General features: G+C 64.6%; 396 protein-coding genes, 4 tRNA genes and 1 other RNA gene (2 of these 401 cut by a window edge). 209 read left to right on the top strand and 192 right to left on the bottom strand.

Features of this window, described 5'->3' with window-relative positions:
- Positions 1 to 811, top strand: partial view of an exonuclease subunit SbcC gene (gene sbcC, locus KZ491_RS04190; RefSeq protein ID WP_222564561.1) — the 3' portion only. It extends 2,606 nt beyond the left edge of the window; 811 of the gene's 3,417 nt are visible here — the last part of the coding sequence; its start codon lies beyond the left edge, outside the window; it ends in the stop codon at positions 809 to 811.
- Positions 812 to 869: 58 nt separating this feature from the next.
- Here sbcC and KZ491_RS04185 read toward each other — a convergent pair whose 3' ends face one another.
- From KZ491_RS04185 to asnS, 15 genes are all read right to left on the bottom strand, one after another.
- A complete protein-coding gene (locus tag KZ491_RS04185) occupies positions 870 to 1,550 on the bottom strand; it encodes a hypothetical protein (RefSeq protein ID WP_222564743.1) in 681 nt (226 codons plus the stop codon).
- 51 nt (positions 1,551 to 1,601) lie between these two features.
- The gene (locus KZ491_RS04180; protein WP_222564560.1) at positions 1,602 to 1,871 is read right to left on the bottom strand and encodes a hypothetical protein; all 270 of its coding nucleotides are present in this window, start codon (positions 1,869 to 1,871) and stop codon (positions 1,602 to 1,604) included.
- 190 nt (positions 1,872 to 2,061) lie between these two features.
- A complete protein-coding gene (locus KZ491_RS04175) occupies positions 2,062 to 2,748 on the bottom strand; it encodes a DUF2461 domain-containing protein (RefSeq protein ID WP_222564559.1) in 687 nt (228 codons plus the stop codon).
- The gene (sbcB, locus tag KZ491_RS04170; RefSeq protein ID WP_222564558.1) at positions 2,745 to 4,187 is read right to left on the bottom strand and encodes an exodeoxyribonuclease I; all 1,443 of its coding nucleotides are present in this window, start codon (positions 4,185 to 4,187) and stop codon (positions 2,745 to 2,747) included. Before sbcB ends, KZ491_RS04175 begins: the two co-directional genes overlap by 4 nt.
- A gap of 4 nt (positions 4,188 to 4,191) precedes the next feature.
- Positions 4,192 to 5,568: an FAD-dependent oxidoreductase gene (locus tag KZ491_RS04165; protein ID WP_343225546.1), complete on the bottom strand. Its 1,377-nt coding sequence runs from the start codon at positions 5,566 to 5,568 to the stop codon at positions 4,192 to 4,194.
- 78 nt (positions 5,569 to 5,646) lie between these two features.
- The gene (gene kynU, locus KZ491_RS04160; RefSeq protein WP_222564556.1) at positions 5,647 to 6,921 is read right to left on the bottom strand and encodes a kynureninase; all 1,275 of its coding nucleotides are present in this window, start codon (positions 6,919 to 6,921) and stop codon (positions 5,647 to 5,649) included.
- Positions 6,922 to 7,021: 100 nt separating this feature from the next.
- Entirely contained in the window at positions 7,022 to 8,032 is a 1,011-nt protein-coding gene (locus tag KZ491_RS04155; protein ID WP_222564555.1) for an amidohydrolase family protein, read from the bottom strand.
- Between the two features lie 22 nt (positions 8,033 to 8,054).
- Entirely contained in the window at positions 8,055 to 8,600 is a 546-nt protein-coding gene (locus KZ491_RS04150) for a 3-hydroxyanthranilate 3,4-dioxygenase (RefSeq protein WP_222564554.1), read from the bottom strand.
- Between the two features lie 2 nt (positions 8,601 to 8,602).
- A complete protein-coding gene (locus KZ491_RS04145) occupies positions 8,603 to 9,028 on the bottom strand; it encodes a RidA family protein (protein ID WP_222564553.1) in 426 nt (141 codons plus the stop codon).
- A gap of 1 nt (position 9,029) precedes the next feature.
- Positions 9,030 to 9,692 (bottom strand): carbonate dehydratase, encoded by a 663-nt coding sequence (gene can / locus KZ491_RS04140; RefSeq protein ID WP_222564552.1) that lies wholly within the window; start codon positions 9,690 to 9,692, stop codon positions 9,030 to 9,032.
- Between the two features lie 7 nt (positions 9,693 to 9,699).
- Positions 9,700 to 11,118, bottom strand: coding sequence for an aldehyde dehydrogenase (locus KZ491_RS04135; RefSeq protein ID WP_222564551.1), 1,419 nt, complete (start codon positions 11,116 to 11,118; stop codon positions 9,700 to 9,702).
- Positions 11,119 to 11,144: 26 nt separating this feature from the next.
- A complete protein-coding gene (locus tag KZ491_RS04130; protein WP_222564550.1) occupies positions 11,145 to 11,933 on the bottom strand; it encodes an SDR family oxidoreductase in 789 nt (262 codons plus the stop codon).
- 25 nt (positions 11,934 to 11,958) lie between these two features.
- Positions 11,959 to 12,258, bottom strand: a complete 300-nt coding sequence (locus KZ491_RS04125; RefSeq protein ID WP_222564549.1) for a hypothetical protein — start codon at positions 12,256 to 12,258, stop codon at positions 11,959 to 11,961.
- A complete protein-coding gene (locus KZ491_RS04120) occupies positions 12,255 to 12,560 on the bottom strand; it encodes a hypothetical protein (protein WP_222564548.1) in 306 nt (101 codons plus the stop codon). The genes KZ491_RS04125 and KZ491_RS04120 overlap by 4 nt, the downstream gene beginning before the upstream one ends.
- A gap of 28 nt (positions 12,561 to 12,588) precedes the next feature.
- Positions 12,589 to 13,989, bottom strand: a complete 1,401-nt coding sequence (asnS, locus tag KZ491_RS04115; protein ID WP_222564547.1) for an asparagine--tRNA ligase — start codon at positions 13,987 to 13,989, stop codon at positions 12,589 to 12,591.
- 158 nt (positions 13,990 to 14,147) lie between these two features.
- Between asnS and KZ491_RS04110 the strand changes: the two genes are divergently transcribed.
- From KZ491_RS04110 to gdhA, 7 genes are all read left to right on the top strand, one after another.
- Positions 14,148 to 14,486: a HesB/IscA family protein gene (locus KZ491_RS04110; protein WP_222564545.1), complete on the top strand. Its 339-nt coding sequence runs from the start codon at positions 14,148 to 14,150 to the stop codon at positions 14,484 to 14,486.
- Between the two features lie 145 nt (positions 14,487 to 14,631).
- A complete protein-coding gene (gene rpsF, locus KZ491_RS04105; protein ID WP_222564544.1) occupies positions 14,632 to 15,096 on the top strand; it encodes a 30S ribosomal protein S6 in 465 nt (154 codons plus the stop codon).
- A 27-nt stretch (positions 15,097 to 15,123) separates the two neighbouring features.
- Positions 15,124 to 15,354, top strand: coding sequence for a 30S ribosomal protein S18 (gene rpsR / locus KZ491_RS04100; RefSeq protein WP_222564543.1), 231 nt, complete (start codon positions 15,124 to 15,126; stop codon positions 15,352 to 15,354).
- A 97-nt stretch (positions 15,355 to 15,451) separates the two neighbouring features.
- Positions 15,452 to 15,904 (top strand): 50S ribosomal protein L9, encoded by a 453-nt coding sequence (rplI, locus tag KZ491_RS04095; RefSeq protein WP_222564542.1) that lies wholly within the window; start codon positions 15,452 to 15,454, stop codon positions 15,902 to 15,904.
- 276 nt (positions 15,905 to 16,180) lie between these two features.
- Positions 16,181 to 17,605 (top strand): replicative DNA helicase, encoded by a 1,425-nt coding sequence (locus KZ491_RS04090; RefSeq protein ID WP_222564541.1) that lies wholly within the window; start codon positions 16,181 to 16,183, stop codon positions 17,603 to 17,605.
- Between the two features lie 126 nt (positions 17,606 to 17,731).
- Entirely contained in the window at positions 17,732 to 18,436 is a 705-nt protein-coding gene (locus tag KZ491_RS04085) for a YiaD family glycine zipper/OmpA-like lipoprotein (RefSeq protein ID WP_222564540.1), read from the top strand.
- Positions 18,437 to 18,562: 126 nt separating this feature from the next.
- Complete coding sequence (gene gdhA / locus KZ491_RS04080) at positions 18,563 to 19,912, top strand: NADP-specific glutamate dehydrogenase (protein ID WP_222564539.1); 1,350 nt, start codon at positions 18,563 to 18,565, stop codon at positions 19,910 to 19,912.
- Between the two features lie 31 nt (positions 19,913 to 19,943).
- Here the strand turns inward: gdhA and KZ491_RS04075 are convergent, their stop codons facing one another.
- Positions 19,944 to 20,429, bottom strand: a complete 486-nt coding sequence (locus KZ491_RS04075; protein WP_222564538.1) for an MgtC/SapB family protein — start codon at positions 20,427 to 20,429, stop codon at positions 19,944 to 19,946.
- 308 nt (positions 20,430 to 20,737) lie between these two features.
- Here KZ491_RS04075 and KZ491_RS04070 point away from each other — a divergent pair, with 308 nt between their 5' ends.
- A complete protein-coding gene (locus tag KZ491_RS04070; protein WP_222564537.1) occupies positions 20,738 to 21,553 on the top strand; it encodes an alpha/beta fold hydrolase in 816 nt (271 codons plus the stop codon).
- A 122-nt stretch (positions 21,554 to 21,675) separates the two neighbouring features.
- Here the strand turns inward: KZ491_RS04070 and ssrA are convergent.
- Positions 21,676 to 22,029, bottom strand: a transfer-messenger RNA (tmRNA) gene (gene ssrA / locus KZ491_RS04065).
- A 134-nt stretch (positions 22,030 to 22,163) separates the two neighbouring features.
- On the opposite strand from ssrA, the gene KZ491_RS04060 reads away from it, so the two are divergent.
- A complete protein-coding gene (locus KZ491_RS04060) occupies positions 22,164 to 24,359 on the top strand; it encodes a CHASE domain-containing protein (RefSeq protein ID WP_222564536.1) in 2,196 nt (731 codons plus the stop codon).
- 72 nt (positions 24,360 to 24,431) lie between these two features.
- On the opposite strand, the gene smpB is transcribed toward KZ491_RS04060, so the two are convergent.
- Positions 24,432 to 24,941 carry an SsrA-binding protein SmpB gene (gene smpB, locus KZ491_RS04055; RefSeq protein ID WP_222564535.1) on the bottom strand — a complete coding sequence of 170 codons (510 nt, stop codon included), beginning with the start codon at positions 24,939 to 24,941 and terminating at the stop codon, positions 24,432 to 24,434.
- 59 nt (positions 24,942 to 25,000) lie between these two features.
- Between smpB and KZ491_RS04050 the strand changes: the two genes are divergently transcribed.
- On the top strand, positions 25,001 to 25,432 hold the full coding sequence (locus tag KZ491_RS04050) for a type II toxin-antitoxin system RatA family toxin (protein ID WP_222564534.1): 432 nt from the start codon (positions 25,001 to 25,003) through the stop codon (positions 25,430 to 25,432).
- Complete coding sequence (locus tag KZ491_RS04045) at positions 25,429 to 25,707, top strand: RnfH family protein (protein ID WP_222564533.1); 279 nt, start codon at positions 25,429 to 25,431, stop codon at positions 25,705 to 25,707. The genes KZ491_RS04050 and KZ491_RS04045 overlap by 4 nt, the downstream gene beginning before the upstream one ends.
- Before the next feature lie 9 nt (positions 25,708 to 25,716).
- Here the strand turns inward: KZ491_RS04045 and KZ491_RS04040 are convergent, their stop codons facing one another.
- Entirely contained in the window at positions 25,717 to 26,106 is a 390-nt protein-coding gene (locus KZ491_RS04040) for an outer membrane protein assembly factor BamE (protein WP_222564742.1), read from the bottom strand.
- Between the two features lie 147 nt (positions 26,107 to 26,253).
- Between KZ491_RS04040 and fur the strand changes: the two genes are divergently transcribed.
- Positions 26,254 to 26,661 carry a ferric iron uptake transcriptional regulator gene (gene fur / locus KZ491_RS04035; RefSeq protein ID WP_043959654.1) on the top strand — a complete coding sequence of 136 codons (408 nt, stop codon included), beginning with the start codon at positions 26,254 to 26,256 and terminating at the stop codon, positions 26,659 to 26,661.
- A 72-nt stretch (positions 26,662 to 26,733) separates the two neighbouring features.
- On the opposite strand, the gene recN is transcribed toward fur, so the two are convergent.
- Positions 26,734 to 28,416: a DNA repair protein RecN gene (gene recN, locus KZ491_RS04030; RefSeq protein ID WP_222564532.1), complete on the bottom strand. Its 1,683-nt coding sequence runs from the start codon at positions 28,414 to 28,416 to the stop codon at positions 26,734 to 26,736.
- Positions 28,417 to 28,536: 120 nt separating this feature from the next.
- Here recN and grpE point away from each other — a divergent pair, with 120 nt between their 5' ends.
- The 10 genes from grpE to recJ all read left to right on the top strand — a co-directional run bounded on the left by grpE (position 28,537) and on the right by recJ (position 41,670).
- Complete coding sequence (grpE, locus tag KZ491_RS04025) at positions 28,537 to 29,067, top strand: nucleotide exchange factor GrpE (protein ID WP_222564531.1); 531 nt, start codon at positions 28,537 to 28,539, stop codon at positions 29,065 to 29,067.
- A gap of 99 nt (positions 29,068 to 29,166) precedes the next feature.
- Positions 29,167 to 31,092, top strand: coding sequence for a molecular chaperone DnaK (dnaK, locus tag KZ491_RS04020; protein ID WP_222564530.1), 1,926 nt, complete (start codon positions 29,167 to 29,169; stop codon positions 31,090 to 31,092).
- Between the two features lie 154 nt (positions 31,093 to 31,246).
- Positions 31,247 to 32,374, top strand: a complete 1,128-nt coding sequence (gene dnaJ, locus KZ491_RS04015) for a molecular chaperone DnaJ (protein WP_222564529.1) — start codon at positions 31,247 to 31,249, stop codon at positions 32,372 to 32,374.
- Between the two features lie 251 nt (positions 32,375 to 32,625).
- On the top strand, positions 32,626 to 32,979 hold the full coding sequence (locus KZ491_RS04010; RefSeq protein ID WP_222564528.1) for a hypothetical protein: 354 nt from the start codon (positions 32,626 to 32,628) through the stop codon (positions 32,977 to 32,979).
- 136 nt (positions 32,980 to 33,115) lie between these two features.
- Positions 33,116 to 33,838: a 4-hydroxy-tetrahydrodipicolinate reductase gene (dapB, locus tag KZ491_RS04005; RefSeq protein WP_222564527.1), complete on the top strand. Its 723-nt coding sequence runs from the start codon at positions 33,116 to 33,118 to the stop codon at positions 33,836 to 33,838.
- 213 nt (positions 33,839 to 34,051) lie between these two features.
- Positions 34,052 to 35,179: a glutamine-hydrolyzing carbamoyl-phosphate synthase small subunit gene (gene carA, locus KZ491_RS04000; RefSeq protein WP_222564526.1), complete on the top strand. Its 1,128-nt coding sequence runs from the start codon at positions 34,052 to 34,054 to the stop codon at positions 35,177 to 35,179.
- Between the two features lies 1 nt (position 35,180).
- Positions 35,181 to 38,432: a carbamoyl-phosphate synthase large subunit gene (gene carB / locus KZ491_RS03995; RefSeq protein ID WP_222564525.1), complete on the top strand. Its 3,252-nt coding sequence runs from the start codon at positions 35,181 to 35,183 to the stop codon at positions 38,430 to 38,432.
- An 81-nt stretch (positions 38,433 to 38,513) separates the two neighbouring features.
- Positions 38,514 to 38,990 (top strand): transcription elongation factor GreA, encoded by a 477-nt coding sequence (gene greA / locus KZ491_RS03990; protein ID WP_222564524.1) that lies wholly within the window; start codon positions 38,514 to 38,516, stop codon positions 38,988 to 38,990.
- 29 nt (positions 38,991 to 39,019) lie between these two features.
- Positions 39,020 to 39,946 (top strand): phosphoglycerate mutase, encoded by a 927-nt coding sequence (locus KZ491_RS03985; RefSeq protein WP_246606490.1) that lies wholly within the window; start codon positions 39,020 to 39,022, stop codon positions 39,944 to 39,946.
- Positions 39,943 to 41,670: a single-stranded-DNA-specific exonuclease RecJ gene (gene recJ / locus KZ491_RS03980; protein WP_222564522.1), complete on the top strand. Its 1,728-nt coding sequence runs from the start codon at positions 39,943 to 39,945 to the stop codon at positions 41,668 to 41,670. The genes KZ491_RS03985 and recJ overlap by 4 nt, the downstream gene beginning before the upstream one ends.
- 10 nt (positions 41,671 to 41,680) lie before the next feature.
- On the opposite strand, the gene KZ491_RS03975 is transcribed toward recJ, so the two are convergent.
- On the bottom strand, positions 41,681 to 42,898 hold the full coding sequence (locus KZ491_RS03975) for an acyltransferase family protein (protein WP_222564521.1): 1,218 nt from the start codon (positions 42,896 to 42,898) through the stop codon (positions 41,681 to 41,683).
- Between the two features lie 150 nt (positions 42,899 to 43,048).
- Here KZ491_RS03975 and KZ491_RS03970 point away from each other — a divergent pair, with 150 nt between their 5' ends.
- The 3 genes from KZ491_RS03970 (at position 43,049) to lysS (ending at position 46,787) form a co-directional block, all read left to right on the top strand.
- A complete protein-coding gene (locus tag KZ491_RS03970; RefSeq protein WP_222564520.1) occupies positions 43,049 to 43,945 on the top strand; it encodes a LytTR family DNA-binding domain-containing protein in 897 nt (298 codons plus the stop codon).
- A gap of 120 nt (positions 43,946 to 44,065) precedes the next feature.
- A protein-coding gene (gene prfB / locus KZ491_RS03965; protein ID WP_222564741.1) for a peptide chain release factor 2 occupies positions 44,066 to 45,194 on the top strand; the annotation gives its coding sequence in 2 pieces (ribosomal slippage) (positions 44,066 to 44,140 and positions 44,142 to 45,194; 1,128 coding nt in all).
- Between the two features lie 51 nt (positions 45,195 to 45,245).
- Entirely contained in the window at positions 45,246 to 46,787 is a 1,542-nt protein-coding gene (lysS, locus tag KZ491_RS03960; protein ID WP_222564519.1) for a lysine--tRNA ligase, read from the top strand.
- Between the two features lie 83 nt (positions 46,788 to 46,870).
- Here the strand turns inward: lysS and KZ491_RS03955 are convergent, their stop codons facing one another.
- A complete protein-coding gene (locus KZ491_RS03955) occupies positions 46,871 to 47,602 on the bottom strand; it encodes an rRNA pseudouridine synthase (protein ID WP_222564518.1) in 732 nt (243 codons plus the stop codon).
- Between the two features lie 98 nt (positions 47,603 to 47,700).
- Positions 47,701 to 48,096, bottom strand: coding sequence for an HPF/RaiA family ribosome-associated protein (locus KZ491_RS03950; RefSeq protein WP_222564517.1), 396 nt, complete (start codon positions 48,094 to 48,096; stop codon positions 47,701 to 47,703).
- Positions 48,097 to 48,272: 176 nt separating this feature from the next.
- Between KZ491_RS03950 and KZ491_RS03945 the strand changes: the two genes are divergently transcribed.
- Complete coding sequence (locus KZ491_RS03945; protein ID WP_222564516.1) at positions 48,273 to 49,031, top strand: sulfurtransferase; 759 nt, start codon at positions 48,273 to 48,275, stop codon at positions 49,029 to 49,031.
- Positions 49,032 to 49,064: 33 nt separating this feature from the next.
- Positions 49,065 to 51,530 (top strand): heavy metal translocating P-type ATPase, encoded by a 2,466-nt coding sequence (locus KZ491_RS03940; RefSeq protein WP_343225529.1) that lies wholly within the window; start codon positions 49,065 to 49,067, stop codon positions 51,528 to 51,530.
- A gap of 16 nt (positions 51,531 to 51,546) precedes the next feature.
- Here KZ491_RS03940 and KZ491_RS03935 read toward each other — a convergent pair whose 3' ends face one another.
- Positions 51,547 to 52,839: a TIGR03862 family flavoprotein gene (locus KZ491_RS03935; protein ID WP_425493075.1), complete on the bottom strand. Its 1,293-nt coding sequence runs from the start codon at positions 52,837 to 52,839 to the stop codon at positions 51,547 to 51,549.
- A 54-nt stretch (positions 52,840 to 52,893) separates the two neighbouring features.
- Between KZ491_RS03935 and KZ491_RS03930 the strand changes: the two genes are divergently transcribed.
- Positions 52,894 to 54,594: a serine hydrolase gene (locus KZ491_RS03930; RefSeq protein ID WP_246606489.1), complete on the top strand. Its 1,701-nt coding sequence runs from the start codon at positions 52,894 to 52,896 to the stop codon at positions 54,592 to 54,594.
- A 12-nt stretch (positions 54,595 to 54,606) separates the two neighbouring features.
- Here KZ491_RS03930 and KZ491_RS03925 read toward each other — a convergent pair whose 3' ends face one another.
- Genes KZ491_RS03925 through KZ491_RS03915 form a run of 3 tightly spaced genes read right to left on the bottom strand, consistent with a single transcriptional unit; the run spans position 54,607 to position 58,334 of the window.
- The gene (locus KZ491_RS03925) at positions 54,607 to 55,665 is read right to left on the bottom strand and encodes an ABC transporter ATP-binding protein (protein WP_222564513.1); all 1,059 of its coding nucleotides are present in this window, start codon (positions 55,663 to 55,665) and stop codon (positions 54,607 to 54,609) included.
- Entirely contained in the window at positions 55,655 to 57,301 is a 1,647-nt protein-coding gene (locus KZ491_RS03920) for an ABC transporter permease (RefSeq protein WP_222564512.1), read from the bottom strand. Before KZ491_RS03920 ends, KZ491_RS03925 begins: the two co-directional genes overlap by 11 nt.
- Positions 57,285 to 58,334 carry an extracellular solute-binding protein gene (locus KZ491_RS03915; RefSeq protein ID WP_222564511.1) on the bottom strand — a complete coding sequence of 350 codons (1,050 nt, stop codon included), beginning with the start codon at positions 58,332 to 58,334 and terminating at the stop codon, positions 57,285 to 57,287. Before KZ491_RS03915 ends, KZ491_RS03920 begins: the two co-directional genes overlap by 17 nt.
- Positions 58,335 to 58,472: 138 nt before the next feature.
- Between KZ491_RS03915 and KZ491_RS03910 the strand changes: the two genes are divergently transcribed.
- Positions 58,473 to 59,459, top strand: a complete 987-nt coding sequence (locus tag KZ491_RS03910) for an LLM class flavin-dependent oxidoreductase (protein WP_222564510.1) — start codon at positions 58,473 to 58,475, stop codon at positions 59,457 to 59,459.
- Between the two features lie 29 nt (positions 59,460 to 59,488).
- Here the strand turns inward: KZ491_RS03910 and KZ491_RS03905 are convergent, their stop codons facing one another.
- On the bottom strand, positions 59,489 to 59,971 hold the full coding sequence (locus KZ491_RS03905; protein ID WP_246606488.1) for an FKBP-type peptidyl-prolyl cis-trans isomerase: 483 nt from the start codon (positions 59,969 to 59,971) through the stop codon (positions 59,489 to 59,491).
- Between the two features lie 128 nt (positions 59,972 to 60,099).
- Here KZ491_RS03905 and KZ491_RS03900 point away from each other — a divergent pair, with 128 nt between their 5' ends.
- A complete protein-coding gene (locus tag KZ491_RS03900) occupies positions 60,100 to 60,957 on the top strand; it encodes a PA4780 family RIO1-like protein kinase (RefSeq protein WP_222564508.1) in 858 nt (285 codons plus the stop codon).
- 107 nt (positions 60,958 to 61,064) lie between these two features.
- Here KZ491_RS03900 and KZ491_RS03895 read toward each other — a convergent pair whose 3' ends face one another.
- The 4 genes from KZ491_RS03895 to KZ491_RS03880 form a co-directional block, all read right to left on the bottom strand.
- Positions 61,065 to 62,318, bottom strand: coding sequence for a BaiN/RdsA family NAD(P)/FAD-dependent oxidoreductase (locus KZ491_RS03895; protein ID WP_222564507.1), 1,254 nt, complete (start codon positions 62,316 to 62,318; stop codon positions 61,065 to 61,067).
- A gap of 4 nt (positions 62,319 to 62,322) precedes the next feature.
- Positions 62,323 to 62,874 (bottom strand): YaeQ family protein, encoded by a 552-nt coding sequence (locus KZ491_RS03890; protein WP_043959036.1) that lies wholly within the window; start codon positions 62,872 to 62,874, stop codon positions 62,323 to 62,325.
- Positions 62,875 to 62,931: 57 nt separating this feature from the next.
- On the bottom strand, positions 62,932 to 63,975 hold the full coding sequence (locus KZ491_RS03885) for a YeiH family protein (RefSeq protein WP_222564506.1): 1,044 nt from the start codon (positions 63,973 to 63,975) through the stop codon (positions 62,932 to 62,934).
- Positions 63,976 to 64,097: 122 nt separating this feature from the next.
- On the bottom strand, positions 64,098 to 64,583 hold the full coding sequence (locus tag KZ491_RS03880) for a DUF4142 domain-containing protein (RefSeq protein ID WP_222564505.1): 486 nt from the start codon (positions 64,581 to 64,583) through the stop codon (positions 64,098 to 64,100).
- A gap of 244 nt (positions 64,584 to 64,827) precedes the next feature.
- Between KZ491_RS03880 and KZ491_RS03875 the strand changes: the two genes are divergently transcribed.
- Positions 64,828 to 65,739 (top strand): pseudouridine synthase, encoded by a 912-nt coding sequence (locus KZ491_RS03875; protein WP_222564504.1) that lies wholly within the window; start codon positions 64,828 to 64,830, stop codon positions 65,737 to 65,739.
- Here KZ491_RS03875 and KZ491_RS03870 read toward each other — a convergent pair.
- Both KZ491_RS03870 and KZ491_RS03865 read right to left on the bottom strand, forming a co-directional pair.
- Positions 65,726 to 67,813, bottom strand: coding sequence for a DEAD/DEAH box helicase (locus KZ491_RS03870; RefSeq protein ID WP_222564503.1), 2,088 nt, complete (start codon positions 67,811 to 67,813; stop codon positions 65,726 to 65,728). The genes KZ491_RS03875 and KZ491_RS03870 overlap by 14 nt on opposite strands.
- 160 nt (positions 67,814 to 67,973) lie before the next feature.
- The gene (locus KZ491_RS03865) at positions 67,974 to 68,138 is read right to left on the bottom strand and encodes a hypothetical protein (protein WP_222564502.1); all 165 of its coding nucleotides are present in this window, start codon (positions 68,136 to 68,138) and stop codon (positions 67,974 to 67,976) included.
- A gap of 138 nt (positions 68,139 to 68,276) precedes the next feature.
- Between KZ491_RS03865 and KZ491_RS03860 the strand changes: the two genes are divergently transcribed.
- A complete protein-coding gene (locus KZ491_RS03860) occupies positions 68,277 to 69,845 on the top strand; it encodes a protein adenylyltransferase SelO (RefSeq protein ID WP_222564501.1) in 1,569 nt (522 codons plus the stop codon).
- A gap of 36 nt (positions 69,846 to 69,881) precedes the next feature.
- Here the strand turns inward: KZ491_RS03860 and KZ491_RS03855 are convergent, their stop codons facing one another.
- Positions 69,882 to 70,109, bottom strand: coding sequence for a hypothetical protein (locus KZ491_RS03855; RefSeq protein WP_222564757.1), 228 nt, complete (start codon positions 70,107 to 70,109; stop codon positions 69,882 to 69,884).
- On the opposite strand from KZ491_RS03855, the gene KZ491_RS03850 reads away from it, so the two are divergent.
- Complete coding sequence (locus tag KZ491_RS03850) at positions 70,108 to 71,997, top strand: ATP-binding cassette domain-containing protein (protein ID WP_222564500.1); 1,890 nt, start codon at positions 70,108 to 70,110, stop codon at positions 71,995 to 71,997. The genes KZ491_RS03855 and KZ491_RS03850 overlap by 2 nt on opposite strands.
- Positions 71,998 to 72,073: 76 nt before the next feature.
- Here the strand turns inward: KZ491_RS03850 and KZ491_RS03845 are convergent, their stop codons facing one another.
- From KZ491_RS03845 to KZ491_RS03825, 5 genes are read right to left on the bottom strand one after another with little or no spacing between them, the layout of a single operon-like run.
- The gene (locus KZ491_RS03845; protein ID WP_222564499.1) at positions 72,074 to 73,027 is read right to left on the bottom strand and encodes an aldo/keto reductase; all 954 of its coding nucleotides are present in this window, start codon (positions 73,025 to 73,027) and stop codon (positions 72,074 to 72,076) included.
- Positions 73,028 to 73,073: 46 nt separating this feature from the next.
- Complete coding sequence (locus tag KZ491_RS03840) at positions 73,074 to 73,691, bottom strand: TetR/AcrR family transcriptional regulator (protein ID WP_222564498.1); 618 nt, start codon at positions 73,689 to 73,691, stop codon at positions 73,074 to 73,076.
- Positions 73,688 to 75,127, bottom strand: a complete 1,440-nt coding sequence (locus KZ491_RS03835) for an efflux transporter outer membrane subunit (RefSeq protein ID WP_222564497.1) — start codon at positions 75,125 to 75,127, stop codon at positions 73,688 to 73,690. The genes KZ491_RS03840 and KZ491_RS03835 overlap by 4 nt, the downstream gene beginning before the upstream one ends.
- Positions 75,120 to 78,275: an efflux RND transporter permease subunit gene (locus KZ491_RS03830; protein ID WP_222564496.1), complete on the bottom strand. Its 3,156-nt coding sequence runs from the start codon at positions 78,273 to 78,275 to the stop codon at positions 75,120 to 75,122. Before KZ491_RS03830 ends, KZ491_RS03835 begins: the two co-directional genes overlap by 8 nt.
- A 14-nt stretch (positions 78,276 to 78,289) precedes the next feature.
- On the bottom strand, positions 78,290 to 79,573 hold the full coding sequence (locus KZ491_RS03825; RefSeq protein ID WP_222564495.1) for an efflux RND transporter periplasmic adaptor subunit: 1,284 nt from the start codon (positions 79,571 to 79,573) through the stop codon (positions 78,290 to 78,292).
- Positions 79,574 to 80,040: 467 nt separating this feature from the next.
- Here KZ491_RS03825 and KZ491_RS03820 point away from each other — a divergent pair, with 467 nt between their 5' ends.
- From KZ491_RS03820 to KZ491_RS03810, 3 genes are all read left to right on the top strand, one after another.
- Complete coding sequence (locus KZ491_RS03820) at positions 80,041 to 82,089, top strand: TonB-dependent receptor family protein (protein WP_222564494.1); 2,049 nt, start codon at positions 80,041 to 80,043, stop codon at positions 82,087 to 82,089.
- 85 nt (positions 82,090 to 82,174) lie between these two features.
- Positions 82,175 to 83,743: a POT-type proton-dependent oligopeptide transporter gene (locus KZ491_RS03815; RefSeq protein ID WP_222564493.1), complete on the top strand. Its 1,569-nt coding sequence runs from the start codon at positions 82,175 to 82,177 to the stop codon at positions 83,741 to 83,743.
- A 3-nt stretch (positions 83,744 to 83,746) separates the two neighbouring features.
- Positions 83,747 to 84,352, top strand: a complete 606-nt coding sequence (locus KZ491_RS03810) for a rhomboid family intramembrane serine protease (protein ID WP_222564492.1) — start codon at positions 83,747 to 83,749, stop codon at positions 84,350 to 84,352.
- Positions 84,353 to 84,358: 6 nt separating this feature from the next.
- Here KZ491_RS03810 and KZ491_RS03805 read toward each other — a convergent pair whose 3' ends face one another.
- Complete coding sequence (locus KZ491_RS03805; protein WP_222564491.1) at positions 84,359 to 84,559, bottom strand: hypothetical protein; 201 nt, start codon at positions 84,557 to 84,559, stop codon at positions 84,359 to 84,361.
- 225 nt (positions 84,560 to 84,784) lie between these two features.
- Between KZ491_RS03805 and KZ491_RS03800 the strand changes: the two genes are divergently transcribed.
- From KZ491_RS03800 to KZ491_RS03790, 3 genes are all read left to right on the top strand, one after another.
- Positions 84,785 to 85,090: a GNAT family N-acetyltransferase gene (locus KZ491_RS03800; protein ID WP_222564490.1), complete on the top strand. Its 306-nt coding sequence runs from the start codon at positions 84,785 to 84,787 to the stop codon at positions 85,088 to 85,090.
- A 102-nt stretch (positions 85,091 to 85,192) separates the two neighbouring features.
- Positions 85,193 to 85,906, top strand: coding sequence for a pseudouridine synthase (locus tag KZ491_RS03795; RefSeq protein ID WP_222564489.1), 714 nt, complete (start codon positions 85,193 to 85,195; stop codon positions 85,904 to 85,906).
- A gap of 136 nt (positions 85,907 to 86,042) precedes the next feature.
- Positions 86,043 to 86,894 carry a DUF3298 and DUF4163 domain-containing protein gene (locus tag KZ491_RS03790; RefSeq protein WP_222564488.1) on the top strand — a complete coding sequence of 284 codons (852 nt, stop codon included), beginning with the start codon at positions 86,043 to 86,045 and terminating at the stop codon, positions 86,892 to 86,894.
- A gap of 87 nt (positions 86,895 to 86,981) precedes the next feature.
- Here KZ491_RS03790 and KZ491_RS03785 read toward each other — a convergent pair whose 3' ends face one another.
- Positions 86,982 to 89,207 carry a M3 family metallopeptidase gene (locus KZ491_RS03785; RefSeq protein WP_222564487.1) on the bottom strand — a complete coding sequence of 742 codons (2,226 nt, stop codon included), beginning with the start codon at positions 89,205 to 89,207 and terminating at the stop codon, positions 86,982 to 86,984.
- 162 nt (positions 89,208 to 89,369) lie between these two features.
- Between KZ491_RS03785 and KZ491_RS03780 the strand changes: the two genes are divergently transcribed.
- The 3 genes from KZ491_RS03780 to KZ491_RS03770 all read left to right on the top strand — a co-directional run bounded on the left by KZ491_RS03780 (position 89,370) and on the right by KZ491_RS03770 (position 90,747).
- Positions 89,370 to 90,038: a mechanosensitive ion channel family protein gene (locus tag KZ491_RS03780; protein ID WP_222564486.1), complete on the top strand. Its 669-nt coding sequence runs from the start codon at positions 89,370 to 89,372 to the stop codon at positions 90,036 to 90,038.
- A 72-nt stretch (positions 90,039 to 90,110) separates the two neighbouring features.
- Positions 90,111 to 90,374 (top strand): hypothetical protein, encoded by a 264-nt coding sequence (locus tag KZ491_RS03775; RefSeq protein ID WP_246606487.1) that lies wholly within the window; start codon positions 90,111 to 90,113, stop codon positions 90,372 to 90,374.
- A 61-nt stretch (positions 90,375 to 90,435) separates the two neighbouring features.
- Positions 90,436 to 90,747, top strand: a complete 312-nt coding sequence (locus tag KZ491_RS03770) for an Mpo1-like protein (protein WP_222564485.1) — start codon at positions 90,436 to 90,438, stop codon at positions 90,745 to 90,747.
- A gap of 24 nt (positions 90,748 to 90,771) precedes the next feature.
- Here the strand turns inward: KZ491_RS03770 and KZ491_RS03765 are convergent, their stop codons facing one another.
- On the bottom strand, positions 90,772 to 91,308 hold the full coding sequence (locus KZ491_RS03765; protein WP_222564484.1) for a M48 metallopeptidase family protein: 537 nt from the start codon (positions 91,306 to 91,308) through the stop codon (positions 90,772 to 90,774).
- 152 nt (positions 91,309 to 91,460) lie between these two features.
- Here KZ491_RS03765 and KZ491_RS03760 point away from each other — a divergent pair, with 152 nt between their 5' ends.
- From KZ491_RS03760 to KZ491_RS03750, 3 genes are all read left to right on the top strand, one after another.
- The gene (locus KZ491_RS03760; RefSeq protein WP_222564483.1) at positions 91,461 to 92,609 is read left to right on the top strand and encodes a baeRF3 domain-containing protein; all 1,149 of its coding nucleotides are present in this window, start codon (positions 91,461 to 91,463) and stop codon (positions 92,607 to 92,609) included.
- Positions 92,610 to 92,882: 273 nt separating this feature from the next.
- Positions 92,883 to 94,088, top strand: coding sequence for a trans-sulfuration enzyme family protein (locus tag KZ491_RS03755; protein ID WP_222564482.1), 1,206 nt, complete (start codon positions 92,883 to 92,885; stop codon positions 94,086 to 94,088).
- A 124-nt stretch (positions 94,089 to 94,212) separates the two neighbouring features.
- On the top strand, positions 94,213 to 94,977 hold the full coding sequence (locus KZ491_RS03750; protein ID WP_343225528.1) for a 3-oxoacyl-ACP reductase: 765 nt from the start codon (positions 94,213 to 94,215) through the stop codon (positions 94,975 to 94,977).
- 48 nt (positions 94,978 to 95,025) lie between these two features.
- Here the strand turns inward: KZ491_RS03750 and KZ491_RS03745 are convergent, their stop codons facing one another.
- Together KZ491_RS03745 and KZ491_RS03740 are read right to left on the bottom strand one after the other, a co-directional pair.
- Entirely contained in the window at positions 95,026 to 95,334 is a 309-nt protein-coding gene (locus KZ491_RS03745; protein WP_425493074.1) for a YkgJ family cysteine cluster protein, read from the bottom strand.
- Positions 95,335 to 95,360: 26 nt separating this feature from the next.
- Entirely contained in the window at positions 95,361 to 96,032 is a 672-nt protein-coding gene (locus KZ491_RS03740; protein WP_222564481.1) for a class I SAM-dependent methyltransferase, read from the bottom strand.
- 259 nt (positions 96,033 to 96,291) lie between these two features.
- Here KZ491_RS03740 and KZ491_RS03735 point away from each other — a divergent pair, with 259 nt between their 5' ends.
- The 3 genes from KZ491_RS03735 to KZ491_RS03725 all read left to right on the top strand — a co-directional run bounded on the left by KZ491_RS03735 (position 96,292) and on the right by KZ491_RS03725 (position 99,098).
- Positions 96,292 to 96,633, top strand: a complete 342-nt coding sequence (locus KZ491_RS03735; RefSeq protein WP_222564480.1) for a zinc ribbon domain-containing protein YjdM — start codon at positions 96,292 to 96,294, stop codon at positions 96,631 to 96,633.
- Positions 96,634 to 96,697: 64 nt separating this feature from the next.
- A complete protein-coding gene (gene trhA, locus KZ491_RS03730) occupies positions 96,698 to 97,378 on the top strand; it encodes a PAQR family membrane homeostasis protein TrhA (RefSeq protein WP_222564479.1) in 681 nt (226 codons plus the stop codon).
- Between the two features lie 40 nt (positions 97,379 to 97,418).
- Entirely contained in the window at positions 97,419 to 99,098 is a 1,680-nt protein-coding gene (locus KZ491_RS03725; RefSeq protein WP_281421644.1) for an ABC1 kinase family protein, read from the top strand.
- Positions 99,099 to 99,119: 21 nt separating this feature from the next.
- Here KZ491_RS03725 and KZ491_RS03720 read toward each other — a convergent pair whose 3' ends face one another.
- The 3 genes from KZ491_RS03720 to lplB form a co-directional block, all read right to left on the bottom strand.
- Positions 99,120 to 99,707 (bottom strand): DUF4136 domain-containing protein, encoded by a 588-nt coding sequence (locus KZ491_RS03720; protein ID WP_222564477.1) that lies wholly within the window; start codon positions 99,705 to 99,707, stop codon positions 99,120 to 99,122.
- 72 nt (positions 99,708 to 99,779) lie between these two features.
- A complete protein-coding gene (locus tag KZ491_RS03715) occupies positions 99,780 to 100,556 on the bottom strand; it encodes a lipoate--protein ligase family protein (RefSeq protein ID WP_222564476.1) in 777 nt (258 codons plus the stop codon).
- Positions 100,553 to 100,933 (bottom strand): lipoate-protein ligase small subunit, encoded by a 381-nt coding sequence (gene lplB, locus KZ491_RS03710; RefSeq protein ID WP_246606486.1) that lies wholly within the window; start codon positions 100,931 to 100,933, stop codon positions 100,553 to 100,555. The genes KZ491_RS03715 and lplB overlap by 4 nt, the downstream gene beginning before the upstream one ends.
- 158 nt (positions 100,934 to 101,091) lie before the next feature.
- On the opposite strand from lplB, the gene sstT reads away from it, so the two are divergent.
- Positions 101,092 to 102,366 carry a serine/threonine transporter SstT gene (gene sstT / locus KZ491_RS03705; protein ID WP_222564475.1) on the top strand — a complete coding sequence of 425 codons (1,275 nt, stop codon included), beginning with the start codon at positions 101,092 to 101,094 and terminating at the stop codon, positions 102,364 to 102,366.
- A 6-nt stretch (positions 102,367 to 102,372) separates the two neighbouring features.
- Here the strand turns inward: sstT and scpC are convergent, their stop codons facing one another.
- Positions 102,373 to 103,884 (bottom strand): succinyl-CoA:acetate CoA-transferase ScpC, encoded by a 1,512-nt coding sequence (scpC, locus tag KZ491_RS03700; protein WP_343225526.1) that lies wholly within the window; start codon positions 103,882 to 103,884, stop codon positions 102,373 to 102,375.
- A gap of 191 nt (positions 103,885 to 104,075) precedes the next feature.
- Between scpC and KZ491_RS03695 the strand changes: the two genes are divergently transcribed.
- The 5 genes from KZ491_RS03695 (at position 104,076) to KZ491_RS03675 (ending at position 110,067) form a co-directional block, all read left to right on the top strand.
- Positions 104,076 to 104,621 (top strand): hypothetical protein, encoded by a 546-nt coding sequence (locus tag KZ491_RS03695; protein ID WP_222564474.1) that lies wholly within the window; start codon positions 104,076 to 104,078, stop codon positions 104,619 to 104,621.
- A 285-nt stretch (positions 104,622 to 104,906) separates the two neighbouring features.
- The gene (gene nirK, locus KZ491_RS03690) at positions 104,907 to 106,280 is read left to right on the top strand and encodes a copper-containing nitrite reductase (protein ID WP_222564473.1); all 1,374 of its coding nucleotides are present in this window, start codon (positions 104,907 to 104,909) and stop codon (positions 106,278 to 106,280) included.
- A 161-nt stretch (positions 106,281 to 106,441) separates the two neighbouring features.
- Positions 106,442 to 108,226: a DUF885 domain-containing protein gene (locus KZ491_RS03685; RefSeq protein ID WP_222564472.1), complete on the top strand. Its 1,785-nt coding sequence runs from the start codon at positions 106,442 to 106,444 to the stop codon at positions 108,224 to 108,226.
- Positions 108,227 to 108,274: 48 nt separating this feature from the next.
- Positions 108,275 to 109,840 (top strand): phospholipase D family protein, encoded by a 1,566-nt coding sequence (locus tag KZ491_RS03680; RefSeq protein WP_222564471.1) that lies wholly within the window; start codon positions 108,275 to 108,277, stop codon positions 109,838 to 109,840.
- Positions 109,828 to 110,067: an oxidoreductase-like domain-containing protein gene (locus KZ491_RS03675; protein WP_222564470.1), complete on the top strand. Its 240-nt coding sequence runs from the start codon at positions 109,828 to 109,830 to the stop codon at positions 110,065 to 110,067. The genes KZ491_RS03680 and KZ491_RS03675 overlap by 13 nt, the downstream gene beginning before the upstream one ends.
- 2 nt (positions 110,068 to 110,069) lie before the next feature.
- Here KZ491_RS03675 and KZ491_RS03670 read toward each other — a convergent pair whose 3' ends face one another.
- Complete coding sequence (locus KZ491_RS03670) at positions 110,070 to 110,537, bottom strand: FKBP-type peptidyl-prolyl cis-trans isomerase (RefSeq protein WP_222564469.1); 468 nt, start codon at positions 110,535 to 110,537, stop codon at positions 110,070 to 110,072.
- Between the two features lie 102 nt (positions 110,538 to 110,639).
- Between KZ491_RS03670 and KZ491_RS03665 the strand changes: the two genes are divergently transcribed.
- The 3 genes from KZ491_RS03665 to KZ491_RS03655 all read left to right on the top strand — a co-directional run bounded on the left by KZ491_RS03665 (position 110,640) and on the right by KZ491_RS03655 (position 112,373).
- A complete protein-coding gene (locus KZ491_RS03665) occupies positions 110,640 to 111,308 on the top strand; it encodes a trimeric intracellular cation channel family protein (protein WP_222564468.1) in 669 nt (222 codons plus the stop codon).
- A gap of 62 nt (positions 111,309 to 111,370) precedes the next feature.
- The gene (locus tag KZ491_RS03660) at positions 111,371 to 111,973 is read left to right on the top strand and encodes a tetratricopeptide repeat protein (RefSeq protein WP_222564467.1); all 603 of its coding nucleotides are present in this window, start codon (positions 111,371 to 111,373) and stop codon (positions 111,971 to 111,973) included.
- A 34-nt stretch (positions 111,974 to 112,007) separates the two neighbouring features.
- Positions 112,008 to 112,373 carry a DUF6164 family protein gene (locus tag KZ491_RS03655; protein ID WP_222564466.1) on the top strand — a complete coding sequence of 122 codons (366 nt, stop codon included), beginning with the start codon at positions 112,008 to 112,010 and terminating at the stop codon, positions 112,371 to 112,373.
- Here the strand turns inward: KZ491_RS03655 and yczE are convergent.
- Positions 112,321 to 112,968 (bottom strand): membrane protein YczE, encoded by a 648-nt coding sequence (gene yczE, locus KZ491_RS03650; protein ID WP_222564465.1) that lies wholly within the window; start codon positions 112,966 to 112,968, stop codon positions 112,321 to 112,323. The genes KZ491_RS03655 and yczE overlap by 53 nt on opposite strands.
- 121 nt (positions 112,969 to 113,089) lie before the next feature.
- On the opposite strand from yczE, the gene KZ491_RS03645 reads away from it, so the two are divergent.
- The 6 genes from KZ491_RS03645 to tadA all read left to right on the top strand — a co-directional run bounded on the left by KZ491_RS03645 (position 113,090) and on the right by tadA (position 119,281).
- Positions 113,090 to 113,599, top strand: a complete 510-nt coding sequence (locus tag KZ491_RS03645; RefSeq protein WP_222564464.1) for a DUF1993 domain-containing protein — start codon at positions 113,090 to 113,092, stop codon at positions 113,597 to 113,599.
- A 37-nt stretch (positions 113,600 to 113,636) separates the two neighbouring features.
- Positions 113,637 to 114,773 (top strand): molybdopterin-synthase adenylyltransferase MoeB, encoded by a 1,137-nt coding sequence (moeB, locus tag KZ491_RS03640; protein WP_222564463.1) that lies wholly within the window; start codon positions 113,637 to 113,639, stop codon positions 114,771 to 114,773.
- Positions 114,774 to 114,842: 69 nt separating this feature from the next.
- The gene (gene folD, locus KZ491_RS03635; RefSeq protein ID WP_222564462.1) at positions 114,843 to 115,724 is read left to right on the top strand and encodes a bifunctional methylenetetrahydrofolate dehydrogenase/methenyltetrahydrofolate cyclohydrolase FolD; all 882 of its coding nucleotides are present in this window, start codon (positions 114,843 to 114,845) and stop codon (positions 115,722 to 115,724) included.
- 61 nt (positions 115,725 to 115,785) lie between these two features.
- The gene (gene guaB / locus KZ491_RS03630) at positions 115,786 to 117,243 is read left to right on the top strand and encodes an IMP dehydrogenase (RefSeq protein ID WP_222564461.1); all 1,458 of its coding nucleotides are present in this window, start codon (positions 115,786 to 115,788) and stop codon (positions 117,241 to 117,243) included.
- 5 nt (positions 117,244 to 117,248) lie between these two features.
- A complete protein-coding gene (guaA, locus tag KZ491_RS03625) occupies positions 117,249 to 118,817 on the top strand; it encodes a glutamine-hydrolyzing GMP synthase (RefSeq protein WP_222564460.1) in 1,569 nt (522 codons plus the stop codon).
- Positions 118,814 to 119,281: a tRNA adenosine(34) deaminase TadA gene (tadA, locus tag KZ491_RS03620; RefSeq protein ID WP_222564459.1), complete on the top strand. Its 468-nt coding sequence runs from the start codon at positions 118,814 to 118,816 to the stop codon at positions 119,279 to 119,281. The genes guaA and tadA overlap by 4 nt, the downstream gene beginning before the upstream one ends.
- An 18-nt stretch (positions 119,282 to 119,299) precedes the next feature.
- Here tadA and KZ491_RS03615 read toward each other — a convergent pair whose 3' ends face one another.
- Complete coding sequence (locus KZ491_RS03615) at positions 119,300 to 119,785, bottom strand: DUF2721 domain-containing protein (protein ID WP_222564458.1); 486 nt, start codon at positions 119,783 to 119,785, stop codon at positions 119,300 to 119,302.
- Between the two features lie 62 nt (positions 119,786 to 119,847).
- On the opposite strand from KZ491_RS03615, the gene orn reads away from it, so the two are divergent.
- On the top strand, positions 119,848 to 120,441 hold the full coding sequence (gene orn, locus KZ491_RS03610) for an oligoribonuclease (protein WP_222564457.1): 594 nt from the start codon (positions 119,848 to 119,850) through the stop codon (positions 120,439 to 120,441).
- Positions 120,442 to 120,581: 140 nt separating this feature from the next.
- Here the strand turns inward: orn and ppsA are convergent, their stop codons facing one another.
- Positions 120,582 to 122,960 (bottom strand): phosphoenolpyruvate synthase, encoded by a 2,379-nt coding sequence (gene ppsA, locus KZ491_RS03605; protein WP_222564456.1) that lies wholly within the window; start codon positions 122,958 to 122,960, stop codon positions 120,582 to 120,584.
- A gap of 130 nt (positions 122,961 to 123,090) precedes the next feature.
- On the opposite strand from ppsA, the gene ppsR reads away from it, so the two are divergent.
- From ppsR to KZ491_RS03585, 4 genes are all read left to right on the top strand, one after another.
- A complete protein-coding gene (gene ppsR, locus KZ491_RS03600; RefSeq protein WP_222564455.1) occupies positions 123,091 to 123,912 on the top strand; it encodes a posphoenolpyruvate synthetase regulatory kinase/phosphorylase PpsR in 822 nt (273 codons plus the stop codon).
- 65 nt (positions 123,913 to 123,977) lie between these two features.
- Positions 123,978 to 124,469, top strand: a complete 492-nt coding sequence (locus KZ491_RS03595; RefSeq protein ID WP_222564454.1) for a DUF1249 domain-containing protein — start codon at positions 123,978 to 123,980, stop codon at positions 124,467 to 124,469.
- Between the two features lie 45 nt (positions 124,470 to 124,514).
- Positions 124,515 to 124,590, top strand: a tRNA-Ala gene (locus tag KZ491_RS03590).
- 66 nt (positions 124,591 to 124,656) lie between these two features.
- Positions 124,657 to 124,732 (top strand) — tRNA-Glu (locus KZ491_RS03585).
- A 177-nt stretch (positions 124,733 to 124,909) separates the two neighbouring features.
- Here the strand turns inward: KZ491_RS03585 and KZ491_RS03580 are convergent.
- From KZ491_RS03580 to KZ491_RS03555, 6 genes are all read right to left on the bottom strand, one after another.
- The gene (locus KZ491_RS03580) at positions 124,910 to 125,047 is read right to left on the bottom strand and encodes a hypothetical protein (protein WP_222564453.1); all 138 of its coding nucleotides are present in this window, start codon (positions 125,045 to 125,047) and stop codon (positions 124,910 to 124,912) included.
- A 223-nt stretch (positions 125,048 to 125,270) separates the two neighbouring features.
- Positions 125,271 to 126,185 (bottom strand): NAD(P)/FAD-dependent oxidoreductase, encoded by a 915-nt coding sequence (locus KZ491_RS03575; RefSeq protein WP_222564452.1) that lies wholly within the window; start codon positions 126,183 to 126,185, stop codon positions 125,271 to 125,273.
- A gap of 28 nt (positions 126,186 to 126,213) precedes the next feature.
- Entirely contained in the window at positions 126,214 to 127,176 is a 963-nt protein-coding gene (locus KZ491_RS03570) for an FAD:protein FMN transferase (RefSeq protein ID WP_222564451.1), read from the bottom strand.
- On the bottom strand, positions 127,160 to 129,388 hold the full coding sequence (locus KZ491_RS03565) for a PepSY domain-containing protein (protein ID WP_222564450.1): 2,229 nt from the start codon (positions 129,386 to 129,388) through the stop codon (positions 127,160 to 127,162). The genes KZ491_RS03570 and KZ491_RS03565 overlap by 17 nt, the downstream gene beginning before the upstream one ends.
- A gap of 27 nt (positions 129,389 to 129,415) precedes the next feature.
- A complete protein-coding gene (locus KZ491_RS03560; RefSeq protein WP_222564449.1) occupies positions 129,416 to 129,886 on the bottom strand; it encodes a DUF2271 domain-containing protein in 471 nt (156 codons plus the stop codon).
- Between the two features lie 33 nt (positions 129,887 to 129,919).
- Positions 129,920 to 130,249 (bottom strand): PepSY domain-containing protein, encoded by a 330-nt coding sequence (locus KZ491_RS03555; RefSeq protein ID WP_222564448.1) that lies wholly within the window; start codon positions 130,247 to 130,249, stop codon positions 129,920 to 129,922.
- Between the two features lie 80 nt (positions 130,250 to 130,329).
- On the opposite strand from KZ491_RS03555, the gene KZ491_RS03550 reads away from it, so the two are divergent.
- Together KZ491_RS03550 and KZ491_RS03545 are read left to right on the top strand one after the other, a co-directional pair.
- Complete coding sequence (locus tag KZ491_RS03550) at positions 130,330 to 130,998, top strand: response regulator transcription factor (RefSeq protein ID WP_222564447.1); 669 nt, start codon at positions 130,330 to 130,332, stop codon at positions 130,996 to 130,998.
- Entirely contained in the window at positions 130,995 to 132,329 is a 1,335-nt protein-coding gene (locus KZ491_RS03545) for a sensor histidine kinase (protein ID WP_222564446.1), read from the top strand. The genes KZ491_RS03550 and KZ491_RS03545 overlap by 4 nt, the downstream gene beginning before the upstream one ends.
- Positions 132,330 to 132,340: 11 nt before the next feature.
- Here the strand turns inward: KZ491_RS03545 and KZ491_RS03540 are convergent, their stop codons facing one another.
- From KZ491_RS03540 to KZ491_RS03530, 3 genes are all read right to left on the bottom strand, one after another.
- Positions 132,341 to 132,739 carry a hypothetical protein gene (locus tag KZ491_RS03540; RefSeq protein ID WP_222564445.1) on the bottom strand — a complete coding sequence of 133 codons (399 nt, stop codon included), beginning with the start codon at positions 132,737 to 132,739 and terminating at the stop codon, positions 132,341 to 132,343.
- A 75-nt stretch (positions 132,740 to 132,814) separates the two neighbouring features.
- On the bottom strand, positions 132,815 to 134,047 hold the full coding sequence (locus tag KZ491_RS03535; RefSeq protein WP_222564444.1) for a sensor histidine kinase: 1,233 nt from the start codon (positions 134,045 to 134,047) through the stop codon (positions 132,815 to 132,817).
- Positions 134,044 to 134,715 (bottom strand): response regulator transcription factor, encoded by a 672-nt coding sequence (locus KZ491_RS03530; protein WP_043959147.1) that lies wholly within the window; start codon positions 134,713 to 134,715, stop codon positions 134,044 to 134,046. Before KZ491_RS03530 ends, KZ491_RS03535 begins: the two co-directional genes overlap by 4 nt.
- Positions 134,716 to 134,998: 283 nt before the next feature.
- On the opposite strand from KZ491_RS03530, the gene KZ491_RS03525 reads away from it, so the two are divergent.
- From KZ491_RS03525 to tkt, 7 genes are all read left to right on the top strand, one after another.
- Positions 134,999 to 135,628: a phosphatase PAP2 family protein gene (locus tag KZ491_RS03525; RefSeq protein ID WP_343225523.1), complete on the top strand. Its 630-nt coding sequence runs from the start codon at positions 134,999 to 135,001 to the stop codon at positions 135,626 to 135,628.
- Positions 135,625 to 137,286 carry a phosphoethanolamine transferase gene (locus tag KZ491_RS03520; RefSeq protein WP_222564442.1) on the top strand — a complete coding sequence of 554 codons (1,662 nt, stop codon included), beginning with the start codon at positions 135,625 to 135,627 and terminating at the stop codon, positions 137,284 to 137,286. Before KZ491_RS03525 ends, KZ491_RS03520 begins: the two co-directional genes overlap by 4 nt.
- A gap of 79 nt (positions 137,287 to 137,365) precedes the next feature.
- Positions 137,366 to 138,772: a glucose-6-phosphate dehydrogenase gene (zwf, locus tag KZ491_RS03515; protein WP_222564441.1), complete on the top strand. Its 1,407-nt coding sequence runs from the start codon at positions 137,366 to 137,368 to the stop codon at positions 138,770 to 138,772.
- Between the two features lie 104 nt (positions 138,773 to 138,876).
- A complete protein-coding gene (gene tal, locus KZ491_RS03510; protein ID WP_222564440.1) occupies positions 138,877 to 139,971 on the top strand; it encodes a transaldolase in 1,095 nt (364 codons plus the stop codon).
- Positions 139,968 to 141,638 carry a glucose-6-phosphate isomerase gene (gene pgi / locus KZ491_RS03505; protein WP_222564439.1) on the top strand — a complete coding sequence of 557 codons (1,671 nt, stop codon included), beginning with the start codon at positions 139,968 to 139,970 and terminating at the stop codon, positions 141,636 to 141,638. The genes tal and pgi overlap by 4 nt, the downstream gene beginning before the upstream one ends.
- Positions 141,635 to 143,302, top strand: a complete 1,668-nt coding sequence (gene pgm, locus KZ491_RS03500; RefSeq protein ID WP_343225522.1) for a phosphoglucomutase (alpha-D-glucose-1,6-bisphosphate-dependent) — start codon at positions 141,635 to 141,637, stop codon at positions 143,300 to 143,302. Before pgi ends, pgm begins: the two co-directional genes overlap by 4 nt.
- Before the next feature lie 9 nt (positions 143,303 to 143,311).
- Positions 143,312 to 145,360: a transketolase gene (gene tkt / locus KZ491_RS03495; RefSeq protein WP_222564438.1), complete on the top strand. Its 2,049-nt coding sequence runs from the start codon at positions 143,312 to 143,314 to the stop codon at positions 145,358 to 145,360.
- Positions 145,361 to 145,375: 15 nt separating this feature from the next.
- Here the strand turns inward: tkt and KZ491_RS03490 are convergent, their stop codons facing one another.
- The 4 genes from KZ491_RS03490 to KZ491_RS03475 all read right to left on the bottom strand — a co-directional run bounded on the left by KZ491_RS03490 (position 145,376) and on the right by KZ491_RS03475 (position 149,763).
- Entirely contained in the window at positions 145,376 to 145,924 is a 549-nt protein-coding gene (locus KZ491_RS03490; protein ID WP_222564437.1) for a DUF2058 domain-containing protein, read from the bottom strand.
- Between the two features lie 111 nt (positions 145,925 to 146,035).
- Positions 146,036 to 146,959 (bottom strand): phosphogluconate dehydrogenase (NAD(+)-dependent, decarboxylating), encoded by a 924-nt coding sequence (gene gnd, locus KZ491_RS03485; RefSeq protein WP_343225545.1) that lies wholly within the window; start codon positions 146,957 to 146,959, stop codon positions 146,036 to 146,038.
- Positions 146,960 to 146,971: 12 nt separating this feature from the next.
- A complete protein-coding gene (locus KZ491_RS03480) occupies positions 146,972 to 148,489 on the bottom strand; it encodes a mercuric reductase (protein WP_222564435.1) in 1,518 nt (505 codons plus the stop codon).
- Complete coding sequence (locus tag KZ491_RS03475) at positions 148,486 to 149,763, bottom strand: glucoamylase family protein (protein WP_222564434.1); 1,278 nt, start codon at positions 149,761 to 149,763, stop codon at positions 148,486 to 148,488. The genes KZ491_RS03480 and KZ491_RS03475 overlap by 4 nt, the downstream gene beginning before the upstream one ends.
- A 107-nt stretch (positions 149,764 to 149,870) precedes the next feature.
- On the opposite strand from KZ491_RS03475, the gene KZ491_RS03470 reads away from it, so the two are divergent.
- Both KZ491_RS03470 and KZ491_RS03465 read left to right on the top strand, forming a co-directional pair.
- Complete coding sequence (locus KZ491_RS03470; RefSeq protein WP_222564433.1) at positions 149,871 to 153,803, top strand: GH36-type glycosyl hydrolase domain-containing protein; 3,933 nt, start codon at positions 149,871 to 149,873, stop codon at positions 153,801 to 153,803.
- A 78-nt stretch (positions 153,804 to 153,881) separates the two neighbouring features.
- Positions 153,882 to 155,459 carry an FAD-dependent oxidoreductase gene (locus tag KZ491_RS03465; RefSeq protein ID WP_222564432.1) on the top strand — a complete coding sequence of 526 codons (1,578 nt, stop codon included), beginning with the start codon at positions 153,882 to 153,884 and terminating at the stop codon, positions 155,457 to 155,459.
- Here the strand turns inward: KZ491_RS03465 and KZ491_RS03460 are convergent.
- Genes KZ491_RS03460 through KZ491_RS03445 form a run of 4 tightly spaced genes read right to left on the bottom strand, consistent with a single transcriptional unit; the run spans position 155,435 to position 161,205 of the window.
- Positions 155,435 to 156,670 (bottom strand): TolC family protein, encoded by a 1,236-nt coding sequence (locus KZ491_RS03460; protein WP_222564431.1) that lies wholly within the window; start codon positions 156,668 to 156,670, stop codon positions 155,435 to 155,437. The two genes, KZ491_RS03465 and KZ491_RS03460, sit on opposite strands and share 25 nt — an antisense overlap.
- Positions 156,670 to 156,972 (bottom strand): DUF3240 family protein, encoded by a 303-nt coding sequence (locus KZ491_RS03455; protein ID WP_222564430.1) that lies wholly within the window; start codon positions 156,970 to 156,972, stop codon positions 156,670 to 156,672. Before KZ491_RS03455 ends, KZ491_RS03460 begins: the two co-directional genes overlap by 1 nt.
- Positions 156,969 to 160,061 carry an efflux RND transporter permease subunit gene (locus tag KZ491_RS03450; protein ID WP_222564429.1) on the bottom strand — a complete coding sequence of 1,031 codons (3,093 nt, stop codon included), beginning with the start codon at positions 160,059 to 160,061 and terminating at the stop codon, positions 156,969 to 156,971. The genes KZ491_RS03455 and KZ491_RS03450 overlap by 4 nt, the downstream gene beginning before the upstream one ends.
- 4 nt (positions 160,062 to 160,065) lie before the next feature.
- Positions 160,066 to 161,205, bottom strand: a complete 1,140-nt coding sequence (locus KZ491_RS03445) for an efflux RND transporter periplasmic adaptor subunit (protein ID WP_222564428.1) — start codon at positions 161,203 to 161,205, stop codon at positions 160,066 to 160,068.
- A gap of 128 nt (positions 161,206 to 161,333) precedes the next feature.
- On the opposite strand from KZ491_RS03445, the gene KZ491_RS03440 reads away from it, so the two are divergent.
- The 14 genes from KZ491_RS03440 (at position 161,334) to KZ491_RS03375 (ending at position 180,806) form a co-directional block, all read left to right on the top strand.
- Complete coding sequence (locus tag KZ491_RS03440) at positions 161,334 to 161,948, top strand: TetR/AcrR family transcriptional regulator (protein ID WP_222564427.1); 615 nt, start codon at positions 161,334 to 161,336, stop codon at positions 161,946 to 161,948.
- Positions 161,938 to 162,975 (top strand): secretion protein HlyD, encoded by a 1,038-nt coding sequence (gene hlyD / locus KZ491_RS03435; RefSeq protein ID WP_222564426.1) that lies wholly within the window; start codon positions 161,938 to 161,940, stop codon positions 162,973 to 162,975. Before KZ491_RS03440 ends, hlyD begins: the two co-directional genes overlap by 11 nt.
- Before the next feature lies 1 nt (position 162,976).
- The gene (locus KZ491_RS03430; protein WP_222564425.1) at positions 162,977 to 164,764 is read left to right on the top strand and encodes an ATP-binding cassette domain-containing protein; all 1,788 of its coding nucleotides are present in this window, start codon (positions 162,977 to 162,979) and stop codon (positions 164,762 to 164,764) included.
- An 11-nt stretch (positions 164,765 to 164,775) separates the two neighbouring features.
- The gene (locus tag KZ491_RS03425; protein WP_222564733.1) at positions 164,776 to 165,951 is read left to right on the top strand and encodes an ABC transporter permease; all 1,176 of its coding nucleotides are present in this window, start codon (positions 164,776 to 164,778) and stop codon (positions 165,949 to 165,951) included.
- A 3-nt stretch (positions 165,952 to 165,954) separates the two neighbouring features.
- Complete coding sequence (locus tag KZ491_RS03420; RefSeq protein WP_246606485.1) at positions 165,955 to 167,094, top strand: ABC transporter permease; 1,140 nt, start codon at positions 165,955 to 165,957, stop codon at positions 167,092 to 167,094.
- A 64-nt stretch (positions 167,095 to 167,158) separates the two neighbouring features.
- Entirely contained in the window at positions 167,159 to 168,637 is a 1,479-nt protein-coding gene (locus KZ491_RS03415; protein WP_246606484.1) for an efflux transporter outer membrane subunit, read from the top strand.
- A complete protein-coding gene (locus KZ491_RS03410; protein WP_222564423.1) occupies positions 168,634 to 169,155 on the top strand; it encodes a methyltransferase family protein in 522 nt (173 codons plus the stop codon). The genes KZ491_RS03415 and KZ491_RS03410 overlap by 4 nt, the downstream gene beginning before the upstream one ends.
- A gap of 121 nt (positions 169,156 to 169,276) precedes the next feature.
- The gene (locus KZ491_RS03405; protein ID WP_246606483.1) at positions 169,277 to 169,906 is read left to right on the top strand and encodes an FmdE family protein; all 630 of its coding nucleotides are present in this window, start codon (positions 169,277 to 169,279) and stop codon (positions 169,904 to 169,906) included.
- A gap of 130 nt (positions 169,907 to 170,036) precedes the next feature.
- Positions 170,037 to 172,517 carry a DNA ligase D gene (ligD, locus tag KZ491_RS03400; RefSeq protein WP_222564422.1) on the top strand — a complete coding sequence of 827 codons (2,481 nt, stop codon included), beginning with the start codon at positions 170,037 to 170,039 and terminating at the stop codon, positions 172,515 to 172,517.
- Between the two features lie 110 nt (positions 172,518 to 172,627).
- Positions 172,628 to 175,042 (top strand): catalase, encoded by a 2,415-nt coding sequence (locus tag KZ491_RS03395; protein ID WP_222564421.1) that lies wholly within the window; start codon positions 172,628 to 172,630, stop codon positions 175,040 to 175,042.
- Positions 175,043 to 175,249: 207 nt separating this feature from the next.
- Entirely contained in the window at positions 175,250 to 176,467 is a 1,218-nt protein-coding gene (locus KZ491_RS03390; protein WP_246606482.1) for a site-specific integrase, read from the top strand.
- Between the two features lie 22 nt (positions 176,468 to 176,489).
- Entirely contained in the window at positions 176,490 to 178,004 is a 1,515-nt protein-coding gene (locus KZ491_RS03385) for a site-specific integrase (protein ID WP_222564420.1), read from the top strand.
- Positions 178,001 to 180,328 (top strand): hypothetical protein, encoded by a 2,328-nt coding sequence (locus KZ491_RS03380; protein WP_246606481.1) that lies wholly within the window; start codon positions 178,001 to 178,003, stop codon positions 180,326 to 180,328. Before KZ491_RS03385 ends, KZ491_RS03380 begins: the two co-directional genes overlap by 4 nt.
- Positions 180,321 to 180,806, top strand: coding sequence for a hypothetical protein (locus KZ491_RS03375; RefSeq protein WP_222564419.1), 486 nt, complete (start codon positions 180,321 to 180,323; stop codon positions 180,804 to 180,806). Before KZ491_RS03380 ends, KZ491_RS03375 begins: the two co-directional genes overlap by 8 nt.
- A gap of 5 nt (positions 180,807 to 180,811) precedes the next feature.
- On the opposite strand, the gene KZ491_RS03370 is transcribed toward KZ491_RS03375, so the two are convergent.
- Positions 180,812 to 181,270, bottom strand: a complete 459-nt coding sequence (locus tag KZ491_RS03370; protein ID WP_222564418.1) for a hypothetical protein — start codon at positions 181,268 to 181,270, stop codon at positions 180,812 to 180,814.
- On the opposite strand from KZ491_RS03370, the gene KZ491_RS03365 reads away from it, so the two are divergent.
- From KZ491_RS03365 to KZ491_RS03350, 4 genes are all read left to right on the top strand, one after another.
- Entirely contained in the window at positions 181,269 to 181,493 is a 225-nt protein-coding gene (locus tag KZ491_RS03365; RefSeq protein ID WP_222564417.1) for a helix-turn-helix domain-containing protein, read from the top strand. The two genes, KZ491_RS03370 and KZ491_RS03365, sit on opposite strands and share 2 nt — an antisense overlap.
- A gap of 126 nt (positions 181,494 to 181,619) precedes the next feature.
- Entirely contained in the window at positions 181,620 to 183,179 is a 1,560-nt protein-coding gene (locus tag KZ491_RS03360) for a type I restriction-modification system subunit M (RefSeq protein WP_222564416.1), read from the top strand.
- On the top strand, positions 183,176 to 184,348 hold the full coding sequence (locus KZ491_RS03355) for a restriction endonuclease subunit S (RefSeq protein WP_222564415.1): 1,173 nt from the start codon (positions 183,176 to 183,178) through the stop codon (positions 184,346 to 184,348). Before KZ491_RS03360 ends, KZ491_RS03355 begins: the two co-directional genes overlap by 4 nt.
- Complete coding sequence (locus KZ491_RS03350) at positions 184,345 to 187,560, top strand: type I restriction endonuclease subunit R (RefSeq protein WP_222564414.1); 3,216 nt, start codon at positions 184,345 to 184,347, stop codon at positions 187,558 to 187,560. The genes KZ491_RS03355 and KZ491_RS03350 overlap by 4 nt, the downstream gene beginning before the upstream one ends.
- Positions 187,561 to 188,038: 478 nt before the next feature.
- Here KZ491_RS03350 and KZ491_RS03340 read toward each other — a convergent pair whose 3' ends face one another.
- The 3 genes from KZ491_RS03340 to KZ491_RS03330 form a co-directional block, all read right to left on the bottom strand.
- Positions 188,039 to 188,257, bottom strand: coding sequence for a plasmid mobilization protein (locus KZ491_RS03340; protein WP_222564413.1), 219 nt, complete (start codon positions 188,255 to 188,257; stop codon positions 188,039 to 188,041).
- Positions 188,258 to 188,393: 136 nt separating this feature from the next.
- Positions 188,394 to 190,277 carry a UvrD-helicase domain-containing protein gene (locus tag KZ491_RS03335; protein WP_222564412.1) on the bottom strand — a complete coding sequence of 628 codons (1,884 nt, stop codon included), beginning with the start codon at positions 190,275 to 190,277 and terminating at the stop codon, positions 188,394 to 188,396.
- Complete coding sequence (locus tag KZ491_RS03330; protein ID WP_222564411.1) at positions 190,274 to 192,571, bottom strand: AAA family ATPase; 2,298 nt, start codon at positions 192,569 to 192,571, stop codon at positions 190,274 to 190,276. Before KZ491_RS03330 ends, KZ491_RS03335 begins: the two co-directional genes overlap by 4 nt.
- A 419-nt stretch (positions 192,572 to 192,990) precedes the next feature.
- Between KZ491_RS03330 and KZ491_RS03325 the strand changes: the two genes are divergently transcribed.
- Positions 192,991 to 193,923, top strand: coding sequence for a phage exclusion protein Lit family protein (locus tag KZ491_RS03325; protein WP_222564410.1), 933 nt, complete (start codon positions 192,991 to 192,993; stop codon positions 193,921 to 193,923).
- A 108-nt stretch (positions 193,924 to 194,031) separates the two neighbouring features.
- Here KZ491_RS03325 and KZ491_RS03320 read toward each other — a convergent pair whose 3' ends face one another.
- Positions 194,032 to 194,514: a hypothetical protein gene (locus tag KZ491_RS03320; RefSeq protein WP_222564409.1), complete on the bottom strand. Its 483-nt coding sequence runs from the start codon at positions 194,512 to 194,514 to the stop codon at positions 194,032 to 194,034.
- A gap of 222 nt (positions 194,515 to 194,736) precedes the next feature.
- Here KZ491_RS03320 and KZ491_RS03315 point away from each other — a divergent pair, with 222 nt between their 5' ends.
- The 5 genes from KZ491_RS03315 to KZ491_RS03295 all read left to right on the top strand — a co-directional run bounded on the left by KZ491_RS03315 (position 194,737) and on the right by KZ491_RS03295 (position 198,716).
- A complete protein-coding gene (locus tag KZ491_RS03315) occupies positions 194,737 to 195,249 on the top strand; it encodes a GNAT family N-acetyltransferase (protein ID WP_222564408.1) in 513 nt (170 codons plus the stop codon).
- Between the two features lie 655 nt (positions 195,250 to 195,904).
- Complete coding sequence (locus tag KZ491_RS03310; protein WP_222564407.1) at positions 195,905 to 196,363, top strand: iron-sulfur cluster assembly scaffold protein; 459 nt, start codon at positions 195,905 to 195,907, stop codon at positions 196,361 to 196,363.
- On the top strand, positions 196,360 to 197,550 hold the full coding sequence (locus KZ491_RS03305; protein WP_222564406.1) for an NAD(P)/FAD-dependent oxidoreductase: 1,191 nt from the start codon (positions 196,360 to 196,362) through the stop codon (positions 197,548 to 197,550). The genes KZ491_RS03310 and KZ491_RS03305 overlap by 4 nt, the downstream gene beginning before the upstream one ends.
- Positions 197,551 to 197,562: 12 nt before the next feature.
- The gene (locus tag KZ491_RS03300; protein ID WP_222564405.1) at positions 197,563 to 198,015 is read left to right on the top strand and encodes a helical membrane plugin domain-containing protein; all 453 of its coding nucleotides are present in this window, start codon (positions 197,563 to 197,565) and stop codon (positions 198,013 to 198,015) included.
- A gap of 116 nt (positions 198,016 to 198,131) precedes the next feature.
- On the top strand, positions 198,132 to 198,716 hold the full coding sequence (locus KZ491_RS03295; RefSeq protein WP_222564728.1) for a DNA-3-methyladenine glycosylase: 585 nt from the start codon (positions 198,132 to 198,134) through the stop codon (positions 198,714 to 198,716).
- A 32-nt stretch (positions 198,717 to 198,748) separates the two neighbouring features.
- Here the strand turns inward: KZ491_RS03295 and KZ491_RS03290 are convergent, their stop codons facing one another.
- From KZ491_RS03290 to KZ491_RS03280, 3 genes are all read right to left on the bottom strand, one after another.
- Complete coding sequence (locus tag KZ491_RS03290) at positions 198,749 to 200,116, bottom strand: replication-associated recombination protein A (RefSeq protein ID WP_222564404.1); 1,368 nt, start codon at positions 200,114 to 200,116, stop codon at positions 198,749 to 198,751.
- Between the two features lie 13 nt (positions 200,117 to 200,129).
- Positions 200,130 to 200,759, bottom strand: a complete 630-nt coding sequence (gene lolA / locus KZ491_RS03285; protein WP_222564403.1) for an outer membrane lipoprotein periplasmic chaperone LolA — start codon at positions 200,757 to 200,759, stop codon at positions 200,130 to 200,132.
- A 94-nt stretch (positions 200,760 to 200,853) separates the two neighbouring features.
- On the bottom strand, positions 200,854 to 203,178 hold the full coding sequence (locus tag KZ491_RS03280) for a DNA translocase FtsK (protein ID WP_246606479.1): 2,325 nt from the start codon (positions 203,176 to 203,178) through the stop codon (positions 200,854 to 200,856).
- A 250-nt stretch (positions 203,179 to 203,428) separates the two neighbouring features.
- Here KZ491_RS03280 and trxB point away from each other — a divergent pair, with 250 nt between their 5' ends.
- From trxB to infA, 4 genes are all read left to right on the top strand, one after another.
- A complete protein-coding gene (gene trxB, locus KZ491_RS03275) occupies positions 203,429 to 204,385 on the top strand; it encodes a thioredoxin-disulfide reductase (protein WP_043959116.1) in 957 nt (318 codons plus the stop codon).
- Positions 204,386 to 204,401: 16 nt separating this feature from the next.
- Entirely contained in the window at positions 204,402 to 205,586 is a 1,185-nt protein-coding gene (locus tag KZ491_RS03270; RefSeq protein ID WP_222564402.1) for a GNAT family N-acetyltransferase, read from the top strand.
- Positions 205,567 to 206,349, top strand: a complete 783-nt coding sequence (aat, locus tag KZ491_RS03265; protein ID WP_222564401.1) for a leucyl/phenylalanyl-tRNA--protein transferase — start codon at positions 205,567 to 205,569, stop codon at positions 206,347 to 206,349. The genes KZ491_RS03270 and aat overlap by 20 nt, the downstream gene beginning before the upstream one ends.
- Before the next feature lie 103 nt (positions 206,350 to 206,452).
- Complete coding sequence (gene infA / locus KZ491_RS03260) at positions 206,453 to 206,671, top strand: translation initiation factor IF-1 (RefSeq protein ID WP_036193457.1); 219 nt, start codon at positions 206,453 to 206,455, stop codon at positions 206,669 to 206,671.
- Positions 206,672 to 206,801: 130 nt separating this feature from the next.
- On the opposite strand, the gene clpA is transcribed toward infA, so the two are convergent.
- Both clpA and clpS read right to left on the bottom strand, forming a co-directional pair.
- Positions 206,802 to 209,084, bottom strand: a complete 2,283-nt coding sequence (gene clpA / locus KZ491_RS03255; RefSeq protein WP_222564400.1) for an ATP-dependent Clp protease ATP-binding subunit ClpA — start codon at positions 209,082 to 209,084, stop codon at positions 206,802 to 206,804.
- Positions 209,085 to 209,157: 73 nt separating this feature from the next.
- Positions 209,158 to 209,478, bottom strand: coding sequence for an ATP-dependent Clp protease adapter ClpS (clpS, locus tag KZ491_RS03250; protein WP_222564399.1), 321 nt, complete (start codon positions 209,476 to 209,478; stop codon positions 209,158 to 209,160).
- Positions 209,479 to 209,618: 140 nt separating this feature from the next.
- On the opposite strand from clpS, the gene KZ491_RS03245 reads away from it, so the two are divergent.
- Genes KZ491_RS03245 through KZ491_RS03230 form a run of 4 tightly spaced genes read left to right on the top strand, consistent with a single transcriptional unit; the run spans position 209,619 to position 212,370 of the window.
- Positions 209,619 to 210,104, top strand: a complete 486-nt coding sequence (locus KZ491_RS03245; RefSeq protein WP_246606478.1) for a hypothetical protein — start codon at positions 209,619 to 209,621, stop codon at positions 210,102 to 210,104.
- Entirely contained in the window at positions 210,105 to 210,581 is a 477-nt protein-coding gene (locus KZ491_RS03240; protein ID WP_222564398.1) for an NUDIX hydrolase, read from the top strand.
- A gap of 14 nt (positions 210,582 to 210,595) precedes the next feature.
- Positions 210,596 to 211,717, top strand: coding sequence for a tRNA 2-thiouridine(34) synthase MnmA (gene mnmA, locus KZ491_RS03235; RefSeq protein WP_343225544.1), 1,122 nt, complete (start codon positions 210,596 to 210,598; stop codon positions 211,715 to 211,717).
- Between the two features lie 50 nt (positions 211,718 to 211,767).
- Positions 211,768 to 212,370: a lysogenization protein HflD gene (locus KZ491_RS03230; protein ID WP_222564725.1), complete on the top strand. Its 603-nt coding sequence runs from the start codon at positions 211,768 to 211,770 to the stop codon at positions 212,368 to 212,370.
- A 92-nt stretch (positions 212,371 to 212,462) separates the two neighbouring features.
- Here the strand turns inward: KZ491_RS03230 and acnB are convergent, their stop codons facing one another.
- The 3 genes from acnB to KZ491_RS03215 are packed head-to-tail and all read right to left on the bottom strand — an operon-like array spanning position 212,463 to position 215,730.
- Positions 212,463 to 215,051, bottom strand: coding sequence for a bifunctional aconitate hydratase 2/2-methylisocitrate dehydratase (acnB, locus tag KZ491_RS03225; RefSeq protein WP_222564396.1), 2,589 nt, complete (start codon positions 215,049 to 215,051; stop codon positions 212,463 to 212,465).
- A 50-nt stretch (positions 215,052 to 215,101) separates the two neighbouring features.
- A complete protein-coding gene (locus KZ491_RS03220) occupies positions 215,102 to 215,500 on the bottom strand; it encodes a type II toxin-antitoxin system VapC family toxin (RefSeq protein ID WP_222564395.1) in 399 nt (132 codons plus the stop codon).
- A 5-nt stretch (positions 215,501 to 215,505) separates the two neighbouring features.
- Entirely contained in the window at positions 215,506 to 215,730 is a 225-nt protein-coding gene (locus tag KZ491_RS03215; RefSeq protein ID WP_222564394.1) for an AbrB/MazE/SpoVT family DNA-binding domain-containing protein, read from the bottom strand.
- A gap of 289 nt (positions 215,731 to 216,019) precedes the next feature.
- On the opposite strand from KZ491_RS03215, the gene acnA reads away from it, so the two are divergent.
- Complete coding sequence (gene acnA, locus KZ491_RS03210; RefSeq protein WP_222564393.1) at positions 216,020 to 218,776, top strand: aconitate hydratase AcnA; 2,757 nt, start codon at positions 216,020 to 216,022, stop codon at positions 218,774 to 218,776.
- A gap of 119 nt (positions 218,777 to 218,895) precedes the next feature.
- Here the strand turns inward: acnA and KZ491_RS03205 are convergent, their stop codons facing one another.
- The 4 genes from KZ491_RS03205 to KZ491_RS03190 form a co-directional block, all read right to left on the bottom strand.
- The gene (locus KZ491_RS03205; protein WP_222564724.1) at positions 218,896 to 219,933 is read right to left on the bottom strand and encodes a serine hydrolase domain-containing protein; all 1,038 of its coding nucleotides are present in this window, start codon (positions 219,931 to 219,933) and stop codon (positions 218,896 to 218,898) included.
- A gap of 145 nt (positions 219,934 to 220,078) precedes the next feature.
- Positions 220,079 to 221,659: a serine hydrolase domain-containing protein gene (locus tag KZ491_RS03200; protein ID WP_343225520.1), complete on the bottom strand. Its 1,581-nt coding sequence runs from the start codon at positions 221,657 to 221,659 to the stop codon at positions 220,079 to 220,081.
- Between the two features lie 122 nt (positions 221,660 to 221,781).
- On the bottom strand, positions 221,782 to 224,763 hold the full coding sequence (locus KZ491_RS03195; RefSeq protein ID WP_222564392.1) for a TonB-dependent receptor: 2,982 nt from the start codon (positions 224,761 to 224,763) through the stop codon (positions 221,782 to 221,784).
- Positions 224,764 to 224,812: 49 nt separating this feature from the next.
- Positions 224,813 to 226,348, bottom strand: coding sequence for a transglutaminase-like domain-containing protein (locus KZ491_RS03190; protein WP_343225519.1), 1,536 nt, complete (start codon positions 226,346 to 226,348; stop codon positions 224,813 to 224,815).
- Positions 226,349 to 226,601: 253 nt separating this feature from the next.
- Here KZ491_RS03190 and KZ491_RS03185 point away from each other — a divergent pair, with 253 nt between their 5' ends.
- The 5 genes from KZ491_RS03185 to KZ491_RS03165 all read left to right on the top strand — a co-directional run bounded on the left by KZ491_RS03185 (position 226,602) and on the right by KZ491_RS03165 (position 233,271).
- A complete protein-coding gene (locus KZ491_RS03185; protein WP_222564391.1) occupies positions 226,602 to 228,107 on the top strand; it encodes a C40 family peptidase in 1,506 nt (501 codons plus the stop codon).
- On the top strand, positions 228,088 to 229,200 hold the full coding sequence (locus KZ491_RS03180; RefSeq protein WP_043959489.1) for a dipeptide epimerase: 1,113 nt from the start codon (positions 228,088 to 228,090) through the stop codon (positions 229,198 to 229,200). The genes KZ491_RS03185 and KZ491_RS03180 overlap by 20 nt, the downstream gene beginning before the upstream one ends.
- Before the next feature lies 1 nt (position 229,201).
- Entirely contained in the window at positions 229,202 to 230,050 is an 849-nt protein-coding gene (locus KZ491_RS03175) for a MurR/RpiR family transcriptional regulator (RefSeq protein WP_222564390.1), read from the top strand.
- Positions 230,051 to 230,214: 164 nt separating this feature from the next.
- Entirely contained in the window at positions 230,215 to 231,474 is a 1,260-nt protein-coding gene (locus KZ491_RS03170) for a dicarboxylate/amino acid:cation symporter (RefSeq protein ID WP_222564389.1), read from the top strand.
- Between the two features lie 123 nt (positions 231,475 to 231,597).
- Complete coding sequence (locus KZ491_RS03165) at positions 231,598 to 233,271, top strand: long-chain fatty acid--CoA ligase (RefSeq protein WP_222564388.1); 1,674 nt, start codon at positions 231,598 to 231,600, stop codon at positions 233,269 to 233,271.
- Between the two features lie 63 nt (positions 233,272 to 233,334).
- Here KZ491_RS03165 and der read toward each other — a convergent pair whose 3' ends face one another.
- The 7 genes from der to ndk all read right to left on the bottom strand — a co-directional run bounded on the left by der (position 233,335) and on the right by ndk (position 240,121).
- Positions 233,335 to 234,732, bottom strand: coding sequence for a ribosome biogenesis GTPase Der (gene der, locus KZ491_RS03160; RefSeq protein WP_222564387.1), 1,398 nt, complete (start codon positions 234,730 to 234,732; stop codon positions 233,335 to 233,337).
- Positions 234,733 to 234,766: 34 nt separating this feature from the next.
- On the bottom strand, positions 234,767 to 235,978 hold the full coding sequence (gene bamB, locus KZ491_RS03155) for an outer membrane protein assembly factor BamB (protein ID WP_222564386.1): 1,212 nt from the start codon (positions 235,976 to 235,978) through the stop codon (positions 234,767 to 234,769).
- Entirely contained in the window at positions 235,978 to 236,607 is a 630-nt protein-coding gene (locus KZ491_RS03150) for a YfgM family protein (protein WP_222564385.1), read from the bottom strand. Before KZ491_RS03150 ends, bamB begins: the two co-directional genes overlap by 1 nt.
- 117 nt (positions 236,608 to 236,724) lie before the next feature.
- Complete coding sequence (locus tag KZ491_RS03145; protein ID WP_222564384.1) at positions 236,725 to 237,540, bottom strand: helix-turn-helix domain-containing protein; 816 nt, start codon at positions 237,538 to 237,540, stop codon at positions 236,725 to 236,727.
- The gene (pilW, locus tag KZ491_RS03140; protein ID WP_222564383.1) at positions 237,540 to 238,370 is read right to left on the bottom strand and encodes a type IV pilus biogenesis/stability protein PilW; all 831 of its coding nucleotides are present in this window, start codon (positions 238,368 to 238,370) and stop codon (positions 237,540 to 237,542) included. The genes KZ491_RS03145 and pilW overlap by 1 nt, the downstream gene beginning before the upstream one ends.
- Positions 238,371 to 238,377: 7 nt before the next feature.
- Positions 238,378 to 239,574 carry a dual-specificity RNA methyltransferase RlmN gene (rlmN, locus tag KZ491_RS03135; RefSeq protein ID WP_425493089.1) on the bottom strand — a complete coding sequence of 399 codons (1,197 nt, stop codon included), beginning with the start codon at positions 239,572 to 239,574 and terminating at the stop codon, positions 238,378 to 238,380.
- A 121-nt stretch (positions 239,575 to 239,695) separates the two neighbouring features.
- Positions 239,696 to 240,121: a nucleoside-diphosphate kinase gene (gene ndk, locus KZ491_RS03130; RefSeq protein ID WP_222564381.1), complete on the bottom strand. Its 426-nt coding sequence runs from the start codon at positions 240,119 to 240,121 to the stop codon at positions 239,696 to 239,698.
- 250 nt (positions 240,122 to 240,371) lie between these two features.
- Here ndk and KZ491_RS03125 point away from each other — a divergent pair, with 250 nt between their 5' ends.
- The 3 genes from KZ491_RS03125 to KZ491_RS03115 are packed head-to-tail and all read left to right on the top strand — an operon-like array spanning position 240,372 to position 244,629.
- A complete protein-coding gene (locus tag KZ491_RS03125) occupies positions 240,372 to 240,992 on the top strand; it encodes a TetR/AcrR family transcriptional regulator (RefSeq protein ID WP_222564380.1) in 621 nt (206 codons plus the stop codon).
- 38 nt (positions 240,993 to 241,030) lie between these two features.
- Positions 241,031 to 243,406, top strand: coding sequence for a 3-hydroxyacyl-CoA dehydrogenase/enoyl-CoA hydratase family protein (locus KZ491_RS03120; protein ID WP_222564379.1), 2,376 nt, complete (start codon positions 241,031 to 241,033; stop codon positions 243,404 to 243,406).
- Between the two features lie 20 nt (positions 243,407 to 243,426).
- On the top strand, positions 243,427 to 244,629 hold the full coding sequence (locus tag KZ491_RS03115; RefSeq protein WP_222564378.1) for an acetyl-CoA C-acyltransferase: 1,203 nt from the start codon (positions 243,427 to 243,429) through the stop codon (positions 244,627 to 244,629).
- A 104-nt stretch (positions 244,630 to 244,733) separates the two neighbouring features.
- Here the strand turns inward: KZ491_RS03115 and galU are convergent, their stop codons facing one another.
- The 8 genes from galU to cmk all read right to left on the bottom strand — a co-directional run bounded on the left by galU (position 244,734) and on the right by cmk (position 253,104).
- Positions 244,734 to 245,633 (bottom strand): UTP--glucose-1-phosphate uridylyltransferase GalU, encoded by a 900-nt coding sequence (galU, locus tag KZ491_RS03110; protein WP_222564377.1) that lies wholly within the window; start codon positions 245,631 to 245,633, stop codon positions 244,734 to 244,736.
- Entirely contained in the window at positions 245,633 to 247,546 is a 1,914-nt protein-coding gene (locus tag KZ491_RS03105; RefSeq protein ID WP_222564376.1) for a polysaccharide biosynthesis protein, read from the bottom strand. Before KZ491_RS03105 ends, galU begins: the two co-directional genes overlap by 1 nt.
- The gene (locus KZ491_RS03100; RefSeq protein WP_246606475.1) at positions 247,543 to 248,511 is read right to left on the bottom strand and encodes an MraY family glycosyltransferase; all 969 of its coding nucleotides are present in this window, start codon (positions 248,509 to 248,511) and stop codon (positions 247,543 to 247,545) included. Before KZ491_RS03100 ends, KZ491_RS03105 begins: the two co-directional genes overlap by 4 nt.
- A gap of 16 nt (positions 248,512 to 248,527) precedes the next feature.
- Positions 248,528 to 249,706: a lipopolysaccharide assembly protein LapB gene (gene lapB, locus KZ491_RS03095; protein ID WP_222564375.1), complete on the bottom strand. Its 1,179-nt coding sequence runs from the start codon at positions 249,704 to 249,706 to the stop codon at positions 248,528 to 248,530.
- Complete coding sequence (locus KZ491_RS03090; protein ID WP_222564374.1) at positions 249,707 to 249,976, bottom strand: lipopolysaccharide assembly protein LapA domain-containing protein; 270 nt, start codon at positions 249,974 to 249,976, stop codon at positions 249,707 to 249,709.
- A gap of 94 nt (positions 249,977 to 250,070) precedes the next feature.
- Positions 250,071 to 250,373 (bottom strand): integration host factor subunit beta, encoded by a 303-nt coding sequence (locus KZ491_RS03085; RefSeq protein WP_222564373.1) that lies wholly within the window; start codon positions 250,371 to 250,373, stop codon positions 250,071 to 250,073.
- A gap of 157 nt (positions 250,374 to 250,530) precedes the next feature.
- Positions 250,531 to 252,222, bottom strand: coding sequence for a 30S ribosomal protein S1 (gene rpsA / locus KZ491_RS03080; protein ID WP_222564372.1), 1,692 nt, complete (start codon positions 252,220 to 252,222; stop codon positions 250,531 to 250,533).
- A 183-nt stretch (positions 252,223 to 252,405) separates the two neighbouring features.
- Complete coding sequence (gene cmk / locus KZ491_RS03075; protein WP_222564371.1) at positions 252,406 to 253,104, bottom strand: (d)CMP kinase; 699 nt, start codon at positions 253,102 to 253,104, stop codon at positions 252,406 to 252,408.
- A gap of 179 nt (positions 253,105 to 253,283) precedes the next feature.
- Here cmk and ykgO point away from each other — a divergent pair, with 179 nt between their 5' ends.
- The 5 genes from ykgO (at position 253,284) to KZ491_RS03050 (ending at position 257,220) form a co-directional block, all read left to right on the top strand.
- Entirely contained in the window at positions 253,284 to 253,409 is a 126-nt protein-coding gene (gene ykgO / locus KZ491_RS03070; RefSeq protein WP_010342887.1) for a type B 50S ribosomal protein L36, read from the top strand.
- 175 nt (positions 253,410 to 253,584) lie between these two features.
- A complete protein-coding gene (locus tag KZ491_RS03065) occupies positions 253,585 to 253,920 on the top strand; it encodes a hypothetical protein (protein ID WP_222564370.1) in 336 nt (111 codons plus the stop codon).
- Positions 253,921 to 253,942: 22 nt separating this feature from the next.
- Entirely contained in the window at positions 253,943 to 254,971 is a 1,029-nt protein-coding gene (locus KZ491_RS03060) for an agmatine deiminase family protein (RefSeq protein ID WP_222564369.1), read from the top strand.
- Between the two features lie 71 nt (positions 254,972 to 255,042).
- A complete protein-coding gene (locus KZ491_RS03055) occupies positions 255,043 to 255,942 on the top strand; it encodes a carbon-nitrogen hydrolase (protein WP_222564368.1) in 900 nt (299 codons plus the stop codon).
- 45 nt (positions 255,943 to 255,987) lie between these two features.
- Positions 255,988 to 257,220, top strand: coding sequence for a TraB/GumN family protein (locus KZ491_RS03050; protein ID WP_222564367.1), 1,233 nt, complete (start codon positions 255,988 to 255,990; stop codon positions 257,218 to 257,220).
- A gap of 60 nt (positions 257,221 to 257,280) precedes the next feature.
- Here the strand turns inward: KZ491_RS03050 and KZ491_RS03045 are convergent, their stop codons facing one another.
- From KZ491_RS03045 to KZ491_RS03035, 3 genes are read right to left on the bottom strand one after another with little or no spacing between them, the layout of a single operon-like run.
- Positions 257,281 to 260,364, bottom strand: a complete 3,084-nt coding sequence (locus tag KZ491_RS03045) for an efflux RND transporter permease subunit (protein ID WP_222564366.1) — start codon at positions 260,362 to 260,364, stop codon at positions 257,281 to 257,283.
- On the bottom strand, positions 260,361 to 263,831 hold the full coding sequence (locus tag KZ491_RS03040) for an efflux RND transporter permease subunit (protein ID WP_246606474.1): 3,471 nt from the start codon (positions 263,829 to 263,831) through the stop codon (positions 260,361 to 260,363). The genes KZ491_RS03045 and KZ491_RS03040 overlap by 4 nt, the downstream gene beginning before the upstream one ends.
- Before the next feature lie 26 nt (positions 263,832 to 263,857).
- Positions 263,858 to 264,970: an efflux RND transporter periplasmic adaptor subunit gene (locus KZ491_RS03035; protein WP_222564364.1), complete on the bottom strand. Its 1,113-nt coding sequence runs from the start codon at positions 264,968 to 264,970 to the stop codon at positions 263,858 to 263,860.
- A 277-nt stretch (positions 264,971 to 265,247) separates the two neighbouring features.
- Here KZ491_RS03035 and KZ491_RS03030 point away from each other — a divergent pair, with 277 nt between their 5' ends.
- Both KZ491_RS03030 and KZ491_RS03025 read left to right on the top strand, forming a co-directional pair.
- Positions 265,248 to 265,583 carry a c-type cytochrome gene (locus KZ491_RS03030; protein ID WP_425493071.1) on the top strand — a complete coding sequence of 112 codons (336 nt, stop codon included), beginning with the start codon at positions 265,248 to 265,250 and terminating at the stop codon, positions 265,581 to 265,583.
- Positions 265,584 to 265,595: 12 nt separating this feature from the next.
- Positions 265,596 to 266,024, top strand: a complete 429-nt coding sequence (locus KZ491_RS03025; RefSeq protein WP_222564363.1) for a c-type cytochrome — start codon at positions 265,596 to 265,598, stop codon at positions 266,022 to 266,024.
- A gap of 99 nt (positions 266,025 to 266,123) precedes the next feature.
- On the opposite strand, the gene KZ491_RS03020 is transcribed toward KZ491_RS03025, so the two are convergent.
- Positions 266,124 to 267,755: a hypothetical protein gene (locus KZ491_RS03020; RefSeq protein ID WP_222564362.1), complete on the bottom strand. Its 1,632-nt coding sequence runs from the start codon at positions 267,753 to 267,755 to the stop codon at positions 266,124 to 266,126.
- A gap of 59 nt (positions 267,756 to 267,814) precedes the next feature.
- Positions 267,815 to 268,411 carry an NfuA family Fe-S biogenesis protein gene (locus KZ491_RS03015; protein WP_222564361.1) on the bottom strand — a complete coding sequence of 199 codons (597 nt, stop codon included), beginning with the start codon at positions 268,409 to 268,411 and terminating at the stop codon, positions 267,815 to 267,817.
- Positions 268,412 to 268,513: 102 nt separating this feature from the next.
- On the opposite strand from KZ491_RS03015, the gene KZ491_RS03010 reads away from it, so the two are divergent.
- Entirely contained in the window at positions 268,514 to 268,855 is a 342-nt protein-coding gene (locus tag KZ491_RS03010) for a 4a-hydroxytetrahydrobiopterin dehydratase (RefSeq protein WP_222564360.1), read from the top strand.
- 5 nt (positions 268,856 to 268,860) lie between these two features.
- Positions 268,861 to 269,310: an energy transducer TonB gene (locus KZ491_RS03005; RefSeq protein WP_222564359.1), complete on the top strand. Its 450-nt coding sequence runs from the start codon at positions 268,861 to 268,863 to the stop codon at positions 269,308 to 269,310.
- 51 nt (positions 269,311 to 269,361) lie between these two features.
- Here the strand turns inward: KZ491_RS03005 and KZ491_RS03000 are convergent, their stop codons facing one another.
- Positions 269,362 to 270,333 (bottom strand): RluA family pseudouridine synthase, encoded by a 972-nt coding sequence (locus tag KZ491_RS03000; protein ID WP_222564358.1) that lies wholly within the window; start codon positions 270,331 to 270,333, stop codon positions 269,362 to 269,364.
- Between the two features lie 479 nt (positions 270,334 to 270,812).
- Between KZ491_RS03000 and KZ491_RS02995 the strand changes: the two genes are divergently transcribed.
- The gene (locus tag KZ491_RS02995) at positions 270,813 to 274,106 is read left to right on the top strand and encodes an Rne/Rng family ribonuclease (protein WP_222564357.1); all 3,294 of its coding nucleotides are present in this window, start codon (positions 270,813 to 270,815) and stop codon (positions 274,104 to 274,106) included.
- A gap of 109 nt (positions 274,107 to 274,215) precedes the next feature.
- Here KZ491_RS02995 and KZ491_RS02990 read toward each other — a convergent pair whose 3' ends face one another.
- The 4 genes from KZ491_RS02990 to serS form a co-directional block, all read right to left on the bottom strand.
- A complete protein-coding gene (locus KZ491_RS02990) occupies positions 274,216 to 274,863 on the bottom strand; it encodes a response regulator (RefSeq protein WP_222564356.1) in 648 nt (215 codons plus the stop codon).
- A 135-nt stretch (positions 274,864 to 274,998) separates the two neighbouring features.
- A tRNA-Ser gene (locus KZ491_RS02985) sits at positions 274,999 to 275,088 on the bottom strand.
- A gap of 104 nt (positions 275,089 to 275,192) precedes the next feature.
- Positions 275,193 to 276,182, bottom strand: a complete 990-nt coding sequence (locus KZ491_RS02980) for a LysR family transcriptional regulator (RefSeq protein WP_484549420.1) — start codon at positions 276,180 to 276,182, stop codon at positions 275,193 to 275,195.
- A 109-nt stretch (positions 276,183 to 276,291) separates the two neighbouring features.
- Positions 276,292 to 277,572: a serine--tRNA ligase gene (serS, locus tag KZ491_RS02975; RefSeq protein ID WP_222564354.1), complete on the bottom strand. Its 1,281-nt coding sequence runs from the start codon at positions 277,570 to 277,572 to the stop codon at positions 276,292 to 276,294.
- Positions 277,573 to 277,696: 124 nt separating this feature from the next.
- Here serS and KZ491_RS02970 point away from each other — a divergent pair, with 124 nt between their 5' ends.
- Positions 277,697 to 278,347, top strand: a complete 651-nt coding sequence (locus KZ491_RS02970) for an energy transducer TonB (protein ID WP_222564353.1) — start codon at positions 277,697 to 277,699, stop codon at positions 278,345 to 278,347.
- Positions 278,348 to 278,432: 85 nt separating this feature from the next.
- Here the strand turns inward: KZ491_RS02970 and KZ491_RS02965 are convergent, their stop codons facing one another.
- Positions 278,433 to 280,697 carry a TonB-dependent receptor gene (locus tag KZ491_RS02965; RefSeq protein WP_222564352.1) on the bottom strand — a complete coding sequence of 755 codons (2,265 nt, stop codon included), beginning with the start codon at positions 280,695 to 280,697 and terminating at the stop codon, positions 278,433 to 278,435.
- Between the two features lie 211 nt (positions 280,698 to 280,908).
- Between KZ491_RS02965 and KZ491_RS02960 the strand changes: the two genes are divergently transcribed.
- Entirely contained in the window at positions 280,909 to 282,312 is a 1,404-nt protein-coding gene (locus KZ491_RS02960; RefSeq protein ID WP_222564351.1) for a GntP family permease, read from the top strand.
- Positions 282,313 to 282,381: 69 nt separating this feature from the next.
- On the opposite strand, the gene dsbG is transcribed toward KZ491_RS02960, so the two are convergent.
- Positions 282,382 to 283,227: a thiol:disulfide interchange protein DsbG gene (dsbG, locus tag KZ491_RS02955; protein WP_222564350.1), complete on the bottom strand. Its 846-nt coding sequence runs from the start codon at positions 283,225 to 283,227 to the stop codon at positions 282,382 to 282,384.
- Positions 283,227 to 284,084, bottom strand: a complete 858-nt coding sequence (locus KZ491_RS02950) for a TlpA disulfide reductase family protein (protein WP_246606548.1) — start codon at positions 284,082 to 284,084, stop codon at positions 283,227 to 283,229. Before KZ491_RS02950 ends, dsbG begins: the two co-directional genes overlap by 1 nt.
- A gap of 151 nt (positions 284,085 to 284,235) precedes the next feature.
- Between KZ491_RS02950 and KZ491_RS02945 the strand changes: the two genes are divergently transcribed.
- Together KZ491_RS02945 and KZ491_RS02940 are read left to right on the top strand one after the other, a co-directional pair.
- Entirely contained in the window at positions 284,236 to 284,901 is a 666-nt protein-coding gene (locus KZ491_RS02945) for a response regulator (protein WP_222564348.1), read from the top strand.
- Entirely contained in the window at positions 284,898 to 286,226 is a 1,329-nt protein-coding gene (locus KZ491_RS02940) for an ATP-binding protein (RefSeq protein WP_222564347.1), read from the top strand. The genes KZ491_RS02945 and KZ491_RS02940 overlap by 4 nt, the downstream gene beginning before the upstream one ends.
- A 6-nt stretch (positions 286,227 to 286,232) precedes the next feature.
- Here the strand turns inward: KZ491_RS02940 and KZ491_RS02935 are convergent, their stop codons facing one another.
- From KZ491_RS02935 to KZ491_RS02910, 6 genes are all read right to left on the bottom strand, one after another.
- Positions 286,233 to 286,838, bottom strand: coding sequence for a COG4315 family predicted lipoprotein (locus KZ491_RS02935; protein WP_222564346.1), 606 nt, complete (start codon positions 286,836 to 286,838; stop codon positions 286,233 to 286,235).
- A 129-nt stretch (positions 286,839 to 286,967) separates the two neighbouring features.
- A complete protein-coding gene (locus KZ491_RS02930) occupies positions 286,968 to 287,291 on the bottom strand; it encodes a thioredoxin family protein (RefSeq protein ID WP_222564345.1) in 324 nt (107 codons plus the stop codon).
- A gap of 119 nt (positions 287,292 to 287,410) precedes the next feature.
- Complete coding sequence (locus tag KZ491_RS02925) at positions 287,411 to 288,544, bottom strand: saccharopine dehydrogenase family protein (RefSeq protein ID WP_222564344.1); 1,134 nt, start codon at positions 288,542 to 288,544, stop codon at positions 287,411 to 287,413.
- Positions 288,541 to 288,765: a cation-transporting P-type ATPase gene (locus KZ491_RS12915; protein WP_222564343.1), complete on the bottom strand. Its 225-nt coding sequence runs from the start codon at positions 288,763 to 288,765 to the stop codon at positions 288,541 to 288,543. The genes KZ491_RS02925 and KZ491_RS12915 overlap by 4 nt, the downstream gene beginning before the upstream one ends.
- A gap of 71 nt (positions 288,766 to 288,836) precedes the next feature.
- Positions 288,837 to 289,634, bottom strand: a complete 798-nt coding sequence (locus tag KZ491_RS02915) for an amidohydrolase (RefSeq protein ID WP_222564342.1) — start codon at positions 289,632 to 289,634, stop codon at positions 288,837 to 288,839.
- On the bottom strand, positions 289,634 to 290,812 hold the full coding sequence (locus KZ491_RS02910) for a pyridoxal phosphate-dependent aminotransferase (RefSeq protein ID WP_222564341.1): 1,179 nt from the start codon (positions 290,810 to 290,812) through the stop codon (positions 289,634 to 289,636). The genes KZ491_RS02915 and KZ491_RS02910 overlap by 1 nt, the downstream gene beginning before the upstream one ends.
- A gap of 146 nt (positions 290,813 to 290,958) precedes the next feature.
- Between KZ491_RS02910 and KZ491_RS02905 the strand changes: the two genes are divergently transcribed.
- The 13 genes from KZ491_RS02905 (at position 290,959) to KZ491_RS02845 (ending at position 301,603) form a co-directional block, all read left to right on the top strand.
- Positions 290,959 to 291,495 (top strand): DUF3293 domain-containing protein, encoded by a 537-nt coding sequence (locus KZ491_RS02905; protein WP_222564340.1) that lies wholly within the window; start codon positions 290,959 to 290,961, stop codon positions 291,493 to 291,495.
- A gap of 39 nt (positions 291,496 to 291,534) precedes the next feature.
- On the top strand, positions 291,535 to 292,194 hold the full coding sequence (gene ccmA / locus KZ491_RS02900; protein ID WP_222564339.1) for a heme ABC exporter ATP-binding protein CcmA: 660 nt from the start codon (positions 291,535 to 291,537) through the stop codon (positions 292,192 to 292,194).
- On the top strand, positions 292,191 to 292,880 hold the full coding sequence (ccmB, locus tag KZ491_RS02895) for a heme exporter protein CcmB (RefSeq protein WP_222564338.1): 690 nt from the start codon (positions 292,191 to 292,193) through the stop codon (positions 292,878 to 292,880). Before ccmA ends, ccmB begins: the two co-directional genes overlap by 4 nt.
- 5 nt (positions 292,881 to 292,885) lie before the next feature.
- Positions 292,886 to 293,671 carry a heme ABC transporter permease gene (locus KZ491_RS02890; protein WP_222564337.1) on the top strand — a complete coding sequence of 262 codons (786 nt, stop codon included), beginning with the start codon at positions 292,886 to 292,888 and terminating at the stop codon, positions 293,669 to 293,671.
- Complete coding sequence (ccmD, locus tag KZ491_RS02885; protein WP_043958939.1) at positions 293,668 to 293,853, top strand: heme exporter protein CcmD; 186 nt, start codon at positions 293,668 to 293,670, stop codon at positions 293,851 to 293,853. The genes KZ491_RS02890 and ccmD overlap by 4 nt, the downstream gene beginning before the upstream one ends.
- Entirely contained in the window at positions 293,850 to 294,320 is a 471-nt protein-coding gene (gene ccmE, locus KZ491_RS02880) for a cytochrome c maturation protein CcmE (protein ID WP_222564336.1), read from the top strand. The genes ccmD and ccmE overlap by 4 nt, the downstream gene beginning before the upstream one ends.
- A gap of 2 nt (positions 294,321 to 294,322) precedes the next feature.
- Positions 294,323 to 296,263 carry a heme lyase CcmF/NrfE family subunit gene (locus tag KZ491_RS02875; protein WP_043958941.1) on the top strand — a complete coding sequence of 647 codons (1,941 nt, stop codon included), beginning with the start codon at positions 294,323 to 294,325 and terminating at the stop codon, positions 296,261 to 296,263.
- Positions 296,260 to 296,823, top strand: a complete 564-nt coding sequence (locus tag KZ491_RS02870) for a DsbE family thiol:disulfide interchange protein (RefSeq protein WP_222564335.1) — start codon at positions 296,260 to 296,262, stop codon at positions 296,821 to 296,823. The genes KZ491_RS02875 and KZ491_RS02870 overlap by 4 nt, the downstream gene beginning before the upstream one ends.
- Positions 296,820 to 297,293, top strand: a complete 474-nt coding sequence (locus KZ491_RS02865) for a cytochrome c-type biogenesis protein (RefSeq protein WP_246606473.1) — start codon at positions 296,820 to 296,822, stop codon at positions 297,291 to 297,293. The genes KZ491_RS02870 and KZ491_RS02865 overlap by 4 nt, the downstream gene beginning before the upstream one ends.
- Complete coding sequence (locus tag KZ491_RS02860) at positions 297,293 to 298,297, top strand: tetratricopeptide repeat protein (protein ID WP_222564334.1); 1,005 nt, start codon at positions 297,293 to 297,295, stop codon at positions 298,295 to 298,297. Before KZ491_RS02865 ends, KZ491_RS02860 begins: the two co-directional genes overlap by 1 nt.
- 11 nt (positions 298,298 to 298,308) lie before the next feature.
- Positions 298,309 to 299,454, top strand: a complete 1,146-nt coding sequence (metX, locus tag KZ491_RS02855) for a homoserine O-acetyltransferase MetX (protein ID WP_222564333.1) — start codon at positions 298,309 to 298,311, stop codon at positions 299,452 to 299,454.
- Between the two features lie 203 nt (positions 299,455 to 299,657).
- The gene (locus tag KZ491_RS02850; protein WP_222564332.1) at positions 299,658 to 300,098 is read left to right on the top strand and encodes a Rossmann-fold NAD(P)-binding domain-containing protein; all 441 of its coding nucleotides are present in this window, start codon (positions 299,658 to 299,660) and stop codon (positions 300,096 to 300,098) included.
- A 41-nt stretch (positions 300,099 to 300,139) separates the two neighbouring features.
- The gene (locus KZ491_RS02845) at positions 300,140 to 301,603 is read left to right on the top strand and encodes an MFS transporter (RefSeq protein WP_222564331.1); all 1,464 of its coding nucleotides are present in this window, start codon (positions 300,140 to 300,142) and stop codon (positions 301,601 to 301,603) included.
- A gap of 24 nt (positions 301,604 to 301,627) precedes the next feature.
- On the opposite strand, the gene KZ491_RS02840 is transcribed toward KZ491_RS02845, so the two are convergent.
- Positions 301,628 to 302,965, bottom strand: a complete 1,338-nt coding sequence (locus KZ491_RS02840; RefSeq protein ID WP_222564330.1) for an MFS transporter — start codon at positions 302,963 to 302,965, stop codon at positions 301,628 to 301,630.
- 68 nt (positions 302,966 to 303,033) lie between these two features.
- Between KZ491_RS02840 and KZ491_RS02835 the strand changes: the two genes are divergently transcribed.
- The 4 genes from KZ491_RS02835 to codA all read left to right on the top strand — a co-directional run bounded on the left by KZ491_RS02835 (position 303,034) and on the right by codA (position 307,203).
- Positions 303,034 to 303,606: an NADPH-dependent FMN reductase gene (locus KZ491_RS02835; protein WP_222564329.1), complete on the top strand. Its 573-nt coding sequence runs from the start codon at positions 303,034 to 303,036 to the stop codon at positions 303,604 to 303,606.
- A 21-nt stretch (positions 303,607 to 303,627) separates the two neighbouring features.
- On the top strand, positions 303,628 to 304,527 hold the full coding sequence (locus KZ491_RS12875) for a pirin family protein (protein ID WP_222564328.1): 900 nt from the start codon (positions 303,628 to 303,630) through the stop codon (positions 304,525 to 304,527).
- A 273-nt stretch (positions 304,528 to 304,800) separates the two neighbouring features.
- Positions 304,801 to 305,946: an MFS transporter gene (locus KZ491_RS02825; protein WP_281421640.1), complete on the top strand. Its 1,146-nt coding sequence runs from the start codon at positions 304,801 to 304,803 to the stop codon at positions 305,944 to 305,946.
- 12 nt (positions 305,947 to 305,958) lie between these two features.
- Positions 305,959 to 307,203 (top strand): cytosine deaminase, encoded by a 1,245-nt coding sequence (codA, locus tag KZ491_RS02820; protein WP_222564326.1) that lies wholly within the window; start codon positions 305,959 to 305,961, stop codon positions 307,201 to 307,203.
- Between the two features lie 84 nt (positions 307,204 to 307,287).
- Here codA and KZ491_RS02815 read toward each other — a convergent pair.
- The 6 genes from KZ491_RS02815 to pssA form a co-directional block, all read right to left on the bottom strand.
- Positions 307,288 to 307,374 (bottom strand) — tRNA-Leu (locus tag KZ491_RS02815).
- 52 nt (positions 307,375 to 307,426) lie between these two features.
- Complete coding sequence (locus KZ491_RS02810) at positions 307,427 to 307,825, bottom strand: hypothetical protein (RefSeq protein WP_222564325.1); 399 nt, start codon at positions 307,823 to 307,825, stop codon at positions 307,427 to 307,429.
- Between the two features lie 47 nt (positions 307,826 to 307,872).
- Positions 307,873 to 308,076, bottom strand: coding sequence for a PspC domain-containing protein (locus KZ491_RS02805; protein ID WP_222564324.1), 204 nt, complete (start codon positions 308,074 to 308,076; stop codon positions 307,873 to 307,875).
- A gap of 16 nt (positions 308,077 to 308,092) precedes the next feature.
- Entirely contained in the window at positions 308,093 to 309,199 is a 1,107-nt protein-coding gene (locus KZ491_RS02800; protein WP_222564323.1) for a class III poly(R)-hydroxyalkanoic acid synthase subunit PhaC, read from the bottom strand.
- Position 309,200: 1 nt separating this feature from the next.
- Positions 309,201 to 310,553, bottom strand: a complete 1,353-nt coding sequence (gene phaE / locus KZ491_RS02795) for a class III poly(R)-hydroxyalkanoic acid synthase subunit PhaE (RefSeq protein WP_222564322.1) — start codon at positions 310,551 to 310,553, stop codon at positions 309,201 to 309,203.
- A 69-nt stretch (positions 310,554 to 310,622) separates the two neighbouring features.
- Entirely contained in the window at positions 310,623 to 311,243 is a 621-nt protein-coding gene (gene pssA, locus KZ491_RS02790) for a CDP-diacylglycerol--serine O-phosphatidyltransferase (RefSeq protein WP_222564321.1), read from the bottom strand.
- A 160-nt stretch (positions 311,244 to 311,403) separates the two neighbouring features.
- Here pssA and dinB point away from each other — a divergent pair, with 160 nt between their 5' ends.
- Genes dinB through KZ491_RS02765 form a run of 5 tightly spaced genes read left to right on the top strand, consistent with a single transcriptional unit; the run spans position 311,404 to position 318,527 of the window.
- Positions 311,404 to 312,498 carry a DNA polymerase IV gene (gene dinB / locus KZ491_RS02785; protein ID WP_222564320.1) on the top strand — a complete coding sequence of 365 codons (1,095 nt, stop codon included), beginning with the start codon at positions 311,404 to 311,406 and terminating at the stop codon, positions 312,496 to 312,498.
- Between the two features lie 49 nt (positions 312,499 to 312,547).
- Positions 312,548 to 313,183 carry a transcriptional repressor LexA gene (lexA, locus tag KZ491_RS02780; protein ID WP_222564319.1) on the top strand — a complete coding sequence of 212 codons (636 nt, stop codon included), beginning with the start codon at positions 312,548 to 312,550 and terminating at the stop codon, positions 313,181 to 313,183.
- Positions 313,183 to 313,890, top strand: coding sequence for a translesion DNA synthesis-associated protein ImuA (gene imuA / locus KZ491_RS02775; RefSeq protein ID WP_222564318.1), 708 nt, complete (start codon positions 313,183 to 313,185; stop codon positions 313,888 to 313,890). Before lexA ends, imuA begins: the two co-directional genes overlap by 1 nt.
- A gap of 9 nt (positions 313,891 to 313,899) precedes the next feature.
- The gene (locus tag KZ491_RS02770) at positions 313,900 to 315,345 is read left to right on the top strand and encodes a Y-family DNA polymerase (protein ID WP_222564317.1); all 1,446 of its coding nucleotides are present in this window, start codon (positions 313,900 to 313,902) and stop codon (positions 315,343 to 315,345) included.
- A gap of 29 nt (positions 315,346 to 315,374) precedes the next feature.
- Positions 315,375 to 318,527 carry an error-prone DNA polymerase gene (locus KZ491_RS02765; RefSeq protein WP_222564316.1) on the top strand — a complete coding sequence of 1,051 codons (3,153 nt, stop codon included), beginning with the start codon at positions 315,375 to 315,377 and terminating at the stop codon, positions 318,525 to 318,527.
- Between the two features lie 72 nt (positions 318,528 to 318,599).
- Here the strand turns inward: KZ491_RS02765 and KZ491_RS02760 are convergent, their stop codons facing one another.
- On the bottom strand, positions 318,600 to 319,412 hold the full coding sequence (locus KZ491_RS02760; RefSeq protein WP_222564315.1) for a tRNA threonylcarbamoyladenosine dehydratase: 813 nt from the start codon (positions 319,410 to 319,412) through the stop codon (positions 318,600 to 318,602).
- An 80-nt stretch (positions 319,413 to 319,492) separates the two neighbouring features.
- On the opposite strand from KZ491_RS02760, the gene KZ491_RS02755 reads away from it, so the two are divergent.
- Together KZ491_RS02755 and KZ491_RS02750 are read left to right on the top strand one after the other, a co-directional pair.
- Positions 319,493 to 319,957 carry a cytochrome c gene (locus KZ491_RS02755; RefSeq protein ID WP_222564314.1) on the top strand — a complete coding sequence of 155 codons (465 nt, stop codon included), beginning with the start codon at positions 319,493 to 319,495 and terminating at the stop codon, positions 319,955 to 319,957.
- 105 nt (positions 319,958 to 320,062) lie between these two features.
- Positions 320,063 to 320,548 carry a glycine zipper 2TM domain-containing protein gene (locus tag KZ491_RS02750; protein WP_246606471.1) on the top strand — a complete coding sequence of 162 codons (486 nt, stop codon included), beginning with the start codon at positions 320,063 to 320,065 and terminating at the stop codon, positions 320,546 to 320,548.
- A 92-nt stretch (positions 320,549 to 320,640) separates the two neighbouring features.
- On the opposite strand, the gene KZ491_RS02745 is transcribed toward KZ491_RS02750, so the two are convergent.
- Positions 320,641 to 320,850: a cold-shock protein gene (locus tag KZ491_RS02745; RefSeq protein WP_043957790.1), complete on the bottom strand. Its 210-nt coding sequence runs from the start codon at positions 320,848 to 320,850 to the stop codon at positions 320,641 to 320,643.
- Between the two features lie 200 nt (positions 320,851 to 321,050).
- On the opposite strand from KZ491_RS02745, the gene KZ491_RS02740 reads away from it, so the two are divergent.
- From KZ491_RS02740 to KZ491_RS02720, 5 genes are all read left to right on the top strand, one after another.
- The gene (locus KZ491_RS02740; RefSeq protein ID WP_222564313.1) at positions 321,051 to 321,536 is read left to right on the top strand and encodes a DUF456 domain-containing protein; all 486 of its coding nucleotides are present in this window, start codon (positions 321,051 to 321,053) and stop codon (positions 321,534 to 321,536) included.
- A 106-nt stretch (positions 321,537 to 321,642) separates the two neighbouring features.
- Entirely contained in the window at positions 321,643 to 322,908 is a 1,266-nt protein-coding gene (locus KZ491_RS02735) for a phospholipase D-like domain-containing protein (protein WP_222564312.1), read from the top strand.
- A gap of 20 nt (positions 322,909 to 322,928) precedes the next feature.
- On the top strand, positions 322,929 to 324,296 hold the full coding sequence (locus tag KZ491_RS02730; RefSeq protein WP_222564311.1) for a mechanosensitive ion channel family protein: 1,368 nt from the start codon (positions 322,929 to 322,931) through the stop codon (positions 324,294 to 324,296).
- 5 nt (positions 324,297 to 324,301) lie between these two features.
- On the top strand, positions 324,302 to 325,504 hold the full coding sequence (locus tag KZ491_RS02725) for a phospholipase A (RefSeq protein ID WP_222564310.1): 1,203 nt from the start codon (positions 324,302 to 324,304) through the stop codon (positions 325,502 to 325,504).
- A gap of 91 nt (positions 325,505 to 325,595) precedes the next feature.
- Positions 325,596 to 326,552 (top strand): patatin-like phospholipase family protein, encoded by a 957-nt coding sequence (locus KZ491_RS02720; protein WP_222564309.1) that lies wholly within the window; start codon positions 325,596 to 325,598, stop codon positions 326,550 to 326,552.
- Between the two features lie 4 nt (positions 326,553 to 326,556).
- Here KZ491_RS02720 and KZ491_RS02715 read toward each other — a convergent pair whose 3' ends face one another.
- On the bottom strand, positions 326,557 to 328,116 hold the full coding sequence (locus KZ491_RS02715; protein WP_343225518.1) for a fumarate hydratase: 1,560 nt from the start codon (positions 328,114 to 328,116) through the stop codon (positions 326,557 to 326,559).
- Between the two features lie 114 nt (positions 328,117 to 328,230).
- Entirely contained in the window at positions 328,231 to 328,710 is a 480-nt protein-coding gene (locus KZ491_RS02710) for a heavy-metal-associated domain-containing protein (protein ID WP_222564307.1), read from the bottom strand.
- Between the two features lie 80 nt (positions 328,711 to 328,790).
- Here KZ491_RS02710 and KZ491_RS02705 point away from each other — a divergent pair, with 80 nt between their 5' ends.
- A complete protein-coding gene (locus tag KZ491_RS02705) occupies positions 328,791 to 330,674 on the top strand; it encodes an ABC transporter ATP-binding protein (RefSeq protein ID WP_222564306.1) in 1,884 nt (627 codons plus the stop codon).
- Positions 330,675 to 330,684: 10 nt separating this feature from the next.
- On the opposite strand, the gene KZ491_RS02700 is transcribed toward KZ491_RS02705, so the two are convergent.
- Positions 330,685 to 331,239 (bottom strand): DUF488 domain-containing protein, encoded by a 555-nt coding sequence (locus tag KZ491_RS02700; RefSeq protein WP_222564305.1) that lies wholly within the window; start codon positions 331,237 to 331,239, stop codon positions 330,685 to 330,687.
- Positions 331,240 to 331,318: 79 nt separating this feature from the next.
- Here KZ491_RS02700 and KZ491_RS02695 point away from each other — a divergent pair, with 79 nt between their 5' ends.
- From KZ491_RS02695 to KZ491_RS02680, 4 genes are all read left to right on the top strand, one after another.
- Positions 331,319 to 333,106 carry an ABC1 kinase family protein gene (locus KZ491_RS02695; protein ID WP_246606469.1) on the top strand — a complete coding sequence of 596 codons (1,788 nt, stop codon included), beginning with the start codon at positions 331,319 to 331,321 and terminating at the stop codon, positions 333,104 to 333,106.
- 82 nt (positions 333,107 to 333,188) lie between these two features.
- Positions 333,189 to 333,611, top strand: coding sequence for a universal stress protein (locus tag KZ491_RS02690; RefSeq protein ID WP_222564303.1), 423 nt, complete (start codon positions 333,189 to 333,191; stop codon positions 333,609 to 333,611).
- A gap of 88 nt (positions 333,612 to 333,699) precedes the next feature.
- Positions 333,700 to 334,509 (top strand): ferredoxin--NADP reductase, encoded by an 810-nt coding sequence (locus KZ491_RS02685; RefSeq protein WP_222564302.1) that lies wholly within the window; start codon positions 333,700 to 333,702, stop codon positions 334,507 to 334,509.
- Between the two features lie 122 nt (positions 334,510 to 334,631).
- Complete coding sequence (locus tag KZ491_RS02680) at positions 334,632 to 337,040, top strand: Tex family protein (protein WP_222564301.1); 2,409 nt, start codon at positions 334,632 to 334,634, stop codon at positions 337,038 to 337,040.
- 22 nt (positions 337,041 to 337,062) lie between these two features.
- Here the strand turns inward: KZ491_RS02680 and KZ491_RS02675 are convergent, their stop codons facing one another.
- Together KZ491_RS02675 and KZ491_RS02670 are read right to left on the bottom strand one after the other, a co-directional pair.
- Positions 337,063 to 337,476 (bottom strand): hypothetical protein, encoded by a 414-nt coding sequence (locus KZ491_RS02675; RefSeq protein WP_222564300.1) that lies wholly within the window; start codon positions 337,474 to 337,476, stop codon positions 337,063 to 337,065.
- Positions 337,477 to 337,622: 146 nt separating this feature from the next.
- Positions 337,623 to 337,886, bottom strand: coding sequence for a DksA/TraR family C4-type zinc finger protein (locus KZ491_RS02670; protein WP_222564299.1), 264 nt, complete (start codon positions 337,884 to 337,886; stop codon positions 337,623 to 337,625).
- Between the two features lie 200 nt (positions 337,887 to 338,086).
- On the opposite strand from KZ491_RS02670, the gene KZ491_RS02665 reads away from it, so the two are divergent.
- A complete protein-coding gene (locus KZ491_RS02665) occupies positions 338,087 to 339,130 on the top strand; it encodes a sensor domain-containing diguanylate cyclase (RefSeq protein WP_222564298.1) in 1,044 nt (347 codons plus the stop codon).
- Here KZ491_RS02665 and KZ491_RS02660 read toward each other — a convergent pair.
- Genes KZ491_RS02660 through KZ491_RS02650 form a run of 3 tightly spaced genes read right to left on the bottom strand, consistent with a single transcriptional unit; the run spans position 339,120 to position 342,311 of the window.
- Positions 339,120 to 339,884 (bottom strand): ABC transporter ATP-binding protein, encoded by a 765-nt coding sequence (locus tag KZ491_RS02660; RefSeq protein ID WP_246606468.1) that lies wholly within the window; start codon positions 339,882 to 339,884, stop codon positions 339,120 to 339,122. The genes KZ491_RS02665 and KZ491_RS02660 overlap by 11 nt on opposite strands.
- 22 nt (positions 339,885 to 339,906) lie before the next feature.
- Entirely contained in the window at positions 339,907 to 341,109 is a 1,203-nt protein-coding gene (locus KZ491_RS02655) for an ABC transporter permease (protein ID WP_222564296.1), read from the bottom strand.
- Positions 341,110 to 341,114: 5 nt separating this feature from the next.
- Positions 341,115 to 342,311 (bottom strand): efflux RND transporter periplasmic adaptor subunit, encoded by a 1,197-nt coding sequence (locus tag KZ491_RS02650; RefSeq protein ID WP_222564295.1) that lies wholly within the window; start codon positions 342,309 to 342,311, stop codon positions 341,115 to 341,117.
- Positions 342,312 to 342,477: 166 nt separating this feature from the next.
- Here KZ491_RS02650 and KZ491_RS02645 point away from each other — a divergent pair, with 166 nt between their 5' ends.
- Complete coding sequence (locus KZ491_RS02645) at positions 342,478 to 342,741, top strand: PAAR domain-containing protein (RefSeq protein WP_246606467.1); 264 nt, start codon at positions 342,478 to 342,480, stop codon at positions 342,739 to 342,741.
- A gap of 63 nt (positions 342,742 to 342,804) precedes the next feature.
- Here the strand turns inward: KZ491_RS02645 and KZ491_RS02640 are convergent, their stop codons facing one another.
- The 7 genes from KZ491_RS02640 to acnD form a co-directional block, all read right to left on the bottom strand.
- Positions 342,805 to 343,227, bottom strand: a complete 423-nt coding sequence (locus tag KZ491_RS02640; RefSeq protein WP_222564294.1) for an OsmC family protein — start codon at positions 343,225 to 343,227, stop codon at positions 342,805 to 342,807.
- A gap of 154 nt (positions 343,228 to 343,381) precedes the next feature.
- Entirely contained in the window at positions 343,382 to 345,232 is a 1,851-nt protein-coding gene (gene recD / locus KZ491_RS02635; protein WP_222564756.1) for an exodeoxyribonuclease V subunit alpha, read from the bottom strand.
- Between the two features lie 65 nt (positions 345,233 to 345,297).
- The gene (locus tag KZ491_RS02630; RefSeq protein WP_222564293.1) at positions 345,298 to 348,903 is read right to left on the bottom strand and encodes a UvrD-helicase domain-containing protein; all 3,606 of its coding nucleotides are present in this window, start codon (positions 348,901 to 348,903) and stop codon (positions 345,298 to 345,300) included.
- Positions 348,900 to 352,607, bottom strand: coding sequence for an exodeoxyribonuclease V subunit gamma (gene recC / locus KZ491_RS02625; protein WP_222564292.1), 3,708 nt, complete (start codon positions 352,605 to 352,607; stop codon positions 348,900 to 348,902). The genes KZ491_RS02630 and recC overlap by 4 nt, the downstream gene beginning before the upstream one ends.
- A 355-nt stretch (positions 352,608 to 352,962) precedes the next feature.
- Positions 352,963 to 355,089: a M13 family metallopeptidase gene (locus tag KZ491_RS02620; RefSeq protein ID WP_246606466.1), complete on the bottom strand. Its 2,127-nt coding sequence runs from the start codon at positions 355,087 to 355,089 to the stop codon at positions 352,963 to 352,965.
- 155 nt (positions 355,090 to 355,244) lie between these two features.
- Entirely contained in the window at positions 355,245 to 356,432 is a 1,188-nt protein-coding gene (gene prpF, locus KZ491_RS02615; RefSeq protein ID WP_222564291.1) for a 2-methylaconitate cis-trans isomerase PrpF, read from the bottom strand.
- A gap of 46 nt (positions 356,433 to 356,478) precedes the next feature.
- Positions 356,479 to 359,130, bottom strand: a complete 2,652-nt coding sequence (gene acnD / locus KZ491_RS02610) for a Fe/S-dependent 2-methylisocitrate dehydratase AcnD (RefSeq protein ID WP_222564290.1) — start codon at positions 359,128 to 359,130, stop codon at positions 356,479 to 356,481.
- A 221-nt stretch (positions 359,131 to 359,351) separates the two neighbouring features.
- Between acnD and KZ491_RS02605 the strand changes: the two genes are divergently transcribed.
- Positions 359,352 to 359,921 carry a lipocalin family protein gene (locus tag KZ491_RS02605; protein ID WP_222564289.1) on the top strand — a complete coding sequence of 190 codons (570 nt, stop codon included), beginning with the start codon at positions 359,352 to 359,354 and terminating at the stop codon, positions 359,919 to 359,921.
- A 90-nt stretch (positions 359,922 to 360,011) separates the two neighbouring features.
- Here KZ491_RS02605 and KZ491_RS02600 read toward each other — a convergent pair whose 3' ends face one another.
- Positions 360,012 to 360,974 carry a DUF3575 domain-containing protein gene (locus KZ491_RS02600; RefSeq protein ID WP_222564288.1) on the bottom strand — a complete coding sequence of 321 codons (963 nt, stop codon included), beginning with the start codon at positions 360,972 to 360,974 and terminating at the stop codon, positions 360,012 to 360,014.
- 109 nt (positions 360,975 to 361,083) lie between these two features.
- Between KZ491_RS02600 and KZ491_RS02595 the strand changes: the two genes are divergently transcribed.
- Positions 361,084 to 361,911 carry an NAD-dependent protein deacetylase gene (locus tag KZ491_RS02595; RefSeq protein ID WP_222564287.1) on the top strand — a complete coding sequence of 276 codons (828 nt, stop codon included), beginning with the start codon at positions 361,084 to 361,086 and terminating at the stop codon, positions 361,909 to 361,911.
- 17 nt (positions 361,912 to 361,928) lie between these two features.
- On the opposite strand, the gene KZ491_RS02590 is transcribed toward KZ491_RS02595, so the two are convergent.
- On the bottom strand, positions 361,929 to 362,348 hold the full coding sequence (locus KZ491_RS02590; RefSeq protein WP_222564286.1) for an Lrp/AsnC family transcriptional regulator: 420 nt from the start codon (positions 362,346 to 362,348) through the stop codon (positions 361,929 to 361,931).
- Between the two features lie 142 nt (positions 362,349 to 362,490).
- On the opposite strand from KZ491_RS02590, the gene KZ491_RS02585 reads away from it, so the two are divergent.
- The 3 genes from KZ491_RS02585 (at position 362,491) to KZ491_RS02575 (ending at position 366,581) form a co-directional block, all read left to right on the top strand.
- Positions 362,491 to 363,540, top strand: a complete 1,050-nt coding sequence (locus KZ491_RS02585) for an ornithine cyclodeaminase (protein WP_222564285.1) — start codon at positions 362,491 to 362,493, stop codon at positions 363,538 to 363,540.
- Positions 363,541 to 363,683: 143 nt separating this feature from the next.
- The gene (locus KZ491_RS02580) at positions 363,684 to 365,975 is read left to right on the top strand and encodes a YadA-like family protein (protein WP_222564284.1); all 2,292 of its coding nucleotides are present in this window, start codon (positions 363,684 to 363,686) and stop codon (positions 365,973 to 365,975) included.
- Positions 365,976 to 366,305: 330 nt separating this feature from the next.
- A complete protein-coding gene (locus KZ491_RS02575; RefSeq protein ID WP_222564755.1) occupies positions 366,306 to 366,581 on the top strand; it encodes a hypothetical protein in 276 nt (91 codons plus the stop codon).
- A gap of 80 nt (positions 366,582 to 366,661) precedes the next feature.
- Here KZ491_RS02575 and pdeM read toward each other — a convergent pair whose 3' ends face one another.
- The 13 genes from pdeM to KZ491_RS12870 form a co-directional block, all read right to left on the bottom strand.
- Entirely contained in the window at positions 366,662 to 367,303 is a 642-nt protein-coding gene (gene pdeM / locus KZ491_RS02570; protein ID WP_222564283.1) for a ligase-associated DNA damage response endonuclease PdeM, read from the bottom strand.
- A complete protein-coding gene (locus KZ491_RS02565) occupies positions 367,287 to 369,734 on the bottom strand; it encodes a ligase-associated DNA damage response DEXH box helicase (protein WP_222564715.1) in 2,448 nt (815 codons plus the stop codon). The genes pdeM and KZ491_RS02565 overlap by 17 nt, the downstream gene beginning before the upstream one ends.
- Before the next feature lie 44 nt (positions 369,735 to 369,778).
- Complete coding sequence (locus KZ491_RS02560; protein WP_222564282.1) at positions 369,779 to 371,383, bottom strand: ATP-dependent DNA ligase; 1,605 nt, start codon at positions 371,381 to 371,383, stop codon at positions 369,779 to 369,781.
- Positions 371,383 to 372,360 (bottom strand): ligase-associated DNA damage response exonuclease, encoded by a 978-nt coding sequence (locus KZ491_RS02555; RefSeq protein WP_222564281.1) that lies wholly within the window; start codon positions 372,358 to 372,360, stop codon positions 371,383 to 371,385. The genes KZ491_RS02560 and KZ491_RS02555 overlap by 1 nt, the downstream gene beginning before the upstream one ends.
- 141 nt (positions 372,361 to 372,501) lie before the next feature.
- A complete protein-coding gene (locus tag KZ491_RS02550; RefSeq protein WP_222564280.1) occupies positions 372,502 to 373,425 on the bottom strand; it encodes a M14 family metallopeptidase in 924 nt (307 codons plus the stop codon).
- Between the two features lie 131 nt (positions 373,426 to 373,556).
- A complete protein-coding gene (locus tag KZ491_RS02545; RefSeq protein WP_222564279.1) occupies positions 373,557 to 375,164 on the bottom strand; it encodes a hypothetical protein in 1,608 nt (535 codons plus the stop codon).
- Positions 375,165 to 375,267: 103 nt separating this feature from the next.
- Entirely contained in the window at positions 375,268 to 376,299 is a 1,032-nt protein-coding gene (locus KZ491_RS02540; protein WP_222564278.1) for an FAD:protein FMN transferase, read from the bottom strand.
- Positions 376,300 to 376,309: 10 nt separating this feature from the next.
- Complete coding sequence (locus tag KZ491_RS02535) at positions 376,310 to 376,897, bottom strand: nitrous oxide reductase accessory protein NosL (protein ID WP_222564277.1); 588 nt, start codon at positions 376,895 to 376,897, stop codon at positions 376,310 to 376,312.
- A 38-nt stretch (positions 376,898 to 376,935) separates the two neighbouring features.
- Positions 376,936 to 377,760: an ABC transporter permease subunit gene (locus KZ491_RS02530; RefSeq protein WP_222564276.1), complete on the bottom strand. Its 825-nt coding sequence runs from the start codon at positions 377,758 to 377,760 to the stop codon at positions 376,936 to 376,938.
- On the bottom strand, positions 377,757 to 378,680 hold the full coding sequence (locus KZ491_RS02525) for an ABC transporter ATP-binding protein (RefSeq protein ID WP_222564275.1): 924 nt from the start codon (positions 378,678 to 378,680) through the stop codon (positions 377,757 to 377,759). The genes KZ491_RS02530 and KZ491_RS02525 overlap by 4 nt, the downstream gene beginning before the upstream one ends.
- Positions 378,677 to 379,993: a nitrous oxide reductase family maturation protein NosD gene (locus KZ491_RS02520; protein WP_222564274.1), complete on the bottom strand. Its 1,317-nt coding sequence runs from the start codon at positions 379,991 to 379,993 to the stop codon at positions 378,677 to 378,679. The genes KZ491_RS02525 and KZ491_RS02520 overlap by 4 nt, the downstream gene beginning before the upstream one ends.
- 25 nt (positions 379,994 to 380,018) lie before the next feature.
- Positions 380,019 to 382,013: a TAT-dependent nitrous-oxide reductase gene (gene nosZ, locus KZ491_RS02515; RefSeq protein WP_343225515.1), complete on the bottom strand. Its 1,995-nt coding sequence runs from the start codon at positions 382,011 to 382,013 to the stop codon at positions 380,019 to 380,021.
- A 54-nt stretch (positions 382,014 to 382,067) separates the two neighbouring features.
- Complete coding sequence (locus KZ491_RS12870; RefSeq protein ID WP_222564273.1) at positions 382,068 to 384,284, bottom strand: 4Fe-4S binding protein; 2,217 nt, start codon at positions 384,282 to 384,284, stop codon at positions 382,068 to 382,070.
- Between the two features lie 210 nt (positions 384,285 to 384,494).
- Here KZ491_RS12870 and KZ491_RS02505 point away from each other — a divergent pair, with 210 nt between their 5' ends.
- The 8 genes from KZ491_RS02505 to KZ491_RS02470 all read left to right on the top strand — a co-directional run bounded on the left by KZ491_RS02505 (position 384,495) and on the right by KZ491_RS02470 (position 393,907).
- Complete coding sequence (locus tag KZ491_RS02505; protein WP_222564272.1) at positions 384,495 to 385,511, top strand: ferritin family protein; 1,017 nt, start codon at positions 384,495 to 384,497, stop codon at positions 385,509 to 385,511.
- A gap of 126 nt (positions 385,512 to 385,637) precedes the next feature.
- The gene (azu, locus tag KZ491_RS02500) at positions 385,638 to 386,240 is read left to right on the top strand and encodes an azurin (RefSeq protein ID WP_222564271.1); all 603 of its coding nucleotides are present in this window, start codon (positions 385,638 to 385,640) and stop codon (positions 386,238 to 386,240) included.
- Positions 386,241 to 386,385: 145 nt separating this feature from the next.
- On the top strand, positions 386,386 to 388,917 hold the full coding sequence (locus KZ491_RS02495) for a membrane-bound PQQ-dependent dehydrogenase, glucose/quinate/shikimate family (protein WP_222564270.1): 2,532 nt from the start codon (positions 386,386 to 386,388) through the stop codon (positions 388,915 to 388,917).
- A gap of 103 nt (positions 388,918 to 389,020) precedes the next feature.
- Positions 389,021 to 389,500: a pyridoxamine 5'-phosphate oxidase family protein gene (locus KZ491_RS02490; RefSeq protein ID WP_222564269.1), complete on the top strand. Its 480-nt coding sequence runs from the start codon at positions 389,021 to 389,023 to the stop codon at positions 389,498 to 389,500.
- Positions 389,501 to 389,674: 174 nt separating this feature from the next.
- A complete protein-coding gene (locus tag KZ491_RS02485) occupies positions 389,675 to 390,193 on the top strand; it encodes a hypothetical protein (RefSeq protein WP_222564268.1) in 519 nt (172 codons plus the stop codon).
- Positions 390,194 to 390,288: 95 nt separating this feature from the next.
- Positions 390,289 to 391,092, top strand: coding sequence for a sterol desaturase family protein (locus KZ491_RS02480; protein ID WP_222564267.1), 804 nt, complete (start codon positions 390,289 to 390,291; stop codon positions 391,090 to 391,092).
- Positions 391,089 to 393,002, top strand: coding sequence for a 3-oxoacyl-[acyl-carrier-protein] synthase III C-terminal domain-containing protein (locus KZ491_RS02475; protein ID WP_222564266.1), 1,914 nt, complete (start codon positions 391,089 to 391,091; stop codon positions 393,000 to 393,002). The genes KZ491_RS02480 and KZ491_RS02475 overlap by 4 nt, the downstream gene beginning before the upstream one ends.
- Entirely contained in the window at positions 392,999 to 393,907 is a 909-nt protein-coding gene (locus KZ491_RS02470; RefSeq protein WP_222564265.1) for a DUF6999 family protein, read from the top strand. The genes KZ491_RS02475 and KZ491_RS02470 overlap by 4 nt, the downstream gene beginning before the upstream one ends.
- Before the next feature lie 35 nt (positions 393,908 to 393,942).
- Here KZ491_RS02470 and KZ491_RS02465 read toward each other — a convergent pair whose 3' ends face one another.
- The 9 genes from KZ491_RS02465 to KZ491_RS02425 all read right to left on the bottom strand — a co-directional run bounded on the left by KZ491_RS02465 (position 393,943) and on the right by KZ491_RS02425 (position 404,533).
- Positions 393,943 to 395,427, bottom strand: coding sequence for an amidohydrolase (locus KZ491_RS02465; RefSeq protein WP_222564264.1), 1,485 nt, complete (start codon positions 395,425 to 395,427; stop codon positions 393,943 to 393,945).
- Positions 395,428 to 395,482: 55 nt separating this feature from the next.
- Positions 395,483 to 397,234: an amidohydrolase family protein gene (locus KZ491_RS02460; RefSeq protein ID WP_222564263.1), complete on the bottom strand. Its 1,752-nt coding sequence runs from the start codon at positions 397,232 to 397,234 to the stop codon at positions 395,483 to 395,485.
- 162 nt (positions 397,235 to 397,396) lie between these two features.
- The gene (locus tag KZ491_RS02455) at positions 397,397 to 397,846 is read right to left on the bottom strand and encodes an OsmC family protein (protein ID WP_222564262.1); all 450 of its coding nucleotides are present in this window, start codon (positions 397,844 to 397,846) and stop codon (positions 397,397 to 397,399) included.
- Between the two features lie 245 nt (positions 397,847 to 398,091).
- Positions 398,092 to 399,135: a S66 peptidase family protein gene (locus KZ491_RS02450; RefSeq protein WP_222564261.1), complete on the bottom strand. Its 1,044-nt coding sequence runs from the start codon at positions 399,133 to 399,135 to the stop codon at positions 398,092 to 398,094.
- Positions 399,136 to 399,194: 59 nt separating this feature from the next.
- Complete coding sequence (locus KZ491_RS02445; RefSeq protein WP_222564260.1) at positions 399,195 to 400,109, bottom strand: dienelactone hydrolase family protein; 915 nt, start codon at positions 400,107 to 400,109, stop codon at positions 399,195 to 399,197.
- A 60-nt stretch (positions 400,110 to 400,169) separates the two neighbouring features.
- On the bottom strand, positions 400,170 to 401,363 hold the full coding sequence (locus KZ491_RS02440; protein ID WP_222564259.1) for a hypothetical protein: 1,194 nt from the start codon (positions 401,361 to 401,363) through the stop codon (positions 400,170 to 400,172).
- Between the two features lie 154 nt (positions 401,364 to 401,517).
- A complete protein-coding gene (locus KZ491_RS02435) occupies positions 401,518 to 402,312 on the bottom strand; it encodes a DUF5666 domain-containing protein (RefSeq protein ID WP_222564258.1) in 795 nt (264 codons plus the stop codon).
- Between the two features lie 22 nt (positions 402,313 to 402,334).
- A complete protein-coding gene (locus KZ491_RS02430) occupies positions 402,335 to 403,567 on the bottom strand; it encodes an extracellular catalytic domain type 1 short-chain-length polyhydroxyalkanoate depolymerase (RefSeq protein ID WP_222564257.1) in 1,233 nt (410 codons plus the stop codon).
- Between the two features lie 72 nt (positions 403,568 to 403,639).
- A complete protein-coding gene (locus KZ491_RS02425; protein WP_222564256.1) occupies positions 403,640 to 404,533 on the bottom strand; it encodes an acyltransferase in 894 nt (297 codons plus the stop codon).
- Between the two features lie 135 nt (positions 404,534 to 404,668).
- Between KZ491_RS02425 and KZ491_RS02420 the strand changes: the two genes are divergently transcribed.
- The 5 genes from KZ491_RS02420 (at position 404,669) to KZ491_RS02400 (ending at position 409,285) form a co-directional block, all read left to right on the top strand.
- Positions 404,669 to 405,829 carry an SPFH domain-containing protein gene (locus KZ491_RS02420; RefSeq protein ID WP_222564255.1) on the top strand — a complete coding sequence of 387 codons (1,161 nt, stop codon included), beginning with the start codon at positions 404,669 to 404,671 and terminating at the stop codon, positions 405,827 to 405,829.
- Between the two features lie 21 nt (positions 405,830 to 405,850).
- The gene (locus KZ491_RS02415) at positions 405,851 to 407,164 is read left to right on the top strand and encodes a TFIIB-type zinc ribbon-containing protein (protein WP_222564254.1); all 1,314 of its coding nucleotides are present in this window, start codon (positions 405,851 to 405,853) and stop codon (positions 407,162 to 407,164) included.
- On the top strand, positions 407,161 to 407,424 hold the full coding sequence (locus KZ491_RS02410; RefSeq protein ID WP_222564253.1) for a hypothetical protein: 264 nt from the start codon (positions 407,161 to 407,163) through the stop codon (positions 407,422 to 407,424). Before KZ491_RS02415 ends, KZ491_RS02410 begins: the two co-directional genes overlap by 4 nt.
- Positions 407,425 to 407,487: 63 nt before the next feature.
- Entirely contained in the window at positions 407,488 to 408,504 is a 1,017-nt protein-coding gene (locus KZ491_RS02405) for a glutathione S-transferase family protein (RefSeq protein WP_222564252.1), read from the top strand.
- A gap of 58 nt (positions 408,505 to 408,562) precedes the next feature.
- Positions 408,563 to 409,285, top strand: a complete 723-nt coding sequence (locus tag KZ491_RS02400; protein WP_222564251.1) for a pirin family protein — start codon at positions 408,563 to 408,565, stop codon at positions 409,283 to 409,285.
- A gap of 71 nt (positions 409,286 to 409,356) precedes the next feature.
- Here KZ491_RS02400 and KZ491_RS12710 read toward each other — a convergent pair whose 3' ends face one another.
- From KZ491_RS12710 to KZ491_RS02370, 7 genes are all read right to left on the bottom strand, one after another.
- Entirely contained in the window at positions 409,357 to 409,488 is a 132-nt protein-coding gene (locus tag KZ491_RS12710) for a DJ-1/PfpI family protein (protein WP_343225513.1), read from the bottom strand.
- Between the two features lie 14 nt (positions 409,489 to 409,502).
- Positions 409,503 to 409,850, bottom strand: coding sequence for a hypothetical protein (locus KZ491_RS12705; RefSeq protein ID WP_246606465.1), 348 nt, complete (start codon positions 409,848 to 409,850; stop codon positions 409,503 to 409,505).
- A 91-nt stretch (positions 409,851 to 409,941) separates the two neighbouring features.
- Positions 409,942 to 410,775, bottom strand: a complete 834-nt coding sequence (locus KZ491_RS02390) for a hypothetical protein (protein ID WP_246606464.1) — start codon at positions 410,773 to 410,775, stop codon at positions 409,942 to 409,944.
- An 88-nt stretch (positions 410,776 to 410,863) separates the two neighbouring features.
- Positions 410,864 to 412,192, bottom strand: a complete 1,329-nt coding sequence (locus tag KZ491_RS02385; protein WP_246606463.1) for an MFS transporter — start codon at positions 412,190 to 412,192, stop codon at positions 410,864 to 410,866.
- 122 nt (positions 412,193 to 412,314) lie between these two features.
- Positions 412,315 to 413,808, bottom strand: a complete 1,494-nt coding sequence (gene putP / locus KZ491_RS02380; RefSeq protein ID WP_222564249.1) for a sodium/proline symporter PutP — start codon at positions 413,806 to 413,808, stop codon at positions 412,315 to 412,317.
- 201 nt (positions 413,809 to 414,009) lie between these two features.
- Positions 414,010 to 414,294, bottom strand: coding sequence for a hypothetical protein (locus KZ491_RS02375; protein WP_222564248.1), 285 nt, complete (start codon positions 414,292 to 414,294; stop codon positions 414,010 to 414,012).
- A gap of 156 nt (positions 414,295 to 414,450) precedes the next feature.
- The gene (locus KZ491_RS02370) at positions 414,451 to 415,650 is read right to left on the bottom strand and encodes a cation:proton antiporter (protein WP_246606462.1); all 1,200 of its coding nucleotides are present in this window, start codon (positions 415,648 to 415,650) and stop codon (positions 414,451 to 414,453) included.
- A 153-nt stretch (positions 415,651 to 415,803) separates the two neighbouring features.
- Between KZ491_RS02370 and KZ491_RS02365 the strand changes: the two genes are divergently transcribed.
- On the top strand, positions 415,804 to 416,592 hold the full coding sequence (locus KZ491_RS02365) for an alpha/beta hydrolase (RefSeq protein WP_222564246.1): 789 nt from the start codon (positions 415,804 to 415,806) through the stop codon (positions 416,590 to 416,592).
- Here KZ491_RS02365 and KZ491_RS02360 read toward each other — a convergent pair.
- The 5 genes from KZ491_RS02360 to KZ491_RS02340 all read right to left on the bottom strand — a co-directional run bounded on the left by KZ491_RS02360 (position 416,576) and on the right by KZ491_RS02340 (position 420,954).
- Positions 416,576 to 417,151, bottom strand: coding sequence for a hypothetical protein (locus tag KZ491_RS02360; RefSeq protein ID WP_222564245.1), 576 nt, complete (start codon positions 417,149 to 417,151; stop codon positions 416,576 to 416,578). The two genes, KZ491_RS02365 and KZ491_RS02360, sit on opposite strands and share 17 nt — an antisense overlap.
- Before the next feature lie 131 nt (positions 417,152 to 417,282).
- Positions 417,283 to 418,725, bottom strand: a complete 1,443-nt coding sequence (locus KZ491_RS02355) for a UdgX family uracil-DNA binding protein (RefSeq protein ID WP_222564244.1) — start codon at positions 418,723 to 418,725, stop codon at positions 417,283 to 417,285.
- An 11-nt stretch (positions 418,726 to 418,736) separates the two neighbouring features.
- Positions 418,737 to 419,996, bottom strand: a complete 1,260-nt coding sequence (locus KZ491_RS02350; RefSeq protein WP_222564243.1) for a putative DNA modification/repair radical SAM protein — start codon at positions 419,994 to 419,996, stop codon at positions 418,737 to 418,739.
- 117 nt (positions 419,997 to 420,113) lie between these two features.
- Entirely contained in the window at positions 420,114 to 420,524 is a 411-nt protein-coding gene (locus KZ491_RS02345; RefSeq protein WP_281421639.1) for a DUF480 domain-containing protein, read from the bottom strand.
- Between the two features lie 79 nt (positions 420,525 to 420,603).
- Positions 420,604 to 420,954 (bottom strand): carboxymuconolactone decarboxylase family protein, encoded by a 351-nt coding sequence (locus KZ491_RS02340; RefSeq protein WP_222564241.1) that lies wholly within the window; start codon positions 420,952 to 420,954, stop codon positions 420,604 to 420,606.
- A gap of 149 nt (positions 420,955 to 421,103) precedes the next feature.
- On the opposite strand from KZ491_RS02340, the gene KZ491_RS02335 reads away from it, so the two are divergent.
- The 9 genes from KZ491_RS02335 to KZ491_RS02295 all read left to right on the top strand — a co-directional run bounded on the left by KZ491_RS02335 (position 421,104) and on the right by KZ491_RS02295 (position 433,532).
- Positions 421,104 to 421,388: a DUF427 domain-containing protein gene (locus KZ491_RS02335; RefSeq protein WP_222564240.1), complete on the top strand. Its 285-nt coding sequence runs from the start codon at positions 421,104 to 421,106 to the stop codon at positions 421,386 to 421,388.
- A 75-nt stretch (positions 421,389 to 421,463) separates the two neighbouring features.
- Positions 421,464 to 422,270, top strand: coding sequence for an N-formylglutamate amidohydrolase (locus KZ491_RS02330; protein ID WP_222564239.1), 807 nt, complete (start codon positions 421,464 to 421,466; stop codon positions 422,268 to 422,270).
- The gene (locus KZ491_RS02325) at positions 422,267 to 424,168 is read left to right on the top strand and encodes a peptidase MATCAP family protein (RefSeq protein WP_222564238.1); all 1,902 of its coding nucleotides are present in this window, start codon (positions 422,267 to 422,269) and stop codon (positions 424,166 to 424,168) included. The genes KZ491_RS02330 and KZ491_RS02325 overlap by 4 nt, the downstream gene beginning before the upstream one ends.
- A complete protein-coding gene (locus KZ491_RS02320; RefSeq protein ID WP_222564237.1) occupies positions 424,162 to 425,214 on the top strand; it encodes a glutathione synthetase in 1,053 nt (350 codons plus the stop codon). The genes KZ491_RS02325 and KZ491_RS02320 overlap by 7 nt, the downstream gene beginning before the upstream one ends.
- Positions 425,215 to 425,375: 161 nt before the next feature.
- Positions 425,376 to 427,919 carry a type VI secretion system Vgr family protein gene (locus KZ491_RS02315; protein WP_246606460.1) on the top strand — a complete coding sequence of 848 codons (2,544 nt, stop codon included), beginning with the start codon at positions 425,376 to 425,378 and terminating at the stop codon, positions 427,917 to 427,919.
- A 36-nt stretch (positions 427,920 to 427,955) separates the two neighbouring features.
- Positions 427,956 to 430,916, top strand: a complete 2,961-nt coding sequence (locus tag KZ491_RS02310) for a calcium-binding protein (RefSeq protein WP_222564236.1) — start codon at positions 427,956 to 427,958, stop codon at positions 430,914 to 430,916.
- Positions 430,913 to 431,665, top strand: coding sequence for a hypothetical protein (locus KZ491_RS02305; protein WP_222564235.1), 753 nt, complete (start codon positions 430,913 to 430,915; stop codon positions 431,663 to 431,665). The genes KZ491_RS02310 and KZ491_RS02305 overlap by 4 nt, the downstream gene beginning before the upstream one ends.
- A gap of 261 nt (positions 431,666 to 431,926) precedes the next feature.
- Positions 431,927 to 432,766, top strand: a complete 840-nt coding sequence (locus tag KZ491_RS02300) for a restriction endonuclease (RefSeq protein WP_222564710.1) — start codon at positions 431,927 to 431,929, stop codon at positions 432,764 to 432,766.
- Positions 432,767 to 432,803: 37 nt separating this feature from the next.
- Entirely contained in the window at positions 432,804 to 433,532 is a 729-nt protein-coding gene (locus KZ491_RS02295) for an SIMPL domain-containing protein (RefSeq protein ID WP_222564234.1), read from the top strand.
- Positions 433,533 to 433,659: 127 nt separating this feature from the next.
- Here the strand turns inward: KZ491_RS02295 and yghX are convergent, their stop codons facing one another.
- Together yghX and KZ491_RS02285 are read right to left on the bottom strand one after the other, a co-directional pair.
- Positions 433,660 to 434,547 (bottom strand): YghX family hydrolase, encoded by an 888-nt coding sequence (yghX, locus tag KZ491_RS02290; protein ID WP_222564233.1) that lies wholly within the window; start codon positions 434,545 to 434,547, stop codon positions 433,660 to 433,662.
- A 94-nt stretch (positions 434,548 to 434,641) separates the two neighbouring features.
- A complete protein-coding gene (locus KZ491_RS02285) occupies positions 434,642 to 435,172 on the bottom strand; it encodes a DsrE family protein (RefSeq protein ID WP_222564232.1) in 531 nt (176 codons plus the stop codon).
- A gap of 123 nt (positions 435,173 to 435,295) precedes the next feature.
- On the opposite strand from KZ491_RS02285, the gene KZ491_RS02280 reads away from it, so the two are divergent.
- The gene (locus KZ491_RS02280; protein ID WP_222564231.1) at positions 435,296 to 435,478 is read left to right on the top strand and encodes a hypothetical protein; all 183 of its coding nucleotides are present in this window, start codon (positions 435,296 to 435,298) and stop codon (positions 435,476 to 435,478) included.
- Here the strand turns inward: KZ491_RS02280 and KZ491_RS02275 are convergent.
- Positions 435,459 to 437,276, bottom strand: a complete 1,818-nt coding sequence (locus KZ491_RS02275; RefSeq protein ID WP_222564230.1) for a serine hydrolase domain-containing protein — start codon at positions 437,274 to 437,276, stop codon at positions 435,459 to 435,461. The genes KZ491_RS02280 and KZ491_RS02275 overlap by 20 nt on opposite strands.
- A gap of 32 nt (positions 437,277 to 437,308) precedes the next feature.
- Here KZ491_RS02275 and KZ491_RS02270 point away from each other — a divergent pair, with 32 nt between their 5' ends.
- The gene (locus KZ491_RS02270; protein WP_222564229.1) at positions 437,309 to 437,476 is read left to right on the top strand and encodes a hypothetical protein; all 168 of its coding nucleotides are present in this window, start codon (positions 437,309 to 437,311) and stop codon (positions 437,474 to 437,476) included.
- A 13-nt stretch (positions 437,477 to 437,489) separates the two neighbouring features.
- On the opposite strand, the gene KZ491_RS02265 is transcribed toward KZ491_RS02270, so the two are convergent.
- From KZ491_RS02265 to KZ491_RS02240, 6 genes are all read right to left on the bottom strand, one after another.
- On the bottom strand, positions 437,490 to 437,873 hold the full coding sequence (locus KZ491_RS02265) for a hypothetical protein (RefSeq protein WP_222564228.1): 384 nt from the start codon (positions 437,871 to 437,873) through the stop codon (positions 437,490 to 437,492).
- 156 nt (positions 437,874 to 438,029) lie between these two features.
- The gene (locus tag KZ491_RS02260) at positions 438,030 to 438,917 is read right to left on the bottom strand and encodes a nuclease-related domain-containing protein (protein WP_222564227.1); all 888 of its coding nucleotides are present in this window, start codon (positions 438,915 to 438,917) and stop codon (positions 438,030 to 438,032) included.
- 8 nt (positions 438,918 to 438,925) lie between these two features.
- Positions 438,926 to 440,935 carry a DUF2075 domain-containing protein gene (locus KZ491_RS02255; RefSeq protein WP_222564226.1) on the bottom strand — a complete coding sequence of 670 codons (2,010 nt, stop codon included), beginning with the start codon at positions 440,933 to 440,935 and terminating at the stop codon, positions 438,926 to 438,928.
- A gap of 429 nt (positions 440,936 to 441,364) precedes the next feature.
- Positions 441,365 to 442,531 carry a hypothetical protein gene (locus KZ491_RS02250; RefSeq protein ID WP_222564225.1) on the bottom strand — a complete coding sequence of 389 codons (1,167 nt, stop codon included), beginning with the start codon at positions 442,529 to 442,531 and terminating at the stop codon, positions 441,365 to 441,367.
- Between the two features lie 6 nt (positions 442,532 to 442,537).
- A complete protein-coding gene (locus KZ491_RS02245) occupies positions 442,538 to 443,806 on the bottom strand; it encodes a hypothetical protein (protein ID WP_222564224.1) in 1,269 nt (422 codons plus the stop codon).
- Positions 443,807 to 443,836: 30 nt separating this feature from the next.
- A complete protein-coding gene (locus KZ491_RS02240) occupies positions 443,837 to 447,415 on the bottom strand; it encodes a methylmalonyl-CoA mutase family protein (protein ID WP_222564223.1) in 3,579 nt (1,192 codons plus the stop codon).
- Between the two features lie 277 nt (positions 447,416 to 447,692).
- On the opposite strand from KZ491_RS02240, the gene KZ491_RS02235 reads away from it, so the two are divergent.
- Together KZ491_RS02235 and KZ491_RS02230 are read left to right on the top strand one after the other, a co-directional pair.
- On the top strand, positions 447,693 to 448,790 hold the full coding sequence (locus KZ491_RS02235) for a Glu/Leu/Phe/Val dehydrogenase dimerization domain-containing protein (protein WP_222564222.1): 1,098 nt from the start codon (positions 447,693 to 447,695) through the stop codon (positions 448,788 to 448,790).
- Positions 448,791 to 448,867: 77 nt separating this feature from the next.
- Positions 448,868 to 450,040: an isovaleryl-CoA dehydrogenase gene (locus KZ491_RS02230; RefSeq protein ID WP_222564221.1), complete on the top strand. Its 1,173-nt coding sequence runs from the start codon at positions 448,868 to 448,870 to the stop codon at positions 450,038 to 450,040.
- A gap of 92 nt (positions 450,041 to 450,132) precedes the next feature.
- On the opposite strand, the gene KZ491_RS02225 is transcribed toward KZ491_RS02230, so the two are convergent.
- Positions 450,133 to 452,976, bottom strand: coding sequence for an autotransporter serine protease (locus KZ491_RS02225; RefSeq protein WP_222564220.1), 2,844 nt, complete (start codon positions 452,974 to 452,976; stop codon positions 450,133 to 450,135).
- 240 nt (positions 452,977 to 453,216) lie between these two features.
- Here KZ491_RS02225 and KZ491_RS02220 point away from each other — a divergent pair, with 240 nt between their 5' ends.
- From KZ491_RS02220 to KZ491_RS02205, 4 genes are all read left to right on the top strand, one after another.
- Positions 453,217 to 454,392, top strand: a complete 1,176-nt coding sequence (locus tag KZ491_RS02220) for a thiolase family protein (RefSeq protein WP_222564219.1) — start codon at positions 453,217 to 453,219, stop codon at positions 454,390 to 454,392.
- A gap of 159 nt (positions 454,393 to 454,551) precedes the next feature.
- Positions 454,552 to 454,929: a hypothetical protein gene (locus KZ491_RS02215; RefSeq protein ID WP_222564218.1), complete on the top strand. Its 378-nt coding sequence runs from the start codon at positions 454,552 to 454,554 to the stop codon at positions 454,927 to 454,929.
- A 196-nt stretch (positions 454,930 to 455,125) separates the two neighbouring features.
- Entirely contained in the window at positions 455,126 to 455,605 is a 480-nt protein-coding gene (locus tag KZ491_RS02210) for a hypothetical protein (RefSeq protein WP_222564217.1), read from the top strand.
- 132 nt (positions 455,606 to 455,737) lie between these two features.
- Complete coding sequence (locus KZ491_RS02205) at positions 455,738 to 457,348, top strand: carboxyl transferase domain-containing protein (protein WP_222564216.1); 1,611 nt, start codon at positions 455,738 to 455,740, stop codon at positions 457,346 to 457,348.
- Between the two features lie 41 nt (positions 457,349 to 457,389).
- Here KZ491_RS02205 and KZ491_RS02200 read toward each other — a convergent pair whose 3' ends face one another.
- Complete coding sequence (locus tag KZ491_RS02200) at positions 457,390 to 459,312, bottom strand: FTR1 family protein (protein WP_222564215.1); 1,923 nt, start codon at positions 459,310 to 459,312, stop codon at positions 457,390 to 457,392.
- Between the two features lie 124 nt (positions 459,313 to 459,436).
- On the opposite strand from KZ491_RS02200, the gene KZ491_RS02195 reads away from it, so the two are divergent.
- Both KZ491_RS02195 and KZ491_RS02190 read left to right on the top strand, forming a co-directional pair.
- Complete coding sequence (locus tag KZ491_RS02195) at positions 459,437 to 460,219, top strand: enoyl-CoA hydratase/isomerase family protein (protein WP_222564214.1); 783 nt, start codon at positions 459,437 to 459,439, stop codon at positions 460,217 to 460,219.
- A 41-nt stretch (positions 460,220 to 460,260) separates the two neighbouring features.
- Positions 460,261 to 461,373 carry the 5' portion of an acetyl-CoA carboxylase biotin carboxylase subunit gene (locus KZ491_RS02190; protein WP_222564213.1) on the top strand. Its footprint extends 891 nt past the window's final position, so 1,113 of the gene's 2,004 nt are visible here — the first part of the coding sequence; it begins with the start codon at positions 460,261 to 460,263; its stop codon lies beyond the right edge, outside the window.

Genomic DNA, 461,373 nt, shown 5'->3' with positions numbered 1-461,373 from the left:
GGCTGCGCGGCTGCCGCCGGAAGAACGAGAACAGCTGCAAATCCAACAGGACGCACTGACCCAGGCACTCGCCGACATCCGCAGCCGCGCCGCGCAACTACGCGAGCGCTGCGACGAACTGCAGGCCACGCCGCGCAGCGACGCGGATCTGGACCACCTGCTGGCAGAGGCGCAAGCCAGCGAAGCCGCCGTGGAGCAGGCGCGCGATCAGGCCACGCAGATCCGTACCCAGCTGGAGTTGGATCAGGCCCAGCGCAGCGGCCTGCAGGCCCTGCACACGCAGATCGCCGAGGCCGGCGATCGGCTGGAGGAATGGCAGCATCTCAATGGCCTGATCGGCTCGGCGCAGGGCGACAAGTTCCGCACCTTCGCCCAAGGGCTGACCCTCGACCAACTGGTGCGACTGGCCAACCAGCATCTGCAGCGCCTCGACGGCGGCCGTTACCTCCTGGCCCGCGACGGCAAGGGGCTGGCGCTGAGCGTGCTCGACACCTGGCAGGCCGACGCCCAGCGCGACACCCGCACCCTGTCTGGCGGCGAGAGTTTCCTGGTCAGCCTCGCGCTGGCGCTGGGGCTGTCGGATCTGGTCAGCCACAAGACCCGCATCGACTCGTTCTTCCTCGACGAAGGCTTCGGCAGCCTCGACCCGGATTCACTCGACGTCGCGCTGGACGCGCTCGACAGCCTCAACGCGCAAGGCAAGCTGATCGGCGTGATCAGCCATGTCGATGCGGTCAAGGAGCGTATCCCGGTGCAGATTCAGGTGCGCAAGACGCGGGGAATGGGGCATAGCGCGGTGGTGTGCCCTTGAAGCCTGAGTTGTCCAAAGCCAATTGGGCTCGCAGTTGACGCACCTCCTGGACCGTTCTTCACCGGGAGTCGCGCCGCGCGCTTCGTCCATCGTTGCGTTGCCCAGTCGCGCGACTTTGCACGAACTCCGGGAAAGTCTCCGCTAGCGGCTGCGTGTCCGGCAAGATGTAGAACACTCCGCCGCGCTCGAACGTCGGACGGATGATTCCCTCGTAAAAATCGGGTGCTACGTTGATGCAGCCATGGGTGACGCGGTTGTCGTCCGGCGAAGGCGATGCAAGGCGTTCGGCACGTCTCTCGGCCGGGACGCCAGTGGCGGTAGGGTGCATGGAGACCGCAGAATCGTAGTCCACCCACAAGACGCGCCCAGCGTCTATTGATGGGCCAAAGCCCCCAACAAAACGGCCAGCAGGCGTTGTCCGATCCCGGCCTGGAATTTCGCGAAGCGCGAGGCCGGCGATGCCTGGGGCGGAGTGATCGCCGATTGCCGAGCCGAAAAGCCCAGGCGCCGCGCCGCGAAGCCGGCCGTCCCCGCCGAAGACCAAAATCTGTGCGGCGGCCTTGTCCATGATCGCGAACGGATAGCCCTGGCTGTCCCTGGTTGCGACAACCCAGCCCGCTAGCTCAATTACAGTACCGGCCACTTTCTGGCCACGCGGGAGCTGATCAACGGCTCGTACCGGTTCTGCGGTGGCATCCTTGGCGCTGGCCACGCCGAAGCTTGCCAACGCCAACGCCAACGCCAGAACGCGCATCGTGTGTTGTGTGCACGTACGTATGGGACGACTCCTCTAACCCCGCGGTGCGCGGCCCCGCGCCGCTTCGATCTGCTGGACGCGGCCTTCCACTTGATCCAATCGTTGGTTGGCCTGCTGCGCGGACTGATTGGCGGATTCGGCGCTCCGGGCTGCGTTCTGCACGTTCGCGTCGAGTCGATCGAGGCGGGTGTTGATCGTTGCAAACTCGTCGCTATAGGTGGCACAGCCAGCAAGGCCCAAGCCGGCGATTATCGCCACGGCGAGCGTGCGCACGATCACCAGATGTTGCTTGGTCATAGACATTTCAGTGCTCCTTCGTCTGGGGTATTGGAAAGGGGCCAGGAAATACAGCCACGTGAGTGTCGAAGCCATGACCCTCTGTCAGTTGACGTTGGCATAGGTAGATGGAGTGTGAATAAATGGCAACCACAAGCGGAATGCACCTGCCGTCGAGATCAACTGTCGCGACAGCACTACGGCAGAAGCCCCTCAGTCAGAACTCCAGATCCAACGCCGCACACAGATAATCCACAAACGGCCCCAGCGAGACCAAGTCGGCAGCAATCGTCTCGCGCAACTGCGGCCCCGTCATCGTTTCGTCATCCATCGGCCGCAAGAACACCCAGTTGCGGTGCTTCAGGTCGTCAATGAATTCAAAGTCTGCGGGGAAACCACGCGGTGGCCGCACCAGCTTGTTCTCCTGGCCGAAGTCGAACTGCTTGCGCAGCTTTGGCGAATGCGCTGCGGCTTTCCAGCTGGCGGGGTTGTCGAGGATGAAGTGGCGGATGCGGAGCTGGGTTTTGGGTTCGGGGTGCCAAAGGCCGGCGCCGACGAAGCTCGCGCCGGGCTGCAGGTGGATGTAGAACGACGGTGCCGCGACTTCGCGGCGGCGTTCGTGGAACAGGCGCGCGCCCTGCCAGCTCTTGTAGGGCGACTTGTCGTGCGAGAAGCGGGCGTCGCGGTAGATCCGGAACAGGGAGCCGCCAACGGTGCGCGGGTCGGCGCGGAAATGCGGGCTGACGGTGGCCAGATCCGGTTGCAGGTCGGTGATCAGACGCAGGAACGGCTGGCGGACGTGCTCCTCGTACCGCGGCTTGTGCTGGTTGAACCACGGTTTGTTGTTGTGCAGCGCCAGTTCGCGCAGGAATTTCAAACTGGCGCCAGAGAAATAGGCGCTCATAGCGATTGCTGCAGCTGTTGGCCCCATTGCTGCAGGTGGTCCAGCAGCGCGAGGCGGTCGGGTTGGTCGTGGTGTTCGGCGCGCAGGACCTCGATCTGCTCGAAATACTGCGGCAGGGTTTGTTCGCCCAGCCGCGCGGCGTCATCGAACAGGCGCCGGCGCCGGTAGTCGTCCCACTTCAGCTGCTCCGCGTACGACAGGTGCTCCGGAAAGTTGCGCGCCCGGTAGCGGAACAGAAGCTCCGGCAGCCGCTGGTCGCGGAAACCAAAGTCGCGCTCAGCCAACACCTTCGGATCACTGCTGCGGATCTCGGCAAACAGGCGCTTGTCGGCACCGTCCAGGAAGCCATCGTAGAGGCTGGCATCCACGTCCGAAGGCTCGTGCTCCCGTTGTGTGCTGAACACTGCACGGACTTTTTCCGCCAGAGCCGGCCCGGCATCGCGCAGGCGTGCGGCCCGCTGCTCGGCGAGCTCTCGGTCAATCCCGAGTCGTTCGAAGTCCGCCGGACGCAGGTGATCCCACGCCGACAGGGCAGGGCTGCGGTTGAGGTGAATCTCCTTCAGTGCGACCCGTTCGACGCCCTCGGGCAGGTCGGCGGCGCGCACGTACAGGCGCGCGGCGATCTGTTCGGCATCCAGCGTGAGCAGGTTCTCAGGGTCCTGCGCCAGGTCGAATACGATGACCCGGCTGTCGATGTGTGGGTGGCGGGCGAGCGGGATGACCGGGGCGGCGCACATCCGGCTGGCCGGGAAGCGCTGGGACACGTTCAGCACCGGGGTCATCGCCACCACGTCCAGCAGGCTGGCCGCGTAGCGCTTGTCGCGCAGGCGCAGGGCGTAATCCCACAGGCGCGGTTGTGCGGTTTTGAGTTTGCGGGCCAGTCCGATGAGCGCCCGCACGTCCGACAGCGCCTCATGGGCATCGCCTTCGCGCACGCCGTTAGCCTCGGCCAGGTGCTCGAGCTTGAAGGAGGTCGCCCCGTCCTCGCGCCGGGGCCAGACGATGCCGTCCGGGCGAAGGGCGTGGGCGAAGCGCATCACGTCCAGCAGGTCCCAGCGCGAGTTGCCGCCGCGCCATTCGCGCTCGTACGGGTCGAAGAAGTTGCGGAACAGGCCGTGGCGGACGAACTCGTCGTCGAAACGCAGCGAGTTGTAGCCGAGGGTGCAGGTTTCCGGCCGCGCCATTTCATCAAAGATCAGCGCCAGCGCGTCGCGTTCCGCCATGCCTTCGCGCAGGGCGTGCTGGGGCGTGATGCCGGTGATCAGGGTGGCGATGGGCGAGGGCAGCAGGTCGTCGGCGGGTTTGACGTAGATGCTGATCGGCTCGTCGATCGGGTTGAGGTCGGCATCCGTGCGGATCGCGGCGAACTGGGCGATCCGCGTTCGGCGCGGGTCGGCGCCGAATGTCTCCAGATCGTAGAAAAGGAAGCTGGCCGCCATTGCGTCAGATGTTCTCTGGCAACGGCGGCAGGCGGGCTTCCACCAAAGCGTCCGCCGCGTCCCAGTCGAAGCCGTCGAGCGTTGTGCGGTCGTGGGTCAGCTCGACCAGCAACTGGCGCTGGATATCTCCGCGCTCCAACGCGATCGCGTAGGGCATGTGGGTGAACGTCACCATCGAGTAGCGCGGCAGAAAGCGGGTCGGATGCCGCTCGGCAAGCCGGTTGCCCAGTTCGCGCTGCAGCAGGTAGTCCTCGTCATCGACGTGGTCCCGCATCTCCAGGTAGTTCTCCAGCGCCATCTGCTGGATCGCCCGTGCGTTGGGCAGACGCTCGGCCTGAAAGCCTGCGAACGCCTCGTTGCGGTCGGTCGTCTGCAGCAGGTGGTGGGCCAGCGCGACGCAATCCTCGAACGCGCAGTTCATGCCCTGACCGTGGAAGGGCACCATCGCGTGGGCGGCATCGCCGATCAGCACCGCGCGGTGGTCCAGATGCCATCGGTCGAGATACAGCGTGCCGAGCACGCCGGTCGGGTTGTGGTCGAAGTCGTGCTCCAGCGCCGGGATGAGCTTGGACGCATCCGGGAAGTCGCGGTCGAAGAATGCCCGTGCCTGCGCGCCGTTGGTGATGGTGTCGAACCCCGGGGCGGGATGGGGGCGCTGGTTGCCGGACCCGTCGTCGGGCACAGCATGGTTGGGCAGGAACAGCGTGACGGTAAACGTGCCCTCGTCGTTGGGCAGGGCGATGCACATATAGCGTCCGCGCGGCCAGATATGCAGCGCGTGCGGCTCGATCTGGAAGCCGCCGTCCGGACCGGGCGGGATCTCCAACTCCTTGTAGGAGTGGCCGAGAAACTCGCTGCGCTCGTCCAGTTCGCACACGCCGGCCATCGCCTGACGCAGGGACGAGCCGGCACCGTCGGCACCGACCAACGTCTCAAAGTGGATCTCGCGAACGGTGTCGTTCCGGTCATCGCCGAAGCGGGCAATCCGGGCATCAAAATCGACGCTGTCCAGCCGGTGGTGGAAGTGAATGCGCGCACCAGCTTGCTCGGCGATATTGAGCAGCACCTCGTTGAGCTCGCCGCGATGGACCGACCAGATCACTTCGCTGTCGTCGCGGCCGTAGCGCTGCAGATCCAGGTGACCGTCTGCGAAATGCACCATGCGCCCGCGCATCATCACGGTCTTGGCCATCACCGCGTCGTCGGCATCGGCCTGGCGCAAGGCATGCCGTCCGCGCTCGGCCAAAGCGAGGTTGATCGAACGGCCGCGCTCGTAGCCGAGCTCGCGCAGATCGCCGCGCTTCTCGTAAACGTCAACGCTCCAGCCGCGCTGGGCGAGCAGGGTGGCAAGCAACGCGCCGGCCAGACCCGCACCGACGATGGTCAGGTGTTGGCCCGCGTCATCGACGCGGGGCGGGAGGGGGAGCTCAGGAGCCACAGAGGAAGGATTGGGCATGCGTCACCGGGTCTGGCGCCACGCGTCCACGCCGTCGGCGAAACGCAGGACATCGTGATGGGTGTTGTACAGCGGAGCCGGGGAGATCCGGATCACGTCCGGCTCGCGCCAGTCGCCGAGTACGCCGGCGGCTGCGAGGTGGTCGAACAGCAAGCGACCGTCGTCCCGGCCGCCGCGGACGCGGATCGACAATTGGCAGCCGCGGTCGGCCGGATCGGCAGGGGTCAGGATCTCCAACGTATCGGAAAGCCGTTGCTGGATCAGGGTTTCCAGATAGCCGGTCAGGCGGAGCGACTTTGCGCGCAGAGCCGCCATGCCGACTTGGTCGAACAAGTCCAGCGATGCACGCAGCGGCGCCAGTCCCAGAATCGGCGGATTGCTCAGCTGCCACCCTTCCGCACCCGGCGTGGGCTGGAAGTCCGGCCCCATCTGGAAGCGGGTGGCGGCGTCGTGACCCCACCAGCCGGCAAAGCGCGGCACCGCTGAGCGTGCGTGACGCTCGTGCACAAAGCAGCCGGCCACCGCGCCGGGTCCGCTGTTGAGGTACTTGTAGTGACACCACACCGCGAAATCGACGCCGCTGTCGTGCAGCGTCAGCGGAATGTTGCCGACGGCGTGAGCAAGGTCGACCCCGCAGGCCGCGCCGTGCTGGTGGGCGAGGCGGGTGATCTCGGCGACGTCAAACGCCTGCCCGGTGCGGTATTGCACACCCGGCCACAGCACCAGCGCCAGTCGATGCCCGTGCTCGGTGATCGCCTGTTCGATCGCCTCCATCGAGAACAGGCCGCCGGGCTGGTCCGGGTTGACTTCGATGAGGTCGGTGGCCGGGTCGAACCCGTGGAAGGCGATCTGCGACTCGACCGCGTAGCGGTCGCTCGGGAACGAGCCGGCCTCGATCAGGATCGCCGGACGCTCGGCCGAGGGGCGGTAGAAGCTGACCATCATCAGGTGCAGGTTGGCGGTCAACGAGTTCATCGCAACCACTTCCTCCGGCTGCGCACCCACGATCCGCGCCAGTGGCTCGCGCATCAGCTGGTGGTAGCTCATCCACTGCGAGTTGCCGCGGAAGTGCCCTTCGACCGCTTCCATCGACCACTTGTCGAGCACGTCCTCGACCTGGGCGCGCACGCCGCGTGGCTGCAGGCCCAGCGAGTTGCCGACGAAGTAGGCCTGATCGCCGTCCTTGTGCCGCGGGATATGGAACTGGTCGCGCAGGGTCGGCAGCGGATCGGCGGCGTCCAGCGCCGAGGCGTGGTCGAGGGAGCGAATGTCGGTCATCAGATCGTCAGTTCCGGCAGATGTGGGCACGCGTACGGCGCGGCGACGGGGAGCGGATGCAGGTGCGGGTGCGATGCCCAGCGGGTGGTTGGACTTCGGGTCATGCAAAGCGCGACTTCGGCAGCCCCAGCCATTCCAGCGCGGTGCCGTGATACAGGCGCTGTTGCTGGTCTTCATTCAGACCGAGCGCGTCGATCCCGGCGCCTGGCGTCTGCTCGCCCAACGGGAAGGGGTAATCGGTGCCGAGCATGACCCGATCGACCCCGCAGGTATCCAGCAGGTAGCGCAGGGCGGCATCGTCGGCGACCCAGGAATCGAAGTACAGCCGACGCAGGTATTCGCGTGGATTGCGCGGGTTGTCGGTGGCGACCAGATCGGGACGCATGTTGAAGCCGTGCTCGATCCGACCGATGGTGTACGGGAAGCTGCCGCCGCCGTGGGCAAGGCACACCTTCAGGTTGGGCAGCCGCTCCAGCACACCGCCGAAAACCAGGCAGCAGGCCGCGCGCGACTGTTCGGCCGGCATGCCCACCAGCCACGGCAACCAGTACTTGGGCATGCTGGCGGTGCCCATCATGTCCCACGGGTGCACCAGGATCGCCGCACCCAGTTCGCTGGCGGCCTGGAAGAACTCGAACAGCTCCGGCGCGTCCAGGTTCCAGTCACCGACGTGACTGCCGATCTGAACCCCCTGCAGGCCGAGCTGGTCCATGCAGCGCTCCAGCTCCTGCACCGCCAGTCGCGGGGACTGCAACGGCACGGTGCCGATGCCGGCGTAATGGCGCGGGAAATCGCGGCAGGTCTGCGCCATGTGGTCGTTAAGCGCCTGGTGCAACTCCAGCGCGTGATGCGGCCGCGCCCAGTAGGAGAACATCACCGGCACGGTGCTCAGCACCTGAACCTGCACCCCGAACGCGGCGTAGTCGTCGATGCGCTCCTGCGGGTCCCAGGTCTTGGACCAGATCTCGCGGAAGAACTTCCCGTCCTTGTAGATCCGGTGGCGCCCGTCCTCGGTGTGGTGGATCACCGGGAAGCGCAGGTCGCCGTACTTGCGCGCAAGGTCGGGCCAGTTCTGCGGCAGGTAGTGCGCGTGGGTGTCGATCTTGAGCATGCGGTCAGTCTATCCCCGCCGCTCAGGTGTCCGGCATCACGTACTTGTCGGGGGCCGGATTGAGGTGCCCGCACTGCGTGCAGCTGCGGTGCTCGGTGGAGGCGTAGAAGCGGTCGAACACCGGTGGCAGATCAATCTCGATGTCCTGCAGGTGGAAGAACTCCTCGTACAACTTGTGGTTGCAGCGCTCGCAGAACCACATCAGGCCGTCGTCCTCGTGCTGCAGGCGTCGGCGCTCGATGACCAGCCCGATCGAGCCGGCCATCCGCTGCGGGGAATGCGGTGTGCGTGGTGGCAGCAGGAACATCTCGCCGGCGCGGATCGGAATGTCGCGCGGTGCCAAAACACCGTTGGCGTCGGCCTCCTGGATGCGGAGCACCATCTCCCCCTCGATCTGGTAGAACCACTCGGGCCCTTCCTCGAAGTGGTAATCAGTGCGCACGTTAGGCCCGCCGACGACCATCACGATGAAGTCGCCGTCGTACACCACCTTGTTGCCGACCGGCGGCTTCAGCAGGTGGCGGTGTTCCTCGATCCACGCTTGCAGGTTCAACGGATTGGGCAACATGGTCAGTTCTCCACGACGGCAATGCACTTCAGCTCGATGGCGATGGGCGTGGGCAGCGCATCGACGCCCACTGTGGTCCGGCACGGCGCGCTGGCGGCGTCCGGGAAGTGTTCGGCCCACAGCGCATTGAAGGTGGCGAAGTCCGAGTCCATCCGGGTCAGATATACGGTGACATCCACCAGATCTTCCCAGCGTGCGCCGCTGGCGGCGAGGACCGCGCGGACATTGGCAAACGTCGCCAGCACCTGGGCACGGATGTCGTGGGAGACCAGCCCGCCTTCGGCGTCCACCACGTTGCCCGGCACGGTGTTGTCGACGGGGTTGCGTGGGCCGATGCCGGACAGGAACAGCAGTCCGCCCACGCGGCGTGCATGCGGGTAACGGCCCACCGCGCGCGGCGCTGTGTCAGCCTGGACGCCGGCCGGCATCTCAGCGGTCCTCGCGATCGGCGTAGATACGGCTCAGTGCCGCAGCGTGGCGTTCGGGCATGCTCTCCAGCGAGTCCATATCAATCCCCAGATCGTGAACGCGCCCGTCGCGCAAGGTGTAAACCCAGCCGTGAACCGCCAGCGGCTGGCCGCGCTCCCAGCAGTCGCGAACGACGGTTGAGTGGCAGACGTTGATGACCTGCTCCAGCACGTTCAGCTCGCACAGGCGGTCGTGCTGAAGTTCTTCAGTGCACAGTTTGCTGAGGAACGGGGCGTGGACTTCGGCCACGTTGGTGACGTGGCGGATCCAGTTGTCGGACAGGCCCAGACGACGGTCGGTCAGTGCCGCATGCACGCCGCCGCAGCCGTAGTGCCCGACCACCAGGATGTGCTTGACCTTCAGCACGTCCACGGCGAACTGGATCACCGACAGGCAGTTGAGATCACTCTGCACCACCACGTTGGCAATGTTGCGGTGGACGAACACCTCACCCGGGGGGACGTCGATGATCTGGTTTGCCGGTACCCGCGAATCGGAGCAGCCGATCCACAGGTATTCCGGGGCTTGCTGACCGGACAGGCGCTTGAAGAAGGTCGGGTCTTCCGCGTTGACGCGGTCAGCCCATTCGCGGTTCTTGCGCAGCAGTTCGGGGATCGAATTCATTGAGTCTCTATTCCAGGTGGATGCCGACATTGCGCACGTCGGTGAAAAATCGCATGGCCTCCATGCCGCCTTCGCGGCCGAGGCCGGATGCACCGCTGCCGCCGAACGGCGTGCGCAGGTCGCGCTGCATCCATGTATTGATCCAGACCATGCCGGCGCGCAGTTGCGCGGCCAGACGATGGGCCCGGTTGAGGTCGCGCGTCCACACGCATGCGGACAGTCCGTAGTCGCCGGCATTGGCCAGCGCGAGTGCGTGCGTATCGTCGTCGAAGGCTTGCAGCGTGACCACCGGACCGAAGATTTCCTCGCGGTTGGTGGTGCAGTCCGGTCCGAGTCCTTCGATCACGGTCGGGGCAATGAACCAGCCGGGGCGGTCCAGCGCTGCGCCACCGCACAGCACGTTGGCGCCTTCGTCGCGCGCGCGGCCGATGGCGGCGAGGACTTTGTCGAAATGCGCCTGCGACACCAATGGGCCCAGGTCAGTGTCCTCGAGTCGCGGGTCGCCGACGCGCAGCGCGCTCGCGCGCTCCACCAGCGCATCGCGGAATTCTGGATAGATGCGGCGCTCCACCAGCATGCGCGATCCGCACAGGCAGATCTGGCCGGAGTTCTGGAACGCGGAGCGCACCAACACGTCCAGATGCTCGCGCCAGTCGCTGTCGGCGAACACCAGCGTCGGATTCTTGCCGCCCAGCTCCAGCGATGTCCGGCGCAGCACCGGACCGGTCAGCCCGGCGATGCGACGGCCAACCGCAGTGCTGCCGGTGAAGGTCACTGCCTTGACCTGCGGATGGACCACGAGCGGCTCGCCAGCCTCCGAACCGGAGCCATGGACGATGTTCAGCACCCCTGCGGGAAAACCAATCTCCGCCGCCAGCTCGCCCAGCATCGTGGCCGACAACGGGGTGACTTCCGAGGGTTTGGCGACCACGGTGTTGCCCGCCGCGAGGGCCGGCGCGATCTTCCAGGTCAGCAGGTACAGCGGCAGATTCCACGGCGAGATCGCCGCCACAACGCCGAGCGGCGCGCGCAGCGTGTAGTTCAGTCCTGCTTGGCCGTGATGCGACTCACTGGCGAACTGCGTCGCAGCATGGGCAAAGAAGCGCAGATTGCTGACCGCCCGCGGCACCTCGATCTCGCGTGCCAGGCGGATCGGCTTGCCCCCGTCGCGGCACTCGGCGGCCGCAAACTCCTCCAGGCGTTCCTCCAGCGCGGTCGCCAGCTTCTCCAGCCAGCGCGCGCGCTCGGTGTTGGGCAACGCCGACCATTGCGGAAACGCGTCGGAAGCGGCCGCTACCGCACGATCAACCGTTGCACCGTCGCCGGACGCGACACCCGCAAACACCTCGCCCGTGGCAGGGTTTGAGACGTCGATACGGCGTTCGGCGTGTTCCGCTTGGCCATTGATCCAGTGAGGCAGCTGCATCCGGGAAGCCTACTGCTCCGGGGTGATCACAACGAGCGCGTCCGGCCGCCGTCCACCGGCAGATTGACCCCGGTGATATAGGCCGCGGCTGGGGAACACAGGAAGGCGATTGCCGCGGCCGTTTCCTCGGGCCGGGCGAATCGCCCCATCGGGATCTCGGCAACCATCTCGCTGTACACATCGGTGCGTGTGCGGCCGCTGCGCTCCATGGTGGTCTCGATGATCTGGTCGATGCGCGGGGTCTGGGTCGAGCCGGGCAGCACGTTGTTGACGGTGATGCCGTGCGGCGCGAGCTCGTTGGCCAGGGTTTTGGCCCAGCTGGCCACGGCCCAGCGCGCGGTGTTGGACACGCCGAGCCCCTTGATCGGCTCCTTCACCGATGTCGAGATCACATTGACGATCCTTCCGTAACCGTCGCGTTCCATGCCCGGTATTACCGCCTCGCTGACCACATGGTTGGCCAGCAGGTGCTGGCGCAACGCCGCCTCGAACTCGGCGACATCGGTTCCGCGGATGCTGCCCGGGGGAGGGCCGCCGCTGTTGTTGACAAGGATGTGGACCGGCTTGCCGGCAGCGAGCGCCTGCACCTGGGCCTGGAGGGCGTCGATGTCGCTCGAGTCGCACGCCAGCCAGCCGTGGGCCTGGGCGGCGTGTGGCCGCGGCAGCTCCGCGGACAGCTCGCCCAGCAGTTGCTCGCGGCGTGCGACTATCGTCACGTCGGCGCCGAGGGTGGCCAATGCACGTGCCGTCGCCAGGCCGATGCCCTGCGAAGCGCCGCGCACGAGGGCGTGGCGTCCGATGAGGTTGATGTCCAAGTTGCTCTCCTGTGAGTGGCGCGTGTCAGTTGGGCCGCGGCAACGTTTGCACCATCAGCTGGCGCAAGCGCTCCTCGTCCTCGGCGTAGGGAACGACCAGCTCTTCCAGCGCGAAACCGCGCTCAGCGGCGTCCTCGGCGTCCATGCCGTCGAGGGCGGCGAACTCGGCATCCATCAGTGCCGCCTTGGCCGTGTCGGGACTGTCATAGGACAGGGTGTTGCCATCGCTGTCGAGCACTTCGGCGGTGCCAGCTTCCAGCTCGCGCAGCCGCGCCCAGACGATGGTCCGCCCCAGCGTCGCCAGCCACCATTGCTCGTGGTTCATTGCATCACCGTCGCGATCGTATACAGCACGCCGGAGCTCACCAGCCCGGCGAGAATGGTCAGCAGGGAAATCCGAGCCGGCGCCGCCAGCCCGTTCAGGTTCCGGTCTTCCGCCGCGCGGTAGCCGCCGCGCACCAGCCATGCCCATGCCGACGGGTTGATGAAAGCGCTGGGCCCGAAGTCCTCCAGCAACTGCGGCTGGCGATCGCGCATGTGCACCAGGGTCAGCGGCCAGAAGATCACGAACGCGGTGGCGCCGGCGATGGCAGCCGCCAGGCAGAGCAGGGCGAAGAACAGGATCACCGGCGATCACCTCGTGCGGATTTCGGCATCAGTACTCGGCCTGGCCCGGTGCGCGTGGGAAGGCGATGGCATCGCGGATATTGCTCAGGCCGCAGACGTAGACCACCAGCCGTTCAAAGCCCAGACCGAAGCCGGCGTGCGGCACCGAGCCGTAGCGGCGGAAGTCGCGGTACCACTGATAGATCTCCGGATCCAGACCGAACTGTGCCATGCGCGCGTCGAGCACGTCGAGTCGCTCCTCGCGCTGGCTGCCGCCGATGATCTCGCCGATGCCCGGTGCCAATACGTCCATGGCCGCAACCGTCTTGCCGTCGTCGTTCAGGCGCATATAGAACGCCTTGATGTGCTCGGGGTAGTTGGTCACCACCACCGGCCGGCCCACGTGCTGCTCAGTGAGCCAGCGCTCGTGCTCGGTCTGCAGGTCCAGGCCCCATTCGACGGGGAACTCGAACTTCTGCCCCGATTTCTGCAGCAGGGCCACCGCATCGGTGTAGTCGATCTGCTCGAAGGGCGCGTTGATGAAGCCCTCCAGACGGGTGATCGCATCCTTCTGCACGCGCTCGGCGATGAAGGCCATGTCGTCGCCACGCTCGTCCAGTACCGCGCGGAAGAGGTATTTCAGAAACTCCTCGGCGACACGCGCGTCTTCAGCCAGGTCTGCGAAGGCGATCTCCGGCTCGACCATCCAGAACTCGGCCAGGTGGCGGGTGGTGTGGGAATTCTCCGCGCGGAACGTCGGTCCGAAGGTGTAGACCTTGCTCAGTGCCAGCGCATACGCCTCGGCGTTGAGCTGGCCCGACACGGTCAGGAAGGTTTCCTGGCCGAAAAAGTCGCGGCTGTAGTCGACGCCGCCCGCCTTGTTGCGCGGCGCGTTGGCCATGTCCAGCGTGGACACGCGGAACATCTGTCCGGCGCCTTCCGCGTCCGAGGTGGTGATGATCGGGGTGCTGATCCAGAAGTAGCCGTCTTCGTGGAAGTAGCGGTGCACGGCCTGCGCCAGGCAATGTCGGATCCGCGTGACCGCGCCGAACAGGTTGGTGCGCGGCCGCAGGTGGGCCACTTCGCGCAGGAACTCCAGCGAGTGTGCCTTGGGCTGGATCGGGTAGGTTTCCGGGTCATCCACCCAGCCCACCACTTCAACGCGCGCGGCGCGGATCTCGAAGCCCTGGCCCTTGCCCTGCGAGGCGACCAGCTCGCCGGTGACGATCACCGAGCAACCCGCGGTGAGGTGCTTCACCTCGCTGTCGTAGTTGGCCAACGTATTGGGCGCCACGACCTGGATCGGCGCGAAGCAGGAGCCATCGCTGACATTGACGAAGCTCAGGCCGGCTTTCGAGTCGCGCCGGGTGCGCACCCAGCCGCGGACCGTGATTTCGCCGCCCACCGGCAACTTGCCCGCCAGTGCGTGTTCGATGCTGATAATGGTCATGCTCGCACCGCCGTCATGCCTTGAATCCTTGCCTGTAGGGGCCAATATTGAAAGCGTTGGAGTTTACCGGAGTGAATGCGCCAACGTTGATCCAGGACGGCTGGCGCAGGCCGACTGACTTGCCCCGGTATGATGGACCCATCGCAGCAGGAGATTTCATGAGCATCACCCTGACACCCGCCGCGCTGGCACGCGTCCAGCGCTTCCTCGCCGACACTCCCGACGCCATCGGCCTGCGCTTCGGCGCAGTCAAGACCGGCTGCTCGGGCTGGCAGCACTTCGCGGAGCTGGCAACCGACGAGCGCGCCGGCGACAGCGTGTATGAGGACGGCGGCGTCAAGATCTACGTCGACATGCTGAGCCTGCCTCAGGTCCAGGGCACCCAGATCGACGTCGTCAAGCACCGCCTCGGCGACCAGTTCATGTTCCGCAACCCCAATGCCAGCGCCGAATGCGGTTGCGGCGAGAGCTTCACCACGGCCGCCGACCTGGCCTGATCGCCACCCCGCTGGTTGCGATGCCATAAAGCTGCGATAATTCGCGGCTTCCCTCGGCGTTGCCGTTGGAACCTTGCCCCACCGTGCCATATCGGTTCCGGGGGGCTGACCGGTCGCAAGACCGACATCCACAAGGACACCACACATGCGTCATTACGAAATCGTGTTCCTGGTCCATCCCGACCAGAGCGAGCAGGTGCCTGCCATGATCGAGCGCTACAAGGGCGTGATCGAAGCAGGCGAAGGCAAGGTTCACCGCCTCGAAGACTGGGGTCGCCGTCAGCTTGCGTACCCGATCGTCAATCTGGTCAAGGCCCACTACGTGCTCATGAACATCGAGTGCAGCCAGACCGTCCTGAACGAGCTGGTCGACAGCTTCCGCTTCAACGATGCGATCCTGCGCCATCTGGTGATCAAGCGCGACGAGGCCGACACCGAGCAGTCCCTGATCATGAAGTTCAAGGACGAGAAGAGCGACAAGCCGGAGCGTTCCGACCGGGGCGAGCGTCGTCGTCGTGACGATGACGACACCGACGGCGACGACAAGTCCGACGCCAACACAGACGACGCCGACTCGGACAAGTCCGACGACGCTGCCGAATCCGCCTGATCACGCCTCACTAGGAGCAGCGTTCCCATGTCCAAATTTTTCCGTCGCCGCAAATTCTGCAAGTTCACCGCTGAAGGCGTGAAGGAGATCGATTACAAGGATCTCAACACCCTGCGCCAGAACATCAGCGAGACCGGCAAGATCGTTCCCAGCCGCGTCACCGGCACCAAGGCGCGCTACCAGCGTCAGCTGGCCACGGCGATCAAGCGCGCTCGTTACCTCGCGCTGATCCCGTACACCGACAACCACAACGCCTGATCCCGGCGCCTCCTTCCCCGGAGGCCAGGGCACGCGCCCGTTCGGACAGCCAAAGTTGCGGGGCCTTTCGCCCCGCTAACGAATACGGAGCAACACAATGCAACTGATCCTCCTTCAAAACGTGCAGAATCTGGGCCAGCTCGGCGACAAGGTCGACGTCAAGCCCGGGTACGGCCGCAACTACCTGGTGCCGCAGGGCAAGGCCACGCCGGCCACCGCCGCCAACCTGGCCGACTTCGAAGCGCGCCGCGCCGAGTACGAAGCCAAGGCCAAGGAGCAGCGCGCCGAGGCCGAGAGCCGCCAGGCCAAGCTGGAGGGCGCCGAGATCACGATCCGCGCCAACGCTTCCACCGAAGGCAAGCTGTACGGTTCGGTCAGCACCCGCGATATCGCCGAGGCGCTGACCAAGGCCGGCTATGCGGTCGAGAAGTCCGAGGTGATCATGGGCGAGGGTGCCATCCGCCACACCGGTACCTACGAGGTGGTCGTGCACCTGCACGCCGATGTCGAGAGCACCGTTTCGGTGATCGTCGAAGGCGAGCTGGCCTGATCAAGGCCTTGGCCGGGCATCGAGCCCGGTCCTGCAGCTGATCCAAGCGAAGGGCGCCGCAAGGTGCCTTTCGTGTTTCCGCGATATTGATTCGGACTTCCGGGCTGTGGTCGCAGTCGCTGCGACACGGCGAGGACAGTCTCGTGGGTGGTTGTCCCGCCCTGTCCACCGGTTATCCACAGACTTGTCTGCAACCCCCGTGCCCATCCGGCCCTAGGATGGGCGCTCGGCCCGCGACGATTCCGACGCGCGGCCCCTGTCAGGAATTTTCCCTCGATGAGTGCACGCCCCGGCTTCCGCGGTGAACCCCGCGGTGATTTCCGCTTCGAGAGCCGCGCCGACCAGCGGCTCGACCAGCTGCGCGTGCCGCCCCAGTCGATCGAGGCGGAGCAGGCGGTGCTGGGCGGGCTGATGCTTGCCCCGGAGGCCTACGACATCGTCGGCGACAGCATTGGCGAGCATGACTTCTACCGCCGCGACCATCAGCTTATCTTCCGCGCGATCCGCGAGCTGGCCGAGAAGAGCAAGCCGTTTGACGCAGTGACCCTGGGCGAGTGGTTCGAGTCCATGGGCGAGGGCGAGCAGGTCGCCGGCGGCGCGTACCTGATCGAACTGGCGAGCACGACGCCATCGGCGGCCAACATCAAGGCCTACGCCGAGATCGTTCGCGACAAGGCCGTGCTGCGCAAGCTGATCGAGGTCGGCACCACCATCGTCAATGACGGCTTCCAGCCCGAAGGGCGTGAGAGCAGCGAGATCCTGTCGGCCGCCGAGCAGCAGGTTTTCGCGATCGCCGAGGCCGGTGCGCGCGGGCGTACCGACTTCACCGCGATCAACACGGCGCTGTCGGAAGCCTTCGACGTCCTGCAGACGCGCTACGCCGCGGGCGGTTCCGTCACCGGCCTGTCCACCGGCTACACCGAGCTGGACGAGATGACCGCCGGTTTGCAGCCGACGGACCTGTTGATCCTGGCGGCCCGTCCGGCAATGGGTAAAACCACGCTGGCGCTCAACATCGCGGAATATGCCGCGATCAAGAGCAAGAAGGCGGTCGCAGTATTCTCGATGGAGATGTCGGCCAGCCAGCTGGCGCTGCGCCTGATTTCCTCCAACGGCCGGGTCAATGCACAGCGCCTGCGCAGCGGCCAACTGGAGGATGAGGACTGGAGCCGGGTGACCAGCGCGATCCGGATGCTCAAGGAATCCAAGATCTTCATCGATGACACCCCGGGACTGTCGCCGGACTCGCTGCGCGCCAAGGCGCGCCGTTTGAAGCGCGAGCATGACCTGGGACTGGTGGTGGTCGACTACCTGCAACTGATGGCGGTGCCGGGCAACACCGAGAACCGCGCCACCGAGATTTCCGAGATCTCCCGCTCGTTGAAGCATCTGGCCAAGGAACTCAACGTCCCGGTTATCGCGCTGTCACAGCTCAACCGCTCGTTGGAGACGCGGACCGACAAGCGTCCGGTCATGGCCGACCTGCGCGAGTCGGGCGCCATCGAGCAGGACGCGGACGTGATCATGTTTATTTATCGCGACGACTACTACAACAAGGAAAACTCACCCGACAAGGGCTTGGCCGAGATCATCATCGGCAAGCAGCGAAACGGTCCGACAGGCTCAATCAAGCTGAAGTTCTTCGGTGAGTACACGCGCTTCGACAATCTCTCGCACGACACGGCCGGCAGCTTCGAGTAATGCCGGCCAGTGGGACAAGTCCTGCCGTAACCTGAACGGGACAGCGGTCATCACCCCGTTCATACTGGCGACTGGGTAGCGTTACCCCGTTATCCACGTTATTCCGACAACGAAAGGACATTGCTCATGAAGAATCCGACGAAATACATTCTTGCCGCTGCCGTCATGGGCGCGATGCTCGCCGGCTGCGCCACCACCGGCGGTGGTTACTACGGCGGCCAGGGTCCTTACGGCCAGCAGCAGCCTCAGGATCCGAACGCGAAGACCAAGCAGGGCGCAGCCATCGGAGCCGTCGCAGGCGTCGTTGCCGGTCTGCTGAGCGGCAGCGATGCCACCGAGCGTCGCCAGCGCGCGCTGGTGGGTGCCGGCGTGGGCGGCCTGGCCGGTGGCGCGATCGGCAACTACCAGGACCGTCAGGAGCGCGCCCTGCGTGACCAGATGGCCGGTACCGGCGTGGATATCGTCCGTCAGGGCGACAACATCACCCTGAACATGCCCGACAACATCACGTTTGGTTTCGACAAGTCGGACCTGCAGCCGCAGTTCTATCCGGTGCTGGACAATCTCGCGCGCACGCTGAGCGAGTATAACCAGACCATCATCGAGGTAGCGGGCCACACCGACAGCGTCGGTTCGGATTCCTACAACCAGGGCCTGTCGATGCGTCGTGCTGAGTCGGTGGGCAATTACCTGATGTCGCGTGGCGTGGTGCGCGACCGCTTCATCATCACCGGTGCGGGCAAGACCCGTCCTATCGCGAGCAACGACACAGAGGCCGGCCGCGCGATGAACCGCCGGGTTGAATTGACCCTGGTGCCGCTGCGCTCGTAACCGCGCGTAGCACCGGAGTACGACAACGGGCCCCTCGGGGCCCGTTTTTTGTTGTTTGTACGGACAAAGATTGACAGCCGGGCTTGGTGCGGTGCAGCATGAATCGACCCCTTTCACGGAATGCCGATGGCCAACACGTTCGAGTCCGCAGGCGATTTTCTTGCATATGTCACCGACCGCAACCCGGCTGAGACGGAGTTCCTGCAAGCCGTAACCGAAGTGGTCGAAAGCATCTGGCCGTTCATCGAGAACAACCCCAAATACGCGCGCTACGGCCTGCTGGAACGGATGGTGGAGCCGGAGCGGACGATCATCTTCCGTGTCCCCTGGGTGGACGACCACGGCAGGGTGCAGATCAACCGCGGCTATCGTGTCCAGCACAGCATGGCGTTGGGACCCTACAAGGGTGGTTTGCGCTTCCACCCCTCGGTCAACCTCTCGGTACTGAAATTCCTCGCCTTCGAGCAGACCTTCAAGAATGCCTTGACCACGTTGCCGATGGGCGGCGCCAAGGGTGGATCGGACTTCAACCCAAAGGGCAAGAGTCCGTTCGAGATCATGCGGTTCTGTCAGGCATTCATCACCGAGCTGTACCGGCACATCGGCGCCAATACCGACATCCCGGCCGGCGACATCGGCGTGGGCAGCCGCGAAATCGGCTACATGGTCGGCATGATGAAGAAGCTCGGCAACCGCGCCGACTGTGTGTTCACGGGCAAGGGGCTGTCCCATGGCGGCTCGCTGATCCGCCCGCAGGCGACCGGCTACGGCACCGTGTATTTCGTCGAGGAGATGCTGGCGCGCAAGGGCGCCTCTCTGGACGGCATGCGTGTATCAGTGTCGGGTTCGGGTAACGTCGCCCAGTACGCCATCGAAAAGGCGATGGAGCTGGGCGCCAGAGTGGTCACCGTGTCCGACTCCGGCGGGACCGTGATCGACGATGAGGGCTTCACCCCCGACAAGCTTGCCGAGCTGATGGACATAAAGAACGAGCAGTATGGCCGCGTCAGCGAGTACGCCGAACGCGTAGGTGCGCGCTTCGTGCCCGACATCCGCCCGTGGGGCGTGCCGGTGGATGTCGCCCTGCCATGTGCGACCCAGAACGAGATTGACATCGACGACGCCGAGCTGCTGATCCGCAACGGCGTTATCTGTGTAGCGGAAGGCGCGAACATGCCGTCCTCGCTGGATGCTGCAAGGGCGTTTGAAGAAGCCGGAGTACTGTATGCGCCCGGCAAGGCGAGCAATGCCGGCGGTGTCGCCACCTCGGGGCTGGAAATGAGCCAGAACGCCGCTCGCCTGTGCTGGACCGCCGAGGAGGTGGACCTGCGCCTGCACCAGATCATGAAGGGCATTCACGCCGCCTGTGTTGAACACGGCATGCACAAGGGAAACACCCTGAGCTACCTGGATGGCGCCAACGTCGCCGGTTTTGTACGCGTCGCCGATTCGATGCTGGCGCAGGGCGTGATCTGAGGCGGGTGCCGAGGCTGGGTGAGCGAGGGTCTTACTGCGCCTCGGCCTCGGGCCTGTTCGTGCGGAAGCGGCGCTCCATCCATTTCAGGACCGTCAGCACGACCAAGGTCAGCATCGTGGCCGAAATCGCCAATACGTAGTACTGCAGACCTGTGGCGATGCCGATCACCGCCACCATGAGCAGGGACGCCGCGGTGGTGATGCCAACGATCGCCTTCGATGAACGACTGGCGAAGATCGTACCCGCGCCAATGAACGCGACACCCGCAATCACCGATTCCACCAGTCGCAACGGATCCATGCGCAGCTGCTCGGGTTGCAGCACGGACACGACCGCCGGGTTGTGCAGCGTCATCAGGCCAATCCCCACCAGCAGGGCCGCCGCGCCTGCCACCAGCATGTGGGTGCGGAATCCGGCCGGCCGGTTCTTCAACTCGCGCTCGAACCCCACCATGCCTCCCAGCACCATGGCGATAGCGGTTCCCATGATCACGTGCAACTGATCCAACCAATCCATGCATCTCTCCTGTTGTCTGCCGTACTTTCTATCAAGGGTCGCAGACCACGCCGCGTGAAACCCGCGGGCACACACTCGTGGCGCAGCCAAAAAAAAAGCCCCGAGGGCTTGGTGCAGTTCCTTCCGTTCCGCACACGCGTAACCATGGGTACATTGAAGGGTCACGCGTGCCAAAGAGTCCCTTCCGTATGACAGATCACCGCACCCTTCCTGAGCTCGCCGGACGTGCCACCGCAGTTGCGGTCGCTACCCAGCGGCCTGCCGCCGCTAAAGACGCTTGTTCCGTCAGTTGCGTTTACGACGGGATCATGGGACGCGGCTACGCCCGATATCGGCAGGGTCTGGTGCACTTCCAGGATTCTGGTGGACTCGTGCGGCCGCGCCCCGGCGAGCGGCCACTGGTGCTGCTGCATCAGTCTCCCCAGTCCACCCGACAGTTCGAGTCCGCGTTCAAGCCACTGGTTGCCAGAGGCATCCGCTTCATCGCGATCGACACTCCCGGCTTTGGCTTCTCCGACCCGACACCGACAATACCGAAGGTCGAAGACTGGGCTCCCGCCGTCGTCGCCGTGCTCGATCATCTCGGCATCCAGCAGGCCGACGTTCTCGGCCACCACACCGGCGCCCTCATCGCCACCGAAGTCTCGTTGCAGCACCCTGAGCGCGTGGGTCGCCTGATCCTGAACGGCCCATTCCCCGTCAACAAAGCTGAACGCGCCGAATATATTGCCGCCGGCGATCAAAGGCACGCCGCTGGCGTGGCGGTTGTCGACGGCTCACACATGCTCAAGAGCTTCGAGACCCGCGTGCGCATGTGGGGCCCCGACCCGGACCCTGCGATCATCACCCGCAGTATCGCTGAGAAGTACCAGACGCTCGGCCCGTACTGGTGGGGTCACCACGCCGCGTTTCGCTACGACCATACGGCTGCACTCAAGCGCGTGACCCACCGCACTCTGATCCTCACCAACACGGGCGACGACATCTACGAGCTCGCACTGCGCGCCCGCACCCTGCGTCCCGACTTTGCCTACGTCGAGATCCAGGGCGGCAGCCACGACATCGTCGATCAGCAACCCGAGGCGTGGAGCGATGCGGTGGTCGCGTTCCTGAGGAGCGAATAGCGACGTCCGACTTGGCGAGGACCTCCACGAGAGTTCGTTTTTTCGATATCCACATCAGGATTCGCACAACGAAAAAGGCCACCCGTTGAGGTGGCCCAAGTCGTTGAATCTACTGCGTTAATTGGTGGAGGTGGGGGGATTCGAACCCCCGTCCGAAGGCACTCCATCCCCGGCACTACATGCTTAGCTCACCGTTGGATCTCATTCCCGAACAGCACGGTGCGCGAAGCGCATCCGGGAACCAGCCTGCTTTAGGTTAACCGGGTGCTGGCAGGCGGCCACTCCCGGCGATTCCGTGATATTGACCCTACGTCGCGAGCACGGACACAAGCGATTTCGGGGCTTAGGCCTTAAGCGGCCAGTGCGTAGTTGTCGTCGTTGGCAACTAGAGTTTTGCAGCTGGATTAACGAGGAAAGCTACCCCCTCGGCATGCGCCAAGCGATTTCGCGACCCCCGTCGAAGCCAATGCACCCCCGGGGACTACAAGATTGCTGACTCACCCAGTATAGGGGCGCCGGGCCGCTACACAAGCGTTTGCAAGGCGTGCGGTGCGTGGCGTTCAGTATCCCAGAGGTCCCGGTGACTGCGTTGCGCTTGTATGCTTTGCGGATGCCGAAATCCACCCGTGAGAATCCAGCCGAAGCAATCCGCCGTCGTTTGCGCCCGCTGCGCGGGCAATTGTGGGCATTGGGGGTGCTGGTCGCTTCGCTCGCGTTGGTGGTCATCCTGTGGAAGATGGCCTACGACCGGGAGTTGCGCTCCAGCGAAGAAGCCTTCATCTCACAGACCCAGGATGCGGCCGATCTGTTGCAGCAGAGAATGGTGAATTTCGAGCTGGTTGCCGGAGGCGGTATCTCCCTGTTTGCTTCGGTCGCCCGGCCGACTCCCGACCAGTGGTTCGGCTACGTGGAAGGCATGGAACTGGGCCGCAGGTTTCCAAGCGTGGCCGGTCTGGGGTTCACCGGTTACCTGCGTCAGTCGCGTCTGGATGAGTTGCAGGACGAGTGGCAACAGGCCGGGTGGGGAGACCTCCAGGTGCGGCCCAACCTTGGCCACGATCGTCTGGCCGTCGTGCTTTATCTGGAGCCCAAAACACCGGAAAACCGGGCTGTCATCGGCTATGACATGTTCTCCGAAGCGGTGCGTCGCCGGGCGATGGAGCGCGCCATGAACACCGGCGACCCGTCGCTGTCGGGCCCTGTGCCATTGGTACAGGGAGAGGGACGACACACGACGGACACTGGTTTGCTCCTGTTCCGACCGGTGTATCGCGGCCCCGAGGCACCGGCCACCGCGGACACGCGCCGCGAAGCGATTCTGGGCTGGGTGTATGTGCCGTTCTGGGTGGACGACTTCGTGAGCGAGGTCATTCCCGGACGTGACTTGAGCTTCACCATCGACGATGTCACCGACCCGACGCCGCAGCGCATCTTCACCCGCGAGCCGGAGTCCGCCAAGCCGGCGGCGTTCTCGCATGCGGTCGAGTTCGACAACTACGGTCGTCGCTGGCGTATGAACTTCCAGTCGGCGCCTTTGGCGCAAGCTGCGCCGCGACTGGGCAGCCTGCAGAGCATCCTGTCGCTCGGGCTGCTGGCGTCGCTGTTGATGTACGCCATCGCCTGGATGCTGGCACGCACCGAGTCGCGCGCGCAGCGCATAGCACTGCGCCTGACGGAGGAGTATCGCTTCAGCGAGGAGCGCTTCCGTACCGCCATGGAGTACTCAGCCATCGGCAAGGCACTGATGGATCCGAAAGGGGTGATCGTCCAGGCCAACCCGGCATTTGGCGCCATCGTTGGGGTTGAGCCTGACGAATTGGAAGGGCGCCGGTTCGACGAGTTGTTCGAGGACGACCTGAGTCGCCGCCAGGCCACCGAACCTGCACATCTGGGCGACGGTGACGGCGTCCGTCGGGAGACGCGCCGCCTCCACCGGCTGGGCGGTGAGCCTCGCCACGTGCAACTGACGTACGCGCCTATTCCGGGCGGGGAGGGCATGGCGGTCAGCGGCCTGGTCCAGGTCGAGGACGTGACCGATCGGCTGCGGGCCGAGGCGCGAGTTCGCGCACTCAACCGCACCCTGGAGGCGCGGGTCGCGCTGCGCACGCGTGAGCTCAGCCAGAGCAACGAGGAACTCGAAGCGTTCGCCTACAGTGTCTCGCACGACCTGCGGGCACCACTACGGGCAATCGATGGCTTCAGCCGTATTCTGGTTGAGCGCTATGGCGACTCGCTCGACGAAACCGGGCGCGATTATCTGGGGCGTGTGCGCAAGGCGGCCGGACGCATGGGCGACCTCATCGACGCGCTCCTGAAGATGTCCCGGATCAGCCGCGGTGAGCTCAAGACCGAGAAAGTGGACCTGACGCGAATGGCGACCGAGATCATCGACGACCTGCGCGCGGGGGATCCGGACCGTGCGGACCAGGTTGAGGTGGCGATCCAGCCTGGTCTGGAGGCGCACGGTGATACGGCGCTGCTGCGCAACCTGCTGGTCAACCTGTTGGGCAATGCGTGGAAGTTCACCCGCAACCGTGATGCGGCGCGTATCGAGTTCGGCCAGGAGAATGGCGAGTTCTTCGTTCGCGACAACGGCGCCGGCTTCCCGCAGGACTACGTCGGCAAACTGTTCCGGCCGTTCCAGCGCCTGCACGCGCAGTCCCAGTTCGACGGTCACGGCATCGGCCTGGCGTCGGCCAAGCGCGTCGTGCAGCGCCACGGTGGCGAGATACGTGCCGAAGGGAGCGAGGACGCAGGTGCCACCTTCCGCTTCACCCTGGCAGATGCGCCGGATGAATTGGGTTGACCACGCGTTGAAGGGTGAAGACCGGCGCCGGCGATCGTCGGTGACGCAGCGCGCTTGCGCGTTCCGCTGGAGTCAGGCGTTCTTGTTGTGCTGGCGCAGCGTACGCTGCTTTTCCCGCGCCCAGTCGCGGTCCTTACTGGTCTGGCGCTTGTCGTGGCTCTGCTTGCCCTTCGCCAGCGCAAGCTCCAGCTTGACCTTGCCGGCCTTCCAGTACATCGAGGTCGGGATGACGGTGTAACCGTCTCGCTCGATCTGGCCGATCAGCTTGTCGATCTCGCGCCGGTGCAGCAGCAGCTTGCGCGTGCGCATCGGGTCGGCGACGACATGGCTGGAGGTGGAAAGCACCGGCGTCATCTGCGCACCGAACAGGAACATCTCCCCGTCGCGGACCACGGCGTAGCTCTCGCCAATGTTGGCGCGGCCGGCACGGATCGATTTCACTTCCCAGCCCTGCAGGGCTAGGCCGGCTTCGAAACGCTCTTCAAGGTGGTAGTCGAAGCGGGCGCGCTTGTTCAGCGCAATGGTGCCTCCGCCCGACTTTCCCTTATCCTTGTCGCTCTTGTTGGTTTTGTTCTTCGTCATTGCGCCTATTGTGTCCGATCCGGAGCGCGCCGTGATACCGGATGATGGCTGTTGCTCCCATGACCACGATTCACCGCACCGCCCTTGTTGCCCATTCGGCTGCACGCATGTTCGAGCTGGTCAACGACGTGGCGGCGTACCCGCGACGCTTTGACTGGTGCCACCAGGCCCAGGTACTGGAGTCCGGCGACAACCACGTGGTTGCGCGCCTGGATCTTGGCCTCGGCGCCCTGAAGACGTGGTTCACCACCCGCAACACGTTTACCGCGCCGGAGCATATCGACCTGGCGCTGGTGGATGGCCCGTTCCGCAAGCTGTCGGGGCGGTGGGAGTTCACCGCGCTGGAAGAGTCCGCCAGCCGGATCAGCCTGACCCTGAACTTCGAGCCGGCAATCCGCCTGCTGGGACCGGCGATGGCGATCGGCTTCCAGAAGTTGGCCGACCGGATGGTTGATGACTTCATCCGCGCTGCCGATCGCGACCCGTCGTGAGGGTGGAAGTGGTTCGGGCGTGGCCGGATCGCTTCGAGCTCGTCGAGGTGCAGCTTCCGGACGGTGCGCTGGTCGGTGATGCCGTCCGCGCGTCGGGAATGGTGCCTGCCGATGACATTGCCGATCGCGCTGTCGCGGTGGCGATATTCGGTGTGGTGGGTGGCCTGCACGATGTGCTGCGCGACGGCGACAGGGTCGAGCTGCTCAGGCCGTTGCTGATCGATCCAAAGCAGGCGCGACGCCGCCGCGCGAAGGCGGCCAGAAAGCCGGACTGAGCGGGCGGCTCAGCGCTTTTTCTTTTCCTTGGCCAGATTGCGGCCGAACTGCTTGGCCGACTTCTTCGCCAGCTCGGCGTCCTGCTTGGGGAAGTAGTCGCCGTCCCACTTCACCAGCTCGTCGTTCGCATCGAACCACAGGGTTAGGTTCTTGATGTGGGTGTGCGCGAGGCGGTCGGTACGCTGGCTCGCGGTGTAGTCCCAGCGTTCGGGGTGGTAGGGGTCCTGGATTGACGGCGTGCCCAACAGGCCTGTCACCTGTTGCTTGGGCATGCCCACCTGCAACTGTTCAACCGCGTTCTCGTTCAACAGGTTGCCCTGGTAGATGGGCTGGCGGTAGACGATGCCGCATCCGGCGGTGGTCGCCGCAACGGCAAGGGCGAGCAGGATCGTGCGCAATGGGTGCTTGGTCATCGGTGTCTGCAGCAGGTGGATATCGGGGGCGATGATACACTGCCGCCGCCGCGCCGCGGCTGCACCCTGTCCACGTTCATCCAGTGTTGCAGGGCGCTTGTCGCCCGCCACGGATCCCGCAAGGAGCCCTTGATGGAATCCCAGAATCTTCGTAATGCGGGTCTCAAGGTGACCCATCCGCGGATGCGGATCCTGCAGTTCCTCGAGCAGAGCAAACCGCGTCACGTCACCGCCGAAGACATCTACCGGCAGTTGCTCGACCAGGGCGAGGACATCGGCCTGGCGACCGTGTACCGCGTCCTGACCCAGTTTGAGGCGGTCGGGCTGGTGCTCAAGCACAACTTCGAGGCCGGCCAGTCGGTGTATGAGCTCGACCGCGGCGGCCACCATGACCATATGGTCGATGTGGACACGGGCAAGGTGATCGAGTTTGAGAACGAGGAGATCGAGCGTCTCCAGCACGTCATCGCCGCGCAGTACGGCTACGAGATCGAGGACCACACGCTGGTCCTGTACGTGCGCAAGAAGGCGCCCCGGTAGCCCTCAACCGCAGCGTGCTTGAGCGCGTCTCAGTGCGCCCTACGTATCAGGTTGCCCGCTTTGGCTTTTGCCTCACTCCACGTCGCTGAGCAGTCGGCGGGCCGCCGCACGCGCCTCGTGCGTCAGCTCCACGCCACCCAGCATCCGGGCCAGTTCCTCCTGCCGCTGGTCGGCATCCAGCTGTTGCACCTGGCTCTGGGTGACGCCGTCGGCGGCCGCCTTGCTGACCCGATAGTGGCTGTGACCCTGGGCCGCGACCTGTGGCAAGTGGGTCACGCACAGGACCTGGCGATTGGCACCCAAGGCACGCAATTTGCGGCCGACGATATCGGCAACCGCGCCGCCAATTCCCGAATCGACCTCGTCGAACACCATCGTTGGAACCGCATCCAGTCCGAGCGCGGCGACCTCGATCGCCAGTGAGATGCGCGACAGCTCGCCACCCGATGCCACCTTGCGCAAGGGGCGAGGCGGCTGGCCCGGATTGGCGGCGACCATGAACTCGATGCGCTCGCCGCCATTCGGATCGGGTTTATCCGCAGGGAGCGGTTCGATGTCGATGTCGAAGTGCCCACCGCCCATGCCCAGCTCGCCGATCAGCGCGGTGGTGGCCTGGGCGAGTTTGGTGGCCGCCTTGCGGCGTTTGGCGCCCAGCTTGTCTGCCGCCTTGCGCCAAGCCTGTCGGGCATTGTCGATTTCGATGTCGAGCTTTTCCAGCCGCCGGTCGGCACCGCGCAGCGCATCCAGTTCCTGCTCAAGTGCGTCGCGGTGGGCGGCGAGTTCTTCCGGAGCCACGCGATGCTTGCGGGCCAGGTCATGCAGGCGTGCCAGGCGCTGCTCGATGGACTCCAACAGCGAGGGGTCGATGTCCAGATCGTCGCGAATCCGGTCCAGCAGGCTGCCTGCCTCGTCGATCTGGATCGCGGCGGCGGCGAGCATGTCGTCAACTTCGGTCAGGCGGGGTTCGTGGGTGGCCACGCGCTGCAGTTCATGACGTATCTGCTGCAGTGCGCGCGAGACCGATGTGTCATCGCTGCCGCCGAGCTGCTCGAAAGCGCTGTCGCTGGCGGCGATCAAATCGCTGGCGTGAGCCTGGCGGCGGTGGTCCAGCAGCAACTGGGCGATGGAATCAGCGTCCAGGGTTTCCCGCTCAAGCTCCAGGTACTGGTGCTCCAGCCATTCGATGCGGTCGCTGACGTCGCCCTGGGCGACCAGTTCGTCGCGCTCACGCAGCAGGGCGCCCCACTGGGCAGCGGCCTCGGAGACCAGCCGGCGCTCGGGCGCTGTGGCGGCGTAGGCGTCGAGCAGGGCGAGCTGGCTGCCGCGTGCCATCAAGGCCTGATGCTCGTGCTGGCCGTGGATCTCGACCAGATGACGGGTCAGTTCGGCCAGCTGGGCCATGGTGACCGGGCGGCCGTTGATCCACGCGCGCGAGCCGCCGTCGGCGCGGATCACCCGCCGTACCAGACAACACGGCCGCGACTGCACGTCGTCTTCGTCGAGCTCGTGCTCTTTCAGCCACGCGGTGGCGGCAGGTACATCGTCCAGCCTGAATTCACCGGCGAGCTCGGCGCGCTCGGCTCCGTGACGCACGACGCCGCTGTCTGCACGCATGCCCGAGAGCAGGCCGAGCGCATCGACCAGCAACGACTTGCCGGCACCGGTTTCACCGGAGATGACCGTGAGGCCGGGCCCGAAGACCAGTTCGGCCTGGCTGACGACGGCGAAATGCTTGAGTGAGAGATGGGTAAGCATGTGGCGCGAGTCTAATCGGGACGGCCGCCGTGCGGAATTGTCTTGAATTGGTCGGCGGCGACCCCATTGCTGTGGCAGTCAAGGACAACGCGTCCCCGCAACGTCAGGACCAGAGCAGATATGACCACCGAACCCAATCAGGATCCGGCAGCACAGTCGGCCCCAGTCGAAAATGACACACCCCATCCGGACGGCCAGTTGGCCGCCCAGCTCGCCGCGGCGAATGAAGAGTTGAGCAACCTGCGCGAGAGCATGCTGCGCGAGCGGGCCGACCTTGAAAACCAGCGCAAGCGTTTGACTCGCGATGTGGAGATGGCGCGCAAGTTTGCCAACGAGCGCCTGTTGTCCGCGCTGCTGCCGGTAATCGACAGCCTGGAAGCGGGATTGCAGGCGTCCGGCGACGACGCCGTTGCTCTGCGCCAGGGCGTCGAGCTGACCCTGCGGCAGTTGCTCAAGGTCACCGGCGACAACGGCTTGGTCGAGGTCAACCCCGCCGGCCAGCCGTTCAACCCTGAGCACCACGAGGCGATGAGCACCGTGGCCAGCGCCGAGCACCCGCCGGGCCACGTGGTGCAGGTCTATCAGAAAGGCTGGCTCTTGAATGAACGTTTGTTGCGGCCGGCCCTGGTTGTTGTCAGCGGCGACGCTTGAACGGGCGACCCCCGACCCCCAGATAAGTGACATGAGCGGTAGGAACTGTGACCGCCCCCGTCTATCGGCATCAAATCTAATTTCAAAGGAATAAACAGCATGGGCAAGATAATCGGTATTGACCTGGGCACCACCAACTCCTGCGTGGCGGTCATGGAAGGCGGAAAGTCGAAAGTCATCGAGAACGCGGAGGGTGATCGCACGACGCCGTCCATCGTCGCCTACACCAAGGACGGCGAGATCCTCGTTGGCGCCTCGGCCAAGCGTCAGGCCGTCACCAATCCCAAGAACACCTTCTTCGCGGTGAAGCGCCTGATCGGCCGCAAGTTCACCGACGCCGAAGTGCAAAAGGACCTGGACCACGTCTCCTACAGCGTCGTCGCCCATGAGAACGGCGATGCGTGGGTCGAGACCGGCGACAACAAGAAGATGGCGCCGCAGCAGATCTCCGCCGAGATCCTGTCGAAGATGAAGAAGACCGCCGAGGATTATCTGGGCGAGAAAGTCACCGAGGCGGTCATCACCGTGCCGGCGTACTTCAACGACAGCCAGCGTCAGGCGACCAAGGACGCCGGCAAGATCGCCGGCCTGGACGTCAAGCGCATCATCAACGAGCCCACCGCGGCCGCGTTGGCCTATGGCATGGACAAGAAGGGCGGCGATCGCAAGGTGGCCGTGTATGACCTGGGCGGCGGTACCTTCGACGTCTCGATCATCGAGATCGCGTCGGTTGACGGCGAGATGCAGGTCGAGGTGCTGGCCACCAACGGCGACACCTTCCTGGGTGGTGAGGACTTCGACAACCGCGTCATCGCCTACCTGGTCGAGGAGTTCAACAAGGACCAGGGCATCGACCTGCGCAAGGACCCGCTGGCCCTTCAGCGCCTGAAGGATTCGGCCGAGCGGGCCAAGATCGAGCTGTCCACCGCACAGCAGACCGAGGTCAACCTGCCGTACGTGACCGCCGACGCATCGGGTCCCAAGCACCTCAATATCAAGCTGACCCGCGCCAAGCTGGAGTCGCTGGTGGAGGACCTGGTCAAGAAGTCGATCGAGCCGTGCCGTACCGCGCTCAATGACGCCGGCGTGCGCGCCAGCGAGATCGACGAGGTGATCCTGGTCGGTGGCCAGACCCGCATGCCCAAGGTACAGCAGGCGGTTACCGAGTTCTTCGGCAAGGAGCCGCGCAAGGACGTCAACCCCGATGAGGCCGTGGCCGTGGGTGCCGCGATCCAGGGCGGCGTGCTGGCCGGCGACGTGAAGGACGTGCTGTTGCTGGACGTCACCCCGCTGAGCCTGGGTATCGAGACGCTGGGCGGCGTGTTCACCAAGATCATCGAGAAGAACACCACCGTGCCGACCAAGGCCTCGCAGACCTTCTCGACCGCCGAGGACAACCAGTCCGCCGTGACCGTGCACGTGCTGCAGGGTGAGCGCGAGCAGGCCCGCTATAACAAGTCGCTGGCCCGCTTTGACCTGTCGGGCATCGAGCCCGCGCCGCGCGGCCTGCCGCAGGTGGAGGTGTCGTTTGACATCGACGCCAACGGTATCGTCCACGTGACCGCAAAGGACAAGAAGACCGGCAAGGAGCAGAAGGTCGAGATCAAGGCCGGTTCGGGTCTGTCCGAGGAAGAGATCCAGAAGATGGTCGAGGACGCCGAGGCCAACCGCGAGGAAGACCAGAAGTTCCACGAGCTGGTGCAGGCGCGCAACCAGGCCGACGGTCTGGTCCACTCCGCGCGTACCGCGATCAAGGAAAACGGCGACAAGCTGCCGGGCGAGTTGATCGGCGCCACTGAAGCGGCGATTGCGGAAGTCGAGACCGCGATGAAGGGTGACGACAAGGCCCAGATCGAGGCGAAGAGCAAGGCACTGGAGGAGGCTGCCCAGGCCCTGTTTGCCGCGGTCCAGTCGCAGCAGGCTGGCGCCGACGCCGCCGGTGGCGATGCCAGTGCCGACACGGCGGCCGACGATGTGGTCGACGCCGAGTTCACCGAAGTGAAGGACGACGACAAGAAGCAGTAACCGATCCGCGCCCGCGGATGATCGCGGGGTAAGGCGCGAGGGTTCGGGATCGATCAGTGGTCCCGGACCCTCGTTGTTTCAGCGGCTCGTTCCGACAAACTTTTGAACCAGACTGCCCGGACCCTGTTCCGGCGGACAGGGGAAGTGGTAACACATGAGCAAACGCGACTATTACGAAGTCCTGGGTGTGGCCCGAAGCGCGACTGGCGATGAGCTGAAGAAGGCCTATCGTCGCTGCGCGATGAAATACCACCCGGACCGCAACCCGGACGACGCGACCGCCGAGGCCAGCTTCAAGGAGTGCAAGGAAGCCTACGAAGTGCTTTCCGATGACTCGCGACGGCGCATGTACGACCAGCATGGCCATGCGGCGTTCGAGCACGGCATGGGCGGCGCTGGCGGCGGATACTCCGACGACATGGGCGACATCTTCGGTGACATCTTCGGCAACATCTTCGGGGGTGGTGGTGGAGGTCGCGGGCCGCGTCGCGGCGCCGACGTCGGCTATGTGATGGAGCTGTCGTTGGAAGACGCGGTCGCCGGTATCGAGAAGCGCATCGAAATCCCGACCCTGGACTCCTGCGACCGTTGCAAGGGCAGCGGTTCGGCCGACGGGAAGCTGCATACCTGCAACACCTGTCAGGGGCGGGGCCAGGTGCGCATCCAGCGGGGCATCTTCTCGATGCAGCAGGCTTGCCCGCATTGCGGCGGCCGCGGTCAGTCCATCGAGAACCCGTGTGGCGACTGCCATGGCCAGGGACGCATCGAGGGCAGCAAGAGCCTGCAGGTGAAGATTCCGGCAGGCGTGGACAACGGTGACCGCATTCGGCTCTCCGGTGAAGGCGAAGCGGGCCCGCCCGGGTCGCCTCCGGGTGACCTGTATGTCGAGGTCCGGGTGCGCGAGCACGAGTTTTTCCAGCGCGATGGCGATGACCTGCACTGCGACGTGCCGATCCGGTTGGGCCAGGCGGCGCTGGGTGCTTCCATCCGCGTCCCCACGCTGGGTGGCGAGGTGGAACTGAAGGTTCCCGCCGAGACCCAGACCGGCAAGGTATTCCGCTTGCGCGACAAGGGTGTGCAGTCGGTCCGCAGCCGTCGTCCCGGTGACCTGTATTGCCGGGTGGTCGTTGAAACCCCGGTCAATCTCACCAGCGAGCAACGCGAATTGCTGCAGAAGCTGGAAACCAGTTTCACCGGCGAGCATGCAAGCCGGCATTCGCCGCGCTCCTCGACGTTCATGGATGGCGTCAAGGGCTTCTGGGACCGGATGACCTCATCGTGATTCGCGTCTGAGCTGCGGCAGTAGGGCGCAGTGTTACCTGTACTCGGCCATGGAAGAATATCCGGCAGATAGCTCAAGGGCCCTTCAAGATGACGGTTGGCAGCTTTTCCGCACCATCGCGCAGATTGCGGTCAACGGTCGTCCAGCTGTTGGTTTTGTCTGCGTGCGCCGGGCTTGGCGCGTGTTCCGTCGAGTTGCCGTCCAGCGGGCGCGACTCGGGGGAAAGCTTCTTGCAGGTGGAGCCGTGGCCTATGCCCGTTATGGACGAGGCTGCGCATCCTGACTTGATCGCGACGCCGCAGGGCGACTTGATGCTGAGCTGGGTGGAGCCGTCGCCAGAGGGTGAGCGTCAACTGCGCATCGCGCGGTTTGACGTGTTGCTCTCGTGGCTGCAGCAGGACGAGCGCGGCACCGGCCAGCGTCTGATGCTCTCGCGCACCGATCGGCAGCTGCAGGTAGTGCGCAGCATTCCCGTTGTCGAGTTGGCCGCCCGGGGCCGCGCCAGCGGCATTCCCCGCCTTGCAGTGCGCAATGGGGCGGCGTGGCTTGTCTGGGTGGAGGTGAGGGAAGGAACTCCGTCATTGAAAGGCGCAGTGGTCCGCTGAGGCCGCAACGGGGCGAGCGACTGGCGCGGGAACTCTGTCATGTGGGGTCTGCAGGTGTCCTCGGAAGAGCGGGGCAGGGAAGGCGAAATGTGAACGTGGGTTGCCCGCACCGCCGCGTAGCCTATAGCCTTCGGGCATGAGCCAGTCGCCTGCTGTCCCCCGACTTCTGATCCACGGCGTATCCGGCCGTATGGGCCAGTCCTTGCTGCGCCTTGCCGCTGAACGTGACGATCTGCAGGTCGTTGCGGCCGTATCGCGCAGCAAACCCTCGCAACGGGTGCTGGACGGTCTGCCCTACTTCGCCTCCTCTGAACTGTCCGGTGTGCCGGCGTTCGATGTGGCAGTGGACTTCAGCCTCGCGGCCGGCTTCGATCCGATCCTCACGGTATGCGTGCAGCGCGGCGCGGCCCTGGTATCAGGCACCACCGGGCTGGAGTCGGCCCAGCGGGAAGCCCTGGGCCGCGCTGCCGAGCGTATCGCGGTGCTGTCAGCGGCCAATTTCAGCCTCGGTGTCGCGGTGCTTGAGGAGCTGATCGAGCGCGCGGCCAGCGCGCTGCAGGGCTGGGATTGCGACATCGTCGAGTCCCACCACAAGCACAAGCTGGACGCACCGTCGGGCACCGCTCTTGCGCTGGGTGCCCGCGCGGAGCAGGGCGGCGCCCAGCCGCGTTACGCATCCCTGCGTGCCGGGGATATCGTCGGTGAACACACGGTCCAGTTCACCGGGCCGGGTGAGCGGATCGAGCTTGTCCACCGCGCGACCAGTCGCGACGTGTTTGCACGCGGTGCGCTGCACGCCGCGGCCTGGCTGGCCGGGCGGGAGCCGGGCCGGTATCAACTGCGCGACATGCTGCTCTAGCGAGGCCTGTTTACTCCGTCCGCGACGCTGTCCGAAAACCTGGGCACGCGCGACACTGGCGCTCGCAGCGCTTCATCGCTAGAATTCTCGTTCGCCTGAACCCCATTTGTCGGACCGGAACCCCCACCGCGTCCGCGCTTTGCTGCAGCCGGTATTTGGCCAGTGTTGCGCTCGATGGACTCAGCATCCCCTGGCAGACAAGGCGATTTTTCCGTGACCCAACCCGCAATCCTCGCGCTCGAAGACGGCACCATCTTCGAAGGCGTTTCCGTAGGCGCACCCGGCCTGTCGGTCGGTGAGGTGGTTTTCAACACCGCCATGACCGGCTATCAGGAGGTCCTCACCGACCCCTCGTACGCACGCCAGCTGGTGACCTTGACCTACCCACACATCGGCAACACCGGCATCAATGACCAGGACAACGAGTCCGCGCAGGTCTGGGCGTCCGGCCTGATCGTGCGCAACGTTCCGCGCCGCCCCAGCAGCTGGCGCAGCCAGATCGCGCTGCCGCAGTGGCTGGTGAGCCAGGGCGTGGTCGCGATCGCCGATGTGGATACCCGCAAGCTCACCCGCATTCTCAGCAGCCACGGCTCGCAGAGTGGCGCACTGATGGCCGGCGATGACATCGACGCGGACCAGGCCGTCGAGGCGGCGCGCAAGTTTCCCGGCCTGCAGGGCATGGACCTCGCCAAGGAAGTAAGCACGCGCGAACGCTACGAATGGAACGAGGGCCAGCTCGACCTGGACACCAATGAATTCGCCCAGGGCGAAGGGCGTTTCCACGTGGTCGCCTACGACTTCGGGATCAAGCGCAATATCCTGCGCATGCTGGCCCAGCGGGGCTGCCGGGTCACGGTTGTGCCGGCGCAGACGCCTGCCGCCGATGTGCTCGCCATGCGGCCCGACGGCGTGTTCCTGTCCAATGGCCCGGGCGACCCGGAACCGTGTGATTACGCGATCGCCGCGATCCGCGAGTTGATCGCCCAGCGCATCCCCATGTTCGGCATCTGTCTGGGTCATCAGTTGCTCGGCTTGGCCAGTGGCGCCAGAACGATGAAGATGAAGTCCGGCCACCACGGCGCCAACCATCCGGTGCAGGCGCTCGACGATGGCGGCCGGGTGATGATCACCAGCCAGAACCACGGCTTCGCCATCGATGAGGCAACGTTGCCTGCGAGCCTGCGCGCCACCCACCGTTCGCTGTTTGACGGCTCCAACCAGGGCATCGAGATTCCCGGCGCCCCGGTGTTCGGCTTCCAGGGCCACCCCGAGGCAAGCCCGGGTCCGCAGGACGTTTCTCCCTTGTTTGACCGATTTGTTGCGCTGATGGAGGCCAACTGACATGCCAAAGCGCACCGACATCAAGACCGTCCTGATCATCGGCGCCGGCCCGATCGTGATCGGCCAGGCCTGCGAGTTCGACTATTCCGGCGCGCAGGCCTGCAAGGCCCTGCGTGAAGAGGGCTACCGGGTGGTGCTGGTCAACAGCAACCCGGCCACGATCATGACCGACCCGGACATGGCCGACGCGGTCTACATCGAGCCGATCAACTGGCGCACGGTGGAGAAGATCATCGCCAAGGAGCGCCCCGACGCGCTGCTGCCGACCATGGGTGGCCAGACCGCGCTCAACTGCGCACTCGACCTTGACGACCACGGCGTGCTGGAGAAGTACAACGTCGAGCTGATCGGCGCCCGGCGCGAGGCCATCATGATGGCCGAGGACCGCGAGCTGTTCCGCGTCGCGATGGCCGAGATCGGCCTGGAATGCCCGAAGGCGGCGATCGCCAAGACCTTCGAGCAGGCCGTCGAGATCCAGGCCACCGTTGGATATCCGACCATCATTCGGCCGTCCTTCACCCTGGGCGGCAGCGGCGGCGGCATCGCCTACAACCGCGAGGAGTTCGAGGAGATCGTCAAGGGCGGCCTGGAGCTGTCGCCGACCAATGAGGTGCTGATCGAGGAATCGGTGCTGGGCTGGAAGGAATTCGAGATGGAGGTCGTCCGTGATACCGCGGACAACTGCATCATCGTCTGCTCGATCGAGAACTTCGACGCGATGGGCGTCCACACCGGCGATTCGATCACTGTCGCCCCGGCGCAGACCCTGACCGACAAGGAATACCAGCGCCTGCGCGACGCCTCCCTGGCTGTGCTGCGCAAGATCGGCGTGGATACCGGCGGTTCCAACGTGCAGTTCGGCATCAACGCCGAGACTGGCCGCGTGGTCGTGATCGAGATGAATCCGCGCGTGTCGCGCTCCTCGGCGCTGGCCTCCAAGGCGACCGGTTTTCCGATCGCCAAGATCGCCGCCAAGCTGGCCGTGGGCTACACGCTGGACGAGCTGCGCAACGACATCACCGGCGGAGCGACCCCGGCGTCGTTCGAGCCGACGATCGACTACGTGGTGACCAAGATTCCGCGTTTCGCGTTCGAGAAGTTCCCCCAGGCCGACTCACGCCTGACCACCCAGATGAAGTCGGTGGGCGAGGTGATGGCGATGGGCCGCACCTTCCAGGAGTCGCTGCAGAAAGCCCTGCGCGGACTGGAGACCGACAAGGTGGGCCTCGATCCGACCGGGATCGACCTGACTACCGATGAAGGCATGGCCACTATCCGGCGGGAGCTCAAGGAGCCCGGTCCGGAGCGCATCTTCCACATTGGCGATGCCTTCCGCGCCGGCATGAGCGTGGAGGACGTCCAACGGCTGTCGTTTGTCGACCCGTGGTTCCTCGACCAGATGGAGGAGATCATCGCCGCGGAAAAGGACGTCGCCGAACACGGTCTGTCCGCGCTCAATGCAGGCCGCATGCGCGAGCTCAAGCGCATGGGCTTCTCCGACGCGCGCCTGGCCCAGCTGACGGGTACCGACGAGACGGCCGTGCGCTCGCTGCGCCGCGCCTTCGGGGTGCGCCCGGTGTACAAGCGTGTGGATTCCTGCGCCGCCGAGTTCGCCACCACCACCGCTTACATGTACTCGACCTACGAGGACGAGTGCGAGTCCAACCCGACCGACCGGGACAAGATCATGGTCCTGGGTGGCGGACCCAACCGGATCGGCCAGGGCATCGAGTTCGACTACTGCTGCGTGCACGCCTCCCTGGCGCTGCGCGAGGACGGGTTCGAGACCATCATGGTCAACTGCAACCCGGAAACCGTATCCACCGACTACGACACTTCCGACCGTCTGTACTTCGAGTCGCTGACACTGGAAGACGTGCTGGAGATCTGCGACCTGGAGAAACCCAAGGGCGTGATCGTGCAGTACGGTGGCCAGACCCCGCTGAAGTTGGCCCAGGCCTTGGAGGCCGCGGGCGTGCCGATCATCGGCACCAGTCCCGACAGCATCGACCTGGCCGAGGATCGCGAGCGCTTCCAGCAGCTTGTCGACAAGCTGGGCCTGAAGCAGCCGCCAAACCGCATCGCCCGCAACGCCGAGGAGTCCGTCGTGCTCGCGCGCGAGGTGGGCTATCCGTTGGTGGTGCGGCCAAGTTACGTGCTGGGTGGCCGGGCGATGGAAGTGGTGCATTCGGACGCCGACCTGGAGCGCTACATCCGCGATGCGGTACGCGTCTCGGAGAAGTCGCCGGTCCTGCTGGACCGCTTCCTCGACAACGCGATCGAGGTGGACGTGGACATCATTGCCGACAAGGACGGCAACGTGCTGATCGGTGGAGTGATGGAGCACATCGAGGAAGCCGGCGTGCATTCCGGGGATTCCTCCTGCTCGTTGCCGCCGTACTCGCTGTCGGCGCATACCCAGGCGCGACTGCGTGAGCAGGTCACCGCGCTGGCCAAGGCGCTTAACGTGGTCGGCCTGATGAACACCCAGTTCGCGATCCAGACCGACGGCAACGGCGAGGACACGATCTATCTGTTGGAAGTGAACCCGCGCGCCTCGCGCACGGTGCCGTTCGTGTCCAAGGCCACCGGCATGGCGCTGGCGAAGATCGCCGCGCGGTGCATGGCTGGCAAGACCCTGGCCGAGCAGGGCGCGACGGGCGAGATCATCCCCGACTACTACTCGGTCAAGGAAGCGATTTTCCCATTCGCCAAGTTCCAGGGCGTCGACCCGATCCTCGGGCCGGAAATGCGCTCCACCGGCGAGGTGATGGGCGTGGGTCGCAGCTTTGGCGCGGCCATGGCGCGTGCGCAGGAAGCTGCCAGCATCAAGGCGTTGCCGGCCGACGGCAAGGTCTTCGTGTCGGTGCGCGACCCGGACAAGCAGCGTGTGTTGCCGGTGGCCCAGGATCTGGTCGCCCGCGGCTACTCGCTCGTCGCCACTGGCGGAACGGCGAAGTTCCTGCGCGAGCAGGGCCTGGAATGCCAGAGCATCAACAAGGTCAACGAGGGCCGGCCGCATATCGTCGATCTGATCAAGAACGGCGAGATCGTCTACATCGTCAATACCACCGAAGGCAGCCAGGCGATTTCCGACTCGTTCTCGATCCGTCGCGAGGCCCTTCAGCAGCGGGTTACCTATTCGACCACCATCGCCGGCGCACGTGCATTGCTGCAGTCGCTGGAGTTCCGTGACGCCGGGCCGGTGCTGTCGCTGCAGGAACTGCACGCGACGGTGAAAACCACCGCCTAGCTTTGCCGCGACGGTCCCGGGCACAATCGGGACGTCGCAGAAAAACCAGTGCCGGCCGTGCGCCGGCCCGAGGACCATTCCATGCAAGCACCCCTTACCGCCAAGGGTGCGCAGCGTCTGCGCACCGAACTTGAGCAGTTGAAGTCAGTCAAGAGGCCGGCGGTCATCGCCGCCATTGCCGATGCCCGCGAACACGGCGATCTCAAGGAGAACGCCGAATACCACGCCGCGCGCGAGCAGCAGAGTTTCATCGAAGGCCGCATCAAGCAGCTCGAGAGCGAATTGTCGAACTCGCAGATCATCGATATCGCCACGCTCAACGTGGGCGACAAGATCGTGTTCGGCGCGACCGTCGATCTGGTGGATACCGAGAGCGACGAGGAGCGGACCTACCAGATCGTTGGTGATCTCGAGGCCGACATCAAGCTCGGCCTGATCGCGATTTCCTCGCCGGTGGCGCGCGCACTGATCGGCCGCCACGAGGGCGACAGCATCGTCATCGACGCACCGGGTGGCACCCGCGAATACGACATCGTCGCCGTTCGCTACGTCGTCTGAGGATGGCGGCCCGCGCGGTTACCCTGCTGATGCCGGCCCGCAGCCGCTTCGGCGGCCAGCGGCTGTCGGAAAGCGCGGGCCGCTGGTTCGCCCGCGCAGACTGCTCCGATCCCGACGGCGAGGTGGTGCAGCGCCAGTTTGACGTCCTGCCGCGCGGCTGGCCGGTCGCGGCCGTCACCCGGCAGCGCGATGCGGGCGATGCAGCGTCAGCCGCCTGGATGCGCGCTGACCCGGTCTATATCCAACCCGAGATCAACGGCGCGCGCCTGATGGCGCACGGGGAAGCGCTGTCGCTGAGTGATGCCGACACCGCCGCGTTCCTGCCGGCGCTCAAGCCGTATTTTGGTGATGGCGGAACGTTGCTGGATGCGCCCGTGCCGTCGCGCTGGTACCTGTGCATGCCTTCGGGCGCCAAGCTGCCGACGATGGCGTCGCTCGACAACGCGCTGGGCGCCGACCTGTTCGAGCAGTTGCCCGATGGCCCGGACGGGCGTCGCTGGCGTGCACTTCTGAGTGAGGCGCAGGTGATCCTGCACAACCATCCGCGCAATGCCGAGCGGGCGGCGCTGGGTTTGGCGCCGGTCAACTCCCTGTGGTTCTGGGGGGCAGGCACATTGCCGGACCATGTCCGCACGCATCATGCGCGGATCTCCAGCGACGATGACACCCTCTGCGCGTTCGGAACCGCCGCCGGCGTTCCAGCTGTCCCCTTGCCGGCGCGTTGGGAGGAGGAGGGCGACGGGCTCTTTGATCTACGGCACCTGCGCGATCTGGCCGTGTTTGATCGCGACTGGTGGCAGCCATTGTCGGTGCAGCTGCGATCCGGCGGCGTTGCGTCGCTGGTAGTTGAATTCGCCGACGGCCACCGTCTGGTCATGGCGCCGCGCCACCGCTGGCGGTTCTGGCGGCGTCCGTTGCGCTCGTTCGTCAATCCGGCGCAGGAATCCGTGCAGTGAGCCGCGGTGGGATCGTGCGCCGCCCGAGCGGTGGCGCGTCCGGACCGTGGCCGGACACTATTCCGCCGCTGCTCCGCCGCATTTACGGCGCTCGCGGCGCGCTCACCGAGGCCCAGGCGCGCCCGCGCCTGGCCCACCTGCTGCCACCCGACGGGCTGCTCGGGCTGGATGCAGCCACGAGCCTGCTCGCCGAGGCCATCGCCGGCGATCGCCACATCCTGGTGGTCGGTGACTTCGACTGCGACGGTGCAACCGCGTGTGCGGTGGCGGTTCGAGGCTTGTGGATGCTCGGTGCGCGGCGCGTCTCCCATGCCGTGCCCAATCGGGCCATTCACGGCTACGGACTGTCGCCTGCACTTGTCGCCGAACTTGCGCCGTTGCAGCCCGACCTGCTGGTGACCGTGGACCATGGCATCGCCTGCCACCCCGGCGTCGCCGCGGCCAAGGCGCTGGGATGGAAAGTGCTGGTGACGGATCATCACCTGCCCGGTGACACGCTGCCGCCCGCCGACGCGATCGTCGACCCCAGCCAGCCCGGTGACACCTTTCCCAGCAAGGTGCTGGCCGGCGTAGGGGTCATGTTCTACGTGCTGTTGGCACTGCGTCGGCGCCTGCTGGCAGACGGCACCCTGGACGGCGGCAGCAACGGGCGTGGCCCCGACCTGAGCCAGTTGCTCGACCTTGTGGCGGTGGGGACAGTGGCCGATCTGGTGCCATTGGACGCCAACAACCGCGCCCTGGTCGCCGCCGGCCTGCGCCAGTTGCGTGCAGGCAAGGGTTGCGCAGGACTGCAGGCCCTGATCGAAGCCGCCCAGCGTGATCCGGCGAGGTTGAGCGCCAGCGATATCGGTTTCGCGGTGGCGCCGCGATTGAACGCTGCCGGCCGTTTGGAGGACATGGCCGTGGGCATCGAGTGCCTGCTCACCGACGACCTGACCCAGGCGCGCGAGATCGCCGCCACGCTCAACCGAATCAACACCGAGCGCCGTGCAGTCCAGCAGCAGATGACCGACGAGGCCGAGGAGGCGTTCGCCAGGGTGGTTCTCGACGCCACGGACGCACCGCTGGCAGCCTGCCTGTTCGACCCTGGCTGGCATCCCGGCGTGGTGGGCCTGGTGGCCTCCAAGCTGAAGGAGCGCCTGCACCGGCCCGCGATCGCGTTCGCGCCGGCCGAGCCGGGTGGCGACATGCTGCGTGGCTCGGCGCGCTCGATTCCCGGCTTCCACATCCGCGATGCCCTGGCGATGGTCGATGCGCGCCACCCGGGCCTGATCGAGCGCTTTGGCGGCCACGCCATGGCGGCCGGCCTGTCGTTGCCACTGGCATCGCTGGCTGCCTTCGAGCAAGCGTTCCGCCAATGCGTGGAGCTGACCCTCGCGCCCGAATTACTGCAGTTGCAGGTTGCCAGCGATGGCGAGTTGGCCGTGGACGAGTTCACCCGTCGTAGCGCCGATGCGCTGCGCGAAGGTGGGCCGTGGGGACAGAGCTTCCCGGAACCCCAGTTCGACGGCGAGTTTGATGTGGTTGGCTGGCGCATCGTCGGCCAGAAGCATTTGAAGCTTGAGCTGGCGCTTGATGGCCGACGCCTCAATGCCATCCATTTCGGGGGCTGGGACGAGCAGGAACCGCCGCCCCGGGTGCGGATCGCGTACCGGCTGGAAGCGGACGACTACCGTGGCGGCGACGCGATCCAGCTGGTCGTGGTCCACCGCGAAGCGGCCTGACGGCGACGCCTCAGTCGATCTGCAGCGGTGCCGCCTTTGGCCGTCCCAGGTCCGCGCCCCGCGGCACAAGTCCCAATCCAAACAGTGGACGCAGTAGTTTGACGCGACGAATCACCAGTTCGTGCAGAAACGCGCAGCCCGCGACCGTCAGCAATGTCACCAGTGCCGGTTCCAGCACGGGTCCGATCCGCAGCGGGATCAACCAGTACGCGGCCAGAACGATCAGGCTCTGGTGCAGGATGTACCACGGGTACACGGCTTCGGTGGCGTAGGGGAGCCAGCGCATCGGGCGGTTCAGCAGCGCGTGGCCCCAGGCAAAGATCGCCAGCAGGGCCGACCACATGTACAGCGCACGCGCCGCTCGTTCGATCGTGCCCCAGGGCACGTGTTGTGCCCAAAGCGGGATGTCGCCGGCGGGCAGGTACTGGCCCGCTGCCTTGAGGCTCAACTCCACCAAGATGCAGGCCACCGCGAGGGCCAGCAAGGGCCGTCGCAGGCGGGTCAGGCCGGTCCAGAAAGCCGCTTTGTCGGCGACAGCAAAACCGAGTACGAAGACCGAAAAGTACTCCGCGTGCAGGTACCAGTCGCCGACCAGGGCGTGGGTTTCTGGAAAGAGCGGTTTCAGCAGCACCAGAAATGCAAAGAACATCACGGCGGGCATCAGCAGCCAGACAATTCCACGGGGGCGGACCAGCCATTCGATGGCACGCTGGGTCGGGCCGGAGCGGAGCAGGGGCATCAGTGCCAGCAGCACCAACGTGTACACCCATAGATAGGCCAGGTACCACAGGTGGTTCCAGGTGATTCCGTACGTAGCCCCGGAGAACGTGCCCGCGGGCCACGGGCGCAGTTGCAGATACCGCCACATGAAGGCGCCATAGCCGGTTTCGATCGTTCCCTTGCTGACCCCTTCGCAGTACGCCTGCACGGACACAACGAACAGCATGCCGAAAACGAGCGGAACCAGCAGCCGCCACGTGCGGGCAAGCATGAAGCTGCGCGGGTTTCGTCCTCGCAACGCCAGCCCGAGGGCAATGCCGGAGATGGCGAAGATCAGCGGCATCCGCCAGCGGTTGAACACGATGCGGACGTACTCCAGCCAGCCGTTCTGGTAGCTGCTGACGATGTGGAAGTCCGAGTCGACCTGATACACGCCACTGACGTGGTAGAGGATCAGGATCGCGAAGGCGAGGACGCGCAATGCATCGATGTCATGGCGGCGGGGCATGGGGCGGTCCGTGATGGTTTCCGCAAGCGTACCCGCCGGGCCAGAAAGGGGTACGTCCAAGTGCTTGATCGTGCTCGGCTTGTGACCAATGGCGGTGATGCAGGGACGAACCGCTGCTCTCCGCTGAGAGGCCGTCCGTATGATGCGCCGATGCAGGATCTTCCGCGTACAGCCATCAAGACACGCGCCGAGCGTTACCTCGCGCATCGTCGACCTTTTGAAGTTTCCTACTGGGTTATAAGTTGCTGCCTGAGCGCCCTGGGTGGCAGCTTCGCGAAGTGGGCCGACTATCAGCGGCTGGGATTGGCACTGGACTGGTGGAAACCGCTGACCTGGTCATGGAGCAGCGCACTGTTGCAGTTGGCGCTGGTGCCTGCATTGCTGTGGTTCACACGGCGCTGGCCGCTGCACCTGGATACCTGGCGACACAACCTCGGGTGGTATCTGCCAGCGAGCGTCGTCTGGTCGGTGCTCCATGTCGTCGGCATGGTGGCCACTCGCAAGCTGGTCTACGCCACCCAAGGCGTCAGCTACGACTTTGGCCATTGGCCGGCCGAACTGCTCTACGAGTATTCCAAGGATGTCCGCACCTTCATCGGCATGGTGCTGTTGATCCACGGCTACCGGCTGCTGGTGTTGCGGCTGCAAGGCGAAGCCAGCGTTCTGGACGTCCTGGACAATGGGCAGGCGATCAAGAAGGTTGATCGGCCAGAGCGCTTTTTGGTGCGCATGCTCGGTCGGGAGTTCCTGATTGCCGCAGCCGACGTGGAGTGGCTGCAAGCGTCAGGCAACTACGTAAACCTGCATCTGGACGGACGCGTCTACCCGCTGCGCAGCACCATTGCCGGCATCGAGGCCAAGCTGGACCCTGTAAGGTTTGCGCGCATCCACCGCAGCTACATCGTCAATCTCGATCGGATTGCCTCGATTGAGCCGCTGGACAGCGGGGATGCACGTGTTCACCTCAAAGATGGGCAATCGCTGCCCTGCAGTCGGCGCTGGCGACAGCTTCTGCGGGAGCGGGTGGACCACGTTGCCGCGACCTGAGGGCAGCGGCTCCCGGGCATCGTTCGCCGGCCCGCGATCCATTCTCAGGTCGCGATCACCGCCGCCTCAGCCCAGGCGCCTGCTAGACTTGGCGGTCATTTTTCGCATGAAACCATGGACATGATTGAACTGAATCCCGTCCACGAGCGCATCGACGATCTCAAGGATCGTCTGCAGGCGCTCAGGGGGTATCTTTGACTTCGACACCAAGGTCGAACGCCTGGAAGAAGTAAGCCGTGAGCTGGAAAGCCCGGATGTCTGGGACGATGCCGAGCGCGCCCAGGCGTTGGGCCGCGAACGCGCGTCACTGGACAAGGTGGTCAACGGCATCCGCAGCCTGACCGAGAGCGTGACCGGCGCCGAGGAACTGCTTGAGCTGGCCGAGATGGAAGGCGACGACGACACCGCGCAGGCGGTGATCGAGGACGTCGAAACCTATGCCAAGGCCGTCGATGAGCTCGAGTTCCGGCGGATGTTCTCCGGCGAGATGGACAACGCTGCGGCGTTCGTCGACATCCAGGCGGGAGCCGGAGGTACCGAGGCCCAGGACTGGGCCGAGATCCTGCTGCGCATGTATCTGCGCTGGGCCGAGTCGCGCGGCTGGAAGGCCGAGCTGATGGAAGTCAGCGGCGGTGACGTGGCCGGGGTGAAATCGGCGACCTTCCGCGTGGAGGGCGAGTTTGCGTACGGCTGGCTGAAGACCGAGACCGGCGTGCACCGGCTGGTGCGCAAGTCGCCGTTCGACTCGGACAACCGCCGCCACACCAGTTTCACGTCGGTGTTCGTTTCACCCGAGGTGGACGACAACATCGAGATCGACATCAACCCGGCCGACCTGAAGACCGACGTGTACCGCTCATCTGGCGCCGGCGGCCAGCACGTCAACAAGACCGAGTCGGCCGTCCGCATCACCCACGTGCCCACCGGCACGGTGGTGGCCTGCCAGACCGAGCGCAGCCAGCACGCCAACCGAGACCGCGCCATGAAGATGCTGGCCGGTAAGCTGTACGAGCTGGAGATCCAGAAGCGCAATGCCGAGCGCGACGCGGTGGAGGCGACCAAGTCCGACATCGGCTGGGGCAGCCAGATCCGCAACTACGTTCTGGACCAGAGCCGGATCAAGGACCTGCGCACCGGCATCGAGCGCAGCGACACCCAGAACGTCCTTGACGGCGACCTTGACGAGTTCGTCTCGGCCAGCCTCAAGGCCGGTCTTGCGGTGGGGGCGAAACGCTCCGACGCCACCTGATCCCAGTTTCGCGACCCACATCGCCCCACGCATCACCTTTCAGACATGACCATGACCGATTCAGCTCCAGCTTCTGCCGACGCCACGACCGCCGAAAACCGGCCCGACGAGAACAAGCTGGTGGCCGAGCGTCGAGCCAAGCTTGCCGAGCTGCGCGAGCAGGGCATCGCGTTTCCCAACGACTTTCGCCGTCAGCACTATGCCGGTGACCTGCAGGCCCAATATGCCGATGCGGAGCAGTGGAGCGCCGAGGCGCTGGACGCGAAGCAACACCGGGTCGCTGTCGCCGGTCGGATCCTGCTGAAGCGGGTGATGGGAAAAGCCAGCTTCGTCCAGATCCAGGACGAGTCGGGCCGCCTGCAGCTGTTCCTGCAGGCGAACGCGCTCGGCGATACCTACGCTGCGTTCAAGGGCTGGGACGTCGGCGACATCGTCGGTGCCCGGGGTGTGCTTACCCGCACCCGCACCGGCGAGCTGTCGGTCAGGGTCGACGAGTTGCGCCTGCTGACCAAGTCGTTGCGGCCGCTGCCGGACAAGTTCCATGGCCTCTCGGACGTGGAGCAGCGCTACCGCCAGCGCTATGTTGACCTGATCGTGTCGCCGGAGGCGCGCGACGTGTTCATCAAGCGCTCGCAGATCATCCGGGCGATGCGCGAGTGGCTCGACAGCCGGCGCTTCCTGGAAGTCGAGACGCCGATGATGCACCACATCCCCGGCGGAGCGACGGCCAAGCCGTTCAAGACCCACCACAACGCGCTCGACCTGGACCTGTACCTGCGGGTCGCGCCCGAGCTGTACCTCAAGCGACTGGTCGTAGGTGGCCTGGAGCGCATCTACGAGATCAACCGCAACTTCCGCAACGAGGGCGTGTCCACCCGGCACAACCCCGAGTTCACGATGCTGGAGTTGTACGAGGCCTACGCGACCTACGAAGAGGTCATGGACCTCACCGAAGCGATGATCCGCGACATCGCGACCTCGGTGCTGGGCACCACCCGGCTGGAGTGGGATGGGGAAACCATCGATGTCGGCCCGGCCTTCCGGCGCTGGACGATGAGCGATGCGGTACTGGAGCACAACCCGGAGATCAGCGCCGACGACCTGCGCGATGTGGATGCGATGCGCGCCCACTGCGAGCGCTTGAAGATCCCGGTAAAGCCCGACTACGGCTGGGGCAAGATGCTGCTGGAGATCTTCGAGGAGACTGTCGAGCACACCCTGATCCAGCCGACCTTCATTACCCGCCATCCGGTGGAAGTGAGCCCGCTGGCCCGCGAGAGCGACGACGATCCCGGCATGACCGACCGCTTCGAGTTGTTCGTCGGCGGCAAGGAGCTGGCGAACGGCTTCTCCGAGCTCAACGACGCCGAGGACCAGGTCGCCCGTTTCAAGGCGCAGGTTGCCGCGAAGGACAGCGGCGATGACGAGGCCATGCATTTCGACGCCGATTACATCCGCGCGCTGGAGATCGGCCTTCCACCGACCGGCGGGCTGGGGGTCGGGATCGACCGTCTTGTCATGTTGCTGACCGGCTCATCGTCGATCCGCGACGTGCTGCTGTTCCCGTATATGCGCCCCGAATCGGGAAGCTGATCAGCCGAGCCGGGTGCCAACCGCGTTGTACCGGATTGATTCCACGGGTTTGACGCCTGTGTTGGGGCGCGTTTGCTACGTCGTCAGAACCGCTCGCTGGCCGGCATGTAGCGCCACTGCCCCACAGGCGTCTTGTTCAGCCCGATCCGTCCGATGCGAAGGCGGCGTATAGCAACGACCCGCAGCCCCACTTGCGCGCACATGTCGCGCAACTGGCCCGGCCGCACATCCTTGATGGCGAAGCGCAGCCGGATTTCGTTCTGCCAGCTGACCTTGCAAGGCGGCAGCGTCCGGCCTTCGTAGCTGAGTCCGCGAGCCAGTCGGCTCAAGGTGTAGGGGCCGGCCTGGCCGTCGATTTCGACCAGGAACTCCTGTTCGAGTTTCGCCCCGTCCTCTTTCAGGCGCCGCGCGGTGCGGGCGTCCTGACTGACCACGACGAGCCCGCTGGCATCGTCATCCAGCGGCATCAACGGCTGCAGATGGGCGAAGTGGCGCTGCAGCGTGCGAATGCCACGACGCTCGTCGCCGTCAATGCGGGTCGCCTCGGTCACCAAAGAGACCGACTCTGCAAAGGGCAGGTTGGCGGGCTTGTGCAGCAACATCGTGGCCGGCTCGCTGGCTTCCAGCCGCGCGCCCGGGTCCAGCTCAACGCACTGCGCAGCTTCGACCATGAATTGCGGGGATTCGACCACTTCGCCGTCAACCGTGACCCAGCCCCCCTCGATGTACTGTTCGGCCTGCGCGCGCGAGCACGCAGCGAGGTCGGATACCTTGCGGGAGAGTCGTTCAGGGGTGGGGTTGGGGTGATCGGACATCGGCGGCACCTGGGTACGGCCGACCAGTGTAGATCGACCCGGCCTCGCTGGCCGGGTCGGAGTTGTGCTGCCACCATTTACTGGCGGCGTCGCCGGGCTCAGGAAGCGTCGGCGATGTCCTTGATGGCCTGATCAAGCACCGGCTCGTCGGCAGCCGGCGAGATGTGGTGCGGCTTGCGCTCATCGGCCGCCAGCTTGCCCAGCGAGCTCTCCAGCTTGCTCTTCAGCTTCTGCGCGGCGCCGTTGATCGACTCCTGCACCGTGGCGGCCTCGGCGGTGACGGCGACCGGGTCGCGTGACGCAAGGCGCGCCTCCATCAGGCAGCGCTTGTCATTCTGGCCGGATTTGTCGGCGTTCAGGTCGCTCAGGTGCACCTCGATCCGGGTGATCTGGTTGGCGAAGCGCGACAGCACGTTGTTGACGACCTTGTCTACGTGGGCCGCGACCGATTCGTCGCCCTGGATGTTCTTGTCGGTGTTGAGCTGGATCTTCATTCAGACGTATCTCCGTCGGTGAGGTTGGCGATTTCGCCGGGTCAAACGCAACAATAGTCCATTGCATGTTGACCCGGCGACAACGGCGGGCTGGACGCCCGTGCAACGGGCGAATTTCCCTCCGCGCGTGCCTGCAGCGGCAGGCGCGCAGCCCGTGGCGCCGGTAAAATCGGCGGATGGATGTCATCAATATCGCCGCCTACCACTTCACCCACATCGCCGACCCTGCGGCCCTCGCCGAGCGGATGCGGATACTGGCGCAGGAGGGTCGACTGCGCGGTACCGTGCTGGTGGCCCCGGAAGGGGTCAACCTGTTCCTGGCAGGCACTGATGAGGGTGTGGACGCCTTCCTGTCGCCTTTGCGGGAGGACGAGCGGTTTGCTGGCATGCCGGTCAAGACCAGCCGCAGCCGCAGCCAGCCATTTGCCCGACTGAAGGTGAAGGTCAAGCCGGAAATCATCGCCTGGCGCCGCGCCGATGGTGCACCACTGGCGCATCCGCGAGCGCCGGGGGTGGCCCCGGTCGATCTGGCGCGCTGGATCGAGCGCGGCGTCGATGACGACGGCCGCCGGGTCGTGCTGCTGGACACGCGCAATCGCGAGGAGGTCGCCTACGGCAGCTTCCGTAACGCGCTGACCCTGCCGATCGACAATTTCACCGAACTGGTGGGAGCACTGGCACCGCACCGCGAGGCCCTGGCCGATGCGACGCTGGTCAGCTTCTGTACCGGCGGGATCCGATGTGAGAAAGCGGCGCTGACACTACGCGCTGAAGGGATGGACAACGTTCTCCAGCTCGACGGCGGCATCCTGGGCTACTTCGAGCAGGTTGGCGGGGCCGGTTACGAGGGCCGCTGTTTCGTGTTCGACGAGCGCGTGGCACTCGACCCGTTGCTGCAACCGCTGGTCGATGGGGAACCGCAGCCTGCCGCGTGAGCGCAACGTGGAAACCGGGCGCATCGCCCCCATATGGTGGGTGAGACGTTGATGGGCCTTGTTCGTTCAAGCGGAGAAATCACTACCGTGTTACGGCTGGGTGTGGAAGGAATGTCTTGCGCGTCCTGCGTGGGCCGGGTCGAGAAGGCGTTGTCGAAGGTTCCGGGGGTGCGCGAGGTCAGCGTCAACCTGGCTACCGAGATGGCCGAAGTGGACGCCGACGCGGATGTCGCTCTGTCGAGCCTGGTCGAGGCGGTGGCAGCGGGCGGCTACGCGGTCCGCGACGAGTTGATCGACCTGGCGATCGAAGGCATGACTTGCGCCTCGTGCTCCGGACGGGTGGAGAAGGCCCTCGCCGCCGTTCCAGGCGTGCTTGAGGCCAACGTCAACCTGGCGACCGAGCAGGCCCGGGTGCGCGTGCTGGCAGGATCGGACCCGGCGGCGCTGGTAGATGCGGTGAAGGCTGCGGGATACGCCGCCAGCCTTCCCGCCACGGGTGCTGACGCGGAGGGCGGGCCGGATGCTACCGTGCCCCCGCCGCGCGACACCCGCCACTCGCGTGAATTACGCCATCTGCTCATCGCGATCGCCCTGTCGGCGCCGCTGATGCTCCCGATGCTGGCGATGCCGTTCGGGCGCGACTGGATGCTTCCGGGCTGGGTGCAGTTTGCTCTGGCCACGCCGGTGCAATTCTGGCTTGGTGCGCGTTTCTACCGCGCCGGCTGGGGCGCGCTTAAAGCGGGCGCGGGCAACATGGACCTGCTTGTAGCAGTGGGCACCAGCGCAGGCTATGGACTGAGCGTGTACCACCTGCTCGCTGATGCCGCACAGGGCGGCGCGCACCTGTACTTCGAGGCCTCGGCGGTTGTGATCACCCTGGTGCTGCTCGGTAAATGGCTCGAGGCGCGGGCCAAGCGCCAGACCACCGAGGCGATCCGGGCACTGCAGGCGTTGCGCCCCGACACCGCGCGGGTGGTGCGCGACGGCGTGGAGCGCGAGCTGCCCCTGGGTGAGGTGCGGGTCGATGATGAGGTGGTGGTGCTGCCCGGTGAGCGCATTCCTGTGGACGCGCGGATCATCGAGGGCCGCAGCCATGCCGATGAGTCGCTGATCACCGGCGAATCCCTGCCGGTGGCCAAGGAACCCGGCGATCGGGTTACTGGCGGTGCGGTCAACGGCGAAGGTCGCCTGCGCTTGCGGACGGTCGCGATCGGCACGGAGACCGCGCTCGCCCGGATCATCCGCCTGGTCGAGGACGCGCAGGCCAAGAAGGCCCCGATCCAGCGCATGGTCGACAAGGTCAGCGCCGTGTTCGTGCCCGTGGTGGTGGCGATCGGCGTGCTGACCCTGCTCGGCTGGGGATTGATCGGTGGCGACTGGAACGTGGCGATCCTGAATGCAGTGGCGGTGCTGGTGATCGCCTGCCCCTGCGCGCTGGGCCTGGCGACGCCGACGGCAATCATGGCCGGCACCGGCGTCGCGGCCCGCGCGGGCATCCTGATCAAGGACGCCGAGGTGCTGGAGACGGCCCGCTCCCTGAAGATCATCGCCTTTGACAAGACCGGCACGCTGACCGTGGGCCGGCCGACGCTGGCGCAACACATCGGGGTCGACGGCGATGACGCGTCGGTGCTGCGCCTGGCGGCCGCACTGCAGGCCGGCAGCGAGCATCCGCTGGCCAGCGCGGTGCTCGACGCCGCGGGCGATCTCGAAGCTCCGCGCGCTTCCAACGTACGGGCCCTGGCCGGCCGCGGGCTGGAAGGCGAGGTGGAAGGTCGCGATCTGCTGCTGGGAAGCTCCCGGCTGATGCGGGAAAGCGGAGTCGACCTCACCGCGATGGAGTCGCAGGGCAGGGAGCTGGCCGCGCACGGCCACAGCGTGTCGTGGCTGGCCGAGCGCCACCCCGATGGGGTTCGTTTGCTCGGCCTGCTGGCATTCCGCGATGAACCCCGTCCAGAAGCCCGCGACGCGATCCGGACCCTGCACGCGCAGGGACTTCGCACCGCGATGATTTCCGGAGACAACGTCGGCGCGGCGCGCGCCGTGGCCGATGCGCTCGGGATCGACGACGTCCGCGCCGAGGTGCTGCCCGGTGACAAGGCAGACGCGGTGAACGAACTGAAGTCCGCCGGCCCGGTGGCGATGGTCGGCGATGGCATCAACGATGCGCCTGCTTTGACCGCCGCGGATGTGGGCATCGCGATGGGCGGAGGAAGCGACGTGGCGATGCACGCTGCGGGTATCACCCTGATGCGTCCCGACCCGCGTCTCGTGTCGGACGCGATCGCCATCTCCCGCCGTACCAGCGCCAAGATCCGGCAGAACCTGTTCTGGGCGTTCATCTACAACGTGATCGGTATTCCGCTGGCCGCTGCAGGATTGCTTGATCCCGTGGTGGCAGGTGCGGCGATGGCCTTCTCCAGCGTCAGCGTGGTCTCCAACACCCTGCTGCTGCGACGCTGGAAGCCGCAGTCGGCAAGTCGGCCCGCAACGGAGTAATGCGCGCTGCTATCGCTCATCCTGCGGTGTGGCCTGGGCGCATCAGCCAATCCAGCGCGCCCAGGCCGGCGCGCCGACCGCTGGCAAAGCTCGCGTTGAGCAGATAGCCACCGGTCGGCGCTTCCCAGTCCAGCATCTCGCCGGCGCAGAACACCCCGGGCAGGGCGTTCAGCATGAGCGCCTCGTTCATCGCCTCGAGACGCACGCCGCCGGCGCTGCTGATCACCTCGTCGATCGGGCGCGGGCGCAGGAGTGTCAGGGGCAGGCGCTTGATGGTGCGGCCGACCCGATCGGTGTCGCCGAGTCCGTCCTTGCCGAGCACCTCGTACAGCAGCGCTGTTTTGACGGCGTTGAGTCCGGCCTGCCGCCGCAGGTGGTCGCTCATGCTGCGTCCGTTGCGCGGCTTGGCGAGGTCGGCACGCAGGCGAGCGGGTTCGCGTCCGGGTGCGAGATCCAGTATCAGCACGGCATGGCCGTCGCGGTCGATCGCGTCGCGCAGCGGTGCCGAGATGGCGTAAACCAGGCTGCCCTCGATGCCGTTGGCGGTGACCACGCACTCGCCCTGCAGCGCATGGTCGGTGCCGTCCTCGTGCCAGTGGGCGACGACCGGCTTGAGCGGCGCGCCAGCATGGCGCTGGACGAAGTGGGAGCTCCAGTCGATATCGAAACCGCAATTGGCGGGGACCAGAGGCGCCGTGTCCACGCCGCGCGCAGCCAGCCACGGTTGCCACGCGCCATCCGAACCGAGCTGGGGCCAACTGGCACCGCCCAGGGCAAGCACGGTGGCGTCATAGTGCGCAGTGACTTCGCCTGACGGCGTCGAGAACCGAAACGCCCCATCGCTGTCCCAGCCTTCCCAGCGGTGGTGCACATGAAAGCGCACACCCTGATCGCGCAGACGCCGCACCCAGCCGCGCAGCAGCGGCGCTGCCTTGCGATCCAGCGGGAACACCCGCCCAGAACTGCCGACGTACGTCTCCACGCCCAGCCCGAGAGCCCAATCGCGCAATGCGGCCGCATCGAAGTCGTCCAGCCATGCCCCAACTGCTTCGCTGCGCTCGCGGTAGCGCTTGTCGAACGCCGGGCGGTGCTCGCCGTGGGTGAGGTTCAAGCCGCCCTTGCCGGCAATCAGGAACTTGCGCCCGACCGAGCCCTTGGCCTCGTACAGATCCACCTCGATGCCGGCCGCACGCGCGGTTTCGGCGGCCATCAGTCCAGCCGGGCCGCCACCAATGACAGCCAGGCGGGGCAGGGCGGTGGGGCGTGTCATCAAACGGCTCCGGGGTGGCACGGCATTGCGGCGCTGCATTATGCCGCGCTGGGGTATCTTCAGCCCTTCGCATTCCAGGGGATACGGATACAGATGCCTATCAACAACGTTCGCCGGCAAGGCGCCGGCAAATGGCTCGCCCTTGCCATCGCACTGAGCGCCGCGATGGCGCTGGTCCCCGGCGCGCAGGCGCACGCGCAGGCACGGGAGGCCGCAACCGATACGACCCCAGCGGCCGACGTCGGTGTCTTCGCCGATGCGCCGGCGGGGTTGCCGGCGCAGCTTGCCGACTTCGACGCCTACATCGAGGACATCCGCGCGCGCTTCGAGGTGCCGGGGATGGCGGTGGCGATCGTCAAGGAGGGTCGCGTCGTGTTGGAGCGCGGCTACGGCACGCGCGATCTGGAGAGCAAGGTGCCGGTGGACGAGCGCACCCTGTTCGCCATCGCCTCCAACACCAAGGCATTCACCGCCGCCGCACTGTCGATGCTGGCCGATGAGGGCAAGCTGAAAATGGACGACCGGGTGGTCGACCACCTGCCCTGGTTCCGCATGTCGGATGCCTACGTCACCGGCGAGATGCGCATCCGCGACCTGCTCGCGCATCGCAGCGGCCTCGGCCTGGGCGCGGGTGACCTGCTGTACTGGCCCGGCTCGAAATACACAACGGAAGAAGTCGCGCGCCGCTTGAAGGATGTCCCGCTCAAGGGCGGCTTCCGCGACCGCTACGCCTACGACAACATCCTGTTTGGCGTCGCGCAGCTGGTCGTCGAGTCTGCCAGTGGCCAGCCGTTCCGGGAGTTCCTGCAGACCCGGATCTTCCGTCCGCTGGGCATGGACGACACCCGCTTCAACAGCGATTACCTGCAGGCCGGCGACAACGTCGCAACCGGCTACGCACAGGCAGATTTCACGAATCTGGTGGCGGCCCCGCGCGTGAGCTGGGGCAATGTGTCTGGCGCCGGCGGCATCTACTCCAGCGTCCACGATCTGACCAACTGGGTACGGGTGCAGCTCGATGGCGGCGTGATTTCCGGCGAAGGTGACAGCGCCAGGCGTCTGTTCAGCCAGAAACGCCAGCGTGAGATGTGGTCGATGATCACCCCGATTCCGGTCGCCAAGCCGTCGGTGCCCGCGCTGGCTGCCGCCACGCCCAACTACGCCGGCTATGGCGAGGGTTGGTCGCTGTCGGACTATCGCGGCCGCAAACTGGTCTGGCACACGGGCGGCTGGCCGGGTTTCGTCTCCCGCATCACCCTGGTGCCTGAGCAGAACCTGGGGATCATCGTGCTCACGAGCGCCGAGCAGGGCGGCGCATTCCAGGCGGCGACGATGCGCGTGCTGGATGCCTACCTGGACGGTCCGCGGACCGACTGGACGAGCGCGTATCTTTCGGCGCGGGGCGATGCGCAGGAAAAGGCCGACAAGTCCTGGCAGGAACACATTGCCAAGCGCGACCTGCGCTCAAAGCCGTCGCTGCCGTTGAGTGCGTACGTCGCGACCTACCGTGACCCGTGGTACGGCGACATCGTCGTCGAGCGGACTGGCGACAAGCTGCGGATCCGCTTCGCAAAGACGCCCGACCTGGTCGGCACCCTCAGCCACTGGCAGCACGACACCTTCGTGGTGCGCTGGGACGAGCGCTGGCTGAACGCCGACGCGTTCCTGACCTTCTCGCTTGAGCCGGACGGGGCGATCCGCGAGGGCCGCATGCAGGCGATCTCGCCGCTGACCGACTTCAGCTTCGACTTCCACGACCTGCGCCTGGTGCCGCTCAAGCCGGATGCGGGGTAGCCGGCTGACGCGTTAGGCGCCGCCGGCCGGGACGTCCGGCTCGAACACGACCACGTGCTCCAGGTCGAGCCGGATACCAATGTCCTGGCCGACCGCGTGGTCGTGGTGCGACGGAACCAGGGCCTGCACCTGTTCACCGTCGTCCAGTTGCAGGGTGTACAGGAAATCGGCGCCCCGGAAATGACGCCGCACGATCCGCGCCTGCATCGGGGCATGGTCGTCATGGAGCACGTCGTCCGGGCGCAGCAGCATCTGGACCTGTGATCCGGGCGCGCTGACCAGCCGATGATCCGACATGAGGACACCAAAACCCGTTCCCACATGCATGTCGTCCACCACGCGCGCCGGCAGCAGCACGCCTTCGCCGACAAAGCCGGCCACGAATGGGTTGGCCGGACGGTGGTAGAGGTCGTAGGCGGTCGTCCACTGCTGCAGGCGGCCTTCCCCGATTACGCCAACCAGATCGGCCATGGCAAAGGCTTCCGCCTGGGAGTGGGTGACCATCAGCGCGCCGATGCCGGTCGCCTTCAGCGCGGCGCGGACCTGGATGGCAAGGCGTTCGCGCAGGTCCGGATCAAGGCTGGAAAAGGGTTCATCCAGCAGCACCATGCGTGGCTCTGGTGCAAGCGCCCGGGCCAGGGCGACCCGTTGTTGCTGGCCCCCGGAGAGCTGGTGCGGAGGTCGCTTGGCGTAATCGGCCAGCCCGACCAGGTCGAGCATCTCCGCCGCGCGCGACCTGGATTTTGCGCGGGGCCAGCGGAACAGGCCGAAGCGGACGTTGTCGATCACGCTGAGATGGGGCAACAAGGCGTGATCCTGGAACACCATGCCCATCTGCCGCTTTTCCGGCGGAAGGTGGACGCCGTTGCCAACCAGCAGCTCGCCGTCTGCGCGGATGCGACCGGCTAAAAGGGGCTCGAATCCAGCGACGGCCCGCAATAACGTGGTCTTGCCCGCGCCGGAAGGGCCGATCAGGCAGCCGATTTGCCCGTCTGCCAGCTCCAGGCTGGCACCGGAGAGGACCACGCGGCCGTCATAGCCGACCGCGCCATTTTCGATCTCAAGCCGCATCGCGTCCTCGACGGGTCAGGGCGATCACCGGTATCAAACCCGCCAGGGCGATCGCCAGCGAAGGCAGGGCGGCACGGGCGTATTCGCCTTCGTTGGTCAGCTCGAACACCCGCGTGGCCAACGTGTCCCAGCCGAATGGACGCATCATCAGGGTAATTGGCATTTCCTTCATCGTGTCCACCAGCACGAGCAGTGCTGCGGTGGCGAAGCTGCCGCGCAGCAGCGGCCAGTGCACCACCCGTAGCTGCCGGGCACCGGTCACGCCCATGCTGCGGCTGGCCTCCAGCAACTGCGGACGGACGCGCAACAGCCCGCCGGCGACCGGGGCATGCGCCACGGCAAGGAAGCGGATGCCGTAGGCCACCAGCAACAGCATCAATCCGCCTTCCAACGGCACATCCCAGTCGCGGGTCTCGGCCAGCCAGGTCGAGAACCGGGCGACCGGCACATACAGGCCGATAGCCAACAGTGCGCCTGGAAGCCCGTACCCCAGGGTGGAGATACGGGTGGCGGTGGTGGTGAGGAAGCCGGGTTGCTCACGCGCGCCCAGCGCGATGACGAAGGCCGCTGCGGTCGTCAGTGCCGCAGCCATGGCTGACAGTGACAGGGCGTTGCGCAGGCTCGCGAAATAGCGCGTGTCCAGATCGTCCAGATGCGCCAGCGCCTGCCAGACCAGCTGCGACAGCGGCAGGCCAAGGGCGACCAGCAACACCAGCGCGCACAAGCCCGTCGCCCACCATCCCGGACGTCCCGTCTGCAACCGTGGCGCCTTGGCGTGACCGACGGAGACGAATGACTGGCGACGCCGCGATGCGGTCTCCAGGCCGACCAGCACCAACACGGCTACCAGCAGGACCGCGGCGATCTGCAAGGCCGTATCTGTGGAGAACAGGGCAAACCAGGCCTTGTAGATCGCAGTGGTGAAGGTGTCGTAATTGAAGGCGGACACCGCACCGAAGTCGGCCAGGGTCTCCATCATTACCAGCAGCGTGCCGCCGGCGATCCACGGCCGCGCCATCGGCAGGCTGGCGCGGAAAAACGACCGCCAAGGTCCCATCCCCAAGGCGCGAGCCGCTTCCAGTGCGCGCGCGCCCTGGCTGGCAAATGCCTCGCGGGCAACGAGGTACACGTAGGGGTACAACGCCAGCGTCATCACCGCGATCAGACCTGCGCGGGAGCGTATGTCGGGCAGTTGCAACGCTGAGTGCTCACGCAGCCAGACGGTGAACGGTGCGCCGTAGTCGAACAGCGCGATGAAGGCCACCGCGAGCACGTAGCCGGGCATGGCCAAGGGCAGCACCAGCAGCCACGCAAACCAGCGCCGCCCGGGGAATTCGCAGAGCGCCACCAGCGCGGCCAGTGTGGTGCCCAGGACGGCGCTGCCCGCGCCGACTCCCAGCAGCAGCCACGCGGTGTTGCCGGCGACCTGTGGCAGCACGTACTGCCACAGATGCTGCAGGGTGTCGGTATCGGGACGCGCCAGTGCCGCCAGGGTGGCCCCAAGCGGAATCAGGCTGGGAAGCGTCAGCGCGACCGCCAGCCAGGTCCATCCACGCGGGCCCGGCTGCGCGCGGGCATGGCGCCCGTGCGCAGTCGGCGGCGGTGGAAGGGTGAACGGATCAGCGATAGCCGGCACGATCCATCAGCTTGACGGCATCGGCCTGCATCGCGCCGGCCTGGGAGACGTTGATCAGATCCTGGCGGTAATCGCCCCATGCCTTGATCAACGGGTCGGTGGCGATATTCGGGTTGGCCGGATACTCCAGGTTCTCGCCGGCGAACAGCGCCTGCGCCTCACCGTCGGAAAGCCACTCGATGAACTCGCGCGCGGCCTGCGGATGTGGCGCGTGGCGGGTCACGCCGGCACCTGAAACGTTGACGTGGACACCACGTTCGCCCTCGGCCTGATTGGGCCAGAAAACGGTGACCGGCAGCGACGCGTCCTTGCGCAGCGCACGACCCAGGTAATAGGTGTTGCTGATGCCCACGGCGCAACGGCCTGCAGCAATGGCCTCGATCACCTCGTTGTCGCTGGCCATCGGCGGCGCCGCCAGGTTGGCGACCCAGCCGCGCACGACTTCCTCGGTCTTTTCCGCGCCCAGGCTGGCCATCATCGTGGCGACCAGACTCTGGTTGTAGACCGAGTTGCTGGTGCGCAGGCACAGCTTGCCCTTCCACTTGGGATCAGCGAGGTCTTCGTACGTCGACAGGGTGGCGGCCGGTGCCTTGGCAGGGTCGTGGATGATCGTGCGCGCGCGCACGGAGAGGCCGAACCAGCGGTTCTCGGGGTCGCGCAGGTTTTCCGGGATGTTGTTGCGCAGGCGCTCGGAGTCCACCGGCTGCAGCAGGTCCATGTTGGTCGCCTGCCAGAGGTTGCCCGCGTCCACAGTGATGAACACGTCCGCCTTGCTGCGGCTGCCTTCGGCCTTGAGCCGCTCCATCAGCGGTGGCGCCTTGTCGGTCAGGTAGGTGATCTTGACCCCGGTCTCCTCGGTGTAGCGGTCGAACAGGGGCTTGAGCAACTGCTCGTTGCGGGAGGTGTAGACCACCAGTTCGTTGGCAGCGTCGCCCGATGGGACGGCGGTTCCGGAATCACTTGAAGGCTGCTTGTCGGCGGAGCAGGCCGCAAGCGCGGCCAGGATGACGGCAGTCAGGGGGAGCGGTCGCACGGAGGCACCTCGGCTGGGTACAAATGAGAATCGCTATTATCTACGAACCTTCGGCGGAAGTATCGCCATGCAGGTTGGCAAAACGGCCACGACGGCCCCATGTAAAGGGCACTGGACCATCCCCCGCGAGTGTTCCCCATGATTCCCTATTCCCTGCTAGATCTTGCCCCCGTCACTGAAGGCAGCGACATCCGCCAGGCCTTCGCCAACACGCTTGACCTTGCCCGCAATGCCGAACGCCTTGGCTACCAGCGTTACTGGCTGGCTGAACACCACAACATGCCCGGCATCGCCAGCGCGGCGACCGCGGTACTGATCGGCTACGTCGCCGGCGGCACCTCGACGATCCGTGTGGGCGCCGGCGGCATCATGCTGCCCAACCATTCACCCCTGCAGGTGGCCGAGCAGTTCGGCACCCTGGCGTCGCTGTACCCGGACCGGATCGATCTCGGCCTGGGCCGGGCGCCCGGGACCGACCAGGCGACCGTGCGCGCGCTGCGCCGCTACCACCAGGGTGCCGACGCGTTTCCGCACGATGTCGCCGAACTTCTTGGTTTCTTCCGTCCTGCCAAGCCGGGCCAGCCGGTCCGTGCCGTTCCCGGTGCCGGCATCCAGGTACCGGTGTGGCTGCTCGGTTCCAGCCTGTTCAGTGCCCGGCTGTCGGCGGCGATGGGCCTGCCGTTCGCGTTCGCGTCCCATTTCGCGCCCGATGCCATGGACGACGCGCTGGCGCTGTATCACGGCGAGTTCACGCCGTCTGCGCGTCTGGCCAAGCCGCACGCGATGCTGGCGCTGAACGTGGTCGCCGCGGAAACCGACGCCGAGGCGCGCCGCCTCTTCACCACCCAGCAGCAGGCGTTTGTGAAGCTGCGCCGGGGTGACATCGGCCTGGTGCCGCCGCCGATCGACGACATCGAATCGTGGTGGACACCGCAGGAGAAGGAAGGCGTGAGCCGGGCACTGGCCTGCGCGGTGGTGGGTGACGTTGACACCGTGCGCAAGGGCATCGCCGCGTTCATCGAACGCCACCGGCCCGATGAACTGCTGCTCACCGCGAACATCTTCGACCACGCGGCGCGGGTGCGCTCATTCGAGATCGCCGCCGAGGCGATGGCGACGCACTGACGCACGCAGCCCTGGCCGGGACCTCCGACTCAGCGCTTCTTTCTGACGTCCATCAGCTCGACCTCGAACACCAGCGAGGCGTCCGGCGGAATCACCCCGCCGGCGCCCCGTTGCCCGTAGCCCTGCGACGCAGGTATCAACAGCACCCGCTTGCCGCCGACGCGCATGCCCGCCACGCCGTCATCCCAGCCGCGGATCACGCGGCCGGCGCCCAGCACAAATTCGATGGGCGTACCGCGCTCGCGGGAGCTGTCGAACTGGGCGCCGCGCTGCTCCGGAGCGTCCTTGTCGTACACCCAGCCGGTGTAGTGGACGCTGATCTCATCGCCTGCTGCCGCCACCGCACCAGCGCCATCGACCAGGTCGATCCGTTGCAGTTCGGCCACGCTGCCATTGGGCGGGGCGGGCGGCGTGGAGGGCGAACATGCCGCCAGCAGCGCGCCGGCGAGGGCAAGTGCGAGCACGAACGGGGATGCGGCGCGCGCGGCGTTGTGGTGCGGGAGTCGCTTCAAGGTGATGGCTTCGCAGGCGGCTTGGGGAGGCCAACGATACCGCTGATCGGCAATGCGCTCATCGCGATCCGGGCCAGATTGCGGCCAATCGACCATACTGGCCGGCCATCCAAGGCCGAACGTCAAACATGAAGACCCCCGCCGGCTTGCAGCCGTTGATCGATGAAGGTGTGATCGACGAAGTGCTGCGTCCGCTCAAGAGCGGCAAGGAAGCAGACGTCTACGTGGTCCGTTCCGGCGATGAGATCCTGTGCGCCAAGGTCTACAAGGACATGGCCCAGCGCAGCTTCCAGCAGCGCGTGCAATACCAGGAAGGACGCAAGGTCCGCGGCAGTCGCGAGCAGCGCGCGATCACCAAGGCGAGCAAGTTCGGCCGCAAGGAGCAGGAGGCCGCCTGGAAGAACACCGAGGTTGACGCGCTCTACCGCCTCGTCGACGCCGGAGTGCGGGTTCCGGCGCCGCGCGGGTATTACAACGGCGTGCTGGTGATGGAACTGGTCACCGATTCCGAAGGCCATTCCGCCGCGCGCCTGGGCGAGGTCGAGTTGTCCGCGGCGCAGGCGCGCGAGTACCACGCCTTCCTTGTGCGCCAGGTCGTGCTGATGTTGTGCATCGACCTGATCCACGGCGATCTGTCCGAGTACAACGTGCTGGTCGGTCCCGACGGCCCGGTGCTGATCGACTTCCCGCAGGTAGTCAGTGCGTCGGGCAACAACGCCGCGCGCAAGATGCTCCAGCGTGACGTCAACAACCTCACCCTCAGCCTCGGCGCGGCCGCCCCGGAGTTGCTGTCGACGCACTACGCCGAGGAGATGTGGGCGCTGTATGAGAAGGGCGAGCTGCGCCCCGACAGCCCGCTCACCGGCGAATACGCATTCGACGAGTCCAGCGCGGATCTGGACAGCGTCCAGCTAGCCATCCGCGACGCCCGCGAGGAAGCGCTCATCCGGCAGCAGGGGCGCGAGGCGGCAGCCGAGGAGGGCTGACTCCGCGTCCGTGGCACGGCGCTCTATATTGCGTTGACCGCGGTGACCAACGATCCTGCCAGCCTGTCGGAGAACGAGCGCTTCGAGCTCCAGGACCGGGCGCGCTTCTAGACCGAGCTTCCAGCCGCGTGTCCCGACGCCCAGGCCCACTGGAAGTTGTAGCCGCCCAGCCAGCCGGTGACGTCCAGCACCTCGCCGATGAAATACAGCCCGGGAACGTGGCGCGACTCCATCGTCGTTGACGACACGCCATTGGTATCCACGCCGCCCAGGGTGACCTCGGCAGTGCGGTAGCCTTCCGTACCGCTGGCGACCAGCGGTAAACGGTGCAGCACCGCGGCGACTTGCTGGAGCTCCGGCAGGTTCAACTGGCGAATCGGCCGGGCAGGCTGGAGGTGACTTAGCCATGCATCGCACAGGCGCTGGGCGAAACGCTTGGGAAAGAGTTCGGCCAGCAGTGTTTTCAGTTCGGCCGCGGGCCGCGCGCGCTGCATCTGCTGCAGCGTTGCCAGCGCATCGGCGTCCGGCAGCAGGTCCAGTTGCAGGTCCTCGCCGGGCTGCCAGTAGGACGAGATCTGGAGGATGGCCGGACCACTGATGCCGCGGTGCGTCACCAGCATGAAGTTGCTGAAGGACTGCCCCTTGGCGGTCGCGGTGACAGGCAGTGATACGCCGCTCAGGTCGGCCAGCCGTTCCTGGTGCACGCCACTCAGCGTCAGTGGGACCAAGCCGGCGCGCAGTGGCAGCACGGTGTGGTCGAACTGCTTGGCCACCTCATAGCCGAAGCCACTGGCACCCATGCTGGGGATCGACAGCCCGCCGCTGGCGACGACCAGGGCCGGGGTGCGGAACTGGCCGAGGCTGGTGTCCACCACGAACCCGTCCTGCCCGGACGCCACGCCACGGTCGGCTACGGGGAGCCGCTGGATGCGCCGGATGCTGCACCCGGTTTCCACCTGCACGCCCGCGGCGCTGCACTCGTCCAGCAGCATCTTCACGATCAGCTTGGAGGACTCGTCGCAGAACAACTGGCCGAGTTCCTTCTCGTGCCAGGCGATGCGATGGCTGTCCACCATGTCGAGGAAGTGCCACGGCGTGTAGCGCGCCAGGGCCGACTTGCAGAAGTGTGGGTTGGCTGACAGGAAGTTGGCCGGGGTGGTGCCGGTATTGGTGAAATTGCAGCGACCGCCGCCCGACATCAGGATCTTCTTGCCGACCCGGTTCGCATGCTCGACCACCACGATGCGCTTTCCCCGTCGACCGGCGGTAATCGCGCACATCAGGCCGGCCGCGCCGCCGCCGACCACGACCACGTCTACTTCGCGGACGCGCGCAGGCCCACTGGTGTCCGCCGCCGCCATCGGCTCAGTCGGTGCTGGGCGCCATGCGCACGGTGGGGCGCAGCGCGGTGCTGCCGCGATCGCCCATCAGCTGGAGTTCGCCGTCCTGGATCAGCACATTCAGGCGCATGCCGCGCTCGCCGATCGCCGGCAAGGCATCGACCACGTGACTGGGGATGTCGAGGACGGTCAGATTTTTGAGGCGTGACACCGAACTGGCGATCTTGTCCCACCAGATATCCGACGCGTTGCCGCCGTAGTTCACCACTACCACCTGGTCCGCCTTGGCGCACGATTTCTTGATTCGCGATTCGTCAGGATGACCCAGGTCGATCCACAGGTTGATATCGCCCACATAGTCGCGCTGCCACAGGTCCGGCTCATCCTCGTTGCTGATTCCGCGACCGAACTCGAGCCGCTCGTCGGCATACAGCGCGAAGGCCAGCAGGCGCACCATAAGGCGGGCATCGGTTTCGGAGGGGTGCTGGGCCAGGGTCAGCGTATGGGTGGCGTAGTAATGCCGGTCCATGTCGCTGATCTGCAGCTCGGCTTTGACGACGGTCGAATTGGCTGCCATGACAGACTCGCGGAAGGTAGCCCGCCATTCTAGGCTTTGCCGGCGCTGAGCGCTGGTTTAGACCTGCCCGGTGGCGAACTGGACCGCCAGGCTGGATACCGCCACCGCGATCCACACGCCCATTCCCAGCGCGATCGGCTTGAAACCGGTGCTTGCCATGCGGCGCAGGTCGGCCGACAGGCCGATGGCGGTCAGCGCCATGATGATGAGGAAATTGGCGGCGACATGGATTACCGGTTGCGCCGCTTCGGGGATCAGCCCCAGGGTGCGCGCGGCAGACGCAACCACGAACCACAGGATGAACCACGGAACGATGGTCGAGAGGCGGAAATCGCCGGCGCCACTCTTCTTGTGCTTCCAGGCCTCGATCGCGGCCAAAATGAGGCACATCGGGATGATCAAGGTGGCGCGGGTTAGCTTGACGATGGTCGCGTGGTCGCCTGCTTCCTTGCCATAGCTGTAGCCGGCGGCCACCACCGATGAGGTGTCGTTGATCGCAGTGCCGGCCCACAGCCCGAAGCCCTGCTGGCTGAGATCCATCAGGTGGCCCAGCGCCGGGAACACGAGCACCGCCACCAGGTTGAAAAGGAAGATCGTGGAAATCGCGAAGGCGGTGTCGTGCCCGTCGGCCTTGATGATCGGTGTCACCGCCGCGATGGCAGAGCCGCCGCAGATCGCCGTTCCCGCGCCGATCAGCAACTTCAGTTTCGACGGAATGTTGAGCAGTTTGCCCAGCACCAGGGCGGAGGTGAACGCTACGATGATCGTTACGGCGGTGATGCTGAGCGACTCCATCCCGGTCTTGGCGACCTGGGTCAGGCTGAGTCCGAACCCCAGCGCGATGATCGACCATTGCAGGATCTTCTCGCCGGCGAAACGGATCCCCGGCTCGCATGCCTTTGGGGGCGAAACCGTATTGCGGATCAGCACCCCGAGCAGGATGCCGAATACCGGGCCGCCCACCAGTGGCAGCCAGCGGCCCAGCAGCAGCGCGACAACGGCAACCACCGTCGCCAGCATCAGGCCGGGCCAAAGCGGGGAGGGCGCGGCGGGAGGGGGCGTGGGTGAGGTGGCCGGGGCGTGCGTGGAAGTTGCCGACATCAAGTGCGCCGTCCAGAAACCGGATTCACAGGATAGACGCCGCCCGGGCGCGCGGCGAGCCGGAGTGCGACTTCATTGGCTGCGGTCAAAAACGCCCGGTGCGAGCCGCCGACCTGGTCGGCTCAGTCATCGCGCAAGGCGAGCGCCGTCTTCATGTGGTTCTCGTAGTTGCCACGGGTGCGCTCCAGATGCCTGCGGATGACCTCATTGTCGGACGCCTGCAAGCGCTCATCGATCAGCGCCAACGCCTGCTCGTGGGTCTCTACCACGGCATCCAGGTAGCCGCGCTGGTAGGCGTCAGCCTCAAGGCCGGCCAAGGCCTTCAGGCGTTTTTCCTCCTCACTGCGCTGATTCCTGATGGCGGGGGTGTCGACCACATCCAGTGCTTCGGCGTCACCCAGTGCGCGGGTCTGGGTCAGGTTCCGCCGGTGATGGATGGAAATCTGCTCGGCGAGGTCGGCTACCGGTGGATCCAGCTGCCCGTGCTGTCGGGCCTGCTCAGCCAGGGCCACCGCCTGCTGATCAAGGGCGATCAACTGGGCAACGGTCTCTCCTGGCGCGACGGCGGTCTTGCTTGCGGTGGCAGCGGTAGTGCGATCGGGCGGCATCGGTGCACGGGTGCAGGCGGACAATGCGAAAGCTGTCAAAGCGACAATGACTAGGGATGCGTTCCTGGACATGTCATTCCTCCCGGTTTCGTGGCGCGCCGCGTGATTCGCAAGGCCCGCGGCCCGTCCATGGATGAATGGCCCCGCAATGACCAAGCTAGGCCAACCGCGGCGCGACGGCGTGAAGGCGAGGTGATGGCGGTGGCTTCGCCGCGGGTGCTCGTCGTCCCGTACGCTTGCGGAAATGAAAACGACGCCTCTTCCTCTCGACGGCGTGCCTGCCAGCCGCGTGCAACTCCGGGACGGCCCTTGGGCGTGCGCGTTGGACGCCGTGCGCGCGCAGTTTCCGCAGATCGATGAAGCCACATGGCGCAGCCGATTTGCACGCGGCCGGGTACTGGATGCGGCTGGAGTCCCGCTCTGCGCGGATGCCATCGCCACCGCGGGGATGACGCTGTACTACTACCGCGAGGTGGCGGACGAGCCGATCATCCCGTTCACCGAACAGATCCTGCACGCCGATGCCGACCTGCTGGTGGTGGACAAGCCGCACTTCCTGCCGGTGATGCCGGCCGGCGTGTACGTGCGCCAGAGCTTGCTGTTCCGCCTGCAGCAAACCCTGGGGAACCGGGACATTGTTCCCTTGCACCGCATCGATCGTGGCACCGCGGGGCTGGTGATGTTCTCGATCAATCCGGCGACCCGGAACGCCTATCAGGCGCTGTTTCGCGACCGTTCGATCCGGAAGCATTACGAGGCGCTCGCGCCCGCGCTTCGCCACCTGGCGTTTCCCTTGATTCGCCGCAGCCGGCTGGAGCCCGGCAAGCCGTTCTTTCGCATGCGCGAGGTGGCGGGGATCGCCAACAGCGAGAGCCGCATCGACGTGCTCGACGCGCGAGCCAGCGTGTGGCGCTATGCGCTTGAGCCCGTTACCGGAAAGAAGCACCAGCTGCGGGTGCACATGGCGGCGCTGGGAGCGCCGATCATCAACGACGCTTTCTATCCGGAACTGCAGGAGCAGTCAGCCGACAAGCATGCGTCGCCGCTGAAGTTGCTCGCGCGGTCGCTGGCTTTCGTCGACCCGCTGACGGGCGACGCGCGGGAGTTCCGGAGCGCACTGGCCCTGGAATTCCCGGGGCCGATCAGCGCGGCTTGAACGGCTTGCGCGGCGCGAAATTGCCGGGCTTGCCACCCGCCGGCTTGCCTGCATGGGGTCCGCGCGGACCCGAGGGTCGGGCCTGCGGCGGGCGGGGCGAGTTCGGACGGGCGGTGCGTCCGCCGGTGTTGTCGCGCTCGTCCGCATGGCGGATGCGCAACGCCTGGCCGGCCACGTAGACCCGCTTGAGGTGTTCCATCAACTCGTGCGGCATGCCTTCCGGGAGGTCCACCAGACTGTAGTCGTCGCGGATGTCTATCCGGCCGATGTACCGGCTTTCCAGATCCGCCTCATTGGCAATCGCGCCGACGATGTTGCCCGGCTGCACGCCGTGGTCGTGGCCGACTTCGATACGGAACGTCTCCATGCCGATCTCATCGGTGCGCGGTGCGTTGCGCTGAGGCGGCGCCGATGGAGCGCTGCGCGGCGGCTGGGATGGCGTTGCCGGGGCCGCGTCATCGAACATGGCTTCAGCGGCGTTGACGCCGCGCGGGGGCGCGGGTGGGCGCGGGTCGGCGCGAGGAGGTGTGGGGCGGCCCTCGTCGAACCGGCGCGGCTCCGGCGACGTCGGCGCCGAATGGCGCTCATCGAAGCTTCGTGGAGTGACGTCACGCTCGGGACGCTGCTGGCGGGGCGGCCGCGGTGGCTGGCCACGATGACCGACGTCACGCGGGCTGGCCCCACGCGGGTCCGGTCGCGGTTCGTACTTGGCGCGAGGCGGTGGCGGCGTCAACAGCAGCGGGTGATCGCCCTGGAACAGCTTGGCCAGCGCGGCGGCGATTTCCACCGCGGGCACGTTCTGCTCGCGCTCGTAGCGCTCGATCAGCTCACGGAACATGCCCAGGTCGTTGTCGGCCAGGGTATCGGTGATGCGATCGAGGAACTTGGAGACGCGTTGCTCGTTGACCGTCTCGATCGATGGCAGCTCCATCTGCTGGATCGGCTGGCGGGTCGCGCGCTCGATGGCGCGCAGCATGCCGCGCTCGCGCGGGGCCACGAACAGGATCGCCTCACCCTTGCGTCCGGCGCGTCCGGTCCGGCCGATGCGGTGGACGTAGCTCTCGGTGTCGTAGGGGATGTCGTAGTTGAGCACGTGGCTGATGCGGTCCACGTCCAGACCGCGGGCGGCGACGTCGGTCGCAACCAGCACGTCGATCTTGCCGTCCTTGAGGTTCTGGATGGTCTTCTCGCGCTGGGCCTGTTGCACGTCGCCATTGATGGCGGCGGCGGCGATGCCGCGGGCGGCGAGCTTGGAGGCGAGTTCATCGGTGCCCAGCTTGGTGCGGGCGAACACGATCATCGCGTCGAACGGTTCGGCCTCAAGGATCCGGGTCAGCGCGTCAAGCTTCTGCACGCCGCTGACCGCCCAGTAACGCTGACGGATGTTGTCGGCGGTGCTGGTCTTGTTCTTGATCGCGATCTCGACCGGGTCTTTCAGGTAGGTCTGGGCGATACGCCGGATCTGTACCGGCATGGTGGCCGAGAACAGCGCGACCTGGCGGGTTTCCGGCGTTTTCTTCAGGACCTTCTCGACATCGTCGATGAAGCCCATGCGCAGCATCTCGTCGGCCTCGTCCAGCACCAGGAAGCGCAGCGCGGAGATGTCCAGCGAGCCGCGGTCCAAGTGGTCGATGACGCGGCCCGGCGTACCGACAATGACCTGCACGCCGCGCTTCAGCGCCTGCAACTGCGGGTAGTAGCTCTGGCCGCCGTAGATCGGCAGAACGTGGAAACCCTTCATGTGCGAGGCGTAGCTCTGGAACGCCTCGGCGACCTGGATGGCCAGTTCGCGGGTCGGGGCCAACACCAGTGCCTGCGGGGACTTCTGCGCGGGATCGATGCGCGCAAGGATCGGCAGCGCGAACGCCGCCGTCTTGCCGGTACCGGTCTGAGCCTGGCCGATCACGTCGCGGCCCTGCATCAGCGGCGGGATCGTGGCCGCCTGGATGGGCGAGGGCGACTCGTAGCCCAGCGCACTGATCGCCTGCCGCAGTGTCTCGGGCAGGGCCAGGCCGTCAAAGTTCAAAGGAGTGTCGGGGATGGAATCGGGGGTAGCGGGCGTTTCGGCGCTCATCGCAGTTCTCGGCAGCGCCGGCTGGGCCGGTCGGGTAGACCGCACAGTTTAACGTCCGCAGACGATCGGCGCGATGCAAATCGCGATCTGATGCGGTCCGGGTCAGCTGCCGGTAAGCAGAGTGCGCTGATCCGCATCGCAGGAACCGCAGTCCCGGCCTTCAGCCTTGTTCGGTGGATTCCGCTCCGGAGGCTGCATCCGCGCCGGACTCGCCGCCTTCGTCTTCGGGCTTGCTGGTCTGCTTGCGCGACTGCTTCTCTTCTTTCTTTTTCTTCTTGGCGATTTCTCGCTGACGCTTTTCAAACGAATAATTCGGCTTCGCCATCGGCGTTTTCCTCAGGTGTGTTTGCACCAGTCTAGGTCATGCGCTCAGGGCGCAACGGTCTGACGACGGGAACGCCGCTGGCAAACGCTTAGGATGGGACAGCCCGCGCATCCAGCGGGTCCAATGCGGTGACAGGTGATGCTGGATCTGAATTTCGACAACGCGTTTGTGCGCGACCTCCCCGGTGATCCGGATACCTCGGTCGGCGTGCGTCAGGTCGATGGCGCGGCATGGTCTGAGGTGCGCCCCACACCCGTGCGCGCGCCGCGCGTGTTGGCGTACTCCGCCGAGATGATGGCCCGCCTCGTCCTGGACGAGGAGGACGCCCGCACGCGGCAATTTGCGGACGTGTTCGGCGGCAATTCACTTCTTGCCGGCATGCAGCCGTACGCGGCCAATTATGGTGGGCACCAGTTCGGTCATTGGGCGGGGCAACTTGGCGACGGCCGCGCGATCAGTCTTGGCGAAGTCGTGACCGGCGCTGGCGAGCGCTGGGAGCTGCAACTCAAGGGCGCGGGGCCGACGCCTTACTCGCGCAGCGCGGACGGGCGAGCGGTGCTGCGTTCCTCGATCCGCGAGTTCCTGTGCAGCGAGGCGATGTATCACCTGGGGGTGCCGACCACGCGCGCGCTGTGTCTGGTCGCCACCGGGGAGCAGGTCGTTCGCGACATGTTCTACGACGGTCACCCCGCGCCGGAGCCTGGTGCGATCGTCTGCCGCGTCGCGCCATCGTTCCTGCGATTTGGCAGCTTCGAATTGCCGGCATCGCGCGGCGACACTGGCCTGCTGCGGCAGCTGGTCGACTTCTGCATCGGCCGTGACTTCCCGGAGCTGGAAGGGAGCGGAGAGGGTCTGTACGCGGCGTGGTTCACTGAAATTTGCCGACGTACCGCGGTCATGGTGGCGCACTGGATGCGGGTGGGTTTCGTGCACGGCGTGCTGAACACCGACAACATGTCGATCCTTGGACTGACCATCGATTACGGCCCCTACGGATGGATCGACAACTTCGATCCAGGCTGGACTCCCAACACCACCGACGCGCGGCGCAAACGCTACCGTTTCGGCCAGCAACCGGCCGTGGCGTACTGGAACCTGGGACGGTTGGCTGGGGCGCTGGCGCCGTTGTTCAAGGAGCCGTCCGCCTTGCAGGCCGGTCTACAGGCCTACGTGGATGCCTACAACCAGGCCGATCGCGACAACACGGTGCACAAGCTCGGCCTGGCCGGTTACCGCGAAGGCGACAGCGCTTTGATGCAGTCGTTGCAGGAACTGCTGGCCGACGCGGAAGTCGATATGACCCTGTTCTTCCGCGCGCTGTCCGATTGCGACGCCGACGCACTCAACGAGGCGATGGACAACGCCGCGTTCATCGACGCGTTCTACGACGCTGACAAGCGCGTGGCCTCCGCCGCCGCGTTCCGGGAGTGGCTGAAGCGCTATAGCGTGCGCCTGAGAGGCGGATTGAACCGGGAGGAGCGCAGGCGAACCATGCATGCCGCCAATCCGCGCTACGTGCTGCGCAACTACCTCGCCCAGCAGGCGATCGATCGGGCCACACGCGGCGACATCGAGGGGGTCAACGAGCTGCTGGAGGTGATGCGCCGGCCGTACGAGGATCAACCCGGCCGGGAGCAATTCGCTGCCCGGAGGCCGGATTGGGCCCGCGACAAAGCGGGCTGCTCAATGCTCTCGTGCAGCTCCTGAAACAAGGATCAATCAGCGCCGATCACGCAGCGTCGATCAGGCGGGAGCGAAGGATTTCCCGGCTTTCTTGTCGCGTTTCTCCGCCTTCTTTTCCTTCATCGTCTTGGACGGCTTCTTCTTCTCGTCCTTCTTCTGGTCCATGCCCTTTGCCATGTCGATCTCCGGTAGCGCCGCTGAGTGGGCAGACGGACCCATCCGGCCCGCACCCGCCAGTATGCGCGAATCCCGGCTACGCGCGTCGCGGGCCGCGTAGAATAGGGGCATGTCATTGATCACCCTGAACAGCGTCGACTACAGCGTCGGCGGCCCGCTCCTGCTCGAGAACGTCGAGCTGTCCATTGAACCCGGCGAGCGCATCGCCCTTATCGGCCGCAACGGCGCCGGCAAGTCCACCCTCATGCGCCTCATGGCAGGCGATATCCAGCCAGACGACGGCGAGATCCGCCGTGCCAGCGGTCGCCGTATTGCCCGGCTGGAACAGGAAGTCCCGTCCGACGCCGGCGGCACCGTGTTCAACGTGGTCGCCAGCGGCATGGGCGAGCTGGGTGCATGGCTGGCCGAATACCATCGGATCAGCCATGCCGACGTGTTCGATGGCGATGCGCTGTCCGATGTGCAGGCCAAGATTGAAGCGGCCGACGGCTGGGGCGCGGATCAGAAGGTCGTGGAAACCCTGGACCGCCTCGGCCTGGACGGCGACGCCGAGTTTTCCGGTCTCTCCGGCGGCATGAAACGGCGAGTGCTGCTTGCCCGCTCACTGGTGTCGGCGCCCGACCTGCTGTTACTGGACGAACCGACCAACCATCTGGACATCGAGGCCATCGACTGGCTTGAGGACTTCCTCAAGAACTCGTGGAAGGGCGCGCTACTGTTTGTCACCCATGACCGGCGGTTCCTGCGCGCACTGGCGACCCGGATCGTGGAGATCGACCGCGGCCAGGTCACCAGCTGGCCGGGCGACTGGGCCAACTACGAGCGCCGCCGCGAGGAACGACTCAACGCCGAAGCGCAGGAGAACGCCCGCTTCGACAAGATGCTGGTGCAGGAAGAGATCTGGATCCGGCAGGGCATCAAGGCACGACGGACCCGCGACGAAGGCCGCGTGCGCCGGCTGGAGGCAATGCGCTCCGAACGCGCCAAGCGCCGCGACGCGGTCGGCAACGTGCGCATGGACCTGGCCCAGGCCGAGTCTTCGGGCAAGAAGGTGATCGAAGCCAAGTCGGTGTTCTTCGACTTTGGCGGCAAACCGCTGCTGAAAGACGTCTCCACGACGATCTTCCGCGGCGACCGCATCGGCCTGATCGGCCCCAACGGAAGTGGCAAGACCACCTTGCTGAAAGTGCTGCTGGGCGAACTGCAGCCGCTTTCAGGCGAGGTCCGCTCCGGCAGCAATCTCCAGATCGCCTACTTCGACCAGTACCGGGCGACGTTGCGCGAGGACTGGAACGCGCTGGAGAACGTCTCGGAGGGTCGCGAGTTCGTTGAGGTTGGCGGCAAGCAGAAGCACGTGATCGGCTACCTGCAGGACTTCCTGTTCACCCCGGAGCGCGCGCGCGCGCCCATCACCCGTCTGTCGGGAGGTGAACGCAACCGCCTGCTGCTGGCCAAGCTGTTCGCCCAGCCCTCCAACCTGCTGGTCATGGATGAGCCCACCAACGATCTGGACGTGGAGACGCTGGAGCTGCTGGAGGAGATCCTCGGAGACTATCCCGGCACTCTGCTGCTGGTCAGCCATGACCGTGACTTCATCGACAATGTCGTGACCTCGACGCTGGTGATGGAGGGCGACGGCAAGGTCGGCGAGTACGTGGGTGGCTACAGCGACTGGGTGCGCCAGCGCCCGGCGGCGCGTGTGGAGGCGCCGACCAAGTCGACCTCAATGCCGGTCTCCCCGATTGCCGCCGCCGCGACTACGCCGTCCAAACCCAAGCGCAAGCTCGCCTACAAGGAAGCGCGCGAGCTGGAGGCCCTGCCGGGCGTGATCGAGGGCCTGGACGCGCGCATTGCGGAGATGACGACGGAGATGAACGACCCCGCGTTCTACCAGCGCGATGCTGACGCAATCGCGGCCCACAACGTGGCGATGGCACAACTGCACGTTCAGCTGGAACAGGCGTTCGCTCGCTGGGCGGAGCTCGAAGGCGAGGACTGACGCGCCGCACCGGCTGGCTCCGGGACTGGGGCCAGGTGGCAATCGGAGGCTGACGACGGGACGTGGAGGGCGTCGGTCAGCCGGGTGCGCTCGCGGTATCCAGGATCTCGCGGTCGGCCTCGTCCAGGACCAGTCGAGTAGCACGCACCAGGCTGTCGAGTTGCTCTGCCGAGGTTGCACTGGCGATCGGTGCCGTAACTCCTTCGCGGGCCATCAGCCACGCGAGGGCCACCTCCGCCGGCGCCGCGTTGTGGGTCTGGGAAACCCGGTCCAGCGCAGCCAGTATCCTCATTCCACGCGCATCCAGATATTTCGCCACGCCTTCCCCGCGCACACTCTTGCCCAGGTCATCACTGGAGCGGTATTTGCCCGTCAGGAAGCCGGAGGCGAGGCTGTAATAGGTGATGACGCCCTGGCCTTCGGCGATGCACAGCTCGCGTAGTCCGGACTCGAAGCCGGCGCGGTCGTAGAGGTTGTACTCGGGCTGTTGCACCGCGTAGCGGGGCAGGCCCAGCTGGTCGGCCACTGCCAGTGCCTCGCGCAGCTGCGCGGCATCAAGGTTGGACGCACCGATCGCCCCCACCTTGCCCTCTGCGATGAGCTGCTCGTAAGCGCGCAGGGTTTCCTCGTAAGGCGTGGCAGGGTCGGGCCAGTGGCTGAGATAGAGGTCGATGTGGTCGGTCTGCAGACGCCGGAGCGAGTCCTCGGCGCGGGCGATTACGTCAAGGCCGCGCAAACCGCGTTCGAAGTCACCCAGCTTGGACCCGACCTTGGTGATGAGGGTCACCCGGTCGCGGGCGCCACGTGCCTTCAGCCACTGGCCGATGATGGTTTCCGACTCCCCGCCGTGATTGCCCGGCACCCAGGTGGAGTAGGAATCTGCTGTGTCGATCGCATCCAGACCCGCATCGATGAAACGGTCCAGCAGGGCGAAGGACTGCTCCTGGTCCACAGTCCAGCCGAACACGTTGCCGCCGAGTACCAGCGGGGCAATCTCAAGGCCGGTTTTGCCAAGGGAACGCTTCTGCATGGGAGACCTCCGTGGTGGGACGGTCAATCTACCGCAGCGTCACCCGCTACGCCTTCAGCAGCTGGGGCACGAATTCGCGTAGCGCCGCCTCAAGCAAGGTGCGATCGAGATCGGGCTCGCGGGTCTGGCGCACCTTCAGGCCTTCAAACAGCACCTGCATCATCAGCGCGCGCTGCTGGGCCAGCGGTTGCGGCAGACCGGGACGGCCGTCTTCGTCGTCCTCGCCCAGCCAGTCCGCCAGTGCACCCCGCAAGGCACGGTCGAAGCCGTCCAGCGAGGCCGCAATGCTGGGGTCGCGCGTTGCCTCGGCCGACATTTCCAGCAGCAGCGCCGGGTTCATGCCCCGACTCTGGTCATCGCCACCGCGATCGAAGCTGGCGATCAGTTCCGCGGTGATGTCCACCTTGCGCTTCAGGTTGATGTCGTTGAGCAGCATCGACAGTTGGTGCTCAACGATGGCGAGGATGATCTGGCTCTTGCCGGCGAAGTAGCGGTAGATCAGGCCCGCACTCATCCCGGCCGTCTCGGCGATATTGGCCATGCTGGCGCCGTGGAAGCCGCGCTCGACGAAGCATTTCTGCGCAGCAGCGAGAATCCGCTCGCGTTGCGCTTCCACGCGTGCCTCGGCCTTGTTGGCTCCAGGAATGTCCGGCGCGGCGTTCATTGGCCTTCGACCCAGCCTCCGCCCAGCACCTTGTACAGGGTGACCCGGTTGGCCTGCTCGGCAAGCAGTGTTGCCACCAACGACTGCTGGGCGTCATAGAGCGTTCGCTGGGTGATCAGCAGGGTGAGATAGCTGTCCAGGCCGGCGTCGTAACGGGCCTGCGACAACTCGTTGGTACGGGTCGCGGCCTCCAGCAACGCTTCCTGGGCCAGACGCTGATCGGCCAAGGTCCGGCTCAGGGCCAGGGCATCGGCGACTTCGCGGAAGCCGCTCTGGATCGACTTCTCGTACTCGGCCAGAGCGATGTCGCGATCCGCCGTGGCCATGCCCAGGTTGGCGCGCAGTCGGCCGCCCTGGAAAATTGGCAGGTTGATGCGCGGCATGAATGACCACACGCCGTTGCCGGCTTCGAACAGACCGGACAACTCGTCGCTCGCGGAGCCAATCGACCCGGTTAGGCTGATCGAGGGGAAGAACGCTGCACGGGCGGCGCCGATGTTGGCGTTGGCCGCGAGCAGGCGATGCTCTGCCGACATCACGTCCGGTCGGCGCAGCAGTACGCTCGAGGGCAGTCCGGCAGGCAGTCCGGCCAAGCCGCTCACGCTCGGCTCGAATCGGGTCGGCAGCAGCGCCGGATCGATCGTGTCCCCGACCAGCAACGTCAATGCGTTGATGTCCTGCGCCACCTGACCGGCAAAACGGGCGACGTCAGAGCGCGCGGCTTCGACGGTCGTGCGGGCCTGGTTAAGATCCAGTGCCGACAGTGCGCCGAGTTCGAAACGCTTGCTGGTCAGATCGTAGGCGGCCTGCTGGTTCGCCAGCCGCGCTTCGGTGACGCGAAGCAGTTCCTGGTCGGCCGCCAACGTCAGGTAGGTGTTGGCCACTTCCGCCACCAGCGCCAGTTGCGCGGCGCGACGCGATTCCTCGCTGGCGAAGTAACTTTGCAACGCGGCGTGGCTGAGGCTGCGCACGCGGCCGAACAGGTCCAGTTCGAACTGCGCTATCCCGAGCCCGGCCGTGTAGACGTCGGTGACCGGTGCGTCGCCGCCGGTGCGCTGCAGCTCCGCGCTGACGCCCAGCGAGGGCACCCGGTCGGCGCGTTGGATACGGTATTGGGAGCGGGCGCGCTCGACGTTGAGCATCGCAACGCGCAGATCGCGGTTGTTCTCCAGCGCCTGCGCGATCAGCTGTTCCAAATGCGGATCGACGAAGAAATCCCGCCAGCCCACGTCGGCGACCGGCATCGTGCCCAGATCCAGCTGGGGCGCCACGGCCGTGGTGGGCTGCGCCGTCGAGTCGGCCGACGTGGTGGGCGGCAGTGGCCACTCGGCGGGGATCGCCGGGGCCACTTCCGGCACGCGCGGCTCGAGCATCGCGCAGCCCGACACGAACAGGGTGGTAGCCAGCGCAAGCGCGGTAACGAGTGGCTTATGCATTGCGGTCGTCTCCTGCTGCCAGAGCTTCGGCAGCGGGTTTGCGCAGGTCACGGTCAAACAGCAACTCGATCACCACGAAGAAGAGCGGAACGAAGAACAGACCCAGCAGAGACCCGACAATCATGCCGCCGAGTACGCCGGTGCCGATCGCACGCTGCGCGCCCGAGCCGGCCCCGCTGGCAATGGCCAGCGGCAGCACGCCCATGCCGAAGGCCAGCGAGGTCATCAGGATGGGACGCAGACGCTCGTGCACGGCCTGCATCGTGGCGCGGATGAGATCCATCCCGTCCTCGACCATGTGGTCACGGGCAAAGGTGATGATCATGATCGCGTTCTTGCTGGTCAGGCCCACTGTCGTCAACATCGCGACCTGGAAGTAGACGTCACGCTCCATCCCGCGCAACGATGCTGCCAATGCGGTACCCAGGATGCCCAGTGGGGCCACCATCAGCACTGCGGTCGGAATGGTCCAGCTTTCGTACAGCGCCGCCAGCGCCAGGAACACGATCAGCAACGAAAGGGTGTACAGCAGCGGGGTCTGCGCACCGGCCGCGCGCTCCTGGTAGGACAGTCCGGTCCACTCGATGTCGAAACCCGGCGGCAGTTGCGCCGCAAGCTCTTCGACACGGTCCATCGCCGCACCGGAACTCTCGCCCGGTGCCGCCTCGCCGTTGATTTCCACCGCCGGCACGCCGTTGTAACGCTCGAGGCGTGGGGAACCGTACTCCCAGCGCGAGGTGCCAAAGGCCGAGAAGGGCACCATCTCGCCTTGGTTGTTGCGCACCGACCAGCGATTGAAGTCCTCCGGCACCATGCGGAAGGGCGCATCGGCCTGCAACATCACCCGCTTGACCCGGCCGCGATCGATGAAGTCATCGATGTACTGGCCACCCCATGCGGCCGCAAGCGTCGCATTGATCTGCGCAGCGGACAGCCCCAATGCGGCAGCCTTTTGCTGATCGATGTCCAGTCGCAGCTGGGGCGCGTCTTCCTTGCCGTTGGGGCGAACGTTGACCAGCATCGGATCCTGGGCGGCAGCCCCGAGCAACTGGTTGCGTGCGTTGATGAGGGCGTCGTGGCCCATGCCCGCGTTGTCTTTCAGGTACATCGTAAAGCCGGCCGACGTGCCCAATTCCGGAATCGCCGGCGGGGAGAAGGCAAACGCGAATGCGTCCTTGATGCCGGACAGGCCCATCATGGCGCGACCGGCAACCGCAGTGGCGGCAAGGTCCTTGTCGGTTCGCTCGCTCCAGTCCTTGAGCTTGATGAAGGCCATGCCGCTGTTCTGGCCGGTGCCGCTGAAGCTGAAGCCCTGGATGGAGAACACCGACTCCACGGCGTCCTTCTCATTCTCGAGGAAGTAGTTCTCGACCTTCTTGACGGACTCCATGGTGCGCTCCTGCGTGGCACCGACCGGGGCCACGATCTCGGAGAACAGCACGCCCTGGTCCTCGGGCGGCAGGAACGAACTGGGCAGGCGCAGGAACAGCAGGCCCATCAGCAGCACCATCAGGGCGAAGATGCCCATGTAGCGCTTGCGGCGGCCGATGATCGAACGTACGCCACGCTGGTACTTGGCGCTGCCGCTGTCGAAGTGGCGGTTGAACCAGCCAAAGAAGCCGGTCGTCTTGCCGTGTTCACCCTCCTTGATGGGCTTGAGCATGGTCGCGCACAGTGCCGGTGTCAGCACGATTGCAACCATCACCGACAGAGCCATGGCGGAGACGATGGTGGCGGAGAACTGGCGATAGATGACGCCGGTGGACCCGCCCAGGAATGCCATCGGAATGAATACGGCCGAAAGCACGACGCCAATACCGACCAGTGCGCCGGTGATCTGCGTCATCGACTTGCGAGAGGCCTCCAGTGGCGACAGGCCTTCCTCGGACATCAGTCGCTCGACGTTTTCGACCACCACGATGGCGTCGTCCACCAACAGCCCAATGGCGAGCACCATCGCGAACATGGTCAACATGTTCACCGAGAAGCCCAGTGCCGCCAGAATGCCGAAGGTTCCCAGCAGCACCACCGGAACGGCGATGGTCGGGATGAGCGTGGCGCGGAAGTTCTGCAGGAACAGGTACATCACGAGGAACACGAGCACGATCGCCTCGATCAGCGTCATGATCACGCCCTTGATCGCGACGCGGACAAACGGGGTGGTGTCGAACGGGGTAACCGCCACCAGGCCCGGCGGGAAGAACGGCTTCAGCTCCTCAAGCGTGGCCTTGACGCCATCGGCGGTGTCCAGGGCATTAGCACCAGTGGCCAGCGAGATGGCCACACCGGTCGCGGTCTGGCCGTTGTAGCGGGTGATGAACTCGTAGTTTTCCGCGCCCAGCTCGACCCGGGCGACGTCGCCCAGGCGCAGCACCGAGCCGTCCTTGTTGTTGCGCAGCATGATGTCGCGGAATTGTTCCGGTGTCTGCAGACGATCCTGCGCGGTGATGGTCGCGTTGATCTGCTGGCCGTCGATCGCCGGCGCGCCGCCCAGCGTGCCCACCGCCACCTGGGCGTTCTGGGCCTGCAGGGCGGTGGTGATGTCGGCCGGCGTCAGGGCATAGGTATCCAGCTTGTCGGGGTCCAGCCAGATGCGCATCGCGTATTTGGCACCGAACACCTGGATGTTGCCGACCCCGGGAACGCGGCTGAGCGGATCGGCGATGTTGGCCCCGACGTAGTCGGCGATATCGTCCTTCTCCATGCTGCCGTCCTCGGACACGAAGCCGATGACCTGCAGGAATCCGCTCGCGGACTTGCTGACATTGACGCCCTGGCGCTGCACTTCCTGCGGCATCAGCGGCATGGCGGACTGAAGCTTGTTTTGCACCTGCACCTGGGCCGTATCCGGGTCGGTGCCTTCCTCGAAGGTCAGCGTGATCGACGCGGTGCCGTTGGCCTCACTGGTGGAGGAGAAGTACAGCAACCCGTCCAGGCCTTTCAGGTTCTGCTCGATGATCTGGGTCACCGAGTCCTCGACGACCTTGGCCGAAGCGCCGGGATAGTTGGCGCTGATCGACACGGTCGGCGGCGCGATCGTCGGGTACTGGGAGATGGGCAGGGTGAAGATCGCCAGCGAGCCGGCGAGCATCACGATGATCGCGATCACCCAGGCAAAAATCGGGCGGTCAATGAAGAAGTGAGCCATGGGGGATTCTCTGCTTACTGCTGCGCGGCCGGCGCGTCGTCAGCGGGCGTGGCTGCATCGGCGGGTGTCGCCGGGTCAGCGGCATCGGGGTTGGGTGCATCGGGTGAGGCGGCGGCCGGCTGTGCGGCCGCTGGCGCGCCGGCGCCGCTTTGGGCAGCCGGTGCTTGTGGCGCGTCGCCTGCTTCTGTTGGTTGCACCGGCGCGTCGGGCTGCACCTTCTGCAGGCCCTCGACGATCACGCGATCGCCTGCCACCAGGCCTTCATCCACAAGCCACTTGTCGCCGACGGTGCGGTTGACCTTGACCTGGCGAACCTCAACCTTGTTCTCGGCGTTGACGACCATTGCCGTCGCGTTGCCCTTGGGATCCCGGGTGATGCCCTGCTGGGGCACCAGGATCGCGTTCTGGCGGACACCGCCGCCGATCACCGCGCGCACGTACATGCCCGGCAAGAGCAGGTCGTCCGGATTATCCACCTTGACCCGCAGCGCGTAGCTGCCGGTAGTCGGGTCGACGCTGACCTCGGAGAACTCCAACTCGCCCTTGTGCGCGAACTCGGTTCCGTCCTCCAGCAGTATCGTGACGGGCAGGCTGCGGCCGTCCTCCAGGGTTCCGGATGCCAGCCCCTTGCGCAGCTGAAGCAGCTCGCTGGCGGACTGGGTCAGGTCCACGTAGATCGGGTCCAGCTGCTGCACGGTCGCCAGCGCCTCGGGCTGGTTGGCGGTCACCAGCGCGCCCTGCGTAACCGAGGATTTGCCGATGCGGCCGCTGATGGGCGAGGTGATGTGGGCGAAACCCAGGGTCACCTGCGCGCTCTGCACGGCGGCCTGGCCGGCGGCGACTTCCGCTTCGGCCTGCCGCAGAGCGGCGGTCGCATTCTCGTTGTCCTGCTTACTTACCGCGTCGATCTTGGCCAGTTCAGCGGAGCGGGCCGCAGTGAGGCGCGCTGCGACCAGCGTCGCCTTCGCCCGAGCCAGCTGGGCCTGGGCGGTGGCGGCGGACGCCTTATAGGCCGCGTTGTCCAACTGATACAACGGCTGGCCTGCCTTGACCATGCCGCCCTCCTGGAACAGCCGCTTGGCAACGATGCCGGTCACCTGCGGGCGCACCTCGGCTATCTGGAAGGCGTTGGTCCTGCCGGGCAACTCCCGTGTCAGCGTCGTGGTTTCGGGGGCAAGCGTCACCACGGTGACCGGGGTTGCGGGCCGCTGCTGGGCGTCTGGCTCGCCACCGCAGGCGGCCAAGGCGACGGCAAGCGCCAACGGCAGAAAAACCAAGTGACGTGGGGACCTGGGCATGGGACTGGACTCAAAAAATGGGATAAAAAAAGGAGCGGGGCGGCCGCTCTGACCGGGGGAGAATGAACGATCATTCTTTTATTGTCAACGGGCTGCGTGCGAATCCTGAACAGGCAACTTAAGCCGTACGAGTATTTGACGAATCTGGATCACGAGGCGCACGCCGCTGAACTCGCCAATACTCGCGGAAGGGACTTGAAGTAAGAGTGATTTCGTGCGTTCGGGTGTTTTTTCACGCCTGAAGACAAGGACCTCCCCCGAACCGGGTTAGGCTGCGCGTCCTTACTCAGATGCGTTATGCGCTCAAATTCGAGGTTTGCCACGTGGGACATACTCCTGGACGCGCCTGGCCGTCGCTGATTCTCCTGCACTGTTGCGTCGTGATAGCGCTCTCGTCTCACTCGGCAGCGCACGCGCAGTCGGCCGGTCTCTCCGCAAGCGAACACCGCGTTCCTACAGGGTCGGCGGTGGAACTGGCGCCAGTGGTGGTGTCAGCGACGCGCATCCCTGCCGATGCCCTGGTCGTGCCGGCCGCGATCGACGTGCTCGAGAGCGACGCCATCCACCGGGCGCGCCCGGCCATTGACCTCTCCGAGAGCCTGGGCCGGATACCCGGCGTGGTCGCCCGCAATCGACAGAACGACGCCCAGGACCTGCAGATCTCGATTCGCGGCTTCGGCGCCCGCGCCACCTTTGGCGTGCGTGGGGTGAGGCTGTACACCGATGGCATCCCGGCCACGATGCCCGACGGACAGGGGCAGGTATCCCACTTTCCGATCGCCTCGGCGGAGCGCATCGAAGTATTGCGCGGACCGTTTTCCGCCCTGTACGGCAATGCGTCTGGCGGGGTGATCTCGCTATTCACCGCAGCGGCGCCGGCCGAACCGACGGCTTCGGCGGGCCTGGTCGTGGGCGGTTACGGCTTGCAGCAGGGCTCGCTGTCGTTCCAGTCACCCTGGGGTCGCCACGGCGATGGGAGTCTCGTGAGTGATTTCACCGACGTGCGCAGCGACGGCTATCGACGCCACAGTCGTTCGCACCGGCGCAGTGGTCAGGCGGTGATCAAGGGCGTTGCCGGGACAGGGACCCGCTACACCGTGCTGGTCAACGGTCTGGACCTGGAGGCCGACGATCCACAGGGACTGACGGCGAGCCAGGTGCGCGGCGACCGTCGCGCGGCCAGTGAGGGCGCGCTTGCCTTCGATACCCGCAAGACGGTCCGCCAGGGACAGGCCGGCGCCCAGATCGAGCAGGCGCTGGGTGAATCCCAGACGGTGCGCCTGACCGCGCATGCGGGCAGCCGCAAGACCACCCAGATGCTGTCCGTGCCGGTCATCGTTCAACGCAAGAACCCGATGCATGGCGGCGGGGCGATCGATCTGGACCGCGACTACAGCGGCGCCGATTTGCGTTGGCAATGGGCCTCAACGCTGCTGGAGCGGCCGTTTTCGCTGACCACCGGGCTGGAGTACCAGGTGTCCGAGGAGCGCCGGCGCGGGTTCGAGAATTTCATCGGCGACCGGATTGGTGTGGTTGGCAAGCTCCGGCGTGACCAGGTTGACCGGGTCACCGCCCGCGATGCCTATGCCCAGGCCGAGTGGGCGCCCGCCGAGCGCTGGCGGATCAACCTGGGGGCCCGGCGCAGCCAGGTGCGATTCGGCTCGCGCGACCATTACGTGACCGCCGACAACCCCGATGACAGTGGTTCGCTGGACTACGCGCGCACCTCGCCGGTGGCCGGGGTGTTGTTCCGGGCCACGCCGTGGTTGAGCGTTTATGCCAACGCGGGAGCCGGGTTCGAGACGCCAACCTTGTCCGAGTTGGCCTATCGCGATGACGGCCGCAGCGGCCTGAACGACGGCCTCGCCCCGGCGCGCAGCCGCAACATTGAAGCCGGCGTCCGTGCACGGCGTGACACCTGGGAGTGGTCCGGTGCGGTGTTCCAGAGCCGGACCCGCGACGAACTGGTGGTGATCGCCAATCAGGGCGGACGCAGCGTCTACGGCAACGCCGGGGTGTCGCGCCGCCGGGGCGTCGAACTGGCCGGCACGATCGAGTTTGCCCCGCAGTGGCATCTGTCCGGCGCCTACACCTTCCTGGACGCCGAGTATCTGACTGATTTTGCCGCGTGCGGCACGCCGCCCTGCGGCGACGACAGCCTCCTCATCGAGGCCGGGCGTCGCATCCCGGGCCTGGCGCGCAATACCGCCTGGTCGGAGCTGCGCTGGAGCCCTCTTGCCTCGACCGACGTGATGCTGGAAGCGCAGTTCACCGACCGCATCGCCGTGGATGATGCCAACTCCGAGTACGCACCTGCCGCCGCGCGCTTCGATCTGGCCGCCGAGCACCGTCTTCAGGCCGGCGGGCTGGAGTGGCGCGGATTCGCACGCCTCAACAACGTCTTTGACCGCGACATCATCGGCTCGGTGATCGTCAATGACGGCAACGGGCGCTTTTACGAGCCGGCGCCGGGTCGCCACTGGCAGGTCGGTGTTTCCGCGAGCCGCAGCTTCTGAGTGAGCCAAACACCGCCAACGGCATGGGCTTTGGCCATCCGCATCGCGTAGGCTCCGGGTTCCGATTTTTCCGGACGAGCGAAAGATGACGATCAACGCCGCCGCGGCGACCGGCAAGGCCCGGTTTCCGCGCCAGATCCGCTACATCATCGGCAACGAGGGATGCGAGCGCTTCAGCTTCTATGGCATGCGCAACATCCTGGTGCAGTTCCTGATCACCTCGACGTTGCTGCAGCACATCCTGGAAGGCACCGAGCGCGAGCTCGCGGCGAAGGACCTGATGCACACCTTCATGATCGGTGTGTACTTCTTCCCGTTGCTGGGCGGCTACCTGTCGGACCGGTTTTTCGGCAAGTACAACACCATCCTGTGGTTCAGCCTCATCTACTGCGCCGGGCATGCGTGCCTGGCGATGTTCGAGGACAGTCGCACGGGCTTCTTTACCGGCCTGGGCCTGATCGCCCTGGGCGCGGGCGGCATCAAACCGCTGGTGGCGTCCTTCGTGGGCGACCAGTTCGACCACACCAACAAGCATCTGGCGAAGGTCGTTTTCGACGGCTTCTACTGGATCATCAACTTCGGCTCCCTGTTCGCCTCGCTGATGATGCCGTTGTTCCTCAAGCACTTCGGTGCCAGCGTGGCCTTCGGCATCCCCGGCGCGCTGATGTTCATCGCCACGTTTGTGTTCTGGCTCGGCCGCAAGCACTACGTGATCGTGCCGCCGGCCACGGTGGCCGATCCGGACTCCTTCTCGCGGGTCATCCGCACCGCGCTGCTGGCCGAGAGGCCGGGGCAGGGGAGGATGGGTTTGTGGATGGCGATGGCAGGCGTGGTGGTCGCGGCCGCCTCATTCGCCCTGATCCCGACCCTGGGCTTCGTGATCGCGTTCTGCATCGCACTGGTGGTGCTGCTGGTTGGCGTGGGCGGCGGCGCCTACCTGCAGCTGGACCGCGCCCGCGGTGTGCATCCGGACATGGCGGTCGATGGCGTTCGCAGCGTCCTGCGTGTGCTGGTGATCTTCGCGCTGACCACGCCGTTCTTCTCGCTGTTCGACCAGAAGGCATCGACCTGGGTCATCCAGGGCAACGCGATGACCAAGCCCGAGTGGTTCGTGTCATCGCAGATGCAGGCGTTGAACCCGGCGCTGGTGATGATCCTGATTCCGTTCAACAACCTGGTCCTGTACCCGGCGCTGCGTCGCTTCGGCTGGGAGCCGACCGCGCTGCGACGGATGACCGCAGGCATCGCCTTCAGTGGGCTGGCGTGGATCGTCATCGGTGGCATCCAGGTGGCCATGGACAACGGTGATCCGATGTCGATCGTCTGGCAGGTCCTGCCATATGCGCTGCTGACCTTCGGCGAGGTGCTGGTCTCGGCGACCGGGCTTGAGTTTGCCTACAGCCAGGCGCCACTCGCGATGAAGGGCGTGGTGATGAGCTTCTGGAACCTGACCACCACCATCGGCAACCTCTGGGTGCTGCTGGCCAATGCCGCGGTACGCAATGATGCGGTGACCGGCAACATCGCCGCGACCGGCCTGAGTACCGCGTCGTTCCAGATGTTCTTCTTCGCTGCCTTCGCACTGGTGGCCGCACTGGTGTTCGGACTCTATGCCCGCCGTTACCGCGTCGTCGACCACTACCGGAAAGTCTGACCCATGATCACATTGGCCATTATTGCCATCACCGTGCTGGTGTCCTGGCAGGCGTTCGGCAACCCTCGCCTGCTGGAGCGCCTCATCCTTTGGCCGCCGGCAATCAGCGGCGCGAAGCAGTACGACCGCCTCATCACACACGGCTTCATCCACGCCGATTGGCAGCACCTGTTGTTCAACATGATCACGCTGTTCTTTTTCGGCCGGTTCGCCGAGCAGCTGATAACGCAGATGATCGGGCCCGTCGGCTTCGCGCTCTTTTACCTGTCGGCGATCGTGGTGGCGATCATGCCCACCTACCTGCGCCACAAGGGTGACCGCAACTACCGCAGTCTGGGGGCGTCCGGGGCGGTGTCGGCGGTGTTGTTCGCCTTCATCCTGGTCAAGCCGTGGTCGCTGATCTTCGTTTTCTTCCTGCCGGTGCCAGCAATCCTGTACGGCGTGTTCTTTGTCGGCTACTCGTTCTGGATGGACCGCAGCGGCGCCGGCCGAACCAACCACAGTGCCCACCTGTCGGGCGCGATCTACGGCGTTCTGTTCGTGCTGATGCTCAATCCGGCCATCGGTAGCCACTTCCTGCGTGAGCTGCTGAGCCCATCGTTCGGGTGAGGCCGGTCAGGATTCGAGCGGTTCGGTAGCCTCGTCGCCGTAGGTTTGCAGCAGGCGCTGGTAGACGATGGCATCGAGGCTCTCCAGTTCCGCGCCGTCGGCCGCCGAATCCTGGCTCAGCTCGTAGAGCCGCGTGACCAATTCCTCTGCATCGTTGTCCGCCCCCGCAGTGCAGGGTGGGGGAAACGAATTGTCCTGATCCCACATTGCTGATCTCCCCAACCCCGCGGCAAGCGGGGATAACCAGGTAAGCGCAGGTTCCGTGCCAGTCGCCAACGCCCGGGATGGGGAGCCCGGGGCAGGGGCGCGTTGCCCCGGTGCGTCAGGTCCAGCCGAGGGATGGCACGCTCTGCCCATGTGCGCGGTGCTCATGCCTGGTGAATGCCTCCGGTAGTAGATTGCTGGCAACCCAACAACACCAGGAGCTTCCCCATGGCAGGTCAATCTTCTCCACAAACGCCACCGCCGCGTCACGACGTTGACGCCGGCCGCTTCATTCTCACCGTCGATGGCACCGATGCGGTACTCGACTATCAAGAGGAAGGCGGTGTCATGGTTATCACCCACACCGTTGTGCCCTCCGAGATTGGCGGCCGCGGAATAGCCGGGCAACTCGTGGAAGCGGCCTTCGAGCACGCCAGCAGGCAGGAATGGAAGGTGCGCCCGGAATGCAGCTATGCCGCTGGATGGGCCAAGCGCCATCCCGCCTATCTTTCCCTCGTGGAACAAGGCGGGTAACTGCCCAGGGGCTTTGCCGTTGTCGGCCGATCATGGTCGGGTGTTCGCCATTGACGGACACTTGTGCCAGCCTACGCGACCCGTACCGGTCACCAAGCAGCCATGCGCCTCAACAAACACATCAGCGAAAGCGGTTTCTGTTCCCGCCGCGAAGCCGATCGCCTGATCTCCGAAGGTCGGGTGACCGTGAACGGTGTTCGCGCGAGGGTCGGCTCGGAAGTCGGTGAGGATGACGAGGTCAAGATCGATGGCCAGGCGTTGCGCGTGCGTACCGTGGCCAAGGGCAAGCGCAAGCACGTATACATCATGCTCAACAAGCCGGTGGGGATCACCTGCACGACCGAGTCGGCGGTGGACGGGAACATCATCGATTTCATTGGCCACGAGCAGCGGATCTTTCCTGTCGGCCGGCTCGACAAGGACTCGGAAGGGCTGATCCTGCTGACCAGCAACGGTGACATCGTCAACGAGATCCTGCGTGCCGAGAACAAGCTGGAGAAGGAGTATCTGGTCGCGGTCAATCACGACGTGACGCCGGAGTTCCTGCGCGCGATGGCCAAGGGGGTGCCCATCCACGGCCAGACCACGTTGCCCTGCAAGACCTCCAAGTTGGGGCGTTTTGGGTTCCGCATCGTGCTGGTGCAAGGGCTCAACCGCCAGGTCCGCCTGATGGCTGCGTACTTCAAATTCCGGGTCAAAACGCTGGTGCGTGTCCGTATTGGCAACGTCAAACTGGGCCGCTTGAAGATCGGCCAATGGCGAAATCTGACCGACGAGGAACTGCAGGGTCTGATTCCGCACCGCACCGAGTGGTGAGGGGATACCCCGCCGGACCTGATCCGCAGCAATAAACAGCCGTTCGAGCCCAGGCGTTGTCGCGCAGGGCTTTCGTGCATACGGACGTCACGTCCGCGCGATTAGGCTGCGCACAAATCGTTCAGGGAATCGCTTCATGCGTCACACGCCACTTATCGCCGCGCTCATGGCCGGCTTGCTGGTCACCGCCATCGGTTGTGACCGCTCTTCGCCCGATGCTGCCCGTCCCGCGGACACCGCCACCACTCAGCCTTCGGGGTTGCCCGAGCCGGTGACCGACGACCAGCCGGTAGTGCTTGAGGACGTTGTCGAGGGAACGAGCGACTATCTCGTCGGCATCAGCTATCAGGGCGACGCGTCAACGTATCCCGGTCTGGCGCGGCAGTTGAAAGCGTACGCCGACAGTGCCCGCGAGGAAATGATCCAGGCCGCGCAGTCGCGCCCCCGTGGAGAAGACGCCGGCAGCAATGTTCCCTACGACCTGTCACTGAGCTTTGTCGAGGTGCTGCGTACGCCGCAGCTCGTCTCCTGGGCTGCCGATGGCAGCAGCTACACGGGCGGCGCCCATGGGATGCCGTTGCTTGCGCGTTTCAACTGGCTTCCCGCGCAGGAGAAGATGCTCACCGCTGAGGATCTAGTAACCGACGCGGCCGGCTGGAAGGCGATTTCCGACTTCACCCGCGAACAACTGCACACGGACCTCTCCCAGCGCGTCGATGCCGATCATCCGGATCCCGCAGAGCGCACCCGGATGATGCGCAACGCGAGCCGCATGATCGATGAGGGAACCGTGCCCGAGGCCGCGCAGTTCGCCCAGTTCGAACCCTTGCAGGGCACAGCGGGGAAGCTGCGCGGACTGCGTTTTGTTTTCTCGCCCTATCAGGTCGGGCCCTACTCGGATGGCGTCCAGACCGTCGATGTGCCGGCAGGTGTGTTGATGCCGCATCTGGCCGCGCAATACCGTGAGCTCTTCGACGGCGGTAGTTAGCGTTGCAGCATCCGCAATGTGCCCACCCACAAAAAACGCCGCCGGGATCAACCCGGCGGCGTTTTTCATCCAGGCTTTGCGACTGGACTACTCCTTGATAACCGGCACCTTGCTGTCATCGGTGACCGTTCCATCAAGTCCGCGGCGCACCAGCAACGGCGTGATTTCCGCTTCATGGCCGGCGAAGTCGCGGAACAGCTGCAAGGCGTCCTTGCTGCCGCCGCGCGAGAGCAGGGTGTCGCGGAAGCGATCGCCGTTCTCGCGGGTCAGGCCGCCATTCTTCTTGATGTACTCAACCGTATTGGCGTCGAGCACTTCCGACCAGATGTAGGCGTAGTAGCCCGCTGCGTAGCCGCCCATAATGTGGCTGAAGTAGGGCGTGCGGTAGCGCGGCGGCACGGCGGCGTAGTCGGTCCCGTTGGCTTTCAGCGCAGCGCCTTCAAAGTCCATCACGCCGGCAGCGTCAGGGATCTTGTCGGCCTTGGCCTGGTGCCAGCTCTGGTCAAGCATCGCCGAACCCAGGTACTCGGTGGTGGCAAAGCCCTGGTTGAACTTGGAGGCGGCCGCCACCTTGTCCAGCAACGCCTGCGGCATCGCCTCGCCGGTCTTGTAGTGCTTGGCGTAGTTCGCCAGCACGCTGGGCCAATCGGCCCACATCTCGTTGACTTGGGACGGGAACTCGACAAAGTCGCGCGGCACGCTGGTGCCGCTGAAGTACGGGTACTTCACGTTCGAGAACATGCCGTGCAGCGCATGGCCGAACTCGTGAAACATCGTGGTGGTCTCGTCCCACGTCATCAGGGCCGGGCCATTGGTCGGCTTGGTGATGTTGAGGTGGTTGGCAACGATCGGCAGGTTGCCCGTCAGTTCGGACTGGGAGACGTAGGAGTTCATCCACGCCCCGCCGCGCTTGGACGGACGGGCAAACGGGTCGAACACGAAGATCGCCAGCTGGCTGCCGTCCTTGTCGAACACGTCATACGTGGTCACGTCGGGGTGGTAGACCGGCAGGTCGGTGCGCTGCTTGAAGGTCAGGCCGTACAGCTGGCCGGCGGCGTAGAACACGCCGTTCTCGAGCACGTTCTTCATTTCCAGATACGGCTTGAGCTGGGACTCGTCGAAGTCGTATTTGTCGGCGCGGACCTTCTCGGTGTAATACGCCCAATCCCACGGCTCCAGCTTGAAGGTGGGCTCGCCCTTGGCGGCCTGCTCCTTGTCGATCATCGCCTGCAGCGCAGCGCCTTCGCGGCGGGCGTTGGCGACGGCCGGGGGAGCCAGCTTGCCGAGCATTTCGTTTACCGCCTCGGGGGTCTTGGCGGTTTCATCGGCCAGCACGTAGGCCGCGTAGGTCGGATAGCCCAGCATCTCGGCCTTTTCGGCGCGCAGCTTGAGGATCGTCGAGACCAGCTTGGTGTTGTCGAACTCGTTGCCACGGCTGCCGCGGCTCACCGATGCCTTGTACAGGCGCTCGCGCAGGGCGCGGTTCTCGAGCTGCGACTGCAACGGCTGGCCGGTGGTGTTGAGCAGGGCGATGACGTACTTGCCGTCCTTGCCGGCGGCCTTGGCCGCATCGGCGGCGGCGGCGATCTGGTCGTCCGTCATGCCGGCCAGCTCGTCCTTGCTGTCAACCGTAATGGCGGAGGCGTTGACCTCGGCCAGCACGTTCTGGTTGAACTGGGTGCTGAGGTTGGCCAACTCGCCGTTGATCTCCTTCAGGCGGACCTTGTCGGCTTCGGGAAGCTTGGCGCCCGAACGGACCAGGTCGGTGTGGTACCGCTCGACCAGGCGCACGCCCTCGGCGTCCAGGCCCAGCGAGTCGCGGGTGTCGTACAGCTTCTGGATGCGCTCGAAGAGCTTCGGGTTCAGCGCAATGGCGTCGCGGTGCGCGGCCAGCTTGGGCGCGTACTCGGCCTGGATCGCCTTGCGGGTGTCGTTGGTGTCCGCACCGACCAGCGAGAAGAACACGGTCGAGGTACGGTCGAGGATCTCGCCGGACTTCTCCAGCGCGATGATGGTGTTCTCGAAGGTCGGCGCCTCGGCGTTGTCGGCGATCGCTTCGACTTCCTTGAGGTGCTCGGCCATGCCGCGATCAAAGCCGGGGCCGAAATCGGCGTCGGTGATCTTGTCGAAGGCGGGGTAGTGCAGCGGTAGGCTGCTCTCGGCAAAGAAGGGGTTGTCGCTGGATTCGTTCACGGTGTTGCCGTCCTGGGTTGCGGACTGGCTGGGCTCAGCCGTATTGGCGTCGGACTGGCTGCAGGCGGCCAGGCTGGTGGTCAGCGCCACTGCCAGGGCCAGCGCGAGAGGGTGCTTCATAGGACAGGAACCTCGTCGATGGGATGCTGCAGCCTAACCGATACGCCATTTTCGCACCCATGACAAAAGCCACCCCCACGCCGGCGGATGGGGGCCGGTATCCTTGCAAACCTCAAGGGTCCGCGAGCGGGCCCGGCCACCCGCAAGAGCGTCCGATCGCCGATGAAAGACCAATTATCACCCTGGGTCCAGCAATGGCTGGACGTGTTGCTCCCAGCCGGGCAGATCGTGCTGATCGTGATTGCGGCGTGGGCGGTGCGCGCACTGGGGCGGCGCCTGATCACGCGGGTCAGCCAGCGCTACAACCTGTTGCCGCAGGTGGCGATCGGCGGCCGTCGTCTGCTGGGATTCCTGGTGTCCTTCGGCGCCCTGCTGTTGATTCTGGAGCGCTTTGGCGTCTCAGGGACCATCCTGTGGACCGCGTTCACCGGCTTTGCCGCCGTAGGCGCGGTAGCGTTCTTCGCCGCATGGAGCGTGCTGTCCAATATTTTCTGCACCGCGTTGATCCTCACCACCCGTCCATTCCGGCTGAATGACCACATCGAATTGCTGGAAAATGGGGAAAAGCCGGGCCTGAAAGGCCAGGTGGTGGACATCAACCTGATCTACACCACGCTGCAGGAATGCATCGACGGCAAGTCCTCGTCGGTCCTGCAAGTGCCCAACAACCTGTTCTTCCAGCGCACGGTGCGCCGTCACCTGCCTGCGCGTGGCGGCGCTAATCCGACTGCTATCACCACCCAGCCCCAAGGCGTCACGACGTATCCGAACGTGCTTGCGAATCCGACTGAACAGAGCACCAACCGGCGCTACGGTCTGCCCGACGCTTGATCCCGGTCAGGGCCTGCCGGCGGTGGTCCGCCCACCATGGGTGGCAAGGTGAATACAGGCAGGAGTACCGGCATGAGCGAGTTTCACGTCGACATGGGCGACAGGGTGGGCGCCGCAACGATCGACCCACAGGCGCTGGCGCGGATCGAAGACGCCATTTACGACGTTGACCCCGCCGCGGTAGTCGATTTCACCCCAGCCAGCCGACGACTGCGTGTCGCCGCTGCGTTGGATTCGGATCATCTGGCCGTCGTGCTGGGCTTTGCGGGCTATCCGGTGGAGCCGGATGCGATCGAGCAGTTGCCGTCCATCTGCTGCGGTGGTTGCAGCGGCTGAGTGGTGCGGGCATCGTCCTTTGATGGAGGCGGCATCGTGCCGTGCACCTGGGAGGCGGGCCATGGTCACACAAAGCGCGTATCGCTCGTTCGCCGAGTTCTATCCGCACTATCTGGCTGAGCACTCGAACAGGACGTCGCGCCGGCTGCATTTCATCGGTACCACGCTGGTCCCGGTTCTTCTGCTTGGCGCTGTTTTGACCGGGAACGGCTGGCTGGCGATGTTTGCACCGATCCAGGCCTACGGATTGGCGTGGACCGGACACTTCGTTTTCGAGCACAACCGACCGGCGACCTTCCGCCATCCGTGGTGGAGTCTGCGAGGCGATTGGCGGATGTGGCGGGAGATGCTGAGCGGGAAGATCCGATTCTGACGCAACGCACGCTGCGGGACTCCGTCAGCTCCGGTCGGGTGGTGGAGCGGCATCCGCCATACGTTTCTGCCGGTCGATCTCCAGCTGCGTCAGATACAGCCGCATATCGAACTCCAACTGGTGGTAGTCCGGTTCCATGTGCGCGCAGAGTTGGTAGAACGGCTTGTTGTGCGCCGCCTCACGCAGGTGGGCTAGCTCGTGCACGACGATCATGCGGAGAAATGGCTCTGGCGCATCGCGGAAAACCCCGGCAATCCGGATCTCGCGACTGGCCTTGAGGCGGGAACCCTGCACGCGCGAGACCGATGTGTGGGTGCCGAGTGCGTGACGCACCGCCTGCAGGCGGTTGTCGAACACCACCTTGTCCAGAGGTGGCGACTTGCGCATGTGGCGATCCTTGAGCGCGACCACGTAACCATAAAGCGCGCTGTCGTTGCGGACATCGTGGGCCTGGTTGTAGCGCTGACGCAGCCACGGGCCAAGGCGATCCGCACCAATCATCGCCCTGATCTGATCGAGCAGGTGGGCGTCATAACCGGCGAGGTACTTCAGCTCGGACATGTGGCTACGATACGGCAATGCGGCAGTCGTTCGGTCTCGCAGGCACTGCATTTGATCGAGTCACGACGTCGCCTTCAGGTACGCCGGGTACACTGCCTGCAGGTAGCAATACCGGCGGTTTTTCCGCCCAATTCCACGTTCACCGAGGTGCCATGATGCATTCCCTTATCGACGACTTCAGCGCAAATCTTTTCCAGGATCCGGTCGGCCCGTGCATATCGCTGTACCAGCCGACCCATCGCAGCCATCCGGACAACGGTCAGGACCGTATCCGCTTCGGCAATCTGGTCAAGAAGGCGGAGGCGTCGTGGAAGGAGCGCTATCCGGACAAGGACCCGGCGCCCCTGCTGGCCAACCTGCGCAAGCTGGGCGAGGAGCATAAGTTCTGGAACCACACGTTGGACGGGTTGGCAGTCCTGGTCTCACCTGAAATTTTCCGTGTCTATCGTCTGCAGCGTGCGGTGCCCGAGCTGGTCAACGTCGGCGAGAGCTTCCACATCAAGCCTCTGCTGCGGATGGTGCAGTCCGCGGATCGTTACCAAGTGCTGGCGATCAACCGTCACAGCGCCAAGATGTTCGTCGGCAACCGCGATGCACTGGACCCGTTCGACGCCGGCGACGACTTTCCGGACACCCTGGAATCGGTGCTGGGTGACGATCCGCTTCGCCAGCGCCCGGCGTCGTGGTCGCGCGGCGCTGCGGCCACTATTGCCGGCGTCAACGATGGCCAGATCGAGCGGAGCAAACTCGTTGATGCCGATACCGAGCAGTTCTTCCGTGCGGTGGATCGTGCAGTCGCCGAGCAGTTCTCCCGGCCCTCGCGGCTGCCTTTGATGCTGGCGGCGCTGCCCGAGCACCAGGCGATGTTCCGCAAGTTGAGCCACAACGCCTATCTTCTGCCGCAGGGCATCGACACCCATCCCGACGCTCTTGGCATGGATGAGTTGCGCGAGCGGGCGTGGCGCGTCATGGAGCCCAAGTACCTAGAACGCCTGGCGGGACTGATCGATATGTACCACGCCGCGCGCGCGCGCTGGCTCGCCAACGACGATGTCGCCCAGGTCAGTCGCAGCGCGTTTTCCGGTCGCGTGTCCACGCTGCTGGTGGAGGCGGACCGCCAGGTCAACGGCACCATGGACCCCGAAAGCGGCGCGGTGGACTTCGCTGCCGAGGGTGGCATCGGCGAGGACCTGCTGGACGACATCGCCGAGAAGGTGATTGCCAACGGCGGCCAGGTCGTCGTGGTGCCCAAGGGACGGATGCCCAGCGAGACCGGGCTGGCGGCGATCTATCGCTTCTAAGTCGAGTATCCAGGCCAATCCGGGCGCTTCCAACGGCCCGGTTGGCAGTTCAACGTTGCGCCGGAATTCTAAGATGAGCCTGGTCTCGATGTGGGCCACTTCATGGCCCATGGAAACTGTCCAGCGGCTCGCGTGAATGTCTGGTCAGGCGCAGCGAGGCCATCGCCTGCAACCCGATGCCGATGGCGATAGGAGCTATTTCCGTTCGGCGTTGAGTTCAGCAGTCGTGTCAGGTTCTAGTATGGGGCTCCATATCGAACGGAGTTCCTTCGCATGCCGCACCTTGACACCCTCTCCGTACACGCCGGCCGCGAGGACTTAGGCCAGTTGGGTGTGCACGCACTGCCCATTGACCTCTCCACCACCTATCCCGTCCCCGACCTGGCCGCCGGTACAGCCAGTTTCGACGCGCTGGTGGCGGGAGACGCCACCGCAGCCAATCCCATCTATGCGCGTCTGCACAATCCCACCGTGGCGCGGGTGGAAGGCGCACTGGCACGGTTGGAGGGAAGTGAGGCCTGTGTCGCCTTCGGTTCCGGCATGGCGGCGTTGACGGCTCTGTTGATGGCGGTGCGCCAGCAGGGCGGACACGTTCTTGTGGTGCGTCCGTTGTACGGGACTTCCGATCATCTGCTCGCCAGCGGTATGGCCGGGCTGGAGGCCGAGTTTGTGGACGCGATCGACATCGGCTCGCGCCTGCGCCCCGATACGGCCTTGGTGATGATCGAGACTCCCGCAAATCCGACCCTGGATCTGGTCGATATACGCGCGGTGGTCGCGGCCGCCGGCAACGTGCCGGTGGCGGTCGATTCAACCTTTGCCACTCCGGTGCTGCAGAACCCGATGACCATGGGCGCGGCGTACGTATTGCACAGCGCGACCAAATTCCTTGGCGGACATGGTGATGTCATTGCCGGCATGGTGTGCTGCAGCGAGGAGAACGCCAAGCCGCTGCGTCAGGTCCGGGCAGTCACCGGTGCGCTTTTGCACCCGCTGGGTGCGTACCTGCTGCACCGCGGCCTGCCGACGTTGGCCTTGCGCGTGGAACGGGCCCAGCACAACGCCGGATTGCTGGCGCAGCGTCTCGCGGAACATCCGGCCGTGGCGAAGGTGTTCTATCCCGGCATGGGAACAGTCGCCAACGATCACCTGGCCGCCACCCAGATGCGCGGACCCGGCGCCTTGCTTGCCTTCGATCTGCACGGAGGCCATGCAGCGGCGGCCACAGTCATGAAGGCGGTGCGGCTGCTCACACCGGCAGTCAGTCTGGGCTCTGTGGACAGCCTGATCCAGCATCCTGCCGGGCTCACCCACCGCCTCCTCGACGAGGCCACCCGTCGGGCGACGGGCATCACTGCGGGCCTGTTGCGGGTATCGGCGGGCATTGAGCACGTGGATGACCTGTGGGCGGACCTGTCGCAGGCGCTGGACCAGGTTGGCGTCGCCGCGGATTCCCTGACGAGCGCTGCTATTGCGTAGCTGAGAGCGCCTGTCCACCACACTCGACCATCACGCGGCCGGCGCATCGTTTACGTTCCGGCCGACCCGGGCGATGATGCCCGCCCGGGCACGTTCGGCCTTTGAATTCATGGAGTGCGGTGAAGTGAAACTTGAGGAGCAGATCGTCCTGATTACCGGTGCAGGGCGCGGTCTGGGCATGGCCATCGCGCGTGCCTTTGCAAGGGAGGGCGCGAAGGTCGTGGTCAATTACCGTTCCAGCCGCGAGGCAGCCGAGGCACTGGTGGCCGAGTTGGGAGCGGGCCAGGCGCTCGCCGTGCAGGCCGACGTTACCGATCGGCCCCAGGTGGATCGGATGTTCCAGGCTGCGACAGACCACTTCGGGCAGCACGTCAGCACCCTGGTGAACAATGCGCTGGCCGATTTTTCGTTCAACGGCGATGCGCGCGCGAAAGCCGGCGACATTGCGTGGTCGCAGTTCTCCAGCCAGTTCGAGGGCAGCGTGCACGGTGCGCTCAACACGGTCCAGGCTGCGATCCCCGGCATGCGCGAGCTTGGCTTTGGCCGGATCATCAACATCGGCACCAACCTGTTCCAGAATCCGGTGGTGCCGTACCACGACTACACGGCGGCTAAGGCGGCGTTGCTGTCGCTGACACGGACCATGTCGGCCGACCTGGGTCCGTTCGGGATTACCGTGAACATGCTTTCCGGTGGGCTGTTGCGCACCACCGATGCCAGCGCCGCGACTCCCGAAGAGGTGTTTGACTACATCGCCGCGGGTACGCCGCTGCAGAGTGTGACCACACCGGCGGAGTTTGCCGATGCCGCGCTCTTCTTCGCCTCGCCGTGGTCGCGCGCCGTTACCGGCCAGAACCTGGTCGTGGATGGTGGGCTGGTCAAGGACTGAAGCGACAGGGTAGGGCGGCGACCCGGCTCGACCGGAGCAGCCGGCTGGTCACTCCGGCGGCAGCTCGGCCCCGTCGTAGAGGTGGGAATACGCTTCGCGAACATCCCGGCAATCTCGGCTGCCCATCTGGAATGCCCTGCACACGCCCGGGCGCTGGGGGTAGATCGAGCAGTTCATCCGGGTCGGATCCACTGCCACGCACCAGCCATCCTCATCCTGCGCCATCACCGAAAGACCCTGTGGAGTGCGGGTGATCATGTGGCGGGGAACGTTGCTGTCCTCTGGCATCACCAGGACGGTCTGTCGGCAGCACACCGCATCACAGAGCTGGCAGGAGATGGAACGATCGATACCCACCCCTGCGATTCCGCAATTGCCTGCCTTCACAGCACACCCGCCCTGGCGCGGCGGCGGAAGTGCAGTAGTCGCCCGCTCATGGTTTCCGGATCGTCCTCATCCAGCGCGCCGCGCGATTCGGTGACCTCGAATCCCTGCAGCGCCAGTGCGCGGGTGAAAGCGCCGCTGTGGCCGCGGCCCGGATCGCAGAACAGCAACTCGGCCGCGGGCAGGGCATGCCGGTCGACCAGTGCGGCGATCAGCTCGGCGTGCGGGCGCTCGTAAAGGACATCCGCGCCGATCAGCAGATCGAAGCGCCCCAGCGTCGGTAGCGGCACCCCCCACTGCAGCTTGCGATACGGCACGCTGGGAAGGTCGTTGAGTGCGCTGTTGTAGGCGAGGAAAGGCTCGGCGAGCGGGTGCATGTCGCTGGCGATCACATCCGCGCCTCGACGCTGCAGCACGAGGCTTGCCAGCGCCAGGCCGCAACCGATTTCCAGGATGCGTTTTCCCTCGATATCGAATGTCGCCATCGCGTTGGCAAGCAGTTCCCCGGCGGGCCAAACCTGCCCGAACAACGACCACTGGGCGGATGAGATACCCAAGCGTTCGGCGCGACCATCGGGATCGGAAAACTGCTGTTTGTCGCTGAGCGAGCGGATCGTGTAGTCGAACTCGCCCAGACGGATGCGCTGGTGGCGCGTGAGATAACCGGGCATGGAAACCCCCTTTGAAAACGTCGCCCGGTGAGGGCTGGACGCATGGCGGGAGCGGGCTTGCTGCCAGAAAGTGGTCCGCAAGGATGGACCCATACATCGGGCCCGAGCTAATGCTACCCGGTATTCCCCGTCAACGGACGCTCTTGGGCTGCGTACACGAGATAGGCAACTTCCACAGCCAATTCAACGGCTTGCAGTGGGTCGCTGCAGGCCTGGCCTATACTGTCCTGCCCCCCACTCTTCGATGGATGGTCCGTTGATGCCCGATATTCCAGCCTGTTCCAAGTGCGGTAAGGAAAACACCTACCCCGACGGTGACCATTACGTGTGCGCCGACTGCGGCCATGAATGGCCAATCAGTCCCGATGCGAGCGCCGGCGATGCGATGGTGGTCCGGGACGTGAACGGCAACGTCCTCAACGAGGGCGATACGGTCACCGTAATAAAGGACCTGAAGGTCAAGGGTTCCTCCATCCCGCTCAAGCAGGGCACGGTGATCCGCAACATCCGCCTGGTTGAGGACGACCCCGAAAACATCGAAGGCAACTCCGACAAGATCAAAGGCCTGGTGTTGAAGACCTGCTTCCTGAAAAAGGCCTGATGGTGGGAGGCTGGCGAAGGCTGGCCTGCCCCGACTCCGCGTAAAGGGCGCTAGCATTGCCGGCATGAGTTCCAACACATCCACCGGATCTTGCAGCACCTCGCGGCCAGCGCCGGGCTCCCAAGCCCCGGCCTCCGAGGAGTTCGCCAACGCGCTTACCCATGGCCTGGGCGCCACCGCCGCGCTCGCCGGCGGTGCTGTCCTCATCACCCTGGCGGCGATGTGGGGGGATGCGTGGCAGCTCGCGAGCGCCGTTGTGTTCGGGGTCTGCCTGCTACTGCTCTATATCGCCTCCACCCTGTATCACGCCGCTCGCCACCCGGTCGCCAAGGCGAGGCTGAAGGTCCTCGATCATTGCGCGATCTATCTGCTGATCGCCGGTACCTACACGCCGTTCACCCTTATCGGGCTGCGCGGTCCGTGGGGATGGTGGTTGTTCGGCGTGATCTGGACCCTGGCGGCAGCCGGAGTGGTGTTCAAGCTGTTCCTCACCGGCCGGTACAGGCGTCTCTCCACGATGATCTACATTGCCATGGGCTGGCTGGTGCTGGTGGCCATCAAGCCGATGTGGCGCGCACTGGATGGATGGACGCTGGGCTGGCTGCTCGCGGGTGGGATTTTCTACACCGCGGGCACCGTGTTCTATCACCGGCCGGCACTGAAATACTCGCATGCGATATGGCACATGTTTGTCCTCGCGGGCAGCCTGTGCCACTACATCGCGGTGATGGCGCACATTATCTGAGCGCCGCGACGATCCGCGGAAAACCGGAGCTGCACGCATGTTGTGGGAAGGACTGAGCGCTACCAGGGACCTGGGGCGGGTGTACGAGATCGCCTCGATACTGATCCGCTACGGTTTCGGCGACATGGTCGGGCGTCTCGGGCTGGCTCCCGTGCTGGCCAGGGCAGGGCGGGTGCTTCCGCTCAGCCACATGGAGGAGCTGGTTGCGCTGCCCACCCCGGTGCGCGTGCGCCACGCGCTGGAGGAGATGGGGCCGAGCTTCGTCAAGCTGGGCCAGGTGCTGGCGACCCGCGTGGACCTGTTCCCGCCGGAGTGGATCACCGAGTTCGGCAAGCTGCAGAACCAGGCGCCCGAGGTGCCGTACGAGCTGATTCGCCAGCAGATGCTCGAGGACCTGGGGACGTCGCCGGAAGCGGTGTTCGCGTGGCTGGACCCCACGCCGCTGGCGGCCGCATCGATCGCGCAGGTACACCGGGCGCGCCTACACGACGGCACCGAAGTAGTAATCAAGGTGCGCCGCCCGGGTATCAAGCCGATCGTGGAAGCGGACATGCGCCTGTTGCAGCGCGCCGCGCAGGCGATGGAGGCGCGCTTTGAGGAGTTGCGCCAGTTCCAGCCCAGCGCGATGGTTCGCCAGTTCAAGGTGTCGCTGGGCCGCGAGCTCGATCTGGCTGCCGAATGCCGTCACGCCGAGCGCATCGCAGCCAGCTTCGCCGGTTCCGGGGAGATCGTCGTTCCGGCGGTGCATTGGCAGTACACCGGTCCGCGCATGAACGTGCAGGACTTCATCGACGGCGTCTCGTTGTCTGACCTGGCCGCGGTCGATGCTGCCGGGTTGGATCGCAAGCTCATCGCCCGGCGCGGCGCCAATGCCGTGCTGAAGATGATGTTTGAGGACGGGTTTTTCCACGCCGATCCCCACCCGGGCAATGTGTTTGTGCTTCCGGGCAATCGCATCGCATTGATTGATTACGGCATGGTCGGGCGATTGTCGGACGCCCGCCGCAACCAGGTGATTGGCCTTTTGGATGCGCTGGTGATGCGCGATGCTGCGCGGGTCACCGATGTGATGCTGGAGTGGGCAACCCAGCCCAACGCCGATGAGACGCAGATGGCCCTGGACGTGGACGCACTGGTCGATCAGTACCACGGCGTTGCGCTGGGCCAGCTCAACCTGGCGACGATGCTGATCGACGTGACCGTCCTGCTGCGTGCGAACCGGCTGGCGCTGCCGGCCGACCTGGCGTTGATGATCAAGGTGTTCGTGACCCTGGAAGGCCTGGGTCGCAGCCTGGATCCGGATTTCGACATGGCCAGCGAGGCAGCGCCCTTCCTGCGCCGGGCGATGCTGAAGCGATACCGACCCGCAACGCTCATGCGGAACGGCATGCGTACGCTGGCCGACACCACGGAGATCCTCTCGTTATTGCCGCGCGACATCCGCCGGCTGCTGCGTTCCGCCCGGCGCGGCAACATCAAGCTGCACGTGGATATCGACCATCTGGACGACTTTGGGACCCAGCTGAACCACTCGGCCAACCGTTTGACGGTCGGCGTCGTCCTCGCCGCGCTCATTATCGGATCATCGATAACACTGACGGTAGGCGGAGGACCCACGTTGTTGGGATTGCCTGCCTTCGGACTGCTGGGGTTTGTCGGCGCGGCCATCGCCGGCGCCTGGCTGGTGGTCTCGATCTGGCGCAGCGGTGGCGGCAGGTAGCTGCGTGTTGCGGCCTGAACCTCAGGGCGCGCCGCGGTACGGGTACTTGGCGAAGATGGCGGTGATGGCCTGATCGGCAGAGGCCGCGCGCTGCTGAGGCGTCTTTTGGGTCACCCGGCCAATCGCGTCGCCGCTCCACACCAGCCGGTTGCGGGCCGCGTCGACCAGATCCACGGTCAGCGTGCCTTCGGTGTATTGGTTCACCCTGGTCTCGTCGTACCAGACCGGATAGGCATAGTAGGCACGTGCGCGGTAGCTGTAGAAGTACTGGATATCCGAGCGCGGCACGTCATAGACGTCCGTTTTCTCCCGGATAACGCCTTGGAAGTTGACCAGCAGATCGGCTTTGTCTGGGCTGAAGCGATAGCCCCGGGCGTCCATTTCCCGGCGCACCGCATTCTTGATGTGATCCGAAAGGTAGGACGTGTACCCCGATTGCTCCATGGCCAGCGGCTGATAGAAGCCGTAGGTGCGGTATTGCGAGAAGTCCGCAGTGGGATCTGCATCGGTGCGAATCCGCGGTCCCGTCGCGCAGGCCGCAAGCATGGATACCAGCGCCAGCCCGACCAGGGCGCGCCAGCACAACGAAGACAACGATGCGGTTTTCATGTCGGTCCCACCCGGTTGGCCTGTACCGAAAGTAGCAGTGGGAATCCATACAACGCGTGAAAATTCGGCTCCTCAGGGCACCACGGCGGTCCACTCGGACGTCTCGAATTTGTCGACTGCCAGCTGCATCGCCTGACCCAGCTCGTCAGCGGTGAGATGGTCGTCACGCAGGCCGTGGTTGCGCCGGAAGGTGGCGATCATGCGCTCGATGACAGCCGCGCGCGGCAGACCGGTCTGGCTGCGCAAGGGATCGACCCGTTTGGCTGCGCTGGTGGTGCCCTTGTCGGAAAGTTTCTCTCGCCCAATCCGCAATACGTCGAGCATTTTGCTGGTGTCGATGTCGTAGGCCATGGTCACGTGGTGCAGTACCGCGTTGCCCTTGCGTGCCTGCGCTGCGCCGGCGATCTTGCCGGCTGGGGAGGTGATGTCGTTGAGCGGCTGGTAGCTCGCCGCTACGCCCAGTTCGGCGAGCGCCTCGATCACCCAGCGGTCCATCAGTTCGTACGACTGCTGGAACGACAGCCCCTCCACCAGTGACAGCGGTCCGCAGATCGAGTAGGTGATCGTGTTGCCTGGCTCGATGAACATCGCGCCGCCGCCGCTGATACGCCGCACCACCTGGATGCCGTGTCCCGCTGCCGCCTGGCTGTCAACTTCGTTGCGCAGGGACTGGAATCGGCCGATGACGACTGCCGGATCGGCCCACTCCCACACCCGCAAGGTGGGCCGTCGCCGGCCGGCGGAGACCTCATTGGTCAGCACTTCGTCCAGCGCCATGTGCATCGCCGGCGATTGCGCTTCCGTGTGGATCAGTTGCCAGTCGTGCTCGTGCCAGTGGCTGCGGCTCATGGGGTGCCCTCGTTGTGGAGCGCACGGTCCACTGCGATCGCGACGCCCCGTGCGCTGATGCCGTACAGCGACGCGCTATCGCCCAACGCGGTGCGGACCGTCGTCTCCCAAGCCTCCACGCCGGCGTCGGCACGGGTGCCACGCAGGGCGTTGTTGATCACATCCAGTGCGGTATCGGGTTCCAGGAAGAAGTCACCGCTCACGCGAACCTCCCTCAGCAGTCCCTCGGACACCGCCAGATCGACCACCACCAGCTTTCCGCCGGGCTCTTTGTACTCGCCGTGCATGGGCATGGACTCCTCGCTGTAGCCGCCGCAAGCGCGGCTGAGGCAGCCATCCTCGTCTGTGAGGGCGTCCGCATCAATGACATGGGTCACTCGATCGACGACCGGCGATGCAGATGCGCCTGTGCGTATCCGTGATCGCCATTTTCCCGCGGGCGGACAAATCATCGGCCCGGTCGGCGACAATCGACGCTTCGTGCGCGGTGTGGACGACTGCCGGCACGAACGACTTCCGCCCCGGACCTGCCGCCATGACCGAACCCAGCCCTTCCGACAACCACCCGACGCCGTCGCTGCCCGGCAAGTCATCGCAAGGCCTCCTGGCCCGCTGGACGGGAACCAGCTTGGTGCTGCGGATCGTGATCGGACTGATCGCCGGGACGCTGCTGGCACTTGTCGCGCCCTCCGCGGCGTTGGCGGTCGGACTGCTGGGCACGGTGTTCGTCTCGGCACTTAAAGCAGTCGCGCCTGTCCTGGTATTGGTGCTTGTGGCCGCGTCCATTGCCAACCACCGGCAGGGGCAGAAGACCCATATTCGCCCCATTCTGGTGCTGTACCTCATCGGCACGCTCGCTGCGGCGATGGTTGCGGTGGCCGCCAGCTTCATGTTTCCCGTGACGCTGCATCTGGGCCTCGCCAGTGCGGCCGAGCTGAGCCCGCCGGGCGGGATCGGCGAGGTGCTGCGCAACCTCCTGCTGCAGGTCGTGGACAATCCGATCCACGCGTTGCAGGCGGGCAATTACATCGGCATCCTCGCCTGGGCCGTCGGCCTTGGCGTAGCCCTGCGCTACTCAGCCGACACCACCCGCACGGCGGTTGCCGACCTGTCCGACGCCGTGACCTGGCTGGTTCGCGCCGTTATCCAACTGGCGCCGATCGGGATCTTCGGACTGGTCGCCGAGACGATCGCAGCCACGGGGCTCTCGACCTTGCTCGATTATGCGCAGCTGCTGGCCGTCCTGCTCGGGTGCATGCTGTTTGTCGCGCTGGTGGCCAATCCACTGATCGTGGGAATTGTCATCCGCGGCAATCCGTATCCGCTGGTCCTGCGCTGCCTGCGCGAGAGCGGCATCACCGCGTTCTTCACCCGTAGCTCGGCTGCGAACATTCCGATCAACATGGAACTGTGCCGGAAGATGGGGCTGCATCGCGAGACCTACGCGGTGTCGATCCCGATCGGCGCGACCATCAACATGGCGGGGGCGGCGATCACCATCACGGTGCTGACGCTTGCGGCGGTGCACACGCTGGGTATTCCGGTGGATCTGCCGACGGCACTGCTGCTCAGCGTGGTTGCCGCGGTTGCGGCGTGCGGAGCCTCCGGTGTGCCGGGCGGGTCGCTGCTGCTGATCCCGCTCGCGGCCGGATTGTTTGGCATATCCGACGACCTTGCCATGCGCGTGGTTGCGATTGGCTTCATCGTCGGCGTGGTGCAGGACTCGGCCGAGACCGCGTTGAATTCCTCCACCGATGTCCTGTTCACCGCAGCGGCCTGCCGGCGGGCGGAGTCCGCAGCAGGCCGCTGACGCTCGTCAGGGAAGCATGCTGCCCGTGTCGATGAAGCGCTGGTGCCACGACAACGCCTCACGCAGCAGGTGAGGGGTGTGTTTGGCATAGCTGTCGCGGCAGGCGCGATCGAAGTAGTCCTGCAGCATCGGCTTGAAGTCGGGGTGCGCGCAGTTCTCGATGATGACCCGGGCGCGCTGCTTGGGTGCCAATCCGCGCAGGTCGGCCAGTCCCTGCTCGGTAACCACGACCATGGTGTCGTGCTCGGTGTGGTCCACGTGGCTGACCATTGGGACGATGCCGGAGATCTTGCCGCCCTTGGCCGTGCTGGGCGCCATGAAAACAGACAGGTAGCTGTTTCGCGCGAAGTCGCCCGAGCCACCGATGCCGTTCATGATCCGGCTGCCCGCGATGTGGGTCGAGTTGACGTTGCCGTAGATGTCCGCCTCGATCATGCCGTTCATGGCGATGCAGCCGAGGCGGCGGATCACTTCCGGGTGGTTTGAGATCTCCTGCGGACGAAGCAGGATGCGCTTGGAATAGAAGTCGACGTTGGCGTTGAACTCCTCGATCCCGGCCGGGCTGAGCGAAAAGGAGGTGGCCGACGCCATTCGCAGCACGCCCTCCTTGATTAGCTGCAGCATGCCGTCCTGGATGACCTCGGTGTAGGCGGCCAGACCGGTGTAACCCCCGGTTGCCAGCCCGGCGAGCACGGCGTTGGCGATGTTGCCCACGCCCGATTGCAGTGGCAGCAGCTTGTCTGTCAGACGGCCGCGCTTGATCTCGCGGCCGAGGAAATCCAACAGGTGGCCGGCGATCCGCTGCGACGCCTCGTCGGGCGGATTGAATGCCGAGTTGCGGTCCGGATCATTGGTTTCCACGACCGCGATCACCTTGTCCGGATCCACGCGCAGCCACGGTTGGCCGATGCGGTCATCGGGATGAACCAGCGGGATCGGTTTGCGGTTCGGGGGCAGGGCGGTGCCGTAATAGATATCGTGCATGCCCGCGAGCGCTTCGGGCTGCCAGCGGTTTACCTCCAGAATGATCTTGTCGGCTTGTTCCAGCCAGGTCATGTTGTTGCCGACCGAGGACGATGGAATCAGGCTGCCGTCCTCGCGGATACCGGTAATTTCCACCACCGCCACATCGATCTTGCCGAAGAAACCGAACCAGGTGTGCTGGGCGACGTGGCTCAGGTGGATGTCGATGTATTCCAGGTTGCCAGCGTTGATGCGCTCGCGGACCGCCGGGTCGGACTGGTAGGGGAGGCGCAACTCCATGCCTTCAACCCGGGCCAGAGCGCCGTCGAGCTCCGGAGCCGTGGACGCGCCGGTCAGCACCTTGATCTTGAACGGCTGGCCGGCCGCGGAGGCAGTTTCCATGCGTGCAGCCAGTGCCTGCGGAACCGCCTTCGGGTAGCCGGCGCCGGTAAATCCGCTCATGGCGACGGTCATGCCGGGCTGGATGAGTTCGGCGGCCTGCGCCGCGCTCATGATTTTCTCGCGTAGCCCGGAGTGGAGGATGCGTTCGGTCACGGTTGCCTCGGAGGTAACGTTGGGTATCCCCTCAATTTTACTCGAAGGGGTCGATGGCAACAGCAATGCCGCGGACCGCAGCACGAACAGGTCGCTTTGTGGAACGGCGTATCCGCGCCCGGCATGACAAGGGTCAAGGACCGCCGCGCGGGAGTGGCTAGGGTAGGGAGTTCATTTACAGGAGGCCATCAATGAAACTTCGCTCTCTTTCCATTGGGATCGCCGCAGCCGTTCTCGCCATCAGCGTTGCAGCCTGTGGAAGTGATCCAGCTCCCGCCGGCCAACAGACCGAGTCCCCGGCAACCGAGATCCAGGGGCCGGTCGCCGCCGAGGCCCACGATGCCCATGACGCGCATGATGACCACGGCCCACTGCCGGTGCTTGCCGATGGCCAGCGGTGGGCGACCGACGAGCCGCTGCGCAAGGCGATGAGCGGCATTCGCGACGACGTTGCGAAGAACCTGCCCGCCTACCACGACTCGCGCCTGCAGGCGGCGGATGCCGAAGCCCTGGCGGTCTCCGTCGAGGACAACGTCAACTACATGATCGCCAACTGCCAACTGGAACCCGAACCCGATGCGGTACTGCACGCGATGATCGCGCAGATGATGGGTGCGGCCACGGCGCTGCGTAAAGATCCCGCATCTGCCGAAGGCGTGCCCCGGCTGGTATCGGTGGTGAACGATTACGAGGCCACCTTTGACCACGAAGACCTGAAGCCGCTGACGCACGACTGAGGCCGGAAAACACACCCCGTGCTTCCAGGGTCGATGGATCCCATTCGGTAGCGCCGAGACCCGCGTGCTTACTGATTCAGCCCACGAAAAAACGTGCATTTCGCCTTGCTGCCGCCCCGGATTCGGGGCGGTTTTGCATTGGGTGCATCCATTTCCCTGCAACCCTCCACAGCAACATACGGGTGCGTTTGGTTTGACTTGACCCACGTCATGGAGGGGGTGTCCCGCACTGTCTATCTTGCCGGCCAACGCAAGACTTTTTGGTAACTGGAAGGAAAAACTGGAATGAAAGAGTTGGTTTTGCTGTTCGCCCTCGCCGGAGCTGCCGGTTTTGTGCCGCAGGCTATTGCAGCGCGTTCGGCGGACGTCGCCCCTGTGGCGGATGTCAACTTCACCCTGCGCACCGCGATCGACAATGGGCAGCTGGTGTTCGTCGGTAACGCCGGGACGATCAAGGGTCAGGTGAATCCGGAACTGAAAGTGCCGGAAGGGGCGGTGGTTGCGATCACCCTGGTCAACGGCGACGGCGCGATGCACGACATTTCCGTGCCCGCGTTCGATGCCCACTCCGACCAGCTGGTCGGTGAAGGCTCGTCGACAACCATCGTGTTCCGTGCCGGCAAGGCGGGCACCTTTGAATACGTGTGCACGATCCCCGGCCACAAGGCGGCGGGTATGTTCGGCAAGCTGATCGTCGGCGATGTCACCGATGTGGTCAGCACCGCGGTGGACGTGGCCAAGGACCCGTACCAGGTTGGCGAGCCAGTGGGCGACCGTGCGGCCAAACACATCACCTATGACCTGCTCACCACCGAGGTCGAAGGTCAGTTGTCGGATGGCAGCACCTATCGCTACTGGACCTTCGACAACACGGTTCCCGGTCCGTTGCTTCGGATCCGGCAGAACGACACCGTCACCATCAACCTGAAGAACGCCGAGGACAGCATCAACATCCACTCGGTCGATTTCCATGCCGTCACCGGGCCGGGCGGCGGCGCGGCGGTGACCCAGGTCGCACCGGGCCAGACCAAGAGCTTCACCTTCAAGGCGTTGCATCCGGGCTTGTTCGTCTACCACTGCGCAACACCGATGATTGCCCAGCACATCTCCAACGGCATGTACGGGATGATCCTGGTCGAGCCGGAGGGCGGGCTGGCGAAGGTTGATCGCGAGTTCTACGTGATGCAGGGCGAGCTCTACACCGCGCAGAAGCACGGTTCCAAGGGCCTGCAGGAGTTCTCGGTCGACAAGCTGCTGGACGAGCGTCCGGAGCACCTGATGTTCAACGGCAGCATGAACGCGTTGACCAAGACCTTCGACATGCAGGCCAATGTCGGCGAGACGGTGCGGATGTTCTTCGGCGTCGGCGGTCCCAACCTGACCTCCAGCTTCCACCTGATCGGCGAAGTGTTCGACCGCGTCTACGACCTGGCGTCGTTCACCAGCCCGCCGTTGACCGATGTCCAGACCACGATCGTGCCGCCGGGCGGGGCGACGATGGTCGAGTTCCAGGTCGACTATCCGGGCCGTTACATCCTCGTCGACCACGCCCTGTCGCGGGCCGAGAAGGGACTGATCGGCTTCTTGAATGTAAAGGGCGAGGCGGACAGCTCGATCTTTGACAGTAGCGAGAAGAGCGACCCCGCGTCGGGTCACTGAGGCAAGCAAGGAGCTGAGGCGGGCCATCACGGCCCGCCTTTTTTTTGCGCTACTTTTCGGGCGCGCCTGACCAACGGCACGTTCCCTGCGTGCTGTGCCCGCTACGATGTTGGACCGGCCGTCGCCCATCCGGTAACGGCAAATCGATGCGGAGCACCTGTATGCGCAAGACCAGCCTTTCCCTCTTCATCGCTGCCAGCCTGGCGCTGGGCGCGGGCGCCCTGACGGGGTGCCAAAGCGCGCCGGCAAGTACAGAACGCCCTGCAGGCGTGGCGGACGCGGAATTTGCGAAGGTTGCCGAATCGCTGCTGATGCGCGGTCTGGAGCGCAGCCCCGAATCCTCCATCTATGCCGGTCGCTACGACAACGCGTCGACGCTCACGATTCCCGACGCGGAGCGGCGCGCCGCCGACCTGGCATTCGCCAAGGCAGGGCTGCAGGAGCTGGCCGCCTTCGATCCGGCGCAACTGTCGCCCGCCGAGAGCATCGACCACATGCTGCTGAAGAACCGTTACGAGGCCAGCATCTGGTATCAGGAAACGTTCCGCGACTGGGAGTGGAATCCCTCGCGCTACAACATCGCCGGTCCCATCGGCCTGCTCCTCAATACCCCTTACGCGGAGGAGGACGAGCGCCTGCGTACTGTGATGGCGCGGCTGGAGCACGTGCCGGAGTACTACGCCGCCGCGCGGGCCAATATCGTCGACCCGACCGCGGAGCACGTCGAGCTCGCGATCGTTCAGGGCCGCGGCTCGCTCAGCGTGCTCGGTGACGCGCTACGCAAGCAGATCGCCGAGTCCGGCCTGGACTCCGCGGACAAGGCGACTTTCAACGCGCGCATCGATGCCGCCCGCGCTGCCATAGGCGAGTGGACGAGCTGGCTGGAAGGGGTGCAGGCCGAGCAGGTCGCCTCCGGCAACGCCCGCAGCTTCCGCATCGGCGCCGAGCAATATGAGGCGAAGTTCGCCTACGACATCCAGTCGCACTTCACCGCATCCCAGCTGCATCAGCGTGCGGTGGACGAGAAAAACCGCCTGCACGAGCAGATGGACAAGATCACCGTGGAGCTCTGGCCGAAGTATTTCGCCGGTACCGCGATGCCCGACGACCGGCTGGAGCGGATCGGCATGATGATCGACAAACTTTCCACCCAGCACGTCGCGCGCGACCAGTTTTTCGACGAGATCAAGCGGCAGATTCCGCTGCTGGCGGACTTCGTCCGCGAGCACGACCTGCTCGACCAGGACGCCAGCCGGCCGCTGGTGGTCCGCGAGACGCCCGAATACATGCGCGGCGGTGGCGCAGGTGCCTCGGTCAGCGCGCCGGGTCCGTTCAACCCGACCGCCAACACCTATTACAACGTCAGCCCGCTGGATGACTACAGCGCCGAGCAGGCCGAGAGCTTCCTGCGCGAGTACAACCATTGGGTGTTGCAGATACTCAATATCCATGAGGCGATCCCGGGGCATTACACCCAGCTGTTGCACGCCAACAAGAGCCCGAGCCTGGTCAAAAGCCTGGTCGGCAACGGCGCGATGATTGAGGGTTGGGCGGTCTACGCCGAGCGGATGATGCTGGAGGCCGGGTGGGGCGAGCAGGCGCCGGAGATGTGGCTGATGTACGGCAAGTGGAACCTGCGCGTGGTCACCAACGCGATCCTGGACTACGAGGTGCATGTGCAGGGACTGTCCGAGGAGAAGGCGCTGGACCTGTTGCGCCGCGAGGCCTTCCAGGAGGAGACCGAGGCGGTCAACAAGTGGCGTCGGGTGCGCCTGTCACAGGTGCAGCTGACCTCGTATTTCACCGGCTACGCGGAGATCTACGACTTCCGGGAGCAGCAGAAGCAACGGCTGGGTGCCGACTTCGATCTGAATACGTTCCACAACCGCTTCCTGAGCTATGGCAACGCGCCGGTTCCGGCCATCATGCAATTGATGGCGGAGTGAGCCGGAAGGGTCCTTGGCAGCGCACAGGACGTTCTAGAATACGAGGTCATGACCGCAAAAAAACACGTCCTCAGGTGGCCGACGATCTTGGCCATCCTGGTGCTGCTCGCCGTGGCCCTGGCGATTAGCTCGCGCCTCCCGTCGCAGGAGGGCCGATCCGAATCCACCCGGCTGACACATACCGCCGACACGCTCCTGGCTCGGGCCGTCCAGCCGTTTGCCCGGGCCCACCCCGGGCTGTCAGGCGTATTGCCACTGGCGAGAGGGGACGATGCGTTCGCCGCGCGGGTCGCCCTGGCGGAAAGCGCGCAGCGGACCCTGGACGTTCAGTACTACATCTGGCGTGGCGACATGTCCGGGACGCTGCTGTTCGAGGCGTTGCACCGCGCGGCGGATCGCGGCGTTCGGGTGCGGTTGCTGCTGGACGACAACAATACCGCCGGGCTCGATCCGCTGCTGGCGACGCTGGATACCCATCCTCTGATCGAGGTGCGGCTGTTCAACCCCTTCCCGCACCGAAACTGGCGCTGGCTGGATTACATCACCGATTTCCCGCGCGTGAACAGGCGCATGCACAACAAGTCCTTCACCGCCGACAACCAGGCCACGATCATGGGCGGGCGAAACGTCGGTGACGAGTATTTCGATGCCGGCGATGGCGTGCTCTTCGTCGATCTGGATGTGCTGGCGGTGGGGCCGATCGTCGATGAGGTGTCCCGCGATTTCGATCTTTACTGGGCAAGCGAGTCCTCCTACCGGCTTCAGGGCCTGGTGCCCGCCGCGCCCGAGGGTGCGCTGGCGGCGCTGGAGGCGGCCGCCTCGGTGGTGGAGCGGAATCCCGCCGCGCGTGCCTACCTTCGTGCGCTGGATGAATCGCCGTATCTGCAGGCTTTGGCGTCCGGTGACCTGGGCCTGGAGTGGGTCGAGGTAGAGCTGCTCAGCGATGATCCGGCCAAGGGCCTTGGAAAGGCGCCGCGCGAGAGCCTGCTGTCGGAGCGTCTGCAGCAGGTCATCGGTACTCCGGATGCCGAGTTGCAGATTGTCTCGCCGTACTTTGTGCCCACCGCGTTCGGTGTCGACTATCTGGCTGGCCTGGCAAAACAGGGCGTGCAGGTGACGGTGTTGACCAACTCGCTTGCCGCGACCGACGTAACGGCGGTCCACGCCGGCTACGCCAAACGGCGCAAGCCTCTGTTGGATGCGGGTATCACCCTTTACGAGATGAAGCCGGAAACGGCCGATGTGCCGACGGTGCGGCGCAAGCTCACCGGAAGCTCGGCGTCGAGCCTGCACGCGAAGGTGTTCGCTGCCGATCGTCGCCGCGCATTCATTGGCTCGTTCAATTTCGACCCGCGCTCCGCCAACCTCAATACCGAAATGGGGTTGGTGGTCGAGAGCACCGCGATCGCGTCGGGCATTGCCAATACGTTCAAGGACCTGGTGCCCGATAGTGCGTACCTGGTGCGGCGGGGAACGGACGGCAAGCTGGAGTGGGTGGAGGAGGGCGCGGTGGAAGGTGGCGAGCGTGTTCTGAAGGAAGAGCCGGGTAACGGGTTCTTGCTGAACGCGGCGGTCAGGGTCATGGAAGCGCTGCCGATAGAATGGCTGCTGTGAGCAAACCGCCTACCCAATCCGACCGACCGCTCGAACTGTTGCCGCTTCCCCAACCCGCTACCGTGGACGATCCACGGCCTGTGGAGCCTGAGCGCCCGCTTCCCATGGAGTGTTGCGACAGCGGATGCGACAGTTGCGTCCACGATGTCTATGCAGATGAGGTCCGGCACTACCGGGAGCTGCTTGCTGCCTGGCAGGATCGCAATCCGGGCCGCTCAGCAGGCTGAGCTCAGTCGTTGCTGACCTCACCCGTGGTCAGCTCTCCCAGTGTCGCTTCGCGGACGCTGACCACGCGCAGGTCGAAGTGCAGGGTCTTGCCGGACAGTTCGTGGTTCCCATCAACGGTGATCCGGTCCCCTTCGACTCTCATCATCGTTGCAAGTACGGGGCCCTGCGCCGTCTCAGTGAGGAACTTTGCGCCCGGCTTGACCATGGACACATCCTCGAATGCGGACAGGGGAACGGCCTGGACCAGCTGCTCGTGGCGTCGACCATAACCTTCCTCGGGCGGTACCACGGCCTTCAGTCGATCTCCCGGCTTCTTGCCCGCCAGCGCTTTCTCCAGCCCGGGCATGAGCTTTCCGGCGCCATGCAGATAGACCAACGGCTCCGCCGCGTAGGACGAATGGACCAGCGTGCCGTCGTCGACGGTCAGCGTGTAGTGCACCGTCGCAACGCGGCGGTCGGCAATTTCCATCGGAACTCTCAAACTGGGGGCGCCGGAAGGCGGGACACGCAGGCTAGGGGAAGCGCCGTGCCGGCCGCAAGTCCGCGCCGGAGGCCAGACGCTCCCGCGCCAATGTGCGTGGCGCGTGGCATCCTGTTTGCCCGTTTTCCCAGTGACCGTGAATTGGCGCTCAATACGATCATCACCACGATCGACCTGATCGGTACGTTCGCCTTTGCCATCAGCGGGGCAACCGTGGGTGTCCGCAACCGTTTGGATATTTTTGGCGTGCTGGTGCTTTCGTTCGCGGCCGCGACCGCCGGCGGCATCACCCGCGACCTGATGATCGGCGCCACCCCACCGGTGGCGCTGGCCAACTGGCACTACCTGGCCGTCAGCTGCCTGGCCGGCATCATTACTTTTTACCGCTACGGCGATATCGAGCGGCTGCGCAACCCGGTGCGGCTATTCGATGCCGCCGGCCTCGCGCTGTTTGCCGTAATCGGCACCTTGAAAGCGCTCGACCACGGGCTTGGACCGGTTGGCGCAGTCCTGCTGGGAATGCTCAGCGGGATTGGCGGCGGTATCGTCCGCGACGTCCTGGTTGCGCGCACGCCCGTTGTGTTCCAGTCGGATCTGTATGCGATTGCGGCGATGCTCGGTGCGATCGTGGTCGTGATTGGCGTCGCCCTGGAGTTGCCCGCCGTTCCGGTCATGGCGGCCTCCGCGGCGGTGTGCTTCGGTTTGCGCTACATGGCGATCCGTTATGACTGGCATTTACCGGTCGCTCCGCCATCGTGATTTGCCGGGGAAACTGATATCTTCGCGTGGGGGCTGCTTTAGCCAGGTTCGAGGATAGGTCGATGAAGGAATCCACGGACATGCGTGGCTTGGGCTGGGCGTTGGGCGGGGTTTTGCTCGCGGTTGCGGCTTCGGGTTGCGCCACACTTCCAAGTGCCATGGTGCCGGGGTACGCCGACAGCATGACCGCTGCAGAACTGGCGATGCGCGGCGACGATGCAGCAGCAGCAATCCAGGCCTACCAGCGCGCCGCAGACGCCGAGCCCGCACAGGCATTGCCGTGGCTGCATATCGCCGAGATCCACGCCGGGCTGGGGGATTGGCCCCGTGCCGTGGCGGCATCGCGCGAAGTCCTTGAGCGTGATCCCAACGACGCGGCGGCCCGGGATTTTTACCTGCGCGGCAGCATCCGGCTGGCTGATGACGCATTGCAATACCTGCCAGAAGACGACGCCAAGTCGCATGAAATGGCCGGTGAACTGCTGGCCAGCCTGATTCGCGAGCTGGGCGACGAGGCCATACCAGCCGACGTGCGGACCCGTCTGGAGGCCGGCATGCGGGCGCGCCCACGCCGCTCGAGCTTGCGTCCGGGATCGTCGCGGCCATTGCCGAGGACGCCCGAGAAAACGGTCGCGGATCCACTCGATGTGTTGGGCGGCGGTTGAGCCACGACCGCGTCCCGGGCGGTATCATCCGCGGATGTCGAAACTGCTGCTCAACCTGCGCCTGGTCCTTGAAGATGAAATCGAGGACGTACGCGCAATGCTCGATGAGAACCGCATCGAGTACTACGAAACCAAACCCAGCCGCTGGGGCATCTCCCACGGCGCGATCTGGCTGACCAACGATGGCGATTTGCCGGAAGCCAAGCGGCTGATGGCGATCTACCAGAGCGGGCGGCAGGCCAGGGCGCGCGCTGAATATGAGGCCGGTCGGCGTGACGGCACCGGCGAGACGTTCGCCGATGTGTGGCGTCGCGAGCCGATGAAGGTCGTGCTTGCCGCTGCGGCGGTCATTGTATTGCTGGGTCTGGTTGCTCTGCCGGCGGTTCTGCTGCGGGGATGACTCGGGGCGCCACCGGTAGGCGCTGGAACCACGGCAGCATGAGCTGGATCAGCGGGCCGATCAGCAGCATGTAAAGCACCGTGCCGATGCCGAGCGTGCCGCCGAGCAGGTAGCCGGTCGCCAGTACGCTGCCCTCGATGAGCGTCCGTACCAGGCGCACCGAGCGACCGGTGCGCCGGACCAGACCGGTCATCAAGCCATCGCGCGGTCCGGCGCCGAAATCCGCACCGAGGTAGGCCGCCGTGGCAGCGCCATTGATCAGGATCCCGCTACCCAGCAAACCCATCCGCAGTGCAGGTCCGGCGCCAGCGACCATTTGGCCCAGCGGTTCCAGCACCGCATCGAACGTAAGGCCGATCACGATGGCGTTGCAGATCGTGCCGAAGCCGGGTTTCTGGCGGATCGGGATCCATGCGAGGAGGACGGCGAAACTGACCGCCACGGTGACCCGTCCCATCGGCCAGCCGCCCTGCACCGAGAGGCCCTGGTGCAGCACGTCCCACGGCATCAGCCCGTATTGCGACTGCAGCATCATCGCCATCGACAGCCCATAGGCGGCAAGTGCCACAAACAATTTCAGCAAGCGATAGGGCATCGGAGCGGCAGTGGAGCTGGGCAGCCAATTCTAGGGCCTCGCCCGAGCCAATGCCGGGCGCGCCGCGCGAGCGCTCAGGGAACGGCTAACATCACCGGTTCCCCCCGCAAGAGGTTCTGCCATGTCGATTTCCATGTACGCCGCTTCCGTCCCCGTTTTCAGGCAGATGCTGGGAAGCCTTGTAGCCATCCTCGACAAGGCCGAGACCTACGCGGCGGAGCGCAAGATCGAGCCTGCGGTGTTGCTGCAGTCGCGGCTTTTCCCCGACATGCTCCCGCTGGTCCGCCAGGTCCAGATCTCGTGCGACTTCGCCACCGGCGTGACCGCGCGCCTGGCCGGAGAGGACGTGCCCGCCTACGACGACCAGGAGCAGGGGTTCGACCAGTTACGCGAGCGCCTGCAGCGCTCCCTCGGATTTCTCGACAGCGTGGATGCGGCACGGTTTGAGGGCAGTGAGGATCGCGAGATCCTGACCCGGCCGGGCACCCCGAAGGAGCGCCGTTTCAGTGGCCAGGACTATCTTCTGACCTACGGGCTGCCGCAGTTCTTTTTCCACGTGACGACGGCCTACGCGCTTTTGCGCCACAACGGCGTGGAGATCGGCAAGCGCGACTACATGGGCGCTTACTGACCCTCCAGCAACCACGAAAGCGCGGATAATGGCGGAAATGGAGACACTGATCCTTACGCCGACGCAGGCGCATGCGCGTCAGAAGGCAGGCGCCATACTGGTGGACACCCGGGAGGCCCACGAGCGTGCGCGCGGGATGGCGGCGTCAGCGGTTGGCGTCGCTGGCCCCGACCTGGAGGCAGCCCCGGAAGGCGTGATTCCGCGGACCGACTCTGAAGTGCTGCTCATCTGCGAGGTAGGTGCGCGCTCGCTGGCATCGGCGCGGGCCCTGACTGCCGCGGGCTACTCCAACGTCGCTTCCGTCGAAGGCGGCACCCGGCGCTGGCGGGCCGAGGGCCTGCCGATAACGGAACCGCAAATCGATCCGGACGAGCGCGACTTCAACGAGCGCTACTCGCGCCACCTGCTGCTTCCCGAGGTCGGCCCGAAAGGGCAGCAGCGCCTGGCCGTCGCGCGTGTCGCGCTGGTGGGCGCAGGCGGTCTGGGCTCGCCATCCGCCTATTACCTCGCGGCTGCGGGAATCGGCCATCTGGACCTGGCCGATGACGACGTCGTCGATCGCAGCAACCTGCAGCGCCAGATCCTGCACACCGAAGCGCGCATCGGCATGGCGAAGGTCGAGTCGGCTGCCATTGCCTTGACCGCATTGAACCCGCGGTTGCGGATCAATCCGGTGACGGCGCGGGTGACCAGCGACAACGTCGAGGCGCTCATCGGCGAGGCCGACGTCGTTCTGGATGGGGGCGACAATTTTGCCGTGCGCTACCTGCTCAACGATGCGTGCGTGAAACTCGGCAAGCCGCTTGTGTATGGCGCGGTGCATCGATTCACCGGCCAGGTCAGCGTGTTCGACGCGGGTCGCCACCGCGGCCGTTATCCCTGTTACCGCTGCCTGTTCCCCGAACCGCCATCACCTGAGGATGCGCCCAACTGCAGCGAGGCCGGCGTGCTGGGCGTGCTGCCGGGAGTGATCGGCATGCTCCAGGCCACCGAGGTGATCAAGCTGATCCTCGGCATCGGCGAGTCGCTGCGCGGCCGTCTGCTCAATTTCGATGCCATGGGCATGCGCTTCCGCGAGACTCGCCTGTCGCCTGATCCGGCGTGCCCGGTGTGTTCGCCCGGCACACCGTTTCCCGGCTACATCGACTACGCGGCCTTCTGTTCGGGAAACTGAAGTGCGCTACGAGATCGTCGGGTGCAAGATCGGCGATAATGGCTGGCCACGTCACTCCAGGTCCTGCTTTTGAATACTGACGCCAGCCCGCCACTCGCCCGCATCCTGGACGGCAAGCGCATTGCCGAGGATCTACTGGACAGCCTCAAGGCACGAGTTGATGTTCGCTTGGCCGCCGGGAAGTCGGCTCCCGGATTGGCTGTGGTCCTGGTGGGCGGGGATCCGGCGTCGGCGGTGTACGTGCGCAACAAGCGCCGGGCGGCACGCAAGGTGGGAATCCGCGCGGTCGACTTCGATCTTCCGGCCGGGACCAGCGACGACGAGCTGATTGAGCTGATCGACCGTCTCAACGCGGATCCCAACATCCACGGCATCCTGGTTCAGCTGCCGCTGCCCGATCGGCGCGACGCCAGCGCTTTGATCCACCGTATCTCGCCGAGCAAGGATGTTGACGGATTCCATCCGGAAAACGTCGGCCATCTGGCCTTGCGCCAGTTCGGCCTGCGGCCGTGCACGCCGCGCGGCATCACCACCCTGTTGGCCTACACGGACCGGCCGGTGCGCGGCGCCAGCGCAACCATCGTCGGCGTCTCCAACCACGTCGGGCGACCGATGGCACTGGAACTGCTGATTGCCGGCTGCACCACCACCTGCTGCCACAAGTTCACCCCGCCGGACGTTCTGGAAGCATCCGTTCGCAGCGCCGATATCCTGGTGGTCGCCGTCGGCCGCCCGCAGTTGATTCCTGGTGAATGGGTGAAACCCGGCGCGGTGGTGATAGACGTCGGCATCAACCGCCTGGACGACGGGCGGCTGGTGGGCGATGTCGGCTTCGAGGCCGCTGCGCAACGCGCCAGCTGGATCACGCCGGTTCCGGGCGGGGTCGGGCCGATGACGGTGGCGACCCTGATGCAGAACACGCTGGAAGCCGCCGAGGCTGCAGACAGTTGAGCCCCATCGACGCGGCGCTAAAGCGGTACAATGGCGCGCTTCACCTATTCCGGTTCCGACCATGCTGCGCATCCAGGCTGAAGCTCTCACCTTCGACGACGTTTCGCTGATTCCGGCCCACTCGACGGTCCTGCCCAAGGACGTCAACGTGTCAGCCCGATTGACCCGCGACCTTGGTCTGCGCCTGCCGATCCTGTCGGCGGCGATGGATACCGTCAGCGAAGCCCGCCTTGCGATCGCCCTGGCCCAGCTGGGCGGGATGAGCATCATCCACAAGAGCATGACCGTGGCCCAGCAGGCCGCGCACGTCGCCCAGGTCAAGGGTTTCGAGGCCGGCGTGATCAGGGCACCGTTCACGGTCAGCCCGGATACGTCGATCGCCGACGTGCTCAAACTGACCCGCGAGCGCAACATCTCCGGCGTGCCGGTGGTCGACGACGGCCAGCTGGTTGGCATCGTCACCAGCCGTGATATGCGGTTCGAGACCAAGCTTGACGATCCGGTGCGCCACATCATGACGCGCAAGGATCGCCTGATCACGGTCAAGGAGGGCGCCAGCGACGAGGAAGTCGTGGGGCTGCTGCACAAGCACCGGATCGAGAAGGTTCTGGTAGTCAATGACGACTTCGAGCTCAAGGGGCTGATCACCGTCAAGGACATCCAGAAGAAGACCGACAACCCCAACGCCGCCTATGACAGCAGCGAACGCCTGCTGGTCGGGGCGGCGGTAGGCGTGGGCGGTGATACCGAAGCGCGAGTGGAAGCGCTGGTCGCCGCCGGGGTCGACGTGGTGGTGGTGGATACCGCGCACGGCCATTCGCAGGGCGTGCTTGACCGGGTGAAGTGGGTCAAGAAGCACTTCCCGCAGTTGCAGGTGATCGGCGGCAACATCGTCACCGGCGACGCCGCGCTGGCGCTGATGGACCATGGCGCCGACGCGGTCAAAGTCGGCGTCGGTCCGGGTTCGATCTGCACCACGCGTATCGTCGCCGGCGTCGGGGTGCCACAGATATCGGCCATCGACATGGTCGCCGAGGCCCTGCAGGACCGCATTCCGCTGATTGCCGACGGCGGCATCCGCTACTCCGGCGATATCGGCAAGGCACTGGCCGCCGGCGCATCGACGGTGATGATCGGCAGCCTGTTTGCCGGCACCGATGAGTCCCCGGGCGACAGCGAGTTGTTCCAGGGCCGCCATTACAAGAGCTACCGCGGCATGGGCAGCCTGGCGGCGATGGAAACCGGCTCCAAGGACCGCTATTTCCAGGACTCCTCCGACGCCGACAAACTGGTGCCTGAAGGCATCGAAGGCCGCGTGCCGTACCGCGGTCCGCTGCGCAACATTGTCCACCAGCTGGTGGGTGGCCTGCGCGCGACCATGGGTTACGTCGGCTGCGCGACCATCGAGGAAATGCGCACCAAGCCGGAGTTTGTCAGCGTCAGTTCCGCCGGCTCTCGCGAGAGCCACGTCCACGACGTGCAGATCACCAAAGAGCCGCCGAATTACCGGGTGGGCTGAAGACGATGACCGATATCCATAGAGACAAGATCCTGATCCTCGACTTCGGGGCGCAGTACACCCAGCTGATCGCGCGGCGCATCCGCGAGCTGGGGGTGTATTGCGAAATCTGGGCCTGGGACCACGACCCGGCCGAGATCGAGGGGTTCGGCGCCAAAGGCATCATCCTGTCCGGCGGTCCGGAATCGACGACGCGGGAAGGCTGCCCGCAGGCGCCGCAGGAAGTGTTCGACTCCGGTCTGCCGCTGCTCGGCATCTGCTACGGCATGCAGACCATGGCCAAGCAGCTGGGAGGCAAGACCGAGGCCGCCGACCAGCGCGAATACGGCCATGCCGAGGTCGCGCTGGTGGCACAGGATCGTTTGCTGGACGGCCTCAAGGACCATCCGGGCTCACCGCCGCGCCTGGACGTGTGGATGAGCCACGGCGACCACGTCTCCAAGGCGCCGGACAGTTTTGTCGTTACCGCCCGCACCGACCGTGTGCCGGTGGCTGCGATGGCCGATGACGAGCGCCGCTGGTACGGCGTCCAGTTCCACCCGGAAGTCACCCACACCAAGCAGGGTGGGGCGCTGCTTGAGCGCTTCGTGACCGACATCTGCGAATGCCAGACGCTGTGGACGCCGCAGCAGATCATCGAGGACCAGGTCGCCCGGGTCCGCGAGCAGGTCGGCGCGGATGAAGTCATCCTCGGCCTGTCCGGTGGCGTGGATTCGTCCGTTGTCGCGGCGCTGTTGCACAAGGCGATCGGTGATCAGCTCACCTGCGTGTTTGTCGATACCGGATTGCTGCGCTGGCAGGAGGGGGACCAGGTGATGGCGACCTTCGCCGAGCACCTGGGCGTCAAGGTCATTCGCGTGGATGCCGCCGACCGCTACTTCGAGGCGCTCGAAGGCGTCACCGATCCGGAGGCCAAGCGCAAGATCATCGGCAACCTGTTCGTCGAGATTTTCGACGAGCAGTCCGGGAAGCTGGCCAACGCGAAATGGCTCGCGCAGGGCACGATCTATCCCGACGTGATCGAATCCGCGGGCGGCAAGAACGGCAAGGCCCACGTGATCAAGAGCCACCACAACGTCGGTGGCCTGCCCGAGCACATGAAGCTGAGTCTGGTCGAGCCGCTGCGCGAGCTGTTCAAGGATGAAGTCCGTCGCATGGGTGTCGAGCTCGGTCTTCCGGCCTCCATGGTCTACCGCCATCCGTTCCCCGGTCCCGGCCTTGGAGTGCGTATCCTGGGCGAGGTCAAGCGCGAGTACGCGGAACTGCTGGCGCGCGCCGACCACATCTTCATCGACGAACTGCGCAAGGCCGACCTCTACGACAGGACCAGCCAGGCGTTCGCGGTGTTCCTGCCGGTCAAGTCGGTGGGCGTGGTCGGAGACGCGCGGGCCTATGAATGGGTCATCGCACTCCGGGCCGTAGAGACGATCGACTTCATGACAGCGCATTGGGCGCACCTTCCGTATGATTTCCTTGGTCGGGTTTCCAACAGGATAATCAACGAGTTGCGCGGTGTTTCTCGTGTTGTTTATGACATTAGTGGAAAGCCGCCCGCGACCATCGAGTGGGAATGAGCGACGACCAGCGCTGGATGCGGCACGCACTGGCGCTGGCGGACCGCGCCGAACGCGAGGATGACGAGATCCCCGTGGGCGCGGTGGTCGTTGCCGCCGACGGCTCGCTTCTCGGCGAAGGCTGGAACCGCAACATCACCGAGCATGATCCGACCGCACACGCGGAGATCGTAGCGATGCGTCAGGCGGGATTCCGCCTGGCCAACCACCGCCTGCTGGGATGCACTGTCTATGTGACCCTGGAGCCGTGCGCGATGTGCGCGATGGCCATGGTGCATGCGCGCGTGGCGCGTGTCGTTTACGGCGCCGCCGATCCCAAGACCGGTGCCGCCGGTGGTGTCTTCAATCTGCTGGGCGACCCGCGCCACAATCATCGGGTGGAGGTTGAAGGGGGATTGCTGGGTGAAGAGGCGGGTGAAAGACTCACCGCCTACTTCCGTCGCAAGCGCGCCAAGCCGGCCTGAGGCGAATGACTCGACGGGTCAGGACATCCTCGGGAGGCCGGGGTCCTTGTCCAGTTCCGCGCGCAACTCCCGCTCCAGCACCCGCAGGCTGATCCGCGCCTCCTGGCCCAGGCACAGCGAGGCAGCCAGCATCAGCAGCACGCCGAGCACCGCCAACAGCGTCGGCAGGTAGCCCAGCTGATACTGGAAGAACGCGTCGGCGGCGATCCCGATACTGGTGCCGACGAAGGCACTGAGCGACGCGTAGAGAATTCGCAATGCGCCCAGGACCAGGTACGACCGCCGCCGGTGGTAGCCGATCCGGATTTCCAGCTCGGTGCGCATCGGGCCCGGCACGGTTTCGCGCAGGTGCTCGATCTCCTTGCGCATGCGGTCGACGACACGCGCCAGGCGGTTGTTGGACGATATCAACAGCGAGCCGGTTGCGGTCAGGAAAAAAGCGGGGGTGATCATCGCCGAAATCACTGCATAGTGGTTGGGATCGGCGAGGGGCGTAGCGGTCATGCAGGCTTCCGTGGCGGGCTGACGGTATGATGCCTGCCCCTTCCAAGCGACGCGAGCCCATGATGGCCAACGGCCCTGTGAACGCCGACAACCTCGTCTGGATCGACCTGGAAATGACCGGTCTGGACACCGACAACGACTCGATCCTCGAGATCGCCACCGTTGTCACCGACAAGGAACTGAACGTCCTCGCCGAAGGCCCGGAACTGGCCATCGCCCACCCGGTGGCGACCCTTGAGGCAATGGACGACTGGAACCGCAACCAGCACGGCGGCTCTGGGTTGTGGACCCGGGTGCTGGAGCAGGGCGTCTCACTGCAGGAAGCCGAGCAGCAGACTCTCGCATTTCTTGCCCATTGGGTGCCGGCGAACGCGTCGCCGATGTGCGGCAACTCGATATGTCAGGACCGCCGTTTCCTGCATCGCCAGATGCCGAAGCTGCAACGCTATTTCCACTACCGCAACCTGGATGTCAGCACGGTCAAGGAGCTGGCGAAGCGCTGGGCACCCTCGATCAGCGCCGGCCTGCACAAGCAGGGGAGCCACACCGCCTTGAGCGACGTGCACGACTCGATCAATGAGCTGCGTTATTACCGTCGGTTCATGGGCTTGTTGGGCGGCGTGAACTCGGCTGATCGTCTTAGCGCTGAAAGCTGAACGGGACGCGCTGACCTGCCGTCCGCGATGGTCGTTGTCGATTGCATCCAGATCTCCTCATGTGCGACGCCCCGCGGTCAGGCGGGGCGTCGAATGTGGACCGGATTCCAGGACCGCCGCCGTTAGCGGTCCGTCATGGCTCAGCCAGCGGCCTTGGCCTTGGCCAGCCGCAGCCAGGTGTCGACCACGGTGTCGGGGTTCAGCGATACCGAATCGATTCCTTCCTCCATCAACCACTGCGCCAGGTCGGGATGATCGCTTGGGCCCTGGCCGCAGATGCCGACGTACTTGCCCTTGGCCTTGGCGGTCTTGATCGCCATCGACAGCAGCTTCTTCACCGCAGGGTCGCGTTCGTCGAAGAGATGCGCGATCAGTCCGGAATCCCGGTCCAGGCCCAGGGTGAGCTGGGTCATGTCGTTGGAGCCGATAGAGAAGCCGTCGAAGATCTCAAGGAACTCCTCGGCCATCAACGCGTTGGAGGGCAGCTCGCACATCATTATGATCTTCAGGCCGTCCTTGCCCTGTTCCAGACCGTTGGCCCTCAGCACTTCGACCACTTTGCGGCCCTCGTCCAGAGTGCGCACGAACGGGATCATGACCCAGAGGTTGGTCAGGCCCATCTGCTCGCGGACCTTTAGCACCGCACGGCACTCCAGGGCAAACGCGTCGCTGAAGCTCGGATCGACGTAGCGTGATGCGCCGCGGAAACCGAGCATCGGGTTTTCCTCGTCCGGCTCATATGCCGCGCCGCCGATCAGGTTGGCGTACTCGTTGGTCTTGAAGTCCGACAGGCGCACGATCACTGCCTTGGGCGCGACCGACGCGGTGATGGTGGCGATGCCCTCGGCGAGACGATCGACGTAGAACTGGACCGGATCGTCACCGTAGCCGGCGATCTTTGCATCGATCTGCTTCTTGGTTGCTGCATCCTGGCGGTCGTATTCGAGCAGCGCCTTGGGGTGGATGCCGATGTGGCTGGCGATGATCATTTCCAGCCGTGCCAGGCCGATGCCGGCGTTGGGCAGCATCGCGAAGTCGAAAGCGCGGTCGGGATTGCCGACGTTCATCATCACCTTCAGGGGCGCCTCGGGCATCTTGTCCAGATCGGCGACGTGGCGCTCGAAGGGCAGGTCGCCGTCATAAATGAAGCCGGTGTCGCCCTCGGCGCAGCTCACGGTCACCGTCTGGCCTTCCTTGATGGTGTCCAGCGCATTGCCGGTCCCGACCACTGCCGGCACGCCAAGCTCGCGGGCGATGATCGCCGCGTGGCAGGTTCGCCCGCCGCGGTTGGTGACGATCGCGGCGGCACGCTTCATGACCGGCTCCCAATCCGGGTCGGTCATGTCGGCGACCAGGACGTCGCCGGCCTGTACCCGGGCCATGTCGTCCAGCGAGCGGATCACGCGGGCGACGCCACTGCCGATCTTGTTGCCGATCGATCGGCCCTCGCAGATCACCGGACCTCGCTCGCCCAGCTGGTAGCGCTCGATCTGAGTGGCGTGGCCGCGCGACTTCACCGTCTCCGGACGCGCCTGGACGATGAACAGCTTGCCGCTGACGCCATCCTTCGCCCACTCGATGTCCATCGGGCGGCCGTAGTGCTTCTCGATGATGAGCGCCTGGCGGGCGAGTTCGTGCACATCGTCATCGTTGATCGAGAAGGTGCCGCGCATGTCCGCGGGCGTGTCCTCGGTGCGCACCCGCTCGCCGGGCTGGTCGGAGTAGACCATCCGCAGCTGCTTGGCACCGATCGAGCGGCGCAGGATCGCCTGCTTGCCCTGGGCGAGCGTGGGCTTGTAGACGTAGAACTCATCAGGATTGACCGCACCCTGGACCACCATCTCGCCCAGACCGAAGCTGGAGGTGATGAAGACCACTTCGCGGAAGCCCGACTCGGTGTCCAGGGTGAACAGCACGCCGGATGCGCCGACGTCGGAACGCACCATCAACTGCACGCCGGCGGACAGGAACACGTCCTCATGCTTGAAGCCATGGTGCACGCGGTAGGCGATGGCGCGGTCGTTGTAGAGGCTGGCAAAGACTTCCTTCACCTTGACCACCACGTCGTCCTCGCCGGTGACATTGAGGAACGTTTCCTGCTGTCCGGCGAAGCTCGCGTCGGGCAGGTCCTCGGCGGTAGCCGACGAGCGCACTGCAACGGCCACGTCGCCGCCGCCGTTCTCGTCACACAGTTGGCGATAGGCGGTGCGGATGTCGCGATCCAGCTCGGGCTGCAGCGGGGCGCCAATCACCCAGTCGCGAATGTCCTTGCCGGCCTCGGTGAGGGCTGCGACATCGTCAACGTCCAGCGGCGCCAGGCGGTCAAAAATGCGCTGGTGCAGATTGTTGTAGGCGATGAAGTCCTTGAACGCCTCTGACGTGGTCGCATAGCCGCCGGGAACGGTGACCCCGAGGTTGGAAAGATTGCCGATCATCTCGCCGAGCGACGAATTCTTACCGCCGACGCGGGACAGGTCGTCAAGGCGCAGCGCGTGCAGCCAGAGGATATTGTCGTTCAAAACAGTGTATCTCCGTGGGGGGGGCACGCCGCTGATCGCGGCGAAGCCGTTATGATCGCCGCTGCGCCGGGTGCTTACAAGGTTGATCTGGCGGGCTTTTCTCCCAGCTGACCACGAGGCGCCTGACTACATGAATGAAACACGGCCTGTTTTCTACATTTCCGACGGTACGGGCATCACCGCGGAGACCATCGGCCACAGCCTGCTGACGCAGTTCAGCGGGACCGACTTCGTCGCCGAGCGCATTTCGTTCGTGGACAGCGTGGAGCGCGCGGAAGATGCGGTCGAGCGCATCAAGGCGTCGGCGGAGAAACACGGCGTACGCCCGGTCGTGATCAACTCGTGCATGGACAGCAGCGTCAGCGAAGCGCTGGCAAAGAGCGGGGCGCTGATGCTCGATGTTTTTGCGCCCTTCATTGAACCGCTGGAGCGCGAGCTGGGCCAGTCACGCATGCGCCAGGTGGGACGCGCCCACGCAATCGTCGATTTCGACACCTACCACCGCCGCATCAATGCGATGAACTACGCGCTCACCCACGATGACGGCATCGCGATCGACTACAACGACGCCGACGTGATCCTGGTGGCGGTGTCACGCGCCGGCAAGACGCCCAGCTGCGTCTATCTGGCGCTGCAGTACGGCGTGCGGGCGGCCAACTACCCGCTCACCGAGGAGGACCTGGAGCACGACCGCTTGCCTGAGCGCCTGCGCAAGTTCCGCGACAAATTGTTCGGCCTGACGATTGACCCGTACCGCCTGCACCAGATCCGCCAGGAGCGCCGCCCCGATTCCCATTACGCGAAGCTGGAGACCTGCAAGCGCGAGGTTGCTGCGGCGGAAGCGCTGTTCCGCGCGGAAAGGATTCCCACCCTGAGCACCACGAACACCTCCATCGAGGAGATCGCGAGCAAGGTCATGACGACTCTGCGGATCAATCGCGAGATGTTCTGAACCGCGTTGTTCCCCGGTCCTGGTGGCTGCCGGCCGCAGCCGGGGCGGGCGTGTAGGATCAGCGCATGACCAGTCCTGTTGCCACCCGCCGACTCCCTTCGCTCGACCGCTTCGGCTGGCTGATGGCCCTGTACGCGGAAAACCATGTCCGCCTGCGCCGCCTGTTCGCCACCTCCGACCTCGCGCCCGGGACGCACATCTCCAGCGTGGGCGATGGCCTGGACCTGCGCGTGGAGGTCCTGTTGCAGCACCGCTACACGACCGAGTTGCGCGTCAGCTACACCATGGTGGACCCGGTGACGGGGATGCCCGATCCATCGGCCTACCTGCGCCACTACCACGACGCCAACCAACTGGAAGCGACGCACTGCTACATTGGCCGTCGCTGGCAGGATGTGCTGGGCATGCATCCATTGCCGGCGGCCCTGATCAGCCACCGATTGCGGATGAACACCTTCCTGGGCAAATGGCTGGAGTACCTCGCGGAGCGCGGGCACGGACAGCGCACCCTGAGGTTGGAAAGTGAAAGTTCGGCGGAAATCCTGACTGGGGCTTGACGGTTCTCAAATAGCGATCTAATCTTACGGACTTTCCAGCCCCGTGGGGCCATAGCTCAGCTGGGAGAGCGCCTGCATGGCATGCAGGAGGTCGGCGGTTCGATCCCGCCTGGCTCCACCATTTCAAAATAGTTTTTGTGCCTGGTTGTGTGAAAGACAACCAAAAAAAAGGTACAGGGACTACCGCGTCCCCATCGTCTAGAGGCCTAGGACACTGCCCTTTCACGGCGGCGACAGGGGTTCGAATCCCCTTGGGGACGCCACTTCTAAACCATTGATTACCTTACGGTTTTCAAGCAATCAAGGCTCCGGAAACGGAGCCTTTTTTGTGCCTGCAATTTCGTTGCCGGCGATCGATGTTTCGCACCTTCGGACGCGCGGGAGGGCGCACGCGAAAACGCCCGCATTGCGCGGGCGTTCCGGTTACCAGCCGCGGGTACTCAACGGCTCTTGGTTTCGCTCTTTTTTGAGCTTTTGGACGTATCACCTGACGCCGACTTGCCACTCTTCTGATCCGAGCCGCTTGCGTGCTTCTTTTCAGATTTGCTGTCGGTTGAGTGCTTCTTGTCAGTTGGCATTGCCGTCTCCTGGCGTGTGCCCTCGAGCGGGCATGTCAAAAACTATTCCTGGATTTGTGATGGCTTTGTGGTTAAAAGCGCCTTTCGCGGCCGCCGTGCCGAACGTAGGGTGAATCGTTCACTTTGAGACTGACCAAGTGCGCCCGTGCCGTTGTTGGGGGGAGGACCATCTGAAAGCCGGGTTCTCACCCGTTCCAGCGGTTCGATCACCGACTCAGCCCGTTCAACGGGGGTTGCGCGGAAGGCGTCCATGGACCGCGGTCGCCGCGATAGCGGCCTGTCCGACCGCCACACTGATCTGGTTGAGCGCGCTGACCACATCACCTATCGCGTACACGCCGGGGACACTAGTCTGCATGTGGTCATCGACGATCAGCGCACCCGCATCGTCCGTCGCGGCGCCCAGCGGCGCCAACAGGGATGACTGGACGTCGGAGCCCAAGACCGGATAGAGGGTGTCGAAACGCCGACGCGATCCGTCCGGCAGTTGCGCCTCGCAACCGCCGTCGACCAACCGCCACTGGTCTGGCGCCGCAAGCAGGACCACGCCGCTGGCGGCAGCCCGGTCTCGCAGTGACGGGTCGTCGGCGAGGCCGTCGGTGGCTATCGCGGTGACGTCGCGCGAGAACGTCCGCAGGAATTCGGCGTGGCCGATGGCTTCCTCGCAGCGACCGAGTACGGCGATCGCATCATCCTTGGCCTCGTAACCATCGCAGACCGCGCACAACCGGATCGCGCCGCTGGCGATGGCCTCTTCCGCTCCTTCGATGTCGGGCAGCAGGTCGACGACGCCGGTGGCCAGGATGATGCTGTGGGCGCGCCACTTTCGTGAGCTGGTGCTGGCGATGAAAATGTCTCCTTCACGTTCCAGCACCTCGATCCGGTCCTCCACCACGGGCACGTGATATTGCGCGACGTGCTCGCGAAACCGCCCCAGCAGCTCATTGCCTGCCACGCCAAACGGAAAGCCCGGGCAGTTATGGCTCGCCGGGATCCAGCGGGCACGGCTATGGCCGGCGTCGACAATGACCAGTTCGCGACCGAAGCGCGCCAGGTAGGTCGCCGCCGTCAAGCCACCGGGACCCCCGCCAATGACCAGGCAATCGAGAACCGTAGCGGCGGTATCAAGTGCACTCATGGCGCGCTCCAGTTGGAAGCGGTGGATGTTAGCCAACGTGGATCTCCTGAAATCCGTCGCCATCGTGAAGGGTGAACAACGCCTCCATTCCGCGATCCCGCGCCAGCTTGACCCCTTCGGTCTCCCCCAGGGCCAGCAAGGCCGTCGCCCACGCGTCGGCGAGCATGCACGTGGAAGCGACCACGCTGACCGCGGCCAACCGGTTACTCGCGGGTCGTCGTCCGCTGGCGTCCATCGTGTGCGGGTAGCTCCGGCCGTCATGCTCAACCCAGTGGCGGTAGTCGCCGGACGTGGCGATCGCCGCGTCAACCAGCTCCATCACGCCGGCAACCTCGCGCACGCCGCGGACCGGCTTCTCGATCGCCACGGCCCAGGGACTCCCATCGGGCTTGCTGCCGCGGGCGCGCATCTCACCGTCGATCCCGACCAGATAGCGGGTGATGCCGAAACTGTCGAGACAGGCGGCCAGTTGGTCCACCCCGAAGCCTTTGGCGATCCCGGACAGGTCCAGGTTGATCTCCGCCCGCTTCCGGACCCGGAGTTGCACCGGGTCCAGTTCGAGGATGTCGGACGCGGCCCGCTGGACACCATCGTTTCGGGCCGTGATCGCCTGGACGTCGATCGCGCCCCGGGCGGGCCCAAAACCCCAGGAGTGGACCAGGTCACCGACGCCGATGTCGAACGCACCCCGCGACTGTCGACCGACCCGCAGGGCGGTCTCCAGCACCGCCAACAGCTCCGCGGGAACCGTAATCCACTCGTTGATCGGCTCGGCATTCAGGCGGTTCAGATCGGAATCGGCCTTCCAGCTCGACATCTGTCGATCAACGTTATCGACGGCGGCGAAGAGCCGCTGGCCGATGGCGGCCTCATCGACGCCCGGCGCGGCAAAAAACAGCGCGCTGTACCGGGTGCCCATCGTCTCGCCGTGCAGGCTGTGGCGCTGCATGACGGCGACGGATGGGTTGGCGGCTTCAGAAGACGTCTTCACGGTAGCGCCCCTGCAGTTTGAGAGTCGCAACGTCCAGGCCGACCGGGGCCAGAATCGCATCGATGGTCTGCCTGATGCTGTCGGCCATGGCGCGGCTGCCGCAGACCAGGATCTGCGCCCCGTCTTCAACCAGTCGACGCATCTGCGACGAGTGTTCCAGCAGACGGTCCTGCACGTAGCCGCCCTTGGCGGTGCGGGAGAAAATCGCGTTCAACCCGGTCAGCCGGTGATCGGCCAGGTAGCCATCCAGTTCCGGCTCGTACAGGAAATCCGAAGCCGGATCGCGGCCGCCCCAGTAAAGGTACATCGGGTGTTTGCCTTCGTTGTTGCGGATGAATCCGGCCAATGGGCCGATGCCGGTACCGGCGCCGATGAGAACAACGGGAGACTTGCCGGAGGCGGGCCGGAAGTCCGGATTGGGCTGGATGAAGGCGTCGATTCGGGCGCCCGGTGGCAGGCCGTGGAGCATTTCCGAACACAGCCCACCCGGATGCTTGCGCACACAGATTTCCAGGAAACCGTCTTTGGATCCGCTGGCCAGCGAATAGAACCGCGGGACCGGACTGCCCGCTACGACGATCCCGACCAGGTCTCCCGCCTCAAAGTGGGGCAGTTCACTGAGCCCAAGCATGCGCCGCAACCGGCCACCAGCACTCTGCGAGGCGACCGGACCAAAGCGCAGGATGCTCGTTGGCGCGTTGACCTGCGCGCCGTAGTCCACGCGGCTGATCAGCTCAAGCGGGCGCGTTTGCGGGTGTGACGGCACGTGCGTCAGCGCCAGGTCGAGGGACAATGCGCGACTGACCGCCTCTCCCCAGCGCGCGAACTCCTGCGAGGACTGTCTGTCCACCGTCTCGAGCGGCACGAATTCTGTCCAGCCGCCGGCCAGCAGCGCGTTGCGGGCGTCCTTGGCAAACTGACAGAACCGCGGGAACTGGCGATCGCCAAATCCCAGGACCGCGAACGCCGGCTTGTTGTCCCCGCTAAAACTTTCCAGCCGCGCAAGGAACTGCTTGGCCGAGGTGGGCGCGTCACCATCGCCGTAGGTGGCGGTGAGCACGAACAGGTGGCTCGCCTGGCGATATTCCTTCGCCAGCTGGTTCATCGGGGCGGTGTGCACGCGCTTGCCGGCTTTGTGCAGCGCAGCGTGCAACGCGTTCGCGAAGCCCCAGGTGCTGTTGCCTTCGCTGCCGACCAGGATGATGGTGTCCGCCGCCTGCGCGCCGCTGTTGTTTGCGATGCGCGGCATCAGGCGACGTCGGTGCCACCACATCACCACGCCGGTGGCGCTCATTACCGGAACACTGAGTGCGCAGATTCCCAGCAGCAGGCCCAGCCACCACAGGCCTTCGCCGGTGTGCAGCATGTAAATCAGTTCGTAGGTTTGCTGGGCGCGGTCATGTGGCTGGAACACCAACAGGGCGCCGGTGGTCTGGTCGATGTAGCCGTCGCCTTGCGCGGTGGCGAGCGAGTAGAAATCCGAGGGTGTGTCGGGCATCGGATAGACCAGCTCGCGCAGGTCGTTCAGATCGGTATCCAGCAGGGCGGGCAGGGTGCCGACGGGCGCCGGCGCACCTGGCGTCTCCACCGCAGTGGGGAACGCAGGCTCTACATCCGCACCCTGCGGTACCAGGCCGAAGGTGGTCGCCGACATGAAGACGCCGGTCAGTGCGGACAGCACTAGTGCCAACACGGCGATTCGTCCCAGTTCCGCGTGCCAACGCTGGCTGAAGTTGCCACGCAGGGGGCGCAACAGTTGTCGCCAGCCGCCCACGCGTTTCAGCAGCAGCGCCACGCCCGAGACGCACAGGACCAGCATCGTCAGGGCGGACACGCCTGCCGCGGCCCGGCCTGGCGTATCCGCGAGAAACGAGCGGTGCAGCTTCTTGATCCAACGCGTGGTGGGAGAGGGCGCATACGGGCCGATCGCCTTTCCGCTGAGCGGGTCGATCCGGACCGCCTCCGCCTGGTCGCCCTGACTGTAGTAGACGATGATCGTGCCCGAGGGTGAGCGCTGGACCTGCTCGACCCCGGGAAAGTTGTCGGCTATCCGCTCCGCGAGCAGGGCGACGCTGACCTGCCCACGCTCCGGCACCGTCGTTCCAAGCCGGTCAATGGCTGGATTGACCGACAGGATCGCGCCGCTGATCGCCAACACGGCGATCAGCAGCCCAAGGACAAGAGCGGGCAGTGAGTGAATCCGACGCAACATGATGCGGACCTCCTTCAGGCCGATCGATTACATGTCGTAAGTGAATGACTGCACGTAACCGCGCCCCGCAGTCGCTTTGCCGCTGCCGGCCTTGGTCAGGGGCGCCCGCACGTCGGCCGGGTTGTCGCGACCGTCTTCCACCGCGGTGTCGATCCGTATTTCATAGCCGGCATCGATCAACGCGTCCTCAAGTTCGGCGGTGACCTTGAGGGTGCGCCCGCTGCCGACGCTCGCGCCGCTCACGCCGTCAAACTCGCTCGCCCGCATGCCGCTGCCCCGGGCCCAGTCGCGCAGGTTCTTGTAGTACTTCGACTTCTTGCCCGAGACCCAGAGTGTCTTGTGGTACTTGCCCGCGGCATCGGTGACATAGATGGCCAGATAGGCTCCATCGCCGGTGTAGGCTTTCATCTGGGTGGTGAGGGTGACGGGCCTGGCGTCAGCCAGTACAGGCAGCGCCATGGCTCCGGCCAGGCAGAGGGATAGGACGATCTTGTTCATGTCATTGCTCCTGCAATCGGGTCGTAAATGGCTTCATTTCGCCTTCTGGTCCGGGTTGCGGTCCAGGTAGTCGCCTGCGTCGCCCTTGCCATCGAACGTGATCTTCAGCTCGCGGATCTGCAGCGATGCCGGGGAGTACTCAGCCTTGAACCGGTTTCCCAGCTTGTCGGTCCCGCGGACTTCGTAGCACCCGTCATCGACCTTGATCCGCTGGACTTCCCAGCCTTTCTGTTCGAGCTGTTGGCGCAGGACTTCGCGCGGCTGCCAGTCGGCGACGGGGTCGGTACAGTCGTCACCGGCCATCACGCTGCCGCTGAAGGCGAGGCCGGCCAGAACGACACCGGTCAGAGTGAGGTGTTTCATGGGTGTGATCTCCTTGGGTTGGGTGCAACGTGGACTCTAGGCGCGCATCCTTATGCGAGCCTTAAGGCGAGGGTTTTTCGATGCGGGTACTGCTGGTAGAGGACAACGTCGACCTGGGCCAGGCCGTGCGCGAGCAGATCGGCGAGGACGGACACGCGGTGGATTGGGTGCAGACCCTGGACCACGCGCAACTGGCGATCGGCTCGACCCCCTACGACCTCATCCTGCTCGACCTGATGCTGCCCGATGGTCGCGGCATCGATTTCCTGCGCCGGTTGCGCTCGGTCGGCGATGGCACTCCGGTGATCATCCTGACCGCCATGGACCAGCTCTCCGACAGGATTGCCGGCCTCAACGCGGGTGCCGATGACTATCTGGTCAAGCCGTTCGACCTGTCGGAACTGTCCGCCCGCGTGGCCGCTGTGGCGCGCCGCTACAGCGGCAATTCCAACCCGCAGCTGCAACTGGGGGCGCTGACAATCGACCTGACGGCTCGGACCATCCAGCGCGCTGACGAAACCATTGCGTTGACGGCGCGGGAATGGGCGCTGCTGGATGCCTTCCTCCAGCGTCCCGGTGCGTTGTTGTCAAAGTCGCAGCTCGAGGAACGGCTGTACGAGTTCGGAGCGGAAATAGAGAGCAATGCGGTGGAGGTCCACATCAGCCATCTGCGTAAAAAGCTGGGCTTCAGCGTGGTCGATACGGTCCGCGGGATGGGCTACCGACTGGGCCTGCAGGGGCAGCCATGAGGGTTGCGGGCAGCCTGCAAAAGCAACTCGTTTACGGACTCACCCTGGGGATCGTGGTGTTGTGGCTGGTGGCGACCGCGCTGTCCGGGCTGATCGTGCAGAGACGGCTGGACGACGCGTTCGACGATGCGATGCAAGGTGCGGCGCAGCGCATCCTACCGCTGGCGGTCCTTGACATCATCAATCGGGAAGACCCTCCCACCCAGCAACGGGTGGCACCGCTCAATGCGCTTCCGGGGCAGGTCGCGTATCTGGTGCGCGACCGTGAGGGCACCATCCTGCTGCAATCTCACGACGCGGACCCGGGCGTGTTTGGCCCGCCGGACATGCTGGGATTCAGCACGACGGCGACCCACCGCCTGTACGGTGCCAGTGCCCTGCGCGATACGGTATTCCTGCAGCTTGCCGAGCCTTTGGCATACCGCCGCAAGGCCGCCCGGGATGCCACCGTTGCCTTGCTGCTGCCGCTGTTGCTGCTGGTCCCGGCAAGCCTGTTGGGCGTTTGGCTGTATGTGCGCTTCAGGCTGCGCAGCGTGCGTTCCTATCGGCGGGCGGTTGAAGCACGCGGGGTCGGTGATCTCTCGCCGATCCACACCGAGTTGCTGCCGCTGGAAATCCGTCCGAGCGCGGATGCCGTCAACAGCCTGATTGATCGCCTGCGGCGTGCGCTTGAGACCGAGCGCAGGTTCACCGCGAACAGCGCGCATGAGCTGCGGACCCCGCTGGCGGCCGCGCTTGCCCAGGTTCAGCGCCTGCGTCGTGAGGCCGCCGATGGGCCCTTGCAGGCGCGCGCCGGGCAGATCGAGGCATCGCTCAGGGAGCTGTCGCGCCTTGCAGAAAAGTTGATGCAACTGGCAAAGGCGGAGGGCGGGAGCGTGCTTGCCGAGGAGCCCCAGGATCTGGTGCTGCTGCTGACCCACGTGGTGGACGACCTGCAACGCGCGGCAGCCGTCCCGATCCGGTTGGTGCTGCCGTCGACCGGGCCCGTTCTCTCGCCCATCGATGCGGACGCGTTCGCGATCCTGGCGCGCAATTTGATCGAGAACGCGCTCAAACATGGTGCGCCGGGGCACCCGATCGACGTGGATCTGAGCAAATCGGCGCGGCTGACCGTCATCAACGCCGGTGAGGTACTGGATCCTGCCGAATTGGCACAGCTGACCGGCCGCTTCATCCGCGGTCGGGGTCGGGCGCAGGGCTATGGGCTGGGATTGGCGATCGTGACGACCATTGCCGACGCCGCAGGTGCCAGGCTGACATTGGCCTCGCCCGCCACTGGCCGACCTGACGGGTTCGAGGTGTCGGTGCAGTTCCCTGTTGCCGGATCGTGACGCCGGGGCGCTCAGTGCAGGCCGGTGCGGTCAGTCGGGCCGCGGACGGATGAGGGCGGGTCGCTCTTCATCTTCTCGTCCAGCTGGGCTTCGAATTGCTGGAACTCCAGACCCAGCTCACGCGCCTCCGCGTTGGCGGCATCACGCAGCGCATCGGAGAACTTGAGTGTTGCGATGGCTCCGGTGCGCTCGTGCATCGAGGCGGCTCGGCGGATGAGCGCCAGCATCGTGGCGGCGCTGTCGGAGCTGCCGACCATCTTGCCGTCCATTCCGAGCACCCATTCGCCATCTCGGCGGACGATCCCGCCCAGCAGTTTGCCGGCTCCGTCACGCAGGTCGGCGTGTGCCTCTATACCAGTGTCCGGGGTGGTGTCGCCGTCGTTGCGGCTGCCATTGAACTTGCTCGACATCGGGTTTCTCTACCGTTGTTGCGCGCGCATGAAGCGGTCGGGCGTGGACGCCACAGGATACGGCAGGGCGATGTTCTACCGCTTAACGAAGTGCACGTCGACGCTGCCCGACGCGGCATCGGAGTCGTCAATCTCCCAGCCGATACGGTCGGCGAGGCGTCCGACCAGGGTCAGGCCGAGGCGTCGATCGCTGCTGGCCGGACGCGGCCTGGACGAGGTCGATGGCCGGGTGTCATCGGCAGCGAAGGCGAACGACATCATGCGGTTCGAGATCAAGATGCGCAGTGTGCCGGGCACGCCGGGAGGCAACAGGCGCCGCAGCACTCCGTGCACGATCAGGGTCGCATCGCGCGTAGGCAGCGTGGTATCGACCTCCGCGCCGTCGAGCGCAACGCTCACGGTGCCGTCCACGATTGACGCAACCCCGGCCAGGCACGACACCAGCCAGCCACGCAGCTCGACTGGCTCTGCCGAGTCCACGCGGCGGCGGGCAAGTCGCATCAGGGCGTCGATCAATTCCGACAGTTCACGGATTCCGCGGTCAAGGCGCTGCAGCCGCGGCTGCAGCGCGGGAATGTCCGCGCTGTCCTCAAGCAGCAACTCGGTGGCGCCGCGCACCACGGAAATCGGCGTGCGCAGCTCATGGCTGGCATCGCCGAGGAAGGTCTGCTCCGCTTCCGCCGCAGACGCGAGCCGGGCTTGATAGTCATCGATCGCGCTGGCCAACTGGCCCAGCTCGTCGGCCGGCAACTTGTCCGCCAGCGCTGTCCGCTCGGGCTGGATCGGCAACGAAGTGACCGCCTGGGCCAACTGCTGGACCGGGCGCACGACCCGACCCGACAGCAACCATCCCAGCCACGCGCTTAGTGCCGTTCCCGCAAGCACGACCACGGCTAGGACAAGGGCGAGGTAGCGCTCCAGCGCCTCGATGTCGTGCACGTCCATCACAAAGAACAGGCGGCCGGCTGAGGTATCGAATACGCCCAGGAACACTTCGTCGCCTTCCGCGTTGCGCACTTCACCGATTCCCGGCGGCTGGCTCAGGTACACGTCAGGGACTTCTCCGCGGTTGTCGGGCAGGAGCTGATAACCGCTGACCCGGGCGCTGCGCGGCAGGTCGATGCCGGGCTCGCGTTGCAGCCGCTCGGCGTAGTCATGCGCCTGGCTGGTGAGGATCGATTCCACCAGGACGCGCTCGTACTCCTCGGCGATGAACACAACGCCAAGCGCAAACGCGATGCTCAGCACCGCGCCCATGACCGTGTAAAGCAAGGTCACGCGCGTGCGCAGTGGCAAGGGAAACCTCATTCGGGCGGCACCAATCGGTATCCGATGCCGTGGACAGTGCGGATAAGGGGAATGTCGAACGGCTTGTCCACCAGGTTGCGCAGGTCATACATGTGGGTGTGCAGGGAGGCCGCATCGCCACCGCGGGAGCCAGGAACGGACTGGATCAGCAGATCGTGGCCGACCACGCCGGGTGATCGTCTCATCAGCAGTTCCAGGATGCTGCTCTGGCTGCGCGTGAGGGCGATGCGGGTACCTGCGCGAGTTGCCACCATCGACTCGGCGTCAAGTTCCAGCGGACCGACGACCAGGGGCAGCAGCGGCGAGGGCGCGCCGCGGCGGTGCAGTGCGCGTATCCGCGCGTCCAGTTCCTTGAGCTCGAACGGCTTGACCATGTAGTCATCGGCGCCTTCATGGAAGCCGCGTATTTTGTCGTCGAGGGTATCGCGCGCAGTCAGCATCAGGACCGGAGTGCCGCGTCCTGCTTCCCGCAGCTGCCGACAAAGATCCAGTCCGTCCAGGCGCGGCAGGCCGAGGTCCAGCACGATCACGTCAAAGGGGATCCGGAGCGCGTGCATCAGCCCGGTTTCGCCATCGGCGGCGTGGTCCACCTCGTGGCCACGGCGTTCCAGGAAGTCCCAGATATTGGCCGCGATGTCGTGCTGGTCTTCCACGATCAGGATTTTCAGGGAGTCGGACATTTGGCTCGGCTGCGGCACGGATCCACGCAAGTCTAGTCCGGGCAGTTGGGGCTCGATAACGAACGCCTGAGAAATGGCTGAGAGATCGCTACAACGGGGTGCTCATGCTTGGCGCTGGTCCCACTCCCGTAGTCCCGACGTGCCCGCCTCTACCGCAACGCGATCCGACGAGTTCTGTCCAGCTGGGCTCCTGCCCGCAACGGGGAGGTCGAAGCGGGCTTTTCTGCGCAATCACCTTGTGTATCCGCTTGTGGCGACGGCGGCGGTCAGCGTGGTCCTTATCAGCGCACACGGCGATTTTCTGCTCGCCGACCTCTTGTATGCGGCGCAGGGCAATGCGTGGGCCCTGCGCGACAGCTGGATTACCACCACGTTGGTGCATGAGGCGGGCAAGGCCGTGTCCGCCGCCGCCTGGCTGGGTGTGTTGATCGCATGGCTGTGGAGTCTTGTCGATTCGAGGCTGACCCATTGGCGTCGCCCCCTGGGCTATCTGGTCTTTGCAACCCTGGCGGGCTCGGTCGCCGTCTCGCTGCTCAAGGCAGGCAGTGGAATGGATTGCCCATGGGACCTCCAGCGCTACGGTGGCTTGCAGCCGTTTGTCGGGTTGTTCGAGTCACGGCCCCAAAGCATGGGTCACGCGGCGTGTTTTCCCGCCGGGCACGCCAGCGCCGGCTACGCGTGGGTGACGTTGTACTTCTTCTTCCATGCGGTGCAGCCGCGCTTGCGATGGGCCGGATTGGCCCTTGCCCTGGCGGCCGGCGCCCTGTTCGGCATCAGCCAGCAGTTGCGCGGAGCGCACTTCCTGTCCCACGACGTGTGGACGTTGATGATCTGTTGGCTTGTAGCCTTGGCAGGGTCGCTGTGGATCCTTCGTCCGTACGGGCCAGGAGCGCCGGCATGAGCGCCGTCGCCCATGCCCGGGAGGGGCTGCGCGGCAGGTCGATGTGGCGGCCCTCGGTCAGCCAGGAGGGGATGGCGCTGGCGGTGAGCCTATTCTTCACCCTTGCCTGCAACACCGCATTCTGGCGCGCCTATGCGGCGACCGGCGCTCTGGAAAGCGCGCGCGGCTGGGTGACGGCTGCCTCGCTGGCAACGGCGATGACCGGGCTGCACTTCCTGCTCCTGTGTCTGGTGTTGAACCGCTGGACCACCAAGCCGCTGCTTTCCTTGCTGCTGGTGGTAACCGCGTTGGCCGGGTATTACTCGAGCCATTACGGGGTCTACCTGGATCCCGACATGATTCGCAACATCCTTCATACCGACACGCGTGAAGCCCGCGAACTGTTGACTCCGGGGCTGGCGCTGCCCGTGTTGGCCACACTCATTCCGGTAGCCCTGGTCTGGTGGGTGCGGATTCGCGCACAAAAGCCCGCGGCCGCGCTGTTGCGACGAGTGGTCGTCATGGTGGCCGTCGCGACGGTGACCGCCGGGGCCTTGCTGGTCTCATTCCAGGACATCTCCGCGATGATGCGCAACCGGACCGAACTGCGGCACCTGATCGCCCCGGGCAACTACCTCGTCTCCCTTGCACGGGTCGCGTCAGAGGACCCCGCAGCGGCCGTCCGTGCACGCCAACCCTTGGGCAACGATGCTCTTGTGGTGGGGCGCGGCAATGGCAAACCGCGGGTACTGGTGATCGTGGTCGGCGAAACCGTGCGGGCGCAGAACTGGGGTCTCAACGGGTATGCGCGTCAAACCACGCCTGAATTGGCCGATCTGGATGTCCTGAACTACACCGACGTGACGGCGTGCGGATCGAGCACGGACGTCTCCCTGCCGTGCATGTTCTCCGCGCAGGGGCGACGCGGCTACGACAAACGGGCGATCAAGGAGTCGGAGTCGTTGCTCAACGTGCTGGATCACGCCGGTATCGCAACGCTGTGGCGCGACAACCAGGGCGGGTGCAAGGGTGTGTGTGCGGGGCTTCCCTTCGAATCCCTGGTGGACGCCCGGGTTCCCGAGCTGTGCAACGCCGAGCACTGTCTGGACGAAGTGCTGCTGCACGACCTGCAGGCGAAGATCGATGGCGAGGGTCGTGACCAGGTGATTGTCCTGCACCAGCTCGGCAACCACGGGCCGAGCTATTTCCAGCGCTACCCCGATCAATTCCGCCAGTTCGTTCCCGTGTGCGAATCGGCGGACCTGGGCAAATGCCGGCAGGCGGAGATCGTCAACGCCTACGACAATGCGATTCTCTATACCGATCACTTTCTCGCCCGTCTGATCGAAACCCTGGAAGCGGACCCCACGCGCGACAGCGCGATGATCTACGTCTCCGACCACGGCGAATCGCTTGGTGAGGGCAACCTCTATCTGCACGGTATGCCTTACGCGATCGCACCGGACACCCAGCTGAAGGTGCCCATGGTGATGTGGCTGTCCCCTTCGCTGGCGGCGGACCGGAATGTCGATGTCGGCTGCATGCGCCAGCGCCTTTCGACACCTGTCACGCACGACAATCTCTTCAGCTCGGTGCTGGGGCTGATGCAGGTGGAGACGGGCGTCTATGACGCGTCCCAGGACCTGTTCGCTCCCTGCATGGGCCGCGCGCCCAGCTGAGTCCACGCTCGCGCCGCCATTTGGCTGCCGTCACGTCCGGGCGGGCACAATCATCCGGTGGACTCACGGGAGCAGCGGCATGGCCAAGCCACCCTCAGACGCATTCGTTTTCTTCGGCGCCACCGGGGACCTTGCGTACAAGAAGATCTTCCCGGCGCTGCAGGCGATGATCCGGAGCGGCGAGCTCGACATGCCCCTGATTGGCGTTTCCCGCGGCGGCTGGTCGTTGGAGCGCTTGCGTGAGCGGGCGCGCGCGAGCCTGGAGGCCAACGGCGGGGTGGATGAGGACGCGTTTTCGCGCCTGTCGGAGCAGTTGCGCTATATCGACGGCGATTACAGTGACCCGCAGACGTTCCGCGGCCTGAAACAGGCCTTGGGTTCCGCCACCCGTCCCATCCATTACCTGGCCATCCCCCCAAGCATGTTCGGCACGGTGGTGCAGGGGCTGGCCGCATCGGGATGCAACGCCGACGCCCGGGTGATCGTGGAGAAGCCGTTCGGTCGCGACCTGGCCTCGGCCCGGGAGCTCAACCGCGAGCTGCACCAGGTGTTTCCGGAATCCTCGGTGTTCCGTATCGACCACTATCTGGGCAAGGAGGCCGTGCGCAACCTGCTGTATTTCCGTTTCGCCAATACGTTCCTCGAGCCGGTCTGGAACCGCACCTATGTGGACAGCGTGCAGATAACGATGGCCGAGAACTTTGGCGTGCAGGGGCGTGGTGCGTTCTACGAGGAGGTCGGCACCATCCGCGACGTGGTCCAGAACCACCTGCTCCAGGTCCTCTCGCTGCTGGCCATGGATGCCCCGGCCGGCCGCGACCCCGAATCGCTGCGCGCCGAGAAACTGCGTCTGTTCCGTGCCACGCGCTCGTTGCGGCCGGAGGACGTGGTCCGCGGACAGTTCCGCGGCTATCGCAACGAGGCTGGGGTTGCCGCGGACTCGCAGGTGGAGACCTTTGTGGCACTGCGCCTGTACATCGACACGTGGCGCTGGGCCGGCGTCCCGTTCTATATCCGCGCCGGCAAGAAGCTGCCCATCACCAGCACCCAGGTGATGGTTGACCTGAAGCCGCCGCCGCTGGAACTGTTCGACCGGATTTCACTGGCCGAGACCAACTATTTCCGCTTCCGCCTGAGCCCCGAAGTGGTGATCTCCACTGGCGCGCGGGTGAAGAAGGCGGGCGAGGGGATGGAAGGGCGCCAGGTCGAGCTGGTTGCCCGCAGCTCGCGCGATGAAGGCAAATCGCCCTACGAGCAACTGCTTGGCGACGCCATTGAGGGCGACACCAGCCTGTTCACCCGCGACGATTCGGTGGAAGAAGCGTGGCGCATCGTCGAGCCCGTGCTGCCCGATTCGCATGGCAATCACAACACGCCGCTCACGATCTACGAACCCGGCAGCTGGGGTCCGGAATCCACCAGCGAGCTTGTCACCGGCGGCCGCCACTGGCAGGACCCGCAGCCCGAGCAGAGCCACCCCTGCTGAAAACGCGCGGACCTTGATCGCGCCGCGCCTGCCAATCAATGGCACTGCTCCCTCGCCGCCCCGGGGCACTACCATGTTGGGCGATGCCGCACACCGGAGGACGCATGAGCACGACTCGATCACTTCACGACATGGGCCAGAGCCTGTGGCTGGACAACATTTCCCGAACGATCCTGGACGACGGCACGTTGGCGCGGTACATCGCCGACTTCTCGGTCACTGGTTTGACGTCCAACCCGAGCATCTTCAACGAGGCCGTCGGTGGCAGTGACGCCTACGACGAGGGAATGCGAAAAAAGGCGGGAGAGGGCAAGTCGGGCGAGGCGCTGTTCATCGAGCTTGCGCTGGAGGATCTGCGCCGCGCGGCGGACCTGTTCAAGCCCGTGTTCGAAGCGACCGATGGAGTCGATGGCTGGGTATCGATGGAAGTCTCACCGCTGCTGGCCTCCGATACCGCCGGCAGCATTGCCGCAGCCCAGGCGATCCACGATCAAGGCGATCGCCCGAATCTATTCGTCAAGATTCCGGGCACGCCTGAAGGGGTGCCGGCGATCGAGGAGTCGATATTCGCCGGTGTGCCGGTCAACGTGACGCTGCTGTTCTCGACGGCGCAATACCTGGCCGTGGCCGAGGCGTACATGCGCGGCCTGGAGCGGCGGCTTGAGGCCGGGTTGGACGCGCGCGTGGCGTCGGTAGCGTCGTTGTTCGTGAGCCGCTGGGACCGCGCGGTCGCCGACAAGGTGCCCGCGGACCTGCACAACACGCTGGGCATCGCGGTCGCGCAGCAGACCTACAAGGCCTACCGCGAACTGCTTGAGTCCCCGCGCTGGCAGAAGCTCGCCGCACGCGGCGCGCAGCCGCAACGGATGCTCTGGGCGAGCACCGGCACCAAGGATCCCAACGCGTCGGACACGCTGTATATCGAAGCGCTCGCCGCGCCGGACACCATCAACACGATCCCCGAGAAGACCCTGCACGCGTTTGCCGACCACGGCCGGCTCTCGGGCGTCATGGCAGTGGACGGTGGCGATTCGGAGGCGACGCTCGCGCGGTTCTCCGCGGCGGGAGTGGATATCGCCGCGTTGGCGGATCGTTTGCAGGTGGAAGGTGCCGAGGCATTCGTGAAGTCCTGGAAAGAGCTCCTGCAGACCATCGAGTCGCGCAGCCGCAGCCTCGCCGGAGAGGAACGCGGCGGATGAAGGACGGGTCACTCACCGCGAAGCCGCAATGGAGGGCGCTGGAAGAGCACCTTGCGTGGATGGCGCCGCGCCATCTGCGTGAGCTGTTTGCCGACGAGCCCGACCGGGGCGCGCGGATGGCGGCGGATGGCGGCGGGCTTTACCTGGATTACTCCAAGAACCGGATCAACCGGGAGACGCTGGACCTCCTGTTTGCCCTGGCGCGCGCCTGCGGCCTGGAGGAGCGTCGCGAGGCGATGTTTTCCGGCGGCAAGATCAACGTCACCGAAGACCGTCCTGCCCTGCATGTGGCCCTGCGAATGCCGGCCGACAGCGAGCTGATCGTTGACGGCGAGGACGTGGTTGGCGAGGTGCACGCCGTACTGGATCGGATGGCGGCCTTTTGCAATCGCGTGCGCACTGGCCAGTGGACGGGCCATTCCGGCAAGCCGATCCGAAACGTCATCAACATCGGCATCGGGGGCTCGGATCTGGGGCCGGTGATGGCCTACGAGGCTTTGCGCTTCTACAGCCAGCGCGAGCTCTCGTTCCATTTCGTGTCCAATGTGGACGGCACGGATTTCAGCGAGGCCACCCGCGGCCTGGATCCGGCGGAGACCTTGTTCATCGTATGCTCCAAGACGTTCACCACGCTGGAGACGCTGACCAACGCCCACGCCGCGCGCGCCTGGTGCTTGCAGGGGTTGGGCGATGAGGCGGCGATTGCGAAACACTTCGTCGCGGTTTCCACCAATGCCGACGGCGTGGAGGCGTTCGGTATCGACACCGCCAACATGTTCGGGTTCTGGGACTGGGTGGGCGGCCGCTATTCGATGGATTCCGCCATCGGCCTGTCGACGATGCTGGCCATCGGCCCGGAGCGCTTCCGCGAAATGCTGGCGGGGTTCCATGCGATGGACGTGCATTTCCGTACTGCCCCGATGGAGCGCAACCTGCCGGTCCTGTTGGGCTTGATCGGGATCTGGAACAGCAACTTCCTCGGCGCCAATACAGTCGCGGTGCTGCCTTACTCGCAGTACCTGAGCCGGTTTCCCGCCTATCTGCAACAGCTCACGATGGAGAGCAACGGCAAGCACGTGACCGCCGAGGGCAGCCGGGTGGACTACCAGACCGGACCGGTCTACTGGGGCGAGCCCGGCACCAACGGGCAGCACTCGTTCTATCAGTTGATCCATCAGGGCACGCGGCTGGTGCCGTGTGACTTCATCGGTTTCTGCCATCCATTGAACCCGCTGCCGCTGCAACGCAAAGCCGGCACGGGTGACGCTGCCGGCGACCAGCATGACCTCCTGATTGCCAGCCTGCTGGCCCAGGGCGAGTCGCTCGCGTTCGGCAAGACGCTGTCACAGGTCGCGGCGGAGGGCACCCCGGAAGCGCTGCAACCGCACCGGGTGTTTGACGGCAACCGTCCCAGCAACACCATCCTTGCCGACCGGTTGACGCCGCACACGTTGGGCAGCCTGGTAGCGCTCTACGAGCACAGCGTGTTCGTGCAGGGGACGCTGTGGAACATCGATTCCTTCGACCAGTGGGGTGTCGAACTGGGCAAGCAACTGACCACATCCCTTGCAGAGGAACTCAAGGCGGCGGACACGCCGGCGCTGGGCCACGACAGCTCGACCAACACCCTGATCCAGCGCTACCGCGCAGCGCGGGGGCGCCAATGATGGGCACACGCATCGACAAGCGCGCCGGCTTGCCGGCAGAGGCTCGTGACCTCATCGACGTCGGCCGTCTGGTCAACGCGTACTTCCAGACCCGGCCGGACCCATCCAACCCGGCGCAGACGGTGTCGTTCGGGACCTCCGGCCATCGTGGTTCGTCGCTGGAAGGGAGTTTCAACGAGGACCACATCCTCGCCATCACCCAGGAGATCTGTGCCTACCGGAAGGGGCAGGGGATCGACGGCCCGATCTTCATTGGTGCCGACACGCACGCGCTTTCCGCCCCGGCCCTGGAGACCGCGCTGGAAGTGCTGGCAGCCAACGGCGTCCAGGTGCACGTGTCGGCGGATGACGAACCCGTGCCCACGCCGGCCATCTCCCACGCGATCCTGGTCCACAACTCAGGACGGGAAAGAGGTCTCGCCGATGGCATCGTGATCACCCCGTCGCACAATCCGCCGGCGGACGGCGGCTTCAAGTACAACCCGCCCAACGGCGGCCCCGCCGATACGGACGTGACCGCGTGGATCCAGAAACACGCCAATGCAAGCCTTTCGAAGGGACTGGACGGCGTGCGGCGTTGGACCGGCGGGCGCGCCCGCGCCGCCGGCACCACCCGCGAGCACGACTTCCTTTCGGCCTATGTCGCCGATCTGGGCAACGTGATCGACTTCGACCTGATCCGCAGCGCAGACCTTCGGCTGGGCGTGGATCCGCTGGGCGGGGCAGGGGTGCATTACTGGGCGCGCATTGCCGAGCACTACCGGATCGCGCTGGACGTCGTCAGCGAGCAGGTGGATCCGCAGTTCGGCTTCATGAGCCTGGACTGGGACGGGCGCATCCGCATGGATCCCTCCTCCCCGTATGCGATGAGCCGGCTGATCGGCCTGAAGGATCGCTACGACGTCGCCTTCGCCTGCGATACCGACCACGACCGCCACGGCATCGTGACCGCCAGCGCTGGACTGATGCCGTCCAACCACTACCTCAGCGTCGCCATCGATTACCTGTTCCGCAACCGTCCGCAGTGGAGCACGGGGGCCGGCATCGGCAAGACCGTGGTCAGCAGCGCCATGATCGACCGTATCGCCGCGGGGCTGGGCCGGCACCTGTATGAGGTTCCCGTGGGTTTCAAGTGGTTCGTGGACGGGCTGTTTTCCGGCACGCTGGGCTTCGGCGGCGAGGAAAGCGCGGGTGCCTCCTTCCTGCGTCGCGACGGTTCGGTCTGGACGACCGACAAGGACGGCATCGCACCGGCCCTGCTTGCCGCGGAAATCACTGCCCGTGAGGGTAACGATCCCGGCGTGATCTACCGCCGGTTGTGTGACCGTTATGGCGAGCCGTTCACCGATCGGGTGGAAGCGCCCGCGACCAAGGCGCAAAAGCGCGCGCTCGCCGCGCTGACCCCCAACGCCATCGCATCCACCGAACTGGCCGGCGAGCCGATCCAGCAGGTGCTGGACAAGGCACCCGGCAACGACGCCGCCATTGGTGGCATCAAGCTTGTCGCTGCCAGTGGCTGGTTTGCCGCCCGTCCCTCCGGGACAGAGGACATCTACAAGATCTACGCCGAGAGTTTTCGCGACGCCGACCATCTGCAGCAATTGCTCAAGGATGCACAGGAGACTGTTGACGCCGCCCTGGAGGACCCGACCACCGAACAGTGAGGTAACAGCATGTCCGCGCGAATCGACCAGCTCTGTATCGACACCCTCCGTTTCCTGTCCGTGGACATGGTGCAGAAGGCGGACAGCGGACATCCGGGACTCCCGCTTGACGCCGCGCCGATGGCGTATGTCCTGTGGTCGCGCTGGCTCAAGGCCAACCCGCGCAACCCGGACTGGGCGGACCGGGATCGCTTCGTCCTTTCTGCCGGTCACGGCTCTGCATTGCTTTACAGCCTGCTGTACCTGAGCGGCTACGACATCTCGTTGAATGACATCAAGCAGTTCCGCCAATGGGGCAGCAAGGCCCCCGGCCACCCCGAGCGCGGTCACACGCCCGGGGTCGAGGTGACCACCGGTCCGCTCGGGCAGGGGTTCGCCAACGCGGTCGGCATGGCGATGGCCGAGGCGCAACTGGCGGCGCAGTACAACCGGCCCGGGCACGAGGTGATCAACCACCGTACCTGGATGCTCGCCAGCGACGGCGACCTGATGGAAGGCGTCGCCTCCGAGGCCGCCTCGCTCGCCGGGCATCTGCGACTGGGCAAGTTGACCTGTCTGTACGACGCCAACTTCGTGACCCTGTCAGCGGCCACCGATATCGCGTTCACCGAGGATTGCGAAGCGCGCTTCCGGGCCTACGGCTGGCACACGCAATGGGTCGAGGACGGCAATGACGTGGCGGCCATCGATGCGGCGATCCGCGCTGCCGCTGACGAAGTCCGGCGACCGTCACTGATTCTGGTCCGTACCCACATCGGCTATGGCTCGCCCAACAAGCAGGACAGCTTCGAGGCTCACGGGTCACCGCTCGGTGAGGAAGAGGTGCGCCTGACCAAACAGAACCTGGGCTGGCCGGTGGAGCCGGCTTTCCGGGTCCCCGATGAGGCGCTCACCCATATGCAAACAGCGGTTGGGCGGGGCGCCGCCCAGGAAGAAGTGTGGCATCGCCAGATGCAGGCCTATGCCACGGCGCAGCCGGATCTGACAAGAGAACTGCGGCGGCGCCTGGAGGGCGTCCTGCCGACCGGCTGGGATGCGGAACTCCCGGTATTTCCCGCCAATGCGAAGGGAATGGCGACCCGCGTCGCCGGCGGCAGGGTAATGAACGCCATCGCGCCGCACCTGCCGGAGCTGTCGGGCGGTTCGGCTGATCTGGATCCGTCGACCAAGACCGCCCTGAAGGGCATGGGTGACTTCAATCCTCCGCTGGCCGCGGGCGAGGACAAGCAAGGCTCCGACGGCGGCGGCTGGAGCCTGGCCGGGCGCAACCTGCATTTCGGGGTGCGCGAGCATGCGATGGGAGCGATCGTGAATGGGATGGCGGCGCACGGCGGGTTCATCCCCTACGGCGCGACGTTCCTGGTCTTTTCCGACTACATGCGGCCGCCCATTCGCCTCGCGGCGCTGATGGGGCTGCATCTGGTTCACGTGTTCACCCACGACAGCATTCTGCTGGGTGAGGACGGCCCGACCCACCAGCCGGTGGAGCAGCTCGCCAGCCTGCGCGCCATTCCGCGCCTGAGCGTGATTCGCCCGGCCGACGCCAACGAAACCGCCGTCGCCTGGCGCGTCGCGGTGGAAATGCGCGACCGGCCGGTCGTGCTCATCCTGACCCGGCAGGATCTGCCAACGCTGGACCGGCAGGTATACGCCGCCGCCGATGGAGTGACGCAGGGCGCCTATGTGCTGGATGCCGACCTGGGCGACTCGCCGCAGATCATCCTGATCGCCAGCGGCTCGGAGGTCAGTCTTATCGTGGAGGCGGCCGGACGGCTGCGGCGCGATGGGGTCGGTGTCCGGTGCGTGTCGATGCCGAGCTGGGATCTGTTTGAGGCCCAGCCGCGGGAATACCGCGACTCGGTCCTGCCGCCCGCGGTCACTGCCCGACTGGCGGTCGAGGCCGGCAGCGCGCAGGGGTGGCATCGCTGGGTCGGTGACGGTGGCGCCGTGCTGTCGGTGGATGATTTTGGCGCGTCGGCGCCAATGCAGGCAGTTGCCCTTGCCTACGGATTCACCGTCGACAACGTCGTGAAACGGGCGCGGGCGCTGCTGGCCTGAACGGCGCCGCAGCGATTACCAGACCAGATCGTCGGGAACCTTGAACTGGCTGTAGAAATCGTCGTCATCGCCAGCTTTGCTCGAGGTGTCGTCGGCGCGTCCGTGGTCGAGCACTATGGCCTCCGGGTCACGCTCGCGGATCTTTTCCGCGGCAGCACGGGGCACCAGCTCATGGCTGTCGCCATGGCGCACAATCACCAGCGTTCCCTTTGCGAGCTGGGCGCGCAACGCCTCGTTGACCAGCACGCTGCGGATCGCATTGCCGTCGGTGAACCGGTAGTCGATCTCACCCTCGCGCTTGACCCGATGCATCTCCACGATCTGCCGCACCTGCGCCTTCAGCTCGTTGGCGCGCGCCTGGGCGTTGCGTTCGGCTGACAGCGCACGATCGCGTTCCACGCGCTCGGCAAGCAGCCGCTGGGCATCCACGGCATCGGCTTCAGGCGCTGCGTTGGGCTCGGCCTTGCCGTGCCGCTTCTTGTTCTGCTCGCGGACAACCTGGGTGACCTTGTTCTTCTTGACCAAGCCCGCTTTGAGCAGCTGGTCCTGCAGGGGATTACGCATGGTGTTGGGGGGTATCGAGCGACGGCAATGTGGAGTGCCAGTGTACCGCCGGCGCCCATTGGTTCTTTCCAGCGACGCGGTCCGTCGGCCGACCGCCGCACGTTCACGGCCTCATTCCTTCTTGATGGCGTGCCCACCGAACTGGTTGCGCATCGCGGCCAGCAGCTTGTCGGAATAGGAGTCCTTGTCGCGCGAGCGCAACCGCTCCAGCAACGCCAGGGTGATCACCGGCGCGGACACGTCCAGGTCGATTGCCTCTGCCACCGTCCATCGGCCCTCGCCAGAGTCGTCCACCCAGGGCGCGATCCCGTCCATGGTCGGGTTCTGGTCCAGGGCCCGGGCGGTGAGGTCGAGCAGCCACGAACGGACCACGCTGCCGTTGCGCCAGATCTCGGCGACCTGGTGCAGGTCCAGGGAGAACTCCTGCTTGTGCTGGAGAATCGCGAAGCCTTCCGCGTAGGCCTGCATCATTCCGTACTCGATGCCGTTGTGGACCATCTTGGTGAAGTGTCCGGCGCCGGGCGGGCCCACGTGGCCCCAGCCCTGGTCGGTCGCCGGGGCAAGGGTCTCGAACACCGGGCGCAGCGCCTCCACCGGAGCCGGTTCGCCACCGATCATCAGGCTGTAGCCCTCGGCCAGCCCCCAGACACCGCCGCTGGTGCCGCAGTCGACGTAATGCATGTCGTGCTCCGCCAGCGAGTTGGCCCGACGCACTGTGTCCTTGTAGTTGGAGTTGCCGCCGTCGATCAGGGTGTCGCCGGCGTCAAGTAACGCCATCAGGTCGCCGACCGTGCTTTCGGTGATGTCGCCGGCGGGGACCATCATCCAGACGTTGCGAGGCCCGGGCAGCGATTCGACCAGCGCCTTGAGACTGTCGGCGGTCTGCGCGCCGTCTTTTTCCAGCGCTTTGCGGGCGTCGGGGTCGGGATCGAACCCGACGATGGAGTGGCCGCCCTGGATCAGGCGGCGGGCCATGTTGGCCCCCATGCGCCCAAGGCCGATCATGCCGAGTTTCATCTCGTGCCTCCTTTTCAGTAATGCGTCCGATCAGTCTCGCAGTTCGCTCGTGACGGCCGGGCCACGCTGGCTGCGGGAAAAAGCGTCGGCTGCCATGCGGATCGCTTCGGACTGGGTGGGGTAGGGGTGAATCACCTGCGAGAGCTTGTCGAGACCCAGCTTGGCGACCATGGCCAGGGTGATCTCGCTGATCATTTCGCCTGCGTGGCGGGCTACGATCGTGGCACCCAGGATTTCGGCGGTGCCGTCGCGCACGTGGATCTTGACGAAGCCGGCGTCATTACCGTCGGTGATTGCCCGGTCCACCGTATGCATCGGCACGGTAAATGTCCTCACCCCGATACCCTTCTCCCGCGCGTGACGGACGTACATGCCCACGTGCGCGATTTCCGGATCGGTGTAGGTGCACCAGGGGATCACGAGCTCGCTCAGACGTTCATTTGCGCCGTCGAGTGCGTTGGCGACCGCAAGCCGTGCTGAGGCGCGCGCCGTGTCGTTGAAGCGGTGCACCAGGCACACGTCACCGGCGGCATACACCCGCGGATTGCTGGTGCGCAGGCAATCATCGACGTGGACTCCGCGATGGCCGTCGTACTCGATCCCGGCCAATTCCAGGTCCAGCCCCTCCACCCGGGGGGAGCGGCCTGTTCCCGTCAGGATGGCATCGAATTCGAGGGTGCTCCGGTCGTCGTCGCTCAGCAGTTCGGCGATCCTGCGATCCCCCTCGACCCGAATATCCACAACCCGGGTATTCAGTCGCACCTCCAGTCCGTCACGGGCAAAGGCCCCGGAAAGCACCTGCGCTGCGTCGCGCTCTTCCTTCGGCAGGAACAGGGGCCAGTTCTGCACGATTGTTGTCCGTGCGCCGAAGCGACATAGGGCCTGGGCCATCTCGCAGCCGAGCGGACCGCCGCCGATCACCAGGATCCGGTCGGGCAGGGTGGTCTGGTCAAACACGGTGTCACTGGTCAAAAAGCCGCATTCGGCCAACCCCGGGATGGCAGGGATCAGGGGTTGTGCGCCGGTGGCGATCAGCGCCTTGTCGAACCTCAGGACGGTCCCTGCGACAATGAGCGAATCGGCTGCAGTGAATCGCGCCGGGCCGAAAAACACATCCGTACCCATGCCTGACAGGCGTGACGCCGCGTCGCCCCGGCTGATTCGCGCCCGGATCGCCCGCATCCGCTCCATGACGGCGGCAAAATCGACCTGCACCGCGTCGACGTCAGCCGTTCCGTATCTGCTGGCGTCCCGCAAGTGCGCGCAGATGCGGGCGCTGTGGATCAGGGCCTTGGAAGGCACGCACCCCGTGTTGAGACAGGTGCCGCCGAGCAGGCGGGGCTCGATCAGGGCGACGCTGGCACCGCGCTCGCGCGCCTCGGCGGCCGCGGTCAGCCCTGCGGTACCGCCACCGAGGATGACCAGGTCATACCGCGCCGCCGGTTCCGGGTTCCGCCAGCCGGGTGGGCGCACATTGGCGAGGCGCTCATCCTCGTAGCCGTCTTCGGGCGCATGGGAAACCAGACTCTCGCGGGCAAAGGAACTCATTCCAACCAGCCTTCGCCGAAGCCGGCGTTTCTCAAGCCGTTACGCAGGTATCCGCAGTCGCGCATCAGGTTCCAGATCAGCCCGCTGCGGTGGTTCTCCACCATCATCACCACCAGTCCCTGATCCAGTCCGAAGGCGCCAGCGGATACCCACGGAGCGCCGTCATCATCTGCGAGCGAGGGGTTGAAGCCGCTCGCGAAGCGCTCCTTCTGCAGCGTTTGTGGATACCGCTGCAACAGCGCGTGGGTGGCTGACAGCGCGACCGCCGGATCGAAGGGCAGGCAGCACAGGCCGAGCCAGGCACTCAAGGTGCCGTCATCCGGGCCGTAAGGAACCCCGCGTGCGGCGTAGCCGTACAGCCGCCCCAGGTGGTTGGCCAGTTGAGGGTTGCTCTCGTCCGGACCATCGCATGCGGTCAGGCCCCAGCAGTCGCGGTCATAGCCGGCGAAACCGTGCGGATTGCGCCATGCATATTCACGCTGGACGGCGATGGCACGGCGGGTGTTCTCGAAATAGTCGCTGCGCTTCTCGCGCATGAAGGGGTCGCGTATGCCGCGAAAGTCGATCCACGCGTGTGAAAACAGGTGCACGAACAGCGGTCCCGCATACAGGAACTCCTCGCCGTAGAGGTTTTCCCATTGGTAGGTGGCCGTCCAAGCGGCGTACCTGGCGCTGTCGATCGGGTGGGTGGGCGAGCCCGCGGCCAGCACATACAGCAGGATGCCCTCGTCGTAGCCGTCCCAGCCGTAGTGAAGGAACCCGCACTCCGGCTTCCACCCCTGGCGGATCGTGGGCCGGTCTGCACAGGCCCACTGCCAGTCCACGCGCAGGTACAGGGCGTCGGCCAGGAAGCGCAGCTCGTGCTCATCATGGGTGTCGTCGGTGAAATAGCGGGCGACAAGCAGCGCCCCGGCAATGAACAGGGCAGTGTCGATTGTGGACAACTCCGAGCGCCACATCCGCGTACCCGAATCCATGTCCAGGAAGTGGTAGTAAAACCCCTTGTGGCCGGTGGCGTCGGCCGCTCCGCTCTGATCGCTCTCGTGGAAAAAGCGCAGGGTTGCCAGCGCCCGTTGCACCGCATCGCGCCGACCGATCCATCCACGCTCGACGGCCACCGGATAGGTGGCCAAGGCAAAGCCGACCACCGCAATACTGCATGGCGAGCCTGCCCGGCTTGTGTCCGCCACAAGTCCATTGGCCGGATTGAACGCGCCGGAGAAGTAGCCAAATGCGGCTCGCTGCAAGCGGTCGATCAGTCGCTCATCGGTCACTGTGGTATCCGTCCGCTGCGATACGGCGACGGTAGTCGATGGGCCTTCAAGGCAGCGTAACGATGCCGGAGTAGCATCAAGATTCCATGCTGCCCGATGGAGGGAGCATGTCCGCTCCGAACGCCCCGACGATTGCCGTGCAGCGTGTCCACCTGCTGTCGAACGGCCGCTTCACCACCCTGCTGACCGATGCCGGCTCAGGGTGGAGTCGATGGTGCGGTCGGGCGTTGACCCGATGGCACGAAGACCCGACCTGCGATGCGTGGGGCAGCTATCTGGTGCTGCGCGATGCCGACAGCGGCGCGGTGTGGTCACCGACCCGGCAGCCGATGTCTACGTCTGCGGGAGAGGTGACCACCGATGCGGCGTATGGCGTGTTTTCCAGCAGGCGGGTCGCGCACGCCCTTGAAACCTGCCTGACCGTGGTCGTCGCTGCCGATCGGGACGCCGAGCTGCGGCACCTGAGCATCACGAACCGCAGTCCGCGGGCGCGGGTAATCGAGGTGACTTCCTACAGCGAGCCTGTGCTGGGGTCCCTCGCGGCCGATGCGTCGCATCCGGCGTTTTCCAAGCTTTTCGTGCGTACCGAGTGGGTGGCCGATGGCGGCGTGCTGCTCGCCACTCGTCGTCGCCGTTCCGCCGACGAGAAGGCATGCTGGGTCGCCCAGGTAGCGCTGGTGGAAGGCCAGCCGACGGATACCTGCGAATACGAAAGCGATCGTCGCCGCTTCCTCGGGCGCGGACGGCGCCTGGGGAACGCGCATGCGGTGTGGAACGGCGATGTCCTGGGCGAGACTGCCGGCGACGTGCTGGATGCCGTGATCAGTCTGCGACGACGGGTGCGGATAGCGGCGGGCGCAACGGTCAGGATCGCATTTTGGAGCTGCGCCGCAGACACGCGGGAGCGAGCCCTGGCGCTGGCAAGAGGCGCGCCGCCCGCCGAGCACTGTGGACATGTCATCGACGAGGCGCGTGCATGCGAGATCGCAAGGCGGGCGAAGTTCCGGGTCGATCACGCCTGCGCGGAACGCTGCTGCGAATTGCTCGCTGGGCTGCTGGTGTCGAACCCGGCGTGGCGCGCCTCAGAGGACGCGCTGGCTCGGGCGACAGGCGGAGCGCCCGTTCTCTGGTCGGCCGGTATCTCCGGCGATCGTCCGATCGCGCTGCTTGCCATTGAGGAGCCGGAAGTTCCCGAACGCGTCCACGAATTGCTGCGCGCCCAGCGCTACTGGCAATCGATGGGAATCGGGGCGGACGTGGTCGTACTGGCAAGCGGAAGCGTCCTGAAAGGATCCGCGGCCGATCAGTCGCTCGACGGCCTCGTCGCAGAGCAGACGCGGAAGCTGGCAACGCGGGCCGCGCTCGCGAAAGCGGAAGCGTTCTACCTGCGCGCCGATGAGCTTGACCCGGGCTTGCGAGACGGCTTGATCGGCGCGGCCCGGGTCATTGTCCCCGCAGGCGGCGACGCGGGCAGGCCGGACGCTACCGGCGTTGTCGCGGAGGAGGATGCGCCGCTGGTCCATGGACCGGAACCTCTAACGCCGCCGCCCGATCCGGAGCCACGACCGTCCGATCACGCGGGTTTTCGCACTGCGGCGCTTTCCCTGCAGTTCGACAACGGTTACGGCGGGTTCTCCCTGGGCGGCGAGGAATACATCATCCGCACCGATGGAACTCGCTGCACCCCGTCGCCGTGGAGCAACATCGTCGCCAATCCGGCGTTCGGCTTCATCGCGACGGCGGAAGGTGGTGGGCACACGTTCTCCGGCAACAGCCAGCAGAACCCGCTTACCCCCTGGGCCAACGACCCCGTCACCGACGAGCCCTCCGAGGTGCTGTACCTGCGCGACAACGACAGTGGCGCTCTGTGGAGTGCCACACCTCTGCCGATTCCGGGAGCGGCGACCAACCGGATCACCCGCCATGGCAGGGGCTGGACGAAGTGGTCGCACGATTTTGACGGTCTTGGAATCGAACTGCTTCAGCTCGTGCCGCTTGAAGATGCGGTCAAGATATCCGGGCTGCGCGTCCGCAATCATTCGGAGCGCAGACGGACCATTTCGGTCACCGCCTACCTGCAATGGGCATTGGGACCCAACGGAACCGTTCCCGGGCCGCACGTGGCCACGTCGCAGGATCCGCGTACCGGCGCCGTGTTTGCGGTCAATCGCTGGCGCGAGGACTTCGGCGAGCGCGTTGCCTTTGCGGATATCGGCGCGGAAATGGCCGCCTTTACCTGCGATCGCGGCGAGTTCCTCGGCAGGTATGGCTCGATCGATCGGCCGGCCGCGCTGCAGGGCAGTTCATCGCTGTCCGGCTGGCGGGGCTCGGGCAGGGACCCGTGTGCGGCGTTGCAGTCAGTACTGGAGATTGAACCCGGCGCGACCGCTGAGTTGCGTTTCCTGATCGGCGATGCGGAATCCACAGACGCCGCCAGCGATCTGGTGCGGCACGCTCGCGGTATGGATCTCGACACTGTCATGGGCGCGATCCACGACCGTTGGCACTCTGTGACCGCCACGCTCCAGGTCGAGACGCCGGACCCGGCAACGAACCTGCTGCTCAACCACTGGCTCCTCTACCAGGTCCTCTCCTGCCGGATGTGGGCGCGCACGGCGTACTACCAGGCCAGCGGCGCGTACGGGTTCCGCGACCAGTTGCAGGACGTGATGGCGCTCTGCATCTCCGACCCCGACGTCGCCCGCGAGCACTTGCTGCGCGCCGCCTCGCGCCAGTTCATTGAGGGCGATGTGCAGCACTGGTGGTTGCCGCCAGGCGGCAAGGGCCTTCGCAGCCGGATGACCGACGACAGGCTTTGGCTGCCGTATTCAGTGCTGCATTACCTGACGGTGACCGCGGACGTCGAGATCCTTGACGCGAGCGTGCCCTTTCTCGAGGGCCCTGCATTGGAGGAGGGCCACAAGGATGCGTTCTTTACCCCAACCGTGTCCGCGACCCATGGAAGTCTCTACGAGCATTGCGCGCGCACGGTGGACGCGTCCCTGACGCTCGGTCCCCACAGGCTGCCGCTGATGGGCACGGGAGACTGGAATGACGGCATGAACGCCGTAGGAGAGCAGGGCACCGGCGAGAGCGTCTGGATGGGCTGGCTGCTTCTGGACGTGATTACCCGGTTTGTGCCCATCGCCCGCTCACGCGCCGATACCGTCCGGTCGGATGCCTGGGATGAAGTTGCAGTCACCGTGAAAGCGGCGATGGAAGACGCAGGTTGGGACGGGCAGTGGTACCGACGCGGCTACTATGATGACGGGACGCCGTTGGGCAGTGCCAGCCAGGAGGCGTGCCGGATCGATTCGATCGCGCAGTCCTGGGCCGTCATGTCGGGCGCCGGCGATCCGGATCGAGCGCGTTCGGCCATGCATGCCACCGATCGTGAACTGGTTGACCGGGGCCACCGCCTGGCGCGGCTGTTTACGCCGCCGTTTGCCGAGAACGGCCCCCACGATCCGGGTTATATCAAGGCCTATCCGCCCGGCGTCCGGGAAAACGGCGGGCAATACACCCACGGCTGCATCTGGTCGATCTTTGCCTGGGCCGCCTTGGGCGAGGCCGCCAAGGCGTGGGAGCTGTTTGACTTCTTCAATCCGATTGGCCATTCGATATCGTCCACGGCCGCCGAGCATTTCGGTGTCGAACCGTATGTGTCCTGCGCCGATGTCTATTCGGTCGGCGCACTGGCAGGACGCGGCGGATGGACCTGGTACACCGGCTCCGCTGCCTGGCTTTACCGCGCCGGGATCGAGGCGCTGCTCGGCTTCGGGCTGCGTGGTGATCAGCTGCTGGTAGACCCGTGTATTCCAAGGGCGTGGCCCGGCTTCCGCATGATCTACCGCCATCGCAGTTCGGAATATCGAATTCAGGTCGACAACCCCGCGGGCGTCAGCCGCGGAATCCGCGATGGCACGCTGGACGGTGAGCCACTTAGGGTGCGTGGCGAAGCCGCGAGGATTCCGCTGCGTGATGATGGCCAACAGCACCGCGTGCATTTGACGATGGGGCGCGATGCGGCAGTGGGCTGAAGGTTCACCGCCATCTAATGCGGGCAGGCTTAGGCTCGCTTATAGGACGGAACAGGGGGCAACACCGAGGACACCGGAATGGCGGACGAGAGCGACACGCTGAAAGGCCCCGACCTGGCGGTCGGTGTGCGGATCGAGCGGATGGCCGATGGCGACCTGCTGCTGGGTCATGTGGCTGGCAAGTCCGTGATCCTGGTGAGGCAGGGCGAGGATTTTTTCGCCTTGGGCGCGGTGTGTACCCATCAAGGTGGCCCGCTTGCGGAAGGGCTGGTGGTGGATGGCGGCGTCCGCTGTCCGTGGCACCACGCCTGTTTCGACCTGCGAACCGGGCTGCCATCGCGCCCGCCGGCACTGGATCCGGTCGAGTGCTACGACGTCGAGGTGGTGGACGGCACGGCCACCGTAACCGGAAAGCGATCTCCTGCAACGCACGCATCATTGGAGCGCCCTCCCGCACGCGCCGCGGCTGCGCGGCCCGCATCCATCGTCATCATCGGCGGGGGAGCGGCTGGATTGTGCGCAGCCCAGACGCTGCGACGCGAGGGTTACACCGGATCGGTCACCCTGCTGAGCGCCGATGAAGCCGCTCCCTATGACCGCACCAACCTTTCCAAGGGGGTGCTGAGCGGCGACATGGACGAGGACGCGAATGAGCTGCATCCATCGCAGTTCTACCGCGACAACGAGATCGAGTTGCGGTTGGGAGTGCATGTTGAAGCCATCCGTACCGCCGAGCGCGAGGTACACCTCGCGAATGGTGAGCGGATCGCGTACGAAGCGCTGCTCATCGCCACAGGTGCAGAGCCGGTCAAGCTGGACGTGCCCGGCGCCTCGCTTCCCCACGTGCACTACCTGCGCAGCGCTGCCGATTGCCACCGCCTGCTGGCGCAAGCCAGAAGCGCAAAAACCGCGGTGATCATCGGCGCCAGCTTCATCGGACTGGAGGTCGCCTCGGGCCTGTGTGCACGCGGGATGGAAGTGCACGTCGTAGGGCGCGAAACCAGTCTCATGGCGAATGTGTTGGGCAAGGAGCTGGGCGCTTTCCTGCAGGAACTGCACGAGAAGAAAGGGGTGGTTTTCCACCTCGACACAACGGCCAGCACCATCCACGAAGACGAGGTCATCCTGACCAACGAGGAGACCCTGCAGGCCGATCTGGTGGTGGTAGGCATCGGGGTACGACCGCGGCTGGAGTTGGCCGAAGCGGCGGGGCTTGCGGTCGATCGCGGCGTCATTGTCGACCGCTTTCTGGAGACGAGTTCGCCGGGCATCTATGCCGCTGGCGATATTGCCCTGTGGCCGGAACCGCTCACCAGCGAACGAGTTCGCATCGAGCACTGGGTGGTTGCCGAACACCAGGGCCAGACCGCTGCGCTGAACATGTTGGGTCGCAAAAAGCCGTATGAAGCCGTGCCCTTCTTCTGGACCGAGCAACACGGGTTCGGCCTGTCCTACGTCGGCCACGCGAAGGGCTTCGACGATGTCCGGATAGAAGGTGATCTGGCGCGGCGTGACTGCACTGTCAGCTACCTGAAGCGCGGGCGCGAGCTGGCGGCGGCATTCGTGCATCGCGACCATGCGGGCTTGCTGAAGGAGCTCGAATTCGAGCGCATCATCGGTGCAAATGGCGACTATTCGGCGTGCCAGAGCTCGTGACTGTCGACCAGGACGCCCAAACGTGCCTCCTCTGCGTCGGCACGGGCCGAGGCTTCTGCAAAGGCGATCTGCCGATGCGTCCGCTCGGCGAGCAGCCACTCCGCCAACGATAATTCGCCCAACTCCCAGCCGCGGCGCGTGCGCTTGCGGGCGCCGTCGCTGGCCCTCAGGGCGCGCTGCTGGGCGAGCCACTGCCTGCGTGCCTGCTCGACCTTGCGCACAGCCTGTTCGGCCTCCCGCTGGATCTCGCGACGCTTCGCCTGCGCTTCGCTGTGCATAGCCGCCGCGCTGGCGCCGTCGCCGGTGGCCAAAGCGGAGCGATGGCGACCCCCGACGGGCATGGTGAATACCAAGCCGACCACCCGCTCGGCGCCCCCACGATCATTCATCAATCGCAGAGCCAGGGTGGGGTCGGGCAGCCGGTCGGCGCGGCTGCGAGCGGCCAGCGCGTCAGCCTGCATGGCATCCGCTTCCAGCGCGCCAATTTCGTGGCTGCGCTGGACAATACGGGTGACCCAGACCTCCGGTGTCTCGGGCAACTCTTCCGGATCGCCCACCGTAGGAGCGCGTTCGGGTAAGGGCAGGGTGGGGAAGTCATGCGCGATGGCAGCCTCGGCGTCCACGAGTGCACCTTGGGCCGCAAGGCGCGTGGCGTCGGTCTGGGCGAGCTCAACATCCAGCAGGTCGAGATCTTTTGCCGCGGCATCGCCCAACTGCACCCGCCGGGCGAGCGCAGTGCGCTCCCGGACCAGCGATTCGAACTGTTCCTCTGCCTCAGCGGACTGCTCGCTGGCGCGCAGCCAGTCCAACCAGTACTTCAAAAATATCCGCGCCGCTTCGTGCCGCGCGTCGTCCAGCCGCAGTTCGCTGGCGCTTATCCCGTATTCGCCGATCCGCCGGTCCAGTGCAACTTTGCCCGGCCATCGGAACGCGCGTCCCAGTTGCGCTTCGTACTCGTCGTAACGTTCCGTTCCGTTATCGACATCGATCCGGCGGACCTGTGAAATTGCGCTCACCTCGAACTCGTGCGGGCCAACCGCGCGGGCGCGCGCCTGTGCACCCGCGGCGTCGGTGCGGCGCATCGCGGCACGTACGGATGGCTGTTCGGCGATAGCGGCCTCCACCAAGGCGGGATCAGGCAGCCAGTCCTGCGCTTGCACACTCGGCGCGGCCAACGCCAACAAGAGCGTCATCGATGCAATTTGCTTCATCACAGTCGTCCTGTTTCCAGCACCGGTTCGCTCCACCAGTGCAGGTCGCCGGAGTCGACGTGCTCGCGCATCAAACGCAGCACGTCGTCCTTCATGTCCGCCCGGATTACCAGCCACAACACCCGCCTGTCCACGCGGCCGCGCACCCGCTCGGCATCCGAGGCATCGGCGAAGTCGCCGGTATGGGCCTCGGCCTCCAAAAGGGTGTACCCCGGAATGGAAGGGTCCGCACTCAATGCTTCGGTAAGAGGTGTCTCCAGCCGAGGAGGAAACACCATGTTCAGTCGGATCAACCCGCTCATGGCGCTGCACTCCTTTCAGGATGGGACACCGGTGGCAAGCCGTAGCGGCGGTAGAGCAATGGCATCAACAGCAGGGTCAGGGCGGTGGCGCTGACCAGACCGCCAATCACCACGATGGCGAGCGGGCGCTGGATCTCCGAGCCCGGCCCGGTCGCGAGGAGCAATGGGACCAGGCCGAAGGCGGCGATGCTTGCGGTCATGAGCACGGGCCGGACCCGTCGCCATGCGCCTTCGCGCACCACTGCGGTGATATCCAGGCCCTGGTCGTGAAGCTGGTTGAATCGGGTGACGAGCACCAAGCCATTCAGGACCGCGATTCCAAGCAATGCAATGAAACCCACCGAGGCCGGTACCGACAAATATTCTCCTGAAAGCCAGAGGGCCACCATGCCGCCCACCAGTGCGAAGGGGATGTTGAACAGAACGAGCAGCGCCTGGCGCGCGGAGCCGAACGTCATGAACAGGACGAGGAAAATCAGACCCAGCGCCGCCGGGACCACCAGTGCCAAGCGGGCTGCGGCGCGTTGCTGATTCTCGAATTGACCGCCCCATTCCAGCCGATACCCTGCCGGCAGCGGGATATCCTGAGCCACCGCAGCCTTTGCTTCCTCGACAAATCCGACCAGGTCTCGTCCGTCCACGTTGGCCTGCACCAACGCGTAGCGCGAACCGTGCTCGCGATCGATCATCACCGGTCCATTGCCGCCCACGATGCGGGCGATGCTCGAGAGCGGCACGTTGCCGCCTTGCGGCAGGGTGACCTGCATACGCGAGAAAAGCTCGGCGGAAAACCGGATGTCATGGTTGCCGCGCACGATGATCGGCGTCCTGCGATCGGGCTCGATCACCATCCCGGCATCGACTCCTTCAAGCTGGGCGCGCAGCTCGTCCTGCACATCGGCCACGGCAAGGCCTTGTCGCCCGGCGGCCAACGCGTCGATCTCCACCTTCAGGTAATCCACCCCTTCGGTAGTCTGGGTCAGGACGTCTTCCGCGCCTTCGATTTCCTCCACCGCGCCCGCGACGCGTTGAGCAAGCTCGCCCAGCACAGCCAGGTCGGGTCCGAAAATCTTTACCGCCAGATCACCACGGCTTCCAGTAAGCATTTCAGCGACGCGCATCTCGATAGGCTGGGTGAAGCCGTACTCGATACCGGGGAAGCGCGCGAGCACCTTGCGCAGCTCGCCCGTCAGCCAGTCCTTGTCGCGCACGCGCCACTCCTTCTTCGGCTTGAGCTCCAGAAACATGTCGCTTTCGTTGAGTCCCATCGGGTCCAGACCCAGCTCGTCGGAACCCACCCGGGAAACGATGTGGGCGATCTCCGGGACTTCGTCCATGAGCGCTTTCTCCACCGCGAGCTCAAGCTCCAATGAGCGCTCCAGCGAGATCGAGGGCGATTTCATCAACTGGATCAGAACGTCGCCCTCGTCCATGGTCGGCATGAAGCTCTTGCCGGTGCCCGCATAGGCAACCACGCCCAGCAGCAGGGCAAGTGCACTGGCTGCGAACACATAGGTCGGCTTGGCGAGAGCCTTGTCGAGCAGTGGCCGATAGATGCCGTCCACCTTGCGCACCAGCCACGGATCACCATGGGCACCCTCCTTCATCAGGAAGGACGCCAGCACGGGTATCACGGTGAGCGAAGCCAGCAGTGAGGCGCCAAGGGCAAACACGATGGTCAACGCCACTGGTGCGAACAGCTTTCCTTCCAAGCCTTGCAGGGTGAGCAGCGGGACAAAGGTGAGGGAAATGATGAGCATGCCTGCGGCCACCGGCGCGGCGACCTCGCGGGTAGCCGCGAATACGCGATGCAGATGCGGCAGGTGGGCGCCAGGAGCGTCGGGGTCGAGACGGGTAACGGTGTTCTCGATAACCACCACTGCGGCGTCCACCAGCAGTCCGACGGCGATGGCCAGGCCGCCCAGGCTCATCAGGTTGGCGCTCTGTCCCGTGAGATGCATCAGCAGGAACGTGGAAAGTGCCGCGATGGGGAGTATCAGGGCGACCACGATCGCCGCCCTCAAGTTGCCGAGGAACAGCAGCAGCAACACGACCACCAGTGCAGTAGCCTCAAGCAGTGCGCGCTCGACAGTGCCTACGGCCCGCGTGATCAGCGCACTGCGGTTGTAGAACGTGTCGATCTGCACGCCGGCCGGCAGACTCGGCCGGATTTCCTCGAGGCGCGCGTCGACATTCTCGATCAGTTGAGACGCGTCAGCGCCGCGCAATGCCACCACGATGCCCTGGACCGCTTCGCCTTCGCCATCGCGGACGACCGCGCCATACCGGGTCAAGCCCTCGACGCGAACCTCGGCAAGATCCTTGATTCGCAACGCTTGGACACCGGACTTGACCACCACGTTGCCGATGTCGCCGACCGTCTGCAGTGAGCCTTCGGCACGAACGATCAGGGCCGATTCACCGGACTGCAGCCGACCTGCACCATCGTTGCGGTTGTTGCGCTGCAAGGCGTCCACCAGATCGTGCAACGCCAGCCCGTTGGCGGTCAGCCGGGCCCGATCAGGAACCACGACGAAGCTCTTGGCTTCACCGCCCAGTACGTTGACGTCGGCGACACCCGGTATCGTCCGAAGCGCCGGCCGTATGGTCCAGTCAAGCAGGCTGCGGCGCTCCTGGAGATCCAGGCCGCCGCCCTCGATGGTGAACATGAACACGTCGGAGAGCGGAGTGGAAATCGGCGCGAGTCCACCGCTGACGTCCTCGGGAAGGTCGGGAGCCACATTCGAAAAACGCTCCGCCACCTGTTGCCGAGCCCAGTAAAGGTCGGTGCCCTCGGCGAAATCGAGCGTGATGTCGGCAATGGCGTACTTAGCGACGGATCGCAACATCACCGCGCTGGGCACGCCAAGCAGCTCCATCTCCAGTGGGGTGATGACGCGGGCCTCGACTTCCTCGGGGGTCAGGCCAGGTGCCTTGAGGACCAGCTTCACCTGAGTGGGCGAAATGTCGGGAAATGCGTCGATGGGCAAGCGCATGAACGCCATCGCGCCCGCAATGCAGACTGCCAATGCCGCCAAAAGCACCAGCAAGCGCTGGCGCAGGGAAAACTCGATGAGACGGTAGAGCACGCCGCTACTCCGCAATTGGCGCGAGCGACTTCAGCACGCTGCCACCTTTCTGCACCACCAGGTCACCCGGGCGCAGCGTCCCGGCCGAGCGCACAACTGCGGTGTCGGCATCACCGCCCATCCGCTCCACCGTGATCCTCCGGAACGTTGATCCATCCTGCACGTACACCGAGACCCCTTGGCCATGCGTCTGCAACGCGCGCTGCGGCACCGACACCGCATCGGCCGCCGCCGGCAGCAGGAGCGTCACCGCCAGTTGTTGCCCGGCGACCAGCGCACCGGGCTGATCGACATGAGCGCGTACACGTAGCGTCTGGCTACCTGCGTCGGTGTCGGCGCCAACCGCGACCACTTCGCCCTCGATGCCGTTGGCCAAGCGGATGGGGAGTCCCGGTTGCAGCTGCCCGCGCAGGGCAATGGGTGCATTGAACTGGACATCCAGTGCGTCGGAATCGACCAGCACGAAAGCCGGCGCCATCGCTTCAATGGCCTGTCCGGGCGTGACACTGCGTCGCAGCACAAGGCCGGACTGGGGCGCGAGGAGGTCGTATTCGCCGGCCTGGCCGCCGGGCACGCGGCGCAGCCGGGACATCATCGCGTTTGCCTCATCCAGGGTGACGCGTGCGGCCGAGGCTCGTGCACTGCTCTCCGAAAGGCGGGCTTCAGGAATGATTCCTTCGCCAGCGAGTGCCGCATCGCGGCGTGCCTGCTGGCTGGAAACCCCGGCTTCCGCGCGGGCACGGGCCAAGTCGCCTTGCATGGCTATCAACTCGCGGCTCTGTATGCGCAGCAGGGGTTGGCCTGCTCGAACGCGCTCGCCTTCATCGACCAGAATGCGCGTGACCACGCCCGTGAACGGCACGGTTACCTGGGTCACTGCATCAAAGGGCGGCACGGCCTCGCCCGGCAGGCCGGTTACCGGGATGTTCTCGGCAGGTTGCGCGGCCACGCTTTCAATACCGAGGGCTTCGATCTGCTCCTCTCTCATCCGGATCCGGCCTTCAGCGTCAACAACAGGAGCCGCGTCTCCGGCACCGGTATCTGCTGGTGCGGGATCACGCATCCACATGACCACCAAAAACAAGAGCGCGAGAGCCGCGGCTGCGTAGATCCAGTGGGCGGGTTTCATGTCGGAGAGACGCATCAAGTTGGCACCGGTTCGATTGGGTCCGGGAGGGCAGACCCCCGGTTGATCATCATATTTTGAGTTGTTGCGATGCCATAGATGGCCTATAAGATAGTAACCGATTACTTTCTTTCAGGCCAGAAACCATGTCCCATCGGCCCAGGAATCTCCCCGCAGAAGAGCGTCGCGCGGTGACGGTGGAAGCGGTCGTGGCACTGGCAGCGTCCACCAATCCCAGCGAGATCACAACGGCGGCCATCGCCAAGCACATGCATCTCACCCAGGGCGCGTTGTTCCGGCATTTTCCCAGCAAGGATGCGATCTGGCAGGCCGTCATGGAGTGGGTCGCCGAGCGACTGCTCACGCTTATCGACAGGGCCGCCACAGGCACCGACTCGCCCCTTCTGGCGATGCGCGCGATGTTTCTGGCCCACGTGGACTTCGTGGCGGAACATCCCGGGGTACCGCGCATGATGTTCGGTGAGCTCCAGCGTTCCGGCGCGACGGGTGCCAAGCAGTTGGTGCAGACCCTGATTTCCGGTTATCGGGCGCGCCTGCGGGCCAAAGTGGAGGAGGGCAAGGCGCAGGGCGAACTGGCGCCGTCGCTGGACACGGAGGCGGCGGTGACACTGTTCATCGGCTCGATCCAAGGATTGATCATGCAATCCCTCCTGGCCGGTGATGTTCAGCAGATGCGCCGCGATGCGCCCGGGGTATTCACGATCTACAGCCGCGGTATCGAGGCACGCCATGACGACTGAGCCCCGCTCACTTCCGTCCGGTAAAGCACGCTGGGCGATCGTCGTGATTGGGTTGACCCTCGTCGCCGGTCTGGCGTGGTGGGTGGTGCGCGATCGGGACGGTGGCGACGTTCTGCGTCTCTACGGCAACGTTGATATCCGTGAAGTAGAACTGGCCTTCCGCCAACCGGGGCGCATCTCAAGCATGCATTTCGATGAGGGCGACGCGGTCGCGGCGGGCGATGTCATGGCGACGCTTGATGCGGGTCCATACGAGCATTCCGTGGCCGCAGTGCAGGCCGAGCTTGATGCCGCGCAGGCTGGACTGGCCAAGCTGCGCAGTGGCAGCCGCCCGCAGGAAGTTGCCCAGGCGAAGCAGTCCGTCAGTCAGGCGCAGTCCGGCTTCGACGAGGCGCAGCTCAATTTCCGACGCCAAGAGCGGCTCCTACCCTCGGGCGCCAGTAGTCAACGCACCGTCGATGCGGCAAGGAACGCGCGCGACCAGGCCGCCGCAGCACTCGCCTCGGCCAAGTCCGCCTTGTCCCTGACCAGTGAGGGATTCCGCAGCGAGGACGTTATTGCAGGGCAGGCGCGGGTGGCCGCCGCCGAAGCCGCCTTGGCGCATGCCCTTACGGCTCTCGATGACACTCAGCTGGTTGCGCCAAGCGACGCGACCGTACTTTCGCGCGTGCGTGAGCCGGGCAGCATGGTGGCAAGCAGCAGCACGGTCTACAGCCTCAGCCTGCGCGATCCGGTGTATGTCCGCGCCTACGTCAGCGAGCCACAGTTGGGGCTGGTTGCGCCGGGGACCCAGGTCCGCGTCCACACCGACTCGTCCGACAAGACCTACCGCGGTCAGATCGGTTTCATCTCGCCCCGTGCCGAGTTCACCCCGAAATCGGTGGAAACTGCCGACCTTCGGACCGATCTCGTCTACCGCTTGCGGGTGGTGGTCGCCGATGCCGACGAGACTCTCAGGCAAGGCATGCCGGTGACGGTGGAGGTCGAGAGCATTCCACGCGGCACGCAACAACACCGGGCGCGATGAGGTGACATCACCGGCTGCCAGCCATATCCCCACACAGCGCCCAGACGGCGCTGCCGCCGTGGTGATCGACAACGTCGCCAAGCACTTCGGCAGTGTCAAGGCACTGCGGGGATTCAGCGCGCAGATCCGGTACGGGCGCCTCACCGGGCTGGTCGGGCCAGATGGCGCCGGCAAGACAACGCTGATGCGGATCATGGCCGGGCTGCTGGTGCCAGATGGCGGGGCCGTGACGCTGGCCGGCTTTGACGTGGTCGACGACAACGATGCGATCCACGTCGCCAGCGGCTATATGCCGCAGCGTTTTGGGCTCTACGAAGACCTGTCGGTGATCGAGAACATGCGCCTGTATGCGCGCCTGCGCGGCATGGACGCCGACCTGCACGACCGGATCTTCGAAAGCCTGCTTGACTTCACCCGGCTCGGACCGTTTACCCGACGTCTCGCCGGCAAGCTGTCGGGCGGCATGAAGCAGAAGCTGGGACTGGCCTGCGCGCTCATGGCCAGTCCCCGGGTGCTGCTGCTGGACGAGCCCAGCGTGGGCGTCGATCCGGTCAGCCGCCAGGATCTTTGGCGGATGGTGCAGTCACTCACCGATGACGGCATGGCGGTGGTCTGGTCGACGGCGTACCTGGATGAGGCCGAGCGTTGCCAGAGTGTCCTGCTGCTCAACGAGGGCAAACTGGAGTTCGACGGTCCGCCGCAGGAACTCAGTGACCGGCTGCAAGGGCGAAGTTTCCGTCTGGAGAACGTGGGCGCTGAACGTCGCGCCGTCCTGTCACGCGCTTTGGATCTGGCCAGCGTGAGCGATGGCGTGCTCCAGGGCGATGCAGTTCGGGTGGTGCTGCGGCAGGGTGCCGGCAGCACCGAACTCAAGGCGCTTGCGGGTGAGGTGGGAGCACGCATTGAGCCGGTCAAGGCACGTTTCGAGGATGCGTTCATCGACCTGCTCGGCGGCGGGCCGGGCGGGACGTCGGCGCTCGCCGATCGCTTTGCTGCGGTGGAACTCGACTCCGACATCGCCGTGTCCTGCAAGGACCTGACCAAGCGCTTTGGCGACTTCACCGCGACCGACAACGTCAGCTTCGACGTAAGCAAGGGCGAAATCTTCGGCCTTCTCGGACCCAATGGCGCGGGCAAGTCCACCACGTTCAAGATGCTTTGCGGCTTGCTGAAACCCACGCAAGGGCAGGCGCACGTGGTGGGGATCGATCTTCGCCATGCAACCGGTGCGGCCAAGAGTCGGCTCGGCTACATGGCGCAGAAATTCTCGCTTTACGGACTGCTGTCGGTGCGGCAGAACCTGGAGTTCTCCGCCGGCGTCTATGGGCTGGAGCGCGTGCTCAGGCGCGAGCGCATCGATGAGATGATCGAGACCTTCGATCTCGGCCAGTACCTGTCGACGTCGCCCGAATCCCTGCCGTTGGGGTTCAAGCAACGGCTCGCGCTGGCCTGTGCGCTGATGCACCGCCCGCCCGTGCTTTTCCTCGATGAACCCACTTCCGGTGTTGATCCGATCACCCGGCGCGAGTTCTGGACGCACATCAACGGGCTCGCCCGCAAGGGCGTGACAGTGATGGTGACCACCCATTTCATGGACGAGGCCGAGTACTGCGACCGGGTGGCGATGATGTATCGCGCGCGGCTGATCGCGCTCGACACACCCGACTCGCTGAAGCGCGGAGCGCGGAGCGACGAGCGCCCCGACCCCACTATGGAGGACGCATTCATCCACCTGATTGAATCGGCCGATCTGCAGGACCGGACGCGCACGCAAGCGGTGTCGACGTGAAAAGCGACCCCATCGATGCGCACACATACGGCGGATCGCTTAGTCGCACTGGTGAGGAGCGAGGTGCGCGTGGATTTGACTGGCGTCGCCTGGCGGCGCTGGTCCGTAAAGAAAGCCTGCAGGCGATTCGCGACCCGTCCACGATCCTGATCGCCTTTGTGATGCCGGTGGTGCTGCTGTTCCTGTTCGCGTACGCGGTATCGCTGGATGTGCGCGAGGTACGCATCGGTGTCGTGCTCGAGTCGGATACGGCGGCCGCACAATCACTCGCAGCGGCCTTTGCCGGCACCCGTTACCTGAAGGTGACCCCGGCACGCGACCGTCGTGAAGTCGCGGATCAGCTCGTTTCCGGCAAATTGCGCGGTTTCGTGGTGATCCCGCAGGATTTCGAGCGCCGCCTGGCCTCGCCGGGGTCGCAGCCGCTGGTGCAGGTGATCACCGACGGCTCGCAGCCGAATACGGCCAATTTCGTCGCCAACTACGCGCAGGGCGTGGTGCAGACCTGGGGCGCCGGTCGGACCGAATCGGCACCCGTACCCGCGATCTCCTTGGGGCCGCGGTTTTGGTTCAACGCGGAGTTGGAAAGCCGCCGAGCGCTGGTCCCGGGCGCCATCGCCATCGTGATGACGATCATCGGCACCATGCTGACCGCGCTCGTCGTTGCACGCGAGTGGGAGCGGGGGACGATGGAGGCCATCCTCTCCACGCCCGCCTCGGTGACGGAAATCCTGATCGGCAAGCTGGCGCCGTACTTTACGCTGGGGATGATCGCCACGCTGGCGTCAGCCGCATTGGCGACATTCGCGTTCGACGTACCTTTGCGCGGGTCGGTGCTCGCATTGATGACCCTCTCGGCAGTGTTCCTGATTCCCGCGCTGGGGCAGGGACTGCTGATCTCGGTGTTGACCCGGAACCAGTTCCTGGCCTCGCAGATCGCGCTTTTTTCCGGCTTCCTGCCGTCATTTCTGCTCTCTGGATTCCTGTTCGAGATCGACGCGATGCCGCTGCCGATCCAGCTGATCACCTACCTGATCCCCGCGCGCTACTTCGTATCCTCGCTGCAGACGGTGTTCCTGGCGGGTGACGTCTGGTCGGTGTTCCTGCCGAACCTGGCGGCGATGGCTGCCATCGGCGTCGTCTTCTTCGCCATCGCGAAGCACAAGACCCGCAAGAATCTGGAGGCCTGATCGATGCGCTCCGCGCGGATGCCTGGCTTCTTCCACACCTTCATGGGTCCGCGTCTGCGGGCGCAGATCGTCAAAGAGTTGCTCAGCATCCTGCGCGACCCGCGCAGCCGCATGATCGTGTTCGCCCCGCCACTGCTGCAACTGCTGGTCTTCACGTTCGCCACCACGCTGGAAGTGCGCAACGCCAACATTGCCGTGTACAACCTCGATGCGGGCCGCTGGTCGCACGAGCTGCAGGCTCGCATCGGCGCGGCGGACTTCGTCGACCGGCTCTATACCGTGCACGACCCGGGCGAACTGCAGGAACTCGTTGATCGCAGGAAGGTGATGGCCGGGGTCCTGATCGGGCCGGAATTCTCACGTGACATCGCCGCCGGCCGCACCGGCGACGTGCAGGTGATCGTGGACGGCCGTCGCAGCAATGCCGGCCAGATCGCAGTGGGCTACCTCAACTCCATCGCTGCAGATGTGGGCAGCACGGCGAGAGGGCAGGCGGCGCCAGTTTCCCCGGTGGTGGTCCGGCACTGGTTCAACCCCAACCTGGTCTATCGCTGGTTTGTGGTCCCGGCACTGTCGGGAATTCTGGTCTTCTTCAGCGCACTGATGATCACGTCCCTGTCGATCGCCCGCGAACGCGAGCTGGGAACCTTCGATCAACTGCTGGTATCGCCTACCACCACAGCGGAAATCATCATCGCCAAAGCCGTACCCGCAGTGGCCATCGGCACCGTGCTGGGTCTGATGATGATCGGGGTGGCGGCCTTCCTGTTCCAGGTGCCGTTTACCGGTTCGTTCTTGCTGCTCCTGCCCAGCCTGCTGCTGTTCATCCTGTCGGTGGTGGGTATTGGTCTGATGGTCTCGTCGGTTTCGGCCACCCAGCAGCAGGCCATTCTCGGAGCGTTTGCGATTGGAGTACCCGCGGTGCTTATGTCGGGTTTCGCCACTCCGGTTGAAAACATGCCCATCGCACTGCAATGGATTGCCCAGGCCATTCCGCTTACCCACTTTCTGCTCATCGTGGAAGGCTCGTTCCTCAAGGCCATGCCTGCCTCCGACATCCTCGCCAATACCTTGCCACTTGCGCTCATCGCGCTGGTGAGCTTGACCACCGCCGCTGTCCTCGTGCGGAGTCGTCTGCAGTGACGCACGTGCCCCACGCAATAAGGGAGCTGACATGAAGCGCTCTAACGCCGGTTCGCGCTGCGAGATGCTCGCGGCACTGGTTCTGCTCACCTTTACCTTGGGTGGCTGCGCCGTCGGGCCGGACTACCGGGGTCCACCGCCCGTCGAGACCGACTCGGGGTGGACCCAGCCTTCTCCGTCCAACGTTGCAGATCTGGACCTGTCGGCGTGGTGGGCGACGTTAGGCGATCCCGATCTGACGCGACTGGTGCAGGAAGCCCTGGCGAACAATCTGGATCTGCAACAGGCACACGCGCGCATCGACGAAGCACGCGCAATACGCGATCGGGCCGCCGGGGGACATGCGCCTGTCGTGGAGCTTCACGGCAGCGCGATGCGGCGCCGACAAAGCGAGAACGGGGCGCTGCCGATCACTTCCATTCCCGGCATCGAGCGGGACCAGACCATCTACGACGCTGGCTTCGACGCCGGCTGGGAAGTCGATCTGTTTGGTCGGACCCGGCGCGCGCTGCAAAGCGCGGATGCCGCTGTGCAGGCTACGCAGGCGGAGGCGACCGGGGTGCGCATCAGCATCGCTGCTGAAGTTGCGCGCAGCTACCTATCCTTGCGAGGCGCGCAGCGGGAGCTTGGGGCACGGACCCGTTCAGCGGCTGCGTTGACGCTCACTCGTGAATTGATGGAGAAGCGGTTTGAGCTGGGCGATGCGGCACAGGCGGATGTCGATGCGGCCGACGCCCGTGTTGCGGCTGCGGAGGCTGGAATTCCCGGAATCCAGGCCCAATTGCGTAGCGCAGCCCTGGGCCTGGGCGTCCTGCTCGGGGGTCCACCGGAACGCGAGCTCGCGCTGCTTGAAACAACCACGGACGCGATCGCGCTGAATCCAATTCCGGTGGGCCTGCGTGCGGATATCCTGCGGCGGCGCCCCGACGTTCTGGCCGCCGAAAGGCGACTCGCTGCCCGCACCGCCGACATCGGGGTTGCCACGGCAGAGTTGTTTCCAAAGCTTTCAATTGGCGCCAGCGGCGGTTTCCAGGCATTGGACGCCAGCACCCTGTTCGAGTCCGCCAGTCAGACCTTTTCGGTCGTGCCGCTGATCTCCTGGCGTGTGCTGGATGGTGGTCGGGTGCGGGCGGAGATCCGTGCCGCCGACGCGCGGCAGGCACAGGCCGTATTGGCCTACAAGCAGACGGTGCTGGCCGCACTCGGCGACGCGGAGCGCGCGCTTGGCGACTACCGGCTCGGCCAGAAAGCGGTTGAGCGTCGGAGCAGGGCAGTGGATGCTGCGGTCCGCAGCTATGAATACGCAAAAATCCGTTACCGCTCCGGTGATATTTCCCTAACCGAACAACTGGCGGAAGAGCGCATGCTGCGCGATGCGGAAGACGCGTACGCCCGGTCGCACACATCCGCCGCAGTGGCATTGGTAGCTTTGTTCAAGGCGCTGGGAGGAGGGTGGGAAGCTCAACCCGGACTTCACGCCGCTGCCAAAGCCCCATTACGGGTCGACGTCACACCTGCCGCTGCGCCGGAGGACTCACGATGAAAGACGACATCGTGCAACGCCCCAACCGGGTTCCCTGGCCGCCCATACTGGTGCTGGGCGCGCTGCTGGCAGCCTGGGGATTGGAAGCGTTATGGCCAGGCGGAGAGGTGCTGGCCCGGACAGGGGCATGGTTCAAGGTGGTGGGCGTCGTCCTTGCGTGTGCAGGGGTGGGATTCGATCTGGCGGCCATGCTCACGATGCACCGCGCGCGGACGAATATCCTGCCCCACCGCGCTGCCGGGCGGCTGGTGAGCGGCGGGGTTTTTGCCGTGTCACGTAACCCGATCTATCTTGGCAACACGTTGCTGTTGCTAGGGGCCGCGCTCGCGTTGGGCTGGCCGTGGCTGCTGGTCACTGCGCTGGTCGCAGCGGTATTGGTGAACCAACTCGCCATCAAGCGCGAAGAGCGGCACCTTGCGGCGCGCTTCGGGTCCGCGTTCGCGGAGTACCGCCAGCACGTGCCGCGGTGGATTGGATTGCCGCGGCGACGCCAGCCTCCCCAAAAAGGCCCTCATTGAAGTGGCCGACTGCCCCGGGTTCGTCTCGCCGTCACCTCCCCGCCGGGACGCCACACGCGCGTGCTTGACCTGCATCACGGGGCAAAAAGGCATGGATGGGTAGCGTAGTGACAACCATTCCTTGGAGCGCGACGTGATCTTTCCAGCCTTTTTTGAGCAGGCTCCCGTTGTGAAAGCCTTCGATCCGCTCGCCCAGCTGCTGGGCGCCCCGAGCGACGGATGTTTTGACTATGTCTACGCTGACGCAGTGCGGTTCTCCGGGCACTCCTGTCCGACGGTGGCCGGCTCCTTTCTCATGGGGCGTGCCGCGATGCAGGCGTTATATCCGGACGGTCGGGCCGAGCGCGGGCAGATCGAGGTGGCGATGCCAGCGCCAGCCAGCCACGGCACCACCGGGGTCACGGCCCAAGTGTTGACGCTGCTCACCGGCGCGGCGGCCGAGAACGGCTTCAAGGGCATCGGCGGACGCTATGCGCGCAACGGCCTGCTGAGCTTCGCTGAGCAACCCACGTCAGGGGCAGTGACGTTCCGGCGCCGCGATACCGGTGACGCGGTATCAGCCGAACTGGACACCTCTCCGGTGCCCGGCGACCCGAACCAGCGAGGCTTGCTGATCGCGATCATGCAGGGTGTCGCCAGCGAAGCACAAAAGCGCGCGTTTGCCGAAGGCTGGCAGGAGCGCGTGCGCTCGATGTTGCTGGATTTCGCCGATGATCCCCGTCTGATCAAGCTGGTCCGCATTACGGACTGAAGCGAGGTTCACGCACGTCGGACCGGTCTCGCGCATCACGTTGCATATGCGCCCCCCGAGCCATGGTTGGAGCAACCTCCAATATCCCGGCAAAACTGGCGGACCAAGCGCATCCCGGAACCGAGCGCCCATGAGTCTTACCGAGTACCGCAGGAAGCGGCAGTTCACCAAGACCAGCGAACCCGAGCCCGGCAAGCCTTTGATCTCCGGTGAGCGGGCGATCTTCGTTGTCCAGCTGCACCACGCCTCGCGCCGCCACTACGATTTTCGCCTGCAGGTCGGTGACGCGCTGAAATCCTGGGCGGTTCCCAAAGGTCCCAGCTTCGATCCCACGGTCAAGCGCATGGCAGTGGAAGTCGAGGACCACCCGGTCGATTACGCCAGCTTCGAAGGCGACATTCCCAAGGGGCAGTACGGCGGCGGGCACGTAGCGCAGTTCGACCATGGGGTCTGGAGCACCGCCCACAACGCCGAAGCACAGCTGGCCAAGGGCCATCTCCGGTTTCAGCTGTTCGGTGAAAAGCTCAAGGGCGGCTGGCATCTGGTGCGCTCCGGAAAATCGGCCAAACAGCCGCAGTGGCTCCTGTTCAAGGACGACGACGAGTTCGCCTCCGAATTGGAAGCCGATGACCTGCTCGGCGGCGTGACCCCCGCGCCGGCCGCAGACATCAAGCGCGCCGGCGCCGGCAAGTCCGGGAAGAAGGGGCTGAAGGCGCCGCCGGTGCCGCGCGCCGCAAAAAGGAACTGGGCCGCGACCGCAGCCAAGCTGACGGGCGCGAAGAAGGCAGAACTGTCGGGTCGCACGTTCGAGCCGCAGCTGGCCAAGCTTGACCAGACGCCGCCCAATGGCGAGCACTGGCTGCATGAGGTGAAGTGGGACGGCTACCGGCTGGTGACGACGATCGTCGGCGGAGACGTGCGGCTGTGGTCGCGCAATGGCTTGGAATGGACACAAAGGGTCCCGGAGATCGCCGCAGCACTCGCAGCGCTAGGCTTGAAAAATGCTGCTCTGGATGGCGAGCTGATTGCCGGAAGCGGCACGCAAAAAGACTTCAATCTGCTGCAGGCGACCCTGTCCGGCGAGCAGCAGGGGGTGCTCAGCTACGTGCTATTTGATCTGCTCCATCTTGATGGTGTCGCCATCGACCGGTCGCCGCTGGTCGAGCGCAAGCAGCTGTTGGAGAAACTGTTGGCGAATGCGCCGGCGCATCTTGCCTATAGCTCGCACGTTCCGGTCGATGGCGGTGCCGCGTTCGAGTTGGCGGGGGAGCAGGATTTCGAGGGAATCATTTCCAAGCGAGCCGATAAGGCATATCGCGCCGGTCGCGGCGAGGACTGGCGCAAGACGAAACACGTGGCGAGCGAGGAATTCGCCGTGGTGGGGACGCTGCCGGCGAAAGGCGCGCGCAAGGGGTTCGGAGCCTTGTTGCTTGCGCGGCCCGACGGGGCAGGGGGCTGGTCGTACGCTGGCCGGGTAGACAGCGGCTTCAGCGATCGTCAGCTGGAAGAAATCAGTGCGCATATCGGCCAGGCGGGAGGCGCGACGCCCACCGTGCCGATCCCTTCAAGCCAGCAGGTGCCGTTACGCGCAGCGACCTGGTTCTCGCCCTTGTTTGTCGCCGAGGTGTTTATCCGCGGCATCAGCAGTCAGGGACTGTTGCGTCAGCCCTCCCTCAAGACCATTCGACTGGACAAGGATCCCGGTGACCTGGTGAACAACGAAAAGACTGCGGACAAGAATGCTGAGCCCGTCACGATCAGCAGCCCCGACAAGGTGATGTACCCCGAGACCGGCATCACCAAAGGGGACGTCGCCGAATACTACGAGAAGGTCATGGAGTACCTGTTGCCAGAGGTCGTCGACCGCCCGCTGTCCGTGATCCGCTGTCCGTCGGGTACCGGCAAGGGCTGCTTTTTCCAGAAGCACCACACCCCGGGCCTGGAACGCGTGGACCTGGTGCGCCTGACCGAGGAGTCGGGCAACAACGCCAGCTATCTGGTGGTGAGGGACGCCCAAGGGCTGATGGAGCTGGTCCAGTTCAACGCGCTGGAATTCCATCCTTGGGGCTCCTTTGCCGAAAAGCCCGACCGGGCCAACCGGGTCATCTTCGACCTCGATCCGGGGCCGGGCGTTCCCTTCGACGACGTCAAGAAGGCGGCCCGCGACGTCCGCAAGCTCTTGCAGAAGGCCGGCCTGACCAGCTTCCTGCGGACCACCGGCGGCAAGGGGTTGCACGTGGTCGTGCCGCTGAATCCGGGTTGCGAGTGGGATTTGGTGAAGACGTTCGCGCACGGCTTTGCCGACGCACTGGCCGAGTCCGAGCCTGAGCGTTTCATCGCGGTGTCGACGCTGAAATTGCGCCCGGGAAAGATCTTTATCGACTATCTGCGAAACAGCCGCGGCGCCACGGCAGTGGCGAGCTACTCACTGCGCGCCCGGGAAGGCGCACCAGTCGCGATGCCACTCACGTGGGCACAGCTGAGCCGGGTTACCGCAGGCAACCAGTTCGATTTGCGCACGGTGCCCAAGCACCTTGCCCGCCGGCGCAAGGATCCCTGGGAAGGGATCGACACCATCAAGCAGGACCTTTCGCGGTGGTCGGCAGGCTGAAAGCCGCGCGGGAGCGGCACGTAACCTTGTTTCGCCGTCGCTGCAATTGATGCCCGTTTCACTTCCCGCGCCGTAAGTTGCCCATTCCAGTCCACGCCTGAGAGAGCCTCATGCCCACCTCAAAACGCCCCCCGTCCAACGGCAGCAAGAAGAGCGGGGCAGGCGCGAAGGCGGCCGCGCGAACCTCAGACAGCGGGCCGGCATCGGCGCCACGATCGGACGTCGATGACGCCCCGGCAAAACAGGCGGCCGATGTCAACGCCACGGTTGCGGCGATGCCGTACAACCCGACCAAAGCAGCTGAATACGGCCAGGACAACGCCCGGAAGGCGACTGAGGGGGCGCACCACGATCCCGCATCCGGTCTGGTCGGAGCCAGCACGCTGGCGGAGGGGAATAGCTCGGATAAAACCGGGCGACCGGCGACGGCCGGCCGAAATCCCACCGTTGATCCGCTGGATCGGGTCCGCGTGGACGCAACCGGGCAGCCCATGACCACCAATCAGGGAGTAGGGGTGGCCAACAACCAAGACTCGCTGAAGTCGGGAGTGCGCGGCCCGGCGCTGCTGAAGGACTTCATCCTGCGCGAAAAGCTCACCCACTTCGACCACGAACGAATTCCGGAGCGCGTCGTGCATGCGCGCGGATCGGGTGCCCACGGAATCTTCGAATGCTACGAGCCGCTGACCGACATCACCCGCGCGGCGCCGTTCCAGGAGGCCGGCAAAGTCACGCCGGTGTTCGTCCGCTTCTCGACGGTCGCCGGTGAGCGTGGTTCCAAGGACACACCACGCGACGTGCGCGGGTTTGCAGTGAAGTTCTACACCGACGAGGGCAACTGGGATCTGGTGGGCAACAACATGCCGGTTTTCTTCATCCAGGACGCGATGAAATTCCCGGACCTGGTGCACGCGGTCAAGCCGGAACCACACCATGCATTGCCGCAGGCGGCGTCCGCCCACAACACGTTCTGGGACTTCATCGGCCTGATGCCCGAGTCGATCCACACCATCATGTGGCTGATGTCGGACCGGGCGATTCCCCGCAGCTTCCGCATGATGCAGGGCTTTGGCGTGCACACCTTCCGGTTCGTCAACGCGGCGGGGGAGTCGGTGTTCGTCAAGTTCCACTGGAATCCGATCCTTGGAACCCATTCGCTGGTCTGGGACGAGGCCGTCAAGATTGGCGGCGCGGACCCGGACTTCAACCGCCGGGACCTGTGGGACGCCATTGAGGCGGGGGAGTACCCGTCGTGGGAGCTGGGCGTGCAGATATTCAGCGAGGAGGACGCGGAGAAATTCAGCTTTGACGTGCTCGACTCGACCAAGATCGTGCCCGAGGAACTGGTGCCGGTGAAGCCGATCGGCCGCATGACGCTGAACCGGAATCCGGACAATTTTTTCGCGGAGACCGAGCAGGTCGCGTTCTGCAGCGCACACGTGGTTCCAGGCATCGACTTCACCAATGATCCGTTGCTGGCCGGGCGCATCCACTCCTACATCGACACCCAGCTCAGTCGGCTGGGTGGACCGAACTTCCACGAGATTCCAATCAACGCTCCAATCGCACCGGTGCAGAACAACCAGCGCGACGGCATGCATCGTCAGGCGATCCACCGCGGGTCGGTGTCCTACGAGCCCAACAGTCTGGCTGGTGGCTGCCCGTTCCAGACCGGCGCCACCGGGTTCGTGCCATTCCCCGAACCGGGGCACGCCGACGAGGTGCGCGGCAAGCCGGAAAAGTTCGCCGAGCACTTCAACCAGGCGACGCTGTTCTATGAAAGCCAGTCCGCGCCGGAGCAGGCGCACATCGTGGCCGCATTTCGCTTCGAACTCAGCAAGTGCACGGTGCCGGCGATCCGCGAGCGGATGTTGTCGATGCTGCGAAACGTATCGGAATCGCTCGCGAAGCAGGTCGCGCAGGGTCTTGGCATGGAACTGCCTGCGCCAATGCCGCGTGCCATCGCCAATCCACCGACGCCCGAGGTGAAACGTTCGCCGGCATTGTCATTGTTGGCGAGGCCTGGCGATGGTGGCATCAGGACGCGCAAGATCGCGTTGCTGGTGGCGGCCGGCGTCGACGGCGATTCCGTCGCCAAGGTGCAGGCGGCATTGCTGGCCGCAGGTGCGGTGCCGCGCCTCGTTGGCAGCCGCATCGGCCCGGTCAAGACGGCAACTGGCGATCGACTGGACGCCGACGCGTCGATGGAGAACGAGCCCTCGGTGCTGTTTGATGCCGTGGTGTTGCCACCGGGCGACGAAGCCATTGCCGCGCTGGGCCGCGACGGACACACCGCGGAGTTCATCAAGGATCAGTACCGGCACGGTAAGGCGATCCTCGCACTGGGAGGGTCGCATTCGTTGCTCAAGGACGCAGGCATTCCGACCAAACTTGACGACGGAAAGGCTGACCCAGGAGTGCTGGCGAGCGACGAACAGAACCTGGATGCGACCCTCAAGGCGTTTATCGACGCCGTGGCGCGGCACCGTCATCCGGAGCGCGAAAGCGATCCACCGAAGGTGTAAACCACAACGCGCCCATCGATCGAGGGGTAACGACTGCCATTCGGACAGGACGCGACGGATGGCCGCCGTTCTATTTACATAATATGCATTATGCGAACTTCTGGTACATTAGGACCTGTTGCGTGGAGGAAGCCTAGCAGCCATCCCCAACCGCAACGGCAGCATGATAAATGGTACTAATCATGTTGCCCTCAAAGAGCGTTCCCCATGCTCACGTTGCTCCAGGACCCTCAACTCCCCAGTTCGCTTCGCGGTGCATTGATCGTCGATGACGAACACAAGCTGCCTCGCTACTGGGCTAGCGTTTGGGATTTGATGTCGAGCTCTGAACTCGCTGAGTCAAGCCGGATCAAGAGACTCCGTCATGTCGAGAACCTCTACAGCCATGCAGATCGGATGTTCGGAGCCCACGCACTGGATGATGCGCTGGGTGGTCTGGATGACGTCCGACTCGCGGAAATCCTTGAGTCGTGGTTTGTCTCGATTCGCAATCAGGCGATTGTCAGTTCGGCCGACGAGTTGCGCTGGAGGACCGGATTTTCCTTTGTGAGCTCCGTGGTTACCTGGCTGTCCAAATCAACTCTCCCAACAGATCGGCTAAAGCAGATTGAGAGCCGGCTACATAGGCTGTCGCATCTGTATGGACAACTCCATGTACGAAAGCCGAGACAGATGAGCCAACTCCGCTCGCTGCCGGCCAGCGTGGTGGAAGCGTTATACGAAATGCTGGACCCCTCCTCGGCTAGCAACCCCTTCTCACGAACGCATACCCGATGGCTGGCGTTCATGGCATTTCTGCTGATGCTGCACCAAGGCCTGCGACGAGGCGAAGTTCTTCTTCTAACAGCCGACGTGGTTAAGAGTGGCTTCGATGAAAGGCAACAACGCCCCCGCTACTGGTTGAACGTACAGGAAAGCAAGTACTCAGGTGAAGAAGACCCAAGGTACTCGCGACCGAGCATCAAGACTGCGAACTCTGTACGTCAGCTGCCGGTGAGCAGCACGATATCTGGCCTTATCCAAGCTTATGTGGAGAACCACAGAGGAAGCCCGAACCATGCGTTCCTTCTCAACACTCAGCAAAATAGTCCCTTGTCAACAGAGTCTTTGACAAGGATGTTTTTGAAAATATCAGGTCAACTGCAACCTCATGTCATTCAAGAGTTGAAGGATCGAACGGGTAAGAGTTCAGTGACGCCGCACGACCTCCGCCATACATGCGCAGTCGTTCGCTTACATCAACTCCTGGATCAAAGCGACCCCATGGACGAAGCGTTACAGAAGCTGCGCGCATTCTTCGGCTGGTCGAAAGATTCTCAGATGCCGGTCAGGTATGCCCGAGCGGTCTTTGAAGATCGACTTGCATCAGTTTGGGCCAAAGACTTGGACGACCGAGCTTCAATTCTTAGCGCCATCCCGCCATGAGCATGCTGCCAGGAGCCATTTGATGACCAACTTGCGCACGCACCATCAATTGCCTGGTGGGCGGGCTTTACGTGACATCGTCTCTCAACTCCCTCCCCTCCCCTCTGTAGTTAGGTACTACGACAACTACGCGGACCAACAACGTTCTATACGGGATCCATCCAGCACCAAGCGGTTTTCAGTGCGCGCCAATGGCCTGGTTTCTACTCTCTCGTTCGACTCAGCCTCGGAGCATTTGGCATTCTTGCTCAAGCACGCATTCATATACCTGCTGGCGGAAGACCTTGCGGCACGAACTGCTTCCTCATACATACAGGCAGGAATTCGCCTGGATGCAAGCGATGTCGGAAACTTTCTCGGAGGAGGGCCGACAAAAGTTCAGTCGCACTGGGTAACCCTAAGTTCGCGCGCACTTCAGAGAGATGTGTATCTGTGCCTGAAGACCTTCCTTCGAGTGTTGTGCAAGTATAGAATTGGAGGTTGGAACGAGTCATATCTTGGCATGATCTCCGCCCTTCCTCTCCCGTTTCTGGATAAATATTCGTCCGTCCGCTCTGGAAATGCTTTCATATCTGCAAATGACGAAGCGGCGGTCGTCAGATTTCTTAACGAGACCGCATTGAGGTCCGCCAAAGCGTCGATCGATGATGATGACCTGCGAGATGCGGCGATGCTTCTATGTTGTTACCAGTTTGGGATGCGTCCTATCCAGATTGCGATGCTGACATTGCGAGACATACGAGTTCGCAACGATCCATTAGAGGACTTTCGGACGGTCCACCTTACCTTTCACATGGTGAAGCAACGAACGGCGACGGCCACTAGACCACTGCAACGGCGCGTAAAGCGCGAGTGGACACCCATACTCGCGCAGGTAAACCTACGAGCGCGGGCGAGCAACCAAGATATGGGCGCCAAAGCGTTCGGAATGAAGTCCACCACCGAGGCGAGCCTGCGTATTGCATCGCTTCTTAGTAGTCTCGTTGAAGGGCGAGCTTCTGCCGTGCACCTACGACATACAGCCGCCCAGCGCCTCGTCGACGCAGGCGCAAGCCATGAGGAACTGGCCGAGTTCCTCGGGCACTCCGACACAACTACCGCACTCGTGTACTACGAAACATCGGCCAACCAGGCTGAGCGAGTGAACAAGGCACTGGGGATCTCAGAGATCTACCAGCGCGTGGCTCGTATTGCCCACGACCGCTTTATTGGTCACGAAGAGCTCGCGCAATTGAAGGAATCACAGCAGATCGGCGGAGCGCCGCATGGTGTGCCGATCGCCGGGATCGGAGGGTGCACATCCGGGCAGGCTGCGTGCCCCTACAACCCAATCTTGTCCTGCTATGGCTGCAGGAAGTTCATGCCGATTCACGACGTTCAGATGCACTCGAAAGTTCTATCCGACTTTCGAGGTGTGGCGCGGTTCTTCCATGACTCATCTCGTGGCGATGCGGCTTCGCCCGCCTATCTACAGCTTGAGCGGACGATCGCCGAAGTGCAGGCGGTGGTGGCTGAGCTCGAAGGTTCGCAGTCTTGAATCCGCACTTCTCAGCTTTCATCCAGCTCGGAAAGGAGTTGGCCGAAACGCATGGAGTTGCCTGGGAAATTCCACTTGACCAGAGCGGAACAGCGATCAAAGGGCATGAATGGGATATCACAGCGCTAGCGGGAGGCGTTGCTCCCAAGCATCGGTTGCGCCACTTCAGCTCGGAACGTTCGGCACTTGATGCGCTTAACCCAGTGCGCTCCGCCAGCGGACTACAGGTTCTGCCTCACCGCACTTTGTCGCCTGCTTGGCAGGACCTCATTAAAGCTGCCGTCATGGAGCAGCTGTTTGTTCGCCGGAACTCGTTTGGTCACATTGCCAACAATGTGGCGCGTCCCTTACGGGTGATCGCTACCTGTGCAGTAGACACCGAGCCGTGGAGTGTCACCGTTGATGAGATGGGTCTCGCGGTTCGTACCGGCAACAGCATCCAGGCATCGGGCAAGCTAGGCGATTTGATCGCGGGGCTGACCAAGGTGTTGTTTGATACCAACCACTTGGCCGATGTGGGACCGCTCTACCCTACCTTGGCCACGACCCGCCTGCAGCCCAGGCTGGCGCGACGAGCCAAATTCCTGAAATCTCATTCTGAGATTCGGCACAACCTGGAGGACCGCAAGCGTGCCGAGCGACTCCCGGATCGTCGCGCGTTCTGGGAGCTAGTCAGGATCGTCATGACCGAGCAGCCCCTCACCTTCATGGACGAACTCCGCTTTGCGGCCATTCGCATCATGATCTTGACGGGTTTTCGGATTGGAGAGGCCACACTCCTCCCCGCTGAATGGCGCACAGATCGCCATTACTACGACTCGAAGCAGCAGCCCGCAGGGGAACTAGGTGGGTATTCCCAATCTCTCATGATCCGGCACTTTGCCGAGAAGCAGCAAGCAAAGAACGCGGACAGTAGAGTGCTCGTCGATAGGACTCACTACGTCCCTCAGATGTTTGAAGAGATTGTGACCGAGACCCTGACCCGTGCTGCTGAAATAACCAGCCCGTTACGGAACACGCTGAGGAAGCAGACGGAAACAGGGCGTGTCCTACCGGATTTTGCACTCAGCGAGCTGGCCCCGATCACGCAAATTTACACTCGGCTCACCGGAAATGCTTTCTGGCTAGATGTCAGCGAGGAGCAAAAGCGGTCTTGGATACAGAAGTGCCGGAATAACTATTCAATCGAGTGCTTCGACGAGCTCCAGAAGATGCAGGAGCAAAGGTGCATTCACTCTCAAGGTGAAATGAGTGCGGCCGCTCGCATATACTTCCGCCGAATGACCAAATATGACGGTAGTCACGCGCTGGTGCTAAGAAATTCTGGAGGAACCGCTATCTCGGTTGGGGGTAGGCGTGACATGAGCAAGGTCTTTGTGAAGATCGGGGATCTTGAAAATTACCTCCGTGTGGCGTCCGCTTCAAAGTTGTCGGACACCGAGCCTTTCAGGCTAACTGACCGCAGTTTTGCTTCTTGGGAGTTCCTTTTCCTGCATCCAAAACGATCCCTCGCTGAGGAGCGAAACAAGGGCATCTGCGATATCACCCGCTACGCAGCCGTTGGTCGACCTGATACGACCCTGGTCAACCTTTCCCTTGGCGAGCAGAAGTCCTGCGATACGCTATTCAAACGCTACGGACAGTCTGACGACGACAAGGATTTGGTGCTCACTTCCCACACCCTTCGCCACCTGCAGAACACTGAGCTCTTACGTCTGGGAGTAGCCGACACCATCATCTCCAAGCGCTTCAATCGCCGCAGCGTGGCTCAAAGCTACGAGTACGACCATCGCAGTCTGGCTGAAGAGCTGGATCAACTCGAACTGCCTGTCGAAGTGGAAATGGCGCTCGGCGACAAAGCCAGCACTGTCGCCAAGATGATCCAATCCGGGAGGGCCAGCGGTCCGATCGTGGACGCATTCAAACGTATCCAGGGCAGCGAGGGCGACACCGCCGCGTTTGAGTTCTTGAAGGTCGAAGCCGACGGCTTTCACGCGACGCCCTACGGACATTGCGTGAACAGCTTTACGGTCGATCCGTGCCCGAAGCATCTTGAGTGCTTTTCCGGTTGCCGCCATCTCTCGGCGACCAACTTGCCTGAGAATCGTAGCCATCTGCAGACCCTCGAACTCAAGCTGATCGCAGCTGTCGAGACTGCGGAGGCCAGACCATCAAAGAGCATCGGCCGCACCAACCAGATTCAGCACGCGAAGGTCCGACTCGACGGCGTGCGTACGCTCCTGGCGACCAAACAAGGCGAAAAGCCATTTCCCGATGGCCCCGATCTCTCTCTTCCTCGCCGCACGGGAGTCATGGATGGATAACGACACCTTGGAACAACGCACATCCGATCTCGATCCTGATCCCGAGATGCGCCAAGTGCTGGACGACCTCCTCGCCCGCGACGAGGACATCACCGCACGGGCAGTTGCACGACTGCATCCACGGATAAATGCCGCCTCATCGATTACCCGCAGCAAAGATCGCAGCCGGCTCTTGGACGAGTACCAGAAGCGTCAAGCCGAGTTCCGTCGCTGGCGTGGCAGGCCAGGCAAGCTATCCGGTGTCGCCGCTGCCAGCGCACTGGCAGATCGTGACGTGCGCATCGCCGCGCTCGAATCCCAGGTCGCTATTCTAACGGCATCCCACGTCGCGATGATCCGTGCCGTTGGCGAGCTGGGTGGCTTTAGCAAATGGGCACAGTTCTATGAGTCGTACCGCAGTTCAAGGGACCAGCTGGCGCAATTGGGTGCACTGCCGGAAGCTGAGGTGGAGTCGCTCCTTCCACGCAGGCAGAAGTAACCGCCCTACTCTGTCCCGATTTTCCTCGGGCGAGTTTTGGAGGAGCTGGTAGCAAGAGCTTTGAACACAGGCGCATGTTCTCTCAAAAAGTGAGTCATTACGTTGCGAAATCTGAACACTTCCGCCGAGGCCGGCACGCCGAGCCTCTTGGCGATAGCGATCGCATAAGACGTTTGCGCTGCAGTGGGGGGCTTTAGATCGCTATCCAGACAATCGATCAGTGACGATTCGAGAAGTTCGCCAAGTTTCTGTCCGAACGCCTCCTTCGCCTCGTCATCGCCCAACCGCTCCCATTGTGTCCTGACCGTCTCCGGGGGGAGCGCGGTGGCTGGAATTTCGACCACGATGTCGGATTCTGTGTCAATGAGAAGCCAAGTCATTTTCGCCAGCCATTTCGATACATAAATGTAGACTACATATACAGGCGTAGCTGTAGAAGTATCACATCCATAGCGTGCGCTCATGGATGAGATATCGCTACAGCGAAAGTTAGGGGGTGCGGTGCGGAAGCGTCGGCTGGCATCTGGTCACAGTCAGGACACTTTTGCGGACGCCATTGGGATGCACAGGGCGTACTTCAGTTCCATCGAACGAGGAGAGCGGAACGTCACATTGCAGACGATGCGCCGGGTGGCGGAAGGCTTGGACATCACAATTGCCAGCCTGATGAGCGACGCCGGGCTGTAAGACTGTCCCGCCGCCGCTTTCGGCCAGCCAGCAGTCCCTGAAGGCTGACGTGCCTGCCTACTTGGCCGATACTCAGGCATTGCCGCATCGCGCTTTCGACGATCGGACCGAATTTCCTGGGGAATCATGGCAGCAGACCTTGTCGCAGTAGAGAACCGCCTGTGGGCGGCCGCAGACCAGCTTTGGGCCAACACTAGCCTGAAGCCGGCGGAGTTCTCCACGCCGGTTCTGGGGTTGATTTTCCTGCGCTTCGCAGACATGCGATTCATCGAGACCACCGCCAAGTTGAGGACCGCAGGGCTTGATGCCGACGAACTGGAGCCAATGGACTACCAGGCCGAAGGCGTGATGTTCCTGCCCGAGCAAGCGCGGTTCTCGTATCTGCTCACGCTCACCGAAGGCGACAACCTGGGCCGCGCCATCAACACGGCCATGACGCTGGTGGAGGCCAGCAATGAGGAATTGAAAGGCGTCCTGCCCCGTGCCTACAACAAACTCCCCAACGCCACCCTGACCGAGCTGTTGCGCCTGCTGGCGCCTTTGGACCTTGAAGGCGACGCCTTCGGCAAGGTCTACGAGTACTTCCTTGGCAATTTCGCGATGAAGGAAGGGCAAAAGGGTGGCGTGTTCTACACCCCGACCAGCATCGTTCGCCTGATCGTCGAGATCCTGCAGCCGTTCCATGGCCGCATCTTCGACCCGGCCTGCGGCTCAGGCGGCATGTTTGTGCAGTCGGCGGCGTTTGTGCAGCGCCACCACAAATCGGCCACGCGCGAGCTGACCGTTTACGGCACCGAAAAGGCCAGCGACACCGTCAAACTGGCCAAGATGAACCTCGCCGTGCATGGCCTATCTGGTGACATCCGCGAGTCCAACACCTACTACGAAGACCCCCACAATGCAGTTGCCGAAAATGGCCTGGGCCGCTTCGACTTCGTCATGGCTAATCCGCCGTTCAACGTCTCAGGGGTGGACAAGGACCGGCTCATTGACGACCCGCGCTTTCCGCTCGGCTTGCCCAGCACTAACAACGCCAACTACCTGTGGATCCAACTGTTCCACAGCGCGCTCAATGCAAAGGGTCGCGCTGGGTTCGTGATGGCCAACTCCGCCGGCGATGCGCGTGGCAGTGAGTTGGAAATCCGCAAAAAACTGATCGAGTCTGGCGCAGTAGACGTCATCGTAAGCGTCGGCTCAAACTTCTTCTATACCGTCACCCTGCCCTGCACCCTATGGTTCTTGGACAAGGGCAAGCCGAAGGCGCGCAAGGATCGAGTGCTGTTCCTTGATGCACGACCGTTTTTCAAGCAAGTCACCCGCTCCGTGCGCGAATTCACGCCGCAACATTTGGAGTTCATATCCAACGTCGTCCGGCTTTATCGCGCCGAGGCACCGGAATTCGAGTTAGACAGCAGCGAGTTGCTAAAAAAGCGGTTCCCCGAGAGATCCTACGAAGATGTGGCGGGCCTGTGCAAGGCAGCCACCCTCGCCGAAATCGAAGCGAAGAACTGGAGCCTTAACCCCGGACGCTATGTCGGGATCGGTGAGCGGATGCCGGATGAGTTTATTTTCGTCGAACGTCTGGCAGAGTTGAACGAAGAGCTAGCGCAACTCAACGTTGAGTCAATTGAGCTTCAAGAAAGAATCGGTCAAAACGTCAGCGACCTTCTGGAGGCGCAGGCGTGACTTCAGTCCATAACCTCGGTGGGCTCGTATCCTTTCGCACGGGGAAGCTGAATTCAAACGCCGCAAATCCTAGCGGGGCGTATCCGTTTTTTACTTGCTCTCAAGAAACGTATCGAACTGATACTTATTCGTTCGACACCGAGTGCGTGTTGCTGGCCGGCAACAATGCCAACGGCATCTACCCTATTAAGTATTTTTCGGGTCGATTTGATGCTTATCAAAGGACTTATGTCATTGAGTCGTTAGATAAGAAAGTGCTGTTAAACAGGTATCTCTATTATGCGCTACAGGTCCAGCTCGAACACCTTCGGTCAATTTCGACGGGCGCGGCTACAAAGTTCCTAACTTTAACGATCCTCAATGGCATTGAGATCAAGCTGCCAACACTGCCTCGTCAAGAAAAAATTGTTTACATCCTATCCGCCTATGACGACCTGATTGAAAACAATACGCAGCGAATTGCGATCATGGAGGAGATGGTTAGACGCATCTACAGCGAGTGGTTTGTCAGCTTCCGCTTTCCAGGCCACGAGAACGTGCGGACTGCGGAGTCTGCGTTAGGTCCTCTCCCAGAGGGATGGCGCCGCGGCTCATTTGGCGATGTTGCCAAGAAGAAAACCGAGCGTTACACAGATTCACTTCACTCGTCGCTTCCCTTGATTGACCTGTCGCGCATTCCACGGCGGTCTAACTCACTGTTAGGGGTGGGACTATCCGATGAAATAAAGACCTCTCGGCTGATCTTCCGCCAGGGTGAGGTTCTTTTCGGCGCAATCCGTCCAAACTTTCACAAGGTACTACTCGCACCTTTTGACGGAGTTTCTAACGTGTCAGTTCACATATTTGAGAATAAGGGGGAGTTTGGACCGGCATTTCTGTTCAGCACCGCCTTCGCTGACGAGACCGTGTCTTGGGCCATTCAACATTCCGGGGGAATGAAGATGCCGACGATCAACTGGGATGTGTTATCGGAAATGCCAGTACTGTTGCCCTCCAACGATGTTTTAGCTCGCTTTGAGAAATGCGTAACCCCGCTGCTGCAACAGATCACCACGTTGGTCCGGAAGAACCTCAACCTGCGCGCAACACGTGACCTGCTTCTTCCCAAACTCATTTCCGGCGAACTGGACGTGTCCGAACTCCCCGAACCGGAGGCCACCACCCCATGACCCCGCGCAATCCACTCGGCGATATTCCCGCGGGTTATGGCGAGCTGATGCTGGTCGAACAGCCCGCGATTGAGTTGCTGACCGAGCTGGGTTGGGAGCACCGCAACCTGTTCGCCGAGTCCTTTGGAGAGCACGGCACTGAGGGGCGCGAGAGTGAGCATAAGGTAATCCTCACGCGCCGCCTGCGGGCGGCGCTGCGACGTTTGAATCCCGGCTTTCCCGACGACGCCTATGCCCAGGCCATCCAGCAGATCACCCAGGATCGCAGCAAGAAAATCCCGGTCAACGCCAACCGTGAGCTCTACAGTCTGATCAAGGACGGCGTGAAGGTGACAATCCCCGATGAGCACGGCGGTCACAGCACCGAAGTGCTGCGAGTAATCGACTGGACGCTGCCGGCCAACAACGACTACCTGCTGACTTCGCAGATGTGGGTCGCCGGCGACATGTACCGCCGTCGCTGCGACTTGCTGGCGTTCGTCAACGGCCTGCCGCTGGTGTTCATCGAGCTCAAGAAGCCGTCGGTACCACTGCGCAGCGCCTTCGATGACAACTTGCGCGACTACCGCGGCCAGTCCGTTCCGCAGTTGTTCCATCCCAATGCCTTCATCATGTTGTCCAACGGGTCCGACACGCGCATTGGCACGTTGACCAGCGCGTGGGAACACTTCTCCGATTGGAAGCGTGTCGACGACGAAGGCGAGACCGGAAAAGTGTCGTTGGAGCGAGCGCTTCGCGGCTTGATGGAGCCGCCCCGGTTGTTGGACTACATCGAAAACTTCACCGTATTCGAGGAAGGCAAAGGCGGCCTGATCAAAAAGACGGCGAGGAACCACCAGTTCCTCGGCGTCAACAAGGCCATCGCCCGGCTGGTGGAGCTGCGCGCGTCCAACAAGGTCGAACGCAAGCGCCTCGGTGTGTTCTGGCACACGCAGGGCTCAGGCAAGTCGCTGTCGATGGTATTCTTCACCCAGAAGATCCTGCGCACCCTGTCCGGCACCTGGAGCTTTGTTGTCGTCACCGACCGCGAGGAGCTGGACGACCAGATCAGCAAGACCTTCAAGGCGACCGGTGCGACCACTCGCGAGGACGTGCGCGCCACCAGCGGCGAACACCTAAAGGAGATGCTGCGTGGTAACGAACGCTACATCTTCACCCTGATTCAGAAGTTCCGGACCGAGGCTGGGCAGCCCTACCCCGTCCTTTCCGAGCGCTCGGATGTCATCGTCATCACCGACGAGGCGCACCGCAGCCAATACGACATCTTCGCGCTCAACATGCGCAACGCACTCCCTAACGCCGGATTCATTGGCTTCACCGGCACGCCGCTGATCGCCGGCGAGGAGGAGCGCACCCGCGAAGTGTTCGGCGACTACGTCAGCGTTTACGATTTCGCCCGCTCGATCGAGGACGGCGCGACGGTGCCCTTGTACTACGAGAACCGCATTCCCGAGGTACAGCTCACCAATCAGGACCTCAACCGCGACTTGGAGAACCTGCTGGAAGACGCCGAGCTGGACGAGGCGCAGGAAAAGAAGCTGGAGCGGGAGTTCGCCCGTGAGTACCACGTCATCACCCGCGAGGAGCGCCTGGACGCCATCGCCAAGGATGTTGTCGCCCATTTCACCGGCCGCGGCTACCGCGGCAAGGCGATGATGATCTGCATCGACAAGGCGACGGCCGTGCGGATGTACGACAAGGTACAGGCGCACTGGCAGGCCGAAACTACGCGTCTGAAGTCGGCACTGGCCGCGGCGACCCAAGGCGACGACCGCGAGCGGCTGATCGCGCGCATTCGGCTGATGGAGAGCACCGATATGGCGGTGGTGGTCTCGCAGGGACAAAACGAGGTCGAGGACCTCCAGGCCAAAGGTCTAGACATCACGCCGCATAGGCAACGCATGCTCAAGGAGGATCTGGCCGAGTCGTTCAAGAAGCCCGACGGCGAACTGCGCCTGGTGTTTGTATGCGCGATGTGGATCACCGGCTTCGATGTGCCGACCTGTTCGACGATCTACCTCGACAAGCCGATGCGGGCGCACACGCTGATGCAAACCATCGCCCGGGCCAACCGAGTCGCGCCGGGCAAGGAATCCGGCCTGATCGTCGATTACGTCGGCATCTTCCGTGCGTTGCAGAAGGCGTTGGCGATCTACGCCAAGACCAAGCCTGGCAACAATGGCGAGACCAGCGACCCGATCGAGACGAAGACGTTGCTGGTAGCCGCCCTGCGCGAGGCGCTGGAGGAAGCGCAGCGCTTCTGCGAAGCGCGTGGTGTGGAGTTGCCGGCGGTGGCGCGATCACAAGGGTTTGAGCGGATCGGCCGCATTGACGACGCCATCGAAGCGATCCTGCGCACCGATGAGGACAAGAAGCGCTACGTGCAGTTGGCGGGTCGGGTGGCGCGCTTGTTCAAGGCGATACTGCCGGACCCGATGGCCAATGAACTGGCGCCGATAGCAATTCTGGTGGTCTATCTGGCGGCCAAGATCAGGGCGGAGACGGAGCAGCCAGAAATCTCTGCGGTAATGGGCGACATCGAGTCGCTCCTGAACGACTCGATCGCGACCGAGGGCTATCACATAGGCCCGATCAGTCGTGCCGAAGCACTGATCAATCTGTCCGAGATCGATTTCGACGCACTGCAAGAGAAATTTGCTACCGGCCGCAAGCACACCGAAGCCGAGAAGCTGCGGCGCCTGATCGAAGGCAAGCTCGCGGAAATGCTGCGGTTGAACCCGTCGCGCAGCGACTTTGCCGAGAAGTTCCAGAAGATCATTGACGACTACAACGCCGGGAGCAAGAACATCGAGGAGCTGTTTGCAGACCTCAAAGGCATGGCTGTTGCTTTGACCCAGGAGGAGAAGCGGCACATCGTCGAACGCCTCAGTGAAGAGGAGCTCGCGATCTTCGATATTTTGACCAAGCCCGCGCCGATGCTGACCAAGAAAGAGGAAGCCGAGGTCAAAAAAGTCTGCCGCGAACTGCTGGAGACATTGAAACGCGAGATGCTGGTGCTGGACTGGCGCGAAAAGCAGCAAGCCCGCGCCGCGGTGATGCAAACACTGAAGCTCAAGATGCGCCGGCTACCCGAGCCTTACACCAGAGACATCCGTACCGAGAAGCTCGCACGGGCGTACTCTCACGTGTACGACCACTACTTTGGCGCAGGCACCAGCGCCTACCCCACCACCTCCCCGACTGACATCTGAGGCGACCATAACCGATCCTGATGACAGATTCGGAATGCCTGAAAGCGCGTATCGTGCGGCACGTGAATCCTATGGGGTCGACAACTCAACGATCCGGTCGGGAATGTATGTACCAACCCGGGAAGAGGTTGCGGAATAGCCTGCGGAAAGCCTCTCCGAGGTTCTCATCGACTGGATGTGGGAATCGCCAGCCGAGCTGATCCCGAGCAATGAGCAAATCGCTGAAGTGAAAAAGATCTTGGTGGCAAGACCGGATGCTGAAGGCAGCGTGGTGTTGAAGCTGGTTGCAGAGTCCGATGACTATCTGGCTGTCTAGGCTTGGGATCAGTAGTTGCAGGTGCGCTGATGGAAGCACCGATTGAGGCGGAGCCCGGAAGACCTCAACTCACCAGGCCCAACTGAGCGAACTCCGCCCTCGCCCTGGCGCGAGCTTGCTCGTTGCGTTCTGGCTGGGACGCTTGCGCTTCGGCCAGCCTATTCAATGCGTGATCGAGTGCCGCCACGGTGCTCGTGGATTCGCGCGAATTTCGCTCACCACAATCGAGAGCACCTCTTCGTCCCCCAGCGCTTGGCGGCACATGAAGGCACTCAACGATAATCGCGCCGATTTCGCGCGGCGGCTGACCTCGACTTTTTGCTTCGGGGTCATTAAAACGACGACCCGCTTAGTGGCCTTTTCGGGGTCGGTATTGCTCATAGTGGTGACTCCTGTGGAAAGGCATAGACGTTATCGTACTCGCGGCGACGGTCGTCGAGTGGTACCGCTCACTGCCCACAGAGACCTCGACTTCTATCGTAGCTATGGTTGAGGAGCTTGGGGAAACCCGGGTGGTTCACTCGTCGAGGAGCACCACCTCTTTCGATTCAAACCAGCCCTCCCGCACCACCCAATCTCTCACGCCTACAGGATTGGATGAATAGACCACCAGAGCCAAGCTCTCCTCAGCACGGCTGCAGGTCACGTATAGGAGGCGACGCGTGCGCGATAGGCTCGAATCCTTACCCTCGTTCTCATTCTCGATATCCCTTGGGGTTGGCTCTGTGATGCCGAGGAGCTTCTCGTAGCTGAACATGAAGCCGCCGGCTTCCCCATCACTGATGACCACCATCACGCGAGGGAACTCCAGCCCCTTGACGCCTTGGTGCGTGTCAAACGGCGAGAGCCCCGCTGCGTAGTTCGCGAATCGCCTCATCTGCGAGAACTTCACGCCGAGAACCCTCCGGTAGGCATGTACCTCAAGCAGGTTGCGGTCGGTTGTTTCAGGCGGGTCGTCAGTAGTCACGCCGGCGGTACAGGCGGCGCCAATAGATTCCGGGACGTCCAACAGGGCCGAGCGAAGTAGCTCTCCGACCACGTCAAAGAGAAGCGGGTCCCGGTCCTTAAACAAGTCGGTCAGTGAAGTCGCCGCCGCACCTGCGTTCTCCAAGAGATCGAGCTGCGTTTCACTCGACGCGAGCAGCTTGAGGTCGAGCAGCGGCGAGCGGGTACGCACGGCGTCAACCAGTGCAAATCCGTCGTCCTTAAGACCCGCATCCACAATAGGCATCACCGATTCGAAGAAAAACTTGACCCCAGGCAGCGTTCCGTCGAGCAGTCCCGTGCGCAGATGTTCGGCGGCATACAAGGGACTGAAGACGCCCTCGAATTCCATGCGCCGCGCGGCCATCTTGTGTTCGAGAATCAGCGTTTTACGCTTGGCTTCACCCTCGCACCACGCTTGGTCACCTGACGCTTGGGCCATCAGCCCGGCAATGCTCTCCTCAAGCTCGAATGTGGGTTCCGCACGATGCCCAGTCACGAACAGTCGGACAGTACCTTCAATCTTCGCCGCAAGAGGCTGCTGGACCTGGTCATCGACATCAGCCCGAATCTGGTTGATGAGCCGCACGACGCGCTTGGGGCACCGATAGTTCATGCGCTTTGCGGGACGCGCCCAGTCGGCCGAGATAGCGTCTTCGAGCCGTTCTTTCCCGTCGTTATAGATGCGCTGCATGGTGTCGCCAAAGAGCCCAAGGCAGAACCGCTCCGGTGCTGACTTTTGGACCGCCAGCAGAGCATCCATAAGGTGACGGTTAGTGTCCTGGCTCTCGTCGATGAGCAAGACGGGGTGGAGGTCGACCAGCACGTCGCGCAGGGGCGGGTCTTGCAGAAAGGCGGCCGCCATCTGGATGACTTCGCTGTGGTTGAGCGAGTCACGCCCCCGGTTTTCACCCGTAGGGCTGTAGATGAACTGCCGGATATCGTCGAGACGATCAAGGCGGCGTTGCTTTCGCCCACGCTCTTCTCTCCGGGCAATGGTCGTCTTGTTCTCACCCCGTGACTTGGACAATTGTTCGTCAAGCTTCTGGATATCTCCGGATACCGATCTACGCACCCACTCCCGGATGTCAGTGTTAAATCCTTTGATAAGGCGCCAGGCAAAGGCGTGGATGGTGGAGACATCTACCAGTGGGTCAAATTCCAATCGGCGGGAAATCTCGTCGCAGGCCGCATTGGTGTACGTGATAATGGCGATGCGCTGGGCCTTGAACACAAGACGCTGTCGCTCCCGTACCCTCAGGTACCGCACGGCCTCCACGAGTGAACGCGTCTTACCCGAGCCGGCGCCCGCGTAAAGAAAGAAGCTGCGGGGTGTTGAGAGGTTGAGGCATTCACGGATGGTGGCATCCGCCCCCTCGTCAACCTTGTCGTCGAGCGCTACGACCGCCTCCGTCATGTCGGAATCTCCCCCGCCAGGGGCACCACGACCAGAATCTCATTTTGCTTCTTGAGCAGTCGTTCCTGGAGCCAAGTGAGTCCTTCCTCGATGTAGGCAGGCATCTGAAGACTGCCAAAATCCGGGTCGCTGAGCACCGTCAGCGCAAATTCCGCCTTATCGCCACTTCGAAGGGCATCGAACAGAGCAGCGCCGAGCTCATCGGCATCAACGCTGTTTTTGAGTGCGCCAGCGAATTGCCGTACCAGACCCTTACCGTTCTTTCCCTCAAAATGGGCCGCATTGGTAAGAACGAGTGCGTCCTCAAACGTGTTAGGAAGCCCCTCTTCTGTGTTGCCGGTCTTCGACAGCGGAACGGCGATAGGCGTCTGGTAGGCAATCCGAATCGCAAAGAGGTCATCGATCTCGTCTTCCTTGTCGGGGTCGGCAAGGTTGAGCAACACGTCAACAGTGGGCGGTTGCTTGAGTCCACGCATCCAGTGCTTCAAGGTCGGATTGTTGCTCCGCTGTCCCACGTTCCGCCGGACCGGGGTCGCGCTCTTGCCCTTCCCGGCATCGAGGTCTGTAATCACCAGAGTGACGAGTCCAAGTGCGTCGACCAGTGGCCTGAGCCGGTGCGCGTGGCTTCCGCCGATGTCGAGCACCGTGATGTAGCACTGGTCAAGAACGCCAAAGTGGTCGCGGATAAAGTGGGGTAGCACCATCCGCTCGGCTGCGCCTTCGACCAGGATGATGGCGTCGGCAAAAAACACATCGGCGTGCTGGGCGCGAAGGTAGCGGGTAACAAACTCCTTCGTCTGAGTACCTTGGCCGAACACATGGGAAAGGTTTGACACGGTCGACACGGGAACGCTCACCCCGTTCATACCAGCCGGCAATCGGCGGAAATAGCGCAGGCAGTCGTAGTTCACCTCGTGGGCCACATGGCTTGAGTGGGAACTGACCACCAATTGCGTGGAAAGGTGAGGGAATTCTTCAAGCAGCTTGTCCCGTCTCAGCACTTGGTAAGCGTGTTTGACGAAAACCTGCTGGACTTGCACGTGCAGGTGCGCCTCGGGCTCTTCGATGAGTACAAGGTGGATGGGTTCAATGCCGACGTCGGTCATAGGGTTAGCTGCTTTGTTCTTCCGAAGCCAGGCATCCCGGAAACTCATCAGGCGAAAAATCATGGAAATAAGGTTTTGGTAGCCAAGACCGTTGGAACTCTCAGGCAGCCGCAGCGGTGGGGCGCCCGGCACTCCCCCGACCGAATCGAGCTCAAAGAGCACTGCAGCCTCGTGATTCATTCCGTCAACGGCACCCAGCCGAGTAGCTACGCAGATCTTCGGGTCATTTGCGCCGGGATAACCAAGGCCTTCGACCTCCTTCAGCGCCGGCTGAAAGCTGGTGGTCAAGCGCATATCGAACGAGTCCTGCGCTGCCTCGATGGCACGAAGCGCGTCGAGGTCCGACACATCAGGCGAATCGCCGGGGTCGAGGTGTCGGCGATAATAGGTCCGCAACTGTTCGGAGAGTTTGCGTCCGGTCCGGGCGGGCGATTCGTCGTTGTCTGCATCCTCTGAACCCACTTCGCCAAAGCCGCGCTGTGCATTGATTTCATGCACACGGATAAGCCCGTTAAGCGGGTTGTGCTCGAGCGGCGCAGCCAGCGGCCCCAGTGGTTGGGGGCGGGCCATTCGAGTCTCGGAGTCAGGGTTGACTAGAAGGGCTGGGTTGAGCCGGTACCAGCGAACCGTGAAGTGCGCACCAAGACGCCGATTGAGATAGTCGGTGAGACTAACTGGCCATAGCGTCAGTTGCTTTCCGCCGACCTTACTTGTCTTGGCTGCCTCTGCCGCCAAGGCTCCGACGCGCTCGCGCTCGACCCGGTAGTCCTTGTAAAGGGCTTCAATATCCTTGGGTTGAAGGCGAAATCGCATGCCAACCAAGCCGCCCTTCCAAGCAAAGTTTGGGATGAGGTCTCGGAGGTGATGCAACTCGCCCTGTTTGGCGGATATCCAGATATCGAGCATCGGCAACAAGCCGTCCCAGTCCTCCGACGCCGGCACCGGGTCGGCGCTGGACGCTTGCTCCCAGGCTTGCCCGATTTGGTCGATGTTCGCGAAGTGGGACAGGGTGAAATCGAGACTCCGAAAGGCCCCCGGCTTGGAGACCAGGAACCTGCGAAGGGCAAGCATTGCCGATGATTTTCCGCTGTTGTTGGCACCAACTAGTAAGGTTGTTTTTTCGGTAAGGTCTACGCGAACGGATAGAAGCTTGCGGAAATTGGCAATTTCCAAATGGTGGATCTGCATGGTCATCCTTGATGGAAGTGGGAGAACGAACCGCCCCTCGAAGCGCACAGCCTAGCGCTACAGGAGAGTGTAGTTTTGCCGAGGATAACTGTGATCCAACGTGCGATCGGGCTTCTGAGTGAGGTATCCATCAGAGCTTCGCCTTGGCCGCTTTGGGGGCGATGACCGGACATCGTTGGGGTCTACGCCTGGTGGGAAAACGAAACACTCTGCGATGTCTATCACTGGAACAGCCGTTTGAGTGTTGCACGTGCCCAACGCTTTCGGGGGAGCTTACGGTCTCACTGGGGACGCCGTGGAACCGAATTTAGCGCGATCAGATCGAACGCGATCAGGTGATAGTCAAATCCGATGATCGTCTGTCAAGCTTGCGCGCCCAGATGCGGCATCTCCACGCCGATTGCCCAAGGTGCACGTTCATGCCCCCGTATCAACCGGTTGCCCCGCACGTCGTCGAGAACGTTCTGTTGGGCGCCTGTCCGGAACGCGAGGCTGAGATGCGGCAGAGCTGGGAATCGTTCAAGCCGGAGTTCTATCTCAGGGAAGACGACGTTGAGGCCGCCATCAGCGCCAACGGCAACCGTGTCAGCTGGATGCACAAAACCTTCGCGCTCGATTGGGTGATCGCGACGATGGGGATGCAGGCGCTCACGGCATACAGCCCCCACATCCTTCTCGCCCAAGCCAGGAACGTTCCCCTTTCCGTGCACGATCTCACCGAGGATGCCGACGTCGCTTCGGTCGAGTCCCAGATGGACGAAGCGACCTACTTCGCGCGGCTGATTTGGCAAGCGAAGCAATTGGACGAGCTGGAATGGCCAGCCACGATCCCGCTGCCGGGCACCTGCCCGGACCCTTCGTTGGATCCGATAGGCAAAGCCACGTTCGATCTCGCCTGCCTCGCCGCGGCGACGACCTTCTTCCACGAGCTGCGCCACGTGCAGTTCGCGGCGCAATGCGATGCTCCCCCGCTCACCGTCGAAGAGGAACGTGCCTGTGATGTGCATGCGCGCTCCATGTTGCTCGACCACGTGGCCGACTACTGTGCGACGACCGGGGAGCCCTACTCCCAGGTGCTGAACAAGCGGATCATGGGGCTCGCGACCGCGGCGTTCTGCATAGCCCACGTGGAGCCGGCCGGCCTGCAAGCGGCGATCGTGGATACCCATCCACCCGTTGCCGAGAGATTCAAGGCGCTCGTCCTGGACGCGGACGCGGACGATGATGCGACCGGCTGGATCTATACGGCTTGTCTGCTGATCCACGTGCTCCGCCGGGCGAATCGGTTGCCGACCACCGTGACCTTTTTCTCGGCAAAGGACCTTTGCAGGCAACTCGTTGACTCGCTCTAGGCACATCGCACGTCGGGCGCTGTGGTCCTTCCGAAACACAAGCACTGCGACTTTCGCTGCTCTGCTGCAGCCGAGCGCAGCACCCTGAAGCAAGGGATCCCATTCTCATTAATCGGGGTATACGAACTCCGCCCGACTGACGTCGGGCATGGCCCGTCCCACGACAAAGCGAATGAAGACGCCGTGGTCGTAGCCCAGGTGGCGACCGTAGGCGCGCAACTTTTCGAGGTCCCGATCATCCGGTTCGCGATTGGTGGACTTTTTGAGTTCGAAAACGAGGTGGTTTCCACCCGGCCCACGATGGTGGACGATGATATCGGGCAACACCGCGCTGCCCTCGTCATGGTCGTCCCCGGAACCGTCAGGAATCATCTTTCGCGCTTCACCATCGCGGTCGTACTCGCAGTCGACGTCCCACCCCGGGAATTGTGCCTCCATGTAGATTGCTAACCGATGGGAGATCGCGCGCTCGCCGACGCGATGGACGAACAGGTATGAATCGCGCGCCAGCAGCAGCTCGACGGCCGCGATGACTTTGACGACCAGTTCGGGGTCTCGGGCCGTACGCCTCAAATCGTTCTGCCAGGTCATGCCGCCGCTTCTTGAGCCTCTGGCTCTAAAGCGTAGCGGCAAACGGACCAGATATAGTCGTCCGCGCTGCGACGTGTCGCATAAGGATCTCTGTGGGGCTACTTAGTGACTGGCTGTGTATGCCTCATGCAACCGTATGCGGCATCTCATGCCTGGTTTTGCTTGTGATATAACAAGTCCAGCTTCCAGCCATTAAATTCCAATTCTCCAAGGGTGATCGCCTTGAACGTACGCTTCAGACCCGCATTGGGGGCGCAGGACTGTCACTTCATTCATCAGCTGATCATGAGCGAAGTTTCGACTGGGCACTTTGACGCTGGCCTTCTGGATCCGCGCGCGAGCGCAGGCCTGATGCAAAACATCCAAAAGATGGCCGCGACTAATACGCGGCTTGATTCAAAGGGCAACGAAGTTCCCGCCAGCATAGTTATGGTGGATGCTGACGGTGATAAAGCGGGGTTCGGAATTACAACGGTTCTCGATCTCCATGATGTGAAGATCAATGAGTTTTGGCTGGCCGGGATTGCCCCAAATCAGCGTAGGAAGGGCGTCATGACGGCACTAACGAAATTCCTATGCGATCAGCTCGATGAACGCGGTATCCGCATTGGAGCTCGTCTGTTACCTGCTTCTGACGGGATGAGGGCGGTGCTCATAAACAGCGGCTTTCTACACGTCGAGACATTACCTAGTGGACATGCCTTCCTGATCAGGAAGGCCAGACCGCCATCCTGATGGAGCTGCGCCCTCGCCGAATGCTCGGTAGTGGGACAATAGCTGGACAACTGCAACTGGAGGAGAGGTCGATTATGGTAGATCCTGATGATTAGGTTCGGAATGCCAGCCAAGGACCTTCACCGGCTGCTCATCGACTGGCTTTGGGATGCCCCCCAATAGCTAATCCTCAACGACGCGTGAGAGCGATTCTGGTAGCTCGACCTGATTCCAAGGATCCGGGTGTTGAGAATCTCGTCGCCGGATGCGACGATTTCCGTGACTCTTAGCGCATCTAGGCTACGGCTCCAGTTGTAACACAACACCAGCAGGACAAAGAATGCCCGGAGAAGCGAAAGACCGTTGCGCTGCCCTTGTCTGATGGCGCAACACTTCGGGCTTTCGACGCGAGGCAACGGGTTGTCAGCAAAAATATTGAAAGAGCCCCTCATATCTTAGGATTCTTGCATCGCAACAGTCCCAATAAGTACCAAGATTGCGAAGTACGCGATGGCGCGGTAGGTAACCGGCGGTTGCCAAACAGCACAGCCATGCCGCCCCGTCCAAGGGCGTTGCAGTCCCAGATCGGATACCTGATCCTTTCCCGGCACCGTGCTACGGTGGTTGGAGTGAATCTAGGAGACGAGATATCGCCACGCAAGTTGACGGTCCCTCCATGGAGTCGCTCTACGATGCACTCAAGAAGTACGTGCCGCAGGTACGAAAAGACAAACGCCTGCCGGTGCCGCCTGCCCGTTCGGTCGATGTCTACAGCGAGGTCTGCGGCAGCAAATTGACCCTGGATGCCGAGATCGTCAACGGCCGTGTTACCGATGTTGGTTATCGTGTCCGCGCATGCTCGCTCGGACAGGCCTCAACCGCAATTGCCGCGAAACGCGCGATCGGTATGAATGCGGAAGGTCTGGCGCGTGTCCAGACCCAGCTTGAGCAATTGCTTTCCGGTTCATTCGAACCCGATGCCCCACTCGACTGGCCTGAAGTCGAGATTTTCGCAGCCGCCAAGCCACATACCGCCCGGCATGGGGCGATTTTGCTTCCATTCGTGGCGTTCCAGAAACTTTTCACCAATGAAGACGGCCTTGGCGGCGGCGCAACTGAAGGAGAGTCCGTGTGAAAAAAGATATTTTCGTGATCGGCGGAGGGATCGGCGGCACCATGACCGCCAACAGCCTTGTCGCCAAACTCTATCCGGAGATCCAGCGCGGCGAAGTCCGCGTCTCACTGATATCCAACAGCCCGTGGCATTACTACAAGCCGGCCTTCATGTACGTCGCGTTTGGCATGTTCTACAAGAACGAATTGCGTCGCCGGCAGGCGTCGCTGCTGCGTCCGGAGGTCAATTTCATCCTCGACGAAGTCACCGCGTTCGATTTCAAGGACAGCAGGCTGCGCACCAAGTCAGGCACCGACCACAGCTACGATTATCTGGTCGTATCGACCGGCTGCATCCCCTCCCCCGAGCGAATCGAGGGCCTGGTCGAGGGCGGAGACCACTTCTACCAGCACGACCCCGCGCTCAAGCTTTACAACAAGCTGCGGACGATCGAGAAGGGCCGCATCTTCATTGGCGTGACCTTCCCCCAGACGCCAAACGTGCCTCATCAGTGCGGTATCGCGCCGATGGAGACCACCCTCATGCTGGACGACCTGCTGCGGAAACGCGGCGTTCGCGATCAGGTCGAGATCGTGTACACGTACCCCACGATTTCACAGCTGCTGCGCAACTGCCTGTTCCTGCAAAAGGACGTCGGCGAGGTGCTGCCGGGCGTCTTCGACTCCAAGGGGATCAAGTACAAACGCGGCTTTACCCTCAACCGGGTCGATCCGGATGCCAAGATCGCCTACTCCGAGGAAGGTGGCGAGGAACCCTTCGACATCCTGATGCAGACCCCACCGATCCGCGCGGTTGATGCGGTGCTCAACTCCGACGTATCTGAGGCGCCGAACAATGAAGGCTGGTTGCCAACCGATCGCCTGACGATGCAGATGGACGGGTTCCCCAATGTGTTCCCCATGGGCGACACGGTGGACCTGCCCATCAGCAAGGCGGGAGGCAGCTGCCACAACCAGGCGCCGGTGATCTGCGACAACATCGCAGGCCTGATCCGGCTCGGCCACACTGTCGCGGAATACGACGGCAAGGTGCAGGCGGTCGCGCAGATGGGCCTGGAGGCGGGAATGCCGCTCTGGTACGACTACGACAAGGACGTGCAACCCACCCCCGCGACCAAGATCGGCGGGATGATGCGCAAGGCATTCAACCGTGGCGTGTACTGGTCCGTCGCCCGCGGCCTGGTCTGAGGAGGAGCGAACATGAGTAACGAAATGGAACTACAGGCCCAGCCGATGGGCTCGCTCGCGGATCTGGCACGCCAGTCCCCCGAGTTGAACGACCAGGCCACTCTGGAAGGCATCGCCGACATCGTCGCCAAACTGGCGCCGCTGTTGCAGGGCAAACGGCTGCACAACGTTGTCGACCTGTTGTCGGCTGTGTCCGATGTCGTTGACATGGCCGACGACGCGATGGTGCAGAAGCTGATGAAGGGCTACGAGGAAGTGGTGGCCGGGGCATGGAACCTGAGCAACATCACCCGCCATTCCACCGCACAGGCGGGACGCGTGGAGACCCCGCCGACGCTGTGGCAGGGCATCCGCCAGTTCAACCGTGACGAGGATGCGCGGCGCGGGCTGCTGGTGGCGATGAACATACTGAGCAGCGTCGGTCGCCAGGCGCGGATTGCCGGTGAGCCGATCACCGAGGACTGAGTCGATACGGGACTGCTGCGCAGCGGCCTCCATTTCGGATGCCGCTGCGATCCGCACTCGCGCTGGTACCTCCCTCGGCGGCGCACAGCTGCGTAGCAAACGCTGACGATTGAACCATTCGCACGTTGACAGAAACCCCTCCAGTTACCTTCTACCAGCGGGCCGCGACCGAGCTCGGTCCGGCTCTGTTGAATAAATTGCTGGTGGCCGCCGACGGACGCGCCGGCCGGATTGTCGAGGTCGAGGCCTACACCGGTTCCGGCGATCCCGCGTCGCATTCGCACAGGGGCCAGACCACCCGGAACGCGACTATGTTCGGCCCCGCCGGTCGGCTTTACGTTTACCTCAGCTACGGCATCCACTGGTGCGCGAACGTCGTGTGCGGGAATGAAGGCGAAGGCACCGCCGTGCTGATCAGGGCGCTTGAGCCTGTTGCCGGGCTGGAACGGATGCGGGAAGCACGCACCAAGGCGCGACGCGATCTGGATCTGTGCCGCGGGCCAGCAAGGCTTGCGCAGGCGCTTGGCATCACCGGCGAGGATGACGCGACGGATCTGCTGAGCGGGCCTTTCCGGTTGCTCGACGACGGCGTCCCTCCCCCGCCTACTCCCGTGGTGACCACACGCATCGGCATTTCGCGGGCGACCGAGCTGCCGTGGCGCTGGTACGTGCCGGACAATCCGCATGTTTCGCGTCTGTGACGGGATGAGCGAACGCTCGTGGCTTCAGCTCTCTACTTTGGCTTCGCCGCGGCTTTGCGCGCGGCGCGTATCCGGTCGATCTTTTCCTTCAGCTTGATTTCCATGCCCCGCTCTACCGGGCGGTAGTAGACCTGCTCGCCCATCGCATCGGGAAAACCCGTCTGGTCCAGCGCGATGCCGTCGGCCGCGTCATGGTCGTACTGGTAGCCCTTGGCGTAGCCCAGTTCCTTCATCAGCTTGGTCGGCGCGTTGCGCAGATGCATCGGCACCTCCTGCGTGCCGTGCTCACGCACGTCCCGGCGGGCGGCGTTCCACGCCGTGTAGGTGGCATTGGACTTGGCCGTGCTGGCCAGATAGATGACCAGTTGAGCCAGGGCGAGATCGCCCTCCGGGCTGCCGAGGCGGTCGTAGGTATCCCACGCGTCGATCGCCATCTGCTGGGCGCGCGGGTCGGCCAGCCCGATATCCTCGGTCGCCATGCGGGTCAGCCGGCGGGCCAGATATGCCGGATCGCAGCCGCCGTCCAGCATCCGCGCGAACCAATACAGCGCGGCGTCGGGGTTGGAGCTGCGCACCGATTTGTGCAGCGCGGAAATCTGGTCGTAGAACTGCTCGCCACCCTTGTCGAAGCGGCGGGTCCGATCGGCCAGGACCTGGAGGAGAGTCGCCGGTGTGATCTCACCCCGCTCGCCCAGGGCGAGTTCTGCGGCGATTTCCAGCAGCGTCAAGCCGCGCCGTACGTCGCCATCCGCAGCGCCCGCAATCTCTAGCAATGCGTCGTCAGTGACCGTCAGGTCCTGCCGACCCAGCCCACGTTCGGTGTCATCGAGCGCGCGGCGCAATGCGATCGCGATATCGTCGGCGGACACCGGGTCCATGACATGCACGCGGCAGCGGGAAAGCAGCGCGGAATTAAGCTCGAACGACGGATTCTCGGTCGTCGCCCCAACAAACAGGATCGTGCCGCGCTCGATGTGCGGCAGGAACGCGTCCTGCTGGGTCTTGTTGAACCGGTGCACCTCGTCCACGAACAGCACCGTCCGCCGTCCTTCGGCGAAACGCTGCGCTGCCTCGGCCAACACCTTGCGCACTTCCGGGAGGCCCGACAGGACCGCCGAAATCGCCCGAAACTCCGCATCGGTGTACTGCGCCAGCAGCAGCGCGAAAGTGGTTTTTCCGCAGCCCGGCGGTCCCCACAGGATCATCGAATGGGCGTGGCCGGACTCCACCGCGCGACGCAGTGCCGACTCGGGAGCGAGCAGGCGCCGCTGGCCGACCATCTCGTCGAGCGAGCTCGGCCGCATCCGCTCCGCAAGGGGTTGCAGCGCGCTCTTGCCCACGCTCAGCAAGTCAGGCGTTACGACCGAAGCGTCGGTACCGGAGGCACGTGATCTGGCCAAGCTGCGAGAGTGATCAGCCTTCGCCGATCACGTCCACGCCTTTTGGCGGGGTGTACTTGAAGGTTGATGCGGCGAAATCGGGATTGCGCTTCCACGGGCCGAACTCGATGCGGGTGCGCTGGCCGACAGCGTCCTCAACCTCCATGCGCATCAACCTGGCGTCCGCAAACCCCAGGCGGGCGCTACGGAAGCTGGCCTCTTCGTCGCTTTTGGGCGCCAGGCTCAGCCAGTCCAGACCGTCGGCCTTGCCGGTCTCCTTGACCACGAAACGCTGGTCCAGCTTGGCCGGCTCGAACAAGGCAGCAAGCGGGCTGCTCTGTTCCTCGGCGCCCTGCGCACGCACGGTCACCTGCTCCAGATCCGGGTCGAATATCCACACCTTGCTGCCGTCGGCGACGATCAGCTGCGGATACGGTTTGACGTACTCCCAGCGGAACAGATGTGGCACCGACAGCTGGACGTGTCCGGTCGAGGTTTCCTTCAGCTTGCCACCGGCGTCATACACCTGCTGGGTAAAGGCACCATCCAGCCCGGTCAGGCCCTTGGTGAATTGCGAGAGATCATCGCGTGCGCCCGCAAGCGCGCTGCCGGCGACGAACGCGCCCAGCAGCAATCCGGTACCCCAGCGAATCATCGGGTTCATAGGTCGATCTCCGGTTGCATCATCATTTCTGTCCATCAGGCGTCGAGTGTGTGCGGGACAAGCTGAACAGGTACTCGACATCGTGCGAGACGGTTCAGTCCCGTGGTGGCGGTGGCGCCAATACGCTGCGGTCGCCGTTGTGTTCCTGGGGACTGACGATGCCGGCTGCCTCCATTGCCTCGACCAGTCGCGCGGCGCGGTTGTAGCCGATCTTGAGTCGCCGCTGCACTCCGGAGATCGACGCCCGCCGCGTTTCGGTGACCACCCGCACCGCCTCGTCGTAGAGTGGATCGGACTCATCGCCGCTGCTGACCGTTTCCGGCAGACCGCTGGCCCCCACCACGACACCGTCGCCCATGGTCTGGACATCCTCGAGCACGCCGGTGATGTAATCCGGTCCGCCGCCGGTCTGCTTGAGGAACTCGACCACGCGATGCACTTCGTCGTCGGACACGAACGCACCGTGAACACGCTCCGGCATCGCGGTGCCCGGTGGCAGGTAGAGCATGTCGCCGTTGCCCAGCAGCGTTTCCGCCCCCGACTGGTCGAGGATGGTCCGCGAGTCGATCTTGCTGGACACCTGGAAGGCGATCCGGGTCGGGATATTGGCCTTGATCAGCCCGGTGATGACGTCCACCGACGGGCGCTGCGTGGCAAGGATCAGGTGGATGCCCGCAGCGCGGGACTTCTGCGCCAGGCGCGCGATGAGTTCCTCGACCTTCTTGCCGACGATCATCATCATGTCGGCGAATTCGTCGATGAAGATCACGATGAACGGCAGTGGTTCCAGCAGCGGCGCCGCCTCGTCGACCTCCGGATTCGGCTTGAACAGAGGGTCGCTCATCGGCTGACCCGCGTCGATCGCGTCGCGCACCTTCTTGTTGAAGCCGGCCAGGTTGCGCACACCGACCGCGCTCATCAGCTTGTAGCGCCGCTCCATCTCGGCCACGCACCAGCGCAGTGCGTTGGCGGCCTCCTTCATGTCGGTGACCACCGGCGCCAGCAGATGCGGGATGCCCTCGTATACGGAGAGTTCCAGCATCTTCGGATCGATCATCAACATGCGCACGTCTTTGGCGGACGCCTTGTACAGCAGGCTCAACACCATGGCGTTGACCCCAACCGACTTGCCCGAGCCAGTGGTGCCGGCCACCAGCAGGTGCGGCATGCGCGCCAGGTCCGCGACCGTCGGACGACCGCCGATGTCCTTGCCCAGCGCGATGGTCAGCGGACTGGACGACTTGTCGTATTCCTTGGAGCGCAACAGCTCCGACAGGTAGATCATCTCGCGCTTGTCGTTCGGCGTTTCCAGCCCGATCACCGCCTTGCCGGGGATGACGTCGACCACGCGCACCGATTTCACCGACAAGCCGCGGGCGATGTCCTTGTCCAGCGAGCTGATCTGGCTGACCTTGATGCCCGGAGCCGGCTCGATCTCGAAGCGGGTAATGACCGGACCCGGGTAGGCACCGACCACGGTCGCATCGATACGGAAGTCCTTGAGCTTGAACTCGATCTGCCGCGACAGCGTCTCCAGCGTTTCGGAGTTGTAGCCCTTGGGCTGCGGCTTGGGATCATCCAGCAGCGACAGCGGCGGAATACCGCTGCCATCGCTGACGTTGAGCAGCGGGATCTGCTGCTCCCGGTGGGCGCGGTCGCTGCGCTCCACCGCCGCCGGTGCGGGCGGCTCGATCCTGACCGGCGCACGTTTTGCCCGCAGTTCGGTATCGACCTTGCGGACCTCCTCGCGCTCCTCGCGCAGGGCCCGGGTGTGTTGCCATTCGCTGGCCTGCTTGGTGCCACGACGGAACAGACCACCCAGCAACGGTCCCAGACGCATCACGCCCTGGCCGATGCGGTCCATGACCGCCAACCAGGAGATGCCCGTGGCGAGCGTCACCGACACCAGCAGCAATGCCAGCAGGAACAGGTTACCGCCGACGGGCCCGAAGCCCTTGTACAGCGAATCGCCCACGAGCTTGCCGAGAATCCCGCCCGCTCCGGCCGAAAAGTCGGCCACCGGGCCGATGCGCAGCTGCAGCAATCCGGTCGCCGACACCAGAAATCCGACGATGCCGACCAGGCGAAGCGCAGGACCCAGGTCGGCCTCGCCGTCGCCGTCGGTGTCCATTCCGAACAGCGCGATCCAAGCCACGAGCCCCAGCATCACCGGCAACAGGAACGCCACGTAGCCACACAGGGCGAGCAGCACGCTGGCCGTCCACGCGCCGAAATAGCCGCCAACGTTGCTGGTCGGTGCCGTCACGCTGACCGACTGCGACCAGCCCGGGTCGGTGGGTGAATAGGTGAACAGGCTCGCGATCAGATAGAGCAGGATCGGCGCGATCAGGATCATCGCGATGTCGCGCATCAGCCGCTGGCGCGCCGGCGAAGGCGATTTCGCAGCGCTGGAGCTCAATGGGGCTTTCTTTTTCCGGGATGCAGCCGACGCTTGCGCCACCGTGATGTTCCGCCTTAGCTAAGTTGCGTTAGCCATTGAATATACGTGAAAAAGCGGCTCGAACCGAATCAAGCGCCTGCGATGCAACGATCCGTTCCTGCCCCTTTGCCTTGTGTTGCCGGGACCCGGACTCCAAGCTATGGAGCATCTTGGCAGTGGCGCTCACGCTGCCGCCGCATCTCCGACAACCACCGTTGCGATTATAGACATGACCCCAAACAAACACGCCCGCCTCATCATCCTGGGCTCCGGCCCGGCCGGCTGGACTTCGGCTGTCTACGCCGCCCGTGCCAACCTCAAACCGCTGCTGATCACCGGCATGCAGATGGGCGGGCAGTTGATGACCACGACGGATGTGGACAACTGGCCCGGCGATGCCCACGGCCTGCAGGGTCCCGATCTGATGTCGCGCATGCAGGCCCACGCCGAGCGCTTCGACACCGAGGTGGTGTTTGACCATATCCACTCCGCCGACCTGTCCCGGCGCCCGTTCCGCCTGATCGGCGACAGCGGCGAATACACCTGCGACGCGTTGATCATCGCAACCGGCGCCAGCGCCAAGTATCTGGGTCTGGAATCCGAGACCAAGTACATGGGCAAGGGCGTGTCGGCTTGCGCGACCTGCGACGGCTTCTTCTACAAGGAGCAGGAAGTGGCGGTCATCGGCGGTGGCAACACGGCCGTCGAGGAGGCTTTGTACCTGTCCAACATCGCCCGCAAGGTGTATCTGGTGCATCGACGGGACACCCTCCGCGCGGAGAAGATCCTGCAGGACAAGCTGTTCGCCAAGGCCCAGGCGGGCAAGATCGAGCTCATCTGGGATCACGCGGTCGAGGAGGTCCTGGGCGATGAGTCGGGTGTTACCGGCATGCGCCTTCGTTCGACGAAGGACGACCAGAGCGTCCGCGAGATCGACATCAACGGCTTCTTCGTCGCCATCGGCCACACCCCCAACACATCGCTGTTCGAAGGCCAGCTGGAAATGAACGGCGGGTACCTGCAGATCGAGTCCGGCCTGGCCGGCAACGCCACCCAGACCTCCGTGCCGGGTGTGTTTGCGGCCGGGGATGTCGCCGACCAGGTCTACCGTCAGGCGATCACCTCGGCCGGCTTCGGCTGCATGGCCGCGCTGGACGCCGAGCGTTTCCTCGACCTGGAAAGCTGAGCATCGGCAAGCGCCCATGAGCGCCCTGCTCGCTCGCACCGTCTCCCGCCTGGACGAGATTGAGCCCGCAGCGTGGGATCGGCTGCACGACGGCAGCAATCCGTTTGTGCACCACGCGTTTCTTGCGGGGCTGGAGCGGCACGGCTGCATCCAGGCGGAATGGGGCTGGACTCCCAGGCACCTGACGCTGTGGCGGGATGGCGCCTTGGTGGCCGGTGCGCCGGGCTATCTGAAAGAGAACTCGCATGGCGAGTTCGTGTTCGACCACGCCTGGGCACGTGCGTACGCCTCGCAAGGCCTGGAGTACTTCCCCAAGCATCTTTACGCGGTGCCCTACTCCCCGGTCACCGGGCCGCGCCTGCTGGCCAGCGACGATGCGGGGATTGAGCGTGCCCTCGTCGATGCGATGGCAGACGATGCGGCACGCATGGGCCGCTCCTCGGCGCACGTGAACTTCCATCCGGAAAGCCAACGAGTGGCATTCAAGGACGCCTCGACGAGCGTGCAATGGCTCGCCCGTATCGACGTCCAGTATCACTGGAGCAATCACGGCGAATGGGCCGACTTCGCCGACTTTCTGGCTGCTCTCAGCCATAAGCGCCGGAAGAACATCAGGCAGGAGCGGGCCCGGGTCGCCGCCGCCGGGGTGAGCTTCCGCATCGTCGACGGCGCGACGGCGACTGCCGAAGATCTGCAACAGATCCATGGTTTCTACCTGCAGACATTCGCCGAATACGGCAACCACCCGGCGCTGACGCTACCGTTCCTGCACCACCTTGCAGCAACGATGCCCCGGTCACTGGTGCTGTTCTTCGCCGAGCGCGACGGCCGGCCGATCGCTGGTGCGCTGTGTCTGCGTGGTGGCGATACGCTTTATGGCCGCTACTGGGGCTCGATCGAAGCGGTGCCCGGGCTGCACTTTGAAACCTGTTACTACCAGGGCATCGAATACTGCCTGCGCGAAGGACTCTCGCACTTTGAACCCGGCGCCCAGGGTGAACACAAGCTCGCACGCGGTTTCCTGCCCGTCTTCGTGCACAGTCACCACTGGATCGCCGAACCGGTGTTTCGCGATGCGCTGCGGCAATGGTGCGGCCACGAAGCCGAATCGGTGCGTGCCTACGCCCGGACGCTGTCTGCGCACTCACCATTCAAGCAGGGAGATGCGGGGCAGGCAGCCGATGCCGATCTATCTTCCTGAACTGTCGGGCGATCCGGCCGCGCCGTTTCCCGATCCGCGCAACGCCCTGCGCGACCCGGACGGGTTGTTGGCAATGGGCGGAGACCTGTCGCCCAACCGGCTCCTCACCGCCTATGCGAGCGGGATCTTCCCCTGGTATGCGGAGGGCCAGCCATTGCTGTGGTGGTCGCCGGATCCACGCACGGTTTTCCGCACCAATGCTGTCCATCTCTCCCGACACTTCCGCCGTGATCTGCGACGCTCCACTTGGACAGTCACCGCCGATACCGCGTTCCGGCAGGTCATCGACGCGTGCGCGCAATCACCCCGAGCCGGCCAGCCGGGCACTTGGATCACCCCCGCCATGTCCGAGGCATACGGCGCGCTGCACGAGCTGGGGTACGCCCATTCCATCGAGGTCTGGGACGGCGCAAATCTCGCCGGCGGACTGTACGGCGTGGCCATCGGCAGGATGTTCTTCGGGGAGAGCATGTTCAGCGCGGCGTCCGGTGGATCCAAAACCGCGTTGGCCGCCCTCGCCCATCATCTGGACCTGCGTGGCTGGCCACTGATCGACGCGCAGGTTGAGAATGCACACCTGATGTCATTGGGTGCCGTGTCGTGGCCGCGCGATCGTTTTCTGGACGTCGCCGGCACGCTGGCTGGCGAACCGGGTGAGCCCGGCAACTGGAGTGAACGCTTCGGTGTCGTCCCGGCCTGGTGCCTCGCGGTCGAGACCAGTAGTGCGAGCTTGTCCGAGGGTGACAACGGTTGCAGCAAGTGAACAGAAAATCAGCGCTGGTTTTGCGTGATCGGCCTGATCGTGGCAGAATGCCGGGCTTCGCGGCCGCATTGTTGCGCCGCCATTTGAGTGATACAGGAAACACATGGCAAAAGACGACGTGATCGAATTCGAGGGCACGGTGGCGGAAACCCTTCCGAACACCCTGTTCCGCGTGCGCCTCGAAAACGGGCACGAGATCATCGCCCACATTTCAGGCCGGATGCGCAAGAACTACATCCGCATCCTGACCGGCGACAAGGTAAAAGTGGAGATGACTCCGTACGACCTGACCAAGGGGCGCATCACCTACCGCAACAAGTAATCGCGGCGGGTACGACACAAGAAAAAGGCGGCCAAATGGCCGCCTTTTTGCGTCTGCACGAGTGTCATCCGTGACAGTGCGAACTCAATGCCGGGTCGGCCACGAAGGCCCGACCCGGACATCCACTCTGCTACTCCACCGAGGCGGGCAGCAACTTTTCCGGCTCGTCGGAACGTGAGTCGATCACCAGCTCGTCGTCCTTGACCTCCACGCTGACCCGTCCGCCGTTCATCAGCTTGCCAAACAGCAGTTCGTCGGCCAGCGGGCGCTTGATCTTGTCCTGGATCACCCGCGCCATCGGCCGTGCACCCATCTGCGGATCGAAGCCGTGCTGGGCGAGCCACTCGCGTGCCTCCGGCGTGGTCGACAGGGTCACGCCCTTCTCCTGCAGCTGTGCTTCCAGCTCGATCAGGAACTTGTCCACCACGCGCAGGATGTGCTCGAAGCCCAGTGCATCGAACTGCACCACCGCATCCAGACGGTTGCGGAATTCCGGGCTGAAGGCCTTGCGGATGGCTTCCATCGCATCGGTGCTGTGGTCCTGCCGGGTAAAGCCAATCGTCCGTCGCGACGCAAGAGCGGCGCCGGCGTTGGTCGTCATCACCAGGATCACGTTGCGGAAGTTCGCCTCGCGACCGTTGGTGTCGGTCAAGGCGCCGCGGTCCATGACCTGCAGCAGGATGTTGAAGATATCCGGATGCGCTTTCTCCACCTCATCGAGCAGCAACACGCAATGCGGCGTCTTGACGATCTTCTCGGTCAGCAATCCGCCCTGGTCGAAGCCCACGTAACCGGGAGGCGCACCGATCAGGCGCGAAACCGAGTGCGGCTCCATGTACTCGGACATGTCGAAGCGGACCAGTTCGATGCCCAACTGCAGGGCCAGCTGACGGGTCACCTCGGTCTTGCCCACGCCGGTCGGGCCGGCGAACAGGAAGTTGCCGATCGGCTTGTCGGGGTTGCCCAGCCCGGAGCGGGACAGCTTGATCGCGGACGTGAGTGAGTCGATCGCCGGATCCTGGCCGAAGATCACCATTTTCAGGTTGCGCTCCAGGTTCCGCAGCACATCCTTGTCGGTCGCCGATACCTGACGCGCCGGGATCCGCGCCATCTTGGCCACGATCGTCTCGATCTCGTCGACATCGATCTGCGACTTGCGCTGGCCTTCTGGCAGCAGGCGCTGGCGTGCACCGGCCTCGTCGATAACGTCGATCGCCTTGTCTGGCAGCAACCGGTCACCAATGTGCTTGACCGAGAGATCCACCGCCGCCTGCAGCGCGTCGTCGTTGTAGGTGACGCCGTGGTGCGCTTCATATCGCGGCTTCAGGCCGTGCAGGATCTGGACGGTCTCGCCGGTGGTGGGTTCGACAATGTCGATCTTCTGGAACCGGCGGGCGAGCGCACGGTCCTTCTCGAAGATGCCGCGGTACTCCTGGAACGTGGTCGAGCCAATGCAGCGCAGGTCGCCCGATGACAGCGCGGGCTTGATCAGGTTGCTCGCATCCATCGTGCCGCCCGACGCCGAACCGGCCCCGATGATCGTGTGGATCTCATCGATGAACAGGATCGCTTCGGGAATCTTCTTCATCTGCGCCAGGACGGCCTTCAGGCGCTTCTCAAAATCGCCGCGGTATTTCGTGCCGGCTACCAGCGCGCCCAGGTCCAGCGCATAGATGACGGCGTCGGCCAGCACTTCGGGCACCTCCCCGTCCACGATGCGCTTGGCCAGTCCTTCGGCGATGGCGGTCTTGCCCACGCCGGCTTCACCCACGTACAGCGGGTTGTTCTTGCGGCGGCGGCAGAGCACCTGGATCGTGCGCTCGACCTCCTCACCGCGGCCCACGAGCGGGTCGATCTTTCCGTCCCGGGCCAGCTGGTTGAGGTCGACGGCAAATTCCGACAGCGCGTCGGCTTTGCCCTCGCCTTCCGCGTCCGCCGGGCGCGCTTCGCCATCGGTCGGCTGGCTGTCTTCCGCGTCGCCGTGACGCGCGATGCCGTGGGACAGGTAATTCACGACGTCCAGGCGGGCAATGTCCTGCTGGTTGAGGAAGTACACGGCGTGCGAATCCTTCTCGCCGAAGATTGCCACCAGCACATTCGCGCCAGTGACCTCCTTCTTGCCGGAGGACTGGACGTGATAGACAGCGCGTTGCAGCACGCGCTGGAAGCCAAGGGTTGGCTGGGTGTCGCGGTCGAGATCATCGGGGAGTACCGAGACCGACGTGGCAATGGCTTCTTCCAGATCGCTGCGCAGGCGGTGGTTATCCGCGTCGCAGGCCTTCAGGACCGATTCGGCCGAGGGGTTGTCGAGCAGGGCCAACAACAGGTGCTCGACGGTCATGTACTCGTGGCGTGCCTCACGGGCGCGCTTATAGCACTGGCCGATGCTGAACTCGAGATCTTTACTGAACATGGGGCGTTTGCCTCCGGTAACTACTGCATCCCAAGATGGGGGTGCCGGCACCGATTTCCACGCCGCCGACTCTTCAGGCCCTCTCCATCGTACATAGCAACGGGTGTTGGTTCAGTCTGGAGAACTCGTTGACCTGCGCTACCTTCGATTCGGCCACGTCGCGCGTGAAAACACCGCATACCCCGCGGCCACGGGTGTGCACGTGCAGCATGATCTGGGTCGCATTCTCCGCCGTCATCGGGAAAAAGCGCGTCAGCACCTCCACCACGAAGTCCATCGGGGTGTAGTCATCATTGAGCAGCAGGACGGAGTACATCGGCGGGGGGGCCAGCTCGGGCCTGCCCACCTCGGCGACAGTGCCGTGGTGGTGTTCGGTTTCGGTGTGTCTTGGCATACGCGCATTATAGATCGCCGGATGCCCGCTTTCCCGCCCCGTATGGACGCGCTTCAGGCACTGCCGCAGAATTGACGGTTTAATCAGGGGCAACATCCATGAAACTGAATCGCAGCGCCGTCGGCGCCGTAGGAGTCGCCATGATGATGGCCAGCGCCGGTGCCGCTGCGCAGTACGCGACTGTCGGATCCTCCAAGTCTGGGGCCGTTGAAGCGGCTGCGGTGGAGGTGTCGATTGGCAAGCAGCTTGACGAGCTCGGCTACGCCCACGACGTGGATGACGACGGCGATTACAAGCTGGTTATGCAAATGGACGATGATCGCACCCAGCTCGCCTACGTGCGCAGCCCCGTGCACGAGTTCGGATCGCACCGGATCCGTGAAATATGGTCGCCCGCCTATCGTGTCGATGGTGGTCGCTTTCCCGCCCCCGTCTCCGTCCGCCTTCTGGAAGATTCCCACGACTCCGTACTCGGCAGCTGGGTTAAACAGGGGGACATCGCGATGTTTGTGGTCAAGATCGCCGCAGACGCCAGCACCAAGGAGTTGGAGGACGCGATTGCCGCCGCTGTCACCACCGCGGACGCGATGGAAACCGAGTTGAGCCCCGGCTCCGATGAGTTCTGAATGACCTACCGTGAAGGCCGATTCTGGCAGCCGGACGTGACCGTGGCGACCGTCGTCGAGCGCGACGGTCGTCTGCTGATCGTCGAGGAGACCTCGAAAGGTCGTCTGGTGCTGAACCAACCGGCCGGTCACCTCGAACCCGACGAAAGTCTGCAGGAAGCTGCCGTGCGCGAAGCCCGCGAAGAAACCCGCTGGGACATTCGCCTGACCGCGTTCATCGGCGCCTACCAGTGGAGCGCTCCGCCGCTGGATGCTGGCGACAAGGCGCGCTACTACCTGCGTTTCGCCTTTGTCGGCGAGGCAGTCGCTGAAGATCCATCGCGCACCCTCGACGACGGCATTGCCCGGGCACTCTGGATGACCCCGGACGAGCTGGAACTGGCCTCCGATCGCCATCGCAGTCCCCTGGTATGGCGGACGGTCGCCGACTACCTCGCCGGTCAGCGGCACCCTCTCGCGCTGTTGCAGCAGGCGTGAATCACAGCGCGACATTGAAGGGCGGGCCGCGCACGATTGTCGGCATGTCGGGGGGGGTCGACTCCTCGGTCGCCGCGTTGTTGCTGCGCGACGCTGGCGAGTCCATCGCCGGTCTGTTTATGCAGAACTGGGCGGACGACGGCAGTGGCGACTGTCGCGCCGATGACGACCGACGCGATGCGGTGGCGGTGTGTGGCCGACTGGGCATCCCGATCCATTTTCGCGACTTTTCCGGTGAGTACTGGGATGGTGTGTTTGCGCACTTCCTCGCCGAATACGCGGCTGGCCGCACGCCAAATCCCGACGTGCTGTGCAACCGCGAGATCAAATTCAAGTATTTTCTGGACGCCGCCCGGGAGCTTGGCGCCGACTTCATCGCGACCGGCCACTACGCCCGCATTGATCACCAGCACGGCAGGCACCGCCTGCTGCGCGGCGTGGATCGCGACAAGGACCAGAGCTATTTCCTGCACCAGCTGGGGCAGGAACAACTCGCGGCCACGCGGTTCCCGCTGGGGGACCTGCACAAACCAGCCATCCGCCAGATGGCGCGGGATGCGGGCCTGCCAACCGCGGCCAAGAAGGACTCCACCGGGATCTGTTTCATCGGTGAGCGTGATTTCCGCACCTTCCTGGGCCAGTACCTGCCCGCCCGCAGCGGCGGGATGCGCACGCCGGACGGGCACGTGATCGGCAGCCATCCGGGCGTGTTCTATTTCACCTTGGGGCAGCGCGAAGGACTCAATATCGGTGGCGTGCGCGGCTTTCGCGCGGAGCCCTGGTACGTTGTCGGCAAGGATGTGTCGAGCAATGTGCTGTACGTGGACCAGGGCAGCGACACACCGTGGCTGAAATCCACCCTGTTATGGTCCGAGCAGGCGCACTGGATCGATGGCGATCCACCGGCGGGTCGCTTCCATTGCACCGCGCAGACGCGCTACCGGCAGGCGGATGAGCCCTGCGAGGTGCTGGTGGGCGATGATGGCTGCCTTGAAGTGCGCTTCGCGCACCCCCAGCGTGCAGTGACGCCCGGGCAATCCCTGGTCCTCTACGACGGGCCCGTGTGCCTTGGTGGTGCGGTGATCGCGCGCACCGACGCTCCCCTCGAACAACGTCTGAGAACCGCTTCCGAATGACCGACATTGGATCCACCGCAATCCCATCGCCCAGCACCCGCTTCAACCCCATGTCCGACCGGGTGCTGGCCCTTGCCGGCCTCGCTCAGGCGCTCGCGCAGGTGCGTCGGATCGCCGACACCGGGCAGGCGGAGGCCTCGGTGCTGGAAACCCTGCTCACCTCGGTGTTCCAGATCGATGCCGCATCGGTTGCGGACGTCTATGGCGGTGCAGCCGCCTTGAGGCCGGGATTGCTGCTGCTGCGGGATTACTTCGGCGGCACCACCAAGGACCCGCAGTTGCCGCGACTGGCGTTGTCGGTGACCCAGCTGGAGCGCCGTTTCGTCGCCGATATGGACATGGTGAGCGAAGTGCAGGCAGGCATCCTCGCGCAGAAGGACAAGGCCGATGAGCTGGGCGTCGCCCATCCCGAGGTGATGGCCGCGCTCGGCGGGCTGTACTCCAAAACCTTGAGCAACCTGCGGCCGCGCGTGCTGGTGCAGGGAAACCCGCACTATCTTGGCCAGCCGGCGGTCGTGGCCGAAGTGCGCGCCGTACTGCTGTCGGCGGTCCGCTCGGCCGTATTGTGGCGTCAGTCCGGCGGCGGTCTGCTGGATTTCCTCCTGCGCAAGCGTGACCTCACCGCGGCGGTCAACGCACATCTGGGCCGCTGACCCGCGATCTGTCGGTACTGTTGCGGTATAAAAAACCCCGGCCGAAGCCGGGGTTTTTCATACTTGCCGCATCAACGCGGGGTCGTCCCGCGTCAGGCAATTGCGGCCTTGTCGCCGACTTCCGCGTAGTCCTCGATCTGGTCGAAGTTCATGTAGCGATAGATGTCCGCACTCGCCGCATCCAAGACGCCGACGTCGGCCATGTACTCGGCCTTGGTGGGGATCCGTCCCAGGCGCGAGCAGATGGCGGCCAGTTCGGCCGAGCCTAGGTACACGTTGGAGTTGCGGCCCAGGCGGTTGGGGAAGTTGCGCGTGCTGGTGGAGAACACGGTGGCGCCCTCCTTCACCTGCGCCTGGTTGCCCATGCACAGCGAGCAGCCCGGCATCTCCATGCGCGCGCCGGCGCTGCCGAAAGTGCCGTAATGGCCTTCCTTGGTCAGCTCGGCGGCGTCCATCTTGGTCGGCGGTGCGACCCAGAGCTTGGTTGGAATATCGCGCTTGCCCTCCAGCAGCTTCGAGGCGGCGCGGAAGTGACCGATGTTGGTCATGCACGAGCCGATGAACACCTCGTCGATCTTGGCGCCGGCAACATCCGAGAGCGTCTTCACGTCATCCGGGTCGTTCGGGCAGGCAACGATCGGCTCGTGGATGTCGGCCAGGTCGATCTCGATGACCGCGGCGTACTCGGCATCCGCATCCGGTTCAAGCAACTGCGGATCGGCCAGCCAGCTTTCCATCTTCTCGATGCGACGCGCCAACGAACGCGCGTCCTGGTAACCCTGGGCGATCATCCACTTCAGCAGGGCGACGTTGCTGGTCAGGTATTCGATGACCGGAGCCTTGTCGAGGCGCACGGTGCAGCCGGCGGCGGACCGCTCGGCGGATGCGTCGGACAATTCAAATGCCTGCTCGACCTTGAGGTTGGGAAGGCCCTCGATCTCGAGGATGCGGCCGGAGAACACGTTCTTCTTGCCCTGCTTCGCCACGGTCAGCAGGCCCTGCTGGATCGCCGCCAGCGGAATCGCGTTGACCAGGTCACGCAAGGTGACGCCGGGCTGCATTTCTCCCTTGAAGCGCACCAATACGGACTCGGGCATGTCGAGCGGCATCACGCCCGTGGCGGCGGCGAACGCCACCAGTCCGGACCCGGCCGGGAACGAGATGCCGACGGGGAAACGGGTGTGCGAGTCGCCGCCGGTGCCGACCGTGTCGGGCAGAAGCATGCGGTTGAGCCAGCTGTGGATCACTCCGTCACCGACCCGCAACGACACGCCGCCTCGGGTGGAGATGAATTCGGGCAAGGTGTGGTGGGTCTTGACGTCGACCGGCTTAGGGTACGCGGCGGTGTGGCAGAACGACTGCATCACCAGATCGGCCGAGAAGCCCAGGCAAGCCAGGTCCTTGAGCTCGTCGCGGGTCATCGGCCCCGTGGTGTCCTGTGAGCCGACCGAGGTCATCTTGGGCTCGCAATAGGTGCCCGGGCGCATGCCCTGCCCTTCCGGAAGCCCACAGGCGCGGCCGACCATCTTCTGCGCCAGGGAGAAGCCCTTGCCGGTGTCGGGCGGCACCATTGGCAGGCGGAACAGGTCGGTCGGCTCCAGACCGAGCGATTCGCGGGCCTTCGCCGTCAGGCCTCGGCCAATGATCAGTGGAATGCGGCCGCCGGCGCGCACCTCATCGAACAGCACATCGGACTTGAGTGCGAACTCGGCAATGACCTTGCCATCCTTGAGCGCCTTGCCTTCGTACGGACGCAGTTCGACCACATCCCCCATGTGCATCTGCGAGACGTCGAGCTCGATTGGCAGCGCACCCGCGTCTTCCATGGTGTTGTAGAAGATCGGCGCGATCTTTGAGCCCAGGCAGACACCACCGAAGCGCTTGTTGGGCACGTAGGGGATGTCCTGGCCGGTGAACCACAGAACTGAGTTGGTGGCCGACTTGCGGCTGGAGCCGGTGCCGACCACGTCACCGACATAGGCGACCAGATGCCCCTTCTCCTTCAGCGACTGGATGAAACCGATCGGTCCGCGCTTGCCGTCTTCTTCAGGCTCGATACCTTCACGCGCGTTCTTCAGCATCGCCAGAGCATGCAGGGGAATGTCAGGGCGGGTGGTCGCGTCGGGGGCTGGCGACAGGTCGTCGGTGTTGGTCTCGCCGGTCACCTTGAACACGGTGATGGTCAGGCTCTCGGGGACCTCCGGGCGGCTGGTGAACCACTCCGCATCGGCCCAGCTCTGCAGCACGGCCTGCGCGCTCGCATTGCCGACCCGCGCCTTCTGCTCCACGTCGTGGAACGCATCAAAGACCAGCAAGGTGTTCTTGAGGGCGTCGGCCGCGATGGGCGCAAGAGCGGCGTCGTCCAGCAGCTCGATCAGAGGTGCCACGTTGTACCCGCCGAGCATCGTGCCCAGCAGCTCGGTGGCACGCTCGCGGCTGATCAGCTCGTTGGACTGGCTGCCCAGCGCGAGCGCTGCCAGCCAGGATGCCTTTACCTTGGCGGCATCATCCACGCCCGCCGGGACGCGATGGATCAGCAGGTCGAGCAGGAAGTCCGCTTCGCCCTGGGGCGGGTTCTCGAGCAACTCGATGACCTCGGCGGTCTGCTGCGCGCTCAGCGGCAGTGGCGGGATACCAAGTGCTGCGCGCTCGGCGACGTGGTGGCGATAGGCTTCCAACATGACAACTCCGGATTGGTCTCGGGAAAATGGGGTGCGGAACGGATTCGGGATCAAGCGTGGGGCACGATCAGCTTCAGGCCCTTGAAGTAATCGCGGTAAAGCGCGTCGTCCCAGGTGATCAGGGCGTCGCACTGCAACAAGGCGTGGGCACCGACCATGAAGTCGTCCATTCGCCGGGACTCACCCGTGCGCTGGCGATGGCGCCGCTGCATCTCGCCGGCTCGCAGGGCCGACTTGGCCTCCATGGGATTGAAGTGGATGCCCATCTCCTCCAGTGCTTCCTGGGCCTGCGAGCCGCCACGCAGCGACGCGCAAAGCTCCGCCAGGGTGACGCTGCAGATCACGACCCGACCGCCCACAAGCGCCTGGCGCAGGCAGGACTCGACCGCGTCGGCCTGGGGGCCGTTGCTGAGCAGCTCGATCAGGACCGGGGCATCGACTGCGATCATCGCGCCTACTCACCGCTACGGGATGCGGCGTGGAGCTTCGTGGCGGGTTCGACGTCGTCAAGCTCGAACTTGCCGCGAACCCGGGAGATCGCGTCATCGACGCTTTTTCTCAGGATGATGCGGCTGCCATCCAGCTCCACCTTGAGCAAGGTGCCCTTGGTGAGCCCGAGCGCATCGCGGACGGCCTTGGGCAAGGTGATCTGACCGCGTTCTGCAACAGTGGCTTCCATGGCGTTCCCTACTTCGGGTATGTAGGGATTATACATACTTTGCCATGCATACCGATTTTCACCTACACGGTTCCCGCTCAGCGCCGGAAAGGATTCCACCACTGGACTCGCCGGTGCGATGACGCAAAAACCACACATCCCCTTGTATGCTGGCGGTCTTCACGGATCGACGCGCCAGGCCCTTGGCTGCGACTGACCGTGATCGCGTGGTACCTGCCGCGCGCATCGCAAGCCGGCACGGCTGGTCAAGCCCTGTCACGCACGCCATCCGCAACAAGGAGCTCCCCACATGACGACCGACTCGTTCTCAACGCTTGACCGCCTCGAGGCCAACGGCAAGCAGTACAACTACTTCAGCCTTCGCAAGCTGGGCGAAAGGTTTGACATCGCCCGCCTTCCCTATTCGATGAAGGTCCTGCTGGAGAATCTGCTGCGCCATGAAGATGGCGGCATGACGGTCGGCACGGAACATATCGAAGCGGTTGCGAATTGGGACCCGAAGGCAGAATCCGCGCGTGAGATCGCCTTCATGCCGGCCCGTGTGGTGCTGCAGGACTTCACCGGAGTGCCCTGCGTGGTCGACTTCGCGGCGATGCGCGACGCGGTCACCCGACTGGGCGGCCGGCCGAACCAGATCAATCCGCAGATCCCCTCCGAGCTGGTGATCGACCATTCGGTCCAGGTGGATGTCTACGGTCGCTCGGATGCCCTGGACATCAACGGGAGGATCGAGTTCGAGCGCAACAAGGAGCGCTACGGCTTCCTGCGCTGGGGCCAGAAAGCGCTGGAGAACTTCAAGGTCGTGCCGCCCAACACCGGCATCGTCCACCAGGTCAATCTGGAAAAGCTTGCCCGTGTGGTGATGGAGCGCGAGATCGACGGCAAGCTGTTCGCCTATCCGGACACCGTGTTCGGCACCGACAGCCACACCACGATGATCAATGGCATCGGCGTGCTGGGCTGGGGCGTAGGCGGTATCGAGGCGGAGGCCGCGATGCTGGGCCAGCCCTCATCGATGCTCATTCCGCAGGTGGTCGGCATGAAGCTGACCGGTCAGTTGCCCGAGGGTGCGACCGCCACCGATCTGGTGCTCACGGTCACCGAGATGCTGCGCAAGTACGGCGTGGTCGGCAAGTTCGTCGAGTTCTTCGGCGAGGGACTGCAGCACCTTCCGCTGGCCGATCGCGCCACCATCGGCAACATGTCGCCCGAGTACGGCGCCACCTGCGGCATCTTCCCTGTGGACGCTGAAGCGGTTAAGTACCTGCGTCTGTCGGGTCGCAGCGAAGAGCAGATCGCGCTGGTCGAGGCGTACGCAAAGGCGCAGGGCATGTGGCATGAGCCTGGCCAGCCCGACGCGACCTATTCGGCGACGCTGACACTGGACATGAGTCAGGTTCAGCCCTCGCTCGCGGGCCCGAAGCGGCCGCAGGACCGGGTGTTGCTGAGCGACATGCAGGAAAACTTCCGCACCCACGTCAAGGGCTTCACCAGTAACCGCGGCGTGGGTTGCGCGGTCATCGAAATGAAAGAAGAAGGAGGCGCGCAGCCGCAGGCCGAACGACTGGCCGCCAAGCCGATCTCTACCATCAGCCTGCACGACGAACAGCATGAGCTGACCGATGGCTCGCTGGTGATTGCGGCGATCACCTCGTGCACCAACACCTCCAACCCGGCGGTGATGATCGGTGCCGGCCTGGTGGCCCGCAAGGCCGCCGCAAAGGGCCTGAAGTCCGCACCATGGGTGAAGACCTCCATCGGCCCGGGCTCGCGCGTGGTGACCGACTACCTCGAAAAGGCCGGGCTGCTGGCGGACCTCGAGAAGCTCAACTTCTACATCGTCGGCTACGGTTGCACGACCTGCATCGGCAACTCCGGACCATTGGCTGACGAAGTCTCGCGCGGCATCGCGGAGAACGATCTGGCCGTCGCCGCTGTGCTGTCGGGGAACCGCAACTTCGAAGGCCGCATCCACGCCGAAGTGAAGATGAACTACCTTGCCTCGCCGCCGCTCGTGGTCGCGTACGCCATCGCGGGCACGATCGATATCGATCTGGCCAACGATTCTCTCGGCAAGGACCAGGACGGCAACGATGTCTATCTGCGTGACATCTGGCCAACCAACAAGGAAATCAGCGACACGATCGCCGCCACCGTCGGCCCGGAACTGTTCGCGCAGAACTACGCCGACGTGTTCAAGGGCGACGCGCGCTGGAACGGGATTGCCTCGCCGGATGGCGAATCCTTCGCCTGGGACGAGGCTTCGACCTACATCAAGAACCCGCCCTACTTCGACGGCATGACGATGGATGTCGGCGCCATCAACGACCTACAGGGCGCACGCGTGCTGGGGCTGTTCGGCGACTCGATCACCACCGACCACATCTCGCCGGCCGGTGCGATCAAGGCCGATTCGCCCGCGGGCCGGTTCCTGGAGTCCCGTGGCGTGCAGCCGGCGGACTTCAACAGCTACGGCTCACGCCGCGGCAATGACGATGTGATGGTCCGGGGCACCTTCGCCAACATCCGTATCCGCAACCAGATGCTGGACAACGTGGAAGGCGGCTTCACCAAGCACTTCGACAGCAATGGCCACGGCGAGCAGATGGACATCTACGACGCCGCGATGAAGTACAAGGCCGAAGGCGTGCCGCTGGTGGTGTTTGCCGGCAAGGAGTACGGCACTGGCTCCTCGCGTGACTGGGCGGCCAAGGGCACCATCCTGCTGGGCGTCAAGGCGGTGATCGCCGAGAGCTTCGAGCGCATCCACCGTTCCAACCTGGTCGGCATGGGCGTGCTTCCGCTGCAGTTCAAGGCGGGTGAAAGTGCCGCGGCACATGGTCTGGACGGCTCGGAGATGATCAGCGTGACCGGCCTTAAGGACGGTGCTTCCAGGACCGCTACCGTCGTCGCTACCAAGGCGGACGGCACGGAGACCCGCTTTGAGGTCGATGTATTGCTGCTCACGCCCAAGGAAGTCGAGTACTACCGCAACGGCGGTATCCTGCACTACGTGCTGCGCGACCTGGCCAAGAAGGCGGCCTGACGGTCCCGGCCCAGGCCCGGCTTTCATAAGCCGGGCCGGGCGATGAAAAAAGCGGCTCAAGCCGCTTTTTTCATGTCTGCATGGCTGCAAATTCACAGCGACCAGCCATTGCTTGCGCGTTACCGCAGAAACAGGGCGGCAATCGCCAGCGCGGTTTCCATGGGTTCGGGATCATTGCGGTTGCTCAGGATCACGATCGCCAAGCCATGCTGCGGATAACGCAAGATCACGTTGCGGAAGCCGATCGTCTCACCCGAGTGCCAGACCCGGTCGCCGCCCACATACCAGCCAAGTCCGTAATCCACCGACGGATCGTGCGTCGAAGTGGCCGGGGTAAATGCCAGTTCCCGGGACTGATCCGACAGGAGCCGGTCGTCATCGAGCGCGGCGTTCCACTTCGCCAGATCGTCGATTGAGGAATAGATGCCGCCATCACCCAGGACGGCGCTGGTGGAGCTCTGGTCGGTTCTCACCCATGCGCCCGCCTCCAGGCTGTAGCCATACGCGCGATCTTTGATCTGCGGACCGCCCTGGACGAAGGCCAGCGACCCGGTCATTTCCAGCGGCTCGAAGATGCGATGTTGCAGGAACGCCGGGTACTGCTGCCCGGATACCCGCTCCACAATCAGTGCCAGCAGCGCATAGCCGCTGTTGCTGTACTGGAAATCTCCGCCAGGCGGGAAGTACGTGCTGTCCTGCTTGGCCAGGATCTCCAGCACGTCGGCATCGTGCACCTGGCGATCCAGGTCTGCGGGCAGTTCGTCCTCGTAGTCGATCAAACCCGAGCCGTGGGTCAGCAGGTGGCGAATAGTGGTGCCCGAATTTCCAGCGGGCAACTCCGGCAACCATTTGCGCACCGGGTCCTCCAGCGCCAGACGCCCGTCCTCGACCAGGAGAAGGATTGCCGCCGCGGTGAACTGCTTACTCACTGACGCGAGCCGGAAATTTGTGGCCGGGGTGACCGGCACCGCTTTCTCGACGTCAGCCATGCCATAGGACCGACGGATCGCCGGCTCGCCCGCGCGCGCGATCAACAGCGACGCTCCCGGGCCGCTGCCGGCATAGCGCGCCATCAGCTGGTCGATCTTCGTTACCACTTCCGCGTACTCTGCGGGGGCTGAACCCGCGGGTAGAGGTTCGCTGGCAAGCGACGTCATCGCGCAGCCTCCAAGCACCGAGATGATAAGGAGCCGCCCGAATAACGGGGCCGGCAGAAACTTCCTGACGAAATGAATTCGCAGCATTTGAGTCTCCGGGTTGATCCCGTCGGGTCTACCCAAGTGGGAAATGAGCGTAGGGGCATCATCGGCGTGCGCACTCGCCAATTCGTTGAAAGCTGAGGTCTTCGTAGTCGTAGCTGAAGTCCGCGTGCGGGTCGACCTTTGCCATCGTGAGTTGCGTTCTGCCGTCAGCGGATTCATTGGCAAAATCCAGCCAGGCATCAGCATCCGACTCAAGGGTGTCGAAATCGACCAGCCAACGACCTCCTCCATCAAGTACCGGCCCTGACAGGCGCGGTGAATTGGCCGACTCGAAACGCACGCCGGCATCGGACGTGCAGATGGACACGTCGCCAAACCAGGGGTCGCGATACTTGCCAAGCCACGAAACAAGTTGATCCGGCGACGCCGCCGAGCGCCGCGCCGACGCCCGCGCATCCGCCGTCGTTACATCCGCCGCGTCCTCTGCAACGGTGGATGCCCGCTCCGCGTTCTCGCGCGCAAGATCCTCGGCATAGTGAGCGACCGTGCGCTTCTCGCCGGGTCCAGTGAATTGCTTGGTCAGGACCTGCTCCAGTACCGTGCGCGCTTCGCCAGCTTCACCATTGATCAGGATTACAAATCCCGTATCCAGCTCCGGCAGCAGGGTCACTGCGGAATACATGCCCGAAAGCGTGCCGGTGTGGGCTACTTTGGCGGTGCCGTCCACATCGCTCAGGCGCCACCCGTAGCCATACGCATAGAAGTGGCTGCCATTCCACTTGCGCATACGGGATGGCAGTGGCATCGGCGTGTGCGGCGTCCACATTGCCGCGCGCTGCTGCGCTGAAAGCCACGCATACGTTGGGGAATTGACCTCTTCCGCCAGCCACGCTTTGGTCCACCGCAACATGCTGTCCAGACTGCAGCGCACCCCGCCGGCAGCCGCCATCGGCATGTCGGTCACGACTTCACCGTCCTGCCTGGCGACCCAGTTCCCCTGACGCTTGACGTGAGGTGAGGCCACGCTGCCCGCATCCGCTACCCGCCATTCGCCGATCCGGCAGGCGTCCATACCCAATGGCTCGAACACTTCGCGCTGCAGCAAGACGTCATAAGGAGCACCCCCCACAGCCGCGGCCACTTCGCCGGCGACGATGTATAGCGTGTTGTCGTAGGCGTAACGGGAGCGGAAGCTCCAGCGCGGTTTGAGGTACGCCAGACCGGCAATCACGTCGTCGCGCGTGAACCGGTTCGGTTCCGGCCACAGCATCAGATCGCCAGCGCCCGGCCCCATGCCGCTGTTGTGGATCAGCAGGTCCCGCACCTGCATCTCGCGGGTCACCCAATCCTCGTACATGCGGAATCCGGGCAGGTGCTTCACCACCGGGTCGTCCCATGCCAGAAGGCCCGCATCGACTTGGCGCGCGAGCAACGCCGCGGTCATGGCCTTGGTATTGGACGCCACCTTGAAAAGCGTATCGCGGCCCACCCGCTCGCCACTTCCAGCAACGGTCTCCCCGCGTACTTCCCACTGTCGAACCTCGCCGTCCACGACCACGCCCACGGCGATCCCCGGCAGGTCGTAGCGCGCGACCGCATCGTCAACCGCGGCGGTGATTGCTGCGGAGGGAAACGTGGTCTGTGGCGATGCCTGCGCATTCACCGGCGCCAGAAAAAGCACGGCCGCTAATGCGGCCGCCGGAAAAACATAATTACGTGCCACCACGCATCTCCTGATCCAGTGTTTGGCGCCCCGCCAGGAGCCGGGGCGCCATCACCTTTATCTATGCAGCTGTCCTCGCCTCAGAACGCGTAGGTGACGACCAGCTGTGCATAACGCGGCGACTGCCAATTGGTCCCTTCCCCGAAGTAAGGCATCTTGTTGCCGGGGGTGCTTTCGTAACGGGAATGCACGTTGACCTCGGTCTGGCTGTTGAACAGGTTGTAGATGGACAAGCGAGCCTTGAGGTCGATGTCTTCGACTGGCAGGGTCCAAGTCACGCTGACGCCTACGTCCTTTACCCAAGGCATGCGACCGAAAGCGCCACGCGGTGAGTACGTCAGGTCACGCGTTGTGTAATCGCCGCAGCCGGAGTTGCACAACCACCCCGATCCGCCACCGCTGTACTCGCCGGGACCGCCTGCGCTGCGGTTGTCATTGGGCCAACGCACGCCAAATGCCGTGATCGGGCCGCCGGATCGAGCGGAGAGGGTGGCACCGAATCCCCATATCTCGTTGAGCTTGTAGCTCCCGCGCAGCTTGATCTGGTGACGGGAGTCGTTGAACAACACGCCGTACCGCTCGTTGACGGCCGGATGATCGTAGTGCTGCACGAGGTTGGTGTCGTTATAGCCGGTGTCCGAGTTGACCGGGCCCTCCATGTTGCCCTCGGATTTGGACCACAGGTAGCTGGCATTGAATGCCCACTTGTCGTCCCATGCGCGGTCCAACTGGAATTCGACGGCCTTGTAAGTACGCTTGGGTTTCTTGTAGCCCATGACGGCGCCGCTTCCCAGTGCTTCGTACCCATCCTGGGAGTTGTCAAAAGTCACCCAGTCAGAGGTTGTCGGGCACCAAAGCGTCGTGCTTTCTCCCGGGTTGATGATGGGCCAATCGCCGGAGTACCAGGGGCACCCGTCCACGTGGTTGATGCGGACGTCCTCAACCGTGCGGGTCATTTCGCGGTAGGTCGCGTTGACGCCATACGACCAGGCGTTGCTCAGTGCCTGCTGGAAGCCCAGGATGAATTCGTCCTGGTAGACCTGCTTGAGATCACGCGCAACCGCGGTGTCGACGTTGCTTGGTGCCGGCGCATTGCCTTCGGTATTCACTGGACCCAGTTGTGCACCGATGTTGGGGAACAGGTACGGCTTGCCGTTGACGGGATCAATCTGCTCGACGAAGCCGTCCATCACGTAGTAGGTGTGCTCGTCTGTAGTTCCACCGCCGAAATAGTCGGTCAGCTTGTTGGTGAGCGGGGTGTAGTAGCGCCCGGCATTGCCGAACACCTTGGTGGCTCCATCACCCCTGACGTCCCAGCTGAAGCCGAAGCGCGGAGAGATCATGTCGGAGAAATCGGCTTTGGCGAAACTCGTGCCTGATGCCAGCTTGTTGTGGAACTTGTCAGCTCGGATGCCAAGGTTCAACAACAGGTCGGGCGTCACATTCCAATTATCTTCCACATAGATCGCCTGCGCCTCGGTCGAAACCGGAGCACCGGTGATGTAACGGCGCGCGTCGACAATGCTGGTAACGCCAGCGGGAATGACGGCGCCGTTGGGAAGCACTCCACCCGGAGTTGCTGCTTGGGCCTGGTAGCTTACGCCGTCGCCGGGATAGACCCGCGCACTATTGGAATCCATGATTTCCTGATCGGCGCCGAAGCGGACCAGGTGATCACCAAGCACCCATTCGAAGTCGAGGCGTGCGGCCTCTCGCTTGTCGAAACGGCTGCTGATGCTGCTGTTGCTCGGATGGCAGCCTTCCCGCACCGTCGCTGGTCCGAACACCTCGGTGTAACCGCCAGTCCGGGTCACAATACTGCAACCCGCGTCCCACGGACTGCCGGCCGTGGCGCTGCGCTCGTTTACGCCATACATCGCCTTGGCCACGAAATTATCGGTGAAGTGGCCCGTATAGGTCAGCGACCAGTTGTCGCCGCCGGATCCGCCGTAGCTCTCACCCACTTTGTCACCGCGCTGCGCGGTATCCCAGGTGTAGTCGTAGTTGCTAGTCGTCGAATCCGATTTGTCGGAGAACGCCAGCGCCTCCAGCAAGTGGTTCTCGTTGATATGCCAGTCGACCTTGGCACCCCAGAAGTCGTTGTCGCTCTTCGTGTACCACGCCTCGGTCGTGTCGATATCGCGCGGATTGCTGTCCCGCTTTTCATACATGCCGAAGAAGAACAATTTATCCTGCACGATCGCGCCGGACGCCCACACGTTCGCCTTGGTAAACGACCCGTCGTCACGGCTCATGCGATCCTGCTCAACGATCGTGCCGTCCCTGTGGAAGCGGTCCTTTCTTGAGGATGTCCACGCTGCGGGTTCCATGGTGACCTCGGCACCGGCGTGGAACTCGTTTCCGCCCGAGCGCGTAACGGCGTTGATGACGCCGCCGGTGCTGCGACCGAACTCCGCCGAGTAGCCGCCGGTCTTGATCTGGAACTCCTCATAGAACGCAAACGGGACGGACGAGAAGCCCTGGCGTCGATAGGGGTCGGTAACGTTCAGTCCATTGATGTAAGCGACGTTCTCCGCAACCGACGATCCACCGAAAGAAAGCCCGCCGAAACTGGCGCCTGAATTCACCACTCCCGGAGCCAACAGGGCGACCGAACCCAGACTCTGGTCGACCGGCAACTTCGCGAGCTCTGTGCGTGTGATGTTGGTAGAGGACTCGGTGGAGTGCACGTCGACCCGGTTGACTACGCGGGAGCCCACCACCTGGATGGTCGCCAGGTTCACTGCGCCATCATTGGTCAGGTTGACGGTCGTCGTGCCGCCCAGCGAGACGGTGAAAGACACCGGGGCTCCCGAGCCGGAAGTCAGGATGTAATCGCCCGGCGCCAACTGGGCTATGCGGTAGCTTCCGTCCCTGCTTGCCGTGGCGGTTCTCGATACACCGGTGGAAGTGTTGGTGATCGTGACCTGCGTGCCTGCCTCGGCCCGCCCCGCCACCGCTCCGGTGACGCTCTGCGCGAAGCCAACGCCAGGAACCATGGTTGCCAGACAGGCGCCCATGGCCAGGCTCAGTACGCTCTTGCGCAATCGTGTGTGTCGCATGTCCCCTCTCCCGAAAGGTTTGTGAAATCTCAGGTCCTGCAGTCACCCCCTAAGGCAGCAGGACCTCCGTATTGAAGTCATAGGTCCATTGATCGAAGTACAGATTCCCACCGCTCCATTCGACCTCGCCCCGCTGCGAGTCCACCGTCTCGGACCGGAAATACCGCTTCGCCGGCTCGAATGGAGTACCGAAGTCGTCATTGAAAGCAATCCGGTAGGCATCCAGCCCCCCCAGATAGAACCACTCAAGGCTCCTGCCCTGCCCGTCCACAGCACCCGGCAACCTGCCGGTTGTGACGTCCATCGGCACCCAGCCATACGGTGCCAGATACACCTGACCCCAATCGTGGAGGTTCCAGTAATCGGCGCGATCGGCGCCGGCCACCTGTGAGTCCGAGTAGACCATTCCCGATTGCCAACGCGCCGGAATGCCATTGAGCCGTAGCAACGTGATCAGCAGCAGGGTCTGCTGTCCGCAATCGGCGAAGCCCGTACGCAGGGCGTGTTCGCTGATATTGGAGATCGTCGAATACTCGCGGGCGCCTGCCCAGGGAATGCGGTCGACGGCGGCAAAGAGCTTCTGGGTGATCCGATACGCATTGGTTTCATCACCAACCACGTCCCGGGAAAATGCGCGCAAGGCCGGGGTGAATACGATGTGCGGCGGACGCTCGCTCAGACTTTCGGCGAGTGCGGGGTCGCTCGGGGTGGGTTGAACACGATCACCGTCAATGTCGTGATAGCGGCCGTAGACGGTCATTTCGTACTGGATACTGAAACTGGTCGGCTCACCGGCCTTCGCAGGTTTTTGCATATGGATCGTCCGCTGGGCGACCGACACCGGGGCCATCTCGGCTTTTACGGGCTCGCTCTGCAAAAGGCGGATGTCCTCCTGTTGGCCGGGGATTTCCCTCGGGAACGGAATCCACGCCTGCACTGCTTCGCCTGCCGGAACCGCGTCGGCATTGACCGTGAGCGACTGGGTGACCCGAATGCGCTGCGGCAGCACGCTGCTTTCCCCACTTGCCATCGCGGTCTCGGCGATCGCGATGTGGTGCGCGTTGAACGCTTCCATCGGGCCGTCACGGAAGGGCGTCGGAGCCGCACGCCGCCCAGCGGCTTGCGGGCTGAGCCGGAACAGGTTGGGTACAGCGCGCTGGAAATAGAGCGTGCGTCCGTCGATGACCCGATGCTCAATCAAGCCGGCATCGAGCCACTGCTTGAATTCCGCCTCGCGCAGGTCAGGGATCTGACGTCGCAACTGCTCCCGGACGGCTGCTTCATCAAGACTGAAGTCCATCAGGATGCGGCGCATCCGCTCTTGTTCAAACAGGACCGCCTCGCGCGCAGAGTCGTCATGTGCCTGTGCGTTCAATGCTGCAGCGATTGCAGATTCCGCCTGTAGGAATTCGCCGGCATCGACCTTTGCCACGATCGCGCCCACGTCGACACTTGAACCATGGTTTACCTGCGCAACGGAAGACCGGTCCCGTTCCCCGACAACCGCCGAATCCTGGTGGGCGGTGGCGCCCGTGCCCATGACCAGGGCGATCGCAAACACGATGAGCCGGCAGCGGGCGTTCACCGCAACTCCGGTGCGCGAGCCATGAAAGCTGTGCCCCGGTGGGCGGAAACCGCATGCACCGTCACTCGCTACTGTTATTGCGACCCCATCCACCACTGCCTGCCCCAAGCCGGTGATCCAACGCGATGTGTAGCACGGAGCGGAAGTGGAAGCAATAATATATTCTGCGATTGCGTGATATAAGAATCACGTATTCCGCGAGCAACGCCGTCGCAAGGGGACCTGCGCCGGCACTGAAAACCCGAGGGCAACAATGCGCATCACCTTACTTGCCGCGAGCCTCCTGCTGGCCGGCGGACTGTGCCAGCCGCTGCACGCCAGGCCGCCCTCGTCCGCGGTTGGACCGGCGCCGGCTACCGCCGCCGCTCACGTGCCTGCGCACGGGGTGGTCGGCATCACCGACGAGGCGATGCTCACGCCGGGCTATTGGACTTCAGCGATGTCCGCGCCCGACCGGGTTCTGCTCGATACCTCGGCTATCGGAGCGCAGAACCGGCGCTTGTTTGAGCTGGACCGGTCGATGCATGACCTAGGCAAGATGCCAAGCCGACTCGACGCCAAGCGGGTCGGTGAGTGGCTCGACGGTGCCGCGTCCCGCCCCACCACGCCGCGCTGGGACGTGGACGGCAATGAAGTCGCTCCAGACGCAATCGATGCGATGTTCGCCAACACTGCTGCCGAAAGCATCCCCGCCATGCAGGCCACACGCTACGGGCTGGTCGTCCACCGAACGGACATGCGCAGCCTGCCCACCACGATGCGCATCTTCAGCACGCGCGGTGATACCGACATCGACCGGCTCCAGGAGAGTGCCCTTTTCCCGGGCACGCCGGTAGTGATCGCGCATGAGAGTGCCGACGGCGAGTGGCTGTTCGTGGTCAGTCCGCGCTATGCGGCGTGGGTCGACAAGCGTCATGTCGCCGAGGGCAGCCGCGCACAGGTGCTCGGTTACCGCACCGCTTCGCCCTACCGGATCATTACCGGCGGCACTGAACACACCGTGTTTACCCGCGAGGAGCCGCGCGTGTCCCAGCTGCAGCTCGACATGGGTATCCGCCTGCCGCTGGCCGACGTTCCCGCCAACAAGCCGGTGAACGGCCATCACCCCTACGCTTCATACGTGCTGGACATGCCGGTGCGCAACGAAGATGGCAGCCTCGCCATGTCACCGGCGTTGCTGCCGCGCCGCGCCGACAGCGCCGCGGATTATCTGCCGTTGACACCGGCGAACCTGGTGGACCAGGGCTTCAAGTTCCTGGGCGAGCGCTATGGCTGGGGACATGCCTACGGCACACGCGATTGCAGCGGGTTTGTCTCGGAGATCTACCGCAGCATGGGCGTCGAGCTTCCCCGCAACACCAGCGCGCAGGCGGTCAGCCCGGCGCTGCAGCACATCAGCTTCGAGCGCAATGACGATTCCGCCAAGCGCCACGCGGCCGTTGCCCAATTGCAGGTCGGTGACCTTGTCTACATCCCCGGTCACGTGATGATGGTGATCGGCCATCACGGCGGCATGACCTACCTGATCCACGACACCCATGGCGGCCGCTACAGGGGCGCCGACGGCGAGCTGGTCTCGATGGCACTGAACGGTGTGGTGGTGACACCACTGGAACCGATGATGTTCAGCGAGGATGAGAGCTACATCGATCGCATGACCAGCATCGTGCGCCCGCACGGCGCGCTGCGCCTGCCGCCCACTGACCCAACGACGCACACAGCAACCGGACCTGCGACAAATGAAGATCACCCGCATTGAATTCGGCATGCTCCGCGTGCCGCTGAAAACCCCGTTCAAGACCGCGCTGCGGACGGTCCAACAGGTCGAGGACATCGTTGTGATGGTCCACACCGACAGCGGCAACATCGGTTACGGCGAGGCGCCCGCCACCGCGGTCATTACCGGCGACACGCACGGCTCGATCGTCGACGCGATCCGTCACTACATCTCGCCACGGCTGATCGGCGAGGAGATCGCCGACCTCAACCGCATCACCCGTTTGATCCAGACCGCGATGGAGAAGAATTCCAGCGCGAAGGCTGCTGTTGAGATCGCCATCTACGACCTCTTCGGCCAGCTCTACGGTGCGCCGCTGTACAAGATGCTTGGCGGCGGAGATCCGCTGGTCACTACCGACATCACCATCAGCGTGGACACGATCGACAAGATGGTCGCCGACTCGATCAGCGCGGTCGATCGGGGTTTCGATTCGCTGAAGATCAAGGTCGGCAAGGACATCGGAGTCGACATCGAACGGGTCAAGGCCATCTACGCGGCGGTGGAGAACCGCGCCTTGCTGCGGCTGGACGCCAACCAGGGCTGGAGTGCCAAGGAGGCGGTGTACGCCATCCGCGGACTGGAGGATGCGGGCGTCCGGCTGGAGCTGGTGGAGCAACCGGTCCGCGCGCGCGACCTGGAAGGCATGCGCTACGTGACCGAGCGCGTGCATACGCCGATCATGGCCGACGAAAGCGTGTTCGGCCCGATGGAAGTGATCAAACTCATCCACATGCGTGCGGCCGACATCATCAACATCAAGCTGATGAAAACCGGCGGAATTTCCAACGCCGTGCGTATTGCCGACATCGCCGCGATGCACCAGGTGGAGTGCATGATCGGCTGCATGCTGGAGAGCAGCATCAGCGTTGCTGCGGCGGTGCATCTGGCGGTGGCCAAGTCCGATGTCATCACCAAGGTCGACCTCGACGGTCCGTCGCTGTGCGCCTACAACCCGGTGGAAGGCGGCGTGATCTTCAACGAGTCGGAGATCTCGATCACCGATGCGCCGGGGCTCGGTATCCGCGAGATCCGCGGACTGGAGCCGATCAGCAACTGCAACGCCGCCGCCTGAGATGTCGGCGCTGCTGACCATCCGCTCGCGGCGTGACCAGATGTCGGCGATCGAGCGCCGCATCGCCGACTTCGTGCTCGACAACGCCAACCTGCTGCGCGACTACTCGTCGCAGCAGCTCGCCAACGCGCTTGGCGTCAGCCAGTCCAGCGTGGTGAAGTTCTGCCAGAAGCTCGGCTTCAAGGGCTATCCGGACCTCAAGTACTCCGTTGGCGAGGATATTGCCCGCGCCGACAACGGCGACGAGCCGCCCGCAACCAGTGCGCCGGAGCACCCTGCCGACGCCATGGCTGCGGAGTTGTGGCGACGAAAATCCGCGGCCGAGGAGGAAACGCGGTCGATCAATCCGCCGGGCACCGTCGCTGCGGTCGCGGCCGCAATCACGATCGCCAGCGCGGGCGGCAAGGTATTCCTGATCGGTCTGGGCGATGACGACATTCGCGCCCGCGCGCTCGCCCTGCGGCTGTCGTTGCTTGGCATCCTGACGGTTCACAACTTCGATCCGGCGCACATGGCGGCCAGCGTCAGTGCGGCCTGCGCGGGCGACGTGCTGATGGTGTTCTCCGAACACGGCAAACCGCCACCGCTGTGCTACATCGCTCGCTGCTTCCGCGAACGTGGTGGTACCGTCGTGTCCATCACCCGTCACACGTCCAACCCGTTGCGCGCGTACGCCGACATCGCCCTGCTGGTATCCGCCCACGATGAGCAGGTGCATATCCAGCCCTTGCTTTACCAGGCTGCCGCACAGCACCTGATGGACCGCGTATTCGTCCGTCTTTGCGAGGGCGGACGCGACCAGCAGTTGCGTGAGAACCTCGAGCGCCTGCAACCGATGCTTGAACCTTGAGTGCAACGGCGACACCCGCTCGTTTCCCCGATCCACTCCGGCCGCGCTGCGCGGCCGCCAATGCCTGTCACGAGACCGTACATGCAACGACCTGCCGTTTTTGACCCGCATCCCGGCGCGCCCGCAACTGCCGCAGCGATCCCGTTCGAGCAGGGTGCGCATCCATGACGGGCACCTCGCGCGTGCTGCTGGCGCTCGGCTTCGGGGCGGTGACCGGCCTGGGTCTGGCCTGGTTCGACCCGGAAGTCGCGACCCGCGTTGCCGATGTTGTCCACCCGTTCGGTCGGTTGTGGTTGAACGCGCTGCAGATGACCGTTGTGCCGCTGGTACTGGCATTGGTCGTGGTCGGCGTCAGTACCGCGGCCGATGCGGCTGCCTCGGGGCGGATCGCGCGCAACGCCATCCTGGTATTCATCGCCCTGCTGGCCTTGGCGGCGGTATTCACCGCGATCGCCGCACCTGCCTTGCTGTCGATGCTGCCGCATGACCCGAGCCTTGCCGTTGCGCTGGGTGGTGGCGCGAGCGAGACCGCTGCCCTGCCCGCTCCGGCTGGTTGGTCGCAATGGGTCACCGGCATCGTTCCCAGTAACGCAGTGGAGGCGGCTGCCAACGGCGCCATGCTGCCACTGGTCGTGTTTGCGCTGTTCTTCGGATTCGCCCTGACCCGGATCGAAGGGCCTCGACGCGCGCTGATGGTCGAGTTTTTCCAGGCCCTGGCCGACGCGATGATCATGATCGTTCGTTGGGTGCTCTGGGCAGCACCGCTCGGAGTGTTCGCGCTCATCCTGGCCGTTACCGCCAGGGCCGGACTGAGCATGCTCAGCGCGCTGGGCATCTACATCGCTCTTCAATGCTTCCTCTATCTGACCGTAGCCGGGGCCATGGTTCTGGTCGCTGTCGTGTGGGGCGGCGAGTCGATCAGGCGCTTTTCCGCAGCCATTGCACCGGCCCAGGTGGTGGCAGCGAGCACCCAGTCGTCACTGGCTTCCCTGCCGGCAATGCTGGAGGTCGCCAATGACCGCTTGCGCTACCCCCGGCAGATCTCCGGACTGGTCCTGCCAATGGCGGTGACGCTGTTCCGGATCACCAGCCCGGTGCAGTACCTCAGTGCGGCCGCCTTCATCGCCTGGGCCTACGGGATCGATCTGGGCGTTGCCCAGCTCGCCGCAGGTTGCGCGCTGGCGGTGGTGATCAGCCTGGGTTCCGTCGGGCTGCCCGGCCAGGTCAGCTACATGGCCACCAATCTGCCGGTAGCGCAGGCGATGGGACTTCCCGTGGCGCCCCTGGGGCTGTTGCTGGCAGTGGATACCATCCCGGACGTGTTCGCGACGCTCGGCAACGTCACCGCTGACCTCGCGGCTACCAGCATCGTCGCGAAGGCCGCGCGCGGCGATGCCGTTCCTCCCGACGTCGTCGAGCCCTGAGCGGAAACGGCCGGCCGTCTCCTTGCCACTCTTCGGGGCCTATGCTCAAATCTTTGGAATAATGCGCCGTCGCGGATCGGAACCAACGGTCGCGCACGCACCACAGTTATCAAGGGGATCGCGATGAGTGTTGAACGTCCATGGCTCGACCAGTACCCGGCCGGCGTGCCGGCCCAGATCGACCCGGACGAGTACACATCGATCGTCGCGGTCATGGACGCTGCGATCGGCAGCTTCCGTGACCGACCCGCGTTTGCGAACTTCGGCAAGGCACTGACCTACGCTGAGATCGACACACTCAGCGCCCAGTTCGCGGCCTACCTGCTGGGAGTGCTGAAGCTGCGCAAGGGCGATCGCGTAGCGATCATGATGCCCAACTGCCTCCAGTATCCAGTCGCCACGTTTGGGGTACTACGCGGAGGCCTCACGGTGGTGAACACCAACCCGATGTACACGGCCCGCGAGCTGCGGCACCAGCTGGTCGATTCCGGGGCCAAGGTGCTGCTGGTGCTGGACAACTTTGGCGACACCGCCGCCGAAGTGCTCCCGGATACCAGGGTGCAGCACGTCATCACGACCGGTCTGGGCGACATGCTCGGGGTCAAGGGCACGGTGATGAACTTTGTGCTCAAGTACATCAAGAAAATGGTGCCGGAGTACCGTATTCACGGTGCGGTCCGTTTCAATGAGGCCCTGAAAGCCGGAGCCAAACACTCACTGCCGGAAATCGACGTCGGGCCGGAGGACATTGCCTTCCTGCAGTACACCGGCGGCACCACCGGCGTGGCAAAGGGCGCGATGCTGACCCACCGCAACATGGTCGCCAACATGCAGCAGGCCTCCGCCTGGGTCGGCACCAACGTCGCGCTTGGTCAGGAAATAATCATCACAGCGTTGCCGCTTTACCACATCTTCGCGTTGACGGCGAACGGCCTGGTGTTCATGAAGTTCGGGGGCCTGAACCACATGATCACCAATCCGCGCGACATGCCGGGCTTCGTCAAGGAACTCAAGAAGGTCCCCTTCACCGCAATTACCGGTGTCAACACCCTGTTCAATGGATTGTTGAATACACCCGGTTTCGACGAGGTCGATTTTTCCAAGCTGCACCTGACCCTTGGCGGTGGCATGGCGGTGCAACGTTCCGTTGCCGAGCGCTGGAAGAAGATCACCGGCTGCACCCTGATCGAGGCGTACGGCCTGACCGAAACCGCGCCTGCCGCCTGTATCAACCCGATGGACCTGGCCGAATACAATGGCGCGATCGGACTTCCCATCCCGTCCACGGATGCCTGCATCAAGGACGATGACGGCAACTTGCTCCCCGTCGGTGAGGTGGGTGAACTGTGCTTGAAGGGCCCGCAGGTAATGAAGGGATACTGGCAGCGCCCGAAGGAAACTGCCGACGTGATGGATGCCGACGGGTGGCTGCACACGGGCGACATCGCCAGGATGGACGAGAAGGGATTCTTCTACGTCGTGGACCGCAAGAAGGACATGATCCTGGTCTCGGGCTTCAACGTTTATCCCAACGAGATCGAGGACGTCATCGCCATGATGCCCGGCGTGCTGGAAGTCGCAGCAATCGGCATGGACGATGAGCGCTCCGGCGAAGTGGTCAAGGTGGTCGTGGTGAAAAAGGACCCGTCATTGACCGCCGAACAGGTGATCGCGTTCGCGCGAGAAAACCTCACCGGCTACAAGCGGCCCAAGGTTGTCGAATTCCGCAGCGAGCTGCCCAAGTCCAACGTGGGCAAGATCCTGCGCCGTGAACTTCGGGACCAGCAGACCAACTGAACCGCGGATCAGATCTTCGAGTCGAATCCGATCCCCTCCGTGCGAGGGGATTTTTCTGCCCGCTCAGCCGCGCTTTACGTGACGGATCAGGCGGCGACGCTTGGCCACCTGTTTCTCGCTGAGCACGTTCTTCTTGCCTTCATAGGGATTGAGACCGTCCTTGAAGACAAAGCGCACCGGCGTTCCGACCAGCTTGAAACGCTTGCGGAAGAAGTTCTCCAGATAGCGCTTGTAGCTGTCGGCCAGCGTCTTCAGGCGCGTCCCGTGGATCACGAACGTCGGCGGATTGCTGGCCGCCGGATGGGCGTAGCGCAGCTTGGCAACATGGCCACGGATCACCGGCGGTGGGTTGGCCTCATATGCCGCTTCCATGGCCTGGGTCACCTCGCTGGTGCTGAACTCGCGGGTCGCCGAGGCGTGCGCGCGATGCACCGCTGCGAACAATTCACGCAAACCGGAGCCGTGGGTCGCGCTGATGCGAACCCGCTCGGCCCAGTCGACGAAGGTCAGCTTGCGCGCCAACAGCGCTTCGTTCTGCTGGCGCTGGTAATCGCTCAGGCCGTCCCACTTGTTGACCGCAATCACCAACGCACGCCCGGCATCCAGGGCGTAGCCGAGCACGCTGGCGTCCTGATCGGTCACGCCTTCGTTGGCGTCCAGCATCACCACCGCCACCTGGCACTGCTCGATCGCATGCAGGGTCTTGATGATGGAGAACTTCTCGACCACCTCGTCCACGCGTGACTTGCGACGCAGTCCGGCCGTATCGACCAGCCGGTATAGGCGCCCGTCGCGCTCCATGTCCACCGCGACGGCGTCGCGGGTGGTTCCTGCAACCTCGGAGGCGATCATCCGCTCCTCACCCAGCAGGCGATTGACGAGGGTCGACTTGCCGACGTTTGGCCGGCCGATAAAGGCAACCTTGATCCGCGAGGGGTCATCGTCCAGCTGAGCGGAGTCCCCCACCTCGGGCAACCGCTCCAGGATCACATCGATCAGGTCATCGATGCCCTGACGATGGGCGGAAGAGATCCCGATGACATCGGTGAAACCGTAATGGGCGAACTCGCTCAGCGCCGCGTGCGTTTCCAGACCATCGGTCTTGTTGACCACCAGATAGGTCGGGCGCGCGGTTTTCCGCAGCCAGGCGAGGATGTCATCGTCCAGACGAGACGGACCGTGACGCCCATCCACGATGAAAAGCACCAGGTCGGCTTCTGCAGCTGCGGCACGAGCCTGGCGCGTCGTCGCTCCGGCGATACCCTCGTCCTCGCCGCCGATGCCGCCGGTATCGACGACCGCGAACTCACGCTGACCTTCCGGCCGGCACAGGCCGTAATTCCGGTCCCGGGTAACTCCCGGTTGGTCATGGACCAGCGCGTCGCGGGTGCGCGTGAGCGCATTGAACAGGGTCGACTTGCCGACGTTGGGACGGCCCACAAGGGCGACTAGCGGCAGCATTGGCGGATCCGGTCGGAATGAAAGAACGTGATGATCACTGTCCCAGCCGGTACGCGCTCAACTTGCCGCCAACGTCCTGCACGACCAGGATGCCGTCCGCGACGCGCGGGGCCGACAGCAACCGGTCACGGCCGACACGGGAGCGGGCCGCGAATTCACCCGTATCCAGCGCGAGCCAGTGCAGGTAGCCGTCCAGATCGCCGACAACCGCGTAGTCGCCGTGGATGGCCGGAGCGGTCAGGCTGCGTCGGGTCATCGCGGGCTGCGTCCACATCGCGCTGCCGCCGGTCTTGTAAAGGCCCACCACCTTGTCGGCGGCGTCGGAGATGACAAGCACGTTGGGAGCAACGCCGATCCGGCCAGGTCCGCCGTGATCGGAAATCCACATCGGCTGGCCGCTTGGGGCGTCGATGGCGATGGTTTTGCCCTTGTAGCTGGTGGCGTACAGGGTGGTGCCGTCAAGCACCGGTGCGCCGTCCACGTCCGCCATGCGCGAGAGCTCGGTGCGCCCTTCCTGCTGGGCCACGCTCTCTTCCCACAACGGGCGGCCGTCATTGGCCGACAGCGCCACCACGGTGCCATCGTCGTTGCCGACAAACAGGTAGCCCGGGCCCAGCACCGGCGTATCGTTGCCACGCACCGACAGCATCGGCACGTCGTGGTTCCAGAACCAGCGACGCTCACCACTGGCGGCGTCGAACGCGGTGATCCGACCGTCGTTGGAGCGCACGAACACCATGCCCATCCCAACCGCCGGCGCGGCGATGATCTCGTTGCCGAGCTTGGCCGTCCACTTCTCACTGCCGGTGTCCGCGTCCAGTGCGATCACATCACCGTCCAGGCTGCCAACGGCCACCACGCCCTCGCCCACGCCGGGTCCGCCGGTCAGACGCAGCTTGCTTGGATAGCTCCAGACCTTGGCGCCGGATTGCAGGTCGTAGGCGTGGACGCCACCCTTCACGGCGGCTGCGAACACTTTGCCATCGGCTATGACCGGACCCTGGCGGGCGCCAATCTTGCCTTCACCCTTGCCTACGTTGGCCGACCAGATGCGCGAGGGCTGGGCGGACGGCTGGAATTCAACCAGTGCCGCCGGCGCTGCGGCCTTCTTCTTGTCGCTGCTGAACCAGCCTTTCATCGTGCTGCAGCCCACGAGCGCAGTCGCGCACAACAGCACTATGGAAACGCGCACGACCAGCTGGCTCGCCGGTCGGCGACTATTGGAAAGCGTCTTTGCAGGATTCATCAGGACCGTACCTCGGAGTCGTCGGGCTTGCCGCCGACTTCCATCAATTTGAGTTCGAGCAGCTTGCGGCGCGGAGACGCGACATCCATCTTGGTCAGCGCCTGCATATAGGCACTGCGTGCGTCGTCCGTCTTTCCCAAGGCATATTGCGCGTCGCCGCGCACTTCCAACGCCATGGCGGTATCGGCGCCTTGCAGCAGTCCGATCGCCTCCTCGCCCTTGCCCGCGTCCACCAGCAAACGGGCGAGGCGCTGGTCGACCACCGCGGCCATGCGTGAGTCGGCCGGCTTGATCGACCGCAAGGTGGCGACCGCCGCTTCATTGTTGCCATCACGAACCTGCTTGGCGGCAAGCTCGAGACCGGCAAGCTCGGCGTAAACAGGGCTTTGCAGGCCGCCGATACGGGACACGGCATCAGCGTCGCCGGCTTCGATGGCGCTGATGACCTTCTGGTAGCGATCCGCGTCCGCCAGCGCTTCAGCATGCTGGTGGTGACCCCACCATTTCCAGCCACCGATCGCGGCAAGTCCGAGCACGATGCCGCCCACCAGGGCGACGCCGTTTTGTCGCAACCACGCCAATACGCGTTCGCTTTGCTCGTGTTCGTCTAGTGGATCGTCAATTGCCATCTGGGGTCGCCATGCTGTCCGGATCCGCCAGAATCGCCGGATCATTGATTACGAACGGCCCGCGCAGCGGGCCGGTGAGGAGGTGCCGGATTGGCGCGACGATGCGGTTGACGCGTATCAGTCGCTGGTCGGCACAAGTGAACCGTCAGAGGATAGCTTAAAGCGGGCGACGTTCGCGCGGCTGAATGCCTGTAGATCCACAGGTTTGCCGTTCTGCATCGCTTCGATTGCGGCGATGTTCCCGATCACGAAACGCAGACCTTGCTTGGCGTCCCACTGCCTCTTGTCGCCGCGGCCAAGCACCGCCTGCTCCAGCACCTCGCCATCGGGCGTGGTGACCTGCAACCAGCTGTCGTCGGTGAACGTCAAGGAAAGACCCTGCGGCTCCGCGATACCGACGGTGGGCCGGATGGCTGCCATGGAGGCGATGACCGGCGTGCGCTCCTGAACCGGGGCGTCGGCCTGCGAGGCGGAATCGACCATTCCCGTGGCAAGGGTGGGGATATCCAGTGACTGGACTTCCGGCATGCTGGACAGGTGTGGCTTGGTGGCCAGCCACACCGGGACGACGATAAAGGCCGTGATAGCGATGTAGATGCCGCGGCGCGCCGCCTGCTCGAACATGCGTTGGTATTTCGGCGTGTGGGTGTGGCTGACAAGCTCTGCAGGCCGAACCTCGTTGACGCCCGTCCTGACAAGGTCCTGCTCTATGTCGACGCCGAGCATCTTCGCGTAACTGCGCAGATGGCCCCGGACAAAGACACTTGGCTCGGACTGCCACTCGTCGTTTTCCAACGAGCGCACCACCCGGACCGGCATTTTCAAACGTGCGGAAGCCTGCTCAAGCGTAATCCCGGCGCTTTCACGGGCACGCGCAAGGCGCGCACCACAACGTTCGGCATCATCCGATGGCCTTTCGTTCGACTGTCCCATCACTTTCCGATTTCCCCGTTTCCGGAACCCGGTACGGCCGGGAACTCCTCCCCCAACCGTTGAACATATCTATCGACGGCTTCCTTGTCGCCAAGCTTCTCTTCAATCTGTGATGCAAGCACGAGCGAGCGCCTGTCCGCAGGCGCGGCCGCCAGACGTCGCTGTGAGAACGCGCGCGCACGGAACGCGTCGCCCTCGCGGAACGCACGCTCCGCCATGGCCGCCAATGCGACCGGGTTTTCCGGATCCAGCTCGAGGGCGCCCGTCAGGTAGCGCTTGGAGTGGGCATCCTGGCCTGCGTCTGCAGCGCACGCGCCGGAGTTCGCCATTGCAATGGACGGTGTGCGATAGCCGGGATCGGCCAGGGCGCGATCGAACCACTCCAGCGACTCCTGCGCGCGGCCGTTGGCGCACAGCCAGGTCCCGTAATTGTTCGCGATGGCGCCCTGGCGCGGCTCAAGGTCGACAGCGCGCCGGTAGTGTTTTCCTGCCGTCGCGGAATCGCCCTTTCGCTCGGCAACCAAGGCAGACAGGGTTTGTGCGGACGCACTGTCGGGAGCAATACGGACCGCCTGATCGGCCGCTTTTGCCGCGGCGGCAAGATCGCCCCGGGACAATGCCACCTGCCCCTGCTGGACCAATACGCGTGATTTTGCTGCGGGAGAATCGTAGCTGTCCGGAGTCATCCGCACCTCGGGCGCCTTGCGATCCATGCCGCTGCGGGCCAGTTTCGGCTTGACGAAGCTCAAACGGCTGCAGGCAGTGGAAGCAAGCACTGCGGCAACCAAAAACACCAGCAGCGCCCTCCCCCCGGAACGACGATTGGACATACGCCACTCAGGCACTGGCATCTCCCGCGCCCTGCTGAGCCAGGATTTTTCGAAAGGTCGCCTGTCGGCGCGTGCGGTCCATGACCTGCCCCTTGAGCTGGCCGCATGCGGCATCGATGTCGTCGCCGCGGGTGCGACGTACGGTGGTCAGGACGCGAGCCTGCTGCAACAGTTGCTGGAACGCACGGATGTCGTCCTCGCTGGAGCGCTCATAGCGCGTGCCCGGAAACGGATTGAACGGGATCAGGTTGACCTTTGCCGCGTCCTTCATCTGGGTGGCATTGTCGAATTGCTTCATCAGTCGGGCGAGCTGACGCGCATGCTCAGGCTGGTCGTTGACGCCGCGCATCAGGGTGTATTCAAACGTGATGGAGGACCGTGGCTTGCGCATGACGTAGCGCTCGCACGCCGCCATCAGCTGGGCAATCGGATACTTCTTGTTCAGCGGGACGAGCTCAGTGCGCAGCTCATCGTTGGCCGCGTGCAGCGATACGGCCAGCGAGACATCGCTGAGCTCGCCCAGCTTGTCGATCATTGGCACCATGCCCGCGGTGGACAGGGTGACGCGTTTGTTGGCCAGGCCATAGCCAAGGTCGTCGCGCATGATGCTCATCGCGCGGACCACGTTGTCGAAATTCATCAGCGGCTCGCCCATGCCCATCATCACCACGTTGGTGAGACGGCGGCGCTGGTGCGGCATGTTGCCCAGGTGACGGGCGACCACCCACACCTGACCGATGATCTCGGCGGTCGTGAGGTTGCGGTTGAATCCCTGAGTGCCGGTGGAACAGAACGAGCAGTTCAGCGCGCAACCCACCTGGCTGGACACGCATAGTGTGCCGCGCCCCTTTTCGGGAATGAACACCGCTTCGATGGCGTTCTTCGGGTCCATACCGATCAGCCACTTGTGGGTGCCATCCACCGAGGGCTTCTCCGTCAGGACTATCGGCGCCCGGACTTCCGCGTGCTCGTGCAGCTTGGCGCGCAGCGCCTTGCCGAGGTCCGTCATCTCGTCGAAATCAGTGACGTAGCGATGATGGATCCACTTCATCACCTGGTGGGCGCGGTAGCGCTTCTCGCCCAGCACCTGTTCGAAGAAGTCCTCGAGCTCCGTGCGGTCCAGATCGAAGATATTCTTCCGTGGAGCAGCGGTCGCCGCTCCCGGAAGCGCCTGTGACTGCGCACTCGCGGCAACACCGCTCACCGCCCTGCCTTTCGCATCAGGCGAAGCAGTCAGCTGGATGTCGATGGTGTTGTCGCGGTTGGTGGTCATGGCATTTGTACTGCGATTGCGTATTGCGATCCCGGCGTTCGGGGTCGGATGATCAGCGCGAGTAGACGTCAGTGGCCGGGAAGAAGTACGCGATTTCAATCGCGGCGTTCTCCAGACTGTCGGATCCGTGGACCGCGTTGGCGTCGATGCTGTCGGCAAAATCGGCGCGGATGGTGCCTGGTGCGGCATCTTTCGGGTTGGTGGCGCCCATCAGGTCACGGTGCTTAAGCACGGCACCCTCACCTTCAAGCGCCTGGATCATCACTGGTCCTGAGCTCATGAACTCGACGAGGGCGGCAAAAAACGGGCGTTCGCGATGGACCGCGTAGAAGCCTTCGGCCTCGGCCTTGGAAAGGTGCTTCATCTTCGCGGCGACGACCTTGAGGCCCGCCTTCTCGAAACGGCTGTAAATCTCGCCGATCACATTCTTGGCGACTGCGTCGGGCTTGATGATGGAAAGGGTACGCTCCAGCGCCATGGAAAATCTCCGGTTGGGCGGGCGGTACCCCGTTTATCAGGGATACGCGCCAAAGGATAACAGGAAAACCCGCGTACTGACGCGGGTTTGGCCGAAATGGCTGCCACGGATTCTACCGGAAAACCGCGTGCGCGATGCACCCGGGCTGCGGTGATTTGACCATCGGTCGCGTGGGGCCTAGCATCCAAACAAGCGTTTGATTCACCCTTTCCGCATTTGCTCCGGCAATCGCGCCAGATTGGATGTCCCCATGTCTTCCAATACCCAGTTCTCCACCAAGGACCGCATCCTGACGGCGGCGGAGGAGCTGTTCGCCCAACACGGGTTCTCGGGCACCTCCCTGCGTCAGGTCACTGGACGCGCCGACGTCAACATCGCAGCGGTCAACTACCACTTCGGCAGCAAGGAGAACCTCGTCAACGAGGTGTTCCGGCGACGCATGGACGAGATGAGCGCCCACCGCCTGCGGGCGCTGAAAACCGCGCTGGATGAGCATCCCGGCGATCTGGAGCCAATCCTCGCGGCCTTTATCGAACCCGCGCTTGCCGTTGCCCTGCACCGCCAGGGCGGCGCCGCGTTTGTACGGGTTATCGCCCGCGCCTACGCGGAAAAGAACGACGGTTTACGCACGTTCCTGTCCGAGCGCTATGGCCACGTACTGCGCGATTTCGCGCGTGCCATTGGGGCCTGCCTGCCGGACCTGAGCAAAGAGGAGCTGTACTGGCGACTGGACTTCCTCGCTGGAGCCTTGACCTACGCCATGGCCGACTTCGGCCTTATCAAGCGCCCCGGCGGGGTGCAGGAGAAGAGCCACGCGGAACGGGCGGCACGTGAACTCATCCGCTTTGCCGCGGCCGGATTCAAAGACTGATGCTTGACATAGACAATCCAATCAAGGAGTTACAAGTTATGTCTAATAAACTACTTGTCCGTCGCGCGGCCGTTTTGGGCGCTGGCGTCATGGGCGCACAGATTGCTGCGCACCTGACCAATGCCGGGGTCGATACGGTGCTGTTCGATTTGCCGGCCAAGGAAGGCAATCCGGATGGCATCGTCGACAAGGCAATCGCCAACCTCGCCAAGCTCAGTCCCGCTCCACTCGCCGACAAGCGTCTTGCCGGCCGCATCACGGCCGCCAACTACGAGACGGGACTGGAGCGGCTCGCCGACTGCGACCTGATCATCGAAGCCATCGCCGAGCGGATGGACTGGAAACAGGACCTGTACCGCAAGATTGCCCCGCACGTCGCGGACCACGCGGTGCTGGCAAGCAACACGTCCGGCCTTGGCATCAACAAGCTCGCAGAAGTGCTGCCGGAGCAGTTGCGTCACCGCTTCTGCGGCGTGCACTTCTTCAATCCGCCGCGTTACATGCACCTGGCGGAACTGATTCCGGCGCGCACGACGGACGCCAGCGTACTTGAGTCGCTGGAGACCTTCCTGACCACCACGTTGGGCAAGGGCGTCGTCATCGCCAAGGACACACCGAACTTCATTGGTAACCGCGTCGGCGTGTTCTCGATGCTGACCGCGATGCATCACACCGAGCAGCTCGGGCTGGGCTTCGATACCGTGGATGCGCTGACCGGGCCCGCTATCGGGAGGCCGAAATCGGCGACCTACCGGACGGCCGACGTGGTCGGGCTGGACACGATGATGCATGTCATCAAGACCATGGCCGACACCCTGCCCGATGATCCGTGGCACAAGTACTTCAAGGCACCTAAGTGGCTCGCGGCGCTGGTCGAGAAAGGCGCTTTGGGTGCCAAGACCGGCGCGGGTTTCTACACCCGCAAGGGCAAGGAAATCCTGGTGCTGGACCTGGAGGCGCAGGACTACCGTCCGTCCGTCCAGGAGGCGGATGCTGAAGTCGCCGCACTGCTGAAGGAACGCGATCCGGCGAAGAAGTTCGCCGCCCTGCGCGCCAGCGAACACCCGCAGGCGAAGTTCCTGTGGGCGTGCTTCCGCGACACCTTCCACTACAGCGCGTTCCATCTGAAGGATATTGCCGAGACCGCGCGCGACGTCGACCTGGCAATGCGCTGGGGCTATGGCTGGTCGGTCGGTCCGTTCGAGAGCTGGCAGGCAGCGGGCTGGAAGCAGGTGGCTGACTGGATCGCCGAGGACATCGTCGCGGGCCATGCGATGAGCAACGCCACCCTGCCCGACTGGGTCTTTGACGGCCGCGAGGGTGTCCACGTCGCCGATGGCAGCTACAGCCCGGGCCGCGACACCATCGTGCCGCGTTCGTCCAACCCGGTGTATGCGCGACAGCGGTTCCCCGACGCGCTGCTCGGTGAGAAGCCGTCGCAGGGGCGCACCGTTTTCGAGAACGACGGCGTTCGCATGTGGGCCGACGAAGGCGACGACATCGCCGTGGTCAGCTTCAAGACCAAGATGAACACCGTGTCCGACCAGGTGCTCGATGGCCTGCAAGAGGCCATTTCCCGCGCCGAGAAGGATTTCTCCGGGCTGGTGATCTGGCAGGCCAAGGAGCCTTTCTCCGCCGGTGCCGACCTGTCGGGCGCGCTGGGATTGCTGCAGGCGAAAGACATCAAGGGCTTCGAGTCCATGGTCGCCAACTTCCAGCGCACCAGCCAAAGGATCAAGTACTCGTTGGTACCGGTCGTAGCCGCGGTGCGGGGTCTGGCATTGGGTGGCGGCTGCGAATTCCAGATGCATGCGGCGCGCACCGTGTTCGGACTGGAGAGCTACGTCGGGCTGGTGGAAGCCGGGGTCGGGCTGCTGCCCGCCGGCGGTGGCCTGAAGGAGCTCGCGGTGCGCGCTTCCGATGCCGCCGGGCCGAACGGTGATGTCTTCGCCGAACTCAAAAACGTGTTCGAGACCATCGCCATGGCCAAGGTGGCCACTTCGGCGATCGAGGCCAAATCGCTCGAACTGGCGCGCGAAGACGACGTGGTCGTTTTCAATGCCTTCGAACTGCTTCACGTCGCCAAGGCGCAGGCTCGCGCATTGGCCGAATCCGGCTACCGGCCGCCCCTGCCCGCTCGCCGGATCCAGGTGGCAGGCGATGTCGGCATAGCCACCTTCAAGATGCTGCTGGTGAACATGCTCGAGGGCCGTTTCATCTCCGAGCACGATTATGAGATCGCCAGCCGCATTGCCACCGTCATGTGCGGCGGCGAAGTGGACCGTGGCTCGCTTGTGGACGAGGAGTGGCTGCTGAAACTGGAACGCGAGAATTTTATTGAGCTGGCGCAGCTGCCCAAGACCCAGGCACGCGTGGCCCACATGCTCAAGACCGGCAAACCCCTGCGCAACTGAGTGACGACGAGGACAACACCATGACCAAGCAAGTACAAGACGCCTACATCGTCGCCGCCACCCGGACTCCGGTTGCCAAGGCTCGCGGCGCGTTCCGCAATACACGGCCCGACGACATGCTCGCCCACGTGCTCAAGGCCGTCATCGCCCAGGCGCCGGGGATCGACGTGAACCGGATCGATGACGCGATCATCGGCTGCGCGATGCCTGAGGGCGAGCAAGGGATGAACGTGGCGCGCATCGGCGTGCTGCTGGCGGGCCTGCCCAACACGATCGCCGCCCAGACCATCAACCGCTTCTGCTCCTCCGGTCTGCAGGCGGTGGCGCTGGCGGCCGACCAGATCCGACTCGGCAACGCGGACCTGATGCTGGCCGGTGGCACCGAGTCGATGACGATGGTGCCGATGATGGGCAACAAGGTTGCGCTCTCGCCCAACGTGTTCAAGGACGACCACGTCAATATCGCCTACGGCATGGGAATCACCGCCGAGAAGGTCGCCGAAGAGTGGAAGGTCAGCCGCGAGGACCAGGATGCGTTCGCACTGGAATCGCATCTCAAGGCGCTGGCGGCGATCGAAGCCGGTGAATTCCGCGATGAGATCAGCCCGCTGGAGGTCGTCTCCCACCTGCCCGACCTTGAGCGCGACAGCATCCGCGAGAAGCGCACGCTGGTGGACACCGACGAGGGCCCGCGCGCCGGCTCCACGATCGAAGGGCTGGCCAAGTTGCGCCCGGTGTTCCGCAACGGGCAGTTCGGGGGCACCGTGACTGCGGGCAACAGCTCGCAGATGTCTGACGGCGCGGGGGCGATCCTGCTGGCCTCGGCCCAGGCCATCAAGGATTATGGCCTCATGCCGCTGGCACGTTTCGTCAGCTTCTCCGTTGCCGGGGTGCGACCGGAAGTCATGGGGATCGGCCCGATAGCGGCGATTCCCAAGGCGCTCAAGCAAGCCGGCTTGACCAAGGACCAGATCGACTGGATCGAGCTGAACGAGGCGTTTGCGGCGCAGGCGCTGGCCGTAATCCGTGACAGCGAGCTGGATCCCTCCAAGGTGAACCCGCTGGGTGGAGCAATTGCCCTTGGCCATCCGCTGGGCGCGACCGGAGCGGTCCGCACCGCGACGATCCTGCACGGGATGCGCCGACGTCAGCAGAAGTACGGCCTGGTGACCATGTGTATCGGCACCGGCATGGGCGCTGCGGGCATCTTCGAAGCCCTGTAGGCCAAAAGGCGAAGGGAGCCGAGCGCCAATGCGCGGCTCCCTTCGCTATTTATCGCCATCAACCATGGTTTGCGCGGGAGTACCGCATGCAGCAGCGGCGACTCCTACTCCAGTTCGCGCAGACCCATTTCATTCAATGCCTCGCGCATCATTCCCTGCGCCGCCTCGCTGATCTTCTCGTGGTCCAGCGCATAGCGGATGGTGGCGCCAATCAATCCCAGATGGGTGCCGCAATCGAAACGCGTTCCCTGGAACCGGTAGGCGTCTACCGCCTCCTCGACCAGCAGCGTGGCGATGGCATCAGTCAGCTGTATCTCGCCACCTGACCCCGGGGTCGTGCCTTCCAGTAGCTCGAAAATCCGTGGACTGAGCACGTAACGACCGACCACGGCCAAGGTGCTGGGAGCATCAGCCGGACTGGGCTTCTCGACGATCGCGCGGATGCGCGCCTGCCTGCCGGTGAATTCGTCCGTGGCGACGATGCCGTAGCTACCGGTCTTTTCCCGCTCCACATCCTGCACCGCGATGACGCTGGAGCCGCTGGCTTCGGCGGCGTCGGCCATCTGCTTCAATGCGCCTGCGCCGCGGTTCCAGATCAGGTCGTCCGGAAGAATGACCGCAAACGGTTCATTGCCGATCACCGGTTTGGCGCACAGTACCGCGTGCCCGAGACCCAGCGCTTCGGTCTGGGTGACGAACACCGCCCTCACTCCCGGGGGAAGCGGGTTGCGCACCAGCTCCAGTTGCTCAAGCTTCCCTGCCGCCTCCAGCTTGTCTTCCAGCTCGTAGGCCTTGTCGAAGTAATCGGCCACGGCGTGCTTGTAGCGGTTGGTCACGAACACGAGCGTGTCGCAACCGGCCTCGATCGCTTCATCGACTGCGTACTGGATGAGTGGCCGATCGATGATCGGCAGCATCTCCTTGGGCACCGTTTTGGTAGCGGGAAGGAAACGGGTTCCAAGACCTGCGACCGGGAATACCGCTTTGCGAATGCGTTGGGACATCAATTCTTCCTTGAAGCGTGGGAGGGGAACGCCACCACAGTGGTGGGAGCCGCGACCGGCGCTGCATGCGAGCCGATCGGCTGGAATTCGGGAACCGTGCGCCGCAGGACGATGTCCAGCGCGGACAGGTCATAGCGGCCGACGGCATCGCGCAGCCGCTCAAGGGCTTGGTGGATCTCACTGGCTACCACGGCGCGCGGCTCCGCCTGGAGGATCTTGGGATGCGCGGTAGCACGGTAGCGCTCATCGGCGTGGAACAGGGTTTCGTGCAGCTTCTCGCCCGCCCGCAGGCCGGTGTAGACAATCGCGACATCCCGCCCTGGCTGCTTTCCGGCCAGGCGGATCATCTGTTCGGCAAGGACCCGGATCGGCACCGGCTCGCCCATGTCGAGGGTGTAGATTGCCTCCTGGCTGCCAATGGCCGACGCCTGCAGGATCAGCTGGCAGGCTTCCGGGATCGTCATGAAGTAACGCGTTACTTCCGGGTCGGTAACGGTGACCGGCCCACCTTGGCGGATCTGCTCACGAAACAGGGGCACGACACTACCCGCCGAATCGAGTACGTTGCCGAACCGCACGGTGACGAACCGGGTGCTGCGCGGATCCACCAACGACTGACAGACCATTTCACCCAGACGCTTGGTGGCGCCCAGAATGTTGCCTGGATCCACCGCCTTGTCGGTCGAGATCAACACGAAGGTGCCCACCTCCGCCTCGCGGCAGGCGCGAGCCACAGTCTCCGTCGCCAGCACATTGTTGCGAACGGCTTCGCGCAACTGCGTCTCCAGCAGTGGCACCTGTTTGTAGGCAGCGGCGTGGAAAACAGCTTCGGGCTGGGAGGCGTCGAGTGCGTGCCGGATAACCGCCGGATCCCCGCAATCGCCAAGTACCGGGATGTAGTCGAGATCCGGAAAGTCCCGGCGCAGACTGGCCAGTACCGTTATCAGCGCGAATTCGTCCTGTTCCACCATCGCAATGCGTCGTGCACCGTGGCGCGCGCATTGCCGGCACAGCTCCGAGCCGACCGAGCCACCTGCGCCGGTGACCAGCACCGAGCGCGCACCCAGCCAGCTTCGAATCGCCTTCCAGTCGGGCAGCACCTGCTGGCGTCCAAGCAGGTCCTCAATGGCGACTTCCTTCAACTGCCCCGGCAGGGATCGACCCTCAAGCGTGTCGCGCAGTCGGGGCACCATCCGGAACGGCAAGCCGGAGCGTTCACACGCGGCGACGACGCGTTGCATTTCGTTGGCGCTTGCCGAGGGCATCGCGATGACCAGAAGTCGCGCCGCGGTCTCGCGGGCAATTTCAGCCACCTCCTCCACGCCGCCAAGAACCGGAATGCCCTGGACCTTGCTGCCGCGAAGCCGGCGTGCATCATCCAGGAAGCCAACAGGCTGATACGAGCCGAGACGGCGCAGGTCACGCACCAGCGCATCGCCCGCATGGCCGGCACCAAGGATCAGGATACGTACGGATGCCGCATCCGTATGGTCGCTGTTGCTGTCCTTCCAGGCGCGATAAAGCAGACGCGGTGCGCCGAGCATGCCCATCAGCACGAACGGGTACATCATCAGCACGGTGCGGGAGACGAGCTCGAGACGGTTGTAGAGAAACAAACCGAGGACGATCGCAAACAGGCCGAGTGCACACGCCTTGAAGATATTCCATAGGTCGGGAACGCTGGCGAAGCGCCACAGCCCGCGATAGAGGCCCACCTGCCAGAACACCAGCCCCTGAGCGGCCAGCACCATCGCGATCTCTGTTGACCACAGCGGCAATTCGGGTGGCGACACCATCACACCGTAGCGAACCCGATGCAGGACCACCCACACGATCCAAACCATTGCAAGGTCGTGCACTACCACTGCCGAACGTGGCACCGCGCCGGACCACCGCTCACGCCATCTAGTCATTTGTCACCTATTGTTTTTACATGCGATTCCATTCGCTCAAGCCGCCACCAGGCTACCGATGCGACCAGATACGTGACAACACACGCCACCAGCGCCAAAGAAACCGGCGTTGCGCGCAGCACGATCATCACGGCGACAGTCGTCGCCGTCCATGATGCGTAGGCCAATGTGACCCTTGTGTGTCCGGTCGCTCGAGCCCATGCCTGATAAGCGTGGCGAGTATGCGCCTCCCACCATCGTTCCCGCTGAACCATTCGCAGCAGCAGGGTCAGGCTGGCATCCACCAGGAACGCGGACAGGGGCAGCAGCAGCCAGAGAGCGGCCGCGTCATCGGCCATTGCCGCAACCGTTCCCAGCCCGGCGAGGCAGAAGCCGATTCCGCCGCTGCCACCATCGCCGAGAAATATCCGTGCCCTTGGGAAGTTGAACGGCAGGAAGCCGGCACAGGCCGCGGCCAGCGCGCCCGCCAGAAGGCCCCACGTGCCGCCCAGCACGCAGGCCAGCGCCAGCGCTACCAGCAGTGCCTGGCTGGCGGCAAGACCATTGATACCGTCCATGAAGTTCCAGACGTTGGTCAGCGCGATCGCGGATACCAACGCAAGGACGGCCAGCCACGGGTTGCCGGACGCCATCTGCACGCTGACCGCCAGAACCAGTCCGGCGACCGCGTGGACGGCCAGGCGCAGGCTGGCCGGCAACGGCCGATGGTCATCCAACATGCCAACGGTCGCGACCATCAGCAGGCCGGCGCCGAACCCACCCAACAACCAGCGTTGCGAAGGATCCCGCATCGCCAGCGCCACGACCGCGACCAACACGGCGACAACGATGGCGATACCGCCGCCGCGTGGGGTTGCCACATCGTGGCTGCGCCGGTCTCCCGGGTGGTCAAGAAGATCGCGCTCCAGCGCGTAGCGACGCGCCAGCAGGGTCCCCGCGGCCGCGACCAGAAAGTGCAGGAGCAACCAGAAGACCAACAGGTCACACCACCGCGTAGTTCAGGAGCGGCTTGACGGTGCCCCACTCCTTGCAGCTCGGGCATTGCCAGTGATGGCTGCGTGCGCCGAAACCGCAATGATTGCAGCGGTAGCTGGGGTTGCGGACCAGCAGCTGCTCGGTGATGTGTTTCAGGTCGTGCAGCGTCGCCAGTGGATCGGCGCCTTCAGCGATGCTCAGCTCCATCAGTGCCGCCTCGCCACGTACCGACGGTCGGTCCTTGAGCTCATTGGCCAGGTAGGCGCGGGCCGCAGGAACACCGTCCTGGCTCTCCACCATTTTCGTCAGCGCCAGGACCGGGGCAATACCGCGATAGTGCTCGCACATTTCGGAAAGAAACGCCCGCGCACCTGAGCCGTCACCGGTGCGTTCATAGCACGACAGCAGCGCCGGCATTACCTCGGGCAGGTAGTCGGGGTCGGTTCGTGCAACCCGCTCAAAGGCGCGAATCGCTCCGGCATCATTGCCCGATTCCACCTCGAGCCGCCCTTCCAGCATCCCGGCACGCACCGAATTGGCATCCGCCTGATACGCACGTGCGACTGCAGCGCGCGCCGCAGCAACGTCGCCTGCCGCGCGGTGGCGATCGGCCAACTCGCATTCAAACTGGCCGATCAACTTGCCCATCGACTCGCCGGTCGCGGCCTCGTAGCGCTGGGCATTTTCAATCGCCTTGTCCCATTCGCGCTCGGACTGGTAGATGTTGATCAGGTGGCGCAGCGCGAGTGGCGCGCGCATGTCCAGATCGACCAAATCGCTGAACACGGTTTCCGCGCGATCCAGAAGTCCGGACTTCATGTAATCCTCGCCCAGCGCCAGCAGGGCCTGCACCTTCTGTTGGTCGCTCAGGCCGGGACGTTGCACGAGCGCCTGGTGCAGGCGGATGGCACGGTCGACCTCGCCACGCCGCCGGAACAGGTGGCCCAGTGCCACCTGGGTCTCGAAGGTGTCCTTGTCGAGTTCGGCGATATGAAGGAAAAGCTCGATGGCCTTGTCCGGCTGTTCATTGAGCAAGTAGTTGAGGCCGCGGAAGTAGGTGGTGGAGAGCCGGCTGACCTGGGTCGTGCTGTGCCTTTCGCCACCGCGGCGACCCACCACCCAGCCCGCAAGCGCGGCCACGGGCACCAGCACAAAGAACCAGAACCACTCGCTGATGAACTCCATCTACAGGACTTCCTTTGCCACCGATGGATCGGCGCGTGTCTGCTTCTGCACGTTCGCCAACCGTCGACGCAATGGCCAGACCACGCTGGCACTGATAGCCATCCCACCCACAATCACGCCGACGAGCAGGCAGCCGAGCATCACGATGCCGAGGTTGGATGCGAGGTGGCCAAAGCCGATGTCGATCGACACGGCCTGCCGGTTGAGTGCGCCCAGAATGGCGCCAAACGCCAGACACACAATGGCTACCAGAAATCGGATCACTCGCATGACAGTCTCCTGGTTGCTGCGTGCATGAAAATCAGATCAGCGGATCGCAGATGCGACGTCGCGCGTCTCCATCCGCCGATAGACGGCGGCGGGTTCAATCCGCCTCATCCACAGGCATCGCGTCGCTGACGCGTTCGCGCAGCTCCTTGCCCGGCTTGAAGTGGGGTACGTACTTTCCAGCCAGTGCGACCGACTCACCCGTTCGCGGGTTGCGGCCCATGCGGGGCGGTCGGTAGTGAAGCGAGAAACTGCCAAAGCCTCGAACCTCGATGCGCTCACCATCGGCGAGCGAACTCCCCATCATCTCCAGCAGGGCCTTCACCGCCAGATCCACGTCTTCGCCTTTGAGGTGCGGCTGGCGCTGGGACAGGATCTCGATCAGTTCGGACTTGGTCATGGGTGTTTGGGGTGGCTGCTTGTGGCCATTTCGAAATAGGGGGAAAAGTCTGGTTCAAACGAAGTACGGCCCGGCCAAAGCCGGGCCGTACTCATGTTGCGAACGCAAGGTAAAAGCAACAATGCGCCATCCGGAGCGGACAGCGCACCGATGCGGATTACTCGGACTTGTTGCTGTTCAACTGCTCACGCAGCAACGCGCCAAGCTTGGTCGTGCCGCTGGCCGCGTCCGCGCTCGCGCGGGTGTAGTCGGAGACGGCTTCCTGCATTTCCGCCTCGTCCTTGGCCTTGATCGACAGCTGCATGGTGCGACCCTTGCGGTCCATACCGATGAAGCGTGCTTCGATCTCGTCGCCGACCTTGAGCACCTTGCTGGCGTCGTCCACGCGCTCCTTGGAAATGTCGCGCGCAGCCACGTAGCCTTCGATGCCGTCCGCCAACTCGATGGTGGCGCCCTTCTCGTCAACTTCTGTGACCTTGCCGGTCACGATCGAGCCACGGGTGTTCGACGCCATGAACTGGCCAAACGGGTCCTGCTCCATCTGCTTCACGCCCAGGCTGATGCGCTCGCGCTCCGGGTCCACGGCCAGCACGACCGCTTCCAGGGTGTCGCCCTTCTTGTAGTTGCGGACCACGTCTTCGCCGGTGGTGTTCCAGCTGATGTCGGACAGGTGGACCAGGCCATCGATACCGCCGTCCAGGCCGATGAAGATGCCGAAGTCGGTGATCGACTTGATCTGGCCTTCCACCTTGTCGCCCTTCTTGTGCAGGACCGCGAAGGTCTCCCACGGGTTGGACGAGACCTGCTTCATGCCCAGCGAGATGCGGCGACGCTCCTCGTCCACGTCCAGCACCATGACCTGGACCTCGTCACCGACCTGCACAATCTTGGACGGGTTGACGTTCTTGTTGGTCCAATCCATTTCGGACACGTGCACCAGGCCTTCGACGCCCGGCTCGATCTCGACGAACGCACCGTAATCGGTGACGTTGGAGACCTTGCCGAACACGCGGGTGTCGGCCGGGTAACGGCGGGCGATGTTGTCCCACGGATCCTCGCCCAGCTGCTTCAGACCAAGGCTGACGCGGTTGCGCTCACGGTCGTACTTGAGCACGCGGACGTCCAGCTCCTGGCCGACTTCCACGACTTCGGACGGATGGCGCACGCGCTTCCACGCCATGTCGGTGATGTGAAGCAGGCCGTCGATACCGCCCAGGTCCACGAACGCGCCGTAGTCGGTGAGGTTCTTGACCACACCCTTCAGGATCGCGCCCTCGACCAGCTTCTCCATCAGTTGCTCGCGCTCTTCCGAGTGCTCGCTCTCAACCACCGCACGGCGGGAGACGACGATGTTGTTGCGCTTGCGGTCCAGCTTGATCAGCTTGAACTCGAGTTCCTTGCCTTCCAGGTAGGTCGAGTCGCGCACCGGGCGGACGTCGACCAGCGAACCGGGCAGGAAGCCGCGGACATCCTTGATGTCAACAGTGAAACCGCCCTTGACCTTGCCGCTGATGCGGCCGGTGATGGTCTCGTTGTTCTCGAGCGCTTCTTCCAGCTCGTCCCACACCATCGCGCGCTTGGCTTTCTCACGCGACAGGACGGTCTCGCCAAAGCCATTCTCGATGGCATCCAGCGCGACCTTGATCTTGTCACCGACAGCGATGTCGATCTCGCCGTCGTCGTTACGGAACTGCTCGATTGGCACGATGCCTTCGGACTTCAGGCCGGCGTTGATCACCACGACGTCGCTACGGACTTCGACGACGGTACCAACAACGATGGAGCCAGGCTTCAGGTTCGCGAGGTACTGCTCGCTCTGTTCGAACAGTTCTGCAAATGATTCGGTCATTAGGAAAATATCCGTGTGAACACACGGGCCGCACCGGCTGGCATCGTTTCCCACCGGGGAGAACGCAAGCAGCACGTGGTCGACCCACCCGTTGATGTGGTGCGGTGGAACTGCACCATGTGTTAGTTGGTTTATCCGCCGCGGAATTGCGACGGGATTGTTACAGCGGTTTTGCGGTGAAGCTCACTGCGCCGGAGTCATTACAGCCAGGACCCGGTCCACCACGTCGTCGATCGCCATGCCAGTGGTATCAATGGTTACGGCGTCTTCAGCCGGTCGCAAAGGTGCCACCGCACGGTTCGCGTCGCGGGCGTCACGGGCGAGAATCTCCCGCAGCAGCCCCGCAAATGTAACGGAAACCCCCTTGTCCTTCAACTGCTTATAGCGTCTTTGCGCGCGCTCGTCCGCGCTGGCAGTCAGAAACACCTTGTAGGCGGCGTCGGGGAAGATCACCGTCCCCATGTCACGGCCGTCTGCAACCAGTCCGGGCGGGCGTCGGAACGCGCGCTGCCGATCCTTCAGCACCTCGCGCACCTCGGCGATCGCTGCGATCGCCGATGCTGCCGCCCCCGCCGTCTCCATCCTCAGCTCGTGGGTGGCATCGGTGCCGTTGACGAGCACTCGCAGGCCATCTTCATCGTCTTCAAAGTCAACGCGCGTATCGAACGCGCAACGCACCAGCGCTGCCGGATCGCCCAGATCGATATCCTTCCACCCTGCGGCAACACCGACAGCGCGATAGAGCGCGCCGGAGTCCAGGTAGTGCCAGCCGAGCCGGCCGGTCACCAGGCGACTGATGGTGCCTTTGCCGGAGCCGGAGGGGCCATCGATGGTCAAAACGGGTGCGGGGTCGGGTGCGGTAACGCTTGGGCTGCTGTTCATCGCGCTATTATGCCGTCCCCCGGACGCGGCGCGGATCCCGCGCGAAGAGCTTGCAAGGTGCGCCGAACGTTCGCAGGCCTCCATAACACCCCTTTCAATCCCTGCATGCGCTTGATTGCGATGCAAATACCCGCTAGCATTGCGGGCTTGCTAATTTCCCACTGCTGCCGAGGTCTCTCATGAAGGTCCTGTCCTCCCTGAAGTCGGCGAAGGCCCGTCACCGCGACTGCAAAGTCGTTCGCCGTCGCGGCAAGGTCTTCGTGATTTGCAAGTCGAACCCGCGTTTCAAGGCGCGCCAGCGCTGATCCACGGGCGCTTCCTGCGCTTCGCCAGAAGGCCGCCTCCGGGCGGTTTTCTGCGTTCTGGAGCTTGCGTCCGGGACGGGACGTGAAGCCGATCCCGCTCCGGGTAGCCCCCACGCGGCATTCCGGCGCTTGTGCTTACAATCCCGCTTCAGAATCCGTCCAGGGAATTTAGGAAATGACCATCAAGCCCGGTATTGCCAGCCTTTCACTGCTCGCACTGATTGCGTTCGCCGCGCCCGCCTCCGCCGACACGCTTTTGATCGAGCGCGCCGAGCAGCTCAACCAGGCAGCGGTGCCTGCCCGAGGCGCCAGCATGGCCCAGGTGGAGGCACGTTACGGCGCTCCGGCGCAGCGGTTGGATCCGCGCGGCGGTCAAAAAAGCCAGTGGCCGACAATCAATCGCTGGTCCTATCCCCAGTTCACCGTCTATTTCGAGAAGGACCGCGTCATCGACGTCGTCGCGAATCAGGCCGTGAGCAGCGAAATCGGCCCGAAGCCGGCAGTGCGTTGATCCCACCTTGCAAGCGAGCCTCATGACCGAATCGATGCGCTTTCCCGCCGAGTGGGAACCCCAGTCGGCGATCCTGATCGCCTGGCCGACGGCCGAGACCGACTGGGCAGACCGGCTTGGCGAGGTCGAGGAGACCTACATTGCGCTGGTCTCCGCGATCACCCGCTTCCAGTCGGTGCTGATCTGCGTGGCCGACGAGGATGTGGAGGCATATGCCCGCGCACGATTGGCGTCGGCCCGCGTCGACATGCACCGGGTCCGCTTCATCGAAGTGGCATACGACGACACGTGGTTGCGCGATTCCGGTCCGATCAGCCTGCAGGCGAACGGTAACTTCCGCTTGCTGGATTTCCGGTTTACCGGCTGGGGCGGCAAGTTCGAGGCCAGCCGTGACGACCGACTCGTGGAAGCGCTGTTCGAGCGCGACGTGTTCCGTCACAGCAGCCGTCAGGACATCGACTTCGCCTTGGAAGGCGGCGCCATCGAAACCGATGGCGAGGGAACGCTCCTCACCACGTGGACGTGCCTGCACGAGCGTCACCCGCAGGCGTCTCGGGAGGAGCTCGAGCAGAAGCTGTCGCAGTACCTTGGGCAGCGGCGCGTGCTGTGGCTGGACCACGGCTATCTGGAGGGAGACGACACCGACGCCCATATCGATACCCTCGCCCGCTTCGCCGCGCGCGATGCGATCGTGTATCAGGCCTGCGACGACGAAGCCGATTCCCATTTCGCCCCGTTGCAGGCGATGGCGGCGGAACTGGCCGCCCTGCGCACGGTCGAAGGTGCGCCCTATCGCCTGTTTCCGCTGCCCTGGCCGGCGCCCGTCATCGACGGCGAACGGCGGCTCGCGGCAAGCTACGCGAACTTCCTGATCATCAACGGCGCCGTTTTGATGCCCGCTTACGGCGACACCAAGGATGATGAGGCCGCGGCAGTGATCGCCAGTGCATTTCCCTGCCGTGAGGTCATTCAAGTGCCTTGCCGGCCACTGATCTGGCAGAACGGCAGCCTGCATTGCATCACGATGCAACTGCCCGAAGGCGTCGTCTGACCCATGCCAGGCGTGGCGCGGATGCCGCACCCGGGCGCTCGTGCGCCCTCCATCGAACCATCGGAACCGTCATGAAAACCAGGACATTAACCGTTGCGCTGATCCAGGATCGCGCCGTTATCGACCGCGGCGCAGGAAACGCCGACGCCAACCTGGCGCAGATCGAACAGCGCGTCGCCCAGGCCGCCGGCAATGGCGCGCGCCTGGTGCTGCTGCAGGAAATCCACAACGGTCCGTACTTTTGCCAGCACGAGTCGGTGGACGAGTTCGACCTCGCCGAGCCGATCCCCGGCCCCAGCACCGACCGCCTCGGCCGCCTCGCTGCCAAGCACAAGGTGGTGATCGTCAGCTCGTTGTTCGAGCGCCGCGCCGCCGGGCTTTACCACAACACCGCCGTGGTCCTTGAGGCGGACGGCAGCATCGCCGGCAAGTACCGCAAGATGCACATTCCGGATGATCCCGGCTTCTATGAGAAGTTCTACTTCACCCCGGGCGATACCGGTTTCGAGCCGATCGACACCTCCGTCGGCCGTCTGGGCGTGCTCGTGTGCTGGGACCAGTGGTACCCGGAGGCCGCCCGCCTGATGGCGCTGGCCGGCGCCGAACTGCTGCTCTACCCCACCGCGATCGGCTACGACCCTGACGACGACCAGGCCGAGAAAGACCGTCAACGCGAATCGTGGATCATCAGCCATCGCGGACATGCGGTCGCCAACGGCCTGCCGGTGCTCAGTTGCAATCGCGTCGGGCATGAGCCCTCCCCGCTGGGCACTGCCGGGGTTGATTTCTGGGGCCACAGTCATGTGCTGGGACCACAAGGCGAGTTTCTGGCGATGGCCGGGGACACTCCGGAAATCCTGATGGCCGAGGTCGACCTGCAGCGCAGCGAGGATGTCCGGCGGATATGGCCGTTCCTGCGCGACCGGCGGATTGACGCCTACGACGACCTGCTCAAGCGCTATCGCGATTGACCCTGTTGCGCCCCGCGCGCACCCATCCACCACGGTTGTCTTTTGATGAGTGATACCCCACTGGCCACGGCGGCCGACTTTCTGCATGGACAGCCGCACGAGGTCGTCGAGCGCGACGGTGTTCGCTACACCTTGCTGGGGACGGCCCATGTGTCGCAGGCGAGCGTGGAGGCGGTGCGCGATGCCATAGGCAGCGGCCGTTTCGACGCGGTGGCCGTGGAGCTCGACGAAGCGCGTCTGCAGGCCCTATCGGACGCCGATTCCATGGCCAAGCTGGACCTGGTGAAGGTGATCCGCACCGGCAAGACGGCGATGTTCGCGGCCAACCTGGCGCTTGCGGCCTACCAGCGTCGGCTCGCCGAGCAACTGGGCGTGGAGCCCGGTGCCGAACTGAAGCGGGCCGTACTGGAGGCGCGGGCGCGGAACATGCCGGTGCACCTGATAGACCGCGATGTCGGCCTGACCTTCAAGCGTGCATCAGCCCGGCTGGGATTCTGGGGCAGGGCCAAACTCGGTGGCGGACTGCTGACGGGACTGCTGGCTGACGATGAGGTTGGCGCGGAGGAAATCGAAAAGCTGAAACAGGGCGACATGCTGGAGGCGAGCTTCAACGAATTCGCCAGCGAAAGCCCTGCGGTGTACGAGACCGTCATCGCCGAGCGGGACCGCTACATGGCTGCGCGGCTGCGCCAAATCCGCGAAGACACCAACAACGACGGATCGCGCGAGGTACTGGCCGTGGTCGGCGCCGGCCACCTGCAAGGGCTGGCCAAACACCTGCGCGAGGAAACCGCCCCTGCAGGCGCGATCCGCGAGGAACTCGAGTCCGTCGCGCCCAAGAGCAGCATCCCGTGGTTCACGATCATCCTGTCGACGGTGGTGATCGGTGGTTTTGCCTGGGGCTTCTGGCAGGGCGGTATCGACGTGGGTTCCGACCTGCTGTTGCAGTGGATCCTCGCCACCGGTCTTCTGGGCGCCCTGGGTTGCGCGGTTGCAGGCGGCCACCCGCTGAGCATCCTGGTGGCGTTCGTTGCCTCGCCGATCACCCCACTGCACCCGGCCCTGGCGTCCGGGACCCTGAGCGCGTTGACCGAGGCGTGGATACGCAAGCCCACCTACGCCGACTTCATGGCGCTTCGTGCCGACGTGCAGACCGTGCGCGGCTGGTGGCGCAACCGCGTTTCACGGACGCTGTTGAACTTCTTCCTGACCAGTCTGGGCACGGCCATCGGGGTCTGGACCGGCGGCTTGAAAATGCTGGGAACACTGTTCGGCTGATTGTCCGGTCCGGCCCCGCACAGCCAGCCGCGCGTCAACGCACCGCTTGCGGCATTTCCTTCAAACTGCTGCCTGTTCCACCGTTCCACCATCCACCCGCACTCCCCTCGCCCGGCGTGACATGCGCGCCGTTGCGTTGCGCATATCGTCGAGGATCGCGTAGATGGTCGGCAGGAACAGCAGGCTGACCAGCGTGGAGAACGCCAGACCACCGGCCACGGCGCGAGCCATCGGCGAGTAGGTCAAGCCGCCCAGAACGACGGTGTTGCTAAGCGAGATCGGAATCATGGCCAGGATGGCCGTGCCCATCGTCATCAGGATCGGCCGCAGACGCTCGCGACTGCCTTCCACCAGCGCATCGGTGCGTGACAGGCCGCGCCGACGCAGATTGTTGATGTGCTCGACCATGACGATGCCGTTGTTCACCACCACCCCCATCAGCACCAGGATGCCGATGAAGGCCATCACCGAGAACGAGGTGCCGGTCAGCCAGAACAGCCAGAACACGCCGAAGATCGAGAACACCACGCAGCTCATGATCGCCGACGGGAATACGAGCGACTCGAACACCGCAGCCATGACCACGTAGATCATCACCAGCGCGATGATCAGGTTGAACATCATCTGGTTCACCGCCTCGGCATCATTCTGGAACGAGCTGCCTTCGAAGGTGTAACCATAACCGGGAGGGAACGCCACGCTGTCCAGGGTCTGCTCGATCGCCTTGCGGGCGTCGGGCGTCGTGGCATCGCCGGCCAGGTTGGCCTTGATCACCAGCGAGGTCTGGCGGTTGGTCCTGCGGATCTCGGTGGCTGCGGCGCTGGTATCCAAATCCACCATGGCCAGCAAGGGAACCTCGCGACCATCCGGCGAGCGCACGGTGAAGGCGGCGATGTCGGAGACGTCGAACTCCTCGGCCCCGGCGAAGCGCACCCACACCGGCACTTCGCTCTGGCCACGGCTGAAATCACGCAGCTGAGCGCCGCGCAAGGCCAGGCCGACGAAGCGCGCCACCTCGTCGGCACTGAAACCGAATGCCGCGGCCCGCTCGCGGTCGACCCGCACGTTCAATTCGTTGTTGCTGTCGCCGGCATCGATGCGGACATCGCGCAACTCGGTTTGCCGGGCCAGCAGCGGCACTACGTCATTGGCCAGCGCGGTCAGCACCTCTGTTGAGTCCCCGACCAGCTGGACCTGCATGCCCTCGCCAGTGCCGCCGCCCTGGTTGCCCTGTTCGTCGATAGCGATCTTGCCGCGTGCCGACTTGGGCAGCCCCTTGCGGATCTCCTCCACCAATTCACCGGCGTCGGCGACATCGCTCTTGAAAGTAACCATGGTGCCGGCGTCGTTTCCGGCGCTGAACCAGGAGTAGATCTGGGCGATCCTGAAACGGTCGCGGTTTTCCTCCAGATACGCCTCGACCCGGGCGACCTCCTCCGACACCTGGTCCTTGCTGTAGCTGCCGTTCCAGGTGTATCCGATGTTGGTGTCGCCGCCCTGGTTGCCGCCGAACATGTCGAATTTCGTTTTCGTCATCGGCACGATGCTGAGCGCGATGATCAGGACGATTCCGGTGATGCTCCAGCCGCGGTGCTCCAGGGTCCAGCGCAGGAAGCGCGCGTAGCGTGTCTGCAGCCGACGGATCAGTCCGCGGTCGTTTTGCACCGCGGCCGGGGTCTTCATCCGCGATGACAGCATCGGGATCAGACTCACCGCAACCAGCCACGACGCCAGCAGCGACACCGAGATGGTGATCGCGATCTGCGACATGAAGATGCTGATGTTGTTGACCTCACCCAGCAGGTTCGGAACAAACACGATGCAGTGGCACAGGGTGCCCGCCGAGAGGGCGATGGCGACGTTGCGTGTGCCCACGATCGAGGCCCGCACCGGCTGGTCCGGCATCCGCTCGCGCTCCTGGTAGATGCTCTCCACCACCACCACCGCGTTGTCGACCAGCATGCCGACCGCCAGCAACAGGCCCATCAGACTGAGGACGTTGAGACTCACCCCGGCGAAATACATGAAGCCCAGGGTCATCACGAAGCAGATCGGGATGGCCAGCGTCACCATCAGCGTCGACGGCCAATGGCGCAGGAAAAAGAACAGGACCGCGACCGACAACAACAGGCCGATGCCGCCGGCCTCCGCCAACTCCAGCAGCGAGTCGGTGACGTCCTTGCCCTGATTCTCGATGACCTTGAAGTCGACGCCGCTCAGGCTTGGCTGGGTGCGGATCCGGTCCAGCTCGGCGAGGACCAGTTTGGATACCTCGACCAGGTTCGCGTTGCGCTCCTTGAAGATTTCCAGGGCCACGGCGGGACGCCCATCCAGCCGCCGACCCACATCCAGACGCGCAGAGCGCAGTTGCACATCAGCCACGTCGCCCAGGCGCAGGCCCGTGGCATTGAGCGGAAGCTCACGCAACTGTTCCAGCTGGTTGATCTCGCCGATCGGCTGTACGCGTAAACGACGGCCGCCGTCCTCGATCTGACCGGCAGACACGGAGAAGTTCGCAGCCTGCAGGCGCTGGGTCAGTTCGTTGAGATTGAGCCCATGGGCCACCAGACGATCCGGATCGATCGCCACCTCGACCTCGTTGGCCGCCGCCCCGCCGATATCCACCTTGGCCACGCCGGGAATGCGCTCCAGTGGCGTCTTGAACTCCCGGTCGATCAGGTCGTACTCGCCGCTCATGTCCATTTCGCCCGCCAGGCGAAGCCGCATGATCGGCTGGTCGGTGGTGGAGAACTTGAACACGAAATAGCGCCGAAAGTCGTCGGGCAGCTCGTCGCGGATGGCGTCAATACGCTCACGCGCCTCGGAGGCGGTGATCTCCACGTCGCGGCTCCAGTCCGAGAACGCCATGAACACCATGGCGCCGTCCGCGGACGCACGCCCCTGGATACCCTTGATGCCGCTCATCGTCGCCAGCGCCTCCTCGGCCGGGCGCAGGAGGTTGCGCTCCACCTCTTCCGGCGTTGATCCGGCATAGGGCAGCTGCACGCCGACAAACGGCGCCGACACATCAGGCAGGGCTTCCAGCGGCAGCCGCACCGCGGCGATCAACCCGATCGCCACCATCGATACGAACAGCATGATCGTGGTGACCGGCCGTCGCAGACTGATCTCGGCGATGCTCATGCAGCCGGCTCCGGATTCCCCGTGGCCACCGGCACGATGTCATCGCCGCGCCGCGCACGGTTGCGGTAGTACTCGTCCGGGCGACGGTCCAGCAGGTCGTAGACGACGGGGATGACGACCAACGTCAGCAGGGTCGACACCAGCAAGCCGCCGATCACGGTGATCGCCATCGGCGAGCGCACCTCGGCCCCCTCGCCGAACGCCAATGCCAGTGGCAGGAAGCCGAACAGCGTGCTCAGCGTGGTCATCACGATCGGACGCAGGCGCGAGCGGGCGCCCTCCACCAGCGCCTCGCGCTTGGCCACGCCGGCCTCGCGCAACTGGTTGACCTTGTCGATCAGGATGATCGCGTTCTTGGTCACCAGGCCGACCAGCAGGATCAGTCCGATGAACACCACCACCGACACCGGTGAGCGGGTCAGCAGCAAGGCCAGCACCGCGCCGACCATGGCCAGCGGGATGGTGAACAGGATCACGAACGGATGCAGCAACGACTCGAACTGCGAGGCCATGACCAGATAGACCAGGAAGATTGCCAAACCAAACGCGAACAGGAGGGAGCGGATGGAACTGGAAAGCTCCTCGCCCTGGCCGCCGATGTGCATCTGCACCTCCGCGCCCAGCGGGTTCTCCGCGACCAGCTTCTGGACTTCCAGCACCGCGCTGCCCAAATCGATGCCCTGCAGGTTGGACGAGACCACGGCCACCCGAACCTGGTCGGCGCGATGGATCTCGCTTGGCCCGGTGGTGGACACCACATCGGCCACCGAGCCCAGCCGCACCGACTTCCCACCCGCATTGATGATCAGGTTGCGGATGTCGTCCACCGAACCGCGGTCGCCCTCCTTGACCCGAACCAGGACGTCGATCTTGCGGTCGCGGAAGCTGTAACGCGTGGCCACGTCGCCACGCACCTTGGACACCACGGCATCGGCGATCTGGCGCGTGGTCATTCCGAATGCCGCGGCGCGCTGCTGGTCGAAGTGGATCTGGATTTCCGGGAAACCCTGCTCCACCGTTGAACTGACATCGGTGTAGTGCGGATTGGCGCGCAACAGGGCGGCCATCCGCTGCCCAGCCTTGCTGATCGTTTCCAGATCAGGCCCGGCAAGCTCGATCTCCAGCGGCATCGAGAAGCTGAACAACTCCGGCCGACTGAAATCGACCTGGGCGGACGGATACGCCTGCATGCTCTCGCGCAGCGCATTACTCATCGAAGCTTCCAGTCGCTCGCTGCCGCCATTGCTCATGACGATGTTGAGCTTGCCGACGTTGTCACCGCTCTCGGTCGGACTGGCATCCAGGCGGGTTCCGCTGCCGCTGACGCCGTAAAGCGCATGGATGCCTTCGGTCCCGGCATGCTTCTTCTGCAGGTCGCGCACCAGCGCATCGGTTTCCCGCAATGGCGTGCCCGGTGGCAGTTTGACCGTCATGTCGAAGCGGTCCTGGGCCAGCTGGGGGATCAGATCCGCACCCAGCAGTGGCACCAGCAGCAGCGCAAGCACGAACGCAGCGGCTGCGGAACCCAGCACCACGATCGGTCGCGCCATGGCTGCCGGCAACAACTTGAGGTAGCCCCGCTCCGCCCGCGCATACGGCGCCATCGCCAGATCGCTGGCCTTGCGCATCACCGGACCCACAACGGCAACGGTGCCGCGCCAAAAACGCACCACCAGCCAGGCGACCCCGAACAGCACACCACTGATCGCGGCACCGACTCCACGGCGCGTGGCCGCAACCGGCTTCTGCCACCTGCGCTTGGCCTGCCACTGCGGATGCGGCGGCTCTTCGGGGAAGGACTCGCCCGGTCGGCCACGCAGCGCGCTCAGCATCGGGATCAACGTCATCGCCACCGCCAGCGAGATGCCGATCGCAATCGCCACGGTCAGCGCCTGATCCCGGAACAGCTGGCCAGCGATCCCTTCGACGAACACCAACGGCAGGAACACCGCCACCGTGGTAAGGGTCGAGGCAACCACCGCCATGCTGACCTCGCCGGTGCCGACGATGGCGGCCTGGAGGATTCCCAGACCCCGCTCACGCGCCTTGGCGATCGACTCGAGCACGACGATCGAGTCATCCACCACCAGCCCGGTCGCCAAGGCCAGCCCACCCAGCGACATGACGTTGAGGCTCAGGCCCAGCTGGCCCATGAAGAAGAACGTCGTGATGATCGATACCGGCAGCGACAGACCGATCACGAAGGTGCTCCAGCCATCGCGCAGGAACAGGAAGATCACCAGGATCGCCAGCAGGCCGCCGATTACCGCGTCCATCTTGACGTCGCTGATCGCATTGCGGATGAAGGTCGACTGATCGTCGATGACGGTCAGTTCGATATCCGGCGGCACCTGTTTGCGGATCGTCTCCAACCGCTCGTGGATCGCATCCGCGGTGGCGACGGTATTGGCATCGCCCTCCTTGTAGATCGCCAGCTCGACGGCTTCGCGACCATCCAGGCGGATGATTGCCTCGCGTTCCTTGTGGCCCTGTACGACGTCGGCGATGTCCTTCAGGCGCACCGGCTTGCCGCCGGCAACCGTACTGGAGTCACTCGAGGACGCGCTCTGTACCGATGCCGCTGCAGCCATCGCATCGGCAGAGCCGGAGGCAGCAGCCACGCGAGCCATCTGCATCGCCGCATCGGCGGCCGCATTGCTCCCACCACTGCTGGTGGTCACCAGCATGTCGCGGATCTGATCCACGCTGGAAAACTGGTTCACAGTACGGACAAGGTAGCGCTGCGAGCCTTCCTCCAGGCGCCCGCCGGAGATATTGATGTTCTCCTGCGCCAGGCGCTGGGTGACCGTCCCGATCGGCAGGTTCAACTGGGACAGCTTTTCCTGGTCGACCAGCACCTGGATCTCGTCCTCCAACCCGCCGCCAACCTTGACGGCGGCCACGCCGAGCACCGGCTCGAGCTTCTTCTTGAGGTCATCGTCGGCGTAGTGGCGCAGCACTGCCAGCTGGCGTAATTCGTCCCCTTCCGTCTTGGAGGACAACGCCAGCCGGATGATCGGTTCGGTGGACGGATTGAAGCGCAGCAGTACCGGCGGCTTGGCCTCCAGCGGCAGTTGCAGGGATTCCATCTTGTCGCGTACTTCGAGCCCGGCCTTGTCCATATCGGTGCCCCAGGCGAACTCCAGCACCACGTCGCTCTGGCCCGTGCGCGAGACCGACTTGAGCTTGCGCAGTCCCTTGACCACCCCAACGGCCTCCTCGACCGGTTCGGTGATCAGGGTCTCGATCTCGGTGGGCGCCGCGCCGATGTATTCGGTACGAACCGTCAGCGTGGGATAGCTGAGATCGGGAAGCAGGTTGACCTTCAGGTTGCCCAGCGCGATGAAACCGAACAGCAGGAAGCTGATGGTGATCATCGCCACCGTGACCCGCCGGCGGGTCGAGAATTCGACCAGATTGAAGCTGCGGGCCGGATGCTGCTCCGGCAGCGGCGCGGATCGTTCCATGACGTCGCTCATCGGTCAGCCCCGGATTACTGCGCGGACGCAGGAGTCGCCGACGCGGGCGCGTCGCCGATCACCGTCACCGCGCTGCCATCCCTCAGTGCGGTCTTGCCGGCGATCACGACGCGGTCGCCCACCGCAAGGCCCTCACGGATCTCCACCCAGTTGCCGTCGGTATAGCCCAGCTGGACCGGCGCGCGACGGACCTTGTCCTGCTCGACCACGAACACCGCCGGATCGCCCTCGCCTTCAAGCAGCGCATTGCGCGGCACCACGGTCGCGTCAGCTCGCTGGTCGTAGTTGATGCTGATCCGACCGAACATCCCGGCCTGCAGGCCACCTTCGCTGTCGAAACGGGCGATGACGCGGAACGTGCCGCTGCCGGCATCGACCACCGGGGAAATCCGCGCCACCGTTCCGGTGAATGACTGGCCCGGCAGGGCGTCCACTGCAAGCGCTACCGGCAGGCCCACCGCCATCGTTGCAAGCTCACGCTCGGGAACGTTGAGGGTGGCCTCAAGGGTCGAGGAATCCACGATCCGCACGATCGGGGTATTGATCTGAATGAAATTGCCCGCCTTGGGCGGGACCGATGCAACCACCCCGTCGATCGGGGCTTTCACATCCGCATACGAAAGCTCCAGGTTGGCCATGCGGTTGGCGGCCTGCGCATTGGCGAGGTCGTAGCGGATCTGGTCATAGTCCGCGGCAGCGATGAGCTGCTCGGCAGCCATCTTTTGCGCACGCTGGAACTGGTTGCTCAACTTGCCTACCTGCGAGGCCGTCTGGGCGACCTGCAGTCGGGCACGGTCCGAATCCAGTCGAACCAGCGTCTGCCCGGCCCGCACCTTCTCCCCCTCCGACACCATCACCTTCAGCGCCACTCCAGAGGTCTTGGCAACGACCTGCGCCTCCACCGAAGCCTCCAGCGGCGCGGTGCCGGTGTAGCTGGCGGCCATGGACCGCGTTTGCACCGGTGCCACCTCAACAGTCACCGCTTCCTTTTCTTCTGCGTCACCTTTTTTCATGCCATCCGCACCGGCCGCACCGCCCTTGCAGCCCGAGAGCAGCAAGAGGCACACGAACAGAGGACCGCAGGCGCGAAGCCAGGCATTGCCGCTGGAATTGGTGCGATGTTGCATTGGAGACCCCGGTGATGTGATTTTGGAAGGACACAGCCCGGTCGCAATGCCGGTGTTGTAGATAAGTATGTCACCAACACTTCTACGCTGGAATGCGCCGAAGGTCATGCCGATGCGACCGGCGATTATCACCTGCAACGAATGGCCGTTTGCGACATCCGCGCTTCGTTGATTGATGAACGCAAGCTATACTCCGAAAATTGCGCGGCGCCCGCGGTACTTCGACACTGCCCAAGCCGGCCTGAATTTCGCCAGCCATACGAGATTGCGGATACCTATGATGCGACTGCTGACCATTGCCGCTGCCTTGGCGTTGACCCTCGCTACGGCCCCTGCCGCCGCGCAAGAGCCCTCCGACACGTCCGCCAGTGCACAGAACGGCTACGAGCTGACCTACACCTGCCAGGGCTGTCACGGGATTGACGGCTACAAGAACGCCTATCCCAACTACCACGTGCCCAAGCTGGGCGGGCAATCGGTCGACTATCTGGTCAATGCGCTCACCGCCTACCAGAACGGCACCCGCTCGCATCCAACCATGCGTGCGCAGGCCAAGGGCTTTTCCGATCAGGACATCGCCGACATCGCCGCATTTCTGTCCAACGTCAAGTAGGAACGCCGCCCCATGACGATCCGCAAAACATTCGCCATCGCACCTGCGGTCCTTGCCGCTGTCGCCGTGATCGCCCTGTCCGGCTGCTCGCAGTCGCCGGCGGATCCTTCCCGTTCGTCCTCCGCGGGGCTGCCGCAGGGCTACGTCGCTGCCGGTGAGCAGCTCGCCAACGCCAAGGGCGCGGCAACCGGCCAGTCGTGCATCGATTGCCACGGGGCTGATGGCAACGCGCCGATTGATTCGACCTATCCGGTCATTGGCGGTCAATATCAGGACTACCTTGCATACGCCCTTCAGAGCTACCGTGATGGCAGCCGCGACCACGTCATGATGTCGATGCAGGCCAAGGCGCTCACCGATCAGCAGATCGCCGACCTGTCGACCTACTTCGCATCGCGTCCGAGCAATCTGGTCAACCTGACCGGGTCGCACAAGAAGTAGCGTGCAGCGGGTGCGGAAAGCCCGCCGCGCCGTTACCTTGACCAGACAAAAGCCCGCCCCGCGCGGGCTTTTTCCGTTGTCCGCACACCGCCGAAAGACCTACGGCTCGACAGGTTCCGGCAGGCTGCCGTTGTCTTCCTGCAATTCGGGCTTGAACGGAATGTCGGGCGCGGGCCGCGCGGTCGCCGGCACATCCAGCAGGTTCGGATCGGTGATGTCGCAGGCGCCGCCAACGACCAGCAGGATCGTCTGGCAGACCACGTGCTTGTTGGTGCCGGGGATGGGAATACGGACGGTAGTGACGCTCTTGCGCACCCATTCTTCCAGCAGGGTCTCGCTGGGCCGCCAGTAGCGATCGAATGCGGTGGGCTCGTAGTCGGTCGGCTTGCGCTTGAGCCAGGTTCCGGCGCGATCCAGATTGACGATTTCGTCCGTCAGCGCACCCGGAGGGCGTGCGGGAGACGCGGAGCCCGGCGTCTCGGCAAGGCGCACGCTGCCGTCGCTGTTGTAGAGACCCGACGGATCCCCCTTCTGTCCACCGTCCACGTTGCGATTCGAATCGCCCCAGTCATCGGAACGTTTGAGCGTATCCCAGCCACCGGCTGCAGCGGCGGCCTTGGGGCCGGCGGTCCGTGGGGTCGTTGCCGTTGAACCGCCCGCCGCTACCGACCCACTCTCCCGCGAAGTCTGGTCGGGACTTTCGACCTGTGCCGTCGTGTCCGTGTCACCGGTTGTGGGCGTTGCCGCCTGGACTGTTGGCGTTTGTGCCGGCGCGGGGATCTCGCGCTGCCGCACTTCCTGCGGCTTCAGCGGCCGCTCGGAGACGGCGACTTGGGGCTGTGGAACCGTGATCGCTGGCGGCGCTGGAAGGGGAGAGGCAATCTCACGCACCACGACCTCGGCCGGTCTCTGCTCCAGCGTTACCTCGGGTATCGAACGCGGAGCGATAGCAGGAAGGGCTGGCGCTTGCCGGGTGGGAACTTCGACCACGCCCGTCTCCGGCACGGGAAGGCTACTGTCGGGTACCTTCATCTCCGGTACCGGCAATCGGGGCATCGGTGGTGGCAGCTGGTAGTCCGAAACCTCCGGTGCCGGTTCGCTCACCTCGACCGACTGACTTGCTTCCAGCGGAGCCCGATCCACGACCGCCGCGTCGGGTGCATCCGGCGGCGCCTGGGAGGCTGCCACGGCAGGCGTGGGCTCAACCGGCTGGGGCGCAGGCTGCTGGACAGGCGGTTCGCCGGCGGACGGATTCTGCGCCGACGCTGCTGGCGCCGGATTGGCCTCCGCGGTCGCCGGCGTGACATCCGGACCACCACCGACCTCCTCGGGTGTGCCAGCGCCGATAAACTCAATCTGGACGACATCATCCTGGCCCTTTTGCGGCGGATGCGCCGGCGCCAGGTACTGCTGATACATCAACCAGACCAGCGCCACGGCGACAAAAAGATGCCAGCCAACGGCAACCAGCCACGCGATGCGCCTGACAGGGCGCTCATCGGCTGCAGGCGGGTCCCATTGCTGCCGGCAAAGCGCCGTGAACGAATCCCAACGGCCGAGTTCCGGGGCGTGTGGACGCGGAGGTGCCGTGCCGCGAACCGCGATCACCGAAACCATCGCCTCCGGCGGCACGACCGGCCTGCGGGTGTGTCCGTCGCGCCCAACCCATTCGTCCCAACCCGGGGGGAACTCTCCGGCCAAGCGACGCCGATGCGGTTCGACCAGCTTCATTCGAAGCCGGAGCGCATGCAGCCACGCGTCAACCGGAAGGGTCAAGGGTGGCTGGTCGGTCAGCTGTCGCCGTTGCGCGCGATATAAGGCGCGGCGCCGGTGTCGTGGTCGGTCGCATCACGCACGCCGGTCACACCGGGCACCTTTTCGCGCAGGGTCTTCTCGATGCCGTTCTTCAATGTCACATCGGCCATCCCGCAGCCGTGGCAGCCGCCTCCGAAACGCAGCACCACGATGCCGTCCGCAGTGACCTCCTGCAACGCGACGTTGCCGCGGTGCATGGCGAGCTGCGGGTTTATCTCATTCTCGATGAGGTAGCGAACGCGCTCCACCAGCGACGAGGATTCGCCTGGGACGGCACCCTTGATCTTCGGCGCCCGGATCTGCAGCTGGCCACCCGTCGCCAGTGCTTCGTAATCGATTTCTGCACCATCGAGCACGCCGACGCTGTCGGCCTCCAGCCACAGGGTGAAGCCCTTGCAGTCGATGGCCCACTCATCGCCGTCCAGCTCCGCCGGCTCGGCGAATTCAAGGCGGACATCGGCACGCGGCGTACCGGGATTGACGGCCGACAGACGAACCCCCAAGCCGGGGATGGCCTCGCGTTCGATGAGTTTGCGGAAATGACTCTGTGCGGATTCGGATATCTGGATCATGCCGCTATTCTAACGGGCTTGGGGCTATACAAGCGTGTGCCCCCCGTTAAGCACGGTACGGCTGTCAATAGCGTTCAGCCTTCCCCCTGCAAGGAGTCGCCGATGAACGACAAGATTTCGCTCGCCCAGGCCCGTTGCGTTCCGCGCAAGGGGGCCGGGCATCGCCTCGACGAAGCCCGGATACGTGAACTCCACGCGCATCTGAGCGCCTGGACGGTGGCCGAAGAGGGCCGCGCCCTGACCCGCACGTTCAAGTTCGACGACTATTATCGGACGATCGCCTTCGTCAATGCGCTGGCCTTCATCGCCAACCGCGAGGATCACCATCCCGATCTTGGCGTGCATTACGACCGTTGCGAGGTCCGCTTCTCGACCCACGATGTGGGCGGCCTGAGCGAGAACGACTTTATCTGTGCTGCAAAAACCGACGCCCTGCAGGAGTGAACAAGATGCCCGCGAACGACCCCCGTACCCCCTTTAGTGGCCGCTGGAGGCCGCTTCCCGCCCTTTCGGCCCTCGCGTTGGGCCTGATGCTGGCTGGCTGCAACTCCGAGCAGTCCGAGCAGCCGGTGCAGGTTGCGCCCACGCAACCCATGGCCGTCGAGACTCCGCCGCCCGAGTACCCCGAGGAACTGGCCTGCGCCGGTATCGAAGGCGTGGTGGGCGTGCTACTGACCATCGGCGTGGATGGCATTCCGAAGAACGTGAAGGTGGAAGACACCAGCGGCCACCCGCAGCTGGACCAGTCTGCAGTGGACGCGGTAAAGGGCTGGAAATTCCAGGCGGGCACCAGTCGTGGCAAACCGGCGGAAAGTCCGCTGCGGGTACCGGTGAAGTTCACCGCCCCGGACATGGATTCGGAGCGCTGTCGGGACGTCTCAGGCAGCCTGCCGCAATAAATTCGAGAGCGATCGTCGCCGGCGATGCAAGCGTGCACCGCCGGCGACGAACTACTTCAGGCGGTCGAGGACATCCAGCAGCTCGGGTGCCAGTGGCGCGGTGAGGCTGTATGGCGTCTTGCCACTGTCCAATGCGAACTCCAGAGTCGCTGCGTGAAGGAACAGGCGTTTCAACCCGGCCTGATCCCGCAAGCGGCGGTTGACCTCCGGATCGCCGTACTTGTCGTCCCCGGCCACGGGGTGATCGATATGCTGCGCATGGGCCCGGATCTGGTGCGTACGGCCGGTTTCGATACGCACCTCGCAATACGAATGCCCGCCGCGTCGCTCCAGCACCCTGAAATGGCTCAACGCCGACTTGCCTGACGCGTCCACCTTCACGTGTCGCTCCCCGCCCTGGCGCAGGCCGACGTGAAGGGGGGCATCGACAGTCATCGTTCCGTTCGGCATTCGCCCGATCAGCAAAGCGAGGTAACGTTTGCGCATGCCTCCCGCGCCGCTGGTGCTCTCCCGCATCAGTGCCTGCATCTCGGTCAACGTGGAGCGCTTCTTGGAGACAACCAGAACGCCGGAAGTATCCCGATCCAGTCGATGGACCAGCTCCAGGCCCTGCCCCGGTCGCAGCGCACGCAGCGTCTCGATGGCACCAAAACTAATACCGCTGCCGCCATGGCTGGCGACGCCGGAAGGCTTGTTGAGCACCAGCAGCCGTGCGTCTTCGTGGACGATCGCCGCCTCAAGCGCATCCATGAACCCGCGCGGCGGGGAGGCGCGATCGCCTTCCGGCTCCAGCCTAACCGGGGGGATACGGACCTTGTCGCCGCTTTCCAGCTTGCGTTCCGCCTTCGCCCGGCCCCCGTTCACGCGCACCTGGCCGGACCGCACCAACTTGTAGACCAACGACCTGGGCGCGCCCTTCAGAAGCCCGAGCAGGAAGTTGTCCAGCCGTTGGCCCTCGCGGTCTTCTGGAACCACCGCAACGCGCGCTCCGGCATGGCTTTGCTGGGTATCTGAATGGGTCATTCTGGGGGAGTTATCTGATACACTCGCGACGCGAGATAAGGTTTTGATTTCGCAGGGAAGTCGTTCCGGCCACCACATTACGCTCGGTTGCCGGAGCACGGGCCAAAAGCCCAACCTGCGATTCCGGTCTGCGTCTGACCCCCGCCCTCGGGGCGGCCATGTTAGCAGCGCCAGCACGGTGGAACCTCGGCTCGTCCGGTTTTGTACGAATACCCCGTCAATCACCGGTCGATGAACACGACCCGAGCGGCGTCACGGCATCTGCCCGAAACGCCTCCGGCCCAAAAATTTGGTAAGCAACAAAAACAAGCGCTCCCGCGGTTTGCCGTGGTGTAGAAGCGCTGGAAATTGTCAGGTCACGTCAGCGCGCGCACGTCGGTTTACCGGCCTGCAGGTTTCATGTCGCGGCGACGGGACGCAGTGTCCAGAGGCGAAACGCCAGGGCGTTCCGCGCGGTAGAGCGCGCGAGGAATGCAACAATGAAACGCATGCTGATCAACGCGACGCAGGCCGAAGAGCTGCGCGTCGCGATTGTCGACGGGCAAACCCTGTACGACATCGATATCGAGCAACCGTCGCAGGAACAGAAAAAGTCCAACATCTACAAGGGCAAGATCACCCGCCTGGAGCCCTCGCTGGAAGCGGCTTTCGTTGAATACGGCGGTGATCGACACGGCTTCCTGCCGATGAAGGAAATCTCGCGTGACTACTTTGCCGCGGGCGTTGACCACAACAAGGCCGGCCTGAAGGAACTGCTCCGCGAAGGCCAGGAAGTGGTGGTCCAGGTGGACAAGGAAGAGCGCGGCAACAAGGGCGCGGCGCTGACCACCTACATCTCGCTGGCCGGGCGCTACATGGTGCTGATGCCCAACTCCCCCACTGCGGGCGGCGTCTCGCGCCGGATCGAGGGCGAGGATCGCGCCGAACTCAAGCGCGCGATGGATGCGCTGAAAATACCCGACGACATGGGCGTGATCATCCGCACCGCCGGTGTCGGCCGTGACGCTGAAGAGCTGCAGTGGGACCTGGATTACCTGCTGCAGGTCTGGAAGGCGGTGGCCGACGCAGCGCTGACCAAGCCCGCGCCTTTCCTGATCTACCAGGAAAGCCGCCTGATCATCCGCGCCTTGCGTGACTACATGCGCCCTGACATCGGCGAGGTGTTGGTCGATACCGAAGAGATGTACGCCGAGGCGCGCGAGTTCGTCGAACAGGTGATGCCGCACAACCTGCGCAAGCTCAAGCACTACACCGACGACGTACCGCTGTTCAACCGCTTCCAGATCGAGTCGCAGATCGAAAACGCCTACGAGCGTGACGTGCGCCTGCCGTCTGGCGGCGCGCTGGTCATCGACCAGACCGAGGCCCTGACCGCGGTCGACGTCAACTCGGCACGCGCCACCCGCGGCAGCGACATCGAGGAAACCGCGTTCAACACCAACCTTGAGGCGGCCGAGGAAGTCGCCCGCCAGATGCGCCTGCGAGACCTGGCAGGGCTGGTGGTGATCGATTTCATCGACATGTCCTCCAGCAAGCACCAGCGCGAGGTCGAAAACCGCCTGCAGAACGCGCTCAAGCAGGACCGTGCCCGGGTCCAGGTCGGTCGAATTTCCCGCTTCGGCCTGCTGGAGATGAGCCGGCAGCGACTGCGTCCTAGCCTTGGCGAGTCCAGCCAGCTGGTCTGCCCACGCTGCGAAGGCCATGGCCGGATGCGCAGTGTCGAGTCACTGTCGTTGTCCATCCTTCGCGTGAGCGAAGAGCACGCGATGAAGGAGAACACCGGACAGATCCTGGTCCAGGCTCCCATCGAAATCGCCAACTACCTGCTCAACGAGAAGCGACGCGCGATCAGCGAGATCGAAAGCCGCCACGGCACCCCGATCGTCATCGTCGCCGACGAGCATCTGTTGACGCCCCATTACGAAGTCAGCCGTCTGCGCGATAACGAGCTGGGCGAAGAAAGCAACCGTCCGAGCTACCACCGCGGCAGCCAGCGCAAGCTTCCAACCCACGCGTTGACCAAGGCAAATCTGAATGTTCCGGTCGCCGCCGCCGTGACCAATGTCAGGCCAGCCCAGCCGGCGCCCTTGCGCGAGCCGCGCCAGGCAGACGTGCCGGCACCGGTGGCCCCGACCCCGGTGGTCGTCGCCGCTGCGCCGACCCATTCCATTGGAATGGTGGATCGGATCATGCGGTTCTTCCGCGGCACCCCTGCCCCGGCTGCCGACAAGGCCAACGAGCGCGCCACCAGCAATCGTGGCCGTCCCAACGGCACCAACCAGGCCGAGCGCAGCGAGCGCGGTGAGCGACAGGACCGCAACGGTCAGCGCCGTGGCGGCAAGCAGCAAGGTCGCGATGGCAGCCGTCGGGATGATGGTCGTCGTGGCACCGCTCAGCCTCAGGATGAGCGGGCCGCTTCCAGCAACGGTCGTGGACCGAGGCAGCAGCGTGAGAAGCAGCCGCGACGCCAGGGTGAGGCCAACGTGGCGGCAATGGACGTCTCCGAAAAGCCGACGCAGCGGCAGCCACGCCAGCCGCGGGGTGAACGACCGGCACGTGAGGTGAGCACACCGCAGGTGGACGTCACCGATGCAGCCGCACTCGCCACTGCGGCGGTCACAACGGCGGCGGCATCGGCTGTTGCAGAACGTCAAAGCCACCAGGAAAACGCCGACACCCAGCACGCGCAGACAGGCGAAAACCCCACGAACGGCCATGCCCCGGCCGAGGACGAGAACAACGCCGACGGAACGCCCCGTCGTCGCCGCGGCCGTCGTGGTGGCCGTCGCCGCCGTCGTGGCGGCGCCGACGCAGCAGCGACCACCGATCAGGGATCGGACAACTTGCTTGCCGATGATGGCTCCGAGGACGAGGAAGTGTCCGCCGACGCGCACGCCGGTGAAGCTCCCACGGCAGTCAGCCGGGCGCAGCCCGAATTCGATTTCGATGACGTGCCGGACTCCGTAGCCGCGCAGGAAACGAAGCCGAAGACGGAGCCAAAGCCCGCGCCGGCGCACGCAGACGTGGGGCCGGAAGCGAAAGCCGCGCCCGATGCGGACAAGACCGCGCCCGCGGACCTGGACTCGCAGGACCCGAATGAGGAACTGACGGGTGCTGAGGCTCTCGACGTCATTGAGACCACTGCAAACGAGGACACGGAGTCCGCGCCCGCGCCCCGGGCACGCAAGCCACGCTCCCCCAGGACACCGCGTACCCCACGTGCCAACAAGCAGGCCGCAGTAGCGGCGGAAGGCGGCGAGCCGGGTGGCACCGATGAGGCGGCCACGCACGACAGCACTGCCCCGGCAGCGACTGAGGCGGCCGTTTCCTCGCCCGCCGCAACGGGCCAGGTCGCGCAGGCGTCACGGGGTGCTGATGCAATACCCGGCACTCCTGCTCCGCGGGCGCAGGCACCGCAGGTCCGCGCGACTCCCGGTTACATCACCGGAGAAAACGCGACCGAGGACATCGGCGATGCGCCAAAGCCACTCCCGGCTGTTGTGGTGCCGCCGCCGACTGTCGTCGAGGTGGAAACGGTGCAGGTGGAGCCTGCAGTTGAGCCGGTTCCCGCAACGGCGGACGAGTTGCCGGCCGACAACCCTGCCCAGCCCGCAGCCGAACCGGTCGCGCCGACGGCAACCGTTGCTGGTACGGAAGAGCCGCGTACGGCCAGCCTGTTCGACAGCAACCGGTCCGAGCGCATGGAATCCGCAGGTGAGAACGTCGACGAGCCGAAGAATCCGGAGGCAAAGGACACAAGGCACGACGCCTGAGCTTCCTTGACAAGGGTGGCGATATTTCAGCTACCAATGAAACGAAACGGGCCGCATCTGCGGCCCGTTTCTATTTGGGAAGACACCGAATAGGCAAATCAACGAATAATCACAGCACCCGGCTGGGCTCGAGAAGCCCGTGTTGCCCCAACAACCTGGCCAGCGCGATGTTGTCGCTGATGTCGAGTTTCTCGAACATCCGGCTTTTATGCGTGTTGATGGTCTTCGCGCTCAAGCACAGCCGCCGCGCGATCTCCTCCTGACGCAAGCCCTGGGCCAAAAGCAGGGCCACCTCCAACTCGCGCGGAGAGAGCTCGTCAAACGGGGAGTCATCTCCCTCCAGACCCGACAGCGCAAGATTCTGGGCGATGTTGCTGGCCAGGTAGCGACGACCGCGGGCGACATCGCGTACTGCTCGCACGAGTTCTGTCGCGTCACCGCCCTTGCCAACGTAACCGAACGCGCCCGCTTCCAACAGTCGCCGCGGCATCGGACCGTCTTCCAGAACGGACACGATGATCACGCGTGTTCCATCGCCCCCCTTCACTATCCGCTCGGTCACTTCCAGCCCGCTGACCCCGGGCAGGTGAAGATCGCAAAGCACCACATCCGGTTTCAGCTGGCGAATCATTGGCAGAGCCATTTCGCCGCTTTCGACGTCGCCCACGACCTGTATATCGTCCTCGGCCGACAGGATCATGCGCATGCCGGTACGCACCAGCGCATGGTCATCCACGATGAATACAGTAATTCCCATTTACCTCTCCTCGTCTACGTTCCATGTAGCCCCCTGCAGGCGAGGCTACCGTTGCGCCTTGGGCGGCGCAACTCGCGGGTTCCAGATCGGCGGCGCCGCCGGGATCGGAACGAATGGCTCGACTTGGAGCGAAATTGGCGGAAGAGGTGGGATTCGAACCCACGGAAGGTTTAACCCTTCGCCGGTTTTCAAGACCGGTGCCTTCAACCGCTCGGCCACTCTTCCAGAAACTGCTCGCTGCGGGCCAACGCCCGATCAGCGGTTCGCGGCGAACCGGCATTGCACCCGATTACCGCGCGGCGGATTATCGCACGAGCACCGCCGAGGCGTCAGCGTCGAAACGCCTTCAGTTCCGCCTCGCTGCACGGCTTGCGATTGATGTCGCCGCACCCCAGGCGAGCATCGGCGACCAGCCCTGGCACGGTTTCGGCAAGGTAGTCGATGAACACCCGGACTGCCGGCAACATGCCCCGGCGGGAAGCAAACACGGCGTGGAAGATCCCCTGTGGCAGCCGCCACGCGGGCAACACCACCTGCAGGTCACCGCGACGGACAGCATCGGCGCACACGCTCTCCGGCAAAAGGGTTATGCCCACGCCCTGTATCGCCAGGGAGAGTAACATCGGCAGGTCGAACCCCATCACCCGTGGCTTTATCTCGACCGGCTGCACGTCTCCCTCCGGCCCGTGCAGCTCCCATCTTTGCCGCGCGTCGTCCTCGCTCATGCTCATGGTGACGTGGTCGGAGAGCTCCTGCGGCGTCCGGGGGCGACCCATCTTGCGCAGGTAGTCGGGACTTGCGACCAGCAGCTCCTGGATCTGACCGAAGCTGCGCATCACCAGACTGCCGTCGTCATCGAGCTTGCTGCGCACCCGCAGGGCGACATCGATGCCTTCGTTGATCACATCGACCCGGCGATTGCTGACGTGCAGTTGCACGCGCACTTCCGGATACCGGCCCAGGAACCCGGGCAGCAACTTGGGCATCTGCTGCTGGGCGACGCCCACCGGCACGCTGACCCGGATCACGCCGCGCGGTTCGGCGCTCAGCCGATCGACCACTTCACGCGCAGCCTGCGCCTCGGCGAGCATCGACTGGACATGGCGATAGACCGAATTGCCGACCTCGGTCACCGCAAACCGGCGAGTGGATCGTTGCAGCAGGCGAACCCCCATCTCCGCTTCTAGCTGGCTGATGCGACGGCTCAGGCGTGATTTGGGCACGCCCGTCGCGCGCTCGGCCGCAGCGAAGCCGGAGTGTTCCACCACCATGGCGAAATAATGTAGATCGTTGAGATCCTGCATGCCAGACAATTCCAATAGCAGAACATTCGGCAACATTTGATCAGGACAATCTGCAAACCGCAACAATCAGTTTTAAAGAACTTCCAAGGCACGGCCCGGACCGTTCCGACACCCGATCAGGCGATCAGGCGATCAGGTCCATGCCGCCCATGTAAGGGCGCAGCACGTCCGGTACCACGATTGAGCCGTCCGCCTTCTGGTAGTTTTCCATCACCGCGACCAAGGCGCGTCCGATCGCCACGCCGGAGCCGTTGAGGGTATGCACCAGTTCCGGCTTGCCGGACGCCGGGTTGCGCCAGCGAGCCTGCATCCGTCGGGCCTGGAACGCATCGCAATTGGAAACCGAGGAAATCTCGCGGTAGGTGTCCTGCGATGGCAGCCACACCTCGAGATCAAACGTCTTGCTGGCCGAAAAACCCATGTCTCCCGAGCACAGCAACATGCGCCGGTAAGGCAGTCCCAGCTTCTCCAGCACCACCTCGGCACAACGGGTCATGCGCTCGTGCTCGGCGTCGGAGTCCTCGGGTCGCACGATGCTGACCAGCTCGACCTTCTCGAACTGGTGCTGGCGAATCATGCCGCGGGTGTCGCGACCGTAGGCGCCGGCCTCGGCACGGAAGCACATCGAGTGCGCCGTCATCCGCATCGGCAGTTCCGATTCGCCCAGGATCTCGTCACGGACGATGTTGGTCAGCGGCACTTCGGAGGTCGGGATCAGGTAGCGCTTGCTCTCGCCCACCGAGGTGGCGAACAGGTCGTCTTCGAACTTGGGCAACTGGCCGGTGCCGAGGAGGCTTTCGGCGTTCACCAGCACCGGCACGCTGATTTCCTGGAAACCGTGCTCGCCGATGTGCAGGTCCAGCATGAACTGGGCAAGCGCCCGATGCAGCCGTGCAATAGGGCCGCGCAACACGGTGAAGCGCGCACCGCTCAGCTTCGCCGCGGTATCCCCGTCCAGCCAACCGTGGCGCGCCCCCAGCTCGACATGATCCTTGGCCGGAAAGGCGAAGACGCCTGGCGTGCCCCAGCGGTGCTGTTCGACGTTGTCGCTTTCGTCCGCGCCGCCCGGCACCGAATCGTGGGGCAGGTTCGGCAGGCCCAGGGCAATGGCATCGAGCTCGCCCCGGATCGCATCCAGGCGAGTTTCACTGGTCTTCAGTTCCTCGCTGAACCCGGCGACCTCGGCCAGCAACGCGCTCGCATCCTCTCCTTTGCTCTTGGCCTGGCCGATTGCCTTCGACCGGGTATTGCGCAGATTCTGGAGCTCCTGGGTGCGGACCTGGATCCGCTTGCGCTCGGTTTCCAGCACGCGCAGGGCGGCAACGTCCAGCTCGTGACCGCGCGTTTGCTGGAGGCGCTCGGCAAGTTCGTCGGGCTGCTGGCGCAGCAGGTTTGGATCAAGCATGACGGGACCGCAAAGTTGTATCGGGCCGTGCATTATTGCGTGGATCGGCCGCCGAGGGCAGCCGATTGCCGCCTTGTTAACTGCGGCTGTGCACAATGCGGGTACCCAAACTCCCGGATTTGCCATGCCTGCAACGTCCCGCCCCCGCTTTCACCCGGCCCGATGGCTGCCCACGCAACGCATGTGGTGGGTGGTGATGATTGCGGTTGCATTCGGGTTGCTGCTGTTCGCGATCATCTGGACACGCAGCCGCAGCGAGCCGGACTTCTACCGTCCCGGCGAAGTTCCGGCGGACACTGTCGCGGCGGACTACACCCCGCTACCGGTGCCCACCGGTGATGGGACTGGCGAGACGATCGAGATCAATCCCGACCAGGCAGCCGCGCAGGACCGGGAGCGCGCCCGGATCGAGCAGGAGCCGGCCCAGGTGGTCGAGACCGAGCCGCCCCTGGAAACCGCCCCGCCACCTGCCCAGGCGCCGGTGTCCACCTCACCGATTGTCCCGCCGGTGCCCTTGGCCGGCCAGACTCCGGCCCCCACCTACCCCGCACGCGCAAACCTTCGGGGTGAAAGTGGGACTGTGATGGTGGAGGCGATGATCGGCGCGGACGGCGTGCCGACTGCGGTAAGGGTGGCCCGCCGCAGCGGATCCAGTGATCTGGACCGGGCTGCGGTCGAGGCGGTGCGACGCTGGCGCTTCCAGCCGGCCACCCAGGATGGGCGCCCCACCACGGGCGTGGTCAACGTACCGGTCAGCTTCCAACCCGGCAGATAGGTCCGGGCCAGGTCCGGGCAATGAAAACGGCGGCAGGCCCTGGGCCCGCCGCCGTTTTGCTGTGTCGCCTGACGCTTGTTGTCGGTCAGAAGTTGTAGCGCACCGACAGGTAGTAGTTGCGCGGCATCGCGTAGTACGCGGTCTGGATGTTGGCGACGCTGGAGAACTCCTGGCCGTCGGTCTTGTAGACCTTGTCGCCCAGGTTGCGCACGCCCGCGCGCACCTGCCATGCATAGTCGGACGAATCCCAGACACCGAAAAGGCCGTAGGTTGCGTACGCGTCCTGCATCAGGTTGCTGCGGTTGTCGACCGAGAGCCAGGTGTCATCACGGTAGGCCACGTCACCGCCGATAGTGACCCCTGCGCCGCCATCCATGATGAAGGTGTGCTGCAGGGCGACACGCGCGGTGAAGTCAGGCGAGAACGGGACATGGTCGTGCAGGTTGGCCAGCGCCGGGTCCAGCTGCACGCGAGGGTCCACGAACTCGTCGTAGCGGGCGTTCATGTAGGAAAGCTGGCCGGAAAGACGGGTGCCCTCGCCGAGCAATGCACTGCCTTCGAACTCGATGCCGTCGATTTTCAGCGACGCGGCGTTGAGCACCGGGAAGGAGAAGCTGGGCGTCGGCGAATCCGGATTCACGATCTCCGACACACGGGCCTGGAAGTCCTTGTACTCGCTGTGGAAGGCGGTGACATTGCCCTGCATGCGGCCGTCGGCCGAGCGCATTTTCAGGCCGGCCTCGTAGGTCCAGACGAACTCCGGATCAAACACCGCCTGGGTGGTTTCCAGAACCGAGTTGGCGCGACCGTTGAAGCCGCCGGACTTGAAGCCGCGGTTGGCTGAGACGTAGCCCATGACGTTGCTGCTGAAGGCTTTCTGCAGGCTGATCGACGGCGTCCAGGCGTCCCAGCTCTGGCGGCCGTCAAAGGCAACGGTCTCGTTCAGTGCAGCGAAGAGCGGGCCCCAGTACGTGCTGGTGGACCGGATGTAATCCTTCTCATCCTTTGAGTAGCGCAGTCCGGCAGACAGTGTCCAGGTCGGTACAAACTCCCAGCTCATGTGGGCGAATGCGGCCTTGGAAGTGGTATCGAGGTCGTCTTCGATGGTGCGAAGGAACGAGATCGGTGTGCCGGCGAATGCAAAGAAATCGCTGGCATAGGCCTCCTGGTAGGAAGGCACCTTCTCATTCATGTAATACAGACCGAAGATCGCCTGCAGGTTGCTGCCGTTGTCGTATTGGAACTGGAATTCCTGACTCTTTTGATTCTGGTCGATCGCCACCAGCACGTCGCCCAGTTCGAACTCCGACGCATCGATGTCGATGAAGGAGTTGGTCTTCAACTTCCGCCACGCGCTGATGCTCTTGAAGCGCCACTGCGCGCTCATATCCCAGTCGACCGCAAGGCTCGCGCCCGTATGGGTCATTTCCTGGCCCTGGTTCGGACCGAACGACGTGCGCGTCCGGAAGTCGTACTCTCCCGTCGGCGCTGGTTTCAGCACGACCGGGCCGAACGCCAGGTCGGTCTGGATAAGGGGCGCGGTCGGCTGGCCCAGGGTCAGCGGTGCATACTGCTTGTTGCGGTCCAGCGACAGCGTGGCGTTGACGTTGTCGCTGAGCTTGAACGCAATCTTGCCCCGCAGTGCGTTGTTTTCGTCACCGTTGTACTTGCGGCCCGTGGACGGGTCGGTCACGTAGCCGTCGCTCTCGCTCATCGAGCCGGCAAGGCTCATGGCAACCGATTCGTTCAACTCGCCGCCGAAGTAGAACTTGCCTTCGCGCTGGCCGAAGTTGCCCACCGTGGCCTCAACCGAGCCGCCGGTGTTCTCGAACGGGTTCTTGGTGGTGACCTTGATCGCGCCGCCGGTGGAGTTCTTGCCGTACAGCGTGCCCTGCGGGCCGCGCAGCACTTCCACCTGCTGGACGTCGAACAAGGAGAACATCGCGCCGTTGATGCGCGAGTAGTAGACGTCATCGACGTACATGCCCACGCCGGGATCGAAAGTCTGCAACGCGTCGGGCTGGCCGATGCCGCGGATGAAAACGTTGATCGAGTTGGCCGATCCGCGGCCTTGCACGATGTTCATATTGGGCACGACGCCTTGCAAGCCCTCGACGGTGTCGGCCTGCAGGTCCTTGAGCGCTTCCTCGCCAAACGCGCTGATCGCGACCGGCACGTCCTGGATCGACTCGGTGCGCCGACGGGCCGTTACGGTCACGGCGTCGAGCGTCCTGGCCTGGCTGTCCTGCGCGGTGGCGTCGGGTACTGCGTTGCTTGACGCGTCCTGCGCCAAGACGCCAGGCGCGAGCAATGCGCAGACGATGGCGACACTCAACTGCTTACGGTACATACGGTCTCTCCCCTTGAATTCGATTGGCTTGCCGGTTGTCGCGTCGAGGTTTCGGATCCTCGGCAAACCCAGACCGGTTCCACCTTGGCGGTCAGACTAGGCGTCGCCGGCGCCGATCACAGCTGTACCTTCGGACAATGCCGGCAGGACGGCGCTGCGCGGACACTCCACGGTCACTGATGCACGGGGAGTGGCGCATGGCGGAGTTGACATGGATTTCCTGATTGTCCTGGGCGCACTGGCGTTCCTGATGTTCGTCGCCTACCGCGGCTACAGCGTGATCCTGTTCGCGCCGGTCGCGGCGCTGGGGGCGGTGCTGCTGAGCGATCCGAGCCTGGTCGCACCCATGTTCACCGGGCTGTTCATGGACAAGATGGTCGGCTTCCTGAAGCTGTATTTCCCGGTGTTTCTGCTGGGGGCGATCTTCGGCAAGGTCATCGAGCTGTCAGGATTCTCCAAGGCCATCGTGGCCGCCACCATCAAGCTGTTCGGTGCCAGCCGGGCGATACTCTCGATCGTGATGGTGTGCGCGCTGCTCACCTATGGTGGCGTGTCGCTGTTTGTGGTGGTGTTTGCGGTGTATCCGTTTGCCGCCGAATTGTTCCGCCAGAGCGACATCCCCAAGCGCCTCATTCCCGGCACCATCGCGCTGGGTGCGTTCACCTTCACCATGGACGCCCTGCCCGGTACGCCGCAGATCCAGAACATCATTCCGACCACCTTCTTCGGCACCGACACCTGGGCTGCGCCATGGCTGGGAACGATCGGCGGCGTGTTCATCCTGATCGTCGGTATCAGCTATCTGGAGTGGCGCCGGCGCGCTGCACTGAAAGCCGGTGAAGGCTATGGCGATCCGGCGAAGCTGCTCAACGAGCCGGCCGAGTTCACCGGCGGCAAGCTGGCCAACCCGATGGTGGCGATCCTGCCGCTGATACTGGTGGGTGTGTCCAACAAACTGTTCACCAACTGGATACCGCGCTACTACGGCGAGAGCCACTCTTTTGATCCCGCCGTGATCGGCACCAACGCGCCGGTTGTGCAGCAGATCTCGTCCGTCGTTGCCATCTGGGCGGTAGAGGGTGCGCTGCTGGTAGGCATCCTGTCAGTCATCGCGTTCGCATGGAAGCCGGTGATCACAAGCTTTGCGATCGGGACCAAGGATGCGATCGCGGGTGCCTTGCTGGCGGCCATGAACACCGCGTCGGAATATGGCTTTGGCGCGGTAATCGCCGCATTGCCCGGCTTTCTGGTGGTGGCCAACGCGCTCGGTGCAATCCCCAATCCGCTGGTCAACGAAGCGATCACCGTCACCGCGCTGGCCGGCATCACCGGCTCGGCATCCGGGGGCATGAGCATCGCCCTGGCGGCGATGTCGGAGACCTTCATCGCCAACGCGAACGCCGCAGGCATCCCGATGGAAGTGCTCCACCGCGTGGCCTCGATGGCGTCCGGCGGCATGGACACCCTGCCCCACAACGGCGCGGTGATCACGCTGCTGGCGGTCACCGGCTTGACCCACCGCCAGGCCTACAAGGACATCTTCGCGATCACGATCATCAAGACCCTGGCGGTCATGGTCATCATCGGCGTGTTCTACAGCACCGGCATCGTCTAAGCGGTACCAGGAAAAACGCGGCGCACCAGGTCCCGGTGCGCCTCGCGAAATCCTGGCGTCATAGTCGGGTCAGCGCGGACCCAGGACCACGTTGAGATCGCTACCCTGCGGCATCCCCGAGCGACGCTGGACATTGCCCTGCTCGTCGTGGAACAGGATTCCCGGCGTGCCCTGGAAGCCCAACTCCAGCATCAGGCGTTCGTTGCTGTCCAACTGGGCCCGAACCTCCGCAGGAATGGCCGCCATCGGCTTGATGCCGCCGCTGGACTGATTGCGCTCGTTGTCCGCCAGCGCCTTTTCAGGCGACGCGGCCTTGAGGATCGCGGCGGCCTTGTTGGCGCTGTCCTGGCGGATCACCCCGACCATGACATGCCGCAACTGGACCTTGCCCGAATCCACCCACGGTCGCGCTGCTTCCCAGAAGCTGTGGCAATACGGGCAATTGGCGTCGGTGAATGTGTAGATGACCCGCGGTGCATCGGTCTTTCCATCCTGCACCCAGGTCGCTTTCTCCAGCTTGCTCCAGGTGCGCTCCGACATCGGCTTGACGACCAGATCACGAATCGCCTCCGCTCCGGCATCGTTGCCGGCGGAGTCGATGAGTGTGCCAATCAGTGCGTGTGAACCATCGCCGGTCATATAGATCGACACCGGGTTGCCACCGGCAATTCCGGCATAACCGGTCAGGCCCGAGGGCGCGTTGAACGTTCCCAGCACCTCCAGGCCCTGCGCTTCCAGCGCCTGGATGGGAGCCGGATAGTCGCCGGTCTTCTTGCCGGCACCAGGAGCCGCGGCGTTCGCGGTCGACTGGGGTGGAGCTGGCTGGGCGGCTGATTCCACAGCGTCGCTGCAGGCACTTGCCAACAGCAGGATCGGGGCGAGAAACAGCCAGGACTGGGTGGTCTTGCGTGCCATCACGGCACCTCCGGGGGAGTGGGGGAAAGTGGGCCGGGCGAGCCGGCGACGGCCTTCAGCTTGCTGGCAAGACCGGCCTGGGTCAGCTCGCCCATATGGAAGTCCACCAGCCGCCCATCGGCATCAAAGAAAAGCGTGGTCGGAAGCCCGCGTGCACCCATTTCGTTCATCAGGCTGGAAAACGGATCAAGCAGCACGTTGTCCAGCGACAGGCCCTCGGCCTGGAGATAGTCGCGAATCTGCTCCGGACCCTCACCCTGGTTGACGAAGACGAAGCCGACATCAGGCGTGGACGCTTGGCCTTTCGCCAGCACCGGCATCTCGCGGCGGCATGGCGGGCACCAGGTGGCCCAAAGATTGACCACCAGCGGCTGACCGGACATCGACGAGAGGGTTACCCGCTCGTCGTCGAGCGTGGTCATCTCGGTGGTTGGCAATTCCACGCTGGACTGGTGCATCAGCCACACCGATCCCAGCAGCGCTCCCCAGGCCAGCAGTCCAGATACGCTTCCTGCGATCAGCGGAACACGCAAACCCGGGCTTTGGCGGAGCTTCCAGCCGCCCCAGCCCAGGGCGGCCAACAAGCCGGCCCACCAGGTAAACCCTCCGTCGCCGATGCGCAGGACCGACCACGGCTCCGCCACGTACGCAGGCAACCACCGCAACACGAAGGCCAGCCGCGCTACCAGGATGCCGATAAAGAACATGTCGAAGAGGACTGACGACGCCTTAGGTCCGGAAGCCGCCCCGCCTGCAGGACTGGCTTGCGCTGTTGGCGCACCATCCTCTTGTGCCCACGTGCGCCTGCCAAACTGGCGCGAGACGATGACCGCAACGACGAGGGAAACCGCCAGCATTGCTGCCGGCAAGGGGAAAGGACCGATGCTGAGCATCCGGCCACTCTAACCGCCCCCTATTAAGCGGAGATTAAAAACGCAGCCGAGTCCGGGCGACGTATGTTCTCCCGGCGCGTACAGTTTCGGGTTTGCATTGGTGGATTAGGGAGCAATGAGAGTACTGGTCGTCGAAGACGATGCGCTGATCGCGCGCGGCATCGTAGCCGGGCTCCGCTCGCACGGTCTCACCGTGGACTCGGTGGGCACAGCAGCCGAGGCGAAAGCCGCTGTTGCTACCGGTCATCTGGATGTACTGGTGCTCGACATCGGACTGCCGGACGGTGACGGGATCGAGCTTCTGCAGCGCCTCCGCACCGATGGCCATGGTGTACCGATCCTGCTGCTGACCGCCCGCGACGCCATCGAGGACAGAATTGCCGGCCTGCAGGCGGGCGCCGACGACTACATGACCAAGCCTTTCGACCTGGGCGAGCTTGCCGCGCGCCTGCATGCGCTGGTGCGGCGGGCCGACGGCCGCAGCATCGACCTCATCGAATCCGGGCCGCTCAAACTTAATCCTGCCAGTGGCGAGACCTGGCTGGCAGGTGCACCCGTCCCCCTGTCCCGCCGCGAATCCAGCCTTCTGGCCGCGCTGATGGCCGCCGACGGTCGCTGTCTTTCAGGCGAGCATCTCAAAGACAGCCTGTACGGCTATGAGCAGGAGGTTGGCAGCAACGCGCTCAACGTCCATATCCACAACCTGCGGAGGAAACTCGGCGCCCGTGTAGTCGAGACAGTGCGGGGGATCGGCTATCGGTTCGGCGGCATCGACCAATGAGTCTGCGACTGCGCCTGGTGGTCGGCATCGGGATCGCGCTGATCGTACTTTGGACGGCGGCGGCAACCTGGATGTTCCGCGACCTGGACCGGAACCTGCAGAGCACGCTGGACGAGCGGCTGGCGATGTCTGCGAGCATGGTCTCGGGCCTGATGCAGCAATCATCCGCCCTGGGCGACCGGGGCGAATCGGCACTACAGGCTGCGGTCACGGTTCCCGGAAAGCGGAGCATGGCGTGCCAGGTCCGATCACTGCGCGGCGAGGTCATTGCCGCCACCAAGGGCGCCTCCAACCTGCCGATGAACGGGCAGACGCCCGGGTATGCCACCCGCACCGCCGACGGCACGCAGTGGCGCACCTACACCCTGCACAGCGGGGAGTTCAGCATCACCACGGCAGACAGCATGACGGAGCGTGATGACCTGCGGCGTCGGATAGCGCTGGCGGTTGGACTGCCGTTCTTGATTGCCGCCGTGGGCGGACTGGCCGCACTTTGGCTTGGCGTTGGACGGGGACTGGCACCGTTGGAGCGTCTGCGCCGCACCGTCGCCGCCCGCGGCCCGCACAGCGTCGAACTGCTGGAAACTGCCGCCCTGCCGACCGAACTGCGGCCACTGGCGGAAACCCTCAATCAGCACCAACAGCGTACCGCCGCTGCGATGGAACGGGAGCGCCACTTCACCAATGACGCCGCGCACGAACTGCGCACCCCGCTGACCGCGATCGACACCCACCTTCAGGTCGCCCGCATGACCGCTGGTGACACCCGGGACCAGGCACTGGCCGATGCGGGCGAAGGCGTTGTCCGCCTCCGCTCGACCCTGGAGCAACTGCTGCTGTTGGCGCGTGTGGAAGGTCGCCTGCTGTTCGATGAGTCCGAAGCAACCAATGCCGAAGACGCGGTGGAATGCGCGATCGCCGACGCCCGGCCGGGAGCTTTCGAACGGGTCAAATATTGTGGCCCTGCCCGCTCACCCAAGCTCGACATGCCGGCGGCACTGGCAGGCATCGCGTTGCGGAACCTGATCGACAACGCCCTGCGTTACTCACCGAACGATACCCGGGTGGATGTCGTGATCGAAGACCTGCCCGAGGAAAAGGCGGTGGATTTCACGGTGACCGACCGCGGCATGGGACTAGGCCCGACGCCCGGCCGCGTTGCCGAGCGCTTCTGGCGCGGCCAGAGCGTTGCGGCAGGCAGCGGCAGCGGGCTTGGCCTGACGATCGTCCAGGCAATCGCGAAACGCTATGGCGGACTGCTCGAGCTTACCGGAGGGGATGGCGGAGGCACCCGCGCCCGCCTTCGATTACCCCGCCTGGAGTGAAGCCTCTCAGCGGCTGGACGGCGCTGTCTCCAGCTTGCCAACCTCTTCGCCCAGCGCGCTGCCCTGGGGCGTCAGCAGATACCAGTCGCCCCACTCGTCGTTGCGCTGATGGCCCAGGACATCGCCCGGCCGGGTGTCGCCGACGAAGTGGTAGAGAGGATGCTCGTTGTAGGTGATCTGCTGGCTGCCATCGGGTCGCTCGACCGTGCCAATCAGGGCGGGACTCAAGCCGTCAGTTACAGTCGGCTCGCCGGTGGGCGGAAACAATGGCGCCCACTGGGTCAGGCATGACGCGGTGCACTTGTCGCCATCCAGGTCACCTTCCAGCATGTACACGGCACGACGGTCGTTGTCGGCCACGAAGTCGCCCGGACCACCCACCGACATCACCCTAAGGCTGCCCGAGGCATCGGCTGCATCGGTGACCAGCGTGCCGCCGGGGCCAGTGGGTGACGGCATCTCGCCATCGGCCCTTGCCGGTGGCTCCATGTGGGTGCCGTCTTCTGCTGCCCGGTCGCAGGCACCCAGGGTGAGTGCGAGCGACAATGCACCGAGGGCGGCAAGCGTGCGGTGGTTACGCGGTGCAAGGGTTGTGCGGCTTGGAAAGTTCATAGGTCCTCGTCGTACGCGCGACGGCGCGCATTGAGACCGGCCAGGTGCGGTCGTTGTCCAATTGATAGGGCCGACGACGTTAACGTCCAGTCGACAGCAGGGTCGACCCGACCTTCGTTGCGGGCCCGCTCAGGACGCCTCGGCCGCCTCAAGTGCGTCCGCTATCACCTGCTCGTCCGTGGGCCTGACGACGCGCGCAACTTCCTCGCCGTCACGCATGAACACCAATGTCGGCCAGAGCTTGACCCGGAAGGACCGGCCCAGCCGCCGGCCAGGTCCATCCTCCACCCTCAGGTGGCGAAGGTCGGGGTGCTTCGCGAACACTGCAGCGATATGCGGTTGCGCCCGCTGGCAGTGGCCGCACCACGAGGTACCAAATTCGATGACGCTGGTGCCGGGCAGTGCGTCCACCTCCTCCCGCGTCGGCGCGGTGGTGGCGTAGTCCTGGCTCATGTTTGTTCCTCTCCCTTTTTGTGCCAACGGAGCCCAACCGGTTGGATCGTGCCGATCATGCGGCGGGTGCGGAGCATCGGACTTCGCGCCGCTCAAGGAACCAGTCCCGTAATCGGACTCTAGATACCAGTTTCGCTCCGCTTGACCGTGATGTCCCTTTTCGCCAGTTCCGCCAGAAAAATGTCCGGGTCCACGCAACCCTCGGGAGCAAACACGCCTTTCCCGGAGATCTGACCTGATCCGATCATCTGCGCGATGATCGATGCGGGTACTCCGGTCAGCGGGCCCATCCGTCCGCTGAGGGCATAGGTCATCTTGACGGGCTTTCCGTCGCGCTTGCCAGTGGCGATCAGCATGAACTCGGAAACGGCGGGTGGTAATTCGGCAGGATCCGGATCGGGCATGCGACCCAAAAGGGCGGCAGCCACGTCGGAAGGACGCACGTCGCCCACCTTGAGCTGCAGCGGCTCGTCACTGGTCAGACCCAGCTCCCGGAAGGCGCGCAAGAGCCCGTCAAGGCCAAGCACCCCGCCCTTCTGGGTTACGTTGCGCAACCCCTTGATATAGCGCGGGATGGTGACCGGCTCCGGATGGCCCAGGTAGTACGCTTCGCACTCGCCCAGCACCGGAAATGTCACCCGCTCACTGCCCGACATGGCCGGCACTGTCGTCCAGTCGCCATCGAGAAACTGGACAACGTCGCCATCCACGATATGGATGCCATGCTGGACCGCGGCAGATTTGCCGATGTCGCCCTCCACGTCACTGCTCGGCACGTTCCAGCGAAAATGCAGGTCTTCCAGGTCGTCCAGGCGGTTGGCGGCATCGCGGGCAATCACATTCAACGTTCCCGGGCTGACACCGCAACCAACCAACGCGACGATACCGGCCTGCCTGGCCTGCTCGTGCAGTTCCAGCATGTCTGCGGTAGGTTCCGCATCGTCACAGATGTCGACGTAGTGGCAGCCGGCTTCGATGGCGGCTTTCAGGATGGGCACGCCAAAGCGGTAGTACGGGCCGACGAACGTGATGACCACATCCACGTCCTTCAAGGCCTTGACCAATTCTGGGGTGACGGTGGCATCGATCCGCACCGTTGACACCTTGTCGCTGCCAATCTCCTCTTTCAACTTGTCGGCTGCAGCCAGGTTCAAGTCGCCGATAACCACCGATGCGACCCCGGCCCCGGCAACCAGATCCCTGACGGTGCGGTTGCCTTCCTGACCCGCACCACCCAAGGCTAGGATTTTCATGTCACGTTCCTCTGTTGGAGCGCGCCTGGAAGTGTCCCAAACAGATTCCCGCCAGACGCTTCGGATCCTTGACCATAACCGCTACAGGGTGAGCATGGCGGCTGCGTCCGCGGCGTATTCCTCCTCGGGGTTGAGGGGTTGTTGTAGCTGATCCAGAGATGGCGCCACCAGGCGACCGGTCTTTCGTGCTCGACTTCATTGGGCCCGTGGGTTTCGAGCAACGTTACGGCCTAGCTCTGCGTATGTACGGTCTCATGGCGGCCCAACCGCAGCGCAGTGATCGGCCGGTGGGTCAGGACAACTCGAAGCGGTCTGCATCCAGCATTGCCGGAAAATGCTCACGATGCGCGTGCAATCCAGCCGCGAGCAGGGTCGTGGTGGTGACCAGCTCCTGATCGGTGCATTCGCTCAGCGCATCGCCCAGGTAATCGATGACCGCACTGTCACCGGAATAGGTGAGGTCGTTGCCATCGATGCCAACACGGTTGACACCCGCCACGAAACACAGGTTCTCGATCGCCCGAGCCCGCAGCAGGGTTTTCCACGCATGCGCGCGCGCCGCGGGCCAGTTGGCGACATACAGGGCCAGGTCGTAATCCGGCGCTCCCTTGCGTTCGACATCGAAGCGGTTGCGCGAAAACACCGGGAATCGCAGGTCGTAGCAGACCATCGGGCAGATCCGCCAGCCCTTCCACTCCACCGTCAGGCGGTCACGGCCGGGGGCATAGCGCTTGTGTTCGCCGGCGTAGCGAAACAGGTGCCGCTTGTCATAGCTGTGCAAACCGCCGTCGGGCGTTGCAAACAGCATGCGGTTGAACACCTTGTCACCGTCGCGGATCTGCACGCTCCCGGTAACCGCCGCATCCAGCGCCCTGGCGTGCTCGCGCATCCACACCACCGACTCGCCGTCCATGCTTTCCGCATCATCAATGGCGTCGTTGGAGAAGCCGCTGGTAAACGTTTCCGGCAACACCACCAGATCGGTCAGACCGCGCAGGGAAGAGATCAGACCACCGTAATACTCGCGGTTGCCGGCCGGGTCGTGCCACAGGGTTTCGCCTTGGACCAGGGAGACACGAAGGTTGTCCATTACAGCTTCTCCAGTCGTTTGATCGCCGCGTCGCGGGTTGCTTCGCTCTTGGCGAAGCACAGGCGCACCAGCCGTTGTCCGGCCGGCGGCGTGCCATAAAAAGGCGAGAGCGGAATCGCGGCGACGCCGTGCTCGATCGCGAGCCAGCGACAGAATTCGGCGTCATCCAGGTCGCTTACCGCCGAGTAATCGACGAGCTGGAAGTAGCCACCCGGCACCGGCAGTGGCTTGAAGCGCGTTGTCAGCAGCTGCTCGCGGAAGCGGTCGCGCATGGGCTGGTAGAACGCGCCGAGCTGGAGGTAGTGCTCCGGCTCGTCTCGGATCATCTCGGCAAAGGCGAACTGCGCCGGGGCGAAGGTGCAGAAGGTGTTGTACTGGTGGACCTTGCGGAATTCGGCGCTCAACGCCGGCGGCGCCACGCAATAGCCGACCTTCCAACCGGTGCAGTGGTAGGTCTTGCCGAAACTGGAGATCACGAACGCACGCTCGCGCAGCTCGGGATAGCGCAGCACCGACTCGTGGCGCGCGCCGTCAAAGACGATGTGCTCGTAGACCTCGTCCGACAGCAGGTAGATCTCGGAATCGCGCAATAGCGCACACAGCTGCGCGATGTCATCGGCGTTGAGCATCGCACCGGATGGATTGTGCGGACTGTTGATCATCAGCATCCGGGTCCGCGGCGTAACCGCTGCGCGGATCAGGTCCCAGTCCGGGGCGAAGGTGTGGGGGTCCAGAGGCACGTGCACGGGAACGCCTCCAGCCATTTCGATGGCCGGTTCGTAGCAGTCGTAGCAAGGGTCCAGGACGATGACCTCCTCGCCCGGCCGGACCACAGCGTGGATCGCGTCGAGGATGGCCTCGCTGCCGCCGGAAGTGACCGTGATCTCGGCATCAACGTCGGGCCGGTAGCCGTAGCAACGCTCGGTTTTCTCGGCGATCGCCTCACGCAAGGACGGTATACCGCTCATCGGCGCGTACTGGTTGCGGCCGTCACGCATCGCCCGGGCCAAGGCTTCCACGAGGCGTTCGGGCGGATCGAAATCCGGAAACCCCTGGCCCAAATTGACCGCATCGTGGTCGGCAGCCAGCTGTGACATGACGGTGAAAATCGTCGTGCCGACTTTGGGCAACTTCGTTTCCGGGGCCGGCACGGTGGGGGTGGAAGCGTTGATCGACATGGTCGGACCTGTGAGTCGCAAAGATAGCCAGTCTACGAAATACCGTGACGGCATGAGCGTTGTTCCGGCCGGCACGACCGGCGCCGTATCGCGGACGGGTCGAAGCACGCTTGCATCCCGCCGCCAGTAGTCGGAAGCTGGCTTACATGAGGACACTCAAGGTCGTCAATGCCATCGAGTTGGCCACTGCCTACGCCGCGGCCCGGTATGGGGTGCGGGTGGACGGGGAGGAGTTCCCGCTACTCGTGGGCGAGCGCGCAGCGGGGCTCGAAAGCCGCTGGCCTGCCCGCTCATACGCCTTCATCACCGCCTGGAACCCGGCCTCCGAACCGCGTCCCGACGACGCCAACCAACAAGCAGACGCCCAACTGGTGGCACGTCTGGAGGCGCTGGGCATCCAGCGCGAGCCCGCGTGGGCGGAAGGGCCGGACGGAAAGTGGCATGAACCGGGTTGGCTGCTCGCAGACATCGATGTGCCAACTGCCGCCGCACTGGGCGAATCGCTTGGGCAGGCAGCGATCCTTGCGTGGGATTCAGCCCAGCCGGTGACCCTGCGGATGCTGGCGCCAGGTCCTTCAATGGATGCATGGAAGGAGGCAGTTTCCAACCGCGAACTGCCGTACGACGCAGCGGCCTGCGTCCACTGGAAAGAGCAGCAACGGGACGCTCCGCCGAACGGCTAACATGGGCGCCCGGAGTTTCACCGGCCACTACGCCTCCAGATGACCGCCGCCGATAGATCCGCCCCGCCCCTGCTCGCCGCTCGCGGCCTGCATTTCGCACGCAACGACGACCCCGTGTTCGGCCCGCTGGATTTTTCCGTGGACGCGGGCGAAGCGCTGCTCGTGCAGGGCGGCAATGGGTCGGGCAAGACCACCTTGCTGCGCGTGCTTGCCGGACTGCTGCGCGCCGACGGCGGCGAGGTGGACATCGACGGGCAGCGGGCGCGGGTGTCGCGCCGGGCGCGCGCCATCGCCTATATGGGCCACCTGCCCGGTTTCAAGGCCGACCTGAGTGCGATGGAAAACCTGGCATTTCTCTCCGGCCTGCAGGGACGGCGTCGGAACCAGCTGCCGATCAATGCGTTGGCGATCGTGGGACTGGGCGGATTCGAGGACGCACTCGCCCGCCAGCTGTCCGCCGGACAGAAAAAGCGGCTCTCACTGGCGCGGCTGTGGTTGTCGCCAGCACCGCTGTGGCTGCTGGACGAGCCCTATGCCAACCTGGACCTGGAGGGCATCGAGCTGGTCAACCGGATGATCCAGGCGCACCTGCGCAGCGGCGGGGCGGCATTGGTAACGACGCACGGTGCCTACGCCGCACCGCCCGTGCGCACGCGCATGCTCGAGATGGTCCGACCGTCCGGCGGAGAAATGGCATGAGCGGCACCCTGCCAGGTCTCGTGGGGTCCGCTCAGGCGTTGATGAAGCGCGACCTGCGCCTGCTGTGGCGACGCCGCGGCGATGCGTTCCAGCCCGCGTTGTTTGCCCTGCTCGTGGTGGTGTTGTTCGCTCTCGCCCTTGGCGGCGAGCCCGACACTCTGGCCGCGGTCGCCGGTGCGGTGCTCTGGGTGGCCGTGCTGCTTGCCGGCCTGCTCTCGCTGGACACGCTGTTCCGTGGTGACGCCGAGGATGGCTCGCTTGAGCAATGGATGCTGGCGCCGGTTCCTCTTGGCTGGCTGGTGAGTGTACGCACCTTCATGCATTGGGCGACCACCGCCCTGCCGCTGCTGCTCGCCGCGCCGTTTCTGGCGGAACTGATGCATCTTCCGCGGGCGCAATTGCCGGTTCTGATGGCCGCTCTGGCCCTGGGTACTCCGTTGCTGAGCCTGCTGGGCGCCGTGGTCGCCGCATTGACCGTTGGAATGAGGCGCTCCGGTATACTTGTCGCCTTGCTGGCCCTGCCCCTTTACGTGCCTGTGCTGGTCTTCGGTGCCGGCAGCGTCGCTGCCGCGGCGCAAGGGCTGGACCCGGTCGGCCCGCTGCTTCTGCTGGGCGCGGGACTGGCGGTCGCGCTGGTGCTGGCCCCACTGGTGGCAGCAGCGGCGATCCGGATTGCTTTGAATTGAGGCATATGAATCCCATCGTCCTGTGGTTCCACAAACTCGGTTCGCCTCCCTATTTCGACCGTTTCGCCGCCCGCTGGGCGCCGTGGGCGTATGGGTTGGGCCTGCTGGTGATGGCGTGGGGGGTTTATGGCGCTCTGTTCACCGTGCCGGCCGATTACCAGCAGGGCGACAGCTTCCGCATCCTCTATATCCACGTGCCCGCGGCCTGGATGAGCCTGGCCGTGTTCGGCCTGATGGCGATCTACGCCGCAATCGCGCTGATCTGGCGGATCAAGTTGTGCGAGATCCTCGCGATGGCGTGCGCCCCGATCGGCGCCGGCTTCACCCTCATCACGCTGCTGACCGGGGCGATCTGGGGCAAGCCGATGTGGGGCACGTGGTGGGACTGGGATCCACGGCTGACGACGCAGCTGATCCTGTTGTTCCTGTATCTGGGCGTGATCGGCCTGTACAACGCGATCGATGACCGCCGCAGTGCCGCCCGCGCCGCCGGGCTGCTGGCCATTGTCGGTGTGGTGCTGTTGCCGATCATCCGGTACTCGGTGGTGTGGTGGAATTCGCTGCACCAGGGGCAGACGATCCGCCTGCTGGGCGAGTCGACGATGGACCCAAGCATGCTGCAGCCGTTGATCTGGATGCTGGTCGGCACCAAGTTGTGGTTCATCGGTGCGCTACTGGTGCGGGCCCGCGCCGACAACCTGCGCCGCGAGTCGGGCAAGGCCTGGGTTGCGGCGCTCGCTTCCGGGCCTACCAGGGACAAACAGCAAGCCACCCCGGGGACCTCGCCATGAGCTACCTGGGCTATGTCATTGCCGCTTACGCGGTGTTTGTGGCCGTGCTGGGTGGGGAGTTCCTCGCCAGCTGGCTGCAGGTGCGCAGGGAGTTGCGCACCGCACGGCGCCGTGTCGCCCGGCAGACCGCCGCCCGCGCGCATCAGGCGCCGCCCTCCGTATCCAATGAGTTGACCCGATGAATCCGATTCGCCGCCGCCGCCTGATCTGGGTGCTTGCCCTCGTCGTCGCCGCTGCCATCGCCGCCTCTCTGGTGGCGATGGCGCTGCAGCGCAACGTTGCCTACCTCTACACGCCCAATGAAGTGATCACCGGCGAGGCCGGCGCGGATGTGTCATCCGGGCAGGCCCGGTTCCGCCTCGGCGGCATGGTCGCGGAAGGCTCGCTGAAACGTACCGAGGGCTCGCTGGACTCGCATTTCAGCGTGACCGATGGCGATGCCGAGATGCCGGTGGTTTACACCGGGATCCTCCCGGACCTGTTCCGCGAGAATCAGGCGGTGATCGCCACCGGGCGGATGGAGGGTGACCGCTTCGTCGCCGAGCAGGTGCTGGCCAAGCACGATGAGACCTACATGCCCAAGGAAGTGGCCGACAAGATGGGCATCGCTCACCAGAAACACGACGTCGATATCCCGGTGGGCCCGTAGGCATGTTGCCGGAGCTGGGCCAACTCGCCCTGATTCTCGCCCTGCTGGTGGCCGCCCTGCAGACGGCACTGCCCCTGATCGGCGCTCACCGCGGTATCCAGACCTGGATGGCCGTGGCCCGGCCGGCGGCCTACGCGCAGATGGTGCTTGTGGGGTTTGCGTTCGTGGTGCTGACGATCGGATTCGTCTTGCAGGATTTCTCCTTGCTGTACGTGGCTGAGAACTCCAATTCGCTGCTGCCGCTGGGCTACCGCTACACCGCGGTCTGGGGCGCACACGAAGGCTCGCTGCTGATGTGGGCGACGGTGCTCACGCTGTGGACGGGCGCGGTGGCGAAGTTCTCGCAACGCCTCCCGGCCGAGGTGGTCGCCCGCGTGCTCGGGGTGATGGGCATCGTCAGCCTGGGCTTCCTCGCCTTCCTGATCTTCACCAGCAACCCGTTCGAGCGGCTGTTGCCGGCCGCGATGGAAGGGCGCGACCTCAATCCGCTGCTGCAGGACCCGGGGATGATCATCCATCCACCGATGCTGTACATCGGCTACGTGGGCTTTGCGGTGCCGTTCGCCTTCGCCATCGCCGCGTTGCTGGACGGCCGGGTGGACACGCGCTGGGTGCGCTGGACGCGGCCGTGGACCAACGTTGCCTGGTCGTTTCTTACCCTCGGCATCGCGCTTGGCAGCTGGTGGGCGTATTACGAGCTGGGCTGGGGCGGCTGGTGGTTCTGGGATCCGGTCGAGAACGCGAGCTTCATGCCGTGGCTGGCCGGCGCAGCGCTCTTGCACTCGCAGGCCGTCACCGAGAAACGCGGCAGCTTCCGCGGCTGGACCTTGCTGCTGGCGATCGCCAGTTTCTCGCTGTCGTTGCTGGGCACCTTCCTGGTGCGCTCGGGCGTGCTTACCAGCGTGCACGCCTTCGCCGCCGATCCGGCTCGCGGCCTGTTCATCCTGATCTTCCTTGGCATCGTGATTGGCGGCTCGCTGATCCTCTACGCGATCCGTGCCCCGGGAATTCACCACGACAAGCCCTTCGCGGTCTACTCGCGTGAAACCCTGCTGCTGGCCAACAACCTGCTGCTGGCCACGGCTTGCGCGATGGTCCTGCTGGGTACGCTGTATCCGTTGCTGGCGGACGCGCTCGAGCTGGGCAAGATCTCGGTCGGGCCGCCCTACTTCGCGCTGCTCTTCATCCTGTTGATGGCGCCGATCGTCCTGCTGTTGCCGTTTGGGCCGCTGACCCGCTGGCAGCGTGACCAACCATCGCGTGTCGTGGCGATGCTCGCGCCGTGGCTGCTGGTCGCTTTGATTGCGGGCGTGGCCGCGTTCTTCCTCGCCCCTCAGGGTCGCTGGAAAGTGGCCGCAGGCATCTTCGGCGCCGTGTGGGTGGCACTGGGGACGCTGCGCTTTGTATGGTCCCGCTACAAGGGCGCCAAGACCCGCATGACGGCGGAAATGCTGGGCATGACACTGGCCCATTTGGGCGTGGCGGTGTTCCTGGTTGGCGCGCTGCTGGTTGAAGGCCTTGAGCAGCAGAAGGAAGTTGCGGTCAAGGCGGGCCAGACCGTGGAATTGGGGCACTACTCATTCCGTTTTGACGGCGTCGACATGCGACAGGGCCCGAACTACACCGCCAGCTACGCAACGGTGCACGCGTTCAAGGACGGCAAGCCCCTTGCCGAGCTGCACCCGGAGAAGCGCACCTATGCCAGCGGCGGCGAAGTCATGACCGAGGCGGCGATCGTCAGCGGCGTTACGCGCGACCTCTACGTGGCGATCGGCGAATCGCTGGGCAATGACGCCTGGGCACTGCGCATGCAGGTCAAGCCGTTCGTGCGCTGGATCTGGGCCGGCGCGCTGCTGATGATGCTCGGCGGGCTGGTATCGGCCTCCGACAAGCGTTTCCGCCGGCCTGCGCCGCTCGCCGTCCAACCCGAGGCCACGCCATGACTCACATCGAAAAATCGACGTTCTCGCGTTGGGTGCCGTTGCTTGCCGCTGCGGCGATTGGCGCCCTGCTTCTGGCAGGTGTGATCCTGAGCCGCAACCAGGATCGCGAAGCCTTGCCCTCACCGCTCATCGGCAAGCCGGCTCCGACGTTCGACTTGCCGGTACTGCACGACGGCTCCTACCGGATTTCATCGAAGGAGCTGCTGGGCGAGCCGTATTTGATGAACGTCTGGGGCAGCTGGTGCCCGGAGTGCCGGGTCGAGCATCCGGTGCTCACAAAATTTGCCGAGACCAAGCGCGTGCGCGTGGTTGGCTACAACCTGAAGGACGAACGCGAAGACGCGCTGCGCTGGTTGGAGCAGTTCGGCAACCTCTACTTCGTGGTGCTGGCCGACTACAGCGGCGATACCGCCCTGGACTGGGGCATCTACGGTGCGCCGGAGACCTTCTTGGTCGACGCCAAGGGCGTTGTTCGCTGGAAACACGTTGGCACGGTGACGCAGGAAATCCTCGACGACGAGGTCATCCCGCTGCTCGATCGCATGGACGCTGAATCATGAGGCGTCGCTGGCAGCTGATGTGGGTGCTGGTCCTGCTGTTGCCGGCGCTGGCGTTCGCGCAAGCGGTCAGGGACCCTTCGCCGATGCAGTTCACCGACCAGGCCGAAGCCGACCGGTTCCACGACCTCGCCGGCGAGCTGCGCTGCGTGAAATGTCAGAACCAGTCGCTGGCGGACTCCAATGCCGCCATCGCCCAGGACCTTCGCCATGAGGTGCTGGCCCTGATGCGCCAAGGCAAGTCCAATCCAGAGGTCAAGGAATACCTGGTGGCTCGCTACGGCGAGTTCGTGCTGTACAGGCCGCGGATGGATACCAAGACGTGGCTGCTCTGGTTCGGTCCCGCCTTGGTGCTGCTGGCCGGGGCGATCGTGGTGGTCAACGTGGTGAGGCGGCACTCGCGGCTGGCGGCCGGCGGACCCGGAGACAGCCCCAAGGCCACCGCCGCCGTCGATGAGGACCAGGAGTGGTGATGACTACGTTCGTGATTGCCGGACTTGCAATGGCCCTGGGGGTGATGCTGTGGGTGTTGCGGCCGCTCTGGCGCAGCCGACCGCTGCCGGGCATCGCCCTGACGGTGCTGTTGGCCATCAGCGCCGGCCTGCTCTACACGGTCATTGGCACCCCGCGCGCGCTGGATCCGCTGCAGCGTACCGCTCCGGAGACCTTGGCCGATGCCGTCGGTCAACTGAAGGCCGAGCTGGCCCGCGACCCCAACCAGGTGGAGGGCTGGCGCTTGCTCGCGCGCGCCCATCTCGCCCAAGGCGGTATCGAGGAGTCGATGCGGGCCTACGACCGCGCGTTGAAGCTGGCGCCCGATGATCCCGACATCCTGACCGAAGCCGCCGAGGTCCGTGCCCGCTCGCACGCCGACCGCAGTTTCGATGCCACCTCGGTCGACATGCTGGAGCACGCGCTCGCCCAGCAGCCCAATCACCAGCGCGCCCGCTGGTTTCTCGGCATTGCCAAGCGCCAGGGCGGAGACCCCGCCGCAGCCGTGGCGACCTGGGAGCCGCTGCTCAGCCAGGTAGATCCGGCGACGGCCGCCAGCCTTCGCTCGCAGATAGACGCCGCACGTCAAGACGCCGGGATGGAACCGCTGCCCGACGCCGCACCGGTCGCCGCGTCACCGGTGAACATCACCGTCAGCGTGTCGCTCGATCCGCGCCTGGCGATGCAATACCCGCAGGGGTCCAGCGTCTTCGTCATCGCACGCCAGACCAACGGGTCCCCGGTACCGGTCGCGGTAAAGAAGCTGCAGGCCGGCGCGTTCCCGCTCACCGTGACACTGACCGACAGCGACAGCCTGATGCCGACCATGAAGCTGTCCGAGCTCGAGCAGGTGCGTCTGAGCGCGCGAATTTCCGCCAGCGGCGAGGCCAGCGCGCGCCCCGGCGATTTCGAGTCGGCGCCGGTCGAGCTTGAGACAGGTCCAGAGGTTGCGGCCGCGTTGTTGATCGACCAGGTGGTCAAGTAGGTAGCCGCTAGATGACAGAATTCATCCCGCCAGGCACGCGCTGGATAGACCTCCCCTCGCCCTTCCCGATGAAGCGCGGTGGTCAGTTGCACGGCGCGCGGATTGCCTACGAGACCTGGGGCGAACTCAATGCCGCCGCGGACAACGCGGTGCTGGTCGCACCCGGACTCTCGCCCAATGCCCACATGGCCTCGTCGGACGCCAATCCCGCAGACGGCTGGTGGGAGCCCATGGTGGGCCCGGGAAAGCCCATCGATACCAACCGCTGGTTCGTCATCTGCGCCAACCCGCTGGGCAGCTGCAAGGGCTCAACCGGGCCGGCCTCGACCAACCCGGCCACCGGCCTGCCGTACCGCTTCGATTTTCCCGAACTGTCGATCGAGGACGGTGCCGACGCCCTCGCCCACGTCGTCCGCACCCTGGGCATCGAGCGTTTGGCCTGCGCGGTCGGCAACTCGATGGGCGGCATGGTCGCGCTGTCGCTGTTGATCCGTCATCCGGGCATCGCGGCCGCCCATTTGAACGTGGCCGGCGCGGCCCGCGCGCTGCCGTGGTCGATCGCCATCCGCTCGTTGCAGCGCGAGGCGATCCGCCTGGACCCCAATTTCAACGGCGGCGATTACAGCGACGCGGCCTACCCGGAGTCCGGCATGCGCATGGCGCGCAAGCTGGGCGTCATCACCTATCGCTCCGCGTTGGAATGGGACGGCCGCTTCGGTCGGGTCAGGTTGGACTCCGAGCAGACCGAGGATGAGCCGTTCGGCCTGGAGTTCCAGGTGGAGAGCTATCTGGAAGCCCACGCACGACGCTTTGTCCGTAATTTCGACCCCAACTGCTATCTGTATCTCAGCCGGTCGATGGACTGGTTTGACCTGGGCGACCACTGCGCCGAGCGCGAAGTGGGCGACCGCGCGGCCAGCCACGCACACACGCGCGCCGGCCTGGCGGCGATCCGTATCGAGCGTGCGCTGACGATTGGCGCTCGCACCGATGTCCTGTTCCCGCTGCAACAGCAGATGGAGATCGCCGACGGGCTGCGCGAAGGCGGGGCAACGGCCGATTGCCTGCCGATGCCTTCGCCGCAGGGGCACGATGCGTTCCTGGTGGATTACGATCGTTACTGCCCGGCGATCCGCGCGTTTTTCGATAGTCTTTGATGCGGGCGATCGGCACCTCGCGCCGGGATCGGCCCATCGGCGACAGCAAGCCGATCCATTAGGTCCAATCCGATGAAAGCAAGCGCCCTGCGCGATGTTCGTTCCGGTCGAGGGTGAGTGGTTCGCGGGGGTCGAGAAGGCGCTCCCCGTCGACCTGTGAGGGTTCCATAGCAGCCGCTGGCCCGGCAATCGCGAATTCCGACTTGCGGGAGCTGATCCGTACGCTCCGCCTGCACCCGCCTGCACACGCCGAATGGACGCCGGGTACCGTAAAACAGCTGTTCGGCGCTGTCGCAGCCCGCGCCTTATTGCCGGCGCCGTTGCTTCTGCCGCAAAACAGCAGCGCCCCAACTCCACTACCGCTCTTTCAGGAAAGTCCCATGCACGTCCTTATCGTCGGTGCAAACGGCAATATCGGCCGCCGTCTGATCAAGCGAATGGCCTCCGGTCCGCATAAAAGCCTGACCATGATCCGTGGACTGCGCTGCACCATCGCCCGCCCCGGCACGCTCACAGACGAGGCCGGCACCGGCAACGTCGAGATTGCCAAGGATCTTGGCCGCCACGGTAGCGTCCCGCCCGACGATCTGGCCACCGTGCTGCTCGGTGCATCGTCCGTGTCCCACGCCATCGCTGCCACTTAATGGAACGGGTAGAAGGCGCGGCGCGCTGGCGCATCCTGGCGGTGCTGCTCGGCGTCATCTTCATGTCGTTGATCGGCGTGAGCATCGTCAACGTCGCGCTGCCCTCCATCCAGATCGGGTTGGACGCGGACCAGTCGGACCTGCAATGGGTGCTGTCGGGGTATGCCCTGACCTTCGGAATCATCCTGGTGGCCGCTGGTCGCGCTGGCGACATTGTCGGGCGAGGCGGAATTTTCCTGGTGGGCGTGGGCATCTTCACTCTCGCCTCCATTGCCGCCGGCTTCGCCCCGGACGCGACGTGGCTCAACGCGGCCCGGTTCGTCCAGGGCATCGGCTCGGGACTGGTCAGTCCGCAGGCAATCGGCATGATCCAGCAGTACTTCCGCGGCGACGAGCGCGGGCGTGCCTTCGGTTACCTGGGAACCGTGGTGGGGTTTTCCGTTGCCATCGGCCCGGTGCTCGGAGGCTTTCTCATCGGCGCCGGGGGTCCCGACCTCGGCTGGCGCCTGACATTCCTGGTGAACGCTCCCATCGGAATAATCGCCATCATCCTCGGAATCAGATGGTTCCCCAAGCCGCTTTTCCGACGACCTCGGCAAACAGCCCCAACGGGAACGGATCGGCTAACAAGCTGGCTGTGGTCGCTGGATCCGGTCGGCTCGGTACTGCTTGGGCTGGCCCTGCTGGCCATCCTGTTTCCGTTCATGACCTCCGGCGGCTCGGCACTGTGGTGGGCGCTGTTGCCCACCGGCATCGGGCTGGTCTGGGTGTGGCTGCGCTGGGAGACGCGTTGCCCGCGCCTGGGGCACACCCCGATGGTGGATCTGGATATCTTCCGCACCAGCAGCTTCGCCAACGGCGCGGTGATCATGACCCTCTACTTCACCGGGATGACGAGTGTCTGGGTATTGGTAGCCCTTTATGTACAGGACGGCCAAGGGAAAACCGCGTTTGAATCCGGCCTCTTTGGCATTCCCAGTGCGCTTCTATCGGCCTACGCAGCCCACTGGTCCGGCCGCCGGGTAAATCACTACGGGCGCAAGATCGTTATCGGCGGACTGTTCCTGGCCCTGCTAGGCCTGTTCGCCAGCATTGCGGTCGTGCTCCTGCACGAACGATTCAATGTGAGCGTGTGGTGGCTCGTGCTGTCGCTGTCGTTCATCGGCCTGGCGCAAGGAGCGGTGATCAGCCCGAACCAGACACTGACACTGGCGGAGGTGCCATTGGAGTATGCGGGGAGCTCGGGAGCGATCATGCAGACCGGACAGCGCGTCGGCACCTCGGTGGGAATCGCAATGATCACCGCGGCGGTGTTTGCGTCGCTTGCGCGATGGTCATGGTCGGTCGCCGTGGTGATCGGCTTTGGCTTGATCTCGCTCGTGGTGCTTGTAGCGTTGGCGATGGCTTTCAAGGATCAGCGCGATCGCCAAAAGATCGCAGCCAACTCGACCGGGGCCGAAGACGGGCAACCGCGGACGGCGTTAGTCAGCGACAGCCATTTCTGATCCTTGCTCTCCGGGCAGATGGTTTCATACACCTTGATCAGCTGGCTCCGGCGGACCATGGGAGACCTCGGGCAAGCGCCAGGACCACGCACTTCCAATCAGACCCATCGCTCCCAGCAGCAGCAAAGCCCAGGACGTGCCCAGCATTGCCACGCCCGCGCTGAGGCCGCCGGTCACCAAAAGCAGCACGCCGATGACGGTGTTGCTGACCGCCGTGTAGTCGGTGCGCTTGTTGCCCTCGGCCATATCCACCAGGTAGGTCTTGCGGCCAATGCGCACCCCCGAATGGGCGATCGCCAAAACAAAGAACGCCGCGGGATAGAACCAGCCGCCGACGCGCCACGACGGAGCAAGCAACGTCACTCCGGCGACAAACAGGCACACCAGTGCGGCAAGCCCGCCACCCAGGATCATCACCTGGCGGCTGGATGCATCGGCCATGAATCCCCACACACTGGCGCTCAACGCGCTGGCCAATCCGGACGCGACGACGAACCCGCCCAACAGCACCGCACTTTCGCTGCGTTGCTGGGCGAGCACCACCACGAATGGCGATCCCAGCGCGGATGCGAGCAGGAAAGCCCGGGCGATGACGAAGTTTCGGAAGGGTGCATCGCGCACCAGCAGGCCCAGGCTGCCAATGGCTTCGCGCAGGGCGTTGCCGCCACCGGCCGTCTCCCCGTGGAACTCATCGACCCCGGAGAACACCGCGGCCGCCACAAACCAGCACAGCCCCGCAGCCATCAGTAGCAACGAGTAGAACCGCATGCTGGGGTCGCTGCCGCCTTCAAACAGCAGCAGTCCAACGATCAATGCGACCACCCCGGAGAGGGTGGACGCCAGTCCGGCCAGACGTCCCCGCCGGGACTTCGGCACGCTCTTGCCCTGAACATCCTTCATGGCCACCGAACAGAAACCGCGGCTGACGCTGAACAGCACCAACAGACCAATCACCGACAATGCAGCCGGGAGACCCTGCAGAAGCCACACGGACGCCGCCATGCCGAGCACCACCAGTCCCTGCAGGATAGCTCCCATCACCCAGAACCACTTGCGCACCGGATGGCGGCGGACCCAGGCACCGATGACCAGCTGTGGGATCAGCGATCCGGACTCCCGGATCGGAACCAGCACCCCGACCAGCGCCTGGGGGGCACCGACGGCCACGATCAGCCACGCCAGCACCGTCTTGGGGTTGATCAAGAGGTCACCGATCTTGGTGAACATGCTGGCGACGATGATGCGGAAAAAGTTGCCGGGCACTTCCCGACACGCTTCCTGGCAGATGTCGGTGCAGACGCGGGCATCCTCCTCGTTGGCGACAAGCGCGTACAGGCGTTCGGTCGCGGTGGAATGTTTCATCGAGCTATGAATGTCCCGGTGCTATAAGGACCTCTGCGGTCGCCGACGCGGAAGCACAGGAGAAGAAGATGAGGACATACAAGGTCGGATATCTGGTCGGCAGCATTGCCAAAGACTCCATCAACCGCAAGCTGGCCAACGCGATGTTCAAACTCGCGCCCAAGGAGCTCCACTTCGAGGAGATTTCCTACCGCGACCTGCCGATCTACAGCTACGACTACGACCCGGACTATCCGGATTCCGGGCGCAAGTTCAAGCAGGCCATCGAGAGTTCCGACGCGATCCTGATCGTGACCCCCGAGTACAACCGTTCGATTCCCGGCGGCCTGAAGAACGCGCTGGACTGGGCCAGTCGCCCTTGGGGCACAAACTCGTTCGCCCACATTCCCTCGGCGGTGATCGGCACCTCGCCGGGCGCGATCGGCACCGCCGTGGGCCAGCAGCACCTGCGCAGCATCCTGGGCTTCCTCAATTCTCCGCAGATGAACTCGCCGGAGGCCTACATCCAGTTCAAGGACGGGATGATCAATGAATCCGGCGAGATTGCCGATGCCTCCACGACCGAGTTCCTTGGCGGCTACCTCAAGGCCTTCCACGATCACATACGACACGTCCTGAGCAAGCTACCGGTTGAGAGTTGAAATGGCAGGAGAAGCAAGCACGTGATCGAACTTGTGATCAGGCAGCGCACCCGCGACCTCGGCAGTTTCGAAGTCGGTCGGGTGTTGCCGTTCGCCAAACGCCGGATGGTGGGCCCGTATATTTTCTTCGACCGCATGGGGCCGAAGGACATGGAGCCGGGCCTGCCCCTGCAGGCCGACGTGCGGCCGCACCCGCATATCGGCCTGTCAACGCTCACCTATCTTTTCAACGGCGAGATCACGCATCGCGACAGTGTCGGCTCGGAGCAAGCCGTGGGTCCGGGCGAGGTCAATCTGATGACGGCCGGCAGGGGCATCACCCACTCGGAGCGATTCGAGCGCCTGCGCCGGGAAGGCGGCATGCTGGACGGAATCCAAGCCTGGGTCGCCCTGCCCGACGAGCGCGAAGAGATGGATCCGGGGTTCTGGCACTACGACAGTGCGTCGCTGCCGGTTTTTGACGCCGACGGCGTGGTCGGGCGACTGATCGCCGGCCGTCTTGCCGGCATCGTCTCGCCCGTGCGGACCGAATCACCCCAGTTCTACGTCCACTGGCGCATCAGTGCCGGCGCGCGCGTCTCGCTGCCGGCCGAATATCCCGAGCGAGCCGTCTATGTGGCGCGCGGTGCGGTGGAGCTGGACGGCCAGCGCGTTGACGCCGGTTCGATGGCTGTCCTGACGCCCGGCAAGGCCGCGACCATCTCCGCCGTCGGCGATTCGATGGTGATGGCCTTGGGCGGCGACCCGGTGGGGCCGCGTTACATCGATTGGAACTTCGTCTCCTCCTCCAGCGAGCGGATCGAGCAGGCCCGCGCGGACTGGTCGGCCGGGCGAATGAAACTGCCGGATCTGGACAACAAAGAATTCATCCCGCTGCCGCCCAAGATCGGTCAGATGCGCGAGCCGGAACCGATGTCGTGAATGACAAAACGCGCGCTGATCCGGTGCGCGCGCTATCTTGAGCAGGCACGGATCCGCCGATAGCATGAACCCCTGACGGCTGCGGCATTTTCCACGGATTTGCGAATCGCCCGACGTCACTACTGGTAGTACGAGGCTTGCCGAAAGCGTTGCGGACGTGCGTCTCGGCCGCAGTCGGGTGGAATCCACACAAATCCAAGTCTGGAGCTCAAAGTGTCCGCCGTATCTCCGCCGAACCCAAAGCCGTCCTTTTCCTGGTTTGTCCTGAGCCTGATGGCCAGCGTCACCTTCGTGGGAATCCTGTCCGAGCTGGTGCCGTCGGGAATCCTGCCGCAGATGACCGAGGGGCTGGGCGTCGAGGAAAGCGATGTCGGCTTTCTGGTCGGTGTGTATGCCCTTGCCTCCGCCGTTGCCGCCATTCCCCTGGTCAGCGCGACCCTCGCCTTCAACCGCAAGGCGCTGTTGATGGCGCTATTGATCGGGTTTGCGGTTTCCAACGTCGTGGTAGGTGTCTCGTCGTCCTATCCGGTGATCATCGCCGCGCGTATTGTCGGCGGCATCTGCGCCGGCGTGATGTGGCCGATGATCGCCGCGTACGGCACCCGGCTGGTCCCCGAACACATGCATGGCAAGGCCATCACGGTGATCATGTCCGGCAATACCCTGGGCATCAGCATCGGGCTGCCGGCGATGACCGCGATCGGCCTGATGTTCGGCTGGCGCAGCGTCTTTCTGGCCTTGGGCGGGATCGTCGCGGTGATCGCAGTGCTGTCGTATTTCTTTTTACCCTCGGTGAGCGGCGAAAAGCTCAGCAAGAGCAACTCGCCGCTGGCGGTGCTGAAAATGCCGTCGATCCTGATCGTCCTGCTGTTGACCTTCTTGTCCGTCGCGGCCCACTACGGCGTCTACACCTACATCACCTTGCTGGTCGAGATGATCGGGTTCGCCGGCGGCATCGGCGTGGCGCTGCTGATCTTCGGCATCGGCTCGGTCATTTCCGTGGTGCTTTCCGCGAAATACATCGACGCGCATCTGCGGCCCCTGATCGTGGTCATGCTCGGCATCGGCGGCCTTTCCATGGCCCTGTTCCTGGCCTTCAAGGGAATGGCGGGCGTCTCACACATCGCGTTCTTCCTTTGGGGCCTGGCCTTCGGTCCGCTGGTGACGATGTACCAGACCGCCGTGAGCAAACAGGTCGAGAAAGCCAAGGACGTCGCCACGTCGGTGCAGTCGAGTGTCTTCAACCTCTCCATCATGATCGCGACCTGGGTCGGTGGAATGCTGCTGAACGACTCCCCCTCGGCCGGCATCAAGCGCATCGTCTACCTGTCGCTCGCCTGTTTTATCGCGGCCATGATTATCGCGTTTCTGGCCAAACGCACGCTGCGGTCCTCCCCCGTTCCGGCCAGCAGAAAATGACAGAGAAAAGCCATGAAAAAATACACCAATGCCCGGATCTACCGGCAGCACGATGATCTCAACGAGATCCTGGTAGACAAGGGCGTCATCCAGAAGATTGGCAAGAATCTGGGCCAGGCCGATGAGGAGATCGACCTGCAGGGCCGTCTGGTGGTTCCACCCTACGTGGATTCCCACCTGCACCTGGATTACGTCTATACCGCCCGCAGCGAGGGCGCGACCAACAACAGCGGTACATTGTTCGAAGGCATTGCCCGCTGGCACGACGTCAAGAAGACCCAGACCCTGGAGGACGCCAAAGAGCGCGCCTTGAAGGGCATCCGGGAAGAGGTATCCAAGGGCGTCCAGTACATCCGCACCCACATCGACGTGTGCGACCCGCGGCTGACGGGCCTGAAGGCGATGCTGGAAATCCGCGAACAGCTGAAGGACAAGGTCACCATCCAGATCGTCGCCTTCCCCCAGGAGGGTATGTACGCCTACAAGGGCGGCGACGAGATGGTCGAGGAAGCGCTGAAGATGGGCGCCGACTGCGTCGGTGCGATCCCGCACTTCGAGTGGGCCCGCGAGATCGGCGAGAAGTCCATGCACCGCACCGTCGAGCTGGCGGTCAAGCACGACAAACTCATCGACGTGCATTGCGACGAGACCGACGACGTGATGAGCCGCTTTGTGGAGTTGCTCAACGCCCTGGTGATGGCCGAAGGGATTGGCAGCCGCACCGCCGCCAGCCACACCTGCTCGTTCGGCTCGGCGGACAATGCCTACGCCTTCCGCATGATGGGACTGTTCCAGAAATCCGGGATGAACTTCATCTCCCTGCCCACTGAAAACGCCTATCTGCAGGGCCGGCAGGACACCTATCCCAAGCGTCGTGGCCTGACCCGGGTCAAGGAGCTGTGGGAGAGCGGCATCAACGTCTGCTTCGGCCAGGACTCGATCAACGATCCGTGGTACCCGGTTGGCAACGGCAACCTGATGAACATTCTCGACAACGGCATCCACCTGGCGCAGACGATGTCCTTCGAGGAACTCGACAAGTGCCTGGACCTGATCACTTACAACGGCGCGAAGACCTTCAACGTCGAAGACCAGTACGGCATCGAAGCGGGCAAGCCGGCCAACTTCCTCGTGCTGGACGCCAACTCACCCTTTGAAGCCGTGCGCCAGCGCGCCGATGTGCTGGCCTCGATCCGCAACGGCGAGTACCTGTTCAAGCGCCCGGAGCCGGACTACGAGATCGCGCTCGCCATCTAGATTGGGCTTATCCTGGCGGGCTTTCACTGGACCAATAGACAAAAACGAAGGGCCTGCGATCTCTCGCAGGCCCTTCGTTTTAATTGGTGCCGAAGGGGGGACTCGAACCCCCACAATGTCTCCATCGGCGGATTTTGAATCCGCTGCGTCTACCGATTCCGCCACTTCGGCGCGGACCGGGAGTATAGCGGAGGCCACGCGCTGTGCTCCACCTTTTTTGCCCTCACCACGGCCACCAGCCACGTCCGCTCAGCGCATAGCGGTCGGCCGCGCGCTCGAACCGGTTGCGTGCGCTTACGCCGCCGCTCAACAGGTACAGAGGCAGGAACAACGGCCCCAGCGCCATGTACTGATAGATGTGGGCCCGCTCGTGATCAGCCAGGCATACCGACGGCTCCATGCCCCACCCTGCTTTGTGGGCGTAGGTGTGGCAGTGCGCATCGAGATCTTCGCCGGTGTGGATGATCACGTTGCCCAGCGTGAGCGCCCCGCCCGGGCCCCAGCGCCAGTTGTGGAATACCAATGCCAGATCGGCGGCCCGCCATTGGATTCGCGCGCCAAACGGAAGACCGGCCAGGCCCAAAACAAGCCCCAGCACGGTGTTGGGGGACGTCCACGCCATGCCGGCGATCACAGCCAGAAGCGTACCGCGTCCAGGCCAGCGACTTGTCAGACGCCTTCCTCCGGCATCAGCAGCCACAGGATCAGATAGACGATGATGCCGGGGAACGCGGCGGAAGCGATTGAAAGGATCACGTACAGCAGTCGCAGCAGGTTAGCGTTCCAGCCGAAGCGCCGGGCAATGCCGCCCATGACCCCGGCCAGCATTCGATCGTTGCGCGAGCGGGTAAAGGGACCAGTCGCGGATTTCATGGGGAACCCTCCTCTGTCAGCGCGACCGCGGCGCAAGCCAGTCATGCACCGCCTGCGGAACCTCACGCTGGGCGCGGCTGGAGACGTAAATGCCGATATGGCCCCCACGGAACGACAGCTCGCTGTAGTCCGCGGTGCCCACCAGGCCACCCAATGCCTGCGATGAGGACGGCGGCACCAGATGGTCATGCTGGGCGAACACATTCAGTACCGGCATGTCGACGCGGGACAGATCCACACTGCGGTCGCCGATGCGGATGCTGCCCTTGATGAAGCCATTGGCCTGATAGAACTGCTTGGTGAACTGGCGGAACGCCTCACCGGCCTGGTCGGGCGAGTCGAAGATCCAGTTCTCCATGCGCAGGAAGTCCTCCAGCGCATCCTTGTCATCCATGATGTCGATCAGCCCCACATACTTCTGCACGAACAGCCGCCACGGCTTCAACGTCAGGTAGGTGAAGTTCATCATGTCGGCGGGGATATTGCCCAGCGTGTCGACCATCAGGTCCACGTCGACTTCACGGATCCAGTTGGACAGCATGTTGTCTTCGGTGTGGAAGTCCACCGGAGTGACCATGGTGATCAGGTTCTTGATCTTCTCCGGATTCAGCGCCGCGTAGCACAGGGAAAACGCTCCGCCCTGGCAGATGCCCAGCAGGTTGATCGCGTCCAGATGATGGGCCGCGCGAATGTGGTCGATGGCGCCGCCCAGGTAGCGCTGGATGTAATCCTCAAGCTCCAGGTACCGATCGGAGCGATCGGGGTAGCCCCAATCCAGGATGTACACATCCTCGCCGCGAGCCAGCAGTCCCCGCACGATCGACTTGTCCGGCTGCAGGTCAACCATGTAGGGCCGGTTGACCAGTGCGTAGGCAATCAGCAGAGGCACCTTCGCGGTAGGTGCGCGGCCGTCTTCCAGCTGGGCGCCTCGATAGCGGTACAGCCGGACCTTGCCGTCGCTCCAGACTTCCTCTTTGGGCGTAGCGCCGTAGCCGATGTCGCCGACTTGATGAAGGGTCTTCAATCCCGCGCGCAGCTTCTCCTGCACGACGCCCGCTTCCCGCGCCAGAGCATCGGCGCTGAAGTCGAACGGGCCAACGGAGAATGGTGAGGAAGTGTCCATATCAGCTGGCCTTTGTGGTGGTCTTCTTTACCGCAGCGCGAGACGGACTCGCAGCGGTCTTCTTCGCCGGTGCCTTGGAGGCCGCGGCCTTCTTGGCCGCAGGTGCATTGGCGCTTTTCTTTGCGGCAACTTTGGCGGGCCGTTTGCTTGCGGAAGTCCTGGCAGCTTTGCTCGCCGGTTTACTGGTCACCCGCTTCGCCACTTTTCTGGCCGCGCTCTCGCCGAGGTCTCGCTCCTTGCTGGCGGGCGGGTTCGCGACGGCCTGTTGTGCGGTCTTTGCATCAGGCGCTGCCGTTCGCTCAGCTACCGCGGGCGCGGTCGCTTGCGCGGTTGCCGGCCGGGACTCGCGGGCATCGGCAGCCTCGATCCGGGCACGCAACTGGCGAAGCTCGCGTTCCAGCTGGGTGATCTTGCGGTGCGCGGCATCCACTTCGGTCCGCGAAGGGATCCCCATCGACTCGCCAAGGTGCTCGATTTCCTTCTGTACCGCTGCACGCAGTTTCATCTGCGCGTTGCCCAACGCGCCGTAGGCATCGCGGAACCGCGGCGATATGGCAATGTCGGCGTAGGCGTCTTCGGCCGCGTCGATCCAAAGGTCGAACAGCGCGCCCATCGACTCGAGCTTGTTGCCGGGCTGGCTGCATTCCTCGAGTTTTTTCTCGAAGCGCGTGAAGGCATCCTGCAGCGCCTCGTTCATCAGCGACTGGTAGCCCTTGCTGTGGCGCTGGTAGTCCTGCTGGGCCTGGATGAGTTCCTTCCAGCGTTGCTCATGCTCGCGAGTGAGTCCGAAGGTCGGCGTCTCCAGCCAGGCGTTGCTCCCCTCGCGCAGCTTCTCAAGCCACGGCGAGACCTGCTGCATCCACTGCTCGAACCCCTGCTGGCCCTGCCCCTGCATGCCCTTGAGGGCATCGGCGAATGGGTTGGCAGCGTGTCCGCCGAACATCTCCTTCCATGCCTTGGCGACATCGCGTGCGCTGGCTTCCTGGCCGGCAAAGCGCGCGGCCAGCTCCTGGATCTGTGCGTACCACCCCTGGGCCTGGCTGTTGAACCGCTGTACGGTCGCATCCGCCTGCGGCATGCCGCCACTGGCCAACGCCGACCACCAGTTGACTGCCTCGTTCCAGCCGGGCAAGCCCGGAGTGGCCGTCGGACCGTTGCCGCCGGGGAAGCCCATGCCGGGGAAACCACCGGTGCCGACGGCGCCGGACGCTGGCGCACCCTGACCACCCGCCCGAAGCATCTCGCCCCAGTGGCTCCAGTACTGGCGGGCAAGCTCCGCCACTTGGCCTGCATCGGCGACGTTGCCGAACCCTCCGGGGGGAAAACCGCCCGCACCAAATCCCTGATTGCTCATTCAAACTCTCCCAAGCTTGCTTTGATCATAGCAATGCTGCAGTCGCGTGCCCGTGCACCGCACGCCCGATCAGGGCTTGGGAATCCGCACCGTCTTGCTGACCATCAGCACGCCGGAAATGGCGAACATCAGCACCAGGGGATGGAGCTGCCACGGACCGATCTTGAGCACGCCCAGCCACAGCTGAGAACCAATCGCGCCCTGCGCCGCGGCAATCCACAACACGATTACCAGCACGAGGCTGGTCGGAATCGGCGTGCCTTCGAAGTATTTGACCTTGCCCTCGTCCCCGGACAATTGCTCGGCGGTGACGTTGTAGCGCGCCAGCCGGCTCACTCCGCAACCGACGAAGAAGCTCAGGATCACCCAGTCCCACCCGCCCTGCATGCCGCATGCATAGGCCAGTGCCGCAGGCGCCACTCCGAAGGAGATCACGTCGGCGAGCGAGTCCAGCTCGCGGCCGAGAGTGGAAGCGGATTTACGCCAGCGCGCGACGCGCCCATCGAGTGCATCGAAGATGAAGGCCAGCGGGATCAGCGCCATGCCGATCATCAGGTCGAACACCACGCCCTCTTGCAGGAACCGCATCGCGGCGAAGATCGCGCCGGTGCCGCAAAAGGCGTTGCCGAGGGTGAACCAGTCCGCAAGCTGGAATTCGCGGAGCATCGAGAAATGACGGGGTTGCTGCATGGGTGGCTCCGGAGCGGTCGGCGGGCATTGCGCGAACCAGGATCCCCAGCGTGCCAAAGAGCGCGTGACGACGGCAACCGGGGCGGCAACCTGTCGCACAATGGATGCGGTCGGTGGCCTGCCCGGCTGCTGTTCCTTTCCACAGACGCCGCGTTCCCCCATGCCCACCCCGCTCCGCAAGATCCTTCACGTCGACATGGACGCTTTCTATGCGTCCGTCGAGCAGCGCGACGACCCGTCACTGCGCGGCAAACCGGTGGTGGTGGCGTGGCGCGGTGCCCGGTCGGTCGTGGTGGCGGCCAGTTACGAGGCGCGCGTATTCGGCGTGCGCTCGGCAATGCCGGCGATGCGTGCCGAACGCCTGTGTCCGGATGCGATCTTCATCCCGCCGGACTTCACGCGCTACAAGGAGGCCTCCCGGGTGGTGCGCGAGATCTTCCTGCGCCACACCGATCTGGTGGAGCCGCTTTCGCTGGACGAGGCCTATCTGGATGTCACCGACAACCGCAGCGGCCTGCCGTCGGCAACGGCCACCGCCGAGGCGATCCGCGCCGCAATCCGGGCCGAGACTGGCCTGACCGCCTCCGCTGGCGTCGCCAACAACAAGTTCCTGGCCAAGATCGCCTCGGACTGGAACAAGCCCGACGGCACCTTCGTGATCCGTCCGAGTCAGGTCCAGGCGTTCCTCACTCCCCTGCCCGTCGGGCGCCTGCCCGGCGTAGGCAAGGTGATGCAGGGCAAGTTGGCCGAGCTGGGCATCACTACCGTCGGCCAGTTGCGAGAGGTCGCCGGCGAGGAGCTGGAGTTGCGCTTCGGGCGCTGGGGCCGCCGCCTGCACCAGCTGTCGCGGGGCATCGACAACAGCCCGGTGCGGCCGGAGCGACTGAGCGTGCAGATTTCCTCCGAAGACACCTTCGAGCGCGACCTTCCGCTGGCCGAACTGGCGCCGCACATCCGGCGCCTGGCGGAGAAAACCTGGGACGGCTACCAGCGCCAACGGCAACGCCATCCCGATCGCACGCCACGCACGGTGGTGCTGAAGCTCAAAACCGCTGATTTCCGGATCCTGACCCGCAGCCTGACGCCGCCGGCCCGACCGGCGACGCTGGATGCGCTGGCCGACATCGCCTGCGGGCTGCGCGAGCGCGTGACCCTGCCCGGGGACACGCTTTATCGGCTGGTCGGGGTCGGCCTTTCAGGATTCATCGAGGAAGAGCCCGGCAGCGTGCAGACGGACTTGTTCGACCTGGTCTGAGCTGTGGCGTATCTCGATGTGTGAGACGGACAGGTACTATTATTAGTACATGAATCTCTCCGACACCCAGCACCGCCTGCTCGCCTATCTGCGCGAGCACATCGCCCGCCACGGCTATCCGCCGTCACAGATGGAAATCGCCCGCGCCTTTGGTTTCCGTCAGAACCGCTCGGCCCGCCACCATCTGGAAGTGCTGGCGCAGGCGGGGCTGATCGAGCTGGCCACCGGTCGTGCGCGCGGTATCCGGCTGACCGGCTCCCGCACTGCCGGCGCATCGGGCGATGGCCTGCTGCAGGTGCCCTTGCTGGGCCGGGTCGCGGCCGGTCAGCCCATCGGTTCGGATCCGGAGGTGCGGCGCGAACTCACCTTGGACCCGTCCCTGTTCCGTCTGCGTCCGGACTACCTGCTGGAGGTCGAGGGCGACTCGATGATCCTCGACGCCATCCTGCCCGGCGACCTGATTGGCGTGCATCGCACTCCCCAGGCCCGGCATGGACAGACGGTGGTCGCCCGGGTGGAAGGCGAGCTGACGGTGAAGCGACTGGACACCGGCGGCGCGGAAAGCAATGGCGGCCACCTGCGCCTGTTGCCCCGAAATCCGGCCTACGCCCCGATCGAAATCGACGCCCGCATCGTCGATTTCGCCATCGAAGGGCTGTTTGCCGGGCTGGTGAGGCCGGGCTGATGGCGGTGGTCAGCTCCTTGGAATCCCTGCTGGAGTCGCGTCAGGTCTGGCGCGGCCGGCCTGCTCCGCGCGCGCCATCCAGCCAGCCGACCGGTTTCCCGGACCTGGACGATGCCCTGCCCGAGGGCGGCTGGCCGGAAACCGGCCTGACCGAATTGCTGTTGCCGGCCGACGGTGTGGGCGAGCTGCGCCTGCTGTGGCCGACCTTGGCCCGGTTGTCGCGGGCCGACGGCATGATCGCGCTGATCGCTCCGCCCTACCTGCCCTATGCACCGGCCTGGGCGAATGCCGGCATCCGCCTGCAACGGCTGCAGATCGTGCGCGCCGATCCGCGTGACGCGCTGTGGGCCACCGAGCAGTGCCTGCGTTCGGCGGCCTGCTCGGCGGTGCTCTGCTGGCCCCGTCAGGTGGACGATCGCGCCCTGCGTCGCCTGCAGGTGGCCGCCGAGGCGGGCCAGTGCCTGGGGTTTGCGCTGCGACCGATGAAGGCCGCCGCAAATCCCTCGCCGGCGGCGTTGCGGATCGCTGTCGATGCCGATCCTGCCCAGTTGCGGGTACTGAAGTGTCGTGGAGGCAACCCACCCCCGCAGGCGATCCCGTTTGCCGTGGACGGCACCCGGCCGCTTTCCAGACAGGGCGGCGTGGTCCGGGCCTTTCCACCCTCAGGCGTGCGGACGTTGCATGCGTTACCGGCGCGGACCCATTGAGACCCGCCAATGCTCTGGGCCTGCATCCTCCTGCCGCAACTGGCGCTCGACGGCGTCCTGCGCCGCCACCCTGACCCCACTGCCCCGCTGGCGCTGGTGACCGGGCCGGCGCAGCGCCGCGTGCTGCGTGCCGTCAACGCATCCGCCAAGACCGCCGGACTGCGGGCCGGCCAATCCCTGGGCGCCGCGCAGGCGCTGTGCAGCCGTTTCACCGCCGTGGCCCACGATCCGGCCGATGACGTGCGCTGGCATACCTTCCTGGCCGCGTGGGCCTACCGCTACAGCTCACTGGTCAGCCACGCCATGCCGTCGGCCTTGCTGCTGGAAGTCGAGGCCAGCTTCAAGCTGTTCGGCCCCTGGCCGCGTTTCGAGGCGCAGCTGCGCGAGGATCTCAAAGCGCTGGGATTCCGCCACCGCATCACGCTGGCACCCAATCCGTATGCCGCCCGCGCGCTGGCCAACCAGCATGACGGGCTGGCGATCCTGGCTGACGGCCCCCTGCACAAGGCGCTCGCCCAGTTGCCGGTGGAGCGCAGCGGCCTGCCCGCCGCAGTGGCCAGCAGCCTGCGTCGGATGGGTCTGCGCAGGCTGGGTCAGGTCGTCGCCCTGCCACGCGTCGCGCTGGGGCGACGGGTGGGCAAGGACACCCTCGCCCATCTGGACCGCCTCACCGGTGCACTGCCCACGCCACTGCGTTATTACCAGCCGCCGGACAACTTCAGCTCCCGGATCGACCTCAACTATGACGTCGAGTCCAATCAGGCGTTGCTGTTCCCGCTGCGCCGCCTGACCGCCGACCTGGCCGCTTATCTGGCCGGACGCGACGGTGGTGTGGAACGCTTCACGCTGGTCCTGGAGCACGAGCGCTGCGCCGATACCGAGGTGGTGGTCGGCCTGCTGGCACCGGAGCGTGATCCGGCGATGCTGTTCGAACTGGCCCGTGGCCGGCTCGAACAGGCCCGGGTCCCAGCACCGGTACGCGGCGTGCAACTGCTGGCCCGTGAGTTGCCCCCGTTCGTGCCTGCCGGGCGCGACCTGTTCGATGCGCGCCCACACCAAGCGGTGCCGTGGGAGCAATTGCGCGAACGCCTGCGCGCCCGCCTCGGCGATGAGTCCGTGCAGGGTCTGGGCGTACGCGCCGACCATCGCCCCGAACGGGCCTGGCAGGCCGAGCACTCCCGCGTTGTTCCTCCCGGTGACCTGCCCCGTCCGGGCTGGCTGCTGTCGCATCCGGTGCCGCTGCGGGATCACCACCTGCGCATTCTGGCCGGACCCGAACGCATCGAGACCGGCTGGTGGGACGGTGACCTGCGCCGCGATTACTACCTGCTGCAGACCAGTCAGGGCCAACGCGCCTGGGCCTACCGCGCCGCCGGCGATCCCCCGCGCCCTACCGGCCCCCACCCCGCCAGCAGCGCGGCGGACGGCTTCATGCTGCACGGCTGGTTCTCATGAAAACGGCTTCCGTAAGGGGGAGCGCGACCATGCCCGCCTACGCAGAGCTGCACTGCCTGTCGGCCTTCAGCTTCCAGCGCGGCGCGTCGACCGCGGCAGAGCTGTTCGAGCGCGCCCGGCAACAGGGCTATAGCGCCTTGGCGATCACTGACGAGGGCTCACTGGCCGGCATCGTGCGGGCGCTGGAGGCTTCCGAGAAGAGCGGCGTCCCGCTGATCGTCGGCAGCGAGATCCAGCTGGAGGACGGTCCAAAACTGGTCCTGCTGGTGGAGGACCTGGGCGGGTACTCCCGCCTGTGCCAGTGCCTGACCCGCGCCCGGCGGCGTGCGCCAAAGGGCAAGTATCGAATGCTGCGCGAGGACCTCGACACCACCGACGGCCTGCTCGCTTTGTGGCTGCCCAAGGCGGAAGCCCGCGATGACGCCCTCGACAGCGAACACGCCCGCTGGCTGCACGCCACCTTCCCCGATCGCGCCTGGCTGGCGGTCGCCCTGCACCGTGGTCCCGACGACGACGCCCGCCTGGCCCGCCTGCGCAGCCTCGGCGAGCGTCTCGGCCTGCCACTGGTCGCCACCGGCGACGTGCACATGCACGTGCGCGGCCGGCGCACCCTGCAGGACACCCTGACCGCGGTCCGCCACCACACCACTCTGGCCGATGCCGGGCACCGTCTGTTCCCCAATGGCGAGCGCCACCTGCGCAGTCGCCGCGCACTGGCCGCGATCTACCCCGAAGACCTGCTCGCCGAGAGCGTCCGCATCGCCGGACGGTGCCGCTTCAACCTGCGGGAGCTACGCTACGAGTACCCCCACGAACTGGTGCCGGCCGGCCACACCGCCGCCTCCTGGCTGCGACAACTGGTCGAGGAAGGCGCGGCCTGGCGTTGGCCCGAGGGTGTCCAGCCCAAGGCGCGCGCGCTGATCGAGCACGAGCTGGAACTGGTCCACTACAAGGGCTACGAGTCCTACTTCCTCACCGTGCACGACATCGTGCGCTACGCACGCTCCTGCAACATCCTCTGCCAGGGCCGGGGTTCGGCCGCCAACTCGGTTATCTGCTACGTGCTGGGCGTCACCGAGATCGACCCGGTGCGGATGGACCTGTTGTTCGAGCGCTTCATCTCCCGCGAGCGCGACGAGCCGCCGGACATCGACATCGACTTCGAACACGAGCGCCGCGAGGAAGTCCTCCAGTACGTCTTCAATCGCTATGGTCGCGAGCGTGCCGCGCTGACTGCGGTGGCGACGCAATACCGGGGGCGTGGCGCGGTGCGTGACGTCGGCCGCGCGCTGGGACTGCCGCAGGACCTGCTGGGCGAACTGGCGTCCACGCTGGACCGCTGGAGCGGCCAGGCACCCCTGGACGAGCACCTGCGCGAGCGCGGCTTCGACCCCGAATCCCCGGTGATGCGCCAGCTGGTGGCGCTGACGGAGCAGCTGATCGGCATGCCTCGCCACCTGTCCCAGCACCCCGGCGGTTTTGTGATCTCCGAACACCCGCTGCACACCCTGGTGCCGGTCGAGAACGCGGCGATGGACGACCGCACCGTGATCCAGTGGGACAAGGACGACCTGGATACGATGGGCCTGCTCAAGGTGGACTGCCTGGCGCTGGGCATGCTGACCGCTGTTCGCAAGACCCTGGACCTGCTGCGCGCCAGCGGTCGCCGCGACATCACCGTGGCCGACATCCCGGTCGATGACCCCGACACCTTCGCGATGATCAGCCGCGCCGATACCGTGGGCGTGTTCCAGATCGAGTCGCGCGCGCAGATTGCGATGCTGCCGCAGCTGCGGCCACGCAAGTTTTACGACCTGGTAATCCAGGTGGCGATTGTCCGTCCCGGCCCCATCCAGGGCGACATGGTGCATCCCTACCTGCGTCGCCGCCGCGGCGAGGAGGCGATCACCTATCCCTCGCCCCAGCTGGAAACCGTGCTCAAGCGCACCTTGGGCGTGCCGTTGTTCCAAGAGCAGGTGATGAAGATCGCCATGGTCGCCGCCAACTTCAGTGCCGACGAGGCGGACCGGCTGCGTCGCTCGATGGCGGCATGGAAGCGCCGCGGCGGACTGGAGCCGTACCGCGAGCGTCTGATGACCGGCATGCTGCGCAACGGCTACAGCATCGAATACGCCGAGCGCCTGTTCGAGCAGATCAAGGGCTTCGGCAGCTACGGCTTTCCCGAGTCGCACGCGGCCAGCTTCGCCCTGATTGCCTATACCAGCAGCTGGCTGAAATGCCACGAGCCGGCGGCCTTCGCCTGCGCGCTGATCAACTCCTGGCCGATGGGCTTTTATTCGCCCGACCAGCTGCTGCAGGACGCACGCCGTCGCGGCATCCGCACCTTGCCGGTGGATGTGCGCTACAGCGACTGGAATTGCAGCCTGGAGGCCAATTCGAATGCCGCGCCCGCCCTACGCGACGCAACGTCGGCGCGACGGCGCACTGCCCAATCCGGTAAATCCTCCCAACCCGGCATCCGCCTCGGCCTGCGCATGGTGCGCGGCTTCAGCATGGACGCAGCCCAACGCATCGAACGAGCGAGGGCGCAATCCCCCTTCCACGATGTCGCCGACCTGTGCGCCCGCGCGGCGCTGGATCGCCGGGGGCAATCGCTGCTGGCCGATGCCGGAGCGCTGCGGGGCCTGGCTGGACACCGCCACCGCGCCCGCTGGGCGATCACCGGTATCGAGGCACAACTGCCGTTATTTGCAGACCCGGCCACCAGCCGCGAGCCCGAACGCATCGTGCTGCCCCTGCCCTCGCCCGATGAGGACATGCGCGCGGACTACGCCATGACCGGCACCACCCTGGGCCGCCACCCTCTGGCAATGCTGCGCCGGGTCCTGGATGCGCGGCGGTGGCGGCGCTCCGGCGAGATCGCGAAACTTCCACACGGACGCCACGTCCGCGCGGCCGGGCTGGTGACCCTGCGCCAGCGTCCGCAGACGGCCAGCGGCGTGGTCTTCCTGACCCTGGAGGACGAGGACGGCATGACCAACGTGGTGGTCTGGCACGACCTGGCCGAGCGTCAGCGCCGTGAACTGCTGGAGTCGCAATTGCTGGCGGTGGAAGGCCGCCTGGAATCACGCGGCGGCGTACAGCACCTGATCGCCCGGCGGCTGGAAAACCTGACACCGCTGCTGGGAACGCTGGACACCCGCTCGCGCGACTTCCACTGAACCCCGTTTCTTCCGCCGTCCAGAAAACAACGCAGGCCGGGACGGTGCTACTCCAACCAGCGACCGCCCTCGCTAGACCGTCGCCCGCCCCTTCAACAGCAGCTCCAGAGCCCTGCCGACCATCGCAAAGGCAAAGGCACCGGTGATGTGCGTCGCCGCGCCCAGACCCGCGCCGCAATCGAGCTTGAGCGAGGCCTCGCCCGCCACCTTGGGGCGCACACCGCACACCGTGCCGTCCGCCTGCGGGTACTTCACGTTTTCCAGCGAGTACACAGCCGGCACGCTGAAGTAGCGTTGCGGACTGCGCGGAAAATTGAACTCGGCACGCAATTTCTTGCGGATCAGCGCCAGCATCGCGTCATGCTCGGTGCGCGACAGGTCACGCACGCGGATCTGGGTCGGATCCAGCCGTCCACCCGCCGAACCGCAAACCACCAGCGGCAGCTTGCGGCGCCGGCACCATGCAATCAGTTCGACCTTGCTGCGGAAGCTGTCACAGGCATCCAGAACCAGATCGAAGTCACGGTCCAGCAGCTCGCCCACGTTCGCCGCGGTCAGGAAGCTCTCTACCGCCTCCACCTGGACAAGTGGGTTGATGCTCCGGCACCGCTCCGCCATCGCCACGACCTTGGGTCGACCGAACTGGCCCTCGTGCGCCGGCAACTGGCGGTTGGAGTTGGAGACACAGATGTCGTCCGCATCGATTAGAACCAACCCACCAACGCCGCTGCGCACCAGCGCCTCAACAACCCAGGAGCCCACCCCGCCCATGCCAACAACCGCCACACGCGCCTGGCTGAAACGGGCGAGCGCACCAGCGCCATACAAGCGATCGATACCGCCGAATCGTTCCAGCAGCACAGGGTCGAGAGAGGGGTTTTCCATCGCGATATTGTAGGGCCCGGCATCGACGGGCGACCGAACCCTGCGTGCTATCGTTCGACCAATCATCAGGAACCCAGCCCATGAACAACCCCCGGCCCGAGACCCCGTACGGCGACCAGAAACCCCATGGAAACGGCGCCAAATACATCATCCTCATACTGGTCGGCCTGGCCATCGGCGTGCTGGCGACGGTGATGCTGCTGCGCACCATAGAAGGCCGCAAGACCTGGCAGGACCACTTCCCCGGCGCCGCGATGCACATGATGGCCGCCCACGCGGCGCAGCTGGGTGGCAACATCAAGGCCAACCGCTGCAACCCGTCCGACTCCGTGCCGCACCTGCAGACTCTGCGCGCGGTCAGCAACGACCTTGAGCCGGCTTTCCCGGGCTTGGCCGATGATGCGCGTTTCGCGGGCCATGCCGGGGACCTGCGCGCTACCCTGGATGACGCGCTGGCCAGTCCGGCAGAGAACTGCGAGACGCTCGTCGCCACCGCCGACAAGATCGGCGAGAACTGCAAGGCCTGTCATCAGGACTTCCGCTGATCGAACCCGGAGGCGTCAGCAGGGGTTGACCCTGCGTTCATCCGCGCGGTCCTAAGTTGGCGACGTGGCTTGTTGCCCACCCCAATTCCAAGGTCGGAGAACCGCATGAACATCATCAAACAGCGCTCCATTACCACCGCCCTGGTCGCCGCCGCCGCGCTTGCAATGGCCGGTTGCGCGACAGGACCGAGCTACGGCTCCGGCGGCGGCTATACCAGCCAGCCCGCTTACGGCAGTCAAACCAGTTGTCAGGATTGCGGCACCATCGTGCGAATCGAGCACATGGGCTCCACCGGTTCCAATGTTCCCAACGCCACCGGCGCTGTCCTGGGTGGCGTGGTGGGCGCGGTAGCCGGGCGTGAGCTGGGCAGCAGCAAGAGCACGGGCAGGCGCAATACGGCGACGGTCGCAGGTGCAGCTGCCGGCGCTCTGGCCGGAAACGCCATCCAGAACAACATGCAGGGCGACATCTACCGCGTCCACGTCCGCATGGACAACGGCCGGACCGTGTCGGTGGACCAGAAGAACGTCAATGGCATGCGCGAAGGTTCCTACGTGCGCGTCTACGGCGGCGCGGCGCATCTTCGCTGAGCAAGCCTGATCTGAATCGCCTGCGGCTTCCATTGCGCAGGCAACAAAAACCCCGGACTGGCCGGGGTTTTTTGTTGCCGCAGTGCCGTCCCTTACTCGGGGCGGACCTGGTCGGCCTGCAGACCCTTCTGGCCCTGCGTGACCACGAAGGACACCGCTTGGCCTTCCTGCAGGCTCTTGAAGCCGTCGGACTCGATGGCGCGGAAGTGGACGAACACGTCTTCGCCATTTTCACGGCTGATGAAGCCAAAACCCTTGGCATCGTTGAACCATTTTACGGTTCCGTTTTCACGGTTGGACATCTTGTAGCTCCTTGGAACATTCTGAGTTGAACCGGCGCGGCTGCGCCAGGCTGGTTGCAAGGAAGAAACAAGGTGCAACGATGAGCGATCCGGGAACCACATCATCGGGCCGTGATTCACAATGACCCTGACAAACAGCGGCCCGAAACTACCCCGTGAACCGCAAGATTGCAATCAATCCCTTCTGACGGACCGATGATTTGGACCTCCAAGCGCTTTTCTACGTCATCGCCGTCGTGCTCGTGGCGTTGGGTGTGGCCGGCACGATCCTGCCCGCACTACCGGGAATACCGCTGATATTTTCCGGCATGTTGCTGGCCGCATGGGCCAACGGATTCGAGAAGGTCGGGCCGTGGATCCTGCTGCTGCTCGGGCTGCTGACGGTGTTGTCGGTGGCCATCGATCTCTTGGCGACCGCGATGGGGGCCAAGCGCGTGGGGGCGAGCCGAATGGCCCTGGTGGGCGCCGTGGTGGGCACCGTCGCCGGTCTGTTTTTTGGTGTGATCGGCTTGCTGGCAGGCCCGTTCCTGGGTGCGCTGATCGGGCAGCTGATGCATGACCGCCATCTGGGGCGGGCAGCCCGGGTTGGCTTTGGTACGTGGCTGGGAATGCTGGTGGGGACGGTGATGAAGATCGGCGTGGTCTTCGCCATGCTCGGCATCTTCGCCGCCGCCTGGTTTTTCTGAGGCACCTGCGCGTGCCACGCACTATCTTCACGTCGCACAACGCACCGCCTGTTCACAGTGGCCGCGGAAATAGGGGAACCCCATGCTGTCCTGGAGCCGCAAACATATGACGTGGGTCGTTGTGCTGAGTGTGCTTGTCACTGCCATCGTGGTCGTGATCGGGCTGAACTTCACCACTTCCGAGAAACAGATTCAGCGACGGATCAACCACCACTACGCGATCGGCGACGAGCAGTACGAGCGCGAGATGGCGGTCTTGCTGGGGCCGGGGATCCTTTCAGGCAACCGGGTGGAAGCGTTCAACAATGGGCGGGAAATCTTTCCAGCGATGCTGGAAGCAATCCGGTCCGCACGCACCTCAATCACCTTCGAGACCTATATTTACTGGTCCGGGGACATAGGACGCGAGTTCAGCGATGCGCTGTCCGAGCGCGCGCGCGCAGGACTGCCGGTGCATGTGACCATCGACTGGGTTGGCAGCCTGAAAATGGACGAGGCACTGCTCAAGTCCATGGAGGACGCCGGGGTTGAGGTGCAGCGCTACCGTCCGCTGAAGTGGTACAGCCTCACCCGGATGAACAACCGAACCCACCGCAAGCTGCTGGTGATCGACGGCCGCGTCGGCTTCACCGGCGGCGTCGGCATCGCCGACCAATGGGAAGGCAAGGCTGAGGATCCCGATCACTGGCGCGACATGCATTTCCGTATCGAGGGTCCAGCCGTGGCCCAGGTCCAGGCCGCCTTCAATGACAACTGGATCAAGACAACCGGCGTGGTCCTCAGCGGCCCCACCTATTTCCCCCGGATCGAACCCGTCGGGGAGATGGACGCGCACATGATCATCGCCTCGCCCGCGGGCGGCAGCGAGAGCATGCATCTGATGTACCTGATGTCGATCGCCGCAGCGCAGAGGTCCATTGATCTGGCGGCAGCGTACTTCGTGCCCGACGAGCTGATCGTCGACGCCCTTCTGGCCGCGCGGGAACGCGGCGTGCGTATCCGCGTGCTCCTGCCGGGACCGCACATCGATTCGACCTCGGTGAAGATCTCGTCGCGCTCCACCTGGGGTGCGCTGCTGCGCAACGGTATCGAGATCCACGAATACCAGCCGACCATGATGCACACCAAACTGCTGGTGGTGGACGGCAACATGACCTCGGTTGGCTCCACCAACTTCGACATCCGCTCCTTCCGGCTCAATGACGAGGCCAGCCTGAACATCTACGACGCCGCGTTCGCGGAGGCGATGACCGCGGTATTCGAGCACGACCTGGAGTCTGCCAAGCGCTACACCCATGAGATGTGGATCAACCGGCCGTGGCGGGAGAAGATGGCCGAGCGCTTTACCCTGCCCTTCAAGTCCCAACTTTGAGCCGACCCGCCGAAATGGTGATGTCCAGATTGTTGCGCGCGCTGCTCGCGCCAGGTCTCGGCGCGGTCCTGCTGTGGTCCGCTTTCGGCGTTATCGCCCAGGACTCGGCTGCGAGCGTCGCGACCACACCCGGGCCTGCACAGGCCGCCGGGTTAGACGCGGAAGCATCGCCAGTGCTGGACGATGACGTCCTCACCCTGCAGGTCGCCCGGCGATTGCAGAAAGCCGACGGTATGGATGCGATCAACGTCACGGTCACCGGTGGGGTTGCCCGTTTGGAGGGCAGCGTGCTGGAGGTCGAGGACCGCGCGCTGGCCGAGCAGATTGCCAGCCAGCATCCCGGCATCAGCGCGGTGGAAAACCAGGTGACGCTCACCACGCACCTGATCGACCGGCTGGACGCCGCGACCGCAATCGCGACAGACAAGGTATTCCGACTGCTGGCAGCGCTGCCGTTGCTGATCGTTGCCGTAGCGATGGTTATCGCGTCCTGGTGGCTGGGGCGCTGGCTCGGCCGACGCATCGGCCAGCACAAGTTGCGCACGAGCAATCCCTATATTAACGGACTGGCGCGCAACCTCGTCCAATGGCTTGTGTTGATCGTCGGCATCCTGTCCGCGCTGAACCTGCTGGGAGCGACGTCGCTGCTCGGCGCGGTGCTCGGCTCGGCCGGAGTGATCGGGCTTGTGCTCGGGTTCGCGTTCAAGGACATCGCCGAGAATTACGTCGCCGGCATCCTGCTGGGACTGAGACGCCCGTTCTCACCAGGAGACAAGCTGCGCATTGAGTCCTACGAAGGCAAGGTGGTGGCACTCACCTCGCGCGCAACGATCCTGATGACCATGGAGGGGAACCGGCTCAGCCTGCCCAACGCGCTGGTGTTCAAGTCGGTGGTGCTCAACTTCAGCAGCAACCCGCGGAGACGGTTTGATTTCGTGATTCCGGTGGATGGCGCGGCATCGATGGGCACCGCGCAGGAGGTGGGTCTGGAGCGCATCGCCGGCATCGACGGCGTGCTGGCCGATCCGCGACCGTCCTCGATCATCAACAGCTACGATGGCAACGAGATTCGCATCCAGTTTTTTGGCTGGATCGACCAGCGCCAGAACGACCTCGGCGGTGTTCGCAGCGCGGCAATCCGTGCGGTACGCAATGGCCTCTTCCTGGCCGGCATCCAGCCGCCCCGCTCGATCCAGCACGTCGTGCCGATGCCCGGTCCCGACGCCTCCGCGGCCGCCGCCAAGCCCACTGCGGCCGAAGCCGTGGCCCTGGACGAGAGTCCCGATACGGCGCCCCAGGACACTTCCATCAACCGCGACATCGACGATCAGCTTGCGGTCGAGCAACGCGCACACTCTCCCGACGACCTGATGTCACCCGAATCCTGAAATCCATGAGCACAACCGTGAAGCCACCAGCCGTCTTCCACCCCGCCTCGCTTCCCCTTCTTGCACTGGCGTCCTTCGCCCTCGCGGCTCCGCTGTCCGCCCAGGACCTGATGTCGCCAGAAGTCCCGGCGACCCCGGAGGCGTGCGCAGCGCTCGGCGTGGATGTCGAAAGACTCGCCTGCTACGACAATGTATTCGCCCGCCGCCCGAGCGATACCGCGCGCGCGGACAGCGAGGCCGACCGCGCCCGCGAAGCGCGCGCCAGCCAGGCGAACCGCGAGATTCAGCAGGGCGAAGCCAGCCCTGCTGCCGCCCGGGCCCGTCTGGTGGCCGGCAACCTCTTCAGCACCGATACGGGTGACGACGCACTGGTTGAGCGCATTGCCAACGCAGGCAAGGGAGGATTGCTGGACAGCCGCTGGGAGCTGGCACGCGATTCCAAGCTGGGCGTTTTCAATCTGCGCGCCTACAAGCCGGTCTACCTGCTGCCCGCGGTCTGGAACAGCAGTCCCAACAAGAACCCCACCAGCTCCGATCCCAACATTCCCGCGCAGCCGGTCTCGCTGAAAAGCGTCGAGGCGAAGTTCCAGGTCAGCTTCAAGACCAAGGCGTTGGAGAACCTGATCGGCAGCAACGGCGACCTCTGGATGGCATACACCCAGACCTCGCACTGGCAGGTCTATCAGGGCGAGGATTCACGCCCGTTCCGCGAGTCCAACTACGAACCGGAGGTCATGCTGGTCTTCCGCAACAATTACGGACTGCCGGGCGGCTGGCGCGGACGGATGCTCGGTGTTGGGGTCAACCACCAGTCCAACGGCCGTGCCGATCCGCTCTCGCGCAGCTGGAACCGGGTGATGGTGAACATCGGCATGGATCGCGAAGACTGGGCGCTGATGGTGCGCCCGTGGTGGCGGCTGTCGGAAGGCAGCGATGATGACAACCCGGGCATCGAGAACTACATGGGCCGTGCCGATGCGACGCTGGTACACGTCCGCGACGGTCACGAATTTGCACTGATGGCACGGCACTCGTTGCGTACCGGAAGCGAATCGCGCGGCGCCCTGCAGTTCGACTGGGGATTTCCGCTGACCCGTACCTTGCGCGGACATGTGCAGGTGTTCGACGGCTATGGTGAGAGCCTGATCGACTACAACCACCGCTCCACACAGGTCGGTCTGGGCATCTCGCTGCTGGAGTGGTTCTGACACACGCGTAGTTGTGTCGATCCGCCCCGCCGTCGCACTCCGTGCGCCGGCCTCCGCTTAACGTGGATCAACTCCACCGGAGGCGGCAATCATGAAAGCGCGACGAGTTCTGTCCATTGATGGCGGCGGCATACGTGGTCTGGTCACCTGTACCTGGTTGCAAGGCGTAGCCGACGCGCTTGCCGAAGCCGGGCGGCCGGGCCTGCAGAAAAGCTTCGACCTGGTTGCCGGCAGTTCCACCGGCGCGGTGATCGCCTGCGGCCTTGGGATGGGCCTGGCACCGGCGCAGATGGCCGGGCTGTATCGCGAGCGCGGGCAGGTCATCTTTCCCGGCATGGCCAACCGTCTGTGGTCGCGGGCGGGGCGCCTTTTTCGGGATGGCCCATCCGCGCCGAAATACGACGGCAAGGGCCTGGAATCCGTATTGCGGGAGGTGTTTGGAAAACTGACCCTGGGCGAGCTGCAAATGCCGGTGGTCATCACCAGCTACGACACCCTTTCCCGCCAGCCGGTGATCTTCAAGAGCTTCAAGGCCGAGCACCAGGACCTCCTGGTTTGGGAGGTGTGTCGCGCCTCGACCGCAGCGCCGACCTATTTCCCGGCCCACCCATTGGTCGTGGAGGGACAGCCATGCTCGCTCATTGATGGCGGCGTGGTTGCCAACAACCCCACCGCGTGCGCCATCGCCGAGGCAATACGACACGACGCGCAGGTCCAACACTGCCAGCAGCTGACCGTGCTGTCAGTAGGCAGCGGTCAACGCAATCGGCCGATTTCGCTGAGGCAGGCACGCGAATGGGGTGCGCTGGAGTGGGCAATCCCGATCATCGACGTGCTGTTTGACGGCAATACCGACTCGGTGGACTACATCGCCCGTCAGATCGTCGGTCAGGGCTACCACCGGATGCAGGCCGAGCTGCGGGTCGGGCTGGATGACCTGGATGATGTCAGCGCGACCAATCTGGCCGCGCTGGACGCGATGGCCAGCGCGTACCTGGCCGAGCCCGCAACCGGGAAGATGTTGCGAACGCTGATCAGCCATCTTTGAGCGATCAGACCTCCGCCAGCAGCAGCGGGATCGTGCCAATGCGCGCCTGCCACTCGCGCGGACCGGTGACGTGGACCGACTCGCCGGTGGAATCCACGGCCACCGTGACCGGCATGTCCTGGACGGTGAACTCGTAGATCGCCTCCATCCCCAGGTCCTCGAACGCGACCACGCGGGCGGCCTTGATCGCCTTGGAGACCAGATACGCCGCGCCGCCCACGGCCATCAGGTAGACGGACTTGTGGCGGCGAATCGATTCGATCGCCTCGCTGCCCCGCTCCGCCTTGCCGACCATGCCCAGCAGGCCGGTCTGGCTGAGCACCTGCTCGGTGAACTTGTCCATGCGCGTCGCGGTGGTGGGACCGGCCGGTCCAACCACCTCATCGCGGACCGGATCGACCGGGCCGACGTAGTAGATGAAGCGGCCCTTGAAGTCCACCGGCAGCGGCTCGCCGGCATCCAGCATGCCGACGATGCGCTTGTGAGCGGCATCGCGGCCCGTCAGCAGCTTGCCGTTGAGAAGGATGGTCTCGCCGGGCTGCCAGCTGGCCACGTCCTCGGCAGTGACCGTGTCCAGGTCCACCCGGCGGCCCTTGGATGCGTCGTAGGTGAGCTGGGGCCAGTCCTCCAGTGACGGCGGGTCGAGCATCACCGGGCCGCTGCCGTCCAGGGTGAAGTGGGCGTGTCGGGTCGCGGCGCAGTTGGGAATCAGCGCCACCGGCAGGTTGGCCGCGTGGGTCGGGAAATCCTTGACCTTGACGTCCAGCACGGTGGTCAGGCCGCCCAGGCCCTGGGCGCCGATGCCCAAACCGTTGACCTTGTCGAACAGCTCGATCCGCAGTTCTTCAGCCCGGCTGGACGCGCCGCGTGCCTTCAGCTCGGTGATGTCGATCGGTTCCATCAGCGATTCCTTCGCCAGCAGCATCGCCTTCTCCGCGGTGCCGCCGATACCGATTCCCAACATCCCGGGCGGGCACCAGCCCGCACCCATGGTCGGCACGGTCTTCATCACCCAGTCGACCACCGAGTCGGACGGGTTGAGCATCGCGAATTTGGCCTTGGCCTCAGAGCCGCCGCCCTTGGCCGCGACGATTACATCGACCGTATTGCCGGGCACGACCTTGACGTTGACCACGCCGGGCGTGTTGTCCCTGGTGTTGATGCGCTTGCCGGCCGGATCGGCCAGCACGCTCGCGCGCAACTTGTTGTCGGGATGCGCGTAGGCGCGACGCACGCCCTCGTGGACCATGTCTTCCACGCCCATGGTGGCGTCGTCCCAGCGCACGTCCATGCCGATTTCCAGAAACACGGTGACAATACCGGTGTCCTGGCAGATCGGCCGGTGGCCTTCGGCGCACATGCGCGAGTTGATCAGGATCTGCGCGATCGCGTCCTTGGCCGCGGCGCTTTCTTCGCGCTCGTAGGCCGCCGCGAGGCTCTTGATGTAGTCCACCGGGTGGTAGTACGAGATGTACTGCAGCGCATCGGCAACGGACTGGATGAAGTCCTCCTGCCGGATGGAGACGGGCTGGCGGACGGCAAACGGGTTGGCGGCATTGCTCACGGCGCGGACTTCAGGCTGGCGGAGGGATGGCCATTCTAACGGCCCTGCGCTGGCGCGGCGGGTATTGCTCCGCATCGCTGGCGGCCTCGCTGGCCGCCAGCGCATCCCGGTCGATCAGGAGCAACCACCGCAGCAGTCACTGCCTTCACCGCTGTGCGGCGCGGCGTTGCTGGCCGGGTAACCGGCCGCGGCCAACGCGTCGATGGCTTGCTGCTGGGTGATCAAGCCCTCGACGCGGACCTGCTGGTCGGCGACGTTGACAGTGACCTGCGCGGTCGGGTCCTGCGCGAGGATGGCTTTCTGGATGGCATCACCGCACTTGTCGCAGGTGATCTTTTCAACTTCGAGCAACATGGACTTCAACTCCTGATGAGCGTGGATTTTTGTGTAGGTGCAGCATCCGGCCAATCGATCGCCCGCGCCTTGACCCTGATCAGGCCAGCGGGAAATGCGTGGATTCGCGTCGGCAGCCAGCCCACGCGGCATGACTGCATTCACGCATTGCAGCTGGCCGGGTTGGCAGAATCGCGCCCTCACCAGGTCCGCGCGATCGCGCACCTTTTGCCCCAAGGAAGAAAGCCCGTTGGATTTCAATCGTCTTCACCCCCGTGCCTCCCGCTGTCGTGCCCCCCTGAACGGACCGAAGGCACCGCCTCGCTTCAGGGCTGACCGATATGGCTGAGGCAAAAACGGGCACGCACGGCCCGCTCCGACGCCCAAGTGCCAAGCCCTCGCTGCGCGAACGATTCGACGCGCTGCGCAACCTGCCGCCTTTCCTGAGCATGATCTGGGCGACCAGCCGGTCGCTGACACTCGTGACCCTCGGCCTGCGCTTGGTGCGCGCGCTGGTGCCGATCGCCACCCTGTACATCGGCAAGTTGATCATCGACGAGGCGATCCGTCTGGTCGCCATCGGCACCTCATTCGAGACCCTCCAGGTCGCGTGGCAGAGCGGTCAGCTCAACCACCTGGCGACGTTGCTGGCGATGGAGTTGGGCCTGGCGATCGCCTCGGACCTGCTCGGGCGGCTGACCAGCTACGGTGACGGGTTGCTTTCGGAGCTGTTCACCAACGCGACCAGCGTCCGCCTGATGGAACATGCCGCGACCCTCGACCTGCAGGACTTCGAGGATCCCGACCTGCAGGACAAGCTGGATCGCGCGCGTCGCCAGACGATGGGACGCATGAACCTGCTCAGCCAGCTGTTCGGCCAGCTGCAGGACGCAATCACGGTGGTCAGCTTCGGGATCGGGCTGCTGGTGTACGCGCCGTGGCTGATTGCCCTGCTCGCGGTGGCGCTGATTCCCGCGTTCCTCGGCGAGGCGCACTTCAACGCGCTGGGCTATTCGATCAACTTCGCCTGGACGCCGGAACGCCGGCAACTGGAGTACGTGCGCCAGATGGGCGCAAGCGTGGAGACGGCCAAGGAAGTCAAGATCTTCAACCTCCACCGGTTCCTGGTAGCGCGCTATACCGAGCTGGCCGACAAGTTCTATCTCGTCAACCGCGCGCTGGCCCGGCGACGCGCGCTGTGGGGTTCGGCGCTCGCCGCACTGGGGACGCTGGGCTACTACGCTGCCTACGCCTACATCGCCTGGCGCACCGTGCGCGGCGACTTCAGCATCGGCGACCTGACGTTCCTGGCCGGCAGCTTCCGTCGCCTGCGCCAGTTGCTCGAAGGCCTGCTGGTCGGCTTCTCCCAGGTCGCCGGTCAGGCGCTGTATCTGGACGACCTGTTCTCCTTCTTTGCGACCCAACCCAAGATCATCTCCCCGGCCGACGCCGCACCGTTCCCGCAGCCGATACGCACCGGCTTCGTATTCGAGAACGTCGGCTTCCGCTACCCGGACTCCAACAAGTGGGCGCTGCGGGGTCTGGATTTCGAGCTGCGGGCCGGCGAGGTGCTCGCCCTGGTGGGCGAGAACGGTGCGGGAAAAACCACCCTGGTGAAGCTGTTGGCGCGACTCTACGACCCGGTGGAGGGGCGGATTCTGCTGGACGGGCGTGACCTGCGCGAATACGACCTGGACGATCTCCGCGCAAACGTCGGCGTGATCTTCCAGGACTTCGTGCGGTATCACCTCACCGTCGGCGAGAACATCGGCGTGGGTCAGATCAACGCCATGGACGACCAGGTCCGGATCCGTGAGTCCGCGCGACGGGCGATGGCCGAGGAGATGATCGAGCGCCTGCCAGATCGCTACGAGCAGCTGATCGGCCGGCGCTTCAAGACCGGTGTGGACCTGTCAGGCGGCGAGTGGCAGAAGATCGCGATCGCCCGGGCCTACATGCGCGACGCGCAGGTGATGATCCTGGACGAACCGACCGCAGCGCTGGACGCGCGCGCCGAATTCGAGGTCTTCCAGCGCTTCAAGGAGTTGTCATCGGGCAAGACCGCGGTGCTGATTTCACATCGCTTCTCCAGCGTGCGGATGGCCGACCGGATACTGGTGCTGGCCGACGGCGGCCTGGAAGCAAGCGGCACCCACGAGGAGTTGCTGGCTGCCGGCGGCCGCTACGCGGAACTGTTTGAACTGCAGGCGGCGGGCTATCGCTGACGCTCGCGCCTCAGAACAAGGACGCCTGCGGCGGTTCGGGCGCGGAGTAGTCCAGCTTGCCATCGACGATCCGCGCCGCTGAGGTATAGGGATGCTCCTCGCTGCGTCCCGGCGCCATCAGGTGGATGACCTCCCAACCGTGCGCCTTGAAATCATCCGAGATGAGCCCGCGGTGACACTGCCACCACACGGCCTCGGCGCACATGATCGCCACCCGCTCCTGGCGGGCCAGCTCCGCCAAGCGGTCACGGGCCGCCTGGTATCCGGTCGTCTCCATGTAGTCGGCGTAGCCGCGGAAACTGTCATTGCGCCAGGCCGTGTTGTGGGTGTTGGGATCGACCTTGCGTCGCCCGCCCAGATCGGTCATCGGAACGAAAAGGATTCCCGTATCTTGCATCTCCCGCGCCATCGCCTCGGCGCTGAACTGCGGGTTGCGCCGGGAGCCTGGAAACCGGCGCACATCGACCAGAGCGGTAATCCCCGCGTCCTTCAGCATGCCCACGAAGACCGACCACTCGCGGGTGGAGTGCCCAATCGTCCAGAGCGTTTCGGCGGAACTTGACATGGTTCTCAGGGTGCCAGCCGACCCGTGAAGCGACGTTGACGCCTTCCCCGATACGGTATCGGCATTCATGGAGACCAACATGCCAGATACTGCACGCAGCAATGACGTCCTGCCCCCGAAAACGGATACAACTCCGGACGATGTCCCGGACGGGCAATTGCCGACGCCAGCCAGGGAGAAGGAGCCAGGCGTAGAGCACGGTCTGGCGCGGACCGCGCGGATCATCGGCTTCCTGCTCAAGTACCGCAATTCAGGCGTGTTTGGCGGTCTGGACCTCAGCGACGCGCTCGACAGCGCCGAGCCGGTACCCGCCGATGGCACGGCGGAGCAGTTCGTCGATGACCTGGAGGCGCTCGGTCCCACCTTCGTCAAGATCGGCCAGACTCTTTCCACGCGCCCGGACATGGTCCCGCAGGAATACGTCGACGCGCTGGAACGGATGCAGGACGACGTCTCCCCGCTGCCTTTCCCGGTGGTACGCGAGGCGATCGAAGACGCACTCGGGTTCCGCCTGACCAAGGCTTACGCCAGTTTCGACGAACAACCGCTGGGCTGCGCGTCGCTGGCCCAGGTACACCGCGCCACCCTGCGCGACGGCACCGCGGTCGCGGTGAAGGTGCAACGCCCGCACGCGGTTGAGCAGATTCGGGCCGATCTGGACGCTTTGGCATCGATTGCGGGCCGGGTGGACCAGGCAACCGACCTGGGCCGGCGCATCCACTTCGCCGATTGGGTCCACGAGTTCCGCAAGACGCTGCTGGCCGAGCTGGACTACCGCGCCGAGGCGGAAAACCTCGAACGCTTCGGCGAGCATTTCGCCGAGTATCCGGAGCTGACTGTTCCCAAGCCAGTCTGGGACCTGACCCGCACCCGGCTTCTGACCATGGAGCTTGTGGTCGGTACCAAGGTCACCCAGATCAGCGGCATGCGTCGTGCCGAGGAGCCGATGGGCCATCTGGCCACCGCACTGATGCGCGGCTATCTGGACCAGACCTTCATCCATGGCGAGATCCACGCCGATCCCCACCCCGGCAACCTGCTGGTCACCGACGACGGGCGTCTGGCGGTCTTCGACCTGGGCATGGTCGCGCACGTCCCGCCCAAGCAGCGCGAGCGGCTGCTGAAGCTGCTCTTCGCCGCAGTGGATGGGCGCGGCGAGGATGTCGCTGCCGAGGGCATCGCCATGGGCACGCGGCTGGAGGACTTCGACAGCGAGACCTACCTGCGCGAGGTCAGCCAGCTGGTGTCGCGTTACGCCGCCCACTCCACTCGCAGCCACGGCACCCATATGTCCGAGGGGCGCCTGGTGCTCGACCTGGCGCGCATTGCAACCGCGTGCGGGCTGCGTACGCCGCCGGAGATGAGCCTGCTGGGCAAGACGCTGCTCAGCCTGGAATCGGTCTGCGTGGCGCTGGACCCCAACATGGACGTCAAGAGCCTCGTGGAGGACCACCTGCAACATGTGATGCGCGAGCGGCTGCGCAAGACGCTCTCGCCGTCCAATCTTGCCGGGGAAATGATCGAGCTGCACGAGTTGCTGCGCGAGGCCCCGCGCAAGATCGGCGATGCGCTTTCGCTGCTGGCTGACAACCGCCTCCAGATGCGGATCACCGGCCTGGACAATTCGCAGTTGCTGGAAGCACTGCAGAAGATCGCCAACCGGATCGCCGCCGGCGCGGTCACCGCCGCGCTGATCCTCGCCGCAGCGTTCATGATGCGCGCCGGCGAGGGGCCGAAATTGCTCGGTTATCCGGCCGTCGCGATGGTGTTGCTGGCGCTGGGCGCGGGACTGGGCGTCGCAATCGTGCTCAGCGCATTGCTCGGCGATCGACGTGCCAAGCCGCGGGAAGAACGCGGACCACGCTGACCTGGAGACTTTTGACCTCAATCAAGCGCTGTCGGGCGATAACGTTCATAGTTGCCGCATAACGATTACCGGAGCCCCGTGAATGAAGATCCTCCTTGCCGTTGACGGCAGCGAAAACAGCACCCGTGCCGCGAACTTCGTGGCCAAACTCGCCAAGAGCCTGGCCACGCCGGCGCAGATCATCCTGCTCCACGCCGACGTGCCCCTGCTCGCCGGTGTGAAGGAGGCGCTGGGCACTCAGGGGACGCTGGATTACCACGCCGACAACAGCCGCTACGCGCTGAAGGATGCCCGCGCTGCGTTGAGCGCTGCCGGACTGGAATTCGACGCACGCGCGGTGGTCGAGGATGCCGACAAGGCCATCGTCGAGATCGCCGCCAACGATGCGGTAGACCTGATCGTCATGGGCTCGCGTGGACGCTCGGCGCTGCGGGGTTTCCTGCTCGGCTCCACCGCGACCAAGGTGATCGCCCAGGCCGGCGTGCCGGTGACGGTGGTCCGCTGACGGATATGCCAACCGATCGGGGGCGGGCCCGCCCGGCCCGATCGGCTAAAATGCGCATTCCCACGTCCCCCACGCAGTAACCTCAGCCATGTCATCTGCCTTCGGCACCGAAACCGTGCTGGACGTCCGTCACTGGACGGACGACTACTTCAGCTTTACCACCACCCGCGACGACGGCTTCCGGTTCGAGAACGGGCAGTTCGTGATGATCGGTCTGGATATTCCACAGCCCGACGGATCGACCAAGCCGCTGATGCGTGCCTATTCGATCGCCAGCGCGAACTGGGAGGAGCAGCTTGAGTTCTTCTCCATCAAGGTGGCCAACGGCCCGTTGACGTCCCGTCTCCAGCACATCAAGCCCGGCGATGCCATCCGCATCGGTCGCAAGCCCACCGGCACGCTGCTGATCCATGACCTGCACCCGGGGCGGAACCTCTATCTGCTGGGCACCGGCACCGGCTTCGCGCCATGGCTGTCGATCATCAAGGACCCGGAAGTGTACGAGCGGTTCGAGAGGATCATCCTGACCCACGGCGTGCGCCGGGAGGCTGATCTTGCGTACCGGGACTACATTCTCAAAGAGCTGCCCAACCACCAGTTCCTCGGCGAGGAGATCAGCGCCAAGCTGCGCTACTACCCGGCGGTTACCCGCGAGCCGTTCGTCTTTGACGGTGACGATCACCGCGGACGCCTGACGGACCTCATGGCCAGTGGGCAGCTCATGGAACAGCTGGGCATCGAGCCGCTGGACCCTGCGCACGACCGAGCGATGGTGTGTGGCAGCCCACAGATGCTGGCGGACTTCCGCGCCCTCCTGGATGGCCACGGGTTCACTGCCGCACCGCGCATCGGGGTTCCCGGGGACTACGTGTTCGAGCGCGCATTCGTCGAGAAATGAACGACGCACTGCGGCAGTAAGCGCCGGAGCGTTCCCTGTCAACGGCTTCCCCACTTGCACGGGCGCGGCCACAATCGGCCTCCCCGCGCTGCGGGGCCCGCTTTCAGCAAGGTCCTACCGCAATGCCCCAAGCCACCGTCACGCCCACCGATACACCCTCCAGTAAAGCCGCCGCTGCGACCGACGCCCGCCACGCTGTCCGTGTGGCCGCGCAGATCGCGGGGACCATCGCGGGAGAGATCGGTGCCCGCCCGGCCCAGGTGCTCGCCGCGATCGGTCTGTTGGATGAAGGTGCGACAGTCCCTTTCATCGCGCGCTACCGCAAGGAAGTCACCGAAGGCCTGGACGACACCCAGCTGCGCAACCTGGAGACGCGACTGATCTACCTGCGCGAGCTGGAGGACCGACGCGCCACCGTGCTGGCAAGTATCGAGGAGCAGGGCAAGCTGAGCGATGAGCTGCGCGCGGATATCGAGGCGGCAGACAGCAAATCCCGTCTGGAAGACCTCTACCTCCCCTACAAGCGCAAGCGTCGCACCCGCGCCCAGATTGCGCGCGAGGCCGGCCTGGAGCCGCTTGCCGACGGCCTGCTGGATGATCCATCGCAGGTACCGGAAACCGCAGCCGCTGCATTCGTCGATGCTGAAAAGGGCGTGGACGACGTCAAGGCGGCGCTGGAGGGCGCCCGCGCGATCCTGATGGAGCGCTGGGGCGAGGACGCGGCGCTGGTCGGCGAGCTGCGGGAGTGGCTGAAGGACGTGGGCGTGATCCGCGCGCGCGTCATCGAGGGGAAGGAAAACGAGGGCGCCAAATACCGCGACTATTTCGACCACGCCGAACCACTGTCCAGGATCCCGTCGCACCGGCTGCTCGCGCTGCTGCGCGCGCGCCGCGAAGAATTCATCCAGCTCGACCTTGACCCGGGCAGTGACGCGGACGCCGGCCATGCGCAGGCGGAGGCGCGGGTAGCGCATCACGCAGGTGTCGCCAATCGCAACCGTCCCGCCGACGCCTGGCTTCTCAACGCCTGCCGGCTCACCTGGAAGGCCAAGCTGCACCTGCACCTGCTGCTGGACCTGTTCGGCCAGGCGCGCGAGAAGGCTGAGGCAGAAGCCATCGCCATCTTCGGCGACAACCTCAAAGACCTGTTGCTGGCCGCTCCCGCCGGACCCAAGGCGGTGCTCGGGCTGGACCCGGGCCTGCGCACCGGGGTCAAGGTCGCAGTGGTCGACGCGACCGGCAAGCTGGTCGCCACCGACACCATCTTCCCGCACCAGCCGCGCAACCAGTGGGACGGCTCCCTGCACCTGCTGCGGGCGATGTGCGTGAAGCACGGCGTGCAACTGATCGCCATCGGCAACGGCACCGCATCGCGCGAGACCGACAAGCTGGCCGGCGACCTGATCAAGATGGCGCCCGAGCTGAAGATGCAGAAAATCGTCGTCAGCGAAGCCGGCGCATCCGTGTACTCGGCCTCAGAGCTGGCGGCGCGCGAGTTCCCGGATCTGGACGTCTCCCTGCGCGGCGCGGTGTCGATCGCACGCCGGCTGCAGGATCCACTGGCGGAACTGGTCAAGATCGAGCCCAAGGCGATCGGCGTCGGCCAGTACCAGCACGACGTGGACGCCTATCGCCTTGCCCGTGCGCTGGACGCGCGGGTCGAGGATTGCGTCAACGCGGTGGGCGTGGACGTCAACACGGCCTCGGCCGCCCTGCTCGCCCGCGTCTCGGGCCTGAGTTCGACCGTCGCCGAGAACGTCGTCGTCTACCGCGACCAGAACGGCGCCTTCAACAACCGCAAATCGCTGCTCAAGGTGCCGCGCCTCGGCGAGAAGACCTTCGAGCAGTGCGCCGGCTTCCTGCGTGTGGCAAACGGCGACGAGCCGCTGGATGCGTCATCGGTGCATCCCGAGGCGTATCCGGTGGTGGAACGCATCGTCCAGCAGAGCGGCCGCGGGGTGAAGCAGCTGATCGGTGACAGCGGATTCCTGCGCAGCATCGATGCAACCGCCTACACCGACGAGCGCTTTGGCTTGCCGACCGTGCGCGACATCCTCAAGGAACTGGAAAAGCCCGGCCGCGACCCGCGTCCCGAGTTCAAAGCCGCCCGCTTCGCCGACGACGTTCAGGAGATCAAGGACCTGAAGCCGGGCATGGTCCTTGAAGGCGTGGTCAGCAACGTGGCGGCTTTCGGCGCGTTCGTCGACATCGGCGTGCACCAGGACGGCCTGGTCCACATCTCGATGCTGGCCGACCGCTACGTCAAGGATCCGCGCGAGGTGGTCAAGGCGGGCGATGTGATCAAGGTGAAGGTGCTGGAGGTCGACATTCCGCGCAAGCGCATCGCCCTGACCTGCAGGTTGGAGGAAACGCCACCGCCGGCGACACCCGCTGCTGCTGAACGGTCACGCGCCCGTCAAACCAATGACACCCGCCGCTCCGCACCCGCCAAGGCGCCTGCCCGGCCGATGGCACCTCCGGCAAACAACGCGCTGGCGGCTGCATTCGCGCGGGCCAAGGAAAAGAACTGAGACTGGTGCGTCTGGGCGAGTCTCAAAGCTGTCCGTGACGCAGCCACCGCGAGGCTTCCGACTCGATGTCGAACACGCGCGCGACGAAGCCCCGCTCGCGGGCGAGGATCTCGGCGGTTTCGTTCTGCCAGGAGTGCGCCGTATCCGAACCAACGTAGGCCGTACGCACTTTGTCCAGGCCCAGCTCGCTCAAGTGCTGAATGAACTGCTCCAACTCAGCCAAGGTCAATGAGCTGCCGGCTGTGCCGTCAACCACCAACAGCGTTGCGAGGCAAGCGTTGAGCGTTTCCTTGGCAATAAGCGTCCAATACTCCTTGGATGCTTCCAGGCTGCCGGTAACTCCTGTGACCGACGCGCGCAAGCAGTCGCCGTCGCGACGGAACCCGATCTGAAAGCTGGATCCGTCGACAACGAGGGTGCTGGGCTCCGGTTCCATCAACATCTGCTGTCCGCCCCGACAGCTGTGGATCTGCGGCGTCCGGGAGCCGCCTGGGCAATCATTGGGACATCGCTCCTCGTTGTTAAGCGCCGCAGCTTAACCTGTCGGGTTCAGCTTGGCGGCGTTCAAGCTTTCCCGACCAATCAGCGCAGCTGGCTGTCCTTGCTGCCACGACGGTTGTAACCGCTTTCGGCGCGCTCGTTATCCTGCGCCTGCTGGCAGACCACGCAGAGGCGGACACCAGGCACGGCCTGCCGCCGAGCCTCTGGAATCGGCTCATCGCACTCCTCGCAATGCAACAATCCCGGCCCGCTTGCGATTCGGCTGCGCGCACGCTTCACCGCGTCCTCGACCGTCGCGTCAATCTGGTCCTGAACCGCGCCATCGCCTGCCCATCCGGTTGCCATGACTTACCTCCGCTCCACTGATCCTGCCTGGGTCCAGAATAGACCTGAGCAGTGCAACACAACGTTAGCCGCGAGCTGGGGCCGGTGTATGATTCAGCCGACAAACGGGGGGCCGTTGCGATGCAAAGACAGACGTTACCCGCACGATGTCTGCGCGATTGCGGCGCCGACGCTGACTGGCGCGCAGCGGGTGAGCCGGGATGAATCGCCGTGAAGCCCGCAACCCGCTATGGGTGAGCCGGCTCATCTACCCGTACCGGGTGGTGGGAATGGCCCTCGGCGGACTCTCGGTAGCGGCAGTGCTGCACGAGCTGCACGCCCCCTGGGCCGCTTGGGGGTTCGTCGTCCTGGGCTGTCTGGTTTGGCCGCATCTTGCGTACTGGCGTGCGACCCGCAGCGCGGACCCGCTGCGCGCGGAGAAGCACCACCTGCTGATCGACTCGGCGATTGCCGGAGCGATGGTCCCGATGATGCATTTCAACGTGCTGCCCAGCACCCTGCTCATCACCCTGACAACGGTGGACAAGCTCAGCACGGGTTTTCGGCGACTGTGGCTGCACTCCTTGCCGGCGCTGATCCTTGGCGGCGTGGCGAGCGCGCTGCTATTGGGAACCGGTTTCAATCCCCTGACGTCCATGCCGGTGTTGCTGGCGTGCATGCCGATGCTGCTGATCCACATGATCGCCGTCAGCATCGGGCGCTATCAGCTGATACGCAAAGTGACCGCGCAGAACCGTGAGCTGGATCGACTGCGCCGGATCGACACCCTGACCGGGCTTTCGCGCCGAGGGCCGTGGGAGGAACAGGCTCAGCAGGTCCTCGCCAGTCGACGACCCGGCCGGCAGGACTGCCTCCTGTTGATCGACGTTGACCGTTTCAAGCAGATCAATGACCAGCACGGCCACGGAGCAGGCGATGCGACACTGCGTGAGTTGGCCGAACGGATGCGACGTGTAATGCGACCGCACGACCACGTCGGACGGCGCGGTGGAGACGAATTTGCGGTATTGCTTCCGGAAACCACGCACGCGGAAGCCCTGGCGATCGCCGAGCGGCTGCGCAGCGAAGTGGAGCAGATCCGCCTGCCGGACTACCCGGGGGTGGTTCCGACGGTGAGTATCGGATTGGCCGTGGCTCCCGCCGAACCCGCGCGGCACGACACCTGGCTCGACACGTGGTTGGAACACGCCGACAACGCGCTGTATCGCGCCAAACACGAGGGCCGCAACACCGTCATGGGGTGACGAACATCCCGGACAGCGACGGTTCCCCACCCAGCTGCGAATGGGCCGTATCCCCGGTTATCCGGCCATCAGTCAACGTGACGGTACGGTCGCACTGCGATGAAAGCCGCGGATCGTGGGTCACCAGCAGGACGGCGCAGCCGAATTCGCGGTTGAACTTGCGAAACAGGGCGAAGACGTCCTCCGCGGTCTTACTGTCCAGGTTGCCGGTGGGTTCGTCCGCCAACAGCAGGGCCGGCCGGGTGACCAGGGCGCGCGCCACCGCGACCCGCTGTTGTTGACCGCCGGAGAGCTGGTCGGGCCTGCGGTCCGCAAAACCCCGTAATCCCACGTCCTGCAAAAGGCCTTCGCCGATTGCTCGCTGCTCTGCCGTGGGCTTGCCACCGGCAACCATCAACGGCATCAGCACATTTTCCAGCGCAGTGAACGCCTGGATGAGGTGGTGGAACTGGAACACGAATCCGATCGAGTGTCCGCGAACCGCAGTGCGGCGCACGTCGTCCATCGCCGTCGTGGCTTCGCCCAGCAAGCGGATCTCACCGCTCGTCGGCGTGTCCAGAAGCCCGATGAGGTTGAGCAGCGTGCTTTTTCCCGATCCCGAAGCGCCGACCAGTGCGGCGAAGTCGCTGCGCTGCAAGCGCAGGTCCAGACCGTGCAGCACTTCCACTTCGGTGGGCAGGCCGACGTTGTAGCTCTTGCGCACGCCCTCAAGGCGCAGGACTTCCTGCTGGTGGTCGTGAGAGGACCTGTCCAAGGAGGGAGCACTCTTTCCGGACTCAGACATGGCGGATCGCCACGACGGGATCAAGACGCGCAGCGCGGCGCGCAGGAATGGCCGCGGCGATCACGCCGGTCAACGTCGCCAGCCCGGTCGCCGCGACCAGCAGCCATGGGTTGACCGGTATATAGAACAGGCGCGGGCCGAAGTGATTGAACGCCATGACCAGACCGACCCCGCTGATGCCGCCCATCAGGGACCCAAGCAGCCCGAACAGCGCGCCCTGGATAAGGAACACCCGCAGCATCTGGGCGCGGGTGATGCCGATTGCCCGCAGGATGCCGATCTCGCGGGTGCGCTGGACCACGCTCACCGACAGCACGCTGGCGATGCCGAGCGCGACGCTCAAGGCGACGAACACGCTGATCATCGTTGTGGACATACTCTGGCTGCGCAGGGCGTTGAGCAGCTGCGCGTTGGTCTCCATCCAGCTCTCCACTTTTTGCCCGGTGAGTCGACGGATGCGCGTGGCGACGGCGTCGGCGTGGAAAATGTCGGTGACCGTCAGGTCGATCACCGTCGCCGCACCGGGCAGGTCCAGCAGCGACTGCGCCTGGCTCATATCGAGGTACACGTAACGCGCGTCCAGCTCACGCACGCCGAGCTCGAAGATCCCGGCGACGTTGACCACGCTGGCGCCACCCTGCCCCGTTTCCAGCCGCAGTTTGTCGCCGACGCTGACGCCCAGATCGATCGACAGCTGCTTGCCAATGACCGTCTCACCGGCACCGATCCGGAACGCTCCAGAGATGATGTCGTCGCTGATGGGCAGGATCTGCTGGTAGCGGCGCGGGTCGATGCCCACCAGGGCAACCGACTGCAGCGCTTCTCCCCGCCGCGCGAATGCCGGTCCCGAGATGATCGGCGAGACCGCGGTGACTTGCGGGAACTCGTCCAGCACGTCGCGCAGTTGCTGCCAGTTGTTGATCGAGCGCAACCGCTGCGCACGTTTGGTCTCCAGCAGCATCCGAACTGCCGGGCCGTCCAGCGGCAGGACCCGATTCACCTCATCGGGTGGCGACACCTTGATGTGCGACTGGGTGCCCAGTGTGCGGTCGACAATGTTGTGCTGCAGGCCGGTGATGAGCGCGGTGATGAAAACGATCACCGCGACACCAACGCCAATGCCCACCAGGATCAACGTGCTTTGCGCGCGCCCCTCGCGAAGGAATCGGGTGGCGATGGTCCATTCGGTCCACATGGCCGTCAGTCGAACTTGACCGGTATTTCGCGATCGGTCGCGGAATCCGCGCGTTCGGACGGAATCGCTCCGAGTCGCGGACGTACCCGGTCGCCATCGGCTAGCGTTGCCTCGGGGGCGCTCAGGACCACATCACCTTCGGCCAGTCCACCGGTGACTTCGGTGACGGTGATTCCACGCAGACCCAGCGTCACCGGTACCTGCTCGACCCTGCCATCAGTGACCTTCCACACCCCCGCGTTGCCGCGCTCGTCGCGCTCCAGGGCGTCATTGGGGACCACCAATGCGCGTTCGCGACGCCCGGTTTCCACGTTCACCGAAACGGTCATGTCCTGGCGCAGGAACCCGGGCACGGGATTCATCTGCAGGCGGATATCCACGCTGCCGCGCTGCGGATCCACCGCCGGGGCAATGAAGCCGACCGTCGCAGGGAACGGGCGATCCGGGTAGGCGTCGGCAACGCAGATCGCCGATTGTTCAAGGGCGAGGACCGACAGGTTTTTCTCGTCCACCGGAACCAGAAGTTCGGTCTGGCCATCGCGGGCGATCTCGAACAACACCTGCCCCGGCTGGACGACATCGCCGGGCTCGGCGTCGCGGGTCAGCACAGTGCCGCCGACCTGTGCACGGATGCGGGTCTTCTGCAGCATGGCTTCGGCTGCGGACACCCGCTGGCGCGCCTCGGTCTCCGCGGGGTTGCCCGGTGACAGCGACCGCGCGCTCAGCTCCGCCTGGTCCAGAACGGCGCGGGCCGCGGCTTCAGCCTGCACCGACTGCTCCATCATCTCGCGCGACACCAGTTGCTGGGCAAACAGCTCACGCCGGCGGACCGCCTCCCGACTCGCCTGGGTGAAAGCCGATCGGGCCCGGCGCAATGAGGCTTCCGCCTGCGGCTTTCCCGATTGCTGCAGATCGGCCAGCGCCGCCCGTGCTTCACCCAACCGCGCCTGGTATTCATCGGCCTGCAGCACCGCCAACACATCCCCGGCCTCGACCGTGTCGCCTTCGCGGACCAATCGTTCGGCTATGACACCGGCGACCTGCGCACCCACCTGGGCACGCGATGCTGAAGCCACCCGGCCGGTTGCGACGACGGTCTGCACCAGCGGCTGTGCTTGCAGGCGGTACGCAGGCATCTGCGGCCCTTGGACCTTGCGCATGATCAGCCATCCGGACAGGACGACCACGAGGGCGAGGATCACCAGCAATGCGCTACGTGTGCGGGTGGGTTTCAGGGTGGCCTCCCGGCGTCTTCAACGCGGAATAACGAGCAGTTTGCCGTCCTGTTCATCATACGGTCGCCGGCCGAGCGCGGGGTGTGCTTCCGCGCGCTAGACTGGCCGGGTCGAGCGAGACAAGGAGAACACCATGGCGAAGATGTGGATTGTGATCGGGGATCCAACCAGCGGCGGCGGCCAGGTCATTACCGGCTCACCGTTTACCGATATCGATGGAAAGCCGGTGGCGCGCGTGACCGATCAGGCAACGTGCCCAACCCACAAGGGCAGTTTTCCGATCGTCGATGGCGACACCACCACCCTGATCGATGGCCAGCCGGTTGCCGTGCACGGCAGCGGCCTGGCGTGTGGGTGCAAGGTGCTGGCGGCCAAGCAGGTGCGCGTGTCCCTCTAGTAGCAGCAGCTCCTCAGGTAATCTGCGCGATGCCGCCGCGGCAGGTGCGCGGCGACCGGTGGGTCACGCGTCGAGTTTCGCGTCCATGGTGATCTTCGCGCCCTTGAGGACCTTTGAGACCGGGCAACCCTCCTTTGCAGCCGTGGCGATGCGCTGGAACGTTTCGTCGTCGGCGCCGGGTACCTTGGCCTTGACGTCAAGATGGATGGTGGTGATTTCCAGAGCGTCGGGATCCAGGGTGACCGAGGCCGTGGTCTCGATCCTGTCCGGAGTCAGGTTCTCCTTGCCCAGCATCATGGAGAGCGCCATCGAGAAGCAGCCGGCGTGCGCCGCACCGATCAGCTCCTCTGGATTGGTGCCGGGGCCGTCTTCGAATCGTGCCTTGAAGCCGTACGGTGCGTCGCGCAAAACTCCGGTCTGGGTCGAAATGCTGCCCTTGCCGGTCTTGACTTCGCCGGTCCATACAGCCGATGCGGTCTTCTTCATTGGTTTCTCCTGATGCGAGTGGTGTGCCGTTGCGCAAAACACGCACCGGCACGAGCCCCCAACTATGCCTCTGGGGATGCGATGAGCCCGTGTGCGCCGCGCGCGTGGCGCTTCCGGGTCCCCCTCCCTCTCCCCGATCGGCCTGACGGTTGCCCTAGGACGATGTGTGCTCGTCCAGCTTCGCGCGCAGGCCGCTGGATCGCCGCGCCGGAGTGGTGATGGCGCGACGGAGCACCGCCTCTGAGCTCCAGATCTGCACCTTTTGCCGGGCGCGCGACACCCCGGTGTAAAGCAGTTGCCGTGAAAGGATACGGTTCTCCGGATCCGGCGGCAGCAGCACCGCGACTTCGCGGTACTCCGAGCCCTGGCTCTTGTGGATCGTGATCGCAAAGCCACCCTGGTAATCCGGCAGCGCCCCGGGAGCGAAGCAGATCGCGCGACGGCCACCTTCGGCGGCAACGGTGCCGCCCTCTTCTGCAAAGCCGCCTGCCGATGCGGCGACCGTGACCGCAAACCAGACCCCCAACGTGCCGTCCGCATCGCGCAGGCAGATGCCAACGTCACCGTTGAAAAGGCCGGAGGTATAGTCGTTGCGGGTGATCATCACCGCGCGACCGGGGTACCACTCCCCTTGCGAAAGGGACAAGCCGTCGCCGGATGAGTCGACCCGGATCAGGGACTCCAGCTGGCGATTCGCCACCTCGGCGCCGAACTCGCCCTCACGCAAAGCGCAGAGCAACTGGCGCTCGCGCAAGCCATCCAGGGCGGCCAGGACGGCGCGCTGCTCCGGTGCGCCGTCGGCGCCACCCGGGAGCTCGGAGAACGCGCCGGCCAGGCGCAACCCATCGGCCAAGTCCCTTGCCCAGCCGGCCAACGCTGCGTGAAGTTGGTGCGGGGCGTCGATATGCACGCGCTGCACGTGCCCACCTGCACCGGCGCAAGCGCGCGTGAACACCTCAATACCGCCAAGGCGCACCGCTTCGTTGAGGGGCAGCAGCGACCGGTCCGCGCGGAAGCTGTGTGTGAGTCGCACCAGCCCGGGATCCGCTTCCGCCTCCATCGCGCCTACCAGGTCCAGTAGAACCGAACCGGTGCCGACCGAGGTCAACTGGTCGGCGTCGCCAACCAGGATCAGCGTGGCGTCCTCGCGCAACGCGTCCAGCAGATGGCGCAGCATCGCCAAATCGACCATGGAGGCTTCGTCGACGATGACGATATCGGCAGGCACCGGGTTTCCCGCGTGGTGGACGAAGCCGCCGCGCTGTCCGCGACTGCCCAACAGCCTGTGCAGGGTGCTCGCATGCGCGTTGAGCGACGCCTCCAGCGACGGGTGCCACTCTAAAGGCAGCGTAGTCTGGCCGTCGCGCATAAGTTTGGCACCGTCGCGCAGTGACTCCGAGAGCCGCTGCGCCGCCTTGCCCGTTGGCGCGCCGATCCGGACGACCGGCGGCGCGGCATCCGACCCGGCGCGGCGCTTGAGCAGCAGCATCAACATGCGCAGGACCGTGGTGGTCTTGCCCGTGCCGGGACCGCCGGTAAGAACGAACAGTCTTTTGCCAGAAACCCGGGCAACTGCAGCGCGCTGGGCATCGACCCGCTCGCTTCTGTCCCCCTGGAACAGGACGTCGATATCGGCTGGACTGCCGGCAGGCTGGGACTCGGCGGCTGCGCGTCGCGCGCGGACATGCCGTGCCACCGCACCCTCGTGACGGTGGTTGCGGAGCAGGTAGAAGTGCCCATCCTCAATAACGAACGGCGTTGCCGCGTTTGCTTCCGTGTCTTGCCCGGATCCGGCAGTTACGACCGTGACCATTGGATCGGCCATCACCTGCGCCAACGTGCGCTCATCCAGCGGTGGCATTCCGTGGCGGCCAGCGGCCTCGCCACTCAGCGGCAGAGCGCTGTCCCCGTGGCCTTCGGCCAGACTGGCCCAGCCCGCCAACTCGGCCAGCGCAGCCGAGCCACCGTGCGCCTTCACCCAGCGCGCCACGGTGTGGTCCAGCATGCGCCAGGCCTCGGGTGGGACAGGCTCTTTCGCGGATTGGCGGAAATGGTAAGTGCTTGATGCGCTCACGCGGTCACCTCGGTGCGGGTTTCGCCGAGAACGCTGCCCACCGCGTCCAGCAGTCGATCGGGAAACCGGTGGCGCCAGATGCCGGCGCCTGGCGCCAAGCCTGCCGCACGGACAAACAGGTATACGCATTCCCCCAGGTGTCGAGTCCTGTCGTAACCGACACCAAGACGCTGGCGCAGGTAGCGATCCACGGCAACCGTGTAGAGCAGCGCCTGGAAGCGGTACCGGCTGCGGTCCATCTGCTCAAGCAGCGCACTTCCGGTGTAGCTGCTTACTGTATCGCCCAGATAATTACCTTTGTAATCAAGGACGTGGACTCTTCCGTTGCAGTTGAACGTGAGGTCTATTTTGCCATTCATCAGTCCGTTCAGGACACGCTGGCTGGTGGGCACCAGCTGCAACTCTCCATGCGCAGCACAGGCTTCGCGGAGATCCGCCATGGAGACCCCATCCACGGCGAAGTGAAACCCCATCTCCGCGCGCAGGTCCGATTCGGGAAGGTCTGCCAGCGACAGATCCGGGTTTCCCTGCAACCCCAGCGGTGCTTTCAGGGCCGCCTGCAGCCGTCGCGCCAGAGTTTCGGCGAGCGGCGCTTGCGCTGGATCCTTGCGACGCACTCCGGCATCGCCCAGATACCGCTCCACCAGCGACAACTGGGCGGTGATCGGCTTGCCAATTTCGCGGAACTCGAACACCGCATGGACCGCGTTGCCGAAATCCGTCCCGCGGACGTCGGCCAATGCGAGAAGTTCGGGATGTGGCACGGCGGGTGTGGACTCGGGGGCCGCCGCACTTGAGCCCGCAGTGCCGGCCTCCGTCTCGTCGCCGGCGGGCGCCTCTGGATTGATCGCTTCGCGCTGCTCGCCGTGGGTCAGCGTGGTGAAGCTGTGCTTTCCCGGGAGCGGGCCTGCCGGCCAAGCGGGCATCGGGCGCGCGGTCCGTTGCCTGTCTGTGGTTGCTGCATCGGCGACGTAGTGCTGGCGCTCCGTGGGGAGCCACCCCTGGCGCCAGTCGATCCGGGTGGTCTGGCCATCCAGCTCCGGGCTCCCCAGTGGTGCGGCCAGGCGCGCCAGCATCACGTCAAGCGCGCTGCGTGCGGTGCCTTTAATGGGCGGTTTTTCGCGTGCGCTCGCCGGTCGCTCCACGTCCAGTGCAAAAACATGGCAGGCATAAATGGCGCGGGTCAGCGCCACGTACAACACACGGAAGCGTTCGTCCTGCAGTTCCTGCGCCTTGGCCGCAGCTGCCGCAGGCGAGCGCTCGACGCGGCTAGCGCCGGTGCGCGGATCGGTGAGCACATGCATGTCGCCGCCGCGTTTATGGCCGTGGTTCCACATCAGCGGCAGGAACACGATCGGAAACTCCAGGCCTTTGCTGGCGTGCAGTGTCATCAGGCGGACCCGCGCGCTGTCGGACTCGATCCGCAGCTGCGCGGCTTCGGCGGCGTCATCGCCGGCGTCACCCACGCCGTCGCGACATTCAGCCAGCCAGCCCAACAGCTCCTCGAAGCCGGGATCGTCCTCGGATCGCGCCTGCAGCAGTTCTCCCAGATGGCGCAGATCCGTCAGGGCTCGCTCGCCCGCTAGTGTCTGCAGGTACCGCGGGGCCATGTGGGTGATCAGCTGTTCGATCACATACAGCACGCCGCGTCGCTGCCAGTCGAGATGCCATTGGCGGAACTGCCCGGCAACGGCCTGCCAGCGTAAAACGTCGTCGCCCCACTCCTGCAACTCGCTGAAGCTGGCGCCCCACAGGCGGGTCGCGGCTGCCGCGCGCAATGCGCCGAACTCCGCCGGATAGGCAACGGCGTGCAGCACGGCCTGAACGTCGCGGGCGATATCGGTCGCGAAAACGCTGCTACGGGTACTGGTAACGCAGGGAACGCCCCGCGCGCGAAGCTCGTCACGCAGGGCGGTGATGTCACGGCCCGCCGGCAGCAGTACCGCGATATCGGAAGGCTCCACCGGGCGCCCCGCGATACGGTGGCTGCGCGACTGCAGCATTCCTGCAATCTGGTCCGCGCATGCGCGCAGGGCTTCAGCGCGGCGCTCCGGCTGGGATGGCGCCGCCGGGGATTGGTAGTGGATCGCCAGCGGCTTGTCGCAAGGCGCGCCATCGACGGTGTAGGGCGTGTCGTTCCGGCGTTGCGAGGCGCCGACGGGACTGCAGCGGATGTCCGTTTCGTCCAATGCGCTCAGCCGGTTCCCGGCCACCGCATAGAACTGGTTGACCGCATCGACCAACGCCTCGCTTGAGCGATGGTTGGTACCCAGGGTGAGCCGGTCCCCGACACCCGCGCCGGACGCCGCGCGCTGGTAGGCGTGGATGTCCCCGCCGCGGAAGGAATAGATCGCCTGCTTGGGATCGCCGATCATCACCAGCCGGCCGCGCGGGGCGCCACCGGCGTCGCGGTATATCGCGTCCAGGATGCCGTACTGCAGCGCGTCGGTGTCCTGGAATTCGTCCACCAGTGCGACCGGCCAGGCATCGTGCAGCGCATCGGCCAGCGGACGCTCGCCGCGGTCGCCCGCTTCGCGCGCCAGCGCGTCGCTGACGGTACTGATCAACGCATCGAAGGTGAGCTGATGGCGGGTGGCGAGCCGGGATTGGATTTCTCCGCGCGCCACCGCCGCGAGCTCACGCCAGAAGCTCATCTGCAGGCCCTGGATGGCGGGAACGCATGCCTCGGCAAACCGCCCTGCAGCGAGGAGGTGGGGGTCGTTTTCGAACGCCTTTCTCACCCCGGTCAGCTTCGAGGCACTGGCCAGCCGCTTGCAGCTTTCCTCGCTTGGCAGCCGGGATTGGTCCTTCAGCAACTCCAGCAGTTCGGTGAGCACGCGCGGCAGCACGGCCGACTTGGCGAACGTCTCGGCGCTGCCGGCGATGATGGCTTCCAGTTTCGGTATCCATGCCGGATCAAGTGCGGCGTCGATCTCCGCTGACGGCATGCCACCCACGGAAACACCCTGCCCCAGACAAACCTTGAGCTGCGTGCGCAAACGGTCGCGGCTCAGGTTGCCGGCGCTCCGGCCAAGCGTCACGAGCGGGTCGCTGGCGTCCCCCTGCTGCAAGCGACGCCAGAGGTCGCCTGTCACCTCATCCAGCAACGCGTCGCTGGCGACCATCTCGCCCATCACGAACGCCACGCCACACGCGAACGGATGGTCGGCAAGGATCCTGCGACACAGGCTGTGCAAGGTACTGATCGGCGCGGCATCCATTTCCGCCAGGGCCAGTCGCAGCGCCTGGAGGTCGTTGACCCGGGTGTCGGCGCTGTGCTCCCAACGGCCGTGCAGCCACATCGCGTCCGCACCGGCAGTCGCGGGGAACGGCTCCGAGGATTCCGCGATCTGCACGGCCCATCGAAGCTTGCCGCGCAGGCGTTCGCGCAGCTCCTGGGCGGCAGCTTCGGTGAACGTCGTCACCACCACTTGCCGCGGTGACCAACCCTGTTCCAGCAGCAGGCGCAGGTAGAGGACGGCAATGGTCCAGGTCTTGCCAGTCCCGGCGCTGGCCTCGATCAGGCTGCGCCCGCCTGCTCCCAGCTCCAGATCGCGCCAGTCGGGTTCGCGGGCTTCGGCGCTTGAAAACGTATCGTTCATTGCTGACTCCCGACACAGGCCGGGGCGCCGGCGGGGGCACTGCGCCGCAACGGCGATGCCATGTCGATGCACTCATAAAGCGCCAGCCCGAAGCTGTGCAGCTCGGCCAGCTCGGCGCTGCCTTGCGCAAAATCGACACGACCGGCCAGAAGCCGGCTGTAACCGGGCGAGTAGTCCCGCTCGCCGGTGCCGCCGTCGTGGGTCGCCACCCAGACCGCGCCGATGTTGGCCGGCGCTGGGCGGTGATCGTCATCCCCGCCGCCGCCAACACCGCGCGGGTTGACCGTCGGCTGGATTGCTCTCCAGGCGGCTTTCGGGAAGTACCAATGTGGCCGGCTTTGTGCCTGCTGCCACCATTGCAGCAAGCGGAAAATCCGCTGCTGCAGATCGGCGATCAGTTGCGTGCGCTGGTCCGGGCGTGCTTCCAGAAACGCCGCATCCCAAGTGTTCAGCCCGCCGGACCAGTCCGGAATCTCATCGTCAACCAGCATCGCCAGCCGCACCGTTGGCAGTGGACCACTCCCGGCGGCCGTATGCAGGCGCAGCAATGCCCAATCCATGAACATCGGCACGCGGTCCTTGAAGTCCAGCTCCTTCTCCGCCTTCAACCCTCCGCCCTGGCCGGGAAATGCACGCAGCAGCTGCAGGTGCTCGCGTCCCTCGTGGTTGACCCTGTAAACGTGACCGACCTGACCTACCAGGGCGACATCATGAATGGAGTGATCAATCACGACATTGACCGGCGCCGGCACTCCGCCCTCGAACACCGGCAGATCGGCAACCCGCTCCAGCAGCGTCGCCACGGCCCCCGCGGCGTCTTCCCATGCCTGCAGCCCCGGCCGTCCGGGCGGCATCATCCCGCCCAGACGCAGCCAGTCGGGGGCACGCTCCGGAGGCCACTGCCCCTGCGGCCAAGCCGGCAGCGCATCGTTGAAAAACAGCTTGCGGGGCACCGAATCCAGCGCACCAAATCTCGGATCGACAGGCTCCTCGCTGGGCAGACGATCATCCACCAGCGCGTCCAGGCTGATCTGCATGCGCCGACCCAGCACCTGAGCGGCGGGGTCGCGGTAGTAGGACTGCACTTCCCGCAGCGGGATGGGACCCTCCACCGCCACCTCGTCCGCGCAGTCGCGATCAAAAAAGGGGGCCACGTCGGGGCGCGCAGCCTGGGCGTGCATCGCGGCGAAGTCCTGCTGATAGGAGAACAGCCGCGGATCACTGTCGTCGTAATAGCGGGCGTCGAAGGGTTGCAGAGGATGACGGACGATCCAGGGTCGCGGTGTGTCGGTGTCGTCGGCGGCTAAACCTGCTGATGCATCCAGCACCGCCAACAGCTCCGACAGCGGCTGCGCAGGGTTTCGCGGCTTGCCGTCCATCACGCCTTCGCCCAGGTAACTCAGATGTAGTCGCTCACGGGCCGACATCACGGTTTCGAGGAACAGGTAACGGTCGTCACTGCGCACGTCACGGTCCCCGAGCCGCCGATAGCGTGTCATCAGGTCCAGGCCGGCATCACTGCTGTTGCGTGGGAATTCGCCGTCATTGAGGCCGAGCACGGCGACCACCTTGAAAGGAATGGCCCGCTGCGGAACCATGCCGCAGAACGTGATGCCGCCCATCAGGAAACGCTGCCGCTCGGGCGCGGCTGCGAGGCGTTCCACCAGCAGGTCGCGCACGACGCTGAAGTGCAACTCCGGGTCCACGTGGGCCTTTGCCGTTTCCGTCGCCAGCGTGCGGATGAAGCCCAGCAGCACCGCCCTCGCGTCGCGGGCATCGGCATCCATGACGTCAATCCGGAACATCGCCTCGAAGCGCCGCTCCAGCTCCTCCGCCCAGGCGCTGGCCGGTCGCGATTCCTCGGCAAGATCACAAACTGTCTGGACCTCACGCAAGAGGTGATCCAGTGCGCCCAGATGGGCGGCGGCCGGGCCATGAATGCCCGTCAGCGGCGCAATGGCGAGGCCACCCGGCAGCTCTATCGATGACTGGTGCTCGCTGTCCGCGCCGTCGGCCATCAGGTAGCCCGCCATCATCCGGTCCATCGCCCAACCAAAGGTGTGTTCGGCGATCGCCGGCACGCCGAACCGGCCGCGGAATGCGGGGTCCAGCGCCCACGCGACCCGGCTCGCCTGCAACCATCGGCTCAGCTCATCCACCGCCGCAGCATCAAGACCCAGGCGAGCGGCGACCTCGGGGATCGTCAAAAGATCCACCACCTCCGGCGCGGTGACACGGGTACCGGGCAGATCGAGCAGGCGCTGGAACGCGCCAAACAGCGAGTGGCTGCGGGCAACGGAGACATCGGCCAGGTGATACGGCAACCGCTCCCCGCCGTGCCCCGCCACACCGAACACGGCCGGGATCAGCGGCACGTAGGAGCGGATGTCGGGCGCCATGACCACGATGTCCGCCGGGCGGATGGTATCGCCGGCCCGGTCGGTGCTCTCGATCGCGTCAAGCAGCTGGTCGCGGAGGATCTCCAGCTCGCGCAAGCGGGTGTGGCTGGCGTGCACCCGCAGGGACGCGTCGGCGATCTCGCGCTCGGTGACCGCTGCGTGCTGGAGGTCAACCGGCTCGGGCAACGGCGCCAATGCGCGGATGCTTTCCTGCACCCGCTGCAAGCGGTTGACCGGGGGCGATGCGTCCTCGTCCGCGCGATGGCGCACATCCGCCAATACGTCATCGGTGCCGTCAGCCAGCGCCATGATGAAGTGCTGGCCCATCCGGCCCCAGCTGGCCAGCAGCGGATTCTCCTGCTCGATCCAGTAGTCGCCGGCACCCGCGCGATCCAATCCGGCCTGTTCGGCGTCACGTCGTTCCTGGATCTCCGCCACCGTGTTGCCCAGACCGCCCCAGTATTCGCGGCACGGATCAGGCACGTACATCGCCACCAGACGGTGACGGGCCGCAGCGCGGATAACCGCCAGCTCCGAGGGTGCGAGATGACTCACGCCAAAGACATGCAGCGCCTCATCGACTGCGCCGTTGTGATTGTGCAGGCGGTCGATAAGGGCAGCGACGACGTCTCCGCGATGCGGCCCGAGCTGAGCGTGCAATTGCCGCCACAGCGGCGCCAAAAGGCGCTGCTCGGTGGACGCGACCCATGGATCTCCGCCGCGGCCAGTGACCTCGGCCAGGCGCCCGTGCTCCCAGACATTCAGCCAGTCGGGCCGGTAGACCACGTACTGGGAATAGATCCGCGCCAGTCGGTCGGCCAACTGGAATCGGCGCCGCGCCAGGTCCGCTCCGGCCTGCCGTCTGTCCGCCTCTCCGGGCTGCAGGTAGGACGCGATGCGTGCGTCGGTGACGCCGATTGCCTCCAGTCCGCCGCCAAGCAGCTCATGGATGTTCCAGCGCAGGTGCTCACGCTGGTAACGCGGCAGGGACACCGCCTGCTGGCCCAGCTGCCGCTGCGCCAGGTTGCCGATCCACGTGCTCGGCAACTGGATGTCCAGGTTGGCAACGATGCCGCCGGGCCCGTACGCGCGGGCGAGAGCGCCATTGAGCCACTGTTTCATTCCCGGATGGGCCGCAATGATCGTCTGCGGGGCGAGGACATTGGCCGGGCGGGTCACATCCAACAACTCGCGGAGGGGCCCGAGCAGCATTTCCAGACGGCTGGCGCGGTAGATCACCAGACCGGTGGTCTGCGCCGCACCCTCCACTTCCCGCAACTCCCCGCGCTTATCGACTGACGTCACCGCACCGCCCCCTTTCATGAGGCTCAAAGGATAGCGGCCGCCGGTCGCAACGGCTGCGACCTGACTGGCCGGGCGTGGCCTGTATATCTTCCCCGGCGAATGTCCCCCGGCCTCCGCCTGCGGCGGACGCCTCCTCCTTTATTTCGCCGGGAAGATATACAGGCCACGCCCGTGCTGGTCGGTTTGCGCTTTTACAAACTACCGTCACGTCGGAACGTCGGGGGTGAATGCCCTTGACGGCGAAATAAAGGAGGAGGCACCGGCTTCATCGGTGCAAAGAAAAAACCCGGGCCGCCGTGGCAGCCCGGGTTTCTGCAACCGATGCGTCAGTGACCAACGCATCGCGATGCCGGCATCACCAGATGCGCACGCGATCCTCGGGTGCGATCCACAGCGCGTCGCCCTGCTTCACGTCAAACGCGTCGTACCAGGCATCGATGTTGCGCAGCGGCGCGAATGCGCGGATATGGCCCGGCGAATGCGTGCCGTTGACCAGCTGCTGGCGCAGCGCGTCGTCACGCCACAGGGTCCGCCAGACCTGCGCCCAGCCCATGAAGAAGCGCTGCTCGCCGGTGAAGCCGTCAATGACCGGTGCGTCCTTGCCGTCCAGCGAGCGCCGGTAGGCTTCGAGCGCGATGGTCAGGCCACCCAGATCGCCGATGTTCTCGCCCATCGCGACCTTGCTGTTGATGTGCATGCCCGGCAGCTGCGGGAACTCGTAGGACTCGTACTGCGCGCCCAGCTTGGCGGCCTGAGCCTCGAACTTGGCGGCATCCTCGGAGGTCCACCAGTCGCGCAGCAGGCCGCTGCCGTCGGACTTGCGTCCCTGATCGTCGAAGCCGTGGATGATCTCGTGGCCGATCACGCCGCCGATACCGCCGTAATTCACCGCCGGATCGGCGTCGGGGTCGAAAAACGGCGGCTGCAGGATCGCGGCAGGGAACACGATCTCGTTCTTCACCGAGTTGTAGTACGCGTTGACCGTGTGCGGCGTCATGCCCCACTCCGCCTTGTCCACCGGCTTGCCGATGCGCACGCGACGGTAATCCCACTCGAACTGCGCGGCGCGCACGGCATTACCCAGCACATCGCCCTGGGCGACCTTGAGCGCACTGTAGTCGCGCCACTCGTCGGGATGGCCGATCTTCAGGCCGAAGCCCTTGAGCTTGGCGTGTGCTTCGGCCTTGGTTGCCGGGCTCATCCAGTCGAGCTGGTCCAGGCGGGCACCCATCGCAGCCTTCACGTTGCTGACCAGCGCGTCCATCTTCGCCTTGGCGTCGGCCGGGAAATACAGCTTGACGTAGTCGCGGCCGATCGCCTCACCCATCGCCGAGGACGTATAGCTCACCGCCCGCTTCCAGCGCGCTGCCTGCTCGGGCTGGCCCGACAGGAACTTGCTGCGGAACTCGAACTCGGCATCGGCAAAGCGGCTCGACAGCATCGGCGCGGCGTTGTCGATGGTGTGGAACGCCTGCCAGGCCTTGAGGGTATCCAGGTCGGTGTCGGCGAAGATTTTCGCGATCTTCGGCAGCGCGGTGTCCTGGCGGATCACGCCGTCGGTCGCGTAGTCCAGGCCGGCGGCGGTCAGGTAGGTCTGCCACGGGAAGCCGGCGGCGACGGTGTCGAGCTTGGCCAGTTGGACCGGGTTGTAGGTCTTGTCGCGGTCGCGGCTTTCCGCGCGCGTCCAGTGGGCCTTCGCAATCTCCGTCTCCATCTTCATGATCGCGTCGGCATGGCCCTTGGGATCGGCCCAGCCGCCCAGCTCGAGCATCTGCGCGATGTAGGCGACATAGCGCTCGCGCTGCGGCGCGAACTTCTCGCCCAGGTACATCTCGCGATCACCCAGACCAAGGCCGGACTGGCTGAAGTACAGGGTGTAGACATCCGGGTTGCGCTGGTCGTCGGAGACGTAGCTGCCAAAGAAGCTGCGGCCCAGGCTGGCGCTGCTTTCACCCATCAGGCGCGCGATCGCGTCCTTGTCGCCGGCATTGCGGATCGCGTCCAGATAGGGCTGCAGCGGCTTGTCGTCGAGCGCTTCGACGGTCTTCTCGTCCAGGTAACCCTGGTAGAGGGCGGCCAGCTTCGCCGCGTCGCCGCCGGTGGCCGGGTCGGCCTGCGGGTAGCTTTCCAGCAGCTGATGCACGCGCTGCTCGGACAGGTCACGCAGGCCGAGGAACGAGCCGTACATCGACTTGTCGGCCGGAATTTCGGTCTCTTCCGCCCATTTGCCGCTGACATAGCCGAAGAAGTCATCGCCCGGACGGACGTCCGGATTCATGCCATCGGTGTCGATGCCCCAGCTACCGAAGCGGGTGGCCGAGACGGCCGCGGTGTCTGCGCTGCCGCCGGCGTTGTCGGGTGCTGCATAGAGCGCGCGCAGGTCGCAGGTGGCGTCCAGGCAGCGGTCATCGGCATTGGCGGCCAGCGGCGCACCCAGGGTCAAGGCGACAGCAGTCGCAGCAAAAAGCAGGGTCTTCTTCAAGGAGATCTCCGGAAATGAATTCAGATGACGCAAAAAGCCATGCCCTGTTCTAACCGACACGGGCTGCGATCGGCAGTGCCAAAGGCTGGGTTGGACATGGTGTAACAACACGGGGCCTGCAATGCCCGGAGGGGCGCGACCAGGTGCACGAGTGCTCAGAACGCGTCGGCGGGAACCCGCACCCAGCCTTCCATGAGTACACGCGCGCTGCGGCTCATGATGGCCTTGGTGACCTGCCACTTCCCGTCCACCTGCACTGCTTCAGCCCCCACCCGGAGGGTTCCGGACGGATGGCCGAAGGTCACCGCCGTCCGATCGCCGCCGCCCGCTGCCAGGTTCACCAGGGTGCCGGGAACGGCTGCGGCGGTGCCGATCGCAACCGCCGCGGTGCCCATCATCGCGTGGTGCAGCTTGCCCATCGACATGGCGCGCACGTTGAGGTCGATGTCGTCGGCGGCAACCACTTTTCCGCTGGAGGCGGTATAAGACGCGGGTGGCGCCACGATCGCGACCTTCGGCGTGTGCTGCCGCCCAGCGGCCTCGTCGATATGCACGATCAGGCCCATGCGCACCGCGCCGTGCGCTCTGATGGTCTCGAACATTGCCAGCGCCTTCGGGTCGCCGTTGACCGCGTCCTGCAACTCGGCGCCCGTGTAGCCGATCGAATCGGCGTTGATGAAGATCGTCGGGATACCGGCGTTGATCAGCGTCGCCGGGAAGGTGCCGACGCCGGGCACCTCCAGCTCATCGACGACGTTGCCGGTGGGGAACATCGCCCCGCCCTCCTCGCCGTCGTCGGCCGGGTCGAGGAATTCCACCGCCACTTCGGCCGCCGGGAAGGTCACCCCGTCCAGCTCGAAGTCACCGGTTTCCTGCACCTGCCCGGCCGTTATCGGCACGTGGGCGATGATGGTCTTGCCGATGTTGGCCTGCCAGATACGCACCGTGCAGATGCCATCGGCCGGGATGCGCGCCGCCTCCACCAGCCCGTTGCTGATCGCGAACGAGCCGACCGCCGCGGTGAGGTTGCCGCAGTTGCCGCTCCAGTCCACGAAGGCCTTGTCGATCGCGACCTGGCCGAACAGGTAATCAACATCGTGGTCCGGCCGCGTGCTGGCGCTGACGATCACCGTCTTACTGGTGCTGGAGGTCGCGCCGCCCATCCCGTCGGTCTGCTTGCCGTAGGGATCGGGACTGCCGATCACCCGCAGCAGCAAGGCGTCGCGGGCCGTGCCGGGCACGCGCGCGGCTTCGGGCAGGTCGTCAAGGCGAAAAAACACACCCTTGCTGGTGCCGCCACGCATGTAGGTGGCGGGGATACGAATCTGCGGTTTGTGGCTCATGGACTATTCCGGCAGCGGGCGAGGACGGAGGATGACGTGGATGCGGTCAGGCGCTTGCGGTCTGTTCGGCATTCGCGCCCTGCCCAGCGCCGCCGCTGGACGACGCCAGGAAATCCTGCGCGAACCGCTGCAGCACCCCGCCCGCCTCGTAGATCAGCAGCTCGTCATCGCTGTCCAAGCGGCAGCTCACCGGCACCTCGACCCGCTCGCCGTTTTTGCGGTGGATCACCAGCACGAGCTCCGCGCCCGGCGCCGGCTTGCCGACCACATCAAACGTCTCGGTACCGTCGATGCCCAGGGTGTTGCGGTCGGTGCCGGGGTGGAACTGCAGCGGCAGCACGCCCATGCCCACCAGGTTGGTGCGGTGGATGCGCTCGAAACCTTCGGCGACGATCACTTCCACGCCTGCCAGCCGCACGCCCTTGGCCGCCCAGTCGCGCGAGCTGCCTTGGCCGTAATCGGCACCGGCGATGATCACGAGCGGCTGCTTGCGCGCCATGTAGGTCTCGATGACCTCCCACATGCGCATGACCTTTCCTTCCGGCTCCAACCGGGCCAGCGAGCCCTGCCGCACCGACCCGTCCTCGTTGCGGACCATCTCGTTGAGCAATTTGGGGTTGGCGAAGGTGGCGCGCTGCGCGGTCAGGTGGTCGCCGCGGTGCGTCGCGTAGGAGTTGAAGTCCTCCTCGGGCAGGCCCATTTTTGCCAGGTACTCACCGGCTGCACTGCTGGCCAGGATGGCGTTGGAGGGTGACAGGTGGTCGGTGGTGATGTTGTCGCCCAGAACCGCCAGCGGGCGCATCCCGGTCATCGTGCGCTCGCCGGCCAGCGCGCCCTCCCAATACGGCGGACGGCGGATGTAGGTGCTCTTGGGATCCCACGCATATTGTGGATCGACCATACGCGCGGCCAGGCCGCTGCGCGCGAACATCGGGTCATACACCTGGCGGAACTGCTCGGGCTTGACGCTGGCAGCGACGATCGCGTCGATCTCCGCATCATCCGGCCACAGGTCCTTCAGGGTGACCGCGATGCCGTCCTTGTCGATGCCCAAGACGTCCTTCTCGATGTCGAAACGGATCGTGCCGGCGATGGCGTAGGCGACCACCAACGGCGGCGAGGCCAGGAACGCCTGCTTGGCGTAGGGATGGATGCGACCGTCGAAGTTGCGGTTGCCTGACAGCACGGCGACCGAATACAGGTCACGCTCAACCACTTCCTTCTGGATCACCGGGTCCAGCGCGCCGCTCATGCCGTTGCAGGTAGTGCACGCGAAGCCAACGATGCCGAAGCCGAGCTGCTCCAGCTCCGGCAGCAGCTTGGCGTCCTCCAGATACAACTGCACCGCCTTGGAGCCCGGTGCCAGGGAGGATTTCACCCACGGCTTGCGCGTCAGGCCACGCGCGTTGGCGTTGCGTGCCAGCAAGCCGGCCGCAATGACGTTGCGGGGATTGGAGGTGTTGGTGCAGCTGGTAATGGCGGCGATGATGACCGCGCCGTCGGGCAGCAGGCCTTCTGCTTCCTGGGCGTGCGCCTTGTCCAGGTCGATGGCGATGCCGCGCGAGGCCAACTCGGACGTCGGCAGCCGGGCATGCGGGTTGGACGGGCCGGCCATGGTCCGCACCACGGCGGAGAGATCAAAGCGCAGTGTTCGCTCGTACTCGGCGGTGACCAGGTCATCCGCCCACAGCCCCGTGTGGCGCGCGTAGGTTTCCACCAGTTTGACCTGTTCGTCGGCGCGGCCGGTCAGCTTTAGGTAGTCAATGGTCTGCTGGTCGATGTTGAACATCGCCGCAGTCGCGCCGAACTCCGGCGTCATATTGGAGATCGTCGCGCGATCACCCAGCGTCAACGCCTTGGCGCCCTCACCGAAGAACTCCAGATATGCGCCGACCACACGCTCGCTGCGAAGGAACTGGGTCAACGCCAAGACAATGTCGGTGGCCGTGATTCCTGGCTGCGGCTTGCCCGCGAGCTCCACGCCGATGATGTCTGGCAGACGCATCCATGAAGGCCGCCCCAGCATCACGCTCTCGGCTTCCAGCCCGCCGACACCGATGGCGATCACGCCCAATGCATTCACGTGCGGGGTGTGGCTGTCGGTGCCGACCAGCGTGTCGGGAGACGCCACGCCATCGACTGCCTGGATCACCGGCGACATCCGCTCAAGGTTGATCTGATGCATGATTCCGTTGCCGGGCGGAATCACGTCGATGTTCTTGAACGCCTTCTTTGTCCAGTCGATGAAGTGGAACCGGTCAAAGTTGCGCCGGTCTTCGATCGCGCGGTTCTTGGCAAACGCCTGGGGGTCGGAACCGGGTGCCTCGACGGCCAGCGAGTGATCGACGATCAGCTGCGTCGGCACCACCGGATTGACCTGGGCGGGGTCGCCCCCTTGCTCCGCGATCGCATCGCGCAAGCCAGCCAGGTCCACCAGTGCGGTCTGGCCGAGGATGTCGTGGCAGACCACCCGCGACGGGTACCACGGGAAATCCAGATCACTCCGGCGCTCGATCAGCTGCAGCAGCGATGCGTCGAGCGTTTTCGGGTCACAGCGCCGCACCAGGTTTTCCGCGAACACCCGCGAGGTGTACGGCAGCTTCGCGTAGGCGCCGGGACGGAGTGCATCAACAGCGGCGCGCGCATCGAAGTAGTCCAGTTCGGTGCCCGGCAGGGGCTTGCGGTTGGCTGTGTTCATGGTTGGCGTTGGGTACCTCGTTGGCGGGTGGCGTGTCGACCGCTCACGCAGCGCGCGAGGACGGGTCGTCGAACACCCGACAGTATAGTTGGCCGCCCCTGTATGGCCGGAGCATATGGCCGGAGCAGCGACTACCGCGCCCTACCCTGCTTGTCGTTCACGCGCTCTCGCGGGCCTCGGTGACACTTTGGTCGGCATCTTTCCTGACCGGGCAGCTCCCCATGCGCGCAATCGCTTATGCCGTCGCCGCGGCCACGACTCTGGCCTCCGGGGCCGTCGTGGCCCAGACATCGCCCTGCACCGGCACAGGTGCGCCTCTGGAGAATGTCCCGGTCGCGACATTGGAACTGGAGCGGTACCTCGGCCAGTGGCACGAGATCGCGCACCTGCCGATGTTTTTCCAGCGCAAATGCGTGAGCGACACGACCGCTACGTACACGCTGAAAGAGAACGACCGGATCGAGGTGCGCAACGCATGCGGCACCAAGGATGGCTCGCAAACCGAATCGGTCGGTGAGGCGAAGACGGTCGACGGCAGTCCCGGCGCGCTGAAGGTGCGCTTCGCCCCCGCATGGCTGGGCTGGGTCCCCGGCATCTGGGCCGACTACTGGGTCCTGGATGTCGACCCCGACTATCGCTGGGCGGTGGTTGGCGGACCGAGCAGGAAGTACCTGTGGATACTCTCCCGTGATCCTGGGATGGACGCGGGACTGTTCAATCGGCTCAAGTCAGACGCGGAAGCTCGCGGCTACGACCTCAAGGACCTGGTGGTCGGCGCACCGCTGGAGTGACCCGGATCTTCGGCAAGATCCAGGCGCGGCTGCGAACCGCGTCTGGATCAAGCTCTCTGGGCGCTCGTCGCCAGGGGGCGTGTCTCGCGCTTAGAAATCCCAGCGTGCCGACACGGTGATCGGCATCGACAGACGACTGCCTGTGTTGTTGATGGACGCCAGACCCAGACCACCAATCGCGCTGTCATTGCCACTCAGGTTATCGACGTAGCGGACACCGGTTTCCGCGGTCAGGCTGAAACGCTCGCTCAATGGAATGATCACGCCCACATCGAGTCCGCCGCTGACCGCCCACTTCTTGTCGTAGAAAGGGGCATTGGCAATCGTGATGCCGCCGTCGGGAATCTCGAACGTTGCGGTGATCGCATCGGTCTGGGTGCCACCTACTCGCGCTGCCAGGTAAGGCCGGGTCGAGCCGGCCTGCAGGAAGTAGTACCGATAGCCCAGCTCAACGCTGAGCGCCTTGTAGTCGGAAAACGTGCCGTAGACCGGCAATTCCGTGTTTAACGCGGGCACAAAAGCGCCACCCACCTGAACTGTGCCCTGGTCCGCACGGGTCTGGCGTACCTGGCCGAACATTTCGGCCCGGTCACTGAGCCCGTAGCTCATCTCCAGACCTGCAACCGTCGCCATGTCATAGATCTCGCTGTGGCTGCGCGAGCGGATGCGCAACTCCGCGTCCACGCCGGCGAGATCCGGATTCAACGGCCCCAGATCGGGAATGAGCGCTACCGCGCCCTTGTGGACATCACCATTGAGGGCGGTGTCAACGCCGCCGATGAGAGAGAACGAAAAATCGCCCTGGGCCGGGGCCGCAAATGCGGGAAGGGCGAGGCCGCCGAGCAACGCCGCCACAATCAGTTTTTTCATCGGTCGGTTTCCTGTGGGTTTTGTAACGGGGGAAATCAGGTGGTCACGCGCGCCGGGGAAGGAGTGGCCGACAGCGCGCATGACCGCCCGAACAGATCCGGGAAGCTGAAACACGCTTCCCGGGATGCCCTGCCGCGGAGCAACGGCGCAGGCATCAAAACGGGTACAGCTGAAACGCTTCAAATCCCTGTACGCAGCAGCGACCCGAGTGGATGCAGCCGACGCCACCCGGATCCGCCCGATCCGAAAACACCGGCCCCCGATGCAGGCCGGCCACGTTTAGGATGTCGCCATGCCCCACTCACCGAACGATGCCGCGGTAGAACTGTCAGCCTGGTTGCAAGGTCGACGTTCCGTGTTCGTGCTCACCGGCGCTGGCGTCAGCACCAACTCGGGCATCCCTGACTATCGCGGTGCGGATGGCCGATGGAAGGGGCGCTCGCCGATCACCTATCAGCAGTTCACCGGCGATCCGGCCATGCGCGCACGATATTGGGCGCGCAGCTTCGTGGGCTGGCCGGCAGTTGCCGGGGCGCAGCCCAACCGTGCCCATGCGGCGCTCGCCACACTGGAATCGCGCGGCGTACTGTCCACGCTGGTCACCCAGAACGTGGACGGACTGCACGCGCGCGCCGGTCACCGCAACGTGGTCGATCTGCACGGCCGGATTGGCGTTGTTGCCTGTCTGCAGTGCGATCAGCGCATGGACCGGACCCTGGTCCAGGAAGACCTGAAATTGCGATACCCGGAGTGGAGCCAGCACACCGCGGCCGCTGCACCCGATGGCGATGCCGACCTGGAAGGTGTCGATCTGACCGGCTTCGAGGCACCTGTGTGCCCGTATTGCGGCGGCATGCTCAAGCCGGACGTCGTCTTCTTCGGTGAAAATGTCCCCCGCCAGCGCCTGGCGCGTGCGCTCGAGGCGCTAGCGCAATCCGACGCGATGCTCGTAGCTGGGTCATCGCTGATGGTCTACTCGGGGTTCCGCTTTGCCCGCATCGCCCATGAACGTGGATTGCCCTTGGCGATCCTCACCCGGGGCGTCACCCGCGCCGACGAGCTGGCGACGCTGAAGCTCGATGCGGACTCGGAGATGACGCTGGTCGATGCCATCGGCTGAGCGTGCAGCCAGCCATATCAGCTCCGGAACGTCTGCAGGTGCACGCTGGTCTCGGTGCTGCTGACGCCCGGAATCCCGCGGATCCGCTCAAGCACGGTGGACAACTCAGCAAGCTCAGCCACCCGCAGCTCCGCCACCAGATCCCAGCGTCCGTTGGTGTCATGCAACTCGGCGACGCCCGGCTCTCCCAGCAGCGCCCTCACCACCGCTCGCTGGTGCCCTTTGACGGCGATGCTGGTCCAGGCGCGTATCTCGTCGGGCGCCGCATCCGGCCGCAGCCGCAACGTGTAACCAACGATCACACCGTCGCGCTCCAGCTTTCCCAAGCGGTTGGTAACCGTCCCTCGCGCCACGCCAAGTTGCTCGGCCAGGGTGGCAATCGGGGTGCGTGCATCCTGCCGAAGCGCAGCGATCAGGCGGTGGTCAAGATCATCCATTTGTGCACATTGCCACTTTTACTTGTCGATCTGCAATATTTCTGACCAATACAAAGCATTAATACCGTTTCGCTCTGTCGCGCGCAACGGGACAATGGGCTGACCGGGCGCGCTTTCCGCTGCCCCGTTCAAAGGAGTCTGCATGACCACCCTGCTTACGACCCACGACGTCGCCAAAATTGTGGCTACCAAAGGCCTGCCGCACATGTTCGAGCGCATGGTCGACTACCTGGAGGCCGACTTCGCCCGCTGGACCGATTTCGACAAGACCGCGCGCACCGCCGCCCACTCCGACGTCGGCGTGATCGAGCTGATGCCGGTGGCTGACGACAAGGAATACAGCTTCAAGTTCGTCAACGGCCATCCCGGCAACACCCGTTTCGGCCTGCCCACCGTGATGGCCTTCGGTGCACTGGCCGACGTCGCCACCGGCATGCCAACCGTGCTCAGCGAGCTGACCATGACCACCGCGATACGCACGGCTGCCACGTCCGTGATGGCTGCCAAGCAGCTCGCACGCAAGGACGCAAAGTCAATGGCGCTGATCGGCAACGGTGCGCAAAGCGAGTTCCAGGCGCTGGCCTTCCACCAGCTTCTGGGCATCGAAGAAGTACGCCTGTTCGATGTCGATCCGGCCGCAACCGACAAGCTGGTCACGAACCTGGCTGCCGCTGCGCCGTCGCTGCGGGTCGTTCGCGCCGCCAACACCGCTGAAGCCGTCCGCAGCGCCGACATCGTCACCACGGTCACGGCCGACAAGACCAACGCCACCATCCTGCGCGTTGACATGATCGAGCCGGGCATGCACATCAACTGCGTCGGCGGCGACTGCCCGGGCAAGACCGAGCTGGATCCCGCGATCCTGCTGCGCCCCAACACCCGGACCTTCGTCGAGTTTGAGCCGCAGAGCCGCATCGAAGGCGAGCTGCAGCACATGGACGAGACTTTCAGCGTGACCGAGTTCTGGCAGGTCGTCGCCAAGCTTGCCGGTGGGCGCGGCAACGACACCGAGGTGACCATCTTCGATTCCGTCGGCTTCGCCCTGGAGGACTACTCCGCCCTGCGGCTGATGCGCGACTGCGCGGTCGAACTCAAACTCGGCAGCCACACCGACCTGGTGCCGGTAATGGAAGATCCAAAAGACCTGTTTGGGCATCTGACGGGAAGTAAGGCCGCGCAGCAGGCCGCCTGACACGAGCGGTCAACCGCACGCCGAGTGCGGACCACGTTGAATGGGGAAAGATCCGGGCGGCGCGTTTCCCGACGCCGCCCGGAATGTCCGGTTACTGATTGCAGCGGCGTGTATGGCCGGTAGCGAAGGAGTTCTTCCTTCCAGTGTTGCTTCTGCTTTCCGCCTACCAACTACCCAATGGGGAAATCAACATGGTTCATCACTCACGTCGCCGCGCTGCGGTTGCGCGCCCTATCGCTGCGAATCGCACTCCGATCGCCCTCGCTTTGGCCGTTCTGCTGAGCGCGCCGTTTTCGGTTTCGGCGGCAGATGTAAGCTGTCTTAATCCAGATGGAACACCTGTCGCTCCGCCACCCGGCACCAATCAGGGCTACGAACACGGCTTTGAGAACGCGACCTGCACCAACTCATCCAGCGCGTATGGCTTGCGCAACTCGTCCAGCGCCGCATTCAGCAACGCGTTTGGCGCGCACAACAATGCGATGGCCTACAGCAGCAATGCATTCGGGATGGGGAACGAGGCGGCCGGGCAGTTCAGCAGCGCCTTCGGCGTTCAGAATAAAGCCACCGGCCACTGGAGCAGCGCGTTCGGCTATCAGAGCCGGGCCAGCGGCGATTCCAGCAACGCGGTTGGTTTCCGCAGCGTGGCCGCAGGTTTAGAGAGCAATGCCGTTGGCAGCCGAAACCAAGCCACTGGCGACTTCAGCGTCGCGGTTGGCATCTCGAATCTGGCCACTGGGACCTCCAGCATCGCGGCTGGCTATGGCAGCCAGTCCGAGGGTGATTCCAGCAGCTCGTTTGGTACCTTTAACTCAGCCTCAGGTATTGCAAGCATCGCTCTGGGCTACAAGAACGAGGCGACTGGCAGAGACAGCACCGCACTGGGCGCTTATAACAGCGCGATTGGCAACGCCAGCCTGGCAGTAGGCTTTGAAAACTATGCAAATGGGTTCGCCAGCATTGCACTTGGGCACACGAACGAGGTAACTGGCTACCAGGGCACGGCGATAGGCCTAGTCAACACGACCACCGGCAGGAACGCCAGCGCGATGGGATATGTCAACGAAGCTGCTGGCGAATACAGCGTCGCAATTGGCAGTGTGAACAGCGCTGAGGGCGCCCGGTCAGTCGCAATCGGCGTGGAGAGCGTTGCAATGGGGCCAAACAGCATCGCCGTCGGGACGTGGCTTGACGACAACGGTGATGGCATTGCCGATGTCAACGAAGTCACCGTCGCAAGCGGTGCCAACGCCAATGCGTTCGGCAGCGGTGCGCGCGCCACCGGTGACCACAGCAGCGCTGTGGGTACCGGCGCGATAGCGAGCGGCAATGCGAGCATGGCGTTCGGCGGGAAAGCCACGGCCAGCGGCGGCCTCAGCGCCGCCATCGGCCCCGCTTCCAGCGCCAGCGCTCTGCAGAGTGCTGCGTTTGGTTCGGGCGCACGTGCGACCGCCGCGAGCAGCGTCGCGCTGGGCAGTTCGGCGTACGCAAGCGTCGCTGACAGCGTCGCGCTGGGCTCGAACTCCGTCGCCGACCGGGTGAATACGGTTTCGGTGGGGACCGCAGGCGGCGAACGGCAGATCGTCAACGTCGCCGACGCCACTGTCGCCACCGACGCAGTCAACCTGCGCCAGATGCAGTCGGCAATTGCCGGTGTTGGCGGAGTCACCATGCCCCAGGTGCAGACCGTGGTGGATGCAGGCGATGCGCAAACCCTCGCCGACGCGAATGCCTACACCGACTCGCAGATCATCGCTGCAGGCAGCATCACCCCCGCGCAGGTGCAGGCAATCGCCGATGCGGGCGATGCGCAGACGTTGGCCGATGCGAATGCCTACACCGATGCCAGCAGCGCGCAAACCTTGACGGATGCGTACACGTACACGGACTCGGGAACCGCTCAGGCGCTGGCAGATGCGAAGATCTACATCGATGCGCAGGTGATATCCGCCGGCAGCATCACCGAAAACCAGGTGCAGGCGATCGCCGACGCCGGTGATGCGCAAACCCTGACCGACGCCAACGCCTATTCGGATGCTGGTGACGCGCAGACGCTGCAGACTGCCAACACCTACGCGGACACTGGCGATGTCGCCACCCTGCGGTCCGCGAACGCCTACACGGATCAGCAGGTGGCCCGTTTCAACCACGGCCTGGATGAGCTCCGCATGGAAATGGATGATCGCTTCCACACGCTCGACCGCCGTATCGATCGCATGGGCGCCACAAGCGCCGCATACGCAGGTCTCGCGGCCAACACGGCGGGGCTGGGCGGCGCCAACAATATCGGCGTCGGCCTCGGGTCGCAGGGCGGGCAGCAAGCCTTGGCCATCGGTTACCGCCGAGCCATCGGTGCCCGTGCGAGTGTGTCGTTGGGCGGTGCAATTGCCGGCGGCGAGAGCAGCGTGTCAGCAGGTGCCGGCTTCAGCTGGTAAGTCCTGACCAAGCGCACGCCAGGCGCCCCGCACTCAACCAAGGTTGGGTGCGGGGCGTTTTTTTATTGCGGGCACACCAGACGCTGGAATATCCGAACTTAGATTCCTAATGGAAGACGTTCCCTGCATTTTAAACGAACTTGTGCTATCATACGGAGCTCCCCGCCGTCCAGGGCTTCGTCGAACAGGCGACGCCGGCCAGATCGAAGATCGAGGTCTGGTGATCCGGCACGGGGAACCACGGCATCGGCATCACCGCAGTCAGCGGTGGCGCGCCGCTATCCGCCGGCTGCTGTCCCGCCCGGGGACGGCCTATTTCCAGGAGAGCCAATGTCAAGCAACTCAAGCAAGACCGCCACAACCACCCGCACCGCCAGCGCGCCGCTGCGCCGCCGCTCGACCGGTAGCGCCAAGAACGCCAACAATGGCATCACAAGTGAGAGCATCGCAGCCGACCTCGCCGCATTCCGCAAGCAGGGTGGGCGCGTAGAAGTACTGGGCAACACGCCGATACGGCCACGTGTGAACGCGACCGCCTTCCGTTCGCGCGGCAACACGGCGCGCAAGGCCGCCACCAAGACCGCCAGCACGGGCACCAAGGGCTGATAGCCCGCGGCAACCTCTTCACGCGATGGACGGGCGTCGCCGCGGCGGCGTCCGATCCCTCGCCCACAGATAGCAGATTCCTAAGCGTTTCCCGCCAACATGCCCTTCGCACACGCGATCCATCGCTGGGCGGGATCGTCAATGCGCATACCGCCGGTAAACGCCGAGAACGCGGGCAACACCGTTTCATCTGCATCGAGTACGAACGCCGGGTAGCGTCCCGGCAAGCCCGGCAGCTTCACCACGGGATGCAGATGACCGCAAAGCACGTGCCCCCCGGCCTCATCTCCGGCTGGCCGCGGGTGATGGCGGAACCGGAATGGGCCGTCGCGGACATCCTCCGGCAGCAACGCCACATCCAGAGCGTCCGGCACCAGTGCGCGATCGTGGTTGCCACCCACCACGCTCACTACAACCGTCGAATGACTCGCCAGCAGTGCCCTCCAAGCGCGCTCGACGGCAGCACTCCGCCTGCCGTGCAGGAAGTCCCCAAGAACCCACAGCTCGGTGGCGCGAGTCACGCGTAGAAGGATGTCCAGCCGGGCCAGGTCGTGCGCGGTGCCGCCTGTCGGTACCGATATGCCAGCTGCCCGCATCACATCACCCTTGCCCAAATGCAGGTCCGCGATCATCAACCGGTTGCGCGAAGGCCAGAACACCGCGCGATCGGCGTGGAACTGCAGCGCCTCCCCCGCCACGTCGCGTTCAATCACTCCGGGCATGCCGCCGCTCCAACTGTTGCGCGGCCCGCGTGACGCGGGTGCGCCAATCCTCGGTGCTGAGCTGGCCACGGATGGCCTCCGCCCAGAGCGGGAACCCCAGCGGCGTCAGGCTGCGGGGACGGTGCAGTGCCAGCGGCCTTTCCCCGCAGCGCGTCAGGACCGCCCGCAAGTTCTGGACGTCGAGTTGCGCCTCCATCACCTCGCGCTCGGCCTGGGCCAGAAGCACGTGCCCGGGGTCGTGCTGGCGCAACACGTCAAACAGGAGGCTGCTCGACGCCTGCAGTTGGCGCAGTGACCGGGCGGCCCGCCCCGGCAAGGAAGGAGGCAGAAGCCCGGCCACCCGGGCGATCTCGCGGAACTGCCGCCGTGCCAGTTCCGCAATGTTGAGGCTGGCCAGCAGATCGTCCAGTAAACCTTCTGGCGTCAGCAGCTGCTGGATAAGCCGCGAGTCTGGCCACGCCTCGGACTGGGCTGTCAGCGCCAGCCCATAGTCGTTTACCGCCCAACTGAAGGTATTGGGGGTTTCACGTCCCCAGCGCAGCGCCATCAATGCGGCCAATCCTTCGTGCACCGCGCGTCCGGCAAACGGGTAGGCGAACAGATGCCAACCCTGGCGCGTCTTGACCGCCTCGACCAGCAGGCGATCCGGCCCCGGCAACTCCGAAAGACGCGCCTGCAGATGCAGCAGCGGTTGCAGCGCACGCATCTCGGGGCTTGCCGCCGGCTCATGCAGGATCGCCTCGACCTCGGCCCCCAACTCGCTGGACAGCGGCATGCGGCCACCCTGCCAGCGCGGCACCCTGCCCTCGCCGGCCTTGGCGATGCGGACGAACGCCGTCATGTCGCGCAGCTGGACCAGTTCCAGCGTCTTGCCGGCGAACTGGAAGCGGTCGCGCGGTCGCAGCCGACTGATGAACGCCTCCTCCACCGAGCCCAGCCAGCCGCCTTTCATGTAGCGCACCTGTACGCTGCCGTCGCTGGTGATCGTGCCGATCGACAACCGGTGCCGGAATGCCACGCGGCGATCATGGACGCGATAGCAACCGTCCTCGTCGCGTATGACGCGACGATAGTCGGGGTAGTTTTCCAGTGCGCTGCCGCCGCGGACGATGAAGTCGAGTACCGCGGTCCACGCGTCCTCGCCCAGCCGCGCAAATGCGTGGGTGCCGCGCACCTCGCCCAACAATTGCACCGGGTCGAAGCCGCCACCCAGCGCGAGGGTGACGCAATGCTGCGCCAGCACGTCCAACGACAGCCGCAATGGCGGCCGTGACTCCACCCGTCCGTGGGCCATCGCCACCCGCGCGGCGGCGTACTCCGCCAGCTCCAGCGCGTGCGTCGGGACACAGATCACTTTTCCCACCTCACCGGGACGATGACGGGCGCGCCCGCCCCGCTGCCACAACCGGGCCATGCCCTTCGGACTGCCGACCTGAAGGACCTGGTCAACGGCCGGGAAATCCACGCCGAGGTCTAGGCTGGACGTCGCGACCACACAGCGGACGGTGCCGTCACGTAGGCCGGCCTCGGCAGCTGCCCGGAGGGATGCGTCGAGGGATCCGTGATGCAGTGCCAGCGTCGCGGGATCGTCCAACCACACCGATTGCAGCGCGCGATGCCACAGCTCTGCCTGCGAGCGGGTATTGGTGAACAACAGGCTGGATCGCGCCTTCTGCAACACCGCCGAGACCCGTGCCAGTTGCGAGAGGCCCAGGTGCCCCGCCCACGGAAAGCGCTCACCCTGGCTCGGCAACAATGTCTGCAAGGTCATCCGTCGCCGGCGCGCAGACCTGATGATGGCCGCATCAGGACGGTGCGGCAGCAGAACGTCCCGCGCCTCCTCCAGATTGCCCACAGTGGCGGACAGACCCCATATCGGGGCGTCGGGCGCAATGCCGCGCAGCCTGGCCAGACATAGCTGGAGCAGCACTCCACGCTTGTTGCCCAACAGCTCGTGCCACTCATCCACCACCACCCCGCGCACGCCGGCGAGCAACTGCGTTGCGTCGGGATAGGAAAGCATCAGCGCGAACGACTCCGGCGTCGTGACCAGCACGTCCGACAGGCCCTTGCGGGCGAGGCGCTTGTCGCGCGCACTGGCGTCACCGGTACGCATCGCCACTGTCCAGGGCACGCCGAGTGCAGCGATGGGTTCCTGCATCGAGCGCACCGTATCGACAGCCAGCGCGCGCAAAGGGGTGATCCACAAGATTCGGAGACGTGGGGTCGCAGCGACGCCACGGCGGGTTTTCGCCGGGGTGTCGCCCAGCGTCAGTGCCTGTAGCAGCGGCCCACCGAAAGCGGCCAAGGTCTTGCCGCTGCCGGTCGGCGTCACCAACAGGCCCGACTCGCCGGCCAGATAACGTCGCCATGCCTCGCGCTGGAACGGCGCTGGCCGCCAGCCCCGGGAAGCAAACCAATCGACCAGCAGTGCGTCCTTGGGTCGCCGTGGGCTTGCTTGAAGAGGAGCCGCGCTCACCGGGCCAGTGCCCGCAACGTATCCACCCGATCCGCCTCGGCGGCAGGCTTGTCGGACCGCCACCGAACGATCCGCGGGAAGCGAACGGCAATCCCCGATTTGTGCCGCGCTGAAAGGTTCACGCCCTCGAAGGCGATCTCGAACACCTGCTCCGCCGGTACGGAACGCACCGGACCGAACCGCTGCAGCGTGTTGCCGCGGATCCACCGGTCCAGTTGCAGGATCTCCTTGTCGGTGAGCCCCGAATAGGCCTTCGCGACCGGCACCAATACGTCGCCGTCCCACAGGGCGAAGGTGTAGTCGGTGTAGAGCGTGCTGCGCCGGCCGGAGCCTGACTGCGCGTAGATCAATACCGCATCGACGGAAAGCGGATCGACCTTCCACTTCCACCAGTCACCGCGCTTGCGTCCGTGCCGGTAGGGCGAGTTGCGTCGCTTCAGCATCAGGCCTTCAACACCGAGCTCGCGGGATCGCTCGCGCAGTTCCGCCGCGTGCTCCCAGTCGGCAACGTCAACCTCGGGGGACACCTGCAATACAGGGTGGTCGGCCGCCTCGAGCAGCTCTTTCAGGATGTTGCGTCGCTCGTCCAGCGGACGCTCGCGCAGGTCCTCGCCGTCCAGCTCGAGCAGGTCGTACGCCGTCACCCGGACCGGCGTCGTTGCGAGTACCTTCGGCCCAGGCTTCAGGCGCTGGATCCGGGTCTGCAGGGCGGAGAACGGCAACGGCATGTCGTCATCCGGGCGCCAGGCCAGCAGCTCCGCGTCGATCACGGCATCGCGCGGAAGTTCGGCCGCGGCGGCTTCGATTTCCGGAAAGCGCCCGTCCATGCGTTCCTCGCCACGCGACCACAGTGCGATGTCGGGACCGCGACGGATCAGCTGCAAGCGGATGCCGTCCCACTTCCATTCCAGGATCCACTCAGACACCGGGCCGAGCTCCCCGGGCGGACCTTCCAGCGGCGAGGCCAGGAAGAACGGGTATGGCAACGCTGCATCTCCGGGCAGGACATCCTCGGAGAGCAGCTTGGCAAGGAAGTCCGCCGATGGCGTCCAGCGCCCAAGCATCCGCTGCGCTATCCGCGCCACGTCCACCCCGGACGACTCCGCCAACGCCTTTTGCACCAGTCCGGCGGAAACGCCGACCCGCAACGCACCCGTCAGCAATTTGTTGAAGGCGAGCCGCTCACGAAAACACAGGCTGCGCCACGCCGACACCACGACCTCGCGCCGCTGCTCGGGCTCGGCATTGGCGACGGGAACCAGCCGTTGCTCCACCCATTCAGCCAGACCGACATCCTCACCGGGGTGCGCCGGGTCATCGAGGAGCAACGCCAGCGTTTCCGCCAGGTCACCAACGGCGTGGTGGCTGGCCTCGACCAGCCAGGCGGGATTGCCACTCTCCTCGGCGACCCAGGCACGCAGCTCTCCGGTGCTGGCGATACGGGCGCGGGTTCCGCCAATCTTGCCCCCGGCCAGCAGCCACAGCGCCCACGCCGCATCGTGGGGCGGCGCGGAGCGGAAATACTCCGCCAGCGCCGAGCGTTTGTCGCTGGTGCCGGTTGTCCGGTCGAGGCGCTCGTACAGCGCCGCAAAACGCCGCATCAGTCCTCCTCGCCATAGGCGGTCTGGAATCCACCGGCGTCGATACCGGACTCACGCAGCACACGAACCAGCGCGTCGGTGTCGCCGTGGGTCGCAATCACCCGGCGTGCGCCGGTTTCGCGCACCGTGCGCAGCAGCGACGGCCAATCGGCGTGATCGGAGAGCACGAAGCCCCGGTCGTAGTTGCGCCGACGCCGGTTGCCGCGAATCCGCATCCAGCCCGACGCAAAGCCCTGCTGTGCGTGGCGGAACCCGCGCGTCCACGCACTTCCCGCGGCCGACGGCGGAGCGATGATCAACTCGCCGGCGAAATCCGCCCCGCGCGCCTCGTCGGCGACTTTTCGCGTCTCCAGCATCGGCACGCCGGCCGCGCGGTACACCTGGACGCCGGCGTCGATCGCGCCGTGCAGCCAGGCGGGACGATCGGTGTGGGCGATCAGTTCTGCCAACACCCGCTGCGCCTTGCCCAACGCATAGCAGTAGAGGATGGCGGCCTCGTCGTTGGCTGCACATTCCTCGCGCCACGCCACGATGTCGCGCGCCACGTCCGACGCCGGTGGCCAGCGGAATACGGGCAAACCGAACGTCGATTCGGTAACGAATACATCGCAGGGCACCACTTCGAATGGCACGCAGGTCGGATCCGGATCGCGCTTGAAGTCGCCCGACAACACCCAAGTCTGGCCATCTGCCTCGATACGCACCTGGGTCGAGCCGAGCACGTGGCCCGCCGGGTGGAAGGAGACGGTCGCCTCGCCAAGCTGGAAGCGCTCGCCGTGGGCATGGACCTGGTAGTTCTGATCACCCAGGCGCCACTGCAGGATCGGCAGGCCGGCATCGACCACGTGGTAGCAGCCCATGCCGGTGCGGGCGTGGTCGCCGTGACCGTGCGTGATCACCGCACGGGGCACGGGTCGCCAGGGATCAACATGGAAATCGCCGGCCGGACAGTACAGCCCGTCGGGCGTATTCACCATCAGTTCGGACGTGCTTGCCAGAACCCACCCCGCTCCACGATGCCCTCCGGCAGAGCCGTCAGTGGAGCAGTGCGTGCGTCAGCGCGACGTCATCGGCGGCGGCGGCTGGCTGCCGGAGATGCGCCGCACCCGGCGCTCGGATCAGCCTTGCTGGGCGAGCGCGTAATCAATCGCAGCGCGAACTGCCGCGACCTGAGCGTCGTTGCACTGCTGCGGGGTCGCCCGCGGGCTGTCGGGATACACCTCGGTGGTGGTCCGGTAGCGCGCGTTGCTGACACCGGCGCACAGGCCCAGCGATTTCACCGGGTAGTTGATCACGCCCGGCGCCACCATCGGGGTGCCGATGATCTGGCCTTGCGCATCGGCCGGCGCGATATGGGTGACCTTCGCCACCGCGTCGATGATCGCCTGCTGGAACTGCGGCTGCGGATCCTCGCTGTCACCCACCAGGTAGAAACCGTCCGGAATCTCGCCGGGCTCGGACGGTTCGCCGTCACGCGCTGCCAGAGCGGGACGGAACTCGGATTCGTCGGTGTCGGTGGTCTCGTGGAGGTCAACGTGCACCAGGAGCTTGTCGCGCAAGGGTGCGACCAGTTCGATGATCGCCGCGGACTCGCGTGCCGGGCTGTTGCTGACGAACGAACGGTTCGGGTCCACCGCGTCCACGTTCCAGCGGTGGATCCGCTCGTACGCCCACGGACTCACGCAAGGGGCAACCAGCAGGTTCACCCGGCCCTCGTACTCCGAGGCATGCTGATCGAGAAACTGCAATGCACCGTGGACGCCGCTGGTCTCGTAGCCATGCACGCCGCCGGTCACCAGCACGCTGGGAAGCTGATCGTTCCAGTGGCGGCTGCGGACCGCGTAGAGCGGGTAGGTGTCCGACCCGTAGTCCAACTGCCCGTATTGCTCGACGTCGAAGCGCTCACGCAGCCGGTCGATTTTGCTGAGCACGTCCTCCGCATAGCTGCGCTGGACCTTCTGCTGTGAGCGCCATTGGGCGATCTCGGCCGGCCCCCAGGGCGTTCCGGGCGTACCGATGGGATACGAAAAATCTGTGTTCATGATGCGGCGTGCTCCTGATATCGAAACGCGGCCACTCTACACCGGTCCCGGTCCCCGCCAGTGTGGATCGGACAGCAAAAGGCCCCGCGAACGGGGCCTGTGCTATTGACGTTGCGGCGTTGCGCGGTAGATCAGCGTCCCTTGGAATTATCGATGTAACCACGGTAATCGGATATCGATTCAGTGATCTGGTAGTCGCGCACCGTGCTCCCGAGGATCGTGTTCTCAATGAAGCCGTTCGATTGCTCCTTGATGCCTTCCAGATACTGGTAGTCGGTAGGCAACGCATCAATGATCGCCTTCTTGGCCTCGGCCGTCAGCTGGCCCTGGGCATCGGTCAACAGCTTGGTGGGGATGGCGGCCAGTGCATCGGTGATGGCGCTGCGCGCCTGCTCGTTCAAACCGCCAAGTGCCGCTGACACCTGTTCGGTGATCGCCTTGCCGGCAAACTTGCCTCCGACGGGAATCGCCGAGACCGCCACGTCAATCACGAAACCCAGAAACGCCTCGCGCGCGGCCTGGTCGGCGCGCAGGTCGACGTAGCCCGAACTCACTGCGTCCTGGAGGACCGCGCCAATCATGGCTGTACGGCCGTTGCCGGTATCAATGGCCTGGATATCGGCATCGTCGATGCGCCCATCGCCGTTGGCGTCGGTATTTTCCGCCATGTTGCCCACCCGGATATTCTCGCTGGAGAAATCACCAAGCGCCGACATGACCGCCGCCGAATGGCTGTTGTCGGGGTTGAGGCCCGTAAGTCGTACCAGGTTGGAAAGCGCGGCGAGGTTGTCGCCGACCACCGTCGCGCGATCATTGCTCGACCCGGATGTCTGGGTCGGATTGGCGACGGTGAGGTCACTGAGGATCGTGGCCGAATGGGTTTCAAACAGCTCACCGAGCGCTTCGGCGCGCTGGTCATAGGGTTTGTTGTCGTGGTCGAGGAACTGGTTCTCCAGAACGTTGCCGCTGGAGTGTGCGCCGGCATATTTCACCAGGTCCAGAACCTCCGCCGACGTACCGTGACGCGAAACCGCCTCGGTGAGTATCGCCATCGGGTCGCGCACACCGGCGCCGTCGTAAGCCGGGTTTCCGAACGTCAGCCCCTCGCCGCCGGCAGCGCTTCGCACCGCGGATTGCTGCTCCGGCGACAACTGCGAAACGACGTTGTGCACGGCTGTGCTGCCGCCGGACTGCGACAGGGCGTTGAGCAGCACGCCGACATAGGCGCCCTGCTCGGTCGGCGAGAACATTGTGGGTTCCGCCAACACGCGCTGGGTCAGGACGTCGGACGCGAACTTCTCGATAAACTCTGACGAATAGCTGCTGTTGCTTTCCGTCAATGTCTGCATGAGGGCTTCCAGCTGGTCCGACGCCGGCGACATCATCCCCATTGGCCCGATCGCACCGCTACCGAAAATATTGGTGAATTGCAGCGCCTCCACCAGGTCGATATCGCCGTCGACATACGCCTGGCCGAATGCATCCATAACCGCGCTGCGCTCTTGCGACGTGATGCGCCCTTCGGATACCAGAGTGTCCAGCCTCTCGGTGGTCAACCACGACATCGGCGCGCCGGAGTCCTGCTCCAGAACCTCATCAAACAACGCCGCCCGCGCAGAGGGGTCGAGTTTTTCGAGCTCCTGCGCGAAATAGTCCATCCGCGCTTCGTAGTCGTCAACGCGTAGGAAACGGTCGCCCTTGTCGAGAACGTCGGAGGCAATCTGTTGGATGTCGGCCATCGTTCTCTCCACGCGGCATTGGGGTGCCATCAGCGTAGGAACTCATTTTGGGCCGCACAACTGGGGTATTCCCCAGTGACGCGCAGCGGAGGCGCCCCAAGAACTAAGCCTGGATCACCCGCTCGCCATCAGGACCGGTCACGCGACCGGCGTTGTCGACAAACCATGCGCGCGCCCGCGGGTAGTCTGCGAGCAGCGCCGATCGATCGGCCGGTGGCACGATGGACAGCGTCGTTGAAAGCCCGTCGGCGAGCGTTGCACGTGGCGCGGCCACGGAGACCGATCCGTAATGGTTGGCGCTGCGTCCGCTATGCGGGTCCAGCAGGTGATGGACCAGTGGATCGGTGCCGAAGCGCGTCCCGTACCCACCAGAGGTTGCAAGCGCCGGACTCTGCCCTTGGTCGCTCCCGAGTGTCAGTTCGAACAGCGTGCGGTCAGGCCTGGCCGGGTCCGCAACAGCGGCGCGCCAAGGTTGGCCATCCGCACGACGTCCCAGCGCCCGCCCTTCCCCGAGGTCGATCAACACGTTGCCGAAGCCATTGGCCAGCAACAGTTCGGCAACCCGGTCGGTAACAAAACCCTGTGCCACCCCGTTGAGGGTGATTGCTGCGCCAGGGCGCCCCAGACGGATCCGGCGCGGGTCCACTTCCACATCGGCGAACCCGATGCGCTGACGCGCCTGTGCAATGGCCGCCGCCGATGGTCCCGCAGGCGACCCACCCGGCGTGGCGAAGTGCTCGAAATAGAGGCTGAGCAGTGGCTGGACGGTCGGGTCGAACGCACCCTTGCTGCGCTCCGCCAGCGACAGGCTGAATGAGAGCAACTCGACCAGCTCGGACGGCGGCTCCGCAAGCTCGCCCGCTGCGTTGAGGCGGGACAAGGCGGAATCGGGTCGGTACAGGCTGAAAACCGATTCAAGCCGATCGATCTCGGCCACACAGCGCGCGATCATCGACTGGGCGTAAGTTCGGTCGGGGTGGACCAGCGTCATCGACGCCAGCGCGCCCATCGCCGAGCCTTTCCAGACAGTTGGCACCACTGCCGGCGTGGACGCAGCGAGCGCCAGCCGCACCGGCATGGAACCCATAACCGCGCAAGTGGCGGCGATCGAAAGAAAACGTCGGCGATTCACCATCGGGGAATCCTCACTTTTCGGGATGCTGCGGATGCTCATGGGCATCCGCAGGGTCGTGGCCCTTGGCGGGCCCATCCTGACCCGCCGGCGCCGTCCCACCCGCATCCATGCCCGGCATGGGGGATGACAAATCCACGGGACCAAGTACGTAGCTGTCAGGAATGTCATCGAGCCTGGCTATCGTGCCGCCGTGCTTGACACGAAAGGCTTCGGCCGCCGATTCGATCGCGAACGGCACCGCTTCATTGGCGCCCATGCCGCCACGCATTGAACTGTCAAGGACGAACCACGCCGCGTGCGCGTCCACCCAGGTGCCCGCCTCGGGTTGCTCCCAGTGCTGCGCCTTTCCCATGTCGTTGACGTAGACCGCCACCACATCCTTGGCCTCCTCGGGCAGGCGCAGGAAAGCGATGGTGTCGCGCACCGATGAGAACCACAGCGGATCATCCCGGCTGGCGAGGTGAATCTGGCCCTTGGGTCCCTCGTGGTCGGCGAGCAGCATGCCGCAGTAGTGGCCGGTCGCCTCATCAGAGACCTCGGCGGGCGCTGGAGGTGGCGATTCCGGCGCCGCCTTGTCACACGCTGCCAGCATCAGCATTGCCAGGCCGATCCCGACCCATGTCATCCGCCCGATCCTCATACCGATTTTCTCCTGAAGGCCAGTACGGCCAGCGCCAATGGCGCCACTACCCATGCGGCGAGTACAGCGAACAGAACCGCCGGTGACAGCGTCGCCACATTTCCGGGGCCGGCCAATCCACTATAGATGGCAACACTGTCGCTCGCGGTCATGTTGAATATCCGGTACACGTCGGCCGGATTGAGCAACAACACCAGATCCAGAGTGCTTTGGGTCACATGCCTGCCCTGGTCGGCAACCAGAATGCCCAGCAGCGCCGTGTCATAGAGCAGCACGAAGAAAAGCCAGATGCCGACCGCCAACCCGGCGGCGGTGGCGCGCTCGCGAACGATCGCACTCGCCAGGACGCCCATCGACACAAACGCAGCGCCAAGCATGATCGAGGTCAGCACCATGGCTCCGAAGGCGCCCCAGGACGGCGCCCCGATTTCGCTTTTCAGTGCCAGCGCGCCGGCCGCGACACCGTAGCCGAGCAACGTCGCGATCCCGAGGATGCAGATCTGCCCCAGCGCCTTGCCGAGGATCACCTCCCAACGCGAAATCGGATAGGACAGCAGCAGCATCAGCGTCCCGCGCTCCTGCTCACCGACGATCGCGTCGAAGGACAGCAACAAGGCGATCAGCGGCACCAGGAAGATCGTCAGGCTGGCCAGACTGACGACCACCACGGCCAGCGGATCGGCCTTGACCACACCGGTTGGCGCGCTGCCCAGCAATACCAGCGAGAGGGCCAGCGCAGCCAACAGCAGCGTGGTCGCCACCACCCAGCGGTTGCGGAATCCTGCCCGTATTTCCTGCATTGCAAGCTTGAAGACATTCATGCCGTGCTTGCCTCCTGCTGGACCAGACGCCGGTACAGATCCTCGAGTCCAGGCGTCACGGTCTGGATATCTTCGACCGCCTCACCCATCGAGGCCAGCGCACGCAACGCGGCCATCTTGTCCGCGGCCGCCACTCGCAACATGAGGAGGTCATCAGCACGTTGCTGGCACTCGATCCCCGGAGGAAGCGCGGCAAGCAAACGTTCTGTGTCGCAGTTGCGCACCCGCACCCGAAGCCCGACGTCAGGCACAACCCCTTCGCGCAATTCCTCCAGGGTCCCGGCCGCCAACAGATTGCCGCGATGCATGACTGCGACGCGGTCCACCCGGTTTTCGACTTCAGCCAGGGCGTGCGTGCTGACCAGCACCGTCGCACCGCTGCCGCGGAGCATGTCGATGGTGTTGAAAACGTCAATCCTCGAGGCGGGATCCAGGCCGCTGGTCGGCTCGTCGAACAGCAGCAGGCGCGGCTCGCCGATCAAGGCCTGGGCGATGCCCAGCCGCTGGCGCATCCCTTTCGAATAAGTCGACACGCGGCGACCGGCGGCGTCGGCGATGCCGACCAGCGACAGAAGCTCTTCGTTGCGCTTGGTCGAATGCCCCTTGAGCCCAGCATAGAAGGCCATCAGCTCTTTGCCGCTCATTGCGCCGTGGAAGGCCACGTTCTCGGGCAGGAAGCCCAGCGCACGCCTCGCGTCGGCGCCTTGGGCGCCAGCCGGATCAATGCCGGACACACGCACGGCGCCCTTCTCGGGTCGTATAAGACCGAGAAGCAGCTTGATCAGGGTGGTCTTTCCCGCGCCGTTGTGGCCTACCAGCGCGGTCGCCTCGCCGGGATGCAACGCCAAGCTCACGTCCTGCACCGCAACCACGCTGCCGTAGCGCTTGGTCACGCCGTCCCACTGTGCAATCGCGCTCATAGTGCGTCCGGCCGGGTCATCTGTGGCGGACGCATCAACGGCGCACTGTCCACGACGCCACCGGGATAAAGCGCCGGGAAACGCGCCTGCGCCCATTTCACCATCTGAACGGCCGGGCTGCTGACCAGCACCTTGGCCTGAGGCAGCGTCCACAGGATTTCATCCATCACGTCATTCGGTCGATACGGCCGATCGGCGATGCCGTCGCCATCCAGGTCATAAGCTGGATTGTCGCTCCAGTAATTGCCACGGCCTTCAGACGTCCAGTCGAGGTAACGCGTTCCCACGTATTTGACCTGCATCCGGTTGGCCACAAACGCATTGCCGGTCATGACGTTGCCCTCTGACCCGGCGGTGAAATGGATACCGATTGGACAGCCTTCGAACCAGTTATCGACGATCCGGTTGACGTTCGCATTGTAGACAAAGACGCATTTCTCCCCACCGCCCCGGACGGTGTTGCCGACCACCTCCGAGGCGTTGGTTGAATTCAGCATGAGACCGTGGTCGCGGTCGTCGTCGGACACGTTGTTGCGGATCTCCAGGCGCTCGGAGTACATGATCGCCCACGCGACATGGTTGCCTCGGGAGCGGTTGCCCACGATCCGGCTGTCGTGGGTGTACATGTAATGGATCGCGAAGCGCAGATCCGAAAACGTGTTGTTCTCAAACGTGTTGTGCTTGCTGACCTTGACGAAAATCCCGTCGCGGCCGTGGCTGATGGTGTTGCCGATTACCTTGGCATCCGGCGCGTTCCATATGGACACGCCGTTACCGGCCTCTGCGAGACGGAGGTCCTTCCGCCCGGTGATGACGTTGTCCTCCACGAGCGAGCCAGCAGCTCCATGCAGATAGACGCCAAACAGGTTGTCGACCAGTTGGTTGTCGCGGATGTCGGCACGCGGCGCGGATTCCTGTACCAGGATCGCCGAATCCATGGCCGGTACGTCCAGCCCGGAACCCGTGATCTCTATCCCCCGGATCTGGACCTCCGGCGCCGTGACCGTAACCACGCTACCGGTACCCGGGCCTGCGATAACGGCCCCGGGCTCACCAACCAGCGACAGTGTCCGGTCGACGAGCAAAGGCCCGTCGTAGCGCCCGGCAGCCAGCACAATGGTGTCGCCCGGCGTCGCAGCCTCGATAACCGGCTGCAAGGACGTACCGGGCTGGACCCTCAGCTCTGCGGCGTAAGCCGCAGGCACCAGCGCCAGGAATCCCACGGCGATGGCCGCGCACGCCAGTGCGTGCGCGGCCATCCCGACGACAAAGGCGTCTCGGCCCAACGGGCGCCATGGTCGGAGCCGAACCATTGAACGCCTCTCCCTCGCCAACCGGTTAGGCCTCGACCAGCATCCGCCCCTTCATTTCCATATGCAGGGCATGGCAGAACCACTGGCAGTAGTACCAGTAGACGCCAGGACGGTCGGCGACGAACGTCACCGAAGCGGTCGCCTGCGGGCCGACTTCCATGGCCACGCCGTAGTTGACGATCGTGAACCCGTGGGTGAGGTCCTCGACGGTGTCCTTGTTGGTCACATAAACGGTGACTTCGTCGCCACGCTTGACCTTGAAGTCAGTGACGCTGAAGGTCGGCGCGACCGAGGTCATGTAGACGCGCACCTTGTTGCCGTCACGGATCACGTCGGCGGCCGCATCCAGGTCGACGCCGTCGGCCTCGGCCTGCTTGCGCGCGTCTTCCCACATCACGTCCCCACGATCCCAGACGTTTACCGGGTTGATCTTGGAGCGGTGGATGATCTCCAGATCGTGCGGTTCGGCGAAGGACGGGCCGTCGTGGACCAGGATCATCTCGTCACCGGAGATATCGATCAGCTGGTCATTCTCAGGCTTCAACGGTCCAACGTTGAGGAACCGGTCCTTGGAGAACTTGTTCAGGGACATCAGCCACTTGCCGTCGGCTTCGTTGCTCTCTCCCATCGAGGTGTGGTTGTGGCCCGGCTGGTAGTGCACATCAAGCTTCTGGATGATCGGCTCGACATCCTCGCCGTTGAACTTGGCCACGGCCTTGGCGATGTCCCACTTGACGATCTGGCTGTCGATGAACAGCGTGGTGTACGCATTGCCACGGCCGTCGAATGCCGTGTGCAGCGGGCCCAAGCCCAGCTCGGGCTCGGCGACAACGGCGTCGCGCGGCTTGATCTTGCCGGAGAAGACGTCCGGGAACTTGCGCACGTCAAACACGGTGCACGTCGGCGAGAGCTTGCCATTGACCACCACGTGGATGCCGTCAGGAGCGGTGTTGATGCCGTGCGGGCTGTTGGGGACGGGGATGTAACGGGTGAACGGCGAGTTGGCTTCCTTACGGCCGTCCAGCACCGGTACGCCGTTGATCATCTCGGCCTTGCCGTCCTTGACCGCTGCCTCGATAGCCTTGAGGTCGAAAACCGTTACCCAATCCTGCTCCGCTGCGGTCATCTCGGCGAGGGTCACACCCTCTTCGGAGTTGTAGCAGGTGGAGAATGCGTACAGCCCCTGATAATCGCAATCCACGTTGTCCAGATTGCCGCTGACGATGATCTGCCAGGCCACCTCCATCGTATCGCCGTCAACCGCGGTGAAGATGCAGCGGTACTCGGACGGATCGTCCAGATTCATGCCGTTGTTGGGGATCGGAACGGCGTCTTCACCGTTGCAGAACACGTAGCCCGTCTTGGGGTACTTCTGCAAGCGCAGGCCGTGCACGGTGTGCTGGTTGGGCAGCTCGATGATCTTGTCGCACTTCATGACATCGCAGCGGATCCGCGCAACACGCGTATTCGCCTTGTCGTTCATGAACAGATAACGGCCGTCGTGCGCGCCATCGGTGAACGACAGGTGCGGGTGATGCAGGTCACCGTTGATGTAGGTGCCCCCGCGGCTTTCCAGGAACTTTTTCGTCTCCGGGGTGAGCCCCTCCGTGAGGATCTTGAGGCTTTCGTTGGTCTGACCCCAGCCGGTTGCGCTGCAGCGGTTGAACACCGGGACGCGCATCAGCACGCGCATCGACGGTATGCCCAGGATGCGCATCTCGCCGCTCTGTCCGCCTGAGAGGAAGCCGTAGTACTCGTCGAGCTCGCCCGGTGCGATGTGCGTCTTGGCCATCGCATCGGCAGTGGCGTTCTTGCCACCTGAGGGCGGCGACCCGGCCGGGGCTGCACCACCGGCGGCCGGCGCCGCGCTCCTGTCGCCGCAGCCGGACAGAAAACCTGTTGCCGCAACGCCGGCGGTCAACGCCATGACGCCGCCCGTCAACACGGCCCTTCGGCCGGAATCCGGCATGCCCGATTTGTCCGATGCCTCGCTGATGGGTTTGTTCTTGTCGTCAGTCACGTTCGTTCTCTCCAGTTGAAGCGGGGTACGGGGATGGATGTCTACGCGGCGGGTTCAGGTCACGGCGTCAGGTTGGGCGGCGGGTCCTTCCTTGTCGGGCAGGACCTCAATGGGAATGCGCTGGGCGAACGCCTCGCGCTTCTCGCGCTTCAGTCTGCGCTGGATCTTGACCGGGCACTTCTGCTCGCTGTGATAAAGCACCTGACAGTGCAGGCACTGGATGCATTCGTTCGGGTTGATGTGACCTTCCGGATGGATCGCCTCCACCGGGCACTCCTTGAAGCAACGCATGCAAGGATTGCCGCATTCGCGGTAGCGCTTGAGCCAGTTGAACATCCGCATGCGCCCGGGAATCGCCAGCGCCGCGCCCAGCGGGCACATGTAGCGGCAGAAGAAGCGCTCAACGAACAGACCGGCGACGATCAGGGACACCGCGAACAGGACGAACCACCACTCGCGCATGAAGTGCAGGATGATCGCCGTCTTGAACGGCTCGACCTCCGCCAGCTGCTCGGCGAATGCCAGCGAGCCCAGCGACACGGCGAACAGACCAAGGAAGATGATGTATTTGATCGGCCACAGGCGCTCGTGAACCGCCCAGGGAATCTTGAGTTGCGGCACCTTGAGAGCCTTCGCGATCCGGTTGCTCAGCTCCTGCAGCGCGCCGAAAGGACACAGCCACCCGCAGAACGCACCCCGGCCCCAGAACAGCAGCGAAACCGCCACCGAGCACCACAGGATGAAGATCAGCGGATCAATCAGGAACGAGGACCAGTTGAAGCCCGAGCGCAGCGAACTGAAGAACGTCAGGACGTTGACCACCGAGAGCTGCGCCTGTGCCACCCAGCCCAACCAGAACAGCGTGGTTGCAAGGTAGGCGAGACGAACACGGTCATACACCTTCTCGTGCTTTACCAGCGCGTCCTGGAAAAAGAAGATCAGGGTCAGGACGACGAGCATGATGCCCAGCATGGCGATGGCAACGACCTTGCTCTGCCATATCCGCTTCCACAGCGGGTCGCCTTCGTCTTCCTCGTCGAACCACTGGTTGGCATCCGCGGTAGTGCCGCCCATTCCGACCGCGGCCTGGCCCGCCGTTGACGCGTGCCCCGCCCTGGGTCCAGGGCCAGGGCCCGCGCCGGGGCCGACACCGGCTCCCCGCCCAGGTCCAGACTCTGCGACCGCCGGCGAATCCGACTTGGTGTAGCGCGCCGGAATCGCGTACGGAAGATCAAAGGACTCGAACACCTTGGTGAGCGCGCCGGTCGCGCGCTGTACCAACAATTGCAGGCGCCAAGGCGCTGCCGGGTCGAACTCGCTGCCCTCGGGAATGATGAATATTCCGATTTCCTTGAGCGGCGGAGCACCCTCCGCTGCAATTGCGCCCACGCGCCGATGCAACTGGTCACGGAAGCGGATGGTTTCCGCGCCCTGGATCAACTCGATGCGATCGAAGATGCCGCCGCGCACATAGCCCGAGCCCTTGAACGAGTAGATTCCGTCCCCGGCCACCAGGATGGCCTGCTGATCGGGTGCCAGCATCTGCTGCATGCTGGCGTACTCGCTGTCACCCAGCAGGCTGCGACCGATTGCAGGCTGCGATACCAATGCCACATACAGGTCGATGAAGGGTTCGTCCGCCGCACCCGCCTGTGGGAACTTTGCCGCCACAGGATCGCCGCTTTCAAGGAACTTCCGGTTGACCTCGCCCACCGTCAGATGAAGGTGCTTGACGCCGCCCTCCTCCAACAGGCTTTGCCATCCCTGGAGTTCACCGGCGCCTGCGTCAATGGAGCGAGTGCCCGCCTCCGCGCCACGGCCCCCTGCACCCGTGCCGCCCAGGCCCAGCAGCCGGGCCACGCGCACAGCTGAGCGGGTAATGCTTTCACCCATGACCAGCGCGGTGACGGTCGCACCACTGACCAGGTTGACCCGCGGGGGGCCGCTGCCGTCCGCCGCTGCCTTCAACGGGTTGTAGCCGATGAACGCGGCCATGTAGTCGACCACGCGCTTTTCAGGAATACCGATCAGGACGATCGGTTCGCTGTGGGCCACCATCTTGACGCCGACGATCGTGCCAGTCGTATCCAGCCCGACAATGATGTGGATTGGCTTGCTGGAGTAGCCGTCAGCGTTGACGTACTGCGAGTTCAGGTACGCATAGCCGACCAGCTCGTCGCCGCGGAACACCTGGGCGACGGGTGGAGACTGCTGGGTGGGTCCGAATCGGTCGGCGCCGGGAACAACCTCACCGGGTGCCACCTGATTCACAAACGTATCGAAAGTGGCTGCCTTCTGCGCACTGGCAGGCAGCCAGGAAAGTGCCGCGAACAGCACAATGGCAAGGACGGCTCGCCATGACACGCTTGCGGGATGTCTCAAAATCCAACCCCGGGGTGCTTGTGGGATGATTGAATCCGTGCTGTCGCAGGCACGTCTCGCGACAGCCCTTTCGCGGCGAGTATATCCGAGGCTTCCGTCATGAGTCGAACGCTTACCGACAACGAATCGCGCGAGCCGCTGGCGCTCGCCCAGAACACCCCCGACCAGCGGCGCGTCAGCCCGATGGAGTACGCGCGCCGGCGATCACTGCTGCGCGACGATCCCGACATCGACGTCGTCGACATGCCCACCCTGGTGGGCATCGCCAAGGCCATCGAGGACGAGGCTGTCCGTCGCTACAGGTTCCTCGCCGAGTTGATGGAAAGCCGTGGAGAGACTTCCACCGCAGCCGCGTTCCGGGTGATGCTGGAAGAAGAGCAGAGCCACGTTCAGGCCGTGGATCGGTGGGCGACGTCGGTGGGCCAGCCCGACGTATCCGCCGAAGATTTCGAATGGCAACTGCCTGCCGACCTGTCCAGCTCCTGGGACAACGTGGCCGGTAGCGCGCTGCTGACGCCGTATCGGGCCTTCGCTCTGGCGGTCGAGAACGAGGAGCGCGCATTTTCCTTCTATGCATACCTCGCCGCACACGCGGAAAATGACGAGATCAGGGCAGAAGCGGAGAAGCTCGGCGGTGAAGAGCTGCGCCACGCCGCGTTGCTGCGGAAATGGAGGCGCCGGGCCTACCACCGCGAGCGACGCCCCTCCCGACCCGAGACGGTCGAGATCGATTCGGTCGCGATGCTGCGCGACGCGCTGGCGCAGCGGGAAGCGGCCATCGCTGCCGAGCATCTTGCGTTGGCGCCGCGACTGCGGCGTGCGGGTGATGCCGCCAGTGCGGACTTGCTGGAGCGCGCCATCCCGGCCGGCACTGCGCCAGCGCCGATTGCTGCAGCCCCGGCGACCACCGCGCCGGCGGACACTTCCGACCTGCCCGCCAAGGAAGATCCGCGACACCTGCTGGTGGATGCGCAAAGGCCGCTCGAGGCGATGGCGGACATGCTCGAGACCGTCATGGCGACCGCCGACGGCGAACTGTTCGACGAAGCCGCAGCCGCCATGGCCCGGGTTGTTGAGCGCATCTCACAGATCTCACTGCGGATGCGTCAACCCTGAATGCGCGTCAGCCGCGTTTGAGACCCGCTTGCCAGTGAGCGTAAGCTGTCTGCCGGGCCGCACCTTCACATTATGCAAAGCGGTGCGCGCCGACCATGTACTTATCTACCCCTCGGAGATTCTCCAATGAATGTCAAAATTACCCTGCTGACTGCTGCCTGTGCGCTGGCCCTCGCCGCTTGCGGTGACAAGTCGCCTCCACCGGCTCCGGCAGCGCCTGCGAGCACTGCGCCTGCGACAACTGCGCCGGCTGAGACCGCAGCTCCGGCCAGCACGACGCCCGCCGAAACGGCCCCGGCTTCCACCACGGCATCAGCACCCGCCGGCGGCGCGGCAGTGGTCACCGATTGCGCGACCGAGATCGAAGGCAATGACGCGATGCAGTTCAACGTCAAGTCGATCACCGTTCCTGCGTCGTGCAGCGAGTTCAAGATCACCCTTAAGCACACTGGCAAGATGCCAGTCGCCGCTATGGGTCACAACGTGGTCATCACCAAGCTGGAGGACATGAAGAAGGTCGCCGCTGACGGCATGGGCGCCGGCATCGAGAACGACTACGTGAAGGCTGGCGACGACCGCGTCATTGCCCACACCAAGATGATTGGCGGCGGCGAGACGACCTCCGTGAGCTTTGATGTCAGCAAGATCAAGGGCGACGGTCCGTACGAGTTCTTCTGCAGCTTCCCCGGCCACTCGGCCATCATGAAGGGCACCATCGCGGTCGAGTAATTCGCACCCCTGGTATAGGGAAAATGTGAGACGAGACAGGGGCCGCGAGGCCCCTGTCTTTTTTTGTCTATGTGGGCTTGTGATGGGTTAGGTTTGCAGCAACCGAGCCGGGATATTCTCCGGCGTCGCCCCGGGGAGCACTCAAATGATCCGTACCCTGCTTGCCATCGTCATCCTTGTACTCGGTCTCGCCCTGGCGGTCGGCGGTGTGCAGCTGATCGTTCTCGGAGGCTCTTGGGGCTTTGCGGTCCTCTCGCTGCCGCTGATTGCATCGGGCGTGCTTTTGCTGCTGCGCAGGCGTGCCGGCCTGCTTGCGTACGCAGTCGCTATCGCCGCCAGCCTGGTCTGGGCGGTCTGGGAGGTGGGATTTGACTGGTGGGCAATGGCGCCACGTGAGGGCGTCATCGTCCTTCTGGGTCTGTTGCTGCTCTTGCCGGCGGTCAGCCGTTCCTTGCCGCTGCGCAGCGGACGAGCGAGTGGTGTCGACCTCGATCGCGGCAGTCTGATCGGCGTCCTGGCCATTGGTGCCGTCGTCGCAGGGATTTCGCTTTTCTCCAACCCCCACGAAATCCATGGAGCCTTGCCGTCCGACCGCATGGCGGATCGTGCCCCTGGCGAGGATCCGGTGGCGCCCGGCGATTGGATCGCCTACGGGCGAACGGCTGCAGGACAGCGCTACTCACCTCTGGACCAGATCACCACGGAGAACGTAAAAAACCTGGAGAAGGTGTGGGAGTTCCATGCCGGCGATATCCACCCCGATCTGCCGGGAAGCGCGGTAGAAGCCACACCGCTGATCGTCAACGACACGATGTTCGTGTGCACGCCGCGCAGCGAGGTCATCGCACTGGATCCGGTCACCGGCGAGCAGCGCTGGCGCTTCGATCCGCAGCTGGTCGAACTGCCCCTCGCCCTCGCCCGCTATACGACCTGCCGTGGTGTCAGCTATCACGATGACGGCGAGGCTGCCGCGCCGACGGATCTGCCCGAGGCAGACAGCAACCAAGCCCGACAACTCACGGCCGCAAGCCGCGCCATGGCGACCACGCTCGCTGCGGGCGTGTCCCACAACATCGTCGCCGGCACGGCGGTTGCGGGAGATCCCAACCCGGTGGTCCTGGCCACGGCGACCGAGGAAGATACGCCGATGCGCCGGGACTGCCACCGCCGAGTCTTCGTGGCAACCCGCGATGCGCGACTGATCGCACTGAGCGCGGAAACCGGCGTCATCTGCCCCGGCTTTGGCGGTGCCGACGGCACGGTCAACCTGTGGCAGGGGATGCCCAACGTATCGCCCGGCGCGTTTTACAGCACATCGCCGGCACTGGTTGCCGGCGACGTGATCGTGGTCGGCGGCGGCATCGATGACAATCTTTCCACCACCCAGCCATCGGGCGTGGTGCGCGCTTTCGACCTGAAGACCGGTGCGCTGGTGTGGAATTTCGATGCCGCGAATCCGGAACAAACCACACCCATCGCCGCGGGCGAGACCTACACCGCGAACGCGCCCAACAGCTGGAGCGTGGCCAGCTACGACCCGGAGCTGGGCTTGGTCTACCTGCCCTTCGGCGCCAGCTCACCCGACCAGTACGGCATCGGGCGCTCGGCCGCGGTCGAGAAGTTCTCCAACTCGGTGACCGCTCTGGACGTGGCGACCGGAGAGGTGCGTTGGGTCTTCCAGACCGTCCACCACGATGTCTGGGACTACGACGTGCCCGCGCAGCCCAGCCTGGTGGATCTGACCGTCGACGGACGACGCATCGCCGCTTTGGTCCAGCCCACCAAGCAGGGCGACGTTTTCGTCCTGGACCGTGCGACCGGCAAGCCGGTCCACCCGGTGCGGGAAATGCCGGTGTCGCAGAACGCCATTGCCGGCGAACCGGTCTCACCGACACAGCCGGTGTCCGCGATCTCCTTTGCGCCCGAGGACGTCACCGGAGCGCAGATGTGGGGGATGACGCCGGTGGACCAGATGCTGTGCCGGATCGATCTGGCCAGGCTGGTGTATGAAGGCCGGTTCACTCCGCCCAGCGTGCAGGGCTCGCTTACCCATCCGGGCAGCTTCGGCGTCTTCAACTGGGGTGCGGTGGCGGTGGACCCGGCGCGGCAGGTGATGTTCGCCATGCCGGTCTATCTGGGTTTCACCGCCCAGCTGATCCCGCGTCCCGACACGCTGGAGAAAGTTGCGTCCGCGCCGGGACAGCCGATGGGCAATGAGAATTTCGGCGCGCCCTATGCCTCCGTCCTCCGACCGTTCATGTCCCGCGTCGGCTTGCCCTGCCAGCAGCCACCATGGGGCTACATCGCCGGCGTCGACCTGACCACCGGCGAAACGATCTATCAGCGCGTCAACGGGACCGTGCGCGACATGGCGCCCGTGCCGCTACCGCTGAAAACCGGCGTCCCGGGTATAGGTGGGCCGATTGTGACTGCCGGTGGTGTGGCATTCCTGTCTGGCACGGTTGATTACTACGTCCGTGGCTATGACATCGCGGACGGCCGGGAAATCTGGAAGGAGCGCCTCCCCGCAGGCGGCCAGTCGACCCCGGCGACCTACCTTGGGCGCGACGGTCGGCAGTATCTGGTCGTGGTTGCCGGTGGACACCGCTATACGGGGACCAAAACCGGTGACTCGGTGATTGCTTACGCCCTGCCGGACGGCAAGACCGTCCCCTGACACTCGCTGGACGGGCGCCTGCTCGGTGCTGGAGCACCCGCTGTTCTCGCGATGCTGACAGCCAACTTGTTCCAATGGAGTTCCTACCGAAAGGATTACCCCCATGGCTGACGCGAAAGAACTTGAAGCGAAATTCTGGAAGGCGCTCAAGAGCGACCGGACCGTGATGCTTGCCACCGACACGGTTTCACCCAGACCCATGACCGGAATTGCTGAAGACGAGCGTTCACCGCTTTGGTTCTTCACGTCCAGCCAGACCGATTTTGGCATCGCACTGGAAGGACGTACGGCGCAGCGGGCAACCGGCACGCTGACCGCAAAGAACCACGAGGTGTTCGCCTCGTTCTCCGGCAACGTGGTGATCGACAACGACCGCGCCGTGATCGAGCGCCTGTGGAACCCGTTCGTCAGCGCATGGTTCGAGGGCAAGGACGACCCGAAGCTTCGTCTGGTTCGAATGGACCTGGACAGCGCGCATGTGTGGCTCAACGAGCACACGATGGTGGCGGGCGTGAAGTTGCTTCTGGGCATCGATCCCAAGGAAAGCTACAAGGCCAAGGCCGGTGATGTCGATCTGGGTTGATATAACGGCAGGAAGCGCCGCATAAGCAACGAGGCCGGCAATCCACCGGCCTCTTCTTCGATCAATACAGCGATCACCCAGCGTGCTTTCACTCATCTTGGGCTCGATGTCACGCACGATGTACTCTCGCAGTCTGGATCCGGACGTCGAATCAACACCACCTCAGGACATGCCATGAACGAGACCGCTACAACATCGCCCCGACAGGGTCACCTCGTGTCGACCACGGCCATGCTCATCGCCGCCGGCGTTTTCATCGTGGTTGCGGGCGTGCTCTATTACGTCGGTCTGAGCCAGGGCCGCAAGGAGTTGGCGACTCAGAAGCTGCAGTACGAGCAGCAGATCGAGCAGGGCAACCAGATCCTGGGAGAGTCCAAAGCCGATCTGGCGAAAGTGCAGAACCGCAACTACCTGATGCGCGCACGAGTGGACCTCTACCGCACGGCCGTCGATCTGGACCAGCGTAATTTCGGCATCGCCAACACGCGCCTGCACGAAGCCGCCGACGCGCTCGGCCAGATCCAGAAGGATGCGGGCGGCATCGATCTGTCGAAGGTGGCGGCGTTGAAACAGTCCATCGAATCCAACGACTTCACTGTGGCGGCCGACCTCGAGAACCAGCGCGCGAACGTGCTTGATTTCGCGGCGCAACTCGACGCCATCGCGGCCGACGCCGAACTCGAACCCCGGTAATCGGGGCACGACGCCGGCAACCGATTGGGCGTAGCTCTTCTTGGCGCAGGCCCTCACGCCGGGTAACCTTTGGCCCCGGATCCGGCTAGCCATGGATGGATACAGGACTGGACTTCACCGGCATTACGCGCCTCGCACTTGACTTCGTCGCTCTGCCTGCATGGCAGATAGTGCTCTGGGCGACACTCTATTTCGCCGCGCTGTACTTCGTGACCGGCACGCTGACGTGGTGGCTGACGCGCTCGCTACTGCCCAGACTGGGATTCGGCCGTGTGCTCGATCAGCGGCCCCTGCGGCCAGGACAGCTTGGCCGCGAGATCGTTGAATCCTGCGGTTCGATCCTGCTGTTCGGCGTCGGTGTCCTGGTGCCCTGGTGGCTACTGCGAAGCGGTTGGTCCGGACTCGCGTATGAGGCCTCGGCGCAGCGCATCGTTGTCGAGCTGGTGGCCCTGTTCCTTTGGAACGAGTTGCACTTCTATGTGTGCCACCGGCTGCTGCACACGCGGCCGCTGCGGCGGTTCCACGCCGACCATCACCGCTCGCTGACGCCAACACCGTTTGCCACCTATGCCTTCCACCCGGTGGAAGCCCTGCTGCTGGGCAGCGTTCCCATCCTGCCGATGCTGGTGCATCAGTTCAGCCCGACCGCGCTGTTCTGCCTGCCGGTGATGAGCATCGTCCTCAACAATCTGGGTCACGCGAACTACGAGTTCAGTCGGCTCGCGCCCGCGCGGGGGCTCCTTGCAGCCAGCCGCCGACATCACCTCCACCACGCCGTTTATCACGGCAACTACGGCTTCCTGCTGGACGTGTTTGACCGTCTGGCGGGTAGCACCATCGCAGCGGGCGCCGCCGACCACCTGGTTGCCCCGTCGCCCGGCAAGGATTTCCGAGAATGACCACCCGCTTCAACAACGTCTACATCACCGGCCACGCCCGCCACCTGCCCGGTCCCGCGATCGACAACGCGGGCATGGATTCGTTTGTGGCCCCGCTCAACCAGCTGTCATCGCGCATCAAGCAGCGCATCCTGGATCAGAACGGGATCGTCACACGCCACTACGGCATCAACCAGGACGGCACCACTCACACATCGCCCGAGGCGATGGCGGCGAGCGCAATCAGCGAGTGCCTGCATAGCGCCGGGCAATCGTTGGACAACGTAGGGATGCTTGCCACCGGCGGGTGCGGCGGCGATGCCCTGCTGCCCGGCTTTGCCAACATGGTGCTGGGTGAACTCAACGGCCCGCCGATGCAGACCCTGAGCTCGCTCGGTATCTGCGCATCGGGCATCGCGGCCTGGGAGGCGGCGGCGAGTGCGGTGGAGCTGGGCTCACACGAGCATGCACTCGTGGCCGCTGCGGAAATGCCGTCGCGGTTGTTCAAGCGCTCTCGATTTGCCGGCTGCGGCTACGACGCCGACTTCGATGCCCACTTCCTGCGCTGGATGCTGTCCGACGGCGCCGGCGCGGTACTGCTGTCGTCCCGGCCCAAGGCTGACGCCAAGCTGAGACTGAAATTGCGCTTCATCCACCAACGCTCCTTTTCGGGCGACTACCCGGTCTGCATGCAGCTGGGGCTCTCGGCAAACAGGACGCGTTCCCACCTGGATTACGACAGCTGGCAGGACGCGGAAGCCGATGGCGCCCTGCTGTTGCGGCAGGACATCCGGCTGCTGCCGAACCTCTTCGACGTCTGCATCCACGAGTACGTCCGCCTTGTGCAGGCTGGCGATATCAACCCGGAGCGCGTCGACCATTTCCTGTGCCACTACTCATCGGAAAAGTTCGCACCGGTGGTGGACGACCTGATGCAGAAAGCCGGTCTGGCCATCCCGCGCGAGCGCTGGTACAGCAACCTGGCGACGCGCGGCAACACCGGGGCGGCGTCGATCTTCATCATGCTCGACGAGTTCCTGCGCACCCGCGAAATCGCCGCCGGCCAGCAGATCCTGTGTTTTGTTCCGGAGTCCGGCCGCTTTACTGCGTCCTTCGTATTGATCGAGGTCGAAGCAGCTGACAGCCCGTTGGCTGCTCCGATACCGCGGGCAACGTCCACTACCTCCGCGCCCTCTCTGGACACCCCTGTTCCCGCGCCCCACGACCCGGCGGACGCGCCCGAAGCCTTGCGCGACCTGCTCGGCAAGCTGGCAGGCGTGTGGCATGACTACCGCTCGCGCGTTTGGCGCACGCCCGTGGTCCGGCGCTTGCGCGGCGGCGATTGGACGCGCGCCGACTATCTGGGCTGGATGAGCCACTGGATCCCGCAGGTTCGCGAGGGCAGCCTCTGGATGCGCGAGGGTGCTGCGAGTATCACCACTCCTTTCGAGCCGCTGGCGGCGCTGATCGAGACGCACGCAGGCGAGGAACAGGACGATTTCGAAATCCTGTTCAGCGACTACGGCAAGGCCGGTGGTCCGGTGGCGGACATTGACCACCTCAAGCGGAACCCCGGCGGAGAGGCACTGAACGCCTACCTTCACGCACTTGCCGCAACCCAAAACCCGATCGGCCTGCTGGGTGCGATCTACATCATTGAAGGCACGGGGCAGCGGATCATTCCCGCCCTGCTTCCGCTGATGAAGGCAACGCTCAAGGATGTTCCGCGCGATGCGTTCCGCTTTCTCGAGTATCACGGCGAGAATGACGAGCACCACTTGCTGCGCTGGCTGCGCGCGGTGGAAATCGCACTTGAGCACGACCACGACGGCCATCTGGCGACGGACATCCTGGACACAGCCAAACGAACCGCGGAGATGTATCTGATGCAGTTCCAGCACGTCACTCCATTGCGGGAAACCTCGTCATGAGCCGCGGCAACCCCGACTTCCTCGAGCGGGAGCACGACCCACGCGACCCCAGCCCATGGCTGGCCCTGTATCTGGACCAGTCCACGCCGATTGATCCGGCGGTGAAACACGCCTGGCTGGTCGACTCCAGCTCGAGGTCACGCCAGTACGTGCTGCCCTTCATCCGCCCGTTTGCGCGGCTGGCGATCATCCTGCTGCAGATACTCAAGGTGTTCACTCCACGCAAACTGGCGTTTTCCCCCACGCTCCACCGGCTGCTTGCCTGGGGCATGCAGAACTTCATCCGCCCGGAAGCCAACTGGCTGATCCTGCGACACTTCTGCATCGGATCGCAGGCGTTGTCCTTCATTGCCGCCAATGCACCGGTCGATATCCAGACCAACCCGTTGCGGCCGGAGAAAATCACCGACGTCGCCCCGGACATGTATCTGGTCCACGACCTCAACCTCTACAATTTCGTGATCCGGCTCAACAGCGCGCTGCGCGCCAGCGGCAAGCAGCTCGGGAAGGTCGAAACGCCGGATTTCTCGATGATGCACCAGCCGGACCATCTGCGGATCGAGGACATGCCCAACCGGCGCCGGAACTTCCTCGACCTGCAGAGCGCGATCGAGCTTTTCACCCCGGTCTATCAGCTGTTCCTGAGCGATGACGACTTCTGGCGGGCGACCAATTCGCTGCAGCTCGATGAAACCATCGGCATCTACGTCGCCACGATCCTTGACGCAGGCGACCACCTCGGGCTGGTCAACAACAAGCACCCGCTGGTGCCGATGTCCACCCTGCGCGCCGGATACCGGCTGTCACTGCACGGCCTGTCGACGGAAATGCTCCACGGCCACCTGATGCGGCTGAAGGCTGCGCAGGACGGGGCAAAATTGCCGCCGGAAGCACGCGCCGGGTAAGCGGGCTCGCCTCGGTTGGCAGGCGCGCGTTCTGATTACTTCCGGTAATCCAGCGGAGGCTTCTCTCGCTGCAGCAACGGCTCGTAGCGGAAATCCTTGCCGCGTCGGCGTTCGAACTCCGCGCGCGCCTGCTGCACCAGCGCCGGCTCGGAGAACAGCCGCATTGCCGTCAGTGACAGCGCCTTTGCCGCCACGACTGCGCCCTTGTGGCCGATGCCCATGCCCGACGCAGCCACCGCCTGCCAGCTGTGCGCGGGCGTGCCGGGCACCCAAGTGGCAGCGCCCATGCCGACCGTGGGGACCGCCCAGCTGACATCACCGACGTCGGTCGAACCAAACCCGTCGCCGTCGACCGAATACGGTGCTACCTGGGACGCCTCGCTGATATCGACCTGCTGCTCGAGCTGCTTCTGCAGCTCTTTTGCGAACGCGACGTCCGCGGGATCGTATTCCACTCCGCCCACCTGCTGCAGGGAGGCATGCATGACCTTGCCCAGGGTGTCGTTGGGCAAAAGGCTGAACACTCCGCCGGTCTGCTCGAATTCGAAGCTGGTGCCGGTGCCCAGCGCCGCGCCCTCGGCGGCGTCGGTCAATCGATTGAACACGCTCCGCACGACCACCGGATCGGGATGGCGAACGTAGTAGTAGGCTTCCGCCGAGGCCGGCACCACGTTGGGCGCCGATCCGCCGCCGTTGCTGATGATGTAGTGGATGCGGGTTTCCTGCGGGACGTGCTCGCGAAGCATGTTGGCCATGTAGTTAAGCGCTTCCACTCCGTCCAGCGCAGAGCGTCCACGCTCCGGCGCCATCGCTGCGTGCGAGGCCTGGCCGCTGAAGCGGAACTTGCCGCTGATGTTGGCCAGACTGATGCTCTGCGAAGCGGAATTCTGCGAGTTGGGGTGCCAGTGCAGCGCCACGTCGACGTCGTTGAACAGTCCGGCGCGAACCATGTAGACCTTGCCCGAGCCGCCCTCCTCGGCCGGCGTGCCGAACACGCGGATCTCGCCCTCGGTGCCGCTGCTGTCGAGCCATTCCTTCAACGCCACCGCCGCGCCCACCGTGCCGGCGCCAAACAGGTTATGCCCGCAGGCGTGGCCCGGATCCTGACCGGCGATGGACTGCCGCTGCGGAACCGCGGCCTGCGACATTCCCGGTAGCGCGTCCATTTCCGCCAGCAGTCCAATCACCGGTCCCTTGCCGCGCTTGCCGGCGGTAGCCACAAAGGCTGTCGGCATACCGGCCACTCCGGCCTCGATCCGGAAACCGTGAGCACGCAATTCGTCCTGCATCAGTGCCGACGACGCGTTTTCCAGATAGCCCAGCTCGGGCTCCCGCCACATCTGGTCGGCCATGCGGATGATCTGCGGCGCGTAGGCATCCAGGCGCTGCAGCAAGGGCTGGCCCACGGGCGCAGTGGATTCGGCACGGGTCACATCAGGGTCAGCGACGTCGCCCTGACCAGCGACAACCGCACCCTGCAGTGCCAGTGCGGCAATGATCGCCACCGCGGTCTTGCTCATCACCTTCACATGTGGCTCCTTTTGGTGCCGACTACAAAACAGTCGAGGGCAAGGCTCAGTAGAACTCCACATTGTCGAGTTCAAACCATGGCATTGCAGCGCCTTCACCATCAACGATGAACTGCAGATCGGTGGCATCGTCGCCGCGCCATGGCAGGGTCTCGCCTTCGACCGCCCGATAGGGTGCGTACTCCAGCTGGCTGAAATCGACGCTGACCTGCTGCCATTGTGGCTGCACGTTGATGGCGGTTTTCCATCGCCCGCCTTCCAGTCCTTTGACCATCAACGCGTGGCGTCCGTCCTCTCCGCGGATGTCGAAACGCACTCCGCGATAGCCACGCAGGTCTACAGGCTTTACCGAGCCACGGCTCAATGGCAGCACCACCGAGGCATACGCGCGATCCTTGCTGGACATCCGCGCCATGGTCCGCAGCGCGCGCCCGCCTTCTTCACGCACCACGACCCGGGTCAATTGCCATGTGCGATCGTTGCCACCGTCATTGTCGGTGGTGCGCAGTGTGTCCAAGGCGGTACGTTCGTCCGCGCGCTCGAAATCATCCACCAGCGGCCCCACGACCTCGGGCTGCGGGTACTTGCGCGAGTTGCCGGCCGGCAGCGACACGCCCGGACCCAGCACCAGTTGGCCGTCCACCCAGACGCGGCTGAGCTTCTTGATGTCCTGGATATTTTCCCAGGGTTTGCCATCCACCAGCAGCAGGTCGGCGCGCTGGCCCTTGGCAATGCGACCCCGGTCATCCTGCAAGCCGACGGCTGCCGCGCTGGTTGCAGTGCCTGCCTGCAGTGCCTCGGCCGGACTCAAACCCGCCTGCACAAGCAATTCCAGCTCGCGCAAAGTGGCCGCACCGTGTGGCGTGCCCGGCATGCCGGCGTCGGTGCCCAGCGCGATCGGTACGCCGGCCTTGTGCAGCACGCGAACATTTTCCATCGCGTTGCGGAAGTTGCGTTGGCGGCTCAGAAACGCGGGAGACTCGGGATCGGCCGGCGGCGAACTGCCCATCTTGACCGGCTCGTAGACCGCCAGGGTGGGCGCGTAAAACGTACCACCGGCTTTCAGCTGGGCGACGGTGCGTGCATCCACAACGCGGTCCTGGATGCTGTGGGCAATCAGGTCAACCTTGGCGTCGCCGGCCCATCCTGCGCGTTCCGCGGTGACGGTGTGGGCGGCCACCTTGAGTCCGTTGGCATGCGCCTCCTCAACCAGCGCCGTCAACGTCCACGGATCCATGCTGGTGTTGTCGGGCATGTGGCCATAGCGCCAGCCATCGGTGAACACCTTGATCATGTCCGGCTTGTAGGGCGCCAGCTCGCGGACGGCATCGCGCGCCGCGTCGGGCGAATTCACCCAGCGCGTGGTCGCCGTATCGGCCCAGTCGGCGCCGTGACCCAGCGGGGTGCTCATGCGCGCAGCAAAGTTGACATGCGGCGCTGCAATGCTGCCCAGCCATTCGCGGCGCGGCGCATAGGACTCCGGCGCCTGGTGGAAATCATTGACCGTGGTGACGCCTGCCGCCAGATAGACCCCCGAAAGCACCGCGCTGGAGGACGGACTTGAATTGGGTGTCCAGTGCGTATGCAGGTCGAACAGCCCCGGCATGAGCGTCTTGCCATCGGCGTCCACACTTATCGCGCCCTTGGGCACCCTCAGCCTGGTGCCCACGTCCACGATGCGCTGATCGCGGATCAGTACGGTGGCTGGATAGGCCGCTTTCCCAGTGCCGTCAAAGACCAACGCATTGATGATCGCGGTCGTCGTGCCGGTGTCGCGCGCCAAGGCGGTGCCGGACATTCCAAAGACCAGCAGGACTGCAAGCGAACCTGCCCTCCACACGTTCGAGTACATCAGCATGCAACTCCCCTTGTAACGACGAAGGCCCGCATTGGCGGGCCCTTGTTTGTCATTGATGGATCGCCTTCGCGTCTTTCGACGATAGCAGAAGGTTGCCCTTTCCTAGGCTCGCCGCCAGTGCGTCCGCAGCGCAACCTTCGCCTCGCGCAGGAGATTGTAGATGGGGCATCGAGCGGAAACCGCATCCTCCAGCGCCTTCAGGCGCTCGTCGGACTCTTCGGTCCTGATGGTCACCTGGAAGTCGAGGCTTTGGAAGTGGGTCGAGATTCCCTCTTGTCCCATCAGTCCACGCACGTCAATCACACCCTCGCTTGCGAAACTCAACTCGGTGAACTTGAAATCCATTTCCCGCGCAATCAACGGGATCATCACCCCCTTGCAGCCATTGAGCGATGCAACGAGAAATTCCAGGGGATTCGGCCCCTCATTCTGGCCACCGAGAGCCGCCGGCTCGTCCATGACGAAGGGCGCGAAATCACGAATCCGGTTAACCGTCTGTACGCCTGATGTCCACTGACTGCGGGCGGCAACTTCCAATATATGTGCGCTCATGGATGTCCTGATATGTGGGGGAGGATGAGGACTGAATCGTCCGGGGCTCGAGTCTGCCGCCCGCCGCCGGAGTCAAACCGGACACTCATGGCCTACAGCGTTCCACGGGATGGGCCCGCCAAGGTACTGCCCGAGGCAATGTGTCGCGGACGCTCCGATGCCGACGCGGTCTGGAGATCCAGCGTTCAAAGAATCGTTGCGGTGATCAGCGCGCCAGTGTAGTCACGCGGCAAACCTTGCACGGCTCAGGACTGGAACACCGGCTCCAGCATGCGGAACGTGCCGGCGTCGGCATCCATCTCCACCAACCCTCCCACCGGCACGATGAACTGCTGGCGGATGTGGCCGATCATCGCGCCCTGATAGGCGGGGATCTTCAGTGGCTTGAGATGATCGTCGAGGATCTGCGACAACGTCAGCGAGCCGTAGCCGTTGCCCGGTTCGCAGTCGCTGCAATCACCGAAGATCACCCCGGCGATCGCGTCGAGCACCCCCATCAGCTTCAACGTGGTGAGCATGCGATCGATGCGGTACGGCGCTTCGGAGACGTCCTCGAGGAACAGGATCTTGCCGGTGAAATCGGGCAGGTACGGCGACCCGGCCAGCGCCACCAGCACCGTAAGATTGCCACCGACCAGCTCCCCACGGGCCTTGCCGGCGGTGATCGTGATCGTACGGTTTCGCCGTTGGACCAGCTCGTCGCCGGCATCGTCGAGGTTGCGGTACTGCATCAGTTCGCGCTTGAAGAACACACGCTCGAACTGGTCGACGTTGAACCGGTTCCAGCTGCCGGCGCCATTGGGCCCGTGGAAGGTGACCAGGCCAGTGCGCGCATGGATGGCATTGTGCAGCGCGGTGATATCGGAAAACCCCAGCAGCGCTTTGGGATTGCGCCGGATTGCATCGTAGTCCAGCAGGGGCAGAAGCCGAGCCGCGCCGGAGCCTCCGCGCGTGGCGATGACGGCTTTGACCTCGGGGTCGGAAAACATGGCGTTGATGTCGCCGGCACGGTCGGCGTCCGTGCCGGCCAAGTGACCGCGTCGCTGCGCATAGTGCGCGCCGGTCTTGACCTTGAACCCCAGGGCCTCCATGACCTCCCGCGCCAGTTGCAGGTCGAACTCGTCGTTGAGCGCAGACGAGGGGCTGACCAGCCCGACCCAGTCACCTTTCGCCAGAGGGGTGGGCAGCAACCTGGCAGCCGACGGACCGGCAAGCACGTTGAACGTACCCAGGAATGGCAGAAGAAGTGCAGCGCCGGCTGCGTGCCCCAGAAACTGTCGCCTTTGCATGCTGCTGCCTGCCGATCGGAGTGCGGGCGAGCGTAGCAAACCGCCCCTGGAGCGACAATTCACCCGGCGCCCGCTTCCGTTACCAGGACGCGCTGGAACAGGGCGATCGTTCGCTTCCATGCTTCGGCTGCGGCCGCTTCGTCATACCGCGGCGTGGTGTCGTTGTTGAAGCCGTGTTGTGTCCCCGCCGGCTGGTAGAGCTCGTAGCGCACATCTGCCCGCTTCAGTGCAGCCTCGTATTCCGGCCAGGCCGTGTTGATCCGCTCATCGTTCGCGGCCAGAACCACCAGCATCTCCGCCTTGATATTCGGCACGTCCCCAAGCGGCGGCGGGCTGCCGTAGAACGGCGCGGCGGCGAGTACCTGCGGCATTTGCGTGACGAGGAAGTTGGCAATGCCCCCGCCGTAGCAGAACCCCACAACGCCCATGCGGCCGTTGCCACCCTCGATGGTCCGCAGCATCTCCGCGGCGGCGATGAAATCCTGCCGGGTCCTGGCCTGGTCGAGCTTGGCGAATTCGGCGCGCGCATTGTCCTCGTCACCGGGGTAGCCACCCAGCGGAAACAATGCGTCGGGAGCGAAGGCGATGAACCCCTCGAGTGCCAGGCGGCGGGTCACGTCTTCGATGTGCGGGTTCAGGCCACGGTTCTCGTGCACGACCAGCACCACCGGCAAGGGGCCGGAGGCATTCGCAGGACGCACCAGATAGCCGCGGCCGGTGCCGTACCCTTCCGGCGACGGGAACTCGAGATATTCCGCCCGCAGCCGCGGGTCGTCGGGCTTCACCTGCTGCGCCGCCGCAAAGCGCGGCATCAACGCGGCCAGCAATCCGGCCGCGGTGGTTGCCCCAACCGCAAAACGCGCCGCGCAGGTCAGGAAGCCGCGTCGGTCCAGCTGTCCATGCACGTACCGGTCGAACAAACGCAGTACTTCCGGGTCGAAATCGTCAGCCGTTTTGCGGGGAGGCGTGGCCATGGGAACCTCGTTGCGGTGGGTTCCCTCGACAATAGACCCTTGATTGACGCCCCGTCACCGTCAGAACTTGTGCGACACCCGTACGTAGAGATCGCGGTCAACCCGCGAGCGGGTGCCCGTCGGATGCTCGAGCTCGCGGCGTTCGCGCACCCGCGCTTCCATCGACGTCTTCGGCAGGAACTGCCACTGGTACCTCACCTCGACCGAGCTGTCGTTGGGGCGGTAGTCGGGAGAAATCAGCCAGCCCGCGTCCGCGCGACCGACGGCCAAGCCGATATTGTGGTTCGGAGCGAAGTCATAGACGCTCGCCTGAAGCTGCCATGCCAGCCCGCCCGTATCGCCGGTGCCACCCGTGCCACTGACCGCGTCAACGGGGGTGTTCAGGGCATAGCCGACCTCGGCACCGGTGACGAACTTCGCGCCCGCCGTGCCCAACGGCCACTCGGCGGCGATGCGGGCATCAATGGTCACGTAGTCCTGCCGCGAGGGGTCGCCCAGGCCGAGGTCGGCAAGACTGTTGGGCATCCAGGTCAGCGACAGCATCCGCTGCGTGATCGCGCCCAGTCGCTGCTTGTTTTCCAGTCCCAGGAACAGCGTGGTCCGGCTGCCGCTGTCGCTGAAATCCAGCGGCGCAGCAGTGACACTGCTGCTGCCCTTTGCATCCTGGTACTGGGCGATTACATGGCCACGCCAGCCGCCGGCCACAGGCATATCCAGGTGCACGCCGTCGGTCCAGTTGACCCCGATGTTGGGACTGTCATTGCGGTCCAGGCCCTTGGACGCGACACCCGGCACGGCAAAGGCCGTCTGCATGCGGCCTACCTTGAAGCGCAGTCCGTCATCGGGCGCCTGATAGCCGAAATAGGCCTCATCCAGCGTGATGTCACCGAAATCGGCACCGCCGCGGGTCGGCGCGTAGCTGCGCAGGTAAACGTCGAGATCATCCTGTTCGCTGCTGAAACGGCCGGCGACGCGGGTCCGGAAGCGCCATTCCTCGTTGAGGCTGCGCTCAAAGGCGAGGCGGAGACGCGCATTGAACGCGTCCTCGTCGGATTCGGTTCCATCGCGCGCGGTTCGCTCACTGGCGAAATAGCCGCCGCGGAAGTCGCCGCTGAATTGCCAGCCATCGGACTCGGCGGGGGCGGCGATAGCGCCGAAACTGACAAGTCCGGTGGCCGCAAGGAGGAGCGATGCGCGAACGGCCCTGCTCACGATCGTCGAACGGGTGCGCCGATCGGAAAAATGGGAAGGCATTACAGGTTCCTCGACGGGGAAGGGTTGATGCGCCGCATTCAACCACAGAGTCAGAGGAAGAGGCCTGACGTGGATCAATCCACGGCGTTGCATGCATGGATTGCAACGAACCAACAGCCAGCGCGGGCTGCTCTGTTATGTCGTGAGCTACCTGCTATCTCCCGACAGAGCGCTCCACGACGACTCGCTCCGCCAGCCACTGGTTGTTGCCCACCTGTCGTGCCTGGATACGCACCTGGTCGCCACGCTGCAGGCTCTCGGGGCGGTACCGCCTTCCCTGGTACTCGACGGTCGTGCGGTCGTCGTAGGTGATTTGCCGATTGTTGCGGTACCCGCCGTCATCGAGGCGGATCAGCCGCGCCCGTGTGTCGACAAAGTTGACCGAGCCACGCAGTTCGTTTCCATAAGCACCGCCATAGCGCTCATCGCCGTATCCGCCGCCATAACCACTGTCGCGGATATTGCGCACGACCTCGATCGACTGAGCCCACAGCTCGCGCCCGGACTGGACAACATCGATGCGGATCACGTCGCCACGCTCCAGGCCATCAACCGCATGCTGCCTGCCTTGGTAGAACAAGCGGGTGTTCTGGTCGTAGCGGAGGTCCGTTCGCTGCCTGCGCCCGGTTCGCGGATCGGCACTCAGGACGGAAAGGCGGCCGTAGCGGGGATCAACGCCATCGACCGTGCCTTCCAACTGGCTGCCATATCCGGACGGGTAACCCGGTGATGGCTGCTCATAGCCGCCCGGGACACCCCCGTAGCCACCTTGATTGCCATAGCCGCCTTGCGTCCCATAACCGCCTGGCGTGACGCAGCCGGCAAGAAGCAACATGCTCGCGACCATCAGCATGCCAACAGCCCGGATTCGATGCTTCATGGCGCGCTCCAGATGACAGATGAGCCATTTGTACGCATCGATCGTGAACGGGGTGTGGCTTGTGCCCATTCGCGGGTTCCTGCAGGAAAAATCAGGTGCCGCCGGCATTGGTGTGCTGAAGGAAGAACCGCAACATCTCGGCGGATGCATCCGGCCCGCTCGCATCGGTGAAACTGCCGGCCGGATCACCCCCGCTCCAGGCGTGCCCGGCGCCATGCAGGCCCCACAGTTCAACGATCTGCTTGCCCGAATCATCCGCGTACGTCTGCCGGGTATAAGGGCGCCCGCCCGCCTCGGATCGCGTGCTTTTCGCTGTGAGCCGGGCAGCCGATCGCTGCGAGCCAAGCACGTCGTCGACGATGGCCCGGCCATTGCTCGAACTCACGGTGCGATCTGCGTCGCCGTGGAACACGATCGTGGGGACGATCCGGTTCGCTCGCCCGGTAGCGCCGGGGCTTGCGTCCGCCGCAGCGCTCCGCGTTGTCGCCCGGCCCTGCATGGCGGCGAAGGCGCCCGGCATGTCCGTGGCCGCGCCGAAGGGCAGCCCAGAATGCGCGCCCACCGCGGCAAACACGTCCGGATACGTGCGTCCCAGGATAACGGCCATCGCTGCGCCGGCCGAGAGCCCGGCAACGTAGACGCGGGCTTCATCGACCCGATGGTCCTGCGCGATATCGGCAACGATGCCGGCGAGGATCGACGGCTCACCCGTGCCACGCGCCTGGTCCTGGTTGCGGAACCAGTTCCAGCAGTTGGACCCGTTCGCGCGTGCCGTCTGCGCCGGATACGCAACCAGCACGCCGGTCTCGTCTGCCAACGCATTCATCCGGGTACCGGTGGCGAAGTCGTCGGGATTCTGAGTGCAACCGTGGAGCATCAGCACCAAAGGCGCCGCGGTGCTTGGGTCCAGCCCGGCCGGAATGTACAGGGTGTAATCACGCGTGCCCGCCGAGTTGGTGTAGCTCCGCCGGACCGAGGTCCCACCGGGCGCCTTGTCCTCGATCTTGCCAGCGGCGGGCGCCTTAGCAGAACGGGGCCGCAGTGTCGGCGCGAACTTGCCTACCGTCAGCGGCGCGGCGGCTGAGCTGATCGCTGTCAAGGCAGGCAGTCGACTCGCGACAGGTCCGATGGCGGAGCGATTGTCGCGTTGCGGCAGCAGGCCGGCAGTGGTCAGCGCCTCGTTTATCGTCGCCGATATATCAACGCCGCGCGCATCGCGGTCGCGCGGAGCACCGGCCCGCGGCGTGGCACGCACGATGCCTGGGAGGAAGCTATCTAGTGGTTTCAACGAAAACTCCGGGATCAGGCAAACGCCTTGTTGCATCGCAGCATACGGAGCGCCTGTGAACGCAAGGTCGCTATCTGCGATGCCGTTCGGGTCACGGCCTCGGATCCCTCAATCGCGATGGACCTCGTCCCCGAGCAACGCCGCAAGGTCCTGATCCTTCTCCAGCCACAAGCTGTTGATCCAGCGTTGGAAGCGGATACGAAACGCGCGGTCGTTCTTGTAATCGCCTCCCAGCAAGTCTACCGGGATCGCGCGCTGGCGCACCTGCACCTGGATCACCGGCACGCGGTCAGCCATCAGGTCCATCATCGATGGTCGACCGGCGGGATAGGCGATGGTGATGTCGAGGATCGCGTGCAGCCCCTGCCCCATCGCGTCCAGCACGAAGGCCACGCCGCCGGACTTGGGTTTGAGCAGGTGCCGGTACGGTGAGCCCTGCTTGGCGTGCTTGGCCGGGGTGAACCGCGTGCCTTCCACGAAGTTCATGATCGACACCGGGATCTCGCGGAATTTCTCGCAGGCTCGGCGGGTGGCTTCGATATCCCGCCCCGCCAGCTCGGGGCGACGCGCAATCTGCTTGGGCGTATGCCGACCCATGAAGGGGAAATCCAGCGCCCACCACGCCAGCCCCAGCAACGGCACCCAGAACAACTCGCGCTTCAGGAAAAAACGCAGCAACGGGATGCGGCGGTTGAACACTTTCTGCAAAACGATGATGTCGACCCAACTTTGGTGGTTGGCCAGCACCAGGTAATGGCCGTCGCGCTGCAGGATTCCGTCCTGCCTGACCTCAAAACGCGTGCGGGAAAACCGGCCCACGACCCAGCTGTTGATCCCGATCCAACTCTCGGCGATCCCAGTGAGTACGCGGTTACTGGCCTTGCGCACCCGGTCGATGGGCAGCAGCGCCTTGATCACCGCCACCATCAGCAACGGCACGACATGCAACACGGTGCTGATCGCAACCAGCACGAAAATCAGGGTGACGCGTATTGGAGCCATGGGGGGGCGGGACGTTTGAGGGGATAGGTATTGTGGCTGCAAACCGGCGTGGCCGACTCGAGCGCTTATGCGGGAATGTATAGTTCGGCGGGAATGGCGGGTACGGTACCCGCTGACGAATCACGGAGAGTTGGCATGGGTCTTGTGCAGGCAGTGGTGGGTGCGGTTGGCAGTGCGCTGGCGGACCAGTGGAAGGACTTCTACACGATTCCGGATGGCTTGCCAGCCACGGCGGCCCTGTTCGCAGCGGTACCGCGTGGCACCAATGCCGGGCGCGGCTCCAATACCCGTGGCTCGGAAAACATCATCACCAACGGCTCGAAGATCATCGTTCCCGAAGGTTACGGCCTGCTGCTGTTCCAGGATGGCGCAATCACGGGATTCGCCGCCGAGCCGGGCGGCTACGAGTGGCGCTCTGACCATCTGGACTCCAAGTCGATCTTTGCCGGCGACGGCATCGTCAGTCCGCTGATCAAACAGAGCTGGGAGCGTTTCAAGTTCGGCGGCCAGCCGGGTTCTCAGCAGGCGGCATTTTTCGTCTCTCTGAAGGAGTTGCCGGAAAACCGCTTCGGCACCCAGTCGGAAATCTACTGGGACGATGGTTTCCTCGGCACCCAGGTCGGCGCGGTCACGCGCGGCTCGTACACGCTGAAGATCATCGATCCGATCCTGTTCGTGAAGAACTTTGTGCCGGCGCGCTACCTGCAGACCGGTCAGGTGTTCGATTTCACCGACCTCGACAATGCCGCCGCCGGCCAGCTGTTCAACGAGGTCGTGGGCTCGCTCGCGCCCGCCTTCAGCCGATACACCAACGACCCCGACAAGGGCAATCGCATCACCAAGCTGCAGCAGGATTCGCTCGGTTTCGCCAAGAGCCTGTCCGATGCGGTGGAGGACGGCTATCAGTGGAGATCCGATCGCGGTCTGGCCATCGTCAAGACCGCCATCGTATCGATCGAGTACGACGAGAACACGCGGGAACTGCTCAAGACCGTGCAGCGTGCCGATGCATTGGCGGGTTCGCGCGGCAACTCCAACCTGCAGGCCAGCGTTGCAGCTGGCATGCAGTCGGCCGGGGAAAACAGCGGTGCCGCCGGAATCATGGGCCTGGGCATGGCTTCGGGAATGATGGGCGGCATGGGCAGCCTGCAGCAGCCAGCAACGCCCGCCGCGCCGGCTGCCCCGGCGGCTGACGATCCGATTGCCAAGCTGACCAAGGCCAAGGAGATGCTGGATCTGGGACTGATCACCCAGGCCGACTACGACGCAGTCAAAACCAAGGCGTTGGGCCTGTAAGCCACGACCTCGGAAGCGCCCATGTCGAAGTCTGATACTCCGTCGCCGCCGGTCCCTCCGGTCACCGGCCCCGGCTCACCCCGGGACGTGCCCCCTGCCCCGGGCAGCTTCCCGATCGATCCGGACACCCTGCCCGATCCGATCCGCGCAGAGGTGCTGGCGCCCGACCCGGTGGCCATTGACACCGCGGCCGAGGAGCTCAAGGACGGCCTCAACCGCTGCCCGAAATGCGGTGCGACCGAGATCCAGCAGAAACCAGGCACGGATCTGCTGATCTGCCTGTATTGCCGCAACGAATGGCATGCCGCGCGGGTCGAGGAGGAGTTCGGGTTCGGCGAGGGGCTGGACGAACTCGAGGGAACGATCATCGCGTCGGGTGCGCAGAACATCGCCGCCGACGCTGCGAGCCTGATGACGTTCAAATGCGCTGGCTGCGGGGCCGAGGTGACCATCAACACGGCGAACGCGATGACCGCACGGTGCCACTGGTGCCGCCACGTCTTCGGCGTCAACGAACAGGTGGCCAACGGGGCCGTGCCAGACGCGGTGTTGCCCTTTCACATCAAGAAGGACGACGCGGTCGCGCGCATCCGCCAGTTCGTGGACAAGCGGCGCATGTTCGCGCTGAAGGCCTTCAAGGACGAGTTCACCCCGGAGAACGTCATCGGGGTGTACCTGCCCTACATGATCGTGGACGGCAAGGCGAGCGTGGACGTCGCCGGCCAGGGCGAGATCGAGACGCGGCGCTACACGCGCCAGAACGGTAAGCAGAAGACGACGTATTACGATGCCGACGTCTATCAGGTGGAGCGCCACGTCGACTTCACCGTTGACGACCTGCCGCTGGAGTCCTCCACCGAGCGCGGCAACCTGGACAGCGCCGCCAACACCAACAACATCATCAACACGATCCTGCCGTTCGACACCAAGAACGCGGTGAAATGGAACGCGTCCTACCTTGCGGGCTTCAGCTCGGAGAAGCGCGACCGCGACGTTGACCACCTCCACCCGCGCCTTGAGGACCAGCTGCTGTCGATTGCCCGTGCGCAGATTGAGAAGTCGGTGGGCCGCTACGATCGTGGCGTTCGCTGGGACGAGGAGGACGTGCAGGTCCACGGGTCGCGCTGGGTGTCGATGTACCTGCCAGTGTGGCTGTATTCCTACCAGCAGCCCGGCAGGAACGGCGGCATGCTGCACTACATCGCGGTGAACGGACGCACCGGCGAGACCATGGGCAGCGTACCGGTACAGCAGTGGAAGCTGTTGCTGGCCGCACTCACCGTCGGCACCTTCATCGAAGGCCTTGCCGTCGCATTTCTGGTATTCGCATCATGAGCGACGACAGCGGTCTCTGGCTTCTCTCCCTCGGCCCGGCGGGTGCAGTGGGACTGTATTGGGCGCTCTACCGGTTCTACCGCAATACCGACAAATCGCACGCATTCGAACTCGAGACGGCCGTGGAGGCCAAGCCCGTGACCGGCTCCGACCATAAGATCAACGAGGTCAAGGGCACCCAGCAGACACGCATCAACGGGGACAATGTGCGTGCCTACCGCAAGCGCGTGCGCCGTCTGCGCCGTCGCGATCACGGATAGCAGCGCCGCTTAACGGAGCACCCGCTACCCTGAACCTCTTGATGGAAACAACGCGAGGCAACCATGGGACTTCTGGTAGACGGGCAGTGGCACGACGAGTGGTACGACACCGAGGAAACGGGCGGGCGCTTCGAACGCTCCAAAAGCCAGTTTCGTAATTGGATCACCACTGACGGCTCCGCCGGTCCCGCCGGCAAAGACGGCTTCAAGGCCGAAAGCGGCCGTTACCACCTGTACGTCTCATACGCCTGTCCGTGGGCCCACCGGACGCTGGTGATGCGTGCGTGGAAGGGTCTGGAGTTGCATGTCGGCGTGTCGGTGGTGCATCCGCTGATGATCTCCAATGGCTGGGAACTGCGCACGGATTTCGATGGCGCCACCGGCGACCCGCTGTACGGATTCGACAAGACCTACCAGCTGTACCTGAAGGCCGACCCGCATTACAGCGGACGCGTGACGGTGCCCATCGTGTGGGACAAGCAGCGCGAGACCATCGTCAGCAACGAGTCCGCCGACATCATCCGCATGTTGAACAGTGCGTTCGACGGGATCGGCGCGCGTCCTGGCAACTACTATCCCGACGACCTGCGCGCAGAGATCGACCGCATCAACGAGACGGTTTACGAGAACGTCAACAACGGCGTCTACAAGGCAGGATTCAGCACCAGCCAGGCTGCCTACGACGAGGCGGAGACCGCGCTGTTCGCCACGCTCGAGGATCTGGAGCAGCAGCTCAGTGAGCGCCGTTACCTGCTGGGCAACACCTTGACCGAAGCCGATCTGCGGCTATGGACGACGCTGGTGCGCTTTGACGCCGTGTACGTGACGCACTTCAAGTGCGACCGGAAACGCATCGCCGATTATCCGAATCTCAACGGCTTTCTGCGCGATATCCACCAGATGCCCGGCGTGGCCGAGACCGTGCACATGGACCACATCCGCCACCATTACTTCCGCAGCCACCCGACGATCAACCCGCACGGCATCGTGTCCGTCGGTCCGGATCTGGATTTCAACGCGCCGCACGACCGCGAGCGCCTGGGCAAGCTGGAGATCCGTGACGCGCAACGTCCCGCGTAAGCGGTGAATGCCACGGAAGGAACGGCTCCAGAACCTCCCTCAGAGAAGGAGAAACAGCATGATGCAAGTACGCAAAGCGGCCGACCGTGGCGTCGCCGAGCATGGCTGGCTGAGCTCGCGCCACACCTTTTCATTTGCCGATTACCGCAATCCGAACGAGGTTGGCTTCTCGGACCTGCGCGTGATCAACGAGGATCGCGTGGCCCCGGGCCAAGGTTTCGGCACCCACCCGCACCGCGACATGGAGATATTTTCCTACGTCCTGGAAGGAACGCTGGCGCACAGCGACAGCATGGGAACCGGGTCGAAGATACTGCCCGGCGACGTGCAGCTCATGAGCGCCGGCACCGGCGTCACCCATAGCGAGTTCAACGCATCCAATGATGAGCCGGTGCACTTCCTGCAGATCTGGATCATGCCTGCCCACACCGGTGGCAAGCCGGTGTATCAGCAGCAGCACTTCAGCGAAGCAGACAAGCGCGGCCGGCTGCGCCTGATCATCTCCCCCGATGGCGAAGACGGGTCGCTGCGCATCCAGCAGGACACCCGCATCTATGCCGGCCTGCTCGACGGCGACGAAAGCGCCACACTCACGCTCGAAAATGACCGCCACGCGTACGTCCATGTCGCACGCGGCAGCGTAGCGCTCAACGGCGAGAAGCTGGAAGCCGGCGACGGCGTACGCATGCGCAAACCCGAAACACTGACCCTAGGCGGCGGCAAGGATGCCGAGGTGTTGGTGTTCGACCTACGCCCGCACGAACTTCCGAGGATGCCGTAAGCGCGAGGAACGACTCTGGGCGGTGTCCAGTGCGCAAGGCACGTGGGTTGGCACCGTCCTGGTCCTCGAAATCAGGGCGACCGGCGATCCTCGTGACGCCCTTCGGCAAACTCCTCGACGATCTTCTTGCAGAACGCGGGCAGATCATCGGGATTCCGGCTCGACACCAGGCCTTTGTCGGTGACCACTTCCTCGTCGACCACGTCCGCGCCGGCGACTACGGCCTCGCCTGGGGCGCCAGCACCAGCTGATGGTCGGCGCCTTCGCACACAAGTATTTCCCCGTCGGCGGTGACGGTGCCGACCGCATGCGCGCGCGCTCCGACAGCCAGGGACGCGGTGTCGACCGAAGTGGCCTTGCACAGGTTCCATCTTGCCGGCAGTTGCACTGAGATCCGCCCGTATTCCGCCGTATCCAGCATCACCACCGCATTGCCGTCATACGTCCACGGCTGCATGTCGACCGCGGCGATGGTCCCATCCACACTGGCCTGGCTCCCCTCCACCAGCGCGGATCCGGACTGCGCCGTCGTGCTCGCGCATCCCACGGCGGCGAGCAAAACCATAGTACAAGCCGCGCCCAAGGTGAGAAAACGAAACTGCGTGGCCATTCCGGACTCCAGTTGAACTGAGAGAAAGCGCGACTGTATGGGAGCGCTAACCGTAACGCGCTCGATGCCGATTGAGCGTACCCGCCACCTTTTCCAGTGCGGCCTCCATTTCCTTGGCGAAGCCGCCGGCTGGCAGGTCGCGAACAGCCGAATGCGCCGCGCAGACAACCGGGGTGTCGGCCCACCGAGCGGCAAGCCCACGCGCCCACGCGGCGTAGGCGTCAGCGGCACCCGCGGCCGGAATCAGCGCGCGCGACAGCATCGGATGCATGCGCAGGGATGATTGGGGAAACAGCGGCCGCAATAACCCCGGCGCCGCCATGACGTTGAGCGTGTCATCGACGTGAACGATCCCACTTTGGCGATGGCGCACCAGCACCGACGCCACGTGGACGCGCTCATCGTCAGTGACGAACCCGACACCGTCTGGCACCGAGAGATCGAACACATCCGCCAAAGGATGATCCTCGCCCCACTCTTCCACCGGCGCGTCCGACCATGGCAACCTCGGCGCTTTCTGGCGATGTCGTGCGGTGCCATACAGCGTCGCCGCAGGAAACAACCGCTGGGTCGCCTCCACGTGCAGGGTGTGGAACGGGTGGACATGCACCACCGCATCGACGAGCTCCCCCCCGCCGGTGAGCGACAGCATGGCCTCGCGTTCGGCATCGTCGGGATCGCAACCGTCCACGATCACAAAGCGGCCATTGCCCCGCTTCACCAGCGACATGTGCGTACCGATATCCAGCACACCCGCGACGCGGTGGACACCACGGATATTCCAGAAGGTTTCAGCGAGCTTTTTCATGCGCGAAGCATAGGCCCGCGGTGTGAAGACGACCCACACCCTGTTCGACTCTGGCCGGATTGCGCGGGGCATTGCACGCCCGCGGCGAAATCACGTCGCTGCAATGATGCGCTGGGCCGGTAGCCAACGCGCCATTGCCACGGCCAACAGCCGCGCTAACTCAGGTCACCCGCTCCCCCGCCGCGACCCGCGCAGCCGTCATGTGGTTCGGATCGGGCTGGATGAGCAACCGTAGGCGGCCTTGCTCCCGACTCACCCGCAACTGCCGATGCCGGGCCAGATAGGCGACCGCGACTCCGGCCGCGGCAAGACCCGACAGCGCGCCCACGCCCATCGCCCAGCGCGCCCCGAATCGGTCCACCACCCACCCCACCAGCGGCGCACCCAGCGGCGTGCCGCCCATGACCACGGCGATGCGCAGTGCCAGCACACGGCCGCGCATGGTGCGCTCGGTGGTGAGCTGCATCATCGAGTTGCTGGCGGTCATGAAAGTCAGCGCGGCCAGGCCGACAAAGAACAGCACTACGGCAAACAGGATCGGACCGGGCATCACCGCAGCCACCACCATGCTGATGCCGAAAGCAGCCGCCGAGACCGCCATCAAGACCATCCCGGGCAACGGTCGCCGGGCCGACAGCAGTGCACCGGTCATGGTCCCAACCGCCATTGCGGAGGTCAGCAGGCCGAACTGGCTCGCGTCGCCGCCGAACTCCTTGACCGACATGGTGGAGATGAAGATGGCGAAGTTGAAGCCCAGCATGCCCAGCAGGAACAGCATCACCAGCACGGCCATCAGGTCCGGCCGGTTCCACACATAGCGGAACCCGGCCAGCACGCTGCCGCGCGAGCGTTCCGGCCGGGCCTCGGTAAACAGCTCGTGCACTCGAATGAACCACAGCGAGACCAGCACTGCCGCGTAGGAACCGGCGTTGATCACAAACAGCCAGCCTTCGCCCACCGCCGCGATCAGGATGCCCGCCGCAGCAGGGCCCAACATGCGCGCCGCATTGAACGAGGCCGAGTTCAGCGCCACCGCGTTGGCCAGGTCGTCGTCACTGACCAGATCCGATACGAATGCCTGCCGGGCCGGTGCATCGAACGCGGTCACGCCGCCCAGCAGCAAGGCGAACCCATAGACGTGCCAGAGCTGGACGAGTCCGAGGAGGGTCAGTAGGCCCAGTCCAAGAGCCAGCAGTCCTGAGGCGGCCTGGGTGGCGATCAGCAGCTTGCGCCTGTCCCAATGGTCCGCGACAAAGCCGCTCAGGGGCAGTAGCAGCAGCGGCGGTCCGAACTGCAGGGCCATCACCGTACCCACTGCGGTGGCGTTGCCATCGGTCAGCACGGTCAGCACCAGCCAGTCCTGGCCGATGCGCTGCATCCACGTGCCGACGTTGGATACCAGTGCGCCACCGGCCCACAGCCGGTAGTTGAAGATCCTCAGCGAGTGGAACATCTGGTCCAGATGGCCGCCTACCACCATCTCAGGCATCCGGCGTCAGCGTTGGCCAATCTCATTCCGCACCGGCATTGGCCAGCTCCATGGACGAGGTCAGCGTTCAGGGTGCCGAGCTGGCAATCAAAGCAACGCGAAACCCGTCTCGTCTGGGGAAGTCAAACCTCCGGCAGCGCGCGAAATTCGTCTTGGCCCTGCGTTGCCAAGCTGACGAAATAGATCGCGGCCCAGGCGGCGGCGAAGCCCGGGATGATCTCGTAGATGCCGGCTGCACCCATAAAGCTCACATCCCAACCCATCAGAATCCAGCCGATCACGGTGGCCGCACCGACCACCAGACCGGCGACCGCTCCGGTGCCGGTCATCCGAGGCCAGGTCAGCGAGAGCACGATCAGGGGCCCGAACGCGGCGCCGAACCCGGCCCACGCGTGGCTGACCAGGTCCAGGACCTTGGAATCGGGATCCCATGCCAGGAACGCGGCGACGATACCGACCAGCATCACGCTGATGCGGCCGACCAGAACGGTCTCCTTGTCGCCGGCGTCCTTGCGCAGGAACAGCCGGTAGAAGTCCTCGGTCAACGAAGACGACGCGACCAGCAGCTGGCTGGAGATCGTGCTCATCACCGCGGCCAGCAGCGCCGCAAACAGGAAGCCGGTCACCAGCGGGTGGAACAGCAGGTCCGCCAGCACGATGAAAATCGTCTCGGGGTCGTCGACCACCAGGCCATTGCGGAGCGCATACGCCCGACCGAAGATACCCAGGCTGATTGAGCCCAGCACCGAGATGGCCATCCACGACATGCCGATGTTGCGCGCACGGGGTACGTCCTTGACCGAGCGCAGCGCCATGAAGCGCACGATGATATGAGGCTGGCCGAAATACCCCAGCCCCCAAGCGATCGCCGACAGAAAGCCGATCACCGACAGACCGGAGAACCACGACAGATAGTCCGGTCCCAGCACCGCCAAAGTCTCGCGTGCCTGAGACAGTCCGCCGCCGCCAGGACCCATCAGCACCACCAACGGCATGATGATCAGAGCCAGCATCATGATCACACCCTGCACGAAGTCGGTGAGACTGACCGCCAGAAATCCTCCGATGACGGTGTACGCCAGCACCACGCCAAGCGTCACCGACACGCCAACCGCGTAGTCACTCATCGAGTCGAACTGGATCACCGCGCTGAAGGCGCTCTGGGCGAGCTTGCCGCCTGCCACCAGCCCCGATGCCGTATAGACCGAGAAGAACACCACCACGATCAACGCCGAGACCACGCGCAGGGCCATCGCCCGGCTGGGAAAGCGGTTGGACAGGAATTGCGGGATCGTCAGGCTGTTGTCGTAGCGCTCGGTCTGCTCGCGCAGACGCGGCGCGACCACGATCCAGTTCACCAGCGCGCCAAAGGTCAGGCCGATCCCGATCCAGGCCGAGACCAGACCGCTGACGTACAGGGCACCCGGCAGGCCGAGCAGCAACCAGCCGCTCATGTCGGATGCGCCGGCGGACAGTGCCGCAACGGCCGGCGAGAGCTTGCGTCCGCCGAGTGTGTACTCCTCGGAAGACGAGGTCGAATTGCGGTACGCGTAGAAGCCGATCCCGAGCATCAACGCGAAGTACAGGCCCAAACTGATCCAGACACCAATCGCCATAAAACCCCATTGTCAACTGCGGCGGGCAGGCGCCCGCAAACGAGTCAGTCAATCACATCGCGTCCACGCGACGCAAACGCCTGCGCGGTGACTGGTGGCATCTCCGATCCGGCGACGCGCTGCTTTGTTCAGATCGATTACGGGCCGTGGGAGCGGCTGGACGACGACGCGCGGTACTTTTTTCGCTCGCAAGTTCCACATTCAATCCAGTCTTTCGATCTCCCGTGCAGCCAGCGACGCCGCGGTCTCCAGCGTGTCCGCGTACCGCTTACGCCCCGGTCGGGCATCGTTGGTCGCCGCCTCAAGTCCATGCACGTACGCCTCGAGCAATTCACGTGCGTTGTATTGGTCGGCGAGACTCGAAACGGTGTTTGCGACCTCATTCCTGAGGTGCCAGTCGACGCTGACCCCTGTCTCGGCCTGATTGGCAAGGTCAATGACTCTCAGAAAATGCGGCGTAATCAGCCCGACGATTGTTGTTCTCAACTGTTCAACCCGATGTGCACTCAATGGAGACGATAGCGCGATGCGCCGCCGCGTCCGAGAACTTCGCAGATCCCCGCAAAGCGAGCCAGCTGAAGATGCCATCCACCGCCACGGGATGGCGCCTATCAGGTGGCGCCCGACAGCCAAGCCCTGCTTTTACTTTGACCGGAACACGACCTCCCTCATCCGCGCCAGCTTCGGCGTAACCACAGGGATGGTCAGCATCGTGCTGGCCACGGCCATCAGCAGCAGCGCGGTGAAGGTCTCGTTGGTGATGATCTGCTTGTCGAGCAGGATGTTGGCGAAGATGATCATGATCAGCGCCTTGGTCTGCAGCAGCCAGCCGATCAGCGAGGCTTCGCCCGGTTGCCATTTCAGGACCCTGCCGGCGATGTTGGTGCCGATCAGCTTCCCGGTGACCGATGCGACCAGCAGCACCGCCGCAGCGATCAACACCGCCGTGCCGCCAACCTCCCAATTCGTGCGCAAGCCGGTGCTGAGAAAGAACACCGGCATCAGGACGAGCAGCACGTTACCGCGCAGTGCGTCCATGTCAACCTGCTTGAACCAGTGCGAATCCATGCTCACGCCGGCAAGGAACGCGCCGACCATGTAGTGCAGCCCCGCCCAGTCAGCGCCCAGCGCGCAGGCCGCGAGCCATATGGGTCCGCAATACCAGCGGTCACGCTCGGGAATGCGCACCATCAGCCGGCGGAACGCGTAGCCGACGACAAGGAAAGCGAGCAGAAAGCCGGCCTGCTTCCCGACCCGATCCCAGTCCATCAGGATCAGGGCGAGCACGCCCCAGATCGCTATGTCGTCGATGCTGGCGTAGCGCAGGATGCGCTGGCCGATCGGCTGCCGCAGGATCTCGATCTTCTCCATCAGCAGGATCAGGATCGGCAACGCCGTCACCGCGCATGCCATGCCGATGCCAAGCACGAACTGCCACGGCTGACCGTTCGGCCCGACCCATCCGGGGAACATCAGCATGCCGATGGCGGCGGCGCTGCCGAAGGCGAGCGGTACGCTGAGCGCGAGGCCGGCGGTGATGCCGCTCTCCTTGCGATGCTGCCAGGCCTGATGCAGGTCCAGCTCGATCCCGGCGATCCACACGAAGACCATCACCGCCCACCAGGCCACGCCGTTCAACCCGTCGATCACGGTGGGGTTGAAGACGAACTCGTAGTACTCGGGGAACGCCGCGCCGAGCACTCCCGGCCCGAGCAAAATGCCGGTGATGATCTGCACCACGACTAATGGCGCAAAGTAGTCCGTGCGCCCAAGCCGCCAGATCAGATAGGGCACGCTGAAAATGATCAGCAGTGCGATCAGGTAGATCTCGGTGGTGCTCATGGACTGCATGGCTGGGGTGTCTTTCGGCAATTCGTGTCGTGGCCGACACGGCGGTCAGAGTCTACTTTCAGTGCGGCGCCAAATCTGCCGGGGCAAGACGTTCATGACCGGCTTTTCCGCCTCCCTACCCCCACCCTTCACAGGCACGCCACCATGACCCGATCCCGCCGATTACTCGCCCCAACACTGGTTGCGTGTCTGCTGGCTATGGTCGGCTGCGCCGCTGGCGGCGATGTCACCCAGCCGGTCCCCACCACCTTCGTCGCGGCACCGCAGCCGGCGCATCGGCTGGTGGTGATGTTGCCCGGGCGCGGTGACAGCTTGCAGAAGCTCACGGACACCGACGTTGCGGGGATCATCCAGCAGAGCTGGCCCGATGCCGACGTGGTGCTCACCGGGCTCACCATGCCGTTCTACCGGCAGGGTCGCGCTGTCCAGCGGCTGCACGACGAAGTGATCGAGCCTGCCCGACGCAAGGGGTACGAGCAGGTGTGGCTGGCCGGCATCTCGCTCGGCGGGATGGGCGCACTGCTGTACGACAGTGAGTACCCCCACCAGATCGACGGCCTGTTGCTGCTCTCACCGTATCTGGGCGAGGACGCGATCCATCAGCAGATCCGCGACGCCGGCGGTCTTGCGGCATGGCAGGCGGGACCGCCACAGACGGCCGGGCCCGATACGTTCCAACACGAGCTGTGGCGCTCACTGCAAGCCTGGTCAGGACGCCCGGAACGCACGGACTCGACCTGGGTCGCGTACGGCGCCGACGAACCATTCCGACATCCGATTGAACTGATGACGCCGCTGCTGCCAGACGATCACGTCATCGTCCTGCCCGGCAAGCACAACTGGAAACTGTGGAAGCCGGCGATGCGCGCGCTGCTGGACCGGACGGAATTGGATGCCGGTGATTCCAGACCTGCCGTTAAAGCCGAGCCGTGACTTTCTCGGCCAGCGATGAGACGCCGGCACCGGCCTCCTCTGGCGTTACCGGCACGGGGGTATCGAACGCCACCAGGCTGAGTGCGAGGCTGATGGACTTTCCGTCGTCTCGCAGCGCAATCGCCTGCGCGCCGTTTACGAGGAATGCTTCTTTCGCGAAAGCCATCGGCTCCATCTTCACCCCGCGATAGCTGGAATAGCTTTCCTTCTTCGCGAGATATGCCGCTTCATCGCCGGCCTGCAGGATGAGCTGCCCCTCGGGAACTTCCGCGATGTAGTAGGTGCAGCTGCCGCCCCGTTCACCGTGACCACTATTTCGAGTCACCGTGAGCTTGCCTGCGAACGCGGCGGCGATTTCATCGGCAGAAAGCAGGTCGCAGTCACCCTGCGGTGTCGGTGCGCTGTCGCCCATGACGGACTCATTTGGCGTGGGCGTTGACGCTGCCGCTGTCGCCGATGCCATGCCATCAGCCGCGGACGTATCAGTCGAAGCGCCGCCGCCCGAGCAGGCAGCCAGTGCGAACACGCATAGCGACATTATCGAAATGGATACTTTCATGACGTCCTCTCGCGCACGGTGGGCATGACCGAGTGTACGGCAGGCAGTCATCGGACCGGACAGGGATTGCGGTTGGGCCATTTGATTGCGCCACTATAAAAACCTTCGATTCGATCCCTGACGATACCTATTTACTGCGATCTGACATTCACTCGCGTCGGTTCATTGACCCCCGACGAAACCGCAGCAAGGTCCGCGACCAGTACACGGTAAGCGGACTCCCGCGCCGCTGCAGGCTGACGGAGCACCCACGCCGGATGCACGGTGGCCATCGCCCGCACGCCGTTGCCCAGCGTGTGCCAGCGTCCGCGCTCCTGCGTGTGCTTGAAGCCCGTACCGAAAACCGCCGACGCCGCGGTCGCGCCCAGACACACAACCGTGTCCGGTCGCACGGTCGCCAGCTCTCGCTGCAGCCACGTGTGGCAGGCGCGCACGTGGCCCGAGTCCGGCCGCTTGTGCAATCGCACCTTGCCACGCTGTTCGAATCGGAAATGCTTGACGGCGTTGGTCAGATACGCCGCCGCCCGGTCGATGCCGGCGTCGGCGAACGCACGGTCGAGCAGCGCCCCGGCGGGGCCGACAAACGGCCGGCCGGTCAGGTCCTCGGCGTCTCCGGGCTGTTCACCGATGAACATCAAGCGCGCGTCCTCCGGCCCCTCGCCCCAGACCGTCTGGGTGGCCGGCTCCCACAACGGGCAGCGACGGCAGTCGGCTGCCTGTGCACGCGCTGCCACCAGTCCGCCCGTGTCGACCGGCGACGGCGCGGTGTGACGCGCGGGAATTTTGCGGCGCGGCGCCTGCGCCTCGCGTTCGGCCATGTCGCGCACACGGCTGCCAGCCTCGCGCATCAGTGAGGGCAGCAGCGCGGCCTCGGGCAGCCCCTTCCAGTATTTCTGCGGCATCTCCTGCCGCATCATCGTCGGGTTGAGGCGGGCCGGGTTGAAGATGTTGGCGTAGTAGGTGCGCCACAGGTCCTCGCGCGCGTCGTCGGCAGGTGCGTCGGCGCGTACCCCGCCGGGACCGAACGTCAAGACCGCGCCGTCCCAGCGCACGCTGCGGTAGGGCGTGAGGATCGCCCAGCGCATCCCTGCAAAGCGTTTGGCGAAGAACGGCGCGACCCGATCAAGGATCCAGTGGTCGGGCTCGAACCACGCCACGTAGGCCTCCTCGCCCTCTTCGATCTGCCGAAAGCGCACAAATGCTTTCATCTTGTGGCTGTCGCGGCGCACCGCGGCGGCCAGCGTAGAGGCGGCCACCACGTCCGGATCGGTGGCGCGATCCAACAGGCGGCGCTCACCCTTCACGATCCGCCACAGCAACCGGTACAGCAGGCCATGGCGGCCTGTGTCGCGGTGGCACAGCACGGCGCTGGCCAGGTCCATAAACCGCGCCGGTACGAGCAGCTGGGCGCCGGCTTCCGGTGCGTCCGGCAGCGGCGCGCCCAGTGCCAGCCCCTGCTGCGCGTCGCCGTCCCACTGCAGGTCTTCAGGCGCGACGCCAATGGCAAGTGCGGCGCGCGCCCGTCCCCGCCACGCGTCCAGACTCCAGCCCGGCTCCACCTGAGTGCGATACATGGCTGCGCCGCTCAGCCGAACAGTCCGCCCTGCACAGGCGGAGGGGCGAGTCGCGCACGCAGGCGCACCGGGTCATCCAATTGGCCGCGGGGATGATGGTCTAGCAACTGCACGAACGGCAGCACCCGGGCGATGGGCGCACGCAGCCGCGCCAGATCCGCCACGCGCAGGCCGCCGCTGCGGCGCGACTGCACGATCCGACCCACATTCCTCGTGCCCAGCCCCGGCACCCGGAGCAACATCTCGCGTGGGGCGTGGTTGATGTCCACCGGGAATTGCTCCGGGTGACGCAACGCCCAAGCCAGCTTGGGGTCGATGTCCAGGTCGAGCATCCCGCTGCCGGCCGCATTGCTGCCACCCGGCGGCGCGATCTCGTCGACCTCGAACCCGTAGAAGCGCAGCAGCCAGTCGGCCTGGTAGAGGCGGTGCTCGCGGGCCAGCGGCGGCGGGACCAGCGGCAGCCGCGATGACGCGTCCGGAATCGGGCAGAACGCGGAGTAGTACACCCGCCGCAATTGGTAGTTGCCGTAGAGGTTGGCGCTGGACTGCAGCACGCTGCGGTCGTCGGCGTCGTCCGCGCCGATGATCATCTGCGTGCTCTGTCCTGCTGGCGCGAAGCGCGGCGGCTTGGCCGATCCGCGCCGCACCGCCTTGCGCGCCGCCTTGCCTTCCTCGATCCGCCAGCGGAGCTCGCCCATCGCGCCGCGGATCTTGCCCAGGTTCTTCTCCGGCGCCAGCGCGTCCAGACCGGCCTGGGTGGGCAGCTCAACGTTGATGCTGAGCCGGTCCGCGTAGCGACCGGCCGCCGCCAGCAGCTCGGGCGCGGCGTCGGGGATGGTCTTGAGATGGATGTAGCCACCGAAGCGGTGGTCCTCGCGCAGGCTGCGGGCCACCTCCACCAGCTGCTCCATGGTGTAGTCGCCGCTGCGGATGATGCCGCTGGAGAGGAACAGGCCTTCGATGTAGTTGCGCTTGTAGAAATCCAGCGTCAGCCGCACCACCTCGTCGGTGGTGAAGCGCGCGCGCCGGACGTTGCTGGACACGCGGTTGACGCAGTACACGCAGTCGAAGATGCAGAAGTTGGTCAGCAGGATCTTCAGCAGCGACACGCAGCGGCCGTCGGGTGTGTACGAATGACAAATGCCCATGCCACCGGTGCTGCCAATCCCGCCCGTCTTGAGCGAATCCCGCTTGGCTGCACCGCTGGACGCGCACGACGCATCGTATTTGGCCGCATCGGCGAGCACGGCGAGCTTCTCGGTCACGTTCATCGCGCGAGAATCGCGGGTTTCCGTCTCACCGTGTGAGACAACCTGTGAACCGTTCAGCCAGTGGATCTCCGGCTATCCCACTCCACTGCTGTCAGCCGATCACCTGATCCTGTTTCCTTAGATCGCTTCGTCGCCTTTTGCAGTCGCACCCAACAGCCGCTCGATCTGCTCGCGCAGGTCGGCCACGCCTGCTTCCAGCGCAGACACGCGTGCTGCCAACGGCGGCGCTGCCGAGTCGCCAGCGGCAGTGGGCTCCCGCGCGATAATCGCATCCACGTCTACCGGCCCGCAAAGCAGATGAGCAAAGCGCTCCTCGCGCTGGCGCTGCCCGCGTGGCAGCTCCACGATCAGCGCGGGCTGGCGTTGCGCCATCCGATCCAGTTGATGGCGCAGTTCCTCCACATCAGCGAAGGCCTGCAACCGTTCGCTGCGGACCATCAGCTCTGAAGCCGTCTGCGGCCCGCGCAGCAGCAGCAAGGCGAGCAAGGCCACCTGCTGCCGTGTCAGCCCGAAGTGCGCCGGAACCAGATGTGTTCATAGGGAATCCAGTTCAGCAAGGCGCCTGATTCGGCACGGGTCTATCGGGCTCAACGAACGCTTACGCTGGTCAGATGTTTCCCCCGAATTCCTCCCACGCCCGCACGGAATCGGCTGCATACATCAGCGATGGACCGCCACCCATGTAAACCGCCACCGCGAGTGTCTCGGTCAGCTGCTTATAGCTGGCCCCAAGGCGCACCAGTGCCTTCACATGAAAACCGATGCAGCCATCGCAACGGGTGGCGACGCCGATCGCCAGCGCCATCAGTTCCTTGTCAATCGCCGATAGCACGCCCGGCTCCATTGCCGCCTTGGACATCGCCGAAAATCCGTCCATCGTGCCGGTCTCAGCCGTGCGCAAGGTTCCGACCGCCTTACCGAGATCCTGGGTTATTTGCTTGAAGGACTTGCTGGACATGTGAGCGCTCCGGATAAATGAGTGGCAGTAGAGTGTAGGGAAAACGTCATTGAACGACGGAACGCACGCGTGCGGTCGACACCCTCGCAGCTTGACGCCGCTTTACGATCCAACGTCGCACGCTCCACTGCTATAGAGAGAGCCATGCCATGACGACCGCCACCTGGCACGACACCGTTCTTGCGCGCAGCGACGACACCGTCGTGGTCGAGAAGAACCACTACTTCCCGAACGATGCACTGTTGCGCGAGCACTTCCGCCCCTCCGACCACACCACCACCTGCCCGTGGAAAGGCACCGCGCACTACTTCGACGTGGTGGTCGGCGACGCTGTCAACGCGAATGCGGCCTGGTACTACCCGGAGCCCAAACAAGCGGCCGAGGAGATCCGTGGTCGGGTGGCATTCTGGAAGGGCGTGCAGGTCAAAAAATAGCCAGCCGACCAGCAACGATGGGGTGTCCCTGTCGCATACACGTTTTGGCCACGCACCTTCGGCCAAGGTGCCGCGATGGAAAAATTCGAACAGCCCACCCCACCCTGGTGGATCGTCCAACGTGGCGACGATCCGATCATTGCCACCGCGATCCACGACGGCCACGGACTCGGCGCGCAGGCGTCCGCTGCGATGTCGCTCGACGACCCTGGTCGCCTGCGCGAAGAGGACCCGCACACCGGGCAGGCGATCGTCGACATCCCGACCCACGTCATTGCGATGCGGTCGCGGTTCGAGGCCGACCTCAACCGCGGCCTCGATACGGCGGTGTACATGGATCCGAGCCAGTCGTGGGGCCTGCACGTCTGGCAGACACCGCCGGCCGGTGAGCTGCTGCGTGGCATGCACGATTACCACCGCGGCTTCTACCGGATGATGGGCGAAATGCTGGACAGCGTGGTCGCCCGTCACGGCCGCTTCGTGCTGCTCGACGTGCACAGCTACAACCACCGCCGCGACGGCGCCGATGCACCGCCGACACCGCAAGAAGATGCGCCGGACGTGAACATCGGCACCTTCTCGATGCCGCGTGACCATTGGGCGTTCCTCCTCGACCCGTTGATCCAGTCAATGAGCGCGTTCGACTTCAACGGCCGACGGTTGGACGTCCGCGAGAACATCGCCTTCCAGGGCAAGGGCGAACTGGCGCGCTTCGTGCACGAACGCTACCCGGAGTCGGGCTGCGCGATCGCACTGGAATTCAAGAAGTTCTACATGGACGAGTGGACCGGCCGCCCTTATCAGGACGAGCTTGCGGCGATGCGTGCGTTCATCAACCATGCCGCCGCGCAGGCGCGCACCTTGCTGGCAGGTGCGGCTTGAACGACGACGTGCCGGTGCAGCAGCCACCCTCGCCCGACCTCGGTGGCGAGCACGCCCATCGCCGTAAGTTGGCGGACGGCGGCCGCGTGCACATCGACCGGCCCCTGCCCTTCCTGCTGCTGGCCGGGCATCCGGATGAGCCCTTCAGCCTGGCCCGGCGCGTCGCCTCGATCAGCGCGGCCAGCGTGATCTGGCCCCAGGCGGGCGGCGAGCTGGCGGCGGCAGGCGCGGCCGCCGAAGTGACGCTGCTGCTCGACCATCTGGGCGATGCCTATCCGAAATTTCTGGTGATCGTGCTGCACGACCTGCCACGCGACCTCAGCCTGCACGAGGAAAGCCCGCGACTGGAACCGTTCCAGTTCGTGCTGGCCGCCAGCCGCGATCGTGCCGCGCAGGATGTCGTGGAAACCCTCGAGTCCGCTTTGTCGGAACTGGAGATCGACCTGCGCGTGCCCGAGCTCTGCACGGAGACCCTCCCGCCATTGTCGCCCGCGCTGGCCGCGGCGCTGGACGGGCGCGAGGGGATTTCGGTGCTCTCACTCGGCATCCCACAGATCCACCGCATTCCCGGCGACCCGCGTCGTATCTATCCGCAGATCTACCACCAGGTCGAGAGCGCGATCCACGATGCACTGCTGCAGGCAGCCGCCCACTTCGTCGAGCTGACGGCGCACGAGGGCGACGTGGGCGAACGCCCGCACCACCGCTCGCTCGGCCGCCGGCGCTTCGTCAAAGCGGCGAAGCGTGCCGACCGGGCGCTGGCGAACATCAGTGCCTCCTTCGATTTCCTCCTCGGCATCTCGCCGATCAACACCGTGGAGGCCTACGAGGCGTTCGAGGCAGACCAGCGACGCAAGGCGCCGGAATTCCACTACCGCCCGCTGCCCATCAATCCCGACACCGTTAAGCGTCGCCTGTACGCCATCGACCTGCGCGCGGTCGAAGACCCGGTGCTCGAACAGTTGTTTGACGAGAAACGGCATGAGCTGGACCAGCAGCTGATGATGCTGCAACGGCGCAATACCCCCGCGTTCCGCCATGTGTCGCTGCTCCAGTACGGCGGGGTCGAGCCGGAACTGCTGGAAGTGGCGAACACGCTGCTGGCGGCGTTCGCGCCCGGCAGCGAGCACAGCGGCGAGTACGTTGATGCCGCCGGTGTCCAGGCCGCCGCCGAGCGGATCCTCGCGCGGTACACCCAACGCACACCGGCGTTCGCCATCGCGGAGACCTGCCTGCGCGCGGACACCGGTCCCGGACTGATGGTGTCCGGGCGTTCGCTGCTGATCTCCACCGCTACCAGCGTGCCAAGCGTTCGCGTGGATCCTTTATTGCAGCACGAGATCAGCGTGCATGTGCTCACCTGGATCAACGGCTGCCAGCAGGGGCTGGGCATTTTCGGCGCCGGGCTGGCCGGCTACGAGGGCCTGCAGGAAGGGCTGGGCGTGTTCGCCGAGTTCATCGTTGGTGGCCTGACCGTGGCGCGGCTGCGCCTGCTAGCGGCTCGGGTCCTGGTGGTCCACGCGATGCTCGACGGTGCCGATTTCATTACCTGCCATCGCCTGCTGCAGGCGGAGCACGGCTTCTCCAGCCGGGGCGCCTTCAACATCGTTGCGCGCATCTTCCGTTCCGGCGGCCTGACCAAGGACGCGATCTACCTGCGCGGGTTCCGGCAGGTGCTGCAACGCGTCGCCGACGGCCTGTCTCTCGACCCCCTGTGGTACGGGAAGATCGCCGAACACCATGTGCCGGTGGTGGAAGAACTGGAAGCGCGCGGCATGTTGCGCCCGCCTGTTGCCACCCCCGAATTCCTCGACCGTCCCGACGCCAAGGCCAGGTTGGCCCGCCTGCGCGAGGGGCACTCTTTCATTGACCTGCTAAAGGAACCATCAACGTGCTGATTGCCTTCTACGTCAACTCGATCGAAGACGAATACCCGCGCTACACCACCACCGTGCTCGCGCACGAGGCCTCGCGCCGCGGGCACGACGTCTGCTACATCACCCCCGGCGATTTCGTGCTCAACCCCGAAGACACCCTGCAGGTGCACGCGCGCAGGATTCCGGCCGGCAAGGGCAAGACACGCAGCCGCGACGAGTTCTTCAAGGCGCTCAAGAGCGCCGGCAAGAAGAGCACCCTGATCAACATCGATGAGCTCGACGTTCTGATGATGCGCAGCGATCCGTCCAACGACGCCGTCGATCGCCCCTGGGCGGAGAAGATCGGCATCCAGTTCGGCCAGCGTGCCGCCCATGCCGGCGTGCTGGTGCTAAACGACCCGGACACGCTGTCGCAGGCGATCAACAAGCTGTACTTCCAGTCCTTCCCGCGCGAAGTGCGCGCCAAGACCCTGATCTGCCGCAACTCCGGCGACATCAAGGCCTTCGCCAAGGCCAACGGCGGCAAGGTGGTGCTCAAGCCGTTGCAGGGCTCCGGAGGCCAGGGCGTGTTCGTGCTCGATTCCAAGTCGGCCGGCAACCTCAACCAGATGGTCGAAGCGATCGAGCGCGACGGCTACATCATTGCCCAGAGCGTGGTGCCCGAAGCCGACAAGGGCGATATCCGCATGTTCATCATGAACGGCTATCCGCTGCAGATCGACGGCAAATACGCGGCGATGAGGCGCGTCGGTGCCGAGGACGACGTGCGCAGCAACATCCACGCCGGCGGCACTGCCAAGGCGGTCAAGATCACCGACCGCGAACTGCGCCTGGCCGAACTGATCCGCCCCAAGCTGCAGGCCGACGGCATGTTCCTGGTGGGCATCGACATCATCGGCGACACCATTCTGGAAGTGAACGTGTTCTCCCCCGGAAATCTGTTCAGCTGCAGCGAGATGGCCGGCGTGAACTTCGCCGCGAAAATTATCGAATCGATCGAACGCAAGCTGGAGATCCGCGACGAGTACCCGGGGCACTTCACCAACTCGGCGTTGGCGGTGATGTAGGGAATGGAGGCGGTCGGGAACCGTCAGGACATAGACCGCGACGCAAAACGGGGAGGCGTCGCGTCTGCCCCCCGACTGCGGCCCGTCGTGGACGGTGCTAATCTTCCGGCCAGTAACGGTGCGATCGCAGCGCCGCCTCAACAAGCAAGTGGATGCTACCTATGGATATGGATATCCAGTCTGTCGCCCGTGCGCTGGCCCGGGTCTCGCAGGACCAGCGCCTGATCGAGCTGTCCACGGCGCTGCCGGATGCGCTCGTCGTGGAGCGCTTCGAAGGCCGTGAGGCCGTCTGCGACGATTTCGTCTTCAACGTGGACTGCCTGTCCACCGATGCATTTCTTGATACACGTGCCCTACTGGGCAACCCGATGGCGCTGCGCCTTCGTCGGGCCGATGGCGGTCTGCGCCACTGGCACGGCCACTGCACCCGCGTCGTCGCACTGGGCAGCGACGGCGGCCTGGCCCGCTACCGGCTGGTGATGGAGCCGTGGACCACCTTCCTGAAGCTGCGCCGCAACGCGCTGGTGTTCCAGGACCTGGATGCGCTGGGCGTGCTGGAACGCGTGCTGGACGACTACCCGCAAGCGGCACTGCGCGTCGACGCCACCCAGTCCCTGCCGGTCTATCCCATCACCACCCAGTACCGCGAGAGCGACCACCAGTTCGTGTTCCGTCTGCTGGCCGATGCCGGGCTGGCGTGGCGGTTCGAGCATGCGCAGGAAGCCGAAGGCGGCGTCACCCTGGTGGTCTTCGATCGCGATGCGAGCGTGCCGGAGGCGATCGAGTCCACGCTGCGCTTCCACCGCAGCGACGCGACCGAATCGACCGACGCGATCCAGCGCTTCAGCGAGCAGCGCCAGGTCACCGCCAGCGTCGTGGGTACCGCCAGCTGGCAGCCCGAGCAGGTCGAGGCGGTGGCGGCCGTCGCCACCGGCGCTCCGGCCGGACCGAACGCTCCCGCGCTTGAATGCTTCCGCGCCCCACGCAGCGGCCGCTTTGCCGCTCGCAGCGACGCCGACCAGCACGCGGCCCTGCAACTGGACGCGATGCGCCTGCCGCAGCGCCTGCATGCCGGCGCCGGCAGCGCCCGCAGCATGGCGTCGGGCTTTGCCTTCACCCTGAGCCGGCACCCCGACCTGTCCGGGCAGGCGTTCGTGCCGCTGGTCATCGAACACCGCGCCGCCAACAATCTGGACAGCGGCATCGTTGAACTGCTGGATACGGCCGGCGGGATCGAACGCGGCAACTACCGCAACCGGTTTCTCGCCGTCACCGCCGAGACCCCGGTGGTACCTGTCGACCGCTTCAAGCCCACCGCGTCCGGGATGCAGACTGCGACCGTGGTCGGCCTGCCCGAATCCGCCGTGACCTCCACTCGCGACCATCAGGTGCGGATCCAGTTCCCGTGGCAGCGCGGCGCGGTGCCCAACCCCGGCGGGCTCGCCGAGACTGGATCCAGTGCCAACCCGGAGGGCCACGCGCCCGGCAACGACACCAGCGGCACCTGGGTGCGCGTGGCCGAGTGGATGGCCGGCGCCAACTGGGGCAGCCACGCCCTACCCCGCGTCGGCAGCGAGGTGCTGGTCGAGTTCCTGCACGGCGACATCGACCAGCCCGTCATCACCGGCCAGCTCTACAACGGCAACGTAGCCCCACCGTTCGCGTTGGCCGATGCGAGCAACCACCCCGGGACCCTGAGCGGCCTGCACACGCAAAGCCTGGATGGCGGTGATAGCCAACAGTGGGTGATCGACGACGCCCCCGGCCAACTGCGCCAGCGCCTGCACACCAGCCTGGCCGACAGCCGGCTGGAGCTCGGCTACCTGATCGACCACGACAACGCCCGCCGCAGCGGCCTGCGAGGGTCGGGCTTCGATCTGGCCACGCTGGGCTGGGCCAACGTGCGCGCCGGTCAGGGGGTGCTCTTATCGACCACTGTCCGCACTGAAGGCGCCTCCACCCAGATGGACGTGGCCGAGGCGGTCGCCCAGCTCAAGGGCGCGCAGCGCACCGCGCAGGCGCTGGATGACGCGGTCGGCGTGGCGCAGGTCGCGCCGCTGAGCGCCAATGAGCGCCAGACCGAGATGCTCGCCGCAGTTGACCCGGAACAGGACGGCCACTACAGCGGCGCCGTCAACGGCCAGTCCGCCACCAAGCCTGCCGGCGGCGAGCGCGACGGCGGTGACCCCGTGGAGCGCTTGGCCACCCCGCTGCTGTTCTTGGAAAGCCCCGACGCCATCGCTCTGGCCACACCCAAGAGTGCACTGGCGCACGCCGGCGGCAGCGTCCATCTCACCAGTCAGCAGGACACCCACATCGCCGCCGGCCAGACCGTGGCCGGCGTGGCCGGTGGTCAAGTCGCCCTGTTCGCCCACCGAGGTCCGATCAAGGCCATCGCCGCCGACGGCCCGGTCAGTCTGCAAGCACACACCGGAAAGCTGGAAGTGCTGGCCGACCAGTCGGTCACCATCACCGCGAGTGATGAGCGCATCGACGTGCTGGCGAAGGAGAAGATCGTCCTGCAGGCCGGGCAGACGAAGATCACCCTGGAGGGAGGCGACATCACGTTCGCCTGCCCGGGCGAGTTCCGGGTGAAAGCTGGGCAAGTGCCGTTCAAGGGCGGGGCGAGTGGCGATGTTCAGCTTTCATTGCCGGACGGACTATTGAAACTTGAGCCCGATCGGATGCCAGATTTTTCTGGTTAACACACACGTACAACAGATTTAGACAAGGACGTCTACATGGCCGACCAAACCCAGACACCGCCTCCGCTGAAAAAGTTCGTTTATCCATTCCGGGTGGCGTCGACTGGAGGCAAAGCGGGTTCAGCGGCGACCGAAGTGGTCGACCCACAGACCTATTACAGCGCGCTGGCCAGTGCGGAAGACGGGTTCTACCCGATCGGTGCCAACGGACAGTGGCACGGTGGGGTCCACTTCGGCAGCCAGACCGGCGCCACGCTGGCGCAGGATGAGGGTATCCGCTGCATCGCCGACGGCGAGGTGATCGCCTACCGCATCGACGGCACCTATCCCAAGGTCGCTTACGACAGCTGCGGCGAGGCGACCTACTCGACCGGCTTCGCGCTGGTCCGCCACAGGCTGCAGTTGCCGCCGGCTTCGAAGACGACGGAAAGTGCGCCTATTGAAGTCACCGGCTCCGGCGCAGCGTCGACGAACGAGGCGAAGGAGCCTTCGCTGACTTTTTACAGCCTGTACATGCACCTTCACCACTGGAAGGGCTACCAGGACGATGCGAAGAAGCCGCGTCCGGCCTATTGGGGCGATACGGTGTATGAGGTCGCGGAATCGGCCGCCGATGCCGACCGGTTCAGGAACCCGCATATCCCCGAAGGGGGAATCGGCCTGAACCTGCGCGACGCGGACGGCAAGATCGCCGGGTTTGCCCCGCGCGGCGTCAAGCTCCGGCTCGGCGATCAGGGCAATAAAGCAGGCTACTACGCCGTGACCGGGGTCGAGAGCGGTGAAGTGGTACCTGCCGGGCTGACCGGTGCGTATGCGTACAAAAAGGAACTCACCGAGACGCCAGTCGATCCAACTCCCAACCAGGTGGTCGTCCTCGACACCCCGTTTGCGGTCAAGGCTGGCGACCTGATGGGCCTTCTTGGCCAGTATCAACGTCACGTCGATACCAACCCGCTTGGGTCCAGCTGCAGCAAAAGACCTCTCGTGCAACTGGACGTATTCAGCGGCGATGATGTCGAGGGCTTCATCGCCAAGAGTCGCGAGCGCGCCAAACTGCTGGACGAGAAGCACAAAACTCTGCTGCTCATCGAGGCCGGCGCGACACTCGCGTCGCCAGCCAAGGCGGACCAGCAGATCGTCGCGAATGACGGCATTACATTGGACACCACGTCACCGAAAACGGGCGCTTGGGCGAAGGTACGCAAAGGCCCCATGGAAGTGGTCGGCAAGGACAGCTTGAGTGGCTACGACAAGGCCACCCGGACCTACGGGAACGGCAGCGTGCTCTCGCGCATCCTGGATGCCGACGGCAATGCGATTGCACTGGACGCCTACAATGCCCTGACGGACAAGTCTGCCTACACCCGGCGCGAGGTGATGGTGCCAACCGGGGATCCGGTGTGGGTGCAGCGTTCAATGCTCGACGACCGTCCGCTTATCACCGGTCGCACGATGGATGCCTGGAGCCGTTTCCCGCTCCAGGCCGGCGACACGACGGGTCCGCGGGCCGCCTGGCCGAGAGTCGTGCCGCTCAAGAATCTGGAAATGACCGCTGTGGAAGCGGATGGCACGCGCTGGTGGCAAGTGGATGTCGGCACCGCCGAAGGCAGCGGCCGCAGCGGCTGGGCGCGGGAAAAGGACCAGACCAAGGTCACACTATGTACTCCCTGGGACTGGCCCGGGTTCGAACTGGTCAAAGCCGATGACACACCACCGGCAACGTTCTACGCGAACCATGTTGCCAAACAGCCCCGGACCCCGAAGGATGAGCAGGGAACGCTGGCCGCGCAGGGCGCCAGCGCCGAAAGTGCGCCGCTGTTCCAAAGTCTCTACGACGTCATTGATGTGGACGGTGACAAGAAGCTCACGGCCACCGAGATCCGTAAGGCACTCAAACAACCGTGGCTGGCGCAAGCGATCTCCCGCCTGATCACCCGCTACGACAGCGAGTGGGCCGGCCCAATGGACAAGTGGGATGCCATCGACCCGCTGGTCCCGGAGCCGCGCAAGGCCGACTGGGTGCAGGAGAAGAAGAGGATCGAGTCGCTGCTTTGGTGGGATAAAATTGAGGACCTGGATTATGTCGCAGCCTATCATTTTCATTCTGTAGGCCTGATCACGAATTTCCTGAAGAAGACCGAATGCGCATGCGGCTCCTGTCTAGGCAATATCTTCAGTTCGACGCGCTACGGAAAGCAGTATGGCCCAGTTTATTGGGGCACCACTAAACTCGCAGACTACGCCGATTGGGAAAGCCTCATTATATCGGGAAGTGTCACCCCAAACGAACGCGAAATTCTGGTGGCAATGTCCGAGAACGAAGGAAAGATGGATGCCATCCAGTCCTACGACAGCGAAGTTCTGACAGCTGGCGCAATGCAGAAGACGATCAATCCGCTCGGAGCAGGTGAATTTCCCATACAGGTATATGAGTTCCAACAAGAGCATCCGGACCTCTACCAATCCCTGTTTGCCGAGTGTGGGTGGGAGGTGAAAATCGTAGCCGGTAAGAAGCATCTCTACTACGATGGAAAGACTGGGGGCACGCTCAAACGTATACTTCGTGATGGCTTTGACCAAAACAGTTTTAAGAGTAGAAATAAATCAAGCTCCAAACCCTTAGCGGCGATTGTTCACGCCATAAGTACCGATGAGTATAAAGCCAAGCAGGTTATAGACTTCGTAAAACGCCTGCGCTCTGCCAATTCGCTATCGCCAAACGGATATGCCGGCCACATCATAAGTAACTATATCCACTCGAATTTAGGGAAGGCGGTGGTTCTTGATCACCATGTAAACCGCCCTGGTTATGTTGCGCGGGATTTCGGAGCTGCGTTGACAGTTTTTTTTGCGAAGCACCCGACTGCTCCCGCAGACCCCTCAGCTTGGGGTAAAAGCCACGTAAAGTATGAGTCCACCTTGCTTGACATCTATGGCAACTCGCGCGTGATGACCGACGCATCTTCACGATACCGCAGCTTGAAATCAAAACTATGAATCAAATCCATTTTCTTATTATGGCTTTTGCCCTATGCGCCTGTGATGGCAATAGAGTAAACGCATACGATCGAGCTGAGATATCGAGGTCTACCGCTCCGCCTACAAGCAAGGAAGCGCCGACCGCGACTTCGGAAGGCCCAGCAATATCGAACTCGATTCGACCATCCCCTAAAATAGCTCTATCCTACGCTGAACCGACAAAACACAATCGTTTCTTATCGGTCACACTCTTACGTGACGAGATAGCTATTCGGGTCTTCTCCTCGGAAGAAGACGTAGGCGGTGCGTTCGAGATTGAAACGCCAATAAGACTTTCGCCAGATAAGCGCTTTCTTTATCTCACCCAAATCGAATCGGCCGAGTTGGAGACGCCACAAGGCACCCTAACGGAAGATCGCGCCTATTGCAGCCTAATTGAGACAAAAAGCGGCTGCATTGCGGCACGGGAGACTGGGGAGTTCTGTGCCGGGCAGTTCGCGGGGAACAATAAATGGGACAACTCGATTTATCCGGAATTCGATATAATGGCCGGCAGCGCCAAGGCTGAAGACTACGTTAGCGGAAAACGTACGCCTTTTGACTCCGCTGAAAACTCAATCGAAAACTTACTGGCGTGTGATCCAATTACGCACAATAATATCGACGCCTATAGGTCGATCATTAATGAGAGGCTTTTCACACTGGATCGCGCTCAACTACAAGCACTAACTAACAAGATTCAGCAACTCGATTCAGAGATAAATTAACGCATAATGCGGCAGGACGTATCCGCTGGCGAAGATGTCGAAGATTTCACGCAGAGTCGCGAGCCGCGGGACAAGTGCTTGCATGATCACTTGGCAGCTCTGGGCCTGAACGCCCGTTCCTGAGTTTCGTGCGGCCGTTTCTGCCGTGCATCCAGCCAGAAAGATAGTGGGACGAGCATCGGCATGGCAGTCAGGCGAGCGTATACCGGCCAGGACTAATCCGCTCGGGCAGCGCTACCATTCGCCTAAAAACGGGGAGCGATAATGAGACGTCGGAGAAAAAGCGGCTTGGACGAGGTCGCGTCATGGCCGTGGCAAATGGGGATTCTGGCGGGCATCGTCGCATTCCTGCTCATCCGCTACGGTATCGGGGCATGGCTCTCGACGACCGGAGGTCCGCTGCTCGGACCCGTCGGGCAGCAGATCGGCGGCATCACCGCCCCCTTCGCATGGATCGTGATGCTCGCCTGCTGGCTCGCCGCGGCGGTGTCGTGGGGCAATGCGAGAAAGCGACGCAGCCTGCATGACACCCGCAGCGACCTCGACAGCTTGGCTGACATCTCATGGCGCGAGTTCGAGATGCTGGTCGGCGAGTCGTTCCGTCGACAGGGCTATGAGGTGCTTGAGACTGGCCTGGGTGGCAAGGATGGGGGCATCGATCTGGTCGTGTCCAAAGGCGGCCGACGCCAACTGGTGCAATGCAAACAATGGAAGCGCCGTCAGGTCGGTGTCGCAACGGTCCGCGAAATGTGGGGCCTGGTCGACCACCATGTGGCAGATGCCGTGCACATCGTCAGCCTCGGGGATTTCACCGCCGACGCGGCGCGCTTTGCTGCCGGGAAGCCCATCCATCTGATCACTGGACGCGAGCTGCTGGACCGGATCCGTGCTGCCCAGACGGCCGCTGGCGCGGCACCGGCAGCCGAACCGCGAGCGGTACCGGCACCGGCATCGCAACCATCGACTCCGGCTGAAGATGCCCCTTTCTGCCCGGCCTGCGCAGGTGCAATGCGCCGGCGCCATAACGGCCGAACGCGCGAACCCTTCTGGGGCTGCGCGCGATATCCACATTGCAAGGGCACGATGCCAGCCTCATTCTGACCCGCACTCAAGCCACGACCCGCATCAGCCCCCATAAATGGAACTCACCATGCGCAAACGGATGTTCGCCGCAGCCCTCCCGCTCGTCCTTGCCTCCACTTTGGCGTTGGCTGGCACCCCATTGCCAGATGGGCCCCACGTTGTCGTGCAGGGCGAAGGAAAGGTCAGCGTGGCGCCGGATTCGGCGATCGTCACCATGGTGGCGCGGCATCGCGCCGCGAGCCCCAGCGAGGCCAAGCGCGTGGTCGATCGCGCGGTGAATGCACTCCTGAAGGCAGCTCCGGTATTCGACGTAGCAACCGATGAGATCAGTGCTTCAGACCTCGCGCTGCGCGAGAACATCGACTACGACGACAACGACCGTCCCCTGCCGGTAGCCCACGTCGCCAGCCGCGAATTGAAGGTCAAGCTCGACGACCCCGATAAACTGAGCGCCTACATGGACGCGGCCCTGGCGGCAGGGTTCACAGAGATCTCGGACGTCAGCTTCAAATCCAGCAAAGAAGCGAGCTTGCGCGAACAAGCGCGCGCCCACGCCGTCGCCCAAGCCAGGGAAAGCGCAAACGGACTGGCGACCACGTTCGGAGGAAAGCTGGGCGCTGTCTACAGCATCAACAGCGTCAATTCGTCGCAGGCTCACGGGTACGGAAACACGACACTGGACAGCATCCAGGTCACCGGAGCGCGCATGGACAGTGGGCGCTACCTGCAACCGAGCATCGACTTCACGGAGCGAGTGGCGGCAGTTTTCGAGATCTCGCGCTGAGGTCATCAGCGGCGATTGCCTATCCCGATCGCCGGGCATGAAGACCGCAAACTGGTACGACACCGTTGCCGCACGCATCGACGTGAACCTGAACCCCTGCTTCGATTTCCTCGATGACCGTCGCGCGTTACGCCAGATATTTCTCGAACCAGCCCAGCGTCCTCTCCCAAGCCAACTTGGCCGCGGCTTCGTCGTAGCGCGGCGTCGAATCGTTGTGGAAGCCATGCTGGGTGCCGGGGTAGATGTAGGCTTCGTAGGTCTTGTGGTTGGCCTTCAGCGCGGCCTCGTAGGCGGGCCAGCCCGCATTGACCCGCTCATCGTTTTCCGCGTAGTGGAGCAACAGCGGCGCCTTGATCGCCGGCACTTCTTCCGCGCGCGGCTGGCGGCCGTAAAACGGCACGGCAGCGGCCAACTCCGGGTAGGCCACGGCTGCCGCATTGGCCACGCCGCCGCCGTAGCAGAACCCGGTAATGCCCACCTTGCCGGTGGTGCGTCCATCCGCCAGAAGGTATTCGATGGCGGCAAAGAAGTCGTTCATCAACTTGGTGGGATCCACCTTGGCCTGCAGCTCGCGGCCCTTCTCGTCGTTGCCCGGGTACCCGCCGACCGAACTCAGCCCATCCGGGGCCAGCGCGATGTAACCGGCTTTGGCCAAGCGTCGGGCCACGTCTTCGATGTACGGGTTCAGTCCGCGGTTTTCGTGCACCACCACTACGCCCGGTAGCGCGCCCTTGGCGTTGGCCGACTTGACCAGGTAGCCACGCACCTGGCCGTGGCCCTGCGGCGAGGGGTAGCGGATGTACTCGGCGACGATGTCCGGGTCGGTCAACTCCACTTGGGTGGCCATCGCGTAATTGGGGCTCAGTGCGGCCAGGATGGTCGTAGCCGACATCCCGGCCACCGCGAACCCGGCAGCTCCCTGGAGGAACTGGCGTCGGTCGATGCGGCCATGCACGTAGCCGTCATACAGCTCCAGCAGCTCGGGGGCGAAATCCTTGGCAGTCAGGCGGTTCATGGGCGGCTCCAGCGGAGGGTGGACGTGCCGAACATAGCAAGCCGGCCGTTACAAAGGCACGGTGACCCCGTCCCCGCGCGTTTTTGAGCCCAACTCAGAATGGATTTAGCGTATAGCCGGCTTGCTGCAACTGAGCATGCGCAGTCATCGCCGAGAGTGCCATGGTGACGCCGGGCAGCAGGTCGTCCACGCTGATGTCGCGGGCGACAGCGGTCTGGCCGCATAGCTGGATGCTCACGCCGGCCTCTTGGAGTGCCGCGATCAGGCCGGCATTGGGATTGGCGCTGCCGAACTTCGCATCGCGCGTCAGATCACTGGCCGCGCCGCCGTGAACGACGATGGCGAGCTTCAGATTTTCTTTCGGCACGCCGGCCGCGACGTGCATGTTGATGAAGCGTGCCGCGCTTTCCAGCTGTCGATTGATTTTCCCAGGCTCTGCCGCAGTGGCCACGTCAAAGGCGACTTGGAAGCGTGCACTCGCGTCAATCGGCGGCGCCGAAGGCACGGCGGCGACATTGCCGTATTCCTTGATTACCGGACCGACCTTGAAGTCTTGCTGCCCGGCCCATGCGCTGGGCGCCAGCAGGACCGAAAGGAACATGTAGAAAAAACGTCGGTGTTTCATAGCGTGTCTCCATCGAGGGCCATAAGCAGATCACGAGACTGCGTCACACAGCTTGCACCCCGCTGCTCCCTGGGGAAACTGGCGTCGAGCTTCGATGCCAAGTCGGCCGGCAACCTCAACCAGATGGTCGAAGCCATCGAGCGCGACGGCTACATCATTGCCCAGGCCGTGGTGCCCGAGGCCAACAAGCGCGACATCCGCATGTTCATCATGAACGGCTATCCGCTGCAGATTGACGGCATGTTCCTCGTCGGCATCGACATCATCGGCGACACCATCCTACGAGTCAGACCCACATCCGCATAGGCATCAGCCCCCAAACCGCGAGCACGAAAACCCATTGCAGCACCGCGAGCAGCGCCGCGGCATCCAACGCACGTGGCCGCGGCGCCTGCGCATGTACTCCCAGACCGAACAGCATGGCGAGCGGCAGCGCTGCAGTGACCACGGCCAATACGATGCTTGCCGTCGTCGGGTCACCGAGTTGAAGAAACGATTGGCGCAGAAACAACGGCACCGGCAGCACAAGAGCGGCCACCCCGATCAGCGGCACGCGCAACGGGTCGGAACGCCACGGCTGGCGCCGCAGTAGCCGCACGCCCCCCAGAACGAGCACGTACAGTAAGCCGAGCATCCCGGCGATCAGGCTCGTCCAAAGCGCCCCCAGCCAGACTGCGGAAACTTGCTGATAGCTCTGATGGTCGTTCGCGATCACCTTCGACCCGTGATCTGCCGTCAGCAGAACATGCGAGGCCAATACCCGATCCGGTTGGCGGAACAACTGGCCGCCGAGCGGCTTGAGCACCATCGGTTGCGCCTGCAGTGTGCGTACGCGCAGGCCGTCACCATCGCGCGAGACGTGGATGAATCCGAACAGCGTGTCGACCCACTCGAACGTGGCGAAACGGTTCGGGGCAAGGATGTAAAAGCCCTCCCATTCGCCAGGATCCAGCGACGACGCCACAACCGGCATGGGTCGGGTTCGCACGTCAAGCGCATCCATGATCATTCCGCGCAGGCGCGCGTAATCCGCACTTTCGACATCTGCGTTGAACGCGACAAAAAATGCACGGCGCTGGTCTGGAAACACACACAGCATCGCGCGAAAACCCACCGTGTCGCCGCCGTGGCACAAGCCCACCGTGCCATGACGGTCGCGCAATGCGAGGCCGAGCGCGTAGCCGACTTCCAACCCTGCATGCGACGCTTCGGTCCCCGCCGCTTGCCCGCGCGACCTCATCATCGCCGGATCGATGAACGATTTGCCACCCAGCGCCCCATCACTCATCAGGAACTGCGCGAAGCGGGCCATGTCGGCGGCAGTCGTCGTGAACTGTCCCGACGGGCGCAGGAACATCGGCACAGCATCCTGGGTCGCACCGTCCTCGAAGTGACCCACGGCGAGACGCGCATCCGCATTTGGGCCTGTCTGCGAAACGAACCCGAAAGTACTGTCATGCATACCGAGCGGTCGCAGCAGCTGGTCGTCGAGCCAACGCTCGTAGGGTTGATCCGTGACAGCTTCAATCACCCGGCCAAGCAGCGCATAGCCGGCGTTGGAATACGAAAAGCGGCTGCCCGGTTTGCTCCGAACCCGCAGCGGACGCTTGTCATCTTCGAATGCGGTGGATAGCGGTGTGTCCGGTGTCGCTCGCCGACTGAACATCTGCCACAACCGCAGGTCATCGAGGCCAGCGGTGTGGTCCAGCAGGTGGCGGACCAGAACCGGATCAGTCGCCTCCCACGGATTATTGAACGCGACCGCGGGCAGCACGCTCGACACAGGTGCGTCCAGATCGATCCGGCCTTCAGTTGCCAGATGCATCAAGCCCGTCGCCAGTACGGTCTTGGCGATCGAGCCAACCTGCACGCGGTCGTCGGCACGCATCGGCCGTGCTGTGCGCGCATTGGCGAACCCGGCCGCGTCGACAGATGCCGCGCCGTCATCATCGACCGTCGCCCACACAGCACCAACCAGGCCTTCTTCTTGGAGCGCACGCGCGATGTCAGCCCGCGGTGGCGCGGCCAGTACCAGCGTGGGTATCAGCAGCATCACGAGCGCAAAGCTCATCGGCGCGCGCAGGTATCGCAATAGACTTGGCATTTAGATGCATCCTTGCAGTAGTCGGTAGCGCCGTGTTGGTCGGCACCGACATCATCGGCGACACCATCCTGGAAGCGAACGTGTTCTCCCCCGGAAATCTCTTCAGCTGCAGCGAGATGGCTGGCGTTAACTTTGCCGCGAAAATTCGCGAGTCGATCGAACTTTTACACGTTATGGCCAAAAGGAAGCGCGGGGAGTGAAGCGCCGCACGGCCTAAGCATCACAATTTGGCGACAGGGTTACATCCCACCGCCCCCTCGCCGCCTGCATGCGTGCCACCAGCGTGTGCAACGAACCGCCGTGCGGCAGGCTGAGTTCCTGCGAGGTCGCCGGTCGCAAGCACACAAACTCGTGAAACGCGTGGTCGAGATCCGACGGCCCCTCGCCTACCGACTCCCAGTGCTCCGGGCACAGGACCGGGACGCCCACTTGCTCCGCTACGAACTGATCGCCCCACTCCAAGCACTCGCGCACGTTAGCGTCGGCGTCCGGCGTGTAGCCGGTCAGTAGCAGCGCGCCGTAGCTCTTGAAGTTGCCGGCATCGCGGTAGAGGTATTCGAACATGCTGTGGTGTTCGCGTTGCTGCTGGTTGGTCATGGCGTTCTTCCTAAGCTCGCGGAAGAAACTATCGGACAGCTGTCGCGCTACCTGCGACTGGTCAGCACAAACAGGTGCGCCGCTTTCCTGCAGGGTTTTTGTGGCCAGCGCGCCGCTGACGACTCGGGCGCTGCAGCACAACAGGATGACGAAGGACTACGACTCCATCTGCGGATAACGCTCGGTCAGCACATGCGCGATCCGTTTGCGCATGGCGGGAGACATGGGCGGCCCGAAACTCCGGCTCATCATGAAGCTGGAGTTATGGCAGTTGCTCACCAGCACGTCGGGACGTTGGACCCGACTTTGGACGTACCAACCCGGCAGCGCCACCAGCGGGATCACCCGGACCGGCTCACCCACCCCGCTGCCGAGAAATTTTTCCAGCCATTGCGCTTGGCGGTGAGCTTGCTCGATCGGCTTGGTCTCGACATGGCTTGGGAACTTGAGCCGCGCGCCGTCGTAGTCCACGCGCGCCGAATCCTTGCCCCCCCCACGAGGCTTACGCCGGGACTTCGTTTCGATCGCGAACACGGCTCCGCCACCGATGACGATGTGGTCGATGTTGAACTTGTCGCCGGGGAAGTCGTGGTAGATCAGCGCGCCATCAGCCATCAAGGGCATTAGCGCCTGGGCCACTGCGAGCTCCGCAGCACGACCGTCCAAATAATTGCGACGCTCGCGTAGGTGCCTTATCAGCCCAACCACAGCCCACACGAACGCCCCGATCCCCACCACTGCAAAAAGTGCATCGCCCTTACCGAACTGCATTGCTGTCCAGTCATCCACTACGCGATCCATACGCGCGAGTAGCCATGCAGATAGCACCACAGGGCCGACCAACATCAAGATCCCTGCCTTCTCGTAATACCCCTCGTCATGCTTTTCGATCCCGCGAAGCAAGCTCTCGCCGGGAAGGTTTAGCACTTTGAAGGTCAACGGCGAACGACGCTTATCGCGTCGGAGAAAGCGCCACACCAGCATCACCCCAAGCCCCATCACGACGGGTGCTAGGAGCGCAACAAACAGGATTAAATTCGTCAAAGCTAGCCTCAACTCAGATTTGGCAAGCCGATGCCCTGCAGCATCGTATAAAGCGGGTCATAGAATTCTGGAGCACGGGTCGGGTCGTGCGCATCCCCATGGGGAACCACCAGCACAGTCCCTTGTCGAGCCCGCGTCAACAGTACTCGGTACGCATTGAGCAGATATTGGCGCCGCTCATCTTTCAGCACGCGCTTCCAGCGATCGCCAACGAAGCCGTAGTAGCCCCACTCCCCGTCCGCATAGCGAAGGTCGCCATCCCAAACGACACACGTCCAGTCGAGCTCCAGCCCCTGCACCTGAAATTCAGTCGCCACGTCCTCCAAGTAGTACGAGGAGCGCGTGTCAGCCTTGTCGGCCAAGAACCAGTGCACCGGATCGACCGGCACGCGCACGTCGATTGCGTGGGGCTTCAGCCGCAGCGCCTGTGAAGAGACGACCATCCCGTAGCGCTCGCTACCCCGGGCTTTAGTTCGCAGCCAAGATTTCGCGGCGCTGAGGTCCCGAGTCAGCATGATGGGGAAGCGCTCGGTGACCTCCTGCAACATCCCCTGCGCACCATCGGTGTCTAGATCCAGCAAGCGGTTGACGAACTCGGAGACACGCTCGGAACGGAACGATCGAATCGATGCAGTGAGGTGCAGTGATGTCGACTCGTGCAACTTACCCCTCGCGCGAGTGGCGGCAAGCTCTTCACGCACTACGGCATCGCGCTGTTCTAGCGCGGGAGACACGAAGACCTCCCAATCCGGGAAGCGCCGGCTCAAGGACGCAAGCCATTCGCCGATTCCCGCTTCGCCCCGGTTGATCTCTTGCCCAGTTCCCACCAAACACACTACTACCGCCCAGTCGGGATGGCGTTCCAAGCAGGAGATCAGGAACTCCGGCTCGGACTGATCAAACCCGGCCATCCCACGCTTGCGCTGCATGAAGGACGCGGTCTGTTCGACATTCCATGCTCGCTGAGCCTCGTCGAAGATTGCGACGTGATCATGGGGTGGGCGATCGTCGGCCAGTCCGTGGTCGCGAAAGTGGTGGACCGCCTGCACGAACGTTTTCACCTGCCGTCGGGCGTCGCCGATCCGCAATTTTCTGCCCTCTTCTGCCTCCCGACGAACCTTGTCCCGGGCCAGTGCTTCATGGAGCACCTTCACCAGCGGCCCGTTACCGGAGAGATACACGGCGTGCAATTCGGACTCAGCATCAGTGCTATGCGTCGCCACATCCAAACCAACCAGGGTCTTCCCCGCCCCAGGAACGCCGGTGACAAAACAGACAGCTTTGCTCCCGCTGTTTCTTGCTTGCTGGATAACCCCTGCCAGAAAACCGGAGGTCTCTCCTAAGTTCGCCGCGTCATTGCGGGAAATGTCGGCAACTGAGTGCCGCGCATAGAGCGCCATCGCAGCCTCTACGATCGTAGGCGTCGGACGATAGCGGCCAGTCACCCACTGCTGCGGATCGATGACTTCACCGTCGGCAAATGCGAGCGACTGCTCGAGCGCGTAGGCAAGCGTGTCCGCGTTTACACGCACCGGTGCGTACAACCCATCGGCCGCGCTATCGGTCGCAACGCAAAGCTCGCCGGGCGGGGCATGCGTGGCGACCAGCACTGGAACCAGAGGCGCGTGATGGCTCGGCTCGTGGAAGTTCTTCAGATCAAGCGCGTAGTCCACGACCTGATCCAAATCCGCTGCCGAGAATTGCCGCGCACCGACCTTGAACTCGATGACGAACACCACGTGATCCAGCATCAACACCGCATCCACACGCCGACCCATACGCGGAATATCAAACTCGAGGAAAAGATGGCCGCGCGCACCGAACGGCTCTAGGGCCGCTTGCAAGACTTCGATCGTGCCCTGCCATGCGTGGACTTGAGTCTGATCTACATCGAACGACGAATTGCCGGTGAGATGACCGACCACCTCCTCCACGGAAGCCGCTAAGAAGCGGCCCACCGGTGCGCCGTAACCGAAGCGCCGGAATGAACCTACCGTCTGTATGTGCTGGCTTGTCATCGATCCCCCTATCGACGCCCAGGATAGCTCGCGAGCGCTTACGCGTCCGCCACCCAGCACCGGGACTGCGACTGGGACGGCGAGCAAGCCACGAACTGCCAGCGACTACCGCTGGCCAAGCCATGCGCACAACGCGCACGGCGTTGACGAGCCTCGGATCCACCCGCATCCCGCGTACTCCGCGCTTGGCGCCAGCGACGCGAAACGGAAGAAGGCTTACCAGCAACTATTCGACGGAGGCCTGTCCGACGACGACGCGAATGCATTGCGCCTGGCAACCAAACAACAGAAAAACTGGGGCAGCGAACGGCCCCGCTGCAGATCGAAGCGCTCGCCAAGCGCGAGCTCGAAGTTCGGCCACGCGGACGATCCAAGCTCGAGGAAAAATGTACCTGACCCCTATTTCGGATTCGGCCACGCCAGAAAAAACTATAGCAATTTTTTCTGAGTTTCTCCTCTTGGATCAACTTGAGGAGAGTCGCCGCAATCTTGCGTATCGGCGGAAGCAACTGGAACATTATCTGACTTAATGCGTGACGTAACCGCTACCGGATCCGATAAACCCAATTGGGGAGAAAACACACTTGTCCGGGCTACTTCAGTGAAATCGCACAGCAACCCGAGAAGCTGCTTTTCCTCAATCGACAACCCCAAAAGACCCGCCGAGTTGCTTGCATGGGCACGGCGCTCAAGATCCTTCGCCACCCTAAAAAGGCTTACCGATGGCGCGTCTGTGGCGAAAAATTCTGCAATGACCTCCGCGCGCACTGCAGAAAAAGCGCCATCTAATGCTCCCCTTGCTTGGGCAGCTATCACGCGACCGTTCTCTACTCGCGAGGAGATCACTTCCAGAACACTAGAAATACTAGCCTGGACTCGGCCCTCACCATTGTCGCCGTACTTCACACCGTTCATAATCGACTCGTATTTCTTCTCCGATGACTCGAAATTCAACGGGGCAACCGCAATATCCAAAGCAATACACGAGTAAGCCGACATAAGATACGCGCATCGCAAAGCCTGTTCGGAATGACGTGAGCGCGTCTTTAATTTTTGTGCAAAGAATTTAAAAGCGGCCACAGACTGATTAAAAGCCGCAAATCCTCCGCCACTGACAAGCGCTGTTTTGACGCTTTCTACAACTCCAAGCCAGTCGCCATCCTGTTTAACACCAGGGTACTTTCGAATATTGCTTGTGAATTCCTCCGCGGTCAATCTATCCGCGTCGCTGAAACTATTTTCCAAGCGCGCTATAAATGTCTTCGTAAGTAAGGAGACGTTCTGCTGACGAGCAAAGCGGGCAACTCGCAAGTCAGTATCAGTAGTCGCGACGAGCGCGCGGTCACACCCAAGTACAGACTGCATCCCTTTCGCCCAAATAATTCTTTCCATGGCCTTGGGAGAACGCTTATTTTTTACGTCGACGAGCGATCGAGTTCGCAACCCGCCTCCCTGACGCCAATATAACCAAACGTCCAGATCAGTTACTTCTCCGCCTTCGAACTGAAATGAAGCTCCACGCAAAGCAAAAAATCCCTGTTGGGAAAAATAACCACGGACAAGTTCTTCTAGGCTTGCACCCTTCTGATTAGCCATATCTCATCATCCTCCAGCGCGGAGCCGATCAAGCGCGTCAGTCATGAAAGTTAGGTCGCTGACAGAATTATGGAGGCGGGTCTTCATACGCACTTGGTGCGGACCCTCGAAGCGACTGGCAGGCGATCCATCAAGAAGCACAGCCTCTTCAGCCGCGCCACGTCCTCTGACAATGCTAAGTGCCATTTCGCCCACATCTCGCTTGAGCAGACGCATCGTATATCGCCCCGGGCCCCGTTCGGTAACCTTGACGACTTGTCGAGCCTCGAGTTCTCGATAGTCTTCCCCGATAGCTCTCACACCGTTCTTTCCGACTTCACGCCCCGCAATTAGAGCCCCTAGTAAAGCGGTAGGCATAGTAATTGCCCCCCTGTAATATCCGCTTCTTGTACGCCCATACGTCAGGGATGCGAGCAAAGCCTTAGCGTCATCGATAGGATCGTCTTCAAATGGTCGTCCGTACTTCTGGAAATCATTAGGCGATGCGACGTAACCGACAGCCTCCGTACTATTACTAACTTCCATCCGGTCAAAGTAACCGATGGAACTCAGCTTTCGGAAAAGATCAGCTCCGAGGATTTGCTCCACGTCGCGATCATACATTGCCCCATCCTTCCGCAATCGCTCTTGGACTTCGTGGAGGTTTGTCTGATCTACAGTTCCGAGCGCCTTAAGAACCTCCATAGCTTTAATGGCGTACCTGCCATCACGGAATGTGTTCGAGTTGAATAGAATAACCCTACCGCGATCTGCAACCTCATCGATCAAGGCCGTGTCTTTACATAAGCCAAGAAGTGATGTTGCGCGATCAATAGGAATTCGAAATTCATCGCCAATTTGTTCGATTGCATCGCCGGTCGCAATGGGTTGTGACGCTACCCTTTCCGAAAGCTCTATTACGGCTTTTTCCTCTCCTGTCGGGTTGGACTCCCCAAAGACGTCTGAGGTAAGTTCCAAGACGGCCATAGTAGTAGCGCCGAGTACCGATATTGCGCCATTTGCCGCAACGTCGATGCGACCCGCTGCTGACAAGATCTCGAGGCCACGCTCGCGGGTTGATCTGTCAATACCGCTCAACTGGCAAGCCCGAAGAACCGTTTCTCTGTCGATCGTCGGATTTGGGTCGTCGACAATATTTCGGCGAAGCAAGTTATACAGTCGGCCTATCTTCCCCGCATATGAAATATTTTCCAGTCGCGCCGCGCTGATACCTGAAACCGCATCCAAGCATTTTGATTGGGCCAGTAACCATGCCCCCTCAGTCTTCTTCTCCATTCCTGCCCCGAAGTTGAACTATTGCGACAACTACATATTCCTTCGATATTCCCCACCCACGTCATACAACGCGTGCGAGATCTGTCCCAACGAGTGCGTCTTAACCGCCTCAATAAGCGCCTCAAACACATTCTTCCGCTCGCGCGCTATCTTCTGCAGGTACCCCAGTCCGTGTCCGTCGTGCGCTTCTTCCCCTGCGCCGTCGGTCCCCACTTCGTGACTGTGCGATGTTTCGCCGCTCGGCGCCAGCTTGTTGCGGTTTTCCTGCCAGTTGCGGACGTTCTCGATCTGCTGTCCCTTCTCTTCCGGGGTTGAGCGGATCAGCTCGATCTCGGTGGTCACTTCGCCGGCGTGCTCCTTGGGCAGGAAGGTGTTGACGCCGACCAGCGGCAGGCTGCCGTCGTGCTTCTTGCGCTCGTAGTACATCGACTCTTCCTGGATCTTGCCGCGCTGGTACATGGTGTCCATCGCGCCGAGCACGCCGCCGCGCTCGCTGATCGCCTCGAACTCCTTGTAGACGGCTTCCTCGACCATGTCGGTGAGGTAGTCCACGGCAAAGCTGCCCTGCCAGGGGTTCTCGTTGAAATTGATCCCCAACTCCTTGTTGATGATCATCTGGATCGCGACCGCGCGGCGCACGCTCTCCTCGGTCGGGGTGGTGATCGCCTCGTCGTAGGCATTGGTGTGCAGGCTGTTGCAGTTGTCGAACAGGGCGTACATGGCCTGCAGCGTGGTGCGGATGTCGTTGAACTGGATCTCCTGCGCGTGCAGTGACCGGCCGCTGGTCTGCACGTGGTACTTCATCATCTGGCTGCGGCTGGACGCGCCGTAGCGCTCGCGCATGGCGCGGGCCCAGATGCGGCGGGCGACGCGGCCGATGACGGTGTACTCGGGGTCCATGCCGTTGCTGAAGAAGAACGACAGGTTGGGCGCGAAGTCGTCGATGTCCATGCCGCGCGCCAGGTAGTACTCGACGATGGTGAACCCGTTGCTCAGGGTGAAGGCGAGCTGGCTGATCGGGTTCGCCCCGGCCTCGGCGATGTGATAGCCGGAGATCGACACCGAGTAGAAGTTGCGCACGCCGTGGTCGACAAAGTACTGCTGGATGTCGCCCATCATCCGCAGCGCGAACTCGGTGCTGAAGATGCAGGTGTTCTGCGCCTGGTCCTCCTTGAGGATGTCGGCCTGCACGGTGCCGCGCACGGTCTTGAGGGTGTACTCCTTGATGCGCTGATAGGTCGCCGCATCCACCACCTGGTCGCCGGTAACGCCCAGCAAGGCCAGGCCGAGGCCGTCGTTGGGTTCGGGCAGCTCACCGCTGTACTGCGGGCGCGGGGCGCCGTTGAAGAAGGCGTCGATCTTCTTGTTGGCTTCGATCCAGCGGGCGGGATCCTCGTTTAGGTACTTCTCCACCTGCTGGTCGATGGCGCAGTTCATGAACATCGCTAGGATCATCGGCGCGGGGCCGTTGATGGTCATCGACACGCTGGTGGTCGGCGCGCACAGGTCGAAGCCCGAGTACAGCTTCTTCATGTCGTCCAGGGACGCGATGTTGACGCCAGAGTTGCCGACCTTGCCGAAGATGTCCGGGCGCGGCGCGGGGTCCTCGCCGTACAGGGTGACGGAGTCGAACGCGGTGGAGAGGCGCGCGGCGGGCTGGCCGACGGACAGGTAATGGAAGCGCCGGTTGGTGCGCTCCGGCGTGCCCTCGCCGGCGAACATGCGGATCGGGTCCTCGCCGGTGCGGCGGTACGGGTACACGCCACCGGTGTAGGGGTAATGGCCGGGCAGGTTTTCCTTCTGCAGGAAGCTCAGCAGATCGCCCCAGCCTTTGAAGGTCGGCGCGGCGATCTTCGGCACCAGCTGATGGCTGAGCGACTCGCGGTAGTTCTCGACCCGGATCTTCTTGCCGCGCACTTCGTATTCGGTGATCTCGTCGGTGATCGACTTCAGCCGCTCCGGCCACTCACGCAGCAGCTTGACCGAGTCGCTGGTCAGCGACTGGATGGCGTCGTTGTAGCGCTGGCGGAGCGTCAGCAGGGTCTTGTCGGCCTGCGCGTTGCCTTCGCCCGGCGCCACTGCGGCCGCACCGTAGAGGTCCAGTGGTTCCGGCAGTGCTTCGTCGCCCAGCTCCTTCAATGCTTCCCACATCGACTGCGCGCGGTCGGCGATCTCCGCCTGGGATTCGATCTGACGGTTGATGCTGCGGCCCTGCTCGGCGATCTCCGCCAGATAACGCACGCGGGGGCCGGGGATCAGCACCGTGGCGCGCGGCTCTTTCAGGCTGGTGTCGATATCAGGCTTGAAGTCGCAATGCGCCGGCGCGACCTTATGGCTGCCCTCCGCCCCACCCTTCTCCAGTACCTTCTCGCGCATCAACCGGCACAGGTTGGCGAACATCCAGCTGATGCCGGGGTCGTTGAACTGGCTGGCGATGGTCGGGTAAACCGGCACATCCTCGTCCTTGACCTCAAACGCCACGCGGTTGCGCTTCCACTGCTTGCGGATGTCGCGCAGCGCGTCCTCGGCGCCGCGCTTGTCGTACTTGTTCAGGACCACCAGTTCGGCGAAGTCGAGCATGTCGATCTTCTCCAGCTGGCTGGGCGCGCCAAAGTCGCTGGTCATGACGTACATCGGGAAGTCGACCAGATCGACGATTTCCGAATCGCTCTGGCCGATGCCGGCGGTCTCCACGATCACCAGGTCGTAGCCCAGCCCCTTCAGGAAACCGATGCTGTCCTTGAGCACGATGTTGGTCGCGGCGTGCTGGCGGCGGGTCGCCATCGAGCGCATGTACACGCGCTTGGAGCGCAGCGAGTTCATGCGGATGCGATCGCCCAGCAGCGCGCCACCGGTGCGGCGGCGGGTCGGGTCGACCGAGATCACCGCCAGGCGCATCTCGGGGAAACTCGAGAGGAAACGGTTCAACAGCTCATCCGTCACAGAGGACTTGCCCGCGCCTCCCGTTCCGGTGATGCCGATGACCGGGGTGCGGCTGCCGGCCAGCTGCCACTGCTTGCGCAGCGACTCCAGCGCGTGCTCGTCGAACTGGTCTTCCTCGATCGCGGTCAGCATCTTGCCGATGGCGATCTCGTCGGTGATCGACGGCGACGATTCGGGCGCCTCGGCACCGACGCGGGCCTCCTCGGCGCGCTTGACCACGTCTTCGATCATCTCCACCAGACCCATCTTCATGCCGTCGTTGGGGTGGTAGATGCGCTCCACGCCGTAGGCCTGAAGCTCGCGGATCTCCTCGGGCGTGATGGTGCCGCCGCCACCGGCGAAGACCTTGATGTGGGCCGCGTCGCGCTCCTTGAGCATGTCGACCATGTACTTGAGGTACTCGACATGGCCGCCCTGATAGGACGACAGCGCGATGGCGTCGGCGTCCTCCTGCAGCGCGGCGCGCACTACGTCCTCCACCGAGCGGTTGTGGCCCAGGTGGATCACCTCCGCACCCTGGGACTGGATCAGCCGGCGCATGATGTTGATCGCCGCGTCGTGGCCGTCGAACAGGCTGGCAGCGGTGACAAAGCGCAAGGGCGTGCGAGCGGTGGCCGACTTGGCGGCGGTGTCGGGCTGGGAAAGCTGGCTGGCAGGAGTACTCATAACGCGCTCAATCCGTGCAGGCAAAGGGGTTTGGCGTGATTGTAACGTGCGCCCCCGGTCGCCCCTGCGCGGGCCATTGGGCGCCCCGAATGACCGAGTATTTCTGAATGCGCGAATGCGGCGGCGCAGCAATAGACCCCGCCACGATTGGATTAGACTAGCGCCCCTGCGACCGGGAAGAACTCGGCCTGCAATGGCGAATCCACGCGGATTCAACGACTTACACGAATCTTGGCGCCAGCGCTACCGCGCAACCACCGCCGACCCGGAGCTCTTGATGATTTTTGAAACCCTCGACACCTACGGCCACGAGCAGGTCGTGTTTTGCCACAACAAGGATGCCGGCCTGAAGGCGATCATCGCCATCCACAATACGACGCTCGGCCCGGCGCTGGGCGGCACCCGTATGTGGCCGTACAAGTCCGAGGCCGAGGCGCTCAATGACGTCCTGCGCCTGAGCCGTGGCATGACCTACAAGAACGCGGTCGCCGGTCTGAACCTGGGCGGCGGCAAGGCCGTGATCATCGGCAACCCGGCCACCGACAAGTCGGAGATGCTGTTCCGCGCGTTCGGCCACTTCGTCGAGACTTTGGGCGGCCGTTACATCACCGCTGAGGACGTTGGCATCGACGTCAACGACATGGAGTTCGTGTTCCGCGAGACCGAATACGTCACCGGCGTGCACCAGGTCCACGGCGGTTCGGGCGATCCGTCGCCGTTCACCGCCTACGGCACCTTGCAGGGCCTGATGGCGTCGCTGAACAAGCGTTTCGGCGATGAGGAAGTCGGCAAGTACAGCTACGCCGTGCAGGGCCTCGGCCACGTGGGCATGGAGTTCGTGAAGCTGCTCAAGGAGCGCGGCGCGAAGATCTTCGTCACCGACATCAATCAGGGCCTGATCGACAAGGCCGTGACCGAGTACGGCGCTGAGGCCGTGGGCCTGGACGAGATCTACGACGTACCGGCCGACGTGTACTCGCCGTGCGCGCTGGGCGGCACGATCAACGAAGAAACCCTGCAGCGCCTGAAGGCCAAGGTCATCTGCGGCTCGGCCAACAACCAGCTGGCCTCCGATGCCATGGGCGATGAAGTGCAGAAGCGCGGCATCCTCTACGCGCCGGACTACGCGGTCAACGCGGGCGGCGTGATGAACGTCTCGCTGGAAATCGACGGCTACAACCGCGAGCGTGCGATGCGCATGATGCGGACGATCTACCACAACCTGACCCGGATCTTCGAGATCGCCGAACGCGATGGCATCCCGACCTACAAGGCAGCCGACCGCCTGGGCGAGGAGCGCATCGCGTCGATCGGCAAGCTGAAGCTGCCAATGGGCCGTGGCACCCCGCGCTTCAAGGGCCGCGTCCGCAGCTGATCCGCGGCGACAGGTAGTGCAACAACGCGACGGGGCCATGTGCCCCGTCGTGCTTTCAAACACACAGGAGTTTTGGGATGCGTGCTTTTCCGCTGGGTGACGAGATCGACGCGCTGCGCGATGCCGTGCGTCGGTTTGCCGAAGCCGAGATCGCGCCGCGCGCGCAACAGATCGACGAAGACAATGCATTCCCGCAGGACCTGTGGCCGAAACTCGGCGAGATGGGCCTGCTCGGCCTGACCGTTGACCCCGAATACGGCGGCAGCGGCATGGGCTATCTGGCCCACCTGGTGGCGATGGAGGAGATCTCCCGCGCGTCCGGTTCGGTCGGCCTGAGCTACGGCGCCCACTCCAACCTGTGCGTCAACAATCTCTACCTCAACGGCAACGAGACCCAGCGCCAGAAATACCTGCCCAAGCTGTGCAGCGGCGAATGGAAAGGCGCGCTGGCGATGAGCGAGCCGGGCGCGGGTTCCGATGTGGTCGGCTCGATGAGCTGCCACGCGGAGCTTCGCTCAATCGAGAGTCGCGGCGATGTCTGGGTCGCCAACGGCAACAAGATGTGGATCACCAACGGCCCCGAGGCCGACGTGCTGGTGGTCTACATGCGCACCGCGGGCAAGGAAGCGGGCAGCAAGTGCATGACGGCTTTCATCGTCGAGCGCGGCATGGCCGGCTTCAGCACCGCACAGAAGCTCGACAAACTCGGCATGCGCGGCTCCAACACCTGCGAGCTGGTGTTCCAGAACTGCGAGATCCCGGCCGAGAACGTGCTCGGCGAGGTCAACCTGGGCGTCAAGGTGCTGATGAGCGGCCTCAACACCGAGCGATTGGTGCTGACCGGCGGCCCGATCGGACTGATGCAGGACGCGATGGACATCGCCCTGCCCTACGTCCGCGAGCGCCGCCAGTTCGATGCGCCGATCGGCACGTTCGGGATCATGCAGGCCAAGTTGGCGGACATGTACACCGCGCTGCAGTCCAGCCGTGCGTTTGCCTACCAGGTGGCGCGTGATTACGACGCCGGGCATCGCAGCCGGGTGGATGCCGCGTCCTGCCTGCTGCACGCCAGCGAGGCGGCGGTGCAGGTCGGGCTGGAGGTCATCCAGACCCTCGGCGGCAACGGTTACATCAACGAGTACCCGGCGGGACGCATCCTGCGCGACGCCAAGTTGTATGCGATCGGCGCCGGCACCAATGAAATCCGGCGCATGCTGATCGGCCGCGAACTGTTCGACGACCGCAGCTGACCATCAGCGATTGAGGGGCAGGCTTGCCGGCCCCGCTGGAACCTCCGGTCTGGCGCGCAGCCACTCGGGCCACGCGCCGGACCGGAGTCAGATCAGAACCCGACCGTCCAGTTGGCGTAGGCACCCGTCCAGGTGCGCCCGTTTTCGTTACGCGCATCCAGATCGAACCCCAGGCGGCCGAGCGGCAGCTCGCTGCGCAGGCCGAAGCCCAGCACGGTGGCTTCCTTCGCCAGCCCGCCACCGGTGATCGGCGACCACGCATCCATGCCGGTAAAGCGCGCGTCGATGGCCGTGCCCGACTGCGACAACAGGCGCTGCCATTCCAGACGTCCCTGCACGGAAAGCCTGAGGCCTCCCAGCTGCCACGGCCGCTGCATGCGCACACCCGCCAGCGCCCGCGTGGCATCCAGCTGCGAGTCCCCGGTGGTAAGGCCGAAGCCGACCGCACCCTGCTCACTGAAACCGTCGCGATCCAACTGCAGCGTCTCGGTGCCTACGTACGGGGTCAGCGTTCCGGCACCCAGCGCGAAGCGATGGCCTGCCTGCACGCCGAAACTCGAGTAACGGCTGGCGTAGTCCGCCGCGACACCATGGCTCTGGCTGCCCAGCACGATCTCGCGCTGGGTGCTGCGGTCCATGCGGCCAGCGGCAAAGCGACCCAGCAGGTAGCTGCCGTCGAACTCCCAGGCGGCGTACAACTGACTCTCGTACTGGCGGTTGTGCTCCCGGTCCTGACGCAGCGGGTTGTGTGCGTAGCCGTCGGTTTGGCCGAACGCGAAGCCCAGGGTCAGGTTGCGACCGATGCGCTGGTCATGCCCGAGCAGCCAGGAATCGGCATCCAGCCGCGACTGCGACCACATCGCACGCTCGCCGCCCTGCCGGCTCGCCCAGCTTCCCAGGCTGACCACGCTCCCGCCGGACAGACCGTCCAGACGCGACTCCAGTGCATGGCGGCCATCGTCCATCGCCATGGTGGCGAATGCGGTGTCCGCCGCATGCATCTCACCGGACAGGCTCGCCAGCGTGCGCTCGGCGCCTGCGGCCGACACGGTCGACTGGATTGCCCCGGCGCCGGTGATGAAGCCACCCATCGCACCCGGGCCTGCCGGACCGATCACTCCCGTGCTATCGCGATCGAGCCCGCGGAACGCGCGCTCGACCCGTGCCGCGCCGCTGACCGCGGTCGGGCTCAAACGCAAGGACTGCGCAGTGGCGAGCACGTCCAACCGCTGGATGTCCAGCCAGGCACTGTCAAAGTCATGCCCGAGGGTCGCCAGCAGGAACAGGTTGTTGCTGGCGGACACCGCGGAGAACGTGCCGGACAACCCGCCATCGGCGGTCAGGAAGGTCTCGCGCGCCGAACGCACGTAACCCTCGGTGACACCGGTGACCAGCACCTCGCCGCCCACCGCCGCGCGGCCGGTGACATTGACCGATGAACCAAGGTCGAAGGCAAAAACACCTGTCGCCGTTTGGGTGAAGTCGCCATCAATCGTGTGCACGGTGCCGTTCGGGTCTTCGCCGTAGAACGCCGCGATGCCCTCGTTGCGCAGCGAGCCCTGCACCGAGATGCCGTCCAGCAGCAACAGGCCGTCGTGACCGATTTCGGTATCGCCGGGAATGTCGAACAGCGACGCCAGCGAACCCTCGTTGACGATGGTCTTACCGCGGTAGCTGTTCTTTCCGGTCAGATCCAGATCGCCGTCGCCGGTCTTGGTGATGCCACCCGCGCCGGTCAGGTCGTTGGACCACACTGAGCGACCGCCATCGAACGCGGCGCTCATCTGACCCCAGTCCAGGCGGCCCGGACCCTTGGCCGCCTTGCCCACATCCAGCAGGCCATGGCCGAACACGGGATCCACGCCGGGTGCGCCGAGGTCCACCGCAGTGCCCAGCAGGGTCTGCCGGACCTGGTCGTTTTCAAAGTAAGGGAACGCCTGCCAGACCACCGCCGCTGCACCGGACACCTGTGGCGCTGCGTAAGACGTGCCCTTGCCGACCCAGTAGGTCGGATTGCCGGCGGTATCCAGCACGTCGGTGAAGACGACGTAGCCCGGCGCGACCAGACAGTAGTTCTGGGCGATGCCACAGGCGTTGGAGTAGTTCGCCAACTTGGTCGGCTCCAGCGTGTCCAGTGCCGCCACCGCAAGCCAGCCCCGCTCCAGGATATCGGCGCCCGCGCCCATGCTGGGCAGTGCCGCCGTGTCGCTGGGATTGTCGAAACCTTCGTTGCCGGTCGCGAACACGACCAGACCGCCCCAATCGACCACGAAAGGCTTGAGCGCGTTGACGAACGTGCGGGTGACCTTGTCGCCTCCGGTCCAGTACAGACCGCCCCAGGAGTTGTTCGAGATCTGCGCGCCGCTCTCGATCAGGTCCGCGTGGACCGTACCCAGCCAGGAGCCATCCGTGACCTCGTTGCCCTTGCCGGACCCGTCATCGGACGGAGGCGCATCGGAGATGATCCGCGCGGAGACGAACGTGGCATCCGGCGCGATACCGCCGGGCCAGTCGCCAAACGGACGACCGCCGGCCAGCTGCGCAACCACAGTGCCGTGGCCAACCACGTCATCGACGTTGAGGTTGTTGGTGCGAGGATCGAGATAGGTAAAGCTTCGCGTGACCCGGCCGTCCAGCGTCGGGTGGTCGCGGCGGATGCCGCTGTCCAGCACACCGATCGTGACGCCTTCACCGGTGAACCCGGCAGCATGCGCGGCGTCGGTGTTGGTGAGTACCAGGTGGGCATCAAAGTCGGGCTGCGGGCCCGGTACTGGCTCCTCGTCCGGTGGCGGAATCGGCGGGGGTGACGGCGGTGGCTCGGGGCGGATGATCGTGCCGCCTCCACCGCCCCCGCCACAGGCGGTCAGCGCAACCAATCCGGCCCCGGCCAGGCCCAGTTTCCATGCGCGAGCGCGCTGGGATGCGTGCGACTTCATAAGGTCTCCCCCTCAATTGTCGGCAACGGTCGGCGCAGGGCGCCACAAGGACACCAGTATTAGGGCATTCATGCCTCAGCCACAATCGGCGATTATCCACGCACGCGCAGGCCCTCCGCAGCCGTGGTGTTGCGCGATGAGGCGCACATTTCCTCCGCCGGTTTGCGGCAGCGCAGCATGGCGCCCCATAATCGGGGGGCACCGGAAGTGTCTTCCGGCCCGTCCCAATTGGAGTCCGTCATGAGCGACGTCGTCATCGTCGGTGCCAAGCGCACCGCCATCGGTTCCTTCCTCGGCCAGTTCACCGGCGTGCCGACGCCTGCCCTCGGCTCGGCCGTCATCACCGGCGCCCTCGAGCACGCTGGCGTGTCCGCCGACCAGGTGGACGAGGTGATCATGGGTTGCGTGCTGCCCGCTGGGCTGGGCCAGGCACCTGCCCGCCAGGCCGCACTCAATGCCGGCCTGCCCCCCTCCGCCGGCTGCACCACCATCAACAAGGTCTGCGGCTCCGGCATGAAGGCGATCATGTTCGGCCACGACCTGATCAAGGCCGGCTCGGCCAAGGTCGTCGTTGCCGGCGGCATGGAGTCGATGACCAATGCCCCGCACCTGCTCAACGATTCGCGTACCGGCATCCGCTACGGCAGCGCCGAGTTCATCGATCACATGGCCTACGACGGCCTGACCAACCCGTACGACGGCAAGGCGATGGGCGTGTTTGGCGACATGGCCTGCAACGAGTACGGCTTCGACCGCGAAGCCCTGGACACCTACTCGACCGAGAGCGTGGAGCGCGCCAAGGCCGCCCAGGCCGATGGCGCCTTCAAGGACGAGATCGTTCCGGTCACCGTCAAGACCCGCAAGGGCGAAGTGGTCGTGGATACCGACGAGGAGCCGGGCAAGATCGACACCAGCCGGATTCCCGGCCTGCGTGCGGCCTTCGGCAAGGAAGGCGTGCTGACCGCCGCCTCCTCCTCGAAGATCTCCGACGGCGCGGCAGCGACCCTGCTGATGTCGGCCGAGGACGCCTCCGCGCGTGGCCTGACCCCGCTGGCGCGCATCGTTGCCCACGCCACCCATTCGCAGGCGCCGGAGTGGTTCACCACCGCGCCGGTTACCGCGATCAAGAACGTGCTTGAGAAAGCCGGCTGGAGTGTCGCCGACGTTGACCTGTTTGAAATCAACGAGGCGTTCTCATGCGTGGCCATGGCCCCGATCAAGGATCTGGGCATTCCACGTGAGAAGGTCAACGTGCACGGCGGCGCAGTCGCATTGGGCCATCCGATCGGTGCCAGCGGTGCGCGACTCGTGGTTACGTTGATCAATGCCCTTCGCGCCAGCGGCGGCAAACGCGGAGTGGCGTCGCTGTGTATCGGCGGCGGCGAGGCGACCGCCATTGCCATCGAGTTGCCGTAATTCACGCCAAAGTGTCAATGCCGAACGGCAGCCCAACAGTTAACGATAAATTGACGAAAAAAGGAAGCCCTGCCGCTTGACACAAGCTGACGGGTCGTCATCATGTTGACGGTACGCGATTGCGTGCTGCCGAATTTTTCTTAAGACGAGGAATACACCATGACTTTGAACAAGGCGCTGATCGCCCTCGCTATGGGCCTGGCCCTGGCTGCTTGCTCCAACACCCAGCAGGCTGACAGCTCTGCCCAGGAAGCGGCCACCGCCGCCAACGAAGCGCAGGAAGCTGCTGCCAACGCCGCCGCCACTGGCGACGCCATGGCGACCGACGCTGCCCAGGCTGCTGCTGACACCGCCGCTTCGGCTGCCGATGCTGCCGCGACTTCGGCCGACGCCGCTGCCGCTGCTGGTGACATCACCGCTGCCGACGACGCTGCCGATGCTGCCGAGAACATGGCGGATTCCGCCGAGCAGGCCAAGGACGCTGCTGAAGAAGCCGCTGCCAGCGCCGACGCCAAGACCAACAACGACGGCAAGTAATCAGCCCCGTTGCAAGGTTTTATCGTTGAAGAAGCCGCCGGGTTATCCCGGCGGTTTTTTTATGCGCGGCGTTTCTTTCCGGTTTAATCGCGACGCGATTCTTCACATTGCTTTACCGGGGGCCATTGGATAGTTTCCCCGCCGGCAGAACCGGCGCAAGACGCAGTTACCCTGCCGACCTTTTAGGAGCTTTCCGATGAATCACAAGATCACCCTGATGTTTGCCGCCAGTATGTTCGCCATCACCGCCTGCAACTCCCCGCAGGCGGAACAGGATCGTCAGGAAGCCGCCGCCGAGGCCCGCGCCGCCGGTGACCATGCCGCTGCCTCTGCCGACTCGGCATCCGATGCCGCTGCCCGCAGCCTGGATTCCGCAGCTGAGTCCGCGCGCGATGCAGCGGACGCCACCGGTGCCGCCGCCCGCGATGCCGCCGATTCCACCCGCGCCGCCGCAGCTGACGCCGCCGATTCCACCCGTCAGGCCACCGACGAGGCCGCAGCATCTGCCAGCGAGGCCGGCGATTCCATCAAGCAATCGTATGAGGAAGGCAAGGCCAGCGCCGCTGACAAGATCGGCAGTGCTGCCGACAGCGTTGCCGAGCGCATGAAGCGCGAGAAGGCCGAGGCGGAAGCCGCAGCTGCGCGCGCGGCCGCCGAGAAGGCCAAGAACGACTGATCCGTTTCACAACGGAAGCTGTAACCACAAGGCCCGCATATGTGGGCCTTGTTCTGTTTGCGCCCATCGGTCGTCGGAAGCCCGTGAAGCGTCCGGTATCCTGTGCGGTCAATTGACTATCGGCCGGTTGCCATGCCCGTTCTGACCTCAGCACTCGATCCCCGCTCCCAGGATTTCCAGGACAACGTCGCCTGGCATCGCGCCTTGGTGGATGAGCTGGACGCACGGCTGGTTCGGGCCGCGGAAGGTGGCGGTGCAAAGTCGCGCGAACGCCACACCGGTCGCGGAAAACTGCTGGTCCGGGATCGCATCACCGCCCTGCTCGACCCGGGTTCGCCTTTCCTGGAAATTGCCGCACTGGCCGCCGAGGAGATGTACGACGGCGCAGCACCGGCCGCCGGCATGGTCTGTGGCATCGGCCGGGTAATGGAACAGGAGGTAGTCGTTGTCGCCAACGACGCCACCGTCAAGGGCGGCACCTATTTCCCGATGACAGTGAAGAAGCATCTGCGGGCGCAGGAAATTGCCCGTGAGAACCATCTGCCGTGTATCTATCTGGTCGATTCGGGCGGCGCTTTCCTGCCATTGCAGGACGAGGTATTCCCGGACAAGGAGCATTTTGGCCGGATCTTCTACAACCAGGCGCGGATGAGCGCCGAGAACATTCCCCAGATCGCGGTCGTGATGGGCAGTTGCACGGCCGGCGGCGCGTACGTGCCGGCGATGAGTGATGAGTCGATCATCGTCAAGGAGCAAGGGACCATTTTCCTCGGTGGCCCACCGCTGGTGAAGGCCGCCACCGGCGAGGTGGTCGATGCCGAAACCCTGGGTGGCGCGGATGTGCACACGTCGATCTCGGGTGTCGCCGACCACTTCGCCGAGGACGATCGCCACGCCCTGCAGATCGCCCGCGACATCGTGGGCAGCCTGAACCGGAAGAAGACTTTGCCGGTCGCCGTGCGGCCGGTGCGCGAGCCCTTGTTCGCCGCGCAGGAGCTGTACGGCGTGGTGCCCAAGGACACCCGGCGCCCGTTCGAGATCCGCGAGGTCATCGCGCGGATCGTGGACGGCAGCGAGTTCCAGGAATTCAAGGCGCGCTATGGCAAGACGCTGGTCACGGGCTTCGCCCACATCCACGGCTACCCGGTCGGGATCGTTGCCAACAACGGCATCCTGTTCGCCGAGAGCGCGCTCAAGGGTGCGCACTTCATCGAGCTGTGCAACCAGCGCGGCATCCCGCTGGTGTTCCTGCAGAACATCACCGGCTTCATGGTCGGCAAGAAGTACGAACAGGCCGGCATCGCCAAGGATGGCGCGAAGATGGTCACCGCCGTGGCGTGCTCGCACGTGCCCAAGTTCACCGTGGTGATCGGCGGCAGCTTTGGTGCCGGCAACTACGCCATGTGCGGCCGGGCCTACGGCGGCCGCTTCCTGTGGATGTGGCCCAACGCGCGGATCAGCGTGATGGGCGGCGAGCAGGCGGCCAGCGTGCTGGCCACCGTGCGTCGCGACGGCATCGAGGCACGCGGCGATGAGTGGAGCGCAGACGAGGAAGCCGCGTTCAAGGCGCCGATCCTTGACCAATACGAAAGCCAGGGCAATCCGTACTACGCCACCGCCCGCCTGTGGGACGACGGGATCATCGATCCTGCCGACACCCGCCGCGTCCTTGGCCTGGGTCTGTCCGCGGCGTTGAATGCACCGATTGCCTCGTCAACCCGGTTTGGCGTGTTCCGGATGTAAGGGGGCGTCCGGGCGTAGCTATGGACTCTGCTCTGGCACGGTCAGGCAACCTTGGCCACCGCGGAGCTCCGGTTGAACCAGAATCCCGCCACCAGCACCGCAAGCGTCAGTAGTTGCGCGAGCACGCCCTGCAGCGTCGGGTAGATACCCAGAAACGCGACACGTGGGATCGAAAGCGTTGACACCGGGACCCAGCCCGCTTCCTGCAAGGCGGCGATTCCCTTGCCCGCCAGCACCACTGCCACGACCGCGATCAGGATTGAGCTGATCGAAAAGAACTGGCCGATCGGCAGGCGCTGGCTGAAGCGCAGCATGGCCACGGCGATCACCGCCAGAACGACCACCCCGAGCCCGCCGCCTGCGAGGATCGCCATGCCGTTGCCCTGGCTCCAAAGCGCGATGTAGAACAGCACGGTCTCGAACACCTCGCGGTACACCACGACAAACGAGAGCACGAACAGGAACCACGCCGAACGCTTGGACAGGGCGTGCGAGAGCTTGTCGTTGATGTAGCGCTGCCACGCGCCGGCCTGGCTCTTGCCGTGCATCCAGATGCCGACGAACAGCAGCACCGCGGCGGCAAACAACGCTGCGAATCCTTCGGTCAGCTCGCGACCGGCCCCGCTGATGCTGACCACATAGGTGGCCACGAACCAAGTAACGCCACCGGCCACCAGCGCGCTGACCCAGCCAGCATGCACGTAGGACATGACCTCGGTCCGGTTGGCCTTGCGCAGGAACGCAACCATCGCAATCAGGATCAGCAGCGCCTCAAGTCCTTCGCGCAACAGGATGGTGAACGCGCCGACGAATGCCGACGCGTTGTTGCCCATTTCCGGTTTGAGCGCGTGCTCGGCTTCGGCAAACAGGGCGTCGACAACCTGCACCTGCTCCTGCAGCGCTTCCACGCTGGCCGACGAGCCGATGCGTGAGCGCAGCTCGCCCATGGCCGCCTCGATGCGCGCCATCAACGCCCGGTCGCGTGCGGCCAACAGCGGTTCGACCGGTTCGAACCCGTCCAGGTACGCCGACAGGGCGAGGTCACGGGCCCTGGCGTGGTCGCCCGCGGCATAGGCGGCAACGCTTTCGGCAAGGCGGCTGCGGGCAAATGCCAGCTGTCCCTCGGCGGCGACCGGCGCCTCCACCGCTTCCGGATGGCGGCGAAGATACGCGGTGATGGCCTGGGCGGTCTCCTCGCCCACGTCCTGCGCCAGTGCCGCTGGGGTGACCTGGGTCAGTGCCGCCAGGTCGGGGATCGCGGCCCGCAACGCCAGGTCCGTGTTCCAAAGCTTCTCCCCCGCTGCGGCCTGCGGTTCGGGGTAGGCGAACTGGCCGATGTAGAACGACAGCGCCCAGCGCTCATCCGCGGGCAGATGCGCGTAGCTGACCATGCTGGTGCCTTCCAGTCCCTGTTCGATCACCTGGTAGAGCGCGAACACGCTGCGCTCGCGCGCGCGGCCACGATCGGTGAAATCGATCGCCGGGGGATCCAGACCCACGCTGGCCGGGCCGTCACCACCACCGGTGTCGCCGTGGCAGCTGGCGCATTGCTGCTGGTACAGGCCCGCCGCCACGGCCATGTCAGGCGGGGCGCTCGGTGCGAGCGGGACCGGATAGGCGGCAATGAGATTGCTGGCCAAGCCCCGGGAGAGCTTGGCCACCGCTTCGGGGGATTCGTGGGCGGCGATGGCCGCCTGCAGGCGATCCGCCTCCGCCAGCAGCCGCGGCTTCTCGGCGGAGGCCTCGAGGGACCGGATCCGCTCGCGTGCCGATGCAGAGAACTCCACCATCTCCTGGAACTCGGCCGGATCAACGACCTCGCCATCGGCCACTGCCTCGGCATAGTCCACGGCGATGTAATCCAGCAGTCGCCACGCAGTCTGCGCATCCGTGGTGGACGCATGGACTTGCAGCGACAGGCACAGCAGCAAGGGGATTAGCAGGCAACGTAGGACAGTGGGCATCGGGCGGCAACGCGTGGCGGGCAAGTCTTGATTCTACTGCAGAAATGAGAACGGGTCGCATCTCCAACAACGCCCCGGAGTCGCGCCCGCTATCATTGACGGCTTCCCGAACACGCGAATTCCGATGACCAATCCGTTGCTGAATGTTCGCCAAGGCCCGGTGGCGCGCCTGCGCATGAATCGCCCGGACGTCCACAACGCATTCCACGCGATGCTGATTGCGGCGCTCACCGGCGCGCTCGAAGCGCTAGCCGCCGATGACAGCGTCCGGGTGGTGGTCCTGGAGGGCGCCGGTGCCTCGTTTTCCGCCGGGGCCGACCTCAACTGGATGCGCAGCATGGCGGCGGCGAGCGAGGCGGAGAACCGGGACGATTCGCTGGCGCTGGCGCGCCTGATGCGGACCTTGAACGAGCTGCCGAAGCCGACCATTGCCCGAGTCCACGGCGCGGCCTTCGGTGGCGGCGTCGGGCTGGTCGCGTGCTGCGACATCGCCATTGGCACCGATGACGCGAAGTTCGGCCTGACCGAAAGCAAGCTCGGCCTGCTGCCGGCGGTGATATCGCCGTACGTGATCGACGCCATCGGCGCCCGCCAGGCAAGGCGCTGGTTCGCGTCGGCGGAGATTTTCGGCGCACAGCAGGCACGGCACATGGGACTGCTGCACGAGATCGTGGCAGCCGCCGAGCTGGACGCTGCGGTGGAGCGTCAGGTCGGGTTGCTGCTGAAGGCCGGACCGATCGCGTCGGCACAGGCCAAGGCGCTGGTGCGCCAGGTCACATCGCATACCGACGGCGCTGCCCACGACAGGGATAACGCCGACCTGATCGCCCGGCTTCGGGTCTCGCCCGAGGGTCAGGAAGGCCTGACCGCCTTCCTGGACAAGCGCAAGCCGGCGTGGTGCCAGTGAGCGCGTCGCCCAACCCGAAAGCCCCCATCGCGAGGCCCGCCATGTTCACCAAGATCCTGATCGCCAACCGCGGCGAAATCGCCTGCCGGGTCATCCGCACCTGCCGCCAGCTGGGTATTCGAACGGTGGCGGTTTACTCGACCGCCGATGCCGACGCCCAACACGTGCGCCAGGCCGACGAGGCGTATTGCATCGGCGGACCCACACCGCCGGAGAGCTACCTGCGCGGCGAGGCGATCATCGAGGTCGCCACGCGCACCGGCGCCCAGGCGATCCATCCGGGTTACGGGTTCCTGTCGGAAAGCGCCGACTTCGCCGATGCCGTGGAGGCCGCGGGCATCGCGTTCATCGGCCCCAAGGCGGCGTCGATGCGCAAGATGGGCAGCAAGGCCGGCGCCAAGGATCTTATGGCGGCTGCTGGCGTGCCCGTGGTCCCCGGCTATACCGGCGAGAACCAGGACCCCGCCCACCTGCACGCCGAAGCGGACCGCATCGGCTACCCGCTGATGATCAAGGCGGCGCACGGCGGTGGCGGCAAGGGCATGCGCATCGTGCGTGAGTCGGCGGAGTTCTGGGCGAACCTGGAATCCTGCCAGCGCGAGGCGAAGAACGCGTTCGGACGTGACCGCGTGCTGCTGGAGCGCTACGTGGAGAAGCCGCGGCATATCGAGATCCAGGTGTTCGGCGACGACGCCGGCAACGCCATCCACCTCAACGAGCGCGAGTGCTCGGCCCAGCGCCGCTATCAGAAGGTGCTGGAGGAATCGCCCTCGCCGTTCCTGTCCCCTCAGCTGCGCGAACAGATGGGTGCGGCAGCGGTGCTCGCGGCAAAGGCGATCGATTACGTCAACGCCGGAACGGTGGAATTCATCGTTGGCCAGGACGGTGATTTCTACTTCATGGAGATCAACACCCGCCTGCAGGTCGAGCATCCGGTCACCGAGATGATCACCGGCCTGGACCTGGTCGCGTGGCAGTTGCAGGTGGCCGCCGGCCAGCCGCTGCCGCTCGCCCAGGCCGACATCCGTCGCATTGGCCACGCCATCGAGGTGCGCCTCTACGCGGAGGATCCCGAGGCCGGTTTCCTGCCCGGCTCGGGCCGGCTGGAGCGCCTGCGGCTGCCCTCGTCCAACGCGCACGTGCGGGTGGATTCC

The sequence above is a fragment of the Novilysobacter antarcticus genome (genome assembly GCF_019802285.1).
Lineage (GTDB): Bacteria > Pseudomonadota > Gammaproteobacteria > Xanthomonadales > Xanthomonadaceae > Novilysobacter > Novilysobacter antarcticus.
Note: the sequence above shows the minus strand (reverse complement) of the source record. Positions and strands in the feature narration are given on the sequence as shown.

Bases quoted from the DNA above. Each gene is read 5' to 3' on its own strand.
- KZ491_RS04180 (WP_222564560.1), bottom strand. From the start codon at position 1,871: ATGTCTATGACCAAGCAACATCTGGTGATCGTGCGCACGCTCGCCGTG.
- KZ491_RS04175 (WP_222564559.1), bottom strand. From the start codon at position 2,748: ATGAGCGCCTATTTCTCTGGCGCCAGTTTGAAATTCCTGCGCGAACTG.
- sbcB (WP_222564558.1), bottom strand. From the start codon at position 4,187: ATGGCGGCCAGCTTCCTTTTCTACGATCTGGAGACATTCGGCGCCGAC.
- kynU (WP_222564556.1), bottom strand. From the start codon at position 6,921: ATGACCGACATTCGCTCCCTCGACCACGCCTCGGCGCTGGACGCCGCC.
- KZ491_RS04155 (WP_222564555.1), bottom strand. From the start codon at position 8,032: ATGCTCAAGATCGACACCCACGCGCACTACCTGCCGCAGAACTGGCCC.
- KZ491_RS04150 (WP_222564554.1), bottom strand. From the start codon at position 8,600: ATGTTGCCCAATCCGTTGAACCTGCAAGCGTGGATCGAGGAACACCGC.
- KZ491_RS04145 (WP_222564553.1), bottom strand. From the start codon at position 9,028: ATGCCGGCCGGCGTCCAGGCTGACACAGCGCCGCGCGCGGTGGGCCGT.
- can (WP_222564552.1), bottom strand. From the start codon at position 9,692: ATGAATTCGATCCCCGAACTGCTGCGCAAGAACCGCGAATGGGCTGAC.
- KZ491_RS04135 (WP_222564551.1), bottom strand. From the start codon at position 11,118: ATGCAGCTGCCTCACTGGATCAATGGCCAAGCGGAACACGCCGAACGC.
- KZ491_RS04125 (WP_222564549.1), bottom strand. From the start codon at position 12,258: ATGAACCACGAGCAATGGTGGCTGGCGACGCTGGGGCGGACCATCGTC.
- asnS (WP_222564547.1), bottom strand. From the start codon at position 13,989: ATGACCATTATCAGCATCGAACACGCACTGGCGGGCAAGTTGCCGGTG.
- KZ491_RS04110 (WP_222564545.1), top strand. From the start codon at position 14,148: ATGAGCATCACCCTGACACCCGCCGCGCTGGCACGCGTCCAGCGCTTC.
- rpsF (WP_222564544.1), top strand. From the start codon at position 14,632: ATGCGTCATTACGAAATCGTGTTCCTGGTCCATCCCGACCAGAGCGAG.
- rpsR (WP_222564543.1), top strand. From the start codon at position 15,124: ATGTCCAAATTTTTCCGTCGCCGCAAATTCTGCAAGTTCACCGCTGAA.
- rplI (WP_222564542.1), top strand. From the start codon at position 15,452: ATGCAACTGATCCTCCTTCAAAACGTGCAGAATCTGGGCCAGCTCGGC.
- KZ491_RS04090 (WP_222564541.1), top strand. From the start codon at position 16,181: ATGAGTGCACGCCCCGGCTTCCGCGGTGAACCCCGCGGTGATTTCCGC.
- KZ491_RS04085 (WP_222564540.1), top strand. From the start codon at position 17,732: ATGAAGAATCCGACGAAATACATTCTTGCCGCTGCCGTCATGGGCGCG.
- gdhA (WP_222564539.1), top strand. From the start codon at position 18,563: ATGGCCAACACGTTCGAGTCCGCAGGCGATTTTCTTGCATATGTCACC.
- KZ491_RS04075 (WP_222564538.1), bottom strand. From the start codon at position 20,429: ATGGATTGGTTGGATCAGTTGCACGTGATCATGGGAACCGCTATCGCC.
- KZ491_RS04070 (WP_222564537.1), top strand. From the start codon at position 20,738: ATGGGACGCGGCTACGCCCGATATCGGCAGGGTCTGGTGCACTTCCAG.
- KZ491_RS04060 (WP_222564536.1), top strand. From the start codon at position 22,164: ATGCCGAAATCCACCCGTGAGAATCCAGCCGAAGCAATCCGCCGTCGT.
- smpB (WP_222564535.1), bottom strand. From the start codon at position 24,941: ATGACGAAGAACAAAACCAACAAGAGCGACAAGGATAAGGGAAAGTCG.
- KZ491_RS04050 (WP_222564534.1), top strand. From the start codon at position 25,001: ATGACCACGATTCACCGCACCGCCCTTGTTGCCCATTCGGCTGCACGC.
- fur (WP_043959654.1), top strand. From the start codon at position 26,254: ATGGAATCCCAGAATCTTCGTAATGCGGGTCTCAAGGTGACCCATCCG.
- recN (WP_222564532.1), bottom strand. From the start codon at position 28,416: ATGCTTACCCATCTCTCACTCAAGCATTTCGCCGTCGTCAGCCAGGCC.
- grpE (WP_222564531.1), top strand. From the start codon at position 28,537: ATGACCACCGAACCCAATCAGGATCCGGCAGCACAGTCGGCCCCAGTC.
- dnaK (WP_222564530.1), top strand. From the start codon at position 29,167: ATGGGCAAGATAATCGGTATTGACCTGGGCACCACCAACTCCTGCGTG.
- dnaJ (WP_222564529.1), top strand. From the start codon at position 31,247: ATGAGCAAACGCGACTATTACGAAGTCCTGGGTGTGGCCCGAAGCGCG.
- KZ491_RS04010 (WP_222564528.1), top strand. From the start codon at position 32,626: ATGCCCGTTATGGACGAGGCTGCGCATCCTGACTTGATCGCGACGCCG.
- dapB (WP_222564527.1), top strand. From the start codon at position 33,116: ATGAGCCAGTCGCCTGCTGTCCCCCGACTTCTGATCCACGGCGTATCC.
- carB (WP_222564525.1), top strand. From the start codon at position 35,181: ATGCCAAAGCGCACCGACATCAAGACCGTCCTGATCATCGGCGCCGGC.
- greA (WP_222564524.1), top strand. From the start codon at position 38,514: ATGCAAGCACCCCTTACCGCCAAGGGTGCGCAGCGTCTGCGCACCGAA.
- KZ491_RS03985 (WP_246606490.1), top strand. From the start codon at position 39,020: ATGCCGGCCCGCAGCCGCTTCGGCGGCCAGCGGCTGTCGGAAAGCGCG.
- KZ491_RS03975 (WP_222564521.1), bottom strand. From the start codon at position 42,898: ATGCCCCGCCGCCATGACATCGATGCATTGCGCGTCCTCGCCTTCGCG.
- KZ491_RS03970 (WP_222564520.1), top strand. From the start codon at position 43,049: ATGCAGGATCTTCCGCGTACAGCCATCAAGACACGCGCCGAGCGTTAC.
- lysS (WP_222564519.1), top strand. From the start codon at position 45,246: ATGACCGATTCAGCTCCAGCTTCTGCCGACGCCACGACCGCCGAAAAC.
- KZ491_RS03955 (WP_222564518.1), bottom strand. From the start codon at position 47,602: ATGTCCGATCACCCCAACCCCACCCCTGAACGACTCTCCCGCAAGGTA.
- KZ491_RS03950 (WP_222564517.1), bottom strand. From the start codon at position 48,096: ATGAAGATCCAGCTCAACACCGACAAGAACATCCAGGGCGACGAATCG.
- KZ491_RS03945 (WP_222564516.1), top strand. From the start codon at position 48,273: ATGGATGTCATCAATATCGCCGCCTACCACTTCACCCACATCGCCGAC.
- KZ491_RS03940 (WP_343225529.1), top strand. From the start codon at position 49,065: ATGGTGGGTGAGACGTTGATGGGCCTTGTTCGTTCAAGCGGAGAAATC.
- KZ491_RS03935 (WP_425493075.1), bottom strand. From the start codon at position 52,839: ATGCAGCGCCGCAATGCCGTGCCACCCCGGAGCCGTTTGATGACACGC.
- KZ491_RS03930 (WP_246606489.1), top strand. From the start codon at position 52,894: ATGCCTATCAACAACGTTCGCCGGCAAGGCGCCGGCAAATGGCTCGCC.
- KZ491_RS03925 (WP_222564513.1), bottom strand. From the start codon at position 55,665: ATGCGGCTTGAGATCGAAAATGGCGCGGTCGGCTATGACGGCCGCGTG.
- KZ491_RS03910 (WP_222564510.1), top strand. From the start codon at position 58,473: ATGATTCCCTATTCCCTGCTAGATCTTGCCCCCGTCACTGAAGGCAGC.
- KZ491_RS03900 (WP_222564508.1), top strand. From the start codon at position 60,100: ATGAAGACCCCCGCCGGCTTGCAGCCGTTGATCGATGAAGGTGTGATC.
- KZ491_RS03895 (WP_222564507.1), bottom strand. From the start codon at position 62,318: ATGGCGGCGGCGGACACCAGTGGGCCTGCGCGCGTCCGCGAAGTAGAC.
- KZ491_RS03890 (WP_043959036.1), bottom strand. From the start codon at position 62,874: ATGGCAGCCAATTCGACCGTCGTCAAAGCCGAGCTGCAGATCAGCGAC.
- KZ491_RS03885 (WP_222564506.1), bottom strand. From the start codon at position 63,975: ATGTCGGCAACTTCCACGCACGCCCCGGCCACCTCACCCACGCCCCCT.
- KZ491_RS03880 (WP_222564505.1), bottom strand. From the start codon at position 64,583: ATGCCGCCCGATCGCACTACCGCTGCCACCGCAAGCAAGACCGCCGTC.
- KZ491_RS03875 (WP_222564504.1), top strand. From the start codon at position 64,828: ATGAAAACGACGCCTCTTCCTCTCGACGGCGTGCCTGCCAGCCGCGTG.
- KZ491_RS03870 (WP_222564503.1), bottom strand. From the start codon at position 67,813: ATGAGCGCCGAAACGCCCGCTACCCCCGATTCCATCCCCGACACTCCT.
- KZ491_RS03865 (WP_222564502.1), bottom strand. From the start codon at position 68,138: ATGGCGAAGCCGAATTATTCGTTTGAAAAGCGTCAGCGAGAAATCGCC.
- KZ491_RS03860 (WP_222564501.1), top strand. From the start codon at position 68,277: ATGCTGGATCTGAATTTCGACAACGCGTTTGTGCGCGACCTCCCCGGT.
- KZ491_RS03850 (WP_222564500.1), top strand. From the start codon at position 70,108: ATGTCATTGATCACCCTGAACAGCGTCGACTACAGCGTCGGCGGCCCG.
- KZ491_RS03855 (WP_222564757.1), bottom strand. From the start codon at position 70,109: ATGCCCCTATTCTACGCGGCCCGCGACGCGCGTAGCCGGGATTCGCGC.
- KZ491_RS03845 (WP_222564499.1), bottom strand. From the start codon at position 73,027: ATGCAGAAGCGTTCCCTTGGCAAAACCGGCCTTGAGATTGCCCCGCTG.
- KZ491_RS03840 (WP_222564498.1), bottom strand. From the start codon at position 73,691: ATGAACGCCGCGCCGGACATTCCTGGAGCCAACAAGGCCGAGGCACGC.
- KZ491_RS03835 (WP_222564497.1), bottom strand. From the start codon at position 75,127: ATGCATAAGCCACTCGTTACCGCGCTTGCGCTGGCTACCACCCTGTTC.
- KZ491_RS03830 (WP_222564496.1), bottom strand. From the start codon at position 78,275: ATGGCTCACTTCTTCATTGACCGCCCGATTTTTGCCTGGGTGATCGCG.
- KZ491_RS03825 (WP_222564495.1), bottom strand. From the start codon at position 79,573: ATGCCCAGGTCCCCACGTCACTTGGTTTTTCTGCCGTTGGCGCTTGCC.
- KZ491_RS03815 (WP_222564493.1), top strand. From the start codon at position 82,175: ATGACGATCAACGCCGCCGCGGCGACCGGCAAGGCCCGGTTTCCGCGC.
- KZ491_RS03810 (WP_222564492.1), top strand. From the start codon at position 83,747: ATGATCACATTGGCCATTATTGCCATCACCGTGCTGGTGTCCTGGCAG.
- KZ491_RS03805 (WP_222564491.1), bottom strand. From the start codon at position 84,559: ATGTGGGATCAGGACAATTCGTTTCCCCCACCCTGCACTGCGGGGGCG.
- KZ491_RS03800 (WP_222564490.1), top strand. From the start codon at position 84,785: ATGGCAGGTCAATCTTCTCCACAAACGCCACCGCCGCGTCACGACGTT.
- KZ491_RS03795 (WP_222564489.1), top strand. From the start codon at position 85,193: ATGCGCCTCAACAAACACATCAGCGAAAGCGGTTTCTGTTCCCGCCGC.
- KZ491_RS03790 (WP_222564488.1), top strand. From the start codon at position 86,043: ATGCGTCACACGCCACTTATCGCCGCGCTCATGGCCGGCTTGCTGGTC.
- KZ491_RS03785 (WP_222564487.1), bottom strand. From the start codon at position 89,207: ATGAAGCACCCTCTCGCGCTGGCCCTGGCAGTGGCGCTGACCACCAGC.
- KZ491_RS03780 (WP_222564486.1), top strand. From the start codon at position 89,370: ATGAAAGACCAATTATCACCCTGGGTCCAGCAATGGCTGGACGTGTTG.
- KZ491_RS03775 (WP_246606487.1), top strand. From the start codon at position 90,111: ATGAGCGAGTTTCACGTCGACATGGGCGACAGGGTGGGCGCCGCAACG.
- KZ491_RS03770 (WP_222564485.1), top strand. From the start codon at position 90,436: ATGGTCACACAAAGCGCGTATCGCTCGTTCGCCGAGTTCTATCCGCAC.
- KZ491_RS03765 (WP_222564484.1), bottom strand. From the start codon at position 91,308: ATGTCCGAGCTGAAGTACCTCGCCGGTTATGACGCCCACCTGCTCGAT.
- KZ491_RS03760 (WP_222564483.1), top strand. From the start codon at position 91,461: ATGATGCATTCCCTTATCGACGACTTCAGCGCAAATCTTTTCCAGGAT.
- KZ491_RS03755 (WP_222564482.1), top strand. From the start codon at position 92,883: ATGCCGCACCTTGACACCCTCTCCGTACACGCCGGCCGCGAGGACTTA.
- KZ491_RS03740 (WP_222564481.1), bottom strand. From the start codon at position 96,032: ATGCCCGGTTATCTCACGCGCCACCAGCGCATCCGTCTGGGCGAGTTC.
- KZ491_RS03735 (WP_222564480.1), top strand. From the start codon at position 96,292: ATGCCCGATATTCCAGCCTGTTCCAAGTGCGGTAAGGAAAACACCTAC.
- trhA (WP_222564479.1), top strand. From the start codon at position 96,698: ATGAGTTCCAACACATCCACCGGATCTTGCAGCACCTCGCGGCCAGCG.
- KZ491_RS03720 (WP_222564477.1), bottom strand. From the start codon at position 99,707: ATGAAAACCGCATCGTTGTCTTCGTTGTGCTGGCGCGCCCTGGTCGGG.
- KZ491_RS03715 (WP_222564476.1), bottom strand. From the start codon at position 100,556: ATGAGCCGCAGCCACTGGCACGAGCACGACTGGCAACTGATCCACACG.
- sstT (WP_222564475.1), top strand. From the start codon at position 101,092: ATGACCGAACCCAGCCCTTCCGACAACCACCCGACGCCGTCGCTGCCC.
- KZ491_RS03695 (WP_222564474.1), top strand. From the start codon at position 104,076: ATGAAACTTCGCTCTCTTTCCATTGGGATCGCCGCAGCCGTTCTCGCC.
- nirK (WP_222564473.1), top strand. From the start codon at position 104,907: ATGAAAGAGTTGGTTTTGCTGTTCGCCCTCGCCGGAGCTGCCGGTTTT.
- KZ491_RS03685 (WP_222564472.1), top strand. From the start codon at position 106,442: ATGCGCAAGACCAGCCTTTCCCTCTTCATCGCTGCCAGCCTGGCGCTG.
- KZ491_RS03680 (WP_222564471.1), top strand. From the start codon at position 108,275: ATGACCGCAAAAAAACACGTCCTCAGGTGGCCGACGATCTTGGCCATC.
- KZ491_RS03675 (WP_222564470.1), top strand. From the start codon at position 109,828: ATGGCTGCTGTGAGCAAACCGCCTACCCAATCCGACCGACCGCTCGAA.
- KZ491_RS03670 (WP_222564469.1), bottom strand. From the start codon at position 110,537: ATGGAAATTGCCGACCGCCGCGTTGCGACGGTGCACTACACGCTGACC.
- KZ491_RS03665 (WP_222564468.1), top strand. From the start codon at position 110,640: ATGTGCGTGGCGCGTGGCATCCTGTTTGCCCGTTTTCCCAGTGACCGT.
- KZ491_RS03660 (WP_222564467.1), top strand. From the start codon at position 111,371: ATGAAGGAATCCACGGACATGCGTGGCTTGGGCTGGGCGTTGGGCGGG.
- KZ491_RS03655 (WP_222564466.1), top strand. From the start codon at position 112,008: ATGTCGAAACTGCTGCTCAACCTGCGCCTGGTCCTTGAAGATGAAATC.
- yczE (WP_222564465.1), bottom strand. From the start codon at position 112,968: ATGCCCTATCGCTTGCTGAAATTGTTTGTGGCACTTGCCGCCTATGGG.
- KZ491_RS03645 (WP_222564464.1), top strand. From the start codon at position 113,090: ATGTCGATTTCCATGTACGCCGCTTCCGTCCCCGTTTTCAGGCAGATG.
- moeB (WP_222564463.1), top strand. From the start codon at position 113,637: ATGGAGACACTGATCCTTACGCCGACGCAGGCGCATGCGCGTCAGAAG.
- guaB (WP_222564461.1), top strand. From the start codon at position 115,786: ATGCTGCGCATCCAGGCTGAAGCTCTCACCTTCGACGACGTTTCGCTG.
- guaA (WP_222564460.1), top strand. From the start codon at position 117,249: ATGACCGATATCCATAGAGACAAGATCCTGATCCTCGACTTCGGGGCG.
- tadA (WP_222564459.1), top strand. From the start codon at position 118,814: ATGAGCGACGACCAGCGCTGGATGCGGCACGCACTGGCGCTGGCGGAC.
- KZ491_RS03615 (WP_222564458.1), bottom strand. From the start codon at position 119,785: ATGACCGCTACGCCCCTCGCCGATCCCAACCACTATGCAGTGATTTCG.
- orn (WP_222564457.1), top strand. From the start codon at position 119,848: ATGGCCAACGGCCCTGTGAACGCCGACAACCTCGTCTGGATCGACCTG.
- ppsR (WP_222564455.1), top strand. From the start codon at position 123,091: ATGAATGAAACACGGCCTGTTTTCTACATTTCCGACGGTACGGGCATC.
- KZ491_RS03595 (WP_222564454.1), top strand. From the start codon at position 123,978: ATGACCAGTCCTGTTGCCACCCGCCGACTCCCTTCGCTCGACCGCTTC.
- KZ491_RS03580 (WP_222564453.1), bottom strand. From the start codon at position 125,047: ATGCCAACTGACAAGAAGCACTCAACCGACAGCAAATCTGAAAAGAAG.
- KZ491_RS03575 (WP_222564452.1), bottom strand. From the start codon at position 126,185: ATGAGTGCACTTGATACCGCCGCTACGGTTCTCGATTGCCTGGTCATT.
- KZ491_RS03565 (WP_222564450.1), bottom strand. From the start codon at position 129,388: ATGTTGCGTCGGATTCACTCACTGCCCGCTCTTGTCCTTGGGCTGCTG.
- KZ491_RS03560 (WP_222564449.1), bottom strand. From the start codon at position 129,886: ATGAACAAGATCGTCCTATCCCTCTGCCTGGCCGGAGCCATGGCGCTG.
- KZ491_RS03555 (WP_222564448.1), bottom strand. From the start codon at position 130,249: ATGAAACACCTCACTCTGACCGGTGTCGTTCTGGCCGGCCTCGCCTTC.
- KZ491_RS03550 (WP_222564447.1), top strand. From the start codon at position 130,330: ATGCGGGTACTGCTGGTAGAGGACAACGTCGACCTGGGCCAGGCCGTG.
- KZ491_RS03545 (WP_222564446.1), top strand. From the start codon at position 130,995: ATGAGGGTTGCGGGCAGCCTGCAAAAGCAACTCGTTTACGGACTCACC.
- KZ491_RS03540 (WP_222564445.1), bottom strand. From the start codon at position 132,739: ATGTCGAGCAAGTTCAATGGCAGCCGCAACGACGGCGACACCACCCCG.
- KZ491_RS03535 (WP_222564444.1), bottom strand. From the start codon at position 134,047: ATGAGGTTTCCCTTGCCACTGCGCACGCGCGTGACCTTGCTTTACACG.
- KZ491_RS03520 (WP_222564442.1), top strand. From the start codon at position 135,625: ATGAGCGCCGTCGCCCATGCCCGGGAGGGGCTGCGCGGCAGGTCGATG.
- zwf (WP_222564441.1), top strand. From the start codon at position 137,366: ATGGCCAAGCCACCCTCAGACGCATTCGTTTTCTTCGGCGCCACCGGG.
- tal (WP_222564440.1), top strand. From the start codon at position 138,877: ATGAGCACGACTCGATCACTTCACGACATGGGCCAGAGCCTGTGGCTG.
- pgi (WP_222564439.1), top strand. From the start codon at position 139,968: ATGAAGGACGGGTCACTCACCGCGAAGCCGCAATGGAGGGCGCTGGAA.
- pgm (WP_343225522.1), top strand. From the start codon at position 141,635: ATGATGGGCACACGCATCGACAAGCGCGCCGGCTTGCCGGCAGAGGCT.
- tkt (WP_222564438.1), top strand. From the start codon at position 143,312: ATGTCCGCGCGAATCGACCAGCTCTGTATCGACACCCTCCGTTTCCTG.
- KZ491_RS03490 (WP_222564437.1), bottom strand. From the start codon at position 145,924: ATGCGTAATCCCCTGCAGGACCAGCTGCTCAAAGCGGGCTTGGTCAAG.
- KZ491_RS03480 (WP_222564435.1), bottom strand. From the start codon at position 148,489: ATGAGTTCCTTTGCCCGCGAGAGTCTGGTTTCCCATGCGCCCGAAGAC.
- KZ491_RS03470 (WP_222564433.1), top strand. From the start codon at position 149,871: ATGTCCGCTCCGAACGCCCCGACGATTGCCGTGCAGCGTGTCCACCTG.
- KZ491_RS03465 (WP_222564432.1), top strand. From the start codon at position 153,882: ATGGCGGACGAGAGCGACACGCTGAAAGGCCCCGACCTGGCGGTCGGT.
- KZ491_RS03460 (WP_222564431.1), bottom strand. From the start codon at position 156,670: ATGAAGCAAATTGCATCGATGACGCTCTTGTTGGCGTTGGCCGCGCCG.
- KZ491_RS03455 (WP_222564430.1), bottom strand. From the start codon at position 156,972: ATGAGCGGGTTGATCCGACTGAACATGGTGTTTCCTCCTCGGCTGGAG.
- KZ491_RS03445 (WP_222564428.1), bottom strand. From the start codon at position 161,205: ATGCGTCTCTCCGACATGAAACCCGCCCACTGGATCTACGCAGCCGCG.
- KZ491_RS03440 (WP_222564427.1), top strand. From the start codon at position 161,334: ATGTCCCATCGGCCCAGGAATCTCCCCGCAGAAGAGCGTCGCGCGGTG.
- hlyD (WP_222564426.1), top strand. From the start codon at position 161,938: ATGACGACTGAGCCCCGCTCACTTCCGTCCGGTAAAGCACGCTGGGCG.
- KZ491_RS03420 (WP_246606485.1), top strand. From the start codon at position 165,955: ATGCGCTCCGCGCGGATGCCTGGCTTCTTCCACACCTTCATGGGTCCG.
- KZ491_RS03415 (WP_246606484.1), top strand. From the start codon at position 167,159: ATGCTCGCGGCACTGGTTCTGCTCACCTTTACCTTGGGTGGCTGCGCC.
- KZ491_RS03410 (WP_222564423.1), top strand. From the start codon at position 168,634: ATGAAAGACGACATCGTGCAACGCCCCAACCGGGTTCCCTGGCCGCCC.
- ligD (WP_222564422.1), top strand. From the start codon at position 170,037: ATGAGTCTTACCGAGTACCGCAGGAAGCGGCAGTTCACCAAGACCAGC.
- KZ491_RS03395 (WP_222564421.1), top strand. From the start codon at position 172,628: ATGCCCACCTCAAAACGCCCCCCGTCCAACGGCAGCAAGAAGAGCGGG.
- KZ491_RS03390 (WP_246606482.1), top strand. From the start codon at position 175,250: ATGCTCACGTTGCTCCAGGACCCTCAACTCCCCAGTTCGCTTCGCGGT.
- KZ491_RS03385 (WP_222564420.1), top strand. From the start codon at position 176,490: ATGACCAACTTGCGCACGCACCATCAATTGCCTGGTGGGCGGGCTTTA.
- KZ491_RS03375 (WP_222564419.1), top strand. From the start codon at position 180,321: ATGGATAACGACACCTTGGAACAACGCACATCCGATCTCGATCCTGAT.
- KZ491_RS03365 (WP_222564417.1), top strand. From the start codon at position 181,269: ATGGATGAGATATCGCTACAGCGAAAGTTAGGGGGTGCGGTGCGGAAG.
- KZ491_RS03370 (WP_222564418.1), bottom strand. From the start codon at position 181,270: ATGAGCGCACGCTATGGATGTGATACTTCTACAGCTACGCCTGTATAT.
- KZ491_RS03360 (WP_222564416.1), top strand. From the start codon at position 181,620: ATGGCAGCAGACCTTGTCGCAGTAGAGAACCGCCTGTGGGCGGCCGCA.
- KZ491_RS03350 (WP_222564414.1), top strand. From the start codon at position 184,345: ATGACCCCGCGCAATCCACTCGGCGATATTCCCGCGGGTTATGGCGAG.
- KZ491_RS03340 (WP_222564413.1), bottom strand. From the start codon at position 188,257: ATGAGCAATACCGACCCCGAAAAGGCCACTAAGCGGGTCGTCGTTTTA.
- KZ491_RS03335 (WP_222564412.1), bottom strand. From the start codon at position 190,277: ATGACGGAGGCGGTCGTAGCGCTCGACGACAAGGTTGACGAGGGGGCG.
- KZ491_RS03330 (WP_222564411.1), bottom strand. From the start codon at position 192,571: ATGCAGATCCACCATTTGGAAATTGCCAATTTCCGCAAGCTTCTATCC.
- KZ491_RS03325 (WP_222564410.1), top strand. From the start codon at position 192,991: ATGCCCCCGTATCAACCGGTTGCCCCGCACGTCGTCGAGAACGTTCTG.
- KZ491_RS03320 (WP_222564409.1), bottom strand. From the start codon at position 194,514: ATGACCTGGCAGAACGATTTGAGGCGTACGGCCCGAGACCCCGAACTG.
- KZ491_RS03310 (WP_222564407.1), top strand. From the start codon at position 195,905: ATGGAGTCGCTCTACGATGCACTCAAGAAGTACGTGCCGCAGGTACGA.
- KZ491_RS03300 (WP_222564405.1), top strand. From the start codon at position 197,563: ATGAGTAACGAAATGGAACTACAGGCCCAGCCGATGGGCTCGCTCGCG.
- lolA (WP_222564403.1), bottom strand. From the start codon at position 200,759: ATGAACCCGATGATTCGCTGGGGTACCGGATTGCTGCTGGGCGCGTTC.
- trxB (WP_043959116.1), top strand. From the start codon at position 203,429: ATGACCCCAAACAAACACGCCCGCCTCATCATCCTGGGCTCCGGCCCG.
- KZ491_RS03270 (WP_222564402.1), top strand. From the start codon at position 204,402: ATGAGCGCCCTGCTCGCTCGCACCGTCTCCCGCCTGGACGAGATTGAG.
- aat (WP_222564401.1), top strand. From the start codon at position 205,567: ATGCCGATCTATCTTCCTGAACTGTCGGGCGATCCGGCCGCGCCGTTT.
- infA (WP_036193457.1), top strand. From the start codon at position 206,453: ATGGCAAAAGACGACGTGATCGAATTCGAGGGCACGGTGGCGGAAACC.
- clpA (WP_222564400.1), bottom strand. From the start codon at position 209,084: ATGTTCAGTAAAGATCTCGAGTTCAGCATCGGCCAGTGCTATAAGCGC.
- clpS (WP_222564399.1), bottom strand. From the start codon at position 209,478: ATGCCAAGACACACCGAAACCGAACACCACCACGGCACTGTCGCCGAG.
- KZ491_RS03245 (WP_246606478.1), top strand. From the start codon at position 209,619: ATGATGATGGCCAGCGCCGGTGCCGCTGCGCAGTACGCGACTGTCGGA.
- KZ491_RS03240 (WP_222564398.1), top strand. From the start codon at position 210,105: ATGACCTACCGTGAAGGCCGATTCTGGCAGCCGGACGTGACCGTGGCG.
- KZ491_RS03230 (WP_222564725.1), top strand. From the start codon at position 211,768: ATGTCCGACCGGGTGCTGGCCCTTGCCGGCCTCGCTCAGGCGCTCGCG.
- acnB (WP_222564396.1), bottom strand. From the start codon at position 215,051: ATGTTGGAAGCCTATCGCCACCACGTCGCCGAGCGCGCAGCACTTGGT.
- KZ491_RS03220 (WP_222564395.1), bottom strand. From the start codon at position 215,500: ATGATCGCAGTCGATGCCCCGGTCCTGATCGAGCTGCTCAGCAACGGC.
- KZ491_RS03215 (WP_222564394.1), bottom strand. From the start codon at position 215,730: ATGGAAGCCACTGTTGCAGAACGCGGTCAGATCACCTTGCCCAAGGCC.
- acnA (WP_222564393.1), top strand. From the start codon at position 216,020: ATGACGACCGACTCGTTCTCAACGCTTGACCGCCTCGAGGCCAACGGC.
- KZ491_RS03205 (WP_222564724.1), bottom strand. From the start codon at position 219,933: ATGACGTCGCTTGCCAGCGAACCTCTACCCGCGGGTTCAGCCCCCGCA.
- KZ491_RS03195 (WP_222564392.1), bottom strand. From the start codon at position 224,763: ATGCGACACACACGATTGCGCAAGAGCGTACTGAGCCTGGCCATGGGC.
- KZ491_RS03185 (WP_222564391.1), top strand. From the start codon at position 226,602: ATGCGCATCACCTTACTTGCCGCGAGCCTCCTGCTGGCCGGCGGACTG.
- KZ491_RS03180 (WP_043959489.1), top strand. From the start codon at position 228,088: ATGAAGATCACCCGCATTGAATTCGGCATGCTCCGCGTGCCGCTGAAA.
- KZ491_RS03175 (WP_222564390.1), top strand. From the start codon at position 229,202: ATGTCGGCGCTGCTGACCATCCGCTCGCGGCGTGACCAGATGTCGGCG.
- KZ491_RS03170 (WP_222564389.1), top strand. From the start codon at position 230,215: ATGACGGGCACCTCGCGCGTGCTGCTGGCGCTCGGCTTCGGGGCGGTG.
- KZ491_RS03165 (WP_222564388.1), top strand. From the start codon at position 231,598: ATGAGTGTTGAACGTCCATGGCTCGACCAGTACCCGGCCGGCGTGCCG.
- der (WP_222564387.1), bottom strand. From the start codon at position 234,732: ATGCTGCCGCTAGTCGCCCTTGTGGGCCGTCCCAACGTCGGCAAGTCG.
- bamB (WP_222564386.1), bottom strand. From the start codon at position 235,978: ATGAATCCTGCAAAGACGCTTTCCAATAGTCGCCGACCGGCGAGCCAG.
- KZ491_RS03150 (WP_222564385.1), bottom strand. From the start codon at position 236,607: ATGGCAATTGACGATCCACTAGACGAACACGAGCAAAGCGAACGCGTA.
- KZ491_RS03145 (WP_222564384.1), bottom strand. From the start codon at position 237,540: ATGGGACAGTCGAACGAAAGGCCATCGGATGATGCCGAACGTTGTGGT.
- pilW (WP_222564383.1), bottom strand. From the start codon at position 238,370: ATGTCCAATCGTCGTTCCGGGGGGAGGGCGCTGCTGGTGTTTTTGGTT.
- ndk (WP_222564381.1), bottom strand. From the start codon at position 240,121: ATGGCGCTGGAGCGTACCCTTTCCATCATCAAGCCCGACGCAGTCGCC.
- KZ491_RS03125 (WP_222564380.1), top strand. From the start codon at position 240,372: ATGTCTTCCAATACCCAGTTCTCCACCAAGGACCGCATCCTGACGGCG.
- KZ491_RS03120 (WP_222564379.1), top strand. From the start codon at position 241,031: ATGTCTAATAAACTACTTGTCCGTCGCGCGGCCGTTTTGGGCGCTGGC.
- KZ491_RS03115 (WP_222564378.1), top strand. From the start codon at position 243,427: ATGACCAAGCAAGTACAAGACGCCTACATCGTCGCCGCCACCCGGACT.
- galU (WP_222564377.1), bottom strand. From the start codon at position 245,633: ATGTCCCAACGCATTCGCAAAGCGGTATTCCCGGTCGCAGGTCTTGGA.
- KZ491_RS03105 (WP_222564376.1), bottom strand. From the start codon at position 247,546: ATGACTAGATGGCGTGAGCGGTGGTCCGGCGCGGTGCCACGTTCGGCA.
- lapB (WP_222564375.1), bottom strand. From the start codon at position 249,706: ATGGAGTTCATCAGCGAGTGGTTCTGGTTCTTTGTGCTGGTGCCCGTG.
- KZ491_RS03090 (WP_222564374.1), bottom strand. From the start codon at position 249,976: ATGCGAGTGATCCGATTTCTGGTAGCCATTGTGTGTCTGGCGTTTGGC.
- KZ491_RS03085 (WP_222564373.1), bottom strand. From the start codon at position 250,373: ATGACCAAGTCCGAACTGATCGAGATCCTGTCCCAGCGCCAGCCGCAC.
- rpsA (WP_222564372.1), bottom strand. From the start codon at position 252,222: ATGACCGAATCATTTGCAGAACTGTTCGAACAGAGCGAGCAGTACCTC.
- cmk (WP_222564371.1), bottom strand. From the start codon at position 253,104: ATGAACAGCAGCCCAAGCGTTACCGCACCCGACCCCGCACCCGTTTTG.
- ykgO (WP_010342887.1), top strand. From the start codon at position 253,284: ATGAAGGTCCTGTCCTCCCTGAAGTCGGCGAAGGCCCGTCACCGCGAC.
- KZ491_RS03065 (WP_222564370.1), top strand. From the start codon at position 253,585: ATGACCATCAAGCCCGGTATTGCCAGCCTTTCACTGCTCGCACTGATT.
- KZ491_RS03060 (WP_222564369.1), top strand. From the start codon at position 253,943: ATGACCGAATCGATGCGCTTTCCCGCCGAGTGGGAACCCCAGTCGGCG.
- KZ491_RS03055 (WP_222564368.1), top strand. From the start codon at position 255,043: ATGAAAACCAGGACATTAACCGTTGCGCTGATCCAGGATCGCGCCGTT.
- KZ491_RS03050 (WP_222564367.1), top strand. From the start codon at position 255,988: ATGAGTGATACCCCACTGGCCACGGCGGCCGACTTTCTGCATGGACAG.
- KZ491_RS03045 (WP_222564366.1), bottom strand. From the start codon at position 260,364: ATGAGCATCGCCGAGATCAGTCTGCGACGGCCGGTCACCACGATCATG.
- KZ491_RS03040 (WP_246606474.1), bottom strand. From the start codon at position 263,831: ATGGAACGATCCGCGCCGCTGCCGGAGCAGCATCCGGCCCGCAGCTTC.
- KZ491_RS03035 (WP_222564364.1), bottom strand. From the start codon at position 264,970: ATGCAACATCGCACCAATTCCAGCGGCAATGCCTGGCTTCGCGCCTGC.
- KZ491_RS03030 (WP_425493071.1), top strand. From the start codon at position 265,248: ATGATGCGACTGCTGACCATTGCCGCTGCCTTGGCGTTGACCCTCGCT.
- KZ491_RS03025 (WP_222564363.1), top strand. From the start codon at position 265,596: ATGACGATCCGCAAAACATTCGCCATCGCACCTGCGGTCCTTGCCGCT.
- KZ491_RS03020 (WP_222564362.1), bottom strand. From the start codon at position 267,755: ATGAAGCTGGTCGAACCGCATCGGCGTCGCTTGGCCGGAGAGTTCCCC.
- KZ491_RS03015 (WP_222564361.1), bottom strand. From the start codon at position 268,411: ATGATCCAGATATCCGAATCCGCACAGAGTCATTTCCGCAAACTCATC.
- KZ491_RS03010 (WP_222564360.1), top strand. From the start codon at position 268,514: ATGAACGACAAGATTTCGCTCGCCCAGGCCCGTTGCGTTCCGCGCAAG.
- KZ491_RS03005 (WP_222564359.1), top strand. From the start codon at position 268,861: ATGCCCGCGAACGACCCCCGTACCCCCTTTAGTGGCCGCTGGAGGCCG.
- KZ491_RS03000 (WP_222564358.1), bottom strand. From the start codon at position 270,333: ATGACCCATTCAGATACCCAGCAAAGCCATGCCGGAGCGCGCGTTGCG.
- KZ491_RS02995 (WP_222564357.1), top strand. From the start codon at position 270,813: ATGAAACGCATGCTGATCAACGCGACGCAGGCCGAAGAGCTGCGCGTC.
- KZ491_RS02990 (WP_222564356.1), bottom strand. From the start codon at position 274,863: ATGGGAATTACTGTATTCATCGTGGATGACCATGCGCTGGTGCGTACC.
- serS (WP_222564354.1), bottom strand. From the start codon at position 277,572: ATGCTTGATCCAAACCTGCTGCGCCAGCAGCCCGACGAACTTGCCGAG.
- KZ491_RS02970 (WP_222564353.1), top strand. From the start codon at position 277,697: ATGCCTGCAACGTCCCGCCCCCGCTTTCACCCGGCCCGATGGCTGCCC.
- KZ491_RS02965 (WP_222564352.1), bottom strand. From the start codon at position 280,697: ATGTACCGTAAGCAGTTGAGTGTCGCCATCGTCTGCGCATTGCTCGCG.
- KZ491_RS02960 (WP_222564351.1), top strand. From the start codon at position 280,909: ATGGATTTCCTGATTGTCCTGGGCGCACTGGCGTTCCTGATGTTCGTC.
- dsbG (WP_222564350.1), bottom strand. From the start codon at position 283,227: ATGGCACGCAAGACCACCCAGTCCTGGCTGTTTCTCGCCCCGATCCTG.
- KZ491_RS02950 (WP_246606548.1), bottom strand. From the start codon at position 284,084: ATGCTGGCGGTTTCCCTCGTCGTTGCGGTCATCGTCTCGCGCCAGTTT.
- KZ491_RS02945 (WP_222564348.1), top strand. From the start codon at position 284,236: ATGAGAGTACTGGTCGTCGAAGACGATGCGCTGATCGCGCGCGGCATC.
- KZ491_RS02940 (WP_222564347.1), top strand. From the start codon at position 284,898: ATGAGTCTGCGACTGCGCCTGGTGGTCGGCATCGGGATCGCGCTGATC.
- KZ491_RS02935 (WP_222564346.1), bottom strand. From the start codon at position 286,838: ATGAACTTTCCAAGCCGCACAACCCTTGCACCGCGTAACCACCGCACG.
- KZ491_RS02930 (WP_222564345.1), bottom strand. From the start codon at position 287,291: ATGAGCCAGGACTACGCCACCACCGCGCCGACGCGGGAGGAGGTGGAC.
- KZ491_RS02925 (WP_222564344.1), bottom strand. From the start codon at position 288,544: ATGAAAATCCTAGCCTTGGGTGGTGCGGGTCAGGAAGGCAACCGCACC.
- KZ491_RS02915 (WP_222564342.1), bottom strand. From the start codon at position 289,634: ATGGACAACCTTCGTGTCTCCCTGGTCCAAGGCGAAACCCTGTGGCAC.
- KZ491_RS02910 (WP_222564341.1), bottom strand. From the start codon at position 290,812: ATGTCGATCAACGCTTCCACCCCCACCGTGCCGGCCCCGGAAACGAAG.
- KZ491_RS02905 (WP_222564340.1), top strand. From the start codon at position 290,959: ATGAGGACACTCAAGGTCGTCAATGCCATCGAGTTGGCCACTGCCTAC.
- ccmA (WP_222564339.1), top strand. From the start codon at position 291,535: ATGACCGCCGCCGATAGATCCGCCCCGCCCCTGCTCGCCGCTCGCGGC.
- ccmB (WP_222564338.1), top strand. From the start codon at position 292,191: ATGAGCGGCACCCTGCCAGGTCTCGTGGGGTCCGCTCAGGCGTTGATG.
- KZ491_RS02890 (WP_222564337.1), top strand. From the start codon at position 292,886: ATGAATCCCATCGTCCTGTGGTTCCACAAACTCGGTTCGCCTCCCTAT.
- ccmD (WP_043958939.1), top strand. From the start codon at position 293,668: ATGAGCTACCTGGGCTATGTCATTGCCGCTTACGCGGTGTTTGTGGCC.
- ccmE (WP_222564336.1), top strand. From the start codon at position 293,850: ATGAATCCGATTCGCCGCCGCCGCCTGATCTGGGTGCTTGCCCTCGTC.
- KZ491_RS02875 (WP_043958941.1), top strand. From the start codon at position 294,323: ATGTTGCCGGAGCTGGGCCAACTCGCCCTGATTCTCGCCCTGCTGGTG.
- KZ491_RS02870 (WP_222564335.1), top strand. From the start codon at position 296,260: ATGACTCACATCGAAAAATCGACGTTCTCGCGTTGGGTGCCGTTGCTT.
- KZ491_RS02865 (WP_246606473.1), top strand. From the start codon at position 296,820: ATGAGGCGTCGCTGGCAGCTGATGTGGGTGCTGGTCCTGCTGTTGCCG.
- KZ491_RS02860 (WP_222564334.1), top strand. From the start codon at position 297,293: ATGACTACGTTCGTGATTGCCGGACTTGCAATGGCCCTGGGGGTGATG.
- metX (WP_222564333.1), top strand. From the start codon at position 298,309: ATGACAGAATTCATCCCGCCAGGCACGCGCTGGATAGACCTCCCCTCG.
- KZ491_RS02840 (WP_222564330.1), bottom strand. From the start codon at position 302,965: ATGAAACATTCCACCGCGACCGAACGCCTGTACGCGCTTGTCGCCAAC.
- KZ491_RS02835 (WP_222564329.1), top strand. From the start codon at position 303,034: ATGAGGACATACAAGGTCGGATATCTGGTCGGCAGCATTGCCAAAGAC.
- KZ491_RS02825 (WP_281421640.1), top strand. From the start codon at position 304,801: ATGGCCAGCGTCACCTTCGTGGGAATCCTGTCCGAGCTGGTGCCGTCG.
- codA (WP_222564326.1), top strand. From the start codon at position 305,959: ATGAAAAAATACACCAATGCCCGGATCTACCGGCAGCACGATGATCTC.
- KZ491_RS02810 (WP_222564325.1), bottom strand. From the start codon at position 307,825: ATGGCGTGGACGTCCCCCAACACCGTGCTGGGGCTTGTTTTGGGCCTG.
- KZ491_RS02805 (WP_222564324.1), bottom strand. From the start codon at position 308,076: ATGAAATCCGCGACTGGTCCCTTTACCCGCTCGCGCAACGATCGAATG.
- KZ491_RS02800 (WP_222564323.1), bottom strand. From the start codon at position 309,199: ATGGACACTTCCTCACCATTCTCCGTTGGCCCGTTCGACTTCAGCGCC.
- phaE (WP_222564322.1), bottom strand. From the start codon at position 310,553: ATGAGCAATCAGGGATTTGGTGCGGGCGGTTTTCCCCCCGGAGGGTTC.
- pssA (WP_222564321.1), bottom strand. From the start codon at position 311,243: ATGCAGCAACCCCGTCATTTCTCGATGCTCCGCGAATTCCAGCTTGCG.
- dinB (WP_222564320.1), top strand. From the start codon at position 311,404: ATGCCCACCCCGCTCCGCAAGATCCTTCACGTCGACATGGACGCTTTC.
- lexA (WP_222564319.1), top strand. From the start codon at position 312,548: ATGAATCTCTCCGACACCCAGCACCGCCTGCTCGCCTATCTGCGCGAG.
- imuA (WP_222564318.1), top strand. From the start codon at position 313,183: ATGGCGGTGGTCAGCTCCTTGGAATCCCTGCTGGAGTCGCGTCAGGTC.
- KZ491_RS02770 (WP_222564317.1), top strand. From the start codon at position 313,900: ATGCTCTGGGCCTGCATCCTCCTGCCGCAACTGGCGCTCGACGGCGTC.
- KZ491_RS02765 (WP_222564316.1), top strand. From the start codon at position 315,375: ATGCCCGCCTACGCAGAGCTGCACTGCCTGTCGGCCTTCAGCTTCCAG.
- KZ491_RS02760 (WP_222564315.1), bottom strand. From the start codon at position 319,412: ATGGAAAACCCCTCTCTCGACCCTGTGCTGCTGGAACGATTCGGCGGT.
- KZ491_RS02755 (WP_222564314.1), top strand. From the start codon at position 319,493: ATGAACAACCCCCGGCCCGAGACCCCGTACGGCGACCAGAAACCCCAT.
- KZ491_RS02750 (WP_246606471.1), top strand. From the start codon at position 320,063: ATGAACATCATCAAACAGCGCTCCATTACCACCGCCCTGGTCGCCGCC.
- KZ491_RS02745 (WP_043957790.1), bottom strand. From the start codon at position 320,850: ATGTCCAACCGTGAAAACGGAACCGTAAAATGGTTCAACGATGCCAAG.
- KZ491_RS02735 (WP_222564312.1), top strand. From the start codon at position 321,643: ATGACGTGGGTCGTTGTGCTGAGTGTGCTTGTCACTGCCATCGTGGTC.
- KZ491_RS02730 (WP_222564311.1), top strand. From the start codon at position 322,929: ATGTCCAGATTGTTGCGCGCGCTGCTCGCGCCAGGTCTCGGCGCGGTC.
- KZ491_RS02725 (WP_222564310.1), top strand. From the start codon at position 324,302: ATGAGCACAACCGTGAAGCCACCAGCCGTCTTCCACCCCGCCTCGCTT.
- KZ491_RS02720 (WP_222564309.1), top strand. From the start codon at position 325,596: ATGAAAGCGCGACGAGTTCTGTCCATTGATGGCGGCGGCATACGTGGT.
- KZ491_RS02705 (WP_222564306.1), top strand. From the start codon at position 328,791: ATGGCTGAGGCAAAAACGGGCACGCACGGCCCGCTCCGACGCCCAAGT.
- KZ491_RS02700 (WP_222564305.1), bottom strand. From the start codon at position 331,239: ATGTCAAGTTCCGCCGAAACGCTCTGGACGATTGGGCACTCCACCCGC.
- KZ491_RS02695 (WP_246606469.1), top strand. From the start codon at position 331,319: ATGCCAGATACTGCACGCAGCAATGACGTCCTGCCCCCGAAAACGGAT.
- KZ491_RS02690 (WP_222564303.1), top strand. From the start codon at position 333,189: ATGAAGATCCTCCTTGCCGTTGACGGCAGCGAAAACAGCACCCGTGCC.
- KZ491_RS02685 (WP_222564302.1), top strand. From the start codon at position 333,700: ATGTCATCTGCCTTCGGCACCGAAACCGTGCTGGACGTCCGTCACTGG.
- KZ491_RS02680 (WP_222564301.1), top strand. From the start codon at position 334,632: ATGCCCCAAGCCACCGTCACGCCCACCGATACACCCTCCAGTAAAGCC.
- KZ491_RS02675 (WP_222564300.1), bottom strand. From the start codon at position 337,476: ATGGAACCGGAGCCCAGCACCCTCGTTGTCGACGGATCCAGCTTTCAG.
- KZ491_RS02670 (WP_222564299.1), bottom strand. From the start codon at position 337,886: ATGGCAACCGGATGGGCAGGCGATGGCGCGGTTCAGGACCAGATTGAC.
- KZ491_RS02665 (WP_222564298.1), top strand. From the start codon at position 338,087: ATGAATCGCCGTGAAGCCCGCAACCCGCTATGGGTGAGCCGGCTCATC.
- KZ491_RS02655 (WP_222564296.1), bottom strand. From the start codon at position 341,109: ATGTGGACCGAATGGACCATCGCCACCCGATTCCTTCGCGAGGGGCGC.
- KZ491_RS02645 (WP_246606467.1), top strand. From the start codon at position 342,478: ATGGCGAAGATGTGGATTGTGATCGGGGATCCAACCAGCGGCGGCGGC.
- KZ491_RS02640 (WP_222564294.1), bottom strand. From the start codon at position 343,227: ATGAAGAAGACCGCATCGGCTGTATGGACCGGCGAAGTCAAGACCGGC.
- recD (WP_222564756.1), bottom strand. From the start codon at position 345,232: ATGCTGGACCACACCGTGGCGCGCTGGGTGAAGGCGCACGGTGGCTCG.
- KZ491_RS02630 (WP_222564293.1), bottom strand. From the start codon at position 348,903: ATGAACGATACGTTTTCAAGCGCCGAAGCCCGCGAACCCGACTGGCGC.
- prpF (WP_222564291.1), bottom strand. From the start codon at position 356,432: ATGAGCCACAAACCGCAGATTCGTATCCCCGCCACCTACATGCGTGGC.
- acnD (WP_222564290.1), bottom strand. From the start codon at position 359,130: ATGAACACAGCCAACCGCAAGCCCCTGCCGGGCACCGAACTGGACTAC.
- KZ491_RS02605 (WP_222564289.1), top strand. From the start codon at position 359,352: ATGCGCGCAATCGCTTATGCCGTCGCCGCGGCCACGACTCTGGCCTCC.
- KZ491_RS02595 (WP_222564287.1), top strand. From the start codon at position 361,084: ATGCCCCACTCACCGAACGATGCCGCGGTAGAACTGTCAGCCTGGTTG.
- KZ491_RS02590 (WP_222564286.1), bottom strand. From the start codon at position 362,348: ATGGATGATCTTGACCACCGCCTGATCGCTGCGCTTCGGCAGGATGCA.
- KZ491_RS02585 (WP_222564285.1), top strand. From the start codon at position 362,491: ATGACCACCCTGCTTACGACCCACGACGTCGCCAAAATTGTGGCTACC.
- KZ491_RS02575 (WP_222564755.1), top strand. From the start codon at position 366,306: ATGTCAAGCAACTCAAGCAAGACCGCCACAACCACCCGCACCGCCAGC.
- pdeM (WP_222564283.1), bottom strand. From the start codon at position 367,303: ATGCCCGGAGTGATTGAACGCGACGTGGCGGGGGAGGCGCTGCAGTTC.
- KZ491_RS02560 (WP_222564282.1), bottom strand. From the start codon at position 371,383: ATGCGGCGTTTTGCGGCGCTGTACGAGCGCCTCGACCGGACAACCGGC.
- KZ491_RS02555 (WP_222564281.1), bottom strand. From the start codon at position 372,360: ATGGTGAATACGCCCGACGGGCTGTACTGTCCGGCCGGCGATTTCCAT.
- KZ491_RS02550 (WP_222564280.1), bottom strand. From the start codon at position 373,425: ATGAACACAGATTTTTCGTATCCCATCGGTACGCCCGGAACGCCCTGG.
- KZ491_RS02545 (WP_222564279.1), bottom strand. From the start codon at position 375,164: ATGGCCGACATCCAACAGATTGCCTCCGACGTTCTCGACAAGGGCGAC.
- KZ491_RS02540 (WP_222564278.1), bottom strand. From the start codon at position 376,299: ATGGTGAATCGCCGACGTTTTCTTTCGATCGCCGCCACTTGCGCGGTT.
- KZ491_RS02535 (WP_222564277.1), bottom strand. From the start codon at position 376,897: ATGCTGATGCTGGCAGCGTGTGACAAGGCGGCGCCGGAATCGCCACCT.
- KZ491_RS02530 (WP_222564276.1), bottom strand. From the start codon at position 377,760: ATGAATGTCTTCAAGCTTGCAATGCAGGAAATACGGGCAGGATTCCGC.
- KZ491_RS02525 (WP_222564275.1), bottom strand. From the start codon at position 378,680: ATGAGCGCGATTGCACAGTGGGACGGCGTGACCAAGCGCTACGGCAGC.
- KZ491_RS02520 (WP_222564274.1), bottom strand. From the start codon at position 379,993: ATGGTTCGGCTCCGACCATGGCGCCCGTTGGGCCGAGACGCCTTTGTC.
- KZ491_RS02505 (WP_222564272.1), top strand. From the start codon at position 384,495: ATGAGTCGAACGCTTACCGACAACGAATCGCGCGAGCCGCTGGCGCTC.
- azu (WP_222564271.1), top strand. From the start codon at position 385,638: ATGAATGTCAAAATTACCCTGCTGACTGCTGCCTGTGCGCTGGCCCTC.
- KZ491_RS02495 (WP_222564270.1), top strand. From the start codon at position 386,386: ATGATCCGTACCCTGCTTGCCATCGTCATCCTTGTACTCGGTCTCGCC.
- KZ491_RS02490 (WP_222564269.1), top strand. From the start codon at position 389,021: ATGGCTGACGCGAAAGAACTTGAAGCGAAATTCTGGAAGGCGCTCAAG.
- KZ491_RS02485 (WP_222564268.1), top strand. From the start codon at position 389,675: ATGAACGAGACCGCTACAACATCGCCCCGACAGGGTCACCTCGTGTCG.
- KZ491_RS02480 (WP_222564267.1), top strand. From the start codon at position 390,289: ATGGATACAGGACTGGACTTCACCGGCATTACGCGCCTCGCACTTGAC.
- KZ491_RS02475 (WP_222564266.1), top strand. From the start codon at position 391,089: ATGACCACCCGCTTCAACAACGTCTACATCACCGGCCACGCCCGCCAC.
- KZ491_RS02470 (WP_222564265.1), top strand. From the start codon at position 392,999: ATGAGCCGCGGCAACCCCGACTTCCTCGAGCGGGAGCACGACCCACGC.
- KZ491_RS02465 (WP_222564264.1), bottom strand. From the start codon at position 395,427: ATGAGCAAGACCGCGGTGGCGATCATTGCCGCACTGGCACTGCAGGGT.
- KZ491_RS02460 (WP_222564263.1), bottom strand. From the start codon at position 397,234: ATGTCCGGCACCGCCTTGGCGCGCGACACCGGCACGACGACCGCGATC.
- KZ491_RS02455 (WP_222564262.1), bottom strand. From the start codon at position 397,846: ATGAGCGCACATATATTGGAAGTTGCCGCCCGCAGTCAGTGGACATCA.
- KZ491_RS02450 (WP_222564261.1), bottom strand. From the start codon at position 399,135: ATGCAAAGGCGACAGTTTCTGGGGCACGCAGCCGGCGCTGCACTTCTT.
- KZ491_RS02445 (WP_222564260.1), bottom strand. From the start codon at position 400,109: ATGGCCACGCCTCCCCGCAAAACGGCTGACGATTTCGACCCGGAAGTA.
- KZ491_RS02440 (WP_222564259.1), bottom strand. From the start codon at position 401,363: ATGCCTTCCCATTTTTCCGATCGGCGCACCCGTTCGACGATCGTGAGC.
- KZ491_RS02435 (WP_222564258.1), bottom strand. From the start codon at position 402,312: ATGGGCACAAGCCACACCCCGTTCACGATCGATGCGTACAAATGGCTC.
- KZ491_RS02430 (WP_222564257.1), bottom strand. From the start codon at position 403,567: ATGCAACAAGGCGTTTGCCTGATCCCGGAGTTTTCGTTGAAACCACTA.
- KZ491_RS02425 (WP_222564256.1), bottom strand. From the start codon at position 404,533: ATGGCTCCAATACGCGTCACCCTGATTTTCGTGCTGGTTGCGATCAGC.
- KZ491_RS02420 (WP_222564255.1), top strand. From the start codon at position 404,669: ATGGGTCTTGTGCAGGCAGTGGTGGGTGCGGTTGGCAGTGCGCTGGCG.
- KZ491_RS02415 (WP_222564254.1), top strand. From the start codon at position 405,851: ATGTCGAAGTCTGATACTCCGTCGCCGCCGGTCCCTCCGGTCACCGGC.
- KZ491_RS02410 (WP_222564253.1), top strand. From the start codon at position 407,161: ATGAGCGACGACAGCGGTCTCTGGCTTCTCTCCCTCGGCCCGGCGGGT.
- KZ491_RS02405 (WP_222564252.1), top strand. From the start codon at position 407,488: ATGGGACTTCTGGTAGACGGGCAGTGGCACGACGAGTGGTACGACACC.
- KZ491_RS02400 (WP_222564251.1), top strand. From the start codon at position 408,563: ATGATGCAAGTACGCAAAGCGGCCGACCGTGGCGTCGCCGAGCATGGC.
- KZ491_RS12705 (WP_246606465.1), bottom strand. From the start codon at position 409,850: ATGGTTTTGCTCGCCGCCGTGGGATGCGCGAGCACGACGGCGCAGTCC.
- KZ491_RS02390 (WP_246606464.1), bottom strand. From the start codon at position 410,775: ATGCCCCGCGCAATCCGGCCAGAGTCGAACAGGGTGTGGGTCGTCTTC.
- KZ491_RS02385 (WP_246606463.1), bottom strand. From the start codon at position 412,192: ATGCCTGAGATGGTGGTAGGCGGCCATCTGGACCAGATGTTCCACTCG.
- putP (WP_222564249.1), bottom strand. From the start codon at position 413,808: ATGGCGATTGGTGTCTGGATCAGTTTGGGCCTGTACTTCGCGTTGATG.
- KZ491_RS02370 (WP_246606462.1), bottom strand. From the start codon at position 415,650: ATGAGCACCACCGAGATCTACCTGATCGCACTGCTGATCATTTTCAGC.
- KZ491_RS02365 (WP_222564246.1), top strand. From the start codon at position 415,804: ATGACCCGATCCCGCCGATTACTCGCCCCAACACTGGTTGCGTGTCTG.
- KZ491_RS02360 (WP_222564245.1), bottom strand. From the start codon at position 417,151: ATGAAAGTATCCATTTCGATAATGTCGCTATGCGTGTTCGCACTGGCT.
- KZ491_RS02355 (WP_222564244.1), bottom strand. From the start codon at position 418,725: ATGTATCGCACTCAGGTGGAGCCGGGCTGGAGTCTGGACGCGTGGCGG.
- KZ491_RS02350 (WP_222564243.1), bottom strand. From the start codon at position 419,996: ATGAACGTGACCGAGAAGCTCGCCGTGCTCGCCGATGCGGCCAAATAC.
- KZ491_RS02340 (WP_222564241.1), bottom strand. From the start codon at position 420,954: ATGTCCAGCAAGTCCTTCAAGCAAATAACCCAGGATCTCGGTAAGGCG.
- KZ491_RS02335 (WP_222564240.1), top strand. From the start codon at position 421,104: ATGACGACCGCCACCTGGCACGACACCGTTCTTGCGCGCAGCGACGAC.
- KZ491_RS02330 (WP_222564239.1), top strand. From the start codon at position 421,464: ATGGAAAAATTCGAACAGCCCACCCCACCCTGGTGGATCGTCCAACGT.
- KZ491_RS02315 (WP_246606460.1), top strand. From the start codon at position 425,376: ATGGATATGGATATCCAGTCTGTCGCCCGTGCGCTGGCCCGGGTCTCG.
- KZ491_RS02310 (WP_222564236.1), top strand. From the start codon at position 427,956: ATGGCCGACCAAACCCAGACACCGCCTCCGCTGAAAAAGTTCGTTTAT.
- KZ491_RS02305 (WP_222564235.1), top strand. From the start codon at position 430,913: ATGAATCAAATCCATTTTCTTATTATGGCTTTTGCCCTATGCGCCTGT.
- KZ491_RS02295 (WP_222564234.1), top strand. From the start codon at position 432,804: ATGGAACTCACCATGCGCAAACGGATGTTCGCCGCAGCCCTCCCGCTC.
- yghX (WP_222564233.1), bottom strand. From the start codon at position 434,547: ATGAACCGCCTGACTGCCAAGGATTTCGCCCCCGAGCTGCTGGAGCTG.
- KZ491_RS02285 (WP_222564232.1), bottom strand. From the start codon at position 435,172: ATGAAACACCGACGTTTTTTCTACATGTTCCTTTCGGTCCTGCTGGCG.
- KZ491_RS02280 (WP_222564231.1), top strand. From the start codon at position 435,296: ATGGTCGAAGCCATCGAGCGCGACGGCTACATCATTGCCCAGGCCGTG.
- KZ491_RS02275 (WP_222564230.1), bottom strand. From the start codon at position 437,276: ATGCCAAGTCTATTGCGATACCTGCGCGCGCCGATGAGCTTTGCGCTC.
- KZ491_RS02265 (WP_222564228.1), bottom strand. From the start codon at position 437,873: ATGACCAACCAGCAGCAACGCGAACACCACAGCATGTTCGAATACCTC.
- KZ491_RS02255 (WP_222564226.1), bottom strand. From the start codon at position 440,935: ATGACAAGCCAGCACATACAGACGGTAGGTTCATTCCGGCGCTTCGGT.
- KZ491_RS02250 (WP_222564225.1), bottom strand. From the start codon at position 442,531: ATGGCTAATCAGAAGGGTGCAAGCCTAGAAGAACTTGTCCGTGGTTAT.
- KZ491_RS02245 (WP_222564224.1), bottom strand. From the start codon at position 443,806: ATGGAGAAGAAGACTGAGGGGGCATGGTTACTGGCCCAATCAAAATGC.
- KZ491_RS02240 (WP_222564223.1), bottom strand. From the start codon at position 447,415: ATGAGTACTCCTGCCAGCCAGCTTTCCCAGCCCGACACCGCCGCCAAG.
- KZ491_RS02235 (WP_222564222.1), top strand. From the start codon at position 447,693: ATGATTTTTGAAACCCTCGACACCTACGGCCACGAGCAGGTCGTGTTT.
- KZ491_RS02230 (WP_222564221.1), top strand. From the start codon at position 448,868: ATGCGTGCTTTTCCGCTGGGTGACGAGATCGACGCGCTGCGCGATGCC.
- KZ491_RS02225 (WP_222564220.1), bottom strand. From the start codon at position 452,976: ATGAAGTCGCACGCATCCCAGCGCGCTCGCGCATGGAAACTGGGCCTG.
- KZ491_RS02220 (WP_222564219.1), top strand. From the start codon at position 453,217: ATGAGCGACGTCGTCATCGTCGGTGCCAAGCGCACCGCCATCGGTTCC.
- KZ491_RS02215 (WP_222564218.1), top strand. From the start codon at position 454,552: ATGACTTTGAACAAGGCGCTGATCGCCCTCGCTATGGGCCTGGCCCTG.
- KZ491_RS02210 (WP_222564217.1), top strand. From the start codon at position 455,126: ATGAATCACAAGATCACCCTGATGTTTGCCGCCAGTATGTTCGCCATC.
- KZ491_RS02205 (WP_222564216.1), top strand. From the start codon at position 455,738: ATGCCCGTTCTGACCTCAGCACTCGATCCCCGCTCCCAGGATTTCCAG.
- KZ491_RS02200 (WP_222564215.1), bottom strand. From the start codon at position 459,312: ATGCCCACTGTCCTACGTTGCCTGCTAATCCCCTTGCTGCTGTGCCTG.
- KZ491_RS02195 (WP_222564214.1), top strand. From the start codon at position 459,437: ATGACCAATCCGTTGCTGAATGTTCGCCAAGGCCCGGTGGCGCGCCTG.